Source organism: Streptomyces taklimakanensis (genome assembly GCF_009709575.1).
In the GTDB taxonomy this organism is placed as follows: domain Bacteria; phylum Actinomycetota; class Actinomycetes; order Streptomycetales; family Streptomycetaceae; genus Streptomyces; species Streptomyces taklimakanensis.
Genome location: NZ_WIXO01000001.1, coordinates 57,672 through 519,044, shown reverse-complemented (window position 1 = coordinate 519,044; position 461,373 = coordinate 57,672). Strand labels below are relative to the sequence as shown.

Annotated in this window: 372 protein-coding genes and 19 pseudogenes (2 of these 391 running past the window's edge); 200 read left to right on the top strand and 191 right to left on the bottom strand. The window is 73.0% G+C overall.

Translation table 11 applies throughout. The features are described 5' to 3' along the window. A protein-coding gene (locus F0L17_RS02215) for a substrate-binding domain-containing protein (protein WP_155069604.1) crosses the window boundary here: on the top strand, positions 1 to 2,169 show its 3' portion. The gene continues 1,482 nt to the left of window position 1, outside the view; only the last 2,169 of its 3,651 coding nucleotides appear in the window; its start codon lies beyond the left edge, outside the window; it ends in the stop codon at positions 2,167 to 2,169. 210 nt (positions 2,170 to 2,379) lie between these two features. Next, entirely contained in the window at positions 2,380 to 3,267 is an 888-nt protein-coding gene (locus F0L17_RS02210) for a Vgb family protein (RefSeq protein WP_476691285.1), read from the top strand. Between the two features lie 226 nt (positions 3,268 to 3,493). On the opposite strand, the gene F0L17_RS02205 is transcribed toward F0L17_RS02210, so the two are convergent. The 3 genes from F0L17_RS02205 to F0L17_RS02195 all read right to left on the bottom strand — a co-directional run bounded on the left by F0L17_RS02205 (position 3,494) and on the right by F0L17_RS02195 (position 7,602). Further along, a complete protein-coding gene (locus tag F0L17_RS02205) occupies positions 3,494 to 4,879 on the bottom strand; it encodes an alpha-lytic protease prodomain-containing protein (protein ID WP_155069602.1) in 1,386 nt (461 codons plus the stop codon). A gap of 149 nt (positions 4,880 to 5,028) precedes the next feature. After that, positions 5,029 to 6,378 carry a DNA translocase FtsK gene (locus F0L17_RS28240; protein WP_162465678.1) on the bottom strand — a complete coding sequence of 450 codons (1,350 nt, stop codon included), beginning with the start codon at positions 6,376 to 6,378 and terminating at the stop codon, positions 5,029 to 5,031. Between the two features lie 234 nt (positions 6,379 to 6,612). Further along, positions 6,613 to 7,602, bottom strand: a complete 990-nt coding sequence (locus tag F0L17_RS02195) for a LysR family transcriptional regulator (RefSeq protein WP_155069597.1) — start codon at positions 7,600 to 7,602, stop codon at positions 6,613 to 6,615. Between the two features lie 380 nt (positions 7,603 to 7,982). Here F0L17_RS02195 and F0L17_RS02190 point away from each other — a divergent pair, with 380 nt between their 5' ends. Further along, positions 7,983 to 8,357 carry a cupin domain-containing protein gene (locus tag F0L17_RS02190; RefSeq protein WP_202917831.1) on the top strand — a complete coding sequence of 125 codons (375 nt, stop codon included), beginning with the start codon at positions 7,983 to 7,985 and terminating at the stop codon, positions 8,355 to 8,357. Positions 8,358 to 8,416: 59 nt separating this feature from the next. Here F0L17_RS02190 and F0L17_RS02185 read toward each other — a convergent pair whose 3' ends face one another. After that, positions 8,417 to 8,878 (bottom strand): cyclic nucleotide-binding domain-containing protein, encoded by a 462-nt coding sequence (locus F0L17_RS02185; RefSeq protein ID WP_155069595.1) that lies wholly within the window; start codon positions 8,876 to 8,878, stop codon positions 8,417 to 8,419. A gap of 245 nt (positions 8,879 to 9,123) precedes the next feature. On the opposite strand from F0L17_RS02185, the gene F0L17_RS02180 reads away from it, so the two are divergent. Beyond that, complete coding sequence (locus F0L17_RS02180; protein WP_155069593.1) at positions 9,124 to 10,047, top strand: universal stress protein; 924 nt, start codon at positions 9,124 to 9,126, stop codon at positions 10,045 to 10,047. A 210-nt stretch (positions 10,048 to 10,257) separates the two neighbouring features. Beyond that, positions 10,258 to 11,358 carry a polysaccharide deacetylase family protein gene (locus F0L17_RS02175; RefSeq protein ID WP_238419232.1) on the top strand — a complete coding sequence of 367 codons (1,101 nt, stop codon included), beginning with the start codon at positions 10,258 to 10,260 and terminating at the stop codon, positions 11,356 to 11,358. Between the two features lie 35 nt (positions 11,359 to 11,393). Here the strand turns inward: F0L17_RS02175 and F0L17_RS02170 are convergent, their stop codons facing one another. From F0L17_RS02170 to F0L17_RS02160, 3 genes are all read right to left on the bottom strand, one after another. After that, the gene (locus tag F0L17_RS02170; RefSeq protein WP_420802368.1) at positions 11,394 to 13,163 is read right to left on the bottom strand and encodes an ATP-binding SpoIIE family protein phosphatase; all 1,770 of its coding nucleotides are present in this window, start codon (positions 13,161 to 13,163) and stop codon (positions 11,394 to 11,396) included. A 222-nt stretch (positions 13,164 to 13,385) separates the two neighbouring features. Continuing rightward, positions 13,386 to 14,840: a sugar porter family MFS transporter gene (locus tag F0L17_RS02165; RefSeq protein WP_155069591.1), complete on the bottom strand. Its 1,455-nt coding sequence runs from the start codon at positions 14,838 to 14,840 to the stop codon at positions 13,386 to 13,388. Continuing rightward, the gene (locus F0L17_RS02160) at positions 14,833 to 15,684 is read right to left on the bottom strand and encodes a phytanoyl-CoA dioxygenase family protein (RefSeq protein WP_155069589.1); all 852 of its coding nucleotides are present in this window, start codon (positions 15,682 to 15,684) and stop codon (positions 14,833 to 14,835) included. The genes F0L17_RS02165 and F0L17_RS02160 overlap by 8 nt, the downstream gene beginning before the upstream one ends. A 137-nt stretch (positions 15,685 to 15,821) precedes the next feature. On the opposite strand from F0L17_RS02160, the gene F0L17_RS02155 reads away from it, so the two are divergent. The 4 genes from F0L17_RS02155 (at position 15,822) to F0L17_RS02140 (ending at position 19,613) form a co-directional block, all read left to right on the top strand. After that, on the top strand, positions 15,822 to 16,898 hold the full coding sequence (locus F0L17_RS02155) for a substrate-binding domain-containing protein (protein WP_162465677.1): 1,077 nt from the start codon (positions 15,822 to 15,824) through the stop codon (positions 16,896 to 16,898). Between the two features lie 102 nt (positions 16,899 to 17,000). After that, positions 17,001 to 18,077: a GDSL-type esterase/lipase family protein gene (locus F0L17_RS02150; protein WP_155069585.1), complete on the top strand. Its 1,077-nt coding sequence runs from the start codon at positions 17,001 to 17,003 to the stop codon at positions 18,075 to 18,077. 218 nt (positions 18,078 to 18,295) lie between these two features. Next, positions 18,296 to 18,532: a DUF397 domain-containing protein gene (locus tag F0L17_RS02145; RefSeq protein ID WP_155069583.1), complete on the top strand. Its 237-nt coding sequence runs from the start codon at positions 18,296 to 18,298 to the stop codon at positions 18,530 to 18,532. Between the two features lie 175 nt (positions 18,533 to 18,707). Continuing rightward, the gene (locus tag F0L17_RS02140; protein WP_155069581.1) at positions 18,708 to 19,613 is read left to right on the top strand and encodes a helix-turn-helix domain-containing protein; all 906 of its coding nucleotides are present in this window, start codon (positions 18,708 to 18,710) and stop codon (positions 19,611 to 19,613) included. Positions 19,614 to 19,705: 92 nt separating this feature from the next. Here the strand turns inward: F0L17_RS02140 and F0L17_RS02135 are convergent, their stop codons facing one another. After that, on the bottom strand, positions 19,706 to 20,521 hold the full coding sequence (locus F0L17_RS02135; RefSeq protein ID WP_155069579.1) for an SAM-dependent methyltransferase: 816 nt from the start codon (positions 20,519 to 20,521) through the stop codon (positions 19,706 to 19,708). Between the two features lie 216 nt (positions 20,522 to 20,737). After that, positions 20,738 to 21,754 (bottom strand): LacI family DNA-binding transcriptional regulator, encoded by a 1,017-nt coding sequence (locus F0L17_RS02130; RefSeq protein ID WP_155069576.1) that lies wholly within the window; start codon positions 21,752 to 21,754, stop codon positions 20,738 to 20,740. 292 nt (positions 21,755 to 22,046) lie between these two features. Here F0L17_RS02130 and F0L17_RS02125 point away from each other — a divergent pair, with 292 nt between their 5' ends. The 4 genes from F0L17_RS02125 to F0L17_RS02110 all read left to right on the top strand — a co-directional run bounded on the left by F0L17_RS02125 (position 22,047) and on the right by F0L17_RS02110 (position 27,043). After that, the gene (locus F0L17_RS02125) at positions 22,047 to 23,351 is read left to right on the top strand and encodes an ABC transporter substrate-binding protein (RefSeq protein ID WP_155069574.1); all 1,305 of its coding nucleotides are present in this window, start codon (positions 22,047 to 22,049) and stop codon (positions 23,349 to 23,351) included. Positions 23,352 to 23,527: 176 nt separating this feature from the next. Beyond that, on the top strand, positions 23,528 to 24,565 hold the full coding sequence (locus tag F0L17_RS02120) for a carbohydrate ABC transporter permease (protein WP_338017920.1): 1,038 nt from the start codon (positions 23,528 to 23,530) through the stop codon (positions 24,563 to 24,565). 17 nt (positions 24,566 to 24,582) lie between these two features. Continuing rightward, positions 24,583 to 25,509 carry a carbohydrate ABC transporter permease gene (locus F0L17_RS02115; protein ID WP_155069572.1) on the top strand — a complete coding sequence of 309 codons (927 nt, stop codon included), beginning with the start codon at positions 24,583 to 24,585 and terminating at the stop codon, positions 25,507 to 25,509. A 76-nt stretch (positions 25,510 to 25,585) separates the two neighbouring features. Beyond that, positions 25,586 to 27,043, top strand: a complete 1,458-nt coding sequence (locus F0L17_RS02110) for a GH1 family beta-glucosidase (RefSeq protein WP_162465676.1) — start codon at positions 25,586 to 25,588, stop codon at positions 27,041 to 27,043. 62 nt (positions 27,044 to 27,105) lie between these two features. Here the strand turns inward: F0L17_RS02110 and F0L17_RS02105 are convergent, their stop codons facing one another. From F0L17_RS02105 to F0L17_RS02090, 4 genes are all read right to left on the bottom strand, one after another. Further along, positions 27,106 to 27,558 carry a DnaJ family domain-containing protein gene (locus F0L17_RS02105; RefSeq protein WP_162465675.1) on the bottom strand — a complete coding sequence of 151 codons (453 nt, stop codon included), beginning with the start codon at positions 27,556 to 27,558 and terminating at the stop codon, positions 27,106 to 27,108. A 102-nt stretch (positions 27,559 to 27,660) separates the two neighbouring features. Then, complete coding sequence (locus tag F0L17_RS02100; RefSeq protein ID WP_155069570.1) at positions 27,661 to 29,196, bottom strand: ATP-dependent DNA ligase; 1,536 nt, start codon at positions 29,194 to 29,196, stop codon at positions 27,661 to 27,663. A 240-nt stretch (positions 29,197 to 29,436) separates the two neighbouring features. Then, positions 29,437 to 29,889, bottom strand: a complete 453-nt coding sequence (locus F0L17_RS02095) for an ACT domain-containing protein (protein ID WP_162465674.1) — start codon at positions 29,887 to 29,889, stop codon at positions 29,437 to 29,439. Positions 29,890 to 29,966: 77 nt separating this feature from the next. Beyond that, entirely contained in the window at positions 29,967 to 31,325 is a 1,359-nt protein-coding gene (locus tag F0L17_RS02090) for an alkaline phosphatase PhoX (RefSeq protein ID WP_155069567.1), read from the bottom strand. Between the two features lie 290 nt (positions 31,326 to 31,615). Here F0L17_RS02090 and F0L17_RS02085 point away from each other — a divergent pair, with 290 nt between their 5' ends. Next, positions 31,616 to 31,918 (top strand): hypothetical protein, encoded by a 303-nt coding sequence (locus F0L17_RS02085; protein ID WP_202917830.1) that lies wholly within the window; start codon positions 31,616 to 31,618, stop codon positions 31,916 to 31,918. 63 nt (positions 31,919 to 31,981) lie between these two features. On the opposite strand, the gene F0L17_RS02080 is transcribed toward F0L17_RS02085, so the two are convergent. From F0L17_RS02080 to F0L17_RS02065, 5 genes are all read right to left on the bottom strand, one after another. Continuing rightward, entirely contained in the window at positions 31,982 to 32,869 is an 888-nt protein-coding gene (locus F0L17_RS02080; RefSeq protein ID WP_338017919.1) for a 5-oxoprolinase subunit C family protein, read from the bottom strand. Further along, a complete protein-coding gene (pxpB, locus tag F0L17_RS27350) occupies positions 32,866 to 33,465 on the bottom strand; it encodes a 5-oxoprolinase subunit PxpB (protein WP_238419220.1) in 600 nt (199 codons plus the stop codon). Before pxpB ends, F0L17_RS02080 begins: the two co-directional genes overlap by 4 nt. An 11-nt stretch (positions 33,466 to 33,476) precedes the next feature. Then, positions 33,477 to 34,226 (bottom strand): 5-oxoprolinase subunit PxpA, encoded by a 750-nt coding sequence (locus tag F0L17_RS02075; RefSeq protein ID WP_162466720.1) that lies wholly within the window; start codon positions 34,224 to 34,226, stop codon positions 33,477 to 33,479. Positions 34,227 to 34,394: 168 nt separating this feature from the next. Further along, positions 34,395 to 34,910, bottom strand: a complete 516-nt coding sequence (locus F0L17_RS02070; protein WP_162465672.1) for a YfcE family phosphodiesterase — start codon at positions 34,908 to 34,910, stop codon at positions 34,395 to 34,397. 33 nt (positions 34,911 to 34,943) lie between these two features. Further along, entirely contained in the window at positions 34,944 to 35,933 is a 990-nt protein-coding gene (locus tag F0L17_RS02065; protein ID WP_162465671.1) for a fibronectin type III domain-containing protein, read from the bottom strand. A gap of 224 nt (positions 35,934 to 36,157) precedes the next feature. Between F0L17_RS02065 and F0L17_RS02060 the strand changes: the two genes are divergently transcribed. Then, complete coding sequence (locus F0L17_RS02060) at positions 36,158 to 37,156, top strand: Gfo/Idh/MocA family protein (protein WP_155069560.1); 999 nt, start codon at positions 36,158 to 36,160, stop codon at positions 37,154 to 37,156. Between the two features lie 289 nt (positions 37,157 to 37,445). Continuing rightward, on the top strand, positions 37,446 to 40,619 hold the full coding sequence (locus F0L17_RS02055; RefSeq protein WP_155069558.1) for a glycoside hydrolase family 3 N-terminal domain-containing protein: 3,174 nt from the start codon (positions 37,446 to 37,448) through the stop codon (positions 40,617 to 40,619). Positions 40,620 to 40,780: 161 nt separating this feature from the next. On the opposite strand, the gene F0L17_RS02050 is transcribed toward F0L17_RS02055, so the two are convergent. Further along, the gene (locus F0L17_RS02050) at positions 40,781 to 41,650 is read right to left on the bottom strand and encodes a hypothetical protein (RefSeq protein WP_155069556.1); all 870 of its coding nucleotides are present in this window, start codon (positions 41,648 to 41,650) and stop codon (positions 40,781 to 40,783) included. A gap of 247 nt (positions 41,651 to 41,897) precedes the next feature. Between F0L17_RS02050 and F0L17_RS02045 the strand changes: the two genes are divergently transcribed. Together F0L17_RS02045 and F0L17_RS02040 are read left to right on the top strand one after the other, a co-directional pair. Further along, entirely contained in the window at positions 41,898 to 43,073 is a 1,176-nt protein-coding gene (locus F0L17_RS02045) for a lactonase family protein (RefSeq protein WP_155069553.1), read from the top strand. 139 nt (positions 43,074 to 43,212) lie between these two features. Next, on the top strand, positions 43,213 to 44,580 hold the full coding sequence (locus F0L17_RS02040; protein ID WP_162465670.1) for a rhodanese-like domain-containing protein: 1,368 nt from the start codon (positions 43,213 to 43,215) through the stop codon (positions 44,578 to 44,580). 49 nt (positions 44,581 to 44,629) lie between these two features. On the opposite strand, the gene F0L17_RS02035 is transcribed toward F0L17_RS02040, so the two are convergent. Next, entirely contained in the window at positions 44,630 to 44,929 is a 300-nt protein-coding gene (locus tag F0L17_RS02035) for a metal-sensing transcriptional repressor (protein WP_162465669.1), read from the bottom strand. Between the two features lie 186 nt (positions 44,930 to 45,115). On the opposite strand from F0L17_RS02035, the gene F0L17_RS02030 reads away from it, so the two are divergent. The 3 genes from F0L17_RS02030 to F0L17_RS02020 all read left to right on the top strand — a co-directional run bounded on the left by F0L17_RS02030 (position 45,116) and on the right by F0L17_RS02020 (position 47,592). Next, positions 45,116 to 46,162: an NAD(P)-dependent alcohol dehydrogenase gene (locus F0L17_RS02030; RefSeq protein ID WP_155073028.1), complete on the top strand. Its 1,047-nt coding sequence runs from the start codon at positions 45,116 to 45,118 to the stop codon at positions 46,160 to 46,162. Between the two features lie 48 nt (positions 46,163 to 46,210). Beyond that, entirely contained in the window at positions 46,211 to 46,867 is a 657-nt protein-coding gene (locus tag F0L17_RS02025) for a helix-turn-helix domain-containing protein (RefSeq protein WP_338017918.1), read from the top strand. 155 nt (positions 46,868 to 47,022) lie between these two features. Continuing rightward, positions 47,023 to 47,592, top strand: a complete 570-nt coding sequence (locus F0L17_RS02020) for a tyrosine-type recombinase/integrase (protein ID WP_155069551.1) — start codon at positions 47,023 to 47,025, stop codon at positions 47,590 to 47,592. Between the two features lie 7 nt (positions 47,593 to 47,599). Here F0L17_RS02020 and F0L17_RS02015 read toward each other — a convergent pair whose 3' ends face one another. Next, on the bottom strand, positions 47,600 to 48,808 hold the full coding sequence (locus tag F0L17_RS02015) for a cytochrome P450 family protein (RefSeq protein WP_338017917.1): 1,209 nt from the start codon (positions 48,806 to 48,808) through the stop codon (positions 47,600 to 47,602). A gap of 136 nt (positions 48,809 to 48,944) precedes the next feature. Here F0L17_RS02015 and F0L17_RS02010 point away from each other — a divergent pair, with 136 nt between their 5' ends. From F0L17_RS02010 to F0L17_RS02000, 3 genes are all read left to right on the top strand, one after another. After that, positions 48,945 to 49,664 (top strand): TetR/AcrR family transcriptional regulator, encoded by a 720-nt coding sequence (locus tag F0L17_RS02010; protein WP_202917829.1) that lies wholly within the window; start codon positions 48,945 to 48,947, stop codon positions 49,662 to 49,664. A gap of 601 nt (positions 49,665 to 50,265) precedes the next feature. Next, complete coding sequence (locus tag F0L17_RS02005; RefSeq protein WP_155069547.1) at positions 50,266 to 50,721, top strand: tellurite resistance TerB family protein; 456 nt, start codon at positions 50,266 to 50,268, stop codon at positions 50,719 to 50,721. Between the two features lie 236 nt (positions 50,722 to 50,957). After that, positions 50,958 to 51,938 carry a TIGR03557 family F420-dependent LLM class oxidoreductase gene (locus F0L17_RS02000; protein WP_155069545.1) on the top strand — a complete coding sequence of 327 codons (981 nt, stop codon included), beginning with the start codon at positions 50,958 to 50,960 and terminating at the stop codon, positions 51,936 to 51,938. Between the two features lie 84 nt (positions 51,939 to 52,022). Here the strand turns inward: F0L17_RS02000 and F0L17_RS01995 are convergent, their stop codons facing one another. The 5 genes and pseudogenes from F0L17_RS01995 to F0L17_RS01975 form a co-directional block, all read right to left on the bottom strand. After that, positions 52,023 to 53,513, bottom strand: coding sequence for an MFS transporter (locus F0L17_RS01995; RefSeq protein WP_155069542.1), 1,491 nt, complete (start codon positions 53,511 to 53,513; stop codon positions 52,023 to 52,025). A gap of 200 nt (positions 53,514 to 53,713) precedes the next feature. Next, positions 53,714 to 53,893 carry a hypothetical protein gene (locus F0L17_RS01990; protein ID WP_155069540.1) on the bottom strand — a complete coding sequence of 60 codons (180 nt, stop codon included), beginning with the start codon at positions 53,891 to 53,893 and terminating at the stop codon, positions 53,714 to 53,716. Between the two features lie 118 nt (positions 53,894 to 54,011). Next, positions 54,012 to 54,815 (bottom strand): SDR family oxidoreductase, encoded by an 804-nt coding sequence (locus F0L17_RS01985; RefSeq protein WP_162465668.1) that lies wholly within the window; start codon positions 54,813 to 54,815, stop codon positions 54,012 to 54,014. 326 nt (positions 54,816 to 55,141) lie between these two features. Then, positions 55,142 to 55,551: pseudogene (locus tag F0L17_RS28235) on the bottom strand (helix-turn-helix domain-containing protein); the annotation flags it as partial. 30 nt (positions 55,552 to 55,581) lie between these two features. Beyond that, on the bottom strand, positions 55,582 to 55,953 hold the full coding sequence (locus F0L17_RS01975; protein WP_155069537.1) for a VOC family protein: 372 nt from the start codon (positions 55,951 to 55,953) through the stop codon (positions 55,582 to 55,584). A 182-nt stretch (positions 55,954 to 56,135) separates the two neighbouring features. Between F0L17_RS01975 and F0L17_RS01970 the strand changes: the two genes are divergently transcribed. Further along, positions 56,136 to 56,945, top strand: a complete 810-nt coding sequence (locus F0L17_RS01970; protein WP_162465667.1) for an SDR family oxidoreductase — start codon at positions 56,136 to 56,138, stop codon at positions 56,943 to 56,945. 45 nt (positions 56,946 to 56,990) lie between these two features. Here F0L17_RS01970 and F0L17_RS28230 read toward each other — a convergent pair whose 3' ends face one another. Then, on the bottom strand, positions 56,991 to 58,295 hold the full coding sequence (locus F0L17_RS28230) for a GDSL-type esterase/lipase family protein (RefSeq protein WP_202917828.1): 1,305 nt from the start codon (positions 58,293 to 58,295) through the stop codon (positions 56,991 to 56,993). 534 nt (positions 58,296 to 58,829) lie between these two features. Between F0L17_RS28230 and F0L17_RS01960 the strand changes: the two genes are divergently transcribed. Next, positions 58,830 to 60,128 carry an alpha/beta fold hydrolase gene (locus F0L17_RS01960; RefSeq protein WP_338017916.1) on the top strand — a complete coding sequence of 433 codons (1,299 nt, stop codon included), beginning with the start codon at positions 58,830 to 58,832 and terminating at the stop codon, positions 60,126 to 60,128. A gap of 312 nt (positions 60,129 to 60,440) precedes the next feature. Continuing rightward, on the top strand, positions 60,441 to 62,285 hold the full coding sequence (locus F0L17_RS01955; protein WP_155069533.1) for a calcineurin-like phosphoesterase C-terminal domain-containing protein: 1,845 nt from the start codon (positions 60,441 to 60,443) through the stop codon (positions 62,283 to 62,285). Positions 62,286 to 62,391: 106 nt separating this feature from the next. On the opposite strand, the gene F0L17_RS01950 is transcribed toward F0L17_RS01955, so the two are convergent. From F0L17_RS01950 to F0L17_RS01930, 5 genes are all read right to left on the bottom strand, one after another. Next, entirely contained in the window at positions 62,392 to 64,449 is a 2,058-nt protein-coding gene (locus F0L17_RS01950; RefSeq protein WP_155069531.1) for an RICIN domain-containing protein, read from the bottom strand. Positions 64,450 to 64,580: 131 nt separating this feature from the next. Further along, positions 64,581 to 66,683, bottom strand: a complete 2,103-nt coding sequence (locus F0L17_RS01945; protein ID WP_155069529.1) for a beta-galactosidase — start codon at positions 66,681 to 66,683, stop codon at positions 64,581 to 64,583. A 79-nt stretch (positions 66,684 to 66,762) separates the two neighbouring features. Beyond that, on the bottom strand, positions 66,763 to 68,100 hold the full coding sequence (locus F0L17_RS01940) for an ABC transporter substrate-binding protein (RefSeq protein ID WP_155069526.1): 1,338 nt from the start codon (positions 68,098 to 68,100) through the stop codon (positions 66,763 to 66,765). A 122-nt stretch (positions 68,101 to 68,222) separates the two neighbouring features. Beyond that, on the bottom strand, positions 68,223 to 69,173 hold the full coding sequence (locus F0L17_RS01935; protein WP_155069523.1) for a carbohydrate ABC transporter permease: 951 nt from the start codon (positions 69,171 to 69,173) through the stop codon (positions 68,223 to 68,225). Positions 69,174 to 69,179: 6 nt separating this feature from the next. Beyond that, positions 69,180 to 70,097 (bottom strand): carbohydrate ABC transporter permease, encoded by a 918-nt coding sequence (locus tag F0L17_RS01930; RefSeq protein WP_155069521.1) that lies wholly within the window; start codon positions 70,095 to 70,097, stop codon positions 69,180 to 69,182. A 214-nt stretch (positions 70,098 to 70,311) separates the two neighbouring features. On the opposite strand from F0L17_RS01930, the gene F0L17_RS01925 reads away from it, so the two are divergent. Further along, the gene (locus tag F0L17_RS01925; protein WP_420802367.1) at positions 70,312 to 71,397 is read left to right on the top strand and encodes a LacI family DNA-binding transcriptional regulator; all 1,086 of its coding nucleotides are present in this window, start codon (positions 70,312 to 70,314) and stop codon (positions 71,395 to 71,397) included. A gap of 17 nt (positions 71,398 to 71,414) precedes the next feature. Here the strand turns inward: F0L17_RS01925 and F0L17_RS01920 are convergent, their stop codons facing one another. Continuing rightward, positions 71,415 to 71,684, bottom strand: a complete 270-nt coding sequence (locus tag F0L17_RS01920; RefSeq protein WP_155069519.1) for a Thoeris anti-defense Tad2 family protein — start codon at positions 71,682 to 71,684, stop codon at positions 71,415 to 71,417. A gap of 274 nt (positions 71,685 to 71,958) precedes the next feature. Between F0L17_RS01920 and F0L17_RS01915 the strand changes: the two genes are divergently transcribed. Next, positions 71,959 to 72,465 (top strand): GNAT family N-acetyltransferase, encoded by a 507-nt coding sequence (locus F0L17_RS01915; RefSeq protein WP_155069517.1) that lies wholly within the window; start codon positions 71,959 to 71,961, stop codon positions 72,463 to 72,465. 81 nt (positions 72,466 to 72,546) lie between these two features. Here the strand turns inward: F0L17_RS01915 and F0L17_RS01910 are convergent, their stop codons facing one another. Both F0L17_RS01910 and F0L17_RS01905 read right to left on the bottom strand, forming a co-directional pair. Then, positions 72,547 to 74,211, bottom strand: coding sequence for a DUF4139 domain-containing protein (locus F0L17_RS01910; RefSeq protein ID WP_155069515.1), 1,665 nt, complete (start codon positions 74,209 to 74,211; stop codon positions 72,547 to 72,549). Further along, positions 74,208 to 76,451: a DUF4139 domain-containing protein gene (locus F0L17_RS01905; protein WP_155069513.1), complete on the bottom strand. Its 2,244-nt coding sequence runs from the start codon at positions 76,449 to 76,451 to the stop codon at positions 74,208 to 74,210. The genes F0L17_RS01910 and F0L17_RS01905 overlap by 4 nt, the downstream gene beginning before the upstream one ends. 447 nt (positions 76,452 to 76,898) lie before the next feature. Here F0L17_RS01905 and F0L17_RS01900 point away from each other — a divergent pair, with 447 nt between their 5' ends. The 4 genes from F0L17_RS01900 (at position 76,899) to F0L17_RS01885 (ending at position 81,736) form a co-directional block, all read left to right on the top strand. Then, positions 76,899 to 78,050, top strand: a complete 1,152-nt coding sequence (locus F0L17_RS01900; protein ID WP_155069511.1) for a Gfo/Idh/MocA family protein — start codon at positions 76,899 to 76,901, stop codon at positions 78,048 to 78,050. Further along, positions 78,047 to 78,982 (top strand): DUF6807 domain-containing protein, encoded by a 936-nt coding sequence (locus F0L17_RS01895; RefSeq protein ID WP_155069510.1) that lies wholly within the window; start codon positions 78,047 to 78,049, stop codon positions 78,980 to 78,982. Before F0L17_RS01900 ends, F0L17_RS01895 begins: the two co-directional genes overlap by 4 nt. Continuing rightward, complete coding sequence (locus F0L17_RS01890; RefSeq protein WP_338017915.1) at positions 78,958 to 79,740, top strand: cupin domain-containing protein; 783 nt, start codon at positions 78,958 to 78,960, stop codon at positions 79,738 to 79,740. Before F0L17_RS01895 ends, F0L17_RS01890 begins: the two co-directional genes overlap by 25 nt. A 229-nt stretch (positions 79,741 to 79,969) precedes the next feature. Further along, entirely contained in the window at positions 79,970 to 81,736 is a 1,767-nt protein-coding gene (locus tag F0L17_RS01885) for an ABC transporter ATP-binding protein (RefSeq protein WP_155073022.1), read from the top strand. A 70-nt stretch (positions 81,737 to 81,806) separates the two neighbouring features. On the opposite strand, the gene F0L17_RS01880 is transcribed toward F0L17_RS01885, so the two are convergent. The 3 genes from F0L17_RS01880 to F0L17_RS01870 all read right to left on the bottom strand — a co-directional run bounded on the left by F0L17_RS01880 (position 81,807) and on the right by F0L17_RS01870 (position 83,577). After that, positions 81,807 to 82,559, bottom strand: coding sequence for a peptidoglycan-binding domain-containing protein (locus F0L17_RS01880; protein ID WP_155069507.1), 753 nt, complete (start codon positions 82,557 to 82,559; stop codon positions 81,807 to 81,809). A gap of 193 nt (positions 82,560 to 82,752) precedes the next feature. Beyond that, entirely contained in the window at positions 82,753 to 83,256 is a 504-nt protein-coding gene (locus F0L17_RS01875; protein ID WP_155069505.1) for a YchJ family protein, read from the bottom strand. A 78-nt stretch (positions 83,257 to 83,334) separates the two neighbouring features. After that, positions 83,335 to 83,577: an acyl carrier protein gene (locus tag F0L17_RS01870; protein ID WP_155069503.1), complete on the bottom strand. Its 243-nt coding sequence runs from the start codon at positions 83,575 to 83,577 to the stop codon at positions 83,335 to 83,337. A gap of 332 nt (positions 83,578 to 83,909) precedes the next feature. On the opposite strand from F0L17_RS01870, the pseudogene F0L17_RS28495 reads away from it, so the two are divergent. Then, a pseudogene (locus tag F0L17_RS28495) lies at positions 83,910 to 84,197 on the top strand (CapA family protein); the annotation flags it as partial. 203 nt (positions 84,198 to 84,400) lie between these two features. Here the strand turns inward: F0L17_RS28495 and F0L17_RS01860 are convergent. Next, positions 84,401 to 85,048 (bottom strand): LysE family translocator, encoded by a 648-nt coding sequence (locus F0L17_RS01860; protein ID WP_155069500.1) that lies wholly within the window; start codon positions 85,046 to 85,048, stop codon positions 84,401 to 84,403. A 144-nt stretch (positions 85,049 to 85,192) separates the two neighbouring features. Between F0L17_RS01860 and F0L17_RS01855 the strand changes: the two genes are divergently transcribed. The 3 genes and pseudogenes from F0L17_RS01855 to F0L17_RS01845 form a co-directional block, all read left to right on the top strand. Then, positions 85,193 to 86,530, top strand: a complete 1,338-nt coding sequence (locus tag F0L17_RS01855; RefSeq protein ID WP_162465665.1) for an aminotransferase class I/II-fold pyridoxal phosphate-dependent enzyme — start codon at positions 85,193 to 85,195, stop codon at positions 86,528 to 86,530. A gap of 115 nt (positions 86,531 to 86,645) precedes the next feature. Further along, a complete protein-coding gene (locus F0L17_RS01850; RefSeq protein WP_162465664.1) occupies positions 86,646 to 87,386 on the top strand; it encodes a methyltransferase domain-containing protein in 741 nt (246 codons plus the stop codon). A 268-nt stretch (positions 87,387 to 87,654) separates the two neighbouring features. Continuing rightward, positions 87,655 to 88,701: pseudogene (locus F0L17_RS01845) on the top strand (LLM class flavin-dependent oxidoreductase); the annotation flags it as partial. Positions 88,702 to 88,794: 93 nt separating this feature from the next. On the opposite strand, the gene F0L17_RS01840 reads toward F0L17_RS01845, so the two are convergent. Beyond that, positions 88,795 to 90,228, bottom strand: coding sequence for an RICIN domain-containing protein (locus F0L17_RS01840; protein ID WP_155069496.1), 1,434 nt, complete (start codon positions 90,226 to 90,228; stop codon positions 88,795 to 88,797). Between the two features lie 404 nt (positions 90,229 to 90,632). On the opposite strand from F0L17_RS01840, the gene F0L17_RS01835 reads away from it, so the two are divergent. Further along, positions 90,633 to 91,460, top strand: coding sequence for an endonuclease I family protein (locus F0L17_RS01835; protein ID WP_155069493.1), 828 nt, complete (start codon positions 90,633 to 90,635; stop codon positions 91,458 to 91,460). Positions 91,461 to 91,613: 153 nt separating this feature from the next. On the opposite strand, the gene F0L17_RS01830 is transcribed toward F0L17_RS01835, so the two are convergent. Then, positions 91,614 to 91,934, bottom strand: coding sequence for a hypothetical protein (locus F0L17_RS01830; protein WP_238419213.1), 321 nt, complete (start codon positions 91,932 to 91,934; stop codon positions 91,614 to 91,616). 359 nt (positions 91,935 to 92,293) lie between these two features. On the opposite strand from F0L17_RS01830, the gene F0L17_RS01825 reads away from it, so the two are divergent. Beyond that, complete coding sequence (locus tag F0L17_RS01825; RefSeq protein ID WP_155069491.1) at positions 92,294 to 92,677, top strand: STAS domain-containing protein; 384 nt, start codon at positions 92,294 to 92,296, stop codon at positions 92,675 to 92,677. A 42-nt stretch (positions 92,678 to 92,719) separates the two neighbouring features. Here the strand turns inward: F0L17_RS01825 and F0L17_RS01820 are convergent, their stop codons facing one another. The 7 genes from F0L17_RS01820 to F0L17_RS01790 form a co-directional block, all read right to left on the bottom strand. Continuing rightward, positions 92,720 to 94,384, bottom strand: coding sequence for an FAD-dependent oxidoreductase (locus F0L17_RS01820; RefSeq protein WP_155069488.1), 1,665 nt, complete (start codon positions 94,382 to 94,384; stop codon positions 92,720 to 92,722). Further along, on the bottom strand, positions 94,381 to 95,685 hold the full coding sequence (locus tag F0L17_RS01815) for a lycopene cyclase family protein (protein ID WP_162465663.1): 1,305 nt from the start codon (positions 95,683 to 95,685) through the stop codon (positions 94,381 to 94,383). The genes F0L17_RS01820 and F0L17_RS01815 overlap by 4 nt, the downstream gene beginning before the upstream one ends. A 220-nt stretch (positions 95,686 to 95,905) precedes the next feature. Further along, complete coding sequence (locus F0L17_RS01810) at positions 95,906 to 96,919, bottom strand: DUF5914 domain-containing protein (RefSeq protein ID WP_162465662.1); 1,014 nt, start codon at positions 96,917 to 96,919, stop codon at positions 95,906 to 95,908. Beyond that, a complete protein-coding gene (locus tag F0L17_RS01805) occupies positions 96,916 to 97,941 on the bottom strand; it encodes a squalene/phytoene synthase family protein (RefSeq protein ID WP_162465661.1) in 1,026 nt (341 codons plus the stop codon). Before F0L17_RS01805 ends, F0L17_RS01810 begins: the two co-directional genes overlap by 4 nt. Next, positions 97,938 to 99,506 (bottom strand): phytoene desaturase family protein, encoded by a 1,569-nt coding sequence (gene crtI / locus F0L17_RS01800; RefSeq protein WP_155069486.1) that lies wholly within the window; start codon positions 99,504 to 99,506, stop codon positions 97,938 to 97,940. The genes F0L17_RS01805 and crtI overlap by 4 nt, the downstream gene beginning before the upstream one ends. Positions 99,507 to 99,525: 19 nt before the next feature. After that, positions 99,526 to 100,878, bottom strand: a complete 1,353-nt coding sequence (locus F0L17_RS01795) for a polyprenyl synthetase family protein (RefSeq protein ID WP_238419211.1) — start codon at positions 100,876 to 100,878, stop codon at positions 99,526 to 99,528. Between the two features lie 384 nt (positions 100,879 to 101,262). Beyond that, positions 101,263 to 102,081: a YndJ family transporter gene (locus tag F0L17_RS01790; RefSeq protein WP_162465660.1), complete on the bottom strand. Its 819-nt coding sequence runs from the start codon at positions 102,079 to 102,081 to the stop codon at positions 101,263 to 101,265. Positions 102,082 to 102,225: 144 nt separating this feature from the next. Between F0L17_RS01790 and F0L17_RS01785 the strand changes: the two genes are divergently transcribed. Continuing rightward, complete coding sequence (locus tag F0L17_RS01785) at positions 102,226 to 102,699, top strand: hypothetical protein (RefSeq protein WP_238419210.1); 474 nt, start codon at positions 102,226 to 102,228, stop codon at positions 102,697 to 102,699. Positions 102,700 to 102,976: 277 nt separating this feature from the next. Then, positions 102,977 to 103,405 carry an OsmC family protein gene (locus F0L17_RS01780; protein WP_155069484.1) on the top strand — a complete coding sequence of 143 codons (429 nt, stop codon included), beginning with the start codon at positions 102,977 to 102,979 and terminating at the stop codon, positions 103,403 to 103,405. Positions 103,406 to 103,477: 72 nt separating this feature from the next. On the opposite strand, the gene F0L17_RS01775 is transcribed toward F0L17_RS01780, so the two are convergent. Together F0L17_RS01775 and F0L17_RS01770 are read right to left on the bottom strand one after the other, a co-directional pair. Further along, positions 103,478 to 104,125 carry a class I SAM-dependent methyltransferase gene (locus F0L17_RS01775; RefSeq protein ID WP_155069482.1) on the bottom strand — a complete coding sequence of 216 codons (648 nt, stop codon included), beginning with the start codon at positions 104,123 to 104,125 and terminating at the stop codon, positions 103,478 to 103,480. Then, a complete protein-coding gene (locus F0L17_RS01770) occupies positions 104,122 to 105,138 on the bottom strand; it encodes an NAD(P)/FAD-dependent oxidoreductase (RefSeq protein ID WP_155069480.1) in 1,017 nt (338 codons plus the stop codon). Before F0L17_RS01770 ends, F0L17_RS01775 begins: the two co-directional genes overlap by 4 nt. Positions 105,139 to 105,238: 100 nt before the next feature. On the opposite strand from F0L17_RS01770, the gene F0L17_RS01765 reads away from it, so the two are divergent. Continuing rightward, positions 105,239 to 105,829, top strand: a complete 591-nt coding sequence (locus F0L17_RS01765; protein WP_155069478.1) for a helix-turn-helix domain-containing protein — start codon at positions 105,239 to 105,241, stop codon at positions 105,827 to 105,829. A 70-nt stretch (positions 105,830 to 105,899) separates the two neighbouring features. On the opposite strand, the gene F0L17_RS01760 is transcribed toward F0L17_RS01765, so the two are convergent. The 3 genes from F0L17_RS01760 to F0L17_RS01750 all read right to left on the bottom strand — a co-directional run bounded on the left by F0L17_RS01760 (position 105,900) and on the right by F0L17_RS01750 (position 110,609). Further along, positions 105,900 to 108,107, bottom strand: coding sequence for a SpoIIE family protein phosphatase (locus F0L17_RS01760; protein ID WP_162465659.1), 2,208 nt, complete (start codon positions 108,105 to 108,107; stop codon positions 105,900 to 105,902). A 349-nt stretch (positions 108,108 to 108,456) separates the two neighbouring features. Continuing rightward, positions 108,457 to 109,278, bottom strand: coding sequence for an SAM-dependent methyltransferase (locus F0L17_RS01755; protein WP_155069476.1), 822 nt, complete (start codon positions 109,276 to 109,278; stop codon positions 108,457 to 108,459). Positions 109,279 to 109,520: 242 nt separating this feature from the next. Further along, positions 109,521 to 110,609 (bottom strand): glycoside hydrolase family 5 protein, encoded by a 1,089-nt coding sequence (locus F0L17_RS01750; RefSeq protein WP_155069473.1) that lies wholly within the window; start codon positions 110,607 to 110,609, stop codon positions 109,521 to 109,523. 314 nt (positions 110,610 to 110,923) lie between these two features. Here F0L17_RS01750 and F0L17_RS01745 point away from each other — a divergent pair, with 314 nt between their 5' ends. Further along, positions 110,924 to 111,397, top strand: a complete 474-nt coding sequence (locus F0L17_RS01745) for a DUF6098 family protein (RefSeq protein WP_155069470.1) — start codon at positions 110,924 to 110,926, stop codon at positions 111,395 to 111,397. Between the two features lie 168 nt (positions 111,398 to 111,565). Then, positions 111,566 to 112,030, top strand: coding sequence for an ATP-binding protein (locus F0L17_RS01740; RefSeq protein WP_238419208.1), 465 nt, complete (start codon positions 111,566 to 111,568; stop codon positions 112,028 to 112,030). A gap of 57 nt (positions 112,031 to 112,087) precedes the next feature. Here F0L17_RS01740 and F0L17_RS01735 read toward each other — a convergent pair whose 3' ends face one another. Beyond that, positions 112,088 to 112,927, bottom strand: coding sequence for an NAD-dependent epimerase/dehydratase family protein (locus F0L17_RS01735; RefSeq protein WP_155069467.1), 840 nt, complete (start codon positions 112,925 to 112,927; stop codon positions 112,088 to 112,090). A gap of 300 nt (positions 112,928 to 113,227) precedes the next feature. Between F0L17_RS01735 and F0L17_RS01730 the strand changes: the two genes are divergently transcribed. Both F0L17_RS01730 and F0L17_RS01725 read left to right on the top strand, forming a co-directional pair. After that, positions 113,228 to 114,175 (top strand): 5-dehydro-4-deoxyglucarate dehydratase, encoded by a 948-nt coding sequence (locus tag F0L17_RS01730; protein ID WP_162465658.1) that lies wholly within the window; start codon positions 113,228 to 113,230, stop codon positions 114,173 to 114,175. Positions 114,176 to 114,412: 237 nt separating this feature from the next. Next, positions 114,413 to 115,975 carry a sodium:solute symporter family protein gene (locus F0L17_RS01725; RefSeq protein WP_155069463.1) on the top strand — a complete coding sequence of 521 codons (1,563 nt, stop codon included), beginning with the start codon at positions 114,413 to 114,415 and terminating at the stop codon, positions 115,973 to 115,975. A 75-nt stretch (positions 115,976 to 116,050) separates the two neighbouring features. Here the strand turns inward: F0L17_RS01725 and F0L17_RS01720 are convergent, their stop codons facing one another. The 11 genes from F0L17_RS01720 to F0L17_RS01670 form a co-directional block, all read right to left on the bottom strand. Further along, positions 116,051 to 116,551: a hemerythrin domain-containing protein gene (locus F0L17_RS01720; RefSeq protein ID WP_155069461.1), complete on the bottom strand. Its 501-nt coding sequence runs from the start codon at positions 116,549 to 116,551 to the stop codon at positions 116,051 to 116,053. A gap of 151 nt (positions 116,552 to 116,702) precedes the next feature. Then, positions 116,703 to 117,302 (bottom strand): hypothetical protein, encoded by a 600-nt coding sequence (locus tag F0L17_RS01715; RefSeq protein ID WP_202917827.1) that lies wholly within the window; start codon positions 117,300 to 117,302, stop codon positions 116,703 to 116,705. A 130-nt stretch (positions 117,303 to 117,432) separates the two neighbouring features. Continuing rightward, entirely contained in the window at positions 117,433 to 118,056 is a 624-nt protein-coding gene (locus F0L17_RS01710; protein WP_162465657.1) for a GNAT family N-acetyltransferase, read from the bottom strand. Next, positions 118,053 to 120,332, bottom strand: coding sequence for a penicillin acylase family protein (locus F0L17_RS01705; RefSeq protein ID WP_162466715.1), 2,280 nt, complete (start codon positions 120,330 to 120,332; stop codon positions 118,053 to 118,055). The genes F0L17_RS01710 and F0L17_RS01705 overlap by 4 nt, the downstream gene beginning before the upstream one ends. A 39-nt stretch (positions 120,333 to 120,371) precedes the next feature. Beyond that, positions 120,372 to 121,922: a DHA2 family efflux MFS transporter permease subunit gene (locus tag F0L17_RS01700; protein ID WP_162465656.1), complete on the bottom strand. Its 1,551-nt coding sequence runs from the start codon at positions 121,920 to 121,922 to the stop codon at positions 120,372 to 120,374. A 6-nt stretch (positions 121,923 to 121,928) separates the two neighbouring features. Further along, positions 121,929 to 123,761, bottom strand: coding sequence for an IucA/IucC family protein (locus F0L17_RS01695; RefSeq protein ID WP_162465655.1), 1,833 nt, complete (start codon positions 123,759 to 123,761; stop codon positions 121,929 to 121,931). Further along, positions 123,758 to 124,330, bottom strand: a complete 573-nt coding sequence (locus F0L17_RS01690; RefSeq protein WP_162465654.1) for a GNAT family N-acetyltransferase — start codon at positions 124,328 to 124,330, stop codon at positions 123,758 to 123,760. Before F0L17_RS01690 ends, F0L17_RS01695 begins: the two co-directional genes overlap by 4 nt. Beyond that, positions 124,327 to 125,628, bottom strand: coding sequence for a SidA/IucD/PvdA family monooxygenase (locus tag F0L17_RS01685; RefSeq protein ID WP_162465653.1), 1,302 nt, complete (start codon positions 125,626 to 125,628; stop codon positions 124,327 to 124,329). Before F0L17_RS01685 ends, F0L17_RS01690 begins: the two co-directional genes overlap by 4 nt. Positions 125,629 to 125,649: 21 nt before the next feature. Beyond that, positions 125,650 to 127,149 carry a pyridoxal phosphate-dependent decarboxylase family protein gene (locus F0L17_RS01680; RefSeq protein ID WP_155073005.1) on the bottom strand — a complete coding sequence of 500 codons (1,500 nt, stop codon included), beginning with the start codon at positions 127,147 to 127,149 and terminating at the stop codon, positions 125,650 to 125,652. 200 nt (positions 127,150 to 127,349) lie between these two features. Beyond that, positions 127,350 to 128,240 (bottom strand): siderophore-interacting protein, encoded by an 891-nt coding sequence (locus F0L17_RS01675; protein WP_155069458.1) that lies wholly within the window; start codon positions 128,238 to 128,240, stop codon positions 127,350 to 127,352. A 118-nt stretch (positions 128,241 to 128,358) separates the two neighbouring features. Beyond that, the gene (locus F0L17_RS01670; RefSeq protein ID WP_155069456.1) at positions 128,359 to 129,396 is read right to left on the bottom strand and encodes an ABC transporter substrate-binding protein; all 1,038 of its coding nucleotides are present in this window, start codon (positions 129,394 to 129,396) and stop codon (positions 128,359 to 128,361) included. 128 nt (positions 129,397 to 129,524) lie between these two features. Between F0L17_RS01670 and F0L17_RS01665 the strand changes: the two genes are divergently transcribed. The 7 genes from F0L17_RS01665 to F0L17_RS01635 all read left to right on the top strand — a co-directional run bounded on the left by F0L17_RS01665 (position 129,525) and on the right by F0L17_RS01635 (position 136,660). Next, positions 129,525 to 130,595 (top strand): iron chelate uptake ABC transporter family permease subunit, encoded by a 1,071-nt coding sequence (locus F0L17_RS01665; protein ID WP_162465651.1) that lies wholly within the window; start codon positions 129,525 to 129,527, stop codon positions 130,593 to 130,595. After that, the gene (locus F0L17_RS01660; protein WP_155069454.1) at positions 130,592 to 131,620 is read left to right on the top strand and encodes a FecCD family ABC transporter permease; all 1,029 of its coding nucleotides are present in this window, start codon (positions 130,592 to 130,594) and stop codon (positions 131,618 to 131,620) included. Before F0L17_RS01665 ends, F0L17_RS01660 begins: the two co-directional genes overlap by 4 nt. Positions 131,621 to 131,697: 77 nt before the next feature. Beyond that, positions 131,698 to 132,579: an ABC transporter ATP-binding protein gene (locus F0L17_RS01655; RefSeq protein ID WP_155069452.1), complete on the top strand. Its 882-nt coding sequence runs from the start codon at positions 131,698 to 131,700 to the stop codon at positions 132,577 to 132,579. A 114-nt stretch (positions 132,580 to 132,693) separates the two neighbouring features. Further along, entirely contained in the window at positions 132,694 to 133,908 is a 1,215-nt protein-coding gene (locus tag F0L17_RS01650; RefSeq protein ID WP_155069450.1) for a cysteine desulfurase-like protein, read from the top strand. Between the two features lie 322 nt (positions 133,909 to 134,230). Further along, entirely contained in the window at positions 134,231 to 134,851 is a 621-nt protein-coding gene (gene wrbA, locus F0L17_RS01645) for an NAD(P)H:quinone oxidoreductase (protein ID WP_162465650.1), read from the top strand. Between the two features lie 163 nt (positions 134,852 to 135,014). Then, positions 135,015 to 135,614 (top strand): DUF2165 domain-containing protein, encoded by a 600-nt coding sequence (locus tag F0L17_RS01640; RefSeq protein WP_155069447.1) that lies wholly within the window; start codon positions 135,015 to 135,017, stop codon positions 135,612 to 135,614. 224 nt (positions 135,615 to 135,838) lie between these two features. Continuing rightward, the gene (locus tag F0L17_RS01635; protein ID WP_155069445.1) at positions 135,839 to 136,660 is read left to right on the top strand and encodes an SAM-dependent methyltransferase; all 822 of its coding nucleotides are present in this window, start codon (positions 135,839 to 135,841) and stop codon (positions 136,658 to 136,660) included. Positions 136,661 to 136,721: 61 nt separating this feature from the next. Here F0L17_RS01635 and F0L17_RS01630 read toward each other — a convergent pair whose 3' ends face one another. Then, on the bottom strand, positions 136,722 to 139,568 hold the full coding sequence (locus F0L17_RS01630) for a SpoIIE family protein phosphatase (protein WP_155073002.1): 2,847 nt from the start codon (positions 139,566 to 139,568) through the stop codon (positions 136,722 to 136,724). A 316-nt stretch (positions 139,569 to 139,884) separates the two neighbouring features. Here F0L17_RS01630 and F0L17_RS01625 point away from each other — a divergent pair, with 316 nt between their 5' ends. The 16 genes from F0L17_RS01625 to F0L17_RS01550 all read left to right on the top strand — a co-directional run bounded on the left by F0L17_RS01625 (position 139,885) and on the right by F0L17_RS01550 (position 159,903). Then, the gene (locus F0L17_RS01625) at positions 139,885 to 141,072 is read left to right on the top strand and encodes an ROK family transcriptional regulator (protein ID WP_155073001.1); all 1,188 of its coding nucleotides are present in this window, start codon (positions 139,885 to 139,887) and stop codon (positions 141,070 to 141,072) included. A 248-nt stretch (positions 141,073 to 141,320) separates the two neighbouring features. Then, positions 141,321 to 142,877 (top strand): sugar ABC transporter ATP-binding protein, encoded by a 1,557-nt coding sequence (locus tag F0L17_RS01620; RefSeq protein WP_155069443.1) that lies wholly within the window; start codon positions 141,321 to 141,323, stop codon positions 142,875 to 142,877. After that, on the top strand, positions 142,871 to 143,923 hold the full coding sequence (locus F0L17_RS01615) for an ABC transporter permease (protein ID WP_420802366.1): 1,053 nt from the start codon (positions 142,871 to 142,873) through the stop codon (positions 143,921 to 143,923). The genes F0L17_RS01620 and F0L17_RS01615 overlap by 7 nt, the downstream gene beginning before the upstream one ends. 79 nt (positions 143,924 to 144,002) lie before the next feature. Beyond that, positions 144,003 to 145,052, top strand: a complete 1,050-nt coding sequence (locus F0L17_RS01610; RefSeq protein WP_155069441.1) for a substrate-binding domain-containing protein — start codon at positions 144,003 to 144,005, stop codon at positions 145,050 to 145,052. Positions 145,053 to 145,132: 80 nt separating this feature from the next. After that, positions 145,133 to 146,356, top strand: coding sequence for a Gfo/Idh/MocA family protein (locus F0L17_RS01605; RefSeq protein ID WP_155069439.1), 1,224 nt, complete (start codon positions 145,133 to 145,135; stop codon positions 146,354 to 146,356). 24 nt (positions 146,357 to 146,380) lie between these two features. Further along, positions 146,381 to 147,388 carry a TIM barrel protein gene (locus F0L17_RS01600; protein WP_162465648.1) on the top strand — a complete coding sequence of 336 codons (1,008 nt, stop codon included), beginning with the start codon at positions 146,381 to 146,383 and terminating at the stop codon, positions 147,386 to 147,388. A 238-nt stretch (positions 147,389 to 147,626) separates the two neighbouring features. Next, positions 147,627 to 150,089, top strand: a complete 2,463-nt coding sequence (locus tag F0L17_RS01595) for a PQQ-dependent sugar dehydrogenase (protein WP_338017914.1) — start codon at positions 147,627 to 147,629, stop codon at positions 150,087 to 150,089. A 143-nt stretch (positions 150,090 to 150,232) separates the two neighbouring features. After that, entirely contained in the window at positions 150,233 to 151,576 is a 1,344-nt protein-coding gene (locus tag F0L17_RS01590; RefSeq protein ID WP_155069435.1) for a ThuA domain-containing protein, read from the top strand. A gap of 172 nt (positions 151,577 to 151,748) precedes the next feature. Next, on the top strand, positions 151,749 to 152,942 hold the full coding sequence (locus tag F0L17_RS01585; RefSeq protein ID WP_155069433.1) for an inositol-3-phosphate synthase: 1,194 nt from the start codon (positions 151,749 to 151,751) through the stop codon (positions 152,940 to 152,942). Next, complete coding sequence (locus F0L17_RS01580) at positions 152,939 to 153,844, top strand: SCO3242 family prenyltransferase (protein WP_338017913.1); 906 nt, start codon at positions 152,939 to 152,941, stop codon at positions 153,842 to 153,844. Before F0L17_RS01585 ends, F0L17_RS01580 begins: the two co-directional genes overlap by 4 nt. Beyond that, on the top strand, positions 153,841 to 154,710 hold the full coding sequence (locus F0L17_RS01575) for a sugar phosphate isomerase/epimerase family protein (protein WP_155069431.1): 870 nt from the start codon (positions 153,841 to 153,843) through the stop codon (positions 154,708 to 154,710). Before F0L17_RS01580 ends, F0L17_RS01575 begins: the two co-directional genes overlap by 4 nt. Continuing rightward, on the top strand, positions 154,704 to 155,384 hold the full coding sequence (locus tag F0L17_RS01570; RefSeq protein WP_338017912.1) for an EboA domain-containing protein: 681 nt from the start codon (positions 154,704 to 154,706) through the stop codon (positions 155,382 to 155,384). Before F0L17_RS01575 ends, F0L17_RS01570 begins: the two co-directional genes overlap by 7 nt. Beyond that, on the top strand, positions 155,384 to 156,232 hold the full coding sequence (locus F0L17_RS01565) for a TatD family hydrolase (RefSeq protein ID WP_155069429.1): 849 nt from the start codon (positions 155,384 to 155,386) through the stop codon (positions 156,230 to 156,232). Before F0L17_RS01570 ends, F0L17_RS01565 begins: the two co-directional genes overlap by 1 nt. 3 nt (positions 156,233 to 156,235) lie before the next feature. Then, a complete protein-coding gene (gene eboE, locus F0L17_RS01560; RefSeq protein ID WP_155069426.1) occupies positions 156,236 to 157,420 on the top strand; it encodes a metabolite traffic protein EboE in 1,185 nt (394 codons plus the stop codon). Beyond that, complete coding sequence (locus tag F0L17_RS01555) at positions 157,417 to 158,829, top strand: alkaline phosphatase family protein (protein ID WP_162465646.1); 1,413 nt, start codon at positions 157,417 to 157,419, stop codon at positions 158,827 to 158,829. The genes eboE and F0L17_RS01555 overlap by 4 nt, the downstream gene beginning before the upstream one ends. A 54-nt stretch (positions 158,830 to 158,883) precedes the next feature. Continuing rightward, positions 158,884 to 159,903: a sugar phosphate isomerase/epimerase family protein gene (locus F0L17_RS01550; RefSeq protein ID WP_155069424.1), complete on the top strand. Its 1,020-nt coding sequence runs from the start codon at positions 158,884 to 158,886 to the stop codon at positions 159,901 to 159,903. Positions 159,904 to 159,945: 42 nt separating this feature from the next. Here the strand turns inward: F0L17_RS01550 and F0L17_RS01545 are convergent, their stop codons facing one another. Next, positions 159,946 to 160,581 (bottom strand): DUF4291 domain-containing protein, encoded by a 636-nt coding sequence (locus tag F0L17_RS01545; protein WP_155069422.1) that lies wholly within the window; start codon positions 160,579 to 160,581, stop codon positions 159,946 to 159,948. Positions 160,582 to 160,790: 209 nt separating this feature from the next. Between F0L17_RS01545 and F0L17_RS01540 the strand changes: the two genes are divergently transcribed. Continuing rightward, positions 160,791 to 161,051, top strand: coding sequence for a DUF3072 domain-containing protein (locus F0L17_RS01540; protein ID WP_155069420.1), 261 nt, complete (start codon positions 160,791 to 160,793; stop codon positions 161,049 to 161,051). Positions 161,052 to 161,078: 27 nt separating this feature from the next. Here the strand turns inward: F0L17_RS01540 and F0L17_RS01535 are convergent, their stop codons facing one another. Further along, positions 161,079 to 162,092 (bottom strand): multicopper oxidase domain-containing protein, encoded by a 1,014-nt coding sequence (locus F0L17_RS01535; RefSeq protein WP_155069418.1) that lies wholly within the window; start codon positions 162,090 to 162,092, stop codon positions 161,079 to 161,081. 205 nt (positions 162,093 to 162,297) lie between these two features. Between F0L17_RS01535 and F0L17_RS01530 the strand changes: the two genes are divergently transcribed. The 4 genes from F0L17_RS01530 (at position 162,298) to F0L17_RS01515 (ending at position 169,248) form a co-directional block, all read left to right on the top strand. Further along, a complete protein-coding gene (locus tag F0L17_RS01530) occupies positions 162,298 to 164,841 on the top strand; it encodes a ThuA domain-containing protein (protein ID WP_155069416.1) in 2,544 nt (847 codons plus the stop codon). After that, positions 164,838 to 167,030 carry an OmpL47-type beta-barrel domain-containing protein gene (locus F0L17_RS01525; protein WP_338017911.1) on the top strand — a complete coding sequence of 731 codons (2,193 nt, stop codon included), beginning with the start codon at positions 164,838 to 164,840 and terminating at the stop codon, positions 167,028 to 167,030. The genes F0L17_RS01530 and F0L17_RS01525 overlap by 4 nt, the downstream gene beginning before the upstream one ends. 170 nt (positions 167,031 to 167,200) lie before the next feature. After that, positions 167,201 to 168,550 (top strand): MFS transporter, encoded by a 1,350-nt coding sequence (locus F0L17_RS01520; RefSeq protein ID WP_420802459.1) that lies wholly within the window; start codon positions 167,201 to 167,203, stop codon positions 168,548 to 168,550. A 278-nt stretch (positions 168,551 to 168,828) separates the two neighbouring features. Beyond that, positions 168,829 to 169,248: a hypothetical protein gene (locus F0L17_RS01515; protein WP_155069412.1), complete on the top strand. Its 420-nt coding sequence runs from the start codon at positions 168,829 to 168,831 to the stop codon at positions 169,246 to 169,248. Positions 169,249 to 169,596: 348 nt separating this feature from the next. On the opposite strand, the gene F0L17_RS01510 is transcribed toward F0L17_RS01515, so the two are convergent. The 3 genes from F0L17_RS01510 to F0L17_RS01500 form a co-directional block, all read right to left on the bottom strand. After that, on the bottom strand, positions 169,597 to 170,070 hold the full coding sequence (locus F0L17_RS01510; protein ID WP_155069410.1) for a hypothetical protein: 474 nt from the start codon (positions 170,068 to 170,070) through the stop codon (positions 169,597 to 169,599). A gap of 234 nt (positions 170,071 to 170,304) precedes the next feature. Further along, complete coding sequence (locus F0L17_RS01505; RefSeq protein ID WP_162465645.1) at positions 170,305 to 170,976, bottom strand: Tn3 family transposase; 672 nt, start codon at positions 170,974 to 170,976, stop codon at positions 170,305 to 170,307. A 353-nt stretch (positions 170,977 to 171,329) separates the two neighbouring features. After that, positions 171,330 to 172,049, bottom strand: coding sequence for a S1 family peptidase (locus F0L17_RS01500; RefSeq protein WP_162465644.1), 720 nt, complete (start codon positions 172,047 to 172,049; stop codon positions 171,330 to 171,332). Between the two features lie 220 nt (positions 172,050 to 172,269). Between F0L17_RS01500 and F0L17_RS01495 the strand changes: the two genes are divergently transcribed. From F0L17_RS01495 to F0L17_RS01485, 3 genes are all read left to right on the top strand, one after another. Then, a complete protein-coding gene (locus tag F0L17_RS01495) occupies positions 172,270 to 173,166 on the top strand; it encodes an MEDS domain-containing protein (protein WP_155069406.1) in 897 nt (298 codons plus the stop codon). A gap of 284 nt (positions 173,167 to 173,450) precedes the next feature. Next, positions 173,451 to 174,857 (top strand): family 2B encapsulin nanocompartment shell protein, encoded by a 1,407-nt coding sequence (locus F0L17_RS01490; RefSeq protein WP_155069404.1) that lies wholly within the window; start codon positions 173,451 to 173,453, stop codon positions 174,855 to 174,857. A 67-nt stretch (positions 174,858 to 174,924) separates the two neighbouring features. Continuing rightward, complete coding sequence (locus tag F0L17_RS01485) at positions 174,925 to 177,177, top strand: family 2 encapsulin nanocompartment cargo protein terpene cyclase (protein WP_155069401.1); 2,253 nt, start codon at positions 174,925 to 174,927, stop codon at positions 177,175 to 177,177. A gap of 51 nt (positions 177,178 to 177,228) precedes the next feature. On the opposite strand, the gene F0L17_RS01480 is transcribed toward F0L17_RS01485, so the two are convergent. Then, a complete protein-coding gene (locus F0L17_RS01480) occupies positions 177,229 to 177,753 on the bottom strand; it encodes a gluconokinase (RefSeq protein WP_155069399.1) in 525 nt (174 codons plus the stop codon). Positions 177,754 to 177,881: 128 nt separating this feature from the next. Here F0L17_RS01480 and F0L17_RS01475 point away from each other — a divergent pair, with 128 nt between their 5' ends. Both F0L17_RS01475 and F0L17_RS01470 read left to right on the top strand, forming a co-directional pair. Then, on the top strand, positions 177,882 to 178,583 hold the full coding sequence (locus tag F0L17_RS01475) for a FadR/GntR family transcriptional regulator (RefSeq protein WP_155069397.1): 702 nt from the start codon (positions 177,882 to 177,884) through the stop codon (positions 178,581 to 178,583). Positions 178,584 to 179,216: 633 nt separating this feature from the next. Then, positions 179,217 to 179,942 (top strand): dienelactone hydrolase family protein, encoded by a 726-nt coding sequence (locus F0L17_RS01470; protein ID WP_155069396.1) that lies wholly within the window; start codon positions 179,217 to 179,219, stop codon positions 179,940 to 179,942. On the opposite strand, the pseudogene F0L17_RS27330 reads toward F0L17_RS01470, so the two are convergent. From F0L17_RS27330 to F0L17_RS28490, 3 genes and pseudogenes are all read right to left on the bottom strand, one after another. Continuing rightward, a pseudogene (locus tag F0L17_RS27330) lies at positions 179,932 to 180,438 on the bottom strand (Tn3 family transposase); the annotation flags it as partial. The gene F0L17_RS01470 and the pseudogene F0L17_RS27330 sit on opposite strands and share 11 nt — an antisense overlap. A 41-nt stretch (positions 180,439 to 180,479) precedes the next feature. Then, positions 180,480 to 180,626, bottom strand: a complete 147-nt coding sequence (locus tag F0L17_RS27325) for a hypothetical protein (protein WP_155069395.1) — start codon at positions 180,624 to 180,626, stop codon at positions 180,480 to 180,482. Between the two features lie 58 nt (positions 180,627 to 180,684). Beyond that, a pseudogene (locus tag F0L17_RS28490) lies at positions 180,685 to 180,984 on the bottom strand (DUF4158 domain-containing protein); the annotation flags it as partial. 318 nt (positions 180,985 to 181,302) lie between these two features. Between F0L17_RS28490 and F0L17_RS01450 the strand changes: the two are divergent. The 10 genes and pseudogenes from F0L17_RS01450 to F0L17_RS01405 form a co-directional block, all read left to right on the top strand. After that, the gene (locus F0L17_RS01450) at positions 181,303 to 182,064 is read left to right on the top strand and encodes a DeoR/GlpR family DNA-binding transcription regulator (protein WP_155072993.1); all 762 of its coding nucleotides are present in this window, start codon (positions 181,303 to 181,305) and stop codon (positions 182,062 to 182,064) included. Beyond that, positions 182,061 to 183,008 carry a 1-phosphofructokinase gene (gene pfkB, locus F0L17_RS01445; RefSeq protein WP_155069394.1) on the top strand — a complete coding sequence of 316 codons (948 nt, stop codon included), beginning with the start codon at positions 182,061 to 182,063 and terminating at the stop codon, positions 183,006 to 183,008. Before F0L17_RS01450 ends, pfkB begins: the two co-directional genes overlap by 4 nt. A gap of 103 nt (positions 183,009 to 183,111) precedes the next feature. After that, the gene (locus tag F0L17_RS01440; RefSeq protein ID WP_155069393.1) at positions 183,112 to 185,169 is read left to right on the top strand and encodes a PTS fructose transporter subunit IIABC; all 2,058 of its coding nucleotides are present in this window, start codon (positions 183,112 to 183,114) and stop codon (positions 185,167 to 185,169) included. 102 nt (positions 185,170 to 185,271) lie between these two features. Then, on the top strand, positions 185,272 to 185,550 hold the full coding sequence (locus F0L17_RS01435) for an HPr family phosphocarrier protein (protein WP_155069392.1): 279 nt from the start codon (positions 185,272 to 185,274) through the stop codon (positions 185,548 to 185,550). Positions 185,551 to 185,633: 83 nt separating this feature from the next. Further along, positions 185,634 to 187,280, top strand: a complete 1,647-nt coding sequence (gene ptsP / locus F0L17_RS01430) for a phosphoenolpyruvate--protein phosphotransferase (RefSeq protein WP_155072992.1) — start codon at positions 185,634 to 185,636, stop codon at positions 187,278 to 187,280. A gap of 375 nt (positions 187,281 to 187,655) precedes the next feature. Beyond that, complete coding sequence (locus F0L17_RS01425) at positions 187,656 to 188,561, top strand: PfkB family carbohydrate kinase (protein ID WP_162465643.1); 906 nt, start codon at positions 187,656 to 187,658, stop codon at positions 188,559 to 188,561. 166 nt (positions 188,562 to 188,727) lie between these two features. Then, positions 188,728 to 190,446: a glycoside hydrolase family 13 protein gene (locus tag F0L17_RS01420; RefSeq protein ID WP_155069390.1), complete on the top strand. Its 1,719-nt coding sequence runs from the start codon at positions 188,728 to 188,730 to the stop codon at positions 190,444 to 190,446. Between the two features lie 188 nt (positions 190,447 to 190,634). Next, complete coding sequence (locus tag F0L17_RS01415; RefSeq protein WP_155069389.1) at positions 190,635 to 191,054, top strand: PPOX class F420-dependent oxidoreductase; 420 nt, start codon at positions 190,635 to 190,637, stop codon at positions 191,052 to 191,054. A gap of 168 nt (positions 191,055 to 191,222) precedes the next feature. Next, positions 191,223 to 191,528 carry a con-10 family general stress protein gene (locus tag F0L17_RS28485; RefSeq protein WP_155069388.1) on the top strand — a complete coding sequence of 102 codons (306 nt, stop codon included), beginning with the start codon at positions 191,223 to 191,225 and terminating at the stop codon, positions 191,526 to 191,528. A 182-nt stretch (positions 191,529 to 191,710) separates the two neighbouring features. Further along, positions 191,711 to 192,631 (top strand): annotated as a pseudogene (locus F0L17_RS01405) (NAD(P)-dependent oxidoreductase); the annotation flags it as partial. On the opposite strand, the gene F0L17_RS01400 reads toward F0L17_RS01405, so the two are convergent. Beyond that, a complete protein-coding gene (locus F0L17_RS01400) occupies positions 192,600 to 193,538 on the bottom strand; it encodes an AraC family ligand binding domain-containing protein (protein ID WP_202917825.1) in 939 nt (312 codons plus the stop codon). The pseudogene F0L17_RS01405 and the gene F0L17_RS01400 overlap by 32 nt on opposite strands. 200 nt (positions 193,539 to 193,738) lie before the next feature. On the opposite strand from F0L17_RS01400, the gene F0L17_RS01395 reads away from it, so the two are divergent. Beyond that, on the top strand, positions 193,739 to 194,047 hold the full coding sequence (locus F0L17_RS01395; protein ID WP_155069385.1) for a hypothetical protein: 309 nt from the start codon (positions 193,739 to 193,741) through the stop codon (positions 194,045 to 194,047). 84 nt (positions 194,048 to 194,131) lie between these two features. Here the strand turns inward: F0L17_RS01395 and F0L17_RS01390 are convergent, their stop codons facing one another. Together F0L17_RS01390 and F0L17_RS01385 are read right to left on the bottom strand one after the other, a co-directional pair. Then, positions 194,132 to 194,347, bottom strand: coding sequence for a ferredoxin (locus F0L17_RS01390; protein WP_155072991.1), 216 nt, complete (start codon positions 194,345 to 194,347; stop codon positions 194,132 to 194,134). Between the two features lie 2 nt (positions 194,348 to 194,349). Continuing rightward, the gene (locus tag F0L17_RS01385) at positions 194,350 to 195,540 is read right to left on the bottom strand and encodes a cytochrome P450 (RefSeq protein ID WP_155069384.1); all 1,191 of its coding nucleotides are present in this window, start codon (positions 195,538 to 195,540) and stop codon (positions 194,350 to 194,352) included. 471 nt (positions 195,541 to 196,011) lie between these two features. On the opposite strand from F0L17_RS01385, the gene F0L17_RS01380 reads away from it, so the two are divergent. Further along, positions 196,012 to 196,335, top strand: coding sequence for a hypothetical protein (locus tag F0L17_RS01380; protein WP_155069383.1), 324 nt, complete (start codon positions 196,012 to 196,014; stop codon positions 196,333 to 196,335). 281 nt (positions 196,336 to 196,616) lie between these two features. On the opposite strand, the gene F0L17_RS01375 is transcribed toward F0L17_RS01380, so the two are convergent. From F0L17_RS01375 to F0L17_RS01365, 3 genes are all read right to left on the bottom strand, one after another. After that, a complete protein-coding gene (locus tag F0L17_RS01375) occupies positions 196,617 to 197,414 on the bottom strand; it encodes a class F sortase (protein WP_338017909.1) in 798 nt (265 codons plus the stop codon). Next, positions 197,353 to 197,841: a calcium-binding protein gene (locus F0L17_RS01370; protein ID WP_155069382.1), complete on the bottom strand. Its 489-nt coding sequence runs from the start codon at positions 197,839 to 197,841 to the stop codon at positions 197,353 to 197,355. Before F0L17_RS01370 ends, F0L17_RS01375 begins: the two co-directional genes overlap by 62 nt. A gap of 196 nt (positions 197,842 to 198,037) precedes the next feature. After that, on the bottom strand, positions 198,038 to 198,868 hold the full coding sequence (locus tag F0L17_RS01365) for an NAD(P)-binding domain-containing protein (protein WP_162465642.1): 831 nt from the start codon (positions 198,866 to 198,868) through the stop codon (positions 198,038 to 198,040). Positions 198,869 to 199,761: 893 nt separating this feature from the next. On the opposite strand from F0L17_RS01365, the gene F0L17_RS01360 reads away from it, so the two are divergent. Both F0L17_RS01360 and F0L17_RS01355 read left to right on the top strand, forming a co-directional pair. Next, the gene (locus tag F0L17_RS01360; protein WP_155069380.1) at positions 199,762 to 200,850 is read left to right on the top strand and encodes an S-(hydroxymethyl)mycothiol dehydrogenase; all 1,089 of its coding nucleotides are present in this window, start codon (positions 199,762 to 199,764) and stop codon (positions 200,848 to 200,850) included. After that, the gene (locus F0L17_RS01355; protein WP_155069379.1) at positions 200,847 to 201,479 is read left to right on the top strand and encodes an MBL fold metallo-hydrolase; all 633 of its coding nucleotides are present in this window, start codon (positions 200,847 to 200,849) and stop codon (positions 201,477 to 201,479) included. Before F0L17_RS01360 ends, F0L17_RS01355 begins: the two co-directional genes overlap by 4 nt. Positions 201,480 to 201,579: 100 nt before the next feature. Here the strand turns inward: F0L17_RS01355 and F0L17_RS01350 are convergent, their stop codons facing one another. After that, complete coding sequence (locus tag F0L17_RS01350) at positions 201,580 to 202,122, bottom strand: TetR/AcrR family transcriptional regulator (RefSeq protein ID WP_155072989.1); 543 nt, start codon at positions 202,120 to 202,122, stop codon at positions 201,580 to 201,582. 248 nt (positions 202,123 to 202,370) lie between these two features. On the opposite strand from F0L17_RS01350, the gene F0L17_RS01345 reads away from it, so the two are divergent. The 5 genes from F0L17_RS01345 to F0L17_RS01325 all read left to right on the top strand — a co-directional run bounded on the left by F0L17_RS01345 (position 202,371) and on the right by F0L17_RS01325 (position 211,142). Beyond that, positions 202,371 to 204,980 carry a beta-glucosidase family protein gene (locus F0L17_RS01345; protein WP_155069378.1) on the top strand — a complete coding sequence of 870 codons (2,610 nt, stop codon included), beginning with the start codon at positions 202,371 to 202,373 and terminating at the stop codon, positions 204,978 to 204,980. Between the two features lie 123 nt (positions 204,981 to 205,103). After that, the gene (locus tag F0L17_RS01340) at positions 205,104 to 207,029 is read left to right on the top strand and encodes an RICIN domain-containing protein (RefSeq protein ID WP_155069377.1); all 1,926 of its coding nucleotides are present in this window, start codon (positions 205,104 to 205,106) and stop codon (positions 207,027 to 207,029) included. Positions 207,030 to 207,272: 243 nt separating this feature from the next. After that, entirely contained in the window at positions 207,273 to 209,900 is a 2,628-nt protein-coding gene (locus F0L17_RS01335) for a SpoIIE family protein phosphatase (RefSeq protein ID WP_155069376.1), read from the top strand. Next, positions 209,897 to 210,364 carry an STAS domain-containing protein gene (locus F0L17_RS01330; protein ID WP_155069375.1) on the top strand — a complete coding sequence of 156 codons (468 nt, stop codon included), beginning with the start codon at positions 209,897 to 209,899 and terminating at the stop codon, positions 210,362 to 210,364. The genes F0L17_RS01335 and F0L17_RS01330 overlap by 4 nt, the downstream gene beginning before the upstream one ends. A 136-nt stretch (positions 210,365 to 210,500) precedes the next feature. Then, on the top strand, positions 210,501 to 211,142 hold the full coding sequence (locus F0L17_RS01325; RefSeq protein WP_155069374.1) for a hypothetical protein: 642 nt from the start codon (positions 210,501 to 210,503) through the stop codon (positions 211,140 to 211,142). Between the two features lie 36 nt (positions 211,143 to 211,178). Here the strand turns inward: F0L17_RS01325 and F0L17_RS01320 are convergent, their stop codons facing one another. Both F0L17_RS01320 and F0L17_RS01315 read right to left on the bottom strand, forming a co-directional pair. Continuing rightward, positions 211,179 to 211,799: an L-threonylcarbamoyladenylate synthase gene (locus F0L17_RS01320; protein ID WP_155069373.1), complete on the bottom strand. Its 621-nt coding sequence runs from the start codon at positions 211,797 to 211,799 to the stop codon at positions 211,179 to 211,181. A gap of 108 nt (positions 211,800 to 211,907) precedes the next feature. Beyond that, the gene (locus F0L17_RS01315) at positions 211,908 to 212,735 is read right to left on the bottom strand and encodes a nucleopolyhedrovirus P10 family protein (protein WP_162465641.1); all 828 of its coding nucleotides are present in this window, start codon (positions 212,733 to 212,735) and stop codon (positions 211,908 to 211,910) included. Between the two features lie 211 nt (positions 212,736 to 212,946). Between F0L17_RS01315 and F0L17_RS01310 the strand changes: the two genes are divergently transcribed. The 5 genes from F0L17_RS01310 to amaP are packed head-to-tail and all read left to right on the top strand — an operon-like array spanning position 212,947 to position 215,377. After that, positions 212,947 to 213,453 (top strand): Asp23/Gls24 family envelope stress response protein, encoded by a 507-nt coding sequence (locus F0L17_RS01310; protein ID WP_155069372.1) that lies wholly within the window; start codon positions 212,947 to 212,949, stop codon positions 213,451 to 213,453. Between the two features lie 54 nt (positions 213,454 to 213,507). Then, positions 213,508 to 213,693, top strand: coding sequence for a hypothetical protein (locus tag F0L17_RS01305; protein WP_155069371.1), 186 nt, complete (start codon positions 213,508 to 213,510; stop codon positions 213,691 to 213,693). Between the two features lie 3 nt (positions 213,694 to 213,696). After that, positions 213,697 to 214,104: an Asp23/Gls24 family envelope stress response protein gene (locus F0L17_RS01300; RefSeq protein ID WP_338017908.1), complete on the top strand. Its 408-nt coding sequence runs from the start codon at positions 213,697 to 213,699 to the stop codon at positions 214,102 to 214,104. Further along, on the top strand, positions 214,101 to 214,757 hold the full coding sequence (locus tag F0L17_RS28225; RefSeq protein WP_162465640.1) for a DUF6286 domain-containing protein: 657 nt from the start codon (positions 214,101 to 214,103) through the stop codon (positions 214,755 to 214,757). The genes F0L17_RS01300 and F0L17_RS28225 overlap by 4 nt, the downstream gene beginning before the upstream one ends. A gap of 20 nt (positions 214,758 to 214,777) precedes the next feature. Next, the gene (amaP, locus tag F0L17_RS01290) at positions 214,778 to 215,377 is read left to right on the top strand and encodes an alkaline shock response membrane anchor protein AmaP (protein ID WP_155069370.1); all 600 of its coding nucleotides are present in this window, start codon (positions 214,778 to 214,780) and stop codon (positions 215,375 to 215,377) included. 1,044 nt (positions 215,378 to 216,421) lie between these two features. On the opposite strand, the gene F0L17_RS01285 is transcribed toward amaP, so the two are convergent. Both F0L17_RS01285 and F0L17_RS01280 read right to left on the bottom strand, forming a co-directional pair. After that, positions 216,422 to 218,509: a SpoIIE family protein phosphatase gene (locus F0L17_RS01285; protein ID WP_155069369.1), complete on the bottom strand. Its 2,088-nt coding sequence runs from the start codon at positions 218,507 to 218,509 to the stop codon at positions 216,422 to 216,424. 206 nt (positions 218,510 to 218,715) lie between these two features. Further along, entirely contained in the window at positions 218,716 to 218,898 is a 183-nt protein-coding gene (locus F0L17_RS01280) for a DUF5302 domain-containing protein (protein WP_155069368.1), read from the bottom strand. A 537-nt stretch (positions 218,899 to 219,435) separates the two neighbouring features. On the opposite strand from F0L17_RS01280, the gene F0L17_RS01275 reads away from it, so the two are divergent. From F0L17_RS01275 to F0L17_RS01245, 7 genes are all read left to right on the top strand, one after another. After that, entirely contained in the window at positions 219,436 to 220,656 is a 1,221-nt protein-coding gene (locus tag F0L17_RS01275; RefSeq protein ID WP_338017907.1) for a PP2C family protein-serine/threonine phosphatase, read from the top strand. 64 nt (positions 220,657 to 220,720) lie between these two features. Further along, entirely contained in the window at positions 220,721 to 221,110 is a 390-nt protein-coding gene (locus F0L17_RS01270) for an STAS domain-containing protein (RefSeq protein ID WP_155069367.1), read from the top strand. A gap of 167 nt (positions 221,111 to 221,277) precedes the next feature. Beyond that, on the top strand, positions 221,278 to 221,772 hold the full coding sequence (locus F0L17_RS01265; RefSeq protein ID WP_155069366.1) for a DUF2617 family protein: 495 nt from the start codon (positions 221,278 to 221,280) through the stop codon (positions 221,770 to 221,772). After that, complete coding sequence (locus F0L17_RS01260; protein ID WP_155069365.1) at positions 221,769 to 222,170, top strand: DUF4247 domain-containing protein; 402 nt, start codon at positions 221,769 to 221,771, stop codon at positions 222,168 to 222,170. The genes F0L17_RS01265 and F0L17_RS01260 overlap by 4 nt, the downstream gene beginning before the upstream one ends. 50 nt (positions 222,171 to 222,220) lie before the next feature. Next, positions 222,221 to 222,658 carry a DUF350 domain-containing protein gene (locus F0L17_RS01255; RefSeq protein ID WP_162465639.1) on the top strand — a complete coding sequence of 146 codons (438 nt, stop codon included), beginning with the start codon at positions 222,221 to 222,223 and terminating at the stop codon, positions 222,656 to 222,658. A 19-nt stretch (positions 222,659 to 222,677) separates the two neighbouring features. Next, on the top strand, positions 222,678 to 224,288 hold the full coding sequence (locus F0L17_RS01250; RefSeq protein WP_155069364.1) for a polyamine aminopropyltransferase: 1,611 nt from the start codon (positions 222,678 to 222,680) through the stop codon (positions 224,286 to 224,288). Positions 224,289 to 224,310: 22 nt separating this feature from the next. Then, complete coding sequence (locus F0L17_RS01245; protein WP_155069363.1) at positions 224,311 to 224,709, top strand: hypothetical protein; 399 nt, start codon at positions 224,311 to 224,313, stop codon at positions 224,707 to 224,709. Between the two features lie 145 nt (positions 224,710 to 224,854). On the opposite strand, the gene F0L17_RS27295 is transcribed toward F0L17_RS01245, so the two are convergent. Next, positions 224,855 to 225,310, bottom strand: a complete 456-nt coding sequence (locus tag F0L17_RS27295) for a ricin-type beta-trefoil lectin domain protein (protein ID WP_155069362.1) — start codon at positions 225,308 to 225,310, stop codon at positions 224,855 to 224,857. Positions 225,311 to 225,652: 342 nt separating this feature from the next. On the opposite strand from F0L17_RS27295, the gene F0L17_RS01235 reads away from it, so the two are divergent. Further along, positions 225,653 to 226,138: a VOC family protein gene (locus F0L17_RS01235; protein WP_155069361.1), complete on the top strand. Its 486-nt coding sequence runs from the start codon at positions 225,653 to 225,655 to the stop codon at positions 226,136 to 226,138. A gap of 261 nt (positions 226,139 to 226,399) precedes the next feature. Here F0L17_RS01235 and F0L17_RS01230 read toward each other — a convergent pair whose 3' ends face one another. Continuing rightward, positions 226,400 to 227,344, bottom strand: coding sequence for a DMT family transporter (locus F0L17_RS01230; protein WP_155069360.1), 945 nt, complete (start codon positions 227,342 to 227,344; stop codon positions 226,400 to 226,402). On the opposite strand from F0L17_RS01230, the gene F0L17_RS01225 reads away from it, so the two are divergent. Next, positions 227,343 to 228,758: an aminotransferase-like domain-containing protein gene (locus F0L17_RS01225; protein WP_155069359.1), complete on the top strand. Its 1,416-nt coding sequence runs from the start codon at positions 227,343 to 227,345 to the stop codon at positions 228,756 to 228,758. The genes F0L17_RS01230 and F0L17_RS01225 overlap by 2 nt on opposite strands. A gap of 19 nt (positions 228,759 to 228,777) precedes the next feature. Here F0L17_RS01225 and F0L17_RS01220 read toward each other — a convergent pair whose 3' ends face one another. The 3 genes from F0L17_RS01220 to F0L17_RS01210 form a co-directional block, all read right to left on the bottom strand. Continuing rightward, positions 228,778 to 230,169, bottom strand: a complete 1,392-nt coding sequence (locus F0L17_RS01220; RefSeq protein ID WP_155069358.1) for an Nramp family divalent metal transporter — start codon at positions 230,167 to 230,169, stop codon at positions 228,778 to 228,780. Continuing rightward, positions 230,162 to 230,452, bottom strand: a complete 291-nt coding sequence (locus F0L17_RS01215) for a hypothetical protein (RefSeq protein ID WP_155069357.1) — start codon at positions 230,450 to 230,452, stop codon at positions 230,162 to 230,164. The genes F0L17_RS01220 and F0L17_RS01215 overlap by 8 nt, the downstream gene beginning before the upstream one ends. 68 nt (positions 230,453 to 230,520) lie before the next feature. Beyond that, on the bottom strand, positions 230,521 to 231,429 hold the full coding sequence (locus F0L17_RS01210; RefSeq protein WP_155069356.1) for a manganese catalase: 909 nt from the start codon (positions 231,427 to 231,429) through the stop codon (positions 230,521 to 230,523). Positions 231,430 to 231,656: 227 nt separating this feature from the next. On the opposite strand from F0L17_RS01210, the gene F0L17_RS01205 reads away from it, so the two are divergent. Continuing rightward, the gene (locus F0L17_RS01205; RefSeq protein ID WP_155069355.1) at positions 231,657 to 232,427 is read left to right on the top strand and encodes an AfsR/SARP family transcriptional regulator; all 771 of its coding nucleotides are present in this window, start codon (positions 231,657 to 231,659) and stop codon (positions 232,425 to 232,427) included. A 130-nt stretch (positions 232,428 to 232,557) separates the two neighbouring features. Here the strand turns inward: F0L17_RS01205 and F0L17_RS01200 are convergent, their stop codons facing one another. Next, entirely contained in the window at positions 232,558 to 233,811 is a 1,254-nt protein-coding gene (locus tag F0L17_RS01200; RefSeq protein WP_155069354.1) for a histidine decarboxylase, read from the bottom strand. A 419-nt stretch (positions 233,812 to 234,230) separates the two neighbouring features. On the opposite strand from F0L17_RS01200, the gene F0L17_RS01195 reads away from it, so the two are divergent. Beyond that, entirely contained in the window at positions 234,231 to 235,406 is a 1,176-nt protein-coding gene (locus tag F0L17_RS01195; protein ID WP_338017906.1) for a sialidase family protein, read from the top strand. 167 nt (positions 235,407 to 235,573) lie between these two features. Here F0L17_RS01195 and F0L17_RS01190 read toward each other — a convergent pair whose 3' ends face one another. The 3 genes from F0L17_RS01190 to F0L17_RS01180 form a co-directional block, all read right to left on the bottom strand. Continuing rightward, on the bottom strand, positions 235,574 to 237,121 hold the full coding sequence (locus F0L17_RS01190; protein ID WP_155069353.1) for a pectate lyase family protein: 1,548 nt from the start codon (positions 237,119 to 237,121) through the stop codon (positions 235,574 to 235,576). Between the two features lie 697 nt (positions 237,122 to 237,818). Then, on the bottom strand, positions 237,819 to 238,856 hold the full coding sequence (locus tag F0L17_RS01185) for a polyprenyl synthetase family protein (protein ID WP_155069352.1): 1,038 nt from the start codon (positions 238,854 to 238,856) through the stop codon (positions 237,819 to 237,821). 720 nt (positions 238,857 to 239,576) lie between these two features. Beyond that, on the bottom strand, positions 239,577 to 239,999 hold the full coding sequence (locus tag F0L17_RS01180; protein WP_155069351.1) for a hypothetical protein: 423 nt from the start codon (positions 239,997 to 239,999) through the stop codon (positions 239,577 to 239,579). Between the two features lie 316 nt (positions 240,000 to 240,315). Between F0L17_RS01180 and F0L17_RS01175 the strand changes: the two genes are divergently transcribed. Then, positions 240,316 to 240,711, top strand: a complete 396-nt coding sequence (locus F0L17_RS01175) for a RidA family protein (RefSeq protein ID WP_155072984.1) — start codon at positions 240,316 to 240,318, stop codon at positions 240,709 to 240,711. A gap of 210 nt (positions 240,712 to 240,921) precedes the next feature. Here F0L17_RS01175 and F0L17_RS01170 read toward each other — a convergent pair whose 3' ends face one another. After that, positions 240,922 to 241,563 carry a histidine phosphatase family protein gene (locus F0L17_RS01170; protein WP_162465638.1) on the bottom strand — a complete coding sequence of 214 codons (642 nt, stop codon included), beginning with the start codon at positions 241,561 to 241,563 and terminating at the stop codon, positions 240,922 to 240,924. Between the two features lie 181 nt (positions 241,564 to 241,744). Further along, positions 241,745 to 242,512, bottom strand: coding sequence for a type I methionyl aminopeptidase (gene map / locus F0L17_RS01165; RefSeq protein ID WP_155069350.1), 768 nt, complete (start codon positions 242,510 to 242,512; stop codon positions 241,745 to 241,747). A 61-nt stretch (positions 242,513 to 242,573) separates the two neighbouring features. Between map and F0L17_RS01160 the strand changes: the two genes are divergently transcribed. The 3 genes from F0L17_RS01160 (at position 242,574) to F0L17_RS01150 (ending at position 245,286) form a co-directional block, all read left to right on the top strand. Continuing rightward, positions 242,574 to 242,849: a helix-turn-helix domain-containing protein gene (locus F0L17_RS01160; RefSeq protein WP_155069349.1), complete on the top strand. Its 276-nt coding sequence runs from the start codon at positions 242,574 to 242,576 to the stop codon at positions 242,847 to 242,849. A 156-nt stretch (positions 242,850 to 243,005) separates the two neighbouring features. Then, a complete protein-coding gene (locus F0L17_RS01155) occupies positions 243,006 to 243,950 on the top strand; it encodes an RNA polymerase sigma-70 factor (protein ID WP_155069348.1) in 945 nt (314 codons plus the stop codon). A gap of 136 nt (positions 243,951 to 244,086) precedes the next feature. After that, entirely contained in the window at positions 244,087 to 245,286 is a 1,200-nt protein-coding gene (locus tag F0L17_RS01150; RefSeq protein ID WP_155069347.1) for an NAD(P)/FAD-dependent oxidoreductase, read from the top strand. 70 nt (positions 245,287 to 245,356) lie between these two features. On the opposite strand, the gene F0L17_RS27290 is transcribed toward F0L17_RS01150, so the two are convergent. The 18 genes from F0L17_RS27290 to F0L17_RS01060 all read right to left on the bottom strand — a co-directional run bounded on the left by F0L17_RS27290 (position 245,357) and on the right by F0L17_RS01060 (position 267,565). Next, positions 245,357 to 246,070, bottom strand: a complete 714-nt coding sequence (locus F0L17_RS27290) for a zinc ribbon domain-containing protein (protein ID WP_338017905.1) — start codon at positions 246,068 to 246,070, stop codon at positions 245,357 to 245,359. A 544-nt stretch (positions 246,071 to 246,614) separates the two neighbouring features. Next, positions 246,615 to 247,178 (bottom strand): phage tail protein, encoded by a 564-nt coding sequence (locus tag F0L17_RS01140; RefSeq protein ID WP_155069345.1) that lies wholly within the window; start codon positions 247,176 to 247,178, stop codon positions 246,615 to 246,617. Further along, positions 247,175 to 249,133 carry a putative baseplate assembly protein gene (locus tag F0L17_RS01135; protein WP_155069344.1) on the bottom strand — a complete coding sequence of 653 codons (1,959 nt, stop codon included), beginning with the start codon at positions 249,131 to 249,133 and terminating at the stop codon, positions 247,175 to 247,177. The genes F0L17_RS01140 and F0L17_RS01135 overlap by 4 nt, the downstream gene beginning before the upstream one ends. Beyond that, a complete protein-coding gene (locus F0L17_RS01130) occupies positions 249,133 to 249,555 on the bottom strand; it encodes a GPW/gp25 family protein (protein WP_155069343.1) in 423 nt (140 codons plus the stop codon). Before F0L17_RS01130 ends, F0L17_RS01135 begins: the two co-directional genes overlap by 1 nt. Next, positions 249,555 to 249,872 carry a PAAR domain-containing protein gene (locus F0L17_RS01125; RefSeq protein ID WP_155069342.1) on the bottom strand — a complete coding sequence of 106 codons (318 nt, stop codon included), beginning with the start codon at positions 249,870 to 249,872 and terminating at the stop codon, positions 249,555 to 249,557. Before F0L17_RS01125 ends, F0L17_RS01130 begins: the two co-directional genes overlap by 1 nt. Before the next feature lie 10 nt (positions 249,873 to 249,882). Continuing rightward, positions 249,883 to 251,706, bottom strand: a complete 1,824-nt coding sequence (locus F0L17_RS01120) for a VgrG-related protein (protein ID WP_162465637.1) — start codon at positions 251,704 to 251,706, stop codon at positions 249,883 to 249,885. Then, positions 251,703 to 252,425: a CIS tube protein gene (locus tag F0L17_RS01115; protein ID WP_155069341.1), complete on the bottom strand. Its 723-nt coding sequence runs from the start codon at positions 252,423 to 252,425 to the stop codon at positions 251,703 to 251,705. Before F0L17_RS01115 ends, F0L17_RS01120 begins: the two co-directional genes overlap by 4 nt. A 57-nt stretch (positions 252,426 to 252,482) precedes the next feature. Continuing rightward, a complete protein-coding gene (locus F0L17_RS01110; protein ID WP_155069340.1) occupies positions 252,483 to 252,908 on the bottom strand; it encodes a phage tail protein in 426 nt (141 codons plus the stop codon). Positions 252,909 to 252,932: 24 nt separating this feature from the next. Further along, positions 252,933 to 253,307 carry a hypothetical protein gene (locus tag F0L17_RS01105; RefSeq protein WP_155069339.1) on the bottom strand — a complete coding sequence of 125 codons (375 nt, stop codon included), beginning with the start codon at positions 253,305 to 253,307 and terminating at the stop codon, positions 252,933 to 252,935. 2,557 nt (positions 253,308 to 255,864) lie between these two features. Continuing rightward, the gene (locus F0L17_RS26915) at positions 255,865 to 256,023 is read right to left on the bottom strand and encodes a DUF6760 family protein (RefSeq protein WP_164497197.1); all 159 of its coding nucleotides are present in this window, start codon (positions 256,021 to 256,023) and stop codon (positions 255,865 to 255,867) included. Then, positions 256,020 to 256,517, bottom strand: a complete 498-nt coding sequence (locus F0L17_RS01095) for a zinc-ribbon domain-containing protein (RefSeq protein WP_155069337.1) — start codon at positions 256,515 to 256,517, stop codon at positions 256,020 to 256,022. The genes F0L17_RS26915 and F0L17_RS01095 overlap by 4 nt, the downstream gene beginning before the upstream one ends. Next, complete coding sequence (locus F0L17_RS01090; protein WP_155069336.1) at positions 256,514 to 256,951, bottom strand: phage tail protein; 438 nt, start codon at positions 256,949 to 256,951, stop codon at positions 256,514 to 256,516. The genes F0L17_RS01095 and F0L17_RS01090 overlap by 4 nt, the downstream gene beginning before the upstream one ends. A 35-nt stretch (positions 256,952 to 256,986) precedes the next feature. Further along, the gene (locus F0L17_RS01085; protein ID WP_155069335.1) at positions 256,987 to 258,549 is read right to left on the bottom strand and encodes a phage tail sheath family protein; all 1,563 of its coding nucleotides are present in this window, start codon (positions 258,547 to 258,549) and stop codon (positions 256,987 to 256,989) included. 238 nt (positions 258,550 to 258,787) lie between these two features. After that, entirely contained in the window at positions 258,788 to 260,281 is a 1,494-nt protein-coding gene (locus F0L17_RS27285) for an eCIS core domain-containing protein (RefSeq protein WP_238419207.1), read from the bottom strand. Positions 260,282 to 260,621: 340 nt separating this feature from the next. Continuing rightward, the gene (locus F0L17_RS01075) at positions 260,622 to 262,793 is read right to left on the bottom strand and encodes an AAA family ATPase (protein WP_420802365.1); all 2,172 of its coding nucleotides are present in this window, start codon (positions 262,791 to 262,793) and stop codon (positions 260,622 to 260,624) included. Beyond that, positions 262,790 to 263,497, bottom strand: a complete 708-nt coding sequence (locus F0L17_RS01070; protein WP_162465636.1) for a Pvc16 family protein — start codon at positions 263,495 to 263,497, stop codon at positions 262,790 to 262,792. The genes F0L17_RS01075 and F0L17_RS01070 overlap by 4 nt, the downstream gene beginning before the upstream one ends. Continuing rightward, positions 263,494 to 266,694: a DUF11 domain-containing protein gene (locus F0L17_RS01065; RefSeq protein ID WP_155069334.1), complete on the bottom strand. Its 3,201-nt coding sequence runs from the start codon at positions 266,692 to 266,694 to the stop codon at positions 263,494 to 263,496. The genes F0L17_RS01070 and F0L17_RS01065 overlap by 4 nt, the downstream gene beginning before the upstream one ends. Before the next feature lie 145 nt (positions 266,695 to 266,839). Then, positions 266,840 to 267,565, bottom strand: coding sequence for a helix-turn-helix transcriptional regulator (locus tag F0L17_RS01060; RefSeq protein WP_155069333.1), 726 nt, complete (start codon positions 267,563 to 267,565; stop codon positions 266,840 to 266,842). Positions 267,566 to 267,772: 207 nt separating this feature from the next. Here F0L17_RS01060 and F0L17_RS01055 point away from each other — a divergent pair, with 207 nt between their 5' ends. From F0L17_RS01055 to F0L17_RS01035, 5 genes are all read left to right on the top strand, one after another. After that, on the top strand, positions 267,773 to 269,128 hold the full coding sequence (locus tag F0L17_RS01055; RefSeq protein ID WP_338017903.1) for a COG1470 family protein: 1,356 nt from the start codon (positions 267,773 to 267,775) through the stop codon (positions 269,126 to 269,128). 251 nt (positions 269,129 to 269,379) lie between these two features. Beyond that, positions 269,380 to 270,408, top strand: coding sequence for a DUF2332 domain-containing protein (locus tag F0L17_RS01050; protein ID WP_155069332.1), 1,029 nt, complete (start codon positions 269,380 to 269,382; stop codon positions 270,406 to 270,408). Between the two features lie 274 nt (positions 270,409 to 270,682). Beyond that, positions 270,683 to 272,176, top strand: coding sequence for a hypothetical protein (locus F0L17_RS01045; protein WP_155069331.1), 1,494 nt, complete (start codon positions 270,683 to 270,685; stop codon positions 272,174 to 272,176). Between the two features lie 103 nt (positions 272,177 to 272,279). Then, the gene (locus F0L17_RS01040; protein ID WP_155069330.1) at positions 272,280 to 273,563 is read left to right on the top strand and encodes an AAA family ATPase; all 1,284 of its coding nucleotides are present in this window, start codon (positions 272,280 to 272,282) and stop codon (positions 273,561 to 273,563) included. A 131-nt stretch (positions 273,564 to 273,694) separates the two neighbouring features. Next, positions 273,695 to 274,900: a DUF2201 family putative metallopeptidase gene (locus tag F0L17_RS01035; RefSeq protein WP_155069329.1), complete on the top strand. Its 1,206-nt coding sequence runs from the start codon at positions 273,695 to 273,697 to the stop codon at positions 274,898 to 274,900. Positions 274,901 to 275,317: 417 nt separating this feature from the next. Here F0L17_RS01035 and F0L17_RS01030 read toward each other — a convergent pair whose 3' ends face one another. Beyond that, positions 275,318 to 275,701: a peptidase inhibitor family I36 protein gene (locus tag F0L17_RS01030; protein WP_338018228.1), complete on the bottom strand. Its 384-nt coding sequence runs from the start codon at positions 275,699 to 275,701 to the stop codon at positions 275,318 to 275,320. Positions 275,702 to 276,520: 819 nt separating this feature from the next. Next, positions 276,521 to 277,105: a helix-turn-helix domain-containing protein gene (locus F0L17_RS01025; protein ID WP_155069328.1), complete on the bottom strand. Its 585-nt coding sequence runs from the start codon at positions 277,103 to 277,105 to the stop codon at positions 276,521 to 276,523. Between the two features lie 121 nt (positions 277,106 to 277,226). On the opposite strand from F0L17_RS01025, the gene F0L17_RS01020 reads away from it, so the two are divergent. From F0L17_RS01020 to F0L17_RS01010, 3 genes are all read left to right on the top strand, one after another. After that, positions 277,227 to 278,063, top strand: a complete 837-nt coding sequence (locus F0L17_RS01020; RefSeq protein WP_162465634.1) for an EamA family transporter — start codon at positions 277,227 to 277,229, stop codon at positions 278,061 to 278,063. Positions 278,064 to 278,336: 273 nt separating this feature from the next. Then, positions 278,337 to 279,044 (top strand): B3/B4 domain-containing protein, encoded by a 708-nt coding sequence (locus tag F0L17_RS01015; protein ID WP_155069327.1) that lies wholly within the window; start codon positions 278,337 to 278,339, stop codon positions 279,042 to 279,044. A gap of 461 nt (positions 279,045 to 279,505) precedes the next feature. Next, positions 279,506 to 280,924 carry an MFS transporter gene (locus F0L17_RS01010; RefSeq protein ID WP_155069326.1) on the top strand — a complete coding sequence of 473 codons (1,419 nt, stop codon included), beginning with the start codon at positions 279,506 to 279,508 and terminating at the stop codon, positions 280,922 to 280,924. 137 nt (positions 280,925 to 281,061) lie between these two features. Here F0L17_RS01010 and F0L17_RS01005 read toward each other — a convergent pair whose 3' ends face one another. Together F0L17_RS01005 and F0L17_RS01000 are read right to left on the bottom strand one after the other, a co-directional pair. Continuing rightward, positions 281,062 to 282,927 carry an AMP-binding protein gene (locus F0L17_RS01005; protein WP_238419202.1) on the bottom strand — a complete coding sequence of 622 codons (1,866 nt, stop codon included), beginning with the start codon at positions 282,925 to 282,927 and terminating at the stop codon, positions 281,062 to 281,064. 120 nt (positions 282,928 to 283,047) lie between these two features. Then, positions 283,048 to 283,581, bottom strand: coding sequence for a hypothetical protein (locus F0L17_RS01000; RefSeq protein ID WP_155069325.1), 534 nt, complete (start codon positions 283,579 to 283,581; stop codon positions 283,048 to 283,050). A 377-nt stretch (positions 283,582 to 283,958) separates the two neighbouring features. Here F0L17_RS01000 and F0L17_RS00995 point away from each other — a divergent pair, with 377 nt between their 5' ends. The 11 genes from F0L17_RS00995 to F0L17_RS00945 all read left to right on the top strand — a co-directional run bounded on the left by F0L17_RS00995 (position 283,959) and on the right by F0L17_RS00945 (position 296,681). Next, the gene (locus F0L17_RS00995) at positions 283,959 to 284,717 is read left to right on the top strand and encodes an alpha/beta fold hydrolase (RefSeq protein ID WP_338017902.1); all 759 of its coding nucleotides are present in this window, start codon (positions 283,959 to 283,961) and stop codon (positions 284,715 to 284,717) included. A gap of 1 nt (position 284,718) precedes the next feature. Next, positions 284,719 to 285,978 carry a hypothetical protein gene (locus F0L17_RS00990; RefSeq protein WP_155069323.1) on the top strand — a complete coding sequence of 420 codons (1,260 nt, stop codon included), beginning with the start codon at positions 284,719 to 284,721 and terminating at the stop codon, positions 285,976 to 285,978. A 112-nt stretch (positions 285,979 to 286,090) separates the two neighbouring features. Continuing rightward, positions 286,091 to 286,960: a class I SAM-dependent RNA methyltransferase gene (locus F0L17_RS00985; protein WP_155069322.1), complete on the top strand. Its 870-nt coding sequence runs from the start codon at positions 286,091 to 286,093 to the stop codon at positions 286,958 to 286,960. A gap of 129 nt (positions 286,961 to 287,089) precedes the next feature. Next, positions 287,090 to 287,398, top strand: coding sequence for a hypothetical protein (locus F0L17_RS00980; RefSeq protein WP_155069321.1), 309 nt, complete (start codon positions 287,090 to 287,092; stop codon positions 287,396 to 287,398). A gap of 666 nt (positions 287,399 to 288,064) precedes the next feature. Next, positions 288,065 to 288,934: a GyrI-like domain-containing protein gene (locus F0L17_RS00975; RefSeq protein ID WP_162465633.1), complete on the top strand. Its 870-nt coding sequence runs from the start codon at positions 288,065 to 288,067 to the stop codon at positions 288,932 to 288,934. A gap of 356 nt (positions 288,935 to 289,290) precedes the next feature. Further along, positions 289,291 to 290,385 carry a substrate-binding domain-containing protein gene (locus F0L17_RS00970; protein WP_155069319.1) on the top strand — a complete coding sequence of 365 codons (1,095 nt, stop codon included), beginning with the start codon at positions 289,291 to 289,293 and terminating at the stop codon, positions 290,383 to 290,385. Between the two features lie 117 nt (positions 290,386 to 290,502). Continuing rightward, positions 290,503 to 291,834, top strand: a complete 1,332-nt coding sequence (locus F0L17_RS00965; RefSeq protein ID WP_155069318.1) for an ABC transporter substrate-binding protein — start codon at positions 290,503 to 290,505, stop codon at positions 291,832 to 291,834. A gap of 25 nt (positions 291,835 to 291,859) precedes the next feature. Continuing rightward, entirely contained in the window at positions 291,860 to 292,849 is a 990-nt protein-coding gene (locus F0L17_RS00960) for a carbohydrate ABC transporter permease (protein ID WP_155069317.1), read from the top strand. After that, complete coding sequence (locus F0L17_RS00955; RefSeq protein ID WP_155069316.1) at positions 292,846 to 293,709, top strand: carbohydrate ABC transporter permease; 864 nt, start codon at positions 292,846 to 292,848, stop codon at positions 293,707 to 293,709. The genes F0L17_RS00960 and F0L17_RS00955 overlap by 4 nt, the downstream gene beginning before the upstream one ends. 51 nt (positions 293,710 to 293,760) lie before the next feature. Beyond that, on the top strand, positions 293,761 to 294,792 hold the full coding sequence (locus tag F0L17_RS00950; RefSeq protein WP_155069315.1) for a hydroxyacid dehydrogenase: 1,032 nt from the start codon (positions 293,761 to 293,763) through the stop codon (positions 294,790 to 294,792). Next, on the top strand, positions 294,789 to 296,681 hold the full coding sequence (locus F0L17_RS00945) for a DUF2264 domain-containing protein (protein WP_155069314.1): 1,893 nt from the start codon (positions 294,789 to 294,791) through the stop codon (positions 296,679 to 296,681). The genes F0L17_RS00950 and F0L17_RS00945 overlap by 4 nt, the downstream gene beginning before the upstream one ends. A 177-nt stretch (positions 296,682 to 296,858) precedes the next feature. Here the strand turns inward: F0L17_RS00945 and F0L17_RS00940 are convergent, their stop codons facing one another. The 3 genes from F0L17_RS00940 to F0L17_RS00930 all read right to left on the bottom strand — a co-directional run bounded on the left by F0L17_RS00940 (position 296,859) and on the right by F0L17_RS00930 (position 300,968). Further along, complete coding sequence (locus F0L17_RS00940) at positions 296,859 to 298,298, bottom strand: MFS transporter (protein ID WP_155069313.1); 1,440 nt, start codon at positions 298,296 to 298,298, stop codon at positions 296,859 to 296,861. A gap of 601 nt (positions 298,299 to 298,899) precedes the next feature. Further along, positions 298,900 to 300,372: a SulP family inorganic anion transporter gene (locus F0L17_RS00935; protein ID WP_202917823.1), complete on the bottom strand. Its 1,473-nt coding sequence runs from the start codon at positions 300,370 to 300,372 to the stop codon at positions 298,900 to 298,902. Positions 300,373 to 300,389: 17 nt separating this feature from the next. Beyond that, the gene (locus F0L17_RS00930; protein ID WP_155069311.1) at positions 300,390 to 300,968 is read right to left on the bottom strand and encodes a carbonic anhydrase; all 579 of its coding nucleotides are present in this window, start codon (positions 300,966 to 300,968) and stop codon (positions 300,390 to 300,392) included. A 902-nt stretch (positions 300,969 to 301,870) separates the two neighbouring features. On the opposite strand from F0L17_RS00930, the gene F0L17_RS00925 reads away from it, so the two are divergent. The 5 genes from F0L17_RS00925 (at position 301,871) to F0L17_RS00905 (ending at position 310,647) form a co-directional block, all read left to right on the top strand. Continuing rightward, the gene (locus F0L17_RS00925) at positions 301,871 to 302,899 is read left to right on the top strand and encodes a phosphotransferase family protein (RefSeq protein WP_155069310.1); all 1,029 of its coding nucleotides are present in this window, start codon (positions 301,871 to 301,873) and stop codon (positions 302,897 to 302,899) included. A 203-nt stretch (positions 302,900 to 303,102) separates the two neighbouring features. After that, positions 303,103 to 304,371: an MFS transporter gene (locus F0L17_RS00920; RefSeq protein WP_155069309.1), complete on the top strand. Its 1,269-nt coding sequence runs from the start codon at positions 303,103 to 303,105 to the stop codon at positions 304,369 to 304,371. A gap of 461 nt (positions 304,372 to 304,832) precedes the next feature. Continuing rightward, positions 304,833 to 305,261, top strand: coding sequence for a peptidoglycan-binding domain-containing protein (locus tag F0L17_RS00915; protein ID WP_162465632.1), 429 nt, complete (start codon positions 304,833 to 304,835; stop codon positions 305,259 to 305,261). Positions 305,262 to 305,550: 289 nt separating this feature from the next. Beyond that, the gene (locus tag F0L17_RS00910) at positions 305,551 to 309,585 is read left to right on the top strand and encodes an SGNH/GDSL hydrolase family protein (RefSeq protein WP_238419198.1); all 4,035 of its coding nucleotides are present in this window, start codon (positions 305,551 to 305,553) and stop codon (positions 309,583 to 309,585) included. Positions 309,586 to 309,849: 264 nt separating this feature from the next. Next, positions 309,850 to 310,647, top strand: a complete 798-nt coding sequence (locus F0L17_RS00905) for a VOC family protein (protein ID WP_162465631.1) — start codon at positions 309,850 to 309,852, stop codon at positions 310,645 to 310,647. Between the two features lie 384 nt (positions 310,648 to 311,031). On the opposite strand, the gene F0L17_RS00900 is transcribed toward F0L17_RS00905, so the two are convergent. Continuing rightward, positions 311,032 to 312,297 (bottom strand): helix-turn-helix domain-containing protein, encoded by a 1,266-nt coding sequence (locus F0L17_RS00900; protein WP_155072977.1) that lies wholly within the window; start codon positions 312,295 to 312,297, stop codon positions 311,032 to 311,034. 578 nt (positions 312,298 to 312,875) lie between these two features. Here F0L17_RS00900 and F0L17_RS00895 point away from each other — a divergent pair. Further along, on the top strand, positions 312,876 to 313,577 hold the full coding sequence (locus F0L17_RS00895; RefSeq protein WP_162465630.1) for a PAS domain-containing protein: 702 nt from the start codon (positions 312,876 to 312,878) through the stop codon (positions 313,575 to 313,577). Between the two features lie 69 nt (positions 313,578 to 313,646). Here F0L17_RS00895 and F0L17_RS00890 read toward each other — a convergent pair whose 3' ends face one another. Together F0L17_RS00890 and F0L17_RS00885 are read right to left on the bottom strand one after the other, a co-directional pair. Beyond that, on the bottom strand, positions 313,647 to 314,165 hold the full coding sequence (locus F0L17_RS00890) for an RNA polymerase sigma factor (protein WP_155069305.1): 519 nt from the start codon (positions 314,163 to 314,165) through the stop codon (positions 313,647 to 313,649). Positions 314,166 to 314,227: 62 nt separating this feature from the next. Further along, a complete protein-coding gene (locus F0L17_RS00885) occupies positions 314,228 to 315,592 on the bottom strand; it encodes a phthiocerol/phthiodiolone dimycocerosyl transferase family protein (RefSeq protein WP_155069304.1) in 1,365 nt (454 codons plus the stop codon). 431 nt (positions 315,593 to 316,023) lie between these two features. On the opposite strand from F0L17_RS00885, the gene F0L17_RS00880 reads away from it, so the two are divergent. Genes F0L17_RS00880 through ccrA form a run of 3 tightly spaced genes read left to right on the top strand, consistent with a single transcriptional unit; the run spans position 316,024 to position 329,904 of the window. Further along, positions 316,024 to 324,777: a non-ribosomal peptide synthetase gene (locus tag F0L17_RS00880; RefSeq protein WP_155069303.1), complete on the top strand. Its 8,754-nt coding sequence runs from the start codon at positions 316,024 to 316,026 to the stop codon at positions 324,775 to 324,777. Continuing rightward, a complete protein-coding gene (locus F0L17_RS00875; RefSeq protein ID WP_155069302.1) occupies positions 324,770 to 328,672 on the top strand; it encodes a type I polyketide synthase in 3,903 nt (1,300 codons plus the stop codon). Before F0L17_RS00880 ends, F0L17_RS00875 begins: the two co-directional genes overlap by 8 nt. 47 nt (positions 328,673 to 328,719) lie before the next feature. Further along, a complete protein-coding gene (ccrA, locus tag F0L17_RS00870) occupies positions 328,720 to 329,904 on the top strand; it encodes a crotonyl-CoA carboxylase/reductase (RefSeq protein ID WP_155072975.1) in 1,185 nt (394 codons plus the stop codon). A 78-nt stretch (positions 329,905 to 329,982) separates the two neighbouring features. On the opposite strand, the gene F0L17_RS00865 is transcribed toward ccrA, so the two are convergent. The 3 genes from F0L17_RS00865 to F0L17_RS00855 all read right to left on the bottom strand — a co-directional run bounded on the left by F0L17_RS00865 (position 329,983) and on the right by F0L17_RS00855 (position 332,465). Next, positions 329,983 to 330,648, bottom strand: a complete 666-nt coding sequence (locus F0L17_RS00865) for a 4'-phosphopantetheinyl transferase superfamily protein (RefSeq protein WP_338017901.1) — start codon at positions 330,646 to 330,648, stop codon at positions 329,983 to 329,985. 87 nt (positions 330,649 to 330,735) lie between these two features. Beyond that, positions 330,736 to 332,214, bottom strand: coding sequence for a class I adenylate-forming enzyme family protein (locus tag F0L17_RS00860; protein WP_155069301.1), 1,479 nt, complete (start codon positions 332,212 to 332,214; stop codon positions 330,736 to 330,738). After that, positions 332,214 to 332,465, bottom strand: a complete 252-nt coding sequence (locus tag F0L17_RS00855; protein WP_155069300.1) for an acyl carrier protein — start codon at positions 332,463 to 332,465, stop codon at positions 332,214 to 332,216. The genes F0L17_RS00860 and F0L17_RS00855 overlap by 1 nt, the downstream gene beginning before the upstream one ends. A gap of 337 nt (positions 332,466 to 332,802) precedes the next feature. Here F0L17_RS00855 and paaA point away from each other — a divergent pair, with 337 nt between their 5' ends. From paaA to F0L17_RS00815, 8 genes are all read left to right on the top strand, one after another. Then, the gene (gene paaA, locus F0L17_RS00850) at positions 332,803 to 333,900 is read left to right on the top strand and encodes a 1,2-phenylacetyl-CoA epoxidase subunit PaaA (RefSeq protein WP_155069299.1); all 1,098 of its coding nucleotides are present in this window, start codon (positions 332,803 to 332,805) and stop codon (positions 333,898 to 333,900) included. Further along, positions 333,897 to 334,208: a 1,2-phenylacetyl-CoA epoxidase subunit PaaB gene (paaB, locus tag F0L17_RS00845; protein ID WP_155069298.1), complete on the top strand. Its 312-nt coding sequence runs from the start codon at positions 333,897 to 333,899 to the stop codon at positions 334,206 to 334,208. Before paaA ends, paaB begins: the two co-directional genes overlap by 4 nt. Then, on the top strand, positions 334,192 to 334,989 hold the full coding sequence (gene paaC / locus F0L17_RS00840; RefSeq protein ID WP_162465629.1) for a 1,2-phenylacetyl-CoA epoxidase subunit PaaC: 798 nt from the start codon (positions 334,192 to 334,194) through the stop codon (positions 334,987 to 334,989). Before paaB ends, paaC begins: the two co-directional genes overlap by 17 nt. Beyond that, positions 334,986 to 335,522, top strand: a complete 537-nt coding sequence (paaD, locus tag F0L17_RS00835; protein ID WP_420802364.1) for a 1,2-phenylacetyl-CoA epoxidase subunit PaaD — start codon at positions 334,986 to 334,988, stop codon at positions 335,520 to 335,522. The genes paaC and paaD overlap by 4 nt, the downstream gene beginning before the upstream one ends. Before the next feature lie 8 nt (positions 335,523 to 335,530). Then, positions 335,531 to 336,679, top strand: a complete 1,149-nt coding sequence (locus tag F0L17_RS00830; RefSeq protein ID WP_338017900.1) for a 2Fe-2S iron-sulfur cluster-binding protein — start codon at positions 335,531 to 335,533, stop codon at positions 336,677 to 336,679. A 59-nt stretch (positions 336,680 to 336,738) separates the two neighbouring features. Continuing rightward, complete coding sequence (locus F0L17_RS00825; protein WP_155069296.1) at positions 336,739 to 337,515, top strand: SDR family oxidoreductase; 777 nt, start codon at positions 336,739 to 336,741, stop codon at positions 337,513 to 337,515. A gap of 101 nt (positions 337,516 to 337,616) precedes the next feature. Then, positions 337,617 to 338,471, top strand: a complete 855-nt coding sequence (locus tag F0L17_RS00820; RefSeq protein ID WP_155069295.1) for a tryptophan 2,3-dioxygenase — start codon at positions 337,617 to 337,619, stop codon at positions 338,469 to 338,471. Next, positions 338,461 to 339,309, top strand: a complete 849-nt coding sequence (locus F0L17_RS00815) for an alpha/beta fold hydrolase (RefSeq protein WP_162465628.1) — start codon at positions 338,461 to 338,463, stop codon at positions 339,307 to 339,309. The genes F0L17_RS00820 and F0L17_RS00815 overlap by 11 nt, the downstream gene beginning before the upstream one ends. A 382-nt stretch (positions 339,310 to 339,691) precedes the next feature. Here the strand turns inward: F0L17_RS00815 and F0L17_RS26765 are convergent, their stop codons facing one another. Together F0L17_RS26765 and F0L17_RS00805 are read right to left on the bottom strand one after the other, a co-directional pair. Beyond that, positions 339,692 to 340,522, bottom strand: a complete 831-nt coding sequence (locus tag F0L17_RS26765) for a hypothetical protein (protein ID WP_162465594.1) — start codon at positions 340,520 to 340,522, stop codon at positions 339,692 to 339,694. A gap of 257 nt (positions 340,523 to 340,779) precedes the next feature. After that, positions 340,780 to 341,739 carry a LysR family transcriptional regulator gene (locus tag F0L17_RS00805; RefSeq protein ID WP_155069292.1) on the bottom strand — a complete coding sequence of 320 codons (960 nt, stop codon included), beginning with the start codon at positions 341,737 to 341,739 and terminating at the stop codon, positions 340,780 to 340,782. 390 nt (positions 341,740 to 342,129) lie between these two features. Here F0L17_RS00805 and F0L17_RS00800 point away from each other — a divergent pair, with 390 nt between their 5' ends. The 9 genes from F0L17_RS00800 to F0L17_RS00760 all read left to right on the top strand — a co-directional run bounded on the left by F0L17_RS00800 (position 342,130) and on the right by F0L17_RS00760 (position 353,207). Beyond that, positions 342,130 to 342,624 (top strand): hypothetical protein, encoded by a 495-nt coding sequence (locus tag F0L17_RS00800; RefSeq protein ID WP_155069291.1) that lies wholly within the window; start codon positions 342,130 to 342,132, stop codon positions 342,622 to 342,624. A 390-nt stretch (positions 342,625 to 343,014) separates the two neighbouring features. Beyond that, the gene (locus F0L17_RS00795) at positions 343,015 to 343,575 is read left to right on the top strand and encodes an RNA polymerase sigma factor (RefSeq protein WP_162465627.1); all 561 of its coding nucleotides are present in this window, start codon (positions 343,015 to 343,017) and stop codon (positions 343,573 to 343,575) included. Further along, the gene (locus F0L17_RS00790; protein WP_155069290.1) at positions 343,572 to 344,390 is read left to right on the top strand and encodes a zf-HC2 domain-containing protein; all 819 of its coding nucleotides are present in this window, start codon (positions 343,572 to 343,574) and stop codon (positions 344,388 to 344,390) included. Before F0L17_RS00795 ends, F0L17_RS00790 begins: the two co-directional genes overlap by 4 nt. Next, positions 344,387 to 345,220 carry an ABC transporter ATP-binding protein gene (locus F0L17_RS00785; protein ID WP_155069289.1) on the top strand — a complete coding sequence of 278 codons (834 nt, stop codon included), beginning with the start codon at positions 344,387 to 344,389 and terminating at the stop codon, positions 345,218 to 345,220. Before F0L17_RS00790 ends, F0L17_RS00785 begins: the two co-directional genes overlap by 4 nt. Next, a complete protein-coding gene (locus F0L17_RS00780) occupies positions 345,217 to 346,614 on the top strand; it encodes a hypothetical protein (RefSeq protein ID WP_162465626.1) in 1,398 nt (465 codons plus the stop codon). The genes F0L17_RS00785 and F0L17_RS00780 overlap by 4 nt, the downstream gene beginning before the upstream one ends. Next, positions 346,611 to 347,186: a hypothetical protein gene (locus tag F0L17_RS00775; RefSeq protein ID WP_162465625.1), complete on the top strand. Its 576-nt coding sequence runs from the start codon at positions 346,611 to 346,613 to the stop codon at positions 347,184 to 347,186. Before F0L17_RS00780 ends, F0L17_RS00775 begins: the two co-directional genes overlap by 4 nt. A gap of 533 nt (positions 347,187 to 347,719) precedes the next feature. After that, a complete protein-coding gene (locus tag F0L17_RS00770; protein ID WP_420802363.1) occupies positions 347,720 to 350,521 on the top strand; it encodes a lectin in 2,802 nt (933 codons plus the stop codon). Positions 350,522 to 350,542: 21 nt separating this feature from the next. Beyond that, positions 350,543 to 352,306, top strand: coding sequence for a lectin (locus F0L17_RS00765; protein WP_155069286.1), 1,764 nt, complete (start codon positions 350,543 to 350,545; stop codon positions 352,304 to 352,306). A 136-nt stretch (positions 352,307 to 352,442) separates the two neighbouring features. Further along, positions 352,443 to 353,207, top strand: a complete 765-nt coding sequence (locus tag F0L17_RS00760) for a class I SAM-dependent methyltransferase (protein ID WP_155069285.1) — start codon at positions 352,443 to 352,445, stop codon at positions 353,205 to 353,207. A gap of 391 nt (positions 353,208 to 353,598) precedes the next feature. Here the strand turns inward: F0L17_RS00760 and F0L17_RS00755 are convergent, their stop codons facing one another. The 5 genes from F0L17_RS00755 to aztB form a co-directional block, all read right to left on the bottom strand. Next, positions 353,599 to 356,634: a 3-keto-alpha-glucoside-1,2-lyase-like domain-containing protein gene (locus F0L17_RS00755; protein WP_162465623.1), complete on the bottom strand. Its 3,036-nt coding sequence runs from the start codon at positions 356,632 to 356,634 to the stop codon at positions 353,599 to 353,601. A gap of 388 nt (positions 356,635 to 357,022) precedes the next feature. Next, a complete protein-coding gene (gene aztD, locus F0L17_RS00750) occupies positions 357,023 to 358,222 on the bottom strand; it encodes a zinc metallochaperone AztD (protein ID WP_155069283.1) in 1,200 nt (399 codons plus the stop codon). Then, positions 358,219 to 359,232: a zinc ABC transporter substrate-binding protein AztC gene (gene aztC, locus F0L17_RS00745; RefSeq protein WP_420802362.1), complete on the bottom strand. Its 1,014-nt coding sequence runs from the start codon at positions 359,230 to 359,232 to the stop codon at positions 358,219 to 358,221. The genes aztD and aztC overlap by 4 nt, the downstream gene beginning before the upstream one ends. Continuing rightward, positions 359,229 to 360,446 carry a hypothetical protein gene (locus F0L17_RS00740; protein ID WP_155069282.1) on the bottom strand — a complete coding sequence of 406 codons (1,218 nt, stop codon included), beginning with the start codon at positions 360,444 to 360,446 and terminating at the stop codon, positions 359,229 to 359,231. The genes aztC and F0L17_RS00740 overlap by 4 nt, the downstream gene beginning before the upstream one ends. 38 nt (positions 360,447 to 360,484) lie before the next feature. Next, the gene (gene aztB, locus F0L17_RS00735; RefSeq protein ID WP_155069281.1) at positions 360,485 to 361,336 is read right to left on the bottom strand and encodes a zinc ABC transporter permease AztB; all 852 of its coding nucleotides are present in this window, start codon (positions 361,334 to 361,336) and stop codon (positions 360,485 to 360,487) included. 16 nt (positions 361,337 to 361,352) lie between these two features. On the opposite strand from aztB, the gene aztA reads away from it, so the two are divergent. Continuing rightward, entirely contained in the window at positions 361,353 to 362,141 is a 789-nt protein-coding gene (gene aztA, locus F0L17_RS00730) for a zinc ABC transporter ATP-binding protein AztA (protein WP_238419193.1), read from the top strand. A 191-nt stretch (positions 362,142 to 362,332) separates the two neighbouring features. Then, entirely contained in the window at positions 362,333 to 364,435 is a 2,103-nt protein-coding gene (locus tag F0L17_RS27280; protein ID WP_155069279.1) for a SpoIIE family protein phosphatase, read from the top strand. Positions 364,436 to 364,652: 217 nt separating this feature from the next. Here the strand turns inward: F0L17_RS27280 and F0L17_RS00720 are convergent, their stop codons facing one another. Next, positions 364,653 to 365,075: a winged helix-turn-helix transcriptional regulator gene (locus tag F0L17_RS00720; RefSeq protein WP_155069278.1), complete on the bottom strand. Its 423-nt coding sequence runs from the start codon at positions 365,073 to 365,075 to the stop codon at positions 364,653 to 364,655. Positions 365,076 to 365,160: 85 nt separating this feature from the next. Here F0L17_RS00720 and F0L17_RS00715 point away from each other — a divergent pair, with 85 nt between their 5' ends. The 3 genes from F0L17_RS00715 to F0L17_RS00705 all read left to right on the top strand — a co-directional run bounded on the left by F0L17_RS00715 (position 365,161) and on the right by F0L17_RS00705 (position 367,161). Beyond that, positions 365,161 to 365,976 (top strand): NAD(P)H-binding protein, encoded by an 816-nt coding sequence (locus F0L17_RS00715; RefSeq protein ID WP_155069277.1) that lies wholly within the window; start codon positions 365,161 to 365,163, stop codon positions 365,974 to 365,976. 411 nt (positions 365,977 to 366,387) lie between these two features. Next, on the top strand, positions 366,388 to 366,690 hold the full coding sequence (locus F0L17_RS00710; protein WP_155069276.1) for a hypothetical protein: 303 nt from the start codon (positions 366,388 to 366,390) through the stop codon (positions 366,688 to 366,690). A 120-nt stretch (positions 366,691 to 366,810) separates the two neighbouring features. Further along, on the top strand, positions 366,811 to 367,161 hold the full coding sequence (locus F0L17_RS00705; RefSeq protein ID WP_338017898.1) for a hypothetical protein: 351 nt from the start codon (positions 366,811 to 366,813) through the stop codon (positions 367,159 to 367,161). Positions 367,162 to 367,176: 15 nt separating this feature from the next. Here the strand turns inward: F0L17_RS00705 and F0L17_RS26910 are convergent, their stop codons facing one another. After that, the gene (locus tag F0L17_RS26910) at positions 367,177 to 367,512 is read right to left on the bottom strand and encodes a hypothetical protein (RefSeq protein ID WP_238419192.1); all 336 of its coding nucleotides are present in this window, start codon (positions 367,510 to 367,512) and stop codon (positions 367,177 to 367,179) included. 210 nt (positions 367,513 to 367,722) lie between these two features. Here F0L17_RS26910 and F0L17_RS27275 point away from each other — a divergent pair. Continuing rightward, positions 367,723 to 368,133, top strand: a pseudogene (locus F0L17_RS27275) (integrase core domain-containing protein); the annotation flags it as partial. A 650-nt stretch (positions 368,134 to 368,783) separates the two neighbouring features. On the opposite strand, the pseudogene F0L17_RS00690 reads toward F0L17_RS27275, so the two are convergent. Together F0L17_RS00690 and F0L17_RS00685 are read right to left on the bottom strand one after the other, a co-directional pair. After that, a pseudogene (locus tag F0L17_RS00690) lies at positions 368,784 to 368,870 on the bottom strand (alpha/beta hydrolase); the annotation flags it as partial. 318 nt (positions 368,871 to 369,188) lie between these two features. Further along, positions 369,189 to 370,166 (bottom strand): helix-turn-helix domain-containing protein, encoded by a 978-nt coding sequence (locus F0L17_RS00685; protein WP_338017897.1) that lies wholly within the window; start codon positions 370,164 to 370,166, stop codon positions 369,189 to 369,191. Positions 370,167 to 370,275: 109 nt separating this feature from the next. Between F0L17_RS00685 and F0L17_RS00680 the strand changes: the two genes are divergently transcribed. Further along, on the top strand, positions 370,276 to 371,310 hold the full coding sequence (locus F0L17_RS00680; RefSeq protein ID WP_155069273.1) for a saccharopine dehydrogenase family protein: 1,035 nt from the start codon (positions 370,276 to 370,278) through the stop codon (positions 371,308 to 371,310). 137 nt (positions 371,311 to 371,447) lie between these two features. On the opposite strand, the gene F0L17_RS00675 is transcribed toward F0L17_RS00680, so the two are convergent. Continuing rightward, positions 371,448 to 371,870 carry a DUF5959 family protein gene (locus F0L17_RS00675; protein WP_162465621.1) on the bottom strand — a complete coding sequence of 141 codons (423 nt, stop codon included), beginning with the start codon at positions 371,868 to 371,870 and terminating at the stop codon, positions 371,448 to 371,450. A gap of 323 nt (positions 371,871 to 372,193) precedes the next feature. Between F0L17_RS00675 and F0L17_RS00670 the strand changes: the two genes are divergently transcribed. Further along, positions 372,194 to 372,613: a hypothetical protein gene (locus F0L17_RS00670; protein ID WP_155072968.1), complete on the top strand. Its 420-nt coding sequence runs from the start codon at positions 372,194 to 372,196 to the stop codon at positions 372,611 to 372,613. A gap of 467 nt (positions 372,614 to 373,080) precedes the next feature. Then, positions 373,081 to 373,698 (top strand): dihydrofolate reductase family protein, encoded by a 618-nt coding sequence (locus F0L17_RS00665; protein WP_155069272.1) that lies wholly within the window; start codon positions 373,081 to 373,083, stop codon positions 373,696 to 373,698. Between the two features lie 431 nt (positions 373,699 to 374,129). Here the strand turns inward: F0L17_RS00665 and F0L17_RS00655 are convergent, their stop codons facing one another. The 4 genes from F0L17_RS00655 to F0L17_RS00640 are packed head-to-tail and all read right to left on the bottom strand — an operon-like array spanning position 374,130 to position 379,577. Continuing rightward, positions 374,130 to 375,368 carry an MFS transporter gene (locus F0L17_RS00655; protein ID WP_155069271.1) on the bottom strand — a complete coding sequence of 413 codons (1,239 nt, stop codon included), beginning with the start codon at positions 375,366 to 375,368 and terminating at the stop codon, positions 374,130 to 374,132. Continuing rightward, a complete protein-coding gene (locus F0L17_RS00650) occupies positions 375,365 to 376,606 on the bottom strand; it encodes an acyl-CoA dehydrogenase family protein (RefSeq protein ID WP_162465620.1) in 1,242 nt (413 codons plus the stop codon). Before F0L17_RS00650 ends, F0L17_RS00655 begins: the two co-directional genes overlap by 4 nt. Beyond that, entirely contained in the window at positions 376,603 to 379,191 is a 2,589-nt protein-coding gene (locus F0L17_RS00645) for an AMP-binding protein (RefSeq protein WP_155069269.1), read from the bottom strand. The genes F0L17_RS00650 and F0L17_RS00645 overlap by 4 nt, the downstream gene beginning before the upstream one ends. Continuing rightward, positions 379,191 to 379,577 (bottom strand): ectoine synthase, encoded by a 387-nt coding sequence (locus tag F0L17_RS00640; protein ID WP_155069268.1) that lies wholly within the window; start codon positions 379,575 to 379,577, stop codon positions 379,191 to 379,193. Before F0L17_RS00640 ends, F0L17_RS00645 begins: the two co-directional genes overlap by 1 nt. Before the next feature lie 262 nt (positions 379,578 to 379,839). On the opposite strand from F0L17_RS00640, the gene F0L17_RS00635 reads away from it, so the two are divergent. The 4 genes from F0L17_RS00635 to F0L17_RS00620 all read left to right on the top strand — a co-directional run bounded on the left by F0L17_RS00635 (position 379,840) and on the right by F0L17_RS00620 (position 384,640). Further along, the gene (locus F0L17_RS00635; protein WP_155069267.1) at positions 379,840 to 381,054 is read left to right on the top strand and encodes a glycosyltransferase; all 1,215 of its coding nucleotides are present in this window, start codon (positions 379,840 to 379,842) and stop codon (positions 381,052 to 381,054) included. Positions 381,055 to 381,702: 648 nt separating this feature from the next. Beyond that, the gene (locus F0L17_RS00630) at positions 381,703 to 383,403 is read left to right on the top strand and encodes a carbon starvation CstA family protein (RefSeq protein WP_155069266.1); all 1,701 of its coding nucleotides are present in this window, start codon (positions 381,703 to 381,705) and stop codon (positions 383,401 to 383,403) included. Next, entirely contained in the window at positions 383,400 to 383,657 is a 258-nt protein-coding gene (locus tag F0L17_RS00625; protein WP_162465619.1) for a cory-CC-star protein, read from the top strand. Before F0L17_RS00630 ends, F0L17_RS00625 begins: the two co-directional genes overlap by 4 nt. After that, a complete protein-coding gene (locus F0L17_RS00620; RefSeq protein WP_162465618.1) occupies positions 383,648 to 384,640 on the top strand; it encodes a TRC40/GET3/ArsA family transport-energizing ATPase in 993 nt (330 codons plus the stop codon). The genes F0L17_RS00625 and F0L17_RS00620 overlap by 10 nt, the downstream gene beginning before the upstream one ends. 151 nt (positions 384,641 to 384,791) lie before the next feature. Here F0L17_RS00620 and F0L17_RS00615 read toward each other — a convergent pair whose 3' ends face one another. The 6 genes from F0L17_RS00615 to F0L17_RS00590 form a co-directional block, all read right to left on the bottom strand. After that, on the bottom strand, positions 384,792 to 385,439 hold the full coding sequence (locus F0L17_RS00615; RefSeq protein ID WP_155069264.1) for a dihydrofolate reductase family protein: 648 nt from the start codon (positions 385,437 to 385,439) through the stop codon (positions 384,792 to 384,794). Positions 385,440 to 386,093: 654 nt separating this feature from the next. Next, the gene (gene yicI / locus F0L17_RS00610) at positions 386,094 to 388,409 is read right to left on the bottom strand and encodes an alpha-xylosidase (RefSeq protein WP_162465617.1); all 2,316 of its coding nucleotides are present in this window, start codon (positions 388,407 to 388,409) and stop codon (positions 386,094 to 386,096) included. Between the two features lie 142 nt (positions 388,410 to 388,551). Continuing rightward, entirely contained in the window at positions 388,552 to 389,382 is an 831-nt protein-coding gene (locus F0L17_RS00605; protein ID WP_155069263.1) for a carbohydrate ABC transporter permease, read from the bottom strand. Positions 389,383 to 389,387: 5 nt separating this feature from the next. After that, a complete protein-coding gene (locus F0L17_RS00600) occupies positions 389,388 to 390,362 on the bottom strand; it encodes a carbohydrate ABC transporter permease (RefSeq protein WP_155069262.1) in 975 nt (324 codons plus the stop codon). 10 nt (positions 390,363 to 390,372) lie between these two features. Continuing rightward, a complete protein-coding gene (locus F0L17_RS00595; RefSeq protein ID WP_155069261.1) occupies positions 390,373 to 391,599 on the bottom strand; it encodes a sugar ABC transporter substrate-binding protein in 1,227 nt (408 codons plus the stop codon). A gap of 71 nt (positions 391,600 to 391,670) precedes the next feature. Continuing rightward, positions 391,671 to 392,702: a LacI family DNA-binding transcriptional regulator gene (locus tag F0L17_RS00590; protein WP_155069260.1), complete on the bottom strand. Its 1,032-nt coding sequence runs from the start codon at positions 392,700 to 392,702 to the stop codon at positions 391,671 to 391,673. 459 nt (positions 392,703 to 393,161) lie between these two features. Between F0L17_RS00590 and F0L17_RS00585 the strand changes: the two genes are divergently transcribed. Next, on the top strand, positions 393,162 to 394,466 hold the full coding sequence (locus F0L17_RS00585) for an MFS transporter (protein ID WP_338017896.1): 1,305 nt from the start codon (positions 393,162 to 393,164) through the stop codon (positions 394,464 to 394,466). 229 nt (positions 394,467 to 394,695) lie between these two features. Here the strand turns inward: F0L17_RS00585 and F0L17_RS00580 are convergent, their stop codons facing one another. Beyond that, entirely contained in the window at positions 394,696 to 395,592 is an 897-nt protein-coding gene (locus F0L17_RS00580; protein ID WP_155069259.1) for a class I SAM-dependent methyltransferase, read from the bottom strand. A 146-nt stretch (positions 395,593 to 395,738) separates the two neighbouring features. Further along, entirely contained in the window at positions 395,739 to 396,347 is a 609-nt protein-coding gene (locus F0L17_RS00575) for a helix-turn-helix domain-containing protein (RefSeq protein WP_155069258.1), read from the bottom strand. Between the two features lie 82 nt (positions 396,348 to 396,429). Between F0L17_RS00575 and F0L17_RS00570 the strand changes: the two are divergent. Next, a pseudogene (locus F0L17_RS00570) lies at positions 396,430 to 396,782 on the top strand (FAD-binding protein); the annotation flags it as partial. Between the two features lie 149 nt (positions 396,783 to 396,931). Here the strand turns inward: F0L17_RS00570 and F0L17_RS00565 are convergent. Further along, a complete protein-coding gene (locus tag F0L17_RS00565; RefSeq protein WP_155069257.1) occupies positions 396,932 to 398,131 on the bottom strand; it encodes an amidohydrolase family protein in 1,200 nt (399 codons plus the stop codon). 173 nt (positions 398,132 to 398,304) lie between these two features. On the opposite strand from F0L17_RS00565, the pseudogene F0L17_RS28215 reads away from it, so the two are divergent. Beyond that, positions 398,305 to 398,472, top strand: a pseudogene (locus F0L17_RS28215) (IS256 family transposase); the annotation flags it as partial. 197 nt (positions 398,473 to 398,669) lie between these two features. Here the strand turns inward: F0L17_RS28215 and F0L17_RS00555 are convergent. After that, positions 398,670 to 398,951, bottom strand: a complete 282-nt coding sequence (locus F0L17_RS00555) for a hypothetical protein (protein ID WP_155069255.1) — start codon at positions 398,949 to 398,951, stop codon at positions 398,670 to 398,672. A gap of 97 nt (positions 398,952 to 399,048) precedes the next feature. Here F0L17_RS00555 and F0L17_RS00550 point away from each other — a divergent pair, with 97 nt between their 5' ends. From F0L17_RS00550 to F0L17_RS00540, 3 genes are all read left to right on the top strand, one after another. Further along, complete coding sequence (locus F0L17_RS00550; protein WP_155069254.1) at positions 399,049 to 399,915, top strand: GNAT family N-acetyltransferase; 867 nt, start codon at positions 399,049 to 399,051, stop codon at positions 399,913 to 399,915. 108 nt (positions 399,916 to 400,023) lie between these two features. Then, positions 400,024 to 400,479, top strand: a complete 456-nt coding sequence (locus F0L17_RS00545; protein WP_202917822.1) for a hypothetical protein — start codon at positions 400,024 to 400,026, stop codon at positions 400,477 to 400,479. A 24-nt stretch (positions 400,480 to 400,503) separates the two neighbouring features. Further along, on the top strand, positions 400,504 to 400,770 hold the full coding sequence (locus tag F0L17_RS00540; protein ID WP_155069253.1) for a transposase family protein: 267 nt from the start codon (positions 400,504 to 400,506) through the stop codon (positions 400,768 to 400,770). A 110-nt stretch (positions 400,771 to 400,880) separates the two neighbouring features. Here F0L17_RS00540 and F0L17_RS00535 read toward each other — a convergent pair whose 3' ends face one another. Beyond that, positions 400,881 to 401,477: a hypothetical protein gene (locus tag F0L17_RS00535; protein ID WP_155069252.1), complete on the bottom strand. Its 597-nt coding sequence runs from the start codon at positions 401,475 to 401,477 to the stop codon at positions 400,881 to 400,883. Between the two features lie 234 nt (positions 401,478 to 401,711). On the opposite strand from F0L17_RS00535, the gene F0L17_RS00530 reads away from it, so the two are divergent. Further along, the gene (locus F0L17_RS00530) at positions 401,712 to 402,674 is read left to right on the top strand and encodes an ornithine cyclodeaminase family protein (protein WP_155069251.1); all 963 of its coding nucleotides are present in this window, start codon (positions 401,712 to 401,714) and stop codon (positions 402,672 to 402,674) included. 405 nt (positions 402,675 to 403,079) lie between these two features. On the opposite strand, the gene F0L17_RS00525 is transcribed toward F0L17_RS00530, so the two are convergent. The 11 genes from F0L17_RS00525 to F0L17_RS00475 form a co-directional block, all read right to left on the bottom strand. Beyond that, a complete protein-coding gene (locus tag F0L17_RS00525) occupies positions 403,080 to 404,324 on the bottom strand; it encodes an AAA family ATPase (protein ID WP_155069250.1) in 1,245 nt (414 codons plus the stop codon). Positions 404,325 to 404,710: 386 nt separating this feature from the next. Beyond that, entirely contained in the window at positions 404,711 to 405,547 is an 837-nt protein-coding gene (locus tag F0L17_RS00520) for a PIG-L family deacetylase (protein ID WP_162465616.1), read from the bottom strand. Beyond that, the gene (locus F0L17_RS00515) at positions 405,544 to 406,824 is read right to left on the bottom strand and encodes a glycosyltransferase family 4 protein (protein ID WP_155069248.1); all 1,281 of its coding nucleotides are present in this window, start codon (positions 406,822 to 406,824) and stop codon (positions 405,544 to 405,546) included. The genes F0L17_RS00520 and F0L17_RS00515 overlap by 4 nt, the downstream gene beginning before the upstream one ends. After that, positions 406,821 to 407,747, bottom strand: coding sequence for a sugar phosphate isomerase/epimerase family protein (locus F0L17_RS00510; RefSeq protein WP_155069247.1), 927 nt, complete (start codon positions 407,745 to 407,747; stop codon positions 406,821 to 406,823). The genes F0L17_RS00515 and F0L17_RS00510 overlap by 4 nt, the downstream gene beginning before the upstream one ends. Then, positions 407,744 to 409,219: a YcaO-like family protein gene (locus F0L17_RS00505; protein WP_202917821.1), complete on the bottom strand. Its 1,476-nt coding sequence runs from the start codon at positions 409,217 to 409,219 to the stop codon at positions 407,744 to 407,746. The genes F0L17_RS00510 and F0L17_RS00505 overlap by 4 nt, the downstream gene beginning before the upstream one ends. Continuing rightward, positions 409,216 to 410,043 (bottom strand): MBL fold metallo-hydrolase, encoded by an 828-nt coding sequence (locus tag F0L17_RS00500; protein ID WP_155069246.1) that lies wholly within the window; start codon positions 410,041 to 410,043, stop codon positions 409,216 to 409,218. The genes F0L17_RS00505 and F0L17_RS00500 overlap by 4 nt, the downstream gene beginning before the upstream one ends. Then, entirely contained in the window at positions 410,040 to 411,194 is a 1,155-nt protein-coding gene (locus F0L17_RS00495; protein ID WP_162465615.1) for a Gfo/Idh/MocA family protein, read from the bottom strand. The genes F0L17_RS00500 and F0L17_RS00495 overlap by 4 nt, the downstream gene beginning before the upstream one ends. Next, on the bottom strand, positions 411,191 to 412,381 hold the full coding sequence (locus F0L17_RS28210) for a methyltransferase domain-containing protein (protein ID WP_202917820.1): 1,191 nt from the start codon (positions 412,379 to 412,381) through the stop codon (positions 411,191 to 411,193). The genes F0L17_RS00495 and F0L17_RS28210 overlap by 4 nt, the downstream gene beginning before the upstream one ends. Then, positions 412,378 to 413,331 (bottom strand): HD domain-containing protein, encoded by a 954-nt coding sequence (locus tag F0L17_RS00485; RefSeq protein ID WP_202917819.1) that lies wholly within the window; start codon positions 413,329 to 413,331, stop codon positions 412,378 to 412,380. The genes F0L17_RS28210 and F0L17_RS00485 overlap by 4 nt, the downstream gene beginning before the upstream one ends. Continuing rightward, positions 413,328 to 414,572 carry an inositol-3-phosphate synthase gene (locus tag F0L17_RS00480; protein ID WP_155069245.1) on the bottom strand — a complete coding sequence of 415 codons (1,245 nt, stop codon included), beginning with the start codon at positions 414,570 to 414,572 and terminating at the stop codon, positions 413,328 to 413,330. The genes F0L17_RS00485 and F0L17_RS00480 overlap by 4 nt, the downstream gene beginning before the upstream one ends. Before the next feature lie 395 nt (positions 414,573 to 414,967). Further along, positions 414,968 to 415,267: a hypothetical protein gene (locus F0L17_RS00475; RefSeq protein WP_155069244.1), complete on the bottom strand. Its 300-nt coding sequence runs from the start codon at positions 415,265 to 415,267 to the stop codon at positions 414,968 to 414,970. Between the two features lie 313 nt (positions 415,268 to 415,580). Between F0L17_RS00475 and F0L17_RS00470 the strand changes: the two genes are divergently transcribed. Then, a complete protein-coding gene (locus tag F0L17_RS00470) occupies positions 415,581 to 416,261 on the top strand; it encodes a haloacid dehalogenase type II (protein WP_155069243.1) in 681 nt (226 codons plus the stop codon). A 260-nt stretch (positions 416,262 to 416,521) separates the two neighbouring features. On the opposite strand, the gene F0L17_RS00465 is transcribed toward F0L17_RS00470, so the two are convergent. From F0L17_RS00465 to F0L17_RS00440, 6 genes and pseudogenes are all read right to left on the bottom strand, one after another. Then, the gene (locus F0L17_RS00465) at positions 416,522 to 417,895 is read right to left on the bottom strand and encodes an erythromycin esterase family protein (RefSeq protein WP_155072959.1); all 1,374 of its coding nucleotides are present in this window, start codon (positions 417,893 to 417,895) and stop codon (positions 416,522 to 416,524) included. 360 nt (positions 417,896 to 418,255) lie between these two features. Beyond that, positions 418,256 to 418,638, bottom strand: a pseudogene (locus F0L17_RS00460) (phosphoketolase family protein); the annotation flags it as partial. 522 nt (positions 418,639 to 419,160) lie between these two features. Further along, a complete protein-coding gene (locus F0L17_RS00455) occupies positions 419,161 to 421,377 on the bottom strand; it encodes a CHAT domain-containing protein (protein WP_155069242.1) in 2,217 nt (738 codons plus the stop codon). 46 nt (positions 421,378 to 421,423) lie between these two features. Next, the gene (locus F0L17_RS00450; protein ID WP_155069241.1) at positions 421,424 to 422,956 is read right to left on the bottom strand and encodes a CATRA conflict system CASPASE/TPR repeat-associated protein; all 1,533 of its coding nucleotides are present in this window, start codon (positions 422,954 to 422,956) and stop codon (positions 421,424 to 421,426) included. After that, the gene (locus tag F0L17_RS00445; RefSeq protein WP_155069240.1) at positions 422,943 to 423,269 is read right to left on the bottom strand and encodes a CATRA system-associated protein; all 327 of its coding nucleotides are present in this window, start codon (positions 423,267 to 423,269) and stop codon (positions 422,943 to 422,945) included. Before F0L17_RS00445 ends, F0L17_RS00450 begins: the two co-directional genes overlap by 14 nt. A gap of 474 nt (positions 423,270 to 423,743) precedes the next feature. Beyond that, positions 423,744 to 424,094: a nuclear transport factor 2 family protein gene (locus tag F0L17_RS00440; RefSeq protein WP_155069239.1), complete on the bottom strand. Its 351-nt coding sequence runs from the start codon at positions 424,092 to 424,094 to the stop codon at positions 423,744 to 423,746. Between the two features lie 121 nt (positions 424,095 to 424,215). Between F0L17_RS00440 and F0L17_RS00435 the strand changes: the two genes are divergently transcribed. Next, on the top strand, positions 424,216 to 425,019 hold the full coding sequence (locus F0L17_RS00435) for a helix-turn-helix domain-containing protein (RefSeq protein WP_155069238.1): 804 nt from the start codon (positions 424,216 to 424,218) through the stop codon (positions 425,017 to 425,019). A gap of 700 nt (positions 425,020 to 425,719) precedes the next feature. Here the strand turns inward: F0L17_RS00435 and F0L17_RS00430 are convergent. Then, on the bottom strand, positions 425,720 to 426,190 hold the full coding sequence (locus F0L17_RS00430) for a DIP1984 family protein (protein WP_162465614.1): 471 nt from the start codon (positions 426,188 to 426,190) through the stop codon (positions 425,720 to 425,722). 747 nt (positions 426,191 to 426,937) lie between these two features. On the opposite strand from F0L17_RS00430, the gene F0L17_RS00425 reads away from it, so the two are divergent. Continuing rightward, positions 426,938 to 427,219, top strand: coding sequence for a MiAMP1 family antimicrobial peptide (locus tag F0L17_RS00425; protein WP_162465613.1), 282 nt, complete (start codon positions 426,938 to 426,940; stop codon positions 427,217 to 427,219). 956 nt (positions 427,220 to 428,175) lie between these two features. On the opposite strand, the gene F0L17_RS00420 is transcribed toward F0L17_RS00425, so the two are convergent. After that, positions 428,176 to 428,790 (bottom strand): TetR/AcrR family transcriptional regulator, encoded by a 615-nt coding sequence (locus tag F0L17_RS00420; RefSeq protein ID WP_155069235.1) that lies wholly within the window; start codon positions 428,788 to 428,790, stop codon positions 428,176 to 428,178. A gap of 154 nt (positions 428,791 to 428,944) precedes the next feature. On the opposite strand from F0L17_RS00420, the gene F0L17_RS00415 reads away from it, so the two are divergent. Together F0L17_RS00415 and F0L17_RS00410 are read left to right on the top strand one after the other, a co-directional pair. Next, positions 428,945 to 429,706 carry an SDR family NAD(P)-dependent oxidoreductase gene (locus tag F0L17_RS00415; protein ID WP_155069234.1) on the top strand — a complete coding sequence of 254 codons (762 nt, stop codon included), beginning with the start codon at positions 428,945 to 428,947 and terminating at the stop codon, positions 429,704 to 429,706. A gap of 399 nt (positions 429,707 to 430,105) precedes the next feature. Continuing rightward, positions 430,106 to 430,279, top strand: coding sequence for a hypothetical protein (locus tag F0L17_RS00410; RefSeq protein ID WP_155069233.1), 174 nt, complete (start codon positions 430,106 to 430,108; stop codon positions 430,277 to 430,279). 117 nt (positions 430,280 to 430,396) lie between these two features. Here F0L17_RS00410 and F0L17_RS00405 read toward each other — a convergent pair whose 3' ends face one another. Then, on the bottom strand, positions 430,397 to 432,202 hold the full coding sequence (locus F0L17_RS00405; RefSeq protein ID WP_155069232.1) for a flavin-containing monooxygenase: 1,806 nt from the start codon (positions 432,200 to 432,202) through the stop codon (positions 430,397 to 430,399). Between the two features lie 172 nt (positions 432,203 to 432,374). Here F0L17_RS00405 and F0L17_RS00400 point away from each other — a divergent pair, with 172 nt between their 5' ends. Continuing rightward, positions 432,375 to 433,397 (top strand): SMP-30/gluconolactonase/LRE family protein, encoded by a 1,023-nt coding sequence (locus F0L17_RS00400; protein WP_155069231.1) that lies wholly within the window; start codon positions 432,375 to 432,377, stop codon positions 433,395 to 433,397. Positions 433,398 to 433,413: 16 nt separating this feature from the next. On the opposite strand, the gene F0L17_RS00395 is transcribed toward F0L17_RS00400, so the two are convergent. The 8 genes and pseudogenes from F0L17_RS00395 to F0L17_RS00365 all read right to left on the bottom strand — a co-directional run bounded on the left by F0L17_RS00395 (position 433,414) and on the right by F0L17_RS00365 (position 440,768). Then, on the bottom strand, positions 433,414 to 433,986 hold the full coding sequence (locus tag F0L17_RS00395; RefSeq protein WP_155069230.1) for a TetR/AcrR family transcriptional regulator: 573 nt from the start codon (positions 433,984 to 433,986) through the stop codon (positions 433,414 to 433,416). Positions 433,987 to 434,223: 237 nt separating this feature from the next. Continuing rightward, positions 434,224 to 434,820 (bottom strand): annotated as a pseudogene (locus F0L17_RS00390) (IS256 family transposase); the annotation flags it as partial. A gap of 10 nt (positions 434,821 to 434,830) precedes the next feature. After that, a protein-coding gene (locus F0L17_RS00385) for an IS5 family transposase (RefSeq protein ID WP_420802361.1) occupies positions 434,831 to 435,759 on the bottom strand; the annotation gives its coding sequence in 2 pieces (ribosomal slippage) (positions 434,831 to 435,379 and positions 435,382 to 435,759; 927 coding nt in all). A gap of 56 nt (positions 435,760 to 435,815) precedes the next feature. Further along, complete coding sequence (locus tag F0L17_RS00380; protein WP_155069229.1) at positions 435,816 to 436,289, bottom strand: YxiG-like protein; 474 nt, start codon at positions 436,287 to 436,289, stop codon at positions 435,816 to 435,818. A gap of 270 nt (positions 436,290 to 436,559) precedes the next feature. Beyond that, positions 436,560 to 438,818 (bottom strand): GDSL-type esterase/lipase family protein, encoded by a 2,259-nt coding sequence (locus tag F0L17_RS00375; RefSeq protein WP_155069228.1) that lies wholly within the window; start codon positions 438,816 to 438,818, stop codon positions 436,560 to 436,562. Between the two features lie 143 nt (positions 438,819 to 438,961). Next, positions 438,962 to 439,252: pseudogene (locus F0L17_RS28480) on the bottom strand (hypothetical protein); the annotation flags it as partial. 94 nt (positions 439,253 to 439,346) lie between these two features. Then, positions 439,347 to 440,087 (bottom strand): SDR family oxidoreductase, encoded by a 741-nt coding sequence (locus tag F0L17_RS00370; RefSeq protein WP_155069227.1) that lies wholly within the window; start codon positions 440,085 to 440,087, stop codon positions 439,347 to 439,349. A 390-nt stretch (positions 440,088 to 440,477) separates the two neighbouring features. Then, on the bottom strand, positions 440,478 to 440,768 hold the full coding sequence (locus F0L17_RS00365; RefSeq protein ID WP_155069226.1) for an Atu4866 domain-containing protein: 291 nt from the start codon (positions 440,766 to 440,768) through the stop codon (positions 440,478 to 440,480). A gap of 719 nt (positions 440,769 to 441,487) precedes the next feature. On the opposite strand from F0L17_RS00365, the gene F0L17_RS00360 reads away from it, so the two are divergent. After that, on the top strand, positions 441,488 to 442,243 hold the full coding sequence (locus tag F0L17_RS00360) for an Atu4866 domain-containing protein (RefSeq protein WP_155069225.1): 756 nt from the start codon (positions 441,488 to 441,490) through the stop codon (positions 442,241 to 442,243). A 755-nt stretch (positions 442,244 to 442,998) separates the two neighbouring features. On the opposite strand, the gene F0L17_RS00355 is transcribed toward F0L17_RS00360, so the two are convergent. Then, the gene (locus tag F0L17_RS00355; RefSeq protein WP_155069224.1) at positions 442,999 to 443,709 is read right to left on the bottom strand and encodes an SDR family NAD(P)-dependent oxidoreductase; all 711 of its coding nucleotides are present in this window, start codon (positions 443,707 to 443,709) and stop codon (positions 442,999 to 443,001) included. Positions 443,710 to 443,812: 103 nt separating this feature from the next. On the opposite strand from F0L17_RS00355, the gene F0L17_RS00350 reads away from it, so the two are divergent. Both F0L17_RS00350 and F0L17_RS28475 read left to right on the top strand, forming a co-directional pair. Continuing rightward, positions 443,813 to 444,655 (top strand): helix-turn-helix domain-containing protein, encoded by an 843-nt coding sequence (locus tag F0L17_RS00350; RefSeq protein WP_338017895.1) that lies wholly within the window; start codon positions 443,813 to 443,815, stop codon positions 444,653 to 444,655. Between the two features lie 660 nt (positions 444,656 to 445,315). Beyond that, positions 445,316 to 445,513: pseudogene (locus tag F0L17_RS28475) on the top strand (RRQRL motif-containing zinc-binding protein); the annotation flags it as partial. A 167-nt stretch (positions 445,514 to 445,680) separates the two neighbouring features. Here F0L17_RS28475 and F0L17_RS00345 read toward each other — a convergent pair. The 4 genes and pseudogenes from F0L17_RS00345 to F0L17_RS00330 form a co-directional block, all read right to left on the bottom strand. Beyond that, the gene (locus F0L17_RS00345) at positions 445,681 to 445,950 is read right to left on the bottom strand and encodes a hypothetical protein (RefSeq protein ID WP_155069223.1); all 270 of its coding nucleotides are present in this window, start codon (positions 445,948 to 445,950) and stop codon (positions 445,681 to 445,683) included. Between the two features lie 131 nt (positions 445,951 to 446,081). After that, positions 446,082 to 446,624 carry a transposase family protein gene (locus tag F0L17_RS00340; protein ID WP_162465611.1) on the bottom strand — a complete coding sequence of 181 codons (543 nt, stop codon included), beginning with the start codon at positions 446,622 to 446,624 and terminating at the stop codon, positions 446,082 to 446,084. A 92-nt stretch (positions 446,625 to 446,716) separates the two neighbouring features. Continuing rightward, positions 446,717 to 446,974: pseudogene (locus F0L17_RS27970) on the bottom strand (RHS repeat-associated core domain-containing protein); the annotation flags it as partial. A 675-nt stretch (positions 446,975 to 447,649) separates the two neighbouring features. Further along, a pseudogene (locus F0L17_RS00330) lies at positions 447,650 to 448,751 on the bottom strand (IS701 family transposase); the annotation flags it as partial. Between the two features lie 49 nt (positions 448,752 to 448,800). Between F0L17_RS00330 and F0L17_RS00325 the strand changes: the two are divergent. Then, a protein-coding gene (locus F0L17_RS00325; protein WP_155069220.1) for an IS5 family transposase occupies positions 448,801 to 449,681 on the top strand; the annotation gives its coding sequence in 2 pieces (ribosomal slippage) (positions 448,801 to 449,161 and positions 449,161 to 449,681; 882 coding nt in all). Positions 449,682 to 449,771: 90 nt separating this feature from the next. On the opposite strand, the gene F0L17_RS00320 is transcribed toward F0L17_RS00325, so the two are convergent. Then, positions 449,772 to 451,904 carry a choice-of-anchor L domain-containing protein gene (locus F0L17_RS00320; protein WP_155069219.1) on the bottom strand — a complete coding sequence of 711 codons (2,133 nt, stop codon included), beginning with the start codon at positions 451,902 to 451,904 and terminating at the stop codon, positions 449,772 to 449,774. A 390-nt stretch (positions 451,905 to 452,294) separates the two neighbouring features. Here F0L17_RS00320 and F0L17_RS28470 point away from each other — a divergent pair. The 4 genes and pseudogenes from F0L17_RS28470 (at position 452,295) to F0L17_RS00300 (ending at position 458,546) form a co-directional block, all read left to right on the top strand. Continuing rightward, a pseudogene (locus tag F0L17_RS28470) lies at positions 452,295 to 452,957 on the top strand (hypothetical protein). A 78-nt stretch (positions 452,958 to 453,035) separates the two neighbouring features. After that, a pseudogene (locus tag F0L17_RS28200) lies at positions 453,036 to 453,362 on the top strand (transposase); the annotation flags it as partial. Positions 453,363 to 453,716: 354 nt separating this feature from the next. Next, a complete protein-coding gene (locus F0L17_RS00305) occupies positions 453,717 to 454,043 on the top strand; it encodes a CU044_2847 family protein (RefSeq protein ID WP_162465610.1) in 327 nt (108 codons plus the stop codon). A 3-nt stretch (positions 454,044 to 454,046) separates the two neighbouring features. After that, positions 454,047 to 458,546 (top strand): nSTAND1 domain-containing NTPase, encoded by a 4,500-nt coding sequence (locus F0L17_RS00300; RefSeq protein WP_155069218.1) that lies wholly within the window; start codon positions 454,047 to 454,049, stop codon positions 458,544 to 458,546. 102 nt (positions 458,547 to 458,648) lie between these two features. On the opposite strand, the gene F0L17_RS00295 is transcribed toward F0L17_RS00300, so the two are convergent. After that, positions 458,649 to 458,855, bottom strand: coding sequence for a DUF6299 family protein (locus F0L17_RS00295; protein ID WP_155069217.1), 207 nt, complete (start codon positions 458,853 to 458,855; stop codon positions 458,649 to 458,651). Positions 458,856 to 459,238: 383 nt separating this feature from the next. Between F0L17_RS00295 and F0L17_RS28465 the strand changes: the two genes are divergently transcribed. The 3 genes and pseudogenes from F0L17_RS28465 to F0L17_RS28455 form a co-directional block, all read left to right on the top strand. Continuing rightward, positions 459,239 to 459,520 (top strand): helix-turn-helix domain-containing protein, encoded by a 282-nt coding sequence (locus F0L17_RS28465; RefSeq protein WP_420802360.1) that lies wholly within the window; start codon positions 459,239 to 459,241, stop codon positions 459,518 to 459,520. Further along, a complete protein-coding gene (locus F0L17_RS28460) occupies positions 459,456 to 459,824 on the top strand; it encodes a transposase (protein ID WP_420802484.1) in 369 nt (122 codons plus the stop codon). Before F0L17_RS28465 ends, F0L17_RS28460 begins: the two co-directional genes overlap by 65 nt. Further along, a pseudogene (locus F0L17_RS28455) lies at positions 459,800 to 459,931 on the top strand (transposase); the annotation flags it as partial. The gene F0L17_RS28460 and the pseudogene F0L17_RS28455, both read left to right, overlap by 25 nt. Positions 459,932 to 460,479: 548 nt before the next feature. Here the strand turns inward: F0L17_RS28455 and F0L17_RS00275 are convergent. Next, positions 460,480 to 461,373, bottom strand: partial view of a LacI family DNA-binding transcriptional regulator gene (locus tag F0L17_RS00275; protein ID WP_155069215.1) — the 3' portion only. It continues 120 nt past the right edge of the window; the window shows 894 of its 1,014 coding nt (coding positions 121-1,014); its start codon lies beyond the right edge, outside the window; it ends in the stop codon at positions 460,480 to 460,482.

Below are 461,373 nucleotides of genomic sequence, written 5' to 3'. Positions count from 1 at the left end.
CTCCACGAGCCCGGCGGGCGGGTCACGGGAGGCGAGGGGCGTGCCCTGGTGCGCGTGGTGCCCGTGCCCGGCGAGGGCACCGCCCCCGCACCCGGAAGCCTCGGCGGAGGCGCCGGCACCGACGGCGGAGACATCGACCGCGACGGTGGCCTCGACGCCCCCTACCCCGCCGAACTCCTCCTCCCCGACCGTCTGCTGCCACGGGACCGCCGCTTCACCCTGGTCGTCGAGCCCCTCCACATCGGCGACGAGCAACTCGGTTTCGCGGTCTTCGACGACGGCCCCCACGGCGACCCGGGCGACGGTCCCGGCATCCGACCCGGTGGGGGAGGAGACGGAGGCGCCGCCCGCCGGGGCGCCCTCCACCGGGCGCTGGGCGACCAGATCAGCGCGGCGCTCAAAGGCATCCGACTCTTCGACGAGGTGCGCCGCGCCCGTGACGTCGCCGAACAGGCCAGCAGGCTCAAGACCCGGCTGCTGGACAACGCCACCGACGAGCTGCGCACCCCCGTCGAGGAGATCCTGCGGCACACCCGACCCGTCACCTCCGCGACCGCGCCCGAGGAGGCCGCCGCCGCGCTCCGCCGCGCCCACGAGGACGCCGGACGCCTGCTGCGCCTGATCGACGACCTGCTGGACCTGTCCCGCTCCGAGATCGACGCCCTCGACCTGTCCCGACGGCTGGCCGACCCCCGCCCGGTCCTCGTCGACGCGTTCCACAGCGTCGCCTGGCGCCGCCCCGCCGAAGCCCACTGGCAACTGGCCCTGCCCCGCAGAATGCCCGTCGTAAGGGTCGACACCGCCCGGCTCCGCCAGATCGTCCTCAACCTGCTGACGGCCGCCGCCGCGCGCCCGACGGACGGTGGCGGACGGCTGCGGCTCACCGCCGAGGTCCTGCCCGCCCTGCTGCGCGTCCGCGTCTCCGCCACGGGCCTGCGCCTGCCGCCCGGCGAGGCCGAGCACCTCTTCCAGCCCTTCGCCTCCGGCGAGCCCGGATCGCGCCTCGGTCTGGCCATCGCCCGGCGGCTGGCCGTCCTGCACGGCGGATCGGTCACCTTCGACCGAGGCCCCGCCGGCGGCGGCTTCCGGCTGGACCTGCCGCTGCCCACCCCCGTGGAACCCTCCGGGCCCGCCCTCGGCGCCCCGCCCGGCTCCGGCCGCACCGTCCTGGTCGCCGCGGCCGCCGCGCCACCTCCGGAAGTCGCCGCCCTGGCCCGACGGCTGGAGCTGCGGCTGCGCCACCTCGGCCCGGACGACGACGTGGCCGCGCTGGTGGCCGAGGGCAGGCCCGCCGCCGTCGCCTGGGACGCCGAGGGCGCCCGACCACAGGAATGGGCGTCCGTGCAGAAGCTGCACGACCACCCGGCGCTCCGCCACACCCCCTTCCTCCTCTACGGCCCCGTCACCGGACCCGACCTGGACCGGGCGCTGCGCGCCCTGCGGCCACCCGGGCTGACCGCCCCGGCGGTGGTCGTGGACGGCTCGGAGGAGCGCCGGGAGGTGTGGCGGCGCCTGGTGGCCTCGGCGCTGCCCGGCCGCACGGTGCGCACCGCCGCCGACGGCACCTCGGCCCTGACCCTGCTCGCGGAGGAAACCCCCGGTCTGCTGGTCGTGTCCCGACGGCTGCCCGACATGGACGGCATCGACGTCGCCGAGGCGATGCGCGACGGAGCGGGACGTTCCGGCATCCCGGTCCTGGTGGTCGGCGACGGCGGGTTCACCGCCGCCGACGTACGCCGCGCCGAACCGCACCCGGGAATGGTGTTCGTGGGCCACGGCATCCTCACCGAGGAGGAGACGACCGCCCTGCTCTCCGCCCTGGCCCGGCGGTCCGAACCGGGCTGCTCCCGCACCGGGGAACCGGTCCGTCGGGCCCTGGCCTACCTCGAACAGCACTACCGCCACCGCATCTCCCGCTGGCAGGTGGCGCAGGCCGCCGGAGTCAGCGAGGACCACCTCAGCAGGCTCTTCCACCGGGAGTTGGGGCTGCCCCTGTGGGAGTACCTCACCCGGCTGCGCGTCCACCGGGCCAAGGAACGGCTGCGGCACAGCGGCGACAGCGTCCAGGCGGTGGCCCGCGCCGTCGGCTTCCACGACCGGGCGTACTTCAGCCGGGTCTTCCGCAAGGTCACCGGCGTCGCGCCGCACGCCTACCGGGAGGCGTCGTAGCGTCCGCCACCGGCCTCGACCCGGCCGCCGGCAATGCGTTCGACAACCGTGCGCGCCGTTCATACGATCGCCGCACGGCACCGCGTGCCGGTCGCCGACCGAGCGAGACGCGGAGGCGCCCGTGGGTTCGACGCCGCGCCGGCGCGCGTCCGGCGGGCCACCGGCCGAAAGCCGTCGTCACAGAGGAAGGAACGGACCCTGTCCCGTCACATCCCCCTGATCGGCCGCACGTCCGTCTCCGACGCGGAGGCGGGCCCGTACGCCATCACCACGGGCCCCGACGGCGCGCTGTGGTTCACCCTGGTCCACGCCGGCGAGATCGCCCGCCTCGCGCCCGACGGCCGGCTCGACCGCCACCGGCTCGATTCTGCGTCCTGCGGGCCGTCGATCATCACACCGGGCCCCGACGGAGCGCTGTGGTTCACCCGGAGCCAGGACCACCGCATCGGCCGCGTCACCGTGGCCGGGGAGGTGTCGTCCTTCCCGGTGCCGACGCCCGGGTGCGGCCCGTTCGGCATCACCGCGGGCCCCGACGGCGCCCTGTGGTTCACCCAGATGCACACCGATCGGATCGGCCGCGTCGACACCGACGGCCGGATGACCGAGTTCCCCCTGCCCGTCAGCGGCTCGTTCCCGTCCGCCATCACCACGGGCCCCGACGGCGCGCTCTGGTTCACGCTCAACCGGGCGAACGCGATCGGCCGGATCGACACCGACGGGGAGGTCACGATCCATCCCCTCCCCACCGAGCGGGCCGCGCCGGTCGGCATCACGCACGGCCCCGACGGCGCGCTGTGGTTCGTGGAGATCGGTGCCGGCCGGATCGGCCGCGTCGACACCGACGGCCGGGTGACCGAGTTCCCCCTGCCCGACCCTTCCTGCCGGCCGCACGCCATCACCGCCGACCCGACCACCGGACTGTGCTGGTTCACCGAGTGGGGAGCGGGCCGGGTCGGGTCCATCACCTCCGACGGACACGTCGAGGAGTACGACCTGCCCGTGCCGTCGTCGGAACCACACGGCCTCACCGTGGGCCCCGACGGTGCCCTCCACATCGCACTGGAGATCGGGGAGATCATCCGGCTGGAACCGCGCTGAGCGCCCGCCCGCCACCGAAGCGGAGGACGCTCCGGTGGCGGACGGGCGGACGGGCGGACGGACGATCGACCGGGCGCGCACCGGGAGGAGAGGGACGGCCGGAGAGCGCTCCCCCCAGGAGACGCCCTCCGGCCGTCCGCCGCCCGCGCACCTGGGCGGCGTGGGGGGTGGACGGTTCAGGACCGGCCCGGCGGAGGAACCGGCTCCCCCGCCGGGCCGGACGGGCTCACATCCGCTGCCAGAGCGCCGGGGTGTTCGGCGGCTCCCAGCCCGGCTGCGCCTGGTGACCCTGGAGGCAGCGGTAGCCGACGCCCCCGTAGGTCACCTGGTCGCCGATGCCGTAGACCTTGCCGGCCTGCCAGGTGCCGCCCGGCTCCTCGCCCGGCGGGTCGGTGGGGGGCGGGTCGGTGGGCGGGGTGCCGCCGGTGGTCTTGAGCGTCAGTCCGTACACCGAGAGGATCTCGTTGATCGGCTGGTGGTACGTCGTCCCGCCGGTTCGGCAGTTGCCCGAGCCGCCGGAGGTGACGCCCTGCGCCTGGCTGCCCGAGATGTACGCGCCCCCGGAGTCGCCGGGTTCGGCGCACACCGTCGTGCGCGTCACGCCGGTGATGGTGCCCTCCGGGTAGGTGACGCTGGTGTTGTGCTGCTGGATGGTGCCGCAGTGCCAGCCCGTGGTCGAGCCGGAGCGGCAGATCGAGGCGCCCACCGCGGCCTGCGTGGACCCGGCGACCTGGACGGTGCCGCTGGAGGTCTTCACGTACGGGGTGGCCGTCCAACTGCTGTTCGCCGCGACCCAGGCGTAGTCGTTGCCGGGGAAGGACGACCCCTGGAAGGTGCCCAGCGCCACCCGGTTGTGGCCGGAGACGCCGGTGCCGACGCGACCGCAGTGGCCCGCGGTGGCGAAGCCCTGCTGGGAGCCCTTGGTCACGGGGAAGCCGACGGAGCAGCGACCCCCACTGCCCATGTAGTACGCGTCACCGCCCCGCAGGTCGTACAGCGGGCGGGGGCGCTCGGACGACTCCACCACGCGCACCAGCGCGTGATCGACACCGGCGGCTTCGACGAAGTCGCGCGCCGCCGCGGGTTCGGAGGCGTGGACGACCACGGAGTTGGTCCGCACGTCGACGTACCACACCGGCGCCGCGCCGGTGGCGCTCTTCCGCGCGGCCCTGTCCAACGCGGCCTTGGCCGCGTCGAGTTCGGCCAGACTGTGGTCGACGACCTCGGCCCGAGCGCCCCCGGCGGCGATCCGGGACACGTCGGCGGGGTCGGTGGTGGCCACCGTGAGCGTCTCGGCCTCCGTGCCCTTCACCCAGGCGCCGGCGAAGTCGCCGCCGAGCGTCAGCCGCAGCGCCCCGGCGACCGTCCCGGCCGTGCCCTCGTTCACCAGTCGGTCCCGCGCCTGGTCGGCGCTGAGGTCGAGGTCGCGCTGCATGGCCTTGAGCAGACCGGGCGGGACGGAGGACAGGGCGGACGGCGTCGACGGGGCGCCGGTCGTCTGCGTGGCGGACGCGGCGGGATCGGCCGCCACGGCGCCCGGCAGTCCGGTCAGGGCGAGCGCGCCGGTCGCCACGACGGCGGCGCACGCGCCTATGACGCGTCTGTGGAGCATGTGGATCTCCTCGGTTTCGTCGGGGTGACCGAAACCGTAGACGCGGACACGACAGGGGGAGGAGCTGTCAGTTCTCCTCCCCCCACCGCGTTATGGAAGCCGGCTCGCCCCTTCCGGACCGCGGGGGGCGCCGTGCCGCCGCAGGCGGATCAACGCCCGTCGGACGGGGCGAGGTGGTCGAGGGACGTCACCAGGGCCTTGCGTCGTCCGTTCTTGGCCGGGGCCGAGACCAGACCGAGCTGTTCGAGCGCGTCGAGAGCGCGTCGAGCGGCCGGGCGGGAGAGGGAGAAGTGCTGCTGCACGTAGACGATGCTGGCGTTCTGATCGGCGATGACCGCCCGCGCGATCTCGCGCAGGGCCCCGACCCCCATGCCGGCGGCCTCCGCCTGCCGAGCGAACGGATCGTCGGTGGGGGCGGCGGAGACGGTGGCGGCAAGGGGCGCCGCGGGTGCCTCGGTGGTGGGTTCGGGTTCTTCGGTGGGGGTTTCCGGTTCCGGGGTCGTGGTGTCGGTGGTGGATGCCTCGGTGGTGGGGGTGGGGTCTTCGGTGGTGGGTTCGGGTTCTTCGGTGGGGGTTTTCGTTTCCGGGGTCGTGGTGTCGGTGGTGGATGCCTCGGTGGTGGGGGTGGGGTCTTCGGTGGTGGGTTCGGGTTCTTCGGTGGGGGTTTTCGTTTCCGGTTCCGGAGTCGTGGTGTCGGTGGTGGGTGCCTCGGTGGTCGGGGTGGGCTCCTCGGCGACTGCTTCGGGTTCCGTGTCGGGTTCCGTGCCGGGCGCCTCGTCGGTCTTCTCGACTGCCGGAGCGGGCTGTTCGGCGAGCACGTCGACTTCCTCGACCGACGAGCCCCCGTCCGTCGTGGTCGGCGCGGGGTCCGGCGTCCGGAGCGTCTCGTCGTCGGTCTCCTCCCGGTCCGTCCGGACGGTCTCCGAGACGGGAGTGCTGGGGGAGGGAACGAACAGGCCACTCACCGACGGCCGTTCCCGGATCGGTTCCTCCACCGGGGCGGACAGCGGGGTGTCGTCCGCCGCCTCGCCCTCGTGCTGCTCCGTCGCCGCCTCCTCCTTCCGCGGTTCGGTCCGCCGCTCCTGCTCGGCGCGGGCGGCGTCCGACGGCTCCGCGTCGGCTTCCTTCCGCCCGTCGCCCCGGCCGTGAGCGGCGTCGGGGCGGTCCGCCGAAGCGCGGCGGCGCACCAGGACACCGATCCCCGCGGCGCCGAGGAGGACGACGCCGCCCACCAGGAGCGGCGGGGAATCGAGGACGACCCCGAGCAGGAGGGCGAGCAGGCCGATCGGTGTCAGAACCGCGGACAGGACCGTGACCGCCTTCGTCCGGGCGTCCTTCGAGGAGTGTGGCGCCGCCTCCCCGGCGGTGCTCCTCCCGCCGGACCCACCGGCGGTCCGTGGGGCGTCTTCCCGCAGGGGCCGCCACTCCACGGCGGTTCGGCCCACTCCTCGGCAGCTTCGGCCGTCGTTCTCGTGGTGGTCGATGATCTCGTTGGTCACCGGCGCCCTGTGCTCGCAGACCGGGCATGTATCGCGACGCATTTCCGCCCTCTCGTGGCACTTCCCAGGTGGACGGACTGTAGCGGACGGCGGGAGGCGCCGTCGGAGGCGGCACCGGTGGTCCGTTTCCTTCCGGGGGTCTACCCCCTGACCAGCGGAACGGTCCCCTGTCTCTCCGCTCCGCTCTCCGGCGGGACTTGTGCCCCTCCGGGCGTGGGACGGGAGTTCCGCGGATCAGACGGAGTCGTGGCATCCGATCGCGGTCGGGGGCACCGCGCCGAAACCGGGGTGTTCCGCCAACCACCGGGTGTAACTCGTGCTGCGCGCGGCGGCTTCGGTGTGTGCCGCGCGGGCGTGTCCGACCACGGACGTGGCCACTCCCGCGGCGGGCGCCCCCGGGTGCCAACCGATCAGGTGCCGCCAGCGCAGGGGCGCGCCGGCCAGCGGGCGGGTCACCAGGCCGGGCGTCGGCGGGAACGTCGCACGGCACAACCCGACCGCACGTCCCACCTGCACCAGGTGGACGCACGAGGCGGTGTCGGTCTCGTAGACGCGGACGGGGGTGAACCCGGAGCGGGCGCAGGCGGCGGCGAAGCAGTCCGCGAAACAGCCGTCTCCCGGCACGTCCGTCCAGGACTCCTCCGCCAACTGCCCCAGCTCCACCTGGTTCCGGTCGGCCAGCGGGTGGTCCCGGCCCAGCATCACGAACACCGGGTCGACCGCGATCTCCCGCCACACCAGTCGGTCCGCCGCGGGCGGCGGACTCTCCCCGCAGGCGCCGACCAGCGCGAAGTCCACCCGGCCCTCGACCACCAACGCGGCGATCTCCCGCTCCGACCAGGAGGTGCGCGTGGTCACCGCGACCCCCGGGTGGGACGCCGCCAGCCGGTCCACCAGGCCACCCAACAACGGCCCGTGTGTACCACCGAGTCGGAAGCGCGGCATGCCGTCCCATGCCCGGGCGAACCGCACGGCCTCCTCCTGGAGTTCACGGGCCGCGGGCAGCAGCACGCCGGCCCGGTCCAGCACCAGTTCGCCGAGCGCGGTCGGCCGCACCCCGTGCCGTCCCCGGGTGAACAGCGGTCCCCCCAGGGTTCGTTCGATCCGCTTCAGTTGGGTGCTGAGCGCCGGCTGGGCCAACCCCAGCGCCATGGCGGCCCGGGTGAGACTGCCCGCGTCCGCGATCGCCCGGATCGTCTTCAGGTGCCGCAGTTCCAGGTCCATGGCGGACAGCTTGGGCCGCCTCCGTCCGTCGGGCAATACATCGGCGGAGCATTGGTACGGACCATTGCTCCGGCGGTGGCGGTGGGTCGGGGCTCCGGCACCATGTCGGGCGGCATGTCGTCTCCGTCGCCTTTCCCCCGGTCCTGCGGCGCGACGTCCCCCTCCGCGTTCGCCGCCCCGCACGGCCCTGCCGTCGCCCCGGGCGGTCGGGGGGACGGGCGCCCCCGGTGTGTCGATCCTGTCCTCGCCCGGCCCTTCACCCGGTCGGTGCACATGCCGGCCGCGCCGCCGGGGTACCCCACCCGTCTCCATGTCGTCTACCGCGACCGGGACGAACGGCTGGGCGCGCGGGCGCCCCGGCACGGATGGGAGCGTGTCCGATGATCACTCCACAAGGCGGTCCCGAGCCGGACCGCGAGAAGCACCCGGCCGGCGAGGTCGTGGGCCTGCCGGCCCAGGGGGAGTGGCTGCTGGCCGAGGCCGAGGTGGCCGAAGCGGGGAGGGCGAGCCAGACCGTCGTGGAGGTGCCGGGCCTCAGCGTGACCCTGATGGCCCTGAAGGAGGGGCGTGGCCTGGCCGAACACCGGGCCCCCGGCGCCGCGACCCTCCTCTGCCTGACCGGACGCGTGTCGCTGAGCACCGTCGATCGGTCCTGGAGGCTGGAGCCTCGGGAACTGATCGCCATCCCGGGGGAGCGGCACCGTCTGACGGCGGAGGCCGACTCCCTGGTCCTGCTCACCGTCCGGCTGGACTGACGGCCGGGTCCGGGCGGGGTCCGCCGTGCCGAGGGCACGTCACCTCCCACGGCGGCCCGTCACGGCAGCGGCCCGCTGCCGTAGGGCGCGTACAGGTCCAGCAGCCGGGTGCGGGCGTTCTGCAGCCGGTGTGCCACGATCTCGGCCACCCGCACGGCGATCGCACGTCCCAGCACCGCGTCGGCCTCACACAGCTCCCTCACCTTGGCGGCGTCGAACTCCAGCGCGCGCACCGGACTGAGCGCCTCGGCACCCAGGTGCCAGGTGTAGGGCGGGAACAGCCAGGACCACCCCAGCAGGTCCCCGTGGGAGAGGGTCTCCACCACGACGGGGCGGCGGCCGGGAATCCGCATGTCGAGGGTGACCGACCCGGTGCGGATCACCCAGAACCGGTCGGTGCGACGGCCCTCCTCGGAGATGCGCTCGCCGGCCGGGAAGGACGCCTCGCGGGCGAACTCCAACAGCCGCTCGCGCCCACCGGGCGGCAGGGCACTGAACAGGTTCGTGGGGGCGGCGATCATGGCGGTCCTCCCTCGGAACGGGGCTGTGCGCGGGGCGTCCGCGTCCGGCCGGTGCCGTGGCGTCCGCCACCACTCCTCTCCTCCGTTGTACTCCTGCGCCGCGGAACGGGCGGGGGTTCCACCGCCGCCGTCGCCGCGCCGGCCGATCCCGGGCCGGGACCACTGCCCGTACCGATCACGGGTATCCGGAGCAGTCGGGAGACGTGAGGCGGCGGCGTGCCGCCCGAGCAGCACGGAGGTGCGCGATGGTCCGTACGGTCACCGTGGGCGTGGACGGATCGGCCGAGAGTCTGGCCGCGGCCGACTGGGCGGCCCGTGAGGCGCTGAGCCGGAAGGCTCCGCTGCGTCTGGTGCACGTGCGGGAGCCCGACCCGTTCGGCCCGCCGGACTCCGTCGCCGACGAGGAGACCCGGCGGCACTGGGCCCAGCGGATCCCGCGCGGTGTGGCCGACGGACTGACCGGCCGGTATCCGGAGCTGGAGATCACCACCGACCAGCTCACCGGCCGTCCGGCCGAGGTGCTGGTCTCCGCCGCCGAGCAGGCCGGGGTGCTGGTCGTCGGCTCCCGGGGGCTGGGCCCCATCGCCGGCTTCCTGGTCGGCTCCGTCGGCCTGGCCACCGTGGCCCGCGTCGCCTGCCCGGTGGTGCTGGTGCGGGCCGGGGCCGCCGGAGGGGACGAGGGGAAGGACACCGGCGCGGACGGCGACGGCGGCGGCGACGGCGGCGGCGGGGAGGCGACGCGGCGCGAGGTCGTCCTGGGGCTGGAGCTGTACCGCGAGTGCGACGAGGTGATCGAGTTCGCCTTCGACGCCGCGGCCCGCCGTGGAGCCCCGCTGAAGGTCGTCCACGGCTGGAACCCGCCACTGGTCTACGGCATCGACCCCGTGGCCGTCGATCCCCGCATGGCCGGCGAGCTGGCCGAGGAGAGCGCCCGGGTGCTGGGCGACACGCTGCGCGGATGGCGGGAGAAGTACCCGAACGTGGAGGTGAGGGCGCGGGCCGTGGCCGGCCGGCCGTCCCGCCTGCTGACGGAGGCCTCCGAGGGCGCCGCCCTGCTGGTCGTCGGCCGCCGTGGCCGCCGCTCCCCGCTGGGTTTCCACATCGGCCCGGTGGCCCACGCGGTCATGCACCACGCCGCGTCGCCGGTCGCCGTCGTCCCCTTCGACTGACTCCGACCCGACCCGACCCGACCCGCCCCGCCCCGTCCGGCCCGACCGCCGGGGCGTTTCGGGGCGTGCCCGCGGGCGGCCCCCGGGGAGCGGACGCGTCGCGCTCCGCCGTTCGGCCCAACGCGACGCGAGAAGGACGTGCCCGTACCGGAGCCTGAGGGTGACGGCCCGGCCACCGCCGGTGTCCGCCCCCGACCCCCGGAGAGCACCATGCGTCGACGTCCCCGAGGCGACCGCGCGGCCCTGATGGTGGCCGCGATACTCATCGCCGGCTGCTCCGCGGCCGGCTCCCAACATCCCCGGCCGGCCGACGCCGCCGCGCCGGGGGACCGGAAGGAACTGACGGTCCCGGCGGGGCCGGACGCGTCCGAGGAACGCGACGCCCCCCGGCGGCGGGACGAGGAAGGACGCGGCCCCGCCGGCCCCGCCCCGGCGGCGGTGGGGGCCAACGAACTGGGGGTGGTGCCGGTGTTGATGTACCACCGGATCGTGGCGGGGGCCACGAGCGTCGACGACCGCACTCCGCGGGACTTCCGCGCGGAGCTGGAACGGCTGGCGCGGGAGGGGTACGTGCCGATCACCGCTCGGGAGTTCACCGACGGCAGGATCGACATACCCGCCGGAACACACCCGGTGGTGCTCACCTTCGACGACTCGGCCCCCAGCCAGTTCCGACTGGACGCGGACGGCCGGCCCGATCCCGACACCGCCGTCGGCATCCTCCTCGACGTGGCCCGGCGCCACCCCGGATTCCGTCCCGTGGCGACCTTCTTCGTCAACGAGGACCCCTTCGACGACCCCGGCGGACGCCGGACCCTCCGCTGGCTCCACGACCACGGGTTCGAGATCGGCAACCACACCCTGCGGCACACCCTCCTGAGCGAAGCCCACGAGGAGATGGTCCGGTGGGACATCGCCGCCTGCCGATGGGCGGTCCACAAGGTCCTGCCCGACGTGCCCGTGGTGTCGATGGCCCTGCCCTACGGCGCCATGCCCCGCCCCGGCCGGCTCGCCGCCGCCGGGGAGTACGCCGGGGTGGGCTACCGGCACCAGGGCGTCTACCTGGCGGGCGCCGGCCCCGCCCCCTCGCCCCACTCCACCGACTTCGAGCCCGGGGCGATCCCCCGCATCCGATCCCAGGCCCCGGCCGGACCGGGCGCCCCCTACGGTTCGACGGCCTGGCTGGACAGACTCCGCGACGGAGGGGCCGAGCGCTACACCTCCGACGGGGACCCGGAGCGGATCAGCTTCCCCCGCTCCCTGGAGCACCTCCTCGACCCCGCCCGCCGGGACGCCGCGCACCCCTACTGACCGAGGTGGCCCGACGCCGCCGGCGGCGCACGGCCTCAGGAGAGCGCCCGGGGAATGTCCTGCTCGGCCCAGACCACCTTGCCGTCGGGCGTCCGGCACGACCCCCACCGGCGGCTGAGCATGTTGACCAACTGCAGCCCCCGGCCGCCCTCGTCACTGAGCCGCGCGTGCTGGATCTGCGGCAGGTCGGGGCCGGTGTCGGACACCTCCAGTGTGAGCCGGTCGCCCCGCATCAGCCGCAGCTGTCCGGGGCCGCCGCCGTACCGCAGCGCGTTGCCGACCAGTTCGCTGACGATCAGCTCGGCGACGTCGGCCAGTTCCGCCAGGTCCCAGCGGCCGAGCCGTTCGGTGACCAGGGAGCGCGCGGCGGCCGCGGCGGTCCCGTCCGGCGGCAGGGACCACACGCACAGGTCGGTGCCCTCCGGCAGCTCCTCACCGGCGGCCACCAGCAGGACGGACTCGTCGATGCGGTCCGCGTCCCCCAACGGGATCCCCGCCGGCTCGTGGGAGGCCGACAGGCGCTCCACCATCGCCGGGGCGGCCTCGGCCAGCCGCCGCACCTGCGCCTCGATGTCACCGCCGCGCGTCTTGACCAGGCCGTCGGTGTACAGCACGAGTCGCTGCCCGGCCGCCACCGGCACGGTGACGGGGTCGTAGGGGATCACCCCGGCGCCCAGGGGCGCCCCGGCGGGCACCTCGACGCGGGAGACCTCGCCGGCGGTGTCCACCAGCAGGGGCGGCATGTGTCCGGCACCGGCCAGGGTGCAGCTCGCGGTGGCCGGGTCGTAGACGGCGCACAGACAGGTGGCGACCGGGTCGTCCTCCAGGTCGCGGGCGGCCAGGTCCAGCCGGGCCAGTACACGGTCGGGAGCGGTGTCCAGGGCCAGCAGCGTCCGGCTGACCGTGCGCAGCCGCCCCATGGTCGCGGCGGCGGCCACCCCGTGGCCCATGACGTCCCCCACCACGAGGGCCGTCCGGCCGCCGGGAAGGGCCACCACGTCGAACCAGTCGCCCCCCACCCCGCTCGGGTCGGGGCTGGGCGTGTAGTGGGTGAAGACGTCCAGTCCGGGCGTGTCGGGCGTGGCCCGGGGCAGCAGGCTGCGCTGGAGGGACAGGACGTGTTCGCGCTCGCGCCCGTAGAGGCGGGCGTTGTCGATGAAGACGGCCGCCTTGGAGGCGAGTTCCGTGGCCAACTCGACGTCGGAGCGGGTGAACGGGGGGCTCCCGGGGCCGCGGACGAAGTCGGCGACCCCGAGCAGGACGCCGCGGGCGACCAGCGGCACGGCCATGTAGCTGTGCACCCCCGCCCGGCGCATCGCCTCCGCCGCGCCGGCGGTCGGGGCCACCCGCGCGTAGTCGTCGCGCCTCATCCGGCCGAGGAGCACCGGTTCCCGGGCCCGCAGGCAGTGGACGGTGATCAGGGTCCGGGGATGGACGGAGAGTTCGCCGGGCTCGTCCGGCTCCAGGTTCTCCAGCTCGGGCACGGAGGAGACCGCGACGGCGCGGGTGACGGGCGCCCCGGTGCCCGCCCACCGGGCGCCTCCCTCGCCGCGCAGCACGGACTCCAGCAGGTCGACGGCCGCGCCGTCCGCCAGTCGGGGGACGGTGAAGTCGGCCAGCTCCTGCGCGGTCCTCTCCAGATCGAGCGTGGTGCCGATCACGGTGCTCGCCCGGTTGAGCCACGCCAGGCGGTCCCGGGAGAAGCGCGAGCGGCGCAGGAGCGCGGCCGCACGGCGCAGTCTCCCGGGGGGCCGGGGGTTCCACCGGTGCCTCTGCCGACCGTCGCCGCTGTCGTTCGTTGCCACGACTCTCCCCGTTCGTGCCCGACCACTGGTGACTCGTAGAGTCTTCCAGGCTTCGGACGGTGGCCTACCGGACGGGGGGACCGGTTGGGCCGAACGGAGCCGCCCGGGGCCCCGGTCCGCGCCGCTGGTCCGGCTCCGCCGGACGGGGGCGGAACGCGGGCCGCCGCCGGACGCGGCGGCCCGGCGGCGGTTCGGCGGCGGATTCGGGAGGGGACGGGGCGGTCAGCGCGTGGCGGCCGTCCGGGCTCCGGGGCCCGCGAGCGACCGCTCGATCTCCTCCAGGCTCCGGCCCCGGGTCTCGGGCACCTTGCGCACCACGAAGACGATGCAGGCCACGTTCATCAGCGCGTAGAGGAAGAACGTGCCGCTGCGTCCGATGCTGTTGATGGCGGTCAGCGCGGTGACCGCGATCAACAGGTCGAAGCCCCACACCGAGAGCGTCGCCAGGCTCGTCGCCGGGCCCCGCACGGCCAGGGGGAGGACCTCCGGACCGATGAGCCAGACCACCGCCTGCATCCCGATGCCGTTGAAGAGGATGTAGGCGAACAGGGAGAGGATCACGGTCCAGCGCTGGAGGGCCGAGCCGTCACCGCCGAGGAAGGCGGCGGCGAGGACGGCCATCGCCAACCCGGAGCCGGGCAGGAACCACAGCATCGTGCGGCGCCGGCCCGCCTTGTCGACCAGGATCGCCCCCGCGACACCGGCGACGACCAGCATCACCCCGATGCCGATGCCGGTCAGCAGCGCCACCGAGTCGCCGAAGCCCGCGTCCGCCAGGACGGTCGGGGCGTAGTAGACGATCGCGTTGATGCCCGTCAGTTGGGAGAACGCCGCGATGCCGATCGCGACGACCAGCGCCGGGCGCACCCACGGCCGGCGCAGTTCCCGCCAGCCGCCGCGGCCCTCGCCGCGGCTGACCGCCGCGATGTCCTCGATTTCGGCGTCGACGTCCTCGCCGGGCCTCCGCAGCCGCTCCAGGACGGAGCGCGCCCTCTCCCGGTGCCCGTGCTCGACCAGCCAGCGGGGGCTCTCGGGCAGCATCGCCATGCCGAAGACCAGGACGACGGCCGGGATGACGGCCAGCCCGAACATCGTCCGCCAGCCGCCGCTGCCCGCCAGGGCCCACCCGCACAGGTACGAGACGAGCTGACCGATCGCGACCATGAGCTGGAACAGGACCATCAACCGCCCCCGGATCTCCGGGGGCGCCATCTCGGCGATGTAGACGGGCACCATGTTCGACGCACCGCCCACGGCCAGCCCCAGCACGAAGCGTGCGAGGATCAGGGTGAGCGTGTCGGGCGCCGCGGCGGCGGCCACGGCACCGACCCCGAAGACCACGGCGACGGCCATCACCACCTTGCGGCGGCCGTACCGCTGCGACAGCCTCCCCGCGAGCAGGGCGCCGACCATGGCGCCCACGAGGATGACGCTGACCACGATCTCCTGCTCCCGGGAGGAGAGCTGGAAGTCCTCCCGCAGGTACAGCAGGGCGCCGGAGATGATGCCGGTGTCGTACCCGAACAACAGCCCGCCGAGCGCGGAGACGGTCGCGACGGCGTAGACCAGCAGGGGGCGTCGTCCCCCGCCGGCCGGCGGGCCCGCGCCTCCTCCGGGGTCGCCCGCGGTCGCGGCTCCCGCGCCCCGGGCCCGCGCGTCGGTCGTCGCCTCAGGCATCGCCCATGACCAGACCCTCGATGGTGTGCTTCTGCGTGATGGGGGTCAACTCCTCCACCACGGGGCAGGCCAGGTGGTCCCGCACGCGCTGGGGCAGCGACTCCCAGTAGGCCCGGGTGACGGCCATGTCGTGCCGTTCGTCGTTGTTCGCCTCCGGGCCGTCGACGCCGAGCACCAGGACCGGCCGGGACTTGGCCGACAGGTTCGCCGTTCCCCGGTGGATCGTCAGGGCCGAGCGGGCCGAGATGTCGCCGCGCCGGGGGTACTTGCGCACCGCCAGCTCCTCGTAGCGCGGGTAGGCCGACTTCGGCGGGAACATGCCGTGCTCGAAGGAGGGGTCGTCGTCCCACTGCGTGCCGGGGGCGATCTCGAACGGGCCCATGTCCTCCTCGGTGTCGACCGTGGTGACGTTGAAGGCGAGGGAGGTCAGACGCCGTTCGGAGCGGGTCTCCTCGGGCATCGGGAAGTCCCGGTGCCAGGGCTGGTTGACGGCGCCCTCCAGCGGCACGTCGAAGCCGAGTTCGACGATCCGGTAGTCGGGGCCCAGGACCGCCGCGCACACCGAGCGCACCCAGGGGTGGTCGACCAGGCCGACGAAGTCGCGGATCTGCTCGGGGTGGATCTCCACGTAGTAGCGGTGGGGACCGCGGCCGACCGCGCCCCCGGGGCGGCTGAGGGCCTCCTCGAAGGCGGCGGCGACGTCCTCGCCGAGCCGGTCGGCCCATTCGGGCGCGAAGGCGCCCCTGCGTGCGGTGATGCCGTCCCGGTAGAGGGCCTCGACGTCCGCGGACACGTCCGTGTCAAGGTCGCCGACCGGCTGTGTGTGGTCTGTCCCTGCCGTCATCTCTGCCTCCTCGCGGTGTCGGGATGCACGACATGTTCCGATGTTGCATGCAACGTTGCAAAGAGCGGTGGGGGGTGATCCATGCCACATTCGGGCCGTCTCTCCGCGGGGCTTCGCGGGCATGGGACCATGACCGCGTGAGAACCAGCCTCAAGGATGTCGCCGCCCGCGCGGGAGTGTCCGTGCGCACCGTGTCGAACGTCGTCAACGGCTCGGCCTCCGTGTCCGAGAGGACCCGCGAGCGCGTCCAGCGGGCCCTGGACGAGTTGGGCTACCGCCCCAACCTGGCGGCCCGCAGCCTGCGGGCCGGACGCACGGGCCTGGTCGGGCTGGTGATCCCCGAGCTCCACTCGCCCTACTTCGGGGAGTTGGCGGGGCTGGTGGTGGAGGCCGCGCAGCGCCGTTCGTGGACGGTCATCATCGACCAGACGCACGGGCGCGCCGACGAGGAGCGCCGCCTGCTGGAGGGCACCCACGCCCCGATCGTCGACGGCCTGATCATCAGCCCCTGGGCCCTGGGCGCCGAGGAGTTGGCCGAGCGGGCGGGCGCCACTCCGATGGTGTTGCTCGGGGAGCGGGACCCGGGACGGTTGGCGGACCACGTGGCCGTCGACAACGTCCTGGCGGCCGACGAGGCGACCCGTCACCTGCTGGACGCGGGGCGGCGTCGGATCGCGGCGGTCGGGCCGCAGCCGGGGCTGCGCAACGGAACCGCCGAACAGCGCCTGGCCGGCTACCGCCGCGCGTTGCGGAGGGCCGGTGTGACCCCCGATCCCGCCCTGGAGGTCCCCGTGCCCACGCTGCACCGCGCCGCCGGCGCCCGGGCGATGGCGCGGTTGCTCGACGGCGGCGGGCCGGTGCCCGACGCGGTCTTCGCCTTCAGCGACGAACTCGCCCTCGGGGTCCTGCTCGTGGCGCGGGAGCGGGGCATAGGGGTTCCCGAGGACCTCGCCGTGGTCGGCTTCGACGACATCGAGGACGGCCGCTACGCCAACCCGTCGCTGACCACCGTCAGTCCGGACAAGGCGCAGATCGCCGAACGCGCTCTGCAGTGCCTGGCCGACCGCGTCTACAGTCCCGGTGCCGCGGTGCCGCCGCAGCGCATCACCGTTCCGCACCGTCTGGTGGCCCGGGAGAGCACCGGCCACGCGCGGTCCCCCGAGGGGACGGGCTCCGCGGACCGGGTGGGCGGGGCGCGCTCCGGAGGCGTGTGACCGGTGTGGGGCCACCGGTCCCGGCTCCTTGACGGACCGTCGACGCGCCGGCTTGATGTTCCGTGATGGGAGCGCTCCCACCCGATCGGAAGGAAGTATCGGATGCCCCAGCACGACAAACGCGCCCTACGGGCGGTGCTGACCGCCCTGCTGTTGTTCCTCGGTCTGGTCGGCGCGGGCCCGGCCGTCGCGACCGCCGCCCCGGCGGCCCCGGCCGCCGATCCGGTGCGGATCATGCCGCTGGGCGACTCCATCACCGGCTCGCCGGGATGCTGGCGGGCGTTGCTGTGGAACCGGCTCCAGGACGCCGGATACAGGAACATCGACTTCGTCGGAACGCTCGGCCCCCAGGGGTGCGGACAGTCGCACGACGGCGACAACGAGGGCCACGGCGGTGCGCTGGTGACCAACGTGGCCCGCCAGAACCAGTTGCCCGCCTGGCTCTCCGCCACCCGGCCGGACATCGTTGTCATGCACTTCGGCACCAACGACGTCTGGAGCAACCGCTCCCCGGACGACATCCTCGCCGCCTACGGCACCCTGGTGGACCAGATGCGGGCGAGCAACCCGAACACCAAGGTGCTCGTCGCGCAGATCATCCCGATGAACCCCGACACCTGCGGCGAGTGCGCCCGGCGCGTCGTGGCCCTCAACGAGCGGATCCCGGACTGGGCCCGGTCGAAGAGCACCCCTGCCTCGCCGGTGATCGCGGTCGACCAGTGGACCGGTTTCAGCACCGCGAGCGACACCTACGACGGGGTCCATCCCGACGCCTCCGGCGACGAGAAGATCGCCGCCCGCTGGCACCCCGCCCTGGCCGACCTGTTGGACCGGGAGGAGCCCGACGAGCCGGGGGAGCCGGAGGAGGGCGAGGTCGCCTGCGAGGCCTCGTTCCGGGCGACCTCCGCCTGGCAGGGCGGCTACCAGGGCGAGGTGACGGTCGAGAACACCGGAGGCGCGCCGCTGGCGGGCTGGACGGTCCGGATCTCCCCGGACGGCGGCGGACGGATCGTCCAGGTCTGGAACGGCACCCTCGAGGCGGGCGCGGACGGCACCGCCACGGTGCGCAACGCCGCCTGGAACGGAACCGTCCCGGTCGGCGGGAGCGCCTCCTTCGGGTTCGTCGCCTCCGGTGGGACCGCGTCGGCGACCGTCGACTGCGCCGCCGCCACGGGCTGACCGTCCGTTCCGCGTTCCACCGCGGCGCCTGGTGGGATTCGGCCACTGAAACCGGCCCGTTGGGGCTACCATCCTCGACTGGCGCCTCCCGTTGCAAGCGCATCTGCACTTACAAATGTAATTGCAGCGGTGTCGGTGTCGATTCCCGAAGTGATGGAACGTCATGGACCGCGTCCCGCCCGAGAGGTGGGACGGGACGCGTCCGGTGAGGGGCGACAATGCGACAGATCGTCAACGGTGTGCGGGCCACGGAGATCGAGGGCGCGGTGTGGCGGAAGAGTCGCCGCAGCAACCCCAACGGCAACTGCGTCGAGCTGGCGCCGCTGCCGGACGGCGGGGTGGCCGTGCGCAACTCCCGCCACCCGGAGGGGCCCGCCCTCGTCTACACCCGCGACGAGATGGTCGCCTTCCTGGAGGGCGCCAAGGACGGCGACTTCGACGACATGGTCGGCTGACGGCCCGAAGGGCCGCCGGGCCGCGCGGACGACCGCGCGGCCCGGCGGGGCGTCGGGGCCGTCGACGGGGAGGCGCGCGGGGGCGCATCCGGGTGGGGGCGCGGAGCGGTCGCTGTACGACGCGGTGCCCGCGGTGGCACACTGGGTGCCTGTCCCTTCACCCAGGAGAACAAGCATGGCCGCCGAATCGAGCCGCCCCTTGTCGATAAGACGCTATATCGAGCATCCCAAGGGGAGTCCGACGGTCCTGCGCCTGGTGATCGGTTCCCAACTGCGGAGACTGCGCAAGGAACGCGGCATCGACCTGGAGGAGGCGGCCAAGGCGATCCGCGGCTCCAGCGCGAAGATCAGCCGCCTCGAACGGGGACAGGGCGCCTGCAAGGAACGTGACGTGGCGGACCTGCTCACGCTCTACGGAGTGCTGGACGAGGAGGAGCGGGCGGACTTCCTCGCCCTGACCCGTCAGACCGCCACCCGCGGATGGTGGCACCGGTACAGCGACGTCCTTCCGGGATGGTTCGACCGGCACATCGGCCTGGAGGAGGCCGCCGCCGTCATCCGCGTCTACGAGGTGCAGTTCGTCCCCGGCCTGCTCCAGACGGAGGACTACGCCCGTGCCGTGATCCTCCTGGGCCATCCCCGCGCCTCGGTCCACGAGAACGACCGCCGCGTGCGACTGCGCATGGACCGGCAGGAACTGCTCACCCGACCGGACGCGCCCCGGCTGTGGGCCGTGCTGGACGAGGCGGCGCTGCGCCGTCCGCTGGGCGACACCGAGGTGATGCGCGGTCAGCTCCGCCACCTGATCGACATGGCGCGGCGCCCCAACGTCACGCTCCAGGTGGCGCCGTTCAGCGTCGGCGGACTGGCCGCGGCGGGCGGCCCGGTGACGATACTGCGCTTCCCGGAACCGGACCTGCCCGACGTGGTCTACCTGGAACAGCTGACCAGCGCCCTCTACCTGGACAAAGAGGAAGACGTCGACCACTACCTGTCCATCATGGACCGGCTGTGCGCGGTCGCCGAGACCCCCGTGAGCAGCGTGGCCTTCCTGGAGAGGCTCCTGGACGAACTCGGCTGACGCCGGTTCCGCACGGCACCGCCGTGCGGAACCGGCACCCGCGCCCGGTGGGGCGCGGGTGCCGCGCGGGCGTCCGGCCGGGAGCGCGGCGCTCAGGGCCTCCGGGCGACGCCCCCGTACTCCTTCCACTCCCAGGAGCGCTGCCGGGGGCCGACATCGGAGTCGGGCCGCCAGGTGGAGACCTCCACCAGCCCCGGCTCCAGGATCTCCAGTCCCTCGAAGTAGGCGTCGACCTCACGGGGCTCCCTGACCCTGCCCCAGTTGCCTCCCGTGTTGATGTCCATGAACTCGGTCACGGCGCGCCGCGTCTCGGCGTCCTCGCTGACCAGTTGGCAGATCACCAGGAAGCTGCCGGGCGCCAGCCGGTCGGCGACCCGGCGTATCAGCCCGGCCGGGTCCTTGGAGTCGGGGATGCAGTGCAGAACCGAGTTGAACAGGGCGACGACGGGGCTGTCGAAGTCGATCAGCCGGACGGTGTCGGGGTGGCCGAAGATGCCCTCGGTGTCGCACATGTCCGCCTGGATGACGGTGGTGTTCTCGTTCTCCTCCAGCAGGGCGCGGCCGTGGGCCAGGACGATGGGGTCGTTGTCCACGTAGACCACGCGGCTGGTCTTGTCCACCTGCTGTGCGATCTGGTGGACGTTGTCCTGGGTGGGCAGTCCGGAGCCGTGGTCGATGAACTGCCGCATGCCGTAGTCACGGGCGAGGACGCGCACCACGCGTTGGAGGAAACGGCGGTTGTTCAGGGCCAGTTCCTGGGTGCTGGGCACCACTTTCAGGAGTTCTTCGGCCGCCTCGCGGTCGACGGCGTAGTTGTTCTTGCCTCCCAGGTAGTAGTCGTACATCCGCGCCGCTGTGGGGACGTTGACGTCGACGACGTCGGACAGCGGATTCCTGGCCTGATTCATTCGGGCCTTCACAACCTTCCGGCATGGCTTGCGTGTTGGGGGAACGAAGCGGCAAACGCCGAGTGAGCCCATGCTGCCGGCCCCTCGGGTTCTCCGCCGCCCGAACGAGCGCTTCCGGGCCGCTCCGCGCAGGGCGACGGCACGCCCCGGTGGTCCGTCGCGAGCCACCGGAGGCGCGGGGCGCCCTCGGAAGGTGTCTTCCGCCGGCTCGGCCTCTCAGGTGGAGTCGCGGACCACCAGCGAGGTCGGCAGGACGACGTGGTGTCGCGCGCTTCCGGGCTTCTCGATCTCCTCCAACAGGAGTTCGGTGATCATCCGACCGATCTCCTCGACGGGTTGCCGCACGCTCGTCAGGGGCGGATCGGTGTGCCGGGCGACGATCGAGTCGTCGAAGCCGACCACCGCCACGTCGTCCGGGACCCGCCGCCCGTGCCGGCGCAGCTCGGCCAGCGCGCCCGCCGCCATCACGTCCGACGCGGCGAAGACCGCGTCCAGGTCGGGGCGCCGCTCCAGCAGGGCGCGCATCGCCGAGCGCCCGCCCTCCTCGGTGAAGTCGGCGGGCGCCACCAGGTCCTCGTCCACCGTCCGTCCGGCCGCGCGCAACGCCTCCCGCCAGCCGCGCAGTCGGCTGCCGCCGACGTCCATGTCCAGGGGGCCGGTGATGGTCGCGATCCCCCTCCGGTCGCGCTCCAGCAGGTGGCGCACGGCGGCGGAGGCACCGCCGACGTTGTCGGAGTGCACGTGGTTGAGCGGCTCGTCGGCCGAGCGACGCCCGGCCAGCACGGTCGGCAGGTCCAACTCCTCCAGCAGCCCGGGCAGGGGGTCGTCGCGGTGCACCGAGACCAGCAGGACGCCGTCCACCCGGCGGGCGGTGAGGAAGCGGGTGAGCTGGTCCATCTCCCGTTGGTCGCGCACCAGGGTGAGCAGCAATTGGATCTGGGTGCCCGCGAGTCCGGTGCTCACCCCGCGGATCACGGCGGAGAAGTACGGTTCCGAGCCCAGTCGGCTCTCCGACTCCGGTATCACCAGGGCGATGGAGTCGGTCCTGCTGGTGACCAGGCTGCGCGCCACCGAGTTGGGGACGTAGCCGAGCTCGGTGATCGCGGCCTGCACCGCCGCCCTCGCCTCGTCGCTCACCAGGGGGGAGCCGTTGAGGACCCGGGAGACGGTGGTGCGTCCCACGCCGGCCCGGGCCGCCACGGTCTTGATCGTCGGCCGCCGAGTGGCCCCCAAGGGTGTCCCGCCTTCCTCTGCTCCCTCACGCCGCGTACGGCGCTCACCAGCGCATTGTGCCAGACGAGCACGTACCGCCCCGTCGGCGGCCGAGGCGTCCGGACGGGTTCGGGGAGTGGAATCCGTCCTCCTCCTTGACATCGGGCGCCTTGGACGGGGAGTCTGCCACAACCCGGTGGGAACGTTCCCACCTCGGAATGGGAACGTTCCCACCCTGTTCGGGTCCCGGAACGATCCGATCCCCCACTTTTCGGTACCGCGGTGGTGGACCACCGCCCGCAGGGAGGTCTCCATGGGCAGAGCCCGCAAGCTGTTCGGTAGGAAGGCGGTGGCCGCCGCCTCGGCCGCCGCGCTCGCACTCGTCGCGGGTTGCTCGGGAGGCGACGGCGGAAGCAACGGGAAGTCGAAGGACGGCAAGACCGTCGTCACCATGGGCCTGTTCGGCGTGATGGGGATCAAGGAGACCGGCCTCATCGAGCGGTACATGGAGGAGAACCCGGACGTCCGCGTCGAGGTCGAGGTCGCCGGCGACGAGCAGACGTACTACACGGCCCTGCAGACCCGGCTGGCGGCCGGCAGCGGCCTCAAGGACATCCAGGGCATCGAGGTCGCCCGCGCCAAGGAGCTCGTCGACACCCGGGCGGACCGGTTCGCGGACCTCTCCGACGCGGGCGACACCGGCCACTTCCTGCCGTGGAAGCTGAGCCAGGTCACCACCGGCGACGGCAAGATCATCGGGCTCGGCACCGACATCGGCCCGATGGCGGTCTGCTACCGCAAGGACATGTTCGAGAAGGCGGGCCTGCCCACGGACCGCGAGGAGGTCGCCAAGCTCTGGGAGGGCGACTGGTCCCAGTACGTCGAGGTGGGCAAGGAGTTCAAGTCCGGCTTCGGGGACGACGGCGTCGCCTACATGGACGCCGCCAGCGGCCTGTTCAACGCCATGATCTACGGCCACTCCCAGCAGTTCTACGACAAGGACGGGGAGCTGATCCACCAGGACAACCCGGTCGTCAAGGACGCCTGGAACCTGGCCGTGGAGGCCGCCCAGGACGGGCTGACCGCCAAGCTCCGCCAGTTCCAGCCCGGCTGGGACCCCGGACTGGCCAACAGCAGTTTCGCCACCGCCGTCTGCCCGGCCTGGATGCTCGCCCACATCAGCGAGAAGGCCGGCCCGGCCAACAAGGGCAAGTGGGACGTCGCCAAGGCCCCCAAGGGCGCCAACTGGGGCGGCTCCTTCCTCGGGGTCATGGAGAACAGCCCCGTCAAGGAGGAGGCCAAGAAGCTGGTCGCCTGGCTGACCGCCCCCGAACAGCAGGAACACATCTTCAAGGAGATCGGCAACTTCCCCTCCTCCGAGGAGGCGTTGGAGTCCGACACGGTGACCGGGGCGACGTCCGAGTACTTCGGTGACGCCCCGATCGGGGAGATCTTCGGGGCCGCCGCCAAGGAGATCCCCGACGAGCAGGTGCTCGGCCCCAAGGACGGCACCATCAAGGACACCTTCTCCCAGGGGCTCCAGTTGGTGGAGCAGGGCAAGAGCCCCGAGGAGGCGTGGAACACCACGGACGAGCGCATCAGGAAGGCCGTCGACTGACCCCGGTCGGCCCGCCCGACACCGTCCGGTCCTCTCCCGAACCCGCCCTGCCCCCGAGGTCCCCGGCGGCCGTCGCCTCCCCGTGAGGCCGCCGGGGACCTCCCCGCGCGCACCCCGGAACCCGACGGACCGGAAACCCGAAGCCCCAGGAAGAACCCCAGGAAGGACAGCCCTCCGTGGCCACCTCCACTCCGGCATCCGGCACCGGTGGGCCGCACAGCGGCGCACCGGCCGGCGTCTCCGAAGAAGACTCCGCCGGCCCGCCCCCGTCGGATCGGCGGGGACCGTCCCGCTCCCGACCGGCGTGGAGCACCCTGCTCCACCGCTTCGACATCAAGACCGCGCCCTACGCGTTCGTCGCCCCGTTCTTCGTCGTCTTCGCCGCCTTCAGCTTCTACCCGCTGCTGTACACCTCCTGGATCTCCCTCCACGACGTGGAGCTGGCGACCATGGACGTCATGGAGTGGAAGGGCTTCGGCAACTACACGGAGCTCTGGCAGGACGAACAGTTCTGGAACGCCCTGCTGAACACCTTCACCATCGGGGTGATCTCCACCGTCCCGCAGTTGCTGATGGCCCTCGGTCTGGCGCACCTGCTCAACTACAAGCTGCGCGGCTCGGCGTTCTTCCGCGTCGCCGCCCTGACGCCCTACGCGACCTCCGTCGGTGCCGCCGCCCTGGTCTTCACCATGCTCTTCGAGCGCGACTTCGGCATGATCAACTGGGCGCTCGGCCACATCGGGATCGACAACGTCGACTGGGAGGGCGAGAAGTGGCCCGCCCAACTGGCGATCTCCTCCATCGTGATCTGGCGGTGGACCGGCTACAACGCCCTGCTGTACCTGGCCGCCATGCAGGCCATCCCCAGGGAACGCTACGAGGCCGCCGCCATCGACGGCGCCTCGCGCTGGCAGCAGTTCACCAAGGTCACCATCCCCGGAATCCGCTCCACGATCGTCTTCACCATCGTGCTGTCCACCATCGGGGCCACCCAACTCTTCGGCGAACCGCTGATCTTCGGCCAGGGCCCCAACGGCATCAGCGGCGGAGTGGACAACCAGTACCAGACCCTCGGCCTGCTCCTGTACGAGCAGGGCTGGAGGAACTACGAGATGGGCCGGGCCGCCACGGTCGCCTGGGCGATGTTCCTGCTGCTCGTCCTGATCTTCGTCCTGCAGCGCCTCGTCAGGCGCCTGTCGACCCGCACGTCCTGACCGGGAGCGGCCAACCCATGACCACCGACACCGTTCCGCCCTCGGCGGACGCCCTCGAACCGGCGACCGGGGCCACCCCGCCCCGCGACCGCGGGCTCCGCCTCACCCTGCGTCCGAGCGCGGGCCGCCAACACCACGCGGGGCCGGTCGCCTACGCGCTGCTCATCGGGGCCTCGCTGCTCTCCCTCTTCCCGCTGTACTGGACGATGGTGGCGGCCTCGACCGACAACACCCGCGTCTCCCAGACGCCGCCGCCGTTCCTGCCGGGCCCGAACCTCTTCGAGAACCTGGGGAGCGCCTGGCAGGACGCGGCGATGGGCAAGGCGCTGACCAACAGCTTCATCGTCGCCGGGACGATCGCCCTGGCCACCGTGCTCTTCGCCACCCTGGCGGGCTTCGCCTTCGCCAAGCTGCGCTTCCGCGGCCGCAACATCCTGCTGATGCTGGTCATCGGCACGATGATGATCCCGCCGCAGCTCAGCGTCGTGCCGCTGTTCATGATGATGACCGAGCTGGGCTGGGGCCAGAAGCTGCCCGCGGTCATCTTCCCCACCCTGGTGAGCGCCGTCGGCGTGTTCTTCATGCGGCAGTACCTGCTGGAGGCCCTGCCGGACGAGCTCATCGAGGCGGGCCGCGTGGACGGCGCGCACAGTCTGCGGATCTTCTGGAGCATCGTCCTGCCGGTCGCGCGGCCGGCGATGGCGGTGCTGTTCATGATCACGTTCGTGCACGCCTGGAACGACTTCTTCTGGCCGTACATCGTCCTCGACATGACCAACCCCACGATCCCGGTCGCCCTCACCCAGCTCAGCGCGGGCTACATCCGCGACCAGTCGATCATCATGGCCGGCGCGCTGCTGGGCACCCTCCCGCTGCTGGTGATGTTCGTCGTCTTCGGCAAGCAGATCGTCGGCGGCATCATGCAGGGCGCGGTCAAGGGCTGACCGACGGCCCACGCGGCACCGGGCCCACCCCGCCCGACCCACCTCCACACCACCACACCCGACCGGAAGGACCTCCGTGGCCACCGCATCCCGTACCGCCGAACCCGCCCCGGCGACCTCGACCGCCCGGGCTTTCCCGCCCGGCTTCCTGTGGGGCACGGCGACCGCCGCCTACCAGATCGAGGGAGCCGCCACCGAGGACGGCCGCACCCCCTCCATCTGGGACACCTACTCCCACACCCCCGGAAGGACCCGCAACGGGGACACCGGCGACATCGCCTGCGACCACTACCACCGCTGGCGCGAAGACGTGGCGATCATGTCCGACCTGGGCGTGGGCGCCTACCGCTTCTCCGTCTCCTGGCCGCGTGTGCAGCCCACCGGCAGCGGGCCGGCCTCGCGCAAGGGCCTGGACTTCTACAGCCGGCTGGTCGACGAACTGCTCGACAAGGGCATCAAGCCCGTCCTCACCCTCTACCACTGGGACCTCCCCCAGGAGCTGGAGGACGCCGGGGGCTGGCCCGAGCGCGCCACCGCGCAGCGGTTCGCCGAGTACGCGGGCATCGTCGCCGACGCCCTCGGCGACCGCGTGCCGACGTGGACGACGCTCAACGAGCCGTGGTGCTCGGCCTTCCTCGGCTACGGATCCGGCGTCCACGCCCCCGGCCGCACCGACCAGGTCGACGCCCTGCGCGCCGCCCACCACCTCAACCTCGCCCACGGCCTGGGCGTCCAGGCGCTGCGCGCCGCACTGCCCTCCGAGGCACAGGTGTCGGTCACCCTCAACCTCCACCACGTGCGGTCCCTGACCGACGGCGAGGCGGACCGGGACGCGGCCCGCCGCATCGACGGCGTCGCCAACCGGGTCTTCACCGGCCCCATGCTGCGCGGCGAGTACCCCGAGGACGTCCTGCGGGACACCGCCCACCTGACGGACTGGTCGTTCGTGCGCGACGGCGACACGGCGGAGATCCACCAGCCGCTGGACTTCCTCGGCGTCAACTACTACAGCCCCACGCTCGTCTCCTCCGCCGCCTCCGGCCCCGCCTCCCACAACGCCGACGGACACGGCGTCAGCGAGCACAGCCCCTGGCCGGGCGGCGACGACGTCGCCTTCCACCGCTCGCCGGGCACCACCACGGCGATGGGCTGGACGGTGGACCCCGACGGAATGTACGAGTTGCTGACCCGGGTCGGGGACGACTTCCCCGGACTGCCGGTGATCATCACCGAGAACGGCGCGGCCTTCGACGACTACGTCGACCCCGAGGGCCGCGTCACGGACCCCGACCGGATCTCCTACCTGCACGGCCACCTGGCGGCGGTGCACCGTGCCATCGCCGACGGGGTGGACGTGCGCGGCTACTTCCTGTGGTCCCTGCTGGACAACTTCGAGTGGGGATACGGTTACAGCAAGCGGTTCGGCGCCGTCTACGTCGACTACGCCACCGGCCGGCGCATCCCCAAGGAGAGCTCCCGCTGGTACGCCCGCGTCGTCCGCGACGGGGTCCTGCCGCCCACCCCGGAGGCCTGACGGAGTCCGGTGTGGACGCCGGGCCCGGCCGACCGTTCGCGGCCGGCCGGGCCCGTACGCCGTCAGGAGGAGCGCCGCCCGTCGCGCCCGCGACGTTCGCGCCCGTCGCGCCCGTCGCGCCCGCGACGTTCGCGCCACTCGCGCACGACGTCCTCGACGTCGAAGGGCCTCAGGTTCAGCGGCGGGCCGGGCGGCGGCATCCGCAGCGCCGCGCGGATCCTCTCGTTGACCCCCGCCACGATCCGCCGGGCCTCGGCCTCCGAGGGCGCCGCGAGCGCGGCGGCCGACGCGTCCTCGGCCTCCTTGCGCAGGGCGAGGGCGGGCGGCAGGTACGCCGCCCCCTCGTGGCTCATCTTCTTCCGGATCCACCACAGGTCGTCGTACGGCGCGTCCAGATCGGGCAGGGGCCTGCCCATGCCCGGCAGGTCGTCGAACTCGCCGCGCTCGGCGGCCTCGCGGATCTGCCGGTCGGCCCAGGTCTCGAAGTCGACGCCGGGCGGCTTGCGCTCGGTCACGGTGGCTCCTCCCGTCCCGCGGCTGTGTCCGTGCACCCGTGCCGACCAGCCTACGGGCGACGGCGGGCCGAGGAGCGGCCGAGGAGCGGCCGGGGAAGGAGGTCAGCGAACGAAGGAGAGCACCGTCTCCACGGTGTCCGCCTCGGCGGCCGTCTTGTCCCCGCGGTACCGCAGCACCCGAGCGAACCGCAGCGTCACCCCCTCCGGGTAGCGGGGCGAACGCTGCACCCCGTCGAAGGCGACCTCCACCACCAGCTCCGGCCGCACCGTCACCGTGACCCCGTCGTCGCCGTCGGCCAGCTCCGACAGCCGCTCGGTCTGCCAGGCCAACAGGGCGTCCGTCAGCCCCTTGAAGGTCTTGCCGAGCATCGCGAAGGAGCCGTCCGCCCGCCGCGCGCCCAGATGGAGGTTCGACAGCCTCCCCGCGCGCCGCCCGTGTCCCCACTCGGCGGCCAGCACCACCAGGTCGAGGGTGTGCACCGGTTTCACCTTCACCCAGGACGCGCCGCGCCGCCCCGCGCGGTAGGAGGAGTCCAGCGCCTTGAGCACCACGCCCTCGTGCCCGCGGGACAACACCTCGTCGGCGAACTCCCGCGCCCGTGCCCTGGCCCCCTCGTCCCCCGGGTCGGCCACGACCGTCCGACGCACGCGCATCGGCTCGGGCACCACCCGGGCCAGCTCCGCGTACCGCTCGGCGACGGACGACGTCAGCAGGTCGCGGCCGTCGACGGAGAGCAGGTCGAAGAAGACCGGCGAGAGCGGCAGCTCCCGGCGGGCCCGGTCCACGTCCACCCGCGAACCCACCCGGCCCGCGACCTCCTGGAAGGGGCGCGGCCGCCCGTCCGCCCCCGGCGCGACGACCTCGCCGTCGAGCACCGCCCGCGTGGTGCCGAGAGCGTGGGCGGCCTCCACCACCTCGGGGACCCGGTCGGTGATCTCCTCCAGCGTGCGGGTGAAGACCCGCACCCGTGAGCCGTCGACGTGCACCTGCACCCGGATGCCGTCGAGCTTCTCCTCCACCGCGCAGGGCCCGAGCCCGTCCACCGCCTCGTCCACGTCCCTCGCGGTGCGGGCCAGCATCGGCAGGACCGGACGCCCCACGTCCAGCCGGAACTCCTCCAGCGCGCCGGGGCCGCGCGCCAACAGCGCCTCGGCGACCGCGCCGAGCGAGCCGCCCACCATCACCGCCCGCCGCACCTCGGCGGGAGCCGCGCCCACCGCGGCCGCCAGGCCCTCGACGGCGAACGCGTCCAGCGCGCCCTGACGCAGCTCGCCGGCGATCAGCCGCACCAGGAAGTCCTGCTCGTCGGCGGTGGCGGCGCCCAGCAGGGCGTGCAGCCGCCGCACCCGCTCGGCCTGCGCGCCCCGGCCCGCCACGGCCGCGATCCCGTCCAACGCCAGGTGCACGTCCCGCACCGACAGCGAGGGCTCCGCGGCGGGGGCGACCGGCCGGGACAGGGCCTTCCAGCCGATGCCGGTCCTGCGCTGCGGAAGCCTGCCCGCCAGATGGGCGACGACGATCGGGGCGTCGTCGGGGTCGGCCGCGCGGAACAGCTCGGCCAGCAGGGCGACCTTCTCGGTGCGCGAGGAGGTGGCGGCGATCCGGCGGGAGGCGCGGGCGACGTCGGCCAGCAGCATGGATCCATCCTCCTTCGGGGGCGGCCCGCGCGCGACGCGGCGGCGCGGGGAGCCGGGGAGGGGACGCGTCGGGAGCCAGGAGTCCCCGGCCCCGGACGGTCTACCCCGTGTCGCCCGACGCATCCGGGCGTCATCGACCGGACGGGTACCGTCTGCCGGTCCGCCCGGCCCCGCCGGGCACCGGGACGACCGGCCCGTCCCATCGGCCGTCCACACCTGCCGGCCGACGGGACGGGCCGGTTACGGCTCGTTCGCCCCGGAGGAGCGGTCCGATCGGGAGGAGTCGGCGGCGCGGGCCGAGCGGTCCGCGAGGGCCTCCAGGAGACGTACGGCCTCCTCGGCCCGCTCGTGGGGGACGAAGAGGTGGTCGTGGTGGTATCCGGCCACCACGTTGCAGCTCAGCCCCGCCGACGCGAGTTCGGCGGCCACGGCGGCGGTCAGGCCCACGGCGTCCAGCGCGGAGTGGACCCGCAGGGTGATCCGGCCCGCCGCGTAGTCGTGGTCGAGTCCGGCCCGGTCGGCCTCCTCCTCGGGCACCACCAGGGTGAGGCCCTCCGCCTCGGCGACGGTGACCACGGGGGAGAGTCCGGGCGGGACGCGGTCGCCGGAGACGGTGACGAAGGCGTACCGGACCGGATCGAGTTCCGGACGCAGGTCCGCCAACAGCCTTCGAAGATCGGTTTCTCCCGCCACACCGGCATCCTAGGCGCGGCCCGCCGCACCGGCAGCGCCGGGCACGGTACGGCGGGCCGGGGCGGCACCGGACCGGATCAGAGGGCTCCGCGGCGCCAGGGGCCGGTGATGGCGAAGGTGATGCCGGGCGTCTGGACGTTCACGAACAGCCAGTTGCCGTTCTTCGGCTCGAAGACGGATCCGGCCCACTCCGAGCCGGTGTGGTCGGCGGCCGGCACGTCCTTGCCCGCGGTGCCCCCGCGCAGGTCCACGTTGTTGGAGGCGAACCGGAAGATCTCGCCTTCCGGGGTCAGCCCGTGGACGTACTCGGTGCCGCCGCCGTCCTCGCACAGCACCAGACCGCCGCGCGGGCTGACGCACATGTTGTCCGGCGCGTTGAGGACCTCGGAGCCGGGGGAGGCGAAGAGCACCCGGAACTCGTCGGTGGCCGGGTCGAGTTCGAAGACCTGCCCCTGGCGGGCGGGACCGCCGTCGGTGGTGATCACGTAGATCCGGTCGTTGCCGTACCAGGCGCCCTCCAGGCGGCTGAAGACGGCGGCGCCGTTGGCCTGGGCCTGTCGGCGCACCGTGTCGCCGTCCGGGTCGACGTCCCCGACCGGCACCCAGGAGACGGTGCCGTAGGACACCGCGCCGTCACGACGGGTGTCGTAGGAGGCCTCCCCGATGCGCAGCGCCTCCAGCCGCCCGCCCTTGGACAGCCGGCCCGGCACCGCCGGGGTGAAGCGGTACAGGCAGGCGTCTCCCCGGTCCTCGGTCTCGTAGACGCGCCCGGTCGCGGGATCGACGGCGACGGCCTCGTGGTTGAACCGGCCCATGGCGGTCAGGGGAGTGGGATCGCCCTTGCCCTGCGAAGCCACCTCGAAGACGTAGCCGTGGCGCTTGCCGGCGGTCGTCCCGAAGGTCTCCTCGCAGGTGAGCCAGGTGCCCCACGGGGTGGGGCCGCCCGCGCAGTTGCGGATGGTGCCGCCGAGGCTGCCGTAGGACTCCAGCCACTGCCCGGCGTCCGGGTCGAAGACCAGGGTGGTGGTGCCGCCACCGGCCGCGGGGTTGTAGGCGGGGGAGGTGAAGGCGGGGCCGGCGCCGCGCTCGTGGTTGCGCACCAGGTGGACCCGGTCGCCGTGGCGGAAGGCGGCCATGCCGTCGTGCGAGCCGGGGGTGCGGACCCCGTCGTCCATCGGGTCGTTGGTCCAGCCGTAGGAGATGTACTCGAAGCCGCGCGGCAGACAGAGCAGTTCCAGACCGGTGGTCTGGTCCTTCACCGGGCGCAGCGGACCGTAGCCGGGGTCGAAGTCGAACTTGGCGGGCTCGGCGGCCGCCGTCCGCGCGGTGAGCGCCTGGAAGGGAAGACCGGCGGCCGCGGCCACCGCGGCTCCGCGCAGGAGAGTGCGCCGTTCAAAACCGGAATCGCTTATTCCGTCAATGGGTGTGCTGGTCATGGGATCCCTTTCGGGCCGGTGGGCGACGCGGGGGGTGGGGACGGGCCGCGATCACCCTAGGGAGCGAACCGCCGGCCGCCTCCCAACGGAAGGAGACCGTTGGGGAAACCTTCCGTGCCGCGCCGCCGGGGCCGGGCGGTCCCGGCGGCCCTCGACCGCCGGGGCGGACACCGACCCGCGCGCCGTCCGGGAGCGCTGCCGCCCCACGGCTCCGCGGCGCCGTTTTCGGACGCGGTCACCGGGTACCTGCGCCGTGCATCCGAACGCGACACACAATGAGGACCACGGCCATGGGCGAGGCGAACAGGAACCGGGAACAGGGCGAGGGCGAGCGCGGCCGGGAGGCGGAGCGCCGCACCGATCCGGCCGACCGCGGCCCCGGGGCCCACTCCGGCGGCGAGGCGCGGCGGGGGCAGCGGGTCGTCCCCGGCACGGCGTCCGCGGCCGAGGGGTTCTCCGAGGGCGGCACCGTCGAGGGGCAGCAACTGAAGGGCGTCGAGGTGGAGGGCACCACCACCGCCGACACGGAGGAGGGGGACCGCGAGGTGGGCCCCGGCGAGGAGTCCCACGGCAGGAACACCCAGGGGCGGTGAGCCCGCCCCCGGGTGCCCCGGAGGTGGGGCGGAACCCGCGTCCGAGCTCCCGCTGCGGCGCGGTCAGCGCCGCAGCGGAACGAAGCGCACCGCGAGCCCCGGCACCGCCTGCGCCGCGGCCGCCAGCGCCTCCTCGGGCACCACACCGACGACCGGATAGCCGCCCGTCGTCGGGTGGTCGGCGAGGAAGACCACCGGACGGCCGTCCGGTGGCACCTGCACCGCCCCCGTGACCACGCCCTCACTGGGCAGCTCGCCACCCCGGGCCCGCTCCAGGGACGGCCCCTCGGTGCGCAGGCCGACGCGGTTGCTCGCGGCCGACACCCGCCAGGCGCCCGCGCCCAGCAGACGCAGGGCGGCGGGGGTGAACCAGTCGTCGCGCGGCCCGAGCACCAGGGGCAGGACCAGCTCCGTCACCGGCGGACCCGGTACCGGGACGATGTCGGGGTGCGGGGCCCACCCGCGTTCCCCGCCGATCGGCAGCCGGACCCCCTCCGACAGCGGCTCGGGCCCGAGGCCGGAGAGCAGGTCGGTGGAGCGGCTGCCGAGCACCGGCTCGACCGCGACACCCCCTGCCACGGCCAGGTAGCCGCGTACTCCGGCCCGCGCGGCGTCCAGCTCCACGACGGACCCGTCCGACACCCGCACGGTCGTGCCCCACGGGGCCGGGCGGCCGTCGATCCGCACCGGGCAGGGGGCGCCCGTCACCGCCACGGACACCGGCCGCCCCGCGCGCACCCGCACCGCGCACCCGGTGAGGGTCGTCTCCAGGGTGGCCGCCCCGGCCGGATTGCCCACCAGGCGGTTGGCGAGCCGGTGGGCGGGGAGGTCCACCGCCCCCGCGCGCGGCACCCCCAGATGGGCCAGGCCCGTCCGGCCCAGGTCCTGCACGGTGGTCAGGGCCCCGGCCCGCACCACCTCCAACACACCTCCCGCCGCGGGCCCCGTCACGCGACCGCCTCGAAGCGCACCCGGGTGCCGGGGGAGAGCAGCGCGGCGGGTTCGCGCGTCACGTCCCACAGCACGGCGTCGGTTTGGCCGATCAGCTGCCACCCGCCGGGGGAGGTGCGCGGGTAGACGCCGGTGTACGGCCCGGCCAGCCCCACCGAACCCGGTGGCACCGCCGTGCGCGGCGTCGCCCGGCGAGGCACCCGCAGGGCCTCGGGCAGACCGGTGAGGTAGCCGAAGCCGGGCGCGAACCCGCAGAAGGCGACCCGGAACTCCGTCCCGGTGTGGAGCGCGACGACGTCCTCCTCGGTCGTCCCCCACAGCGAGGCGACATCGGTCAGGTCCGGGCCGTCGTAGCGCACCGGCAGCACCACCGACGCGGCGTGGGACGAGGCCTTCTCCGGCACCTCCAGCCCCCGCAACCGCTCCGCGAGCGCCACCGGATCGTCCACCCCGTCCACCAGGACGGTGACCGCGGCCGGGACGATCTCGTCCACCGCGGGCAGCTCGCCGGCCTCCCGCAACCGCAGCAGTTCGGCGTGGAGGGCCTGGGCCCGCTCGGTGCTCTCCACCTCCACCAACAGGGCCCGTCTGCCCATGGGCAGCATCCTCACGCGAACGCCCCGATCCGCACCCCGGCCCCCTGGAGCGCCTCCCGCACCCGTCGGGCCAGCGCGACGGCGCCCGGGGTGTCGCCGTGCACGCACAGCGACCTGGCGCCGGCGGCGACCGACCCGGTGTCCGTCCGCACCCGCCCGCGCAGCGCGATGTCCAGGGCCTGGGCCACCACGGCGTCGGGATCGGTCAGCACCGCGCCGGGCTCCCGCCGCGGCACCAACGTGCCCTCGGGGGTGTAGCCGCGATCGGCGAACGCCTCGGTGACCACGGGCAGTCCGGCCTCGCCGGCGGACGCCAGCAGCAGCGAACCGGGCAACCCCAACACCGGCAGCCCACCGCCGGCCGACAGCACTCCCGCGACGACGGCCCGCGCCTGGGCCGCGTCGCGCACCGTGCGGTTGTAGAGCGCGCCGTGTGGTTTGACGTACGCGACCCGCGCCCCGGCCGCCTCGGCGAAGACCCGCAGGGCACCGATCTGGTAGGCGACCTCGTCGGCCAGTTCCTCCTCGGGGACGTCCATCGCCCGCCGGCCGAAGCCCGCCAGATCGCGGTAGGCGACCTGGGCGCCGATCGCCACGCCCCGCTCGGCCGCCTCCGCGCACACCCGCCGCATGGTGGTCGGATCGCCGGCGTGGAAGCCGCACGCGACGTTGGCGCTGCTGACGACGGAGAGCAACCCCTCGTCGTCGGTGAGCCGCCACCGCCCGAAGCCCTCGCCGAGATCGGCGTTGAGGTCGATCACCGTGTCCGTGTGTTCCACGGCTCCCTCTTCCTCGTCGGTCATGGGAGGAGCGTAAACCGGCCGGGCGCCGGGCGGTGCGTCCCGGGGGCCGGGTCGGCGACCGGGAGCGGTGCGGTGCGGTGCGCGGCGGTCGGCTCGTACCCGGGCGGCCGACCGGTGCCCCCGGTCTCAGCGGCGGGGCGGCAGCCGGTGCAGTTCCACGTCGCGGAGTTCGCCCGCCACCACGGAGGCGGTCATGTAGGTGCAGTGGGGCTGGGCGCGGCGGTCGGTGGGGGAGCCGGGGTTGAGCAGCCGCAACGTCCCGCCGTCGGGCCTGGCGGCCGTGGTGTCCCAGGGGATGTGGCTGTGTCCGAAGACCAGGACGTCCAGGTCGGGGAAGCGTTCGGCGCACCGCTTCTCCCGTCCCCGCCTGGGCCCCGTCTCGTGGACGACGCCCAGGCGCAGCCCTCCCGGCTCCGCGCGGGCCACCTCGGGCAGTCGGGCCCGCAGTTCGGGGCCGTCGTTGTTGCCGTACACGCCGATCAGGCACCGCGACCGCTCCCGGAGCAGGTCGAGGGTGGCGGTGTCCACCCAGTCCCCGGCGTGGACCACCACGTCGGCCTCCGCGACACGGGCCAGCAGCTCGTCGGGCAGGTGTCGGGCGCGTTTGGGCAGGTGGGTGTCGGAGGTCAGCAACAGGCGCACGCCTCCACCGTAGCCCGGCGGGGCCACCGGCCCTCACCCCCCGCCGGCGGCCCCGTCGGTGGTGACGGTCCGTCGCTCGGAGAAGGCGCCCCAGGTGCCGTCGGGGAGCCGGGCGCGCAGGCGCACGGTGTGGGTGACGTCCCGCTCCCGGCCGAGGTAGAGGTCGTACTCGATCCTGCCCCCGGACGTCCCGGTGCTCCAGTTGAGGGTGGTGGCGAGCTTCCCGTCGAGGTGGATCTCGTACTGGGTGATCCTCCCGCCCGTCGCCGGCGGCACCCAGGACAGGTCCAGGTGCGTGCCGTCCCCGGTGGTGCGGACGGTGGCCCGGAAGTCGCCGGGTGCCGTGCCGGGGCCACCGCCCGGCGCCGGGTCGGTGGTGAGCTCCACGGTCCGGCTCGCGGGGGAGGCGTTGCCCGCCGCGTCGCGCGCGACGACGGTGAAGGAGTAGCGCACACCGGGACGCAGCCCCGTCACCAGCGTCTCGGTCGCGTCGCCGGGCACGCTGTGGATCGCGGTGCCGCCCTGGTGGACCTCGTAGGAGGACACGCCGTGGTCGTCCTTTGCGGCCTTCCAGCGCAGGGAGGCGGCGCGAGCGCCCTCGGCCCGGCCCCGCGCCTCCTCGGGTCGGGTGGGCGGGGTGTCGTCGTCGGGGGCGGCGGCCGGGGTGGTGACGGACACCTCGGCGGCGGCCGGCGAGAGGTTGCCCGCCGCGTCGCGGGCCCGGACGCTGAAGGTGTACGTGGTGGACGGCGTCAGTCCGTCGACGTCCACCATGTGCCGGTCCCCGGGAACGTCGACCGCCTTCTCGCCGGAGCGCAGGACCTCGTACCCGGCCACTCCCGTGTCGTCGGTGGAACCGTTCCACATCACGTGCACGGAGGTGGCGCTGCCGGCCTGGGCGGTCACACCGGCCGGCGTGGTGGGCGGCACGTCGTCGCCGTCACCGCCGGGCAGACAGCCCGTCAACGGCAGGCAGAGGGCGAGCAGCGCGGTCGCCACGGCGGGCGTGGACGTCCGTCCCACGGGGAGCCCCTCACACGATCGGCAATTGGTCCAGACATATATGACACAGCGGGGGTGCGGCGGCAAGGCTCCTGTCGGAACCGGTCTCCGGCGGGGTGGAGCGGGGCGGGGCGGAGCGGGACCGGGGGAGGGCCGGACACCATGTGGACGGCGCTCGGCACGGTGGTGCGCCCACCGTAGGGTGAGCGGGGTACGTCGACGACACCCGAGAGCCGGGGGAGCGCATGACACGCAGGGAAGACACCATCAGATGGGGCATCCTGGCCACGGGCGGGATAGCCGGGGCCTTCGCGCGGGACCTCGCACAGGTGCCCGGCGGTGAGATCGCGGCGGTGGGCTCCCGCTCGGACGCGTCCGCTCGCCGCTTCGCCGACGAGCACGGCATCCCCCGGGCGTACGGGAGCTGGGCCGAGCTGGCCGCCGACCCGGACGTCGACGTCGTCTACGTCGCCACGCCCCACTCGGCCCACCTGGAGGCCGCCCGCCTGTGCCTGGAGGCGGGCAAGGCGGTGCTGTGCGAGAAGCCGCTCACGCTCAACCTGGCACAGGCGCGGGAACTGGTCGAACTGGCCCGCCGCAAGGGCGTCTTCCTGATGGAGGCCATGTGGACCTACTGCAACCCGGTGATCCGGCGCATGCTCGACATCGTTGCCGGCGGGGAGATCGGTGAGGTCCGCTCCGTCCACGCCGACTTCGGCATCGTCGCGCCGGTGGACGCCTCGCACCGGCTGCGCGACCCCCGGCTGGGCGGCGGCGCCCTGCTGGACCTGGGGATCTACCCGGTGTCGTTCGCCCATCTCGTCCTCGGCGCGCCCGCCTCGGTCGCGGCGTGGGCCCATCTGACGCCCGAGGGGGTGGACGAGACCACCGGTGTGCTGCTCGGCTACGACAGCGGCGCCGTCGCCACCCTGTCGTGCTCCATCGCCTCCGCCGGTCCCACCGTGGCGGCCGTCAGCGGCACCCGGGGGCGCATCGAACTGCCGCACGGCTTCTTCGCGCCCCGCTCCTTCGTCCTGCACCGCGAGGGGCACGAGGCGCGGGAGGTCCGGGTGCCGGAGGTGCCCGGTGGGACCGGCTACGGGCCCGAGGCCGCCGAGGTGATGCGCTGCCTGCGGGAGAAGGAGACCGAGTCCCCGCTGGTTCCACTGGACGGGACGCTCGCCGTGATGGCGACCCTGGACGCCGCCCGGGAACGCGTCGGCGTCCGTTACCCGCAGGAGTGACCACCGGCGTCCGCCGCGTGGCGGGGCGCCCGACCGGGCCCGCCCCGCCGCGCGGCGGACGCCCCGCCCGTCCCTTCGGGGGCCCTCACCTGCGGTAGTGTCGAGAGCGCTCTCATTTTCGGTGTCCAGGTGGCGGCGCCGAGCCGGATTCCTCCAAGAAATGCACTGATCAAGGGGCTTGACGCCGAATCGGGCCGCATACAGGATCAGCGCCGTGCGCATGACAGGGACATAGCACCTCCGTGCGTTCACCTACTGAACAAGCGATCCGTGTCCGACGGGAGCCGCCATGGGACAGCTGTTGCACGGAAGACCCGACCACAGACGGCGACGGACGAGAACGGCGCTGGGGACGCTCGGCGCCCTCCTCGCCCTCCTCGCCTCGGGGTTGACGCCCACCGCGGCGGCCGCCGAACCCACCCGCACCGTCGACGACTTCGACGGGACCTTCCCCGGGCCGATCGGCACCTACGGCAGCAACGCCGAGGACACTCCGGCGATCAGCCAGGTGCCCGCCGAGGCCCGGCCCGGAGCGAACGCCTTCAACCGCGCGATGCGCGTGGAGTACGGCATCTCCGCCTGGGGCGGCTTCGACCACTCCCTGACCGCCACCGAGGACTGGAGCGGCTTCGAGGGCCTGTCCTTCTGGGTCAAGGGCACCGGGAGCGGACAACGCGTCCAGTTCGAGGTCAAGGACGGCGGCCCGAACGCCGGACAGGCCGAGCTGTGGGCCGGGTACTTCACCGACGACACCGACGACTGGAAGCAGGTGAAGACCCCCTTCGAGGACTTCGTCCGCCGCCCCGACTACCAGCCGGCCGGCGCCCCCTCCGACGGGACGCTGGAACTGACCGACATGTGGGGCTACGCCGTCAACCTGCCCGCCGCGTCCGGCACCCTGGAGTTCGACCAGGTCGAACTCTACGGCGTGGGCGGGGTACGGGCCCGCGTCGCCACCGACAGCCCCGTCTACACCGTGGACCACGGCGACACCGCCACCGTGAAGGTCTCGGTGGGCACCACCGGGAACGTGCCGCTGGCCGAACCCGTCACCGTCCGTTACGGCACCGGCGAGGGCACCGCGCGGCCCGGCGAGGACTACACCCCCGTCGAGGGCACCCTCACCTTCCCCGCCGGCACCCCCTCGGGCGCGGTGAAGACCTTCACCGTCACCACCAAGCGGAACGCCGAGGCGGCGACCGCCAAGACCATCCCCATCACCCTGACCGTCGACGGCGGCCGCGCCCCGACCGACCCGCCCACCGTCGTCGTCGACGCGCACGGCCTGCCCTACCTCGACCCCCGGCTCCCGGTGGAGAAGCGGGTGAGGGACCTGCTGTCCCGGATGACGGTGGACGAGAAGATCGGTCAGATGACCCAGGCCGAGCGCGGCGCGCTGGAGACCCAGGACGACATCGCCGGCTACGAACTGGGCTCCCTGCTCTCCGGCGGCGGTTCCAACCCGACGCCCAACACCCCCGAGGCCTGGGCCGACATGGTCGACGGCTTCCAACTGCGGGCCCAACAGACCCGGTTGCAGATCCCGCTGATCTACGGTGTCGACGCCGTCCACGGCCACAACAACGTGGTCGGCGCGACGATCTTCCCGCACAACACCGGCCTCGGCGCCGCCCGCGACCCGGAACTGGTGGAGGACACGGCGCACGTCACCGCCGAGGAGGTCCGCGCCACCGGCATCCCGTGGAACTTCAGCCCCTGTCTGTGCGTCAGCCGTGACGAACGCTGGGGCCGGGCGTACGAGGCCTACAGCGAGGACCCGGCGCTGGTCACCCGGCTCGCCACGGCCGTCGAGGGCCACCAGGGCCGCGCCGACGGCAGTGATCTGAAGGACGCCGACCGGGTGCTGGCCACCGCCAAGCACTACGTCGGCGACGGCGGAACCGAGTTCGGCTCCTCCACCACCGGCACCTACACCATCGACCAGGGCGTCACCCGGACGACGCGGCAGGAACTGGAGGCCGTCCACATCGCCCCGTTCGTCGAGGCGGTGGACGAGGGCGTCGGTACCGTGATGCCGTCCTTCTCCAGCGTCGACTTCCTCGGCGACGGCGAGGGGCCGGTCAAGATGCACGCCCACGCCGACCTGATCACCGACGTCCTCAAGGGCGAACTCGGCTTCGACGGCTTCGTGATCAGCGACTGGCAGGCCATCGACCAGATCCCCGGCGACTACGCCTCCGACGTGCGGACCTCGATCAACGCCGGCCTGGACATGATCATGGTCCCGTACGACTACAAGGCCTTCACCTCCACCCTGAGGGAGCAGGTCGACTCCGGCGCGGTCCCGATGTCCCGGATCGACGACGCGGTCGCCCGCATCCTGACCAAGAAGTTCCAGCTGGGCCTGTTCGAGAAGCCCTACGCCGACCGCACCCACCTGGACGAGGTCGGCTCCGCGGAGCACCGCGGGCTCGCCCGCGAGGCCGCCGCCGACTCCCAGGTGCTGCTGAAGAACGACGGGGACCTGCTGCCGCTGAAGGGCGACGAGAAGCTCTACGTCGCCGGCTCCAACGCCGACGACCTGGGCAACCAGAGCGGCGGTTGGACCATCACCTGGCAGGGCACCTCCGGTGACATCACCGAGGGCACCACGATCCTGGAGGGCCTTGGCGAGGTCGCGCCCGAGGCCGAGGTCACCTTCAGCGAGGACGCCTCCGCGCCCACCGGCGGACACGAGGTCGGTGTCGTCGTGGTCGGCGAGACCCCGTACGCCGAAGGCGTCGGCGACGTCGGCAACGGCCACGACCTGAGGCTGTCCGACGCCGACCGGAAGGCGATCGACACCGTCTGCGGCGCCATGGACTGCGCGGTGCTGATCGTCTCCGGCCGTCCGCAGATCGTCACCGACCAGCTGGGCGACATCGACGCCCTGGTGGCCTCCTGGCTCCCGGGCAGCGAGGGCGCGGGTGTCGCCGACACCCTCTTCGGCGAGCGTCCCTTCACCGGACGGCTCCCGGTGAGCTGGCCGAGGTCGGCCGAGCAGGTGCCGGTCAACGTCGGCGACCGGGAGTACGCCCCGCTCTACCCGTACGGCTGGGGCCTGCGCACCGACAGCGCCCGCGACCGGCTGGCGGAGGTCCGCGACGACCTGCTGGACCGTCGCCGCGACGGCGCCGCCCGCGCGGCCGCCGCCCACCTGCGCCACGCACTCAAGGGCTCCCACTGGCGCGCCGACGGCACGGTGCGCGACGCGCACGCGGTGCTGAGGTCGCTGGGCAAGGCCGCCGGGAAGCTGGAGAGGGTGAAGGGCGACCCCTACCTCCTGGCCGACGAGGTGGTCTCCGTCGCCCGCGACATCGCCCAGGCGGCCCTGCTGCGGGCGGGTGACGACGCGTCGGGGAAGGCCGTGGCCCGCACCGCCGACGCCGACCACGCCCTGGCGTCCGGCGAGTACGCCAAGGCGGTGCGCCATCTGACGGAGGCCCACCGCCTGGCCCGCTGACCCGCCGTCCGCACCGCACCACCGGTCCGCCGGGACCGTCCTCGCCGAGGACGGTCCCGGCGTCGTTTTCGGTGTTTCCCGGCGTCATTCCCGACATCACAGCCGGCGTCGCTCCGGCTCGTCCGGCGCTCCGCCGTCCGGGCGGCCCGGCGGGGCGGTCCTCAGCGGTCGCAGCCGACGCGCTCGGTGGACAGTGCCAGGTCGTCCAGGAGCAGGTCGTAGGAGTCGGGGGTGGGGTCCCCCTGGTAGAGCTGCCGGCCGATGCGGACGGTGTCGACGTCGGGGAGGACGAAGTCGACGGGGTTGCCACCGTGGCGGGTGGTGGTGACGGTCAGGTCGGGCTTGGGCTCGCCGTCGATCCGGACCGAGACGCGGTTGTCGCTCGCGTCCAGCTCCCACTCCAGGCACGTCCACCTGCCGGCCTCGGCCGGGGCGGACTCGCGCCAGTCGGTCCAGTCGCCCGTGGGGCCGCCGTCGGAGCCGACGCCCCACAACGGGACGCCGCCGCCCACGGTCGGTACGTACTGGCCGCCGATCGGCCGCACCACGCTGCCGTCGCCACGCCCGACGGCCTCCACCAGGGTGAAGTGGGCCCAGTCCGGGACGGTGGGGAAGGCGTCGACGCGGACCCGCATCCGACCGAAGAAGCCGTTGCCGGGGGCGTCGAAGTCGTCCACCTCCACGAAGGCGTGTCCGTTGCCCTCGGTGCGCAACCGCAGCACCCGGTTGTGGCGGTGCTTGCCGCCGCGCCCGCGGTCGACCTCGACGGCCAGTGTCCCGTGTCGGGTGTCCACGCCCCAGTTCGGGCTGGTGCCCGCGCCGCGCGGCAGGTCCTCGAAGTCCTCGCAGAACAGCAGGGCGGCGCCGGCCGCGCAGCCGCGCGGGTGCCCGTCGCGGCCCCCGGGCCCGCCGTGGCGGTCGGAGGAGGGCGCGGTGCCGCCGGTGGCGGTCACCACGGTGACGACGGCCAGGGCGAGGGCGCCGAGCGGGCGGGAGGACGGCCGCCGGGCGGCGCGGGGAAGCAGGCGCATGGAGGTCTCCGTCGGAAGTCGCCGAGGCGCGCCCCGGGGATGGGAGCGCTCCCATACGGTGTCGGGCACCCTACGCCACCCGGACCCGTACCGCCACACCTCCCCGACGGCCCCCGAGACCCCAAGCGGCGACGGTCGCCGGGGCGTCCCGGAGGGCCCGGTGGGGCGGGCCCCTTCCCCGGGGCGACGCGGACGGTGATGCTGTACGGACAACCGTGTGGAACCGCTCCCACCCCCGGAGGACACGATGACGGACCACCAGCGGCGCCCGACCCGCCGTACGGCTCTCACCCTGCTCGGCGCCGCGGCCGGAGGTCTCGCGTCGGCGCCCACGGCCACCGCGCGTCCCACCCCGGGCGGCCGTCGACCAAGGGTCCACCTGGGCGCCTACACCGGCGACGACACCGCCCACGGCATCGGCACGGCGAGCGCGGACCCGGTCACCGGCGCCCTCCGGGTGGAGGAGGTGACCCCCGCGGCGGACCCCTCCTTCCTGGCCCTGTCGGCGACCGGCCGCGTCCTGTACGCCGTCAACGAGACGACCGACGGACGGGTCGTCGCCCACGCGCTCGCCCCGGACGGCACCCTCCGCCGTCTCCTGGGGAAGGCGCCCAGCGGCGGCGCGCACCCCTGCCACCTCGCCCTCCACCCCGGCGGGCGCCATCTGTTCACCGCCAACTACACCTCCGGCACCGTGGCCGTCGTGGCGCTGCGGCCCGACGGGGCCCCGAAAGGGGTCACCCAGGTGGTGCGGTACACCGGCTCCGGCCCCGACCCCGACCGGCAGGAGGGCCCCCACGCCCACATGGTGCTGCCCGATCCCACCGGGAGGCGGCTGCTCACCGCCGACCTGGGCACCGACTCCGTCCACGTCCACCGCTTCGACCCCCGACGCGGACGGCTGGACGAGGGCACCCGGGTGCCCATGCCGTCCGGATCCGGCCCCCGGCACCTGGCCCTGCACCCCTCCGGGCGCACCGCCTACGTCCTGGGCGAGCTGGACTCCACCCTCACCTCGTGTGCCTACGACCCGGACCGCGGCACCCTCACCCCCGTCGCCACCGTCCCCGTCCTGCCGGAGGGCGCCTCGGCGGAGGGCACCACCGCCGCCGAGGTGCTGGTCTCGGCGGACGGCAGGTTCGTGTACGCCTCCAACCGAGGACACGATCTGATCGCCGTCCTCGCCGTCGACCCCCTGGACACGGCCCGGCTGCGCCCCGTCTCCCACCACCCCTGCGGAGGCAGGTCCCCGCGTCACATCGCCCTCGATCCGACCCAGCGCCTGCTGTACGCGGCCAACCAGGACTCCGGCACGGTCACCGTCCTGCGCCGGGACCCGCGGAGCGGTGTTCTGTCCCCGGGAGCCGAGCCGCTGCCGTACGCGGGAGTGGTGTGCGTGCTGCCCGCTCCCGCCCGGCCCTGACGGGCGGGGACGGACCCGGGCGGCGCCGTCTTTCCGACGCCGCCCGGCGTGCCCGTTTCCCGTTCCCTCGGCGGGTACCCGCCGAGGGAACGGGAAACGGGCGGCGCTGTCCGGGCCCCGCCCGGAAGGGAGCGGCACCGTGTTCTTCGTCGACACCGTGGAGACCCCGGGGTTGGGCAACCGCGGCTACCTGGCCGGAGGGCGCTCCACCGCGGTGGCCGTGGACCCGCCGCGGGACATCGACCGGCTGCTCGCCCCGGCCGCCCGGCGCGGGGTGCGGATCGCCCTGGTGGTCGAGACCCACGTGCACAACGACTACGTGACCGGTGGCCCCGAACTGGCCCGTCTGACCGGCGCGGAGTACCTGGTGCCCGCCGACGCCCGGGTCCGCGTCCCCCGTGTCCCGGTGGCCGACGGCGACCGGACGGAGATCGACGACGGGCTGGTGCTGCGCGCGGTGGCCACCCCCGGCCACACCCCCCACCACACCTCCTACGTGCTGGAGGAGGGCGGCCGCGCCGCGGCGGTCCTCACCGGCGGCTCGCTGCTGATCGGTGCCGTCGGACGACCGGACCTGGTCGAGCCGCGGTTGACGCGCGAACTGGCCCGTGCCCAGCACGCGTCCGCCCACCGGCTGGCGCGGGAGCTGGCCGACGAGGTGCCCGTGCTGCCCACCCACGGATTCGGCAGTTTCTGCTCCTCCGTCCCCTCCGAGGGCGACGCCACCACCATCGGCAGGGAGCGCGGCGCCAACGACGCGCTGGTCAAGGACGTGGACACCTTCGTCGCCGACCTGCTCGCCGGGCTGGAGGACGTCCCCGCCCACTACGCCCACATGGGACCGGTCAACGCCGCCGGCCCCGCGCCGATCGACCTCACCCCGCCCCGGCGCGCGGACGCGGCGGAGGTGGCCGCCCGGCTCGCGGCGGGGGAGTGGGTGGTGGACCTGCGCGACCGGACGGCGTTCGCCGAGGGGCACGTGGCCGGGACGTTCAACTTCGAGGCCGACGGCAAACTCGCCACCTACCTGGCCTGGCTGATCCCGTGGGGCAAACCGGTCACGCTGCTGGCCGCCGAGCCCCGGCAGTTGGCCGACGCCCAACGGGAGTTGGCCCGGGTCGGCATCGACCGTCCCGCCGCGGCCGCCACCGGTGGCCCCGCCGACTGGGTCGGCGACGGCGAGGCGCCGCGCTCCTTCCCCCGGGGGACCTTCGCCGATCTGGTCGGGGCGCGCGAGCGCGGCGAGGAGGTGGTGGTGCTCGACGTGCGCCGCGACTCCGAGCGCGCCGGGGGACACGTCGCGGACTCGGCGCACATCCCGATCCACCGCCTCCACGGCCGCCTCGACGAGGTGCCCGACGGGGAGGTGTGGGTGCACTGCGCCAGTGGAACGCGCGCGGCCATCGCCGCCTCGATGCTGGACGCGGCCGGCCGGGAGGTGGTCGCCGTCGACGACTTCTTCCGGAACGCGGAGCGGGCCGGGCCGACCGTGGTGCGACGGTCCTGACCGGGGCCCGGCCGGCGGTGTCCCGGGCGGGTCGGTCCCGGGCCCGCGCTCAGGCCAGGGAGAGGAAGAGCTTCTCCAACCGGGCGCGCATCCGCTCGCGGTCGACCGTCCCGCCGTCCGAGGAGTCGCCGTCCCCCTCCTCCTCGGTCAGACAGCGTTGGAGGCCGGTGGCGATGACCGCGAAACCGGCCCGGTCCAGCGCCCGGGAGGCCGCGGCCAGTTGCGTGACCACCTCCTCGCAGTCCCGGCCCTCCTCGATCATCCTGATCACTCCGGCGATCTGGCCCTGCGCCCGGCGCAGCCGGTTGACCACGGTCCTGAGTTCGTCGGCCGCCAGCGCCAGTTCCACGGCAACTCCTCTCCCTGCCCCGTCGGGTACCTTAACCGTCCTTCCGCGCGGCCCGCGCCCTGCCCCGGCGCCTTTGCCCGGTCGTCCCGCGCCCCGCCGTCCGGTGGTGTCGCACCCGCCGTGGGGGGTACCGCGGAAGCGGACGATTCCCGGAGACGAACGGAACGGGAGAAGCGCATGTCCGAGATGACCGCGGTACGGATGACCGCCTGGCAGCGGCCTCCCGAGGTGACGCGGCTGCCGGTGCCGGAACCGGGCCCGGGTGAGGTGCTGATCGAGGTCGCCGGAGCGGGCGTGTGCCACTCCGACCTCCACGTCATGGAGTGGCCCGCCGGAGCGGTGCCCTACGACCTCCCCTTCACCCTGGGCCACGAGACCTCCGGACGGGTGCGCGCCTTCGGACCCGGCGCCCGGAGCCCGGGACTGGACGAGGGCGACGCGGTGCTGGTCTACGGACCCTGGGGCTGCGGGATCTGCCCCGCCTGCGCCCGCGGCGCGGAGAACTACTGCCGGCGCGCCGGCGAGATCCGGGCGGCCGGGGGCGGACTGGGCGCGGACGGGGGCATGGCCCACCACATGATCGTCCCCTCGCCCCGGCTGCTGGTCCCGATCGGCGACCTCGACCAGCTCGTCGCCGCCCCGCTCACGGACGCCGCGCTGACCCCCTACCACGCCGTCAAGCGCTCCCTGCACCGACTCGTCCCCGGTACCGCGGCGGTCGTCATCGGGATCGGCGGCCTGGGCCACATGGCCGTCCAACTGCTCAAGGCGCTCTCCCCCGCCGAGGTCGTCGCCGTCGACGTGGCCGAGGACAAACTGGACCTGGCCGCCGAAGCCGGCGCGGACCACCGGGTGCCCGCGGGCGAGGGCGCAGCCGAACGGATCCGTTCGATCACCGACGGACTGGGCGCCACCTTGGTGCTGGACTGCGTCGGCGCGGACGCCACCATGGCCACCGCCGCCGCGGCCGCCGCCGTGGAGTCCGACGTCACCGTGGTCGGCCTGGCGGGCGGCACCCTCCCCGTGCGGTTCGGCGCCGTTCCCTTCGAGGCCTCGGTGGCGATCCCGTACTGGGGCACCCGGGGCGAACTCGCCGAGGTCGTCGCCCTCGCCCGGGCCGGACGGATCCGCCCGCACGTGGAGACCCACCCCCTGGAGCAGGCCCTGGAGGTGTACCAGCGCCTGCGCGACGGCCGGGTCGAGGGGCGGGCGGTGCTGGTCCCCGGCGGCTGACCCGCCCCCAGCGGCCCGGACCCACGACAACGGAAGGAGACGACCCCCGTGCCCGAGAGAGAGAACCACGAGTCGGCGGACCCCGGCGACATCGGTCGGCGCGTGGCCCTGCGGCGCGAACAGTTGGGCCTCACCCGCGAGGAGGCCGCCGCGCGCGCCGGCATGGCCCCCGGCTACCTGGAGTACCTGGAGAATCACCCCGCCTCCCCCAGCGGCCCCGGGCTCCTCGGTCTCGCCGCGGCCCTGGAGACCTCCGTCGACTGGTTGCGCGGCGGCGTCCTCCCGTCGGGGTGGGGGCAGGAGGCGCTCCGGCCGCGCTTCACCGACCTCGACGAGGACGAGTGCCGGGCGCTGCTCGCCACCCACGGCGTGGGGCGCGTCGCGGTCACCACCTCCGCGGGACCCTCCATCGTCCCGGTGAGCTACCTGGTCACGGGCGACGACATCGCCTACCGCACCGCGCCCGGCGCGACCTCGGCGGAAGCCGTGGGGCACGAGGTGGCCTTCGAGGTGGACAACGTGGACGAGAGCTTCCGGTGGGGGTGGAGCGTGCAGGTCGTCGGCCCGGCCCGGCCCGGCGGGGAAGCGGAGAGCGCCCGCCTGACCGCCGAGGCGCCCGGCAGGCCCTGGGTGGACGGCGAACGCGACATGTGGGTGCTCGTCCGCGCCGACCGCGTCACGGGCCACCGCGTCCACACCGACTGAGTCCGTACCGAACCCGCGCCGAGGCCCACGGCGACCGGCCCCCGTCCCGCCGAGCGACTCGGCGGGACGGGGGCCGGCGAGTGGACAGGGCGACTCGACTGGAAATAATGTGCCAAGCGACCACACAGGGCGAGAGGGAACGGGCGGAGGAGGGAATGGCGGCGGAGACCGGAACGACCGGCCCCGACAACGGGAGGCGGTACCCCAGACCGACCGTGTCGCCGGAGGAGGCCGAGTGGGTGTGGCGGACGCTGGCCTCCCGGGCGATGGAGGAGGGCGCCAAGCCGGAGACGGTGCGGCTGGCGGTGGTGGTGGGGCTGGCCCGCGCCACCGGCGCGCGCTACGGGGACCTGCTGCGCTGCACGGTGCGGTCGATGGACCTGGGGGCCCGCTGGGTGGACGTCGAGCACGGCAAGCACCGCACGCCCCGCCGCCACGGACTCGACGCGGGCACGGTGTTGGTGCTGCGCCGCTGGCTGGACGTCCGCGCCGACCTCTGCGCGGAGTTGGAGGGGTCGCCGCCCGAGGCGTTGCTGCTGACGGTGCACCACACGCACGACAACGGGGTCACCGTCGCGGCCGGACTGCCCATCACCCGGCAGGGACTGGTGCTCTCCTGGCGTCGGTTCGTGTACCGCACCAACGCCGCGTACGCCGGCAGGCGGCCTCCCCTGCCCACGCGCTTCGAGCAACTGCGCAGGGCCTGGACCACCGCCGGGTCCTGAGAGGCGCTCAGGGACCGGGAGTCGGGCGTGCGGTGTACCGCACGGGAAGACGGCGGAGCCCGCGCAGCATCCCGGTGTGCCACACGAGCTCACCCGGTTCGACGTCGAGCTCGAGGTCGGGGCAGCGCCGCAGCAGGACCTCCAGGGCGACGGCGGTCTCCATGCGGGCGAGCGGCGCGCCCGGACAGTGGTGGACGCCGTGGCCGAAGGCCGAGTGTCCGCGGGCGTCACGGCGGATGTCGAAGCGGTCGGGGTCGGGGAAGCGGAGGGGGTCGCGGGAGGCGGAGGCCAGGACGGCGAGCACGGTCTCCCCGGCGGGGACGGTGGTGCCCCCGATCTCCACCGGCTCGGCCGTGAAGCGGTGGGCCGAGGTGACGACGGGGCCGTCGTGGCGGAGCGCCTCCTCGACGGCCCCGGCGAGGAGGGAGGGGTCGGCGCGGAGGGCGGCCATCTGTGAGGGGTGGAGCAGCAGGGCGCAGATCGCACCGGCGATGAGGTTGACGGTCGTCTCGTGTCCGGCCACCAGCAGCAGGAAGACCATGCCGAGCAGTTCCTCGGGGGTGAGTCCGTCCTCCTCCCGGTCCGCGGCGAGGATCAGGGCGTCGACGAGGTCGTCGCCCGGTGCGCGGCGCTTGTGCTCGACGAGCGCGGCGAGGTGGTCGGCCATGGTGCGCGAGGCGGCGTCGGCGGCTCGCGGGTCGTCGGGGCGGACCACGGCGTCCGACCAGCGGTGGAAGGAGTCCCGGTCGGCTTCGGGAACGCCCAGGAGTTCGCAGATGACGGTGACGGGCAGCGGCGTGGCGTAGGAGGCGACCAGGTCGGTGCGGCCCGACGGCGGGATGGCGTCCAGCAGTTCGTCGGCGATCCGCCGGACGCGGGGCCGCAGGGCCGCCACCCGCCGGCCGGTGAACTCGCGCGCGACCAGGCGACGCAGCCGGGTGTGGTGGGGCGGGTCGGTCTGGAGCATGTTCCGTCCGACGGCGTGGCCGCCGTCGTCCTCCCGGTGGGAGGAGTGGCGTATGTCGTTGCTCAGCCGGGGGTCGGTCAGGGCCGCCCTGACGGCGTCGTGGCCGACGACGACCCAGGCGCTCCGCGCGTCGGTGGTGGGCAGGTGGTGGACCGGCCCCCGTTCGCGCAGCGCCGCGTGGACGGCGTGGGGGTCGGTGGCGTAGTCCGCGCCGGGCGGGGCCGATCGGTCGAAGGCGGGTGTGGTCACGGGGCTCCTCGGGATGCTTGGGACGGGCGTGCCGGGCAGGTGCGCGCCACAAACGGGGAATACTCCCCGTTCTGGTTCGGAGCGACCGTAGCACTCATCCGGGGAGCGTTCCACGGTTCCTGCTAGGGTGCCCCGCATGGAGAGCGGCAGGGGCGTCGGGAACGGTGGGGGCGGCGGGAGCGCGGCGGCCGGGGCCGCGCCGCTGCGGCGGGACGCGCGGCGCAACCGGGAGGCGTTGATCGCGGCCGCCCGCGCGGTCTACGCCGAGCAGGGCGTCGACGCGCCCCTGGACGACATCGCCCGCCGAGCCGGCGTCGGCAACGCCACCCTCTACCGGCACTTCCCGACGCGCGGCGCCCTCGTCGAGGCGGTCTTCCACGACACGCTGACCGGGACGCTGCGGGCGAGCGAGGAGGCGCGGCGCAGCGAGGACCCGTGGGAGGGCCTGACGTCCTACCTGGAGTCGGTCTTCGAGGGGCTGGCCGCCGACCGGGGCGCCAACGACCTGATGACCACGGGAGTGGAGGGAACGCCGTCCCTGGAGGCGCTGCGGGCCCACAACCACGAGACCGTCGGCATCCTCCTCCGTCGCGCCCAGGAACACGGGACGGTGCGACCGGACGTCACCGCCGAGGACCTGCTGTTCGCCCTGGCCGCACTGGGCAGGGTGGTACCGGCGTCCGCCGCCGTCGTGCCCGGCTCCTGGCGCCGGTACCTGGCCCTGCTGTTGGACGGTCTGCGGGCCGAGGCCGCCCGCCCGCTGCCCGTGCCGCCGGTGGACTTCGGTCAACTGGAGGAAATCCTCCGGGAGTTGGGGCCGGCGATGCCGGGGCGGCGGGGAGCGGCGGGTCGGTAGCGCGGCGGGGGAGCGCTGCAGGAGGCGCGGCGAGAGGAGGCCGGGCGAGGGGTTGACGGCTAAACCGGTTCATTGCTGCAATGCCCACACGGTCGCCCGTCCCGGTGGTGGGGGCGGGCGGCCCTCGTGTGCCACCGGTCCGGAGCGGCGCGCCACCTCGGAAGGGGGCGGCCGGACCGGGAGGAAGCGATCCCCCTCCGCGGTCTCCCCGCCGTTCCTCCGTCCCGACGGTGGGCCGGGGCGGGACGGTCGGGTGTTCCGGCGGAGACTCCGGGCGACGCGAAGGCCGCGCCGACGACGAGGGGGAGGGGGACATCGCTGGCGCGGCCGTGTCCAGCGGGTGCCCGCTCGTCCACGACTCACACCCGTCGGACGGGGGAAAGTCGAACGAGTCCCCCTCCACCCGCTCGGGCGGCCGAGTCGGCAAAGGGCGGGGGCACTTCCGCGGAGCGGGACGTCACCACGGACGGTGATCGACTTCTATCCTTCTGACGGGGCGGAAGAAGGCGCGGAACGGCCGCGCTCGGCTGTTGTCGCCCCGTCAGAGGACGGTCCGGACGGCAGCGCGCGGTTCGGACCCGGCGACGTACGGAGTGTGCTCATGGCCCTGTGGGACCGCCTCAAGGAATCCGCACAGACGATGCAGGCGCAGTTGGAGGAGCGGAGGAACGAACTCAGAAGCGGTGCCTTCCGCGACGCGAGCATGGCGATGTGCGCTCTCGTCGCGGCGGCGGACGGACAGGTCGATCCGGCCGAACGGCGCCGCGTCGCCTATCTCATCGAACACAACGAGGTGCTGGCCAACTTTCCCGCCGACGAGCTGCTGGAGCGCTTCGAAGGCTGGCTGGACCGGCTCGTGGCCGACTTCGACCTCGCCAGGGCCGAGGCCCTGCGGGAGATATCCAAGGCACGGAGGAAACCCGTCGAGGCCCGCGCCGTCATCCGGATCGGCATCGTCATCGGTGGCGCGGACGGCCACTTCGACCTCATGGAGCGGTCCGTCGTCGGCGAGGCCTGCCAGGCGCTCGACCTGCCGCCCCACGAGTTCGACCTGTGAGCGCGCTCCGTTCCGGGTGACTCCACGGCCGTGCGGGGCGGCGGTTCCGGTCCGCCACCCGTACGGCCGCCCGCGGGGCGGCGGAGCGGCGCGGCGTCCACCGCCCTCCGACCGGGTGTCCCCGCGCCCGCGGCCCGCGAACCTCCCGAGCACCCCGTTTCACCTTGTTCGCGCCGGGCACTCCACGGCGAGCGGCGGAAACCCGCCGGAACAGTGGAACGGGCAGCGAGGAACAGATGCAGATCGGCTACAAACTGGCGGCGGAGGCGTTCGGCCCCGCCGAACTCGTCCGGCAGGCGGTGCTCGCGGAGCGGGCCGGTTTCGACTTCGTGGAGATCAGCGACCACTACCACCCGTGGCTGGACAACCAGGGCCACTCGCCGTTCGCCTGGACGGTCCTGGGCACCATCGCCGCGAAGACCGAACGCATCGGTCTGGCGACCGGTGTGACCTGCCCCACCGTGCGCTACCACCCGGCGATCATCGCCCAGGCCGCGGCGACGCTCGCCCTGGTCTCCGAAGGGCGGTTCGTGTTGGGCGTCGGCTCCGGTGAGCGCCTCAACGAGCACGTCGTCGGCCGTGGTTTCCCCGACGTGAGCCTGCGCCACGAGATGTTCCGCGAGGCGCTGGAGATCATCCGGCTGCTGTGGCGCGGCGGCTACCGTTCCTACGAGGGCAAGCACCTGCGGTTGGAGGACGCCAGGGTCTTCGACCTCCCCGACGAGCCGCCGCCGATCGCGGTGGCCGCCAGCGGCCCGCCCTCGGCGCGGATCGCCGCCGAACTGGGCGACGGACTGTTCGCCACCGAGCCGAAGCCGGAGATCGTGCGGCACTACCGGGAGGCCGGCGGCAGCGGTCCCGGCTACGCCGAGGTGCCCACGGCCTGGGCACCCGACGAGCGCACCGCGGCACGGGCCGCCCTGGAGACCACGCGGTGGGCGGTGACCGGCTGGAAGGTCATGAGCGAACTGCCCAACCCCGTCAACTTCGCGGCGGCCACCACCACCGTCCGGGAGGAGGACATGCTGGAGAACTTCGCCTGCGGCTCCGATCCGGAGCGGTACGTGGAGATGGCTCGGCAGTACGCCGACGCGGGTTTCGACCGGCTGGTGCTGATGAACGCCGGGCCGGACCCCGACGGGTTCCTGGACTTCTACTCCGGAGAACTGGACGGTCGGCTCCGGGCCCTGGAACCGGCGGGCGGAGGCGGCTCCTGAGCGGACGACCACACGGCGGGACGGAAGGCGCGGGACCGGGAACCTCCCGATCCCGCGCCTTCGCCCCGGCTTCCGCGCCGGCGGTCAGCGCTCGCCCGGAGCCTGCGACAACTGCGCCGACAGCGGCACCGCGATGTCCTCCAGCGACCGCCGCTCGGCCCGCACGGCGAGGAAGAACGCCACCAGACCGGCCAGGGTCATCAGGGACGCGCCGATCCGGAAGGCCAGCACGGTGTCGGCGACCACACCGGACTCGGTGAGCTTGGCGAAGATCAGCGGACCGCTGATGCCGCCCGCGGCCGTGCCGATGGCGTAGAAGAAGGCGATCGCCATCGCCCGGGTCTCCATCGGGAAGACCTCGCTGACCGTCAGATACGCCGAGCTGGCCCCGGCCGAGGCGAAGAACAGCACCACGCACCAGCACGCCGTGAGCGTGGTGGCCGTCAGATGGCCGTTGCCGAACAGCCACGCGGTGCCGAACAACAGCAGCCCGGAGAGGATGTAGGTGCCGGAGATCATGGGACGGCGGCCCACGGTGTCGAAGAACCGCCCCAACAGCAGCGGGCCGAAGAAGTTGCCGACGGCGATGACGGCGAAGTAGTAGCCGGTCGAGCCGGTCGGCACGGCGAAGAACGTGGTCAGGATGGCGCCGAAGCCGAAGGTGATGGCGTTGTAGAGGAACGCCTGGCCGATGAAGAGCGACAGCCCCAGGACGGCGCGCTTGCGGTAGTGGGAGAAGACCGTGCGGGCGATCAGCCCGAAGCCGATGCTCCTGCGGGTGTGGATGGTGATCTCGCCGGCGGGTGGGGGGAGCTCCCCGACGCCCTTCTCCTCGCGGATCTCCTCCTCGACCCGGTCCACCAGCGCCTCGGCCTTCTCGCCCTGTCCGTGGATGAACTGCCAGCGCGGGCTCTCGGGCACGTGGCGGCGCACCAGCAGGATGGCCAGGCCGAAGACGACACCGAGGGCGAAGGTCAGCCGCCAGCCGACGTCGATGGCGAAGATGTCGGTGTCCAGCATGACGATGGACAGCAGCGAACCGCCCACCGCGCCCAGCCAGAAGCTGCCGTTGATGATCAGGTCGATGCGGCCGCGGTACTTGGACGGGATCAGCTCGTCGATCGCGGAGTTGATGGCGGCGTACTCACCGCCGATGCCGAAGCCGGTCAGGAAACGGCAGGCGAAGAACCACCAACTGGAGAAGGACAGCGCGGTCAGGGCGGTGGCGCCCAGGTAGACGGCCAACGTGATGATGAAGAGCTTCTTGCGGCCGTAGCGGTCGGTCAACCATCCGAAGAACAGGGCGCCCGAGCAGGCGCCCGCCACGTAGAGCGCGGCGGCGATGCCCGTGACCTGCGCGGAGGTGATGGGCAGACCACTGCCTTCCTCCGCCAGCCGTCCGGCGATGTTGCCGACGACCGTGACCTCCAGGCCGTCGAGAATCCACACCGTGCCCAGACCGATCACGATCATCCAGTGCCAGCGCGACCACGGCAGCCGGTCGAGTCGGGCCGGTACGGACGTCGTGACCGCGCCCGTTTTGGCGGCCGTGTCCATGGGGTTGTCGCTCGTCATCACCACTCCCTCCGGCGTGGGGCCGAGGGGGTGCGCCTCGGCGCGCTTCTCACGATTTCCCTGCCGCGGGTGATCCACACGTGGCCGTGGGGCGGGGCGGAGCCCGGGGAGGTCGAGAGAGGCCGAGGGAGACCGGAGGAGGCCGGAGAAGGGGCCCGGTGGCGACGGTGTCGCTCCGCCGCCACCGAAGGCCGCCGCGGTCAGCGTGGTTGGAGACCGCTCCGTTCGGTGAGGGAGCGGCCGAGTGCGTCGCGCATGCGCGCATGGCGCGTGGAGGTGTCCCACAGGTCGCCGCGGCGAGGACGTTGGGCGTACACGGCCCAGGTGACGGCGCCTATGCCGGTGATGAACGGGATGAGCAGCCACACCATCGCGGCCACCGACGTCTCTCCTTTCCGGAGCCTTCGGATCCACCGAGAGTGTTCGATTCCGATGCCTCTTATATATCCAGCGGCAGGGAAGTTGACAAGCCAAGACTCAATTGGTGAGGGAGTGGGCTCACAGAGCGTGTCCCCCGGCCACCTGGAGGACCTGCCCGGTGATCCAGCGGGCCTGCCGGGAGGCGAGGAACACCACCGCGTCGGCGATGTCCTCCGGTTCTCCGACGCGCCCCATGGGGACGACCGCCCGCACCTCCTCGATCCGGTCCGCTTCGATCCACCCCGTCTGCACCGGCCCCGGAGCCACCGCGTTGACCCTGATCCCCGAGGCGGCCAGATCCAGCGCCGCGGCCCGAGTGAACGCCTCCAACGCAGCCTTGGAGGTGCCGTACCCGATCTGCGAGGGGAAGGCCCGCGCCGCGTCGGTGGAGACGTTCACCACGCACGGGGGCGTGCCGTCCCCGTCCCCCGCCGCGTCCCGTCCGCGCGCACGGCGCGCCAACTCGGCGGTGAGCAGGGCCGGTGCGACGGAGTTCACCCGGTAGTGGCGCTCCAGCCCCTCGGCGGTGAGGGCGTCGAGGGTGTCCGGGCTCTCGCAGTGCGCGGCGTTGTTCACCAGGACGTCGACCGGTCCCAGCCGTTCCACCACTTCGTCGAAGAGTCGTGCCGCCGCGTCGGGCGAGGCCAGGTCGGCGGAGACCGCCACCGCCCCGCCCAACTCCGAGACCAGCGCGTCGACCGCCGCCGCGTCCGGGGCGGCGTGCTCCCAGCGCACCCCGACCGGGGCGGGGGCCCGGTTCGCCACGTGGTGCACCGCCACCCGTGCCCCCTGCGCGGCGAACGCGCGGGCGATGGCCGCTCCGATGCCCGCCCCGGCGCCGGTGACGAGCACGATCCGTCCGTTCAGTCCGGTGTCGATCACGGTGGAAGCGTCCCCGCCCCGAGGCGGATCGGCAACCGGATTGTCGGACCGGACGTCCCGGCCGTCCGCGGCCCGGCGGTCGTCCGACCCGGTTGTCGAGGAGCGCGTCCAGCCACGACCGCTCGCGCTCCTCGACGTACTCCGCGTCGCGCCGCCACACTTCGCCGTGGCCCTCGCGCCACAGCCGTGCCCACGGCAGGACACCGCGTGCGGCCCGCTCCCGCGGGAAGTCGCGCGTCGCGCGGGTGCGACACGGGCGAGCCGGCGGTCGGGCTCCGGCAGGGGAACCGGTCGGGCCACACGGTGGCACCCGGTGCGAAGATCGACACCATGCGCAGGCCCTCGTGGCCGATGTCGTCGACCACCCTCTCGGCGACCAAGAAGTCCGCCAGTTTGGTCAGGCTCCAGGCCGAGAACGGCAGTCCGTGCTCGGCCGGCCTGGACTTCGCGATCTTCTTGATCTCGCGGCGCTCGGGCAGTGCGAAGGTCTTCGGCCGTCCGCCCTTGTACTTTCGGGTAGAGGGAGTCGAAGCCGTCGGCGTTGAAGTTGTGGATCACATCCCGGACCCGGTCAGCGCTGGTGAACGTGACCTGAGCGATCTTCGCCACCGCCATGCCCTGCACGGACAGCAGCACCATCCGGGCTCGGCGCCAGGTCACCACCGACCCGATGCCGCGGCGGACGATCCGCAGCAGCAGCCGCCCTTCGTCGCCGTCGATCTCTCCGCACCCGCACGCGTTCCGCCGTCCGAGCCCCCCGTGTCCGTCAGCTGTGACTGGTGTCGATGACGCAGAAGCGGTTGCCCTCGGGGTCGGCGAGTACGACGAAGTCGGCGTCGTCCGGATAGAAGTCCCAGTCGACGCGTTCAGCGCCCAGGGAAATCAGTCGCGCCACTTCGGCTTGCTGATCGGCGGCGTCGCCGGCATAGAGGTCGAGGTGGATCCTCGGGTGTTCCTGCACGGGCGTGGTACTGAGGTCGAGGGCCAGTGCGGCACCGGAGCCGTCGGCCGGCACCAGTACCGCCCAGTCGTCCTTCACCTCACCATCGCGCGGGACATAGCCCAGTGCCCGACTCCAGAACTCCGCGGCCCGCCGCACATCAGCGGCTCCCATCACGATCGTTCCGATGCTCAGCATCCGCCGATTCTGGCAGACACAGAGGGACCCACGGCGTGAACCACGTCCCCAACTACGAGGCGAACGTTGCCTGATGCGGCACCAGTCGCCCGTCATGCCGCGCGTTCTCGCCGAACGGGTCCGGTCCACGCACCCGGATTAGGGTGAGGGCGTCCGTGCCGCCCACCGTGAGGAGTCCCGCCGTGCCGCAGTCCGAGCAGGCCCGCACACCGTCCGCCGACCTTCCGAAGTTCCCCGCCACCGGACGGCGCGTGCTGGTCACCGGCGCCTCCCGGGGGCTGGGCCGGGCGCTGGCCGAGGCGTTCGCCGCCAACGGCGACCGGGTGGCCGTCCACCACAACAGCCGCCGACAGGACGCCGAGGCCACGCTGGCGGGGTTGTCCGGCGACGGCCACGTGCTGCTCGGCGCGGACCTGGCCGACCCCCGTCGGACCGCCGAACTGGCGGATGCCGCCGCCGAGGCGTTGGGCGGCCTGGACGTCCTGGTGAACAACGCCGCGGTCAACACCCCGCACCCGCCCGTCGACACCTCCCACGCCGACTGGTGTGCCGCCTGGCGGCGGCACGTGGACGTCAACCTCCTGGGCACCGCGAACCTCACCCACGCCGTCGCCCGCCACATGATCGACCAGGGCACCGGGGGACGCGTCGTCAACATCGGTTCTCGGGGCGCGTTCCGTGGCGAACCCGACCACCCCGCCTACGGTGCCACCAAGGCGGCGGTGCACGCGCTCGGCCAGTCCCTCGCGGTGGCCCTCGCCCCGCACGGCATCGCCGTCACCTCCGTGGCGCCGGGGTTCATCGGGACCGAGCGCGTCGCCCACCGCCTGACCGGACCCGAGGGCGAGGCGATCCGCGCCCAGAGCCCCTACGGGCGGGTCGCCACACCGCGGGAGGTCGCGGCGGCGGTGCTGTGGTTGGCGTCCCCGCAGGCGGAGTGGAGCTCGGGCACGGTGCTGGACCTCAACGGCGCCTCCCACCTGCGCACCTGACACGGCGGAACGCCGGCCCGCCGGTCACGCCCGGACCGCGGGGGATCAGGCGGCGGGACGGTCGCCCCGGCGGTCGTCCCGGAGGCCCGTGCCGCCGAGCCCGAACAGGGCCAGGTCGACGGCCTCGGCCATCGCCGCGTGCCCGGCCGCGTTGGGGTGGTAGCAGTCGGAGCGGTAGGCGGCGCGGATCCGGGTCGGATCGGCCGGGTCCCGGACGGCGGCGTCGAAGTCGACGACGCCGTCGAACAGCCCGCCGGTGCGGACGAAGTCGTTCACCGCCAGCCGGTTGGCCTCCTTGGCGCCGCCGGCCGCGTTGCACATGGGCATCAGGGTGGCGCCGACGACCCGCACCCCGCGGGCGTGGGCCCGCCGGACGATCTCCCGCATGGCGTCGATCACCCGCGAGGCCGGCGCGGGCGGTGCGAACTCGCCGCCGCCGAGGTCGTTGGTGCCCTCCAGCAGGACCAGGTGGCGCACCCCGGCCAGGTCGAGGGCGTCGCGGTCCAGCCGGTCGGGTGCCGGAGGGCCGCAGCAGTGACCGGTGGGGTCGTAGGGGTTGGTCTGGCGGCTGACGGTGTTGCCGGAGATCCCGGCGTTGGCGACGGCCAGTTGCCGGCCCGGCGGCAGGGCGTTGATCCGTCGCGCCAGCAGGTCGGTCCACCGGTCGCCGCCTCCCGTCGCCGCGTGGCCGGTGGTGTTGGAGTCGCCCAGCGCCACGATGGTGCCCGCGGCGGCCGTCCGGCCGTCGACGACCTCCACCCACCACAACTGCCCCGGATGGTAGCCCGGCTCGGCCGACAGACCCCGGTCCTCCTCCGGGAAGGCGGCGTCGCCGGTGTCACGGGTGTGGTCGCCGTCCAGCGAGAGGAAACTGGCGGGCGGATTCGGTGTGGGCGGCGGGAAGGAGTGGTCGTTGACCGGCGCGTTCGGCGCGTACAGGCTGATCGCGAGGTTCCGTTGGGCCGCCACGCGCAGCGGCACCGGATCGCTGTAGGCGTGGCCGCCCGGGGGCACGGTGACCTGCCGGCGGCCCTCGAAGGTGAGGGTGCGCAGGGAGCCGGGGACGAGATCGGCCTCGCCGACCCGCAGTTGCAGTCCGATCGTCGCCGAGCGGAACGTCGCGGGGCGATCGCCGTAGGGGTTGCCGACGCGCACCCGCAACGAGGAGGCCGCCACCGAGGACCGGGCGATGTTGCGGACCGTCAGGTCGGGCGAGGTCCCGCGCACGCCCTGGAGGCTCGCGCTCCAGACGGCGCTGCGGCCGGGCGGCGTCGTGGCGTCGGCGGCACCCTCCGGTGCGGCGACGGCGGGGGCCGCCACGGCGGAGACGAGCAGGACGACGAGCGACACCAACCACACGCTCGGGTGGGTACGGGCTCTGCCACCTCGTGGTGAGGACCTCACGACGTTCCTCTCGATCGGCTGGTGCGGGACGGAAACCGGACGTCGCGGACGTCGATGTGCGCAGGAGCCAGGGGATCGCCGGTGCGGCGCGTGCCGCCGGGCGCGAGCGGTGTTCCGCACGCTAGGAGCGCTCCCGTGCGCCGTCAACACCGCCTCGCCCGGGTGCCGGTGCGGTTCGCGGTTCGGGGACGAGCCGACATCGACGTGTCCGTGCGGGCAGGCGTGCGCCGGGTGGGCGGCGTGCCGTACGCCCCGGGCGACCGCGGGGCGATCACGACGCGGCCGGGAGCCGTCGCCCCCGCGCCCGGCGGGACCGCCGCGCCGAGTCACCCGTTCGGTCGGACCCGAACGGGGGGGGGCGGAGCCGAGGAGCCACGGGGAAGCCGCGTACGGTGCGGTGCGGGGCCCTCCGGCCCCTCCTTCCGCTCTCCCGCCCACCCGATCCGCACCCGCACCCGCACCGCACGAGGAGCCCCCGCCGTGAACGTCGCCTACCGCCACAGCGGGTTCGCCGTCACCGAGCACACCCTCGACGTCCCCCTGGACCACACCCGACCGGACGGCGAGGCGATCACCCTGTTCGCCCGCGAGGTGACCGCCGCGGGACGCGAGGACGAGGACCTGCCCCGGCTGCTGTGGCTCCAGGGCGGCCCCGGGCACCGCGCCGAGCGGCCCGACGCCCCCGGCGCCTGGCTCCGCCGGGCCCTGCGCGACCACCGCGTCGTCCTGATGGACCAGCGCGGCACCGGCCGCAGCACCCCCGCCGACCGGCACACCCTCGCCGTCCACCCCGACGCCGCCGCCACCGCCGAGTACCTGACGCACTTCCGCGCCGACTCCATCGTCCGCGACGCCGAACTGCTCCGCCGCCACCTGGCCGCCGACGGGGAGGAGGACCGCCCCTGGACGGTGCTCGGCCAGAGCTTCGGCGGCTTCTGCGTCCTGACCTACCTCTCCCTGGCGCCCGAGGGACTGGAGAAGGCGATGGTCACCGGCGGCCTGCCCTCCCTGACCGCGCACGCCGACGACGTCTACCGCGCCGCCCACGCCCGTGTCCTGGACCACAACGCCCGCTACGTCGGGCGCTACCCCGACGACCGGCGCCGGATGGACGAGATCGCCGCCCACCTGGCCGAGCGGGACGTGCGCATGCCCACCGGTGAGCGCCTCACCGTGCGCCGCTTCCAGACCCTGGGCATCACCCTCGGCGCCGCCTCGACGTTCGACCGGCTCCACTACCTGCTGGAGACCGCGTTCGTCCCGGGGGCGCGCGGACCGGAGCTCTCCGACACCTTCCTGCGCGGCGTGGAGTCCGCCGTCTCCTTCGCCGAGCACCCCCTGTACGCCGTCCTCCACGAGGCCATCTACGCCCAGGGCGGCCGTCCCACCGCCTGGTCCGCCCACCGGGTGCGCGAGGAGTTCCCCGCCTTCGACGCCTCCCGGGGCGGGCCGCTCCACCTCACCGGCGAAACGGTCCACCCCTGGCACTTCGAGGAGGACCCGTCGTTGGTGCCGCTGCGGGAGGCCGCCCACCTGCTCGCCGAGCGCACCGACTGGCCGCCGCTGTACGACCTCGACCGGCTCGCCGACAACCGGGTGCCGGTGGTGGCCGCCGTGTACCACGACGACATGTACGTCGACCGGGAACACTCCCTGCGCACCGCCGCGCACGTCCGCGGGCTGCGCCCCTGGATCACCAACGCGCACGCCCACGACGGGGTGCGGGTGGACCCCGGCGTGTACGACCGACTGTCGGCCATGACCCGCGGCGAGGTGTGACCCGGACCCGCGCGCGGACGCCCGTTCCGAGCCCGGCCGTCGGGCGTCCCCCGCCGCGCCCGGCGTCCTTTCTGCCCCTCCTGCGGACATTCGGCCCCGATGGAGTCCCACGGTCCTCTGGCGCTTCGCCTGCTCCTCGCCCACAGTTCAGTTCCGGCGGTCAGTGTCACGGTCGCCGACCGTTCGCGGTCCGGCCCCCCTGCGGGGGGACGACGGCACGTCAGCGAAAGACCAATGGAGGTGTCAGGAGCAGTGCCCCTCTCTCGCCCCTCGTCCAGGTCGGTACGCGCCGGGCTCGCGGTGCTCGGTGCGATGGCGATCGCGAGTTCCACGCTCACCGCCCTGACCACGCAGACCGCGGTCGCCGCGCCCGCCGCACAGGCCGACCGGCACGACCGGCACGACTGGAACACCGACGCCTACCGTGGCGAGGTCGAGGTCGTCCCGGCGGACGCCGACGACAACCGGCGGATGCTCACCGGCCGGGTGTTCCTCGACCACGACCGCGACAGCCGCAGCGACCGGCGCGAGCGCGGCCTGGCCGGCGTGACGGTCTCCAACGGCCGCGACGTGGTGACCACCGACCGTCACGGCCGCTACCGGCTGCCCGCCTACGACAACATGACGGTCTTCGTCACCCAGCCCTCCGGCTACCAGGTGCCCGTCGACGAGCACAACGTCGCCCAGTTCCACTACAACCACCTGCCCGCCGGTTCGCCCGAGCTGCGCTACGGCGGCATCGAGCCCACCGGACCGCTGCCGAAGGCCGTCAACTTCCCGCTGGTGAGGAGCAAGGCCACCGCCTCCCGCGAGCAGCACTGCGTCATCGCCGGAGACCTGCAGACCTACGACAAGGAGGAGGTCGGCTACGCCCGTGCCGGCGCCATCGCCGACCTGTCGCGGCGCCACGACCACACCGGCTGCGGCGCGCTGTTCATCGGCGACGTGGTGGGCGACGACCTCTCCCTGTACCCGGACGTCAAGGAGCTGACCGCCGAACTCAACGGCCCGGTGCGCTTCCTGCCCGGCAACCACGACCTGGACTTCGACGCGAAGAGCGCCGAGCACTCCTTCGACACCTTCCGGGCGCAGCTGGCCCCGGCGTACTACTCCTACGACGTCGGCCAAACCCACGTCATCGCCCTCAACACCGTGAGCTACCCGTGCACCCCGGACGTCGACAACGCCGACGGCCGTCACACCAACTGCAACGACCCGGAGAACAACCCCTCCTACAACGGTCGCCTCGACGAGAGGCAACTGGACTGGCTGGAGCGGGACCTGGCGAAGGTCCCCTCGAACAAGCTGATCGTCGTGGCCGGGCACATCCCGCTGCTGACCTTCGCCGACGAGGGGAGCATCCGCCACCAGGTCGACCAGGTCCGCGAGATCTACGACCTGCTGGAGGGGCGCAGGGCCGTCTCGGTGGCCGGACACACCCACTCGATCGAGAACATGAAGACCGGCGACCTGTTCAAGGGCTGGCGCGACCTCTTCGGCGTCGAGGGACTGCCCTTCCCCCACATCACCGCCGGCGCCATCTCCGGCGACTGGTACTCCGGGAAGCTGACGGACGAGGGCTACCCGGTCGCCGTCGGCCGTGACGGCGCCCGCCCGGGCGTCCTGACCCTGGACATCGAGGGCAACTCCTTCAAGGAGCGCTTCACCGTCACCGGCGAGAAGGACGACGTCCAGATGCAGCTCGGCGTCAACTCGCCCACCTACCGGCAGTGGTACGCCGACCGTCAGGCCTGGAACAAGGACAGGCGGGGCGAGGCTCCCGAACTGGGCGACCCCCACGTGGTCAGCCGGGACGACCTGGCCGGCACCACCTGGCTGACCACGAACTTCTGGATGGGTTCCACCGGATCGAAGGTGAAGGTCCGCATCGACGGCGGTCGGGCGCGCGAGGCCGTGCGCACCCAGCGGGCCCGCGGTGAGGACCAGCTGATCGGCCCGGAGTGGTCCGACCCGCACGCGGTCGCCCAGCAGTTGGTCAACGGCGGCAGCGTGGCCGACCGCACCATGCACCTGTGGCGGTTCGAACTCCCCTCCGACCTGGCGGCGGGAACCCACCGCGCCAAGGTGACCGCGACCGACTCCCACGGCCGCACCTTCACCGAGACGCTGCGGTTCACGGTGGTCGAGAAGCGCTGACCGACGGCGCCCCGGCCCCGCGACGACGGGAAAGCGTTCGGCCCCCGGAGCCCGGCAGGGTCCGGGGGCCGAACGCGGGCGCGGCGGCGCCGGGGCGGGGCGGCGGTCAGCCGCGCGGACGTGCCGTGTCCGCCACGGTCCAGCGCTGGTTGGGCCCGGAGTTCGGCCGCCAGACCGAGACCGCCGCGCCGTCGTGCGTGGCCTGCCCGGCCACCTCCAGCAGCCTGCCGTCGGCGGCGTTGACCAGCGTCCAGGAGCCGTCACCCGTGGTGGACGCGATCCACTGGGCGGCGGGGTCACGGCGCCGCTCGTCCTCCAGCACCACCGAGCCGCCGCGAACGGCCAGGCGCCGACCGTCCACCGCGCTGGTGAGCGTGTGGCGCCGGCGGTTGTCGCCGGCCTTCGGGCTCTCGGGAACCGGCTCCAGCCGCCACAGCTGGTCGGCGCGGCCCGGTTCCGCGGCGCGGATCACCACGCCGGTCCCGTCGTCGGAGACGGTGAGGGCCTTTCCGCTCTGCACGCCGCCCAGCCGGTAGGTGTGCCCCTTGCGGATCGACGCGGCGTCCTTCGCCACCCCCGAGACGCCCTCGACCAGGAAACTGGTCACCGACTCGGCCGGCACGGTGTACGCGGCCCGGCGGTCGGTGACACGGACCGGGGCGTGCCGCACCAGCGCGCCGTCGGCGCTGGTCACCACCGGGGTCACCGTGGCGTCCTTCGCGACGCGACCGAACTTCGACAGGTCGAGGGCGACCGTCCGCGGCTCGGCGGAGTCGTTGACGTGGACGACCGTCGCGCCCCCGTCCGTGACCGCCGCGACGCTGGAGGTGTCGTCGACCTTCACCAACCGGTCGCCTGGGCGGATGTGGTGGGTGAAGTTCCTGGCGGTGTCGAACTTGGTGTTGGTGCGGATCGGGCAGGTCTCCAGGGTGTCCTCGGCGGTGCAGTCGAAGGGGATCTGGATGCTGCCCCAGTTGCCGCCCTCGGGGGACTCGCCGCCCGGCTTCATGTTGTCGTAGTCCTCGACGGGCTGCCAGAAGACCCAGGCGCTGGGCTCCAGTTCGCGCAGGTCGTCGACGATGTGCCGGGCGAGGCCCAGGCCGGGCGCCATGGACTCGAAGTCCTGGCCGCCGCCCCAGCCGCCCTCCACCTCGCTCATCCACAGCGGCTTGTCGGCCGCCTTGGCCAGATCGCGGACGGTGGTGCGACCGCCGGTGCCGTAGGTGTGGACGTTCAGCTGGGCGACCTTCTCGCGCACGTCGCTCGGGTAGGACTCCCAGTTGCGCGCGAACGTGGTGGGGTTGGTCTCGTCCATCGCGGAGATCACGGCGTCGGTGTCGGCGCCGTCCAACTCCTCCGCCAGCGCGCGGATGACGCGCTGCTGGAGCTCGGGGCCCATGTGCGCACCCTCCTGACGTCCGCCGACGGGTTCGCCGTCGGGGCCCAGGCGCGTGCTCCAGTAGGGGGTGTTGGGCTCGTTGAACGGGTCGAGGGTGTCGACCTCGATGCCGTGTGCCTCCTCCAGCCGCTCCACCGCGCCCACGAGGTAGGCGGCGAAGTCGTCCACGGAGTCGCTCCTGAGCTGGTCCGCGTTCGGGTCGAAGCCTCCGGAGACGTACCCGCTGACGGTCATGAACCACGGCGGGGAGTTGCCGAACGCCTCCCAGTGGTCGACCTCGTCCTTGACGCGCTCCACCCACCAGCGCTGGGTGCGGTCCGCGTCGGGGTTCCAGTCGGCCGGGTCGTCGGCGCTCCACCAGTCGACGTCCTCGCGGGTGGTGCCCTCCGGAGCCCGCCACCAGCCCTCCACGGCGCCCCCGGCGCGCAGGTAGTCCGCCACGTCGGGGGCGTTGCCCCCGCCGATGTTGTAGCGGGCGATGTTCAGGGCCAGCCCGTCGTCGCCGAAGACCAGTTCGGCGAGTTCCTCGCGGATCTCGTCGGGGTAGTCGCCGGTGGCGTTGGCGAACCACACCAGGCTGGTGCCCCAGCCCTCGAAGGCCCGGTGGGCGTAGGACGGGTCGGGGGTGACCGTGACGGCTCGCGCCGCGGCCGCCGGACGTGCCTCGGCCCGGGGCGCGGGGCCGGCCGCCAGGACCGCGCCCGCGGTGAGGGCGCCGGCGCCCAGGAAGGCCGTCAGGCGCCGGATCGTGCCGGGTGGTTTCATCCTTCGGTCCTCTCGTGTCGGTCGTGCGGATGTACCGGGGCGTCCGGCGTTTTGGCGCGTCCCACGCGCCGCCGGGGTCCGCCGCGCGGGGCCCACGGCCCGCGCGGCGGACCACCGCCCGCCTCGCTCCGTCAGGGGGCGCCGGGGGTTCGGCGCAGGACGGCCACGCCGCGCGGGGCGAGGACGAGCAGGCCGTCCCCACCATCGCCACCGTCCCCACCGTCCCCACCGTCCTCGCGGTCCCAGCCGTCGGCCGTGCGGGCCGCCAGCACCTCGCCGGTGACGCCGGGCAGCTCCACCGGCTCGTCGGTGCGGTTGACCAGGAACCAGTACGCTTCGCCGTCCCGCTCGCGCACCGTCAGCTCCACCCGGCCGCGAGCCGGCTCCGGCAGCTCACCGGTCACTCCCGCGGCGTCGAGCAGCCGCGCCAGGACGCCGGTCAGACCGTCCGCGCCGAGCCGGGTCGACACGTACGCGGCCGAGCCGTCGCCCACCCGGCGGCGGGTGATCGCGGGCCGGCCGGCCTGTTCGCCGGTCCGGTAGGAGGCGAGCACCTCCACGTCGGGGCCGGTGGCGGCGATGCGGTCCGTCCACAGCGTTCCGGTGGTGCCGTCGTCCAGCTCGACGGACTCGCCGTCCGGCAGCGGGTCGAACTCCTCGACGCGGATGCCGAGCAGGTCGCGCAGCGGTCCCGGGTAGCCGCCGAGCCAGGCGTGGTCGTTCTCGTCGACGATCCCGGAGAAGTAGGTGGTCACCAGGTGTCCGCCGCCGGTGACGTAGCCGGTCAGCTCCTTGGCCAGCCGGCCGGGCACCATGTGCAGCACGGGCGCCACCACCAGGTCGTAGCGGTCCAACTCGGTGCCCAGGGGGACGACGTCGACCCGCACTCCCAGGGCGAGGAACGCCGAGTACCAGTCGAGCGCCTCCTGGCGGTAACGCAGCAGGTGGGTGGGGTGGGAGTCCTGCTCGACGGCCCACCACGACTGCCAGTCGAAGACGATCGCCGCCCGTGCGGGGGAGCGGTCCGACCCCACCACCGGGGCGAGGTCGCGCAGTGTGCGCCCCAGGTCGGTGACCGCGCGGAACAGGGCGCTGTCGGCTCCGGCGTGCGGCACCATCGCCGAGTGGTACTTCTCGGCCCCCGCCGCCGACTGGCGCCACTGGAAGAAGCAGACCGCGTCGGCGCCGTGCGCGACGTGCAGCAGCGAGTCGCGGGCCAGTTCGCCGTCGCGCTTGGCCCGGTTGATCGGCTGCCAGTTGACGGCGCTGGTGGAGTGCTCCATGAGGAACCACGGACGTCCGCCCGCGATGTTGCCGGTCAGGTTGGCCGAGAACGACAGCTCGTCCAGCGCCTGCGGCCCGGGGCGCACGTAGTGGTCGTTGGAGACGAAATCCACCTCCGCCGCCCAGTCGGCGTAGTGCATGGCCCGGGACTCGCCGGTGATCATGAAGTTGGTCGTGACGGGCACCTCGGGGGTGACGCGGCGCAGCACCTCGCGCTCGGCGCGCAGGTGTTCCTTGAGCGCGTCGGAGGAGAAGCGCTTGAAGTCCAGTTGCTGGGTGGGGTTGGGGTGGGAGGCGGCCAGCCGGGGCGGCAGGACCTGTTCCCAGTCGGTGTACCGCTGCGACCAGAACGCCGTTCCCCAGGCGTGGTTGAGGGCGTCCAGGGTGCCGTAGCGCGAGCGCAGCCAGGCGCGGAAGGCACGGGCGGCGTCGTCGGAGTAGTCGTAGACGTTGTGGCAGCCCAGCTCGTTGTTCACGTGCCAGGCCACCAGCGCGGGGTGGTCGCGGTAGCGCTCGGCCAGCGCGGTCACCAGGCGCAGCGCGTACTCGCGGAAGACCGGCGAGGTGGGCCGCCAGTGCTGGCGGGCGCCGGGCCACACCGTCTCGCCGGCCTGCGTGACCGGCAGCACCTCGGGATGGGCGGTGGTGAGCCACGGGGGAGGGGAGGCGGTCGCGGTGGCCAGGTCCACGGCGATGCCGCCCGCGTGGAGGAGGTCCATCACCTCGTCCAACCAGCCGAAGTCCCAGGTGTCCTCGGCCGGTTGGATGCGTGCCCAGGAGAAGATCGCCAGCGAGACGACGTTGACGCCCGCCTCGCGCATCAGCCGGACGTCCTCGTCCCACACCTCGCGCGGCCACTGGTCGGGGTTGTAGTCGGCGCCGTAGGCGAACCCCGGCGCGGTGCCGTCGTCCGGGCGGCGCAGCATCGGGGGCAGGGGGGTGTGGGTCATCGTGTTCCTTCCGGGAAAGGGATCGTGCCGGACGGTGACGGGGCGGTCGGGCCGGGGCGTGGAGGAAGGCCGGCGGAGGTCACTCGTTGACGGTGAAGCCCTGCTCCCTGCCGTACTCGACACAGGAGCGCTGCCACGCCTTCAGCCCTTCGGCCAGCGGTTCGTCGGAGACGTAGGCCTTGCCGACGGTGTCGTTGAAGACGGAGTTCGCGTAGACCTGGTAGGGCAGGTAGCTCCAGCCGTCGGAGACGTTCGCGGAGGACTCGGCGAAGATCTCGTTGGCCTTCTGGCCGCCGAAGTAGTCGAACTCGGTGCCGAGGAACTCCTCGGACTCCAACTCCTCGGTGGTCGCGGGGAAGGCCCCGGCGTCGACGCGGGCCCGCACGCCGTCGCCCGTGGTGGCGTACCGGGCGAAGGCGTAGGCCAGTTCCCTGTTCTCGCCCGCCGTGGGGAGAGCCAGCCCGCTGCCGCCGTTCTCCGCGCTGTCGGAGGCGCCCTCCTTCCACTGCGGCAGCGGTGCCACGCGCCAGGAGCCGGAGCCCTTCGGCACGCCGGACTCGAAGTTGGCGGGCATCCAGGCACCGGCGGCCAGGGTGGCGATGGTGCCGTCGGACAGGCCCTGGTACCACTCGTCGCTCCAGGAGGTGACGGGGGCCAGGAGGTCCTCGTCGAGCAGCTTCTGCCAGGTCCCGGTGTACGCCGTGGTCCCCTCGTCGGTGAAGTCGATCGTCACGTCGGTGCCGTCGGTCCGGTAGGGGCGGCCGCCGGCCTGCCAGATGAGACTGGTGGCCAGGCCCGGGTCTCCGGTGTCGTTGGCGATGTACACGTCCGGGTCGGCCTCGTGCAGGGCGCGTGCCGCGTCCACGTACTCGTCCCAGGTGGTGGGCACCTCGACGCCGTGCTCGTCGAAGACGTCCTTGTTGTAGAACAACGCCATGGGACCGGAGTCCATGGGCAACGCGTGGACGCCGCCGGAGGCCCGCACGGCGTTCCACGGGCCGGGCGAGAAGGTGCCGTCGAACTCGTCCGCGCCGAAGGCGGCGAGGTCGTGGACGGACTCGGTCAGCGCGAACTGGCCCAGGGCGAAGTACTCGATCTGCGCGACGTCGGGCACGCCGGAACCGGCCGACATCGCGTTCTGCAGCGCGGTGTAGTGGTCGTTGCCGGTGCCGGCGTTGACCAGTTCGACGTCGACCTTCGGGTACTTCTCCTCGAAGTCGGCGGCGACCTGTTCCAGCGTGGGCTCCCACGCCCACACGGTGATCGAGCCGCCCTTCTCCAGGGCCGCGCGGACGTCGGAGGCGGAGACCTCGCCGCCGGAGTCGTCGCCGCCGGAGCCTCCGCACGCCGTCGTGCCGAGGACGGCGGCGCACAGCAGTCCCACACCGCGCATCAGGCGGCGCGTCGTGTTGGTCATGGGGTCCTCACTTCGTTGTCGGACGCGGAGGGAAGGGACGGATGGGGGGCGGGGGAGGGAAGACAGGGGTGCCGGGAGTGGGGGAGGGGGCACGAGGGCGCGGGCCGGGCGGCCGAAGTGGCCTACTCCTTGACGCTTCCGGCGGCCAGCCCCGACTGCCAGTAGCGCTGGAGCAGCAGGAACGCGGCGATCAGCGGGACGATGGTGAGGAGCGATCCGGTGATCACCAGGTCGAAGATCGCCTCACCGCCGGCCGTCGATGCCTGGGAGTTCCAGGCGTCCAGCCCCAGCGTCAGCGGGTACCAGTCGGGATCCTTGATCATGATCAGCGGCAGGAAGTAGTTGTTCCAGGTCGCGACCATGGTGAACAGCGAGACCGTGACGATGCCCGGCCCCAGCAGCGGCAGGGCGACCCGGAAGAAGGTGCGCGCCTCGCCCGCCCCGTCGATGCGGGCGGCCTCCAGCAGTTCGGTGGGGACCGCCTCGCTGGTGAAGACCCACATCAGGTACAGGCCGAAGGGCGAGATCAGCGAGGGGACGATCACCGCCCAGGGGGTGTTGGTCAGGCCCAGCCCGCTGAACATCAGGAAGGTCGGGACGGCCAGGGCGGTCCCCGGCACCGCGACGGCTCCGATCACCACGGCGAGGACCGCGCGCCGGCCGGGGAAGTCGAACTTCGCCAGACCGTAGCCGCCCAGCACGGCGAGGAACGTGGCGCCGCCCGCGCCCAGGACGACGTACAGGAGCGTGTTGAACAGCCAGCGGACGAAGACGCCGCCGTCGTAGGTCAGCGTCCGGGTGATGTTCTCCCACAGCGCGAAGTCCCCGTCGAACCAGAGCCCGAAGGAGCCGAACAGGCCCTCCTGGGTCTTGGTGGCGCTGACGATCAGCCACACCAGCGGAACCAGGCTGTAGAGGAGCACCAGGCCGGTGAGGAGCGTGAGCGTCACGCTGCGGCGCGGGCGGTCCGCCGAGTGGCGCCGGCGGCGCGGTGCGCGCAGCCGCGCGGCGGAGCGGGCGCGGCCGTCGGGAGTGGACCGCGTGGTGGACAGGGTGGGGGCCGGGGCGCTCATCGCGTCTCACGCCTCCTTCCGCATGCCGCGCAGTTGCACGGCGTAGGCGACGGCCATGGTGATCAGGCCCATGACGACCGCGACGGTCGCCGCGTAGTTGTGCTGCTGCCCGGAGAAGGACAGCGAGTAGGTGTAGAGGTTGGGGGTGTAGTCGGTGGTGACGGCGTTGGGCGCCAGGTTCCGCAGGATGCTCGGCTCGTTGAAGAGCTGGAAGCTGCCGATGATGGAGAAGACGGTCGCGATCACCAGCGCACCGCGGAGGGCGGGGAGCTTGATGGCGGTGATGACGCGGAGTTGGCCGGCGCCGTCGATCTCCGCGGCCTCGTACAGGGAGCGGGGCACGACCCGCAGCGCGGAGTAGAGGATCAACATGTTGTAACCCGTGAACTCCCAGGTCACGATGTTGCCGATGGCCGCCAGGACGAGGTCGGGAGAGAGGGGGTCGGGCAGGGAGACGCCCAGGGCGTCGTTGATGTCGCCCAGCAGTCCGAAGCGCGTGCCGTACATGAAGCCCCACATCAGGGTGGCGACCACGGCGGGGACGGCGTAGGGCAGGAAGACCGCCATTCGGAAGAAGTCCCTGCCGTACAGCCGGCCGCTGTCGATCGCCAGCGCCACCAGCAGCGCGATGCCCAGCATGATCGGCACCTGGACGCCCAGGAAGAGCGCCACTCGGCCGACTCCTTCCCAGAATCTGGGATCCGTCAGGGCCCGCTGGTAGTTCTCCAGGCCCACGAAGACGGTGCCGCCGATCATCCGGTCCCGGAACAGGCTCAGGTAGAGGGAGTAGGCGATCGGAGCCAGGAACACCAGGCCGAAGACGGTCATGAAGGGGCCGACGAAGCCCCAACCGGTCCAGGTACGGGCGCCGCGCCTGCGCCGCGATGTCGCGGGGCCCGCCGTCGCGGGCAGTGGCGTCGTCATGGTCGTCTCTCGCCCCTCGTCTCGCTGGGTGCCCCGGCCGCGTTCGGTCGACGGGCTCGTTCGACGGGATGTTTGCGCAAACATCACCGCCCTGACGGATCGATCGAAGAGGATGTTTACGCAAACATCGGTTGGCGTGATATCTACACTGCACCGGTACGAGGGTCAAGGGGTGCGGCGAGGGCCCGCTCCGGAACGAGGGGACGCAGCGTCGATGGAGGGCAGCGCGGACACCACGCGGGAGAACGGCGGACCGGCGATCCCGGACGGAACCGTTCCGCCGCGCCGCAGACGGGGCGCGTCCATGGCGGACGTGGCCCGGCTGGCCGGGGTGTCCGCGCAGACCGTCTCCCGGGTCTCCAACGGCTACCCGGGCGTCACCGAGGAGACGCGGCAGCAGGTGCTCGCCGCGATGCGGAAGCTCGGCTACCGGCCCAACAGCGCCGCACGGGCCCTCAAACGGGGCGAGTTCCGCACCATCGGCGTCATCCTCTTCAACCTCTCCACCACCGGCAACGTCCGCACGCTGGAGGCCATCGCCGGTTCGGCCGCGCAGGAGGGCTACGCCGTCACGCTCCTGCCGGTGGCCGTACCCACCAGGGACGAGGTGCGCGGCGCCTTCACCCGGCTGGGAGAACTCGCGGTGGACGCCGTCATCGTGATCATGGAGGTCCACCTGCTGGACGCCGCCACGGTCTCCCTCCCGCCCAACGTGCAGGTGGTGGTGGCCGACTCCGACGCCGGCGACCGCTACAGCGTCGTCGACACCGACCAGGCGGGTGGCACGCGCACGGCCGTACGGCACCTGCTGGACCTCGGGCACCGCACCGTGTGGCACCTGGCCGGTCCCGAGGAGTCGTTCGCGGCACAGCGGCGCGCCGCCGCCTGGCGCGCCACCCTGGAGGAGGTCGGACGCGAGGTCCCCGAACCGGTGCGGGGTGACTGGTCGGCGGAGTCCGGATACCGCGCCGGACTGCGACTCGCGGACGAGCCCGGCTGTACCGCCGTCTTCGCCGCCAACGACCAGATGGCGCTCGGCCTGCTGCGTGCCCTGCACGAGAAGGGCAGGCCCGTTCCGGAGCAGGTCAGCGTGATCGGTTTCGACGACATTCCCGAGGCGGGCTCGTTCGTGCCGCCGCTGACCACCGTCCACCAGGACTTCGCCGAGGTCGGCCGGCGTTGCGTCCGCGGCGTTCTGCGACAGATCCGCGGTGAGACGGCCGAGCGGGGCACCACACTGGTCCCCACGCGTCTGGTCGTCCGGGATTCCACGGCCCCACCGCCGGCGCCGGAGCGGTGACCGGCGCCGGCGGGGAGTCAGTCGCCGTCCCCGGCGGGCCCGGTGTCGGCGTCGACGTCGTACCAGTCGTCCGCCAGCAGCCCGGCGTGCGACGGCTGCACCCCGGCCTGCACCGTGCCGTCCGCGGTGACGAACCGCAGATGGGCGGCGAGCCTCCGGCTGCGCCCGTCCGGCGAGACACAGGCCGACTCCGGCTCCAGATAGACGTACTTGCCGGGTTGGATCCAGCTCCGGCGGGCCATGCGACGACCGTCCCTCAGTAACTCCAACGCTGCGGAGAAGTCCATGTCGTCGAGCGTAGCCGTCCCGTGGAGAGGGGCTTGAAGCGAAGCCGACGCATGTGCTAGGGGAAGTGCTGCCGGCTGTCCGGGCCGTGTGCGCGAGGAACGAGCGCGACCCGGTGTGAGTGATCGACGTCATGCCCGCCGTGGGCCGCCGAGCCCGCCGACGCACGTGAACGCCCCCGACCCCTCCCGAACGGCCCGCCGCTCGCGGTGGCCGTCGCGGTCACGGAATCCTTTGTTCGCCGGCATCGTCCGGCCGGCCATGGACAATGCGGTCATGCGTATCCGTGCCGTGCACCCGGACGAGCTGCCCCTCCTCCAGGACATCGAGAGGGCCGCCGGGCAGTGTTTCCGAGACATCGACATGCCGGAGATCGCCGACGACGAGCCGCTCCCGCTCGACGAGCTCGCCCGCTACCACCACGCCGGGCTGGCCTGGGTCGCGGCCGATGACGCCGACGCCCCGGTCGCCTATCTGATCGCCGACCGCGTCGACGGCAACCTGCACGTCGAGCAGGTGTCGGTGCACCCGGGCAGTGCGCGCCGCGGCATCGGCCGGTCCCTGCTGGACCACCTGGCCGGCCACGCCCTGAGCGTTCGGGCGCCCGCCCTGACCCTCACCACGTTCACCGAGGTCCCGTGGAACGCCCCCTACTACACGCGCTGTGGCTTCCGGCCCCTGGACGACGGCGAACTCACCCCCGGCCTGCGGAGGATCCGCGAACGCGAAGCGGCACACGGCCTGGACCGGTGGCCTCGGATCTGCATGCGGCGGACCCTGTGACACCGCGGCGCCGGGGCCGTGGTGGGCCACGGGGTGCCCACCGCCGACCGCGCCACGGGGAACGCTGGGGGAGCCGGGACGCTACAGGCCGACGACCCCGGACGCCGCCACCACCTCGTAGGCCAGCGTGATCTCGCGCCGTTCGCCGGGCGCCAGACGGAGCGTGTACCGCACCATGCCCTCGGTGTCGACATCCTCGTCGGGCTCCGGACGACACGCCCCTCCACACAACCGCACCTCGACGGTGGAGATCTCGGAGACCGGGACGCGTTCGTGGACCACCACCTCGGTCGCCTCCCCGTCCGGCGACCAGTCGAGCCGGGAGACGAACAGCCGAACCGTCCGCCTGATCACCGTGCGGCGACCGATGCCGGCCGGCCCCGCGGTGCCGCGCTCCTCCTCGACGTGGCGGGCCACCCGGTAGGTGTCCTCGCTGCCGAAGGCCGGCCGGAACTCCTCGCCGAGGCCGACGAACGGCAGCTCGCCGCGTCCGACGAACCCGCTGCCGCGCACCAGGTCCACCGGTCCGGCCAGCAGGACGTGCCCGGCCTCGTTGGTCAGCCGAGCCACCCGCGTCACCAGGGGCGACACCTCGGGAGCGCAGATCGACTCGGTGCGGCACGGCGTGGTGAAGGAGGACAGGGGCACCCGGTGAGGACGCCCGTCGGAGACCACGGTGACGGGCCGCTGAGCGGCCATCACCCGCACCTCGCCGCCGTCGGCCGGACCGGGCAGCTCCGCCGGACCGACGTCGGGCCCCTCCGGCTCCGAGCCGGCCGGCCGTCGACCATCGACCGTGCGGACCTCCTCCTCGCGCAGATCGACCTCGACCGTGCGCCGCTCCTCGGCCGTGCGGTCGCGCAGGACGAGCACGTCCTCGGTCAGGGCCGGGGGGTTCGCGGCGAGCGTCGGCCGGGCGGTGGACAGCGCCAGCCGTACCCCGCTCCAGTCCTCCCCGGTGCGCTGCCACACCACCGCGTCGGACTCCAACCGCACCGACCGCTCGTCCCCGGCCAGTGTCGCCCGGTAGGCCGGCCGCCACAGGGCGCAGGGCACCAGGTGGACCACGCGCAGCACGGCGGGTCCGGCGTGGTCGGCCTCGACGACCACCTCCACGGCGGCCGTCAGCCGCTCCGGTTCCTCCTCGGTGCGACGCAGGGCCTCACGGGCCTCTTCCAGCTCCTCCTCCAGACGGCGCACGCGGCGCAGCAGCAGGCGCAGCTCCCCGTCGCGCCCCATGATCTCCGCGTCGATCCTCCGCAGCCGGTCCGCCCAGCGCCCGGGGTCGGCGTCACCCGCCCCGGCGCTCTCGACGACGTCGCGGTACACCTCGGCCCGGGCCTGGCCGACGATCGCGAGCCGGTTCTCCGACCTCTGTCGCAGCAGGTCCGTGTCCCGCGCCTCCGCCTCCAGGGCGTGCACCCTGTGGCGGAGGGCGGAGGCCTCCTCGTCGGGCCCGTCCGGTCGCGGGGGTGTGTACGTGCGCACCACGCGGGCGTCGACGACCCGCGCGCCGGCGGCCCCGGGGCCGGTACCGGTGAACTCCGCGTGCAGGGAACGATCCACGGCCAACGGTGTCACCGGCCCGACGAGCAGTCGCCGGACCCCCGCGGCCAGCTCCACCGACGCTTTCCGCTCGACCCGGGCACGATCCTCCATACACGTCACGGCGGTGACGGGCAGGGGAACGGGCTCCCGGGCCGCGCCCGATCCGGCGGAGGCGGTCGACGATGTGGTCTCGGTCATGGTGCCTCCCGCTCCCGGTGGTTCCCGCCGATCAATGCCTTGCCGCCCGGTATCCGGATCTCGTACCCACCCCTGAGGACGGTGGTGCGCCCCGGATCCAGCTCCACCCGCCAGACCCTGGCCCCACGCACCAGGCCGCCGCCGTCCCCGCCACCGTCAACGCTGCCGTCCCCGCCGTCCCCACCACCGTCTCCGACGTCGCCGTCGAACGGGCCGTTCGGCACGGCCCAGGGCGGCGTGGCCCGGTGCTCCTCGATCCGCACCTCCTTCTCGGTGCTCACCGGCACACGCTCGCGCACCTCGACCGTCACCCGGTGCGGGAAGTGATTGACGAGCTCCACCTCGACGGTGTGGTCGAGCACCGTCGTCCCGCCGCGCAACCCGGCCGTGGACTCGCGCACGCGTGCGCGCCGTGCGACCCGCACGCTCTCCGCCGCGCCGATCCCGACCCGGCGGCGCTCCCCGGGGGCGAGAGCGGGCAGTGGCGCGGTGAGGAGGAACTCGCCGCCCACGGTGATGTCGGCGGGGCCGGCCGGCAACGCGTGGTGGGAGGTGTTCGTCAGCAGCACCGTGCCGTACACGGTCCGGTCCACCGAGGGGACGCACACGTACTCCGGCACCGTCTCCACCGGCACATCGCACACGGGGACGGTGTGCCAGGCTCCGTCCGCCACCACGTCGACCGGTGCGGCCGTGTCGTAGCGGCGGTGGAAGGAGCCCGCCGAGTGCCGTACGTCCGCCATGGGGAGCACCGTGGGGGCGGGAGGGGCCCACCGCGCGACGGCCTCGGCCCGCCGCCGTTCGGCGGTGTCCGCGTCCGTCACCTCCGGCGCGGGCCGCAGTCTCCCGCGCCGTCCGGGCTCGTCCGGCCCGGCCAGTTCCAGCCGGGAGTAGTCGAGCATGCCGGTACTCGGGACCGGCGGGGGCGGGGAAGTGGCCTCGGGGAGAACGGAGCCGCCCGACGCGGCGGTCGCCCTCGGGGCGCCGTACCCGGCGAACCCGCGCTCCGCCCCGGGCCCCACCCGCCCGGCCCCCGGGGTGACCGCGGCAGGGGAAGGGGCCGTGGAGGCGTCCGGTGCGTGTGGGAGCGTCCCGGCCAGGGGCATCGCGACGGGCGGCACGCCACCTCCCGTCCGGGGCGGTGTGGCGGCGGGCGTCGGGGAGGCGGGCGCAGCCGCGGCGCTCACCGCGGCCTCCACGGGAGGTGCCGGGGCGTGGGGGCGCGGCGCCACGGCGGCGTCGTAACCGGAGAACAGCTCCTCCAGGCCCGGCGGCGGCTCGCGCCAACCGCGCGCCTCGGGCTCCTCCCGACGGCGTCCGATCCGTAGCGACCGCAACCGGGGAGCACCACCGGTGAACCGCGACAGATCGGCGGTGGACAGGGCCAGCCGTACGCCCCTCCAGTCCTCGCCGGTGCGCTGTGCCACGTGGGCCCGCAGCACCAGCGTCCCGTCGCGGGCGGTATCCGCACCGCCCAACCTCAGGTGGTGGACCGGCGACCACGTCGCCCCCGGGACGTGGTACTCGATCTCGAACTCGGCTTCCACGCCGCTCACACCACCGTCCGGGCCGTTCCCGTCGCCGCCCCCGTCCAGCGTGAGCACGGTGGTGACCGACTCCCGAGTCCGCCCGGTGGACAGCGCGCTCGACGCGTCCCGCGACCGGACCGCGAGCACGTCGGCCTCGTGTTCGGCGTCGCGCACCTCCTCCTCCACGGACCGCAGCCGCTCGTGGAGGAGGGCCAACCTGTCGTCCACGAAATCCGCCAGGGCCAGCAGGGACTCCACCGGCGCCCGACGGGGCGGGTCACCGCGGCGAGGTCGCGGCGGGACGGCACGCAGCCCCGCAACCTCGGCGATCTCCGCCCGAATCCCGTCCCGCCTCACCCGCAGGTCCTCCCTGCGATTCTCCGCCTCCTCCAACTCCAGGCGCAGCCGTGGCAGTTCGCCGTCGGGGCGGGGCACGGCCGCTCTCTCCAGCCGTGTGTCCGTCACCCGCAGCCCCGGTGGCCCGGAGACGACCCGGCCGCGCAGCGAGTTCCCGTACGCGGTGACCGGCACCCCCTCGACGAGGATCCGCACGGCCGTGCCCGCCGCGGAGGGCGGTGAAAGCGGTGGAAGGACGCAGCGGGCCCGCCGCACGCACACCGCCCCGACCGGGTGCACCACCACGGACTCCAGCCGGGACTCCACGCGCGGTACGGCTCCCTCGCCGCCCGTCGCGGCCGACTCTGCCGCCATGTCTCCCCCTCACCCGCTCGTCCGCCAGGTGACCGCACCATATCCACCGGACCGGGGAGCCGGACCGGCCTGTGGAAAACTCCGCCCCGACGCCGGGGAGCCCCGAACACACCGACGCCTCGGCTCTCCGAACGCGCGCCTCGTCCGGGCGGAGGATCCGGACGTCGGCCCATCGGGAGCCGTGCCCCACCCGCCCGCAGTCACTCGGAACCACGAGGCGTGGCGCACCCCCGGTCCCCGGGCTTCCGAGACGGGTCCGGGCCGCGGGGCGGGGCCGCCGGGTCGTGCGCCCCAAGGAGGGGCGACAGCCGGTGCTCCTCCTCTCACCCCGAAGGGATCCGCCGCCCTCCCCGCACCCGGCCTCTTTTCAAGGCACCCTCCCGGCTTCTAGGGTCCTCTCCGGAAAGCGCTTTCCATCACTGTCGACACAGAAGGAGCCGGCTCTCCATGCCAGCACCACCCACCGCCCCGCGTCTCCGCGCCGCCGTCGTCGGCACGGGGGCCATCGCCATCGGCGGGCACCTGCCCGCTCTCGCGGCCCACGCCGACGAGGTCGAGTTGGTCGCCGCCGTCGACGTGGACGCCGAACGGCTCGACGCTTTCCGGGCCGAGGCGGGCGAGGGCGTGGCCGGGTACGCCGAACTGGACGAGATGTTGGAACGGGAACGTCCCGACCTGGTCCTCATCGGCACTCCACCCGCCTTCCACCGGGAACAGGTCGTGACCGCGCTGCGCGCCGGCGCCTGGGTGCTGTGCGAGAAGCCGCTGTGCCTGTCGCTGGCGGAGTACGACGCCATCGCCGCCGCGGAGGGCACGGACGGCGGCCCGTACGCGGCCGTCGTCTTCCAGCACCGCCACGGCTCCGGCGCCGTCCACGCCCGCGAGCTGCTGACCTCCGGAGCGCTGGGCAGACCGCTCGTCGCGCACTGCCAGACCACCTGGTACCGCGACACCGCTTACTACTCCGTCCCCTGGCGCGGCCGGTGGGCCACCGAGGGCGGCGGCCCCACCATGGGCCACGGCATCCACCAGACGGACCTGCTGCTGCACCTGCTCGGCGACTGGACCGAGGTGCGCGCCATGGCCGGACGCCTGGTGCACGACGTGGAGAGCGAGGACGTCTCCACCGCGCTCGTCCGCTTCGAGGGCGGCGCCCTGGCCACCGTCGTCAACAGCGTCCTGTCCCCTCAGGAGACCAGCAGGATAAGGATCGACTGCACCGACGCCACCGTCGAACTGACGCATCTGTACGGACACACCAACGACGACTGGGTCTACACCCCCGCGCCCCACGTCGCGGACACCGCCGACGCCGCCGAACGCGTCCGCGCCTGGCGCACCCCCGCCGCCGACCTGCCCAGCTCGCACACCGCCCAACTCGCGGGTCTGCTCGCCGCCCTGCGCGAGGGGGTGCGTCCGCCCGGCAGCGGCCACGACGCCCGCCGGACCCTGGAGTTCACCGCCGCCCTGTACAAGGCCGCCTTCACCGGGCTGCCCGTGCGCGCCGGCGAGATCGGACCCGGCGACCCGTACTACGACGCCATGCACGGCGACCATCCCGACTGGGCACCGCACACCTCCGTGGAGGAGAGCCGATGAGCGCGCCGATCACCGTCACCCACGCCCACGGCGAGCGGATCTCGGTCGCCTGCGGCGGGACCGAGCTGATGTCGTACGTCTACCGACCCGACCCGGACCCCTTCGAGTCCCGCAAGCCCTACGCCCACCCGCTGCGCACCCTGGCCGGCCACACCGTCACCGGTTACCGTCCCAGCGACCACCGCTGGCACAAGGGGCTGCAGATGACGGCCAGCCACCTGTCCGGACAGAACTTCTGGGGCGGCAACTCCTACGTCCACGGCCGCGGTTACCTGCCGCTCCACGACCGCGTCGGCCGGATGCGGCACGACGCCTTCGACACCGTCGAGGCCTTTGGGGACCGGGCCTCCTTCACCGAGCGCCTGACCTGGATCGAGAACGGCGGCCGGGAGTGGGCGCGCGAGACGCGGACCGTCGAGGCGCACTCGGCCGAACCGGAGGAGGGCGCCTGGGCGTTGGACTGGTCGATCCGTCTGCTCAACACCCACACCGAGACGCTGCGCTTCGGCTCCCCGACCACGGCCGGGCGCGAGATGGCCGGCTACACCGGACTCCACTGGCGCGGTCCGCGCGACCTGACCGGCGGTGACGTGTTCGGACCGGACGGCCGCGGTGGACGGGGGGAGGCCGGAGCCGCGGAGATGATGGGCACCCGGGCACCGTGGCTGGCGTTCACCGCTCCGCGTGACGGTGTGGACGCGCACAGCACCCTGGTCTTCGCCCACGCGCCGGAGAACGACGACGCGATCCACCCCTCCCACTGGTTCGTGCGCTCCGAGCCCACCCCGGTCGTCGCCGTCTCCTGGGCGTTCTTCGAGGAGTTCGAGCTACCCCCCGGGGAGGAGTTCTCCTACCGCTACCGCGTGGTCGTCGCGGACGGCGCCTGGGACCGCGACCGCGTGGAGGAGTGGCTGGGGGCGCACGGGTGGTGAACGCGGCGCGGGACGAGCCGTCCCCCGCCCCGCTACCGGGCGCGGTCGGTCTCTCCCACCTCGAAGCCTACGACTGGGAGGCCGCCGACGGAGTGTGCGGCGGCAGTCCGCACGTCCACCTGGTCTGCACGGAGGCGTACGTCGTCACCGGCGGCCGCGGTGCCGTGCAGACGTTGACGATCGACGGGTACCGGGAGACGGATCTCGTGGCCGGGGCGGTGGTCTGGTTCACGCCCGGCACCGTGCACCGCATGGTCCAGCGGGACGGACTGAAGGTCACGGTGCTCATGCAGAACAGCGGCCTGCCCGAGGCCGGCGACGCCGTCTTCACCTTCCCGCCGTCCGTCCTGGCCGACCCCGAGCGGTACGCGGCGGCGGCCTCCCTGCCCGCGAAGGAGGGGCTCGTGGCGGAGGAGGCCGCCAGGCGCCGCCGGGACATGGCCGTCGAGGGCTACCTCCCGTTGCGGGACGCCCTGCGGGCCGGCGACGCCGGGCCCCTGGTGGAGTTCCACCGGGCGGCGGCCCGGCTCGTCGCGCCCCGGGTGCCCGACTGGGCGCGCCTGTGGCGTGCCGGTGCTCTCGCCGCTGCCGAACGCACCGGCGCCCAACTGGCCGCCCTCGGCGCGGGCGACGTCGCCCACCTGGCCGAGGCGAGGGTGGAGGCCGCGATGCCGACCCGGCGCGGCGGTTACGGGATGTGCGGGCGCCGCGCGGAGTACGAGATCCCCGGCGCCACCCTGCCCTACCACGGCGAGTGAATGGCCCGGTGGGGTCTGCCGGACGGGCCGGCAGACCCCACCGGGCCGGTCGCCGGGGTCGCGAGCCTCCGGGCCTCCGGGCTTCCGAGCCCCCCGGGGCGCCGACCGCTCGGCCGGGACGGGGTTCGGAACGGTGCCGGGGCGGGGGGATACTCAACCGATGCAGCGCGACGAGGCGCTCCCCCACGCACACCTCACCAGCTCGCCGTTCCCGCACAGGAGTCCCGACATGGCCGTGCCGCAGGGCCCCCTCGACCACCGTTACCGGGGCGAGCACCCGGTCCGCACCCTCACCTACCTCTTCCGGCAGGAACGCGGCCGGATGGTGCTCGGCACCCTCGCGTTCCTCGTCAAGCACAGCCCCACCTGGCTGATGCCGCTGATCACCGCCAACGTCATCGACATCGTCGTCCACCGCGGACCGATCCTGGACCTGTGGCTCAACGCCGGCCTGCTGCTGCTCACCCTCGTCCTCAACTACCCCTTCCAACTGCTCTACATCCGCTGCTGGTACGGCAGCGCCCGCCGTACGGGCAACCGGATGCGTTTCGCGCTGTGCGAGCGCATGCAGCAGCTCTCCATCGGTTACCACTCACGCGTCAGCGCGGGCGTGCTCCAGACCAAGGTGGTCCGGGACGTGGAGAACGTCGAGACGTCCGTCCAGCAGGCCGGCGACCAGGGACTGTCGGCGCTGGCGACGCTCGTCGGCGCGCTGGCGGTGATCACGCTGCGCACCCCCGCCTTCCTGCCGGTCTTCCTGCTGGTCGTCCCGGCCGCCTCCGCGCTGGTGGTGTGGCTGCGCGGACGACTGCGCTCCTACAACGAAACGTTCCGCCAGGAAGTGGAGCACCTCTCCTCACGGGTCAGCGAGATGACCACCCTGATCCCCGTCACCCGCGCCCACGGACTGGAGGGCACCGCGCTGCGCCGGGTGGACGGCACGCTGCGGCAGGTGTTGGACGCCGGACTGCGGTTGGACCGACTCAACGGCCGGTTCGGCGCCCTGGGCTGGATCCTGCTCAACGCCCTGGGCGTGGGCTGTCTGGTCGGCGCCGCGCTGGCCGCCTACCACGGCCGACTGGCCGTCACCCCCGGCGACGTGGTGATGCTCAGCGCGTACTTCTCCTCCCTGACCGCCGCCGTCACCACCCTGCTGGGCCTCACCCCCGTGATCACCAAGGGGCTGGAGTCGGTCCGTTCGGCGGGCGAGGTGCTGGAGGCCCCCGACCTGGAACAGAACGCGGGCAAGACCGAGGTGACCGCCGTCCGCGGGCGCTTCGACTTCCAGGGCGTCGACTTCGCCTACGACGGCGCCGACCGCCACTCCGTCCGGGACTTCACCCTCTCGGTGCGTCCCGGCGAGACGATAGCGCTGGTCGGTGCGTCGGGCGCGGGCAAGTCGACCGTGCTCAACCTGGTGACCGGCTTCCTGCGGCCCACCTCCGGGCGCGTCCTGTTGGACGGCATCGACATGGAGGAGCTGGACCTGCGCAGCTACCGCCGTTTCCTGTCCGTCGTGCCGCAGGAGTCCGTCCTCTTCGAGGGCAGCGTCCGGGACAACGTCGCCTACGGCCTGACCGGTGTCGGTGACGAGGAGGTCCGCGCCGCGCTGCGGGCCGCCAACGCCCTGGAGTTCGTCGACGGACTGCCCGCCGGCCCGGACACCGTCGTCGGCGAGCGCGGGGCCCGGCTGTCCGGTGGACAGAAGCAGCGCCTGGCCATCGCCCGCGCCCTGATCCGCGACCCCAGGGTGCTGGTGCTGGACGAGGCCACCTCCGCGCTGGACTCCCGCTCCGAGGCGCTGGTCCAACAGGCGCTGTCGCGGCTGGTGCGCGGCCGGACCGTCTTCGTGGTGGCCCACCGGCTGTCCACCGTCCGGGGCGCGGACCGCATCGTGGTGATGGAGGAGGGCAGGATCGCGGAGATCGGCACCCACGAGGAACTGTTGCGGGCCGGCGGCCGCTACGCGGAGCTCCAGGCCGTCCAGTCCGTCTGACCCGGGCCCCCGGGCCCCCGGGCGTCGGTGCCGGGCCCGAGCGCCGTGCGAGGTGTCCGCGCACCGCGGATCAGGTGCGCTCCTCCAGGTCGCGCCGGGTGTCGTCGCCGTACACCCCCTCCTCGTCGCCGCGCACTCCGTACCACTCCTGGTAGCGGGCGACGGCCTCGGCGACGGCGGCGTCGTACCGACCGTCGACGCCACCGTCGGGGTAGACGTGGGGGATCTCCGACAGCCGTTCCTGGAGCTCCCGCACCGCGGGCCCGGTGTCGCCCTGTCGCAACACGTCGGGGTCGGCGGCCCGTGACGGTCGGGACGCGGGCGACGGGACGGACACCGGCGGCGCGGGGGCGGGGGTCCTCGGGGAGGCCCCGGACGCCGGTGCCCCGGACGGCGGTGCGGTGCGCGGCTTCGGCGGCGGCGTGGACGGGACCCGTGCCGTCGGGGAGGGCACCGGGGCGACCGACGCTCCCCCCTCCGGCGCGGAGGTCGTCGTGGGAGGGGCCTGGGCCAGGCCGGCGGGTCGGCCGCCGGAGGCGGGCGTCAGGACGCCGGAGGCCAACAGCAGGCCGGCCAGGGCGGAGCCGATGGTTCCCGTGGTCAGGATCAGGGAGACGGCACGTGGCCCGCGCTGCCCGCTCAGGAACCCTCCCCCCGCTTCGGGGAGCGCGACGGAACCGGCGGCGGGGTCGGTTCCGTGTCCGGCTCCGTGCCCCTCCCCGCCCGGAGGGCTCACCCGCGCGTCGTCCCACGGGCCCAGGGACCGCGCGGGCCCGGCGGCCGGGCGGTGGAACGGCGGTTCCCGGTCGGAACGGATCGCCATCTCCCCCTCCTGTTCCTCCTCGCCCTCCCCCGTGCGGAGGGACACGGAAGGCCGCCGGGGCGCGAGCCGCGCCGGGTTCCGGGGCCGGGACGGCACCCGCCGCGGATCGCGTCACACGGTGTGCGGCCGCTCACGGATGGTCCTCCGCCGACCATACTCGTTTCCGGTCGTGCGGGAGCCGGTCGCGCGACTTCTACCGCCGCGCGGGCCGCTCCCGCCGTCCCGCGTCGGAGGCGTCCCCGCCGGTGTCGGACGCGCCGAGCGCGTCGAGGTAGACCCACGCGCCCTCGTGGCGCGCGAAGCGGCTGTGTTCCTCCAGGACCTCCGGGGCCCCGGGGCGTCCTCGTTCGGTGTAGTGGGCGCGGAAGGCGACGGTCCCCTCGGTGTGGAAGGGGCTTCCGCCGGTGGTGGAGAGGATCTCCAACCGTCGCCACCGTACGTGCGGATCGAGGTCCAGACGGGTGGGCCGGGTGTCGGGGTGCCAGGTGCGCAGCAGGTATCCCCGGTCGCGCACGGCGAAGGCGCTGTAGCGGGAGCGCATCAGCGCCTCGGCGGTGGGGGCGGGGGAGGGGCCCCGGTGGTACCGGGCGCAGCACTCGCCGTAGGGGGCGGACAGGCCGCAGGGGCAGGGGGCGGCCGGATCGGTGGCGGTGGGGGCCGGTGCGGCCGGTCGCGGGCGTGATCGACGTCGGGACATGTCCCCATGGTGACGGCCGCGCGGGGATCCGCGCGGCCGGGGGTGGGAGCCGTTTCCCGTGGGGCGTTCCCGCGGGCCCTACTGAACGGCCGGGCCCGCGTCCTCGGTGCCGGAAAGCTGCGCCAGGTACGTGTGGCACTGGGCGGCGCGGCGGGAGTCCTCCTCCATCACCTTGCGGAAGAAGTCGGCGATCTCCTGCTTGCCGGCGTTCTCGGCGTCGCGGACGTACTGCCCGTAGTCGTGTCCGGCCTTCAGCGCGTGGTACTGCACCGAGATCAGGTCGTAGACGACGTCGCTGAATCCGGTCTCTCCGGTTGCCATCGGTTCACCATCCTCCGGGTCGTGACGTTCGGACCTTCGGGTTTCCCGGGAAACGCGGAGAAAACGGCACGTGCGGAACATGTCCGCCGGGACCGGACGGCGGGGGCGGGTGAAGGGGGGAGCGGGCCCGCCGGACCGCGTGGAGGCGCCCGGCGTACGGGGGGGGGCCACGCCGGGCGCGCGGACCGTCGGAGGCCACCCGTGTCTCACGGGTTCCGATCGCGCGGTGCGCGGTCTCGCTCCGCTCCTCCGCGCCCGGTGGCCGCCTCCGCGGTCCGCCACCATGACACCACGGGCGGCACCGGAGCCGCAGGGCGGACGGGCCGGTGCCGATGGGCCGACCGGCCCACACCCGGCGCGGTCCGATGGTGTCGGTGCCCCGCGACCGGGCGGCTCCGGCCCGGGACACGCCGAACGGGGAGTTTCCCACCCTTGGGGGTGTGAGCGGGGACCCGGTCAGGCGCGAGAACGGACTCGCGCCGGGCGAGGGCGTCCACCACCGGGTGAACCCCGGCAACCTTCCCGCCCTGACGGCCGTCCGCCCCGACGTCTGCGGTCTGGCGAACAACCACGTGACGGACTTCGGTGGCCGGGGGTCGGAGGAGACCCTCGACGCGTGGGCGGGTGCGGGCCGGGACCTCGTCCGGGCCCGGAGTGGAGGTCGCGGTCGGGCCGACGCGGGACGCGGCCGCCGCCCCTGCGAGGGTGGTTCGGGGCCGGATCGGCGGTCGGCGCCACGCGGTGGGACGCCACGCGCTGGTACGTCACGCGGTGGGTGTCCGCGGCGACGACCGGTCGCTCGGGCGCCGGCGGTGAGGCGGGGTCAGACCGTCCGCGTCGGGCGGCTGTTGTCGACCGCCAGGGAGACGGCCAGCGCGCCGAGGACGGACCCCATGACGTACCGCTGCACGCGGAGCCAGGAGGGGTGCCGGGCCAGGAAGGCGGCGATGGTCCCGGCGGCCAGGACGATCGCCAGGTTCACGACCACGCTCACGACGATCTGCACCGCGCCGAGGGCGATCCCCCGGACGAGGACGTGGCCGCCCCGCGGGTCGACGAACTGCGGTATGAGCGAGAGGTACATGATGGCGATCTTGGGGTTGAGCAGATTGGTCACCAGTCCCATGGCGAAGAGCCGGCGCGGCGGATCGTGCGGGACCTCGCGCGTGGCGAAGAGGGAGGTCCCGCCGGGGCGGAGCGCCTGCCAGGCGAGCCAGGCCAGGTATCCGGCGCCGGCGAACTTGACCGCGGCGTACAGTCCGGGCACGGCCAGGAAGACCACCGACAGGCCGAGGTTCGCGGCCGACAGGTAGACCAGGAAGCCGAGGGCGACCCCGCCGAGGGAGACGATTCCGGCACGGCGTCCCTGGGTGATGCTCCGGGACACCAGGTAGATCATGTTCGGCCCGGGGGTGAGGACCATTCCCAGGGAGATCGCGGCGACGCCGAGCACCTCACCCGCTCCGAGCATGACAGTGCCCTCCGTCTTCCCTTCCGGGGTCGTGGCCACCGAGCGTATGCACTCTCCTGGCGAAGTGCAATAAAGGATATTGCTCTCGGATCAATGGTGTGGTTGGTTGGGTGCCGGCAATGTCGGCGGAACCAGGAGCGGTGTGTGGAGGACTACCGGCGGATCGCCGACGGGGTGGCGGCGGACATCGCCTCGGGGCGGCGCAGACCGGGCGACCGCCTCCCGACGCAACGGGAGTTCGCCCGGCTCCACGGCATCGCCAACTCGACGGCGGCGCGCGTCTACCGCGAGTTGGCCCGCCGCGGCCTGACGACCGGCGAGGTCGGCCGGGGCACCTTCGTCCGGGCCGCCCCGCGGCCGTCGAGGACGGCGACGGCCGAACCGGCCGATGACGGGGTCGATCTGGAACTCAACCACCCGGTGGTGCCCGAGCAGTCCGCGCTTCTCGCCGCCGGGATCGTTCCGTTGCTGCGCCCCGGTGTCCTGGAGTCCGCCTCGCGCCCCGTCGGCGTCGCCGGCACGCCCGCGGCCCGGAACACCGCCGCCGCCCTCCTGACCCGCGGCGGTTGGCGCCCGGAGGCGGATCGGGTGCTGTTCGCCGGCAACGGTCGCCAGGCCATCGCGGCGGCGATCGCCGCGCTGGTCCCGGCCGGTGGACGGCTGGGCGTCGAGGAGTTGACCTACCCGGTGCTGCGGTCCGTCGCGACGCGACTCGGGGTGGAGATCGTCCCGCTCGCGGTGGACGAGGCCGGAGTGGTGCCCGAGGCCGTCGCCGCCGCCCACCGCACCGCGCCGCTGCGAGCCGTCTACGTGCAGCCGGTCGTGCACAACCCGTTGGGCCTGGTGATGCCCGAGCGGCGCCGGGAGGAACTGGCCGACGTGCTCGGCCGGCTGGGGGTGGACGTGGTCGAGGACGCCGTCTGGGGTTTCCTCCGCGACGACCTGCCGCCGCTGGCCGCCCTGCTCCCCGAGCGGACGGTCCTGGTGGACAGCCTCTCCAAGCGGCTGGCCCCCGGCCTGACGGTGGGGTACGCCGTCGCCCCCCGCGCACTGGTGCCCGCCGTCGCCGAGGCACTGCGCTCCGGGGGGTGGGGGCCCGCGCGGTTCGCCCTGGAGGCGGCGACCCGCTGGTCGGCCGACGACGCCGTGGGGCGGGTCGTCCACGCCAAGCGGCGGGACGCCGCCGGCCGCCGGGAGATCGCCGCCCGACGGTTGCACGGCTTCACCGTGCGCGGTGATCCGCTGTCGTACTTCTGTTGGTGGGAGCTGCCGTCGCCGTGGCGCGCCGACGCGTTCGTCGCCGCGGCGGCTCGCCACGACATCGCGGTCACCCCGGCGGCGGCCTTCGCCGCCGACACCGGACGCGCCCCGCGCGCGGTGCGCCTGGCGCTGGCGTCGCCGCCCGTGGACGTCCTGGACCGGGCGTTGACCACCCTCGCCGCGCTCGCCCGCTCCACACCGCGGGACGCGCCCGCCGGATGACCTGTCGGACGACCCGTCGGGGGGATGTACCGGCCTGTCCCGCCCGGCGCGGTCGGAGCCGGCGGAGAACAAACACGTCGACAGCGCCCCTCGGCACTGGGCAAAGTGGCCTCCTGTGACGAGCAGTGAACTGTGGACCCGCGCGGCCGCCGACCGCTATGACGCCGAAGAGACCGAGATGTTCTCGGCTGCCGTTCTCGGACCGACTCTCGACTTCCTCGCCGAGCTCGCCGGAGACGGCCGGGCGCTGGAGTTCGCCATCGGAACCGGACGCGTGGGCGTCCCGCTCCGGGAACGCGGCGTGCCGGTGGTGGGCATCGAACTGTCCGAGCACATGGCGGCGGTTCTGCGGCGCAAGGTCGACGAGAGCACGCTTCCGGTGGTCATCGGGGACATGGCCACCACCGTGGTTCCCGGCGAGTTCAGCCTGGTCTATCTCGTCTACAACACCATCACGAACCTGCTCACACAGGACGAGCAGGTCGAGTGCTTCCGCAACGCCGCACGTCATCTGGAGCCCGGTGGCCGATTCGTCGTCGAGCTGGCCGTGCCGCCGCTGCGGTTCCTGCCGCCCGGCCAGGTCGCGGTGCCGTTCGACGTCTCCGAGCGGCATCTCGGCTTCGACACCTTCGACCTGGTGGAGCAGATCCTCGTCTCGCACCACTTCACCCGCGACGGTGACGACGGCCGCTACCGTCGCGGCAACTCCCGTCACCGGTACGCCTGGCCGGCGGAGCTCGACCTGATGGCCCGGATCGCCGGGCTCGAACCGGAACGTCGCGTCGCGGACTGGGACGGGGCGCCGTTCACCCAGGACTCCACGGAGCACATCTCCGTGTGGCGCAAGCCCACCTGAGATCGGCCACCGGGCTGTCGATGCAAGCCGTACTCGTCCCGAAGCTCCTGTCGGGAGTTCGGGCGCCGCCGGCAGGGCGACGCGCGCCCGAGGGCGAGGAGGGCCTCGTGGATGCCGTCGCGCCTCCCCAACGGACATCCGCACCCGGCGGCCGGCAGGCGTGCGGTGCGACCGGGAGGCCCCGGGCAGACGGTGGGGAGGGAGCCAGTCTCGACGGTGCGGTGGTCCGTCCACCGGCCCTTGGGGAGCCCCGAAGAGAGGTCGTCCGGTGAAGTTCAGTTACGCGCTGCTGCCCGACCACCCGCTCCAGGAGTCACTGGCCTCGATCCGGCTCGCCGACGAGTTGGGTTTCCACGCCTGCTACGCGGCCGACGAGACCTGGCACAAGGACATGTGGCTGCTCTTCGCGGCGGCGGCCGGGCAGACCGACCGCATCCGGCTGGGCCCCAGTCTGTCCTCCGTCGTCCTGCGCGAGCCCACGCTGATCGCCCAGTCCCTGGCCACCCTCGACGAGCCCTCCGGAGGGCGCGCCGAAGGCGTGTTGTCCTGCGGCAACTTCGGACTGCTCGCGCAGTACGGCGTCGACTGGAAGCGCGTCCGCCCGCTGTCCCGCACCAAGGAGGCGCTGCACGTGGTGCGCACCCTGTTGGACGAGGGCGCCATCACCCACAGCGGGGAGTTCTTCACCTACGACGGACTGTTCACCTTCGCCCGGCCCGTGCAGGACCACCTCCCCGTCAAACTCGGCGCGATGCGCGGTCCGAGATCCTTCGAGGCGGCCGGGGAACTGTCCGACGGCTGTCACCACGCGCTGAGCTGCACCCGCGAGGCCTACGACTACGCCGTCCGGCACATCAGGGCGGGAGCCGAGCGCGCGGGGAAGGACTGGCGGAGCCTGGACATCGGGGCGTGGGCCGTCCTCGCCACCGGACCGGACGGTGCCGCGGCGAAGGAGGCCGCCCGTTCCATGGTCGGCATCTACGCCTCGTCGATGCCCGAGGAGCAACTGCGGCGCAACGGGGTCGCCCCGGCGGAGCCGAGGCCGGTGATCGAGGCGGTCGCCGCGGGCGACCTGGCCCGCGGCATCGAGCTGACCACCCCCGACGTCACCGAACGGCTGTCGATCTCGGGCATGCCCGAGGAGTGTCTGGAGAGGATCCGCCGGGACATCGAACCCAGCGGGGTCGGCCACGTCGTCTGCGCCGTCACCGACGGCGGACTGGTCAGGGCCTTCACCGGCAGGGAGCTGGACGGCGTCGCCGACGTGGACGAGCAGCTCCGACTGATCCACGACCGGATCATGCCCGCCTGGAGCCGACCGGCCCGCCGGGCCGGTCGGAAGGAACGGCCGGAGGGGGTCCGGCGGGCCGGCGGTCCACCGGACACCCCCGGCGCGGCGGTGGAACGGTCAGGAGGCCCGCCGCCACTGCTGGTTGGCGCCGCCCGTACAGGACCACTGGGCGACACGACCCATGTTCGCCGTCGATTCGTCGAGCACGTCCAGGCACCTGCCGCTGTGCGCCGCGCGGAGCCGGACGTGGCCGTCGCCCGCGTCCTCCACGCGCCACCGCTGGTGCGCGCCGTCGTCGCACCACTGCTGTTCCAGCACCGCGCCGTCGAAGGTCGACGCGCCGCGCACGCCCAGGCACATCGAGCTGTGCCGGGCCGCCAGACGCACCGTCCCGTCGCCGGCGTCCCGGAACCAGAACCGCTGGTTGCCGCCGCCGTTGCAGTCGTACTGGACGACCTCGACGCCCTCGGCCAGGGATCGGTCCCGCACGTCCAGGCACCTGCCGCTGTGCCGGGCGGTCAGCGTCTCGTACGGACCGCCGGAGCCGGTGACCGTGCCCGCCTCGGCGTCGATGGCGAGCTGCGGATACCAGTCCATGGTCATGCTGGTGGGGGAGGGGAAGGACAGCGGCAGCCAGACGTAGCGCGAGTCGTTGACGGTGCCGCCGAAGGAGTTGCCCCACCGGTCGCCCAGGTACAGGTAGGAGGTCGTGCGGCTGCCCCGCACCGGCAGGACGAAGGCGGTCTGCGAGCCGTAGGCGGTGGAGTCGCCGACGTTCCGCATCTCGCTCCACGGGCCCGCGAGCGAGGTGGCGGTGGCGTACTTCTGCTGGTTGGGGGACCAGCCGGTGGCGCCGGAGGTCAGCATGAAGTACACGCCGTCCCGCTCGAACAGGGCCGGGGCCTCGCGGTGGCCGCCCGGCCAGGGGTTGGCCACCAGCGAGGCGACCCGCGTGTAGTCGTCGGTGAGCCGGTAGATGTGCAGGTCGTAGTTGTCCCGGGCGGCGGAGGCCAGGTAGCCGGTGCCGTCGGTGTCGGCGAAGACGGTGATGTCGCGGGACATGTGGCCCAGCGGCCGGAAGGAGCCGTGCCAGGTGTAGTCGCCGTCGACGGTGGACGAGGTGGCCACGGCGGCGCGGGCCTCGCCGTAGTCGCGGCCGTTCTCCTTGTGTATCCACATCACGAACCGCCCGGTGCGTCGGTTGTACATCACCTTGGGGCGCTCGATGTTGGCGACGGCCAGTTCGGGGTCGCTCCGCTGGGTCAGCACGTGGCGGCGGAACTCCCAGTCGCGCAGGTTCGTGGAGCGGTAGGCGGAGACGGCCCGGAAGGTGTTGTCGGCGTTGCGGTGCTCGCCGAACCAGTAGTAGTACGAGCCCACCTTGAGGACGCCGCCGCCGTGCGCGTGCAGCGGATCGCCGGAGGTGTCGGTGAACCGGACGCCGTTGTCGACGGTCACGGGCGCGGCCTGCCCGGTGCCGGCGGTGGTGAGGGTGCCGGCCAGGGCCAGGCAGAGGGCGAGCAGGAGGGACCGGAGACGTAATCGGCTCATGTGGGGGACGCTCCTCGGTCGACGGTCGGTTGCCACGGGCCGGCCGGCGTCACGGTGGCGCCGGCCGGGGTGCGGTGGGGCGCGGGCGGACGGCGGCGGGGTCGCGCCGGCCTCCGTCGGGCAGTGTCGCAGCCGGGGCGGGTCCGACGCACCGGTGCGTCGGACCCGGAACGGGGCCGTCGCCCCCACGGGGGGTACCGGCGGCCGTGGGAGGTCGGACGGGCGGCGAGCGCGCGGAACCGTCCGTCGCGTCCCGGTCGGGTCGCGACGCGCGGCGTTCCCGCAACGGTCACACGATCTTCCCGTGCCGTGCTGTTGGCAGGGACATGCCGCTATGGAAGGCTCCGCATATCGAACATCCGTGAGCAGTCCCGAACAGGGGCTCGTCGAAAGGGCACCCCCACATGTCCCGTTCCCGCGCTTCCCGACGCTCCGTGGCCGGAGGCATAGGACTGGCCGCGGCGGCACTGCTGGCCGTGGCCGCCCCCGTCCCCGTGTCGGCCGCTCCGGCCCCCGCCGACGCTCCCACCGCTCCCGTCTCCGCCGCGTCGGAGGACTACTACGCCCCCGCGCAGGGGAAGACCGGTGAGGCGTTGAAGGCGGCCCTGCACGACATCATCGACAACCAGACCAAGCTCTCCTACCGCCAGGTGTGGGACGCCCTCGGCGACACCGACGAGGACCCCGCCAACCCGGACAACGTGATCCTGCTGTACACCGGGCGATCGCAGGCGAAGTCCGAGCACGGCGGGAACCTGGGCGACTGGAACCGCGAACACGTCTGGGCCAAGTCGCACGGGGACTTCGGCACCGTCACCGGACCCGGCACCGACCTGCACCACCTGCGCCCCACGGACGTCCGGATCAACAGCATTCGCGGCAACAAGGACTTCGACAACGGCGGCGACCCGGTCTCCGGCGCCCCCGGCAACCACACCGACGGCGACAGCTTCGAGCCCCGTGACGCGGTCAAGGGAGACGTCGCCCGCATGATCCTCTACATGGCCGTGCGCTACGAGGGCGACGACGGATTCGCCGACCTGGAGCCCAACGACCGGGTGGGCAACGGCTCCGCCCCGTACCACGGTCGTCTCGACGTTCTGAAGCAGTGGCACCGGCAGGACCCGCCGGACTCCTTCGAGCGGAACCGCAACGAGGTCATCCACCGCCACTACCAGCACAACCGGAACCCGTTCATCGACCACCCGGAGTGGGTCGAGGCCATCTGGTGACGGCATGTGACGCCGATGCCGGGCACGGGGCCGCCCCGACCGGGGGAACCCCCTCGACCCGGTGAGGCGGCCCGGCCCCGCCGATCCCTTCCGGGACCGGCGGGGCCGAGGGGCCCGTGGGAGCCGACCGGGGCCGTGCGGGCCGGGCCCGGGTCAGGCCGCGTGGCCCGTCGACGGACCGCAGGGGGAGGAGGTCGTGCCGGGATCCTCCGCACGGACGGCGGCCGCGTCCCGATCGGCGGCGGCCGCCTGGTCCAGGAGCCGCCTCGCCAGCTCGCGCGCCTCCCGGGGAGTCAGCGCCGTCCAGGTGCCCGGCACCCCGTCGTCCTCCGGGCCCAGGTCCAGGGTGACGCGACTGATCGGCCGGCCCGCCGTGGGCAGCCGCAGACACTTCACGGTGATCCGCCGAGCGCAGGAGGTCAGCATCGACGCCTGGTCGGCCGGGTGGCCGTGCGTCCGTCCTGTCTCCGCCATCGTTCCCACGCCTTTCCTCTCGCACCGCCGGACGTTCATCGTTGACAGCGCCGCCCGGCGCCACCTTTGTTCCCCACGGCCGGGGGGAACCGCCGCACGGGACCGGGCCGAGCGCGGCGACCCGCCTCCTCCCGCCGGACGCGGCCCGCGGAGGGCGCCCGGCGGGACGTGGCGCTCCGCCGGCCCGGGGCGTCACCCGGGCGTGGGTATCCTGGCCGGTCGGAGGGCTCCCGTACGGTCTCCCCGCACCCGGCACCGGGCGTTCCCGGGCCGCCCTTGGGGACCTCGACGAGGACCGAACGACCGCGGCAGCCCGGACGACGACCCGGCCCCGAAGACCCCAGCCCCGGAAAGCCCGCATGACCCCCGCCCAGCGCCCGTCCTTCAGCCTCACCGTCGAGACCGCTCCCCGAGCGGTCCGCCTCCTCGTCGCCGGCGACCTGGACTACGACACCTCCGAAGCCCTGGTGGAGGCCGCGCGGCGGTACCTGGCCCCGGGAGCGGGGGCGGAAGCGCCCGACGACCTCCACCTCGACCTGGCCGGAGCGAGATCCTGCGACTCCACCGGACTGTCCGCCCTGCTGCGGGTCCACCGTCTCGCGGGCGACCACGGCGCCCGGTTCCACCTCGACCGTCGGCCGCCGTTCCTGGAACGGCTGCTCGACATCACCGGCACCCTCACCCACCTCACCTCTCCCGTCGAAGGGGACGGTGGGGCCGAGGACCGGTCGGGCGACGGCTGACCGAGTCCGACCGCGCCCACGGCCCCGGTCACCGCTCACCGCTCACCGAACTCCCGCGACGCCCCGGAAGGCCCGGGTGTCCGCCGGGGAGGGAGGGCGTCCCCAGGCCGCGGCCAGCAGGCGCAGCGGGGCCGAACGCCCCCTGAGCGGCACCGTCAACAGGGGGTGCCCGCGCACCCCCCACGTGGCCAACAGGGCGTTGGCCGCCTGGAAGCCGGTGGTGGCCGCCCGTTCCATCAGCGCGACCGGCAGCGGGGTGCGCACCAGGTCGCCGGCGAGCACGAGGCGGGGGTGACCGGTGCGCACCCCGGGGCGGTCCCGCCAGGTGCCGGTGGCGAACAGCGGGCAGTCCCGCCGCCACTCGTGCCGTTCGTCGACGACACAGGCGTCGGCCGTCTCCGGATAGACGCGGGCGAGCTCGGCCACCAGACGTCGCCGCACGGCGTCGCGGTCGGCCCCGGGAGCGACGGCGTAGGCGTGCAGTTCGACCACGCTGCCGCCCGTCCGCGCGGCCCAGCGGGCGGCCTCGCCCTCCCAGCGTTCCAGGACGCTGACGTTGTCCAGCGGCCCGTAGCCGCCGGTGCCCAGGAAACCGGGACGGTCGGGGGCCACGGGGCGGTCCAGCCAGTAGCGGGAGACCAGGAACGGCGGGGCCTCCCGCAGCCGGGCCACCGCCGCCCGCCAACCGGGGCCGCCCAGGCCCGGGGAGCCCTCGACCAGGTCCCGCAGCCCCGCACCGTCCAGGGCGAGCACGACCGCGTCGTAGCGCTCGGCCCGCTCGCCGCCCGCCCCCGACCCGCTGCCGCCGTCACCGGAGACGACGGTGAAGCCGTCCCGCTCCGGACGCACCGCCCGCACGGCGGTGCCGGTGCGGACGGCGACGCCCAGCCGCTCCAGCCGCCGGGCCAACGGATCCCACAGGGCGGTGGGGAACGGCTCGTTCGGCACGTCGAAGAGCAGTCCCTCGGCCGAGCCCAGGAAGTAGATGTGGAACATCAGCGCCAGCTCGGCGGCCGACAGCTCGCGCGGATCGGCGAAGAAACTGCGGGAGAACACCTCGAAGGCCAGGTGCCGGGCCGCTTCCGGGAAGCCCACGGAGTCCAGGAAGTCGGCGGCACCGACGCCGTCGAGCCGTTCGTGGACGTCCGGGACCCGCACGTCCACCAGGGGCAGCGCCGCGCGGGGGGCCATCCCCGCCAGCCCCGAGGGGGTGAACGTCGGGCTGAGCGCCGTGAAGCCCAGGACGCTCCACGGCGGGGTCCGCGGAACGCGGGCGAAACCGTCCCGTGCGCCGTCGCCGTGCCAGAGCGGATAGTCGGGCAGCGGTGTGAGCATCGACAGGTCCGGATCGACACGGCGCAGCAGGTTCCGCAGGTTGTAGTACTGCCGGAAGAAGGCGTGGAAACCACGGCTCATGGTGACGGTCGTGCCGTCGGCGAGCCGCGTGGGCCAACCGGCGACGCGTCCGCCCAGGACGTCGTGGCGTTCCATCAGGTCCACCGCCACACCGCGTTCGGCCAGCGCGGTGGCGGCGGTGAGACCGGCGATGCCGCCGCCCACCACGGCGGCACGCACCCGGCCGGAGACCGCCGGCGCGCCGGCGGGGGCGGGCCGGTGGACGGCACGGCGGTCGCGGGCGAGCCGGGGACGGCCGTCGAACCCCGCGGGGCGCGGGAAGCGGAACGGAAGCGGGTACGGGAACCTCAACGGGGGGCCTTTCCACGGGTGGGGTCGAGGGGACCGGCGGGACGGGCGGCGCCGGGAGGCCGGAGAGGGGCCACGGGCCCGCGCGGGCCGCCGCCGGCGGACGGCCGACGGCGCACCAGGGGGAGTTCGACCAGGGAACGGGCCATCGGCCACACGGGGGAGCGCAGCCCGATCGCCACCTCCTCGCGCGGGGAGGAGCCTCCGTCGAGGAAACGCAGCACGCTGGGGAGGGGGTTGCGGCGGAAGAGGTCGGCGAAGAACGCCGCCCCGTCGATCCGGCCGGTGGCCAGGGCGCGCAGCAGGGCGGCGTCCATGGCCAGGTGACGGCGGGCGTGGGGCCGGGGCGGCGACGGGACGCGGCCGTCGGCCAACGCGGCGGCGATCCGGGCGCTCTGGCGTCGGACCGTGGCGAAGGTGTAGCCGGTGGCGGGACGGGTCGCGCCACCGGCCGTGCCGATGCGGAACACCGACCTCCCGACCCGGCGTGGGAAGCGTCCGTCGGTCATGGGGATGACGCCCTGCTCGACACCGGTGACGGTGAGGGCGCCCAACGGCCGCACCCGCCGCGTGTAGTGCCGCAGAGCCGCCTCGTAGCCCTCGTCGTCCAGGACGGAGGGCGCGAACTCGGTGTACTCCACCAGGGCCTCGCGTGACGAGAACGGCAGCACGTAGGCGAAGGAGAGGCCGCGCCGGGGCTGGGGGGTGCGCAGATCCATCAGTTCGGCCGTCCCCGGGTCGAACCGGTCCTCCTCGGTGCGCACGAACCAGCCCCGGAAGTGTTGGAGCAAGGTGGTGCGGGCGGGTGGCAGCCTCCTCGGCGGGCGGGAGTCGAAGACCCAGCGACCGGTCACGGCGAAGGGCCGTCCGTCGGCGCCGACACCGGTCACCCGCGCGCCGTGCGGACCGTCGTCGATCCCGGTCACGGTGCCCCGGACCCGGGTCACCCGCGGATCCGCGGACAGTCGGACGTCGGCCGCGCGGAGGAAGTCGGGGGAACGAACCATCCGGTAACGCCGGGGGGAGGCACCGCCTGCGGTGCCCCCGTCGGGGGCGCGCACCACCAGCCGTCCCCAGGAGGCGGTGACCAGCCCGGCGAGCCCGTCGGAGTCGGCGGGCTCGCCGCCGTCCGGAGCCTCGTCCTCCCAGAAGCACCAGGTGCGGTCGGGGCTGCGCCCGGGGCCCGGGGGCGGCTCCACCACCACGATGCCGTACTCCCGGGGCAGCCCGGCGGTCGACAGGTGCTCGACCAACGACAGGCCCGCCGCGCCCGCGCCGACCACGACGACGTCCGCGTCCGTCACCACCGTCCCCTTTCCCGGGCGTTCCCTCCGCCCCGTCCGTTCCGTCCCTCCCCCGGCCGCTCCCGCACGGGCGCGCTCCCGCCACCACCCGCCGGGTACCCGTCCCGCCCCGGCCACGCCCCCGCGGCCGCGCGCCGGCGCGTCCACCGCCGCGCTGCCGGTCACCGCGCCCCGGGCGGAGCGTGCGCGGCCCCTTCGACGCGGTGTTCGCCGCCCACCGTCACGTCGCCCCGGGGAAGCGCCCCCGCTCCCGCAGCAGGCGGCGGCGCTCGGCGTAGGCCAGGTCGTCGCGCCACAGCCGGGCCGCGGCCCGCCGCACCAGGGGGCGCAGCAGCGGCGCGGCGGCTCGGGCGACGGCGAAGCCGGGACGCCCGGAGGTGGCCAGCACGGCCTCGATCACGGCGGTGCGCGGGTTGGGGTCGCCGGGCGCGGTGAGCGGCGTGGCGTGGGTCTCCACCACGGACGACTCGCCCTCGCCGGCGACGATGCGCATCACCACCGTGCGCGGCTCCGGAGCGGTGAACTCCGCCCGTACCGGCACCCCGGCCCACGATCCGACGCGGTAGGCCACGTCCACCAGGAAGCGGTCCCCGTTGACGGCCGGGTCGGGCTCCTCGACGACCGTCAGACGGGTGAAGGCGTAGGGGTGGAACCAGGCACCGTGCCAGGGGTCCAACCGGTTGGCCACCACGTCCTCCGGCTCGCAGTCGCCCACCACGGTCGTCACCGCGTCCACCGAGGCGGCCACGTCCGGGCGCTCCGGCAGACAGGGGCGTTCCGTGGGCTCCTCGCCGCCGGCGGAGTCCAGGCGCACCCAGACCAGCACTCCGTCGTCGTGCACGGGAAAGGTCTCCCAGCCGGGCATGCCGTCCCCGGTCAGGGCCAGGCCGTGCCAGTGGCAGATCAACCGTCCGGCCTCCACCACGCTCTCGCACAGCGGCGCTCCCAGGTGCGGGCAGGCGCCCGGCCCGGCCACCACCCGGCCCGAACCCGTCCGCCACGCGACGACCTCCACCCCGGCGACCGTCCGCCCGAACGGACGGTCCGGACGGATCTCCCGACCGGCGGCCACCACGTACCAGTTGCCCGAGGGCCGGGCCGTGGCCCGCTTCAACGCGTCGGCGACGAGACGGGGCCGGGCCGCGCGCCAGGTGGGCTCCCGACGGCTCCGGCCGGGGTCGGGGATCAACCGCAGCGGACTGCGCCAACGGCGCCGGGCGGTCGGACGCTTCACGACGGGACTCCTCCTCCGCGGGGACGGGCGCCCCGGACACGCCGGGGCCCTCCGCCGCCGGTGGGCGCGCCGGGCAGGTCACCGGTGAGGGAACCACGGGCACGGGAGACGGCGAGGCCGGCCAACCCGCCGAGCGCCACGGCCGCCCTCCGGCGCCGGGACACCACGGCGCGCCGGCGCAGCACCGCGTAGTCGGCGTCCTCGATCCGGTCCAGGATCTCCCCGTAGAGGACGAACGCGGTGCGCACACAGGGCCGGGAGACGGGATGCAGCATGCCGATGCCGGGCTCCGCCTCCCGGTAGACGCCGCGGGTGGTCTCGCACAGCTCCCGCAGCGCGGCCCGCACCCGGGGGTCGGTGCGTCCGGTGCGGCGACACCACAGCAGCAGTTCCCGGTCGACGCCGTGCGCGGCGAGCCGGTCCAGCGGCAGGTAGATCCGACCCCGGTCCAGGTCCTCGCCCACGTCCCGCAGGAAGTTGGTGAGCTGGAAGGCGACGCCCAGGGCCGCGGCGTGCGGGGCGGCCTCCTCGCGCGGCACCACCGTGTCCAGCACGGGCAGTACCTGGAGGCCGATCACGGCCGCCGAGCCGTGCACGTAGTCCATCAGGTCCTCGTGGGTGGCGTACTCGGTGACGCGCAGATCCATCTCCATCGAACGCATGAAGTCGGCGAAGTGCCGGGGGTCGATGGCGTGGCGCGCCGCGGTGTCGACCAGGGCGGCGATCACGGGGTGGTCGCTGCGGCCGGTGCGCAGCGCCTCGGAGAGCGTCCCGCCCAACTCCGCCAGGGCCGCCGCGCGCCGCTCCGCGGCGAGACCGGCGTCGAGGTCGTCGACGATGTCGTCGGCCCAGCGCGCGAAGCCGTACAGGGCGTGCACGGACGGGCGCTGGCGCGGGGTCAGCAGCCGGGTGGCGAGGAAGTACGTCCTGCCGTGACGGGCGTTGAGCTGCCGGCACCGGCTGTAGGCGGCGCGCAGCGCCGGGTCGTGGACGCCCGCCGCGTCCAGCTCGCGGGCGGTCACGCCGTGGCCCCCTCGGCGGTGTCCCGCGCGACCGTCGCCCGGGACGCGGTCGCCGTGCCGCTCGTCCCCGCGGGCGCGCGGCCGGGAGGGCCGGTGACGCGGGCGGCGGCGAGCTTGCCGGAGACCACCACCGTCGGCACCCCGACGCCGGGGGTGGTGCCGCAGCCGGCCAGGACGACGTTGTCCCAGCCGCGCGGCAGGTTCCGGGGACGGAACGGGCCGGTCTGGGCGAAGGTGTGCGCGGCGGAGAACGGGGTGCCCGCCGCGTGTCCCCGGCGGGCCCAGTCGGCCGGTGTGACCAACCGCTCGGCCTCGATCGAGTCGCCGAACCCCGTCAGTCCCCGACGCTCCAGTTCGGCGACCAGTCCGTCGCGGTGGCTCGGACCGATCCGGTCCCAGTCGCGGGGGCCGGTGACCAGGTTCGGGCAGGGCGCGAGCACGTAGTGCAGGTGCCTGCCCGGCGGCGCGAGCGAGGGGTCGGTCGCGGTGGGTCTGGTGACGAGCAGCGACGGGTCGTCCATCGGCTCGCCGGTCCGGGTGAGCCGGCGGAACGTGTCCTCCCAGGAGGCTCCGAACGACAGGGTGTGGTGGGCGAGCTCGTCCGGCCAGGTGCGGTCGCCACCGGCGTGCAGCACCACGGCGGAGGGCGCGTACCGCAGCGGCACCGGACGGCGTGGGGCACCGCCCAGCAGCCGGTGGACGACGGGCAGGTCACAGGTGAGCACCACCGCGTCGCACGGGACGCGCCGCCCGTCCGACGTGCGGACGGCCGCCGCGCGCCCACCCGGGGAGCGCTCCAGCTCCGTCACCTCGGCTCCGTACACGAAGCGCGCCCCGGCGGCCTCGGCCGCGTCCGCCATGGCGCGGGGCACGGCGTGCATGCCGCCGCGCGGGAACCAGACGCCGGCGACGGTGTCCATGTAGGCGATGACGGCGTACGCGGCCAGGGCCCTGGTGGGCGGCACCCCGGCGTACAGGGCCTGGAAGGAGAAGACGCGGCGCAGCCGCTCGTCCTCGACGAAGCGCGCGACGCGCCCGTGCCAGGTGCCGAACCCGCCCAGCGCGGCGAGCCGGGCCAGGTCGGCGCCGAGCAGCCCGAGCGGGGAGTCGAAGTTGGCGTCGATGAACGAGCGCATCTGCACCCGGTACAGGCGTTCCAGCCAGTGGCGCAGCCGCCGGTACCCGGCGGCGTCCGCGGGGCCGACGACCCGGTTGATCTCGGCTTCCATGGCCTCCGGATCGGTGAACACGTCGAGGGAGCTGCCGTCGGCGAAGCGGGCCCGGTAGGCCGGGACGAGACCGATCAGCTCGACCCGGTCGGAGAGCTTGGCGCCCACCGCGGACATGGCCTCGTCGATCAGGTCGGGCATGGTCAGCACGGTGGGGCCGGTGTCGACCCGGTACCCCGACAGCTCCGTGCGGCCGGCCCGGCCACCCGGTTCGGTCTCCCGTTCCACCACGGTGACCGAGCGCCCGGCACCCAGCAGGTGCAGCGCGGCGGACAGCCCCGCCAGGCCCGCTCCGACCACGACGACGTGGTCGCTCGGTTCGCGCAGCCGTTTCATCCGGGATCCCTTCGGTCGCTCAACGGACGGGTGCGGTGACGGGAGCGGCAAGGGCGTCGGGCGTGTCCCCCAGGACGGCGCGGACCAGGGACGCCAGTCGCCGGACGGGGGCGTCCTCTGACCCCGCCGGGAGGTTCGGACCCGCCGGCTGTCCCAACTCCTCCAGGGCGGCCAGCGCATCCTGCGCCAGCTCGGCGATGTGTCGCTCCACGGCGGCGCGGGCGCCCAGCTCGGTCAGGACGGCGCGTACCCGCTCCACCTCCCCGTGGCCCAGCACCGGATCGCCGAGCGCGCGGTCGAGCAACTCCCGGGCCGCCCGCCGCTCACGTCCCCGGCCCCGTGCCAGGCGCAGGCCGACGGCCATCAGGTACGTGGACTTGCCCCGGCGGACGTCCTCGCCCGCCGGCTTGCCGGTGCGGGCCGGATCCCCGAAGACGTCCAGCAGGTCGTCGCGCAGCTGGAACGCCGTCCCGGCGCTCCGTCCCGCCCGCCGCAGTGCGGCGGTGACCCGCGGGCCGGCGTCCGCCAGCGCCGCGCCCAGGTGCAGTGGGCGTTCCACGGTGTACAACCCGCTCTTGAGGTGCGCGACACGCAGGGAGGACGAGGGGGAGGGAGCGCCGGACGCCTGGCCGTGCAGGTCCAGGTACTGGCCCGCCACCATCTCGGTGCGCATCGCCCGCCACACCGGGCGGGTCCGGCGGCGGGCCTCCGGGGACGGGGACGCCTCGTCCCACAGGTCCTCGGCCCACACCAGCGCCAGATCACCCGTCAGAAGGGCGGCGGAGGCACCGAAGACGGCGGGGTCGCCCCTCAGCCCCCCGGCCCGGTGGAGGTCGGCGAGGGCCACGTGGGCGGCCGGCGCACCGCGTCGCGACGGGGAGTCGTCCATGAGGTCGTCGTGCACGAGGGCACACGCCTGGACCAACTCCAGTGCCGCGGCCGCGTGCAGCACGGCCTCCGCCTCGCCGTCCCCGGGCCGCCCGCCGGCCGTCCGCCAGCCCCACCACAGGAAGGCCGGGCGCAGCCGTTTGCCGCCGCGCCGCACCAGATCGATCAGACAGTCCGCGATGTCGGCGGCGAAGCGGTCGCTGGTCCGCGCCGCGTCCTCGCGCCGCCGCGTCAGGTAGTCGTCGAGCACGGCCTCCACGGCGGACGCGACGTCACGGTCGGGATCGGCGACGGGGTCGGGGGGAGAGGCGCCGCGGGGGCCTTCCGCGGGGTGGGGCGGTCGGGGAGCACCGTCCCCGGCCCGCGTCCGGGGGGCCGGTGCCGGATGTGCGGGTGCGGGCGTGGCGGGGACGACTGCCGGTTCGGCGGCCTGTTGCCGCATCGCGGCTCCTTCCCGGCGCAGGGTGGGCACCCTGGCGCGCATGCGGATACAACTACACACCCGACATTTACGGCAATACTCTCAGTTCGGACTCCGAGAGTGGGTGAAGCCGCGGCGCCGTGCCGCGTCGCACACGGCCGGCGGACGGGCACGGTCGGCGGGACGGGCCCGCCGCCCCGTGCCGAACGGCGGAGAGGCGTGGCACGGCCACCTGCGGGTGCCCGAGGCGCGCGGGGCGAAACGGAGGCGGGGCACGGCGTACGACGGGGAGCCCGCGCCTCGTCGTACGCCGCGCCGGTCACGGGCGCCGTGGCACCGCGCGCCGGGAGGACCGACTCGGCACGGACCGAGCTGCGTTCGTCCGCCGGAGCGGACCGGGCGGGGCCGCCGAGGAGGGCTCCGCCGCCGGGGTGGCCCCGCCGGGCCTCAGAGCGCGGTGCGCGCCAGACGCCGCCAGGCGAGCAGCGAACACAGGGCGAAGCCGAGGGCGTTGCCGAGACCGTGGGTGGCGGCCATCCAGGTCAGGGAGGGGTGCGGGAGGCCGGTGGCCTCACCCACCGCCCAGCTCAGGGCCAGCAGCATGGTCGCCACCAGTACCGCCGCCGACACCGTCAACAGCCTTCGGGTCGTGCGGTCCGTACCGCGGACGCGGGGGTCCCGCCAGGTGACGTACCCCACGAGCCACATGCCGACGGTCAGCACGGCGGTTCCGGCGAGTTCGACCCAGTCGTCGACGAAGTATCCGGCCAGGACGAGCAGTGTTCCGGCCGGTACGCTCCACGCCGCCAGCCGGCTCGCCCGCCCCGCCGCGGCCCGGCAGACGAGCCCGGCGACCAGCGCCGCGGCGAACCCGGCGAAGTGGAAGTGCGGCACGGTCAGGGCCAGGATCCCCAGACCGAAGCCGAACAGTTCGTACCCGTGGCGCTCGGCCACCAGAGCCACCCCGGCGACGGACGGCGTCACCAGCGCGGTCAACACGGCGACCTCCGCCGGGGCGAACGACCGCGTACGGGCCACCCGCAGCGGTGCCCGGAGCGCGAGCGCGACCGTGGCCAGGGCGTAGAGGGCCGCCAGGACGGTGGCGGGCACACCGCGGGGCAACCACAGGGACACGGCCCCCGGCACGGCGCCCAGCAGCCACCACAGGCGCGCCCGGACCGGCACGGAGTCGTCGATCAGGGTCAGCCCGACGGGGACGACGACCAACATGCCCAACATGACGACGAGGTTCACCAGTACGGTCACGACGGAAGCTCCCCCCTGAGATCCTGCGGCCCGTCACCGACCCTACGCCCGGAGCCGTGCACGCCGCCGGGCGGCCCTCGCTCCGGGAGTCCGGTGACGGGGCGCCGCCGGCCCGCCGGTCGTGCGGCAGTACCCTTCGACTCCATGCAGCGTCAACAACCGTCCTTCTCCGCCCCCGTCCCCCCGAGCGAGCCGGCTCCCCCGCCCTACGCCCCGGTGTCCGGTCGGCGCACGAGAACGGCCGTCCTGGCCGTGGTCGTCGGGCTGTTGGTCGGTGGGGGCGGCGTCGGCACCGCCTGGGCCCTCACCGACGAGGTCGGCGGCGCGGAGCGGACGGGCGCGGCCGACCCGTCGGCCGACGCGCGGGCGGCCTGTGGTGCCCTCGACCGCTTCGAGGAGTCCGACTACGGGACCGAGGGACCGGCCGGTGAGAAGGCGATGAACCGTTGGGGCGGGGCCGTGTCCCTCGCGGCGGCGGCCGCCGCGGGCGACGAGGAGTACGAGCCGCTCGCCACGGCGCTCCGACGGGCGCAGGCCCGGCACCTCAGGGTCTTCGACTTCGACGCGGACGTGATGAAGGACCTGGACGAGGCGCGGCGGATCTGCTCGGAACTCTGACCGGTGGGCGCCCGCGCGCTTTGTCCCCCGGTTCCCGCCCCGTGCCCAGGGAGCCGCCGCGGGGGCGCGGGAGACGCCCGGCCGGGTGCCCACGGGAACGGGCGGCAGCGGCGCGGTGAACCGCCGGCCACACGGCTCCCCTCGCGGGCGTTCCGGCCCCCGCGTCCCCGTCGCACGGCGGCGGGTCCGCCGGAACCCCGTCGTCGCACTGCCTAGACTGATCACCGCAGTCATCCACGTCCGGTTCGTACACACCGACCCATCGGGAGTGATCGCCATGGCAACCACCCGTACCGCCAGGACCAACTGGGAGGGCAACCTCATGGAGGGCAAGGGCACCGTCGCCCTGGAGTCCTCCGGGATCGGCACCTACGACGTGAGCTGGCCGGCCCGCGCCGAGCAGCCCGGTGGCAAGACCAGCCCCGAGGAGCTGATCGCGGCGGCCCACTCCTCCTGCTTCTCCATGGCCTTCTCGGGCGCCCTGGCGCGCAAGGGCCACACGGCCGAGAGGATCGACACCCAGGCGGACGTCACCTTCCAGCCGGGCGAGGGGATCACCGCCATCAAGCTGACCGTCCGCGCCACCGTTCCCGGGCTGTCCGAGGAGGACTTCCAGGCGACCGCCCAGGACGCCAAGGCCAACTGCCCGGTCAGCCAGGCCCTGGCGGGGGTCGAGAACATCACCCTGGACGCGCGGCTGGTCTGACGCCCCGGGCGCGACGCCCCCGTCCGGCGGGCCCGCGCGCCGCCGGTACGGCACCGCCTCCGGACGGGGGACTCAGCCGGCCGGGCGCCGGAGCTCGACGATGCCGTCCGTGAGTTCGGCCGGCTGCCCGTCGGGCCCGGTCACGGTGCGTCGGTGCTCGCCGCACACCAGCAGCTCCCACTCGCGGCCCGGCCGCCCGAGCGTCTCCAGGACCTCCTCGGGCGAGGGCAGGCGCACGTCGTGGTCGTGGTCGGTCTCCCAGGGAGGAGGGCCGAAGTGGCCGACGACCAGCAACACCCCGCCCGGTGAGACGGCCGCCGCCGCGTCGCGCAGGATCCGCTCCCTGGGCAGCTCGACGTCGCCGGGGGAGTGCAGGAAATGGGTGGAGACCAGATCGAAGGAACCGGTGGGGAAGGACTCGGCCAGATCGTGTCGCCGCCAGTCGATCCGGTCGGCGACGCCCGCCCGGCGCGCGTGCTCGGCCCCGCGTTCCAGGGCGGTCCCGGAGACGTCGACGGCGGTGACCCGCCAGCCCCGTCGTGCCAGCCAGATCGCGTCGGCCCCTTCGCCGCACCCCAGGTCCAGCGCGGTTCCCGGGGGCAGTCCGTCGGTCTCGCGCACCAGGGCGACATTGGGCCTGCCGCTCCAGACGTGGTCGCGCGCGCCGTAGAAGTCCTCCCAGTACTCCCCGGCCGGGGTGCCGTTCGTGTTCCCGCTCATCGCAGTGCCTCCTTCGCACGGGCGGCGACGGCCCGGTCGGTCTCCTCGGTGATCAGATCGGCGTTGATCGCCGCCGCGGCCCGCGCGCCCGCCGCCGCGGCGCCGACGACCTGTTCGGTCAGGACGGTGACGTTGCCCGCCACCCACACCCCCGGCACGGAGGTCGCGCCGGTGGCATCGGCGGGGACGTGGCGGCCGATGCCGTGGCCGCCGGACTCCTGCTCGACGGTCTCCACGCCGAGCCCGGCCAGGAGGCCGCCGCGGGCGGTCAGCCGTGGGGCGACCACCAGCACCCGTCGGGGAACGGTCCGGCCGCCGGCCAGTCGCACCCCGGTGAGGCGGTCACCGGTCACCTCCAGCGCGGCCACTTCCCCGTCGACGACCGCGATCCCGCGCGCGGCGAGCCGCTCGTGCTCCGCCCGGTCGAATTCGGGCCCGGTGTGCCGGAACAGGACCACGTCGTCGGTCCACTGACGCCAGAGCAGGGCCTGGTGCACGGCGAGCGGTCCGGTGGCCAGGACGCCGACGGGCCGGTCGCGCACCTCCCAGCCGTGGCAGTACGGGCAGTGCAGCACGTCGTGTCCCCACCGTCGGGCGAGACCGGGTACGTCGGGCAACTCGTCCACCAGTCCGGTGGTGATCAGCAAACGGCCCGCCAGGAGGGCGGTTCCGTCGTCGAGGACGAGTCGGAACCACCCGTCCCCGGCCCGTTCGGCGGCCACGACGGTGCCGGGGACGACCTCGCCGCCGTACTCGGCCACCTCCGCGCGGCCCCGGGCCAGGAGTTCGGAGGGAGGGACACCCTCGTGTCCCAGATAGCCGTGGACACCGTCCGCGGGGGCGTTGCGCGGCTGCCCGGAGTCGACGACCAGTACCGAACGCCGTGCCCGTGCCAGGACCAGCGCACCGCTCAGTCCGGCGGCGCCGCCGCCGACGACCACCACGTCGTGGCGGCGTCCGCCGTACGCGGAGGGGGGATCGGAGGAAACGAGGTGACGGTTGTGGTGTGTCATGTCGCGCATCCCTTCGTTCACGGCACAGGGTCGCCCCGCATCCGAGCTTCCGGCAAAATTCCTTGCCGGAACGGCAAAAGAGGGTGAGGGAACGGTGGACATGGCGGGAGACGAGGTCACGAGCGTGCTGACCGAGGTGGGGCCGAGACTGCGCGCACTGCGCCGGGCGCGGGGCACCACGCTGACCCGACTGAGCGAGACCACGGGGATCTCGGTCAGCACCCTCTCGCGCCTGGAGTCCGGACGGCGCAGACCCACCCTGGAACTGTTGCTCCCCCTGGCCAGGGCCTACGACGTCCCTCTGGACGAGCTGGTCGGAGCGCCTCCGACGGGCGACCCCAGGATCCGCCCCCGCCCCTTCACCCGATACGGACAGACCTTCGTGCCGCTCACCCGCAACCTGGGCGGTCTGCACGCCTACAAACAGGTCATGCCCGCCGGGTACGGGGGAGAGGACCGCCCGGAGCAGCAGACCCACGAGGGGTACGAGTGGCTCTACGTCCTGTCGGGCCGGTTGCGCCTGGCCCTGGGCGAACACGACCTCGTCCTCCGGGCCGGGGAGGCCGCGGAGTTCGACACCCGCACCCCTCACGGGTTCGGCAACGCCGGTACGGAGCCCGTGGAGTTCATCAGCATCTTCGGGCCGCAGGGCGAACGGATGCACGTGCGTGCCCGGCCCGCGACCGGGTGAACCGCCGCGTCCCGCACCCTCCCGCACCCTCCCGCACCGTCCCGGACGCCGGGGTGGGGCGGGCCGCGGTTCACGTCCGGACGCCGGAGGACCGGGAGCGTCCGGTGCCGTGCCGGGGGCTGACGAGGAGCAGGGCCGTGTCGTCGCCGCGCGGGGTGGGCTGCCCGACCCGGCGGAGAAGGGTGTCGGCCAGGGCGCGCATGCTCTCGTGTCCGGCCCGTTCGAGGTGCCCGGCGAGCTCGTCGATCGAGTCTCCCAGGTCGACGCCGGGCACCTCCACCAGCCCGTCGGTGTACAGGGCGAGGACCGCGCCCGGTGGCAGGGGGATCTCGGTCGTCGGGTAGTCGGCGGTGGGATCGATGCCCAGCAACAGACCGTGCGGCAGGTCGAGGACCTCCGCACGTCCGTCGGGGTGGCGCAGCACCGGAGGCGGGTGCCCGGCGCCGGCCAGGAGGGCGGTGTGGTGCGCCAGGTCGATGTGGACGTACAGGCAGCTGGTGAACAGGCCCGGGTCCAGATCGGTGAGCAGCCGGTTGGTGCGGGCGAGGACCTCGCCGGGCGACGCCCCGGCGGTTGCGTGGACGGCGGTGCGGACCTGTCCCATGAGCGCGGCGGCGGTGACGTTGTGTCCCTGGACGTCGCCGATGGCCGCGCCGACCGCGGCGGGGCCGAGACGGATCAGGTCGTAGAAGTCGCCGCCCACCCCCATGCCGTGTCCGGCGGGCAGGTAACGGGAGGCGACGTCCAGGCCGGGGATCCGGGGCAGGGTGTGGGGCAGCAGCCCGGCCTGGAGACGACGTGAGAGCTGGTCCTTGACGTCGTAGAGGCGGGCGCGGTCCAGGGCCTGGGCGATCAGTCCGGCGATCGAGGTGAGGACGGCGCGCTCGTCCGGGGGGAAGGTGTGGGGACGGGCGTGGGAGAGCACCAGCGAGCCGACGGGACGCCCGGAGACGATCAGGGGCAGGAAGGCCCAGGCCCCCTTGCCGGTCAGGGTGGTCAGCCCGGGGTAGAGCCGCTCCAGTTCCTCGGGGCTCCCGAAGAAGGCGGGCACCCCGGTGTTCAGGGTCCGCGCGGCCGGGCTCTCCCCGGTCGTCAGCCGCAACCCGTCGAAGCGCTCCGCGACCTCGGCGCTGTAGCCGCGGTGACCGACGATCCGGAGCCTGCCGTGCTCGGCGACGAACAGCATGATGCCCTCGGCCCCGAAGGCGGGCAGCAGCTGGTCGGCCACCCGCTCGACCACGTCCCGCGCGCCGATCGCCTCGGTGAGCGTGGCGGCCAGGTGCATCAGGTGGTACAGCGCGGTCGTCTCGCTCGCCGCGGTGGGCACCGACGGGCGCGTCCGTTCCGCGGCCTCCCCGGGGTCGTCGACGTCCGGTGAGCCGGGTGGGGGCAGGGGGTCCCCGATGTGTTCCAGGGCCGGGAAGACCCGGACGCTGATGCCGGTGGCGTCCGGGAACAACTGGAAGGAGAGCCAGCGGTCCGGGGGGCGCAGGGCCGTGAAGGAGGTGGGCTGGCGGCCGACCAGCGCGGCTCGGTAGCGGTCCTCGAAGGCGGGGCCGTCCAGCCAGGGCAGGACGCGCCAGGGCAGGGTGCCCAGGAGTTCGCCGATGTCGGCCCCGAGCAGTTCGGCGGCGGCGGAGTCGACGAAGGCGATCCGGCCGTCCATGCGCAGCGAGCAGCATCCTCCGGGGAGCCGCTCGGCGAAGTCGGCCGCGGCCAGCGCCTCGCTCCGTCCGGGGACGTGGGTGCGCGGGCGCGTCAGCACGTGGGGTCGGGGGCCGGGCAGCACCGGGTGCCCGCTGTCGGCCGCGTGCCCCAGCAGCAGGCCCAGGCGACGGCAGGCGGCCGAGATCAGACCCCGTTCGTGGGGGCTGGGCCGGGGCGCGTGGGACCCCGGCCACATCAGGGCCAGGCCGCCCCACGTCGCGGTGTCGGTGGCGATCGGGGCGGCGGCCATCACGAAGGAGTACGGCAGCACGAGCGCGGGCCGCGGATAGCGGCGCGCCATCTCCTCCCGGCCTCCGAGCCACACCAGGCGCCGCTCGCGCACGGCGTCCGCGACCGGGATCGGGGACTCCAGCGGCACTCGGGTCCACGGGGCGGCGATCTCCGGGGGAGCCCCGTACAGGGCGGCGAGCCGCAGCGTTCCCTCACCCGGTGGCAGCAGGTAGAGCAGGTACCCGGAGGCGCCGGTGTCGCGCGCCAACTCGGTGAGCACAGGCTCCAGCAGCCGCAGGCCGAAGTCCGCGGCGGATCCGGGGGCGGCGGGCCCTCGCACCCCCTCAATCCTCCCCGCCCGCTCGGGGGGCGCGGCTCCGCCCGGGGTGCGGGCGGAGCGGGCGGCACGGCCGTGCCGCCCGCACCGCCGTCGTCGCTGTCACCGCCGTGCCGGAGGCGTCGGTGTCGCCGGGGCGTGATGGCCTCGGAGAGCGGCGGAAGACACCCAAAGAGTACATAAGGAAATGATAGGAAAATATTGGAAAGCGGCACTCCGGGGGCGACGCCGAGGCACCGCGACGTGCGGCGACGCGCCATGGAGCGCGGCGGCCGGGGAGCGGAAGCGAGACCGTGGCCGGTCCGCCCCGGCGGGTGGCCGGGGTGGACCGGAGCGCGGGCGCCGGCCTGGTTCAGGGCTTGCGGGCCACGCCGCAGTAGAAGGCCACCTCGTCGGGGAGCTCGCCCGTGGGAGAGGGCTCGGGGCGCCACCGCGAGCACGACACCACGCCGGGCTCCAGCAGCTCCAGGCCGTCGAAGAACCGCTCGACCTCCTGGGGGGTGCGCTGGTGCAGCTTCGGCGTGCCGACGCTGTTCCAGAACTCCACCGCCGCGTCCACGTCGCTCAGACCGGGCGCGGTGATGGTGTGCGACAGCACCAGGTGACTGCCGGAGGGAACCGCGTCCATGAGTCGCCTCACGATCGCGTGGGCCCGCTCGGTGTCCTCCACGAACATCACGATGCCCAGCAGCATGACCGCGATCGGCTGGGAGAAGTCCAGCGTCCGGGCCGCGCCCTCCAGGATGGTGTCGGGGTCGTGCAGATCGGCGTCGAGGTAGTCGGTGGCGCCCTCCGGAGTGGAGGTGAGCAGGGCGCGGGCGTGGGCCAGCACGATGGGGTCGTTGTCGGTGTAGACGATGCGCGACCGCGGGGCGATGCGCTGGGCGACCTCGTGGGTGTTGTCGGTCGTCGGCAGACCGGTGCCGATGTCCAGGAACTGCCGTATCCCGACCTCGCCCGCCAGGTGGCCGACGGCACGGCCCAGGAACGCCCGGTCGGCGCGCGCGTAGTCGAGGATGCCGGGGTGGATGCTGCGCACCTGGTCGCCGGCGGCCTGGTCGACCTCGTAGTAGTTCTTGCCGCCCAGCCAGTAGTCCCACATCCGGGCCGAGTGGGGGACGGTCGTGTCGATCCGGGGCGAGACCCGGTCGGGTGTGGACGTTGCGTCTGCCATGGGGACGGCCTCCCTGCGCTCCGATGGTTGCTGCGCTCAACCTACGCGGCGTCAACTCGCTTTCTCCACAGGGGTGATCGAAACGACGGGAGGGAGGGCGTCGGGACCGCCGCCCACCGTCCGGGTGCCGGTTTCGGCCGGTGACCGAGGCGGCCCGCACGGACCGGCCTTCGCCGGTCGTCCCGCGCGGGACGACCGGCGAAGGCCGGGGGCTTCCGGGCGGCTCGTGCCGGGGCCGGAGGTCAGAAGTCGTCGGGTGTGCGCATGCGCGCGCGGATCCACACTCCGGCCTCCTTGAGCACCGAGGTGCCGGCCCAGACGGAGTTCGCGGCGCAGGTGCCCTCCCGGAAGACGGCTCCGGAGCGGTGGTCGTCGGAGAAGTTCCAGTTGACCCAGCCGATCTTCTTCTCCGCCATCAGGTCCAGGTACCGCTGCGCCATGGCGAAGTCGTTGGGCCCCTCGCCCGCGTAGTCCTGCGTGCCGAACTCGGTGACGAACATCGGCAGGCGGTCGGCGGCCCGGGAGAGGGTCTCCAGGTACCAGTCGCGGTGCGAAGCCGCGTAGAAGTGGAACGTGTACATAATGTTGGAGGCACGTACCGGGGCGTTGACCACCTCCCACTCGTCGGCCCCCTCGGAGACGCCGAGCGAGGACCAGGCGCGGGTGCCGACCAGGACGACGCCGTCGGGGTCCTGGGCGCGGATGACGGGGATGATCCGCTCGGCGTAGTCCCTGATGCGGGTCCAGCTCACTCCGCTGGGTTCGTTGGCTATCTCGTACAGGACGTTGGGCTTGTCCCGGTGACGCTCCGCGATCTCGGTGAAGAAGGTCCGGGCACGGTCGAGGTTGTGGTGCGGGTCGCCGGGACTGAGCATGTGCCAGTCGACGATCACGTACATGCCGCGAGCGGTGGCCTGCTCGACGATCCGGTGGACGAGATCGGTGAAGTACCGGGGGTTCGTCTCGTAGCCGCCCTCCTGGACGTAGGTGGACACCCGGAGCACGTCCGCGCGCCAGTCGCCGGCGAGGGCGTCCAACGAGCCGTCGGTGACGCAGTGCGCGTACCACTGGGTGCCGTGGGTGCTCATGCCGCGCAGCTGGACGGCCTTGCCGTGGCTGTTGCAGAGCTTGGTGCCACACACCGAGAGTCGCCCGTTGGCGTCCACCGGCGAGCCGGGTGGGGCGACGGCCGGACCGGTACCGGGGGCGGACGCGGCCGAGGCGGCCGTTGTGGGGGAGAGGGCGAGGAGACCGCCGAAGAGGGCGGTGGAGACGAGGGTCGCCGCGGTGGCGAACAGGGACTTCGCGCGAGCGCGTGGAGAAGCGGACATCGCTGACTGCTCCTTGGCCGAGCGTTGTGGGGAGGTGCGTCGGTCGCTCGGTAGACAATCGTCAGTAATGTTTCCTGTCAATGGTGTCGACGAAAACGGGGGAGGCCCCACCGGGAACCGGCCCGTCCCGCCCCGTGCCGCGCCCCCTTCCGGACCGGTCCGTGCGCCATCCGGCGCACGGACCGGTTTTCCGCACCCATCGGTGGGCACGCGAGCACGTGCCGGCCCGGCGGTGCCGCCTCTCGGAGAGAGAGCCTGGTCATCGGGGGTGCCACAGAAGGCCGGCAGGCACGATCCGAGGAGCGAACCCCGGTATGACCGTTCCGTCCGAGCTTCCCACCGTCACCTCGCTCGACGAGTTGGCCCGTCTGGTGGAGAGCGGCAGGAACCTCTACGTGCGGTGGTCCCGCGGTCCACGGGCCGACCTGGGAGGCATGGCGAGCACCGACGACCTGACCGGCGTTTCCCTGCCCGGCCTGTCCGCCAACGCCTTGGACGTCGAGGCGTGGTGGTCCCGTCGGCCCGTGCGGTTGTGGGTGGCCCGCCGCCTGTACGACTACAGCCATCTGCGCAGCTCGAAGGGGCCGGGGGTGAGGCCTTGGGTGCTGCGCGGCAGTGAGGTCGGCCGCGGCCCCGACAACGAACCGTTGGTCCGGGAGGTGGTGCCGATCGCCTGGGTCGACGCCCGGGTGATCACCGACGCCGAGCAGGAGGTGGCCCGCCAGCGGGGGGCGTGGGGGCCCATGGACCGGGGGCTGAGCGGCGGAGCGGCGGGCGACGCGTCCTGAGACCGGATGTCCGCGACTCGGGGCGTGGCGTCCGTGGGGGCGCCGACCGTCCGGGCCGCGTCCGGGCCGTCCGGGTCGGGCGGTGACGGCGAAACCCGTGGGGATACCGGCGTGCGGGCGGGGTATACGCGCCGTGGCTCACACGGGAACGGACGACAGGGGGCGGACATGGTGACACTGGTCGAGGGGGAGCGGGCGCCGGACGGCGTCGCCGCGGAACCGGTGGCCACGCCGCCTGCCCTGCGGGCCTGCGCCGCCTACGGCGGCGAGCCGGAGTCCATCGCGGCGGCCCGCTGGTTCACGGCCGACTTCCTGGCCCGGGGCCAGGCCGACCACGGCGTCCCCGTCTCCTCCCACACGGTGGGAGTGGCCCGACTGGTGGTGAGCGAGCTGGTCACCAATGCCTGCAAGTACGCCCCCGGGCCGTGCAGCGTGGACCTGGAGCTGGCCGGGGCCGAACTGCGGATCACGGTGTGGGACACCAGCCCGGTGCTGCCGATCGCCCGAGCGGCCGAGCCGGGCCGGGTCGGTCAACACGGCCTGGAACTCGTCCTGGCCCAGTGCGAGGGCTTCGACGTGCGGCGGGAGCCGATCGGCAAGCGGATCAGGGTGCGGATCGCGGTCGAACCGTGACGTCCCCCGTTCGGCTTCGACGGACCGTCGAAGCCGAACGGGGGACGGCCGGGGCCGTCAGTGCGGCCAGATGGGCGGGTTGGTCGTGAAGTGGCCGCCCAGTCGGACGTGTTCGGGGTTGTCGGGGTCGAGTTCGCCCTGCTCGGCGATGAGCTTCGCCGCGTACGGCTCGGAGTCGTCCTGCGGTTCGTATCCCAGCGCGCGCGCCGAGGAGAGGTCCCACCACAGCCGGGTGTTGGCCGAGGAGCCGTAGACGACGGTGTGGCCGACGTCGGGTGCGGTCAGCGCGGCGTGGAAGAGGCGGGCACCGTCGGCGGGACTCATCCAGACGGAGAGCATCCGCACCGTCTTCGGCTCGGGGAAGCAGGAGCCGATGCGCACGGACACGGTCTCGATGCCGTGCCGGTCCCAGTAGAGCTGGGCCAGGTCCTCGCCGAAGCACTTGGACAGGCCGTAGAAGGTGTCGGGGCGGCGCGGGGTGTCGACGGGGATCAGCGGATCGCCCTCGCCCGGGCGGGGGGTGTAGCCGACGGCGTGGTTGGAGGAGGCGAAGACGACGCGGCGCACACCCTCTTCGCGGACGGCCTCGTAGAGGTTGTAGGTGCCCTCGATGTTGGCCCGCAGGATCTTGTCGAAGGAGGACTCCAGGGAGATCCCGGCGAGGTGGAGGACGGCGTCCACGCCCCGCACGGCCTCGCGCAGCGCCTCCCGGTCGGCGAGGTCGGCGGTGATCGTCTCCTCGTCGGGGGCGGGGTGTCCGCTCCGGCCGGGAAGCGGCTCGACGGGGACGACGTCGAGGAGCCGCAGGGCGTATCCGTGAGAGGGCAGCAGCTCCCGCATCAGGGTGCCGAGGCCGCCGGCTGCGCCGGTGAGCAGGACGGTGCGGGGAGCGGGCATGGGCGATCTCCTCGGTGCGGGGATCGGGGCGCGGAGGCGCGGCGCGTGGATGGCTGAGTTCGCATCCTTGGACGGAGTCCAAGGCTATGGGCACGCTAAGGAGTCATCGGTGCGTCGTCAAGTGTAGACGCCTACCTGTTCCGGGCCGCTTTCTCTCTGATGGGGCGTCAGGGCCGAGTGAACGTGAGGAGGGGGCGGCTTGACCGCCGCAGGGCGCTGTCCTACCGTATCTGTTCAGAAATATAAACATCGATCACAGTTGCGGACATGATCCGCCCTGCCGCAAGCCCAGGGAGTACCGTGACCACAGCCTCTCTCGCCGCCCGGCTCGACGGTCTGCTCTTCTTCCCCGTCACCGCGTACGGGCCGGACGGGGATCTCGACATCGACGTGTTCCGCGAGCACGTGCGCGCCGGCGTGGACGCCGGCGCCGGCGCCGTCTTCGCCTGTTGTGGCACCGGCGAGTTCCACGCCCTGACGCCCGAGGAGTTCCGCCGGTGCGTGTCCGCCGCGGTGGAGGAGGTCGCGGGAGAGGTGCCGGTGGTCGCCGGGGTCGGATACGGCACGGCCCTCGCCGTCCGGTACGCCCGTGCCGCGCGGGAGTCGGGCGCCGACGGGCTGCTCGCCATGCCCCCCTACCTGGTGGTGCCCGACCAGCGGGGACTGCTGGACCACTACACCGCCCTCGCCGACGCGGCGGGGCTGGACGTCGTCGTCTACCAGCGCGACAACGCGGTCCTCGCTCCCGGAACCGTCGCCGAACTCGCCCGCCACCCCCGGATCGTCGGCCTGAAGGACGGGGTGGGGGACCTCGACCTGATGCAGCGGATCATCAGCGCCGTGCGCGCCGCGGACCCCGACGGGGAGTTCCTGTACTTCAACGGACTGCCCACCGCCGAACTCACCACTCCCGCCTACCGCGGCATCGGGGTCACCCTCTACTCCTCCGCCGCCTTCTGCTTCGCGCCGGAGATCGCCCTCGCCTTTCACCGGGCGCTCTCCGAGGGGGACGAGGCGACGGTGCGTCGCCTGCTGGACGGCTTCTACCGGCCCCTGGTGGAGTTGCGGGACAAGGGGCGCGGCTATGCCGTCTCGCTCGTCAAGGCCGGGGTGCGACTGCGGGGCCTGGACGTGGGTGGGGTGCGGTCGCCGCTGAGCGACCCGAAGGAGGAGCACGTGGCGGAGTTGGCCGCCCTCGTCGAACGTGGGCGTGCCCTCCTGGCGGACGCGCCGCGCGGTGCGGTCTGAGGTCGGCGGTCGGCGGTCGCCCGGGGGTGCGCCCTTCGCGGGCGTGCCCCCGGGCGCGGTGCGGCACATGCGCATCCGTTGGCCACGCATGTGAACATCTCTCCACCAGGTGATCCCGTGTCCTTCTTGCGGGAGAGCGCTCCACGCGTATTGACGCCCAGGAGTGGCGCTTCTACTGTAACGGCACCCGTTCATGAGCTCGACAGTAATTCACGTATGTGAACACTAGGAGCCGCCATGGCCACTCTGGACTGGATCGTGCTGGGTGCGTACTTCCTCGTGATGGTGGCCATCGGCCTGTGGTCGAGGAAACGCGTTCACACCATCGCCGACTTCTTCACGGCCGGCGGCCGCATACCGTGGTGGCTCTCCGGGATATCGCACCACATGTCCGGCTACAGCGCGATCATGTTCGTGACCTTCGCGGCGGTCGCGTACGACCACGGTGTCACCGTCTACTTCTGGTGGCCCCTCACCATCGGACTCGGTGTCGGAATCGGGGCCTTCCTCTTCGCCGCCCGCTGGAACCGGCTGCGCGCCCGGCACGGGGTCAACTCGCCCCTGGCCTACCTCGCCGTCCGCTACGACCTGCCCACCCAACAGGTCCTCGCCTACAGCGGCGCCGCCCTCAAGGTCGTCGACATCGCCGCCAAGTGGGTGGCCATCGCCCTGCTGCTCCAGGGCTTCGCCGACATCCCACTGGTGTGGGGCATCATCCTGACCGGCGTCTGCACCATGTTCTACATGGCCTTCGGGGGACTGTGGGCCGATGTCCTCACCGACTTCGGCCAGTTCGTCATCCAGGCCGTCGCCGGACTCGCGATGCTCTTCGCGCTCCTCGCCCACCTCGACGGCGTCGCCACCCTCTGGACGATGTGGGGCGACCTGCCCGACGGCCACGGCGACCCGATCAACGGCCCGGTCACCAGCGGGTTGATCATGGCGTTCCTGCTGGTGAAGACCTTCGAGTACAACGGCGGCATGTGGAACCTGGCACAGCGCTACATGGCCGCGCCCTCCGGTTCCCGGGCGAAGAAGTCCGCGTTGCTCTCCAGCTTCCTGTGGATCGTGTGGCCGTTCGTCCTCTTCCTGCCGATGATCGCCGCGCCCCTGGTCGTCCCCGGGATCGAGGACGGTGAGAAGTCCTACATCATGCTGGCCCAGGAACTGTTGCCCGCGGGCATCATCGGACTGCTCCTGGCCGGGTTCTTCTCCCACACCATGGCCATGGTCGCCTCCGACTCCAACGTCATCACCGCCGTCATCACCCGGGACCTCGCCCCCGTACTCGTCCCGCGCACGCGCCGTCTGACACAGGCCGGCCGGCTGCTGTTCGCCCGGGTCACCACCGTCGCCTTCGTCACCGCCAGCATGGCGCTCGCCCTCGTCACCGACCCCGACGGCTTCATCATGACGGTCGTGGTCAGCATCGTCGCCGCCACCATGGGGCCGATCTCCATCCCGCTGATGCTCGGTCTGCTGCCGTGGTTCAGGCGCCACGGCCCGCGGGCGGCCCTGACCTCCTGGGCCGGCGGCCTCGCCGTCTGGGCGTACCTCTACTGGATCGTCGAGGACGCGTCCCAGACCGCCAACGTCGGCCTCCCCGTGCTCACCTCGCTGGTGCTCTACCTGGTCGTCGGACTGGTCCGGCCCGAGGGGAGCGCGACGCGCGACCTTCTGGTCGGCTCCCTCGACAGCGATCCGTCGGAGGCCGAACGAGCCGCCGTGGAGAAGCGGTTGCGGGACGCGCCACCCGCCTCCGACGGCGCGGCCGTGGCGGAGACGCTCACCATCCGCTGACGGCCCTCGCGCCGGGGCGCCCGGACCACACGGGAACGTGGTGGTCCGGGCGCCCCGGCGCGAGGGGGAACGGGCTCAGTCGTCGGCCGACTCCACGATCGCCCGCACGTTCTCCACGCTCCCGCAGTCCGCGGCCAGGTGTTCCGAGCGGGCCTTGTGGAAGTCCTTCCCGAGCTGTGCGCGTCGCTCGTCGCTCACGTTCTCCCGCGCGTCGTTGAGCAGGGTGCGCTCCTCCTCGTCCGCGTGGTGGTTGACCGCCGTCACCAGCTCCTCCAGCTTCTCCCCCCACTCCTCGGACGCGGTGTCCTCCACCCGCAGCAGGGCGAGCAGGGCTTCGTTGGCCTCCTGGTGCTCGTGCACACCGTGCTCGACGTCCTCGTCGTCCACGTTCTTGTAACGCCGCAGGGCGGGGTAGACCTTCTCCTCCTCGGCCCGGGCGTGGGCGATCAACAGCGCGGAGAACTCCGCCAACGCACCGGCCCGGTCGGCCTCGACGTTGCGCAGGGTGCGGAAGAGGTCCTCCATCCTGCGGTGGTCGCGCAGGATCAGTTCGACGACGTCGGTGTCGGACGACATGGTGACGGCTCCTCACATCGTGGGCTTCGGTGTGGTCCGGCCCGGCGGATACCCTCTCCTTCGCAGGTCAGACATTCCACCCGCGCTCCTCGACCGGTCCACCGACCGGCGGCGCGCGGCCGCACGCGCCGGGAGCCGGCGCCGTGGAGCCCTACGACCCGGTGTCCGCTCCCCTCTCCGCTCCCTCGTCCGCCTCCCCCGACTCGCCCTCCGCGCCGTCCGTGGCGGAGGAGTCCTCGAAGTAGGCGTCCAGAACGGCGTCGAGCCGTGCCTCCCACTCCCCGAGGGCGTTCCGGGAGGGCGCCAGGACGTCGGCGTCGTACCAACGGCGGGCGACGGTGTGGACGGTGACGGAGAACCGGCGGCCGAAGCGGGGAAGGTCGATCTGGACCGCGCCGATCTCGTCCCAGTCGAACCGGGCCTCCTCGCCGTCCAGCCGGAGGGTGACGCCGGAGCGGCCGGCGAGGATCGAACCGCGGTGGTCGTGGACCTCGAAGGTCGGCCCCCCGGTGTCGTCGTCCTCCTCGCTCTCCTGGCTCTCTTCGGCCTCCACCGCCGCCGCGTCGGGTTCGGCGTCCACCACCTCGTCGAGGGGCTCGGAGGACCGCCGCGGACTCCCCTCGGCCCCGGCCGCCCCGGCGGTGGCGCCCTCCGCCTCGTCGGGACCGGGCGAGGTGATGCCGGGGATGGAGGCCGGGTCCACCCCGGCGGCGGGCACGGACGGGGTCATCTCACCTATGCGCTGTTCCACGGCGGGAAGTATGGCCGATGGACCCGCGGTGGCGACACCCGGGGCGCGGCCGTTCGGCGGTCCCCACACCCCCGCCGCACCACGTCCGCGTCCCGACCGGTCCCCGCGCCGGGTACCGCCCGCGCCGGGATCAGCGCGCGGTGCGGGAGAGGAAGGCGTCCCGGTCCAGGAAGGCCATCCGGGCCCGCTTGTGCGGCAGTTCGACCTCGGGACCGAGGACGAACCCGATCCGCGCCAGACGGGCGTGGGCCTTGTGGTTGCGGGCGTCGGGTTCGGCGACGATCCGCCGGCGGCCGGGATCCTCGGTCAGCACGTGGGTGAGGAAGACGGTCACCAGCGTGTCGGTGAAGCCCGGTTCCGGCGCGCCGTCGGCGGGGCCGATCAGCAGGTGGAAGCCGAAGTCCCCCGGCCGCATGTCGTAGTGCTCGCCGATCGGGTCGGCCTCGGGCAGGTACGTCTGGAAGAGCGCGACCGGGCGGTCGTCGCGGTGGATCAGGTACGCGTGGTGCGTGGACAGGGAATCCAGGTGGGCGTAGATCTCCCGGACCTGCTCGCGGGTGTGGTCGAGCATCCCCCAGTAGCGGGCCCTGTCCTGGGTCACCCAGGCGTGCAGCAGGTCGGCGTCGCGGTCGGGGTCCACGGGGACGACGCGGACCGTGCCGAAGCCGTCCACGTGGGTCTCGTGCACGGCCTCGCGGCGCCGGGGCGGGGAAGCCCCGGCGGACGCGGACGAGGGGGTGGCGTCGGAGGTCACGTCTCTCCTCGGTCGGGTGGGGTGCCGGGCGGCTCGGCCGGTTCCCGGACGAGCCGGTCCCAGTCGGTGACGACGGGAACGAGGTCGCAGCGTACCCACAGCGGGAGCTGGTCGCGGTGGTGTGGGTGTCCGGGTACGCCCGAGGTGCCCAGCGGCACCACCCAGGCGCTGTTCCCCCGGTCGGCGAGGTCCCACACGTAGCGGGCGGCGGAGGCGCGGGCGCACAGGTCGGTGACGCCGGGAACGCTGGAGGTCGCCCGCACGCAGTCGTGGTCGCCGGACAGGCCCGGCCACGGGTCGGGACCGTCGCAGGGCAGGGCCTGCCAGGGCGCGAGTCGGTGCGTGTCGCCCCAGCGCGCGGGCGGCCCGGCCGCGTCGGCCTCCCGCGCCGCCACCTCCTCCAGGGCCGCCCGTACGGCGGCGACACGGTCCGCGAACGGCAGTCGGTCCGTCGCCAACAGGTGTTCCAGGGCGTAGCCGACGCGCGGCACGAGCGCGAGCCAGGGACGCAGCACCTCGGGCAGGGGCGGGAGGTCCGCGAGCGGACGCAGCAGCGGATGGTCCGCCAGCCGCCGTACGGTCCCGGTGCGGACGGCGGCGAACGACGCGGCGTCGACGCTGTCGGCGTCCATGCGGCGGTCCCAGCGCAGCAGCCGCTCCCGCAGCCGGTGGGCGGCGGGACTCAGCGGCCGGTCGAAGGCCCCGGAACCGTCTCCGGAACCGTTCCCGGGGCCGTCCCCGTCCGGTGCCCTCCGCCGATCCGGCAGGTCCGGCCGATCCAGCAGGGCCAGCAGGGCCAACAGGGGAGCGGCCGAGGCCAGAAGGGTGTCCCGGTGGACGGCGACCATGTCGGCGGCGGACCAGCGGTCCGACTCCTCCAACAGTTCCCGGATGCGCTCGGCCCGGTGCGGGGGCGCGAACTCCACGCCGAGCGGCGCGGCGACTCCCCTGTCGTTGGCCATGACCGCCGTGCCCTCGACGCGCTCGCGCGGCATGGGGGCGAACCACCCCCGCCAGGCGTGTTCGGGATCCCAGGCGGGCACGATCCGCAGTCGGTTGTCCGGGTGGCGCACGGGGACGGCACCGGCCGCCCGGTGCAGCGTCCCGCCGGCGGTGTCGGCGGCCAGGACGACGTTGACGGGCTCCACCCAGCCGTCCAGGGCCCGGTCCACGTCGGCGACGTCACGGGCCCGCAGCAGCGCGGGCAGCACACCGAAGCCGAGGTCCCCGCGGACGCGCGGCGGATGGCGGAGGGCGATCGCCCACCAGGCGTCCGCGTCGCCGCCCCGCTCCGCCGAGACCTCCGACACGTCCGAGACTTCCGACACGTCCGAGCACCACGCCTCCGCCTCGGGGCCGTCGACCACCACCGGACCGCGTTCGGTCTCGATCACCTCGACCGTCACCGGGGCGGCGTCGGCCACCTCGATCGTCTCGGTGCGGCGGGTGGCGGGCCGCCAGCCGTCCGGCCCCAGGGCCTCCAGCTCCGTGCCGTTCGGGCCGGTGCGTCGGAGCCGCTCGCGGTACAGGTCCTGGTAGTCGGCCATGGCGTTGGTGATGGCCCAGGCCACGTGGCCGGTGTGGCCGAAGTGGGCGATGCCGGGGACACCGGGGACGGCGAGCCCGACGACGTCGAACTCCGGGCAGGCCAGCCGGATCTGCTGGTAGACGCCGGGGGCCTCGATGAACCGGTGGGGGTCCCCGGCGATGATCGCGGCGCCGGTGGCGGTGCGTTCCCCGGCCACCAGCCAACCGTTGCTGCCGGAGGTCCCGGGGCCGTCGGTGGCGAACACCCCGATCCACTCGGGGCCGAGGCGGCGGGCCACGGCGTCGCGCCAGAACTTGGTGGGGAAGCCGGCGAACAGGACGTGGGTGGAGAGCCAGACGGCCAGCGGCGTCCAGGGCCGCCAGGTGCCGGGGGAGAGGCCGACCGCCTCGAACTCCGGCGCCCTGCGGGCTCCCTCGGCGAGGGCCTCGTTGACCCCGTCGACGTAGGCCCCCACCCAGGCGGCGGTGTCCGGGTCCACCCGTTCCAGGGTCTCCGCGCACCGTCGGGCGGTGTCCTCCAGACACGCCTGTCGCGCGAACCGGTCCCACGGGACGGCCTCGGCGCCGAGGAAGGCGGCCGTGGTCCCCCGGGCGCGGTGCCGCTCGACCTCGATCTGCCAGGCGCGGTCCAACGCCGCGTTGCGTCCCTGGGCCCGGGCCAGCTCCCTCGCGTCGCCCGCGCGCAGGTGCGGGACGCCCCGGTCGTCCCGGTGGACCTCCACGGCCACGTCGGTCCCCCTCACCGTGTCCCCTCCATACCGCCTCCGTCACTCCCCTCGCCGCCGCGGCCGCACGGCCCGGCCCAACAGCAGCCCGGCCACGCAGCCGCCCAGCAGGACCGCGCCCGCGCCGACCAACTGGCCGACGCGCAACCCCGAGGCGAACGCCTCGGCCACCATCGCGCGCTCGGCCGCACCGGCGGCCGCCTCCAGCGCGGCGGGCAGCGACTCGGCGGTGCCCACCGAGTCCGGCAGCAGGGCGGCGAACCGGGAGACGAGGACGGCACCGAGCACGGCGACGCCCAGCCCGGTGCCCAGTTCCGACAGGGTGCCGTTGACCCCCGCGCCAGCGCCCGCCTTCTCCTTGGGGATCGCGCCCATAACGGCCTCGGCGATCGCCGGGTTGGCCACGCCGCACCCCGCCCCCATCAGCACCAGCCCGGCCAGCACTCCGCCGTAGCCGCCGTCGCCGACGAGGGCGACGAGAGCCAGCCCGGCCGCCATCGTCACCATGCCGGAGGCGATCGAGAGCGGCAGGCCCAGGCGGGCGATGAGCCGGGCCGAGGCGCCGGTGAAGTTCACCAGCACCACGGTCAGGGCGAAGGGCGCGAGGTTGAGCCCCGCCTGGAGCGGGGAGTCGTCGCGGACGAACTGGAACTGCTGGGTGAGCAGGTACAGGGCGCCGCCGCTGCCGAAGGTGATCAGCACGACGCCCGTCACGGCCCCGGTGAAGCGGCGGCTGCGGAACAGGTCCATGTCGAGCATCGGGTGCTCCGCGCGGCGCTCCCAGCCGACGAAGGCGGCCAGCACGACGGCGCCGAGGGCGGCCGGGGCGAGGACGCCCGGTGACGTCCAGCCCTCCTCCGGGCCGGTGATGACGGCGTAGACGACCGAGGTCATGCCGATGACGGAGAGCACGACCCCGGGCAGGTCCGGCCGGCCGGCGTGCGGCTCGCGGCTCTCGGGAACGAGGACGGTGACGGCGACGAGGCCGAGCAGCACCACCGGAATGTTGATCAGGAAGATCGCGCCCCACCAGTAGTGGCCGAGCACCACACCGCCGACGACCGGCCCGGCCGCGTAGGCGAGGGCGTTGACGGCCCCCCACACGCCGATGGCCTTCGGGCGTTCCTCGGCCTCGAAGACCTGCATCACCACGGCGAGCGTGGTGGTCAGCAGCAGGGCCGCGCCCACGCCCATGCCGGCGCGGGCCGCGATGAGCCCATCGGCGGAGGTGGCGAGTCCGGCGGCCAGCGAGCCGGCCCCGAACAGGACCAGTCCGGCCAGCAGCATCCGCTTGCGGCCGTAGCGGTCGGCGGCGCTGCCCGCGGTCAGCAGCAGGCCCGCCTGCACCAGCGCGTAGGCGTTGATCATCCACTGCACGTCGGCGGTGGACGCGCCCAGCTCGGAGGTGAGGGACGGGATCGCCACGTTGAGCACGGTGTTGTCGAGCACCACCACCAGCTCGGCCAGGCAGACGACGGCCAGGATCGCCCAGCGGGCCGGGTGCCCGCCGGGCTGTCCGTCCCTGCCGCCGGCCTCGGGGACCGGACCGGGGGGCGGGGCCGCCGCTTGGGCGGTCGGGTCGGTCGTCGGCACGGTGGATCAGGCCCCCGTGGGCGCGTAGGGGGCGATGGGGTTCCGCAGGGTGCCGACGAGCTGGAGCGCCCCGGAGGGGTCGGCCAGGTCCACCATCTGCCGGTTGTCGCGCAGTTGGAGCCGGTTGAGGCAGGACAGGGCGAACTCCTCGGCGAAGATGTCGTACCGCTCGAAGCGCTCGGCCAGCTCCGGCACGGACTCCTGGTAGCGCACCACGGCGTCGGCGACGGTGCGCCAGAAGGCGTCCTCGGTCAGCACGCCCCGGTCGGCGAGGATCGCCCCCAGGTGGCGCAGGAAGCAGTCGAAGACGTCGGTGAGGATCGACAGCAACCGCATGTCCTCGGGGACCTCGGCGCGGATGCGCTCCACCTCCGGCGGCACCTGCGCCTCCGGGTCCATCACCACGATCTCCTCGGCGATGTCCTTGAACACCACCCGTGCCACGGCGTCGTCCTCGAGGACGAGGATGACGTTCTCGCCGTGCGGCATGTACACCAGGTCGTGGGCGTAGAAGCTGTGCAGCAGCGGGGTGAGGTAGGCGTCCAGGTAGCGGCCCAACCACTCCTCGGCATTCAGTCCGGAGCGGGCGATCAACGCGGCGGCCAGCGAGTTCCCGTCGCGGTCGACGTGGAGCAGGGACGCCATGGTGGCCAGGCGCTGCCCCGGCCGGAGCTGTGGGACGGGGCTCTCCCGCCACAGTGCGGCGAGCATCTTGCGGTAGGGCGAGTAGCGGTCGGTGGCCGCCTCGTAGCCGGGGTGCCGGTAACCGACGGCGGCGCGTTCGCGGATGACGCTCAGTCCGGTGGCGCGCAGCACGGGGTCGCCCGCGATCAGGTCGGCCAGCCAGTCGTTGATGGCGGGGGTGGCCTCCATGTAGGCGGCGGACAGCCCCCGCATGAAGCCCATGTTGAGCACGGACAGGGCCGTCTTGACGTAGTGCTTGGTCGGGTCGTCGGTGTTGAAGAAGGTCCGGATGGACTGCTGGGCCAGGTACTCGTCCTCGCCCTCGCCCAGCGGGACGATGCGTCGCTGGGCGACCTCGGCGGAGAACGTCACGGCGAGCTTGTTCCACCACTGCCAGGGGTGGACCGGTATCAGCAGGTAGTCCGCCGGCTCCAGGCCCTGACCGCGCAGGACGGCGGCGAAGCGCTCCACGGTGGCCTCGCCCAGCTCGGCGCGGAGCAGCGTGTCGTAGTCGGTGTCGCCGGAGCAGGTGAAGGTGGTGTGGTCGCGGTGGGCGGCCACCCACAACAGCCGCACCGGGGAGGCGGCCTCGGGGGCGTAGGCCAGGTACTCGTGGGCACCGAAGCCCAGGCGGCCGTTGTTGGCGACGAAACAGGGATGCCCCTCGGTCATGCCGGTCTCGATCGCCTGGAAGTCGGCGGCGGCCAACTCCTCGGCGGTGACGGGTTTCTTCGTCAGCTTGTACGCGGTGCTCGCGAGGGTGGAGCCGATCTCCTCCAGGTAGACGGGGAGGACCTCGTCGCTCAGGCCGAGCGCGCCGCGGAACTCGGTGAAGAAGGCGAAGGCGTCCAACGGCACCTCGGCGCCCCCGCGCAGCCGGGTGATGCTGTCGGCGTCGATCCACCAGTGGTCGAGTGCCATCAGCCGGGCGGTGAAGCGGTACTCGACGCGGCCGTCGTCGCCGGTGACGGCGTAGCGCCCGTCGCCCAGCGCGGTGGGGGTCAGGAGGCGCTCGTGCGAGAACTCCGACAGAGCCTTGCGCAGCAGCAGCCGTACGGCGGTGTCCCAGGTGGCGGGGGTCAGGTGGGCCACGGCACCGTGCGGATCGGAGTGCGGCGGAACGCTGTGGGGGGAGGTCCGGGAAGGGGTGGTCACAGGGCGGCTCCTCGTACGGCTTCCTCGAACTGCCGGCGGGTGCAGATGCTGAGCAGGGCCTCTTTCTCGGGCTTGGCGATCGTCTCGACGACCTCGAACCCGACGGCGGCGTTGAGGGCGTGCACGGCGGTGTTGCGGACGTCGGGCTCGACGACCACGCGCCGGGTGGCCGGGTCGGCGAAGAGCATCGCCATCACCGTGGTGATCACGGCCCGGGTGAAGCCGTGGACGGGCGTGTCGGACGGCGCGGTGAGGAAGTGCATCCCGACGTCGCCCGGCTCGTTGTCGTACAGCCCGGCCAGCTCCACGTGCGCGGGGTCGTAACGTTCGACGAGGAACGCCGGGCGGCCTTGGTGCAGACCGAGGAAGGCGTCGTGGTGGGGGTGCTCGGCGATCCTCTCGTACTCGTGGGCGACCCGCGCCTCGTCGGCGTCCTGCATCATCCAGTACACGGCCTTGGGGTGGGTCACCCAGGAGTGCAGCAGGGGGGCGTCGGCCCGGGGGTCGAGGGTGACCACGGAGAATCCGCCCAGTTCGGGATCCTCGCGGTGGAAGAGGACGTCGCTCACGCGATGCCTCCCTCGGGGGCGCCGAAGTCCTGGAAGGCGATGGACTTCTCGACCGGGTAGACCTCACGGCCGAGGATGTCGCGGATGACGCACGCGTTGCGGTAGGGGCCCATGCCCAGGTCCGGCGAGGTGACGCTGTGGGTGTGGACGGCGCCGTTCTGGAGGAAGACGCCGTGGCCGGTGACGTCGATGGCGTAGTCGCGGGTGACGTCGAAGCGGCCCGAGCCGTCGAAGCGGAGCCGGTCGCGGATGCCGTCGAGGAAGGCGGGGACACGGTGGCGGTAGCCGGTGGCCAGGATCAGGCCCTCGGTGGTGAGGGTGAACTCCTTGTCCTGCTCGACCTGGTGCAGGCCCAGGGTGTAGGTGCCGCTCGCCTCGTCGTGGGAGGCGGAGGTGAGGGCGGTGTTGGTCAACAGCCGGGTGGGGACGGGACCGGTGACGCTCTTGGCGTACAGCAGGTCGAAGATGTCGTTGATCAGCTCGGAGTCGATGCCCTTGAACAGGCCCTTCTGCTCACCCTCCAGCCGGTGTCGGGTGGCCTCCGGCAGGGCGTGGAAGTAGTCGATGTAGTCCGGGGAGGTCATCTCCAGGGTCAGCTTGGTGTACTCCAGCGGGAAGAACCGCGGGGAGCGGGTGACCCAGTTCAGCCGGTATCCGCGGGTGTCGATCTCCGACAGCAGGTCGTGGTAGATCTCGGCGGCGCTCTGGCCGCTGCCGACGACGGTGACGCTCCGCTTGGCCTTCAGGGCCTCCCGGTGCTCCAGGTAGCGGGAGTTGTGGATCGCGTCGCCCCCCAGGCCCTCGCACGCCTCGGGCACGTAGGGCGGGGTGCCGGTGCCGATCACCAGCCGGGGGGCGCGGTGTTCGGTGCGCTCGCCGGTCGCGGTGTCGCGGGTGGTGACGGTGTAGAGGCCGTCGGTCTCGTCGTAGGAGGTGGCCACGGCCTCCCGACCGAAGCGGACCGACGAGAGGCGGGCGGCGGCCCAACGGCAGTAGGCGTTGTACTCGCTCCGCAGCGGATAGAAGTTCTCGCGGATGTAGAACGGGTACAGCCGTCCGGACTCCTTGAGGTAGTTGAGGAAGGAGTACGGGGAGGTCGGGTCGGCCAGGGTCACCAGGTCCGCCATGAACGGCGTCTGCAGGGTGACGCCCTCCAACAGCATGCCGGGGTGCCAGTCGAACTCGGAGCGGCTCTCCAGGAAGAGCCCGTCGAGGTCGTCGATCGGCTCGGTGAGGCAGGCCAGGCCCAGGTTGAAGGGGCCGAGCCCGATGGCTATGAAATCGTGCTGGGTGGACACGTCGTCTCCGGGTGAGGGGAGTCAGGCGGCGGGTGTGCCGGTCAGGCGGGCGTTCCGGGTGAGGTGGTCCTCGGCGTGCGCGGCGAGCAGGTCCAGGACGGCGCGGATGTCGTCCAGCGTGGTCTCCGGGTTGAGCAGCGTGAACTTCAGGTGGTGGCGACCGTCGACGACCGTGGCGGCGACCACGGCCTCGCCGGAGGCGGCGATCGCCTCGCGGGCGTGGAGGTTGGCCAGGTCCACGGCCGTCTCGTCGGCCGCGGGGCCGCCGTTCCCGGCGCGGGCGGGGACGTAGCGGAAGACCAGGGTGGAGAGGGTGGGCTCGGTGACGACCGTGAAGCGGGGGTCGGCGTCCAGCAGTCGCCAGGCGTCGGCGGCCAGGTCCACGACCCGGTCGAAGAGTTCGCCCACGGCGTCGGCGCCCATGACGCGCAGGGTCAGCCACAGTTTGAGGGCGTCGAAGCGGCGGGTGGTCTGGATCGACTTGTCGACCTGGTTGGGGATGCGCTCCTCGACGTTGCGGGCCGGGTTGAGGTAGTCGGCGTGGTACGTCGCGTGTCGCAGGGTGGTGCCGTCGCGGACGACGACGGCACTGGAACTGACCGGCTGGAAGAAGGACTTGTGGTAGTCGACGGTGACCGAGTCGGCCCGTTCGATGCCGTCCAGCAGGTGCCGCCGGGTGGGGGAGGCCAGCAGTCCGCAGCCGTACGCGGCGTCGACGTGGAACCACACCCCGGCCTCCTCGCACAGCGCGGCGATCTCCGGCAGGGGGTCGATGGAACCGAAGTCGGTGGTGCCGGCGGTGGCGGAGACGGCCATCACCGTCAGGCCCTCCTCCCGGCAGCGGCGCACCTCGTGGGCGAGGGCGTCGACGCGCATCCGACGGGAGGCGTCGCAGGGGACGGGGACGACGGCGTCCGGCTCCAGGCCGAGGAGCTTGGCGCCCTTGAGGACGGAGAAGTGTGCGGCCTCGGAGGTCAGGACGCGCAGTTTCGGCAGCATCGCGGAGACCGGCGGCGGGGCGGCGGAGTTCTTCCGCAGCAGTCGGAAGGCCTCCTCGCGGGCCAACAGCAGCGCCTGGACGTTGGACTGGGTGCCGCCGCTGGTGAAGACGCCGTCGGCGGCCCGGCCCAGACCGATGCGCGCGGCGGTCCAGTCGACGAGCCGACGCTCCATCAGCGTGCCGCCCGCGCTCTGGTCCCAGGTGTCCAGGGAGGAGTTGACGGCGGAGAGGACGGCCTCGCCGAGAAGGGCGGGGAGTACCACCGGGCAGTTGAGGTGGGCCAGGTAGCGGGGGTGGTGGAAGTAGACCGCGTCGCGGAGGTAGACCCGCTCCAACTCCTCCAGGGCGGCGCTCGCGTCGCCCAGGGGGCGGTCGAGGTCGATGGCGTCCACCACGGGGGCCAACTCCCCGGGAGTGGTCCCGGTGAACGGGCGGGTGGTTCCGGCGACGGTGCGGGCGACCCGGGCCACACCGTCGGACACCAGGCGCCGGTACTCCTCGGCGGTGGCGTTGTTCAGCAGGTGGGAACGGGGATCGTCGGCGGGGCGGCCGGCCGCGTCGGCACGAGCGAGGGGGGAGGGGGATCCCTGGGGGCGCACGCGAAGGTCCTCCGGATCGGGGGGCTTTTAGTTAGGTGAGCCTATCCTAAGTTACTTTTGATCATGTCGGAGCCCCGCGTACCTCTCACGGTGCGCGGGGCTCCACGCGGAATCGTTCCGCCTCAGGCGGCGCCGGCGAGCGCCTCGGCGCGCAGGGCCTCCTCGGAGACCCCCAGCCGCCAGTAGCCGGAGAAGGACACCCGGCCGCGGGCGACACCGCGTTCGTGCACCAGGTGACGGCGGAGCGCCCGCACCGCGCCGGACTCGCCGGCCACCCACGCGTACGGGGCGCCCTCGGGCAACGCGGCCGCGCGTACGGCGTCGACCACCGTCCCGTGTCGGTGCCGGTCCTCCCTGGGCAGCCAGGTGACCTCGGCGTCGGCCGCGGTGGGCAGTTCGCGGACGTCCTCCGCCCGGGGCACCTCGATCCACGCGCGCACCCGGACCCCGGCGGGCAGCCACGCCAGGATGCCCGCCACGGCCGGCAGCGCCGTCTCGTCCGCCGCCAACAGCACCCAGTCGGCGTCCCACGGCGGGCGGAAGCCGACGCTCTTGTTCTCCGCGGTCCGCGGCCCCAACAGACGCACCCGGTCCCCCGGCCGCGCGCGGCGCGCCCACCGGGTGGCGGGCCCGGTGTCGCCGTGCAGGACGAAGTCGATGTCCACCTCGCCCTCCCGGGGCCGCTGTCCGGCCACGGTGTAGGAGCGCATGACCGCGCGCACCGCCGGGTCCGTCGCCCGCCAGGCGGCGAACCAGGCGTCGCCCAACTCCACCGGGACGACCGGCTCGGCCTGGCCGGGGTGCGGCAGGAAGAGCGAGAGGCTCTGGTCCCGGCCGCCACCGGCGAACTCCCTCAGCTCCTCCCCGCCGAAGGTGATCCGGACCAGGGAGGCCCCGAGCCTGCGGCGCCGCACGACCGCGGCGGTGAAGAAGCGGAACGGCGACTCGGTCCGGGCGGCGGTGCGGCGGGGCGCCGGCCGGGGGGCGGTCGGGACGGCGGTGCGCGGTGTCATCTGCGGGACTCCTTCTCGGAGGTGGCTGTCCTGCGCGGTCGGGAACGCGGTCGGGAACGCGGTCGGGAACGGGCGTGCGGAGGCGGGCGCGAGCGCCCGTCGGTGCCCGCACCCGGCGTCAGCCGAGCTTCTCGGCCTTCTCGATGGCGTCGGCCAGGTTCTCCAGCAGCGGGGCGGCGCCCTGGTAGGAGAAGCGCGGAACCGGGTCCCACTCGGCGACCTGACCGGCCTTGACGGCCGGGAGCGCCTTCCAGGTCGGCTTGGACTCCAGATCCTCGGCCTGCAGCGCGGTGTCGCGGTTGTCGAGGATGATCAGATCCGCCTCGTACTGCCCGGCGTTCTCCCAGCTGAGGCTCTCGAAGTAACCGCCGGAGGCCTCGACGTCCTCGGGAACGACGAAGTTCACGCCGAGCTCGGCGAAGTACTTCAGGTCGGCCGCGGGCGCGGGGGTGGAGACGTAGAAGTAGTCGGCGCTGCCGGAGGCGGCCAGCACCCGCAGTCCGCCGCTCGCCTTGGCGGCCTTGCGGAGCTTCTCGGCCGCTGCCTCGAACCGGGCCTTGCCGTCGGTGACCTGCTGGGACTTCAGGTCGGCGCCGAGGGACTCGGCCAGCTCCGCGTAGCGCTGGATCGGCTTGAGGAGGGAGACGTCGGCCACCTGGACGGCGACGCTGGGGGCGAGCTTGAGGATCTTGTCCTTGCTCTCGTCCGGCACGTACCACAGCGAGCCCTCGTCGTACTGGTGGGTGACCAGCAGCTCGGGGTTGAGGGCCGCGTACTTCTCGATGTCGAACTCGCCCCAGACGTTCCCGATGACCTCGATCTTCTTCACATCCAGGTCGCCGGCCTGCGGATGGGCCGAGCCGTCCTCCAGGGTCGTCTCGCCGAAGACGCCGACGATCCTGTCCTTCAGTCCGAAGTCGGCCAGGGCGGCGGCGGTGCCGGTGAAGGCCACGATGCGCTCGGGCGTTCCGTCGGTGGTGACCTTCTCCCCCCGGTCGTCGGTGAACGACCAGGGGCCGCTGCCCTTGTCGGCGGTTTTCGAAGTCCCCGAACCGCCGCCGTCCCCGCACGCCGAGAGCAGGGCGCCCAGCCCGAGGGCGCCGCCTGCCGCGAGGAGCCCCCGACGGGAGAGGTTGACGGTTCTTGCGTGGGACATGGCTGTGCCTCTCTAGCAAACGCACATGGATGACGACGGGGCCGGACGACCGGTCGCGGCTGTTAGGTTAACCTAACCAAAGTCCGAGCCCAAGGGGGCGTCCAGCCCGGCACCACCGGAGTCCGCACGTGTCAGTGATCAAGCCACCGCCCGCCCAGCGGAGCGCGGCACCGGAGCCGCCGCCTCCCGCCGAGAGCCGCTCCTCCGGAGCCCGTGACGCCCTGCGTTCCGCCGGACTGGTCGGCGCCCTGGGCGTCCTGCTGCTGCTGTTGGTGCTGAGCCTGGGCTTCGGCGCCCGGTCGCTGTCGATGGACCAGATCTGGGACGGCCTCCTCGACAGCGGCTCGCCCACCTGGGCCGTGGTCCACGAGATGCGGCTGCCGCGCACCCTGCTCGGGCTGCTGATCGGCGTCGCGCTCGGTCTGGCCGGAGCGGTGATGCAGGCCCTGACCCGCAACCCGCTGGCCGACCCCGGACTGCTGGGCATCAACGCCGGGGCATCGGCCGCCGTCGTCACCGCCATCACCTTCCTCGGCGTGACGGGCTTCACCGGCTACGTGGGCTTCGCCATGGTGGGTGCCGCGGCCGTCTCCGCCCTCGTCTACACGATCGGCGGCGGACGCGGCGCCACTCCGGCGCGGCTGGCCCTGGCCGGTGCCGCGCTCAACGCGGCCCTGTTCTCCTACGTCAACGCGGCGATGATCATGGACAGTGCCTCGCTGGAGCGCATGCGCTTCTGGACGGTCGGCTCGTTGGCCACGGCCCGGATGGACACCGTCGTCCAGGTGCTGCCGTGGATATCCGCCGGTGTGCTGGCGGCCTTCGCGCTGGCCCGCCCGCTCAACGCCCTCGCGCTCGGCGAGGACCAGGCCCGCGCGCTGGGCTCCCGGCCCGAACGGGTGCGGATCGCCTGCATCGTCGCCATCACCCTGCTGTGCGGCGCCGCCACCGCGGCCGCCGGTCCCATCGTCTTCGTCGGGCTGATGGTGCCCCACCTCGTCCGCGCCATCACCGGTCCCGACCTGCGCTGGATGTTCCCCTACTGCGCGGTGCTCGCCCCCGTGCTGCTGCTCGGCTCCGACGTGCTCGGCCGGCTCCTCGGCCGTCCCGGCGAACTCCAGGTCGGCGTCGTCACCGCCGTCCTGGGCGGCCCCCTCTTCCTCTACATCCTGCGGCGGCGGAAGGTGGCGGCGGCATGAGAACCCTCCGCGTCGGACAGACCCTCAGCCTCCGCTACCGCCCCCGGGCCCTGACGGCCGTGCTCGGCTGCCTCCTCGTGGCCCTGGCCGTCGGCGTCGTCACCATCGGCGGCGGCGACTACCCCATGAGCCCCGGCGAGGTGCTGACCACCCTCGGCGGCGGCGGCACCCCCGCCCAGAACTTCGTCGTCAACGAGCTGCGACTGCCCCGGGTACTGGCGGCCCTCCTCGTCGGCGCCTCCCTCGGCCTGGCCGGAGCGGTCTTCCAGTCCGTGGTGCGCAACCCGCTCGGCAGTCCCGACATGCTCGGCCTCACCCAGGGAGCCTCCACCGGCGCGCTCCTGGTCGTCCTCGCCGGTGGCAGCAGCGCGGCGCTGGCCGGCGGCGCCGTCGCCGGCGGCCTCCTCACCGGGACGCTGATCTACGCGCTCGCCTGGCGCCGGGGGGTCCACGGCTACCGACTGGTCCTCACCGGCATCGGCGTCATGGCGATGCTCACCGGCGTCAACAGCTATCTGCTCACCCGCGGCAAGCTGATGGAGGCATCCCGCGCGATCCTGTGGATGACGGGCAGTCTGGACGGCCGCGGTTGGCCCGAACTCACCCCCCTGCTCATCGCGCTGCTGGTGCTGGGGCCGGTCGTCGTCGTCGGTTTCGGGCGCAGCCTGCTGATGACGGAGATGGGCGACGACGCCGCCCACTCCCTGGGGGTCCGCGTCGAGCGGTCCCGCGCCGTGCTGCTGGGCTCCGCCGTCGTCCTGACCTCCTTCGCCGCCGCCTGCGCCGGGCCGGTCTCCTTCGTGGCGCTCACCGCGCCCCAGCTCGCCAAGCGCCTCACCCGCGCCCCCGGCCCCAACCTCGTGCCCGCCGCCTGCATGGGGGCGGCCCTGCTGGTGGCGGCCGACTGGGTCGCCCAGAACCTCTTCGCCGGACGACAGCTCGCGGTGGGCGTGATCACCGGAATGCTCGGCGGCGGCTACCTGATCTGGTTGCTGGCCACCCAACGGAAGGCGGGACGCATATGAGGGCGCGCACCGGGACTCCCACGCGTCCCCCCACGGCGGACACCGACGGCGAACACTTCCAGGACGGAGCAGAACCGATGACGCAGGGCCACCACGCCGCTTCCGCGACGGCGGAAGCCACCGTCTCCGCGGCGGTCGGGGAGACCAGGCTGGGCGGCGAGAGCCTCACCCTCGCCTACGACCGGCGGACGATCTCGCGGGAGCTCACGGTCGCGATACCCGACCACTCCTTCACCGTCATCATCGGACCCAACGCGTGCGGCAAGTCCACCTTGCTGCGTGCCCTGTCCCGGATGCTCAAGCCGGCCGCCGGTTCGGTGCTCCTGGACGGCAGGGACATCTCCTCGCTCAACGCCAAGCAGGTCGCCCGGACCCTCGGCCTGCTGCCGCAGTCCTCCGTCGCCCCGGAGGGCATCTCCGTCTCCGAGCTGGTCTCCCGCGGGCGCTACCCGCACCAGGGACTGCTGCGCCAGTGGTCGCGGGAGGACGAGCGCGTCGTCGCCGACTCCATGGCCTCCACCGGGGTCGCCGAACTCGCCGACCGCGCCGTGGACGAACTCTCCGGCGGACAGCGGCAGCGGGTGTGGATCGCCATGGCCCTGGCCCAGCAGACGCCCCTGCTGCTGTTGGACGAGCCGACCACCTACCTCGACCTCGCCCACCAGATCGACGTCCTCGACCTGTGCACCCGTCTCCACGAGGAGGAGGGCCGCACCCTGGTCGCCGTCCTCCACGACCTCAACCACGCCGCCCGCTACGCCACCCATCTGATCGCCATGCGCGACGGACGGGTCGTCGCCGCGGGACCCCCCTCGCGGATCGTCACGGCCGACCTGGTGGAGGAGGTCTTCGGCCTGCCCTGCCGGGTCATCGACGATCCGGAGACCGGAACCCCGCTGGTGGTGCCCGTCGCGCGGCGCCGCGTGCGGGAGCCGGTGGCGACGCGGAGCGGCTCCTGAGATCCGCGCGCCCGTCCCCGCGCCGGGCGGGCGTCCCCGGGGGCCGCGGCGGGCGAGGCGCTTCCGGGAACGGGGGATCTTGACGCGGACCCCGAGCCGTGAAGGATGGGGGCCATGCGTCTCGACACCGATCGGATCCGCGGTTGCTTCCCCGCCCTCGCCCGGGGGGTGGCCCACTTCGACGGGCCGGGCGGGTCGCAGGTGCCCCGACAGGTGGCACGGGCCGTCGCCGACACCCTGTGCGGCGGCATCGCCAACCGCGGTACCGTCACCGCGGCCGAGCTGCGGGCCGACACCGTGGTGCGAGAGGCCAGGTCGGCCATGGCCGACCTGCTGGGCTGCCGCCCCGAGGGCGTGGTGTTCGCGCGGTCGATGACGCAGGCGACGATGGACCTGGCGCGCGCCCTGGCCGGACGGTGGGGCGAGGGCGACGAGATCGTGGTGACGCGCCTCGACCACGACGCGAACATCAGACCCTGGATCATCGCCGCCGAGGCGGCCGGCGCGACCGTGCGGTGGGCCGACTTCGATCCCGTGACGGGCGACCTCACGGTGGACGACGTGGTCGCCGTGCTGACACCGCGCACCCGGTTGGTGGCGGTGACCGCGGCGTCCAACCTGCTCGGCACCAGGCCCGACGTCCCCGCGATCGCCGAGGCGGCCCATGCGGTGGGCGCGCTGGTGTACGTGGACGGCGTGCACCTTACCCCGCACGCCGCCGTCGCGATGACGGACTGGGGCGCGGACTTCTACGCCTGTTCGCCGTACAAGTTCTTCGGGCCGCACCACGGTGTGGTCGCCGCCGCCCCGGAACTGCTGGAGACGATCCGCCCCGACAAGCTGCTGCCCTCCACCGACGCCGTGCCCGAGCGCTTCGAACTCGGCACGCTGCCCTACGAGACGCTGGCCGGGACGACGGCCGCCGTCGACTTCATCGCCGATCTCGGCGGGCCGCCGGCCGGCGAGCGGCGGGTCAGGCTGCTGGAGTCGATGCGGCGGGTGGAGGCCCACGAGGAGGAGTTGTTCGGCCGGCTGCTGGACGGGCTGACGGCCCTCGACGGCGTCGTCCCGTACGGCTCGCCGGAGCGGCGCACCCCCACCGTCCTGTTCTCCGTGGCGGGGTGTACGCCCCGCGAGGTGTACGAGCACCTGGCCCGACTCGGCGTGAACGCGCCCGCGGGCAACTTCTACGCGATCGAGGCGGTCCGCCACATCGGCCTGGGGGAGGAGGGCGCCGTCCGAGCGGGCCTGGCCCCCTACAACACCGTCGAGGACGTCGACCGACTGCTCGCCGGTGTCGCGGAACTGGCGTCCCGGGGTCCCGCCTGACGGCGGATCACCGCAGCGCGCGCCTCGTGCGACGAGGCCGGGACGCCCGGCCTCGTCCGTCTTTGGGCCCCGGCTCGACTTCCGTGCCCCGGGAGGGCGCCCTTCGTCGGGGGTCAGGTCGTGCCGCCTGCACGACCCGCACGACCTGCACGACCTGCGCGCGGTCCGGGACGTCCGTGCCATCCGGTGGGACTCGGACGGCGAATATGGTTTAAGGTTCAACTTACAGCTCGTCCCGTGGCGACGGACCGTCGGGGCGGGCTCGGCGCGAGCCCTTCGCGCCGGCCGCACGAACGACACCAATGGAACGGAGACCACAACCGTGAGCCCCCAGATCAAGCTCGCCGTCGTCTACTACTCCTCCACCGGCACCATCGCCGAGGTGGCCAAGGAGATCGGTCAGGCCGCGGAGAAGGCCGGCGCCGAGGTGCGCCTGCTCAAGGTCGCCGAACTCGCCCCGCAGGCCGCGATCGACTCCAACCCGGCCTGGGCCGCGAACGCCGCCGCCACCGCCGACATCCCCCACGCCACCGCCGACGACATGGAGTGGGCCGACGCGGTGATCTTCGGTTCCCCCACCCGTTACGGCAACATCGCCGCGCAGTTGAAGCAGTTCATCGACACCCTCGGCGGCCTGTGGGCCCAGGGCAAGCTCGCCGACAAGGTCTACAGCGGCTTCACCTCCTCCTCCACCGCCCACGGCGGCCAGGAGTCCACCCTGCTGGCCCTGTACAACACCATCCACCACTTCGGCGGCATCCTCGTCGCCCCCGGTTACACCGACCCGGCCAAGTTCGTCGACGGCAACCCCTACGGCACCTCCCATGTCGACGCCCAGGGCAACAACCCCGTCGACGACGCCACCCGCACCGCCGCCCGCGTCCAGGCCGAGCGCGTCGTGAGGATAGCCTCCGCCCTCAAGGCCGGCCTCGCCACCGCCTGATCCCACCCCGGCGGACGGGTCCCGACCCGGGCGCGCCGGCCGCACGACGGCAGTGCGGTCGGCGCGCCCACCGGTGTCGGAGACCGGTGCGAATGCCGAGCGCTTTCCCGAACCACCCTGCGAAGATGGGGAGAAGGTCTCGGGACGAGCAGGGGGAGGACACATGGCAGGCGGGGAAGGAAGCGCCGGCAACGGATCGGGACGGCCGCTGTCGTCGGGCGCCCTGCCCGTCGCGGCGACCGCGCTGACGGGAACGGTCGCGGTCTACATGGCCCTGGTCGCCTTCGGCAACATCACCGACTTCGACACCAACCGGGAGTTCGTCCGGCACGTCCTGGCGATGGACACCACCTTCCGGGACCCGGATCTGATGTGGCGGGCGATCGAGTCGCCCGCCCTGCAGGACGCCGCCTACGTCGCCATCATCGCCTGGGAGACCCTCACCGCCCTCGTCCTCCTCCTCGCCACCTGGCTCTGGGTGGCGAGCCTGCGCGACGGCGGCCACGAACGGGCCCGCCGGGCCGCCACCCTGGGACTGACGATGGTCCTGCTCCTGTTCGGGCTGGGCTTCTTCGCCATCGGCGGGGAGTGGTTCGCCATGTGGCAGTCCTCGGACTGGAACGGGCTGGACGCGGCGGCGCGCAACGTCGTGCTCGCCGGCCTCGCGCTGGTGGTGGTCAACCTCCCAAGCCGGCGCGGGGACGGCCGTCGCCCCGCCGGACCGGCGTCGACGGGGACGGCGGACGGGGAACGAGTCCCCTGAGGAGCCGGCACGGTGCCCTGGCCCGCCGTGCGCCGAGACCCCCGCGACGGAGCGGTGGGCGACCGGACGGGGAACCGGGGAACCGGGTCGCGCTGCCGCGGCGAAATCCGTTCGGTGGACGTCACGGTCAGGTTGATCTTTCCCGGTGGCAACCGGAAGCATGGGAGCGGACGTGTCGGCACGGCGTCGGGGCGGAAGCGCGCTGACGAGGGGTGGGAGAGGCCATGGACGGCAGGAACGGCGGGCCGGGCGGTGCGGCGCTGGTGAACGAGGACGTCGCCCACAACGCCCGGGTGTGGAACTACTGGCTGGGCGGCAAGGACTACTACGCGGTGGACCGCCAGGTCGGTGACCACGTCGTCGGCGTGTACCCGGCCATTCGCGAGGTGGCCCGCGCCGACCGCGCCTTCCTGGGGCGCGCGGTGCGGTACCTGGTGCGGGAGGCGGGCATCCGGCAGTTCCTGGACATCGGCACGGGCCTGCCCACGGCGGAGAACACCCACGAGGTCGCCCAACGCATCGCCCCGGAGTCCCGGGTCGTCTACGTCGACAACGACCCCGTGGTGCTGGCGCACGCGCGTGCCCTGCTCGTCGGCTCCCCCGAGGGCGCCACCGACTACGTCGACGCGGACGCGCACGACCCGGAGGCGATCCTCCGCGCCGCGGAGGGGACGCTGGACTTCACCCGTCCCGTGGCGATCATGCTGCTGGGCATCCTGAACTTCGTCTCCGAGACCGACCGGGCGCGGGCGATCGTGCGGCGGCTGCTGGAGGCCGTGCCCTCCGGCAGCCACCTGGCCGTCACCCACCCCACGCTGGAGCTCGGCGGCGAGGCGAACGCCGAGGCGATGCGGTTCTGGAACGAGCACGCCACACCCCCGATCACCGCCCGGAGCAGGGCGGAGTTCGCGAGTTTCTTCGCGGGCACGGAACTGCTGGAGCCCGGCATCGTCTCCTGCGCGCACTGGCGGCACGCGACGGAGGGGAACGGCGCGGGCGAACCCCCGGAGGTCGCCCAGTTCGGCGCGGTCGGACGGAAACCCTGAGGCCGAGGGGGCCGGCCCCGACCGGGGCCGGGTCCCGCCGGCGGGGCGCCTCCCCGCGCCGTCAGAGGTCGTCGAGATCGCCGAAGGCGGCCAACAGCGTCCGCTCGTCCGCGTCCGGCCCCGGTTCCCGCACCGTCGGCGACCGCGTCTGCTCGGCCCAGACGGTCTTGCCCTCGGGCGTGTAGCGGGCCCCCCAGTTCCTGGTGAACCGCGCGACCAGGAACAGGCCGCGGCCGCCCTCCTCGGTCGTCGCCGCGCGCCGGATGCGCGGGGAGGTGCTGCTGCGGTCGGACACCTCGCAGATCAGGCTCTCCTCGTCGCGCAGCAGCCGCAGGCACACCGGCCCCGCACCGCCGTACCGCACCGCGTTGGTCACCAGCTCGCTGACCACCAGGCCGGTTCCGTACTCCAGCTCCGTCAGCCCCCACGCGTCGAGGCACCGCCTCGCCGCGGCCCTGGCCCGCGCCACCACGGACGGGTCGGCGGGCAGCTCCCAGGAGGCCACCCGGTCCGGGGGCAGAGCGTGCACACGGGCCAGCAGCAGGGCGACGTCGTCGTGGGAGTCACCGGAGAGCAGGGTGTCCGTGATGCGATCGCACTCCGTCTCCAGGGACGACGAGGCGTCCCTGAGCACCTCCAACAACCGTCCGGTGCGGGAGTCGGGGTCACCGTAGGCACGGCCCTCCTTGAGCAGGCCGTCGGTGTACAGCGCCAGTAGGGTCTCGGCGGGCAGGTCGACGGCGGCGGACTCGTACGGCTGGAACCTGCCGAACCCCAGCGGCGGCCCGGTGGGCAGATCGAGCAGGTACGGTTCCTCGCCCGGCGGGGCGGCGGCGGGCGGCGGGTGTCCGGCCACGGCGGCGGTGCAGCGGCAGGAGACCGGGTCGTACACCGCGTACAGGCAGGTGGCGGCCGTGGCCGGGTCGTCGGGCGTGCGGCCGACCAGGTCGTCCAGGTGGGCGAGCACCTCCTCGGGAGGCAGGTCCAGGTCGGCCAGGGTGCGCACCGCCGTGCGCAGCCGTCCCATGGTGGCCGCCGCCTGCAGTCCGTGCCCCGCCACGTCGCCGACGACCAGCGCCACCCGCGTCCCGGAGAGCGGGATCGCGTCGAACCAGTCGCCGCCCACCCCGGTGTCGGGATCCGCGGGCAGGTAGCGGAAAGCGAGGTCGGCGGCGGTCGATCGGGGGGTTTCGCGCGGCAGCAGGCTCCGCTGCAGGGTGAGGGAGGCGTCGCGCTCCCGGGCGAAGCGGCGGGCGTTGTCCACGCTCATCGCGGTGCGGGCGGCCAGTTCGCCGGCCAGGGTCAGATCGTCCTCCTCGTAGGGGTGGTCCCTGCCGCGGCGGTAGAAACCGACCAGTCCCAGGACGGTGTCCCCGACGCGCAGCGGGGCGCCCAGGTAGGAGTGGGTTCCCTGGCCGAGCAGGTCGACGGGGTGCTCGCTCCCCGTGGTGGGGTCGGCCAGGGCGGCGGTCGGTACCGAGTCCGCCACGGGGCGGCCGGCGGCGAGGCAGCGGGCCTGGGGCGTGCCGGCCGGGTAGTCCACGGTGCCGGCCGGGTCCTCGTCCCGGTCACCGGGTTCGCCGCGGGGGCGGACGGCCACCCGGCGCAGCGTCGTGCCGGTGCCGGGCGGGCCCGACCGCGGTTCACGGCCGGTCAGGACGTCCTCGGTCAGGTCCACCACGGCGACGTCGGCGAACTCCGGCACCGCGATCTCCGCCAGCTCCGCGGCGGTGCGCCGCATGTCCAAGGTGGTGCCGACGCGGGTGCCGGCCTCGTTGAGCAGCGACAGCCGCCTGCGCGCCGCGACGGCGAGGCGGCCGACTCCCGGTTCGCCCACCAGCAGCAGCCACGCGTCGGAGCGACCTCCCGGCTCGCTGTCCGGCTCGCTGTCCGACTCGCTGCTCGGCTCGCTGTCCGGTCGGGTGTCCGCGGGGGACCGTTCGGTCGGTGGAGTGCTCCGCGCTCCGGACTCCTCGCGCCCCGTGGCGGAGGGCGGACGCAGCAGGGGCACCCGGCGCCGGTCCGGGGCGATCGCCGTGGTCGCGGAGGTCGTGTCCGTACCGCCGGGGGCGTCCCCACCGGCGCCGCCGTGGAAGCCGACCTCCACGGCCGCCCCCTCCGCGTCGCCGTGGTGCAGTTGCCTGCGGCGCAGGACGGCCACCCGGCCGCCGGCCAGCGGCACCTCGGCGAACGGCCGGCCGCCGGAGGAGATCAGTTCGGTGGCGGCCTCCAACAGCGCCAGGTGTTCCCCGGGAGCCAGTTCGGGCGCGGTACCACGAGGGCCGGTCGGCCCCTCGGAACGGAGGTCGAGTTCCGCGTGGCCGCCCTGCCGCCGGGCGCGGAGGAAGGACTCCACCAGGGCGCGTTCCCTGGCCGAACTCAGCTCCAGCAGACGTTCGCCGATCCGGTCGGTGGCCTCCTGGAGCGCCGTCGCCATGCCGGGTTCGGCCAGTTCCATGGGCACGGAGAGGTTGACCGCGCCCTGCACGGTCCCGCCCACCGGGTCGCGGACGGGGGCGGCCATGCAGGTCAGGGTCTTGAGGTCGTGCAGGAAGTGCTCGTGGCCGACGACCACGAACGGTGATCTGGTGCTCAGCACCATGCTGACGCTGCTGGTCCCCATGAAGCGCTCGTCGACGTTGGCGCCGGGCACCAGGAAGGCGGAGTCCATCAGCTCCAGGCCCCGACGCTCCCCGCGCCGGTCCACGATGGTGGCCCGGGCGTCGGCCAGGGCCACGGTGACGGGCATGCCGGAGAACCGTTCGTACAGCCTCCGCAGCACCGGGGCGGCGGCCCTGACCAACCGGGACTCGGGGTCGAGGTCGCTCTCGACCGGCAGTTCCGCGCCCTCGGAGGCGATGCCGAGCCGCTGGGAGCGTTGCCAGGAGGCGAGGATCTCCGCGCGCATGTCGGCCTCGGGCGGCCGCTGACGGCGGTCGCTCTCCGTAGGTGTCGGACGAGGGCCCACACAGTCAGCATATCTACACAAAAGGGATATTTCTCTCTGTGGGTGGTCGACGCGGGGGAGGGGTGCGGAACGCCGCCCCCCTCTTTGTCCTGCGCGCGGAAAAAGTCGAGAGGGAACGCCGCACAACTTCTTCCCCACTCCGACAGGCGCTGCTATGTTCCCCCGTGAAAGCCCGGCGGAACCGAAGACGTTCCCCGGCGGACCGGCACGGCGTTTCCCCCGGCGCGGACAGCGAGAGGAGGGCGGCTTGAGACGGATGACGGCACGGCCCGCGAACCCGCACCAGGCCCGACTGCTCCGCCTGCTGCGCGACGGAGGCCCCAACTCCCGTGCCCAGCTGGGCGACCAGGTCGAGCTCTCCCGTTCCAAGCTGGCCGTGGAGATCGACCGCCTGCTGGAGACCGGTCTGGTGGTGGCCGACGGACTCGCCGCCTCGCGCGGTGGGCGCCGTTCCCACAACATCCGGCTCGCGCCGGGGCTGCGTTTCCTGGGCATCGACATCGGTGCCACCTCGGTCGACGTGGCCGTCACCAACGCCGAACTGGAGATCCTCGGCCACCTCAACCAGCCCATGGACGTCCGGGAGGGGCCGGTCGCCGTCTTCGAGCAGGCCCTGACCATGGCGGCCAAGCTCCGCGCCACCGGAGCGGCCGAGGGGTTCGACGGCGCGGGCGTCGGAGTGCCCGGTCCGGTCCGGTTCCCCGAGGGCGTCCCGGTCGCACCGCCGATCATGCCCGGCTGGGACGGCTTCCCGGTCCGGGAGGTGCTCAGCCAGGAGTTGGGCTGCCCCGTCATGGTCGACAACGACGTGAACCTCATGGCGCTGGGGGAGCGGCACGCGGGCGTGGCCCGATCGGTGCAGGACCTCCTCTGCGTCAAGATCGGCACCGGCATCGGCTGTGGCATCGTCGCGGGGGGCGAGGTCTACCGCGGCGCCACGGGCAGCGCCGGCGACATCGGACACATCCAGGTGGAACACGGTTCGCAGGGCCGCCAGTGCGCCTGCGGCAACCGAGGCTGCCTGGAGGCGTACTTCGGCGGCGCGGCGCTGGCGCGCGACGCCGAGGAGGCCGCACGGGAGGGCCGGTCACCCGAACTGGCCTCCCGGCTGGAGACGGCGGGACGGTTGACGGCCGCCGACGTGGCGGCCGCCGCGGCGGCGGGGGACACCGCGTCCCTCGGTCTCATCCGCGACGGCGGCGACCGCATCGGTCAGGTCGTCGCCGGTCTCGTCAGCTTCTTCAACCCCGGCCTGGTGGTGATCGGCGGTGGTGTGACCGGTCTCGGCCACACCCTGCTGGCCGGCATCCGCACCCAGGTCTACCGCCAGTCCCTGCCCCTGGCCACCGGAAACCTCCCCATCGTCCTCGGTGAGCTGGGACCCGTCGCCGGAGTCATCGGCGCGGCCCGGCTCATCAGCGACCACCTGTTCTCCCCGGCCTGACGGCCGGTCACGGCACCGCCCCTCCGACATCCGCCTCCCGTCCCCGCGACGCACCGCGACCGCACCACGGCACCACGGCACCGCCGCACCACCCCACCACGGCACCACCGTGCGCACCCCCGCGTCCGCACCGTGCGCCCCGCACCACACCGCGTCCGGCGGTGCCGCACCACACCCGGCCCCGCCCCGAGACCTGCCCTGAACCGGCCCTGTCCACCTCACCGGCCGAACCAGCCGAGGAGTCCGCCATGGCACCAGAGCACGATCCGCCGGATCCCGCCTCCGGCTCGCCCTCCCCTTCGACGCCCCTGCTGGCGACGGCCGGCATCACCAAGTCCTTCCCCGGCGTCCGCGCCCTCGACGGGGTCGACCTCGACGTCCTCCCCGGAGAGGTGCACTGCCTGCTGGGCCAGAACGGGGCCGGCAAGTCCACCCTGATCAAGGTGCTCGCCGGAGTCCACCAACCCGACGGCGGGGAGATCACCTGGCGCGGCGAGGCGGTCCGCCCGAAATCGCCCGTCGCCGCCGTGCGGCTGGGCATCGCCACCATCCACCAGGAACTGGACCTGGTGGAGCACCTGTCGGTGGCCGAGAACGTCTTCCTCGGCCATGAGAGGGCCACCGCCGGGTTCGTCCGGTCCCGTGAGGCCCGCGCCCGCACCGCGTCCCTCCTGGCCCGGCTCGGTCACGGCGAGATCGCCCCGGACACCCCCGTCGGCGCGCTGCCCGCGGCCGGCCGGCAGATCGTCTCCATGGCCCGCGCCCTCTCCCACCGGGCACGCCTGATCGTGATGGACGAACCGTCCGCCGCGCTCGGCCCCGACGAGGTGGACAACCTCTTCCGCGTCGTGGCCTCCCTCACCGCCGACGGGGTCGCCGTCCTCTACATCTCCCACCGGATGGAGGAGATCCGCCGCATCGGCGACCGCGTCACCGTGCTCAAGGACGGCCGCACCGCCGCCCGCGGCCTGCCCGCCCGCACCACACCCACCCGCGACCTCGTCTCCCTGATGACCGGACGCGACGTGGAGTACGTCTTCCCCGAACGTCCTCCCGGTCCGCCTCGAACCGAACCGGTGCTGCGGGTCGAGGGCCTGGCGCGCGCGGGGGAGTTCGCGCCGCTGGACCTCCAGGTGCGTCCCGGGGAGATCGTGGGTCTGGCCGGGCTGGTCGGCTCCGGGCGTTCGGAGATCCTGGAGACGATCTACGGAGCCCGCCGCCCCGACGCCGGCCGGGTCCTGGTCGACGGGCGCCCCCTGCGCCCCGGCAGCGTCACCGCCGCCGTCCGCGCCGGGCTCGGGCTCGCGCCCGAGGAGCGCAAGACCCAGGGGCTGTTGATGCTGGAGTCCGTCACCCGCAACGTGACCCTGGCGTGCCTGTCCCGCTACGCCCGCGGCGGATGGCTGGACCGCGCCCGCGAACGCACCGCCGCCCACACGGCCGTCCGTGAGCTGTCCCTGCGCCCCGACGATCCGGACCGCCCGGTGCGCACCCTCTCCGGCGGCAACCAACAGAAGGCCGTCCTGGCGCGCTGGCTGCTGCGCGACTGCCGGGTCCTGCTGTTGGACGAGCCCACCCGCGGCGTCGACGTCGGAGCCCGTGCCGAACTGTACGCGCTGATCCGCCGGTTGGCCGGGGCGGGACGGGCCGTGCTGCTGGTCTCCAGTGAAGTGCCCGAGGTGCTCGGCCTGGCCGACCGGGTGCTGGTGCTGCGCGAGGGACACGTCGTCCACACCGCCCCCGCCCGGGAGCTCGACGAGCACCGGGTCCTCGACCTCGTCATGGAAGGGAGCACGCAGTGCTGAGCGCCGCGCCCGCCGGGAAGCCGCCGAAGGACCCCGCAGGGAACCCCGACGGGGACGAGGCCGTCCCCGCGCCCCCGTCCCGCGGGAGTCGGATCGGGTCCGTGCCGATCGACCTGCACCACCTGTCCCTGTTCGGTGTCCTGGCGGTGTTGGTGGCCGTCGGCGCCGTCACCGTGCCCGAGCAGTTCCTGAGCACCGGGAACCTCCAGCTCGTCCTCACCCAGGCGTCCGTCATCGGCGTCGTCACCGTCGGCGTCACCTTCGTGATCATCGGAGGCGGCATCGACCTGTCCGTCGGCGCGATCGTCGCCCTGGCCTCGGTGTGGGCGACCACGGTGGCCACCCAGGAGTTCGGGCTGGGCGGGATGCTGCTGTGCGCGCTGCTGGTCGGACTCGGTTGCGGGCTGGTCAACGGCGTGCTCGTCGCCTACGGACCGATGGTCCCCTTCATCGCCACCCTGGCCATGCTCGCCTCGGCCCGCGGCCTGGCCCTGCAGATCAGCGACGGCAAGACCCAGGTCGTCGAGGTCGACGCGGTGCTGGAGCTCGGGCTGCGCGACGCCTACGTGTTGGGCGTGCCGCCCCTGGTGCTGATCTTCGCCGCCGTCACGCTGGCCGGATGGCTGCTGCTGGGGCGCACCACCTTCGGCCGCCGTACCGTCGCCGTCGGCGGGAACGCCGAGGCCGCCCGGCTGGCGGGCATCGACGTCAGGCGGCACCGGCTGCTGCTGTACCTGCTGTCCGGGCTGTGCTGCGGCATCGCCGCCTTCATGCTGATCGTCCTCACCGGCTCCGGCCAGAACACCAACGGCAACCTCTACGAGCTCGACGCCATCGCCGCGGCGATCATCGGCGGCACCCTCCTCAGCGGGGGTCGCGGCACCATCACCGGCTCCGTCCTGGGCGTCCTGATCTTCACCACCATCACCAACCTGTTCGCCCTCAACAACCTCCAGAGCGACGTCCAGCAGATCGCCAAGGGAGCGATCATCGTCGCCGCCGTCCTGGTCCAGCACCGCACCGCGCGCGGTGGCACCTCCACCTGACCGCCACCCGACCGTCTCCGTCCGCCTCCCCGGACGCCCCTTTCGCCCACAGCCCCACACGTTGAACGAAGGGTCTGTCATGTCCACATTCTCCCTACCCAGTCGCAGAGGGCTGCTGTTCGGCACCGCCGCGGTCTCCGCCGGCGCCCTCCTGACCGGCTGCACCAGCAACGAGAACAACGACGCGGAGGACACCGACGCCCGCCGGGCCGACGCCGCCGACGACGCGCCGGGGAAGCCGGTGACCATCGGCTTCGCCGGTCCGCAGGCCGACCACGGCTGGCTCAACGCCATCAACGAGATGGCCACCGAGCGCGCCGGGACGTACTCCGACGTCACCCTGGAGGCCACCGAGGGGTCCAACGACACCGCCCAGCAGATCGGTCAGATCGAAACCCTCATCAACAAGAAGGTCGACGTCCTGGTCGTCCTCCCGGCCGACGGCAAGGCCCTCACCCAGGTCGGGTTGAAGGCCATGGACGCGGGCATCCCCGTGGTCAACCTCGACCGGATCTTCGCCTCCCCGCAGGCGTACCGCTGCTGGATCGGCGGCGACAACTACGGCATGGGACTCAACGCCGGGCGCTACATCGGCGAGAGGCTCAAGGACAAGGAGAACGCCAAGGTCGTCGAGTTGGCCGGGCTGGACAACCTGGAGCTGACCCGGCAGCGCACCCAGGGCTTCGACGACGCGCTGAAGAACTACCCCAACATCGAGAAGGTCGCCCGCCAGGCCGCCGAGTTCACCGTCGAGTCCGGCCAGGCCAAGATGGCCCAGTTGCTGCGCGCCGTCCCCGAGTTCGACGCGCTGTGGAACCACGACGACGACCAGGGCGTGGGCGCCGAACGCGCCATCCAGCAGGCCGGGCGCGACGAGTTCTTCATGGTCGGCGGGGCGGGTTCGAAGCACGCCATGGACGCGATCAAGGCGGACGACACCGTGCTGAAGGCCACCGTGCTCTACCCGCCCACCATGGCCGCGTCCGCCATCGACCTGGCCCGCGCGCTCGGGCAGGGCAAGGGGATCGGCGGGCTCGCCGAGTTCGAGATCCCGGCCTCCCTCACCCTCTACTCCGCCGTCGTCACCAAGGACAACGTCGAGCAGTACCTGCCGACCGGCTTCCGGTGATCCGTACCCGGACGGCCCCCGTCGGAGCGGGGGCCGTCCGGGTACGGATCCGACGACGCGGACGACGATTTGGAGACCCCATGGACGTTTCCGACAACGAGAGCAAGCGGCCCACCCTCGGTGTGGGCATGGTGGGCTACGCCTTCATGGGCGCCGTCCACTCCCAGGCCTGGCGCACCGTCGCCCACGTCTACGACCTACCGCTGAGCCCCGTGATGTCCGCCGTGTGCGGTCGGGACGCGGACGCGGTGCGTGCCGCGGCGGACCGGTTGGGATGGGCCGCGGCCGAAACCGACTGGCGGGAGCTGATCGCCCGCGACGACGTCCAGCTCGTCGACGTCTGCACCCCCGGCAACAGCCACGCCGAGATCGCCATCGCCGCTCTGGAGGCGGGCAAGCACGTCCTGTGCGAGAAACCGCTGGCCAACAGCGTGGCGGAGGCGGAGGCCATGGCCGATGCCGCCCGAGCCGCCCGGCGGCGCGGACAGCTGGCCGTGGTGGGGTTCAACTACCGGCGCCTGCCGGCCCTGGCCCTGGCCCGCCGGATGGTGGAGACGGGACGGATCGGGGAGCTGCGGCACGTGCGGGTCACCTACCTCCAGGACTGGCTCACCGACCCACAGGCCCCGCTGACCTGGCGGTTGCGCCGGGAACAGGCCGGCTCCGGAGCGCTGGGGGACATCGGCTCCCACGCCATCGACATCGCCCAGTACCTGGCGGGCGAGCCGTTGACCGGGGTCTCCGCGCTGACCGAGACCTTCGTGCGGGAACGACCGCTGCCCGAGGGGCCCGTCACGGGGCTGTCGGGCACCGGGGGCGACCGGCGGGGCGAGGTCACCGTGGACGACGCCGCCCTGATCACCGGGCGACTCGCCTCCGGGGCGCTGGCCTCCTTCGAGGCCACCCGGTTCGCCACCGGACGCAAGAACGCGCTGCGCGTCGAGCTCAACGGGGAGCGCGGATCGCTCGTCTTCGACCTGGAGCGCCTCAACGAGCTGTACCTCTACGACGGCACCGAGCCGGCGTCCACCGCCGGGTTCCGCCGCATCCTGGCCACCGAGCCCGACCACCCCTACCTGGAAGGCTGGTGGCCGCCCGGCCACGGCCTCGGCTACGAACACAGCTTCGTCCACCAGGCGCGGGACCTGCTGTGCGCCGTCGCCGCCGGGGAGCAGCCCGAGCCGTCCTTCGACGACGGCCTCCGGGTGCAGCGGGTGCTGGCCGCGGTCGAGGAGAGCGCCGCGAACAACTCCGCCTACACCCCCGTGCCGCCGGTGACACCGGCGGCCCCCGTTCCCGCCTGACGCGTTCTTCGAGGAGGAGGCACCGTGCCCCGACCCTTCACCCTGTTCACCGGGCAGTGGGCGGACCTGCCGCTGGAGGAGGTCTGCCGCCTGGCCCGGGACTTCGGCTACGACGGACTGGAACTGGCCTGCTGGGGCGACCACTTCGAGGTGGACCGGGCCCTGAACGAGTCCGGCTACCTCGCCGGACGCCGCGCCCTGTTGGAGAAGTACGGCCTGAGGTGCTGGGCGATCTCCAACCACCTGGTCGGGCAGGCCGTGTGCGACGCGATCGTCGACGAGCGGCACCGGGCCATCCTGCCCGCCCGGATCTGGGGCGACGGCGAGCCCGAGGGAGTGCGGCGGCGGGCCGCCGCCGAGATGGCCGACACCGCCCGCGCCGCCGCGGCCTTCGGCGTGCGCACCGTCGTCGGTTTCACCGGTTCGGCCATCTGGCACCTGGTCGCGATGTTCCCGCCGGCGTCGGAGGCGATGATCGAACGGGGCTACACCGACTTCGCCGACCGCTGGAACCCGATCCTGGACGTCTTCGACACCGAGGGCGTCCGCTTCGCCCACGAGGTCCACCCCGGCGAGATCGCCTACGACTACTGGACCACCCACCGGGCGCTCCGGGCCGTCGACCACCGTCCCGCCTTCGGGCTGAACTTCGACCCCAGTCACTTCGTGTGGCAGGACCTGGACCCCGTCGGTTTCCTGTACGACTTCCGCGATCGCGTCTACCACGTGGACTGCAAGGAGGCGAGGAAGCGGCTGGACGGCCGCAACGGCCGGCTGGGCTCCCACCTGCCCTGGGGCGACCCCCGGCGCGGCTGGGACTTCGTCTCGGCCGGACACGGCGACGTGGCCTGGGAGGACGTCTTCCGGATGCTGCGCTCGATCGACTACGAGGGACCGATCTCGGTGGAGTGGGAGGACGCCGGGATGGACCGGCTCCAGGGCGCGCCCGAGGCCCTGGCCCGGTTGCGGGCGTACGACTTCGAGCCTCCGTCGGCCTCCTTCGACGCCGCCTTCGGAGGCGCCGAGGACTGACGTCCGGCCCGGTGACCGGCCCGGCGGCGCGGTGTGCCGCCGGGCGGCTCCGCCCTGCCCGTCTCCGCTTTGTCCAGGTGGAGAGGAAAGGCGGACGGCCATATGTCAAAGGGGTTTCCGAATCGGACAAAGCTCGTTACGGTCCTTTGAGATGTACCGGTCACCCCGCCCCTCCCGGACCGGCCCCGGCGCGACGGCGCGCGCCTGTCACACCCCGTCATCCCACCGGAGGACACCCGTGCACAGGAAACGGCCCAGACCCCGCACAGCCCTCGCGGCCCTCACCGGCGCGCTCCTCGTCGGCGCGACCCTCACCCTCACCACCCCGCAGGCCGGTGCCCGGACCGACCACACCGACCGACCCGCCACCACGGCAGAGCAGTTCCAACAGGTCACCCTCGCCCGGGGCGCCGCCGAGACGGGCGAACCCATGTCGCTGGCCGTCCTCCCCGACCGCTCCGTGCTCCACACCTCCCGCGACGGTACGCTCCGGATCACCGACGCCGCCGGCAACACCCGCGTCTCCGGAAGGATCCCCGTCTACACCCACGACGAGGAGGGACTCCAGGGCGTCGGCGTCGACCCGGACTTCACCGAGAACCGGGCGATCTACCTCTACTACGCGCCGCCGCTGGACACCCCGCCCGGCGACGCCCCCGACGAGGGCACGGCCGAGGACTTCGCCCCCTTCGACGGGGTCAACCGCCTCTCCCGATTCGTGTTGAGGACCGACGGCACCCTCGACCTCGGCAGCGAGAGAAAGGTCCTCGACGTCCCCGCCACCCGCGGCATCTGCTGTCACGTCGGCGGCGACATCGACTTCGACGCCGAGGGCAACCTGTACCTGTCCACCGGCGACGACTCCAACCCGTTCGCCTCCGACGGCTACACCCCCATCGACGAGCGGGCGAACCGCAACCCCGCCTACGACGCCCAGCGGACCTCCGGCAACACCGACGACCTGCGGGGCAAGATCCTGCGCATCAAGGTCGCGGACGACGGCTCGTACACGATCCCCGAGGGCAACCTCTTCGCGCCCGGCACGGAGCGGACCCGCCCCGAGATCTACGCCATGGGCTTCCGCAACCCCTTCCGGATGAGCGTCGACCGGGCCACCGGCATCGTCTACGTCGGCGACTACGGCCCCGACGCCGGCGCCGCCGACCCCGCCCGCGGCCCCGCCGGACAGGTCGAGTTCGCCCGGGTCACCGCACCCGGCAACTTCGGCTGGCCGTACTGCACCGGCGACAACGACGCGTACGTCGACCACGACTTCGCCACCGGCACCTCCGGCGAGCCCTTCGACTGCGCCGCGCCGAGGAACACCTCGCCGAACAACACCGGTCTCACCGACCTGCCGCCCGCCCAGCCCGCCTGGATCCCCTACGACGGAGACTCCCTGCCCGAGTTCGGCAGCGGTTCCGAGTCCCCGATGGCCGGCCCGGTCTACCGCTACGACCCCGACCTGGACTCCCCGGTGAAGTTCCCCGAGGCATACGACGGGGACTTCTTCGCGGGCGAGTTCGGACGGCGCTGGATCAAGCGGATCGAACACGACGCCGACGGCACCGTCCGGGCCATCGACGACCTCCCCTGGACCGGCACCCAGATCATGGACATGGCCTTCGGCCCGGACGGCGCGCTGTACGTCCTCGACTACGGCCTGTCCTGGTTCGGCGGCGACGAGAACTCCGCTCTCTACCGCATCGAGAACGCCACCGACGGACACTCGCCGGTCGCCCGGGCGGAGGTCGACCGCACCTCCGGCCGGGCCCCGCTGAAGGTCTCCTTCTCCTCGGCCGGCAGCTCGGACGCCGACGGCGACGCGCTGACCCACTCCTGGGACTTCGGCGACGGCGGTACGTCCACCGAGGCCAACCCCACCCACACCTACCGGAGGAACGGCACCTACACCGCCACCGTGACCGTCGAGGACCCCTCCGGGCGCACCGGATCGGCCTCCGTCCACCTCACCGTCGGCAACACCGCCCCCGAGGTCACCCTCGAACTGCCCGGCGACGGAGAACTGTTCACCTTCGGCGACGAGGTGCCCTTCAAGGTGAAGGTGAGGGACCCCGAGGACGGGAGGATCGACTGCTCCCGGGTCAAGGTCACCCACATCCTCGGCCACGACAACCACGGACACCCCATCACCTCGGCCACCGGCTGCTCCGGCACCATCAAGACCAGCGCCGACAGCGAACACGACCCGAACGCCAACATCTTCGGGGTCTTCGACGCCGAGTACACCGACCTGGGCGGAGGCGGTCAGCCGGCGCTGACCACGCACGACCAGAACGTCGCCCAGCCCAGGCACCGACAGGCCGAGCACCACGGCGCGTCCCAGGGCGTCAGCGTCGTGGAGCACGCCCCGGCGCACGGCGGCCGGGCGGTCGGGAACATCCACGACGGCGACTGGATCGCCTTCACCCCCTACCGTCTCGAGAACGCCACGTCCCTCACCGCGCGGGTGGCCTCCGCCGGGTCCGGCGGCACCCTGGAGGTCCGCACCGGATCGCCCACCGGCAGGCTGATCGGCTCCGTCGAGGTCGAACCGACCGGCGGCTGGGAGACCTACACCGACGTCACCACGCCCCTGAAGCGGACACCGCCTGGGACCACCACGCTCTACCTGGTCTTCACGGGCAGTGGCGGCGGAGCGCTCTACGACGTCGACGACTTCGTCCTCACCACCCGCTGACCGGACTCCGCCTTTCGTGCCCCGGACACCGGTGTCCGGGGCACGAAAGGCGGAACCCACCCGGGCAGGCACCCCGGACCGATTCCCGCGCCGGGGCGAGCGACCGACGGGCCCGCCCGCCCCGCCCGAGGAAGGACATCCGCATGCGCATCCCCACACGCCTCGCCACCGCGGCGGGCGCCGCGACGCTGCTGTCGGCCGTCGCCGCCCTGCCCGGCAGCGCCGCCCAGCCGGACCCGCACGGCCCCCGCGCGGGGGAGGGCCACGTCCTGGTCTTCTCCAAGACCGCCGGCTTCCGCCACGACTCCATCCCCGACGGCATCGCCGCCATCGAGGAGCTGGGAGAGGAGCACGGATTCACCGTCGACGCCACCGAGGACTCCGGCGCCTTCACCCGGGGGAACCTCGCCCGCTACGACGCCGTCGTCTTCCTCTCCACCACCGGTGACGTCCTGAACACCGTCCAGCAGAAGGCCTTCGAGCACTACATCCGGGAGGGCGGCGGTTACGTGGGCGTCCACGCGGCCGCCGACACCGAGTACGACTGGCCCTTCTACGGCGGGCTCGTCGGCGCCTACTTCCACTCCCACCCGCACATCCAACGGGCCACCGTCGACGTCGAGGACCGGGCGCACCCCGCGACCGCCCACCTGGACGCCGCCTGGGAGCGCACCGACGAGTGGTACAACTACCGCACCAACCCCCGCGAGGCGGTCCACGTCCTCGCCACACTCGACGAGTCCTCCTACACCGGCGGCACCATGGGGGAGGACCACCCCATCGCCTGGTGCCGGACCCACCGGGGCGGCCGCGCCTTCCACACCGGTGGCGGGCACACCCGGGAGTCCTACGCGGAACCCGCCTTCCGCGCCCACCTGCTGGGCGGCATCCGCTACGCCACCGGCGCGGCCCACGCCGACTGCCGCCCGGAGAACGGCTACACCCCGCTCTTCGACGGCACCGGGACCGAGGGGTGGAAACAGGCCGGGCCGGGCTCCTTCACCCTGGAGGACGGCACCCTGACCTCCACCGGGGGGATGGGCATGCTCTGGTACGAAGCCAGGGAGTTCCGCTCCTACTCCCTCAAGCTCGACTGGAGGACGTCCGGGGACGACAACTCCGGTGTCTTCGTGGGCTTCCCGGCCTCCGACGACCCCTGGTCGGCGGTGCACAACGGCTACGAGATCCAGATCGACGCCACCGACGTCCCGGAGCGGACCACCGGATCGGTGTACGGCTTCCGCTCCGCCGACCTCGAAGCCCGTGACCGGGCCCTCAACCCGCCGGGGGAGTGGAACACCTACGAGATCCGCGTCACCGGCGAGCGGCTGACGGTCCGACTCAACGGCGTGAAGATCAACGACTTCACCAACACCGATCCCGCGCGCAGCCTGCGCCAAGGACACATCGGCCTCCAGAACCACGGGGACGGCGACGAGGTGTCCTTCCGGAACGTCCGCGTGAGGGAACTGCCGGCCGGGAGCTGACCCGCCGTCCCCACAGGTCCGGTCGCCGTCGGCCCGCGGGGGGCCGCGGCGGCTCCGGCGGCGGGCGGGGGACCGCCGACCCACCGCCCGCCGCCGACCCCCACGCCCCACCCCGCCGTTCCCCGAGCCCCGCCCGAGCAGTGCCGCGCCACTCACCCCACGGGAGGCAGCCATGACCACCGACCGCCCCGACCAGCCCTCCTTCGCCGCCACCGACTCCGGTACCCACGGCGAGACCGGGCCGCACGGACCCCCCAGACCCCGCACCGGGGTCTGGCTGCTCGGCGCGCGCGGATCCGTCGGCACCACCGTGACGGCCGGCTGGGCGGCGGTCACCGCGGGGCTGCACCCGCCCACCGGCATGGTCACCGAGACCGCGCCCTTCGCCGGTTGCGGACTGCCGCCCCTGGCGGACCTGGTCATCGGCGGCCACGACACCTCCGGCTGCCCCCTGCCCAAACGCGCCGAGGCCCTGGTGACGGGCGGCGTCCTGCCCCACGGACTCCCGGCCGCCGTCCACGCCGAACTGGCCGCCGTCGACGCCGCCATCCGCCCCGGCGGACCCCGGCCCGGTGAGGACCGCACCGACGAGGAGATGATCGACTCCTTCGCCGCCGACCTCGCCGCCTTCACGACCGACCACGGGCTCGACCGCACCGTCGTCGTCAACGTCGCCACCACCGAGCCGGTCCCCGCGCCCGGCGACGACCGCCTGCCGCCCAGTTCCCTCTACGCGGCCGCCGCCCTCCGCGCCGGCTGCCCCTACGTCAACTTCACCCCCTCCGCCGGACTGCGCCATCCCGCGCTGGCGGACGCGGTCGCCCACCGCGGGCTGCCCCACGCGGGCCGCGACGGCAAGACCGGGCAGACCCTGCTGCGGTCGGTGCTCGCGCCGATGTTCCTCCACCGGGCCCTCACGGTGCGCGCCTGGTCCGGAACCAACCTCCTCGGCGGCGGGGACGGCGCCGCCCTCGCCGACCCCGCCGCCGCGGCGGCCAAGAACGCGGGCAAGGCCCGGGTGCTGGCCGACACCCTCGGCTCGGTCCCCGAGGGGAGGGTCCACATCGACGACGTGCCGTCCCTCGGCGACTGGAAGACCGCCTGGGACCACATCGCCTTCGAGGGGTTCCTCGGCTCCCGGATGGTCCTGCAGACCATCTGGCAGGGGTGCGACTCCGCACTGGCCGCGCCCCTCGTCCTCGACCTCGCCCGGCTGGTCGCGGCCGCCCACGCCACCGGAATCTCCGGCCCCCTCCCCGAACTGGGTTTCTTCTTCAAGGACCCGGATCCGGGCGCCCCGTCCGACCTGGCCGAGCAGTGGCGCGCCCTGCTCGCCTTCGCCGACCGCCTCCGGGGGGAGTCGTGAACGCGCGCGGGAGCGGACGGCGACGGGCCTGGGCCGAGCTGCTGCGGGTCTCCGCCCTGTGCACCGTCCCCGGCGACGTCCTCGCCGGCGCGGCCGCCGCCGGACGGGCCCCCGGCCGCCGTGGCGCGCTCGCCGCCGGCGCCTCCGTCTGCCTCTACGAGGCGGGCATGGCGCTCAACGACTGGGCCGACCGCGACGTCGACGCCGCCGAGCGTCCCCACCGGCCGCTGCCGTCCGGCCGCGTGACCCCCGGCGCGGCCCTGGCCGCCGCGACCGGGCTCACCGTCGCCGGGCTGGGCCTGGCCGCGGCGGCCGGCCGGCCCGCCCTGGTCACGGCCGGCGCCCTGGCCGGCACGGTGTGGGCCTACGACCTGCGGCTGAAGAACACCCCGGCCGGCCCCCTGGCCATGGCCGGCGCCCGTGCCCTGGATCTCCTCCTCGGCGCGACGGCCACGGCGCCGGCCGTGCGGGACGCGCGCCACGCCGTGCGGCGCGCCCTGCCGTCGGCCGCGCTGCTCGGCGCCCACACCCTCGCCGTCACCGCCGTCTCCCGACACGAGGAGCGGGGCGGCACGGCCCTGCCCCCGTTGGCCGCGCTGGCCACCACGGCCGCGGTCTCCCGCGCCCTGGCCGGCCGTCCCGCCCGGCCCGAAGGGCTCCGCTCGTCCGCCACCGCCGGGCTCTGCATCGCGTACGGCGCCACCGCCGCCCGACCGTACGTCCACGCCGCCCTCAACCCGTCGCCGCACCTCACCCGGCGGGCCGTCGGCGGCGGGATCCGCGCCATGATCCCGCTCCAGGCCGCGCTCGCCGCGCGCGCCGGCGCGCCGACGCTCGGACTGCCGCTGCTCGCGCTGCTGCCGATCGCCCGCCGCCTGTCCCGAAAGGTCAGTCCCACATGACCCGCCTGCGCTTGGCCTACGGCACCAACGGACTCGCCGACCTGCGCCTCGACGACGCCCTCGACCTGCTCGCCGACCTCGGCTACGACGGCGTCGGCCTGACCCTCGACCACATGCACCTGGATCCGCTCGCCCCGGCCCCCGAACTGGCCTCCCGCACCCGGCACGTCGCCCGTCGACTGGACCGCCTGGGGCTGGCCGTCGCCGTCGAGACCGGGGCGCGCTACGTGCTCGACCCACGCCGCAAACACCACCCCACCCTCCTCGATCCGGACCCCGACGCCCGCACCGCGCGCGTGGAACTGCTGCTGACGGCCGTACGGATCGCCGGAGACCTCGGTGCGACGGCCGTGCACTGCTTCAGCGGGCGCACCCCGCCCGACACCGATCCGGAGACGGCCTGGAAACGGTTGGCGGAGACCGTCGCCCCCGTCCTGGCGGCGGCCCGCGCCGCGGGCGTCCCGCTCGCGGTCGAACCCGAACCGGGCCACCTCCTCGCCGACCTGGCCGGCTTCCACCGCCTGCGCACGGACCTCGGCGACCCCGACGGGCTGGGCCTGACCCTGGACATCGGCCACTGCCAGTGCCTGGAGCCGGACCCGCCCGCCGACTGCGTCCGTGCCGCCGCGCCCTGGCTGCGCCACGTCCAGATCGAGGACATGCGCCGCGGAGTCCACGAACACCTGCCCTTCGGCGCGGGGGAGATCGACTTCCCCCCGGTGCTGGCCGCGCTCCACGAGGCCGGGTACGGCGGCCTGGTCGGCGTCGAACTGCCCCGCGACTCCCACGCCGGCCCCGAGCTGGCCGCCGCGTCCATCGCCTTCCTCCGCGATGCGGACCGGACCGCCGGAGGCGCACCGTGCTGACCGACGGCACCGTCGCCGGCCTCCGGAGGGAGATCGCGGCACGGCTGGATCGGGCGGGCCGGGAATGGCTGGACCGGGCCCTGGCCGAGGCCGTGCGAGCGGCCGAGGACGGAGCGGGGGAGGCCCCGCGCACCGGGCCCCCCGCCTGGGAGCTCCGCTTCGCGTCCGCCGGCCGCCACTGCCGCCCCACCGCCGCCACCGCGCCGGTCGGCGCCGCCGCCACCGACACGGCCGACGCCGCGCGCGTGCTGCTGCTCCGGACGGCACGGGCCGACGCCGCCACCCTGGCGCGACTGTACGGGCACGGAACCGCCGCCGAACGGCGCGCCGTCCTGCTCGCCCTGCCCCACCTCGACGTCGGCCAAGGTGCCGTACCGATCGTCGAGGACGCCCTGCGCACCAACGACACCACCCTGGTGGCCGCGGCCGTCGGCCCGTACGCCGCGGAACACATCGACGCCCACGCCTGGCGCCACGCCGTCCTGAAATGCCTGTTCACCGGCGTGCCGGTGTCCGCCGTGGCCGGCCTGGAGGAGCGCGCCCGCGGCGACGCCGAACTGGCACGGATGCTCCGCGACCACGCGGCCGAGCGCGCCGCCGCCGGCCGTGCCGTCCCCGACGACCTCCACCGCGTGCTGGACCTGGCCGCCACCCCCCACCCCGAGGAGGGCTGATGCGCATCTTCGACCCGCACATCCACATGACCTCCCGCACCACCGACGACTACGAGGCCATGTACGCCGCCGGGGTCCGGGCCGTCGTCGAACCGTCCTTCTGGCTCGGCCAACCCCGTACCTCGCCCGAGAGCTTCCTCGACTACTTCGACTCCCTCCTGGGCTGGGAGCCCTTCCGCGCCGCCCAGTACGGCATCGCCCACCACTGCACCATCGCCCTGAACCCCAAGGAGGCCAACGACCCGCGCTGCGTCCCCGTCCTGGAGGCGCTGCCCCGCTACCTCGTCAAGGACGGTGTCGTCGCCGTCGGCGAGATCGGCTACGACTCGATGACGCCGGCCGAGGACACCGCCCTGGCCGCCCAGCTCCAACTCGCCGCCGACCACGACCTGCCCGCGCTCGTCCACACCCCCCACCGCGACAAGCTCGCCGGGCTGCTCCGCACCCTCGACGTCGTGCGGGAGTCCGCGCTCCCCGTCGAGCACGTCCTGCTCGACCACCTCAACGAGACGACGGTGAGGGAGGCCAAGGACGCCGGTTGCTGGCTCGGCTTCTCCGTCTACCCCGACACCAAGATGGACGAGGACCGCATGGTCGCGATCCTCAAGGCGTACGGCCCGGAGAAGGTGCTGGTCAACTCGGCCGCCGACTGGGGCAGGAGCGACCCGTTGAAGACCCGCGGGGTCGGCGACGCCATGCTCGCCGCCGGCTTCGACGAGGACGACGTCGATCGGGTGCTGTGGCGCAACCCGGTCGCCTTCTTCGGTATCGGCGGCCGTCTCGATCTCGACGTGGCGGACCCCGGAGCGACCCACGAGGGCAACTCCATCCTGCGCGGGGGGGAGTGAGCGATGCGCTTCCGCCACCCCGACGGCTCCACCGTCCACCTCGCCTACTGCACCAACGTCCATCCCGCCGAGAACCTCGACGGCGTCCTCGCCCAGCTCCGGGACCACTGCGAGCCGGTTCGCCGCCGACTGGGCCGCGACCGGCTCGGCATCGGACTGTGGCTCGCCCGCGACGCGGCCCGCGCGCTGATCGCCGACCCCGCCGCCGTCCGTGCCCTGCGCGCCGAACTCGACCGCTGCGGCCTGGAGGTCGTCACCCTCAACGGGTTCCCCTACCGGGGGTTCGGCGACCAGGTCGTCAAACACCGCGTCTACCGGCCCGACTGGACCGAACCGGCCCGCCTGGAACACACCACCGACCTCGTCCGGCTGCTCGCGGCGCTGCTGCCCGACGACGTCACCGAGGGCAGTGTCTCCACCCTGCCGCTCGCCTGGCGCACCGGCTTCGACGCCCACCGCGCCGAGACCGCGCACGGCGCGCTCACCACCCTCGCCGGCCGGCTCGGCGCCCTGCGGGAGCTGACCGGCCGATCCGTCCGCATCGGGTTGGAGCCGGAGCCCGGCTGCGCCGTCGAGACCACCGCCGACGCCGTCCGCGCCCTCACGGCCCGCGGAGCCCCGCCGCGCGAGTGGGTCGGCGTCTGCCTGGACACCTGCCACCTGGCCACCGTGTTCGAAGAACCCGACCAGGCCCTGGACGGGCTGGCCTCGGCCGGGGTCCCCATCGTCAAGGCCCAGCTCTCGACCGCCCTCCACGCCGACGACCCGCACGAACCGGCCGTACGGGAAGCGCTCGCCGCCTTCGCCGAACCGAGGTTCCTGCACCAGACCCGCACCCGCGCCCCCGACGGCACCGTCCTGGGCACCGACGACCTCGACCGGGCCCTCGCCGCCGACGGCCCCCTGCCCGCCACCGGCCCCTGGCGCGCCCACTTCCACATGCCCCTGCACGCCGCCCCCGAGTCCCCGCTCACCTCCACCCTGCCCGTGCTGCGCGCCACCCTGGCCCGGCTCGTCGGCGGTCCCGCGCCCCTCACCCACCACCTGGAGGTGGAGACCTACACCTGGCAGGCCCTCCCGCCCGCACTGCGCCCCCGCACCCGGGCGCAGCTCGCCGACGGCATCGCCGCCGAACTCGGCCTCGCCCGCGACCTGCTGACCGATCTCGGCCTCAAGGAGCTGCCGTGAGCCCGGACCCGCGACCGGCCCCGGCCACGGGCCGCCGACCCGCCCCGCTCCTCGTCCTCGACGTCGTGGGCCTCACCCCCCGACTGCTGGAGCACATGCCCCGCCTGCGCGCCCTGGCCGAGACCGGCTCCCGCGCGTCCCTGGGCACCGTGCTGCCCGCCGTCACCTGCTCCGCCCAGGCCACCTTCCTCACCGGCACCACCCCCGCCGAGCACGGCATCGTCGGCAACGGCTGGTACTTCCGCGACCTCGGCGAGGTGCTGCTGTGGCGGCAGCACAACCGCCTCGTCGGCGGCGACAGGCTGTGGGACGCCGCCCGCCGCGTCCACCCCGGCTACACGGTGGCCAACATCTGTTGGTGGTACGCCATGGGCGCCGACACCGACTACACCGTCACCCCGCGCCCCGTCTACCGCGCCGACGGGCGCAAGGAACCCGACTGCTACACCCGGCCCCCCGCCCTGCACGACGAGCTCACCGACGAGCTGGGCACCTTCCCGCTGTTCCACTACTGGGGCCCGGGCGCCGACCTGACCTCCTCGCGGTGGATCGTCGACGCCACCCGACACGTCCTGCGCACCCGCGCCCTTGACCTCGTCCTGACCTACGTCCCCCACCTGGACTACGACCTCCAGCGCCACGGCCCCGACGACCCGCGCTCCCTCGCCGCCGCCGCCGACCTGGACCGGATCCTGGCGCCGCTGCTGGACGACGCCCGTGCCGAGGGACGCACGGTCGTCGTCCTCTCCGAGTACGGCATCACCGCCGTCGACCGACCCGTGGACGTCAACCGGGCCCTGCGCCGGGCCGGACTGCTGGAGGTCCACACCCAGGACGGCATGGAGTACCTGGACCCGACGGCTTCCCGGGCCTTCGCCGTCGCCGACCACCAGATCGCCCACGTCTACGTCCGCCGCCCCGAGGACCTCGACGCCACCCGCGCCGCCCTCGACGGCCTGCCCGGCGTCGAACGCCTCCTCGACGACGAGGGCAAGAAGGCCCACGGCCTGGACCATCCCCGCTCCGGGGAGTTGGTGGCGATCGCCGAACCCGGTGCCTGGTTCACCTACTACTACTGGCTCGACGACGCCCGCGCCCCCGACTTCGCCCGCACCGTCGAGATCCACCGCAAGCCCGGCTACGACCCGGCCGAGCTCTTCATGGACCCCCTCGACCCGTACGTCCGTCTCCGGGCGGCCTCCGCGCTCGCCCGCAAGAAACTCGGCCTGCGCTACCGGATGGCGGTCGTCCCCCTGGACCCGTCGTCCGTGCGCGGCAGCCACGGCCGTCCGCCCGCCGGCGAGGACGACGGACCGGTGCTGCTGTGCTCCCGGCCCGGCGTCGCCGCCGGCACCCTCGCCGCGACCGACGTCAAACCCCTTCTGCTCGATCTCGCCGGGCTCTCCTGACGCCCCCCACCGAACCCGCCGAAACCGCCGCCGGACCACCCAAGGAGTCACGACATGACCTCGAACGACGATCTCGCCCACGCCCTGCGACGCCGGGGATTCCTCGGTGTCGCGGCCGGAGGTGCCGCCGCCCTGCTCGGAGCGGTCGGTGGCGGCACCGCGACGGCCGCCCCCGCCGAGTCCCACCGCCCCGCCCGCCGGCTGGTCCCCCGGGGCCGGCTGGGCATCCAGCTCTACAGCCTCCGCGACCAGGTCTCCACCGTCGGCTTCGCCCGCGTCTTCGAGGAACTGCGACGCCACGGCTACGAGGAGGTGGAGTTCGCCGGTTACACCCAGGGCTCGGCGGGACCCATCTCCCTGCGGCGGCTGCGTCGCCTGGTCCGCGACAACGGGCTGCGGGCCGTCGGCAGCCACGTCGGCTACCACTCCTCCGACCCGAACGCCTACACCTTCGCCACCAATCTGGAGAAGGTCCTCGACGACGCCCAGGAGCTGGGGCTGCGGCACATCGGCACCGCCAGCGGGCCGTTCCGCTACGGCTCCACGGTGGACGCCTGGAAGCGGGCCGCCGAGGACTTCAACACCTACGGCGCCGCCGCCCGCGCCCGCGGCATGACGTTCTACCAGCACAACCACGCCGAGGAGTTCTCCTTCGCCTCCGACCGGCCCGACGTGCGCCTGTACGACGTGCTGTTGGCCGAGACCGACCCCGACCTGGTCCACCTGGAGATGGACATCTACTGGGCGTACTGCGGGCAGTTCCGCTTCGGCGTCCGCCCCGACGGCGTGCCCGCGCCCTTCGACCCGATCGACTACGTCCTGGCCGCCCCGCACCGCTACCCGCTCTTCCACGTGAAGGACGGCGAGGAGGACCCGTCGGCCCGCGACGGCTACCGCATGACGGACGTCGGTGACGGCGACATCGACTACGAGCGGTTCATCGGCGGTGTGGAGCGGCTCTCCCGCCGCCGCGGCCACCACTGGATCGCCGAGCACGACAACCCCGGCGACTCCCTCCGCTTCGCCCGCCGTTCCGCCGCCCACCTGCGATCGCTGCGTGAGGACGGCTGCTGAACGCGGCTTACGCGATGAGTCGTCGCGATCGGCGGGCCTGGCTCACCGGTGCAGGTGGGCCAGGAACCCGTCGTTCACGGGGTAGGGGCTCTCCCGGGGCAGGAGTTTCCGGGCGCCGTCCAGGTCTCCGTTCCGTACCTGGGCGTGGACGGTGTGGGCGAGCGGTGTGATGTCGGCGATGGAGACGATCCACTCGTCGGCGTAGAGACGTGCGGCCTCGCCGGCGAGGCCGAGCTGGAGCGACCGGTGGGGAAGGGGCCGGAGGCGCAGGTCGCGTTCGGGGTCCCACTGCACCCGGGCGGGAGCCTGCCGCAGCCGGCGTTTCCACGTGGCACGGTCGGCGTGGAGCCCCCGTTCGTAGTGGGAAAGGCAGGCGTGTTCCAGTGCCCACTCGAAGCCTTCCCGGGTGATCTCGACGGCGAGGACGGTTTCCTGGCCGCTCTTGGTGCCCCATCCGCAGCGGTACATCATCCACAGGAACGACGGCTTGATCCATGTCATCCGGTTCCGCCGCCACGTCGCCGGGAAACGGCCCTCCCGGGCTGCGGGCAGACCGATGTCCGGCGGATACGCCTGGTAGACGGTGATCGTGGAGTCCGTGTGCAGGGCTCGAATCCGGTGCTCGGGTTCTGTCACGCGGACCAGGATGGGCACACCGCCTCGCGGGTGCCACCGCATTACCGCGGCGGGAGGTCGCCGAGTCCGCGGCAGCGGACGAGGCCGCGAGCGATGCCGGCGGAAGGTCGGGAGGCGGACGGCTCCGTGCTCGTGGCGCCGGCGCGGACGGCGGCGTCCGGCGGGCCGGGCGGGTGATTTCCCCTGTCCGGACACGGTGGGCGCGCGTCCGGGAGGTGACACCGACGGCGACGTGGGGTACCCGCTCCGGCATGACGGAACAGAACCCGGACAAGGACGTCGAGGACTGGGTCACCGGAGAGGAACCGGCGACCGGTCCGCAGCTGAGCTATCTGGAGACCCTCGCCCGGGAGGCGGGCGAGGAGGTCCCCGAGAACCTGACGAAGGCGCAGGCGTCGCGGATGATCGACCGTCTCCGGGGACGGTCGCCCAGGACGGCCGGGCAGGAGGGCGACGGAGACACCCGGGGTGCGGGAGACGACGGGGGGACGGAGGAGGGCCGCGCCTCCTGACCCCGGGGCGCCTGTCCGCCGGGCCGGTCAGGGGTGCTCGTGTCCGGGGGGACGGTGCGGTTCGTGCCCGGGGACGGTGCCGTCGGGCTTGGCGACGAGGAACAGACCGGCCATGCCCATGTCGGAGTGGCTCTGGACGTGACAGTGGTACATCCAGGCCCCGGCGCCCACGTTCTCCCCGGCGATCACCTGGAAGCCGAACGAGTCCGCCGGGCCGGTGATCTTGTTGTCGACGACGCGGCTGGGGTCGTCGGGCCCTTCCAGCAGGCCCGTGCGGTTGTCCGCCCAGCGGTGACCGTGGATGTGGAACGTGTGGTAGTACTCGCCGTGCGTGATCATGACGACCTCGACCCGGTCGCCCACGGTCGCCTCGAAGTCCGGGGTGTCGCCGGCCGTCCTGTTGTTGATCGTCATGTCGTTGAAGACGATGGTGAACTGCCTGTCCGGCAGCACGTCGCCCTTCCGGCGGACCACCACCGGCCCGTACAGGCCCCGACGGATGCCGCCGGTGCCGTGGTCGGTGCCGACGACGTGGTCGTGGTAGTGCCAGTAGCCGGCGCTGCCCGGCCGCCAGGTGCCGTCCTTGCGTTTTCCGGGTTCGTGGGTGCGCCAGGTGTAGGTGCGCCTGCCGCCCGGCGGCACGGTGCTGCGGTTCATCCGGGTGCCGTCGTTGGCGGTGTCGTAGTCGACGCCGTGCACGTGGAGGCTGACCTCCACGTCCGTGGTGTTCTCGAACTCGATGTGCAGGGTGTCGCCCTCGACCAGTTCGATCATCGGGCCGGGAATGGTCGCCGCGCCCTTCTCCAGGCCGTAGCCCATCTGCCCGTCGGGCAGGTTCTCCGCGTACATCCGCAGGTGTCGCACCTCGCCCCCGGCCCGCGCCCGGCGGACCGTCCCCCTCGCGGCCGGTGCTGCCGCCTCCGCCGCGGGGGCGGGGGCGGCCGAGGCCAGGACGGTCGGGACCGCGGCGGCGGCCGCGCCGCCGGCCAGGAGACTCCTGCTGAAGATGCGTCGGGGGATGTTGCCGGCTGCCTCGGTCATCGCTCTCCCAACTGCGCCGATGGGCGGGGGCTGACGGACGTGTGGACGGCGGGACAGACGTCACGGTAGAACGGTGATCTTCGTTCGTCCACATCCAAGACAAAGTTCGTCCATTGGTGGCCGTAGCTATTGGCGAACCGTCAAAAGGGGTCTAGCTTCACGGACGTTGCTCCGACCGGAGACGACCGGAGAAGGTGGGTGGACCATGCGGCACACACCGCGGCGACTCCCCTCGACACGGCGAGGGACCAGCACACTGCACCTCGGAAGGCGACTCGGAAGACGGTCCGCGAGACGGCGCGGCGCCGTCGCCGTCCTGGCGGCCGGTGCCGTCACCGCGACCCTCCTGGGCGGCACACCGGCCGCCGCCCGCCTCGGACCGGACGCCGTGGCGGCCGAGCTCCGACTTCCCTCACCGCCGGGCGGGAAGAACGTCCGGGTCCTGGTCTTCCACGCCTCCGCCGGTGAGGAACCACCGACGGTGAACGCGGGGATCGAGGCCGTCGAACGCATCGGCCGGACCGGCCCGGCCGCCGAACGCTTCCGGGTCGACGCCACCGACGACGCCTCGGTCTTCACCTCCAGGAAGCTCGGCAGGTACAACGCCGTCGTCTTCCTCACCGGCGGCGGCGACGTGCTCGACCCGGAGCAGGAGGCCGGCCTGGAGAGCTACCTGGAGGCCGGCGGCGGCTTCCTCGGCATCCACGACGCCGCCCGCGCCGAGCCCTACTCGTCGTGGTTCACCGGTCTGATCGGGGCCCGCCCGGCGAGCGACGAACCGGGAAAGGTGCAGCGCGCGGTCGTCGAGGTCGGCGACCGCCTCCACCCGGCCACCAGGAACCTGCCGTTGGAGTGGAAGCGCTCCGACGAGTGGATCGGCTGGGAGACCAACCCCTCCGGCGAGGTCCACACCGTCGCACGGGTGCGGGAGACCTCCTACGAGCCGGGGGAGAACGCGGGCGGCTGGGACCACCCGGTCTCCTGGTGCCGCGACTACGACGGCGGTCGCTCCTTCTACACCGCCATGGGCGGCACGGCCTCCGCCTTCCGGGAGACCGACTTCCGCGCCCACCTGCGCGGCGCCCTGCTGTGGACCACCCGCCTGGCCCGCGCCGACTGCAAGGCGACCATCACCGCCAACTACCAGGCCGAACGGCTCACCCGCCCCAACCGACCGGGGCGGACCGACCAGATCGGCGAGCCCCACGGCCTCGTCACCGCCCCCGACGGCCGGGTCTTCTCCATAGGCCGCGGTGGCGGCGCCCCCGGCGACCCGGTGGTCACCGACTGGGACGACCCCGAGATCGGCAAGGGCGAGGGCACCGTCCACGTCTGGGACCCCGAGACGGAGGAGGCGACCCTCGTCGGCACGCTGGAGGTCTTCGGCAACAAGGGCGGCGGCGGGGAGCTGACCAAGAACGAGGAGGGCCTGGTCGGCATCGAACTCGACCCCGACTTCCTCGACAACGGCTGGATCTACCTCCACTGGACCCCGCACTCGGAGATCGACCGCGAGGAGCACACGGCCCTGCGCCGGGTCTCCCGCTTCACCCTCGACCCCGAGACGGGCCGGCTCGACCTCTCCTCCGAGAAGGTCCTGCTGGAGTGGCCCGTCCAGATCCACAGTTGCTGCCACGCGGGCGGCGGCATGGCCTGGGACTCCCGGGGCAACCTCTACATCGCCACCGGCGACAACAACTCCTCCGGCTTCAGCGACGGCTACTCCGGCAACAACCCGGAGCCGAACTTCGAGGGCCACGCCTTCGCCGACGCCCGCCGCACCTCCGGCAACACCAACAACCTCAACGGCAAGATCCTGCGCATCCACCCGGAGGACGACGGGACGTACACCATCCCGGAGGGCAACCTCTTCACGGGCGAGGAGCAGGCCGAGGGCGGCGGCAAGACCCGCGGCGAGATCTACGTGATGGGCGTCCGCAACCCGGCCCGCATCTTCGTCGACCCCGAGACCGACATCCTCCACGCCGGCTGGGTCGGCCCGGACGCCTCCACCCCCAGCCCCGTGTGGGGACCGGCGAAGTACGACACCTTCGCCGCGATCACCGAGGCCGGCAACCACGGCTGGCCGTTCTGCATGGGCAACAAGCAGCCCTACCGGGACCGCAACCTGCCCGACCCGAGCAAGCCGCTGGGCTGGTACGACTGCGACCACCCGAAGAACGAGTCCCCCCACAACGACGGCCTGGTGAACCTCCCGCCCGTCACCTCCAACACCATCTGGTACTCCCCGCAGGGCGGCGCGCCCGACTTCCCCCGGAACGCCGACGGCGTCCCCAGCTACGAGTTGGCGGACCAGGAACTGCTGCTGCCCTGGCTCAAGGGCGGCGCCCAGGCCGCGATGACCGGCCCCGTATACCGCCACGACGAGGCCGTCGACAGCGACCACAAGTGGCCGGAGTACTGGGACGGCAAGTGGTTCGTCGGCGACTTCTACGACGGCGAACAGCCCCGGCACGCGATCCTCACCGACCCGAAGACGGTCGGCGAGGGCGGCCTGCCCGTCCACGCCGAGAGCCTGGACGGAATCGTCCCCGCCGGTCAGGGAGGCATCCGCAACCTCATGGACTGGCGCTTCGGACCCGACGGAGCCCTGTACCTCCTCGACTACGGGCGCGGCTTCTTCACCTACGACGACGCGTCGGCGCTGTGGCGCGTCACCTACCACGGCGGCGAGGCCACCCCGCTGCCGAAGGACCTGATCGGCACGGAGAAGGGGGCGAAGCGGTGAACCGGAGGATCTGGCTCGCCCTGGTGACCGCGGTGCTGACGCTCGTGGGCCTGGCCTCCCCGGCGGCCCACGGCCGGCAGGGCCCGGCGGTCCGCCCGGCCGCGGAGCAGGTGCTCACCTGGACCGCCGGCGACGACATCACCGACTACACCTCGGCCCCCACGACCGCGGTCGCGGGGAAGACCACCATCGTCTTCGAGAACAGCGAGGCCACCGGCAACACCACGGCCATGCCCCACACCCTGACCTTCGACGTCTCCGATCCGGAGTACAACGACGACGTCCCGCTGAACATCCTGGCCAGTCCCCTGGACGCGAACGGCGGTCGGCACACCGCCGAGGTCACCCTCACCCCCGGCCGGTACCGCTACCACTGCACCATCCCCGGCCACGGCGAGATGGAGGGCGTCCTCACCGTCACCGACGGCGGAACCGGCGAGGACACCACCCCGCCGGAGACCACCGCGGAGGTGCAGGGGGAGAAGAACGCCGACGGCGCCTACGTCGGACAGGCCACCGTCACCGTCACCGCGACCGACACCGGCTCGGGCGTGGACAGGATCGAGTACGCGCTGGGAGACGGCGCGTACCGGCCCTACACCGGCCCGGTCACCGTCGACCGGGTCGGCGACCACACCCTGCGCCATCGGGCCGTGGACCGGGCGGGCAACGCCTCGGAGCCGAAGTCGGTCGCCTTCACCGTGGCCGCGCCCCCCACGGACGACACCACCCCGCCGGAGACCTCCGCCACCGTCTCGGGGGAGCGGAACGCCGACGGCGCCTACGTCGGCATGGCCACCGTCACCGTCACCGCCTCCGACACCGGCTCGGGCGTCAACGCGATCGAGTACGCGCTCGGGGACGGCGCGTACCGGCCCTACACCGGCCCGGTGATGGTGCACGAGGCGGGCGACCACACGGTGCGCTACCGGGCCGTGGACCGGGCGGGCAACGCCTCGGAGCCGAAGACGGTCGCCTTCACCGTGGTCGCCCCGCCCACCGAGGACACCACCCCGCCGGAGGTCTCCGCGACGGTGGAGGGCGAGAAGGACTCCGACGGCGCCTACGTCGGCCGGGCGAAGGTGACGGTGACCGCCACCGACGACGGCTCCGGCGTCGAGAAGGTCGAGTACTCCCTCGACGGCGGCCCCTACCTCGCCTACAGCGGTCCGGTGACCGTCGACCGCGTCGGACGCCACACCGTCGACTACCGGGCCGGCGACAAGGCCGGCAACACCTCCGAGGCGAAGCGGGCGGCCTTCACCGTGGTCGAGGGCGGCGGCGTGCCCGCCCCGCCCTGCCCGGAGTGGGACGAGCGCCCGACCGTCTCCGTCGGAACCGTCGACACCGGCGTGCCCAACCGTGTCACGGCCAACCGGTGCACCATCAACGAACTGATCGAGGACGAGAAGGACTGGTCCTCCCACGCCCTCTTCCGCAAGCACGTGCGGGAGGTGACGGACGAACTGCTGGACCAGGGCGTGATCGACAGGCGGGAGCACCGGGCCGTCAACAAGGCGGCCAGGCAGTCGGAGATCGGCAAGCCGGGGCGGAACGAGGGCTACCGCAATCTCTTCAACGGGACGCGGAAGTCGTTCGAGCGGTGGCAGCACGTCGGTGGGGGCGCCTTCACCCTGGGCGACGACGGCACCATGACCAGCAGCACCACCGTGCCGGGCATGGGCATGCTGTGGTTCCCCGAACGCCGCTACGACGACTTCTCCCTGAAGCTCCAGTTCCGTGACGACGCGCCGGGGAACGGCCGGGCCAACAGCGGCGTCTTCGTCCGCTTCCCCCAGGTCCACGACCATCCCGAGGAGCCCCGTCCGGAGTGGGTGGCCATCAAGTACGGCCACGAGGTGCAGATCCTCGACCGCCCCGACGGCGACATGTACAAGACGGGGTCGATCTACGGCTTCGACCGGGTCGGTCTGGGCGGCGCGGGCGTCACCGACAAGGGCACCTGGAACGAGTACGAGATCCGCGTGGTCGGCCAGCACTACTCGATCCACCGCAACGGCGAACTGATCAACGAGTTCGACAACGTCGCGGGCCGGGAGTTCTCGCCGCCCCGGGACGGCGATCCGGGCACCGACGGCCGCCGCTACGCCTCGGGCCACATCGGTCTGCAGACCCACGGCACGACCGACGTGATCTCCTTCCGCAACATCCGGATCAAGGAGCTGTAGGAGCCGGCGCCGCGAACGCGGCATCGGCATCGACATCGACATCGTCGGGGGTGTCTCCCGCCGCGCGGCGGGAGACACCCCCGGCCGTTTCCTCTCCCGGCACCCGCGCGGGCGCGGCGTCGGCGAGAATGAGCCGGACCACATGGACGCACAGCGAGACCAGGACGGCCGTGGACACCGGGAAGAGCACCGCAGCGGACAGCCCCGACAACAGCGGAGCGCCTCCTTCCGCCCTTCCCGGTGAGGATTCCGGGCCCCGACCGGAGCGCTCCGGCCGGCGGCGCTGGGCGATGGACACCCGGCCGCTGCGCCGCCCGGCCTTCCGCCGGCTGTGGACCTCCAGCACCGCCACGGCCGTGGGCAGTCAGCTCACCGCCGTCGCCGTGCCCAAGCAGGTCTACGACATCACCGGGTCCTCGGCCTGGGTCGGCTACGCCGGCCTGGCCGGCCTGGTGCCGTTGGTGGTCTTCGCGCTGTGGGGCGGCGCGGTCGCCGACAGTCTGGACCGGCGCAAGGTGCTGCTGACCACCAACACCGGCATCGCGATCACCTCGCTGCTGCTCTGGGCGCAGGCCGCCGCCGGCTCGGAGTCGGTGGCGACCCTGATGGTGCTGCTCGCTCTCCAACAGGCGTTCTTCGGCGTCAACGCGCCCGCCCGCAGCGCTTCGGTGGCCCGTCTGGTCCCCGCCGGGGAGTTGGTGGCGGCCAACGCGCTCACCTCCACGGTGATGCAGACGGGCCTGGTCCTCGGACCGCTGCTCGCCGGCGCGCTGATCCCCGTCATCGGCCTGGGCACGCTCTACCTGATCGACGCGCTCGCCCTGTGCGCCGCGGTGGCGGCCGTGCGGAGGCTGCCGCCCCTGCCACCGCTCACGGCCGGTGCGGATGGAACCACCGGCGCCCCGCGGCCGGCCGGGGCGCGGCAGATCGTCGCCGGGGTCCGGTACATCGTGGCGCACCGCGTGCTGCTGCTGTCCTTCCTCGCCGACATCGTCGCGATGGTGTTCGGCATGCCGCGAGCGCTCTTCCCACAGTTGGCCGCCACCACCTACGCCCCCTGGGGCGAGGGGATGGCGCTCGGCCTGCTCTACGCGGCCATACCGGTCGGCGCGGTGGTCGCCGGACTGATGTCGGGCAGTTACTCGCACGCCCGTCGGCACGGGTGGATGGTGATCGGCTCGGTGGTGGCCTGGGGCACGGCGATCACGGCGTTCGGGCTCAGCGCCGGGCTGTGGTGGGCCGTGCTCTTCCTCGCCGCGGCCGGCTTCGCCGACATGGTGTCCATGGTCTTCCGCGGGGCCATCCTCCAGTCGGCGGCCACCGACGAGATGCGCGGCCGAATGCAGGGCGTCTTCACCGTCGTGGTGGCCGGCGGGCCCCGGCTGGCGGACCTGCTGCACGGCACGGCGGGTTCGGTCCTCGGCCCCCGCGCGGCCGTGGTGGGCGGAGGGCTGCTGGTGGTCGTCGCCATGTCGGCGCTGGCCCTCGCCGCCCCGGCGCTGCGGCGCCACCGGATCTGACTCGGGGGCGGGCGGTCGGCCCGTTCGCCGACACGGAACCGACAAGGACGCCGGTGCCGGCACTGTCCGTCGGTGTGCCGACGACGGTATCCGCCCCGAATTATCCGCGCGGTGGCCCGCGGGTCTTCCGACCGCGCCGTAGAATGTGCAAAGTGTCTCTTCCGTGACAGATCCTGATCGATCGGCACCGGCGGTTCCCTGTCGGAGAGGAGCCTTCGCTCACCTACACGCCGACAACCGGCACATCCCGGCGGCCACCATGAATCACCGAGGTTGACATGACTGACGGAGAAACATTTTTCAGTGCCATCGGCGAGATTCTTGGACGTCGACACCGGATTTCCGGCCTGGATCCCAAGTCCGGCGCATTCGAACTGCGTGACGAGGATCGAACGGTTCGTGTCACATTGGATCCGGACCTTCTCGCGGAGTGCTGCAACCGGCTGGACGAGCACGACGTCCCCGGCCTTTCCCGCTCGCCGCGGGACGCGCAGGATCGGGTCCGGGCGAAGCGCGTCGCCCTGTGGGTCGAGGAAATCTTCGAATCGGACATCTCGTGGTCGCTTCTCGAGATCCGGCTCGACCGGTCGGCTGATGGCCGGATTTCTCTTGTCGATCGACGCGGCCCCGCGCGCAGACCGTTCCCTACGGCAGGCCCGGAGGACGGCCATTGGTCGGCCGAGCGCCCTGGCACCTGATCGGTACCTGTCCGGCTTGGGGGAGCCGGTGGCACCCACGCCCCACCGTCGCCACCGTCCGCTCGCCCCCGGACACCACGGCCAGGCGCGACATGGACGCCTTCACCGTGCTCAAGCGGTTGTTCACCACCAGCCCGTGGTCCTGCCGGTGCGGGACGACTCGCCGTCGCGGTCGGGTGGCTTCCCGGAGACCCGACCGCTCTGGCTCGTGCGACGCCCTCGGGAGTCGGTCTCGCCGGTCAGTCGACGACCGCCGTCGTCTCCGACGGCCGTCCAGAAGGTGTGGCAATGAGGAAACGAACACCGTCGCCCGCCTCGCACGTGGGCAGCGCCGCCGCCGACAGTGAGTTACCGCTTACAGATCGCGCTGCTGGGATAGGTGGTGATGACGCGACCATCGTAGGCGCTGTAGATCATCTTGAAGCGCTGCTGCCACACCAGGCGGCCGTTGCGGTCGTGAAGGTACAGCATCCGGTCCCGGCAGCCGTCAGTCCCCTCGACGATGACGTGGTCGGGGTCTGTGGCGTTGTAGTGAATGGCCCAATGCACCAGATCGCTCCAGTTGAGCCCGCCCGCCCTGGCCAGGCCTTGGAACTGGTCGTAGTGCCTGTTCTTGATGTGGCGGTAACCCCAACTGGCGTTGCCACACTTCAACGGGAAGCTACCGAACTGGTAGACCAGTTTCTGTTCACTGGTTGACGTTCCGCACGCACCCCAGTTGGGCCTGGGGCCCAGCTTTGCCGCATGCGCGGGTGTCGCTATTGTCATCCCAAGGCCGAGGGAGAGAACGAGAGCAAGCAGTCCACTGCGTAACTTCTTCAATTCGACATCCTTTGGGGGATGGAGTCGATCGGGTCCCTACGACAAGATCGACTGAGATCAGAAGTGGGTGCCGGGTTGGATGTGCCCTTGGAATGGCTCACTCGGGGGCGTGTCCTGGCTCACCGGTCGCGGGCGATTGTCGCCTTCGCGTATTTCGCGCAACATTTGCCAGAATGCGAACAAAGCGCCCCCCGTGCCCAATGTACGCCGCCCCAGTTGTCCGCATCGACGGTATCACCGAGGCAAATGTCCGGGCAAGGACCGGTACTGCAACCGCATCCGGAGGGTGTGGCCTCGGCGTTTGTCGTGGGAGCGGCGGGCTCGGACCTGGCTGCGCCCGTGGAAGCGCGACCAGTGCAGCCCCCTGCTCGGTGGTCCTTGGCCGGCGGATGCTTCTTGTGGACCGGGTGCCGGGCGGAGCAGCCCGGTGCGGAACAGGCCGGCGGCGGCGTCCTCGATGTCGGCGCGGGCTGTGGAGGGAAAGATGTACCGCCGGTGGGTGTTCGCGACCACCGCCCGCTCCAAATCCCCGCCGATCGAGACCGATTGGAAGATCTCCAGGCACTCGGTTCCGAACAGCACGCCGGACACCTCGGAGCGCCGGTCCTCGGTGGTGAGCTTCCCGGCCCACTTCGGCTCGGCCGGGACCTGCCGGAGCAGCAGCGTGTCGACGGGTACGAGACCGGACCGGAGCAGGTGCGGCGCGAGCAACGACGTCGCGACGTGTTCCTTGTCCGGGCCGGTCGGGGTGCCGTTCGGGCGGTACGGGCGGATGCTGCCGATGTTCTTGAGCCGCGGCGGCAGGCGGAAGTCGAGCAGCCCGGTGAAGGAGACCTCGACCACCGAGGCGCCGTGGGGGTCGACGTGGCCGGACTCGACCTCGGCGTCCGTGCGGTGCCCCGGCACGCCACCACGTCCTCCGCCGACCACTCGTTCGACCTGACGGACCGGCCGGACACGGAGCGACGGGAGAGCGGAAGGGGGCGGCGGCCACTTCGCAGCGTGGGTCGGAGACAGGAGACCGGGGCCGCCCCGCGGTGCCGCTTCCGCGACGACGACGGCCAGGCGGTAAGGCGCTCGGTGCCACGACACAAGGCCCGGTGCCCATCGTGTTCGACCGTGCCCGCGGTGACGAACGTGCCGTGGGGCGGGGCACTTCCGCTGTCAGGTCGCGGAGTGCCCCGCCCCACGGGGCTCCCGTCGCCCCCTTTCCGGCACACGGGACGGACGGGGGGCGACGGAGAGGACGGCGGGAGCGATCAGACGCCCGCGACCGACTGGATCCAGGAGCGGTACGCGGTCACGTTCGTGTACGCCGTGGTGGTCTGACGGTCGCTGGTGGAGGCGACGCCGACCTGGACGCCGTTCGCCATCATCGGACCGCCGGAGTCGCCGCCCGCGGTGATGCCGTCACCGCGCCGGGCACAGATCGCCGAACCGTAGTAGGCGTCACGGCACCCACCGGTCACCGTCACGTTGGCGACCTTCAGGTACCGGGACTGGCAGTTGGCCTCCGAGCCGCACCGCGACGTGGCGCCCCAGCCGTAGACCTGCACGTTCTGACCCACCGACACCGAACCCGGCTGCCCGAGACGGGCGTAGGTCGCCGAGACGGAGCGGTCGAGGCGGACCAGCGACAGGTCCGAGGAGGAGTGGTTGTGGATCTGGACGCCGTTGGCGACGGTGCCGCCGCTGTGCTGGTCGAGGCTGCCGATGCGGAACGACAGCCCGCCGCCGCTGACACAGTGCTTGGCGGTGAGGATCCAGGTCGGCGCGATGATCGTGGCGCTGCACGTCTCACGACCGCCCGAGAACAGCCGGGCCGCCCAGGGGGCGTTCTGCGCGTACCCGCCGCCGATGATCGGCTGGGGGCCGCCGCTGCCGGGCGGCTGCTCCTTGGCCATGGCCGCGGTGGGGGCGAGGGCGAGTACGGAGAGCAGGGCGGCGATGAGGGTGGGGATCAGCCTGGTTATTCGCAAGGCTCCTCGTTTCCGAAGACACGCGATGGCTCGCGTGTGTCCTGTGGGGAGCCACCAGGATTCCCGGAAGACCGCCGGGTCGGGTAATACCAATTGGTCATAACACCGGGTTATGGCCGGTCGGGTCCGCCCCCGAGGGACGGGAACCGCGGACTGTACGGTGGGGAACTCGGGGAGACTTCCCCGGGCTCGGGAACCAAGCGGCTCGGAGCGGAGCGCGATGGCGTCAGTCGGTTTCACGACGGACCGGCCCACCGGCGGGGACGGCCACCTGTGCTGCGCCTACGCGGGTGAGGACGAGTGGGCCCGGAGCACGGTCGGGTTCGTCCAGGACGCCCTGGCCGCCGGACGGCAGGTGCTGTACCTGCCGGACACCGCCGCCCCGGAGGCGGTTCTGGAGCGGCTCTGCCGGGCCGGCGTCGACGCACGGGCCGCGGCGGATGCCGGTCGGCTGGTCGTACGGCGGGCGGACCGGTCCCACCCGCGTGACCTCCCGTTCGACCCCGACCGGATGGTGGAGCTCTGGGAGCGGGCGTGCGCCGCCGCCCTGGCCGCCGGCCACGCCGGGTTGTCCGCGGTCGACGAGATGTCCTGGTGTGCTCGGGGCACACCGGGCGCCGAGCGTGTCCTCGAGTACGAACTGCGCCTGGACTTCGAGGTGTTCGCGCGGTTGCCCCTGACCGTGCTGTGCCTGTACGACCGTGCGGTCGTCCCCGAGGACACCACGGCCCTGTTGATCGGTGCCCACGTTCGGCGTCCGGCCCCCGACGGACGGGCCCTCGACGCCGTGCCCGCGGCGGACGCCGAGCCACCGCTGGCCGTCACGCCCCTGGGCGACCGGGTGGGCCTGTGTCTGCGCGGCGGCGCGGACGCCGACACACGTGCCGTGCTGGAGGGGGCGCTCGCCGCGCTCGTCCGGTTGCCGGGCCCGGTGCTGCACCTGGACCTGTCGGGGGCGGACTTCCTGGACACCGCCGCCGTGGCGGCACTGGCCGCCACGGCACGGTCCGCACGTGGACGCGGCCGGAGGCTGGTCGTCCACCACTCCCCGCACTCCCTGCGGCGGGTGGCGGAGATGTTCCCCGCCGAGTGTGACGCCCTGGAGCTGGCCCCGTGAGGCCCTTGGGACGGGTCCGGCCGCGAGAAGGCCGCCGTTCCATCTGAAGAACCGTTTCCACAGGTCAGGTGCGATGGGAGCGGAGCGGACTCGCCCTGATCCGGAGATCGTTAAACGTCGGCGGTTCAAGAGCATCCGATCTGATGAGAAGAACCCGGAGCCCGCGCTCTCCGTTCCCGAGGCGACCTAGCGTGCTGCCCGATCGCCAAAGCCCCGCGCCCGGTGTCGGACGCGGTCGACCGCGGCACGGCGGTCCACCTCACCACACAAGGGAGACACGGCCGATGTCGGTAGACGCAGGGAGCGGGACGCAGCAGGGGCAGCAGCTCAGCCTCGGCACCGCCGCCGCACGGAACCTCGCCACCACCACCAAGTCCGTTCCGCAGATGCAGGGCATCACCTCCCGGTGGTTGCTCAGGGTCCTGCCCTGGGTGCAGACCGAGGGCGGTGTCTACCGGGTCAACCGGCGCCTGACCTACACCGTCGGGGACGGGCGCATCGAGTTCGTCAAGACCGGTTCGCGGGTCCAGGTGATCCCGCGCGAACTCGGCGAACTCGCCGTGCTGCGCGGTTTCGAGGACATGGAGGTGCTGACGGCCCTGGCCGGCCGCTTCGCCCAGCGCGACTTCGAGGCCGGAGAGGTGCTCGCCGAGGAGGGCACGCCGGCCGACCACATCCACCTGCTCGCGCACGGCAAGGTGCAGAAGACCGGCAGCGGGGCGTACGGGGAACCCACCCGGCTCGGCACCCTCGGCGACGGCGACCACTTCGGCGAACAGAGCCTGCTCGACGCCGACGCCACCTGGGAGTGCACGCTCAAGGCGATCACCGCCGGCACGCTGCTGACCCTGCCGCGCAGGGAGTTCGCCTCGCTGATGGCGAGCACGCCCGCCCTGCGGGAGCACGTGGAGGCGTTCGCCGCCCTGCCCGGCAAGCGGCAGAACGACCGAGGCGAGGCGGACATCGCCGTCGCCTCCGGCCACAGCGGGGAACCCGACCTGCCCGGCACGTTCGTGGACTACGAACTCGACCCGCGCGAGTACGAACTCAGCGTCGCCCAGACCGTGCTACGGGTGCACAGCAGGGTCGCGGACCTCTACAACAAGCCGATGAACCAGACCGAGCAGCAGCTGCGGCTGACCATCGAGGCCCTGCGCGAGCGGCAGGAGCACGAGCTGATCAACAACCGCGACTTCGGGCTGCTCCACAACGCCGACTACGACCAGCGGATCCAGGCCCACTCCGGCCCGCCCACCCCGGACGACCTCGACGAACTGCTCAGCCGCCGCCGGGGGTCGAGGTTCTTCTTCGCCCACCCGCGCACCATCGCCGCCATCGGCCGCGAGATGAACGCCCGCGGCATCTACCCCGACCACGTGGACCTGTTCGGCAACCACGTCCCCGCCTGGCGGGGCGTGCCCATCCTGCCCTGCAACAAGATCCCCGTCACCAAGGAGCGCACCAGCTCCGTCATCGTCGTGCGGACCGGGGAGGAGGACCAGGGCGTGATCGGCCTCCACCACACCGGGCTGCCCGACGAGTACGAACCCGGCCTGTCCGTCCGGTTCATGGGCATCGACGACAAGGCGATCATCTCCTATCTCGTGACCACCTACTACTCGGCCGCCGTCCTGGTGCCCGACGCGCTCGGCGTCCTGGAGAACGTCGAGATCTCCCGCGGACGGGACTGAGGACGCGGGGGCCCGCCCCCCACGAGGGCACCACACGGGGAAACCACAGGAGAAAGGGGAGACGCGGATGGCGCGGCCCTTCGCACTGCCGGAGTTCTACGAGCCCTACCCGGCGCGGCTGAACCCCCATCTGGAAGTGGCGCGGGAACACTCCAAGGAGTGGGCCCGGCGAATGGGGATGATCGAAGGGTCGGGCGTCTGGGACGAGGACGACTACGACTCCCACGACTACGCCCTGCTGTGCGCCTACACCCACCCGGACGCACCGGCCGGGGAACTCGCCACGGTGACCGACTGGTACGTCTGGGTGTTCTTCTTCGACGACGACTTCCTGGAGAGCTTCAAGCGCACCCGGGACTCGGCCGGGGCCAGGGCCTACCTCGACCGACTGCGCGTCTTCATGCCGGTGGAGCCGGGAGCGACGGTCTCCGCCGAACCGGAGAACGCGGTGGAGCGGGGCCTGGCCGACCTGTGGGCCCGCACCGTCCCGGCCATGTCGCACGGCTGGCGCCGGCGGTTCGCCGAGACCACGCGGAACCTGCTGGAAGAGAGCATGTGGGAGCTGGCCAACATCAGCGCGGGCCGGGTCGCCAACCCCCTGGAGTACATCGAGATGCGCCGCAAGGTCGGCGGTGCGCCCTGGTCCGCCGGCCTGGTGGAGTACTCCGTGGGGGCCGAGGTGCCCGAAGCCGTCGCGGGGAGCCGGCCGATGAGGGTGCTGCGGGACGCCTTCGCCGACGCCGTGCACCTGCGCAACGACCTCTTCTCCTACCAACGCGAGGTCGAGGACGAGGGCGAACTCTCCAACGGCGTCCTGGTCTTCGAGAGGTTCCTGGGCCGCGGCACCCAACAGGCGGCCGACGCCGTCAACGACCTGATCACCTCCCGGCTGCACCAGTTCGAGCACACCGCCCTCACCGAACTGCCGCCGCTGTTCGCCGAGCACGGTCTGGACCCGAGGTCCTGCGCGGACGTGTTGGCGTACGTCAAGGGGCTCCAGGACTGGCAGTCCGGCGGCCACGAGTGGCACATGCGCTCCAGCCGCTACATGAACGACGGCGGCACGGGCCGTCCGGCGGGCACCGGCCTGCCCGGCGGGCCCACCGGCCTCGGCACCTCCGCGGCCCGCATCGCCGCCTCGCTGGCGGCCACGGCGCCGGCCCGGATCGGGCGCCACACGCACCCGCCGTACCAGGAGGTGGGACCGGTACGGATCCCGGAGCTGCGCATGCCGTACACCACCCGACTCAGCCCTCACCTGGACGCCGCCCGCGAGCGCGTCGTGGGGTGGGCGCGCCGCACGGGGGTGATCGACGCGCCGCCCGGCACCTCCGACTGCGGCATCTGGGACGAGCACAAACTACGGGCCTTCGACCTCGCCCTCTGCTCGGCCGCCATCCACCCGGACGCCACCTTGGAGGAACTCGACCTGACCACGGGCTGGCTCACCTGGGGCACCTACGGGGACGACTACTACCCCACCGTCTTCGGGCGCACCTTCGACGCGGTCGGAGCCAAGGCGCTCACCGAGCGGCTGAAGGACTTCATGCCGGTGGGGTCCGACACCACCCCCGTCCCGACGAACGCGCTGGAGCGGGGCCTGGCGGACCTGTGGGCCCGCTCGGCGAGCCCGATGACGCCGGACGCGCGCCGCGCCTTCCGCCGCACCATCGAGGAGATGACCGGAAGCTGGCTGTGGGAACTCGCCAACCAGTGGCAGAACCGTGTTCCCGACCCGGTGGACTACGTCGAGATGCGCCGCAAGACCTTCGGCGCGGAGTTCATCATGTCCCTCTCCCGGCTCTCCCACGGCGGGGCGGTGCCGCCCGAGGTGTTCCGGACCAGGCCGGTCCAGGCGATGCAGAACGCGGCGAGCGACTACGCGGCCCTGCTCAACGACCTGATCTCCTACCGCAAGGAGATCGAGTTCGAAGGCGAGATCCACAACTGCGTGCTCGTCGTGCAGGACTTCTTCGGCTGCGGTGTCGCGGAGGCCCTGGAGATCGTCGGTGACCTGGTGAACTCCCGTATGCGCGAGTTCGAGCGCGTGGTCGCCGTCGAACTGCCGCAGATGTGCGAGGAGTCGGGCCTCGACGCCGGGGCCCGTGCCGCGCTCACCGACCACGTGGAGGAACTCAAACGCTGGCTGGCCGGGGTCCTCATCTGGCACCGCGGCTGCCGCCGCTACGACGAGGCCGAGCTGCGCCGTCCCGTGACCGTGCCGCCGCGCACCTCCCACGGGCCCACCGGTCTGGGTACCGCCACCGCCCGGGTGGCCGAGCTGCTGGGCCGGGGCCCGTGGAGCGGCGCCCGCGCGTGACGGAAGGGAGCGGGGCGCGCCGGAGGAGCGGACGGGCACCGCCCGGGGCGTCTACGGAACCGGCTGCCGTCGGCCGTGGTCGCGAAGGGCCGCGGCGGCCCGTTCGGTGATCTCCTCCGGGCTGCCGGAGACGTCGACGGGGAGACCGTTCTCGTCCGCTTCCAGCGGCTGGAGCGTCGCGAACTGCGAGTCCAACAGGGCCGTGGGCATGAAGTGGCCCTGGCGGCGTGCCATGCGCTCCTCGATGAGCCGTCGATCGCCGGTGAGGTGGACGAAGAGCAGTTCCGGTGCGGCGGCCCGCAGCAGATCCCGGTACTCCCGCTTCAACGCCGAGCAACTCACCACCCCGCCGCCGCCCTCCCTGTTCCGCGCCCAGGCGCCGATGGCCTCCAGCCAGGGCCGGCGGTCCTCGTCGGTCAGGGGGACGCCGGCCGACATCTTGGCGATGTTGGCGGCGGGGTGGAAGTCGTCGGCCTCCGCGTACGGAACGCCGAGCCGGTCCGCGAGCAGGGGACCGATCGTGGTCTTGCCAGTGCCCGCCACGCCCATGACCACGACGACGTGGGGGGTGCTCATCGGTGCCTCGCTGTCTCCGTCGACATCTGCATGACACGACACTGAAGCTCAAAGGTCAGATGAAATCAAGAGAGGCCAGGAAAGTAGTCTGACTTTTGAGTCGAGGGGTGGCTGCGTAGGCTGGTGCCATGACCGCAGCGGCCCGGGGGCAGCACGCCCGTGTACTGGACATCCTCGGGCTCGCCATCACCGCCGGTGAGCATCCGCCCGGAAGTGTGCTGCGCACCGACGAGCTGGCCGAGAGCCTCGGGGTGTCGCGCCCGGTGATGCGCGAGGCGGTCCGGGTGCTGGAGTCGATGCGCCTGGTGGAGTCCCGCCGTCGAGTGGGTGTGACCGTGCGCCCCGCGGCGGAGTGGAACGTCTACGACCCCCAGGTCATCAGGTGGCGCCTGGCCGGCTCCGACCGCCCCCGCCAGTTGCGTTCCCTCACCGTGCTGCGTTCGGCGGTCGAGCCCGTCGCCGCGGGGCTGGCCGCGCGCAACGCCACCCCGGAGCAGTGCGCGGAGCTCACCGAGCGTGCCCTCGGCATGGTCGCCACCTCCCGGGGCGGGCGGCTGGAGGAGTACCTCGTCCACGACGTCGCCTTCCACCGGATCGTGCTGAACGCCTCGGCGAACGAGATGTTCGCGCAGCTGGGCGACCTCGTCGCCGAGGTGCTGGCCGGACGCACCCACCACCGGGTGATGTTCGACGACCCCGCTCCGGCGGCCGTCACCCTCCATGTGCGGGTCGCCGAGGCGGTTCGGGAAGGCGACGCCGTCCGCGCCGAGCGGCTGACCCGTGAGATCACGGTGGGCGCCCTCCGGGAGCTGGACATCCTGACGCCCTGACGCCCTGAAGCACGCCCCCGCCGGGACGCCCTGGTCGCGCCGTACGGGCACCCCCTGGTCGAAGGCGGCCTGCTCGGCGGGCTCCAGCTCGGTTGCGCGGAGGAAGTCGGCGATCTTGCCGGGCACGTCGAGGATGTGCTGATTGCCGCGCAGAAGGCGGAGCATCTCGGAGACGCGCACGGTGTCGCCCGGCCACGCGTAGGTGAGCAGCTCGCCGAACTTCGGGTGCTGGAGGGGTGGAGGCGGTTGGAGGTGCCCGCCTCTTCCTCGAACACCAGGGGATCTTCGATCTCGGCCTCGACGAGGACGAGATCCTGCCGGGCGGTCGACTGCTGGTCGGTCGACACCCGCTTGCAGACGAGATTGGCCACGCTGTTCCCCCGCTTCTGCCGACGCATCGGACCTTGGGTGCCATCCGGCCCTGTCGTCGGTCGTCATCGGATCTCATTGGATCCAAGTCGCCGTCAGGCCCCGGAAACACCGGGTCCATTGGACGCCGGTCGGAACTGTCGTCATTCGATCGTTTGACGGCAGGCGGCCGACGCGGCCGGGTGATGTAGTCGGGACGGACTGCTGTCTGCCGTCGGTGAACACCACCCCGAGCGGGCGCGACGGTCATTACCGTCCAGCCGCATGACGACGGTCACGACCCGTACGGTCGAATACCCGGCCGACAACCTGACAATGATCGGACACCTCGCGCTCCCGGCCGATGCCGAGCGCCGGCCCGCAGTCCTGATCGGACCCGAGGGGATGGGGCTCAGCGATGTCGAGCGCCGGCGGGCCGAGGCTCTGGCCGAGCTGGGGTACGTGGCGCTGGCCTTCGACCTCCACGGCGGACGCTATTTGGAAGACCCAGAGGAAATGTTGGCCCGTTGCATGCCGCTGCTCGCCGATCCCGACCGCATGCGAGGAATCGGCCACGCCGCGCTCAACGTGTTGCGTGCCGAATCACGGGCCGACCCCGACCGGATCGCCGCCGTCGGCTACGGCACCGGGGGCGCAGTCGCACTGGAACTCGGTCGTGATGGCGTCGACCTGCGCGCGATCGGGACAGTCAACGCAACCACCACGGGCCGACCGGGCGAGGCGGCACGCATTCGCTGCCCGGTATGGGCCGGGGTCGGGTCGGAAGACCCGATCATGCCGCCCGCGCAACGGGAGGCGTTCACCACAGAGATGCAGGCCGCGGGCGTCGACTGGCGCCTCGTGGTCTACGGAGGAGCCCTTCACGCCTTTCACCACCCACCGGTCGACCACACCGTGCCTCCCGGCGTCGGCTACCACCCACGGCACGCACAGCGAGCCTGGCGTGACATCGTCGCCCTGCTCGCCGAGTGCCTGCCCGTCACGGACTGATCCGATCGGCCCCCGATACCCACTCCTGCCCGCCGTCGTCTCCGTCCAGTTCTGGGGCGTCCGGGTCACGCAGCGGGCTCAGGGCGCCGGCGGCGTCGATGTACTTCGTGGTCCACGGCACGATGGTGTTGAGGACCGGGCCGAGCGTACCGAGCTGGTCCTCCATTCCGTCCCGGTGTGCCTGGTGGATGGTGCCGCGCTTGCCGTGGCGCCCGTCCCGGGCCGGCTTGTGACGGGGCCCTTGCACGGTGAGCTGCCGGTTCGTCTGCCGCCGGCAGGTGTCGTCGACCGGGCCGACCACGCGCAGCAGGTGTTCGGTCTTGGCGATCCGCCCGTACTCGGCGAACGCCGCACCCAGCGGGGTAGGGCGCCCCTCGCGTCCGAACACGCGCAGCAGGCCGTAGGCGGGAACCTGGTCGGTGACCAGGGAACCGGCGACCTTCAGCATGTCCGGCCACTGTGTGATCACCTTGTTCGGGTCCACGCCGTCGCGGGCCGGCTCGGGCACCAGCGAGACCACCGTGACAGCGGTGGTCATCACGGCGGCGTGCGGGGGACTTCCCCCAGCGCCGCCCACAGTGCGGCCACGTCCAGGTCCGCGCCGTGCTCCTCGACCAACCCCAGCTCCGAGAACCGCGAGCCCTCCGGCGTCTTCAGCGTCGCCACCAGGTCCCCGAGAAGCACCGGGTCCGTTGGTACTCGTAGGCGTCCCGGATCCCCCACGCGTGCTCGTACGCCGTCTTCGGCCCTCGGCGTACCGCTTGACCACCGACGCATCTTCGATGTCGAGCCGCGCGACCAGGTGATCGACCACCGGCCACGGCGCATCGAGCGGGTCGTCCGGGAGGAACCGGCCGATGTAGCGCACGGTGCACATCCGGAGCGCGAAGCCGAGCTGGTGGTGTGAGGAGCGGCGCAGCGCGATCAGGTCGCGGTCGACGTCGTCCAGGAAGAAGAATCGCTCCAGCATGAGGCGGGCCGGCTCCTCGGCGAACTTCCTGTACGCCTCGGTCTGTTCATCAGTCGGAGACTCAACCGGCACGAAGCGGACCGTAGCCGGCCCGGGAACCGCCCGGCGATCTTCCTGCGAACCCGAGCGGAGCCTCCGACCGGTGTGCTAGCCGACCATGATCCTTCTCACCGTCAACCGCTGTACCGGTGTTCCCCGAGGCCGGACTTCCGGTGCGGCTCCGGTGGGTCCGCTCCCGCTCGGCGGTGACGGCGGTGACGGCGGTGACGGCGGTGACGGTGGTGTCCGTTCCTGCCCGAATGAATGCCCGTCCCTGTTTACTTCCTGGTCACTCGCCCCTAACATGGCGGCACGCCAACAAGACCGGGCATGAAACGGACACGAAACCACATGTATGCAGCGGAGCGTCAGCAGGAGATCCTGCGCATGGCCCGCGAGAGCGGACGGGTCGACGTGCCGACCCTGGCCGAGGAGTTCCGGGTGACCGCCGAGACCGTGCGGCGCGATCTGAAGGTCCTCGACCGCGCCGGACTGGTCCGCCGTGTCCACGGGGGCGCCATCCCCGTCGGCCGCCTCGACTTCGAGCCCGACGTCGTCGAGCGCGACGCCGTCGCCACCGACGAGAAGGAACGCGTCGCACGCGCCGCGCTGGCCGAACTCCCCCTCGACGGAAGCGTGATCCTCGACGCGGGCACCACCATCGCCCGCTTCGCCGCCGGCATCCCCGTGGACTCCGTCCTCACCGTCGTCACCCACGCGCTGCCCGTCGCCGCCCGGCTCGCCGACCATCCCGGCATCGCGCTCCACCTCGTCGGCGGCCGCGTCCGGCACCGCACCCGGGCCGCCGTGGACTCCTGGGCCCTGCGCGCCTACGGCGAGATCAACGCCGACGTGCTCTTCCTCGCCACCAACGGCTTCTCACCCGACGGCGGCCTGACCACTCCCGACCTGGCGGAGGCCGCCGTCAAACGCGCCGCCGTCGCGGCCGCCCGGCGGGTCGTCCTGCTCGCCGACTCCGGCAAGTTCGGGCAGGAGCACTTCGCCCGCTTCGCCGACCTCTCCGACGTCGACCTGCTCGTCACCGACACCGGACTGGACGCCGATGACGCCCGCGCCATCGAGCGCCGGGGCACGCGGGTGGTGCGCGCATGATCCTCACCGTCACCCCCAACCCGAGCCTGGACCGCGCCTACGAACTGCCGGTCCTCCGGCGCGGCACGGTCCTGCGGGCCGGAGCCGACCGGGTCGATCCCGGCGGCAAGGGCGTCAACGTCTCCCGTGCCGTCGCGGCGGCCGGCCGTCGAACGGTCGCGATCGTCCCGCTCGGCGGACCGGAGGGCGAGGTGCTCGCCCGACTGCTCGGCGAACGCGGCATCGAGGCGGTGGGCGTCCCGATCGCCGGTTCCACCCGGGTCAACATCACCCTGGTCGAACCCGACGGAACGCTCACCAAGGTCAACGCCCCCGGCCCCGAACTCACCCCCGCCGAGGCCGAGGCGCTGCTGGAGGCCGTGCGGACGCGTTCGTCCGGTGTCGACTGGATCGCCTGCTGCGGCAGCCTCCCGCGCGGGCTGCGGCCCCGGTGGTACGCCGAACTGGTCCGCCGCGCCCACCGGGCCGGAGCACGGATCGCCCTGGACACCTCCGGAGCCGCCCTGGCCGCGGCGCTGGAGGAGCGGCCGGACGTGGTCAAGCCGAACGCGGCGGAACTCGCCGAGGTCGTCGGGCGTCCCCTGACCACGGTCGGCGACGCCGTCAAGGCCGCCGAGGAACTGCGCGAACGCGGTGCCCGGGCGGTCCTGGCCAGCCTCGGGGCCGACGGCCAACTCCTGGTCGACGACGACGGCGCGCACTTCGGTCGCGCCCCGGTCGCCGCGGTGCGCAGCGACGTCGGCGCGGGCGACGCCTCACTGGCGGGCTTCCTGGCCGCCGGGGGCGCCGGGCCCGGAGCGCTCGCGGCGGCCGTCGCCCACGGCGCCGCCGCCGTGCAACTGCCCGGCAGCGCCATGCCGACCCCGGCCGACCTGGACCCGGCGGCGGTCACCACCACCGCGGACGTCCCCCTCGACCGCGCCCTGACGGAACCGGCGCCGTGAGCCCCCGCCACCGCCCGTTTCCGCCGATCCGGCGGGCCCACCGGGGCCCCCACCTCCCGAACCCCTCCGCCCACCGGGCGGTACGCGAGCAAGGAGCCGCGTGATGAGTGAGTTGATCACCGCGGAACTGGTCGACCTCGACCTGTCCGCCGACACCAGGGAAGCGGCCGTGCGGTCGCTCGCCGAGCGGATGGCCGGGGTCGGACGCGTCACCGACCTCGACGGCCTCCTCGCCGACGTGGCCGCGCGCGAGGCGCAGATGCCGACCGGTCTGGAGGGCGGCATCGCCATCCCGCACTGCCGCAGCGAACACGTCACGGAGCCGACCCTGGCCTTCGGACGCAGCGGCACCGGCATCGATTTCGGCGCCCCGGACGGCCGCCCGGCCGACCTGGTCTTCCTGATCGCCGCACCGGCCGGAGCGCACTCCGACCACCTGACGATCCTCTCCGCCCTGGCCCGCCGACTGGCCGACGAGGACTTCACGGCCACGCTGCGCGCCGCCGGCGACGCGGCGGCCGCGGCCGCCCTGGTGCGCGGCGACGAGCCACCCGCCGGACCTCCCGGTGAAGGGGGCACCGCGGAGGCGCCCGCCGACGCCGGGACGGCGCCGGGGGAGGAGCGGGAGCGGCCCGGGGAGGAGCCGGCGGACGAACCCCCCGCCGCACCCTTCCGGATCGTCGCCGTCACCTCCTGCCCGACCGGCATCGCCCACACCTACATGGCGGCCGAGGCCCTGGAACGGGCCGGACGGGAGGCCGGTGTCGAGGTGGTCGTCGAGACCCAGGGGTCGGCCGGGTTCACCCGGCTGGCCCCGGAGACGATCGCCGCGGCCGACGGTGTGATCCTCGCGCACGACGTGGAGGTGCGGGAACGGGCCCGCTTCGCGGGCAAGCCCACCGTCGACGTCGGGGTGAAGACCGCCGTCAACCGGCCCGCCGAACTGATCGAACAGGTACGGGCCAAGGCGGCCCGCGGCGAGACCGCACCCGCCGCCGGCGCGGACGGCGCCGGCGACGCCGACGACCGAGCCGGTGACCACACCCCCGGGTCCGGCGAGGGCTTCGGTTCCCGGCTGCGCCGCTACCTGATGAGCGGCGTGAGCTACATGGTCCCGTTCGTCGCCGCGGGCGGTCTGCTCATCGCCCTCTCCTTCGCGCTCGGCGGCTACGAGATCGCGAACGCGGAGTCCGTGGCCGAGCACTTCGTGTGGACCGAGACCGAGAGCTGGGCCGCCCTGCTCAACCAGGTCGGCGGCGCCGCCTTCGGCTTCCTCGTGCCCGTCCTCGCCGGGTACATCGCCTACGGCATGGCCGACCGCCCCGGACTGGTACCCGGATTCGTCGGCGGCGCCGTCGCCGTCACCGTCGAGGCGGGCTTCCTCGGCGGCCTCGTCGCCGGTCTGATCGCGGGCGGCGTGGTGATGGCGATCCAGCGGGTCGAGATCCCGGCGACCCTGCGCGGCATCATGCCCGTCCTGGTGATCCCGCTCCTGGGCTCGGCGGCCGTCGGCTTCCTGATGTTCGTGGTGGTCGGCGAGCCGATCGCCGCCCTCCAGAAGGCGCTCACCGACTGGTTGAGCGGTCTGTCCGGCTCCAACGCGGCCGTCCTGGGCGCCGTGCTCGGCCTGATGATGTGCTTCGACCTGGGCGGCCCCCTCAACAAGGTGGCCTACGCCTTCGCCGTCGGCGGCCTGACCACGCCCAACGACGGCAGCCTGAAGGTGATGGCCGCCGTGATGGCCGCCGGCATGGTGCCGCCGCTGGCGATGGCGCTGGCCACGACGGTGCGCGGCAGGTTGTTCACCCGGACCGAGCGGGAGAACGGCAAGGCGGCCTGGGTGCTGGGCGCCTCGTTCATCACCGAGGGCGCCATCCCCTTCGCCGCCGCCGACCCGCTGCGGGTCATCCCGTCCGTGATGGCCGGCGGCGCGGTCACCGGAGCCCTGTCCATGGCCTTCGGCGCCACTCTGCGCGCTCCGCACGGCGGCGTCTTCGTGGTGCCGCTGATCGGCGGTCCGCTGCTCCACCTGGTGGCGATCGCCGCCGGCACGGTGATCGCCACCACCCTGGTCGTCCTCCTCAAGAGCGGCCGCGAGGCGTCGGACGGCGGGCGGACCGCGACCACCGGGACCGAGTCGAAGGCACCGGTGGCCGCCTGACCCCGCCCCGGACCGTACGGACCCCGGCCGGACGCGCCGGCGCCCACCGCCGTGCCCCGCGCGTCCGGCCGTTCTCCCCACCACCCAACGGAAGTGATCCCCATGCCCCAGCGCACCGTCGTCATAGGCTCCCGCAGCGGACTGCACGCCCGCCCGGCCTCGCTGTTCGTCCAGGCCGCCGCCCGCCGGCCGGTCGAGGTGACCATCGCCCGCGAGGGGCAGGCGCCGGTCGACGCCCGTAGCCTGCTCTCCGTGCTCGCCCTGGGCGCCGGACACGGCGACTCCGTGGTGCTGACCGCCGAGGGCGAGGGCGCCGAGGAGGCCGTCGAGGAACTGGCCGGGCTCCTGGCGAGCGACCTGGACGCCGAGGAGTCGCGGTGACGGAGCCGATCGAGCCGATCGCCGAGCCGATCGTCGGGCCGACCGCCGGGGCGGCTCCCGCCGCGGACGCGGCGGCACCGGTACTGATCGGCATCGGGGTCGGGGGCGGCAGCGCGGTCGGCCCCGTCGCCCGCATGGCGGCACCGCCCGCCCTCCCCGCCCCGCACACCGTCGCCCCCGACCGGATCCCGGACGAGCGCGCGGCGGTACGCCGCGCGCTGCGCGAGACCGCCACCGACCTGAGGCGGCGCGCCGAGGCCACCGACGGAACGGCGAGCGAGGTGCTCTCCGCACAGGCACTGATGGCCGACGACCCCGCACTGGGCGACCGGGCCGAGGCGCTGGTGGCGGAGGGCACCGACGGGGCGCACGCCCTCGCCGTCGCCTTCGGGGAGTTCCGCACCGCACTGGAGGCGGCCGGCGGTTACTTCGCGGAGCGGGTCGCCGACCTGGACGACCTGCGGGACCGCTCGGTCGCCCGACTGCTGGGCCTGCCCATGCCCGGTCTCCCCGACCCCGGACACCCCCACGTCCTGGTCGCCGAGGACCTCGCGCCCGCCGACACCGCCCTGCTCGACCCGCGGCGGGTGGTGGCCCTGGTCACCGAGCGCGGTGGACCCACCAGCCACACCGCCATCCTGGCCAGGACGCTCGGGCTGCCCGCCGTGGTCGGCTGCGCCGGCGCGGCCGACCTGGCCGACGGCCGCGAGGTGCTCGTCGACGGAGCCGCCGGCACCGTCCGGACCGACCCGAGTCCCGAGGCCGTAGCCGAGGCGGCCGAAGGGGACAGGCGCCGTCGCGAGCGGGTGGCACGGGCCCACGGGCCCGGCCGCACCGCCGACGGCCGGCCGGTGAAGCTGCTGGTCAACCTGGGCGGGCTCGGTGAACTCCCGGACGCGGCGGCGGCCGACAGCGAGGGCGTGGGTCTGTTCCGCACCGAGTTCCTCTTCCTCGACCGCGCCGAGGCACCGGGCCTGGAGGAACAGACCGCCGCCTACCGCGAGGTCTTCACCGCCTTCGCCGGGCGCCGCGTCGTCGTGCGGACCCTGGACGCGGGGGCCGACAAGCCGCTGCCGTTCGTCACCGCCGCCGACGAGCAGAACCCGGCCCTGGGGGTGCGTGGACTGCGGGCCACCGTGCGCGATCCGCGGTTGCTGGAGACCCAACTGGCCGCCGTCGCCCGGGCCGCCGACGGCAGCGGGGCCGAGGTGTGGGTGATGGCGCCCATGGTGTCGCTGCCGCGCGAGGCCGCGGACTTCGCCGCACGGGTGCGTGCCCACGGCCTTCCGGTGGCGGGTTCCATGGTGGAGGTGCCCGCGGCGGCCCTGCGCTCCGGAGAGCTGGCGCGGGCGTGCGACTTCCTCAGCATCGGCACCAACGACCTCGCCCAGTACACCTTCGCGGCCGACCGGACCCTCGGCTCCCTCGCCGAACTGCTGGACCCCTGGCAACCGGCCCTGCTGGACCTGGTGGGCACGACGGCGCGCGAGGGCGCCCGGCACGGCCGTCCGGTCGGGGTGTGCGGCGAGGCCGCGGCCGACCCGACGCTCGCCCTCGTCCTGACGGGATTGGGCGTGACGAGCCTGTCGGCGGCCCCCGGCCGGCTGGGGGAGGTGCGGGCGTCATTGGCCGCCCACACGCTCGACGACTGCAGGCGCCTCGCGGACCTCGCGCTCACCGCCTCCGACGCCGCCTCGGCGCGCGCGGCGGTGTCGGAGGCACTCGGCTGACGCCTCGTCGGGGGCGAGGACGTCGACGCGTCCCCGTCCTGGCGATCTCGTCCTGAGGACGACGGGCCCGGCCCGCTCCCCGCGCGTGGAACGTCGCCGTACTCACCGCCCGGCCACCCCGCGGAACGTGGCGGGACCCGGAGCACGGGGGGCTGCTCCGGGTCCCGGTGTCGCGCATCCGTGGGGGGGACGGATCGTTGTGCACGCGATACCTTGACAACGCCCGGGCGGCAGAAAGGTTACGCCCGTCGTTCCGGGCATCCTCTTCGGGACGGAGCGGACACTCGGCGACCGGGCCGCGGCACGGCCGCCCCACCCCGTCTCCCGCAGCCCGTCCCCGGCCCGTCCCACTTCCACCGGAAGGAACGCCCGACCGTGATCGTCGTCGCCGGCGAAGCCCTGATCGACCTGGTGCCGCGGAACCGCGGTGACGCCCTGGCGCCGCTGCTGCCCGCGCGCGGCGGAGGTCCGTACAACACGGCCGTCGCGCTCGGACGCCTCGGCGCCGACGTCGCCTTCTGCTCCCGGATCTCGACCGACGCCTTCGGCGAGTCGTTGGTGGAGCGGCTGCGGCGGGAAGGGGTGGACACCGGACCGGTCCAACGCGGCCCGGAGCCCACCACCCTGGCCGTCGCGTCGGTCGGCGCGGACGGCTCGGCGGAGTACCGCTTCTACGTCGAGGGCACCGCCGACCGACTCTTCCGGACGCCCGCCGACCTGCCCGCCGAGACCCGGGCGCTGTCCTTCGGCACGTGTTCCCTGGTGCTGGAGCCGGGCGCGAGCGCGTACGAGGAGCTGATGCGGCGGGAGGCGGAACGGGGGAGGTTCGTCGCCCTCGACCCCAACATCCGGGCCGGACTGATCCCGGACGCGACCGCCTACCGCCGGCGGTTCGAGGGCTGGTTGCGGCACGTGACGCTGCTGAAGCTGAGCGAGGAGGACGCCGACTGGCTCGGGGGCGACCCGCGGGAGTGGGCGGGCGCGGGCCCCGCCGCGGTGGTGGTGACCCGGGGCGCGAACGGGATGACGGTCCTCACCCGAGGCGGGGACGAGTTCTCCGTGCCGGGGGAGAGGACCGAGGTCGTGGACACGATCGGGGCCGGTGACACGGTGAACGCGGCGTTGCTGCACGCGTTGTCCGAACGCGATCTGCTGTCGGCCGAGGCGCCGGCTCGGTTGGGGCGGCGGGAGTGGACCGGGATCCTGGGGTACGCCGCCCGGGCCGCGGCGGTCACCTGCTCGCGCGCCGGAGCCGAACCGCCGTACGCCGGGGAGGTGTAGAGGGCCGCCGGGCGACACACCGGACGCGGGGCCGTGCCGTCCGTCCGACGGCCACGGGCCGGCGCTCGACGTGTCCTCGTCCCTCGGTCGCCGTCGGCCCCGCTCCGCCCGGGCACGCCTCCGCCCGGTGTCGAGCGATCCTCGAAGTCGTGCGAGGCTCCGTCACATGACCGCTTCCGAACCGTGGTGGAAGTCCGCCGTCGTCTACCAGATCTACCCGCGCAGCTTCGCCGACTCCGACGCGGACGGCATCGGTGACCTGCAAGGCATCATCGAACGCCTCGACCACCTCTCCCGGCTCGGCGTCGACGTCCTGTGGCTCTCGCCCGTCTACCCCTCCCCCCACGACGACAACGGCTACGACATCAGCGACTACTGCGGCATCGACCCCCTCTACGGCACCCTGGAGGACTTCGACCGCCTGCTGGCCGCCGTCCACGAGCGCGGCATGAAGCTGGTGATGGACCTGGTGGTCAACCACACCTCCGACGAGCACCCCTGGTTCACCGCCTCCCGCGACGGCGGCGCGGACGGCCCGATGCGCGACTGGTACGTCTGGCGCCCCGCCCGCGCCGGCATGGAACCGGGAACCCCCGGCGCCGAGCCCAACAACTGGGGATCGTTCTTCTCGGGCCCGGCCTGGGAGTGGGACGAGGGCAGCGGCGAGTACTACCTGCACCTGTTCTCCCGCAAACAGCCCGACCTCAACTGGGAGAACCCCAAGGTCCGGCAGGCGGTGTACGCGATGATGCGCTGGTGGCTGGACCGGGGCGTGGACGGCTTCCGCATGGACGTCGTCAACCTGATCTCCAAGGACCCGGCCCTGCCCGACGGCCACGTCCCCGAAGGAAGTCGCTACGGCGACGGCTCTCCGTACTACGTCTGCGGCCCCCGCGTCCACGAGTTCCTGGCCGAGATGCACCGCGAGGTCTTCGCCGGCCACCCCCGCCGGCTGCTCACCGTCGGGGAGATGCCCGGAGTCACCGTGGACGAGGCGAGGCTGTTCACCGACCCCGCCCGCGCGGAGGTGGACATGGTCTTCACCTTCGAACACGTCGGCCTCGACCACGGTCCCGGCGGGAAGTTCGACCCCCGTCCGCTGCGGCTGACCGATCTCAAGGCGTCCCTGGGGCGCTGGCAGACCGGGCTGGCGGAGGTCGGCTGGAACAGTCTGTACTGGAGCAACCACGACCAGCCGCGGGCCGTCTCCCGCTTCGGCGACGACGGCCCCGCCCACCGGGACCGCTCGGCCAAGGCCCTGGCCACCGTCCTCCACCTGCACCGCGGCACGCCCTACGTCTACCAGGGCGAGGAGTTGGGCATGACCAACGCCCCGTTCGCCTCCGTCGACGACTTCCGCGACATCGAATCCCTCAACCACCACGCCCACGCGGTCGCCGACGGCGCCGATCCCGAGCGCGTCCTGGCGGGCCTGCGGGCGATGGGACGGGACAACGCCCGCACCCCCGTGCAGTGGGACGCCTCGCCCCACGCGGGATTCACCACCGGCACCCCCTGGATCCCGGTCAATCCCAACCACCTCGAAATCAACGCCGAGGACCAGCTCGCCGACCCGGATTCGGTCTTCCACCACTACCGCCGCCTCATCGACCTACGGCACACCGAACCGGCCGTCACCCACGGCGACTTCCACATGCTCCACCCGGACCACGAGCAGCTCTACGCCTTCACCCGCCACGACACGGCATCAGGAACCGAACTGCTCGTCCTGGCCAACATCAGCGGAGCCGACCTCACCGTCGACCTCCCCGACGGCTGGGAGGGGACCGAGGTCCCGATCGCCAACGTGCCGGTCACCGGACCCCTGGCACGCCGGTACACCCTCTCCCCCTGGGAGGCCCGTGTGCACCGACGGCGGGTGTGAGGGCGCGGGACGGGGAGGACCGCGGTTCGCCAGCGGGGCGGGCGGGCACGCGTCCCTCCGGCCGTTCCGTCACCCACACGCCGGCGTCCGGCGGCGCTGCGTTCCCGCCGTCGGCGGGGGCGGTGTGTGAAGCTGGGCGGCGTCGCGCCGACCGGGCGACGAGTACACATGCGCCGAGGAGGGCCACGATGTCGAAACCACCCCTTCCCGAAGCGGCGGTCGCCATGGTGAAGAAGGCCAACCCGGCCGTCATCACGACGGTGCGATCCGACGGCCAACCGGTGTCCACCGCCACCTGGTACCTGTGGGACGACGGCCGGGTGCTGGTCAACATGGACGAGGGACGCAAACGTCTGGAGCACATGCGCAACGATCCACGGGTGACCCTCACCGTGCTCGACGAGGACGACTGGTACACGCACGTGAGTCTCGTCGGCCGCGTCGTCGAGTTCCGTGACGACGAGGGGATGGCCGACATCGACCGGCTCTCCCGCCACTACCTCGGCAAGGACTACGCGCGGCGGGACCGCCGCCGGGTCAGCGCCTGGATCGAGGTCGAGCGCTGGCACGGCTGGGGTTCCATGAAGGACAGCGACCAACCCGGCTGAGGCGCACCGGGGCACGCCGGTCGTGGGCGACACCGGCCGACGGGCCGTCAGGGGACGCCCTGCGACGCGGTTGACGTCAATTGTTCCGGAAAAGGATGAATAGCCCCTTGTGTGTCGGGCACTCGCCTCTCCGTAAGACACCGCACGACGTGAGTGAAAGGAGCAGTCATGACTGCGTCCAACAACTCCGGCAACCCGGGCAACTTCGCCAACGACCCCGAGCGCGCGGCGGAGGCCGGCAGCAAGGGCGGTCACGAGAGTGGCGGCAACTTCGCCAACGACCGTGAGCGCGCCGCCGAGGCGGGTCGCAAGGGCGGTCACGAGAGCGGCGGCAACTTCGCCAACGACCCCGAGCGCGCGGCGGAGGCCGGCAGCAAGGGCGGTCACGAGAGCGGCGGCAACTTCGCCAACGACCCCGAGCGTGCCGCCGAGGCGGGTCGCAAGGGCGGTCACGAGAGCGGCGGCAACCGGTAAGGGGCCATCCGCGACACGAGCCCGGTCCCCCGACGGAAGTCGGGGGACCGGGCTCGTGTTCGCCGTGCGGCGTGTGCCGGCAGCGGTGGCGCGGCACAGACGTTCAAGACCTCCGCGCCCCCAGCGGCTAGAAACGGGCCGGGAGGCGGCCGGGGCGCCGCCCGGTACGGCAGACACGGCATCACACGGCACGGCACGGCACGGCACGTGCGGCTCGGAGGTGGGACGAGATGAAGGCGGGCTTCGTCGGACTCGGGGTCATGGGGCGCCCCATGGCGCTCAACCTGGTCCGTTCCGGTGTGCCCACCGTGGTGTGGAACCGCACCCGGGAACGGTGCGAGCCGCTGGTGGCCGCCGGGGCCGAGGAGGCCGCCGAACCCGCGGCCGTGTTCGAGGAGGCCGACGTGGTGATGCTGATGCTCGCCGACGAGGTCGCCGTCGACGCGGTCCTGGCGCGCGGCACGGCCGAGTTCGCACGTCGTGTCACCGGCCGCGTCCTCGTCCACATGGGCACCGTCGCCGCCGCCTACTCGAAGGCGCTCCACGACGACGTCGTCGCGGCCGGGGGCTCCTACGTCGAGGCGCCGGTCTCCGGATCGCGCGGGCCGGCCGAGGCGGGAGAGCTCGTGGCCATGCTCGCCGGCCGGGACGCCGACATCGAACGGGTGCGTCCGCTCCTGGCACCGATGTGTCGGGGGACCTTCGACTGTGGGGCGGTACCCGGGGCGCTGCTGATGAAGTTCGCGGTCAACCTGTACCTCATCACGATGGTCACGGGCCTGGCGGAGGCGTTCGCCTTCGCCGAGCGGCACGGCCTCGACCTCGGGCTGCTGGCCGACGTGCTGGACGCGGGACCGATGGCCTCCTCCGTCTCGCGCGTGAAGGCCCGCAAACTGGTGGAGGAGGACTTCACCGTCCAGGCGGCGGCCACCGACGTGCTGAAGAACAACCGCCTGATCGCGGAAGCGGCCCGGGAGGCGGGCGCGGCCTCGCCGCTGTTGGACGCCTGTCTCACCCTGTACGGCGAGACCGTCGAGTCGGGGCACGGCGGAGCGGACATGGCCGCGGTCGTCAGGGCGATCCGGGCCCGCGGCGCCCGCTGATCCCCGCTCGGACGGCCGTCGCCCAGGCGGCGGGGGTGAGCCCGTACGCGCGCTTGAACATCCGCGTCAGGTGGCTCTGGTCGGCGAAGCCGGCCACCGCGGCCGCCTCGGCCGGGGACCGACCCTCCCGCATCGCCCGTCGGGCGAGGTCGAGCTGCCGCATCGTGCGGAACCGCGTCGGGCTGGTTCCGAACGCGGCACGGAACTGCCGGGCCACCGACCAGCGGTCGAGCCCGGACACGTGCTCCAGCAGTTCGGCCGGGTGCCGGACCGTGGGGTCGTCGGACAGTAGTTCCCGCACGCGCCACACGGCGTCGAGGTCCAGCCGTGTCCGTGGGCGGGAGGGAGCGGAGGAGTGCCTCCGCAGCACCTCGGCGATCGCCGAGGTGATCTCGGCGGCCTCGACCTCGCAGAGCGGGGCGTCGATGTCCTGGAGGTACTCGGCGAGGGCGGGGTCCATCTCCCGGGCGCGGACCACCGGATCGGCCACGAAGGGCAGCGACCGCCCGCCGAGCGCCTCCTGCACCAGTGCCGGGTCGAGGTAGAAGATGCGGTAGCCGAAACCGTCCTCGGTGCCCGGCACGCCGTCGTGGAGCTCGTCCGGGTGCAGGACGTGCCACTCGCCCGGCAGACAGTGGCGCTTCTCCCCCCGGTAGCGGAAGGTCTGCACCCCGGCGAGCGTCACGCCGATCGCGTAGGTGTCGTGCCGGTGCGGTGAGAACGCCTCGCCCACCAGCGCTGCCTCGAGACGCTCGATGCCCGTCGCTCCGCCGCCGAACCGCAGGCGGCAACCGGCCGCCCCGCCCCCGGCCGTGGTCCCGGCCGCCTCCTCCGCGTCCGCCGACAGGTGGCGGCGCACCTCGTCGAGTCGGGTCGGGTCCGGCCCGCCCGTCGTCGCCCGCAGCACGTGCGTCAGCCTACCCGGGGCCCGTCGGGGCGGATCCGCTCGCCGCGGGGCTTCGGGCCGGGCCCGTCTCCGGCCGGGCGGCTCGGCAGGGGCTCCGAGGGGGCCGTTCGGGGTGTCGGCGACACGGCCGGTCGGGCCGGTCGTCGTGCGTGTGGGGGAGTCGGGCATGGCCCCCCGCTCCGGCGGTCACACATCCATGCATGAACGATGCGTCACGCACGCCCCCCACCGCCGAGGACGAACGGGTCGCCGCACGGTTGGTGCCGGTCTGGTTGGAGGAGACCGCGCGGTACGACGAGCGCGCCGCCACCCGGGCCCGGCAGGACTGGCAGCGCGGCAGGCTGTCGCCCGAGGCCGCGCGGGAGCTGGCCGACTGGGTCACCGCCCGCGTCACCGACACCGGGTTCAACCGGGACGAGGGACCCTCCCCCGACGGTCCCACCCACATCAGCGTCGCCGACAAGGCCGCGCTCCACCGGTGGCTCGAGGCCCAGGGGCACACCGTGTGAGGCGTCCGGGCGGTCCGCCCTCGGCCCCCCGCACCGTTCGGGGGCCGGAGGGCGGCGGACGTCCCCCGGGCGGGACCGTCACCGTCACGGGCGGGGTCCGACCACCCCCTCGGGACCGGACACCCGGATGGCCAGCACCGGACACGAGTCCGCGGCGTCGAGCACCCGCTCCTCGGGGCCGGTCTCGGGACGGACCACCTCCGCGGCCGCCCCTTCGAGGACGAACAGGTCGGGGGCGAGGGCGGCGCACATGCCCGAGCCGATGCACACCCGTCGGTCCACTTCGACGCGCCAGTCCATCGTCACCACCCGATCGGCATGGTCCGCGGTCCGCGGACCAACATGCGGGACTTCCACTCCACATCCCCCGCCAGGCGCAGCCCCGGCAGGCGGAACAGCAGTACGCGCAGCGCCTCCTGGAGCTCCGCCCGGGCCAGTTGGGCGCCCAGGCAGTGGTGCACGCCGTGCCCGAAGCCGATGTGTTGCCGAGGACGGTCGAAACGCAGTTCGTCGGGTGCCTCGAAGTGCGAACCGTCCCGGTTGGCCGCGCCGATCGCGACCAGGACCGGCTCCCCCGCGCGCACCAGCACCTCCCCGACCCGTACGTCCTCGGTGGCGTAGCGGGCGAAGGACCCGGCCGAGCCCAACGGCACGTACCGCATGAGCTCCTCCACGGCCGCGGGGATCAGCTCCTCGCGCTCCCGCAGTTCGGCCAGTTCTCGCGGGTGCTCCAGCAGCACGAGGACGAAGTTCGGAATCTGGGTGGCGGTGGTCTCGTGCCCGGCGACCAGGACGGCCGCGCACAGGTCGATCAGCTCCGTCTCGTTGAGGCGGTCCCGCTCGTCACGGGCCGCGATCAGGGCGCTCATCAGGTCGTCCGCGGGGTGGGCGCGGTGCTGCGCGACCAGGTCGGCCAGATAGGCGCGCAGCTCCTCGAAGCTCCTTTGGAACTCCCGCTCGGTCAGTCCGCTGGTGGACAGCAGGTCGTCGCTCCAGCGGCGGAAGCGGGGGCGGTCCTCCACGGGGACCCCCAGCAGCTCGCAGATCACCCCGACCGGCAGCGGCAGCGCGAAGTCCTCCACCAGGTCGGCCGGCGGACCGGCGGCGACCATGCCGTCCACCAGGTCCTCGGCCAGCGCGCGGATGCGCGGACGCAGGTCCTCCACCCGGCGCGCGGTGAACGCCTTGGCCACCAGCGTGCGCAGCCGCGTGTGCTCGGGCGGGTCCGTCTGGAGGATGCCGCCGCCGATGCGGGACTTCCGCAGCCGTGGAGCGTCCCGCTCACGGGCCGTCCCGGTGGAGAAGCGACGGTCCCCCAGCACCAGCCGCGCGTCCTCGTAACGCGTGGCCAGCCAGGCGGGTTCGCCGAACGGCAACCGGACGCGGACCATGCCCGGACGGTGCTGGGCCGAGCGGTAGGCGTCGTCCAACGCCAGTCCCTCGGAGCGGTTGAACGGATAGGGGTGGACGGAAGGGGACGCGGCAGAGGTCATCGGATTCCTCCCTGGACGCGGGCCGGTGCCCGCCGGTCCGACCGTAGGAGTGCGTCCGACGTGTCCTCAAGGGTGCCTTTTGCGCCGCTCCCCGGTGGGACCGGCCCGCGCCGGCCGGGGAACGGGCGTTCCGCGACGCCGCGCGCCCACCGTGCCCCCGCGGCGCCGGGTCCTCGCGTCACCCCGAACGCCCGGGGGCCGGGACGCGACCGAGCCCCGGCACCCCGCCCTCGGGCCGGGCGGTCGGGCGGACGCGTCCGCGGGGGGACGGACGGCGGGGGAGCCGCCCGCGCCGTGCCGTGCGCGGGCGGAGACGAGGAGGGCGACGAGGGTGCCGACCGCGGCGTACAGGACCAGGACCCACAGCGCTCCGGTGATGGCATTGCCCGAGAAGTACACGGTGTTGCGGACGGCCGTGGTGGCCGCGCCGGTGGGAATGAGATCGCCGACGGCGCGCCAGAAGGGGGGAGGATGTCCTCGGTGGTGATCTCCCGCCCCCGGGACGCCTCGACGTCCTCGGCGAGCCGACCGGCGGTGGAGGAGACGGCCGGGCCGCCGGCCGAGGCGACCAGCAGGGTGTCGGTGGTGCCCCGGGGGTTCACCACGACCGCCGCGTCCACGGTCCGTTCCATGATCATGGCGCGGGCCTCGGCCTCGCTCCCGGCGGTCCGGGCCTTCACCGGGTCGCCCTCCGGGGAGTCCAGCTCGTCGACCACCCGCTCCGCGGTACCGCCCGGCGCGACCACGGCCACCGGGATCTCGTGCGGAGCGGGGGAGTGGAAGGCGCCGATGTAGGACAGGACGAAGGCCGGTTGGAGCAACAGCGCGCCACCGATCAGCAGCAGTCCCCGGAGACTGAGGGCGTCGCGCAGTTCGCCGAGGAAGCCCGGGCGCTTCGACGGGGAACGGGGGCGGCGGGGGCGCCGCCCGTGTCCGGGGTGGTCATGGGCCGGGTGCTCCTTCGTCTCGTCGTCCGTACCGGCCGCCGTTCCCGTCGGAACGGCCGCCTTCGTCGTGCCGCGGCCGACCGTGCGGCGGCGCGGCGTCGGTGGTCAGGGCCCCTCCGGCCCCGGAGGTCAGCGGCCCCGGGCCGCCGTCGCCTCCTCCGCGAGGACGACCAGGTTCTCGGTGTAGCGGCCCGCCGCGCGGTCGTACGAGCCGCCGCAGGTGATCAGCCGGAGGGCCGCCCGGCCCCCGGTGTCTCCGTAGACCCGTTCGGTGGGGAAGTCGTCCCGGGGGTGGGCGGTCAGGCGGCGCACGGTGAACGAGACCGTCGACCCGTCGGCACGGTCGACGTCCACCCGGTCGCCGGGGCGGAGGTCGGCGAGGCGGTGGAAGACGGCCGGGCCGGTGCCGGAGTCGTAGTGGCCGACCAGGACCGCGGGGCCGGGCTCGCCGGGCTCGGGGCCGTCCCGCCACCAACCGGTGGCCCAGGGGCTCCCCGGCGGCGCCAGCTCCCGCTCCCCGTCGAGGCCCAGGGGTTCGACGGGGGCGGCCACGCCGATGGCCGGGATGCGGACGCGCACCGGATCGGCCGCCTCGGTCGGCCGTCCGGAAGGGGCGACCGGGCCCGTGCCGCCGGTCGTCCGACGAGTCGGCGCGGACGTGGACCGGTCCCGGCCCGTCTCCGCCCACCACGACGGACCGACATCGGTCCGGGACGTCGCGGCGTCCCCGCCGCCGGGGGCGGTCAGGGCCAGTGAACAGGCGGTGACGACGCCGGCGGCCCGCAGGGCCGCACGGACGTCGCCGCCGTGCCGGGAGGTCCACCGGTGCCGTGGGCGCCGGTGCCGGCCCCTGGCGCGGGGAACGTCAGCTCCCCTTCCCCTCGGGGCCGGACGCCCCGCGCCGGCGGCGGACGAGGACCGCGCCACCGGCGGCCAGTCCGAGGCCGGCCGCCAGGGCGAGGGCGGGCGCCGTGTCGCCCGGATCGCCGGCGGTCCCGCCGCCACCCGCGTCGACGGCCCCCGACGGGGCCGACGCGCCGTCGGTGCCGTCGGTGCCGTCGGGACCGGGCGTGCTCTCCGGCCGGTGGGTGCCGGAGGTGTCGCCGGGACCGGGCGTGCCGTCGGGGCCGGACGTCCCCCCGCCGGCCGACGGCAGGTTCTCGCAGGCTTGTCGGTCGCCGTCGGCGTCCAGGCGGGACGGGTCGCCGGACTGCTGCTCGAAGAAGCGCTGGGCCTCCTCCCTGAGGTCGAAGTCGGCGCACCCCCGGTCGGTCTGGGCCAGGGCGGCTCCGGCCGGTGGCAGCGCGGTCAGCGCCGCCAGGGCGCACGCGGCCGCGGCTGTACGAAGACGCATGGGGACCTCCCGCGTCGGTGTCGTGTCGTCGGTACGGAGGTGCCGTCACCTGACTGCCACGGTTGACTCCCGCCGCGGGGGCGGCCACCGGGGTGCCGCCGTTCGGGTGACGGTGGTCCGGCTCCGAGACCCTCCGGGAGCGCCCCGCCGCCCGGCATACCGACCGGCCCCGGCCGGCGTGCCGGGCGGGCGGTTCTCAGGCGCGGAAGTCCCCGGGCCTTTCGGGAGAGGCCGCCGCGAGGGCCTCGGCGACCTCTTCGGCGCCGGCCCGCAGCCCGTACACCGGTGTGCCGGGCTGCTGACGCCAGGAGTCGTCGATGCCGCCGGCGTCGACGGTGTCGAAACCGAGTTCGTCGATCAGGTCCCGCACGCGTCGCTTGGCGGCCTCGTCGTCCCCGGCCACCGGCAGCGCCATGCGCTCCGGGTCCCCCTTGGGACGCGGACCGTCGAGGATGTCCTGCGCGTAGGTTCCGTTGAACGCCTTGACGACCGGGTGGCCGATCTGCCGCTCGGTCCAGCGGCTCTCGGTCGTCCCCTCGTCCTCGATGGCGTCGATCCGGCCGTCGCGCTGCTTTGGGTAGTAGTTGCCGGTGTCGATGACGACCACGCCGGGGGCGGCTCCGTCGAGCAGCCCGGACGGCAGATCCGGCACGGCCTTCAGCGGGACGGAGACCACCACGACCTCCGCTCCGCGTGCGGCCTCGGCCGCTGCGACCGGGGTGGCCCCGGTCTCCTCGGCGAGCGCCGTGAGGGTGTGGGGTCCGCGGGAGTTGGCCACCGACACGTCGTGACCGAGCGCGGTCAGCCGCCGGGTCAGGTTGCCGCCGATGTTGCCCGCGCCGATGATGCCGATCCTCATCGTGTGTCCTTCCGGGTCCGTCGAGCGGGACGACCACCGCCCCGCGCCGGTTCGGCGCGGTCGGGAACCCCACGCCGTCCGGCCCTCGCACCAACCCCGGCGCCGGCGGCCTTGTTCCTCCGGGTTCCTGCGGGTTCCTCCGGTGCGCCCGTCCGGAGCGGCGGACACCCGGCCGGGGGCCGGGACGACTCGTCACCCGTTCGGCCGGCCGCCACGACCACCCCCGGACAGGCGAGGGACGCCGCGAGGGGCAGGCGTCCCGCGGGCGCTCGGTTCGGGCTGGGGGCGGCAGGTTCCGGCACGCGCGATCCCTGGGAACGTGAGGTGAGGTGCTGTGGCTCGAAAAGCGCAGGGCGGGCCAAGTCCCATACTCCACAAGGGAGTTGCCGGCCAGTGTGGTCGACGCCGCCATACTGGGGGCTGTCCGGCGAAGGCCTTTCGAAGGAAGAGGGTGATCACTCGGAAGCGCTGGGTTGCGGTGTACGGGAAAGGTGTGCGGGGACCGCCGCGACGGTGGTGGACGCTTTGCCGGCCGGACGCCGCGGAGATCGTGGCCGGCCTCGGCGTCGGCCGGTCGCACCGGTGACCACCTGCGGTTTCTCGCCGCCGCACGTCATCGCGTCCCCCCCCCACACGCGCGCCGACCGCCCGCCCGGGGAGTGCCCCCGGCCGCGCGGCCCTGGTGGTGGTTCCGTGGAGAGTCGGTGCCGATGTTCGGGGCGTGTTCGCCTCGGTCGACGGCGCGGGCGCACAACAGGGGCGGACACCTCGTGGATGCCCGCCCCCAGGAGTCCCGCGCCCTCCGGCGGAGGCACCGCCCGTACCGACCGGTCGCGGGGCAACGTCTCCGACTCGTCCGACGGTCCGGGAAGCCGCGAAAAGGCGTTTCCCCGGGGCGCGCACCCCCGGCGGTTCTGCCGTCGATCCGGCGCCGCACCGACGATCTCCCACGTCCGGGGAAACCGATCCCGTTGCGGGTACGTCTGGGAGGACGGTGCGGGACGGCGGGAACCCGCCTTTCCGCCCGTGGAGCGAACAGCGGACGAGAGGACGTACGGAAGATGTCGCACCGGGTGAGGGCGGTCGTCGCCCGCGGGGAGAACGAGCCGGTCACGGTGGAGACGGTGGTGGTGCCGGACCCGGGCCCGGGGGAGGCGGTGGTGCGGGTGCAGGCGTGCGGGGTGTGCCACACCGACTACCACTACCGGCAGGGCGGGGTCTCGGACGACTTCCCGTTCCTGCTGGGCCACGAGGCCGCCGGCGTGGTGGAGGAGGTCGGCGAGGGCGTGACGGAGGTGGCGCCCGGCGACTTCGTGATCCTCAACTGGCGCGCGGTGTGCGGTACGTGCCGTGCCTGCCGGCGCGGAAAGCCGTGGTACTGCTTCGACACCCACAACGCGAGCCGGAAGATGACGTTGGAGGACGGGACCGAACTGTCCGCCGCCCTGGGCATCGGGGCGTTCGCGGAGAAGACCCTCGTCCATGCCGGGCAGTGCACCAAGGTGGACCCCGCCGCCTCCCCGGCGGTGGCCGGGCTGTTGGGCTGCGGAGTGATGGCCGGGCTCGGCGCGGCCCTGAACACCGGGAACGTCCGGCGCGGTGACACGGTGGCCGTCATCGGCTGCGGCGGCGTGGGCGGCGCGTCGGTGATGGGCGCCAACCTGGCCGGGGCCTCCCGGGTCATCGCCGTCGACATCGACGACCGCAAGCTGGAGGTCGCGCGGAAGCTGGGCGCCACCCACACCGTCAACTCCCGCGAGCGGGAACCGGTGGAGGCGGTGCGGGAGCTGACCGGCGGGTTCGGCGCGGACGTCGTCATCGACGCGGTGGGCGTGCCGGAGACCTACCGGCAGGCGTTCTACGCCCGGGACCTGGCGGGCACCGTGGTCCTGGTGGGCGTACCCACCCCCGAGATGAAGCTGGAACTGCCCCTGCTGGACGTCTTCGGCCGCGGCGGCGCGCTGAAGTCGAGCTGGTACGGCGACTGCCTGCCGAGCCGCGACTTCCCGATGCTGATCGACCTGTACCTGCAGGGCCGTCTCGACCTGGACGCCTTCGTCACCGAGACCATCGCACTGGACGGTGTGGAGGAGGCGTTCGAGAAGATGCACGCCGGGGACGTCCTGCGTTCGGTGGTGGTGTTCCGATGACCACCGCCCGCATCGACCACCTGACCACCTCCGGCACCTTCTCCCTGGACGGCGGCACCTGGGAGGTGGACAACAACGTCTGGATCGTCGGCGACGAGAACGAGGCGGTCGTCCTGGACGCGGCCCACGACGCCGATGCCATCGCCGAGGCGCTCGGCGGCCGCCGGCTGAACGCGATCGTGTGCACCCACGCCCACGACGACCACGTCGGCGCCGCCCCCGCCCTGGCGGAGGCCACCGGGGCACCGGTCCTGCTCCACCCGGCCGACCGGCCGCTGTGGGAGCTGACCCACCCCGACCGCGCCCCCGACGGCGAGCTGTCCGACGGACAGGTGATCACCGTGGCCGGCGTGGAACTGACCGTGCTGCACACCCCCGGCCACGCCCCCGGCGCGGTCTGCCTCCACGCCCCCGCCCTGGGCACCGTCTTCACCGGTGACACCCTCTTCGCCGGCGGGCCCGGCGCCACGGGGCGTTCCTTCTCCGACTTCCCGACCATCGTCGAGTCCATCCGGAGCAGGCTGCTCACCCTCCCGCCCGAGACCGTGGTGCGCACCGGCCACGGTGAGAGCACCACCATCGGGGCCGAGGCACCCCACCTGGAGGAGTGGATCGCCCGCGGCCACTGACGGCGGTTCGGTGGGACGGGCGGCGGGAACCGACCGTCCGTCCCACCGGGCGCGGCCGTCGCCGCCCGCGCGCGTCCCCGTCGACCGCGCACCCGGCCCCTCAGGGGCGCTCGCGCGCCAGGTCGGCCAACAGCGCCGAGACGACCCGGTCGGTCGAGGCGGCCATGTCCACGGACCCCGGCGAGAGCAGCCACTGGACCTGCAGGCCGTCCATGACGGCGATGATCGCGTTGGCCGATTCCTCGACGTCCAGGTCGTCCCGTGCCTCGCCGAGGTCGAGCGCCTCCCGCAGCGCTTCCGCGACCATGGCGCGCAGGCCCTCGTAGCGGTCGCGGAAGTACTCCTGGGCGGGATGGTCGTCGGTGACGCTCTCCGCCGACAGCACGGCGTACAGGCGCACGATGCCCTCGCGTTCGGCGTTGCGGCGCGCGGTGTCGACCAGGTGGCGCAGGAAGGCCAGGCCGCGCGGGCGCTCGGGGCCCTGCCGTGCGATGTCGGTTCGGTCGCGCAGTTCCAGGACGCTGGTGAGCAGCAGCGCCTTGGAGCGGAAGTAGTGCAGTACGCCGGCCTGGGTCATGCCGGCGCGGTCGGCGATCTCGGCGAGCGAGGCGTTGTGGTAGCCGCGGGCCGCGAAGGTGTCCATCGCGGTCTCCAGGACCTCCTCCCGCCGCCGTCGGGCCTCAGGGCTCCTGGGGACGCGGGGTCGGCCCGCTCCGCCCGCCTTCTTCGCGCTCACCCGGTGCAGTGTACGGGCCGGGGAAACGGTGGCCGTCGGCTGTCCGGCGCCGGTGGGGAAAGAGGCGCCCGACCACTTACTGAGTGCTTAGTAAGTGTGCTTTCATGCTTCCGTTCCGCCTGCCTCGCGCCACATCCGTGGCCGGAAGGACGCGCATGTCTCCGCTGTCGCCACCCGACGTTCCGGTACAGGACCCCCCGACCGCCCCCCGGGGCGAGGGGACACCACCGGACGACGTCGAACTCCGCCACCGGATCCGGAGGCTGGACCTGGAGTCCAAGGTCCGGCTGCTGACCGGGGCGACCCTGTGGACCCTGCCCGACGAACCCCGCCTCGGACTGCACCCGATCGTGATGTCCGACGGCCCCCAGGGCGTGCGCGGCACCGGCGAGGACCCCGCCGCCACCGGCCTCCTCGCCCCGGCCCCCAGCGCCGTGGCCGCGACCTGGGACCCCGACCGGGCCGAACGGCTGGGGAGGCTCTTCGCCGCCGAGGCCCGCCGCAAGGGGGTCCACGTGGTGCTGGCCCCACTGGCGAACCTCCAGCGCACCCCGGTGGCCGGCCGGCACTTCGAGTACTTCTCGGAGGACCCCCTGCTCACCGGGACCCTGGCCGCCGCCGTCGTCCGCGGCCTCCAGGGCGCCGGCGTGGCCGCCTGCCTCAAGCACTACGTGGCCAACGACTCCGAGACCGACCGCACCCGCTACCGCGCCAGGATCGACGAGCGCCCCCTGCGCGAGGTCTACCTGGCCCCGTTCGAACAGGTCGTCCACGAGGCCGGACCCTGGAGCGTCATGACGGCCTACTCGGGCGTGGACGACGGGACGGAGTCGGCGCCGATGGGCGAGCACCGGCGGCTGGTGCGCGGGGTCCTGAAGGAGGAGTGGGGATTCGACGGCCCCGTGGTCAGCGACTGGGCCGCGACCCGCTCCACCACCGCCTCCGCCCTCGGCGGTCTCGACCTGGTCATGCCGGGCCCCGACGGTCCGTGGGGGGCGGCGCTCGTGGCGGCGGTACGGACGGGCGAGGTCCCCGAGGAACTCGTGGACGACAAGGTGCTGCGGCTGCTGCGGCTGGCACGGAACACCGGGCGGCTCGGCGATCCGTGGGAGGTCGGCGCTCCCCCACCGCCGCCCCCGGCCCACGGGCGCGGCCCCGAACCGTCCGGGACGCCGAGCGAGGAGGAGTTCGCCCTGCTGCGGGAGACCGCCGCACACGGCACCGTCCTGCTGCGCGACGCCCCCGGACTGCTGCCGCTGGACCCGGCCGGCCTCGCCGAGGTCGCGCTGATCGGACCGAACGCGGTCGCCCCCCACCTCCAGGGCGGCGGAAGCGCCTTCGTCCCGGCCGCGCGCACGGTCGCCTTCGCCGACGGACTGCGTGCCGCCCTGCCCGGGCACGTACGGCTCACCGTGCACCGTGGCGGTGACTCCCACCGCCACGCGCCCTTCGCCCCGGCCGCCCTGCTCACCGATCCCGACGGCGGCGGGCCGGGCGTCCGAGCGGACCACCTGGACGCCTCCGGACGGCGACTCGGCGGCGAGGTGCGCACCACCGGGGACTGGGGCGGCTACGGGGACTTCCCGCCCGGCACCCACCGGGTGGTGCTGCGCACCGTGGTCACCCTGACCGAACCCGGCACGCACCGCCTGGAGTTCGGGTGCGTGGGCCGGTTCCGGGTGGAGGTGGACGGCGAGGCGGTGTTCCACGGGGACGACGACCGCGGTGTCGGCCTGGTCCTGGACTCCAGCCACCACCACCCCCGCACGCACGACGTCGACCTCCCGGTCGACGGGCCCGGACCGCGCCGCGTCGAGGTGACCGTCGACCTCACCGTCGTGGACGCCGACGGATACGGCCGCTTCGTCACCGCCCACCTGCGCCACCGGCCGCCCGGACACGGCCCCGAGGAGGAGATCGCCGAGGCGGTCGCCGCGGCCCGACGGGCCGACGTCGCCGTCGTCGTGGTGGGCACCAACGAGGAGGTCGAGTCCGAGGGCTGGGACCGCGCCGGCCTCCGACTCCCGGGCCGGCAGGACGAACTGGTGCGCCGAGTGGCAGCCGTCAACCCCCGGACCGTCGCGGTGGTCAACGCGGGCGCGCCCGTCCTGCTGCCCTGGGCCCGCGAGGTGCCCGCGCTGCTGTGGGCCTGGCTGCCCGGACAGGAGGCGGGACACGCGCTGGCCGACGTGCTGCTGGGCCGTACCGAACCCGCCGGCCGCCTCCCGTGGACCCTGCCCGCCCGCGCCGAGGACGTACCGGTGCCGAACGCCCTGCCGGTCGACGGGATCGTGACCTACCACGAGGGCGTCCACATCGGACACCGCGCCTGGGACCGGGCCGGAAGGACACCCGCCTTCCCCTTCGGACACGGCCTGGGCTGGACCACCTGGGCCTACGAGTCCGTCACCGCCGTCCCCGCGTCCCCGGACGGGTCGGGAGGCGTCCGGGTGACCGTGGAGCTGTCCAACACCGGCCCCCGCGAGGGGAGGGAGGTCGTCCAGGTCTATCTGGAGGCGCCTTCGGACGACCCGTCGCGCCCCGCGCGCACGCTCGCCGGTTTCGCCGCCGTCCGGGTCGCGGCCGGCGCCCGCGCCCGCGCCGTCGTGGACGTGCCCGAACGCGCCCTCCGCGTCCGGGACTCCGACGGCGACCGCTGGTGGACACCGCCCGGCCGGTACCGGCTGCGCGTCGGACGGTCCAGCCGCGACCTGCGGCTCTCCGTCGACGTCGACCTCGGGGGCGCCCACCGACCGACCGACTGACACGGCCGTCGGGGGCCCGCGCCCCACACCCCCACACCCCCACGCCCCCACGCCCCACCGCGCCGCGGAAAGAGGCGGAGCACCGCGAGAAGAAGAGAAGCCGACGGAGAAGGAGACGCACGGATGCCCCCCACCATCCCACCCGACACCGCCGGACCGAGCCGGAGAAGCTCCGTCCGCCGAAGCGTCGCGGCCGCGTTCGGAGCCCTGCTGCTCGCCGGCACCGGCCTGGCGGCCACCACCGCCGACACCGCGCGGGCGGCCGACCCCGTCGCACGCGTGTGGGTCACCACCCCCGACGGAGGCAGCAGACTCGCCGACCACGGCACGGTGCCCTTCACCGCGCGGCCGGAGGCCGTCGACATCCGCGTCGACGCCGACGGCACCGCACAGCGGTTCACCGGCGCCGGCGCCTCCGTGACGGAGGCCTCCGCGCACCTGATCCGCCGGCTGCCCCGGGGCGAGCGGGACGCCCTGATGGAGTCGCTGTTCTCCGAGGAGAACGGCATCGGCCTCAACTACCTGCGCCAACCGCTCGGCAGCACCGACTTCGACGCCGACGCCGACCACTCCACCTACGAGGACACACGCGGGGACTTCGGCATCGACCGCGACATGCCGGAGATCATGCCGGTCCTGAGGCAGGCCGTCTCCGTCAACCCGGACATCCGCTTCATGGGCAGCCCCTGGTCGCCGCCCGCGTGGATGAAGGAGCCGGCCTCCCTCGACGGCGGCAGCCTGAAGGCCGAGCACCGTCAGGACTACGCCGACTACCTGGTCAAGGCGATCAGGGCCTACGAGGCCCAGGGCATCACCCTCACCGACCTGACGGTGCAGAACGAGCCCCTGTTCGCCACCGACTACCCGTCCATGAGCATGACCGCGGCCGAGCAGGCCGCGTTCCTCCGGGTGCTCGACCGCACCCTGACCGCCGCGGGCCTGCCCACCAACGTGCTCGCCCACGACCACAACTGGGACCGCCCCGACTACCCGTTGGAGGTCCTCGACGCCACCCGCGACATCGACCGGGTCATCGGCGCCGCCTTCCACTGCTACGGCGGCAGCCCCGAGGCCCAGTCACGGATCCGCCAGGCCGGTGAACGGGTGTTCTTCACCGAGTGCTCCGGCACCGACTCCGACCCCGTCGGCCGCACCTTCGCCGACACCCTCCGGTGGCACGCGGAGAACCTCGTCGTCCGCAACATGCGCAACGGCGGGGAGACCGTCGTCACCTGGAACCTCGCCCTCGACGAGAACGGCGGCCCGCACCAGGGACACTGCGGCACCCGGTGCAACGGAGTGGTGGAGATCGCCGGCGACCGCGTGACCCGGGGCGCCGAGTACTACGTCCTCGGCCACCTCACGAAGTTCGTCGAGCCCGGAGCCGTCCGCGTCGACTCCACCGGGCAGGGACCGGGCGGTGTGCAGAACGTCGTCTTCCGCAACCCCGACGGCTCACGGGCCGCCTACGTGGTGAACACCGCGAGTTCCGCCCGGACCTTCTCGATCACCGACGCCGGACGCTCCCTCTCCCACAGCCTGCCGGCCGGCGCCGTGGCCACCTTCACCTGGGCGGACCCGGCCACCGGCACCGGCATCGACACCTCCACGTGGTACCGGGTGGTGAACACCGGCAGCGGCAAGTGCCTGGACACCACCGACGGCGGCACCTCGGACGGCACCGTACTCCAGCAGTGGGCGTGCCACGCGGGCAACGACAACCAACTGTGGCGGTTTCGGCCCACCGACGGCGGCCACCACCGCGTCGTCGGCCGCGGCGGAACCGCCCTGGTCTGGGACGTCGACGGCGGGACCGGCGCGACGGCCGACGGCGCCCGGGTCCACCTGTGGACCTGGGGCGGTGGCGCCAACCAGCAGTGGCGACCGGTCGACCGCGGCGACGGCACCCACGCCTTCGTCGCCCGCCACAGCGGCAAGTGCCTGGACGTGACGGACGCGTCCACCGCGGACGGCGCCGGTCTCCAGCAGTGGGCCTGCCACGGGGGTCCGGCGCAGACCTTCCGTCTCGTCCCCGTCTCCGCCCCCTGATCCCGACCCGGGCACCGCGCGTCCCGCCTGGTGAGACGCCGCGGCCGGCCGCGGGCGCGGGCCCGGGAGCCCCGGGCGGGGGCCGGTCGTGGCGGGCCGCCGAAGAAGGGGGCGGAAAGATCGCACGTCGGAGGTGTGAAGAGGCGAGGAGCCGGGCACAAGGCCACGGCCGTGGACGTTCCATGGAGAGTGGACCCGGGCGTCCAGGGTTCTCGTCGCGATCGCCTGTCAGGAAGTGGCACAGTGGGGGATGTCGGGTTCGACCTGTCGGCCTTCAGCCTCAGCGAGATGGTGCGCTGTGGTGCGGAACTTCGGAAAGCCCCTCGGGGCGCCAGGTCGTGGGAGGAGGCGGCGCAGGCCGTCGTCGACTTCCTGTACGACAGCATGACCGACGGGCAGGGCCGTCGGGCCTGCTCCCTGGTGAGGCTGTTCGTGACACGGCGCTGGAACGCCCTCTCGCCCGAGGACCGCGCGGTGGCCCCCGCCCCGCCGGCCGCCACCCCTCCTCCGTCGGGCGCGCGCTGTCTCACCCTGGCCGCGGCCTGCGGTTCGTACCCCCGGTGGAGGGACCCGACCACCGGTTCCGAACGGTTCGTCCTGCCAGTGCCGTCCCGAGAGGCCGCTCGACGGGTTCCGCTGCTCTCCCGGCTCGTCGATCTCATCGGCACCGGTGCCGACGCCGCTCCCGCCCCCGACGCCACCCCCGACGCCACCCCCGACACCGCCTCCGACGGCGTGTTGCCGCCCTCCTCCCGCTTCGAGGTCCTCCACGTCGCCGACGGCGCCCACACGCGCGAACTGTGGGGCGAGGAGTTCGTCGAGGAGTACGGCGTCCGGTCCGTCCTGGCGTTCGGCGGACCGCTGCCGGACGGCGAGCTCTTCGCCGTCGTCCTCTTCTCCCGCGTCCCGCTTCCCGCGCGGACCGCCGAACTGTTCCGCACGGTCGCCGTCAGTACCCGGACGGCCCTCCTGCCCTTCGGCGGCGCGCCGTCGGCCGGGGCCGCGGAGCAGACGGTGCACGAGCGCGCGGTCGCCGCGGAGGCCATGCTCAAAGCACTGGAGGAGTCCGTCCAGCAGCAGGCGACCCACCTGGAGTCCCTGGTGGCGGAGCTCAGCTCCGCCACCAGGGAGCTGCGCCGGTCGCAGCGGGAGCTGCAGCGGCGCGAGGAGCAGTTGCGGGGCGAGGCGGCGATCGTCGAATCCCTGCAGGAGGTCGGGAACGCCCTGGCGGCGGAGTTGGACCTCGACGCCCTGGTGCAGCACGCCTCCGATGCCGCCACCCGACTGACCGGGGCCGCCTTCGGGGCCTTCTTCTACAACGTGCTGGGCGAGACGGGCGAGTCCTACCTGCTGTACGTGATCTCCGGCGTGGACCGGTCCGCCTTCGACCGGTTCCCCATGCCGCGCAACACGCGGGTCTTCGAGACGACCTTCCGCGGCCTGGGCGTCCTGCGCTCCGACGACATCACCGCGGACCCCCGCTACGGCCACAACGAGCCGCACCGGGGAATGCCGGAGGGACACCTGCCCGTCCGCAGCTACCTGGCCGTTCCGGTGGTCTCCCGAGGCGAGGTCCTGGGTGGCTTCTTCTTCGGCCACCCCGAGCCGGGCGTGTTCACCGAGCGGCACGAACGACTGGCCACCGGCGTGGCCGCGCAGACCGCCGTGGCGCTGCAGAACGCTCGGATGTACCGGCAGGAGCGCAACACCGCGATGGAACTCCAGCGCCACCTGCTGCCCGCCCTGCCCCGGGTCGACGGCATCGTGAGCACCTCGCGCTACCGGCCCGCCGGCCATGGAACGGACGCCGGCGGCGACTGGATCGACCTCATCCCCCTGCCCGACGGAAGAGCCGTCCTGGCCGTCGGGGACGTCATGGGCAAAGGGGTGCGGGCCGCGGCCGTCATGGGACAGATCCGCACCGCCTGCCGCGCCTACGCCCTGCTCGGGCTCTCCCCCGGTGAGGTGCTGGAGCGGCTCAGCGTCCTGGTGGACGACATCGCTCCCGGACGCATCGCCACCTGCGCCTACGGGGTGCTGGACGCGGATCGCGACCGACTGCGCCTGGCCGTCGCCGGCCATCTGCCACCGGCCCTGCGCGACCCGGACGGCCGGGTCAGCTTCCTGGACGACGGGATCGGCCCGCCCCTGGGGGTCGGCAGGCAGGAGTACCCGGAGTGGGAGACCCCCTTCCCACCCGGTGCCCGTCTGCTGCTGTACACCGACGGCCTCATCGAACGCCGGGGGCGCCCGATCGACACGGGCATGCGGCACCTGCGGGAACTCCTGGCCGAGTCGGCCGGGGAGATCGAGGCCGACTGCGACTCCTGGCTGGACATCCTGACGGCCGGCGGCCGGCACGACGACGACATCGCCATGCTCTACGTCCAGCGCCCCACCGGCACCGGGCGGGACGAGGACACGGTGGTCCGCGACTACCCTCCGGTCTCCGACGCGGTTCCGGACGCGCGCCGGCTCGTGGCCGACACCATGCACGCGTGGGACCTCGGCCACCTGGCGACCGACATGATGCTCATAGCGGACGAGATGGTGGCCAATGCCGTTCGCCACGCCAGGACGCCGCTGCGCATGGAAGTGCGGCGGACCGAGGACAGGATCATGCTCGAGGTCACGGACAGCAGTCCCGAGGAGCCCCGGCTGATGAGGTCCGCGCCCCAGGACTTCGGACATCGGGGGATCTTCCTGATCGACGCCATCGCGACGCGCTGGGGGACCCGCCGTGTCGAAGGGGGCAAGGTGGTGTGGGCGGAGGTCACGGCAGGACCGACGCCACCGGGCCGACCCGCCCGGGAGAGAGCAGAAGATCCGACGGCAGCGCCCCCGGAACGGAGAACGGACAGCCGCGCATGAACCGACCGCCGACCTCCCAGCCGTACGAGTCCGCAGGCACTCCCGCTCCGAACGGCCTCGGTATGCCTCCCAGCGGCCCCACCCTGACCATCGGGTCCCGCACCGGTGACGGGCACATCGTCGTCACCGTCGAGGGGCCCGTCGACTACCACACCTCGCCGCAGTTGCTGGGGCACCTGATGTCGGAGGAGGTGGAGGGCTTCCCCCTGGTGATCCTCGACCTGTCCCATGTGGCCTTCTGCGACTCCAGTGCCCTGGGAGCCTTCGTGGAGGTCTTCCGGCACCGCGAGGAGGACGGCCGGCGCCTGGCTCTCGTGGGACTCCAACCGGAGGTCAGACGCGTCATGGAACTCACCCGCCTGGTGGATCTCCTGCCGCTCCACGCCACGGCGGCCGACGCGCTGACGGAGGAACAGCGGGGGAACGTCGCCCCGGGAGCCCCCGGCGGGCCGGGCGGAGCCTGAGCCGAACACCGCCGAGCGCACGGGCGCCCGCTCCCCGCCCCGGGCGGGGAGCCGCCGGGGAGTCTGTACAGGGCCGCCCGGGGCGGTTAGCGTCGGCTTCGCCGTGTCCACGGGGTCGTCTGTGGGAGTGTTGTCGATGCGTCGAACCGTGCTCGTGGCGGCTGTGGTCTCCTTGTGCGTCCTGCCGCTGGCCGGGTGCAGTACGAGTGGTGAGACCGCTCCGCCGACCCCCTCCGGCTCCCTCGCCTCCGGTGGAGCCGAACCGTCCGGGCCGACGCCGGTGGCGGTGGGAGAGGTCTTCGCCTGGCCCGACGGCCTGGAGGCGACGGCGACCGTGCTGGGACGGCTGCGCCCGGCGGACCGGACGGACCTCGAAGCCGGTGTGGTGGACGAGGCACGGCTGACCCGGGCGCGTGAGGGACTGCCGGGCGGGCGCAGCGAGCCGATGGGGTTACGGGTGGAGCTGACCAACACCGGTGACGCCCCCGTCGACCTGGACGAGGTGGAGCTGCAGTGGGTCGGCGTCAAGGTGGGCGGCATGGCCAGGAAAGTCGACGACGACGGTGCCCTCACCGGTGAACTCGCGCCGGGGCGGAGCGTGACGGAGGAGAGCGCCTGGGCCGTGCCGGACATGGTGGCCGTCGGGTACCAGGTCCTCGTCTGGCCCCAGGGCCCCCGGAAGGGGGCGGCCGGGCAGTTCTCCGGCACGGTGCCGGGCGCCTCCATCCGTCCGCCGCAGGACGGGCACCACGACGGCTCCGGCCACGCCGGCCACTGACCCGGCGGCGCACCGGGCGCCGCCGGGCCGGCGCGGCTACTCGAACCGCGCGGTGTCCCCCGCTCCGCGGCGTACGATCTCCGCTTCGCCACCGGAGAAGTCGACGACCGTGGTCGGCTCGGTGCCGCAGTCGCCCGAGTCCACCACGGCGTCCACCACGTGGTCCAGCCGCTCCTTGATCTCCCATCCCTGGGTCATCGGCTCGTCCTCGCCGGGCAGGAGCAGGGTGCTGGAGAGCAGCGGCTCGCCGAGCTCGTCGAGCAGGGCCCGGGTGACGACGTGGTCGGGGATCCGGACTCCGACCGTCTTCTTCTTCGGGTGCATCAGTCGGCGCGGCACCTCCTTCGTCGCGGGGAGGATGAAGGTGTAGCTCCCGGGCGTCGCCGCCTTGATCGCACGGAACACATCGTTGTCGAGGCGTACGAACCGGCTCAGTTGCGCGAAGGTCCGGCACACGAGGGTGAAGTGGTGGCGGTCGTCCAGGTGCCGGATCGACCGGATCCGGTCGATGCCGTCACGGTTGCCCAGCCGACACCCCAACGCGAAGCAGGAGTCCGTCGGGTACGCGACGAGCGCACCGGATCGGATGTCCTCCACCACGTTGCCGATGGCGCGCCGTTGGGGGTTCTCGGGGTGCACGTCGAAGTACTTCGCCATCCAACGACCCTACGCCCGTACTGTCCGCGACCCCACCACGGCACCCCGCCCGGGGCTTCCGGGCGGGGTGCCTCCCCTCGGGCACCCGCCGACCACCGCGTTCTGTGGTCAGGTGGCCGGGGCCTGCCGAGCCGCCGTGTCCGTCCTCCCCGTCACCTCCACCACCTCCGTCACCAGTACCGTGACGGACACCGGGCCGAGCGTTCCGTCGGCGACGACCGGTTCCACCGCCGCGCGGACCCGGCGCACCACGTCGAGCGCGCGGTGGTCCGCGGAGACCGCGAGCCGGATGTGTACGTGGTGCCCGGAAGGAACACCGCCCGCCTTGCCGCGCGCGGAGCCGACGCGCACCGGCCGGGATCCGTCCCCCGACAGGGAGGTGAGGCGGACCACCCCCGGAACGGCCGACGCGGCGTTGCGCACCGCCGCCTCCAAGGCTCCGCCGGTGCCACCGGTGTCGTCGGTGCCGCCGTCGGCCGGGGGCTCGCCGTCGCGGGACTCCTCCTTCGGAGGCTCCTCCCGGGCCGGCTCGTTCACCGCCCCCTCCGACAACCCGCTGATCCGCAGGTCGATCGCCGCCACCACCAGCCCCAGAAGACCGTCCGCCGCCTCGGCCAGGGCCGTGCGCACGCGCTCGGCGGTCGCCGGCAGCGGTTCGTCGGCCGTGGCGTCGAACTCCGCGTCGATCCGGAGCGGCCCGGGGGGCAGCGCACCGGGAGGTGGCGGCACGACCGGTTCCCCGACGGCTTCGAAATCGGCCACGGTGACGCGCACCGTGCCCGGCCGCACTCCCGGCAGCCTCCTCATGGCTTGCCGCAACACGCCGGCCGCGGCCCGTTCCGCCAGCCAGGCACCGTCGGTCGCCTCCCCCAGAGGGAGCAGGCGGCCGACGGCGAGCTGCCGGCGTACGGACTGGAGCAATCGGTCCGTGGCCACGGTTTTCCGCTCTCCTCTCCCGGAGGCCGCGGTGTGCCCGGGGCCCACCGGTGGTCTTGCGGAGCCTTCTCGCCCGGTTTCCCGAAGGCGACTCCTCCGAAGCTGTGCATCCCTTTCCGCGAGACAGGCATATCAGGAAAAAAGCGACACAAGGCGTTAATCTTGTCGAAGATTCCTGATCAATCCTTCCTGTGGGTGAGGGGTGAAGACGATGACAGAGACCTCGCAGCAGAACCGCTCCGGCTCTCCCGGCGCCGGTGGAGAGGCCGCCGGAAGGAGCGGAAGCAGGCAACTGGGCGAAGGGCGGGGCGCGAGCGATCCGCGTGTTCGCGGAAGGACCACCATCGCCGACGGTGTGGTGGAGAAGATCGCCGGGATGGCGGCCCGTGAGGTCGACGGCGTCCACGCGATGGGCGGCGGGGTGTCCCGTACCTTCGGCGCGGTGCGTGACCGTGTCCCCGGCGGAGGAAAGCCCGTCACACGAGGGGTGCGGGTCGAGGTCGGTGAGACCCAGACGGCGGTGGACCTGGACCTCGTCGTCGAGTACGGGGTGCCGATCGCCGACGTGGCGAGCGACGTGCGGGAGAACGTGATCGGCTCGATCGAGCGGATGACCGGCCTGGAGGTCGTCGAGGTCAACATCGCGGTCGACGACGTCCACCTTCCCGACGAGGAGAGCGAGGAGGAGCAGTCGCCCGAGAGGCCCCGGCTGCAGTAACACGGCACGGCGCGGGCCGCGTGCCCGGCACGACACGGAGCGAAAGAACGCACCATGAACATGGGCACAGTCGGCTTGATCTCGGGCATGGCACTGGGGTTCGCCGGGTATTTCGGAGGTTTCGGCGCCTTCCTGCTGGTGGCGGCGCTGGGAGCGGTCGGTTTCGTCGTCGGACGCCTCTTCGACGGAGACCTGGACGTGGGAGAACTCCTCCGCCCCGGCGACCGCGGACGGCGGTGACCGGTGGCACAGGAGTTCCGTACCGCCGAGGCGTCCTGGGTGCCGCCGGGTGAGCGAGGCGCGACGAGAATCGCCGACCGGGTCTTCTCCAAGATCGCCTCCCGGGCCGCCCGGGAGGCGCTGGACACCGCGCCGGACACCCCCCGGCAGTCCTCCGGCCGGGGAGCGGACCCGAAGGTGGCGATCACCGTGCGCCGCCCTCCGGACCGGGACGGGACCAACGGCGAGGCCCGAGTGAGGGTGATCGTCGACCTTCCCTACCCCTGCGACATCGGCGCGCGGTGCGGCGCGGTGCGCGCCCGGGTCTCCTCGCGGCTGTGGGAGCTGGCCGGTCTGAGGGCCCGACAGGTGACCGTCGAGGTGAGGCGGTTGCACGTGGGGACGTCCGACGGCAGGAGGGTGACGCGGTGAGCCAGGAGCCCCACCGGCCGCCGGCCCCGAGGGAGGCGGCCGGGGCGGAGAACGGTGGCGAGGAACGGTCCGCCCCACATCGGCCGGACGGCACCGGAAGAAGCGGAGCCACCCGGCGCTTCTGGTCCGCCCGACGGGTTCCCGCCGCGGTGGCGGCCCTGGTCCTGACGGTCGTCGCGATCGCGTCGCTGTACGAAGCGGTCGCCGCGAGCGTCGGCCGGCCCCCCGCGCGGTGGCGACGCGAACTCGCCGACGAACTGGCCACCCGCCCGGTGGACGATGTGTGGGTGATCGTCGGAGCGGTGCTCGCGTCCCTGCTGGGCCTGTGGCTGGTCCTCCTGGCGCTGACTCCCGGGCTCCGCAGGCTGCTGCCGATGCGCAGCGACGCCCCCGGCGGTGTCCGGCTGCACGCGGGAATGACCCGGTCCGCCGCCAAGCTGATGGTGCGTGACCGACTGCTGGAGGTCCCCGGGGTGGAGTCGGTCCGGGTGCGCGTCGGACGGCGCGCGGTGAAGGCGAAGGCCCGAGCGCACTTCAGACCACTGGACGAGGTGCGTGCGGACCTGAGCCGCGCGCTGGAGGACCAGGCGCGGCAGCTCGGGCTGGCCCGAGGCATGAGACTGTCGGCCCGCGTGCGGCGTCCGAAGAAGTGACGGAAGGGTGGGATGGGCGGATGCTCGCAGTGGTGAACCGAGTCCTGTTGGCCCTGCTGGGCCTGCTGGTGCTGGCGGCGGGATTGGCGGTACTGGCCGGCGGCCTCGACCTGTGGCGGCGCTGGGACCTCGGCCCGCCGTCCGCGTGGCCCTGGAGTACACCGCGAGAGGTGCTGCTCGACCGCGGCTCTCCGGCCTGGTGGGGAGAGGCCGGCTGGTGGCGGTGGCTGGTGGCGATCGGCGTACCGGCCGTCCTCCTGCTGCTCGCGCTGTGGTGGCTGCAGGCCCAACTCCGCCGGCACCGACTGGACCGGGTGAGGGTCGACACCGGCGACGGCCACGACGCCCTCGTCGAGGCGCCCGCCCTGGAGGACGCCGTGGTCGCCGAGGCCCGGAGCCTGCCGGGCGTGGAGCGCGGCAAGGTGACGCTGGACCGTCGCCGCAACAGGCCGTGGGCCCGGGTGGCGTTGGAGCTGGCTCCTCACGCGGCTCCCGCCCGGGTCCTGGCGGACCTACGGGACGGGCCCCTGGAACACGCCCGGGTCTCGGCGGGCCTCGACGCGCTTCCCGCGGAGGTTCGACTGCGCTCGGCCCGGCATCGCACCGAACGAGTGGACTGACCCCACTCCTCCGCCCGCCCCTTCTGCGCTCGGGCGACAGGCTGCGGAAGTAGCGCTGGTTGGGGTCTCCTCGCGCACCTTGGCGACCTCGTGCCGCAGGTCCGTGCCGTAGCCGTGTTCTCTCGACCATGTCACGTCGTCGAGGACGTAGGGGAAGTCCCTCGCCGCGGGCAGCGGATCCTCGGCCGCGACGTCGTATGCAGTCACGGAGCAGTGGCTGCTCGGCCGTGTGCGGCAGTGTCCGCCCCGCGTCGGTCACCGCGCGAGGAGCGGGGGAGGAGCGTTCTCCTCCGCTCCCGTCGACGGTTCGGATGCCGCGTACAGGGCCGTCGATGCCGCCAGAGCCGGGACGGTGACGGCCGCCGCGGCCGGGAAACCCCGCTTCCGTCGTACGGCGGACGGTGCCCGTGGCACGACGGCTCCCTTTCCCCGGCCTTCCCCCGGCCTACCCCCGGTCGATGCCGGGCCGCACGGTGCCGTGAACGATGGACCGTGTCACCCGGCCGAACACAAGCGGTACGGAACGAGGTGACCGTTCGGTCCACGAGGACGTTTCCGCCCACGGGGCCCGGGCGGCCAGGGCTTCACCCGGTTCACCCGGTGGTGGACCGCGCGGGGGATTCCGCCGATATCGACGACGGAAGCACGGTCGTCCACGCTGCCGGAACCGCCCGGTGACCAAGGTGAGAGAATCCCACTGACGTTCCCCCGGAAATGGCGGCCGGTACGGCGGAACACGGCCACGCACCTCGTGGCCCGCGCCCGCCGCACCTGTGGGCGGAACACGTTTCACCAAAGGCGGGGCGCGAGGATTGCCGACAAGGCGATTATCGGCCGCCACCCCCGTGGAGCGAGCGATTCACTCTGCCGGGTGACGTCGGCGGATCGTATTCTTGTGTGTTGTTCCTTGTGGTCGATGGTGTTTGTCGGCCGGCGCACGAGGCCTTTCGAGTGACCGGCCCGCCGTGTCGAGGGGACGACTTTCGACCGGCACGGATTTCGGTGGGGTCCTCCCGTCCGTCGACCACGGAGGAAGCTCAGGGGTCACGGGACGTGCGGTCGCAGGGCGATCAGGGCGATGTCGTCGTCCCCGGTGGCGGTGGTGGTGGCCACCAGCTCGTCGCACAGCGTCTCGAGGGGCTCGCGGGCGAGCGCGGCGGCGTGACGCCGTAGGCGCGCCAGTCCGCGGTCGAGGGGCTCGCCGCGACGTTCGACCAGGCCGTCGGTGTAGAGCAGCAGGGTGCCGCCGGGCGGCAGGTCCTCGGTGGTGCTGTCGCGGAGGTCGTCCGGGGGCAGGACGCCGAGCAGGGGGTGGAGGGCCCCCTCCAGGAAGCGGGTGTCGCCGCTCTCCGTGACCAGGAGGGGCGGGGGGTGCCCCGCGACGGTGTACGTCACTCGCCACGGTCCCCGCAGGTTCTCGGCGTCGCCCGTGCCCTCGATCCGGGCCATCACGCAGGTGGTCGTGCCCACGGCCGGTTCGAGGCTCTGCGTCACGGTGTCCAGGCGCCGCACGATCTCGCCCGGGGGCAGGTCGCCGTGGTCGACGGCGAGCGCGCGGAGCATGTTGCGCATCCTGCCCATGGCGACGGCCGCCCGCAGGTCGTGTCCGACCACGTCGCCGATGACGAGCAGGACGGCGCCGCCGGGCAGCCGGAAGGAGTCGTACCAGTCGCCGCCCACCTCGTCGGCCGACGAGCTGGGCAGGTAGCGGGCCACGATGCGCAGGTGCGGCAGGGCGGGGGGCTCGGTGAGCAGACTGCGCTGCATGGCCAGCGCGATCCGTTGGCTGCGCTGCAGCCGCAGCGCGTGGCTGAGCGCGTCGTGGGCCTCCTCGATCACCTCCCGCAGCAGGGTCCGGTCCGCCGGACCGATCGGTTCGTGGTGTCCGCAGACGAAGGCGGCCACCACGGCGGCCACGGCGCCGTCGACCAGGACGGGCAGGAACACCCCGCCGTGCGCCCCGGTTCGCTCCAGCCACGGCAGGACGCCCGGTGGGGCGATGTCCGCCGGCACGTCGCCCGGCGGAAAGGAGGAGTGGATCGGTCGCCGTTCACGGGCGGCGCGGGCAAGGGCGTGGTCGGGATCGACGTGCTCCTTGCGGCGCGGTGGCAGACCGGGCGGAAGCCCCTCGCGGGCGGTGGCCGCGACCCGCTCCACCACCAAAGGGGCGTCTTCGGCAAGTGACTCGGGGGAGTCGGGCAGCAGGTAGATGCCGCACTCGTCGACCAGGTCCGGGACGACCACGCGACTGAGGGCGGCGAAGGCGTCCGGCGCGTCCCTCGACTCCGTCACCGCGGCGGCGGCACGGGAGAGGAGTTCGCCGCGCCGTTTCCGCTGCCACTCCTCCTCGATGTCGATGCAGGCGCCCATCCACTCCAGCACGGTTCCGCCGTCGTGCACCGGGGCGGCACGCAGGAGGCAGTGCCGGTAGGCCCCGTCGGGGTCTCGCAGCCGGTAGACGTGCTCGAAGCGGACGGGCACCTCCTCGACGGCTCGGGACCACGCCTCGGCCAGGGACTCGCGGTCGTCGGGGTGGGCGGTGTCGAGCCATCCGGTGCCGCGGAGCTCCCTCCAGGGCAGCCCCGTCGCCCGCTCCCACTCCTCGCTTCCCTCGACGAAGCTTCCGTCGGGATCGGCCACCCACACCTTCTGGGTGGCCGTGGCGACCAGGCTCTGGTAGCGCCGCAGGGTCCGACGCCGTTCCTCGGCCAGGGTCCGTGCCTGTTGCGCGGCGGTGACCTCTCCGGTGACCTCCGCGGCGACGACCAGGACCCCCGGGTCCTCCCCGACCGAGGCGATCCTCGACATGCTGAACGAGAAGTACCGCTGTTCGACTCTGCCGTGCGCGTAGCGGACGGTGACGGGCGCGGCGGCCACCCGGACCGGCCCCCCGCCGCGGAACACCGGGTCGAGCAGGTCCAGGTACCCCTGTTCCTCCAGATCGGTGAAGGCCCGGCGGACGGGCACGCCCAGCGGTCGGTCCCCGAAGATGTCCCGGTAGACGGCGTTCATGTAGGTCAGGACGTGCTGCTCGCCCCGGCAGACCAGGACACCCACCGGTGCGGGGTCGAACACCTCCAGGGGCAGCCCGCTGGGCTCCCTGATCTCCGCGCCTCTCCGCACAACAGACATAACGCCCATTGTGGTGCTCGGTCGGTCCGGGGACCACGTCGAGGCGCGCGCATCGGCGGCCGTGCCCGGTGGTGCCCCCGGTGGTGTCCGGTGGTGCCCCCCCGGCCGGGGCCGCGGCCCCGGCCGGGGGGCAGAGCCCGCTCATCCGGTGGAGGAAGCGACCCTCGCGCACTGCGGCGTGGCCGGGGCGCGGCGCCCTGCCGGTGTCAGCCGGCCTTGCGGCGGAAATTCCGCTTCCGGTCGGCCGAGCGGCGCGTTCCGTTGATTTTCGAGCGGTTCTCCTCGTGCGCCCGGCGTTCCTGGCCGGTCTGTTTCTTGCGCTCCAGCGCTTCCCTGAACTTCCGTTTGACGTCGTCCTCGGTTTCGGGGCCGACCTGATCGTTCTGCATACGAACCTCCCACGTCCCACGGTGAAACGACTGCGCCGGTCAGCCTGGCACAGGGCCATGCCGTTTCGCGATCGCGTTTCCGCGCACGGCCGCCGGCGGAACGGACCGAAGACCGATCGGTGTGCCCGATCGTCTTGTGGAAAAGTCGGCTGCCGTTTCCCGGGAGGGCCGCACCCCACCCGATCGGCGGATGTCGGCGGCGCGTCGACCGGCGCGTGCGCGGAGAACGCGGCCGGGACGGACGGTGTGGGGCACACTGGCGACAGGGGCGCCCTCGACGCGTCGGAGCACCCCGCGCGATCCCCTCCGAGGCCACAGGGCGTGACCGTCGAGGACGAGCGGTGCCGTGCCGGGCCCGCTGTCGACGGCGTCCGACGGCCTCACGGCCCGTCGTGTTCCGCCCCCGGGCCCCTTGGGAGCGGACCGGCTCTCCCGTGGCGTGTCGTCCGGATGGCCGGCGGAGTACGCGGGCAGAAGACCGGTCACCGTCGTCGGGTGAGCCGCCTCGGCGGTGGTCCGGGAGAGGAGGACGACACCGTGACCGATGCCGCGCGGATGGGCAGGATGCTCGCCGGTCTGATGCAGGACAGCCACATCGCGACACTGGAGCAGCTGCCGGAGATGGTGGCCGGGCACGCCGCCGCGGCGGGCCTGCACGATGCGGTCGTGTTCGTGGTGGACCTGCAGGAGACGGTGCTGCGGCAGGTCACCGGCCGGGGGCTGGACGCGCACGAGGGAGGGCTGGAACTGGTGGTCGACGGCACGCTGCCGGGCCGCGCCTACCAGCGGGTGGACCTCGTTCCCGAACCGGGCGGGACCGGCGGGACCGGCCTGCGGCGATGGTGGGCGCCGATCACCGACGGGGTGGAACGTCTGGGCGTGCTGCGCACGGACGTCGCCGACGACGGCGAGGGGGTCCGCGAGGTGCTGCGGGCGCTGGCCTCGATGGTGGCCCTCCTGCTGCTGAGCAAGCGGTCCTTCAGCGACTCCTACGCCCGCCTGGTGCGCACCGCGCCGATGAACGTGGCCGCCGAGATGCAGCAGAACCTCACCCCGCCGCCGGCCTTCGCCGGCCACGACGCCACCGTCGGCGCGGTCTCGGAACCGGCCTACGAGATCGGCGGTGACGCCTTCGACTACGCCGTGGCCGGCACCACCCTCCATCTGGGGGTCTTCGACGCCATGGGGCACGATGCCACCGCCGGACTCACCGCCAACGTGGCGGTCGCCGCCTGTCGCAACGCCCGCCGCCGGGGCGCCTCCCTGGCCGAGACCAGCCGGTCGACGGAGGAGACGCTGATCGAGCAGTTCGGCACCAGCCGTTACGCCACCGGGATCCTGGCCGACCTGGACCTGGCCACCGGGCACCTGAGCTGGGTCAACCGCGGCCACCACCTGCCGCTGCTCGTCCGTGCGGGCCGGTGGGTCCACCCGCTGTGGTGCCCTCCGGCCGGTCCGATGGGCGCCGATCTGGGGCTGCCGATCACCACCTGCCGCGAACAGCTCCAACCCGGCGACCGGATCGTGCTCTACACCGACGGCATCACCGAGGCCCGCGACACCAACGGCGACGAGTTCGGGCTGGATCGGTTCACCGAGTTCGTGCTGCGCCACCACTCCGGCCACCTCACCTTGCACGAGACCCTGCGCCGCCTGGTCCACGCCGTCCTGGAGCACCACGCCGGGAAGCTGGACGACGACGCCACCGTCCTGATGGTCGAATGGCGCGGCGGCCACCAAGCGGACCTGACCCCCTGACCTCGGCAGCCCCGCCGACCACGGGTCGGGGAGCATCGGGCCGGCCCGGCCGGAAGGAGAGACGATGTGCAGCGACCGGAGCGACCGGCACGAACCGTCCCAGACGATGGAAGTACGGGCCCGGTCCCTGGCAGTCGGCCGCGTCCTGCTGACCGTGACCGGCGAATTCGATCACCACAGCGCCCACCGTCTCACCGACACCCTCCGGCCCGCCCTGGAGACGGGCGTCACCACGGTGCTGCTGGACCTGTCCGGGGTGTCCTTCCTGGACTCCACCGGAGTCACCCGCCTCCTTCGGGCCCACCGGGACGTCCGGGCGGTCGGCGGGCGGTTGGCCCTGATCGCCCCCAGCCGGCCGGTCCGGCGCATGCTGTCCATCACCGGCGTCGACCAGGTCCTGCCCGACTACCCCACCCCCGGCGACGTTCCCACCGATCCGCGCGCGGGACGGTGACGCTCCCCCCCCCCGACGGAAGTGCCGACGGGGCCCCTCGAAGTGGCGCGTTTTGCACTTGTGCCATACTCGGCGGCGCTCTGTGCGCTTACGTGAGTCGGGGGACCTCCGTTGAAAACCGAGCTTGCCGTGCGAACGCCGGTCGGTCGCCGCCCGGGTGACACACGATGAGCGGCATAGCGCTCTCGGCGCCGTACCTGGACACCGACGCCGACCAGCTCTCGTTCGCCCTGGGGCATCCGGCCCGTGAGGCACTCGCGGTACGCGACCTGACGGTCGGCGGGTTCCATGTGCAGCTTCGACTCCTGGGCGCGTCCCACCAGGTGTTCGTGGGCCCGGTCGGGGAGACCGTCGCGTGCCTGCCCGGCGTCGAAGGCGGCTTGCCGACCGCGGCGGAGCGGTGCTTCGATGACTGGACGTACCGTTTCAGCGCACGCGTCCGGCGTTGCGCGCCGGAGGACTTCGGCGCGAGGGTGGCACGGATCCGCAGTGTGTCGGAGGATCACCCCCGGGCCCTGTACGGCGTCTTCCCCGGATCCCCGGAAGCGGTCACCGCGTTGACCGTCGAGCGGGAGGGCACGGGGCTGGGGTGGCGCACCTGGCACACCTACCCGCAGAGCCGCCGGATCGTGGCGACGCACACCTGGCTGGAGGCCCGATGAAGACGGTTCGGCGCGTCAGCGCGATGTTCCTCGCCGCGATGACGCTGGCGGGGTGTTCCACCGACCCGGAGGACGGCAACGACGTGCCGTCCGGCTGGATCCGCCGGCAGTACGCCGCCGGCGGCACGGGCTATGTCGACCGCAGCGACCCGCCGCCACGCGTCGCGGGCGAGATCGACGACCACACCTCCGCCCGGGACCGCCACACCGCCGACGACATGGTCTTCCTGCGCTACCGGAACGACATCGTCGCCATCTCTCCGCGCCTGGGCGGCAGTCTCATCCAGATCGAGGACTACCGCACCGGCCACCGCCGTTGGAAGTCCCGCATCGGATCCGTGTGGCCGGATCCCGACAGCGCCGCCTTCCGCGGCGGAGGCCCCGGTTCCGGCAAGTAGCCCCGTTCCACCGTCCGAACCCCTCGACGACGTCCCCGAAAGGCACACCCGTGGCAGAGATCTTCGAGTCCGCAGGCATCGCCCTGCTCTACGGACTGGTCGGCTTCGTCGTGATGGCGGTCGGCTTCATCGCGCTCGACCTCGTCACGCCCGGAAAGCTCTTCCACGTGGTGTGGACGGAGCGCAACCGCGGCGCCGCGGTCCTCCTCGCCGGGCAGACGATCGCCGTCGGCCTGGTCATCGAGCAGTCCATCCGGGCCAGCGAGTCCGAACTGGGCCTGGATCACGGTCTGTTCAGCACCCTGCTGTACGGCCTCGCCGGTGTCGCCGTGATGACCGTGATCTCCTACGTGGTGGGGCTGTTGACCCCCGGCCGGCTGGGCGCCGCCGTGCTGGAGGACAACGGTGACCGTCCCCATCCCGCCGCCTGGGTCCAGGCGGCCATGTACCTCGGTACGGCCTTCATGGTCGGCGCCGCCGTCTCCTGAACCGCCGACCGCGTCATTCATGAGCAGCTCCGCCCTGGACCACACCGCTCCGGCCGTCACCGACGCCGCACGGCCGCCGCGGGCAACCCGTACGCGGTGGAGGCGCTTTCTGCTGCTGCTCGCGGTGTTCGTCTGCGCGGCCTGCGGCCTGGTCTACGAACTGGCCCTGACGGCGCTGGGCAGTTACCTCATCGGCAACTCCGTGATGCAGACCTCCGTGGTCATCTCCGTCATGGTCTTCGCCATGGGCGTCGGCTCGCTGGCCGCCAAGCCGTTGCAGCGCCGCGCGGTCGGTGCCTTCGCGCTCGTGGAGATCCTGCTCGCGCTCGTCGGCGGGCTGTCGGTGCTCGTCCTGTACGTGGCGTTCGCCTGGCTCCGGTTGTACATGCCGGCCATGGTGGTGGTCTCGTTCGTCGTCGGCCTGCTCATCGGAGCCGAGATCCCGCTGCTGATGACGTTGCTCCAACGGGTCAGGCGGCAGGAGGCCGGCAGCGCGGTGGCCGACATGTTCGCCGTGGACTACGTCGGGGCGCTGGTCGGCGGACTGTGCTTCCCCCTGCTGCTCCTGCCCGCCTTCGGCCAGTTGAAGGGCGCGCTGGTGGTCGGGGCGGTCAACGCCGTGGCCGGGGTCGTCGTCGTCCTGTGGATCTTCCGCCGGCAGACGCGCCGTGTCGTGCGCGCCGCGCTGTTGGCCGGGGCCGCCGGCGTCCTCGCCCTCCTGGGCACGGTGTACGTCCTGGCGGACGACATCGAGGTCACCGCGCGCCAGCAGCTCTACCGCGATCCGATCGTCCACGCCGAGACCACGCCGTACCAGGAGATCGTCGTCACCCGGTCCACCGCCTTCACCGGGGAGCCGGACATCCGTCTCTTCCTCAACGGCGATCTGCAGTTCTCCTCCGTGGACGAGTACCGCTACCACGAGGCGCTGGTCCACCCGGCCCTGTCGGGGAAGCGGTCGTCCGTCCTGATCCTGGGGGGCGGCGACGCGCTCGCCCTGCGGGAGGTGTTGCGGTACGACGACGTCGACGAGGTCACGCTGGTCGATCTCGATCCGGCGATGACACGGCTCGCCCGCAGCTTCGCCCCCCTGCTCGAACTCAACGACGACGCGCTCGGCGACCCGCGGGTCACCGTCGTCCACGCCGACGCGTTCACCTGGCTGCGGGACGCCGCCCGGCGCTACGACGCGGTCCTCATCGACTTCCCGGATCCGGACACCGCCGCGCTGGCCAAGCTGTACAGCGTCGAGTTCTACCACCTGCTGGGCCACGTCCTGAAGCCCGAGAGCCGGGTCGTGGTGCAGGGCGGCTCGCCGTTCTTCGCCCCCAAGTCGTACTGGTCCATCGCCACCACGATCGACGAGGCCGGGTACGCGACCACCGAGTACCAGGTGGACGTCCCGAGCTTCGGCAACTGGGGCTTCGTCCTGGCCGCTCCCGGTGCCGACCGTCCGCCGCCACCCCTTCGCCTGGCCGACGACGTCCCGCGCCTGCGCTTCCTGGACGACGCCGTCCTCGCGGCCGCCACCGTCTTTCCCGTGGACCGCCGCCCCCAGGAGGTACGGGCCAGCACGTTGATGGATCCCGCGGTGCTGGAGTACACCCGCCACGAGTGGCGGAACTACTGAGGGCTCTCACCTGGAGGTGATCATGAGACACGCACGCGTCACCAAGGCCGCCGTGGTCACCGCCGTCGCCACCGCGGTCTGCCACCTCACCATGAGCGCCGGGTTCGCCTGGGCCCGCGACCGGCCGTCCGAGCATCCGGACGACTGGTCCGGCCTGTACGAGTTCGGTGCCACCGTCCTCGCCTCCTGGATCCTCATGCCCCTGGTGCTGTGGGCCGGGATGCGCGTCCTCGGTGAACGGCGCACCCATCTCCAGGTCTACGTCGGCGCTCTGCTGTGGGGCGCGGTCTCCTGGTACCACGTCGATGACATCGACCGCGCGGGAGGGGTCATGCCCCCCTTGGTCGCGGCCGTGTTCGTCGTGGTGGGCGCACTCCTCGGCGCCTTCGATCCCGGCCCCGAGTGTGACGAGGCGGTGTGAGCGAGCGGACGGGTGCCGTACCCGTCGGTGATCCGACGCCTGACGCGGCCGACCCGCCGGGCCCTTCGAGCGGGCCGGGCGGGCGGCGGGCGTCCGGGCCCGCACACCCGGTCACGGTGATCGGGCCTGCGGGCCCGCGGGGCTGCTACGAGCCGCCGAAGAATTCCCAGTCCGAGCGGTTGGCCGTGCTGCTACTGTTGGTTACCACCCAGTAGTAACCCGGGCGCTGAGCCAGGTACATGCCGGTGGCCACGTTCTTCACCTTCCTGCCCTCGTACAGCCATTTCTGGTGGTTTCCGCCGTTGCATTCCAGCCAGTAGACGTCTCCGGCGGAATTGCTGTCGAGGCACTGGTTCGAGTGGGCCCTGCGGATGGTTCTGTCGTCCCGCCGGTCCCACAGTTGCGCCGGGTCGCCGACATTGCAGCCCAGGGCCATCACGTTCCCGTCGCTCCGGGCGGTGACGCACCCGCCGCTCGACAGGTTCTTGATCCAGGTGTTCTCGGCGGCGAACGCGTTCGGCGCGGAGAGTCCGACCATGACGGCCGAGGTGGCGAGCGTCGCCGATGCGGCCTGTAGTGCACGTTCGAGTGTCCGGTTCACGCATGCTCCGATGGGTCGGTAGCCGAGTGGTGCGATGGGCCGTTCGGCAGGTGAGACGAAGGAGGTGGTGCACGGGTTTACGGCAGGGCGTGTGACACGGACCACGGACGTGGGTGACGGTGAGTCGACTCCGGAACGCGTCGGGGTCGGACTCGCGACTTCGATCCGGGCGTCACCGGGCGGGGCCGGCACTCCTGAAGTCGCCCGTCCGCAAAGGCCCGTCGGTTCCGGAGGAACGCCGGAAGGTGCCTCGAACGCGATTGACCTCAAGCGCGCTTGAAGCTCTAGCTTCCCCGTGAAGCCGCGGGAACCGGCCCGCGGCGCCTTTCGAGGAGGTTCGCCATGACCGAGCACGCGACCGACATCGAGATACCCGACCGTTACCGCTATGCCGTGATCCCGCACATCATGGTCGACGATGCCGCCGCGGCGATCGCTTTCTACCAACGGGCGTTCGGCGCCCGCGAGGACTTCAGGGTCGACGCTCCGGGCGGCGGGATCCTGCACGCCGAGATCACCGTCGGACGGTCGACGCTGATGTTGGGCGACGTCAGCGTGGACGAGGCGGAGGCCGCCTCCTTCGTCGCGCCGACCTCGCTCGGTGGAGGCACGCCCGTCACACTGCATGTCTTCGTGTCGGACGTCGACAGCCTGGCGGAGCGCGCCCGGGACGCCGGCGCCGAGATCCTCCAACCGCCGAAGGACATGTTCCACGGTGACCGTACCGTCATCCTCAAGGATCCCTTCGGGCACATGTGGGTGTTCCTGACGCATGTGGAGGACGTCTCGGAGGAGGAGTTGCGGCGCCGCCTGGCCACCGCGGGGTGACCGGAGCGGACAACGGGACGTCGCGTCACCCGGGAGGGGGCCGGGGCGGGACGACCGGTGGTGACGGGCGCCGTGCCTCGGCTCGACGGAGTGCGGCGCTCGCCGGCGCGGACGGGAGCGCCGTCGCTCCGAGTCGGCGTCCGGCTCCCGCCGGGGGTGATCGGGGCGGATCCCGGCGCGGGCCGGTACCGCGGCCGGGATCCTGCCGCGCGGGCCGTGCGGCGGCGGTGAGCACCGTGGTGAACGGGGGGCCGCTGTGCGTCACTTCGCGCCCGCGCCCGTACCGCGCCCCGACCGGATGCGCACGGCGAGGCCGGCGCAGGCGACCACGGCGACACCGCCCAGGAGGGTGGGCCAGGTGAGTCGCTCGCGCAGGAACAGCGCGGCCCAGCAGATGCTCATCACGGGTTGGACGAGCTGAACCTGACCGACCTGCGCCATCGGTCCGATCGCGAGCCCGCGGTACCAGGCGAAGAAGCCGAGGAACATGCTCACCACTCCGAGGTAGGCGAACGCCGCCCACTCGACCGGGGCGCCGGTCGGGGGGCGCTGCGACATCGAGACGCCGGTGAGGACGGTCGTCAGCGGCGCGGAGAGCACGAGCGCCCAGGACACGGTCTGCCAGGCGCCGAGTTCACGGGCGAGGAGCCCGCCTTCGGCGTAGCCGATCGCGGCCGCGACGACGGCACCGAACAGAAGCAGATCGGACCAGTGGAGGCCGCCGAGCCCGTCCCCTTGCGCCGAGGCGAACACGACCGCGGTGAGCGCGCCGACGGCGGCCATGGCCCAGAACGGGACCGGGGGGCGCTCGTGTCCCCGGAGCGCGGCCGTCACCGCGGTCGCGGCCGGCAGGATCGCGATCACGACGGCGCCGTGGCCGGCCGAGGCGTTGGTCAGCGCGAAGGAGGTCAGCACGGGAAAGCCGACGACCACGCCGGCGGCGACGACCGCCAGGCGGACCCACTGGGTGCCGCAGGGTGGTGGCTGCCTCGTGACCGCCAGTGCGGCGGCCGCGAGCAACGCGGCGATCACCGCCCGACCGGAGCCGACGAACAGCGGCGGTATCCCGCCGCCTCCGACGGCGACACGGGTGAACGGGACGGTGAAGGAGAACGCCGCGACCCCGAGCAGGCCCCACCGGAGGCCGGTGCGGGATGAGGATAGCGCCGACGGTCCGGCGGGGATAGCGCTACTGTTGTGTGTCATGGCCAACGATAGCAGTTCGCGGATCGTCGCCGATCTCCGCGAGTGGATCGCGACGGCCGCGCCGGGTGCGAAGCTGCCGTCCACCCGGACACTGGTCGCGCGGTACGGGGCGAGTCCGGTCACGGTGCAGAAGGCGCTGCGGGCCCTGGCGGCACAGGGGGTGGTGGAGAGCCGTCCCGGTGTGGGGAGCTTCGTCCGTGCCGTCCGTGTGGCCCGACCGAACGACTACGGATGGCAGACCGCGGCACTCGGGTCGCCGCAGAACCGCGTACCGCGGCTCTCCGCGGCGCTGCGGACCACTCCGAACGACGTGATCGCGCTGCACTCGGGCTACCCGGACCGGGACCTGCTGCCCGAGCGCCTGGTGCGGGCCGCGCTCACCCGCTCGGCCCGCGGCGACGCCGCGGTCCGCCGGCCGCCGGCCGCGGGACTGCCGGAGCTTCAGTCGTGGTTCGCGGCCGAACTCGGCGCCATGACGCCGGTCGGGCTCACCCCTCCGACACCGAGCGACGTCGTCGTCTTCCCCGGCAGCCAGAGCGGGCTCAACACCGCCTTCCGGGCCCTCGTCGGCGCGGGCCGCCCGCTGCTGATGGAGTCACCGACCTACTGGGGCGCGATCCTGGCCGCCGCGCAGGCGGGGGCGCGGGTCGTGCCCGTCCCCAGCGGAGCGCACGGCCCCGACCCCGACGAGCTGGCACGGGCGTTCGAGCGGACCGGAGCCCGCGTGTTCTACGCCCAGCCGAACTTCGCCAACCCCAGCGGCGCCCGATGGACCCCCGACCTGGCCGGCCGGGTCCTCGACGTCGTCCGCGAGCACGGCGCGTTCCTGGTCGAGGACGACTGGGCACACGACTTCGGCATCGCCGCGGACCCGGTCCCGATCGCCGCTCGGGACGACCACGGGCACGTCGTCTACCTGCGGTCCCTGACCAAGAGCGTCTCCCTGGCCGTCCGCGTCGCCGGAGTCGTCGCCCGCGGTCCGGCCCGGACGCGCATCCTCGCCGACGCCCAGGCCGAGTCCCTGTACGTCAGCGGCGTCCTCCAGGCCGCCGCGCTCGACGTCGTCACCCAGCCCGCCTGGCGCACCCACCTGCGGAACCTCCGCCACCAACTCGCCGCCCGCCGGGATCTCCTCGTCGACGCGCTCCGGGAACACGCGCCCACCGCCCGCCTCGAATCCGTGCCGCAGGGAGGGCTGCACATCTGGGTCCGGCTGCCGGACACCACCGATCCGGCGCGCCTCGTCCGGGACTGTGAGGCGGCCGGAGTCGTCATCGCTCCCGGCGACGAGTGGTTCCCCGCCGAACCGACCGGGGTCTACCTCCGGCTCAACTACTCCGGGCCGAATCCCGGCGCCTTCCCCGACGGCGCACGCGTCATCGGGCAGGCACTCGCGCGGCAGCGGGCGCGGTAGCGGTCGGTGCCCGTCGGACTCAGCCGAGGAGTACGTCCTGGACCAGGAAGAGGTTGAGGCCGGTGATCGCCAAGGCCACGGCCGTGCCCAGGACGGTCGTGGCGGAGCGGTTCACCAGGTCGCCCATGACGTCCCGTCGGGCGGTGAAGACGATCAGGGGGACCAGCGCGAAGGGGATGCCGAAGGACAGCACCACCTGGCTGAGCACCAGGGCCCGGGTGGGATCGACGCCCAGGGCGAGCACGGTCAGCGGCGGGCCCATCGTGATCAGGCGGCGCAGCGTCAGCGGGACGCGGCGCCGCAGGAAGCCCCGCATGACGACCTGTCCCGCATAGGTGCCCACGCCCGACGAGGCCAGTCCCGACGCCAGCAGGGCCAGGGCGAACGCCAACGCCGCGCCGGGGCCGATCACGGTGCCCAGGCCGTGGTGGAACTGCTCCAGGGTCTCGTAGGCGGCGGACCCCGCGGGGCCTCCCCCGTGGAAGGCCGCGGCGGCGACGGTGAGCATGGTCGCGTTGACCAGGCCGGCGGTGCCCAGGGCGACGAGGATCGCCGTGCGGTTGGCCCGCAGCACCAGCCGCTTGCGCTCCGGGGACGTACGGCCGTGTCGGCGGCTCAGAGAGGAGTGCAGGTAGATCACGTGCGGCATCACCGTGGCCCCGACCATGCCGGTGGTCAGCAGGACGCTCTGGGTGTCGGCGAACCTCGGCCGCAGGCCGGTCAGCGTTCCGCTCCAGGAGCCGGTCCGCAGACTCTGGTAGAGGAACCCGGCGAGGATGACCAGCAGGAAACCGGTGATCACCATCTCGAAGCGCCGCCTGCCCTCGGGAGCGAGCACCACCAGCAGCAGGGACGCGGCGCCGACGATGAACGCCGCCGGCACCAGGGGAATGCCGAACAGCAGGTACAGGGCCACCGCCCCGCCGACGAACTCGGCCAGGTCGGTGGCCATGGCCACCAGCTCGGCCTGGATCCACAACACCCGGCACACCGGCCGGGGGGTGTGCTCGCGGCACAACTCCGGCAGGTCGCGACCGGTGGCGACACCGACCTTGCACGCCAGGTACTGGACGAAGATCGCCACCACGTTCGCCAGCGCGATCACCCACAGCAGCAAGGGGCCGTACCGGGCGCCCGCGGTCATGTTGGTGGCGAAGTTCCCCGGGTCGACGTAGGCCACCGACACCACGAACGCCGGGCCGAGCATCGCCACGACGGTCCACCGGCCGGGGTGCCGCCGCGCTCCCCGCTCGTCCGCCCCGGTGCCCGGGGCCGCGGCGGCGGGGTCCGACGCGCCGGCCGCCGGTCCCGGCGCCGGGAGGCCGGACGGAGGCGTGGGCAGGGGCGTGGGCAGGGACGTGGGCAGGGACGTGGAGGGGGACGCTTCCTGGTGCTGCCGCGGGTCAAGCATCGGTCGGACCCCCGTCCCCGGTGGCGCGGGCCCGGACGGCGGCCGGTGGGGCGCATCCTTCCGGCCGTTCCGGCCACCGTGCCGCGCGGCGGTAGGGCGCCAGCCTGAGGGCGATGGTGGCGAGCAGGGCCAGTCCCAGCAGGCGTTCGGTCGTTCCGCCGAGGCCGAGGCCGACGGCCGCCGCGGCGACGTACAGGGTCAGGAGCGTCACGGTGACGGGACGCGGACGCCGCCGGGGGGCCGTCGCCGGAACCGTCCTGTGCGCGGGGGCTCGGGCGCTCATGGTCCTCCCGCCTCCTCTCGGGTGGGCGGGCGAGCCCCGTCCCGCGGTGGGAGGGGCCCGCGCCGGTCTCACTCGTCGGACGAGAACGTGTCCCTGAGCTTGCCCCTGAGACCCGTCTCGGTGCCCAGGGCCGGGCCCCGGGGCTGCCCCATGCCGCCGTCGTAGGTGGAGAAGAGAGCGGGGTCGGGGGGCGGGGGCGACGCCTCGTCGCCCAGGGGCCGGGCGTCGGCGAGCACGCTGAACTCGTGCTCGCCGTCCGGGGTCGGCCCGGAGGCCCACAGGCCCGCGGCGGCGGCCTCGCCGTCGGACAGGTGCCACAGTGTCGCGGCGTGCTCACGGTGCTCCTCGTCCGCGAGACCGCCGGGAACGACGACGTCCTCCAGAGCGTCCTCGCGGAGCTGCTCGATGGCCGCGAGCCACAGGTTCTGGTGGTAGGTGTCCCGGGCGAGGTTGAACTTCAGCATGTCCCTCACGCCGGGGTCGTCGGTCATGTTGTACAGGCGCGCGGTCTGGAGCCGGCTCTGCGCCTCGGCCGCGACGTTGGCGTAGAAGTCGGCCAGCAGGTTTCCGCTGGCCACCGCGTAGCGACCGTTCCAGGGGTAGCCGTTGCTGTCCGCCGGGAGCGCCGCACCGCCGGCGATGATCGCCTGCTGCGGGTCCATGCCGCCCATCACGGCACCGACGGCGGGGTCGGAGGTGGCGACCTTGGTGGTCGCGGTGGCGGGAGCGCCCTCCAGGAGACGGGCGACCATGGTGGCGAGCATCTCCACGTGGCCGATCTCCTCCGTGGCGATGTCCATGATCAGGTCCTTGTACTTGCCCTTGACGCGGCAGTTCCAGCCCTGGAACAGGTACTGCGCCATCACGGTCATCTCGCCGTAGGCGCCGCCGACGAGTTCCTGGAGCTTGTGGGCGTAGACCGGGTCGGGCTTCTCCGGCTTCGCCTCGAACTGCAGTTGCCGGGTGTGTCGGAACATCTGTGCTCTCGCTTTCCGGACGAGACGGTTCTCGGTCGTGGCGGAGCGCGGACGTGCGCTGTCGAGCCCGAGCGTGCCCCGCCCTTCGGACGCTAGGCGGCGCCCGTCACCGCCCCGTCTCCGCCGGGGGCACCGAAGGGGTGTGACGCGCCCGAGAGCGGGAACCCCGTCCGTCTCACGGGCCCGCGGAACCCGGGCGGCATCGGTTCCTTCCGAAGAGAGGTCCCATGACATCCTCCTTCGTCCTCACATCGCGGCAGCTCCGCCCCGAGACGGTGGAGTGGGAGGCGCACCTGGCCCTGCTGGGCCGCTTCCGTCTGGAGGTCCGGTCCCGGAGAATGGCCCTCAGCCCCGCCGTGCAGCGGCTGCTGGCACTGCTGGCGCTGCACCACGAGGGCGTGACCAGGTCGTCCGCCGCCTCGACGCTCTGGCCCGACCTGCCCGTCCAGCGCGCGGGAGCGAGCCTGCGCTCGACCCTGTGGCGACTGTCCCGGAGCAGCGGACCCCACCGGTTGGTCGACATCGGCGGAAGCTGCCTCGCACTCGCCCCGACCGTCGGGGTCGACCTGCACACGGCCGAGCGGCACGCCGCGTCCCTCGTGTCGTCACGCGACATCGAACCGGTGCCGCGGCAGGTCCTCGTCGGACTCGGCGAGGACCTGCTGCCCGACTGGACGGAAGGCTGGCTGCTGGTCGCCCGGGAGCACTTCCGCCAGACCCGGCTGCACGCGCTGGAGGCCGTGTCCCACCGGTTGCGCGACGGCGGCCGGCTCGCCGCCGCCATGGAGTCCGCCATGATGGCGGTGGAGGCCGAGCCGCTGCGCGAGAGCGCGCACCGCAGTGTCGTGGACATCCACCTGGCGGAGGGCAACGTCGCCGAGGCCCTGCGGCACTACGAGATCTTCCGGCGGATGATCCGCAGCGAGCTGGGACTGGGGCCGTCCGCCGGCTTCCGCCGCCTCATGGCGCCCTATCTGAGCCGCCCCCTGGACGCCTGACCGCCCGTCCGCGACGGAGGTGACGCCCCGGTGACGCCCGGCGGTGGTGACGGCGGTGGTGACGGCGGTGGTGGCGGGAGCCCCGCGCACGCCCTCGCCCATGCCGCGGTCGTTCCGGCCGGCCCCTCCGTCACGGCGCCAGATCGCCGAGGAAGCGGTCGACGATCTCGTGGGTGACGTGCGGCATGGCGACGAGGTGTGCGAAGGGCCCCTCGGTGGCCAGATGCCATCGGCGGCAGACGGAGGGCGCGGGGCGGTCGAAGACCACGGTGAGCGAGGCCGGGTTGCGCAGGCAGCGCCTCCCGAGGGCACGGACGCCGTGTTCGGCGTACGCGGCGACGGACAGACAGCGGGCGACGCGGGAGGCCAGTCCGACACGTCCCAACCGTCTGAGGGCGTACCACAGGAACACCGCCGCGAGCGCGTTGCGCGAACAGGCGAGGGTGGCGTCGCGGGCGTCGAGGTATTCGCCCGTCGCGTCGGGAGAGGGCACCAGGTGTCCCCGGGCCAGGACGACTCCGCAGGGCATGGGCACGCCGATCAGCTTGTGCCCGCTGATGGCGAGGGTGTCGGCGCCCCCGTCGAAGCCCCACGCGGGCGGGTTGGGGGCGAAGGCGGCCACCAGGGCGCCCAACGCACCGTCGACGTGCAGGTGGCACTCGCCCGCCGGCTCGGTCGCCGCACGGACGGCGGGCAGGTCGTCGATGGCTCCGAGCATGGTGGTGCCGACGGTGGCGACCACGACGGCTCCCCGCCCGGCGCGCCGCTCGCAGGCGCCCCGCAGTGCCCGGACGTCCATGCTCCCGTCCCGCCGGGTGGGAACGGCCACGGCCTCCATGCGCAGCAACGCGGCGGCCCTGGCGACCGTGTGGTGTGCCGCCGCGCTGTGATAGAGGGGTGCCCGAGGAAGGCGCTGTCGACCGGCGTGCAGGCCGAAGAGGTTGCCCTCCGTGCCGCCACTGGTGACGTAGCCGTAGGTGCGGGCCGGATCGCCCCCCGCCAGACGGGAGAGGAAGCCCACCACGTGACGCTCGAACGGCTGTCGGTCGGGACGGAACGGGTCTCCCGGCCCGGGGTCTCCCACGGTGTTCCACAGCACGTCCAGCAGACCGCCGAAGGCGCGGTAGTCCAGGTCGAGGTTGACCGGGTACCCGATCGACGTCTCCCGCCGCCGCCGCAGCGCCTCCCCGAACCCGTGCACGAGTTCCCCGTCCTCGGCGGCCGTGGTGCGGGGGACGTCGGCGATGCCGAGACCGTCCGCGGGGCCGGAGGGTGCCGCTTCGGCCGCCCCCCACCGGGCGGCGCCGGTGAACGGTGCCGGAAGGAACGCCGCGGGGCCGAGGGAGACCGGGTGCCCCGCGGGCGGGGCGTTGGTCACGGGCATGGTTCCTCCGTGTGGCGACGGGGCCGTTCCCCTGTCGGTCCCAGCAGGACAGCAGGGGGATGCGGAGGCCGCAACGGCCGTGCTCGCGGCACCACCCGTACGGCGGGACGCGGTCGCCCCGTACGGCGGGGCGACCGCGCCCCGGAGCGAGGCGAGCGAGGCGGCGGACCCCGGTCACCGTGTGTCCGGCGACAGGGACCGCGCGGCAGGAGGCCCGGTGGGGGCGGGGAACTCCATGCGCACCTGTTCGACCATGGCGCCCGGCAGCGGTCCGCCCGACCCGGCCACGGCCGGTCCGGGGCGACCTCCCCGGCCGGTGGGCCACTTGGCGGCGTGGGCTGGTCCATGCCGCGCAACCGCGTCCCGGCGTACGGCGCGCCGCCGTCCGCGGCGCGGTGGCCGTCGGCCAAGGTGGGGCCGTGTTCACCTCTCCTCGTCGTACGGTGGGAATCGTCCTGTTGGCGCTGCTGAGCGGCCTCGCCGCGGAGATGCCGGCGCGGTCGGCCGCCGCGGCCGATGCCTGCACCGAGTCGGTGCCGTTCGCCTCCGGCATGGAGGGGTACCGCGGCTTCCGCGTTCCGGCCGTGATCGAGGCACGAGGCGGTGGCGAGGTCGGCGGGCCCGACGCGCTGGTCGCTTTCGCGGAGGGACGCGTCCGTTCCCTCGCCGACGACGGCGACATCGACGTGGTGGCGCGCCGGTCGCTCGACGGAGGCTGCACCTGGGGCCCCCTGCGCGTGGTCGCCGACGCCGGGCGGGACACCATCGGCAACCCCTCGCCCGTCCTCGATCCGGCGACCGGTCGGATCGTGTTGCTCAGTTGTCGGAACGCCCACGGGGTGATGGGCGACCGCCGGGTGTTCGTCCAGCACAGCGACGACGGCGGCATCACCTTCTCACCGCCTCGGGAGATCACCGAACAGGTCAAGCCGGAACACTGGAACTGGTACGGGACCGGACCCGGCCACGCGCTGGCCCTACGGCACGGCCCGCGCCCCGGACGCCTGCTGGTGCCGGCCAACCACAGCTACCGCACGGCGGCCGGCACCCACCGCTCCGGCGCCCACGCGTTGTACAGCGACGACGGGGGAGAGACCTGGCACACCGGCTATGTGGCCCAGCCGCTGGACGAGGACCTGCGGTTGGAGGAGAACGCCCTCGCCGAGCTGCCGAGCGGGGTGATCTACAGCAACGTCCGCAACCAGAGCGGGACCTCGACCGCGAGCCGCGCCGATGCCCGTCTGGAGCCGGGCGGCACGGCCCTGTCGAGTCCCTACCGCCCCCAGCCCCACCTGACCGGGCCCGTGGTGCACGGCGGCGTGCTGTGGGTCGAACCCCGGCCGCCCCTCCCGCCGCTGCTGGTCTTCTCCGGACCGGCCGATCCGGAGGCCCGCAGGGCGATGACGCTGCGCCTCAGCTTCGACCAGGGGAGCACCTGGCAGGAGGGGCCACGTCTGACGGCGGGGCCTGCCGCGTACTCCGACCTGGTCCAACTGGACCGGGACACCGTGGGCGTGCTGTACGAGAAGGGCGCCGAGTCCCCTTACGAGACCCTCACCTTCACCAGGGTGCCCACCGCCGCTCTCATCCGGTAGGAGCATCCCCGGAGGCGACCGGCCCGGCCGGGCCGGTCGCGGCGGGGGGGGGCCGTCGGTGCGACGGCCCCCGCCCCGGGGACGGCTGCGGCGGGCGACGGTCCCGGTGCCGTTGCCGGACGGGCCCGGAAGGAGGCGGACCCGGGCGGGCGGCGGGACCGCCTCCGCTACCCGGCGTAGGTCTCGAACTCGGCGACCTTCGGGGTGCCGGTCGAGCCGGTGATCTCGAAGGTGATCTTGCGCAGTGAGGTCCGGGGGAAGGTGATGACACCCGCCCCGTCGCCGGAGGTCAGGACGGCGCCGGTGTCGTGGTTGACGACCCGCCAGGACCCGATGGTGCCTTCGGAGCCTGCCGCCTCCCGGATGTTGATCGTGGACACCGTGGTGGCGGAGCCCCACTTGATCGAGATGGAACCGGTCGAGCCGGTCGGTGACCAGTAGGTGCTCATCTCACCGTCCCGTACGTTGCCGTAGCTCGTCCCGTCGGCCTTGCCGGAGCCGTCGGAGCCGGCCCCGATGCTGAGGTTGGTCCCGCCGGGCTGGGTCGGCGTCGGCGTGGGGGTGGTGGGGTCCGGCGCGGGAGTGGTCGGTGTCGGTGCCGGTGTCTGCGGCGAGCAGTCGCCGTTCGACACGCGCAGACCCGTGCCGGCCCCCGCCGTCCGGCTCACGACGCTCGGCACGCAGGCGGCGTCGTCGAGGGCGTAGGAGTAGGGAATGTCGACGGTGGTGTTGGACCGCGGATCGGGGCCGGCGGGGTTGCTGTCGCTACCGGAGCCGGACCAGGTCACGTTGTCGTAGATGTTGCCGCTGACCTGCCAGTAGCCGGCCTCGTCGGTGTAGAAGGTGCCCAGGACGTTCTTGGAGTCCTCGAAGTAGTTGTTGTCCACCTTGGCGCGGGCGCCGGCCCGGGAGTTGATGCCGGACTCGTTGATGCCCACGTAGTGGTTGTTGTACATGTGGCCTATGCCGCCGCGCAGCAGGGGGGTGCGGGAGTCGATGTTCTCGTACAGGTTGTGGTGGTACGTGACGAAGCCGTTGGAGCGGTCGCTCTCGCTGGATCCGACGAGTCCACCGCGGCCGGAGTTGCGCAGGATGCTGTAGGACAGGGTCACGTACTGGGTGTTGTTCTTCATGTCGAAGAGGCCGTCGAACCCCTCCGATTCCCCGCCCGACGCCTCCAGGGTGACGTGATCGACCCAGACGTTGCGGACGTTGCTCTCCATGCCGATGGCGTCGCCGCCGTTGGAGGTGGGCGAGCCCGACTTCTTGACGTTCCGGACGGTCACGTTCTGGATGATGATGTTGCTGGCGTCGCGGATGTGGATGCCCAGCTGGTCGAAGACGGCACCGCTGCCGACACCCACGATGGTGACGTTGCTGATCTGCTTGAGCTCGATCCTGTCGGCCGCGGTGTCGCAACTGTCGCCCGAGACCTTGCTGGTGTTGCCGTGGTTGATGGTCCCCTCGACCTCGATGGTGATCGGGGTGCTGCTGTCGGCCCGGCCGCACAGGGCCGCGTGGATCGCGGTCCCCGTGGTGGCCCGTACCGTTCGTCCGCCTTCGCCGCCGGTGGTCCCGCCGTTCTGGGACGCGTAGCCGGTGGCGCTGCCGGTCGCGGCCGATGCCTCGGGCGTCGACAGGACCGCGCCGGTCGCGGCCGCGAGGGCCATCGTGGCCAGCCCCGCGTAGAGTCGCAGTGCGACTGATCGTCTCATTCTCGCCTCTCGTTTCGTCGTCCAACGTCGGGTGGTGCCGGTTTATGTCATGATCATGACATTCGCGTGCCGAGGGTGCCGTCCTGTCGTCGAACGGGTCACCGACCGGCCCGGGAGCGGGTGTTCTCCCGGTGGGACCGGGGTGGCGACTTTCCCGTCGCGGCCCGGAGCCCGGGGGCCTCGGAGTCGGCCGCGAGGTCACCGCGGTCGTGTTCCCGCCTGCTCGGCCGGTCGTGCCGTCAGGCGGTGTCGGTGTGACGCCAACGCCGGTGCGGGGCGACCTCCGGAGCCGGCGGCGTGGCCGGCCGCCTGTCAGGGGAAGTCGTCGCCGCGGGAACCGCGATGGACGGCGCGGTGCGTTTTCGTCGTGGCGTACGCCCTTTCGTTCCGTGGTCCGTCGGCATCCCGGGTGAAACCCTCGCGCCGTATCGGTGGCGGCTCACGTGCGAGGTCATGGCAGGTGTCGCGATGGTCGCTTTCACCGGAACGATCGTCACAGACCGGGAAAGCGCTTTCTTTCGGTGAGGATAGGGTGGCGTCTGATGGACTGGCAAGGTTCTGTACGGTTGCGGAATACGCTATTCCGTCTTGTGTGGCGGCCAACGCCCGGGAACGTCACCGGAGTTCGAGGTCGAGACGCCGTGGCCCCCGGCCCGCCGGCCGGGCCGGTCTCCCGTCCGTCCCACCGTCAAAGGACTCACACCGACGATCGACCCGCGTGGCGCCGCCGGTCGCCGTCGGCGGCTTCCGCCGGGAGGGGCACGGGGGACAGGAGCATCCGACCGGCCATGTCCACGAGCCGACGCAGTATCGGCGGACAGGCGCCGTGGCCGCCCAGGTCGTCCAGGACGCGATGCGCCTCGTCCCGGAACGCTCCGAGGTCGTCGCCGAATAGGCTGAGGACGTCGGGTGCCAGGAGGGCGCGGACGAGGTCCGCCCTGGCCCGCTCGGAGCCCGGCGCCGCGGCGTGCAGCTTCAGGACGCGTTCCCGCTCCGTCGGTGGAGCCTCCTCCAGGGCGCAGGCGAGCAGGTAGGTGACGGTGCCGTTGCGCAGGTCCTCGTTCCGGCCGGAGAGGATGTCCTCCTGGTCGTTGAACAGTTGCCACAGCAGACCGAAGACACGGCCGAACTCTCGCCACCGCTCCGTTCTGCCCGCCTCGGCGCCGGCCAGGATCGCGGCCATTGCCGTGATCATGCTGAAGGGTGCGCTGGACTTTCCCTCGTAGGCGGTGACGACCAGGCCGCGGGTGGCGCTCTCCGCGGTCCCGTTCACGTCTCTCAACTGCCCTTCGGCGGCGAGGATCCCGCAGTTCACGATCTCGTCCACCAGCGCGCCGCGGACCGGCTCCGGTATCCGTGGCGATCGGACGATCCGCAAGGGGAGCAGGTGTCCGCCGACGACGGAGGCGAGCGTCGCCTCTCCTGCGCCGATCCGTCCCGCGGCGGCCGTGCCGTTCCCGTCGGCCAGGTCGTCGAAGTAGCACGCCGATGTCCACCACAGGGTGTGCACGGCGGCGAGTGGGAGGGCCGGTTCGGGATCGCCCGTCTCGGCACCGTGGACCAGCAGGGGCAGTACGTCCAGGGGGTAGCTGAACGTCTGGTGCCGAAGGAGGGCGGCGATCGACTTCCTGATGTTGTCCGCCGACGGCCCGAGCCCTTCGAGGGCGGTGTCGATCTCCGCGGCTGCCCGCGAGGCGTAGCGCCGGTGCAGTTCCAGGTAGGACGTGAAGGTCATTCGTTGGCCTTTGCTTCGGGGAGGGGAGGGGCGGCCGCCTCCGTGGAGGAGGCCGTCGTCGGTTCGCGGTCCGGCCGGGCCGCCGGGTGGGTCGGTCCGCTGGACCGGTCCACCGGCCCGGCGGGCGAGGGGCTGCCGGCGTGGTTCCCGGCCCCTCGTCCGTCAGGGACGGGCCGTCCGGTCGCGGCCGTCGGAGCCCGCGCGGAGTGCGGCGAGGGGGGCGCCGGGCCACGGCGGGGTGGGCGTTCCGCGTTCCGACGAGGTCAGGTGGCCGACGGCGTGGGCGGAGGCCGGCCGGTCACGGAGGGCCGAGGGGACACGGTTTCGGCCCCTTCCGGCCGAGGTGGGCCTCGACGGGCACGACGACCGTCTTCTCCCCGCTCGGGCCGGGGTCCGCCGACGCGGGGGCGCCCACCGCTCTCCGGCGGCGCGTCCGGGCGCGTCGGGAGGTCGAGCGGAGGACCGCCGGCGGTGTCGGTCACCGATGCCCTCCAGCCGGGTGTCCGTCGTGTGAGTACCGGCCGAGGCCACGGCTCGCTCCTCGGCCGAGGCCACCGTCGGGAACGGTCGTCGGCCGAAGAGAAAGAATCGTTGCTCTCGGCCCGTTGCGCAACGTGCCCGGCGGCCGAGCGCGAGCGGCGAGGGGCGGACAGCGGGTGATCGCGCCGGTCACCCGCCGCGGCGACGCCCTCGGCGGGGCGCCGCGGCCCGCCCGGGAGGCTAGGGACGATCCTCCCCGGCGATCCACGCGCGGAGGCGTTCGCCGAGCACGACGTCGTGCGGCAACCGCCCCAGCTCCCGCGCGTCCACGTCCACCCCCTGCCGGCCGAGAGTCTCCGCCAGCCGGGCCCAGTGGCCGGCCGCCACCTCCTCGTGCGTGCGGCCGTCGGTCGGCTCGTCCGGCCCGACCACCATCCGGGCCGTCGTCTCGATCTCCTCGATCGATGTGTACGAGCGTATGTCGGCCGGCCGATCCTCTCCACCGCCGTGCAGCGCGGAGGACCAGCCTCGGTCGTCGAGCAACGTCAGGCTGCGGCCGTCCGCGAGTTCGGCCTCCAACCGTGCCGACACCGACATCTGCCGAGGGTCCGTGACGACGTCGCTCAGCTCGACGTGTGTGACGAAGCGGGCCATGAAGGCCATGCCGGTCCCTCCTCGAAAACGCCGGTCCTCGGCCCGGTCGCCCACCCCGGGCCCCGCCGTCCGACACCGTTCGACACCGTCAGGGTACGGACCGCGGTCGTTCGGCGGACTCGAACCACCGGCCACTCCTCGCCGGCGCTCTCGGCGGTGGGCACCCGGTACCACGCGGCGGGCTCCCGCCGGGGCGATCACCCACCGTCCAACGGCGACGCATGGGTGGCCCATGGACCGGCAGGTGGAGCCGGCGGCGCCGGCGGGGGCCGCGGTCCCGGCCGGGGGCTGTTCCGGGGGTACGTCGTTCTGGGATCATGAGGCGATGGAACCTATTCGGCAAACGGTCGGTTCTGGGTCGCCACTCGAACCGCAGATAGGGTTTTCGCGGGCGGTCCGCAAAGGGGCTTACGTCGTGGTCTCCGGTACCGCCCCCATCGGGGACGACGGCACGACCGTGGGGCGGGGCGACGTCCGTGCCCAGACGGTCAGGTGCCTGGACATCGCGGAGACCGCGCTGAACGCAGCGGGGGCGTCGTTGGAGGACGTCGTGCGGACTCGCGTCATGCTCACCGACGTGACCCGGTGGAAGGAGGCCGCGCAAGCCCACGGAGAGCGGTTCGCGTCGGTCCGTCCCGCGTGCACCTTCGTCGAGGTCTCACGCTTCATCGACCCCGACTGGCTCGTCGAGGTGGAGGTCGACGCCGTCCTCGACCACTGAGGCCGAACCTCCGGTGCCGTCCGGTGCCGTCCGGTGACGGTCCGTCACCGGGCGGCACCGGGGAGGGCCGTGACGGAGCCTGCGGTCCGCCCGCTCTTCGGTCGTCGCGGATCGCGACCTCACCCGGAAGTCGAGCCGGAGTCCGGGGAACGCCCGGGGAACGCCGCCGACCAGCAGGGCGGCGGGCCGTCGACGCGGGCCGAGCGGAGGTCAGTCGGCTTCGACGGCGTCGAGATGGCGGGTGTCGCCGAGGTCGGCGACCTGACGGTTGTGGAAGAAGTCGTCCTCGCGCAGCGTGGTGATGCTGCCGGACGGTGCCCGGAAACCGACGTGACCGAGCGACTCGATCGGCATCCCGATCCAGGCCGCCACGACGAACGTCAGAGAGCCGCCGTGCGTCACGATGATCTGGTGTTCGCACGGGCGCCGCAGGATCTCGTCCATGGCCGCGTAGACGCGCCGCACCCACGCCGCCTTGGTCTCGGCGCCCTCCACGCCCTCGTCGTGCTCCAGCCGCTCTCCGGTGGCCGGTGGGGGGACGAATCGCCGGTCCAGCCATTCCTGCGGCCTTCCCTCCGCCACCCCGTAGGACTTCTCCCGCAGCCTGCGGTCCGGGATCGGCCTCACGCCGAACAGTTCGGCGATCTCCTCGGCCGTCTGCCGGGTGCGCCGCAGGTCCGAGGAGAACAGCTCCACTTCGGCGCCATCCGGTATCCGGGTCCGTAGCGCCCGGGCGATGGAGGCCGCCGCGCGCACACCGGCGGGCGTCAGCCGCGAATCGTGCCATCCGCCGACGACTCCCTCGACGTGGTGGGTCGCCTCCGGATGGGTCACGACGTGGAGAGTGCGCACGCGCGGGTGTCCTTCCTGTGAGGGGCGCTCTGCGTGTCCAGGGTCCGCGACCGTGGGCCGGAACGGCTCGAATGGTCACGACCGGACGCTCGCCACTGTCCTTCACGGAAACCCCGTCGGGCAAGGGGCACCCCCGCCGGACGGCGGGGGCGCCCCTTGCCGGGAACGGGTGGATCCGAGGTCAGGGCAGGGTGAGGATGCGGGGGCCGTCCTCGGTGATGGCGACGGTGTGTTCGAAGTGGGCGGCTCGGCTGCCGTCGATCGTGCGCAGGGTCCATCCGTCGGGGTCGGTGCGGTAGTCGTCGCGTCCTCCGGCCATGAGCATGGGTTCGATGGCGAGGGTGAGGCCGGGGCGCAGGGGGAAGCCGCGGCCGGGGCGCCCGTGGTTGGGGACGTGGGGGTCCTCGTGCATCCGGCGGCCGATGCCGTGGCCGCCGAAGTCGGCCGGCATGCCGCAGCCGGCCTTGCGGGCGACCGTGCCGACGGCATGGGAGATGTCGCCGATGCGACGGCCGACGGTGGCGGCGGCGATGCCGGCGTCCAGGGCCCGCTGGGTGGCGGCGACGAGTTCGAGGTCGGCGGGGCGGGGGGTGCCGACGGTGAAGCTGATCGCGGCGTCGCCGGTCCAGCCGTCGAGTTCGGCTCCGCAGTCGACGCCGACCAGGTCGCCGTCGCGCAGGCGACAGTCGTCGGGGATGCCGTGCGAGATGGCGTCGTTCACGGAGACGCAGATCACGGCGGGGAAGGGGGTCGGGGCGAAGGAGGGCCGGTAGCCCAGGAACGGGGAGCGTGCCCCGGCCTCGGTGAGGACGGTGCGGGCGACTTCGTCGAGCTCGCGCAGGCGGACGCCCACAGCCGCCGCCGCGCGGACGGCCGCGAGTGCGTGGGCCACGACGCGGCCGGCTTCCCGCATCGCCTCCAGTGCCGTGTCGGTCTTGATCTCCACCATGTGCCGTGACTCCCGCCGTGCGATGCTGCCCAATACTTATACCGGTATTAGTATCACGGGCATGGTGAGAGTTCCCTTGAGTCCGCAGGAGCGGCGACGTGGAGAGCGCTTCGGGGCCCTGCTCCGCCAGGCCCGCGGTGACCGCAGCATGGTCGACGTGGCAGCGGCGGCCGGGGTGTCCGCCGAAACCCTCCGCAAGATCGAGACCGGCCGAGCCCCGACCCCGGCCTTCTTCACCGTGGCGGCCCTGGCCCACGTCCTGCACCTGTCGCTCGACGACCTGGCCGCCGCCTGTGCGGAAGGCACCGAAAACGGTGAGCGGGCCATGTCGGCGTGACCGCCGGGCGCGTGCCGACCGGCCGAGGACCGGATGGCCTCGACGCGGCACGGCTCGGACACGTGCGTCGGTCCCCGAAGGGGTTCGAGCGCCGGCCGCTTCGGCGGCCCCGGTGCCTCGTCGTCGACCGTGCACGGGCCCGTTAGGATCCGGGGCATGCCGCTGACCCCGAAGGACGTGGACCGGTTCGAGGCCGCCAGGCCCCGTCTGGAGGCCATCGCCTACCGCCTCCTCGGCTCCGCGAGCGAGGCCGAGGACGCCGTGCAGGAGACCTTCCTGCGCTGGCAGGCCGCCGACGTCGAGCGCATCGAGGTCCCCGCGGCCTGGCTGACGAAGGTGCTCACCAACCTGTGCCTCAATCAGCTCGCCTCGGCCCGCGCGCGGCGCGAGACCTACGTGGGCCAGTGGCTCCCCGAACCGCTGCTCGACGGGGACCCGATGCTCGGCCCGGCCGACACCGCCGAACAGCGCGAGTCGGTCTCGTACGCCGTCCTCACCCTCATGGAGCGGCTGTCCCCCAACGAGCGGGCGGTGTACGTGCTGCGGGAGGCCTTCGACTACCCGCACCGGGAGATCGCCGAGATCCTCGACCTCACCGAGGCCGCCAGCCAGCAGCTCCTCCACCGCGCCAGGAAGCACATCACGGACGGCAAGGCCCGCACCGAGACCGACGAGGCCGCCGCCCGGCGGATCGTCGACGAGTTCCTGGCGGCCGCCACCAGTGGGAAGATCGAGCCGCTCGTGCGGCTGCTCACCGCCGACGCCGTCTCGATCGGCGACGGCGGCGGGAAGATCCCGGCCCGTCCCAAGCCGGTCGAGGGTGCCCTCGCGGTCGCCAAGTTCATGCGGGGCCTGCTCAAGCCCGCACGGTCCAAGCGCGCCCTGGTCGGCGGTTCACCCGAGATCCACGTCGCGACCGCCAACGGCGGCCCCGCCGTCGTGGCGGTCGTCGACGGCCGGGTCGTCGGTGTCATGTGCCTGGAGATCACCCCCGAGGGCATCGCCGCGCTCCGCAACCAGGCCAACCCCGACAAGCTCGAACGCGCGACCGAGGCGTGGGCGTCCGCCGATCACGGGGAACCCCTGTTCCGCGTCTTCTGACCTCGGTGTGAGGCGCTTCCGAGCCCACTGTGAGCCGCCTCACAGAGCGTTCCTGTCAGGAAACGGCGCGCTGCCCGGTTCAAGGGGCGAAACCGCTCGGGACGAGCGACGGGCCCCCGCAGACAGGAGCAGGAAAATGCAGCACCGCATCACCGTTCTCGGCGCCGGCTACACCGGAGCCACCGTGGCCGGCCGCCTCGCCAGGCGGCTGCACCGCGACGACGTCGCCATCACCCTCGTCAACGCCGAGCCCGACTTCGTCGAGCGCGTCCGGACGCACCAACTCGCGGTCGGTCAGGACCTGAGGTCCCGGTCCCTCGGCGAGATGTTCGCGGGCACCGGCGTCGAACCGAGGACCGCCGAGGTCACCGGTGTCGATGTCGACCGCGGGACCGTCGCCGTCGTCGACGCGGACGGCGACGCCGAGGAGGTGGGGTACGACACCCTCGTGTACGCCCTCGGCAGCGGTTGGAACGACCAGGGCGTGCCCGGCGTCGCCGAGCACGCCTACGAGATCGCGAGCCGGTCCGGGGCGCTCCGCCTGCGCGAGCGGCTGGCCGGTCTGGACGCCGGGCAGCCCGTGGTCGTCGTCGGCGGTGGTCTCACCGGGCTGGAGGCCGCGACCGAGATCGCCGAGGCCCGCCCGGACCTCGCGGTCGCCCTCGCCGCTCGCGACGCCCTCGGCGACCGGCTCTCGGACAAGGGCCGTGGGCACCTGCGGAAGGTCTTCGGCAAGCTCGGTGTGACCGTGTACGAGCACACCACCGTCACCGGCGTCGAGGCCGACCGCGTCACCACCGCCGACGGCAGGGTCGTCCCGGCCGCGGTCACCGTGTGGACCACCGGCTTCGCGGTCCACCCGATCGCGCGGGCCACCACCCTGGAAGTCACCGACACGGGCCGGATCGTGGTCGACGTGACCATGCGCTCGGTCTCGCACCCGGACGTGTACGCCGTCGGCGACGCGGCCCTGGCGATGGGTCCGGGCGACAAGCCGCTGCGGATGTCGTGCGCCTCGGGCCTTCCCACCGCGTGGCAGGCCGCCGACGCCATCGCGGCGCGCCTGACCGGCGGAAAGCTCCCGAACGTGCCGATCCGCTATTTCAACCAGTGCGTCTCGCTGGGCCGCAAGGAAGGCCTGATCCAGTACGTCACCGCCGACGACCGAGCCGTCGGCGCGGCCCTGACCGGGCGGCTCGCCGCCGTCTACAAGGAGCTCGTCTGCAAGGGCGCCGCCTGGGGCGTCGCCCACCCGACCCTCGGCCTGCCGACGCGCCGCCGCCGCGTCGCACGACAGGCGGCCCGGTCGGGCTCGGCCGTCGGGGCGTCGGCCTGACACGCACGGCGAAGCCGGCGTCCGTGACGCGGGGTGCGCCCGCTCTCGGCCTTGCCGACCGGGTGCCGGATCAGCCTCTCCGGAAGAACTCCACCTCGCCCAGGGCCAGATGACGGCCCGTGGTCAGGCCGACGGCCGAGCGCAGGACCAGGCGCACCGTCTTCACGTCGCTGATCCCGGTGGGGATCGTCTGTGGGCCCGGTTTGTCGCTGAGGACGAGTTCCTCGTGGTGTTCCGTGCCGTCCTGTGTCGTCACCTCCATCTCCAGGCGGAGCGCGCGTGCCTGGCGGGCGTAGTCCTCCGGAGACGTGGACGCGCCGTTGGTGACGATCAGGTCGACCAACCGGAACGGTTCGCGGAAGGTGTAGGTGATGGAGGCGCCCGGCGCGGGCGCGCCCCAGTAGCGGTTGCTCAACCCGTCCGTGGTGTTCGTCGCCGGGTGCCCGGATACCTCGGCGCTCGCCTCGGTGGCCGCCGGGGTCACGGGCTTGGCCCCGCTCAGTTTGTCCCGGGTGTCCTCGAGCAGGGCGCGTCCGGCCGGCAGCAGCAGGAAACCGCCCGCGCACAGAGCCACCACCACGGTCAGGATCACCAGCAGCCGCACCGCCCGGCCCGAGTGCGCCCGCACCCGGCGGCGGGGCGGCCACAGGGTCCGCCACCACGGCAGCGCGGCGGGCGCGGCGGTGGGGACCAGCACGGTCGCGCAGCGCCGGCAGAACCGGCGGTCCGGCGGGTTGGGCGTGCCGCAGGTGGGGCAGGGCGCCCCCGCCGCCACGTCCGGCACCGCCGCGGACCGTACGACGGGGCGCGGGGCCACCGGCTTCGCGGGGCGTACGGGCAGTACGGGGTCCGGCGCCGGTGCCTCGCCGGCGGGGACGGCCGGGGGCCGGGGGCCGGACTCGTTCCGGGGAGCCGGAGGACGCGGGGCGGTGGAGGGTGACGCCGCGGTTCGGGCCCGCGGTGGCCGCGCCCCCGCCCCGGGCCCGGCGGGCCCGGACCCGGAAGGTCCCGACGCCGCGGTGGGAGGAGCTTCGTCGCCGGCGGCGCTCCCCCCGGCGTCGGCGGTCGGCCGGCGCGCGGGGACGGGAGGCCCGGTGCGGGCGTCGTCGGGGCCTGCCTGCGGGGGAGGGGGCGCGGTCTCCTCCCGGCCGGGCCCGTCCGCCGGGGGCGGCGCGGGCGCCGGGGCGGGGTCCGGCGGGGCCGGGGGCTTCGAAGACGTGCTCGGGACCGGCGGGGTGTGCGACCAGCCCAGGTACGTGCCGCAGTTGCCGCAGAAGTCGTCCCCCGGGTCGTTGGACGCCCCGCACGTGGGGCACGCGCGCATGACGTCATCTCCCTTCGTCGGCGGGCGGGCCGGGCAGGAACTCCACCCGACAGACGGTGTGCACCGGGCACATGGCCCGGACGATCTCGCGGACCCGGTCCGGGTCCACCCGCGTCCCGCGGCCCGGCCACACCCGGACCAGGACCTCGGCGGGGGGTTCCGGCGGGAGGTCGGCACCGGCGGTGCTCGACCACGCCGCGCCGCCGTCCCCGGTCACCTCGGCGTGCACGCCGAGCGCCAACCGCAGGCCCTCGACCAGACCGCGCCGGGTACCGCGCCACCGGTGCAACTCCACCGCGCGGACGATCGCCTCGCGGCGCGACTCCACGGGCCACTGCGGGTCGTCGACGGCCCCCACCCACGACGCCAGCCAGGCCAGGAAGTCGACCGGGGCCACCCGGGGATCGAGGTAGGCGGGCAGGTTGTCGAGAGTCGCGAAGACCGGTGCGAGAACGGTGTCGAGCCCGGCGGTGAACCGCTGCGCCAGGTCGTCGTCGGCGTACAGGCCGGGCAACTGCTCGCCGATCGGGTGCCTGCTCGGCAGATCGGGTACGGCGGCGCGGCTCATCCCCGTCCTCCCGGCTCGGCGGCCGTGACGACCACCTGGTGTTGGTAGGAGAAGACCAGCGCGCCCACGGCCACGTCGACGCGGTCGGCCGGCGCGCCGCGCCGCCCGGTGATCGGGTCGGCGGGGAACAGCCGGACGTCCTCCACCAGCGCGTCGCCGCCGGCGCGCTGCAGCACGCCGAACACCTCCCCGTACTGCACCGGCCGTCCGAACGGCCACCCGGTGCCGTCCGGACCGCCGTGCAGCGGATCGAGGTACCGGTACAGCGCGGTGAGCGCCGCGTCGCGCACCCGGTCGGTGTCGCCCGGTGCCGCCGTGAGCCGGGCCACCACGGTGACGCCCTGGTAGACCGGTGGCTCCACCACGAGGCGGGTGCCGATCAGGCGCCGCTCGTCGAGGCTCGCGGTGATCGCCCGGAGCACCTGGTCGGAGGGGATCAGCTGTTCGAAGCGGAGCCGGTCGCCCTCGTCGGCGACCGCGTCCGGCACCACCAGGACCCGTACCGCGCCCGCGCCGTCCGCGGCGGGCAGGCAGCGGACCCGGCGCACCGAGGGGGCGGCCTGGCGACCGATGATCTCGTAGTCCTCGGCGGTCACCGCGCGCTCCTGCATCCGCAGCGCGTCCGGCGCCCGCAACTTGGCGTTGGCGACGGTCTCGCCGGCGACGCCGCCGCGCGCCGCCTCCCGGTTGACGACCCGCGCGACGTACGGAACGGAGCTGCGCAGCACGGAGATCGCCCCGCGGGCGACGTTGCCCGCCGGGCCGCCGCCGGTGCGGTAGCGGGCCACCCGCACCCGGGCCCCCTTGGGCGGCACGGCACCGCACTGCCGCAGCGTGCCGTCCGGTTCGCGCAGCGTGGGAGGGAAGCCGAACTCGCCGGTGGTGGCGTCCACGCGGACGTGCCGGTCGGCGGGCCCGGAGCGGCCGAAGTGCTCCACCACCTCCCAGCGCTGCCATCCCTCGGCCGAGGACACCTCCACCACGGGGGGCTCGCCGTCGAGGAGGACCGGCGGGCGGCCGATCCGGAACGTCTGCCCCGCGACCCCCTCCGAGGTGCCGAGCGGCACGTCGGTCACGGTCTCGGCGTGCTCGACGGACATGGTGCCGCCCACGGTGAACACCGTCGCCTCGCGGACCGTCGGGGACTCCGAGTAGAACGGCTGGCCCGGCTCCGCGTCGGTGACGCGGCAGCGCAGCCAGCCGGCCCGCGTCCCGCCGACCACGGACGCCGTGTGACCGGCCGGTACGTGCACGACGACCTCGCCGGGCCGGTTGAGTCCACCGGTGGTGTCCGTGCCGACCTCGCACACCTGCCAACCGCCGCCGTCCCAGGCCTCCCACACGAGCGGGGGCTGGCGCGGGTCCACGCCGACGCCCTCCACGCGGCTGTCCAGGCGCACCGCGACGACGCAGCGGGGCACCGCCGTCGGCAGGCCGAACAGCAGCGCGTCGCCCGGCTCCGGTGTCGCCTGGAAGCAGGGCACGTCGCGGCCCTCGGCGAGCGTCCCGGTCCGGTCGGTCTGCTCACCGCTGCGGAACGCGGTCACCAGACGCGTCAACTCGCTGGGCACGATGTGCAGCACGTCCGTGGTCGTGAAGACCACGGCGTCGTCGGTCTCGCCGCGTGCGGTGGCCACTTCGGTGCCCGCGGGCAGCTCGACCGTGTCGGGCTGCGGCGCCGACAACCAGAAGTCCACCTCGGCCACGGCCGCGGCCGGCGGGAACAGGCGGATGCCCAGCAGGTCGAGGAACGCGACGTAGTTCTTGTCCGGGACCCGGTTCAGCCGGTACAGCAGCTGGTCCACGAGGTAGGCGAACGTCTCGATCAGGGTGACGCCCGGGTCGGAGACGTTGTGGTCGGTCCACTCCGGGGCGCGCTGCTGCACGTACCGCTTCGCCTCGTCGACGAGTTGCTGGAACCGCCGGTCGTCCAGGTTGGGGGAGGGCAGGGACATCAGTCGGCGCCCCGTCCCTCGGCCCCCTCGTCGGAGGGGATCGTGTAGAAGGGGAAGACCAGGTTGCGCCGGTCGTTGGTGGAACGCACGGTGTAGTGCACGTCGATGTAGAGGGTGCCGTCCTCGACGGCGTCGAAGGCGATCACCACCTCGTCCACCGCGATGCGCGGCTCCCACCGCTCCAGGGCCTCGCGCACCTGCTGCGCGACGCGTCCGGCGGTGGCGCCGTCGCCGGGGGCGAAGACGTGGTCGTGGATGCCGCAGCCGAACTCGGGACGCATGGGGCGCTCGCCGGGCGCGGTGCCGAGCACCAGGCGGATCGCCTCCTCGATCTCCCGCTCCTTCTCGACCATGCCGATCCCGCCGGTCGGCCCGACCCGCAGCGGGAACGCCCAGCCCCGGCCGATGAACCGCTCGCTCATCACACGCCCCCGATCAGGACGTTCGGGGCACCGGTCAGGATGGTCCCGGAGCACGCCGTGCGGTCGCCCGCCCGCGCGGCCGGCACCCCGCCGATGAGGACCGTGCCCGTGGCGAGCGCGGCCGGGTCGGGCAGCACCACATTGGCCGGCCCCAGGGCCGCGTGCGGTGGCATCGGGCAGGTGTGCAGGCTGCCGACGACGGCGGCGGGACGGCCGCCGATCAGCACCCGGGCCACCGCCGCGGCGGCGCCGGGCGGCGGGGTGGTGATCAGACCGCCGTGGCTGGTGGGATCACCGGTACGGGCTGCGGCTGGCATGTGGTGCTCCTTAGTTGATCCGGATGAGCCGGGCCTTGAGGACGCCCAGCAGGCCGCCGTCGACGGTGACGTCCGACCGGCCGGTGAGCCGCACCGACCGGCCGCCGACCGTCACCCCGTCCGTGCCGTCGATGTCCACCTGTCGGCCCCGCACGGTCACGTTGCCCGCCCGCGCGTCCAGCGTGATGCCGTCCTTGTCGAGCAGGACGGAGGTGAGGGGGCGACCCCGACCGGCGTACACCGTCAGCTCGATCCGGTCCCGCCGGTCGTCCAGGCGCACTTCGAGGCGTTCGTCACCGGTCCTCAGCCGCAGTCCGGACGGGCCCGGCGCCTTCGCGTCCAACAGCTCCACCCGGTGCCCCGAACGCGACACCACGGAACGGCGGTTGACCTGCCCGCTGGTGGTGTCGACCAGCGGGACGTCGTGGGGCGACGGCCGGTCCACGCCGTTGTAGAGCCCGCCGATGACGTACGGGCTGTCCAGCAGGCCCTGTTCGAACCCGACCAGGACCTCGTCGTTGACCTCCGGACTCACCACGCCCCCGCCCCCCTTGCCGCCCCACTGCACGGTGCGCACCCAGTCGGTGACGTAGCTGTCGTCCAGCCAGGGGAACTTCAGCCGCACCGCGCCGCGCTCGGCGCCGCCCGGCTCGCGTACGTCCGTCACCACGCCGATCGCCAGGCCCGGCATGCGCGGGCCGCGGTCCGGCGCGTTGGCGCCGGTCACCAGGCCCGTCAGGGAGCGGTCCGGGCTGGCGCTGACCCACACCGTCGTCCGGTACCCGCCGTGCGGCTCCAGGACGTGCTGCACCGCCGTGGCCGTGTAGCGGCCCGAGAACGCCTGACCGACGTTGCCGAGCGCCACGGGTCTGCCCGCCCGCAGCAGGGGATCGCCCTCGGCCACCGCCTCCAACTCGGCGAAGCCCGCGCCGACCCGGGCGGCCGTCGCGTCCGCGACGGCCGCCGTCTCGGCCTGGGTGCGGTACGGGGTGTCCGTGACGGTCAGTTTCGCCGACGCGCCGAACCGGGCGCTCAACGCCGGGCTCAGGCCCGGCTCCACCGTCTGGCTGGTCACCGACGGATGCCGGGCCACCAGCGGCCTCTTCGTGGTGACGTCCCAGCCGCGCACCTCCACCGACGCCGCCCCGTCCGCGGCCGAGAGCGAGGCCCGCAGTGCCAGCAGGTTCCGCCCGTACTCCAGCACCATCGGACTGCGGGTGGCCGGGGTCGACGGCGCGGGCGCGCCGGAGGCCTCCCGCGGCCGGGTGAACTGGAGCAGCCCCTTGTCGTCGACGCGTACCTGCGCGCCGCTCTCGCCCGCGAGGTACTGCAGGAAGTCCCAGTCGGAGACGTTCGCCTGCGAGAGCTGGCGGTAGGTGATCGGCGCGGCCTCCACGGTGCCGCAGGCCAGCCCGGCCCCCGCGGCCACCTTGCGGACGATCGCGGCCGCGGTCATGTTCCGGTACGCCACCACCTTGCGGCCCCGCTGGAGGCGGTGCGCCCTGGAGTAGGCGCGCACCACCGTGAACGAGCCGGTGCGGTCCCGGTCCACCTCCAGGGCCGTCACCTCGCCGTTGAACAGCCGTTCGCGGGCCCGCCCGTTCACGGTCACCACCGACACCCGCAGCGGGGTGCCGATGGTGACGCCGGTCGCCTTCAGGAACTCGTGGTCGGGATCGCGGAAGGTGAGCTGTGCCGCGTCGGGCAGGCCCACGTTCTCGTCCACCACGCAGCTCACCAGTTGGGTGGCCCAGACCCGCGGAAGTTCGGCGGGAGTCTCCACGACGGGGTCCGCCGCGAACGACCGGCCGCCCCGCGTCTCGGCTTTGCTCACCGCTCCTCCTCACCGGCCGAGTCCCGCAGCCCCGGCACCACCAGTTCGGTACCGGGCACGAGGGCCATCGGGTCGTCGATTCCGTTCGCCTCCGCGATCACCCGCCAGGCCGTCGCGTCGCCGTACTCCCGCCAGGCCAGCAGGGCCAGGCTGTCGCCCGCCACCACGGTGTGCGTGCTGCGGGCGGTGCGCGCGCCGGACGTCGGGTTCTGGCCCGCCGGGTCGACGCTCGCCTCCTCGATCGACAGCGCGCAGGTGGCCCGCAGCGGCCTGCCGTCCACGTCGAACAGGGTGTAGGTCACCGACAGGCTCGACAGCACCCCGTCGAACGAGGTGGTCCGCGCGGTGCCCCACTCGAACCGCACCCACGGGCTGGCCGGCTTCTTGCGCCCCAGGCTGACGGGGGTCGGCACGCACGCCTTCATCAGCTTCTCCACCGCCTGTTCCACGGAGTCGTCGTGGGTGGCGGTGGCGTCCAGGAAGACTTCGAGGCTCAGCTCGCGCGGGCCGCTGCCGACGAACTCGGGCAGCGCCGACTGCCCCGCCATCCGGGACGGGGTGCGCCGCCACTCGGTGGTCTTGCGCAGCTCCAGGGAGGAGGGGTTGAACTGGAGGTCGAGCCGTGCGATCACCCCGCCGGGCCTCGCGCCGACCGAGGCCGGGGGCTCCTTCAGGGTCAGCTGGGCCCTGGCCCGACTGGCGCGGACCGCTGGGGGCATGCCGGGAACCACCTTTCCGAGAGAGGACGCGTCCGGGGAATTGTTCGTGGGCGTGTGTCAGGAAGGCCGCAGCCCCTCGTGGGCGATCTCCAGGGTCTCCACCGCGGCCTGGGAGTCGGCGGGGTCGAAGGACGGTCCCTGCCAGCGCACCGGGACGATCCCGAACACCTGCCAGCTGATGATCCGGGTCAGGTCCGGCTTCAGCGCCACGATCTCGCCGTCCTTGGGCTCCACCCGCCGCAGCGTCTCGTCGAGCCAGCGGCCGATCTTCGCCGTATCGGCGGTGACCGGACGGGTGAGCGTGATGTTCGTCCAGGTCACGCGTCCGGGCAGGTTCCAGGTGAAGCCGTTGTTGCCGCCTTCGGCGTAGCTCTCCACCTCGACCTCGGCGCCCATGCCGGAGCAGGTGTGGAAGGCGCCCAGGTCGTTGCCGCCGATCGCGAGCCGGAAGAACACGCTCGTCGCGAAGATGCTGTCCGTCATCCGTCCGTTCTCCGTTCCGTGCCCTCAGCGGCGTCCGTCGTGGGGGCGGCCCGTGCGTTCCCGGCCGCGCCGCAGCTCGGTGCGGAGCAGCCGGGCCATCGGGTCGAGCAGGCGGCGCGCCAGGTCGTCCAGGTCGAGGCCGGGGTCCTGTGGCGTCTCGGCGTACCGGGCGGCGCCCCTGCCGGGGGCGGGCGACGCCGGGCCGGACGACGCCGGGCCGGACGACGCGGAGACCGACCGCGTCCGGTCGCGCACCGGCACCTCCTTGGCCGGCGCGCCCGTGGACACGGCGGCGCCGCCGGTGCCGGCGCTGTCGCGCTGGATCGGGGGTGCCGCCCGGCCGGCCCCGCCGTTCGCCGCCGGTCCGGGGCCCGGCGCGCCGGACCTCGGCCGGACCACGGGAACGTTCCCCACCGGTGCCGGCGCGGCCGGCGGACGGCTTGTGAGCGCCGGCGCCTGCGGGACGGTCGTGGGCAGGGGACGCGCCGGTACGGCGGCGGCCGGGGTGGCCGCCCCGGCCGCCACCGGGCGGGGTGGCTCGGGCCGGACGACCGGGACGTGCCGCCCCGGGGCCGGGGAGCCCGTCTCCCGTACGCCCGGGACCTCCGGTCCGGGGCGGGGGCGCGCGGACGTCCTCGCGGACGGCACGGGGCCGCCCGCGGGGCCGCCCGCGGGGGCGTCCGGTGCGCCGAGCCGGCGCACCGCCACCACGGGACGGTCGTCAAAGCGGGCGGCGGCGTGCGGTGCCACCCCTTCCGGGGCCCGGGTGCTCGGGGTGAGCGGGCGCGCGGCGAGCAGTGAGAGGGTGCGCGGCGCCGTCGGGGCGGAGTGTGCTCTGGGGCGGGGCACGGTGAGCGGGCGCGGGCGCGGGCGTGGGTCGGCTGGGCCGGGGGAGGGGGCGTCTTCGGTGCCTCCGGCCGTGGCCCGTGCGACGACGACCGGGCCCGGCGCGGCGGCGCCCGGGAGCCGGTGACCCCCGGAGTCCGGCCCGCCGGACTCCGTCCCGGGGCGTCGTGGGCTCCCCGCCGGGCCTTCCGGGGCTTTCCTGCCGTCCGTGCTCTCCGGGCCTTTCCCGCCGTCCGTGTCCGCGGCGCCTTCCGGTGCCGGGCGGTGGGGCACGGTGGCCGGGGACGGCGTCACCAGCGGCGTGGCGGGTCCGTTTCCGTGGCCCGCGGGACCGGGTGGTGCGGTGCCCCCGGTGGGGGAGTGGCCCGCGGGGCGGAGCCGACCGTCACCCACCCCCAGCAGCGACGCGTCCGCTCCGCCCCCTCCCGGCGCGAGGGGGGCGGTACGCGGAGCGACCCCGCCGGACGTCCGGCCGCGATCCGTCGTGGGCGGCGGCGCCGGAGCGCGCCGGAGGCTCGGGCCGGGCACCGTACGGGGGACGCGGGCGTCGGACGCGGTGGAACCGGGCAGGTCGGCGCTCGGCGGCAGCGCGGACAGCGGCGCGCCCAGACCACCGCGAGCGCGTGCCCCGGCGGGGCCGGGGATCCGGCGCGGTGCGTCGGCCGACGCGGCGGGGCCGGCCGGGGCGCCGTGGGCCGCTCGTCCCGCGTCGCCGTCGTACGGGCCGGGGGCGCCGGTCGTGCCCTCCGCGTGGCGTTGGACGACCGGTAGAGCAGGACCGGACGCGGATCCGTCGCCGGGCGCGGAACGCGGGGCGGGAGCGGCCTTTGGCGACGGCACGGCGGTGGAGGGGAGTTCGCTCGATGGGGCACCGAGGGGCGCGCGGCCATCCGCGCGTGGGGCGGCGCGCTGTGCGGAGGTGGTGGAGCGTGCCCCCGCCCCACCCGGTGCGGTCGTGCCGGAGGTGGGGTCGGGCGCGTCGGGGGAGGTGTCGTTGTCGGACGCCGGGACGGTGGCGGGCCGCAGGGCGAAGACGCGGCGCGCCGGTCCGGCCGGGTGCCGGGCGATGGTCAGCGAAGGCCCCGCCGGGCGGAGCCGGACGGTCGGACGGGGCACCTCGGAGCCGGAGGCGCGGGAGGCCCCTGGCCGCCCGCCGTCCCGAGCGGACCGCGGCTCCGCCGCCGTCGGGGCGTGCGTCCCGGCCGGCTCGGAGGGCGTGGGGCCTTCGGGGCCGGTCGGCGGCCGGGACGCACGCCCGGAGGCCGGTCCGGGTGTGCCGGAGGGCGTCTTCGAGGCGGACGGACCGGAGGCGGGCCGGGGCACCGCCCGGTCGGCGGCTGCGGTTGCGCTCGGGAGCACGGACACCCGTCGCACCAGTGGAATCTCCGAAGCGGCCGGTCGGGGACCGGCACCGGCGGGGAGCACGACCGGGCCGGTACCCGGCTCCGCGGTCCGTTGGACGGGGGAGGAGGAAGAAGAGAGGGAAGGGGAGGGGGAAGGGGAAGGAGAAGGGGAGAGGGAAGGGGAGGGGGAGAGCACGGCGGGGAGACCCGTGGACGGGAGATCACGGGTCCGGGGGACACCGCCCGAACGGTCTTCCGCCGCGGCACCGTTGTCGCCGGGACGCGGCACCGCCGGCTTCCGGCCGGAGCCCGCGTCCGCGGTCGGAGCGGCCGACGGCCGGGCCGGGCCGCCCGGGACGCCGGCGCCCGGTGTGCCGTCCCGCGGGTCGTCCACCCCCTGCGGGCGCAGCGCTCGCAGCAGCAGTGGCCCCCCGCCGGTGTGGGCGGGGCGCGGCGCGGCCGGGTGGGTGACGCCGCGCACCAGGCCGGTCGGGGCGGTGGGCAGCAGGGCGTGGCCGAGGCCGGTGTCGAACGACGGGTTCTGCCAGGCGGTGAGCCCCGCGCGGAAGGCGAGGCCGTCGCTGACGCCGAGCGGGGCGCGGGCCACGGTGAGCTCCGGCGGCGCGGTGCGGCGCCAGCCGCCGTCCCAGTCGCCGGGTACGGAGGCCCCCGGGGCGTCGGGCGCGCTCCGGTCCGGGCCGCCCCTGCCGGACGGACCGCCCGTTCCGGTGGCCCGGCGGCGCAGCCTGTCCCACCATGCCATGCGTTCAACCGCTTTCGTTGATACGGGTGTTGATGCGGGCGATCTCGGCCACCCACTGCTGTCGCTCACCGTGGGTCAGGTCGAGGATCTCCTCGCGTTGCCAGTGGAAGTGGTAGGCGATGTACGCGATCTCCTCCCGGAGCCGGGGGAGGGCGTACGTCACGATTCCCCCAGGCGCCCACCCGAGAGGTCGACCTCGAAGCCGCCCTCGCAGTGGGGGCAGGTCACCGCCGCGCGGGTGTGGCCCTCGCTGTTGACGCGGCGGTAGAAGTCCTGGAGGAAGGCGACGTCGGTGGCGTACATCCGTTCCACGATCCCGGCGTGCACATCGGTGATCGCGCCGATCCGGGTGATCACCTGGCTCAGCAGCACCACGCTCAGGTACGCCGGGTTCTCCTTGACCCGCAGGTCGATCTGGGGCCGCAACTCGTCGCGGGCGGTGGCCAGGCGCATCGCGCCGTGGCGGTGCACCGTGCCCGCCTCGTCCACGTATCCGCGCGGCAGCTCGAACTCGAACTCGGTGCGCAGACCGTGGTCCTCCCGTGCCGGTGGCGGGGCGGCGGCCGGGGGTGCCGCCGTCCGCCCGTCCGCCGGGGCGGGCGCCGTGGCCTGGAGGATCTCCTCCAGGTTGCCCGCCGTCACCGTACGACGCCTCATTCGACGACGATCTCCTCGAACACGATGGTGACGGTCTCGGTGGCCGCGGACGACTCGCCCGCCTTCAGGGACGGGCCCTCCCACTTGGAGGCCCAGCCCTGCATCAGCTGGATACGGCGGACCGTGGTGCCCTCACTGTCCATGATCTCGATGGTGAGGTTCTGGCGCGCGGTGTTGACGGCCCCGTTGTTCAGGGTCTCCTTGATCCAGTTGGTGAACTCGCTGCTCTGGTCGAGCCCCCGGGTGATCGTGATCTCGCCCGCCTTCCGGGCGCCGGGCTGCTTGCGGATGATCTGCTTGCCGTTGTTGACCTGGTGGACCTCGACCACGTCCTCCTCGACGGTCAGCCCGCTGATCTCCTGGACCGACTCGACCAGGTAGCCACCGAGCTGCACGCCGAAGACATGGGTGGAAAGAGCATCGCCCGTTGCCATGACTTTCTGTCACCTTCCCCTTGCGGACCCGCGGGTCACTCGTCGATCAGGCTGGTGCTGTCGGAGAACTGGGCCAGCCGGAACACCACGAACTCCGCGGGCTTGACCGGCGAGACACCGATCTCGCAGATGACCCGGCCCTGGTCGATGGACTCCTGCGGGTTGTTGTCGCGGTCGCACTTCACGTAGAACGCCTCCTGGGCGGTGCGGCCGAACAGCGCGCCCCGGCGCCACTCCTCGGTGAGGAACGCGGTGACGTTGCGCCGGATGCTCGACCAGAGCCGGTCGTCGTTCGGCTCGAAGACCACCCACTGGGTGCCCAGCAGGATCGACTCCTCCAGGTAGTTGAACAGGCGGCGCACGTTCAGATAGCGCCAGGCCGGGTCGGAGGAGAGGGTGCGGGCGCCCCACACCCGGATGCCCCGGCCGGGGAAGGCCCGTACGCAGTTCACGCCGATCGGGTTCAGCAGGTCCTGCTCGCCCTTGCTGAGCCGGGACTCCAGGTCCACCGCGCCGCGGATCACTTCGTTGGCGGGCGCCTTGTGCACGCCGCGCTCGGCGTCGCTGCGCGCCCACACACCGGCGATGTGGCCGCTGGGCGGGACGGTGGTGTTGCGTCCGGCGGCCGGGTCGAAGACGCGGATCCACGGGTAGTAGAGGCCGGCGTACCGGGAGTCGTAGCCGGCCTCGTCGTTGCGCCAGGTGCGCACCTGCTGGGCGGAGAGCCCGGGCGGGGTGTCCAGGACGGCCACCCGGTCGCCCATCTGCTCGCAGTGCGAGATCACGGCGAGCTGCACGGTGCGCACGCCCTCGGCGTCGATGTCGCCGCGCTGGTGGGCGCTCATCAGGTCCGGCACCGCGACCATGGTGATCTCGTCGATGGTCTCCAGACCGCCGAACCCGGTGCGGGCCGCGGCGTCGCCGACGTACTCGGCCGGGTCGAGGCGGGACACCTCGCCGGCGCCGGGCGCGGCGGGCACGGCCGGCGCGTCGGGCAGCGCCACGATCTGGTTGGCGGGCCTGCCCGGGGTGGCGCCCTGCTGCTCGGCGACCTCGATCAGCTCGGAGGAGCGGGTCTGGTTGACCAGGTATGCCCTGACGTTCCTGCGGGTCGAGACCTCGTACGTCTCCGCCACCTGCTCGCCCCGCCGGACCAGGACCTTGAAGCGGTCCTGCGGCGGACTCTCGCCGTCCGCGTCGGCGATCTCCACCGTCACCCCGGAGACACCCGGCCGGGCCGCGACCAGGAAACCGCCCAGCTCCACCGGCTCCCCCGCTCCGGCCGCCCGCCGCCGGGCGTCGTCGGCCGCCGCCGGGGCGGAGGCGTCCTCGGCGGCGCCGCCGATCCGCACCACGTACGCGGCGCCGCCGCCGTTGGCGAAGTACCCGTAGACCGCGTGGGCCAGGTAGGTGCCCTCGGTGAAGCCGCCGAAGTGCTGGGTGTACTGGTCCCAGCCGGTGACCAGCGTCGGCGCGTGGAACGGGCCCTTCTCGGCGAACCCGACGAACGCGGCGACGGCGGTACCGACCCCTTCGATCGGCCGGGCACCGGACTGCACCTCCTCCACGTACACGCCCGGGGTGAGGTACGTCGGCATGCTCGCTCCTTCGGGTCCTTGCGGGTCGGTCGGCTGTGTCCAGAGCGAGTCTGCGCGGCGGTCCGCCACGGCGGCAGGGACCGGCGGACCTGCCCGGGGGCAGGACCGCTGCCTTCCCGGCCACCCGCCCCGACGGTCCGGGCGGCACTCGCCCTTGCCCCCGCGGTGCCCGTGCGGGCATGGACGTCCCGGCCGCCGCCCGGCGGGAGACGGGGACGAGGGCCGGCCGGACGTGCCGTCAGACCCCTTGGCGCTGTTTCCACTCCGGGTACACCGAGGTCAGGAACGCCTCGCCACGGGAGACGCTCGCCGTGGAGTCGTTGCAGGAGAACGATTCGGGCCAGCTCCGGTTGAACGTGAGCAGCATGACCGTGGCGTTGCTCTCCGCGGTGGCCTGGTCCACGCCCAGTTTCTCGGTCATCCAGGAGAAGACCGCGGTGCGGCGCTGGGTCGCCCGGACGATCGGATCGCCGCCGCCTTTCACCTGGCCCGCGGCGTTCACGATGCCCTGACGCTGCATGTCCGCCATGAAGGAGGCGCCCATCTGCCCCCAGTTCTCCTCCCACATGGCGCGGTTCGCCGCGGCCTGCTGCTTCAACTGGTCGGCTTGTTGCTGGGTGAGCCGTGCGGTGTTGTCGTGGGCCAGTTTCATGCCGGCGATGACGACGGGATCGAGCGAGGGGTAGACGGACTCGCCGAACTGCGGGAACAACGCGTCCCAGCTGGTCTTGTCCAGGACGTGACCGGTGCTGGCGGTGGCGGTGATGTCCACGGCCCCGATGGGTTGCCCCTGCGAGTACAAGACGTAGTCCGGCCGGGTGGAGCCGTAGGTCACCTGTGTGGCGAAGCGCGCGTTCCCAGGCAGGGCAGGTGCTCCTTCGCCTTCCAGGCGGGCCTGGGCGATGGATTCGATCGCGTAGCCGAATTCCTTGGAGATGCCGCCGCTCCTGCCTTCGGCGTGGAACTTCTGCCAGACCTCGACCCAACGCTTCGTGTAGCCGTCGTAGTCCTTCAACGGGCCCAGCTGCGGGGCGGTGGTGACGTAGTCGTAGGCCCACTGGACCGCCCTGTCGACAGCGGTGAAGAAGGCCTCGAACAACTGTGTTTCGGCCGTGCCGGGGGTGCCCTTCTTGATTTCGACGATATGGCGCTGCAGCGCAGCGGCACCGTCGGCGTGATCCTTTCCCACCGGGTGTTCCGAGGTGTGTCCGGCGGACGGTGCCGGGCCCGCGAGCGCGCGGGTGGCGTTCGTCTCGGCTTCGCGTTCGAAGCGGTCCCCGGGGTCGGAGATCCGGAGCCCGGTCCCGTTGTCGGTGCCCGCGACCGGCCCTCGGCGCTGCTGGATCACATGGGTCAGCTCGTGGGCCAGGGTGTGCCGGTCGCCGCCGCCGTCACCGAGCACGATGTGACTGCCCGAGGTGTACGCGCGGGCGCCCACCTCCGCGGCGGACGCGCGGGCGGCGCTGTCCGTGTGCACGCGCACATCGCTGAAGTCGGCGCCGAGCCGGCTCTCCATCTCCTGCCGCACCGGCCCGTCCAACGGGCTGCCGGGCCTGCGGAGAACATCGTGGACCGAGGAGCGCTGGACGGACGCCCCGCTCTCCTGCTCCTGCCCCCGACCGGCACTCCCGGAGCTCCGGGCCCGCTGGAGCATCCGCGCGGCAACCGCGTTGCCGACGGTGCGCTGCAAAGACGCGAGGACGACGGCCTCCGCGCCGCCGTCGCGCGTCATCGGCGCCGCCGGTACGCCCGTCCGAGCGGGCGGCTTGGGCTTCCGGGTTTCGGTGTCCGAGGTCGAGGCACGGGCTCGCAAGGTCGCTCCTTCCGGCGGCTCGACAGTGCTCGCGGTGCGCGGGCAGGGGGCAGCGCCGCCCGCCCAGCGTGTCGTCCCGGCCGGACACGACGAGAGGGCCGGAAGGGAAGACCCGAGGGCATTCCTCGTGCCCTCGCCGTACCAGGCATACTGATCACGAGCGGGGCGGGCCGGCACGTCCGGAGACGGGGACCCGGTTCGGGACCGGCCTGTCCGGCGTGCGGTCGCGCACGCGGGCCGCAGCCTGCCGGCCCACCCCTCACGCCTCGGCCGCGACCGCCAGCCACGGCCCGAACTCGCCCTCCAGGACCAGCCGGCCCAGCTTGCGGTACTCCTGCGCCACCGCCGTCACCACCTGCCGCATGGTCAGCGGCCCGTCGGCCTCCGCCGCCAGGTAGGCCGCGGTGACCGCGCAGGCGCGGATGGAGCCGCCGGCGAGTTCGAAGCGGTCCGCGCAGAAGGCGAGGTCCACGTCACCGTCCCGGGGCAGCCGCTCGCCCAGGCACCGCTCCCACAGGGCCAGGCGCCGGCCGGCGTCGGGCACGGGGAAGTCCGCCACCACGTCCAGGCGGCGGGTGAACGCCTCGTCCAGGTTGGCCCGCAGGTTGGTGGTCAGCACCGCGATCCCGTCGAACGACTCCATGCGCTGCAGCAGGTACGCCGACTCGATGTTGGCGTGCCGGTCGTGGGCGTCCTTCACCTCCGAGCGCTTGCCGAAGATCGCGTCGGCCTCGTCGAAGAGCAGCACCGCGTTGACCGCCGACGCCTCGGTGAAGATCCGCTCCAGGTTCTTCTCGGTCTCCCCGACGTACTTGTCGACGACCGTGGACAGGTCCACCACGTACAGGTCCATGCCCAGGTCCGCCGCGACGACCTCGGCGGACATGGTCTTGCCGGTGCCCGACTCGCCCGCGAACAGCGCGATCACGCCGCGACCCCGCCCGCCGCCGGGCCGCATCCCCCACTGTCCGAGCACCTGCTCGCGGTGGCGGGCGCGCAGCGCGAGTTCGCGCAGCCGCCGGTGGGTGGTCGGCGGGAGCACCAGGTCGTCCCAGCCGACGCCGGGCTCGATCCGGCGGGCGAGGCGGTCGAGCCCGGCGCCGTTCTGGGCCCGTACGGCGGCCCGCAGGTCGTCGGGGCCCACCGGGCGGCCCTCCAGGGCGGCGGTGCGGGTCGCCACGTCGGCGGCGCGGCGCAACCGGCCCGAATCCAGACGGTGCGCGGCCACCGACCGGGCGAGCGCCTCGGTGTCGCCGGGCGCGGAGCCGTCGCCGGCGGCCCGCTCCAGGGCGTGCCGCCAGCGCGCGGCCTGCCGCCCGGGGGGAGGCGCCGACACGGTCAGGACGACGGGGCTGTCGGCCGCCCACGCCGGATCCCAGCCGGCGGTGCCGTGCGTCAACAGGGGGATCCCCCGCAGCGCCCCGCACAGCGCCGCCAACGTCCGGGCTCGTTCGGCGGGTCGGGCGGGCAGCGCCTCCAAGGGACCGAGGACGACCCCGGCACCGGTCAGGCGGGCTTCGAGGGCGGCCACCCGCGCCAGCTCCGGTACGTCGTCGGAGCGCCGGGCGAGCGCCGCCGCGTCCAGGACGAGCGGGGGCAGCCCGGCCGCGCGCAGGGCGGCGGTGGCCAGCCCCGCGGCGTCGCCGCCCCGGCCGCGCAGATGGACGAGGCCGGCCCCGGCCCCGGTCCCGGCCCCGGCCGCGGCCGCCGCCCGGCGGACCTCCGCCGCCTCGGCGGTCGGGTCCTCGTGGGCCTCGCCGAGCACCTCGGCGAGCCGGGCGTCGGGTCGCGCGTCGCCCAGCAGATGCCCGGTGACCCGGTCCGGGACCACCAGGACGCGGGAGAGCGGCGGCCGGTCCGGCTCGGTGACCTCCACCAGACCGCCCGCGGTCAGCGGCGCTCCGGGGGCGAGCCGGAACCGGGCGGGGGACGCCCCGGCGAGTCCGCACAGCTCCAGGGCGAGCCCGACCGTGGGCCGGCGGCGCGTCAGATCGTCGTTGAGGTAGCCGTAGAGCCGCTCGAACCGCGGGTCCAGGTCCGGTGCCACCGCGACCAGGAGCAGGTCCAGGTCCAGCGGGGACAGTCCGAACCGTGCGGCGAGGCCGCCGAGGACGGAACCGGCCGGCGGGTGCCGGGGCTCGTGGGCGGGCAGGCCGAGGCCGCCCGGCTCGTCCAGGATGCGGGCGACCGCCTCGGGGGTGAGGTACTGGCCCCGGTACGGGTCGTCGGGATCGGGGTCGGCGGCGCGGCGGACCGCCACCGCGTGCCGCACCCGCTCCTCGACCAGACGGAGCCGCGTCCACAGGTGCTCCGCGCCGGCGGAGACGGCTGCGGCGCCCGCCTGCGCGGCGGCTTCGACGTCGGTCCGGGCGTCGGTCCGCGCGGCGGTCCGGGCGGTGGGTTCGGCAGTGGGTTCGACGGTGTGCGTCACGGCTGGCGGTCTCCCCGGCGGCGGCGCCGGGCGGGGGCGGGCGGCCGCCCACGCGGAGCGGCGAAGCCGTCCGGGCCCGGGTCGATCGTCTCCGGGTAGCGCAGCCGGCGCCCCGCCACCGCCTCGCCGCCCTCGCGCCGGGTGGCGGAGCGGACGACGAGCCCCTCGGTGACCGGCGGCGCGACGGCCGTGCTCACCCCGGCCAGCGGCGCCCGCACCCGCACCCCGAGCGACGCCTTCAGCTCCCCGCCGAGCGCCGACCACACATCGGAGGCGGCCGGTCCGTCGTCCCCCGCCCCCACGGTCTCCAGGTCCACGGTCAGGCCGAGTTCGGCGAGCGTGCCGGTGAGCAGCCGCGCGGGCAGGACGTCGCCGGCCACCAGGCAGGCGAGCACCTGCGAGAGCAGCCGGTGCTCGTCCTGCGGGCGGTTCGCCCAGGCCGTGACCAGGTACGTCAGTTCGAACCAGCGGGGCGGGGTACGCCGTGCCACGAGCCGCCCGTCCGCGTCGTACACCTCCCCGGCGCCGCTGCCGCGCCGGGTGGCGTCCTCGCGGATGTCGTACAGGAAGACGCAGACCGTCGGGGCGCTGCGGCGCGCCGCCCAGTCCCGGGTGGGGGCGTCGAAGACCACCTCGACGCCCGACGCCTCCAGGCCGGACTCGCCGAGCAGGCGGCGCAGTCCCTCGTCCACCTCGTGGATCACCGGCGGGTCACCCCGTCGGGCGGCTGCACGGTGCCGCTGACCACCAGGAAGTCGGTCGTCACCGCCGAGAACCCGGGACCGGCGGCGGTGATGGTGCGCGGTCCGGTCTGGTCCTTGGGGAGGATGAGGAGTTGACCGATGAACGTGCCGTCCGGCTCCGGCACGGTCGGTGCCGCCGCGGCGGTGATCCCCGGCTTCCAGGTGAACCGCACCGGCACTCCCGGCGGGAAGTCCCGGCCGCGCACCGAGGTGACGAAGCCGGGCTTGCCGATCGGCGGCACCGCGACGATGCGCGGCTGGAGAACGCGCAGCCGCTGCCGGGCGGTGTTGTCGCGTCGGTCGGCGTCCGTCCCGGTGGTGGTGAGGTCGCCGGTGACACGGCCGGTCAGTGCCCTGTCGGGGCTGAGGACCACCCGGACGACGGTGCTCTCGCCCGGGTCCAGGTCCGGCAGCGCGCACACCCAGGAGCGGTCGCAGCCCGGCGGCGGCCCGTTGTTCGGGATCCCGGCGGGCAGGCCGATGCGCAGCCGCAGCCCGGTCGCCAGCGCCTCGCGGCCGTTGCGCACGGTGTACGTCACCACGACGCGCCCGCCGACGTAGCCGGGGTCGGGCTGGGCCGTGACGCGCACTCCGGGGCCGGCCTCGGGCTCGTCCGGCGCCGGGGGCACGGTGGGCGGCGGAGCTGTGGACGGAGGGGTGGCCGGCGGGGGCGGGGCCGTCGGCGGCGGGGTGGACGGTGCCGGGGTCGTCGGGGACGGGGTCGTCGGGGGCGGCGGGGCCTCGCGCACCGGCACCAGGGTCCGGCCGGCGTTGTCGCCGGGCCTGGGATCCAGGACGGCCCCGGTGACCGACCAGTCGACCGGTGCCACACCGGGGACGACCCCGGTGAGGGTGACGTCCACCGGGACGGTGGTGCCGGGCGGCACCACGCCGACGTCGCACTGGAGGGACGCGGCGTCGCAGGTGCCCCCGGGCCACGCCATCCGGGTGATCCGCACGCCGGGCGGCGGAGCGACGGTCAGCCGGGTGCCGGGGGAGGCGGCCGGGCCGTTGTTCACGACCTCGACGCGGACCGTGGTGGAGCGGCCGACGGTGACCTCCCCGGCGGTGCCGGGCGCGCGGACCGCGAGATCCACGGACCGCTGGACGCTGGGCTCCTTCTGCCGGCCCGGCAGACCGGCGGTGATCGGGGTGAGGGCGCCGGACGCGGTGTCCAGCAGGCTCAGCTTCTCGGGACTGTGGGCCGGAAGGCCGGCGCGGGAGCTGAACACCAAACCGGTGCCGTCGGCCGTCCAGGCGGCGTCACGCGGCTGGAACGGGCCGGTGGCCGAGGTGTCCGGCAGCTCCCGCCGGCAGGCGCCGGGGAGGTCGCGGGCGGCGTCGGGCAACAGCACCCGGCAGTCCTCGCCCGTCGGGGACGTCAGCAGGAGGCCCTTGCGCTCGTCGGCCCGGCCGCCGCCGTTCTGGCGGTTGAAGACGATGCCGCGCCCGTCCGGCGAGAACGCCGGGCTGTCGTCGATGACCTCGCACTCGCCCGGGCAGACCGCTGCGCTCAGATCGCGCTGCCGGCCCAGGTCGTCCACGGGCACGGTCCAGACGTGCTTGTTGCCGCCGTTCCCGTTGATCACGTGGTTGCGGGTGAAGGCCAGGGTGGTGCCGTCGGGGGACCAGACGGGCTGAGCGTCGCCGCCGGTGCCCTGCCCGTCCGGCGGGACGATCTCGCCGCGGATCTCGCCGGTCCCGACGTCCGCGATCAGGACGCGGCCGGGACGCCCGACACCGCCCGGCGAGGTCCGGGTGAAGGCGAGGTACTCGCCGTCCGGGGAGAACGTCGGATCGGTGTCCCAGTCCGCCGGGCCGCGTCCCGCGAGCGGCATGGGTGCCGCGTTGGAGCCGTCGGCGTCCACCGTCCAGATCCGTTGGATCCGGCGGCCGTCGGGGCCGTCCTCGAAGCGGGTCACCACGATCCGGCGGCCGTCGGGCGTGTAGTTCTGCCGCACGGTCCACGGGTCGTACCCGGGCGCGGGCCGGAACAGCGGGTCCTCGGTGGACCCGGGCCCGGGGTCGTCGGCCCTCGGGTCCTCCCTCAGGATCGTCAGCCCCAGGTCGCGGGGGTCGGCCCCGTCCGTCCGGACGTCCTGCAGCGTCACCGTGTTCGGGCCGGCCGCCGAGACGCGCTCCACCACCGCGCCACCGCCGTCGAGCGGGCCGAGCCAGGTGGGCGAGAGGACCTCCCGGTCCTCGCTGAGCACCAGCGAGGGGACCTCGGCGGAGTGCACGGGCGCCCGGAACACGTGGTCCCAGTCGCCCTCGCACTCGCAGGTGATCTCGGGGCTCAGGAACAGCACCTCGTCCCCGTCGGGCAGCCACGCTGCCCCGTGGGCCCGCCACCGCTCCCGCGCACCCCCGAGCAGCGGCCCGTCGGTGCGCCCGTCCGTCACCCGCAGCTGGGGGTCGTCCTGTCCGGCGGCGGTGGCGGTGTACGCGATCAGGTCCCGGTGCGCGGGGTCGTCGACCGGGTTCCACACCGGCTCGGTGGCCGCGCCGTTCGCGGGGTCGGTGATCCGGGAGGCGGCGCCGCCGGTCAGGGGCCGGACGTAGATCTGCGGTCCGGCCGACGGGACGCCGTCGCCGGAGTACGCCAGGCGCCGCCCGTCCGGGGAGACCGTCGGATGCTCCTCGTCCGAGGGCGTGTCGGTGAGTCGCGTCAGGCCGGTGCCGTCGGTGCGCACCAGCCACAGGTCGCGCTGGGTTTGGCCGCCCGGGCCGCCGGGCTCGGCGGAGTCGAACACCACGGCCTGCCCGTCCGGCGTCAGCCGGGGGTGCGCCGCGTCCCGGCCGTCGGTGAGGCGGCGGACCGAACCGTCGGCGGACCGCAGGTAGACCTGCGGGTCCTTCTCGTCACGGCGGCTCGCGAACACCAGCGTGTCGCCGAGGGCGGACGGCTGGACGTCGAAGTGGGCGGGGCCCGCGCCGAACAGCGGCGTGCTGGAGGTGTCGGTGGCGACCCGGCCGAGACTGCGGTGCCGGGTACCGGCGTACGCGATCCGGGTCTCCGCGGCGTCGGCCGCCCGCGGCCGGGGCTCGGCGCCGCTCTGCTCGGAGGCCGCCGTCACCGTGAGCAACGGGACCACCAGCAGCAACGACGTGCCGAGCCTGACCAGGCGGTTCCGCCCGCCGGGGCCGGCGGTTCCCATCACAGCCCCCCTCGCAGGTTGGTGCGGCATCCGGATGTGCCTCCGCCACTCTCCGACGTCCGCGTGCGGCGCGGCAGGGCGGCGGGGGCGTATCCGGGGGAAGCGCGTGGTGCGCTTTCGGGCAGCGCCGGGGGCCCGGCCGTCGTCAGATCAGCCCGTTGCGGAGCGCGTAACCGACCGCGTGGGCCCGATTGCGCAGTTGCAGCCGCGTGGTGATCTCGTTCAGCACGTTCTTGACGGTCCGTTCGGAGTACGCGGTCTTGCGGGCGATCTCCGCTGTGTTCAGGCCCTCCGACACCAGGCGCAGCATGTCCGCCTCGCGCGTGGTCAGCGTGGACAGGGACAGGCCCCGCGGGTCGAGCGCCGAGCGCTGGAGGCCGCTCACGTGCGTGAGCAGCTCGCCGAGCAGATCGCCGGGCAGCACGCCCTCACCGTTGGCTATCGCCAGGACCAGGTGGAGAAGCCGGTCCTGGTCGGCCTCGGTACGCCGCAGCACCGCCGCGACGCCGCACTCGATGACGCGTTGCAGCGCGCCGGGCCCGAGCGTGCCGACCACCAGGCCCGTGCGACCGGCGGTGTTGTGTCGCAGCCGGTGCAGCAGGGCGGCCACACCGTCGTCGACGCCGTCCACGACCACCAGCGATGCCTGCGCCTGCTCCGCGTCGGTGTCGTCGAGCAGATCGACCTCGGGGCGCGGGCGCAACTGCTGGACGATGCCGACGCGCAGGACCGGATCGGCGGCGTAGACGGCCACGGTCACCCGGCCCGGGTGGTCGGAGCGGGAGGCCCGGCGCGTGGACCGGGGCTGGGCGGGCACACGTGGCGGCGTGGTGGCGGACGTGACCGAACTGCCTTTGTCTGAGCAGAGCATGGCGGGTTACCTATCTCGTAAGTCCTGGGTCCATGGGGCGAAGCGGGGGTGGCACGACCGCCCGTATGTTGCCCGCGAAGGTGACGGGATGCCGTCGACGCGCTCCATCACAACGGAGTCGGATGTCGCGCTCCGGGCACTACGACTGCCCGGGTGTTGCCCTCGCGCTCCTCGTCGAGCCTCCGGGCACGGTCCTACCGTGGTGGCGTGACGCCTTCCCAAGCCTCTTCCGGCCCCGGTGCGCCCGACGTCGACATCCCGGCGGTGACAGTGGCACCGGGCGACACGGCCACGACCGGTGTGACGGTCCGCAACGACAGCGACATCGTCGAGGCGTACAACCTGGAGGTCGTCGGGGACTGCGCTCCCTGGACCACCGTGGACCCCCCGCGGGTCTCCCTCTATCCCGGCACCTCGGAGACGGTGACGATCCGCCTGGAGCCGCCGCGCTCTCCGGAGGTCCGGGCCGGCGAGGTGCCCCTCGGAGTGCGGGTCCTGCCGACCGAGCACCCCGAGTCGGTGCGGGTCCTCGAAACCACCGTGCACATCGAGGAGTTCCGGGAACTGCGCGCGGAGCTGGTTCCGAGGCGCCGACGCGGTTGGCTGCGGGGCCGCTACCGGCTGACGGTGCGCAACCAGGGCAACTCCCCCGTGCGGGTGGGCTTCACCCCCGGCCAGGCGGGCGAGGAGTTGGGGTTCGCCTTCAGCCCGGCGGAGCCGAAACCGGAGCCCGGCGAGTCGACGGAGGTCGGGCTGCGGGTCCGTACGGGCAAGCCGGTGTGGTTCGGCGCCCCGGTGGTGTGGCCGTTCACCGTGGACACCGCCGAAACCGGTGACCAGGAGACGGTGGGCCGGGACGCGACCGCCGTCCGGGCACCGTTGGACGCGGAGTTCGTCCAGATCCCGATCTTCCCCAGGTGGCTGCTCGTGGTGCTCGCCGCGCTGCTGGCGCTGTTGCTCGCGTGGTTCGCGCTGGTCCGCCCGGCGGTGCGCAGCGCCGCCGAGGAGGCGGTCAACGAGGCGGTCCAGCCGCGTCCCACGCCCGCCGGTCAGCCGGGCGGACAGGCCCCGGACACCGGACCCGGCGGCGGCCTGGACGCCCGCCCCGGCGGCCGGGAGCCGGGTGCGACGCCCGGATCGGGCGGTGACGGGTCGGCGGCCGACGCCGGAACCTCGGGCGGTGCCGGTGTCTCGGGCGGTGCCGGCCGGCAGAGCTCGGCGACCATCGATCTGCAGACGCCCGGAGGGGCGACCAGGACCGGCACCTACCGGGTGCCCGACAACAGCGTCTTCGGGATCACGGATATCGTCGTCGCCAACTTCCAGGGGGACGAAGGGGTGTTGACGATCACCTTCGGCGACCGAAAGATCACCACGATCGCGCTGGAGACCTTCCGGAACCAGGACTATCACTGGGTGACCCCCATCGAGATTCCCGAGAACGACACCGTGACCGTGGAGGTGACCTGTGAGAAGCCGGGCACGCCGGCCACCGGTCGCCGGGCGCGGGGGTGCCATGAAGTTCTGAACGTGAGCGGTGTACTCAGCCGTACCGCGCGATGAGGGCGGAGACGTTTCACGACCTTATCGACCGGTGTGGGCCCGTCTGAAGATCTGGATCTTGTTCCGTCCGGAAAACGACGGCCCAGGACCGAAAACCGGCTCTGCCCGGCCCGCCGTGACCGCCCGGACAGTGCCCGGTCGTGCTGTCCCGACAGGTCGGCGACGCGCCCGTGTGACCTTCCGGACACCCATGCGCCGCGGCTTCTTCCCCGCACCGGACAGGAGCATGATCCTCGGGTGGGAGGGCAGTGATGAGCAGGCATGTGAGCACCGATCCGGACCCGGACGTCGAGTCGCGGACGATCGCGGACGAATACCGACTCTTCGCCGAGCGCCAGGCGAGGGGGCGTTCACCCCGCTACGAGACGTTGAGCCTGGGGGTGGCCGAGGACGAGAGGCTCCTGGCGCTACTGCGCGAGCTTCCGCCGATCAAGCGTCAGCCCAACCTCCTGCTGGCCGCCGCACGGCATCTGGGCGCGCCCGTCGACTCGTCCGACGGATTCCGCGCGTGGGTGATCGCCCACTGGGACCGGGTGAGTTCCCTCGTGTTGTCGCGGCTGACGCAGACGAACGAGAGCGCGCGGTGCGCCACCTTGCTGCCGCTGCTCGCGGCGCTGCCGCAGCCGCTGGCGCTCATCGAGGTCGGAGCCTCGGCCGGGCTCTGCCTCCACCCGGACCGGTACCGCTACCGCTATGACGAGGGTGAACCGTTCGGACCGACGGACAGCCCGATCACCCTGCCCTGCCGTACCACTGGCCCGGTGCCGATACCGCGTCGGTTGCCCGAGGTCGTCCGGCGGGCCGGAGTCGACCTCAATCCGCTCGACCCCTCGGATCCCGAGGACGCCGGCTGGCTGGAGAGCCTGGTCTGGCCGGAGCAGACCGAGCGCCTGGAGCGACTGCGCGGCGCCCTCGAAGTGGCCCGCGCCGAGCCGGCGCACCTGGTCCGCGGAGACCTGAACGAGACAGTGGGCCGACTGGTGGCCCAAGCTCCCGAGGGGGCCACGCCCGTGGTCTTCCACAGCGCGGTTCTGGCCTACCTCTCACCTGAGGCACGCGCGCGGTTCACGCGGACGATGCGGGGCCTTCCGTGCCGCTGGATCTCCAACGAGGCGCCCGACGTGCTCCCCGCGGTGCGGGACCTCCTGCCTGAGCCACCCCCGACCGGCCGCACCACGTTCGTCCTCGGCCTCGATGAGCGTCCGGTCGCGTTCACCGGACCACATGGCGAACATCTCGACTGGTTCGCCGGTGCCCGCCTTCCGGTTCCGGGCGAATGACGTTTTCGCACCGGTGGGTCGTCGAAGGCCGGCCCAACGTCACCGTTCCCGCCGGCCCCGACGGAGCCGAAGCGGCGCCCGAGTCCGCACGGGCCCGTGCCAGGCGGCGACGACGGTACTCGTCGCGCGGTTTCGGGCGTCGCGGTGTGTCGGAGGGAGGTCGACGGACGGCCCGAACGGACTGACGAATCGCCAACGGTGTGGTTACGATACCGGTGATGAACAACTTCTCCTCGTACGGATTGGGGGAATCGTTTGCGCAAGGTGAGTGCTGATGGCATCTCACTTCGCGAACGAGATTCCGCCCCGCCTGTTGATGTGGCAGCGCGTGCGCGAGTACGCCGTGCCACCGTCCATGATCGAGACCGCGACCGCACGGCGTGCGGTCGGTGACTGGGCGGGGGCCTGCGCCGCCGCCCGGATCGACGTCGATCTCGATTTGCGCGCCGTGCGCGACCGCCACGGCACCGAGTTCGTCACCCACCTCCGTGCGGACCTGCGCCGGTTGGCGCCTGATCTGCTTCGGTGGCACATGCCTCGGATCGCCCCCGACGGGCGGCTCCGGCCTGGCCTCACCGTCTCCCTGGCCCGTTACCGGGGTTCCGGCGCCGCGCCGCTACAGCTGGTGGCGCGGACACCGCCGGCCTGGGCGGACGCCGGGCAGCGGATCTCCCTGGCCCTGTGGGAGAGGGCCGGGGGCGGTCCCCCCGGGCAGCACCCGCACCCGCATGCCGATCGGCGTTTCCGACTCGACCTGCACCGGCACCTCTGGGATGCCGGGCGGAGCGGCGAACTGGCGGTGCGGTGCGGTGCAGACGGGGCACCGTCCACGGCGCCGGCCGACCGGCCCCACGCACCTGGCCGGCCAGACCTGCCGGACCGACCCGATCAACCCACCGTTCACGACTCCCCGTGGGCGACGGCGAGTTGGGCCGCCGAGGCGGAGCTGCTGTTGCGAGCGGAAGAGCGTCCTCGCGGGGCCTTCACCGTGCGGCTCGGTGCACGGAGCCGTGCCGTGTTCGAACTCGTCGCCCCCGATGACAGCCATGCCCCGACGTTCCGGCCGCTGCGGGAGGCACTGCCGCCGCAGGAGGTTGCGGCGCTTCCGGTGTTGCCAGAGGCGGCGGCCCGGATCCTTCCGGATCTGGAACTGCTGCGGGCCGGATTGGTCGCGACCGAGCGGCTGCATCCGCTCGTCGCCGCGGCACTGACGGCTCCCGACTCGGCACCGGTGGCCGGCCCCGGTCACGAGCCCGGCGATCCGCATCGGGTGGAGTGTCGGGGCGAGGTCCACCGGATCGCGCTGCGAGGCGGGGTGCTGACGGCGGTCGATCACGATCCGGACCAACTGCGGCGGGAAGGGCTCCTGGTGGCGCTCGGCGGACCGGCGCTGCCCTGTCTACGGGCGATCGACGCCGCGCACCGCACCCCGGAGGCACTGCCTGCGGTCCGGGAGCGGCTCCGCCACGGCGATGTCGCCGGGGCGCTGGCCGTGGTCGAGAGGCTGCTCGGCCCCGGTGCGGTCCTGCGCGACGGGCCGCTCCGGGAAGAGCTGGAGTCGGCCGCGGCCCGCCGTGTCGATCACGGGCTCTTCCGCTCGGGGCTGGCCGCCGTGCGCCCCGGTGCCGGCGCGGTGGGGGGCGGAAACGCCTCGGGTGGGGGGCACGCGAAGGCGGGCCACCGCCCCCGCAACGACCGCCTCACGCCTCCCGCGACGCGCCGCAAGCGAAGCAGCCGGGCCCGGCCCCGCACCGGCCTGACTCGCTGACCGGCCGTCCTCCTCCGAGTCTCCCGCCCCGTTCCGCGCCGCATGCCCCACGACACCCGGGACGAGCCGTCCCGTTCCCTTGATCCCACCCCAGGTGATGCCCATGTTCTCCAGTGCCCCTCAGTCCACCTCGACCCCGGCCGCCGGCACGCCCGGAACCGGTACCCGACTCGCCCTCGCCGACGACCTCCTGGCCCTCCTGCGGACGACCACCACCGAACCACGCCCCGACGAAAAGCTCGAAGCGCTCACCCTGGCCGTCGCGGCCGACCTGCCCGTGTTGCTCTGGGGCGAACCGGGCATAGGCAAGACCGCGGCCCTGACGCAGCTCGCCACCTCCCTCGACCTGCCGCTGACGACCGTGATCGCCAGTGTCCACGAGCCGTCCGACTTCTCCGGGCTACCCGTCGTAGGCGACGACCCGGCGGTGCGGGGGGTGCCGATGGCGCCGCCGCAGTGGGCGGTGGAACTCGTGCGGGCCGGGCGGGGACTGCTCTTTCTGGACGAGCTTTCCACCGCTACCCCCGCGGTCCAAGCCGCACTGCTCCGGGTCGTCCTGGAACGAAGGGTCGGTGCGCTGCAATTGCCGTCGAGAGTTCGGATCGTAGCCGCGGCCAATCCCCGCGCGTCGGCGGCGGACGGGTGGGAGCTGAGCCCGCCTTTGGCCAACCGGTTCGTGCATCTGCACTGGGCGCACGACCGGGAGGTGGTGGTGCGCGGACTGGGCGGGGTCTGGCCCCGGGCGGAGCTGCCCCGGCTGGTGTCGGAACGGTTGCCGGAGGCGGTGGCTTTCGCCCGGCGCGCGGTGTGCGGCTTCCTGGAAGCCCGACCGACACTGATCCACCGGCTGCCGGGCACCGAGACGCGGCGCGGCGGTGCCTGGCCCTCGCCCCGGAGCTGGGAGGCCGCGTTGACCCTGCTGGCTTTCGGTAGGGCGGCCTCCGTCTCCCGGGAGGTGTTGGCGCTGCTGGTACGGGGCGCGGTGGGGGACGGGCCGGGGCTCGAACTCCTCGCCCACCTGGAACGGATGGATCTGCCGGATCCGGAGTCGCTGCTGGCCGAGCCGGTCTCCGCCGAGCTGCCGAAGCGGGGCGATCTGCGTCAGGCGGCGCTGGAGGCGGTGGTGGCCGCCGTAGGGGCGCGGCCGGAACGGGAGCGATGGGAGGCGGGCTGGGCGGTACTGGTCCGAGCGCTGGAAACCGGCGCCCCGGACCTGCTGGTCGCCCCGGCGACGGCGCTGGCCGCGTTGCGGCGCGACGACTGGGAGGTGCCGGAGGCGGTGGAGCGGCTGGCCGGGGTGGTCGGTCTCGCCCGGCGGGCGGATCGGTCGGTGGAGCGGGCAACGGCGGCGGCCGAAGCCGGGCGTGCGACGGGGACGTGCCGATGACAGGGACCGCGAAGCGCCCGCTGCCGCGCCCGGTGTCCTGGCCCGCGTTGTCGCGTCCGGTGCGGGTCACCGTGCCCGGGCCGCCGGCCGGTTCCGGCGGACAGGCCGACCGGTCCGGGCCCCCAATGGATATGGAGAAACTGCTGACCGCCCGGCTGCACGCGGTGAAGGTCCGTCCCTACCTGGCCGATGCGCTCTTCGCGCTGCACGTGGTGGAGGACCGGTCGGTGCCGACGATGGCGGTGGACGCGCACTGGCGCTGCTACGTCTCTCCCGGCTTCGTGGACCGCACCCCGGTGGAGGAGTTGGCGGGCGTCTGGGTGCACGAAGTCTCCCACCTGCTCCGGGACCACCATGGGCGGAGCGAGAGGTATGCGCGGGAACACCGGGAGCACGGGCCGGGCGAGCGGCTGCGGCGGAACATTGCCGCCGACTTCGAAATCAACGACGACATCTACGGCGATGGCCTGTCCTTGCCCGCCGGGGCGGCGCTGCCGTCGCTGTTGCGGCTGCCTGACGGACTGCTGATGGAGGAGTACCTGCGGACGGCGTCGATGTCAGGGGTCGCCGCGGACCTGGCCTGGTTGGACTGCGGCAGTGGTGCCGACGGGCAGGACCGGCCGTGGGAACTGGGACCCGGCGGGGCATACGGGCTGAGCAGACAACAGCGGGACGCGGTCCGCCTCCGAGTCGCGGAGGGGATCAGAGGCCGACCGGGCGACGCGCCGGAGGGGTGGCGCCGATGGGCGGACGAGGCGTTCCATCCGTCGCAGCCGTGGCGGCAGTTGTTGGGAGCGGCGGTCCGCTCGGCGGCGAGTGCGTCAGGGGCGGGCGAGGACCACAGCTATCGGCGCCCATCCCGGCGCTCGGCCGGCGTACCCGGGGTGCTGCTGCCGAGTCTGCGCCGTACGCCGCCTCGGGTCTGCGTCGTGATCGACACCTCTGGGTCGGTAAGTGACGCCGAGCTGGGCAGCGCGTTGCTGGAGGTGGCGGCGATCTCGCGGGCGGTGGGCGGACGGCGAGACTTGGTCTCGGTGATCTCCTGCGACGCGGCGGCCGGGGTCGCCGTCCCGCTCTGCCGGGCCGAGAGCATCGAACTGGTCGGTGGTGGGGGGACGGATCTGCGCTCCGGCTTCGCTCGGGCACTCCGCTCCCGGCCCCGCCCGGACGTGATTGTCGCTTTGACGGATGGCCAGACGCCGTGGCCCTCCGTACAGCCGCCCTGCCGCACCGTCGTCGGTCTCCTGCCCCGAGCCGCTCGTGCCGTGGACGAGGAGAACTCCGACTACACCCCGGACACCCCACCGCCCTGGGCGCGTGTCGTCACCATCGGATGAGGAGGCGCGGCGGCACGGCACGGCCATCCGTCGCGAGCGGCCCGCGGGACCACCTACCCGGTCGAGTCTCACGTCGCGGACATTCTCATTCGGATCGCGAGGCGATCCGGCCCGAGGCAGGGGTGGTCGACAACATGTCGCTCCCCGAACACGGGCGTACCTCGGTCGGGTGCGGTGCGGTCAAGCGCGGAACGGAAAGTCCCCACGCCTCGCACCGTGATCATCACGGCATGAGGCGTGGGCCGAAAATCCGACTTGAAACATGACCTCTGAACAACTTGAGCCGTGCGGTGGAAAGTGGCGGACGCCCGTGACGGGCCGAGGTTCCGGCTTCTCCTGTCGTTCGGTGGGAGCCTCGGCCCGGGCGGCTTCCTATCCGAGTCGCCCGCCGGGGATCGGACTGATCGGGGCGAGGCGTCAGCCACAGCTCGTGCTGATCCACCGGTGTGAGCGTAGAGCGCGCGGTTGAGTGAAGTTGCCGCCCCGACCTTGCGGCGTGCAGCCGACACGACTGACGTAGTTGGCGCCAGCGTAGTATGCGACGCCGGTCCAGCGCGTGCTTGTCCCAGCGTTGTACACGGAACGGGCCGGGGTGCCGTTCGCTGCCCAGGAACACCTGATGCTACCGCTGTACCAGTCGGGATCGCCGTCGAGCCAGGTGCACTTCGAGCCGGTGTAGTCAAGGCCGGTCCAGAAGCACACATAGCCGGTGCTGCACGAGGCGGCAGCCGCTGCGGTCTGGGCGTCGGTGGGCTGTCGGACTTGGTCCGCTGTGGCTCCGGCCTGGCTGGGGAACGCCACGATGGCGGCGCAGGCGGAGGCAAGAGCAAGCGCGGTTCTGATTTTTCGAAGCCGTGTCACGACCGTGTACTCCTCATGGGTGAGTGTTTCGGGCTGTGCGGACTTTCGAGTCGAGGGTGGTGCCCTGCCCTCAGGGTGTGGGATCGAGTATGGCCGAAGGATTCGCTTTTCTCGGCGAGTTGGTGGACTTCGGTCTTCGTGCAGGACTTTCGTGTGGAGCTACGGCCTCTTTGCGGGTGGATAATGGCCAATGTCATACCAAAGCACCTGTTGGGCATGGTGGTCTGCTCTGCGATCCCCTGACGAGCGGGTGGCGTGATCGCCCTTCCCCTACTGTCGCCAAAGCGTGTTCCAGGAGGTTGTGGGCAGGCAGCCGGAACTCCTTTCCGGCCTTTTGCCGGTCGCGCGGCGAGGGCCAGGTCGGGCAGGTGGGCGACGACTCGGACCAGGCGGTGGAGGCCGCCGCCGTGTTGCCGACAGCCGCGGGGGAGCCTGCGGTTCTTCATCCGGGCGGTGATGTGTCCGACGCGGGTGCGGACCGGTAGCGTGCTGACGGCCCGACACGAGGTGGGGTCACGCTCACCGCGCTCCGGTCGGCCCCGCCTTCCGGTCGGCGCCGGTCGCGTCCGCTCGTCGTCCGTCGGAGCGCCCCGCTCCGTGAACGGGACGGTGATCCTTTGTCCGCCGGCCCCGCGGTCCGCCGGGCGGACCGTGGGCGGTCGGCGACGTGGCGGTTCGACGGCGACGGGGACGATGGGGGCGAGGAGGTGGCCCGGTCCGTCCGGGGCCCGGTCACGGTGGTGTTGCCGTCCGCGCGGGTCAGGTGCTGGGAGTGGGGCCCGGCGGGATGTGGACGGTCATGATCACGTGACAGGTTGCGGTGCCGGCCCCGCGGTAGGCGTGGGGGACGTCGCCGTCGAAGGTGGCGGTCTGGCCGGCTTCGACGGGGTGCTCGATCCCGTCGACGACGAGGATCATCCGTCCGGCGGTGACGCTGAGGGTTTCGACGACTCCGGCCTGGTGGGGGTGGCTGGGGTACTCCTCGCCGGGTTCGAGTTTCCAACGCCAGACCTCGACCGGAGCCGGGCCCGAGGTCGTCAGCAGAAGCCGTGCCTCACTGCCCCGGCTCCCGGTCCACAGCGGCATCACGGCGTCGGTGGTCACGACGCGGACGCGGCCCTCGGTCGGGCCTTCCAACAGGGCGGAGACGGAGACGCCGAGGGTGTCGGCCAGCCGGATCAGGGTGGCGAAGTTGGGGTTGCCCTGGGCCTTCTCCAGCCCGACCAGGGCACCCTTGCTGACCTTGGCGCGTCGGCCGAGTTCGTCCAGGGAGAGGCCGGCGCGGTTGCGGGCCGCCCTGACGTTGTGCGCGAGCGTCCGCAGGGCTTCCTCTGCCTCGGCCATCTGATCGTCCTCCTTGCGAGTGGACCATTTTGATGTACTGCTCGGTCGTTCGGTTGACAGGCTTCGGTCGGTCTGATGTACGGTTCAGTCGTTCCAGTGAATAGTAAGGGATGTACGTACCGTGATCGCTCTGCTGCTGGCCCTGGGCAGCTCCCTCGCCTACGGATGTGCCGACTTCCTCGGCGGCCTCGGCGCCCGCAGGGCCCACGTGTTGCGCACGGTGATGGTCGCGGCCCCGGCCTCGCTCGCGGTCGAGCTGCTGCTGTGGCCTTTCCTCGGAGCCTCCTTCGACACCGGCGCTCTCGTCTGGGGCGCCGCGTCGGGTGGCGCGTCGGCCGCGGCGTTCGCCCTGCTCTACCGGACTCTGGCGATCGGCCCGATGAACGTGCTCTCGCCCGTCACCGCGCTGGTCTCCGCCATGCTTCCCGTTGCCGTGGGCCTGCTCCAAGGGGAGCACCTCGGAGCCGCCGGACTGATCGGGCTGCCGCTCGCCCTGGTCGCGGTCGTACTGGTCAGCGCCGGCCACGGCGACGGACCGGCACGACCCTCCCGCGGCGCGCTGCTGTCGGCCTTCGGCGCGGGCGCCGCCATCGCCCTCCAACTGGTCTTCCTCCACCAGGCACCCTCCGACAGCGGCGTGGCCCCGCTGATCATCGGCCGGGCCGTCTCCTCGGCCGTCACCCTGACCGCGGCCGGACTGATGTACCGCAAGCTGGGCTCCGAGAGGCCCGCGTACGCGATGTCGGCCGCCGCGGGCGTGTTGGACTCGGTGGCGAACCTGCTGTTCCTGCTCGCCGCCCGCAGCGGGGACCTCGCCGTCGTCGCCGTGATCACCGCCCTCTACCCGGCCGGCACCGTCCTGCTCGCCCGCGGCGTGCTCGCCGAGCGCATCCACCGCGGCCAGTTCGTCGGCCTGGGCACCGCCGCCGTCGCCGTCGGCCTCCTCGCCCTCACCTGACTCCTCCTCCGCCGCACCGCCGCAAGGAGACCCGCGTGATCATCCAGCCCTGGGACGCCGACCCGGACGAAGCCGAACGGCGGACCCGGATCGCCGAGGGGCACGACTTCGGCCTCCTGATCCACCCCGCCCGCCCCAACCCCGGCCGGAAGGCGGTCGAGCACGACCCGAACGTCCTGTTCACCGTCTTCGACGACCACGCCTCCGTCCCCGTCCCCGGCCCCCGACCCACCCCGCCCCGCCCCGCCCCGACACACGAACGGAACACCGCTCATGACCGCCCTCCGCCTCGCTCCCGCCGTCGCGGACGCCTTCCCCGACACCCTCATCGCCGTGGTCACCGCCACCGGCCTGCGCGGCCACGAACCCTGGCCCGACACGACCGCCGCCCTCGGGGAACTGGAGCAGCGACTCGCCGACGGTGCCTGGCGGCCGGCCGACGAGAGCGACCCGCGCGTCGAGGCGTGGCACACCGCCTACCGCTCCTTCGGCACCAACCCCCGCCGCGTCCGCCCCAGTGTCGACGCGCTCGGCCGCCGCCTCGCGAAGAAGGGGAGCCTGCCGCGCATCAACCCGGCCGTCGACTCCTACAACGTTGTCTCCGTCCGCCACGGCCTGCCCGCCGGCGCCTTCGACCTCGACCACGTCACCGGAGGGATCGACATCCGCCACGCGGACGGCACCGAGACCTTCACCCCGCTCGGCGAACCCGACACCATCGAACACCCCAAGCCCGGCGAGATCGTCTACGCGGACGCCCTCGGCGTCCTGACCCGCCACTGGAACCACCGCGACGCCCACCGCACCCGCGTCACCGAGGACTCCACGCGTGTCGCCTTCGTCCTCGAAACCCTCCACGCCACCCGCGACGGCCACCTCCTCGAGGCCGCCGCGAACGAACTGCGGGACCTGCTCGCCCGGCACGCCGAGCAGACCACCGTGCGCCACCTCGGCCCCGCACAGCCCCGAGTCGACGTCTGACGACACGCTCGTCGACGGTGGACACCCACCGCTCGACAGAACGGCCGACCACCGCGGAACGTCGCAGCCGGCGCGGGGTCCGCCGGATCCCCCGCCGGGGTCGGCCCACCGGTGTTCCGGGAGGCGCTCGACAGCACAGGGCTGTCGTGGAGCACACCGCTCCGTCACGGGGCGCCCCCGCGAGTACCCGGCCTTTGAGACAGGGGGTGGTTGGCAGGCCATCGGCGCGCCGCCTATCGTGAAAGCGCTCCCGCCCCCGGTGTTCGGGCGGCGGTTTTGAGCGGTCAGGCGATGTGGGCCCGTAGCGGCCCCCGCTCTCCCGACGCCCCGCCCGGCGTCCGTCCCGGCAGCCCCGCCACTGCTGCGGCTTCCCGCGTGCTCCGCTGCCCTCCCCCCTCACGATCCCGCCCCCACCCGCGTTGCGGCGCGGGACCGTCGTCACACGGCCAGGAGACGCCCACATGACCGCACGACCGCACCTGCGCACCCGGGTGCTGCTCGCCATGTCGATGGGGGTGTTCTGCGTTCAACTGGACGCCTTCGCCCTCATTTTCGCGCTTCCCCGCATCGGTGCCGACCTCGGCGCACAAGGGGACGGAGTGCAATGGGTGGTGAGCGCCTACCTGCTGTCCACCGGCGCCCTCATGCTCGGCGCCGGCCGCCTCGGCGACCTCCTCGGTCGCCACAGGCTCCTCGTCCTGGGGCTGTCCCTCTTCGGCGCCGCCTCCCTGGTGTGCGCGCTCGCCACGAGCCTGCCCATGCTGGTCGCCGCACGCGTCGCCCAAGGCGTCGGAGCCGCCGTGATCATGCCGGTGGGGCTGTCCCTGCTCACCAACGTCCACCCCGGACACCTGCGCGGTCGGGCCACCGGCCTCGCCCTCGGTGTCGGTGGCATCGCCACCGTCTGCGGCCCCTTCGTCGGCGGTGCCCTCACCGAAACCATCTCCTGGCGGGCCGTCTTCTGGCTCAACGTCCCCCTCTGCGCGCTCGGCGCCCTGTGGGCCTCACACACCACCGAGGGCCGCGACACCACCGCGGCCCGCCACATCGACCGGCGCGGCCTGCTCACCGCCACCGGCGCACTCGCCGCACTCGCGGTCCTCCTCGACCACGTCCGGCACGGCGCGGCCTGGACCGAGTCGGCCCTCGGCGCGCTGCTGTGCGCGACGCTGCTCGGTGCGTTCATCCGCATCGAGCGCCGCGCGCCGCACCCCCTGGTCGGGCTCGCTCTGTTCCGCAACGGGCCCTACGTCGCCCTGACCCTCACCGGCGCCGTGGCCAACACCGCGACCGTGGTGTTCCTGTTCGTCGTCCCGCTCTCCCTGCAAGGCCGGTGGGGCTTCTCCGCCGTGGCCGCCGGCACGGCCTTCCTCCTACCCGCCCTCGCCATGGCCGTCGCCGGACCCCTTGCCGGACGCGTCCCCACCAGCGGAGCCGTCCCCACGATGGCCGCCTGCCTCGGCGGTGGCGCCCTCGGCCTGCTCGGAACCGCTCTCGCCTCCGACATCACCGCCCACCTGATCGCCGCCACCTTCTGCGGTGCCGTCCTCGGGCTCGCCAACGCCCTCACCCTCATCGCCACCCAAGGCGTCATCCGCCCGGAACGCGCCGGTGAAGCCTCCGGCGTCACCAAAACCGTCATCACCGTCGCAGCCGGTCTCGGCGTCGCCCTCGCCGGCTCCGTCACCGGACACGGCCACCGTGCCGTGGGTGCCGAAGCCGCCGCCGACACCGCGCTGCCGGCCGCGGCCGCCGGGTGCGCGACCGCGTGCGCGGCCCTGCTGCTGTGGAGGCGGGCGGTACGGGTCCGGGCGCGGCGGGCCGAGGGGCGAGACGTCGGAGAGGACCCGTACCGGCGGGCAGGGGACTCGTCGACGTGAGGGAGACCGGCCCGGCACCGCCGCCACCGGGGCAGGCGGGGCGGACGTGCCTTCGTCCGCCCGAAGGGCCGGCGGATCCTTTGTCACGCCCGCTGCCGTCCTCAACCGTCCGATGCCATCCGAAGTGGTGCCGGGCCTCAACCGGGGCAACGGCCGTCGTGCTCGGCCGCCACCCGGGTCGCGACGTCCTCGCGCAGCCGCGCCTTGTCGATCTTGCCGGTTCCGGTCAGGGGCAGCGCCGACACCCTGACGACGCGTTCGGGCAGTTTGAAGGGGGCCAGTCCACCGTCTTCGAGGAAACGCCGGATCTCCCGCAGCGTCGGAGAGCCGTCCCCACCGTCCCCGCCGTCGACGACGTACAGGCAGACCGTTTCGCCCAGGACGGGGTGGGGCATCGGGACGGCGGCGGCGGCGCGCACGCCGGGATGCTTCTGGACCAGTGCTTCCAGTTCGCCCGCCGGGATCTTCTCGCCCCCGCGGTTGATCACGTCCTTGACGCGTCCGATGACCACGAAGTTGCCCGAGGGGTGGCGGCGGACCAGGTCACCGGTGCGGTAGAAGCCGTCGGAGGTGAACGAGGCGGTGTCCGTGTCGCCGTGGTAGGCCGTGATGACGCCGGGCCCCCGGGCCAGGAGCTCGCCCGTCTCTCCGTCGGCGACGGGGCGGTCCCGGCCGTCCACCACACGGGTTTCGTCACCCGGCGAGACGGGCCGCCCCTGGGTGGTGAACACCACGTCGAGGGGGTCGTCGAGCCGGGAGAAGTTCAGCAGTCCCTCGCTCGCTCCGTACACCTGCTGGATCCGGCAGTCGAAGGCGTCGCCGAGCCGCCTGGCCGTCTCCTCGTCCAGGCGGGCTCCACCGACCTGCAACACCTCCAGACTCGACAGGTCGAGCCCGTGCGAGGCGGCACGTGCGGTGAGCCACTGGCGGGCGACCGCGGGGGTGAGCGCGCAGTGCGTGACGCGCTCCCGCTCGATCAACGCCATCGCGCCGGCGGGGTCGCCGGATTCGCCGAGCACGACCTTCCCCCCGTGGGCGAGTGCGCCGAGGATTCCGGGATGGCCGAAGCCGAAGCTGTGCGCCACAGGCATGGCCGCGAGGTAGACCGAGTCCGGGGTCAGCGCCGACACCGCCGCCGAGGTGCGGACGACATGGCCGAACGCCTCGTGTGTACGGGGGATGGGTTTGGGCGCGCCGGTGGTGCCGCTCGACAGCAGGAACAGGGCGACGTCCGAGGGACGTCGGTGGTCGTCCGCCGCGGGGAGCGTCCCTTCGGACGAGGTGAACTCGTCGAGGTCCAGATGGCCGCGGGCCGGGTCGACCCCGCCGGAGACCAGCAGGTTCCGCACGAACGGATGGCGTTCGCGGAGCCTCTCGGCGAACCGGAGGTGGTCGAAGCGGCGTTGCCGGGCGGGCACGGCCATCGCTGCCGGCCGTAGTGAGGACAGCACGGGGGCGAGTTCGTGGTCGCGCAGCGCCGGCGGAGCGAGGACCGGGCGTGCGCCGATTCGCATCAGGGCGAGCACGAGGACGACGAACTGGGGCTGGTTGGGGAGCTGTACGAGCACGTTCTCGCCGGGGCGCGTTCCGCGGTGCGCCAACCGGGCGGCACAGCCCGACACCGCGGCGTCCAGTTCGGCCCTGGTGAGGACCCGACCGTCGCCGACGAGCGCCTCACGGTGGACCCGGCGCACGCGGGCGTCCAGGACCAGTTCGTCCAGCAGGTCCGGGCGCCACCAGCCGCGGCTCCGGTAGAGCGTCGACGTCCGTGGGCTCGGCCGTCCGTTCCCGTCCAAGGCGTCGGCGAGTTGTCGCAGGGTGTGGTCGTGCTCGCCCCAGAGGTCGACGCGGGTGCCGAGTCGTTCGGAGAACTCGATCTCCAACTGTGTGATGTCGACGGAGTCGAGTCCGAGGTGGGCGCGCAGGAGCGCGTCCTCGCGCAGGAGTTCCTGTTCGATTCCCAGCTCGGAGAGGATCCTCCGCACGTCGTCGATGTTCGGCAACCGGCTCTCCTCGTTGGGTCGAGGGGACGTTCTGGTGGCGGGAAGGCTCGGGCGGCGGGCCGCTCGCGTCCCGGACCCGTGCGGCGGACGCCGCGGCCGGTGACCGCCGCACGGGCGGCTTCAGACGATGGTGAGCGTCGTCACCCCGGTCGCGCCCGTGACACCGGTGGTCAGACACAGCAGAAGCCCCGGCTGCGGAAGCGTGATGACCTGGGTCGCCGTGCGGCCCTGGAAACGGCCCTGGACGACGGTCCCGGTGAGCGTGGTGACGACCTGCCCGGCGACCGCGGTGCTGCTGCCGCCGGCTTCGACGACGCTGGTGTCGCCGGTGCTCCACGTGAAGGTCCGAAGGCCCTGGAATCCGTCGAGGAGGTCGTTGCAGCCCGCGTGGAGGGTGAACCGTTCCCCGTACGCCCCGCTCGTCACCTCCCCCGCGCCGTCGACACACGAGTCGAGACGCCCGTCGGTGGTGATGTCGATGTCCTGCGGCTGGAAGGTGATCCCCGGACTGTAGGCGACGGACTCGGTTCCCTGGCACTGCAGCAGCGCCAGTGGTTCCGCGTGGGCGGGTCCGGCGACCGGTGTACCGGCGCAGAGCACGGTGACGGCGGTTGCCAGGACTGCCGAGCGTGCCCGTGATCTCATGGCGGACATGAGGCGGTCTCCTTCGCGGTGAGCGGCGTGATGGGGATGATGCCCGACACGCCCGTTCGCGAGACGAGCGCGCAGGAGCGGCGGTGGAAGCACGCGAAGCCCTGTGCACCGCCCTCGTGAAGACCGCGCCGGGTGACACCCCCGCTTCCTCGGTCCGCCTCTTGCCGTCCGGGACACGGGTGTGAGTCAGTGGACCGTGCGCGTGGCAGGCGGGACACGGGCTTCCGCGCGCTCCTCCCCACGCGGGCGATCCCCCGGGCCCCCGAGGCGCCGCGCCGGCTTCGAATCCTGGAGTTGTGATGGGTCCACACGAGAGCGGCACACTCGCGGTACCGGGTGCGAGGCTCCACTTCGAGGTGCGCGGGGAAGGACCGCCCGTGCTGCTCATCGCGGGCGGCAACTCCGACGCTGCCGTCTTCAAACGCCTGGCCGCCGCCCTGGCCGCGGACCACCGCGTCATCACGTACGACCCGCGCGGCAATTCGCGCAGCCCTCTCGACGGCCCGCCGAGGGACCAGCGGATCGAGGAGCACGCCGACGACGCGTACCGTCTGCTCGGTCACCTCACCGGGCCCGACGAGTCCGCGCACGTCTTCGGAAGTTGCTCGGGTGGGCTCGTCGCACTCGAACTCGCGGTTCGCGACCGGGACCGGGTCCGCCTGACGGTCGCCCACGAACCGCCCGCGATGGGACTGCTGCCGGACTCCGAGGACCACCTGGCGTTCTTCGACGACGTCCACGAGACGTTCCGCCGCGAGGGAGTGGCGGCGGCCCTGCGCGAGCTCCGGCACGTGTTCGGAGACGAACCCGCGCCGACGCTGCCCGAGGAACACGACAACACCGCGTTCTTCCTGGCCCACACCGTCAGGCCGGCCACGCGTTTCGTACCCGACCTCACCGCGCTCGCGGCGGTGGCGGACCGGGTCGTCGTGGCAGGCGGTCGCGACTCGCGCACCCACACCGTCCACCGGCCCGCGGTCGCCCTCGCGGAGCGACTCGGTCGTGAACGGGTGCTGTTCCCCGGCGGCCACGTCGGCTACGCGAGGTACCCGGTCGAGTTCGCCAAGCAGCTCGTCAAGGTGTTCACGGCCCCGTCCGGCACGGTGCCTTCGGACCGCCCCGGCGCGGAAGACTGACATGCGCATCGTGATGGGGGCCCAGAACTGCGGTTTCGGCCCGGTCGCCGAACTCGTCGCGGTCTCCCGGCTGCTCTCCGGCCACGAGCGGGTGTTCGTCGGCAGCGGCGTGGCGGCGACGTTCGCGCGGCGCAACCCGGACGCCTTCGACACCATCCGGGAGATCGACGGGATGCGCCAGGGAGCCGGGGCGGAGTCGGTCGACGACCTGGTGAAGACCGGCGCCCGGGTGGTCTCGGTCATGGACGCCGACCTCGCCCTGCGGTCCGTCGTGGCGCGGCGGCCGGTGGTCATGGTGGACAGCCTGTTCGGCTTCTGGCGACTCACACGGCCGTTGGCCCGGATCCGCGACCTGTGCGCGAGCATGCCGCGCTCCTCCTATGCCGCGGCAGACCGGCACCTGGCCGCCCTCTCGCCGCATGAGCGCATCGTCGCGGCCCACCTGCTCGCCACGCACAGCGTGGTGCAGAACTTCCCGGGCGTCCCCGAGCGCGCGGCCGAGTTCGCCGCTCTCGGCGGCGGGCCCGCGATCCACCGGACCGGCCCGATCATCGACCTCGAAGGACTGGAGAACACCCCGCGCGACGCCGAACCGGAGCACGACCTGCTGATCAACGTCGGCGGATTCAGGAACTTCCTCCTGGACTTCGACGTCAACAACGACTACCTGCGCCTGCTCCACCGCTGGATCCCCGACCTGTTGCGCGACTGGCCCCGGTTCCCGCGCGTCCTGGTCTGCGGCGGCCCCTTCGGCGGGCGCCGCGAGCGGACGGTCTCGGTCGCCGGCCGGCGGGCCGACTTCCGTCTCCTGCGACAGCGCGACCTGCTGCGAGCGGTGGCGAGCACGCCCGATTACCTGATCGCCCCGGGACTCACCGCGCTCCACGAGGCGATGGCTCTCGGACAGCTACCGTTGGGGATCCACGAACAGCACTACGCGCACGTCCACACCCTGCGCCGACTCGACGGCACGCTCTTCGGCCGGAACGCCGGCCGGTTCGCGGACGTCCTGCCGCACCACCGGGTGCCCGAGGACGACTTCGCCGGAACCGCGGTCCTCGTGGAGATCGCCGGCCGCGTACGGGAGGACGACGAGCTCTACGCCGTGTTCCGGAGAACGTTCAACGAACGGATCGAAAGCCACGTCTCGCTCACCCCGGCACGGAGGCGGCACGGCGTCGAGGAACTGCGGGGACTGCTCGACGGCGAGCCGATCCACGCGGTGCTGGCCAGGATCGTCCCCCCTCGGTGCGGCGAATGACACCCCAACGGGCCCGGTCCCGTCGAGAAGGAGCGGACCGGCCGACCACTGCGACCCGTACCGCGCCTGTCGCGCGACAGGCGACGGGACCTTCCCGACACCCGGAGACGGATTGAACACCTCCCAACCCGACCGCGCGGCCTACTTCGCCCTCAGGAACCGGCTGCTCGGCCCGCTGCGCGACCGGTTCCTGACCTCGGACCAACTCCGCGAAGCGGGCCGGCTCATGTGCGGCCGCCCCGAAGGGTTGTCCCTCTACGGCATCCCCGCGCCCGAGATGGAAGCCCGAGGGCTCCGCATCCTGGGCCGCACCGCTGTCGAGTGCACCAAGGACCCCCATCCCGTGGCCGTCGCCGACGCCGTCGCCGAAATCGAGGCCGCCGCCCCCGGGACCGACGGCGAAGCGATGGTCGTCGACCTGTTCTGCGGTTCCGGGAACTTCGGCCACCATCTCGGCCGACGCCTGGGCCGTCCCGCGTACGCCTCCGAACTCGACCCGATCGTCCACGAGGCCGGCCGGCACAACCTGGACCGTGTCGGCTCCGCTGTCGATCTCCGTCTGGCGGACTACCGTGATCTGCTCGACGCGCTTCCCGCCCGCAGCGAGCGCGACGTCTACGTCGTGGAGCCCTCCTGGGGACCGGCCTTCACCCCGGACGGTCTCGACCTGACCCGTACCTCGCCCCCGGTTCCCGAGATCCTCGGGAACATCCAGCGGTCCCGCGGCCGCGTGCCGTGCCTGGTGGTGATCGAGACCAGCGCCCGCGTCGTCCACGGTTCCCTCGCATCCTCGTTCGAGGACGCGGTCCACCTGCGCACCCTCGCCCCCGAGCCGTTTCCACCCCATCGCGCCGGCTCGCGCTTCCACCTCTATCGCCTCGGCGAGTGCCGGGACCGGGCAGCACGGGCCGTCACGGGCCGTGGGGAACGACGGCCCGCCACCCCTCGGCGCAGTGTGGCCTCCGTGGCCCGACCGCGGTGACCGGGGCGCCTGGCCCGCCGGGCGGACCGGGTGGCTGCCGGGGCGGGGCGGGAGCCGGGGTTGACCTCAAGCCCGGTTGACTTCCTAGGCTCGGATGCGTCGATGCCGACGTACCGGAGAGGAACGGCCATGAGGACACTGGTGCTGGGAAGGACACCCGCCAGGGTGACGGAGGTGCTGGCCACGCTGCGGGCGGACGGCTTTGACGCCGAGGGCGTGAGCACCGACGAGGAGGCCCGGAAGCTGTTGGCGACCGAGGAGTTCGGGGTGCTGATCATCGGTGGGGGCGTGGGGCCGGACTCCCGCGCGGCGATCAAGGACTTCGCGGCCGGGCACCGGGTGAGGCGGGTGATCGACGGTGCGTTGACGGAGCCGTTCGACGCCTACGTGCGGCGGGAGTTCGAGCCGCTGATCCGGGAGGCCGCCTCCCAGGGGTGACGGCCGAGGGCTTTGGGTGGAGCACGGACGGAACCGGAGTCGGAGCGCCGCGAGGGGGAACGGTGCCGTGGAGGGCGTGGGGCCTTCCGTCACACCTCGTGATCCGGCGCCTTCGCAGGTCGCGGCGGTTCCTGCGACTGCCGTCCAGGTCCTCCAACAGCCCGACCGCCGCTCGCAACGCCACGACCCCGCCGCGCGCGTCGAGGAGCCGGAACGCGGCGACCCGGAGGTGTCGTGGCCGCTCGGGCCCGGTACGCTCCAACAGCCGGTCGGCGGGCAGCGGGGCGGTGTGCTCCCACTCCGGCAGGGGCCGCGACCGGTGGTACCGGGCCACCTCCCGCACGCCCGCGTCCAACGCGAGCCAGTCACCGGGGTCGGTGACAACCGGCACGTCCCGCAGCGGCGCACCTCCCGCCAGGCGCACCGCCACCGCCGTCCCGTCCCCGAGGTCCGCACGCATACCCGCCCCGTTCACTCGGCCGTATCGGGGAATCGTGGGGCGCGGGGACGGCCGCACGCGCGTCTTCTCGGCCGCCCTCGCCACGGACGAGGGCCGCACCCTTTCCGCCGGCTTCACGGGCCGTGCGGGCGATGATCGGATCGGACCGCAACGATCGGGTACGGCCGGGGGTGCTTCCGGCAGAGTCGACGTCGAAAGGAGGCCCCGTGATCTCGGCACTCAACCGGCTTGTCGATCTCGTCGAGGAGCACCTCGTCGAGGAGCTCGACGTCGACGGACTGGCCGGGGAACTCGGCACGACCGAGTACCACCTGCGCCGGATGTTCTCGTCGCTGGCCGACATGCCGCTGTCGGAGTACGTACGCCGGCGCCGCATGACCGTCGCCGCCGCCGACGTCGTCCGGGGCGAGGAGGAGTTGTTGAGCATCGCCGTCCGGCACGGATACGGCTCGACCGAAGCCTTCGGACGTGCTTTCCGGGCGGTCCACGGCGCCGGCCCCGGTGACGTGCGTCGGGACGGGGGCCCGCTGCGCACACAACCGCGGCTCAGGTTCCGCCTGACCGTCGAAGGGAGCACTCCCATGGACACCCGCCTCGTCGACCGCCCCGCGTTCCGGTTGGTCGGACACGCGGCCCGGGTTCCGCTCGTCCACCAGGGCGTCAACCCGCACATCCAGCGGCATGTCGCCGCGCTGTCGCAGCAGGAGCACCTCCGGTTGAAGGCCCTCGGCGACACCGAACCGGGGGGCCTGCTGCAGGTCTGCGACGACCTCGATCCCGACGGCACGGAGGGCAGCGAGCTGACCTATCTGCACGGGGTCGCCGTCTCCCGGGACACGTCGGCCCCCGACGACCTCGACACCATCGAGGCACCGGCCGGCAGGTGGGCGGTCTTCCGCACCGCCGGGCCGCATCCACAGGCCATGCAGGCGGCCTGGGCCGCGACCGCGACCGAGTGGTTCCCCTCCAACCCCTGGCGCCTGCGGCCGGGGCCCTCGATCGTCGCGGTCCTCGAACGCTCGGACGACTTCACCACCGCGACCTGCGAACTGTGGTTCCCGGTCGAACCGGCGTGACGGATCGCGGTCACGGAACCGACCCCGGACCGTCGGGCGGCCCGTCCGGCCGACGGTCCTCGGGCCCGTGGCGCCGCCGGGAACGAACTGCCGTGGCGGCCGGTCCTCGGCAGGCGCCGGTGACGAACCACGTGGCCGCGGGAGGGCCCTCCTCCCGTCACTCGCCCGTGGTGGGACTCCCACCTGCGAACTCGGTTCTCCGTAAAGGTGCTCGGGAACCACGCTGACCGGCGGAAGGTTCGCACCACCTGCCCCGAAGTGCTTGCCGTCCTGCCCGCCACCGTGCCCTCCGATGTGGCGATCGTATGATGATGCGGAAAGCGTTCAAACGAACATCGGCCGTCCGGGAGGGCCTGATGCGGGAGCCGGTCGATCTCAGGCGTCAGCGGATTCTGGCCGCGGTCCGGGCGCGCGGCACCGCACGGGTGCGCGACCTCGCCGACGAGCTGCAGGTCTCCGTGGTGACGGTGCGCCGGGACGTGGAGGAGTTGACCCGGGAGGGCAAGCTGCGCCGGGGACACGGCATCGTGCGCTCCACGGTGCCGGTCCCCGAGGTGCCCGCGGGCGACGTGGCGGACGGGGACCGGGTGGCCGTGGTGGTGCCGGAGCGCCACACGTACCTGACCGAGACCCTGCACGGCGCCCGCACGGTGCTGGAGGAGGCCGGTCTGCGCTTCGCGCTGCACATCGCCCCGCAAGTGGCCGGTGCCGAGCGCCCGCTGGTGGAGCGGGCCCTCGCGGACGGCGCGCGGGGTCTGCTGCTGGCGCCCCGGTGGCGCGGCCGCGCGGACGAGGAGGGCGACTACGGGTGGCTCGCCGGGCTGGACGTGCCGACGGTGCTGATGGAACGGCGCCCGCGGCCGGGCAGCGCGCTGCACGCCCTGGACTCGGTGTGCTCGGACCACTGGTACGGCGCCCATCTCGCCGTGGAGCACCTGGTGGGGCTCGGCCACCGGCGCATCGTGTTCGCCACGCGGGACGACAGCCCGACCGCGCGCACGCTGCGGGCCGCCTTCGCACAGATCGCCGCCGCGCATCCGCTGGTGGAGGAGTGGGCGTGGATGCTGAGTTCGCCGGAGGCGGGCGACGAGGGGCCGTACGCGGCGGACGAGACGGCCGAACCGTCGGCGCTGCTGCGCAAGGTGGGGGCGACCGCGATGGTGCTGCACGGCGATGTGGACGCGCTGATGATCGTGCAGCGGCTGGCGGAGGAAGCGGTCGGGGTGCCGCAGGACTGCTCGGTGGTGGCGTACGACGATGTGGTGGCCGGCCTCGGCACGCCGCCGCTGACCGCCGTCTCACCGCCCAAGGGAGAGGTGGGGCGGGTGGCCGCCGACCTGCTGCTGCGTCGGCTGACGGATTCCCGCGGGACGGCCGTGCGGCGGGTGGAACTGCTGCCGCGGCTGTCGGTGCGCGGCTCGACCCGTGCGGTGGACCGGCCAACCGGATGAGCGTTTGAACGTTTTATTTTCTTCTGATCGGTCTATTGACCGCTTCGGCCCGGGTGGCGAGGATTCCGGTGTCCCCACCGAGCGTGTCCCGGACACGCGGAAGCCACGGGAGGCGCCATGCCCGGTCGGCACAGTCGTCGGTCCGCGCTCGCCGCGCTGGCCACCGTCCCCCTGACAGGAGCCGTGAGCGCCTGCAGTGGGGGAGACGGAGCCCGGCGGCGCGGCACGGGCAGGACCACGCGCATCACCTTCTGGTCCGCCCTGCGCGGCAGCCGGGAAGTGGTCGACGCGTTCAACGGCACGCACGACCGCATCCAGGTCGACTTCCAGCAGATCCCCTCCGGAGGGCAGGGCGGCTACGCCAAGCTCAGCAACGCGGCCCGGGCCGGCAACGCCCCGGACGTGGCCACGATCGAGTACCCGCAGGTGCCGGGGTACGCCATCGACGGCGTGGCCCGGGACGTCACCGACCTCGTCGGTGACGGTCTGCGCCGCAGACTGCTGCCGCAGGCGCTCGGACTGACCACCTTCGAGGGACGGGTGTTCAGCGTGCCGCTGGACGTCGAACCCATGGTGATGCACTACCGCGTCGACCTGTTCGACCACTACGGACTGACGGTCCCGCGGACCTGGGAGGAGTTCGCCGAACTGGCCCGCAGCGTGCACCGCAAGGCGCCCGACCGGCGGCTGGCGCTGTTCCCGACGGACGGCATGACGCAGTTCGCCGCGTACGCCTGGCAGGCGGGCGCCCACTGGTTCGACACCTCCCGCGGTGCCTGGAACGTCTCCCTCGCCGACGCGCCCACCCGGCGCGTCGCGCGGTACTGGCAGGAACTGATCGACCGCGACGACGTGTTCGTGAACGCCGTCGAGAGCAGGCAGGCCGACGCCCAGATCGGCGACGGCCTGGTGCTGACCCGTCTCAGCGGCGCCTGGGACGCGGGCGCGCAGATGAACGCGAGACCCGGACAGAGGGGTCGGTGGCGGATCGCCCCACTGCCGCAGTGGGACACCGGCAGCCCGGCCGTCGGGACGCACGGCGGCTCCACCTTCGCCGTCACCAAGGACAGCCGGCACCCCGAGGCCGCCATGGAGTTCATCGAGTGGCAGGTCTCCCACCCCGACGCCCTGCGCGCCCGGCTCTCCAGCGGCACCAGCAGCCAGTACCCGGCCGCTCCGGACCTGGTCGCCGTGGGGCGCGAGGCGTTCGACCGCTCCTACTACGGCGGCCAGGACGTCTACCGGCTCTTCGAGCAGGAGGCGGAGAGGATCCGCGAAGGCTGGGTGTGGGGCCCGCGGATGAGCGCCACACAGAAGATCATGCAGGACTCCTTCGCCCGCGTCGGCGCCGGTCAGGGCAGCCTCGTCGACTCCATGCGCACGGCACAGGAGGGCACCATGCCCGACCTCAGGGCCCTGGGCCTGTCCACCACCCAGCACAGCACCTGAGCCGCCGAAAGGCAGGTGAAACCCCATGACCACGACCATCCGGCCCCGGGGGCCGGCCGGCACGCCGAACGCGGTCGCCCCCACCCCGGCGCCCTCCTCCGTGCGCGCCCGCAGGGCGGCCCGGCGCCGTCGGGCGACCGCCTGCGGTGTGCTGATGGCGCCGTTCTTCGCCCTGCTGGTCACCGTCTTCCTGATCCCCGTCGGCACGGCCGTCCGGCTGAGCTTCTACAGCGACGACCAGCCCGGCCTCGGCTTCGGCCCCGAGCGCACGGTCTTCGTCGGACTGCGCGGCTACGCCGCCGTCCTCACCGACCCCACGTTCCTCGGCGGACTCGGCACCGTCGCCCTGTACTGCCTCTTCTACATACCGCTCATGGTCGTCGGCGCGCTCGCCCTCGCCCTGCTGCTGGACTCCGGCGTGGTCAGGCTGCGCTCCTGGGCCCAGCTCGGCCTGTTCCTGCCGCACGCCGTCCCCGGCATCATCGCCGCCCTGATCTGGCTGTACCTGTACACGCCCGGCATCAGCCCGGTCATCGACCTGTTCGCCCGCGCCGACATCACCCTCGACTTCCTGGGCGTGCACACCGTCCTGCCCTCCATCGTGAACATCGCGCTGTGGAGCAACCTCGGCTACAACACGATGATCTTCTACGCCGCCCTGCAGGCCGTGCCCCGCGAGGTGATCGAGGCGTCCGTCGTGGACGGCGCGGGCCCGGTGCGCACGGCGCTCCAGGTCAAGACCCCGCTGGTGCGCGCCTCGATCGTCATGGTCGCGATGTTCACCCTGATCTGGGCGCTCCAGCTGTTCACCGAGCCGATGCTGCTCAGCCAGTCCTCACCCATGATCAGCTCCCGGTTCTCACCCAGCATGTACATCTACGACGCGGCGTTCACCCGCAACAACTACAGCCTGGCGGCGGCCGCCTCGGTCGTCCTGCTGGTCTTCACCATCGCCCTGTCCTACGGCGTCACCCGCTTCACCAGCCGCGCCGACGCCGCCGAGGAGGCCCGATGAGCGCCACCGGCAGCGCCCTGCCGTGCCCCCGCCTGCTCGGCCGCACGACGGTCAACGCCGTCGTCGCCCTGTCCGTCCTGTACACGTTGCTGCCCGTGCTGTGGCTGGTGCTCGCCGCCGCCAAGAGCCGCGACGCGCTGTTCGGCAGCGACCTGCTGTCGCCGAGCGACTTCTCGTTCCCGTCCAACCTCGGCGACCTGTTCGCCATGGACGGCGGTCAGTACGGGCGCTGGTACGCCAACAGCCTGCTGTACGCCGTGGTGGGTGCCGCCGTCGGCGCGCTGATCAGCGTGGCCTGCGGCTACGCCTTCGACAAGTACGCCTTCCGGCACAAGGAGAAGCTGTTCGGCCTGGTACTGGCGGCGGTCATGGTCCCGCAGACCGTGCTCGCGCTGCCGCTGTACCTGATGGCCTCGGGCGCCGGTCTGGTCAACACCTTCTGGGCGGTGTTCATCCCGGTCCTGTTCAACCCGTTCGGGGTCTACCTCGGCCGGATCTTCAGCCGGGGCTACGTCCCCGACGAGGTGCTGGAGGCGGCGCGCGTGGACGGCGCCGGCGAGCTGACCGCCTACGTCCGGGTGGCGTTGCGCATGCTCGGGCCCGGTCTGGTCACCGTCTTCCTGTTCCAGCTCACCGCGATCTGGAACAACTTCTTCCTGCCCATGGTGATGCTGTCCGACCAGGATCTGTACCCGGTCAGCCTCGGTCTGTACGCGTGGAACAGCTCGGCGTCGGTCTCGCCGGAGTACTACCCCGTGGTGATCATGGGCTCGCTGCTCGCCGTCCTGCCGCTGATCCTCGCCTTCGTCCTGCTCCAGCGCTTCTGGCGCAGCGGCCTGACGGCGGGATCCGTCAAGTAGTCCCGGGCCCCGACCCGGTGGCCCGACCGAGTGAGGAGTCCCTCCTTCCCCATGAGTGAGGCAACACCCGGCCCCGGCTTCCGTCCGCGTGCCGCCCTGGCCATGTCCCCGGACGCCGCCGCGGCCGTCCTCGACCCCGAGACGCTCCGCGCGTTCGGCACGGTCTGCGAACTCGCCCCGCCCCCGGTGCTGGACGACCTGACCACCGAGCGGGCCCGCTCCGTGCTCGCCGACGTCGATCTGCTGATCACCGGCTGGGGCTGTCCGCCCCTGGACGCCTCCGTGCTGCACGCGGCCCCGAGACTGCGGGCCGTGGTGCACACCGCGGGCAGCGTCCGCGGCCATGTCACCGACGCCTGCTGGGAGCGCGGCATCGAGGTGTCCTCCGCCGCCGCGGCCAACGCCGTGCCGGTGGCCGAGTACACGCTCGGCATGATCCTGCTCACCGGCAAGCGGGTGCTGGAGCGGGCCCGCGAGTACCGCGCCTCCCGGGACCGCGGGGACTGGCTGCGCACCCCGCGCGGTGTCGGCAACTACCACCGCACCGTCGGCATCCTGTCCGCCTCCCTGATCGGCCGCCGGGTGATCGAACTGCTGCGCCCGCACGACGTCGAGGTCCTGCTGCACGACCCGTACGTCGACGACGCCGCCGCGGCCGGTCTCGGCGTCCGGCGCGTGGAGCTGCCGGAGCTGTTCGCGCGCTGCGACACCGTCAGCGTGCACACCCCGCTGCTGCCGACCACGCGCGGCCTGGTCGACCGTTCCCTGATCGACGCGATGCCGCACGGCGCCGTACTGATCAACACCTCGCGCGGCGCGGTCGTCGACCAGGAGGCGCTCACCGACGCCGTCCTGGCGGGCCGCATCCGAGCGGTGCTCGACGTCACCGATCCCGAGGTGCTGCCGCCGCACCACCCGCTGTGGGACTGCGAGAACGCGCTGATCACCCCGCACCTCGCCGGGTCCCAGGGCAACGAGTGGCGCCGGCTGGCCGACCTCGCCCTGGCCGAGACCACCCGCTGGGCATCCGGCTCCGGCTTCCTCTACCCCGTACGACGCGAAAGGCTGGCCTTCATCGCATGAGCATCCCGTTCGACCTGCCCGCCGAGGACCGGGTGTCGAGCCCGTACACCGGTTACACCCGAGCCCACTGGGAAGCGGTGGCGGACGGGCTGCTGACAGCGGCCTGGCGCTGGAGCACCCCGGGCGACGCCCTGCTCGACCTGCCGGGCCGACCCTCCCGTTCCGGGGTGCGCTCCGACGGCCTGGAGGGCTACGCCCGCACCTTCCTCGCGGCCGCGTTCCGGGTGGCGGGTGCCGGCGGCGACGATCCGCACGGCCGGCTGGAACGCTACGCGCGGGGCCTGGCCGCGGGCACCCGCACGCCCGGCCGCGACGACACCGAATCCTGGCCGCTGATCCTCGACCACGACGTGCAGGGCCAGCCGATGGTGGAGTCGGCCTCGGTCGCGCTCGGCCTGCGGCTGACCGCGCCCTGGCTGTGGGAGAACCTCGACGAGGACGTGCGGGACCGGGCCGAGCAGTGGCTGCGCGGGGCGCTGCGGCACACCCCCGCGCCGAACAACTGGTACCTGTTCCCGTACACGGTGGCCGGTTTCCTGGAGTCCGTGGGCCGCGGCGACGCCGAGACCGCCGCGGCACGGGAACGGGCGCTGGAGTTGATGGAGGGCTGGTACCTGGGCGAGGGCTGGTACTCCGACGGGGACGGTCGCGCCTTCGACCACTACAACGGCTGGGCCCTGCACCTGTACCCGGTGCTCGACGCCCACCTGGCCGGGGACGACGAGCTCGGCGCCCGGTACGGTGCCCGGCTCCGCGCCCACCTGGAGGGGTTCGCGTCGACGTTCGGCGCGGACGGGGCGCCGCTGCACTTCGGCCGGTCGCTGACCTACCGCTTCGCGGCCTCGGCGGCCGTCGGGCTGGGCGCGCTGACCGGGCACACGCCGCTGACGCCGGGCGCCTCCCGTCGCCTGGCCAGCGGCGGTCTGCGCCACTTCCTCGACCGCGGGGCACTGACCGGGGACGGACTGCTGAGCCCGGGCTGGTACGGCCCGCACGAGGCGACGCTGCAGTCGTACTCCGGTCCCGCCTCCCCGTACTGGGCGTCGAAGGCGTTCGTGTCGCTGCTGGCACCGGCGGACCATCCGCTGTGGACGGAGGTGGAGCGGGCCGCGCCGGTGGAGGAGGCCGACCGGGTCCTCGCCCTGCCGGTGCCCGGGCTGCTGGTGCAGTCGACGCGCGGCGACGGGATCGTACGGCTGCACAACCACGGCAGCGACCACGTGCGGCCGCACGAGGGAGAGGCGGCGGCCGAGGAGGATCCGCACTACGGGCGCCAGGCCTACTCGACCCGCACCGGCCCGACGGCCCCCGGCAACGTCGCCGACAACCACCTGTCGGTCGAGGTGGACGGCCGCCGCAGCGTGCGGCGTCGCATCCATCCCCTGGGAGCGGGCGGCGGTGCCGGTTGGGGATGGGCGGCCTCCTGGCATCGGCCGGTGTTCGCGGGCGGGCCGCCGATGGTGCCGGGGCTGCGGGTGGAGAGCGTGACGGTGGCGCGGGGGCCGTACGAACTGCGGGTGCACCGGGTGACCGGCGCACCGGCCGGGGCCCGCGTCACGCACACCGGCTGGGCCACCGGGCCGGAGGAGGACCTGGTCTCGGCGCTGCACCCCCTGCACGGCTGGGACCCCGCACCGGAGACGGTGCGCGCCCCGCAGGGCACCGCCTGGACACGCTGGGCCCGGGTGCCGCGCCTCACCGGCGCGGCGGACGGCGCCTCACCGTACGCCTGCCTGGCCGTTCTCACCGCCGGGCCGAACCCCGTCCCCCTGGCGGAGGCCGTCACCGAGACGACCGCCGACGCCGGCGGCGTCGAGGTCGTCTGGGCGGGCGGCGCGCGTACCCGGGTCGCCTTCGACCCGGTGCGGGTGACCCACGTGGAGGACTGACCCCGCGGCGCGGCGGAGCGCGGAGGAGGCCCTCTCGGCGGCGTGCCGCCGCGCCGGGCCGGGGGCGGGGACCCCGTTGGGCGGTGGGCGGTACGTTGCCCGCCCGGCCCGGGACGCGACGGTGCCCGCGGCCCGTTCCGGCCGCGGGCACCGGATGGTCACCGGGTCCGGTCCGGGTCAGGCGGACGGGGCCTCGGTACGGGCGTGGGGCTCCGGGACCTCGCCCTCGTCCAGGGCGAGGTCCTTCGTCTCCTTGCCGAGGAGGAGAGCGGTCAGGGTGAGGACGGCCATCACGGAGAGGTAGACGCCGACCAGCCACGGGGAGCCGTCACCGGCCTCCCAGAGGGCGACCGCGACGAAGGGGGCGACGGCCGCGCCGAGGATGGAGCTGACGTTGTAGGAGATGCCGGAGCCGGTGTAGCGGACACTGGTCGGGAAGAGCTCCGGGAGCAGAGCGCCCATCGGGCCGAACGTCATGCCCATCAGGGTGAAGCCCAGGACCAGCCACAGGACCACGCCGAGCGTGCCCAGGCCGATCAGCGGTACCCAGACCAGGCCGAAGACGACGATGCCGGCGGTGACCCAGGCGAGGGTCTTGCGGCGGCCGTACCTGTCCGCGAGCGGGCCGGAGACCAGGGTGAACGCGGCGAAGAACAGCACGCCGAAGATCATCATCAGGACGAAGGTGGTGTAGCCGTAGCCGAGGCCCGGGACGTCCGCGTCCTCGGCGGTGCGGCCGTAGCTCAGCGAGAACGTCGTCATCAGGTAGAAGAGGACGTACGTCGCCAGCATCGCGAAGGTGCCGAGGAGCAGTTGCCTCCAGTGGTGGCGGAAGACGGTGGCCAGCGGCAGCTTGCGAACCTTGCCGGTCTCCTGCGTCTTCGCGAAGACCTGCGACTCGACCAGGCGCATCCGCACCCACAGACCGATCGCGACCATGACGGCCGAGAACAGGAACGGGATCCGCCACCCCCAACTCAGGAAGGCGTCGGAGGGCTGCGAGGGGTCGGCGCCCGCCTCGGAGGGCAGCAGCGCGCCGATGATCAGGAAGAGGCCGTTGCCGATGATGAACCCGAACGGAGCTCCGAGCTGCGGGAACGTGCCCCACAGCGCGCGCTTCCCGGCGGGTGCGTTCTCGGTGGCGACCAGGGCCGCGCCGCTCCACTCGCCGCCGAGCGCGAAGCCCTGGGCGAGTCGCATCAGCACCAGCAGTGCCGTGGCGATCCAGCCGGCCTGCGCGTAGGTGGGCAGGACGCCGATCAGGAAGGTGGCGATGCCCATGGTGAGCAGCGAGGCCACCAGGGTGCCCTTGCGGCCGAGGCGATCACCGAGGTGGCCGAAGACGATCGCACCGATCGGGCGGGCGATCATCGCCGCGCCGAAGACCGCGAAGGAGGAGAGCAGGGCCGTGGTCGCATCGCTGCTCGGGAAGAAGAGCGTCGGGAAGACCAGGACCGCGGCGGTTGCGTAGATGTAGAAGTCGTAGAACTCGATCGTCGTGCCGATGAGGCTGGCGACCAGGACGCGGGACCGTGAGTTGACGGGCGCGGCCTCGGCGGGGGACTGGGACGGGGACTGAAGCCGTGCCCGGGCGGGGCCGGCGGCGGGAGCGGTCATTTCCGGGACTTTCCCACGAGGTGGAGTTCGGCCGCCGACGTGAAGGGCCGACGGTCCCGCACGGCGGCACAGGCCCCCTCGTGGCAAGACCGCGCGACCGGTGCGGGCGCCGCAACGATCTCATGCATCTCACGAACCGGTTGGAGTCTGTCCAGAACGTGGGATTACGGATGATCGTCGGAGGAAGCGTCGGCACCGGATCGGCACGGCGCGTCGGCGTCACGCCCAAGGATCCCGGCCGGCGTCACGGGGAAGAGGCCGCCCACCGCCTGCGCCGAGCCACCGCGTCCCGCGTTGTCACTGCGACCCGGTCGGGCACCACGGAGTCCCGGCGGCCCGTGACGCCGATGCGCTCCACACCATCCGGTACTTCCTCGCCGTCGCTTTTGGTGCCCGTGCCCGCCTCGGCCGGTTGTGGCCTGCCCACGGCATGGCCGTTGGCCACCTCGCGAACCAACCGCCCCGCGCGGCCCGCTGCCGGGGCACCCCCGTGTGGGCGGGAGCGCCCCGGCAGCACTGTGACGCCGCCGCGTCGCACGCCACCGGTCCGGGACCTCCACCGTGCCCCGGGCCGGCGGGCCGCGCGGCCGTGTTCCGGCGGTCAGGCCACCAGGACCCGCACCGGGTCGGTGCCGGCCGTGGTGTGTCGTTCGGCCCAGTTCTCCAGTGCCGTACGGCAGGCGTGGTCCACGTGGCTCAGCCCGGACAGGTCCAGTTCGATCGGCCGGTCCTGGGGGAGCGCCTCCAGGCTGTCGAGGATCTTCGGCAGCCGCAGGAAGGTGGCGTTGCCCGACAGGTGCGCCTGGATGGGGCCGGTGCCATCGTCGACGATCTCGAGCCTGACGTGTGAGGCCTCCCAAGCGGTCTTGGCGACCGACAGGGCCAGACCGATCAGCACGCCCTCGAACATGTTCACCGCGACGATCGACACGGCCGTGGTCACGAGGATCAGCGCCTCGCCCCGGTTCCCCCGCCACAAGGTGGCGACCTGGTGGAAGGGAATCAGTTTCCAGCCGGCGTGCACGAGGATGCCGGCGAGGGCGGGAATCGGGATCAGAGCCAGGGCGGCGGGCAGCAGCGCCGCGAACAGCAGCAGCCACACACCGTGCAGCACCCGCGAGGCCTTGGTCCTCGCACCGGCCTGGACGTTGGCGGAGCTGCGCACGATCACCGCGGTCATCGGCAGCGCGCCGAGTACGCCGCACACCGTGTTGCCCGCGCCCTGGGCGATCAGTTCCTTGTTGTACTGGGTACGCGGGCCGTCGTGCAGCCGGTCCACGGCCGCCGCGCTGAACAGGCTCTCCGCCGAGGCGATCAGGACGAAGGCGACGATGGCGCCGATGAGCGCCGGGTCGCCCAACCCACCGAAGGCCTCCATCCCGGGCGGCTGGATCACACCGAGCAGGCCCCGCACCTCCACCGTGGCGACCGGCAGGGAGAACGCGATCGAGGCGAAGGTGGCCAACAGCACCGCGGCGAGGGCGCCCGGTACGGCCCGCACCTTCTTCGGCATCCGTTTCCACAGCACGACGACGGCGACCGTGCCCGCCCCGATCGCGAGCGAGGGAAGCGCCGTGGCGCTGCCGAGGGTGTCGACGAGCGCCTCCGGCAGGCCCACGATCTTGCCGATGCCGCTCTCCGGCGCCTCGATGCCCAACGCCGCGTACAGCTGGCCGGCGATGATGACGAGACCGATACCGGCGAGCATGCCCTCGACGACGGAGATGGAGATCGCCCGGAACCAGCGACCGAGTCCGAGGGCGCCCATGCCGAGTTGGAACAGTCCGGTCGCCAGCACGATCACGCCGAGCGCGGGCAGTCCGAACTGGCTGACGGCCCCGAAGACCAGCACGGTCAGGCCCGCGGCGGGGCCGGACACCTGGAGGCTGCTGCCCGGCATGAGTCCGGTGACGATGCCGCCGACGATCCCGGTCACCAAGCCGAGCTCCGCCGGAACCCCGGAGGCGACCGCCACGCCGAGGCAGAGCGGGAGCGCGACCAGGAAAACCACCAGGGAGGCGGCGAAATCCTGCTTCAGATAGGGGAAACGGGCTGTGGGGGTTGGCTTGGTCATCTCCATCGCGCCCGCCCTCACAGCGCCGCGAAGGTGTCGGTTCGCGGACGGTGCGCCAGGACCGCTCCGGTGTGCACCTCGTAGTACCAGGCGTGCAGGTCCAGCTCGCCGCTGTCGAGCTTCGCGGCCACACACGGGTAGGAGCGAAGGCGCAGCAGTTGGGTCAGCACGTGGTTCTGCACCCCTTCGGCGACGGCCGGATCCTCTGCCGCTCCCTTCGGGCTGGGGGTGGCGTGGTGGAGCCAGTCACGCACGGCCGGCACGGCGTCCAGGTCGTCGCCGCGGACCAGGGCGCCCACCGCGCCGCAGTGCGAATGACCGCAGACGACGATGTCCTTCACGCCGAGTACCTCCACCGCGTACTCGATGGTGGCCGCCTCACTGGTGGGACGTTCGAAGGTGTGGGGCGGCACGATGTTGCCCGCGGTGCGCAGCTCGAACAGCTCACCGGGGCGGGCGCCGGTGATCAGAGCCGGTACGACCCGGGAGTCGGCGCAGGTGATGAACAGCACCTGGGGGGACTGTCCGTGAGCGTGTGCGGCGAACTCCTCCGGGTGTCGTCCGAACATGCGGGCGTGGTCGACGAAGGGCAGCATGTGGTGATTCCTCCTGGCGCGTCATGGGGGCGCGTCGGGCTTGCACGGCAGAAGAGGGGAAGACCCCGCTTCTGCTGTCAGCAGCGGAAGCCCCGAGGGGCGGCCGGTATGAGGTCGGCCGGTGGGGTGGGGGGACGGAGGTGTGCGGCGCCGGACACGGCCGACTCGTGGACGGCCATCGGGTCCTGGGTGAGGAGCGCACGTCCGGGTGCCGGGGACACGGAGACCGGGATCCGGTGCCGGCCGCGGGGGTGGAGCGGGCCGTCCGGCGCTCCGAGGTCGTCACACGAGCGCGGGACCACGGTCTCATCGCGCAGCCCCCGCCCGTCCGCCGTGGTCCCCGGCTGCGGAGCTTTGGCCTCGGCGTAACGGATGGTGTGCGCGAATGCGAACGGAGAGTCGAGAGAGAACCGAAGGGGGAACAAGGCAGCGGCGAGGAACACAACCGCGCTCCAGGCCGTCGCACCTCGGAACATGCACTCCCTCCGAACAGTCCGTACCTCTTGTCCAGACCAAGCGTTGGTCAACAGATGGTCAAAAACACATTAGCCTTGCAAAGTCGATCGCAGTGCCAACGCAACGTTTTCAGCCTGAAAGAGCCTGAAAAACGAGGGTCCGATGGCGTGAATCCACCCCCCGTGAAGCAGCCGACCGGATGGCGCCGCGGCACTTGGCGGTGGTCGGCTCCGGGTCCGCGGTGGCGGCCTCGGAGCCGTCGACGCGGGTTGGGCCCGGCCCGGCCCGGCCTGGCCTGAGCCGGGGGCGCGGGCAACGATCCGGGCGGCCGGACCGGGCGCAGGGCTCCCGATCGGCGGCGGCCCACCCCACAATCGCCCTGAGGGGACACCCCCACCGGACGGCGCGGCACGAGCCGCGCCGGTGCCTTCGACAGAGGAGCACGCATGAACCCCGAGGACCTCGATCCGGAGACCGCCGCCGTGCTCGCGGCGGTCTCGGTCACGCCCGCGGACGTGGTGGAGTGCGTGCCACTGGCCGGAGGCACGTACAACTCCCTGCTGCGCGTGGTGCTGCGGGACGGCCGGAGATGGGTCGTGAAGCGGCCGCTCTCCGCGGGCGGCGGGTCGACGCTGCGGTACGAGCACGATCTCCTGCGCGGCGAGACCGAGTACTACAGCGCGGTGCGGGACATGCCGGGTGTGCCGGCGCCCCGGTTGGTCCACGTGGAGACCGGCGGCGAGCCGCCCGTCGTGTCGGGGCTCGTCATGACCGAGTGTCCCGGAGTCCCGTGGCACGAGGCCGACGCTTCCCTGACACCCGGCGAACGGAAGCGGCTGCGCGAGGAGCTGGGCGGGGTCGTCGCCCGGCTGCACACCGCGACGGGCCCGGGATTCGGCTATCCCGCCCGGCCGTTCGGCCCACCGGCCGCCGACTGGAGGCGTACCTTCACGACCATGGTCGACGCCGTCCTGGACGACGCGGTGCGCTACGGTGTGCGGCTGCCCCGGCCCGTGGCGTGGGTGCGGGACGCGCTCGCCGCCGCCGGGGACGTGCTGACCGACGTGACCCGTCCCGCCCTGGTCCACTTCGACCTGTGGCAGGGGAACCTGTTGCTCGACGGAGCTCCGGGAGCCAGGACCCTCGGCGGAGTGATCGACGCGGAACGGATGTTCTGGGGCGACCCGGTCGCCGAGTTCGTCTCTCTCGCCCTGTTCGGTGACATCGAGCGGGACGACGCCTTCCTGACCGGATACGCGGCAGCCGGAGGCGGGGTGACGTTCACCGACTCCGTACGCCTGCGCCTGCACCTGTACCGCTGCTACCTGTACCTGATCATGCTGGTCGAGGCGGTGCCCCGGCGTTACTCCCCCGAGCAGCGGGCCTGGACCCGACAGCACGCCGGTGGCCACCTGGCGGTGAGCCTCGACGCGGTGGCGTCCGCCCTGACCGGCCGGTCACGGTCGCGACACTGACCTCGGGCACGGCCCTCGGCGTCCACCTGCCGGGTCCGCCGTTCGCCTCTCGCCCCGGGCGGGGGACGCGGGACAGAAACCGTCGGGGGAGTGAGCGAGCGGCTCCTCCCCGAGCCGGGCTCCATGCGCCCATCGTGCCGACCGGAGGTCCGGGCGGAAGGACTCGTTGGCCGCGACGGCTTCGAACGCGTACACCGGTGGACATGGCATTCCCCACCTTCCGCCGCTCCGACCGGACCATCCCGCCCCCTGCCCCCACCCAGGGGATCGGCGGGCGGGACTTCCGCCTCCTGCTCGTCGCCACGCTGGGCACGTTCTCGAACTACGCGCCACTGCTGTCCGTGGTCCCCGCCTGGTCCGCCCAGGGCGGCACCGCCCTGGGCGGGGTGGGAGCGGCCACCGGGGTCACCATGGCCGCCACCGTGGGTGTCCAACTGTTCATGGCCGGGCTGCTGCGCCGGTTCGGCCTGCGCACGCTCCTGGCCGCGGGCGCCGCCCTGCTGGGGCTGCCCACCTTCGCCTACGCGCTCTCCTCCGACCTCGGGTGGGTCCTCGCCGTCTCCGCCGTACGCGGTGTCGGCTTCGGTATGGTGGCCGTCGCGGGCAGTGCCCTGGTCGCCGAACTCGTCCCGGCCGGGCAGCGCGGCCGGGCCGTCGGCCGGTACGGGGTCGCCGTCGGGCTCCCGCAGGTCGTCTGCCTCCCGCTGGGCGTCTGGAGCGCCGCACACGTGGGTTTCCCGCCCGTCTTCGCCGTGACGGGGCTCCTCAGCCTCCTCGCCGTACCCCTGGCCGTCGCCCTGCGGGTGCCCTCCGCCACCCCGCCCTCGGCCCGTCCGGTGGACGCGGTGGACGCGCCCGCCGGACTCCGCCCCGCCGGACGGCTGCGCCCACTGGCCGCTCCGTGGGCCATGCTGATCACCTCCGCCTGCGCGCTCGGCGGGGTGACGTCGTTCCTGCCGCTCACCGCGAGCGGGGCACCCGTCGCCTCCGCGGCCCTGTTCGCCCTCTCGGCGGCCGTCATCGCCGGACGCTGGGCCGCCGGGGTGTGGAGCGACCGCTTCGGCGCGGGGCGGCTGCTCCTGCCCAGCCTCCTGGCGTGTGTCCTGGGCGTGGCCGGATTCGCTCTCCCCTCCGGCTCCTCCGGGTACGCGGCCGCACTGGTCGTGGTGGCGGCGGCCGTCTACGGCACCGGCTTCGGCGCCCTGCAGAACGACACCCTCGTCGTCATGTTCCATCGGGCGGGCCCGCGGGGAAACGGGATGGCCGGCACGGCCTGGAACATGGCCTACGACGCGGGTACGGGCGTGGGCGCGGTGGCCGTCGGGCTGCTGATCCGGCCTCTTGGGGTGAGCGGCGGCTACCTGACGTGCGCCGCCCTCATCGCCCTCACCCTCCCCCTCGCCCGTCGCCACGCCGATCGCGAACCCCCTTCCGGGCGTCCCACGCCCCGCGCTCCCGCCGGTCGGGCATGACCGTCGTCCACCGGTGCCGGGAACCCCGCTCACCGCCACCTGACCGGACCCGACGGGGCCGTACAAGATGGGGGCGCGCCACTACGCCCCCACCGAGCCGGTCGGCCTGGACGGCGTATTCGATACCGCCGGTAGGACTGCCGTGATCGGTACCGGTCCTATCGGGGACACCGATGAGGTGCGGGCCCAGGCGACGGGTGCGACCACCAGTGTTGGGGCTTTCGGCTCTGTGGAGGGTGCCCCTGTGGGGTTCGTCAAGGGAGTCGGGCTGTTGGCTGCCGAAGAAGCTGACCAAACGTCAATTTCCGCTTGTCCGCCGTTGATTGACCGATGCGTAGGTCAAGTGGTTGTCTTGTGACCGCGAAATCACAGTGCGTGTTTTGCGGTCGGTTCGTTTCTTCCGAAACCGGATGACTCCCTCACGGGGGCCTTCAAGGGGGACAAACATGCCAAGAAGCAGGATGAGACCCGTCAAGTCGGTCGGCCTGGTGGCTGCCATGGTCGTCGGTCTCTTGGGCGGTGTCGCGGCGACGCCGAGCGCCGCTGCCTCGTGGGAGTGTGATCAATCGATCACTGTGCCCAAGGGCGACGCTTACCTGATCCACGTGCCCTTCGAGTTCGAACCCATCTACACCGGTGACTGTTTCGTGCGCCATGGCGCACGCGGCGGTGAGGTGAGCGCCATTCAGCGGTCCCTGAGGTACTGCTACGGCCGGGACATCGTGGTGGATGGGGTGTTCGGCGACAAGACCCTCGCGGCTCTCAAGAACGTCCAGAGCAGGATCGGTGTCGCCTCCGACGGCGTGTACGGCCCCAGGACCCGCGACGCCATGTCGTGGCCGCGCTACCACGAGTCCACCGGGCAGATCTACGGCTGCGTCAGGTGGTAGAGGCGCCGGGCGGCTCGCGACGGGCACGCCCGTGTTCGCCGGGCCCGCCGGTCGCTCGCTCCGCCCCCGGCTCCTGCCGCTGCCGAGCCCTCGGTTGACGCAGACGCCGTGGTCACCCGGAAGAGTCGGGCCAGACGATCACGATCATCCGGCCCGACTCTTCCTGTCGTGACGATCCCCCTGCGAACCCCGTCCTCCGTGAGCCGTGTCCGGGTGCGTCCGCCGGCTTTCGGGGGCGGACGCACGTCCGGCCCGGATGTGCCTCGCCAACCACGTAAGGACAGGGAAGTTGAGACGCAGCAGACTCGGACGCCTGCGCACATCTGCGGCCCTGGCCGCCGCTCTGGCGGTGGCGGCCGGCCTGGCGATGCCGCAGGCATCGGCCGAAACGCCGCCCCCTCATGCGGCCGACGGCTGGTCCGCCGAGACGGAGGCCGCGCTGACGGACGACAGTGTCCCCACCGGTGAGCAGCCGAAGTTCAAGCCCTCGGTGGTGGCCGCCGACCGCCGTGCCGCGGTGCTCGGCGAGGACTTCGCCGACTCCGCCGACCGGGCCTTGACGGTTTCCGGCGACGGAACCGGCTTCCATGTGATGGTCGCCGAGGAGAAGGAAGGCTACAGGTGGCGGACGGCCGCCTCGCTGTCCGAGGCGGGCTTCGAGACGGACACCTGGATCGGCAACGCGTGTCTGACGGAGTCCGGGCGGTACGCGGCCGTGGCCTACGCGCCCCGCACTTTTACCAACGAGCCGTCCCTGATGACCCGCGGCGCCTTCACCGCGATCGTGGACCTGGACACCGGCTCTGTCCGCAAGCTGCCCTTCCAGGCCACCCTGGGCTATTTCTCACCCGGGTGCGGAACCGGTGAGGAAGCGGTCTTCTCGCAGTTCACCGACGAGCTCTCCTCGGACGTCTCCGAGACGCGGCTGATCACGGTCGACAGCGTGAACGGAGCGGCGGAGAAGGCGGAGCTGGCCGGACAGGTCACTTCGGCGGTGCCGGTCGACGGCCGGATCGTCGCCGCTCGGGGGAACCGGATCGTGCGGGTCGAGGGTGAGACCGTGCGGGAGGTCGCACGCACCCACGGCGTGCCGTTCCGGTTGAAGCCGGACTCCGACGGCGGCGTCACCTTCATCGACCGGCTGCCCGGCGGCCGGCGGACGGAGCAGGATGACGACCAGGCCACAGTCTCACGCGTGACCGCCGCCCAGCTCCGCACGCCGAAGGGCACCAACCGGGCGCAGCGGCTGGCGACAGGCGCGCTGACCTCTTTCGACCTTGCCCGCGCGGCCGACGGGTCGGTGTTCGTCACCGGCGAGGCCGACACCGAGAAGGGCAGGAGGCTCCCCGGTTCGGTGCGCAATCCGGGTGGGATCCCCAAGGACGCGCGTGTGTCCAGCCACGGACGTGCCGCTCTGACCACAGCCTGGGCGGACGGCAAGGATTCCCGCATTTCCGCTGAGGACGCCCTCTCCGCGCGTCCGGCGCGGATCACCTTGAAGGCACTGAGTACCGGCAAGAGCGTGGTGCTCGACGCCATGCCGGATGAGCGTGTCGGCAGCGCCAAGGCACAGCAGACCTCCATCGACGCCAGCCCCTCCCTGCCCGGACCGGCGAAGTCCGCGGACATGTCGTCGGCCGCGTCGCCGGTCGAAGAGGACCGCACATGCTCCGTCCCGCGCGGCGATGTGAAGCTCCAGGCGTACCAGCCGACACCGCGGCAGATCGAGTGGGCCGTGGACCAGGCAGTGGTCGGCAATCTCAACGCCCACGTCTCGCGCCCCGCCGGGTGGAAGAACACGGACATGCCGGCGTACCGGCCACAGAACCTGTTCCCCCTGGTGCCACTGTCCGGTAGCGGCGAGAACTGGCACATCCCGGCGCAGGTGATGCTCGGCATCACGGCGCAGGAGTCCAACATGTGGCAGGCGACCCGGTATGCCATCCCCGGTGTCTCGGCGAACCCGCTGATCGGGAACTACTACGGCATCCGGTACTCGTCCTCCGGCGAGCAGTACGACCCGTGGGCGATCGACTGGCCGGAGGCCGACTGCGGCTACGGTGTCACCCAGGTCACCGACGGGATGCGGCTGCCCGGCAAGGGCCAGCCCACGCTGACCGAGACCCAGCAGCGAGCCGTGGCCCTCGACTACACCGCGAACATCGCGGCGGGCGTCAACATCCTGGCCGAGAAGTGGAACCAGACCCGCGCCGACGGGCTGATCATCAACGACGGCGACGCGAGCCACATCGAGAACTGGTTCTACGCGCTCTGGGCCTACAACAGTGGCTACTACCCACAGGCACACGCCTCGGAGTACTCCGGGAAGTGGGGCGTGGGCTGGACCAACAACCCGGCCAACCCCCTGTGGAAAGAGAACCGCACCACCTTCCTGGAGACGATCAACCGCCAGGACGACTACAGCCACGCCGCGCATCCGCAGGACTGGCCGTACCAGGAGAAGGTCATCGGCTGGGCGGCCAGGCCACTCTCGGCGCAGATCGCCCCCGGTGAGTTCCAGCCCGGCTACCGCGCCGCGTGGTGGATCAACGAGGTGTACCGGACCACGTCCAAGCCCCCGATCGACCTGTTCTGCGACAGCAGCAACGACTGTGCCCCCGAAAAGATCTCGGAGGACGCGACCAACAACACCGGCGGCGGTCCCTGCATGCTGCCCGGCGAATCGTCCGATGCCCTGTACTTGAAGTGCTGGTTCCACCAGCCGGCCGTATGGAAGGACTGCGGCGGGAAAGCCGAGTGCGGCTTCGCGCTGCACCGCTTCAACCGAACGTACGCGGAGCAGCCGGACGCCAACAACTATCCGCCGCGCTGCACGCCGGAACTGCCGGCCGGGACCCTGATCGTCGACGACGTCCCGAACGGTGTGACACCCACCGGTTCCTCGAACCGGACCTGCGGCGCGTCCACGTCCTCCGGGAACTTCACCCTGGACTTCGACACACCGTCGGGCCGGATCGACCTGCATCAGATCGGGGCAGGCTACGACAACCACTTCTGGTTCTCGCACACCTACCTGGAGGGCACCCGGACCGCCGAACGGCTCGCGACCACCGGCACCTGGACGCTCGGCGGCGAACGGCGCGGCTGGATGCGCGTGTGGGTGCACCTGCCCGACCACGGTGCTCACACCCGCCAAGCCCGCTACGTAGTGCGGGGCACAGACTCGACCAGCCCGGAGCGGGTCAAGCCACAGCGCGTCATGCGGAACAAGTGGGTGTCCCTGGGGGCGTTCAACTTCACCGGCATACCCTCGGTGTCGCTGTCCAACGTCACCCGGCAGAGCGGCCTCGGGGCGAATCCGGAGCGGGACGGCAACGGCACGGAGGACGTGGCCTGGGACGCCGTCGGCTTCGAGCCGCTCGACGGCGCACCGACCAACCAGATCGTGGCCATGGGCGACTCCTACTCCTCGGGCGAAGCAGCGACCGAAGGCGCGGGCGACGACTACTACCCCGAGACCGACTACGACAGCTCGACCCGGCCGGAGACTCGCAACGCCTGCCACCGGTCGACGAAGGCGTGGTCACGGCAGGCCACGCTGCCCGGCCACTCGCTCTCGATCGGCGAGATGGCCGACAACATGAGTCCTTCCCTGGATTACCAGTTCGTCGCCTGCTCGGGTGCGAGACACTACAACATCATCGGATTCGGGCAGAACGGCGAACCGAGCCAGATCGAGCAGGGCTATCTCGACCAGCACACCACTCTGGTCACTCTCTCGATCGGCGGCAACGACATGCGCTTCGCCGACGTCATCACCCGCTGCGTTGTCGGGGTCAAGTGCTACGACACGCCCCTACAAGCGGTGGACCCCGACACCGGGAAGGCGATCCCGGACACCAGCACGCCGGAACTCGGGGTGTGGGCACCGCAGTGGGCCCGCGACACCGTCCGGCCACGCCTCGTCCGCACCCTTCAGGAGATCCACCGGAGGGCTCCGAACGCCCGGATCGTGCTGATGGGATACCCGCGGCTGCTTGACGGCAACGGCATGTGCGTTCCCGGGCTGGAGGCCGGCGAGACGATCTGGCTCAACAGCGTGGCGGACCTGCTGGCGGACGAGATGAGAGCGGCCGTCAGCCAGGCGAACAGCCTGTACGCGACGAACGCGGTGTTCTCCGACCCGCGGGACGAGTTCGCCGGCAAGGCAGCTTGCGGCGATCCGGAGACCGTCAACGCGCTCGTGGTGACCGGCCACTCCAAGGCCGACAACTTTCCGACCTCCGGGAAGTCCTTCCACCCCAAGATCTCCGGCGCCCGGCTCTACGCCGACAGCCTGGAGGCCACCCTCAACGCCCTGTGACACCCCCGCCGTCCGCCCCTCCTGCCGAGGGGCGGACGGCGGGCATTCGATACCCCAGGCGATGCGCTGACCACCGCTTTCGGCAGTATGCAGCCGCGCCGAGGCTGTCCCGGCGACCTGTCCGACGTCCCTGGGAGCGTGACCTGGGCGTTCGGAGGGGGCGGGGGAGCGCGACTCCGGCCCCCCAAACGATCGGGCCGACGGGCGAGTGTGGGTGTCGGATGTCACGCTGAGGTCGTACAGGACCCGCGGAAGGGAATCGCCGTGATCACTACTGACCTCGTCCCCGGCTCCCCCGGCTGGCTCGACCTGGGCACCCCCGACGTCCGGGCCACCGCTGCTTTCTACGGCGCGGTGCTCGGTTGGGAGTACGAGTCCATGGGGGAGGGGGAGGACATGGAAGGCGGGATTTTCCGGAAGGACGGCAAGACCGTCGCCGGACTCGGCAAGCTCACCGAGGAGGGCGCGCGCTCGGCCTGGATGATCTACTACTGCGTCACCGACGCGGACGCCACGACCCGGGCCGTCGAGCGCGCGGGCGGCACCGTGCGCGTGGCGCCGATGGACCTCGGAGAATGGGGCCGGGCGGCGCAGTACAGCGATCCGTCGGGCGGCCAGTTCGCCGCCTGGCAGCCGGGGGAGGACACGGGCGTCGAGCTGATGGGTCGGCCGGGCTCGCTGTCCTGGACCGAGCTGTACACGAGCGACGCCGCGGCGGCGAAGGAGTTCTACGGGGGCGTCTTCGGCTGGCGGTTCAGCGACATGGAACTGCCGGGTGGCGAAGGCACGTACTCCCTCATCACGCCCGCCGGGTCGCCCGAGGAGCGCATGCAGGGCGGCATCATGGAGCTGCGCTCCGAGGACCTCGCCCTGGCGAACGGGCGACCCTACTGGCACCCGGTCTTCGACGTCCTCGACTGCGACGCCGCGGTCGCCAAGGTCGGCGAGAACGGCGGCGACGTGCAGATGGGACCGGAGGACGCGGAGGGCGTCGGCCGTCTGGCCGTCTGCCTCGACCCGTCGAACGCGGACTTCGTGGTGCTCACCCCGGCCTCGGGGTGAGCCGCGCCCTCACGCTCGGCGAGGCCGGGCGACCCCCGCCCCGGCTCGGTCCCGAGGTCGCCGATCGTCGGGGCAGTCGTACGAGGTGTCGCCCCGCCGCCGGCTCCCTCCGGGGCGAAGGTCCCGTCGGCGGTCCCGGACCCCACGGCTGCGCCGTCGTCACCAGGGTCGTGCCCACCGCCGGCTGTGCACCGCCCGCCGCACCGGACGCCTGTCGCACAACGGCGCCACCGCGACCACAGAGCGGCCGGCGGCCGGCAGTCGACCAACGCCGGGCCCCGGGGCCTCACCCGCCCGGGGCCCGGCACTGCGCGGAGCGTGGCTGCGGCCGGGTGGGCGACCGGCCACGATCGCGCCGGGACGCACGCGTCGGGGCGCGAGCGGTCACGGACGGCCGCGGGCGGATCCCACCGCGTCGCGCGCCGCCGGTGCGCGCACCTGGGCCAGCGCCGTCGCCAGGGACTGCCAGACGTGGGCCGCCAGGTCCAGGTTCCTGGCGTCCGTGGCCTGGTGGCCGAGTTGTTCCAGGGCCGTGATGCCCTCGTCGACGCGCCCGTCCAGGATGCTCAGTCGCCCTTCGAGGACGAGCAGCCGGGTCCGGTCCCGGTAGGGCAGCCGCAGGTCGTCGTCGGACAGCAGGGCGCGGCACAGTGTCCGGGCCTCGTCCAGTTCCCCCCGGTGGAAGGCGAGGTGGGCGCGCAACGCGTGCAACTCCTGCGCCCGTAACGGTGTACCGGTCAGTTCGATGATCGGCCCGGCCTCGTCCAGCCAGCGTTGGGCCGCCTCCAGCCGAGGTGGTGACATCTCGAGCGCGGTGGCGGCCGCGGCGGTGCGCAGGCGGGTCCACAAGGCCGGATCGTCCCGGCCTTCGAGCAGGTTCAACGCCGTCTCCAGGTGGTTCTGGGCGGTGGCGTGGTCCCCTTGGCGGTGACTGACCAGGGAGGCGGTCCACAGGGCCTCGGCCGCCTGAGGGGCCGTGGCCGCGGGAAGCAGGTCCCGCTCCAGTTCGTGGACGTGCCGGCCGGCCGCGTCGAGCCGGCCCAGTTCGGCCTCGACGCCGATCAACACCACGAGCGCGGCCATGATGTCGGCCGTCTGCAGGTCCTCCTCGCGGGCGATCGCCAGCGCGGTCATGGCGGCCGGCTCCGCCGTGCGCAGGTCGCCCAGGGCCCGAAGGCAGCGCGCGTACTGGACGTTCGTCCTCGCCCGCAGTTCCGGTGCCGCCAGGGACTCGCTCAGTTCGATGAGTTCACGGAGCCGGCCGCGCTCCTTCTCGTAGTCGCCGTTGCTGTCGTCGATGCGGCTGAGCAGCCACAGCGCGTGCCAGCGGTCGGCGGGTTCGGCGTGCTCGTCGTCCTGCAGGGCGCGGAGCAGGTCGACGGTGCTGTCCGTGCCGGGCGGCGCCGAGGACGCGGCGGCGAGCGCGTGACGGAGGGAACCGTGGCCCGACGGCTCGCTCAGCGCGGACACGTCGACGTCGAGCCGCTGGGCGAGGTAGGCGACGGCGCGTGGGGTGGGTCGGCGTTCACCGGACTCCAGCCGTGACAGGTACCCCGTCGACATGCCCTCGCCGACGACCGCCGCCTGGCTCAACCCTCGTTCGAGCCTGAGCCTCCTCAGCCGTCGCCCGAAGTGCGGCTGCTCGAGCATTCCCACCCTCTGATCCCCTGAGGCCACCGTGAGTCCGCTTCCTTCCACGTGCGTCGCGGGCAGTGTGCGGAAGTTGTCCATACTTTACGAAGCATCGGCAGTTCGGGCAACACACTTGCAATCAAGAAACATTCATGCCATTTGCCGCTTTTCCCTGCCCGTTGTCTTCGCGGCTTCCCGGAGGTCGGTTGCGGTCTTCCGGAGAAATTCCTGGACAACGAGCGTTGGCATTTTGCCGGCCTGTCAGGCAAACCCTTGCCACGGGCGTTGCCCGGCTTTAGCCTGCGAAGCGTAGACCCGACGTGACCTTGCCCCTCGTCTCCGGAGGTTTCCGTGTCCCCTCGCGCCCGTTCGGGCTCGTTACGGAGGTTGCTCACACGGATGGTCGCGGCAGTCGCTTCCGCGGGCGTCGACGGACGCTTCCACGGTCGCGGCGGTCGCCCCGACGATCCGCGCAGACACAGTGGTGGCCCTTGAGGACCCGGGCGGACGACCTGAGGAACGAAAAGCACCGACAACGTTGTCCGACGGTCGTGACGCGATCCCACCCCCCGCGCACACAGAAAGACGCTACGTCCGTGGTCACCACGAGCAGCACCGCAGCCTCTCGCTCTGCCCTCTCCTCTCCCGACCCCCGAAGGGCAGCCGTCGACTCCGCCGTCCCGGCCGTGCCGCGGGACGCCCGTGACGGCCGCCGGCGTCGCACCTACACGGCCCACGCGTCCACCCGGGACACCACCGTCACCGCCGTGGAGGCGGAATTCGCCGAGGCGTTCGGCCTGAGCCCGGGCAGGATCTGCGGCCGTGACCTCTGCGACCTCCTCCTCGCACGGTCGCCCGCGAACCTGCGGAATCGGTTCGCCGACCTGGCCGAAGGCCGGTCGAACCGATTCACGGAGCGGGTGACCGGCCGGGACGACGCCGGCCGGACCTTCTCCGCGAACCTCACGGCCATAGCGGTCGCCGGCCCGGACGGTCCGGCCGGACTGGTCATCCTGCTCCGCCACACCGGGAACGTCGATCCGGCGGAATGCGATGACCGAAGGACGCTCAGCGAAATCGACGCACGCGTACTCGAAGGAGTGGCGGGCGGCGCGTCCACGGTGCAGTTGGCCGGTCGCCTCTACATGAGCCGTCAGGGGGTCGAATACCGCGTGGGACGGCTGCTGCGCAGATTCGACGCCCCCAACCGTCCCGCGCTCGTGGCGCGCGCCCACGGGTTGGGCCTGTTCGCCGAGGGGCAGTGGCCACCGCGCGTCCTGTCGGATTTCGTGGAGTAGCCGCTCGGTGCGACCCGCCACCCCCGCCGAGGCGGCCGCCGACGCGTACCGTCGACGGCCGCCCGGGCCTCAGGCGGTCGAGGGCAACCAGGCCTCCCGGAATCGGCGGCGGGCCCGGTGCAGACGGGACCGGACCGTCCCGATCGGCAGGGAGAGGACCTGCGCCATCTCCTCCTCGTTGAGCCCGTAGGCGCGCAGGGTGAGCACCTGCCGGTGGGAGGTGGAGAGTCGTTCCAGCACGTCGCTGATGTGCACGGTGTCCAGTGGATCCGCCTCCTGGCCCGAGTCGACCTGCACACAGGTTCCCGCGTCCCCCGCGCGTTTCGCGGTGCGGACGGCCTCGCGGAGCGTCACCGCGCGCACCCAGCCGTAGAACGCGGCCGGCTCGCGCAGGGTGTGCAGACCGCGGTAGACGGCGAGGAGGGCCTCCTGGGTGGCGTCGGCGCCGTCGTCGTGGGTGACGGATCGACAGAGGCGGGCGACGTACGGGGTGATTCCGGTCAGCAGGTGGTTCATCGCCTGCTCGTCGCCCGCCTGGGCCCGGGGCAGCAGCACGAGGGGAGTGGGGATGTGGCTGACGGTGCTCATGTGGGGGAGTGCTCCTTATGGCAGCCGGTGCGGTCGGGCGCGGTGGGCCGGGGTGGCCGTCCTCACCGAGCGTTCGCGGGCGCGGGCAGGGGCTCGGTGACGTCCGTGAAGGCGAGGAGCCCGGTGCGGACGTCGTCGCGGAAGGCCCGCATGAAGGAAGGGCTGAAGCAGGCGGTGAAGTGCGGGAACTCGATGGCGAGCCGCCCCTCGAAGGAGACGACGCACGCCATGACGGGACTGCGGCCCGCCTGCGGGAAGTAGTTCTCACGGGCGGGTACCAGCCGGACGTCGACGGCGTGCAGTCCGGCCGGCAGTCGGGGGCCGGGGACGACGCCCATGTTCGTGGCGATCACGGTGGCCAGTTGCAGGGCCGGGTTCCGAGGGATCTCCGGCGTGATCCGCATCTCGTGGTACCGGTCCTCGCCGGCGACGAAGTCGCGCAACCGGGTGTGGACGGCACGCGCCAGCACGGCCGGGTCGCTGTCCGTGGCGACGTCGACGGTCTGCAGATGGGTGGTGACGGCCGGCACCATGACCGAAGCGGGCAGCGGTGGGGACAGTCGGGACCGCAGGTCCACGGGGGACAGACAGCCGAGCGTGAGGGGACCGTCGCCCTCCATGCGACGCCGTGCCGTCGCGAGCAGCGAGGCGGCGACGAGGGAGTGCACGGACAGGCCCGCCCCCCGCGCGGTTCGCCGCAGCCGGGCGGTGCGCTCCTCGTCGAGGGTCAGTCGACACACCTCGATGTGTCCGTCACCGGCCGGTTCCACCCCCGGCGGGGTGTCGGTGCCGGCCGGACGCGGCACGTCGTAGGGCACGAGCCGGACGGGGCGCCGCCGCGCCTCCTCGATGCGCCGCTCCAGGTAGGCGGCGGTGGCCGCCGGGTCGGTGTCGGGCAGCAGCCGGCTGACGGGGCGCGGCCAGTCGGGAGAGTCCGCGTCGTCTTCGAGGGTGTCGGCGGCCGGGCCGGTCGCGGCCGTCCTCCCCTCGTCCGCGCCGCCCTCGACCAGGGCCCGGTAGTGGTCCCACAGGGCGTTGTGCACGGCGATGCCGCTGTGCCCGTCCGTGATCGTGTGGTCCACGACGAGGACGAACAGGTGGCGGTCGCCCTCCGGCGCGCTCACCAGGACCGCGCGGCTGAGCGGGCCCCCGACCGGCAGGGGAGCGTTCAACTCCGCCGCGTAGGCCTCCTCGCCGCCGGTGCGGGTGACCAGCCGGGGCCGTTCGTCCTCGGTGAGGAGGCGCAGCGCGTAGCCCCGACCGTCCGGCTCGATGCGCGTGCGCAGCGTCGGGTGGGCCCGCGTGACGGCGTCGAACGCCGCGGCCAGCGCCCCGGTGTCGACCTGCCCGCGCAGGGTGCAGGAGAGCACCGCTCTGCTCCGTTGCCCGACGTACAGCGTCTCGACCGGACACAACGCACGGTGCATGTCGCCAGTCCTCTTTCCGTCGCTCTCTTTTCCGTATCGGGGATCGGTGACGTGCCGTCACCGCCGGGCCCTCAATGCCCGCCGCCCGTTCGAGAGTGCAACGTCATGGGCCGGCGAATCCACCTGTCACAGCGGACCGGGCGAAAGTCGCGGGAATTCCCTGAAGTCCGTCGGCGTCGGCGCTATCCCTGCTCTCGCGTTCTCCAGGGAAATACCTGAATTCCCGGCGGTGGCCCGGTTCGGGCTTGATCGGTTTCGCCGCCCCGGCGCACTCTTGGGGCATCTGCAGGACCGGCGGTGGGGCCGTGCCGACCCCACGCTTTCGGCGTGCGACCGCCCTTCCCCGCTCCGTGGGCCGAGGCCGCACCCCCGTCCGCCCGACCGGGCCGTCCCGGCCGGGACGCCACGACTTGCCACGTGAGGGTTGTGCCATGTCACTCCACGAGGAGTCACTCCGCGAGGACGATCACCGGCCACTGTCCGGAGCCCAGGAGGGGCTCTGGTACGCCGGGCGGCTCGCGTCCGACAGCGCCGCGTACAACACCGCAGAGGCGGTGGAGATCCACGGCGCCCTCGACACCGGCCTGTTCGAGACGGCCCTGCGCCGGACCGTGGCCGAGGCCGACACCTTCGCCCTGCGTTTCCTCGACACGGACGACGGCCCCCGCTGCCACCGGGCGCCGGACGCGGACGACTGGACGCTGCGGCGGATCGACGTCGGCGACGCCGACGACCCCGAGGCCGCCGCCCGGGAGTGGATCCGCACGGACCTCGCGACGCCGACGGACCCGGCCGAGGGGCCGCTGTTCTCGCACACCCTGCTCACCCTCGCCCCCGACCGGCACCTCTGGCTGCTGAGGGCCCATCACATCCTGCTCGACGGCTACGGCTACAAGCTCCTCGGCCGCCGCCTCGCCGACACCTACAACGCGCTGGTCGAGGGGCGCGAACCCGCTCCGGCCGGCTTCGCGCCCGTGAGCCGGTTGCAGACCGAGGAGGCGGCCTACCTCGCCTCCGAGCGCTGCGCCCGCGACCGGGCGTACTGGTCGCGGCGGCTGGCCGGACTGCCGGAGCCCGCACGGCTCACGCGCCGCACCGCCGCCCCCGTCGCCCCGTTCCTGCGCCGCACCGTGGAACTGGAGAGCGCCGACGCGCGGGCCCTGTCGGACACGGCCGCCCGGCTCGACGTCACACGCGCCGACCTGCTGGCCGCCGCTGCCGTCGTCTACCTGCACCGCATGACCGGCGCCGACGACCTGGTGCTGGGCATGGCCACGATGAGCCGGTCGGGCAGCGCCGCCCTGCGCACCCCGGGCACCGCCTCCGACGTCCTGCCGCTGCGCGTGGCCGCCGACCCCGGTGCCGCCGTCGCCGACCTGGTCCGGGCGGTCGCCGACGAAGTCCGGCAGCTGCGTCGGCACCAGCGGTACCGGGGCGAGTTCATCCGCCGCGACCTGAACCTGCTGGGCACCGGGCGCCGGCTGTACGGGCCGGTGCTGAACATCGTCCCGTTCACCGAGTCCCTCGAATTCGGCGGCCACCCGGCCACCTGGCACCACCTCTCCGGCGGCGCCGTCGACGACCTCCAGATCACCGTGCGGCCCGGGCCCCGGCCCGACGGGCTGTGGCTGGCCTTCGACGCCAACCCCGCCCTGTACGACGAGGACGAACTCGCCCTGCACCGCGACCGGTTCACGGCCCTCCTGCGCCGACTGGCGCGGGCCGCGCCCACCACCCCCGTGGGGGACCTGGACCTGCTGCTGCCCGGCGAGCACCCGCGTGACGCCCCCGTGCGGGACTTCCCGGTCGCCGCCACCCTCACCGACCTGTTCGAGCGGCAGGTCGAGGCCCGGCCGCGGCGCGTGGCGGTGACGCACGAGGGCGAGCGGCTCACCTACGCGGAACTCGACGCCGAGGCCAACCGCCTGGCCCGGCTCCTGGTCGAGCGGGGCGCCGCCCCGGGCCGGGTGGTGGCGCTGGCCCTGCACCGGGGCATGCGGCTGCTGCCCGCCCTGCTGGCCGTCCTCAAGACCGGCGCCGCCTACCTCCCGCTGGACCCCGGCCATCCGGCGGAACGCCTGCGGCTGGTCATGGACGACGCGTCGCCCGTCCTGCTCGTCACCGAGACCGACCTCGCCCGGCGCCTCACCGGCGGCGTCCCCACCGTCGTCCTGGACGATCCCGCCGTCGAGGCCGACCTCGCCGCCCGCCCGGCGGGCCGGTTGACCGACACCGAGCGTTCGGGCCCGACGAGCCCGTCGGACGTCGCGTACGTCATCCACACCTCCGGTTCCACCGGCCGCCCCAAGGGCGTGCCCGTCCCGCACGCCAACGTCGTCCGCCTCTTCGCCGCCGCGGCCGAGCACTTCGACTTCGGCGAGGACGACACCTGGACGCTGTTCCACTCCTACGCCTTCGACTTCTCGGTGTGGGAGATCTGGGGCGCCCTGCTGCACGGCGGCCGACTCGTCGTCGTCCCGTACGCCGTCAGCCGTTCGCCCCGGGACTTCCTGCGGCTGCTGCACCGCGAGGGCGTCACCGTGCTCAACCAGACGCCGTCCGCCTTCGAGCAGCTCATGGACGCGGACGGCGAGCAGGCACCCGGCAGCGGCCCGGACCCGGCGGGCACACTGCGCTACGTCGTCTTCGGCGGCGAGGCCCTGCGCCCCGAGCGCCTGCGGCCGTGGGCCGACCGGCACGGTCTCGAAAGCCCGGCGCTGGTGAACATGTACGGCATCACCGAGACCACCGTGCACGTCACCCACCACCGCATCACCCGGGCCGACCTGGTGGACCCCCGCCGGACGAGCGTCATCGGCAGGCCGCTGGCGGACCTGCGGGTGCACCTGCTGGACGCCGCGGGCCGACCGGTGCCGCCGGGCGCCGTCGGCGAGATGCACGTGGCCGGCGCGGGCGTGGCCGCCGGGTACCTCGACCGGCCCGGGCCGACCGCCGAGCGGTTCCTCGACGACCCCTTCGGCCCGCCCGGCGGCCGGATGTACCGTTCCGGCGACCTGGCACGGCGCCGCGCCGACGGCACCCTCGAATACCTGGGCCGGGCCGACCAGCAGGTGCAGCTGCGCGGCTTCCGCGTCGAACCCGGCGAGATCGAGGCCGTCCTCGCCACCCACCCGCGGGTCTCCCGGGCCGCCGTCGTGGTGCGCCGTGCCGACAACGGCGCCCGGCAACTCGTCGCCTACACGGTGTCGGCCGGGCAGGAGCCGCCCAGCCCGGCGGAGCTGCGCGCCCACGCCGCCGCGCAGCTGCCCGACCACATGGTCCCCGCGGCCTGCGTCGGGGTCGACGCGCTCCCGCTGACCGCCAACGGCAAGCTCGACACCGACGCCCTGCCCGCGCCCGACTTCACCGCCGCGGCGGCCGGCGCCCGCCCGCGAACCCCCCGACAGGCCCTGCTGTGCGCCCTGTTCGAGGACGTGCTGAGGCTGCCGCGCGACACGGTGGGCGTCGACGCCGACTTCTTCGACCTGGGCGGCGACTCCCTGCTCGCCACCCGCCTGCTGGCCCGCCTGCGGCACGAGACCGGGGCCGAGGTGGCCATCACCGCCCTGTTCGACGGCCCGACGCCGGCGGCGCTCGCGCAGCGGATCACCGACCGGCCGAGCACGGCCCCCGACCGCCCGGCGCTCGGTGACCTCGACCGCCCGGAGCGCGTCCCGCCGTCCTACGCCCAGGAACGCATGTGGTTCCTGAACCGGCTCGACGCCGCCGCGGCCACGTACAACATCCCGCTGGTCGTGCCGGTCGGCCCCACCGTGGACGCCGAGGCGCTGCACGCGGCGCTCGGCGACCTCGCCGACCGGCACGAGAGCCTGCGCACGGTGTTCGCCGAGCGGGACGGCGTACCCCGTCAGCGGATCCTGCCGCCGGGGGAGTCGCGCCCGCGGCTGCGCCGGGTGGACTGCCCGGCCGACGAGGTCGCCGCCCACGTCGCGGCGGCCTCCCGGCACCGCTTCGACCTGGCCGGCGAGGGCCCCCTGGCCGCCTGGCTGCTGGGGACCGGGGCGGAGCGGACGCTGCTGCTGGTGCTGCACCACAGCGCGGCCGACGGCTGGTCGCTGCGCCCCCTCGCGGACGACCTGTCCGCCGCCTACGCGGCGCGCCGCGCGGGCCGGGCCCCGGCCTGGGCCCCGCTGCCGGCGCAGTACGCCGACTACGCCGTCTGGCAACGCGCCCTGCTCGCCCCCGCCCCGGACGGCGGAGGACGGCTGGAGCGGCTGACCGCCCACTGGAGCGAGGCGCTGGCCGGCCTGCCCGAGGAGTGCACGGTGCCCGGCGACCGGCCCCGTCCCGCGGCCCCGCGCGGCGGCGGCGCCCAGGTCACCGAGACCGTGGACGCCGCGCTCCACCGGGGCCTGCTGGACCTGGCCGAACGTGCGGACGCCAGCCTCTTCATGGTGCTGCACGCCGCGCTGAGCGCCCTGCTCACCCGCTGCGGAGCCGGCGAGGACATCGTCGTCGGCACCCCCGTCGCGGGCCGCTTTGAACCCGCCCTGGACGATCTGATCGGACTGTTCGCCAACACCCTCGTGCTGCGCGCCGACACCTCCGGAAATCCCGCCTTCCGGGACCTGCTCGCCAGGCTGCGCCCGCACGACCTGGCGGCACTGGACCACCAGGACCTGCCCTTCGACCGGCTGGTGGACGAGCTGAACCCGCCCCGCCGCCCCGGCCGCCACCCGCTGTTCCAGGTCATGCTGGCGCTGCAGAACAACGAGCCCGCCGTGCTCCGACTGGACGACCGCGAGGTGCCGCTGCGGCCCACCGCCACCGGCACCGCCAAGTTCGACCTCTTCGTCGACGTCCTCGAACGGCGCGGTGCCGACGGCACGCCCGACGGGCTGGACCTGCACGTCGAGTACGCCACGGACCTGTACGACGCCTCCACCGCCGAGGAGTTCGCCCGCGCCCTGCGGGAGTCGCTGCGCGCGGTGTGCGCGGACCCGGACCGCAGGATCGGGGACCTCCCGGCGCCGCCCCCGCGCACCCCGGCCGCGCCCCGCGCGGTCGACGCCGCCGAGCCGGCGGACGCGGCCCTGTCCGTCCCCGGCATCCGCGACGCGGTCGCCCTGCCCGGCCCCGACGGCGAACCGCCGCACCTGTACGTGGTGGCGGGCCGCGCGGACGCCGCCGAGCGCGTCGAGCGGGTCCTCGACGAGGCCGGCCACGGCGCCGTCCGCGTCACGGCGGTCAACGCCCTGCCCCGCACCGCCGACGGCGCGCTCGACACCGACGCGCTGCGCGCCCTGCCGCCGGTGGACCGCACGGCCGCCGAAGCCTGGCGGCGGCGGCTCGCCCGGGTCCCCGGCGTCCGCACGGCCGAGGCCGGGGTGGAGGCCGCCGCGGAGGAACCGGGCCACCGACACGTCGGCCCCCCTCGCCGCACCGCCCCACCGGCCCCGGACGACAGCCCCCGCACGGCGACCGGAGCCGTCCCGGCGCTGAGCGAGGGACCGGAGCCGGCCGAACCGACCGTGCCCGACTGGGCCCGGGCCCTCGTCCGCGCGGCCGAACGCGACCGCGGCGACATCGTGCACGTGCACGCCGACGGCAGCGAGACGCGGCGCAGCTACGCGTCCCTGCTCACGGAGGCCTCCCGGGTCCTCGCGGGGCTACGGCGGGCCGGGCTGCGCCCCGGCGACCGGGTGATCCTCCAGTGCGACGCCACCGAGGACTTCCTCGCCGTGCTGTGGGGCTGCCTGCTGGGCGGTTTCGTCGCCGTCCCGCTGACCGTCCCCGCCTCCTACGCCACCTCCTCGGCGGCGCTGACCAAGCTGGAGGGCATCTGGCGGATGCTCGGCCGGCCCTGGACGGTGTGCTCGGCGGGGCCGGCGGCCGGCCTGCGCGACCTGGCGGCCCGCCGGAACTGGCCGGGGCTGCGGCTGACGACGGCCGACGCGCTGCGGGAGGCGCCCGAGGACCGCGACTGGTACGCCGCCCGGCCCGACGACCTCGCCCTGATGCTGATGACGTCCGGCAGCACCGGTCTGCCCAAGGCCGTGCGCCTGACCCACCGCAACGTGCTGACCCGGTCCGCCGCCACCGCGGCCGTGAACCGGCTCGGGGAGCGGGACGTCTCCCTGAACTGGATCCCGCTCGACCACGTCACCGGCGTGGTGATGTTCCACCTGCGCGACGTGTACCTGGGGTGCCGGCAGATCCACGCCCCGACCTCCTGGATCCTCCAGGACCCGCCGCGCTGGATGGACCTCGCCCACCGGCACCGGGTCACCGTCACCTGGGCGCCCAACTTCGCCTTCGGGCTGCTGGCCGAGCAGGCCGACCGCTTCCGGGACCGGGAGTGGGACCTGACACCGATGCGACTGGTGATGAACGCCGGCGAGGTCGTGGTGGCCGCGGCCGCCCGCCGGTTCCTGCACACGCTGAAGCCGTTCGGACTGCCGCAGGACGTGATGCACCCCGGCTGGGGCATGTCGGAGACCTGCTCGGTGGTCACCGACGCCGTGTTGCCGGCCGAACCGCCGGGCACCGACGAGACGTTCGTCAGTTGCGGCCTGCCCTACCCCGGCTTCGCCATGCGGATCGTCGACGAGCGGCACACCGTGCTCGCCGAGGGCGACGTCGGCCGGCTCCAGGTCCGCGGCACCTCGGTGACCGGGGGCTACCACGACAACCCGGCGGCCGACGCCGAGGCGTTCACCGACGACGGCTGGTTCGACACCGGCGACCTGGCCTTCCTGCGCGACGGCGAGCTGTACATCACCGGCCGCGCCAAGGACGTCATCATCGTCAACGGCGTCAACCACCACAGCCACGAGATCGAGGCCTGCGTCGAGGAACTGCCCTGCGTCGTCCGCAGTTTCACCGCCGCCTGCGCGGTGCGCTCCGATCCGTCGGCGGCCACCGACGAACTCGCCCTGTTCGTCCACCTCGCCCCGGGGCACGACCCCGCCACCGCGCTGCGGGAGATCGCCGGCAAGGTGACCCGGGAGATCGGCGTCAGCCCCGCCTTCCTCGTGCCGATCGCCGCCGACGCCGTCCCGAAGACCGAGATCGGCAAGATCCAGCGGACCAGGCTGCGCAAGAGCTTCGAGGCGGGCGCCTTCGACGACGCGGTCCGCCGGGCCCAGGTGCTGCTGGGGACGGCCGCCACCCTGCCCGACTGGTTCCTGCGGCCGGTGTGGCAGCGGGCCGAGCGCCACCGCCCGCGCGCGGCGGCGGCCGATCGGCACACCCTCGTCCTCGCGGGCGAGGACCCGCGGGCGCGGGACCTCGCCGAGCACCTCGCGCGGGCGCTGCGGGCCGACGGCGGGCTGTGCACCCAGGTCACCGGCGGGGCCTCCCCCACCCGGCAGGACGCCGCCCGGTACCGGATCCGCCTCGCCGAGGAGGCCGACCACAAGGCGCTGCTGCGGGCCCTCGAAGCCGACGGACGGCCGGTCGACGCCATCGTGCACCTCGGCGCGCCGCACACCGCGGCGGCCGCCGATCCGACAGCCGCCGAGACCGACACCGACTCCCTGATCGCGCTGGCCCGGGCCCTCGCCGACCGGCCCGCCGGGCCGGGCGGGCCGCGCCCGGTCGACCTGCTGTACGTGACGGCGGGCGCCCAGGCGGTCACCGCCGAGGACCGGCCCTCCCCGGCGCACGCCATGGCCGGCGCGGTGCTGAAGTCGCTGCGGGAGGAGGTGGGCGGGCTGCGGTGCGTCCACCTGGACCTCGACCCGCGAGGCGAGGAGGACCCCGTGCCCCTGCTGCTCGCCGAAACGGCCGGCACCCCCGCCGACACCGAGGTCGCCCACCGGGACGGCCGACGCCTGGTGCGCCGGCTGGCGCCCCTGCCCGAGCCGGCCCCCCGCACCGAGCCGCCCACCGCCGACGGCTTCCACCTGATCAGCGGGGGACTGGGCGGCGTCGGCACCGAACTCGCCGCCCACCTCCTGCGGACGCCCGGCACCCGGCTCCTCGTCCTCGGCCGGACCCCGCTGCCGACGCAGGACACCCGGCCGGAACACCCGGCCGCCGAAGAGGCCCCGGCCGCCCGCGTCGAGGCCCACCGGCGGCTGCGGGAACTCGGGGAGGTGCGGTACGCGTGCGCCGACGTGACCGACGAGCGGCAGGTGCGGGACGCCGTCCGCGCGGCCGCCGAGCACTGGGGCGTGCCTCTGGTGTCCGTGCTGCACCTGGCCGGGACCCTGGTCGAACGCCCCGTCGACGAACTGGACCCCGCCGCCTGGCGCACGGCCCTGGACGCGAAGGTGCGCGGCGCCTGGACCCTGCACCGGATGAGCGCGGACCACCCGGTGGACTCCTTCGTCACCTTCTCCTCGGTGAACGGCTACTTCGGCGGCGCCATGAACACCGCCTACGCCGCCGCCAACGCCTACCTCGACGCGCTCGCCCTGCACCGCCGCGCCCTCGGACTGCCCGCGCAGAGCCTGGCCTGGAGCATGTGGCGCGAGCGGGGCATGAGCAGCGGCTACCGGCTCGCCCCGCTCACCGAGGCCCGCGGCTACCGCGTCCTGGACACCGCCGCCGCGCTGCGCTCCTTCGACCTGGCCCGCACCCTGGACGAACCCCATCTGCTGATCGGCGCCGACCGCGGCGCCCCCTGGGTCCGCAGCCACGTCCTCGAACCGGCCCGGCAGGTGCGGCGCCTGGCCGGCCGCGTCGCCCTGGAGGAGGGCGCCGACCTCGGCGCGCTGTACCGGGCCGCCGCCGAGGCCGCCGGTGGCGACCACTGGGTGCTGCGCGCGGCCGGCGGCGCCGAGCGGCCGGCCGCGCCCTTCGACGACGCGGGGGAGCGGCTGCGGGCGCTGGAGGGCCGGCTCGCCGCTCTGTGGCGCGAGGTCCTGGGCCGCGACCGGGTCGGCCCGGACGAGAACTTCTTCGACCTGGGCGGCAACTCGCTGCTCCTGGTGTCCGCCCAGAGCGCCGTCAACCGGGCCTTCGGGTGCGACCTGTCGGTCGTCGACCTGTTCGCGCACCCCACCGTGCGCGACCTGGCCCGGCACCTGTCGACCCTGACCGGACCGGAGGCCCCCACGGCCGCGGACGCCCCGCCGGCGGCGGACCCGCAGACACCACCGCGGACCGCCGGGACCGGGCCGAGCGGCCTGGACCGCGCCAAGGAACGAGCCCAGCGGCAGCGCGCGGCCCGCGCCCGCCGCTCCGCACGGCACGGGAAGGACCGAGGCCATGCCTGAGACCACCGAACCGCAGGACGAGCAGGCGCCGGCCGTCGCCGTGATCGGCATGGCGGGCCGCTTCCCCGGCGCGGACGACCTGGACGCGTTCTGGGACAACCTGGCCGCCGGACGCGAGTCGGTGCGGCCCGTCGCGGACGAGGAGTTCCTGGCCGCCGGCGGAGCTGAGCGCGACCTCGACGACCCCACGCTGGTCCGCATGGCGTCGGTCGTCGAGGGGATCGACCGCTTCGACGCCGGGTTCTTCGGCTACAGCCCCGCCGAGGCGGCCGTCGTCGACCCCCAGCAGCGGCTGCTGCTGGAGACGGCGTACCACGCCCTGGAGGACGCCGCGTGCCTCGGTCCCGGCGCCGTGACCGGAGCGTTCGGCGTGTACGCGGGCAGCGGCGACAGCCGCTACTACCCGACCCACGTGCATCCGCGGTACGCCGGGCAGCCCGGATCGGTGGAACTCGTGCACGCGGCCACCGCCAACTCCCTGGGTACGCTCGCCACCCGCGTCTCCTACGAACTGGGGCTGACCGGCCCGAGCCTGTCGCTGCAGACGGCCTGCTCCACCGCGCTCGTCGCCGTGCACACCGCCTGTCAGGACCTGCTCGACCACCGGTGCGACACCGCGCTCGCCGCCGCCGTCTCCGTCAATCCCTCGGCGCTGCTCGGCTACCGCTACGTGCCCGACGGCCCCTTCTCGCCCGACGGACACTGCCGGGCGTTCGCCGAGGACGCGGCCGGCACCTCCTCCGGTGACGGCGTCGGCGCCGTCGTCCTCAAGCGACTGGAGGACGCCCTCGCCGACGGCGACCGCGTCCGCGCCGTCGTCCGGGGCAGCGCCGTCAACAACGACGGACGCCGCAAGGTGGGCTTCAGCGCGCCCAGCGCCGCCGGCCAGACCGAGGTGATCCTCGCGGCGCAGGCCCAGGCGATGATCGACGCCGACACCATCGGCCTGGTCGAGGCGCACGGCACCGCCACGCGCCTGGGGGACCCGATCGAGGTCGCCGCGCTCACCGAGGCCTTCCGGCAGTCCACGCGGCGCCGCGGCTACTGCGCCCTCGGCTCCGTGAAGACCAACATCGGCCACCTCGGAGCGGCCGCCGGCATCGCCGGGCTCGTCAAGGCCGTCCTGGCCCTGGAACACCGGCAGATCCCGCCGAGCCTGCACTTCGAGAGGCCCAACCCGCACATCGACTTCGCCGCCGGCCCGTTCCGGGTGCCCACCACCCTGGAGGACTGGCCGGCGGGCGGGCACCCCCGGCGGGCCGCGGTCAGCGCCTTCGGCATCGGCGGCACCAACGCCCACGTCATCCTGGAGGAGGCGCCGCCCGTCGCGCCCGCCCCGCCCCGCCCGCCCGCGGACGGCCGCCGCCTGGTGCTGCCGCTGTCCGCGCGCACGGCCGGTGCCCTGCGCGGCCAGGCCGAGGCCCTGGCCCGCCACCTCGAAAGGCGGCCGGAGGCGCGCCTGGACGACGTCGCGCACTCCCTGCGCGCCGATCGGCCCGCGCTGCGCCACCGCCTGGCCGTGACCGCCGCCTCCCGCGAGGAGGCCCTGTCCGCGCTGCGCGGCGCCGTGCCCGGCACGCCGCCCCTGCCGGACGAGCCCGTACGGGTGGCGTTCCTGCTGCCGGGCGGCGGCACCCAGTACCCCGGCATGGGCGCGGGGCTCCACCGCGAGCACGAGGTCTACCGCGACACCGTCGACGCGTGCGCGCGCATCCTGCGGCCCGTCCTCGGCGCCGACCTGCGCGACGTCCTGTTCGAGCGGCGGCAGACCGACAGCACGAGCACGTTCCTCGCCCTGGTGGTCACCGAGTACGCCCTCGCCCGCACCCTCATGGCGGCGGGGGTGCGGCCGGACGCGCTCATCGGCCACTCGCTCGGCGAGTACACGGCCGCCTGCCTGGCCGGGGTGATCGACCTCGACGAGATGCTGCCCCTGGTCGCCGAACGCATCCGGCTCATCGGCTCCGCGGGCGGGGCGACCGTCGGGGTGGCGGCGTCCGCCGAGGAGGTGCTGCCGCTGCTCGACGAGGAGTTGTCCCTCGCCGCGGTGAACGGCCCCGCCGCCTGTACCGTCGCCGGGCACGACGACGCCGTCACACGCTTCGAGGCCGAACTCGCCCGGCGGGACGTCCCGTTCCGTCGGCTGCGCATACCGGTCGCCGCCCACTCCCACGTCCTGGACCCGGTGCTGGAGACGTACGAGAAGCACCTGCGCGGCGTCACCCTGCGCCCGCCGCGGATCCCGTTCGTCACCAACGTCACCGGCACCTGGATCACCGACGCGCAGGCGACCTCGGTGCGGCACTGGATCGACCACACCCGCGGCACCGTGCGGTTCGCCGACGGCGTCACCGCCCTGTGGGAGCGCCGTCCCGTCCTGGTGGAGATCGGGCCGGGCGACACCCTGACCAAGCTGGCCGCCGCCCAGCTCGCGGAGCACGCGCCGGTGACGGTGACCACCATGCGGCACGCCAAGGCCGACGCCGACGACGGGTTCGTCCTGGCCGAGGCGCTGGGCCGGCTGTGGAGCGCGGGCGTGGACACCGCGCTCCCCGAGGTGCCGGGCGCGCCGAGGCGCGCGCCGCTGCCCCCTTACGCCTTCGAACGGCACCGCCACTGGATCGACGCCCCCGGCGCCCGCACGGACACCGGGGACGCGCCGGACGCCGGGGACGCGGCGGACGCCGAGCCGGCCCTCGACCCCCGGCCCCGCCTGACGACCGAACACGTGCCCCCACGCACCGAACGCGAACGGGCCGTGACCCGCCTGTGGGAGGAGACCCTCGGCATCGGCGGCATCGGCGTCCACGACAACTTCTTCGACCTGGGCGGCGACTCGATGCGCGCCGTCCTGCTGGTGGGCCGGCTGCGCCGGGCCGGCGTGCTCGACGTGCCCGCCGCGGCCCTGCTGGCCACACCCACCGTGGCCGGACTCCTGGCGGCGGCCGACGGCACCGGGGTGCGGCAGCCCGGCGGCGGGAACGCCCTGGCCCCGCTCCTGCCGCTGCGGCCCCAGGGCGACGCCGCACCCCTGTTCTGCGTCCATCCCGGGGCGGGCGTGTCCTGGCGCTACACGGGACTGCTGCCCCACCTCGGCGGAGACCAGCCGGTCTACGGCATCCAGGCCGCCGGCCTCGACGGCACCCGGCCGCCCGCGCCGGACGCGGCGTCCATGGTCGCCTCCTACCTCGCCCTCGTCCGCGAGGTGCAACCGCACGGCCCCTACCGGCTGCTGGGCTGGTCCTACGGCGGTTTCGTGGCGCACGCGATGGCCTGCGCCCTGCAGGAGCGGGGCGAGCGGGTGGAGCTGCTGGCCATGCTGGACGCTCCCCAGCCGCACGGTGTGGAGTACGACGCCGCGGCGATCGAACGTCAGGTGGCGTCCCTGTTGACGAGGGTGGCCGGCCTGCCCGTCGAGGGGGGAACGGCCGACGTGCCGGACGTGGCGACCGTCCTCGCCCGCATCGACGCCGGCCTGACGGCCGATCCGACGAGTTCGCCGGTCACCCGGGCCGAGGCCGAGGCCATCGCCGCGGTCATGCGCAACAACCTGCGCATCGCCCCTCGGTTCGCGCCCGGCGTCTTCCGCGGGGACGTGCTGTTCTTCAGCGCCGCCCGGGAGGAGACCACCGACTTCCCCGGCGACCCGGCCGTGCTGCCCGACAAGGCCGAGAGCTGGCGGCCCCACGTCGAGGGGACCCTGCACGACCACCGAGTGCCGTGCGGGCACTACGAGATGACCGAACCCGAGCCCATCGCGCTGATCGGCGCCACGGTCGCCGAGGCGCTGCGCGAGGCGCCCGACCGTCCGACCGGCCCGCCCCCGTCCGACCGGCCCGCCCCCGTCCGCCTCCCCGTCCCGAACGGGACCCGACCGCCCAGGAGCCCCATGTGACCGCGACCGCCACCCAGGACCTCTACGAACTCGGTGACGCGCCCGAGATGGGCACCGTGCCGAAGAAGATGTACGCCTCGCTGATCCGCCGCGAACGCTACGGGCGGCCCATCGACGCCTTCCGCACCGAAGTGGTCGACGTGCCTCCCGTCGGGCGCGGACAGGTGCTCGTCAAGGTGATGGCGGCCGGAGTCAACTACAACAACGTCTGGGCGGCCCTGGGACATCCGCTCGACGTGATCGCCGCCCGGCGGAAGGCCGGCGCCACCGAGGACTTCCACATCGGCGGCTCCGACCTGTCCGGCATCGTGTGGGCCGTCGGCGAGGGGGTGCGGGACGTCCGGCCGGGCGACGAGGTCGTCGTGCTGGCCAGCCGGTGGGACGAGACGGCCGAGGACATCCGCCTCGGCGCCGACCCGGCCTTCTCCACCACCCAGCGCGTGTGGGGGTACGAGGAGAACTACGGCTCCTTCGCGCAGTTCGCGGTCGTCGACGACTACATGTGCCACCCCAAGCCCGCCCGCCTGTCCTGGGCGGAGTCCGCCTGCTACATGGCGACGGCGGCCACCGCCTACCGCCAGCTCTTCGGCTGGGAACCGCACACGGTCCGGCCGGGCGACCCGGTGCTGATCTGGGGCGGGGCCGGCGGCCTGGGCAGCATCGCCATCCAGCTCGTGCGGCACGTCGGCGGCATCCCCGTCGCGGTCGTCTCCAGCGAGGAGCGCGGCGAGTTCTGTGTGGGGCTCGGCGCCCGGGGATGGATCGACCGGCGCGAGTTCGACCACTGGGGCAGGATGCCGGACACCTCCGACGAGGCGGCGATGGCCCGTTGGCTGGCCGGTGCGCGCGCCTTCGGGCGGCGCTTCTGGGAGGTGCTCGGCGAGCGCCGCAGCCCGCGCATCGTGCTGGAACACTCCGGCGCCGACACCATCCCCACGTCCGTGTACCTGTGCGCCAACGGGGGCATGGTCGTCATCTGCGGCGGCACCACCGGCTACAACGGAGACGTGGACCTGCGCTTCCTGTGGATGCGGCAGAAGCGGCTGCAGGGGTCGCACGTGGCCGGTGCCCGCGAGGCCCGCGAGGTGACCCGACTGATCGAGCAGGGCTTCGTCGACCCGTGCCTGTCGCGGACGTTCGGCTTCGAGGAGATCGGCCTGGCGCACCAGCTCATCCACGACAACCGCCACCCGGCGGGCAACATGGCGGTCCTGGTCAACGCACGCGCGTGACACGCCGACGGCCCCCGCCCCGTGCGTCGACCACGGGGCGGGAACCGCGGGGTCCGTGGGGGTCGCGGCGGCCGGCGGTCAGCGACCGGCCCAGCCGAGGACCGTACTGAACACGCCCGCGCCGACCGCCACCACCTCGACGCGCACGGCGAGCGCCGGGTCGGTCCGCGCCTCGATCCGAAGTCCCCGGACGAGCGAGTGCGCCCGCAGGTCGCGCAGGCTCCTCAGCAGGCCGTCCGGCAGCGCCCGCGGCCCGGTGTGCAGGGCCTTCCACGCGGCCTCCTTCGCCGAGAACAACGAGGTCACGGAGTACGGCGCCGTACCGGGCGGGAGAGGGCCCAACAACGCCTCCTCGTCGTCGCGCAGCACCAGCCGTGCCGCCTCGGCGGGCAGGGGGCGCAGTTCCAGGTCGCAGCCGAGCGGGAGGCCCCGGCCCGACGAGGCGGCCACGGCCACCGCGACGCCCGCGCTGTGCGCGATCGACGCCACCCGACCCGGCGGGAACCTCGGCAGGCGGCCCGCCCGCGGGATCTGCCCGCACTCCAGCCCCACCGCGCGCAGCGCGCGCCGCGCCGCGAGCCGGCCGGCCAGGAACTCCGACCGGCGCCGCGGCGGCATCGTCGCGGCCGCGGCCTCCTCGTCGGGCCCGGCGGGGACGGCCCGAGGGTCCGAGACGGCGGCGAGGCCCAGCCCGAGCCCGGCCGACGCCCACGCGGGTCGCTGCGGGTGCAGCCGGGCGGCCACCTCGGCGTACGAGCCGGCCGCCGCGCCGGGGGACGCCCCCGCACGACGGCCGGCCGCCGGAGCCGGGTGTCGACGCGGGCCCACCCGTCAGGCCCGCAGCAGCTTCTTGACGATCTTCCCGGCGGGGTTGCGGGGCACCTGCTCGATGAACTCCACCCGCCGCGGACGCTTGTAGGGCGCGAGCCGCTGCCCGACGTGGGCGAGCAGGTCCGCGGCCCGCGTGCCCGGCTCGGCGACGACGTACGCCAGCGGCACCTCGCCGTAGTCGTCGTCGGGCGTGCCGACGACCGCGGCGTCCCGGACCGCCGGGTGGGACACGAGGGCGCGCTCGATCTCCGAGGGGTACACGTTCTGGCCCGCCCGGATGATGACGTCCTTGGTGCGGTCCACGAGGTGGATGCGGCCCGCTCCGTCGACGAAGCCCAGGTCGCCGGTCCTGATCCAGCCGTCGAGGACGATCTCGCGCGTGGCCTCGGGGTCGTTCCAGTAGCCCTGCATCACGCCCGGTCCGCGCACGACGATCTCGCCGATCTCGCCGCGGGGCATCTCCCGCCCGGCCTCGTCGACCGCGCGGGCGGACATGCCGGGAACGACACGTCCGCAGGGGATGCGGGCGGTGACGTCCCCGGGGGCCGGGTGCTCGTCGGGGCCGAGGGTGACGAAGGGCCCGCCGACCTCCGTCATGCCGTAGACCTGCCGGAAGCCGCAGCCGAGGCGCTCCACGGCCTCGGCGTACACGTCCAGGGGCATGGGGGCGGCGCCGTAGAGGACCTCCCGCAGCGAGGACAGGTCGGCGCGCGCGGCGCCCTTGGCCCGGAGCATGAAGCGGAGCATCTGCGGGACCAGCCACATGTGGGTGGCGCGGTGTTCCTCCACCGCGGCCAGCGCCCGCTGCGGGGTGAAGCCGGGCATGAGCACGACGGTGGCGCCGGCGGCCAGGTAGGTCAGGGACACCACCATGCTGCCGTGGTACAGGGGGCAGCAGTTGACCATGACGATGTCGTCGGTGGGCCGCGCCATCACCAGCCAGCCCAGGGCGATGGCACGGAACGAGGCGCTGTCGACCGTGACGCCCTTGGCCCGTCCGGTGGTCGCCGAGGTGTGCAGCACGGCGATCGGGTCGGTGTCGGCCACCTCGGGCAGGGCACGCTCGGCGGCCAGGGAGCCCAGGGCCTCGAACGCCGGCGTGTCCAGCGCCATCCTGATCCGCACCGGCGCCGGCAGCTCGGGGTGCCGGTCCAGCAGCTCCGACTCACCGAGGACGGCCACCGCTCCGACGCGTTCGACGATGCCGGCGACCTCGGGCACGGCCAGGCTGTGGTTCAGCGGGACGAACAGCGCGCCGAGCCGGGCGAGCGCGAAGTAGGTCTCCAGGACCTCGACGCGGTCCTTGGACAGCACCGCGACGCGGTCGCCGCGCTCGATGCCCAGATCGGCCAGTCCCCGCGCCAGTTCGAGCGTACGGTCGTGGAACTGCGACCAGGTGAGCCGGCGCCGCTCGTCGACCAGTGCCAACCGGTCGGGCCGGCACTGTCGGTTGCGTTCCAGCAGCTGTGCCAGCCACATCACGCACCGCCGGCGCCGGCGGCGGAACGCTCGGCCACGAACCGCTCGTAGTCGGCGATCGTGTGCAGCTCCTCCATGGCGTCGGCGGTGATCTCCACGCCGAGCCGCTGCTCGACGAGCAGGACGAGACGCACCAGGTCGCCGGAGTCGATGCCGCTCGCGGCGAGGTCGACGTCGTCACCGACCCGCTCGGCGTCGGCGAACTCCGCGGTACCGGTGAGTTCGACCAGCAACTCCCTGATGGTGCTCATGCCTTCCCCTTTCGCCGCGGCGCGTGGCCGCCGAGCGGATCTCGTGGGTCCCGTGTCACCCGAACAAGAGGCCCGCGCGGCGGACGGCAATCCCCGCGGACCGGGTGACCTTTGTCACGCGCCCGCACTGCCCGGCGCGGGGATAGCGGGGCCCCGTGCGGCGCCTCTTTCCGAGACGGAGAGCGCGCCACCCGCCCGGCGGGACGGGTGCCGCGACGCGTCGGGCGTGCCGAAGCCCGAGGAATGCCGAAGGAGTGATGCCAGTGTCCAGGCCACGCGTCCGGTCCGAGGGCCGGTCCGGATCCCCCGTGGCGGAGACCGGCCGCGGAGGCGGCGCATGAGCGCACGGCCGCCCGCCACCGCACCCACCGCGCCCGCCGCGCAGGACGAGCTGCTCGCGCACTTCGACGGCCTCATCGCCGCGGGGGAGACCATCGAGCCCCGCGACTGGATGCCCGACGGCTACCGTCGGATGGTGCTCCGGCAGATGGCGCAGCACGCCCACTCCGAGATCATCGGCATGCAACCGGAGGGCGCCTGGCTCACCCGGGCCCCCTCCCTGCACCGCAAGTCGGTGCTCATCGCCAAGGTCCAGGACGAGGCCGGGCACGGGATGTACCTCTACTCCGCCGCCGAGACGCTGGGCGTGGACCGCGCCGAACTGCTCGACGCCCTGCACCGGGGCCGGCAGCGGGCCTCGGCGACGTTCGACCGCCCCGCGCCGACGTGGGCGGACACCGGCGCCATCGCCTGGCTGACGGACGGCGCCGCCGTCGTCAACCAGGCTCCCCTGTGCCGCACCTCCTACGGGCCGTACGCCCGGGCGATGCGCCGCGTCTGCCAGGAGGAGGCCTTCCACGTACGGCAGGGGTACGACCTCCTGCGCGCCCTGTGCGAGGGCACGCCGGAGCAGAAGGCGATGGCCCAGGACGCGGTGAACCGCTGGTGGTTGCCGGCCGTGGCGCTGATGTTCGGGCCGCCCGACACCGCGGCGGGCGGCGCCGACGCCCGCACCGCCGCGCTGGGCGCCGCGGTCTCCCGCCGCGCCATGGCCTGGGGCATCAAGCGCCACACCAACGACGAGCTGCGCCAACGCTTCGTCGACGGCTGTGTCCCCCAGGCCGAGCGCCTCGGACTCACCCTCCCGGATCCGGCGATCCGCTGGAACGAGGAACGCGGGCACTACGACTTCACCCCCGTCGACTGGGACGTCTACCGCGCGGCGCTCGGCGACGACGCGCACTGGTCCCGGCACCGCGTCGAACACCGGCGTGCGGCGCACGAGGACGGCGCCTGGGTACGGGAGGCGTCCGCCGCGTACGCCGCGCGCTTCGGGGCGGACGGACCGTCCCCGACCACGGACACGGCGGCGGACACGGCGGCGGACACGACCGCGACGGAGGCCGCGCGGGACGAGGCGGGTGAGCGCGCATGAGCCGGCGGCGGGAGGGCGCCCCGGCGTCCTGGGAGGTCTTCCTCAGACCCCGACGGGGCCTCGCCCACCAGCATGTGGGGTCCGTGCGCGCCGCCGACGCCGACACGGCCCTGCTGCGGGCCCGTGACCTGTACACCCGGCGCGGCGACCCGCTGTCGCTGTGGGTGGTCCGCTCGGACGCCGTGCACGCGGTGTCCCCGGACGAACGCGACCCGTTCTTCGCCGGCGCCCGCCACAAGCCCTACCGGTACCCGGAGCACTTCGCGCCACTGACCGAGAAAGGCCCCGACGGTGACCACCTCGACTGACCCGGCCCCGACCGCCGGGACCGCCCGCGTCGACGCCCGCCTCGCCGTGCACCTGTTGCGCCTGGGCGACGACGCCCTCGTCCTCGGACAGCGGCTGTGCCAGTGGATCACGCGGGCGCCGACCATCGAGGAGGACATGGCCCTGTCCAACATCGCCCTGGACCTGATCGGCCACGCCCGCACGCTGTTCACCCTCAGCGGACGCGTCGACGGCACCGGACGTTCCGAGGACGAGTTCGCCTTCACCCGCTCCGACCGGGAGTTCACCAACGCCCTGCTGACGGAGCTGCCCGGCGGCGACTTCGCGGTGACCGTCGCCCGCCAACTGGCCTACACCCACTACGCGGCCCTGTACTACGAGGCCCTGGCCGGCAGCGCGGACGCCCGGCCGGCCGCGTTCGGGGAGCGGGCCGCCAGGGAGGTGGCCTTCCACCGGATGCACGCCGACAACTGGACGCTGCGGCTGGGGCTCGGCACCCCCGAGAGCTCCCGCCGGATGCAACGGGGCCTGGAGCGGGTGTGGCCCTACACCGCCGAACTGTTCGACGAGGACGAGGTGGTGCGTCACCTCGCGGCGGCGGGCACGGTGCCCTCGCCGGCCCCGCTGCGCCCGGCGTGGGAGCGGCGCGTGAGCGAGGTCGTGACCCGCGCGGGTCTGACCGTGCCGACCCCGAGCCAGCAGCTCCGGGGCGGCCGGGCGGGCCTGCACACCGAGGAGTTCGGACCGCTGATCGCCGAGATGCAGTCGGTGCACCGCCGGTTCCCGGGAGGCCGCTGGTGAACGGCCCGACCCCCTCGGCGCCACGACCCGTCCCACCCCCGCGCCCCGCCCGCGCGGTGGCGGAGGTCCGGGCCCTGGTGGAGGCACTGCCCGATCCGGAGCTGCCGATGATCGGCCTCGGCGACCTCGGCGTGATCCGCTCCGTCGCCCCGGCCGCCGACGGAGTGCTCGAAGTGGAGATCACCCCGACCTACCTGGGCTGCCCGGCGCTGCCCGCCATCGTCTCCGCGATCCGGGACGCCCTCGCCGCCAGCGGCCACCCCGAGGGGCGGGTCCGGCAGGTGCTGTCCCCGCCGTGGACGACGGACCGCGTCACGGCGGCCGGCCGGGAGAAGCTCGCCGCCCACGGCATCGCCCCGCCCGTACCCGCGCCGGCGAACGGTCCGGTCCCCGTCGCACCGATCGCGGTGCCCTGCCCGCACTGCGGCTCCCGGGCCACCCGGCCGCACAGCCCCTTCGGGCCGTCCCGCTGCCAGTCCGTGCTGCGGTGCACGGCATGCCACGAGCTGTTCCCCCACCTGAGCGCGTTGTGAGGCCGACCGTGAACACCGCCGCCACGACCGGCGACACGCCCACGGACCCCCGTCCGGAACACCCCGACCGACCCCGGGCCGCGGGACGGCGCACCGGCCGGTACCGGCTCGCGGTCGTCGAGGTCCGACACCTCACCGGGGACGCGGTCGCGGTCACCCTCGAGGTGCCCGACGCCCTGCGCGACGTCTTCGCCCACCGACCCGGCGAGCACGTCGTCGTCCGGCACCGCCGGGCCGGTGGGGAACTGCGCCGCAGCTACTCGGTGTGCCCCCCGCCGGCCGACCCGGCCGCGCTGCGCCTGGTGATCCGCCGCGGCGCCCCCGACGGCTTCGGGGCCCACGCCGCCGCCAACCTGTCGCCGGGCGACACCCTGGAACTCTCCCCGCCCACGGGCACGTTCGCCCTGTCCGGGCGGCCCGGCGGTCACCACGTCCTGATCGCGGGCGGCTCCGGCGTCACACCGCTGGCCGTCATGGCCGCCGCCGCCCTGCGCGAGGACTCCGCCTGCCGCGTCTCCCTGATCCACTCGGTCCCGACGGCCGCCGACGCGCTGCTCGCCGACGAACTGTCCGAGTTGAAGGACTCGTTCGTCGACCGCTTCACCGCCCTGTACGTCCTCACCCGGGAAGAGCACGGCAGCGGGCTGTCGGACGGGCGGATCGACGACGCGAAGCTGCCGCGCCTGCTCACCGCGGTCGACGCCCACCCCGACCCCGGCACCACGTTCGCCCTGTGCGGCCCGCCCGGCATGGTCGACGCGGTGCGCCGGGCGCTCACGGCGTGGGGCGCCGACCCGGCCCGGATCCGCTCGGAAGCCTTCACCCCCGCGGGCCCCCCACCGCGGAGCGCGCCGCCCCGGCCGACGGCCGCCGCGCACCGGACCCGCGTCACCGCGCTGCTCGGCGGCCACCGCCGCCTGGCGGCCGCCGGACCCGAGGACGCCTCGATCCTGGACGCGCTGCTGCGCACCCACCCCGACGTGCCCCACGCCTGCCGTGAGGGGGTGTGCGGCAGCTGCCGCGCCCGGGTCCTGTCCGGCCGGGTGACGGCAGGTCCCCAGCACGCCCTCCACGCCGAGGAACTGGCCGCGGGCTACACGCTCGTGTGCCGGGCCCGGCCGCTCGACACCGAACTCACCCTCGACTTCGACGCCTGACCCGGCGCACACCCGTCGCGCTCCCGGTCCGGCCCCCACCCCACCCGAAGGAGAAGACGTTGACCACCACCCTGCCGCACGAGGGCAAGACCGTCCTGGTCACCGGAGGCAGCCGCGGCATCGGTCGGGCCGTCGCCCGACGTCTGGGCCGGGAGGGCGCCCTCGTGGCGGTCCACTACGGGCACGACCGGACGGCGGCCGAGCGCACGGTCGAGGAGATCGAGGCCGACGGCGGCCGGGCCTTCCCCGTCCACGCCGAACTCGGCGTACCCGGCGACGCCGACACCCTCTGGGAGGCCTTCGACCGCGCCCTGGCCGAGCAGGACGCGCGGCCCGGCGTGGACATCCTCGTCAACAACGCCGGCATCACCCTCCCGCGCCGGATCGCGGACGTCACCGAGGCGGACTACGACCGGGTGTTCGCCGTCAACACCAAGGCGCCGTTCTTCATCGTCCAGCGCGGGCTGGACCGGCTGCGCGACGGCGGCAGGATCGTGAACGTCTCCTCGGTGGCCACCCGCGTCGCCTTCCCCCCGATCGTCGCCTACACCATGACCAAGGCCGCCCTGGACTACCTCACCCTCTCCCTCGCGCAGGAGCTGGGCCCCCGGGGCATCACCGTGAACAGCGTCGCGCCCGGCTACACCGAGACGGAGATCAACCCCACGCTGAGCGTCCCGGAGATCCGCCGGAAGTACTCGGAGGCCTCCGTGTTCGGCCGGCTCGGCGCCCCCGCGGACATCGCCGACGTCGTCTCCTTCGTGGCGAGCGACGACGCCCGCTGGGTGACCGGCCAGTGGATCGACGCCTCCGGCGGCGTCCACCTCGGCGTGTGAGAGAGCCGCTCACGGCACCGCTTCCCCGCACCGCACGACCGGTGGCCCCCGCCCGGTTCGTCCGGCCGCACTCCCGGCCGACGGCAGCACCAGGAGATGCCATGAACGACGACACGTCAGCCCCCGCCCCGCCCGACGCCGACGACCTCGACCCGCCGACCCGGCCCTTCCCGGGCGCGAGCCCCTACGACACCTACGTGCACGCGTCCGTCCTCAACACGCTGCAGCACCCCCTCACCGAGGCCCCGGACGAGATGGGCTTCCTCGTCACCACCCAGGTGATGGAGCTGTGGTTCACCCTGATCGTCCACGAGTGGCGCACCGCGAGGACGGCCCTCGCCAAGGACGACCTGGACGCCGCCGGGGACGCACTGGTACGCAGCCGCCGCGCCCTGACCGCCCTCAACGCGGCCTGGGCACCGCTCGCCGCCCTGACACCCGCCCGGTTCAACGGTTTCCGGGCCGCGTTCGGCGAGGCGTCCGGCTTCCAGTCGGCCATGTACCGGCACATGGAGTTCCTGCTGGGCGACAAGTCGGCCGGAATGCTCGACCTGCACCGGGGCGACGCCGCCGTCCACGAGGCGCTCGGCGAGACCTACCGCGAACCGTCCCTCTACGACGAGGTGCTGCGCTTCCTGCACCGGCGGGGCCTGCCCGTCCCCGAACACGTCCGGAAGCGGGACGTGACCACACCCCACACCTGCGACCCGGATGTGGTCGAGGCCTGGCGGCAGGTCTACGCCGGTCCACGGCACGACCCGCTGCTCACCCTCGGCGAACTGCTCACCGACATCGCCGAACTCGTCGAGCGCTGGCGCTTCGACCACGTCATGGTCGTACGCCGCGCCATGGGCACCAAGAGCGGCAGCGCCGGATCCACCGGGCTCGCCTGGCTCGAGCGGCGCGCGGCCCGCCCGGTCTTCCCCGAACTGTGGGAGGTGCGCGGTGGCGTCTAGGCCGATGTCCGCCTTCGCGGCCGAGGAGGAGAAACGGGTCCTGAGCCTGAAACCGGTGCTGGCACCGGCGCACGGCTCCTACGGGGGCCACCCCCACCAGGCCTACGACGCCTGGCCCGCCGAAGATCCCGACGCCCCGCTGGTGATCCTGCTGCACGGCGGCTACTGGCGCTACGACCGGATGCACCTGACCCCCTTCGCGGCGTACCTCGCGCAGCAGGGCTTCGACGTCCTGCTCCCGGGCTTCCGCCGATCCGGCGGCGCCGGTGGCTACCCGGAGACGTTCGACGACATCGCGCGGATCGTGGACACCCTGCCGCGGGGACGACCGTACGTCCTGGCGGGGCACTGTTCGGGCGGCCACCTCGCCCTGTGGTGCGCGGCTCGCGGGCTGCTGCCCCCCGGCTCGCGCTGGCACACCCGCGATCTGCCCACCGCCGTGCTGGCGCTCGCCCCGATCACGGACCTCGCCGCCACCCGCCGCGACGACCTCAGCGACGGTGCCGCCCTGCAACTCCTCGGCGGGGAGGAGCTGTTCGAGCAGCGGCTGCCGTCGGTCGACCCCCTCACCCTGGTGCGCGAGGCGGGCACGACCGGCGTCCCCACCGTGCTGCTGTACGGAGCCGTCGACGAGGAGGTCCCGCTCACCCAGTTCGCGGACTACGCGTCCGTTCACCGTGACCTGAGGACCGTCGTGCTGCCCGGCACGGGCCACTACACCCTCATCGAACCGGGCGCGCCCGGCGCCCGGGCGGTCGCCGACACCCTGAGGGAGATGTCGGCCGCCTTCGGCGCGCGATGCCCGGACGGCGACGGTCGAAGGGCCCCCCGGACGTGACGACCGCACCCACCGCACCCACCGCACCCGACGGACGGCCACACGACCGGCCGGCCGCCCCGCCCCGGATGCCGACGCCGTGGTTCCCGGACGGCTCGTGACACATCGACGGCCACGGCGACCGGACGGCGGCACAGGTGCGGGCCGCGAGGGTGTCGGCACACCCGGCCGGTGTCGACCTTCGAGTTGGTTGAGGCTCGACGATGGCGGGGTGCCACACTCCGAACTGATGCCGATCGGTGTCTTCGCCCGACGCACCGGTCTGACCTCGAGCGCCCTGCGCTTCCACGCCGACCTCTCCTCACTTCCGGGCACCAGGAGCCGCCACCCGCTCGACCTTCGGCAGCCGCCGAAGAAGTTCGGTGAGAACCGTGGGAGAACCTCATCGCTGGTCCCGCGCCCTCAGCCCGGCGACGGCCTCGTCGCGCAGGCTTCCGGGACTGGTGGCCACGGCCTGGGGCACTCCCTTGTTCCAGTTCCCGGCCATCTCGTCGAGACCGGTGCGGTACCCGCTGCGTATTCGGGCGCGGGCGAAGAGACAGGTAACGGCCACCAACGGACGTGCCCAGCCACGGCCGTGAAAAGTGGTCAGCACGGTGATCCTCCAGCGACCGTTCCGTGTCCGATCCACCGTGGCCTGGACCAGAACCCGCAGCAGGGGGTGACGGATCCCGACGGTCAGCGGGGCGGGGGAACGGCCGTCGGAGGCCCACCAGCGAGTGAGGTCGAGGCCGGCCTTGAACGCACCACGGCGGTAGCGGGCGAGCGGGCCGTCTCCCCGGAACTCCCCCTCCGCCGTGAGCGAAGCGGGCCGGTACCCGCCGTGCAGGGTGACCTCGCCGTGCGCCTCCGACTGCGGACCACTGGCGGTGAGGCGCAGCCTGGTGCTGCCGGTGCGGCCCCACTCCACGACCTCCACCCCCACCTGCGGGAAGTCCACCCCGGGGGGAGCCTGGCTCTGCTCCCGGTTCCGCGCCCCGGCCTCACCGGCGGCCTCGTCCCCGTCCTCGTTCCACACCACCTCGTACCGGGCACCGGGAGTGAGATGGCGTCCCGCGGTGTGCCGGACGTCGGGGACGGGCTCGCCCTCGAGGTGGAGGATCCCGTTCTCCGGGTGCAGTTCCTCCAGCAGTCGGTGGAGGGAGGCGACCATTTCCTCCACCCATCGGCGGGGCAGCGACTCGAGCGTGACGGTATGGCGCAGGGAGGGCATGGGGCGAGCCTGCCACAGGGCCGACCCGCGGCACCTCGGCGATCGTGCCGTGGGCGATCAGAGCTTGTCCCGTACGTGGGCGTGGTGAGTTGGGGATGCCTGACGGTATGGTCGCCCGGCACGCCACCGAGGCCACCGTCGACACCGCCGAGCAGACGGCGCTGGAGGGCCTCGCCACACCGTTCGTAGCGGCGAGTTCGACGGCTGTGGCCGACTGCCGTGGGCGGTATCGCGGCTGTGCCGGGCGGGGCGGGCGGTTACGGGTGGGCGCCGTTGTGCGGAGTCGACTGTGCGGCTTGTCGTACGGCGGTGACGGCGGGGTTGTCGCGGTGTTCGGCCACCCAGGCCAGGGCCGAGGTGCACGGCGGCAGGCCGTCGACGTCGACGTAGTCGACGCCGGGGCGGCGGAAGAGGTCGCGGGCGGCGGCCGGCAGGAAGGCCATGGCCTCGCCCTGTGCCACGGTGTGCAGCAGGGCTTCCAGGTCCGCGGCGACGGGCCCGTACCGCACCGGGGTGCCGTCGGGGCGCGGGTCCACCGCCCAGAAGTCCCACCACACCCGCGGCACCCGAGGGGGGACGTCGACGACCGGGTATCCGGCGAGTTGGTCGAGGGTGATCCGGGGCCGGGCCGTCAGCGGGTCACCACTGGGCAGGCAGGCCACTCGGGGTTCGGTCGCCAGGTGGTGCACCTCGATGCCATCGGGAACCGGCGGCCGCAGGAAGGCCACGTCGGCCTCCCGCCGGTACAGGGCATCCAGTTGGTCGACGAAGTTCAGGCCGAGGACCTCCACCTCCAGGTGGGGGTGCCGGCGGTGCAGCGCCCGGAGTACGGCGCGGGCGTGCGGCATGGCCGCCTCCGCGCCGATGGTGCCCACCCGTAGCCGGCCGGAGAGGTGACGCCGCTGCGCGGTCGCGGCCCGCCGCAGCCGCACCATCGCCTCGACGGCCGCCCGGACCTCGGGCAGTAGCGCCCGGCCGGCCGCGGTGAGGGCGACCGTCCGGCTGGAGCGCTCGAAAAGCGCCACTCCAAGACGCTTCTCGAGATTACGGATCTGCTGGCTGAGGGCCGATTGCGTAATGAACAACCGTGCCGCGGCATGGCCGAAATGCAACTCCTCACTCAATGCCAGGAACAATCGCAACTGGTGAATGCTGGGTTCCGTCGATGACGTCACGCACGTACCGACGGGCTTTTCTGTCGCCTCACCTGCAACCATGGGGAGCAGTTTATCGAACACGCCGCAGTTCTCATCGATCACCGCATGACACCGGCCGTCCCGCCGTGCGAATCTCTAAAAGCACCGGCCGGCCGAGTCGGCCATCGCAGAATCGGGCTCGTCTCTGCTCCGGGACAGGGCGAAAAAGGGGGGATCAAAGCAGAGGCGTTGAATCGCCTCCCATGAGGTGTTCTGCCTTGTGAGCGGACCCGGGAGTGGTTCGCATGTTTACCCGCGACGCCCCCGGGCTTGTGTGACAGGCGGACGGTGGGTTCCGTACGGCCATTTCCGGCACCCGCCTTGCCCAAGGCTTCGGTCTGAGCCGAAAGGCCTCCCACCCCGCCGGTCCGATGATCGCAGACCGACCACGATCACCACGGAGGATCAAGCATGGCCTTACATCGCAAAGTAGCAGGACTCATCGCGGGGGTGAGCCTGGTCGTCGGCGGCCTCCTGGCCACCACACCGGCCCATGCTGCCCCGTCCGACGACCGGGCAGTGAGCACCACCACGCAGGCCGTCCGCACGTCTGCGGCAGGCGCAGAACACAAGCTCGGGGCGACGGCCACATCACCGTCGATCAGCCCCGCCGCCAAGAGGGTCCGCTACGTCACCAACGGATCCTACAGCTGCCCCTACGGAACCCTGTGCGCTCGCGTGTGGGACCCGACCCGCGGTAAGTACAAGGTGTTCGACCTGTACTACTGCAACACCTATTCCCTGTCCTACTGGGGCTCCAGCGGCGGCTTCTACAACAACCAGACCACCGGCACCGTAGCCAAGTTCTACAACTCGACCGGTGGCGTCTACCACTCCTCCACCGCGTACAGCGTCGCCCCGTCCTGGTTCAACTGGGACCCGGTCTGGAAGATCGAGAACTGCTGATCACCAAGACGCGTCCCGCGAAGGGCCCTCGCCGACCGCCGGCGAGGGCCCTTCGGCGGGTCCGAGATCGCCGATACCGTTCAAGCACCCGCCGACTCGACCAGAAACTCGGGCCTCCGGCCGGCAACGCGGTAACGGACCCTCCCCGTGGGAGACCTCCGCGCCACGCTCCTCGACCGGCCGGCCCGCAGGATCTCGTCGATCACCGGCTTGAAAACGTGAAAAGGGGCCGGACCGGTGGGTCGGGGGCGGGAGCTTCTTCCGCGGTCCCGGCCGGGCCGGGACCGACACCCCACGCATCCGACACCCGAGCCGCTCCCCTGTGTGGCGAGTGTCACAGCCGAGGGAAAACCCGCCGCCCGTGTCCGACGTCTAGCAGGCGTGGGAGCAGTGAGGAAGGCACCGGACGAGCCGGACGAGCCGGACGAGGAGCGTCTCGTCCGGCTGGTGGCCAAGGGCGACCGTGCCGCGTTCGAGGAGCTGTACCGGCGTACGTCGCCGTGGATGGCGGTACGGCTGCGTCGCCGCTGTGCGGACGAACAGATCGTGGCGGAGGTCATGCAGGAGACCTACTTGGCGGTGTGGCGCGCGGCGGGCGCGTTCGCCGGCACCGCGGCCGGAGGAACGGCCGTCGGTTGGCTGTGGACGATCGCTGCGCGCCGCCTCGTCGACGCGTTCCGGCGCAGGGCCCACCACGCGGAGCCGCCGCCGGCCGCCGCCGTGCCCGACGTGGCGCCCGCCGCCGAGGAGGAGGCGCTCGCGGCGAGCGTCGGCGGTGACATCGGGGACGCGCTGCGGCGCCTCGCACCGGAGTTGAGACAGGTACTGCAGGCCATGGTGCTCGACGGGCTGTCGGTCCGGGAGACCGCGGTCCTGCTCGGACTGCCCGAGGGCACGGTCAAGACCCGTGCCCGCCGGGCCCGGATCGCGATGCGGAGGGCGCTGACATGACCGGAGAGCATGCGTCGACGCGGACCATCGAGAGTTACGCGCGCGGCGGCACGGACCTCGTCGCCGACGAGGTGTGGGCCGTGGAGGCCCATCTGGAGGTGTGCCGGGTGTGCCGTGACCGACTGTCGGCCGCTGTCGGTGCCGGGGTGCCCGCCGTGGCGGCGCTGGTCGACACCGTGTGGTCCGGCCTTGAGCCCCGGCTGGCGGTCACCGCCACGATGCCGCGCGGACGACACCGGTCGGCGCGGCTGTCGCGGTGGCTGACGCCCACGATGGTGCCCTGGTCGGCCATGGTCGTGGGCGTGGTACTGCTGGCCCTGCTGCTCGACCTGGCCGGCACCGGATCCGGCGAGGTGTCGCTGGTGCTGCTGTTCGCGCCGGTCCTGCCGGTGCTCGGCGTCGCGGCGTGCTGGTCGCGCGGTCTGGACCCGGCCTACGAACTGACGGCCTCGGTGCCCAGGGCCGGGCTCCACCTGGTGTTGCGGCGCACCGCGTCCGTGCTCGGCGTGGTCGTGCCCGCACTGCTGGTGGGCGGATGGGTGACGGGGGTGATGGTGGCGCAGTGGCTGCTGCCCTGTCTGGCCCTCACCGCGGCGACGCTGGCGCTCGGCGGTGCCGTCGGTGTGACCCGCGCCGCTGTCGTGCTGACCGCCGTGTGGGCCGCCGCGGTCGTGGCGCCGACCCTGGCCACCAGCCGTACGGTCTTCGCCCTGCAGACGGACGCTCTGCCCGTGTGGGGGCTGGTCCTCACCCTCGCCATCGGTGTCGTGACCGCCCGCAGGGGCGCCTACTCCGTGCTGGTGGCCCATCGATGACCACGGGAAGGGAGCACCGCGTGACATCCGCGGTGAACGCGTCCGACATCGCGCCGACGACCTACGCCTGGGAGATCCGGGCCACCGGACTGAAGGTCAGGGTCGGCAGGAAACGGATGGCCGTGGACGGCCTCGACCTGTCACTGGGCACCGGCGTGCACGGACTCCTCGGCCCCAACGGGGCGGGCAAGACCACCCTCATCCGGACGCTGGCCACCGTCCTGCGCCCCACCGAGGGCACCCTGGAGCTGCTCGGCGAGCCCGTGGGCGGCATGGGCGAGCACCGCGCGCTGCGCCGTCGGATCGGCTACCTGCCGCAGGAGTTCGGCTACTACAAGCGCTTCACGGTGCGTGAGTTCGTCGAGTACATGGCGTGGCTGAAGGAGGTGCCGAAGGCGGAGATCCCCGCGGCGGTGCAGCGTGCCGTGGAGCGCGTGGGCCTGGCGGACCGCGCCGACGAGCGGCTGAAGACCCTGTCGGGCGGCATGGTGCGCAGGGTCGGCATCGCCCAGGCCATCGTCAACGACCCGTCGATCCTGCTGTTGGACGAGCCGACGGTCGGTCTGGACCCGGCGCAGCGGCTGCGCTTTCGCGAGCTGCTGCAGGAGCTGGGTACGGACACGTGCGTGGTCGTCTCGACCCATCTGGTGGAGGACGTGGGCGCCGCCTGCACCGACGTGGTGCTCTTCGTCGAGGGCCGGCTGGTCTTCCAGGGCACCCCGGACGAGCTGGCCGCGGCGGGTGGTCCCGAGCACGTGGGCGACAACCCGCTGGAGCGCGGCTACTCGGCGCTGCTGCAGGGGCGCGACCGGGGAAGGGACACCTGGTGAGCGTCCGCGTCCTGCGCATCGAGTCGAGGCGCTCCGTCGCCCCGTGGGCCGGTGCCGTGGTCCTGACGACGGCGCTGGGGTTCCTGTACCTGGTGGACGCCGCGTGGTGGAGGGGGACCACGGCGTGGACGGCCCAGTGGACGTCCATGGCCCTGTGGACCCGCGGTCTGCTGTCCTACCTGTGGCCGCTCGCCGTGGGGCTCGGTGCGCTGCAGGGCCTGCGCGACCACCGCTCGAAGATGTCCGAGCTGCTGAGGAGCACACCGAGGCCCGCGTGGCACCGCGCGGCCGCGCCGGCGGGCACGACGGCGATCACACTGACCTCGGCCTTTGCGCTCCTCGTCCTCGTGGGCGCGGTCCAGGTGCTCGCCAACACCGAGTACACACACCTCGGGTGGCTGCCGATCTCGCTGGTGGGGGCCCTCTCCCTCGTCGCGGGCGCCGTGTTGGGCATGGGGGCCGGGCGGGCCCTGCCGTCCGTGCTCACCCCGCCCGCGCTGGCCATGGGCGCCTTCGTGTTCACGGCGCTCCTGCACATGTCGCCGGGCCGGACGGAGACGGTCACGCGGGAGGGGTACCCGAGCACGGAGCCGAACCGCCTCTCCCTGCTGTCCCCGGCGGTGCAGGAGGTGCGCCACGTGCTCGTCACGCTCTCCACCTCCGTGCACGTCGGGCAGACGATCTGGCTGCTGGGCCTGGCCGCGACCGGCTTCGCGCTGCTGACCGCCGCGACCGCGCGCGCCCGGCTGTCGGCCCTGACGCCCGCTCTGGCGGGCGCCGCGGTAGCCCTGCTCGTCCTCCCCTCCGACCCGCGCCGGATGTACGTCGTCGACGAGGCCGCCGCGGAGCCGGTGTGCGACGGCCCGGTGTGCGTGACCAAAGTGCACGAGCCACGACTCGCCGACCTCGCGGATCCCGCGAGAGAGGCGCTGCGTCTGCTGCACGGGGCCCTGGGCGGCCGGGCTCCGGTCTCGGTCCGGGAGAGCACCGCCGTACTGCCGGACGGCGCCATGCCGCAGTGGTCCCACACGACCGTGCTCGTCGACTTCGACGACGACCTCGTCGGCGCGGCCAAGGGCGAGGAGCTGACCTGGGCCCTGATCGCCCGCGGCATGGTGCCGGGCTGCACACCCGTCGGCTGGAGCAGCTTCGGGGGAGAGGACGTCGCGCGGAGCGTCGCGGCGGGTTGGGTCCTGGGGGACCTCAAGCCGCTGCCCGGCACCGGACCGGCCGACCTGCGCCGGGAGATCGACACCGAGGCCCGCAAGGTCTGGAAGGACCTCAGGGCGCTGCCGCGGGCCGAGCAGCTCTCGCGGATCAACGCGATGCGCGCCGCCGCGCTCTCCTGTGAGGGAGACGTGCTCGACGCGCTGACCGGCGGTGCGTCCCGGTGAGATGGGCGATGCTGTACGCGCGCTCGCGGCGGGTGCCCGCGTCACTCGCCGCGGTGGTGATCAGCGCGGTGGCGGGGTGGATGCTCGCCCGGAACGGGGGCGGGGGCCCCGGTGATCCGCGGCTGCCCGTGCTCGTTCTCACCGCGGGAGTGATGGCGGCCTCGATCGGGCTCAGCGGGCAGGACCTCGCGCTGGACCGGGCGGCCGCGATCCGCTGGAGGCCCCGCAGGGCGGCGCACGTGCTGCTCGCCGGCGCGATCGTCGGCGCGGTGCTGCCGGCGGTGCGGACGGTGGGCGGGGACCTGGCCGCCACCGCGTTCGTCGTCCGGGACAGCGCGGGCCTGATGGGACTGGCCGCCCTGGGCGCGGCGCTCTCGGACGGCCGGTACGCATGGACGCTGCCGTTCGCCTGGCTGTCGTTCTCGTTCCTGGCCCCGCCCCCGACGAGTGCGCCGATGCGGGTGGCGACCTGGATGCTGCTGCCGCCCGGAACGGCGGCGGGCACCTGGACGGCCCTGGTCCTCGCGGTCGCCGGCACCGCGGCCTACGCCTTCGCGGGGCCGAGGCGGTAGCCGGTACGAGCTTCTTCACCGGCCCGGTCATGGGGCGACCGGCTCCCCGGCCGCGCACCGTGGTCCGCGCGGGCGTCGCCGTCGTCCAACGCGCTGCGACCGGTTCGGCCCACCATGAGCGCCGAGCCTGGCCAGGACGGCGCGTGGAGCCCGACCCACTCCGCTGCGGCGAGGCCGTCCGGGGGCGGGAGGCGCCCCGCCCCTCGTGCCCCGCCCCCTCGTGTCCCGTGGCTTCGATGTCGCGGATCCACGGCGGTCGACCGGTGAGCCCCGTCTGCCAGGCAAGCCTCCCCAGCTTTGTCCATGTCGAGGAAAAAGTAACGAGATCTTGAGTAAAAGGGGTTACGGACCCGGAACAGGGCCGCTAACTTTCTTGAAATGAACCGGTCATGTCTGAGTGGCCGGTGACTCGGCTCGACGGCGCGCGCCCGTGCTCCCCTCCCCGGTGGACCGTCCGCGGTCCGCCCTCACCCCCACCCCGGGAGACATCTGTGCCCACAGGACCCTTCAGACGCGGACTCCTCCGATGGTTGGTGCCGACGGTGGCATGCGCCGTCGGCGTCCTCCTGCCCGGCTCACCGACGACGGCCGCCCCCGCGGAACCGGGCGGCGGCCCCGGCAGGGCCGCGGCCCCGGTGTTCCAACAGGTCACGCTCGCCAAGGGCGTGGCCGAAACGGGCGAACCGATGACGTTGGCGGTGCTGCCCGACCGCTCGGTACTGCACACCTCGCGCGACGGCACCCTCCGCCTGACCGACGCGGCCGGCACCACCAGGGTGGCCGGCAGGCTCGAGGTCTACCACCACGACGAAGAGGGACTACAAGGCGTCGCCGTGGACCCCGACTTCTCCTCCAACCGCCACGTCTACCTCTACTACGCGCCCCGGCTCGACACCCCCGACGGTGACGCCCCCTCGAACGGTTCGGCGGCGGACTTCGCCCCCTTCGACGGGGTCAACCGCCTCTCCCGATTCGTGTTGAGGAACGACGGCACGCTCGACCTCGGCAGCGAGAAGGAGATCCTCGACGTCCCCGCGTCCCGCGGCACCTGCTGCCACGTCGGCGGCGACATCGACTTCGACGCCGAGGGCAACCTGTACCTGTCCACCGGCGACGACACCAACCCCTTCGCCTCCGACGGCTACACCCCCATCGACGAGCGGGCGAACCGCAACCCCGCCTACGACGCCCAGCGGACCTCCGGCAACACCGACGACCTGCGCGGCAAGGTGCTGCGCATCAAGGTCGCGGACGACGGCTCGTACTCGATCCCCGAGGGCAACCTCTTCCCACCGGGCACCGCCAGGACCCGGCCGGAGATCTACGCCATGGGGTTCCGCAACCCCTTCCGGATGAGCGTCGACCGGGCCACGGGCATCGTCTACCTGGGCGACTACGGCCCCGACGCCGGCACCGACAGCGCCGCCCGGGGGCCCGCGGGACAGGTCGAGTTCAACCGGATCACCCGGGCGGGCAACTTCGGCTGGCCGTACTGCACCGGCGACAACGACGCGTACGTGGACCACGACTTCGCCACCGGCGCCTCGGGCTCCGCGTTCGACTGCTCGGCGCCGAGGAACACCTCGCCGAACAACACCGGCCTGACCGACCTGCCGCCCGCCCAGCCCGCCTGGATCCCCTACGACGGCGGCTCGGTACCGGAGTTCGGCAACGGCTCGGAGTCCCCCATGGGCGGCCCCGTCTACCGGTACGACGCCTCGTCCGCCTCCGAGGTCGCCTTCCCCCCGGAGTACGACGGCGACTTCTTCGCCGGCGAGTTCGGACGGCGCTGGATCAAGCGCATCGAGAGCGGAAGCGACGGCACCGTACAGGGCATCAACCCCTTCCCCTGGAGCGGAACCCAGGTGATGGACATGGCGTTCGGCCCGGACGGCGCCCTCTACGTGCTCGACTACGGCACCGGGTACTTCAACGGCGACGAGAACTCCGCGCTGTACCGGATCGAACACGTCACCGGGGGCCGGGCGCCCGTGGCGCAGGCGAGGGCGGACGTGACCTCCGGCCAGGCACCGCTGACCGTGTCGTTCTCCTCCGCGGGCAGCTCCGACGCGGACGGCGACGCCCTCGACTACTCCTGGACGTTCGGTGACGGCGGCACCTCGACGGCGGCCGACCCCTCCCACACCTACCACGCCAACGGCCGGTACACGGCGACGCTGACGGTGACCGACTCGACCGGCAGGTCCGGGACGGCGTCGGTGCCGATCACCGTCGGCAACACCGCGCCCACCGTGACGCTGGACCTGCCGGTGGACGGCAGCATCCACGACTTCGGCGCGGCGATCCCGTTCAAGGTGACGGTCGACGATCCCGAGGACGGCACGATCGACTGCTCCAGGGTCAAGGTCAGCTTCATCGTGGGACACGACAACCACGGACACCCGCAGACCTCGACGACCGGCTGCTCCGGCACGCTGCAGACGCTGGCGGACGGCGAGCACGACCCGAACGCCAACATCTTCGGAGTGATCGACGCCGAGTACACCGACGAGGGCGGAGGCGGCCAACCGGCGCTCACCACGCACGACCAGCACATCACCCAGCCGTCCCACCGGCAGGCCGAGCACTACGGGGACGCGTCCGGGGTTCAGGTGGTCGACCACGCCCCCGCACACGGCGGCAGGACGGTCGGCCACATCGACAACGGCGACTGGATCGCGTTCCGGCCGTACGCGCTCGGCAACGTGACCGCGTTCACCGCCCGTGTCTCCTCGGCCGGGACCGGCGGTACGATCGAGGTGCGCGCCGGATCCCCGAGCGGCACGCTGCTCGGCACGGCGACCGTGCCGGTGACCGGCGGCTGGGAGGTCTTCCAGGACGTCACCGCTCCGCTCGACGGCGGACCGAGTGGTTCCACCAGCCTCCACCTCGTCTTCAAGGGCGGCAGTGGCTCCCTGTTCGACGTCGACGAGTTCGCCTTCACCACCTCCGCCCGTTCGGGTGAGGTGCGGGGGGTGAACGGCAAGTGCCTGGACGTCGACGGTGGTGGCACCGCCGACGGCACCCGGGTCCAGTTGTGGAGCTGCAACGGTACCGGGGCCCAGCAGTGGACCCTTCCCGGCGACGGCACCCTCAGGGCCCTGGGCAAGTGTCTGGACGTCTCCGGTGGCGGTACCGCCGACGGCACCCGGGTCCAGTTGTGGAGCTGCAACGGTACCGGGGCCCAGCGTTGGGCGCCCCAGCCCGACGGCACCGTCCGCAACCCCCAGTCCGGCAAGTGCCTCGACGCGTCCGGCTCCACCTGGAACGACGGCACCCCCGTCCACCTGTGGACCTGTCACACCGGCCCCAACCAGACATGGACCCTGCCGTAGCAGGAGGAGAGGACGACGCACATGCGCAACCGACCGAGAACCGCACTGGCCCTGCTCACCGGAGTCCTGCTGCTCACGGCGCCGCAGGCGACGGCACTGGCGGAGCCCGCGGACCGCTCCTCCACGACGCGCCCCACGACCGCGCGCACCCAGGTGGCGGCCGACCCCGCGTACGAGATCCTCGTCTTCTCCAAGACGGCGGGCTACCGCCACTCGTCCATCGACGACGGCGTCGCGGCACTGCGCGACCTCGGCGCGACCCACGGCTTCACCGTGGACGCGACCGAGGACGCGCAGGCCTTCACCACCGACAACCTCGCCCGGTACGAGGCGGTCGTCTTCCTGTCGACCACGGGAGACGTGCTGAACGGTGCCCAGCAGACGGCCTTCGAGCAGTACATCGGAGACGGCGGGGGCTACGTGGGCATCCACGCGGCGGCCGACACGGAGTACGACTGGCCCTTCTACGAGGGACTGGCCGGGGCCCTGTTCCACTCCCACCCGGCCGTCCAGTCCGCCACCGTCAGGGTCGAGGACCGCGCGCACGACGCCACCGCCCATCTGGGCGACACCTGGCAGCGGACCGACGAGTGGTACAACTACCGCACGAACCCCCGCGTCGACGCGCACGTCCTGGCCTCCCTCGACGAGTCCAGCTACTCCGGCGGCTCCATGGCCGGCGACCACCCGATCGCCTGGTGCAAGGACTACCGGGGCGGCCGGGCCTTCTACACCGGCGGTGGTCACACCGACGAGTCCTACGGTGAGCAGGCCTTCCGCCGACACCTCCTCGGCGGCATCCGCTGGGCGGCCGGGACGACGGAGGCCGACTGCCGCCCGGAGACCGGCTACGAGCCCCTGTTCGACGGCTCGGACACGGCGGGGTGGGAGCAGGCCGGCCCCGGCGGGTTCACCCTCGCCGACGGCACGCTCACGTCCCACGGAGGACTCGGCATGCTGTGGTACTCGGCCGAGGAGTTCACGGGCGACTACTCGCTCAAACTCGACTGGAGGGCGGACGGTGACGACAACTCCGGCGTCTTCGTGGGCTTCCCGGCCTCCGACGACCCGTGGTCGGCGGTGAACAACGGCTACGAGATCCAGATCGACGCCACCGACACGCCCGACCGCACCACGGGCGCCGTCTACGGGTTCCAGTCCGCGGACATCGCCGCGCGCGACGCCGCGCTCAACCCGCCCGGCGAGTGGAACACCTACGAGATCCGCGTCACCGGCGAGCGCCTGGAGGTGTTCCTCAACGGTCGCCGGATCAACGACTTCACCAACACCGACCCGGCGCGCAGTCTCGCGCAGGGCCACATCGGCCTCCAGAACCACGGCGACGGTGACACGGTGTCCTTCCGCAACATCCGCGTCAAGGACTCCGAATCCGCTCCCGGACCGCGTTCGGGTGAGGTGCGGGGGGTGAACGGCAAGTGTCTGGACGTCGACGGTGGTGGCACCGCCGACGGCACCCGGGTCCAGATCTGGAGCTGCAACGGTACCGGGGCCCAGCAGTGGACCCTTCCCGGCGACGGCACCCTCAGGGCCCTGGGCAAGTGTCTGGACGTCTCCGGTGGCGGTACCGCCGACGGCACCCGGGTCCAGTTGTGGAGCTGCAACGGTACCGGGGCCCAGCGTTGGGCGCCCCAGCCCGACGGCACCGTCCGCAACCCCCAGTCCGGCAAGTGCCTCGACGCGTCCGGCTCCACCTGGAACGACGGCACCCCCGTCCACCTGTGGACCTGCCACACCGGCCCCAACCAGACATGGACCCTGCCGTGACGCGGCGCGTGGCGACGCGCCGGTGAACATCGAAGGGCGGGGCGAGGGCCGGGGAGGAGTCCCCGGCCCTCGTCGTGCGCGGGCCCACGGCGCAATACCGTGTGCGTTCGGGCGGGCCGGGCGTAATGATGTGGCCATGCCACGCACTTTCGATGAGCTTGTCGCCGAAGCCGAGTCGGCTTCCGTGGCAGGCTGGGACTTCTCCTGGCTGGACGGCCGGGCGACCGAGGAACGCCCGTCGTGGGGCTATCAGCGGGCGATGAGTCGGCGGCCGGCGGTGGTGTCGGCGGCGCTCGACATCCAGACCGGTGGCGGTGAGGTCCTGGCCGGGGCGGAGAAGCTGCCGCCGGCGATGGCCGCGACGGAGTCCTGGCCGCCGAACGCAGCCAAGGCGACCAGGCTGCTGCACCCGCGCGGGGCGGTGGTCGTCGCCGCCCCGGACGAGCCGCCCCTGCCGTTCGCCGACGAGGCATTCGACCTGGTGACCAGCCGGCACCCCGTGACGGTGTGGTGGTCCGAGATCGCGCGAGTGCTGCGACCGGGCGGGACGTACTTCGCCCAGCACGTCGGGCCCGCCAGCGGGTGGGAGCTGGTGGAGCACTTCCTGGGGCCGCAGCCCGAGGCGCGCCGGAAGCGCCACCCTGACGACGAGACCGCGGCGGCGAAGGCCGCCGGCCTGGAGATCGTCGACGTGCGCGCGGAACGGCTGAGGATGGAGTTCTTCGACGTCGGCGCCGTGATCTACTTCCTCCGCAAGGTGATCTGGGCGGTGCCCGGCTTCACCGTCGAGCGGTACCGCAGCCGCCTGCGCGAGCTGCACGGGAAGATCGAGGCCGAGGGCCCCTTCGTCGCCCACTCCTCCAGGACCCTCGTCGAGGCACGCAAGCCTGAGCGCGCGTAGGGGCTCGCGGCGGTAGGGCGGGCATCCCGACCCGGTGCCCGGCGATGTCCGGGGCCGGCTCATCGACCTGCCGGAAGCCGGCATCGACGGTCCAGGCGGTCTGCGGTTCCCCGGGGCCACCGGGCCGGTGATCCGACGTCGGGATCCGCACCGGCTCGTTGAGCCGGACCCGCGGACCGGGCACCGACCCGGTGGAGCGCAACCGTTGCCGGTCGACCCGGTGGAGAAGGCGAGTGCCGGCACCTCGGGCGAGGTCGGCGACCGGGCGGGGAGTCGGGGGAGGAGCGGGTGGACCCCACCGGAGCGGGGGAAGCACCGGACACGCTCCGCGCACGGGACGGCCCGACGGGGCGACCGTCCCGTGCGCGATCGGGCCGTGGCGTGTGGTCGATCAGCTCAGTGGTTCGACCCACACGTTGCGGTAGCGGACCTCGTTGCCGTGGTCCTGGAGCCTGATCGGTCCGGTGGCCGGGCCTTCGGCGATGCCACCGCCGGTCGGCCCGTCGACGGCCACGTCGTCGTGGACCGTCCTGCCGTTCCACACCACCGTGATCCGAGCCTTCTCGGTCATCCCTCCGGCGCTGTCGTAGCGCGCGGCCCGGAAGACGATGTCGTAGGACTGCCAGGTCCCGGGTGGTGACGACGCGTTGGTGTCGGCCGCCTTCTGGCGGTAGATGGCGCCGGCCTCGTTGTCGGCGAGGGTGGGCACCCCGTAGGAGTCGAGGATCTGGATCTCGTAGCGGTTCTGGAGGTAGACACCGCTGTTGCCGCGGTCCTGCCCGGTGACGTCGTCGGGGAGCTCGGGGACTTGGAACTCGACGTGCAGTCTGTGGTCGCCGAAGTTCCGCTTGGTGCGGATGTCCCCGCAGCACACCTCGATGGAGCCCCCTTCGGTCCGGGGCCATTCGACCGCGCGGCCGTCGGTGTGCTGCCACTGCGACAGACTGCCGCCGTCGAACAGGTCGATGCGTTCACCGGGACGGTTGATGTGGATCATGTCGAGGTTGACATGGCCGTCGTCGCCGTCGTCGTACCGGTAGGCGATGGTGTTGACGCCCTTGCGCAACGTCAGCCTCTCGCTCCGCGTCGCCCAGGTGTCCCAGCCGGCGGTCGGCGGCAGCACCGTCCGGCGGACCTTGTCCCCGTTGACGTAGAGGCTGATCCTCTTGTCGCCGTGGAAGGGGTGCGGGCCGTTGGCGTAGCGCAGCCCCACGTCGTACGTGCCCTTCTTGGCGATGTCGACGCGGAAGGTGGTGGTGGCTCCGGGAGTGCCGTAGCGGTCGACGAAGCCGCCGCCGGAGTAGCCCTGGTGGTCCTTGTTGATGCCGGCGCCGCCGCCGAGCTTGGCCTCCTCCGCCTCGTAGGCGGTGACGGGCGCCTCCTTGCCGGGGATCGCGTTGAGGGTGTACCAGGCCTCGGTGCTCCACAGGGACTCGCCGTTGTCCGCGGTGAAGGGACGCGGGGAGCGGATGTGCACCACGCGGTCGGTCCTGAGCCCGGGGATCTCCAACCGGACCTGCTTGCGGTCGTCCGAGACGACGGCGCGGGACACGGTCAGCGGCTCCTCGTCGATCTTCGGGCCGCCGTACTCGGGCGTGGGCGAGTAGCGCCACTGGCGGACCCGGTAGCTCTGGGCGAGCTTGTCGACGGTCTCCTGGGAGAGGGGCTGGGTGTACCGGAGGACGAAGCCGTTGCGCGTGGCGCGCATCGAGTGGATGTCGAAGGCGTTGGTGCCGTTCGGGGTCAGCTTCTGGAGGCCGAAGCGGAGTTTGCCCTCCTGGCCCCAGTTGCCGTCGGCGCCGAGGCCGCCGGCGTAGATCGCGCCGTCGGGACCGATGCTGACGCGGTTGACGCCCGCCTCCAGGCCCTGGGTGTGGCGGAAGACGGCGCCCTGGTACTCGCCGTCGACCTTCTCCAGGCTCGCGCGCTGCAGTCCGCCGTAGGTGACGTCGCCGAAGATCATCTGCCCGGCGAAGGGCCCCTTCGTCAACATGAGCGGTGTGCTGGGCGAGTTGGCGATCTCGTTCTGCGGCAGCCACAGGACCGGCTTGGTCACCGGGCGGTCGTCGAAGGGGCCGGGCCGGAAGGAGGCGTCCTCGCCCGTGCCGTCCCGGTACCGCGTGTAGTGGTTGAAGAAGCGGTCCTGCTTGATGTGCACCAGCTTCGAGGAGGGCAGCCAGCCGCCCTGGTTGTCGGTGACGAAGATGCCCTTGTCCGGGCCCCAGCCGATGCCGTTGGGGGTGCGCAGACCTCCGGCGAGGTAGGAGACCTCGCCGGTCGCCCTGTCGACCTTGATGGTCGTGCCGCGGCCGCCCTCGGCCGGTTGCGGGTCGGTCGTGGCGCCGCCGTAGTCGATGGAGACCGACAGGTTCAGGTAGAAGCTGCCCTTGTCGTAGAGCAGGCCGAAGGCGAACTCGTGGAAGTTGCCGCCGTAGGGCCAGGAGGCGATCTTCCTCTTCTCGTCGACGACGTCGTCGCCGTCGTGGTCGTTCAACTCGGTCAGCTGGTGCTTCTCCGAGACGTACAGCTTGCCGTCGACGTACTTGATGCCCATGGGCTCCCTGAGCCCCGAGGCGATCTTCTTGACCGTGACCTTCTCCGGGCCGGTGTCCCCGGTGACGTTGTCCAGGAGGTGGACCTCTCCGTCGGTGGTCTCGCTCTCTCCCCAGGTGGACACGGCCAGTCTGCCGTCCGGCAGCCAGTCCATGGCGGAGACCTTGGGTTCGAAGCCGGCGGGACGCAGGTCGGTGAGGGTGTAGTTCGGGTGGACGCCGGACAGCGGCAGGCCGTCGCCCGGACCGTCCTGACCGCCGACGCACTCCTTGCGGCCGGGCGCGGTGACGCGTACGACTCCGGCGTCGGTGCTGAGCGCCGAGTTGGGCACGAGGGTGAAGTCCGTGGCGCCGGGCGGCTTCCACTGGAGGGTGAGCTGCTGGCCGCCGCCCGCCTCGAAGTGCTCGATGCGCAGCGGGTGCGGGCCGGAGGTCAGATGGACGCTGCCGTCCTTGGGTTCGGCGCCGTGCAGGCCGTCGTGGTCGATGACCCTCCGGTCACCGATGTGCAGGCGTGAGCCGTCGTCGCTGATCAGACGGAAGGCATACGTACCGTCCTGGGGGATCCGGAGGTTTCCGATGACGTGGGAGACGAAGTTGTCGGCCATGCCGAAGTCCGCGTCCGTCGTCCAGTCGACAGTGGGCATCAGCTTGTCGACGTTGGGCGTCTGACCCCCCTTCAGCTCGCAGATTTCCCTCAAGGGCGCTTGCACATCGAAGACGCGCAGCGTCACTCCGGGTTCCTGCGGCGGGATGTCCGCGGCGCTCCGGGCGGCCGACTGGGCGGCGGCGGGGGTCCAGCTTCCGACGACGACTGCGGCGAGTGCCAGCCCCGCAGCATGTCTGCGAAACCGACGGTGCGGCTGTTGACTCACTCTTCCTCCTGGCGCTCGGGGCACGGACTGCGGACGCCCGGTCAGGGGTGATCCGGCCTTCGACCTCGGACCAACGGCGAAGGCGGGCATCTGCGGCCCAGGGGTTGCGGGTCGCGCTGTACCTGAGGGAGTGGTTGCGACCAAGACGGTAAGGACTTTCGCTCTGGCCGTCCATATTTTGTCCTCAGAAAGTCGAAAGACCTGGCGTCTCGAAGCCAGGCCGTCCCGACGGCAACCGCGGCGAGCGGTGTCGGGGTGTGGTTCCACCGGGTCGGGGTCGGCCGGCCGGCCGAGTCCGGGGCGGGCGCCGGGGGCCGTGGAACGAGTCGGGCGCGAAGGGGCCCGCGCACCGGGCCCGGCACGGCCGCGTGCCGGGCCCGGCGGGGAGTCAGTGCCTCACACCGCTGAGCTCGTTGGGCGCCTTGGGCAGGGTCACCGAGGCGCGTTGCTCACCGGACTCGATGTCGATCGCGTGGAGCCTGCGGGTGGCGGGGTCGGAGACGTAGGCGGTGTGGTCGCGGACGAAGATCGCGGGGCGGGGCCGCTGCCACTCCAGCGGTTCGCGCCACTGGTCCATGACGGGGATGGTCCGGGTGACCTTCCCCTCTTCGGGGTCGATGACGTGGATCTCTCCGTCGGTGCCCAGGACGAGGGCCTCGCCGTGCGGGCCGCGGGCCAGGGAGCGGAAGGTGTAGCTGGTGCCGAGGTCGACCAGGCGGAGCTCGCCGGTGCGGGTGTCGATCAGGGAGACCTGCTCGGGGCGCTCCAGTTCGGCGTCGGCGTCCTTCTTGTAGTCGCCCAGGACGATGGGGGAGTCCTCGGATCCGGCCTGGTTGCCGATGCGGCCGTACTCGGTGGGGCTGTCCACCTTGGTGATGGTGCCGCCCCGGTGGATCAGGACGCCGTCCTCGCAGCCGATGACGACGGCCTCGTCCTTCGCGGTGGCCTCGCCGTGGACGCCGGGGCACTCCTCGTTGCGGGTGATCTCCTCGCGGTTCTCGTCGAGGACGGTGATGCCGGTCCTCTCCTCCTCGGTGCCCAGGGTGGTGACCAGGTGGCCGTTGGCCAGTTCGACGGCGACGCCGTGGTGGGGGGAGGGGGCGGTGTAGGTGGTGGTCTTCGGCTTCCCGCCGGCGAGGTCGTCGGGGTCGAAGGCGGTGACCTCGCCGGTGCCGTCGGTGAACAGCACGGTCCTGCCGGCGTGGTGGACCACATGGCCGGGCTTGGCCCCCTGGAACTCGATGTCCGTGAGCTTGCCGCCGGCCGCGTCCAGGACGCGGAATCCGTCGCTGGTGGAGATCATCACATGGCGGTCGTCGCCGGCCGGGTTGATCCGGTTGAAGCCCGGCAGGGGTATGTCCTCGGCGATTTCGAGGGTTTCGCCGTCCAGGACGTAGAGGCCGCCGTCGTAGGTGGTGACGACGGGGTCCGTGACCGCCGGGGTCGGGGCGCCGGACCTCGCGTCGGACTTCTTCGCGGAGGACCCGGTCTCCTGGGTCTGCTGTCCGCCGCACGCGGTGAGCGCGAGGGAGGCGGCCAGGAGGAGGGCGATGCCCGCGGCCTTCCGGGGGCGTGCCGTGTCTCTCATGTCGTGTTCTTTCTCTCTTGCGGTCCGTCCGTGGACGGGGGCTGTGTGGGTCGGTCTGCGGGTCGGTCGTTGCCCAGGCCGTCGGCTATCGCCGTGGTGTTGGCCCGCATCATGTCCAGGTAGGTGGGGGCTCCCCCGCCCTCCTCGGTGAGGGATTCGGAGAACAGCGGGACGACCTCGACGTCCAGGCCGCTCTCGCGCCGGAGGACGCGGGCCAGCCGGTCGGGCCGGGAGGAGTCGGCGAAGATCGCGCGGACCTTCGCCTCCCGGACCGCGGTGGCCAGGGACTCCAGGTCGGAGGCGCTGGGGGAGGCCAGGGTGGTGCCGCTGGGTATCACGGCGCCGATGACGCGGAAGCCGAACCGCTGGGCCAGGTATCCGAAGACGTGGTGGTTGGTCACCAGGCTGCGCCTGTCCTCGGGGATCGCCTCGAAGCGCTGTCGCATCCAGGAGGCGAGGTCATCGACCTTCGCCCCGTACCGGTCGGCGCTCTTCCGTACCGCGGCGGCGTCGATGCCGTCGACGTTCTCCACGACCTGTTCGGCGATGAGGCCGACCGCGGTGCGGACCCGGTGGGGGTCGGTCCAGAAGTGGGGGTCGGGCCGTCCGGCGCTGTCGTCCGAGGTGTAGGGGAGGGGATCGACGGCCTCTGCGACGGCGAAGGTGGCGGTGCCCGCCTCGCGGGCGGCGTCCACGTGCCGCAGGACGTTCTCCTCCAGTCCGAGCCCGTTGTACACCACCAGGTCGGCCCGTTCGACCAAGGCCGCCTGCGGGGCGGAGACGCCGAAGGAGTGCGGGTCGGCGCCCGCCTCCATCAGCACCGTCACCTCGGCCTCGTCGCCGATGACGTTGCGGGTGATGTCGCCGAGGATGTTGGTGGTGACCACCACGCCGGGGCGGTCGCCGTCGCCACCGGTGGAGCAGCCGCCGAGGAGCGGCAGGACGCAGGCCAGGGCGGTGAGCAGGACCGCCGCGGCACGGCGCCGGGCCGCCGGGACACCGGCCCTCACCGTCCGGTCTCCACCATCAGGGTGGGGGCGAAGTCCACGGCGAGGGTGCGGGCCCGTCGCAGGTCGTCGTTGTAGTCGATCTCGTGGACCTTCCGTGCCGCGACGTCGTTGACGTAGGCGCGGCCGGTGTCGACCTCGACGACCGCCGAGGCGATCTGCTCCGGCGACGCCCCGGCCAGCAGCTCGGTGCTCGCGGTCCGCTTCCCGGTGGCGAGGTCGTACGCGCTCAGGGTGCCGTCCTCGGTGAGGGCGAGCAGCGGCGTGCCCTCGCCCGCGGTGTTGGCGGCGACGACGGGACCGGTCTCCACCTTCTTCCAGGTCCGCTCGGTGATGTCGAGCACCCACACCGCGTCGTCGCCGGCCGTGGCGACGAGGGTGGTGCCGCCGGGCCGGTGGTCGAACGCGACGGCCCGGTCTTCGGCGTCCACGGGGTGCCCGTAGGGGATCTTCTTCCCGGCGAACTCGCCGTCCTCCTCGGTGACGAGCAGGGCGCCGTCGGAGCAGCCGAAGACGACACCGCGGCGGGTCACGGCCGTGCCGCGCACCTGTGGGCACCGCTCGGCGACGGACGCCACCGGCTCTCCCTCGCGGTCGCGCGCCTCGACGGTGTCCTGTGCGGCGCCCGTTCCCGCGACCAGCAGGTGCTCCCGGTAGGGGACGACCGGCCCCTTCCCGGGGCGGCCGGTGACGGGGCGTCCCTCGCCGACGCTGCCGTTCTCCAGCGCGGTGCGGTCGAACAGTCGAGCGCCGCCGTCGAAGGTGATCGCGGTGAGGGCGGTGTCGCTGTGGACGTGCTCCGGCCGCCCCCCGCCGATCTCCCCGACATCGCGGATCTTCGAGCGGTAGTAGTGCGCGTGGTCACCGTGGTCCACCGTCCAGGCCCCGCTGTCGACGACGTGGGCCCCGCCGGCGGTGCCCAGGTAGGCGAACCGGCCGTCGCCGGCGATGTCCCGCACGCCCTCGACCCGTCCCACGCGGGTGACGTCCTCGGTCACGAGGTCCAGGACGCCGATCTCGCCGGTGCGGGTGTCCGCCAGCACCAGGCGCGGTTGCTGTTCGGCGGTCTCCTCGGCTCCTCCGACGTGACCATGGGGTACGGCGGACGCGGACGGTTCGGCCTCGGCGGACTCGGCGCGGTCCGGGCCGTTCTGACAGCCGGCCAGCAGCACGGCCGCGCCGAGGGCGACCGCCGCGCGGGTCTTGACGTGTTTCATGACGGGCGCTTGCACTCCGTTCACGGGGACGAGGGCGTTCAGGAGTTGGTGGGGGAGGGCTGTGCGGGGCCGGGCAGGCGGGCCCGGAGGCCGGCGGCGAGATGGGAGAGCAGGAACTGCGCGACCGCGACCGCGGCGATCGTCGCTCCGGCAGCGGTGCCCAGGTGCCAGGGCAGCAGCAGGCCGAGGAACGTCGCGCTCGTACCCAGGCAGGCGGCGCCGACCATGATCGACGGAATGCGCCGGGCCCAGGGCAGGACCGTCGCCGGGGGAGCGATCAGCAGGCCGAAGACCAGCAGCGTCCCCACCACGTGGAACGAGGCGACGATGGCCAGCGTCAGCAGCCCCAGCAGCGCGGTGTGCGCGAGGCGGGGGCGCAGGCCCAGGGTGTGGGCCTTGCGTTCGTCGAAGGCCAGGGCGACGAACGGCCGGTACCCCACCGCGGAGACGACCAGGGCGATCACCAGGGCCACGGCGAGGTGAACGAGGTCGCTCTCGCGCACCGCGAGCACGTCACCGAAGAGGAACCCGGTCAGGTCGACGGCGAACGACTGGGAGCGCGAAACGATGATCACGCCCAGGGCGAGCATCCCCACGAAGAGCAGGCCGATGCCCGTGTCGTGCGACAGCCGGGGGGCGCGGCCGAGGGCGGTGACCCCCAGCGCCATGGCGGCCGCGCTCACGGCCGCACCGACCAGGAGGTTCCCTCCCAGCAGCGAGGCGACCGCGACTCCCGGCAGCATGCCGTGTGACATCGCGTCGCCCAGGAAGGCCATGCCGCGCAGCACCACCCAGGTGCCGGCCAGGGCACAGACCAGCGACACCAGGACGCCGCCCCACAGGGCGCGCTGCACGAAGGCCACCTCGAAGGGGCCGGTCAACCACTCCATGACACATGAACCTATAATGAAAACCGTTGTCATTACAATTCCATGCGGGAGAGATGCCCAGGTGAAACAGCAGGTGACACTTGACGAGGTGTCGGCCGGTTACGCGGGACGAACGGTCCTGTCCCGGTTCAGCGCGCGGATACCGGGATCGGCCACCACCGCCGTCGTGGGACCGAACGGATCGGGCAAGTCCACGCTCCTCGGCGTGCTGGCGGGCGTGATCCCCGTCCGGGCCGGGACGGTGACCCACCGCACCTCCACCCGCCCCGCCCTCGTGGCACAGCGCAGCACCGTCTCCGACGCGCTGCCGGTCACGGTGCGCGACACCGTCACGATGGGCAGATGGGAACGCCTCGGACTGCTCGGGCGCATGTCCTCGCGCGACCGGTCGGTGGTCGAGGCGTGCATGGACCGCCTCGGCATCGGCGAACTCGCGGAGCGGCGGCTCGGTGAACTCTCCGGAGGACAGCGGCAACGTGCGCTCGTGGCCCAAGGGCTCGCGCAGGAAGCCGACCTCCTGCTGCTCGACGAACCGACCGCCGGCCTCGACCCGGAAGCCCAGCGGTTGATCACCGAGGTCCTCGGCGAGGCGGCGGCGGAGGGCGCCACGGTCGTACACGTCACCCACGACCTGGCGGCCGCCGGACGGGCCGACCACTGTCTGCTGCTCCACGCCGGCCGGCCGGTCGGGGACGGCCCGCCTCACGAGGTGCTGACCGGCGAGGCACTCGAACGTGTCGGGGAGCTCCCCCGGCAGACACGGCCTCCAGCGGTGGGGGAGCAGGTCGACGCTCCGCGTGGCTGAGGGCGCTGCCCCTGGGCAGGCCCCGGCGAGACCCGCCGCGGCACGGGCGCGGTCCGGGAAGCGGACCGGACCACGGACGGAAGCCCACCGCGCAGTGGTGCGAGCACGACGCGGCCGAGTTGCGGCGAGCGTGCCGAAGCTCTCTCCTGGAAGGTGCGGGGCACTGTGACGGCGTCGAGGTGGGAGGCGTTGTGACCGACCATGGCGGTCTCCTCGGGACCGGGTCGGCGAGCTGGGGACAGCCCGCCGAACTGGTGCTGGACGCCGCCGGTGCGGTGATGACGTGCACGCGGCCCGTGCCGGAGTTGCTGGGCGGCTCGGCCGGAGAGCTCCGCGGCAGGGAACTGAAGTCCTTCCTCGAGGATCCGTCGGCGTGGGCGGAGTTGACCGAGGGGACCGAGCACGGGCGCCGCAGCAGCGGACGCGCGGTGCTGCGGCGGGCCGGCGGCGGCCGGGTGGACGTGGACGTGAGCGTGTTCGCGCTCACCGGAGGGGGCGAGGCGCACTTCCTCGTCTGGCTGGTGCCCGCGGTGGGAGCCGAGCTCGAGGACGAGCTGGGGATGCGGGTGGCACTGGCCGGAGGCGGCGTGCTGGCCTCCAGTCCGCGCGCACAGCAGCGGCTGGACCTGCTGCACGCGGCGGCGGTGCGCGTCGGTGGCTCGCTGGACGTGGCGCGCAACGCCGAGGAACTGGTCGACCTGCTGGTGCCGGTGTTCGCCGATCTGGGCGCGGTCGACCTCACCGAGGAGGTGCTGGCGGGGGAGGAGCCCGGGGAACTGACCGCGGACACCTCGCTGCGGCGTGTGGCGGTGGCGGCCGGAGAGGGGCTGTGGCCGGGAGAGGTCTATGCCCTGGGGGAGCGGTTCTCGATCGGGAACGTCGAGCGGGAGCACCTGTGCCGGGGGTCGGTCGGCATCATGCCGGACCTGAGCGGTCTGCGCAGGGCGGCGGCGCGGGATCCGCAGCGGTCCCGGCTGACCCTGCCCGAGGCCGCGACCTCCTTCCTGGCCCTCCCGCTGCGGGCGCGCGGGACCGTACTGGGCGCCGTTCCGCTGTGGCGCACCGGGGACCGCGTTCCGTTCGACCGGGGCGATGCCGCCCTGGCCGAGGAGATCGGCTCCCGGCTGGCCCTGGGCCTGGACAACGCCCGGCGCTACACCCGGGAGCGGCGCACGGCCGAGGCCTTGCAGCGCAGTCTGCTGCCGCCTCCGGTGGTACGTCTGACCGCGGCGGAGACCGCGGGGACGTACGCGCCGGCCGGTACCGCGGCCGGGACCGGCGGCAGCTGGTACGACGTGATCCGGCTCTCCGGTGTCCGGGTGGCCTTCGTGGTGGGCAAGGTGGCCGGGCGCGGGGTGAACGCCGCCGGGGCGATGGGCCGCCTGCGGTCGGCGGTGCAGACCCTGGCCGATCTGGATCCGCCCCCCGATGAACTGCTGAGCCATCTGGACGACCTGGTGACCCGCATCGGCGAGGACGAGGGGCACCGGGCGGCGTCAACCGTCGGCTCCCTGCACGGAGCGACCTGCCTGTACGCCACCTACGACCCGGTCACCGGCCAGTGCCTCATCGCCAGTGCGGGCCATTCCGGCCCCATCGTGGTCAGGGGGCACGACCGTGTCGCGGACGACGTCGAACTCCACCCCGGACCCCCACTGGGGGGCGGGACCGAGCCCTTCGAACCGGTGGAACTGCTCCTGCGGCCGGGCGACGTCCTCGCCTTCCACAGCGGACCGCTCACCGCGATGACGCGGAGCACCGAACGGGACCTGGAACGGACCCGCGAAGGCGCGCGGACCGCGGCAGGCACCGACCGGCCACTGGGCGATGTCGGGCACCGCCTCCTGGCCCGCCTGCGGGAACACGACCGGGAGGAGGACCTCGCCCTGCTCATGGCCCGCGTGGACCGGGTGCCGGCCGACCACACGGCCTTCTGGCAACTGCCCGCCGACCCCAGCCTCGTCGCACACGCCCGATCCCTGGTCTCCGCGCAACTGGCCGACTGGGGTCTGGACGAGCTGGGCTTCGCCACCGAACTCATCATCAGCGAACTGGTCACCAACGCCGTCCGCCACGCCGGCGGTCCCGTCGGACTGCGGTTGATCAAAGACCACCGGCTCGTCTGCGAGGTCTCCGATCCCAGTCAGTCCCAGCCGTACATGCGGCGCGCCCGGCTCTCCGACGAGGGTGGCCGCGGTCTGTTCCTCGTCGCCCAGCTCGCCCACCGCTGGGGCAGCCGCTACACCCCCGGCGGCAAGACCATCTGGACCGAGCAACCCGTCGGGAGTTCCTGACGTCACCGACGGACACACCGCGCGGGGCGGGCCGGTGGCGCCCCGCCCGGCCGCGCAACTCGCCGGCCCGGGGCGCCGTCTGGACGAGCAAGGCGGTGCCGGCGGCGTTGTCGCGAGCGGACGCGACCGGCACCACGAACGGGCGATCACCGACCGAGAGAGAAGGGACTTGACGCCCCCTGGCTGTTGCGGGTCACGACGTCGTCGGCGCCGACGGTCACCGGATCTCGTTGCCGGGATGCTGCGCGTCGTAAGCCTGGCGGGCACGGGCGATGGTGTCCCGGTGCTCGAGTGACCAGTCGGCCAGTGCCTTGACGAGGTGGGTCAGGCTTGCGCCGGTCTCGGTGAGTCGGTAGTCGACCTGGGCGGGCACGGTTGGGTAGACGGTCCGAAGGACCAGCCCGTCGCGTTCCAGCCGGCGGACGGTCAGTGTCAGCATGCGCTGGGAGATTCCATCGATGGCGCGCTGAAGTTGCCGGAAGCGCCGGGCCCCGTTTGCAAGCTCGACGATCACGAGGACCGACCACTTGTCGCCCACGCGGTCGAGCACGTCGCGGATCCCGCAGTCGGGGTGGTCCGGCTGCCCGCACGGTTCCAGCTCCGCGGGTCCAGCGGTTACATCGGTGTGCCTCACTGACATGAGACTGCCTCCTTGTGGGCCGACCGCGGTCGGTTCAGGATCGCCGTAGTCACTGAAGAGAACCACGGTAGGAGACCGAACCCCAATGATCATGGTGACCGGCGCGAACGGACAGCTCGCCTCCCTCACGCTCCAGGAGCTGGCCGACCGGAGGGTGCCCGCCCTGGGGGGCAGCCGAACACCCTCCGACGGGCAGCGTCACCTGGACTTCGACGACCCCACCAGCCTGGACCTCACCGGTGTCTCGACGCTGGTCCTGGTCTCGGCCGGATATGCCGAGGACGACCAGGTCATCGCTCGTCACCGGGCCCTCCTCGACGCTGCGGTCCGCGACGGCGTCGCGCACGTGATCTACACCAGCCTGACCGGCACCGGGGATCACCTCGGGTTCGCGCTCGCCCACCGCGCCACCGAGGATCTGGTCAAGGCCGGCGGCCTCGGGTGGACGATCTTCCGCAACGGGCTCTACGCCGAGCTCTTCGGAGCGTTGTTGACGTGGACGCCCGACGGCCTGGAGTCAGCTTTCGGCGATGGCGCTCTCTCCGCGGTGGCTCGGGCGGACCTGGCCGCAGCCGCAGCCGTCGTTGCCGGCCACCCGACCGCGCACGTCGCCAAGACCTACGACCTGGTCGGCGCCCCGATCACCGCCGGCGACGTCGCCGAACGTCTCGACGTCGCCCACCGGACGATCGGGCTCGGCGAGTACCGCGCCCGCCTCCTCGCGGACGACGCGCTGCTGCCGTTCCAGCCGCCGATGCTCGCCTCGATCGCCACCAGTGTCCGCCATGGGTTCCTCGGCAGCTCCAGCCCCGACCTCGTGGGACTGCTCGACCGGCCGCCCACCGACGCGCTGGCCGTTGCGGCGGACACCGCGGCTGCGATGCGTCCTGGCGCACGCTGACGCGGACGGTTCATCGCAACGCGCCGCTGTCCCTCGAAGGTCGTCGGCGGCCGGTCGAACACTGCCTCGGGCCGTGTATCGAAAGTCGATCGGCGCAGCCTTCCCCCGAACCCACACGCGTGCGAATCGGCCCTCGCCGGCCCTGTCGGAGCAATTGACGAGGGCCGGTGCGATGCCTGTCTCCGTGTCGGGGACCGGCTTCGCCCAGTGGACGGGCTGGGTCTCGGCGAGCGGCTTGGACGGATTCCGGGCCGGGGCGCCGCGCGGCGCCAGGCGAATACGAGCCCGAGCACGGCGAACGCCGGCAGCGGTACGGTCCAGCCCACCGGGCCGCCCGTGGCGACGGCGCCCCACCGTGTCGGTGACGGGGCCCGCGACCAGCCGACCGAAGCCCAGGAGGCAGCGACCCTCTTGCTGAGGTCGTACTACGGCCCTCGGCTCGACGACGGGACGCCGGCCGGGACGATCGCACGGGTCATCGCCTGTGCCCACGAGAGCGAGCCGCTCTCGCTGTACCTCGCTCGGCTGCGCGAGCACGTGGACCGCCAACTGCGCGAGCTTCTCGACGTGTGTGCCCACTCGCAGGCCCCGGTCGAGCGTGTCGCGGCAGTCATGGACGGCATGATTCTCGCCTCCACCGCCGAACGCAGGAGCGGCATCGCGACCATCGCCATCCGCGACGTCGCGAAAACTCTCACACTCGCCACGAGGTGACAGAAAGGCCTGGCGTCCAGGGTGGGTGCCAGGAGTGCCCTGGTGCCGCATCGACCCTCGTGCGCCAGGGCGCACATCGCTCCCCACCCGCCGGCAGGAATCAACTGGCACAGTTGAAGAGTGAATAGAAACTTCTTGACCCGGCATCACGACCATCTGGCCGCCTGGCTGAGGGACGGAAAGGCCGAAAGCCTCGACGCCTTCCTGGGCGCACACCACGAGTCCTTCGCGCTGGTGACGACAGACGGAGCGATTCTCGACCTTGAGACGCTGCGGGAACTCCTGCGTGGCGCAGGCGGTAGCCGGCCTGGCTTGTCGATCCAGATCGAGGACGTCACCAGCATCACCCCCGAAGTGCACCGGTTCCTGGAGCGCCACCTCATGGACGGCTCCGTCGTGGACGAGCGGGTGGTGACTGCCGTAATGAAGGACGGGGCGGTGCTCAGCGTGCAGGAGACCCCTCGCCGGTAGTGGAAGCAGCCGAAGTCACGCTTCAGGCGTTTCGGCAGTGGATCGCTGGGCGATCGGCGGCGGAGCTGGTCGAACCGGCCACCTGTGTCCCCGCATGACGGCGGAGGGGCACAGCCACCCGTTGACGGCAGCGACGGGAACGGTCGTCTCGTAGCGGACGGCGAGCTTGTCGTAGCGTGTGGCGACAGCGCGGTGGCTCTTGAGACGGTTGGTTCCGCACTCGACCGCGTGACGCTCGCGGTAGTCGACGATGGACATGGGTTTCCGGCCCTGTTCGACGGCCGGGTGCAGCTTGGTGGTGAACCCGCCGCGCGAGCGTCCGAGCCCGTGATCACCGGGCTCGGTGAACACGCCGCCCGGCGGTTCCTTCCGCAGGTCGCCCCGCCCTCGTCCCCTTCGGCGACAACGGTTCCGGCACCGCCCCCTGCTCGTCCGTGAGATCTCCCCGGCCCAGGGACAACGATCACCCACAGCTCAGGATCCGCTTTCGACACACGACCCACCCGCCCCATCGCACACGTGGCCGCTGAGACGGGCACCTCTCGCGCGTGCGCGCCGAAGTGGGTCGACCTGCGCTCCGCGGTCGACGGTTACTCCCCACTCATCCACACCGAAGCGTCGCCTGACGAGAGAGCGGCTACTGCGACCGCGTTCATGCACCGCACCCGTGCGTGGTTCGTGACCCACGGCATCACCCGCATCGAGCGGATCGTCACCGACAACGGAGCCTGCCACCGCGCCGAAGCCCTCCCGCGGGTGCTGCTCGGCTCGCGGCACCGGCGGATCACGCCTTACACGCCACGGCACAACGGGAAGGTGGAGCGCTACAACCGGATCATCTCCGAGGAGTTCCTGTACGCCCGCACCTGGACGTCAGAAGACCGACGCCGTGAGGCTCTCGGCGTCCGGAACATCCGCTACGACCGCCACCGGCCCCGCACCCCCATCGGGAACCAGCACCCGGCGGCTCGACCACCGCGCGTTCGCCCTGGCGCTCCGCACCGGTCGTGGACCTTCGCGTCGTCCACGGATCCGCTGTTCATCGACAAAGTCGCCGCGTACCGCCGGAGGATCTCCGGCTCAGGTCACCGATGGCGCCCGCCGGCAGGGGGGCGCGTCCGCGGGATTCCGACGGCCGCCGCGGCCACGGCCAGTACGGCGGTGCAGGCAGCCGATACCGCTGCCGTCTCCCGGACCCGCTGCGGCACGTCGTCCACTGTTCTGAGCCCTCCGTCCTCCATGACGCACACCGTGCGCAGGGTGAGGAAGTGGACGTCGTAGTCCACCGCCCCCTTCAACTGGGACCTGCACGGGTGGTCGGAGGGGAACGGGGCCGAGTCCGCCCCGCCGTCCTGCGCCACGGCCACGGTCGATATCAGGTCCATGGCCCCCCACGAGTACGAGGCCGTGGTCATGGCCGCGCAGGCATAGGTGGCGGCGACGACCGCACGGCGCCATCCGGACCGGCTCCCGTTTCCCGGGAGGACGACCCTGAGGCACTGGAGCAGGCAGAAGACGATCAATGCGAGGGCGGCGAGGAACACCACCGGTACGAGGAGGAGCACGAAGGTCCTTTCCACGGGGGTCGTCCGGTCGTGGCCACCGTCGGGGGGCCGGACCGTGAGCGCGGCGAGTTCACCGAGGAGCCGGGCCGCCGGCGCCGGATCGACCAGCCACTTCAGGTGGCTGCCCTCCGGGTGGCGGACGTCGCTCGTGATGGCAGCCGCCTGCCATGGTGTCAACTCGGGTCCGGGTGCCGGTTCCGTATCGCTTTCCTGTGTCCATGCTCACGCGGGCGGAGAGGGTGAGCAGTGGCAGCAATCGCGGGGCAGAAGCGGCAGCCGGGGAGGTGCCGCAGCGTGCCGGGACGCGAGTCGCCGCCACGCAGGAGCGTGACGGTGTGACGGAGACGGGTGGTGAGGTCGGAGGCGCCGTCGTCGAGCGTCCGGTGCACCGGCCGACTTCGACGCCGCCGCCGACGGCGATCGGCCGCTTCCGACGGTGCCGGTGGCGCTCCTGGCGACGGCTCAGGAGGGGTACTGCTCGCTGTCGTCGTGGTCGGAGCGTGCCCTCGAACGGAATGTGCGGCGGTAGGTGTCCGGAGGCACGCCGACCGTGCGGTTGAAGTGCCGGCGCAACGTTGTGGCGGTGCCCATGCCGGTGGCCGCCGCGATGGTGTCGACACTGTCGTCGGTGGTCTCCAGCAACTCCTGGGCGTGGCGGATCCGCTGCGTCAGCAGCCACTGCAGCGGGGTGGTACCGGTCACCGACCTGAAGTGGCGGCCGAGGGTGCGTGAACTCACCCGTGCCCGACGAGCCAGGTCCTCCACGGTCAACGGCTGGTCCAACCGTTCGAGCACCCAGGGGAACAGCTCGGCGAGCGGGTGGTTGTCCGGGGCGGGTACCGGGGTGGTGACGAACTGGGCCTGGCCGCCGTCCCGGTGCGGCGGCACGACCAGGCGGCGGGCGACAGCGTTGGTGGTCGACGAGCCGTGGTCGAGGCGGACGAGGTGCAGGCACAGGTCCATGGCCGCGGCTTTGCCGGCGGAGGTGAGCACGCTGCCGTTGTCCACGTAGAGGACGTCCGGGTCCACCGTCACCCGGGGGTAGCGGGTGGCCAGAACTCGGGTGTGCGCCCAGTGCGTGGTCGCGCGCAGCCCGTCGAGCAGACCGGCGGCGGCCAACACGAACGCGCCCGTGCAGAGGGAGGCGACGCGCGCGCCCGCCTCGTGGGCCGCGCGCACCGCGTCGACCAGGTCGGCGGGTGGCTCCTCGTCGATGTCGGCCCAGCCCGGGACGATCACGGTGTCGGCGCTCGGGAGCCGGTCGAGGCCGTGGTCGGGCTCCAGCCCGAACCGGCCGGCCCGCACGGTGTCCGGTCCGCAGACGACGAGGTCGTACCAGGGACCTGCCACGCCGGCCGGGGCGGAGCCGAAGACCTCGTACGCGACGGACAGTTCGAAGTGCAGCATTCCGTCGGTGACGGCCAGCGCGACTGTGTTCACGTCCGGAATTGTATGCGTCATGTCGTTCCGGACACTCGTGTGGGGTGCCTGCCCCCGTCAGGATGATCGTGGCGGATCCGAGCGGATCATTCGAGCAAAGGAAACATCCATGACAGCGGAGCCCATGATCACCGTGTACGGCGCGTACGGGCACACCGGGCGTTTCGTGGTGGCACAACTGCGGGACCGCGGGTTCGCCCCGGTTCTCTCCGGCCGCGACGCCGGAAAGCTGGAAACGTTGGCAACGGCGCTCGGACCCGGTTCGGATGTCCGTCCGGCATCGGTGGACGACCCGGCCTCACTCGACCGCGCGCTGGCCGGCGCGGTAGCCGTGATCAACTGTGCCGGGCCCTTCGCCGCGACGGCCGCCCCCGTGATCGAGGCGGCACTGCGCGCCGGAATCCCGTACGTGGACGTGGCGGCCGAGATCGAGGCCAACATCGACACGTTCACACACTTCACGGACCGCGCCCGCGCCGCGGGAACGACCGTCGTCCCGGCGATGGCCTTCTACGGCGGCCTCGGCGACCTGTTGATCACCGCCGCGATGGGCGACTGGACGGAGGCCGACGAGGCACACGTCGCATACGGGCTGAGCGGTTGGCATCCCACCGCCGGGACGCGTACCGCGGGAGCGATCTCCCGGCAGCGGCGGGGCGGTCGGGGAGTCCGTTACACCAACGGGCGTGTCGAGTACCACCAGGACGCCCCGTCGACCCTGGAGTGGCCCTTCCCCGACCCGATGGGCCCCCGGGCCGTCGTCGCGGAGTTCACGATGGCCGACGTCGTCACCATTCCCAGTCACCTGCCCATCCCCGAAGTGCGCACCCACATGACGGTCGAGGCAGCCGGAGACGTGTCGGCCCCCGACACTCCGGCGCCGGCCGCGGCCGACGAGCGCGGGCGGTCCGCACAGACCTTCCTCGTCGACGCCGTCGTACGCTCCGGTGGCCGGGAACGGCGTGCTGTCGCGAAGGGCCGGGACATCTACGCCGTCACCGCGCCGCTCGCGGTGGAAGCGATCGACCGCATCCTCGCCGGGCGGACCGGAACGGTCGGAGTCGTCTCCGCCGGCGAAGCCTTCGACGCCCTCGACTTCCTCCGCGCACTGTCCCCGCACATCGACCTGGAACTGCGCCCGTAGCGGGCAGGCCACGCGCGCGGCGCGCCCACCGGCTTGCCGAGGCAGCACGGGCTCAGCCCGGTGGACGGGCCTGTCCGGGGGCGGTCGCGATGCCGTGACCACTCCGACCATACGCGGATCGTCACCCCCCGGGGGCCTTACGAGGCGGGTGCGACAGCCTTCCGGACGTGGTCCAAGCGCAGCCGGTTCTCCTCCAGCCAGTCCGAGGCGACGTCGATCGGCACACGCACAGCAATCTGCGTGGACGGCGAGTCGTGCACGGTCACCTCCACGGGGTCCTCGGGAAGCACGGCCAGCCAGGCACCGCGGCCGCCGGCCGGCCACTCGACCCCCTCCTCAGCCTGAAGAGTGTCGAGACACCGCTCCCATTCGTCCAGATCCTCAAGCGACACCCACAGATCGACCCGCCCGGTGACGAAGTCGCTCTTCAGAACGATCTCGGCTGCGTAGTACCGCTCGTCGCCCATCGTCGGAGGTTCGCCGCATCTCACTTCGGCGGTGACGCTCTGCACCGTATCCGCGAACCGGAAGAGTTCGAACGTCCGTGTCGTGCCAACCACGGTTACCTCTTGACTGCTCGATGGGCCAGGCCGCCTCCGATCCTCTCCCACGCACCGGCCAGGACGACAGCCGCGGTCCGACACGCGGGGCAGCCCCCGGCGAAGGCGCGTTCGTCCGGGCCACCGCCGTGGAGGGGGCGACACGGGAGCTCCTGCGCATCCCTGTCCGGCGGCATTCCGGCCCTCACCGCCGCGCTACCCCGGGCCGCCCAGGGCGAAGCGAAGACGCTGGAGTACGATCCCCGTTCGATCAACCGTACGGCTCCGAGGGGGGACGGGCCTTGAGCGCCCAACTGAAGGAAACCGCCACGCAGTTAGCGGACATGCTCTGGCGCCGGCACACCGTGTACCGGGGCCGAGCCGGGGAGGTGGTCATCCGGGGCGAACACGTGCAGCGCTGGATCAGCCTGGCCCCCGCGGGCCGCGAGGGAGAGATCCTGCTCCGCGCGGGCCGCATCCTCGACGGCGGCACCACCGCTCCGGCGCGTTCGCAGACCGTCGTACCGCTCCGATCCGGCACCGGCGAACTCGCCACGGCCTGCCGTCGTCTGCTCGCCGAGACCGCCGCCGACGCCGCGCCGCCCGCCCCGGCGGCTTCCGGCCGCACCAAGCGGTCCGAGAAGCCGAGACGTCCCGGGCGCAGAGGGAGACGGACGCGCCTCGCCTCCTGGATGATCCTCGCCTGCGTGGCCGGCGCCATCGTCCTGTACGCCTACGGCACTGCGGCGACAGGCACGCGCTGATGGAGAGGCCGGGCCGGCCGTGCTCGGCCGGCCGTGTGGCGCGGTGACGTACCGGAGGGCGAGGTCCGATGACCGGTTCCCGACCGCTCACTTCGTCATGCGCCACGCGGTGCACGAGTGGATTCCTCCTCCGGAACAAGCGAACGGCTCCGCGAATCGCAGGCCCCGCGAGGTGCACCGAATCCCCACCCCGGCCGGACCCTCGGCACCGTCACCGCCGCCGCGGTCGCCGACCTCACCCCCGGCGGGCCGGTGGCGTCGCCCTGGCCCTCCCCTTCGCCACCGGTCCCGTGATCACGGCCTGGTTCCACACCGGGTGGTCCTGTCGGCCCGGCCGACGAGACCACCCGAAGTGCCCGGACCTCGTGGCTCCAAGTGGCGCGTTGCCGGGCGTCGGCGCGGCCGGGGAGGAGCCGAGCCTCACGCCTGAGCGATGAGTTCGGGCAGTGGATCGGGTCTGCCCCGGCATGACCCGAATCATCGCCGACATCTCGATCTCCCTCGACGGTTTCGTCACCGGGCCCGACCCCGGCTTGGACAACGGCATGGGCACCGGTGGCGAGGCCCTGCACACCTGGGCGTTCTCCGAGGACCCCGACGACCGCCGGATCCTGCGCGAGGCCACCGCCCGCTCGGGCGCCGTCGTCCTCGGCCGCCGTCTCTTCGACGTCGTCGACGGGCCGAACGGCTGGGACGACAGGACCGGCTACGGCGCCGGCGAGGTCGGCGAACCCGCGTTCGTCGTCGTGACGAGCTCACCGCCGAAATCGGTGCGGCTCACCGACCTCGACTGGACGTTCGTCACCAGCGGACTGCCCGACGCCGTCACCACCGCGCGCGAGCGCGCCGAGGCGGCGTCCCGGGACAGCGGCAAGGAACTCGATGTCGTCCTCATGGGCGGCGGTGCCACGATCGGCTCGGCACTCGACGCCGGGCTGGTCGACGCGCTGACGCTGCACCTCGCGCCCGTCGTACTGGGGGCCGGGACGCCGCTGTTCACCGGCGGAGCGCCACGCGGGCTGGTGCAGCGCGGCGTGACCGCGACCTCGACCGCGACGCACCTGACCTACGACGTCCCGCGGTGATCCGATGACCGCCGTCGACGCCCGGGGGATCAACCCGGGCATCGAGTCGTTCGGCGACGACGACGCCCCGCTCGTCCTGCTCGCGGGCGGGACCACGATGCTCCCCTGGCCCGACGCGCTGTGCGAGCGTCCCGCCGCCGGCGGAACCGGAGGCACCCGCCCCCTGCGCGCCACCACCTGGATCGATGCCCGCGCCGTGGCCGAGGTTCGAGCTGTAGGTCCACTCTTCACCGGGGTCGCCCCCGGGCGACGAGGCGTTCCGCGGGTCCGTCGCGGACGCGTTGACGGGCGTCTTCCGGGCCCGGTCCGGAAGACGGTGAGCGTTCTCGTTCTCCGACCCCACGCCGATGTGGCGAGGCGGAGGGCGAGGACGGCCCGGACAGGCTCGGTGACGCGGGTGGTGGAGAACAGCGGAGCCTGCGCGGCGGCCCTCAGGACTCGAGGGCGGCGGTGCCGCGGGCTCGCAGACGCCGCGTGACGGGCGCGACGAGCGCGGAGGCCACGAGGCAGTACCCGCCCAGCACGACGAGCTGGACCGGCTGACCGACACCGGCGTCGAGCAGCAGGCCGCCCGCCCCGGGACCCAGAGCCGAGGCGAAGACCAGGACCGCCACCACCACCGACCTGATGGCGCCGAGGTGCCGAGTGCCGTACACCTCGGGCCACACCGCGCCGAACAGGCTCAGGGAGAGACCGTTGGTGACGCCGTACAGGGCCATGAAGGCGAACGCGCTCCAGGGAGCCGTGACGGTGCCGAGCAGCACCAGGCCGCCGGCGAGCGGGAGCAGGAAGACCGGCAGCAGCACGAGCCCGGTGAGACGGTCCAGCAGGAGGCCGCCGGCCAGGCTGCACAGCACGGTCAGGACCGCGTAGAGCGGGAAGGCCGACGCCAACACCTCGAGCGGCCAGTCGCGCGTCCGGGCCAGATGGACCTGGTGGAAGAAGACGGTGTTGCCGATCAGCGCGGGCGCCGCGGTGGCCAGCAGCAAGGGGTAGAAGCACCGGTCCCGCAGGACCTCGGCACGAGTCCAGCCGACAGCGGCGGGCGCCGCCGGGGCCGGTGACCCGGTCGCGGAGCGCGGGACGCGTTCCGTCCTGAACAGCGCCGCGACGGCCGCGCCCACGGCGACCACCAGGAATCCGGCCGCCCACCACACGGACTGCCACCCGGAGGCGGCGGCCAGGGCGACGGCCAGGGCCGGCAGGGCGGCCTCGCCCGTGTTCAGGCCCAGGGCGGCCAGGGACACCGCCCGTCCCCGGTACCGGGTGAACCAGCGGCCCAGCACGGTGAACGCGGTGTGCGTCATCATGCCCTGCCCGAACAGCCGCAGCAGGACGAGGGCCCCGAACAGTGTGAAGAGGTCCGCCGAGTACGCCATGGTCACGGCTCCCAGCGCCAGCAGAGGCGTGCTCACGAGCACGATCCGACGCGCCGGGTGGCGGTCGACCAGGTGCCCCGTCCTGGTCAGGGCGATGGCACCGAGCAGGGTGGCCGCCATGTACAGGGCGCCGTAGGAGCCATGGGTGAGGTCGTGCCTGCCGCGGACGTCCTCGGCGAAGAGCGAGACGAAGAAGGTCTGGCCGAAGGAGGAGAGCAGGAACAGCAGGAAACCGCCCAGCAGCCATCGGCCCTCACGGCGCGGGAACGCGGTCTTTCGCAGGGGGGTCATGCGGTCCGTTCACACCCGCCCGCAGCGGGCGGCCCCGCGCTGCCGGCGGCCGGTCCGGCACCCCCGGGCTTTCCGGCTCCGCCGGCGGTGAAGGCCGTCGCCGCGTACGCCGCCGTGTTGCGGGCCCAGTTCAGGTCGCGGTGGGCCGCCGCCATCTGCAGGTCGCGCCAGTGCCGGGCGAGCGGATCGTCCGCGAAGTGGGCGGCCGTTCCGGTCAGTTGGACCAGCCGTTGTACGGAGCGGACGCACAGGCGGGCCAGATAGGCGCGGTCCCTGCCGATCGCGGCGACATCCTCGGGGGGAAGGGATCGCCGGGCGGTCCCCGCCGCGTGCAGGCGCGCGCAGACGGCCTCGTACAGATGCCGGGCGCAGGTCAGTTCCGCCGCGCTCTCCGTCAGCCCGTCCCACACCAGCGGCTGCTCCAGCGGACGCGATCCGCCGACGTCCCGCGCGAACCGCTCCAGGCAGGCCGCGAGGGCGCCCTCGGCGCAGCCGAGCACCGGTCCGATCACACAACTGTTGACGTACGGCAGGAACGGCACCTCGTCGAGGTAGTACGACGACGGCCCGCCACCGGACGGCTGCCGCTCGGCGAAGCAGTGCGGCAGGGAGCCGGCCAGCGCCTCGGGCACGAAGACCCGGTCCACACGGATGTCCCGCGACCCGGTGCCGGCCATCCCGCAGACGTCCCACCCCTCCTCGACCCGCACCTGCCCGGCGGAGAGCGGGATCAGCACCCGGTCCGCCGGATCGCCGCCGTGGCCGTTGAGCAGGAACCAGTCGGCGTGGTCGGCGGCGGAGCAGAACCGCCACCGGCCCGCCACCTCGAAGCCGCCGGGGACGCGGGTGAAACGTCCGTCGGCCGCCGCGGACGCCGTCGCGAACACCTGTCGGGGACCCGCCGCGAAGACGGTCTCGGCCGCCGCCCGGGGCAGCCGCCCGGCCAGCGCGGCGTGCCCGCCGACGACCCCGATGACCCACCCGGTGGACGGGCAGGCCCTGGCCGCGCGCCGGGCCGCCTCCACCAGCGTGGGCCAGCTGTGCCCCGGCCCGCCGCAGCCCGGCGGCGCGGCGAGCTGGAGCAGCCCGGCGTCGAGCAGCTCGGCGACGGTCGCGTCCGGCAGCCGGCGCTCCCGCTCCGCCTCGGCGGCCCGGCCGCCCCACCGGCCGGCGAGCGTGTCGACGGTGGCGAGCACTTCCGGGTCGGCGCCCTCGACAGGCGTGTCCGGGCCCCTCACCGCGGCCCCGCCCCGCCGTGCCCGCCGACCCGGCGCACGACCGGGTCCTCGAAGCAGAAGCCGTCCGGGACGAGCGGCTCCCCCGCCAGCTCCAGGAACTCCGCGAGCACCCCGGCGTCGTCACACGCCACGAACTCGTAGAAGTTGGTTCCGTTCCACAGGAGGTGGACGTGGGCGAAGCGGTCGCCGAGCGCCCCCACCAGGTCGTCGAACTCCACCTGACCGTCCACCATCCGCGTCAGCATCTCCTGCCGTTTGCGCTCGATCTCCTCGGGAGGGAAGTAACGGGCCTTGTGCACCCTGTCCTTGACCTGTTCCCGGCGCTCGTACTCCAGCGGGTCGGGGTGGTTCAGCTTCTCCAGGAAGAACGCCAGGCCGCCGGGCCTGAGCACCTCGGTGAGATGTGCGATCTGCGCGGCACGGTCCTTGCCGTAGAACTGGAACGCGGCCGTCTCGTACACCACGTCGAAGCCGTCGCGGAACGGCGCGTACTCCGGGACCGCCCGCAGCCCGGCGCGGTCGAGGTGGAACAGCGAATCGGGGAAGTAGCGGGAGCGGGCCGGGTCCGCCCAGGTGCGGAACCACTGCTCGTTGGCCCGGTTGGGCGAGCTGGTCAGGGTGGTGACACGGCCGTCGGCGAAGGCCGCCAGGGTGCGTCCGTTGCTGCCGTCGAACGCGTCCGCCTCGTAGAAGGTCAGGCCGCGCCCGTCGCGCTGGGCGCGGCGCGCGGCCAGGCGGACCAGCGCGACACCGACCCGGGACAGCTCCTCCAGGACACCGGGCACGCTGGCCAGGAAGTGCCGGAAGAGCGGACCGGAGCGCTCCACCATGGCGTCCTGGTAGTCCAGCAGGAGGCGGTCGGGGACGGCGTCGCGGATCGTGGAGCGCACCGGTACGCGTGGCACCTGGTCCCGCCCGGTCGCGATCGCGTCGAAGCGGTCGGCGAGGCCGGCCATCGAGGACGACGCCACGTACGCGCGGGGACCGTCGTCGGCGGGTTCGGGGGCCGGCTCGGTGAGTGCCTGCCGCAGGGCCCGCCGGTCGGTCTTGCCGGACTCGGTGCGCGGAAGCTCATCGCGGAGGAACACGAACGCGGGCACCATGTGCCAGTCGAGGCTTTCGGCGCAGTGGCGGCGCAGTTCCTCGGCGTCGGGCAGGCGATTGTCACGAGGCACGACACAGGCCGCGGGCACTTCGCCCGCCTCCTCGTCGGGCACCGGCACCACGGCGGCGTCGGCTACCAGCGGATGCTGCCTGAGCCGCGCCTCGACCTCGTGCGGGTTCACCTTGAACATCGATCGGCCGAAGGTGTCGTCCCGGCGGGCGGTCCAGTGCAGGAAGCCGTCCTCGTCCCGGACGAACAGGTCGCCCGTGAACAGCACCCTGTCCTCACCGAACAGGCCGGTGCGCAGGACCCGGCCGGTCAGCTCGGGGTCGCCCCAGTAGCCCTGCATCACCTGGTCGCCCGCGACCACCAGTTCGCCGGACACGCCGGGTTCCTCGACGAGAGCGCCGGTGTCGTCCACGAGGTAGGCGCGCACGCCGGGGACGGGCCTGCCGACGGAGCCGGGACGGCGGTCGATCTCCTCCGGCGGCAGGGCGCACACGCGTTTGCACTCGGTGAGCCCGTACATCGAGTGGATCGGCACGTCGGGGAGCGCCTCACGCAGTGTCCTGATGTGCTCCGCCGGGAGGCGCTGCCCGGTGCTGGCCAGCAGCCGCAGGGACGGGTACGGGCGCCGGCCGAGACCGTCTGCGCGGCACAGGTGGGCGAGCAGGGAGGGGAAGCCGTGGACGGCGGTGACGCCTTCCTCGCCGATCGTGTCCCACACCTCCCGCGCGGACGCGGTGAGCCCGCGCAGCAGCACCACCCGGCCGCCGAAGGCCAGCGGCATCACGACGTTGTAGAAGCCGAAGTCGGAGCCGATGGGCGTGCAGCTCAGCACCACGTCGTCGGCCGTGTGGCCGAGTGAGGAGGTGACCGCCTCGAAGGCCGCTGTCATGGTGCGGTGGCCGATCGTCACGCCCTTCGGTGAGGAGGTGGAGCCCGATGTGTAGAAGACGGCGGCGGGCGGGCCCACGACCGGTATGCCCGGACCCTTCCTGGGGCGCCCGAGCGGGTACGGTCGTGGGGTCGGGGCGCCCGGCGGCTCGCCGGCGCCCAGCGGGAGCACGGCGGCCAGACCGGTGTCGGCGAAGAGGTCGCCCAGGGCCCCGGCCCGGTCGGTGACCAGGGCGGTGGCGTCGCAGGCGCGGATCTGGCGGACCAGCTTGCCCCGCGAGAACGTCGGGTGCGTGGTGACCAGGCAGCCGCCCGCCTTGAGGATCCCGAGGGCTGCCGCGACGGCGTCGAGGGACAGGTCCGCGTACACCACCGCGCGGTCGCCCGCGCCGAGGCCGAGGCCGAGGAACCGGGCCGCGTACGAGTCGGCGAGCTCGTTCAGCGTCCCGTAGGAGACGGTGGCGCCGTCCAGGGTCACGGCGGCGCGTGCGGGGTGCCGCGCCGCGTTCGCCTCGAACAGCCCGGTGAGGTGCGAGCCGTGTCCGGTGGTGCCGGGAGCGCCGCGGCGCGCGGGGCCGCCCATCAGTAGGACGACGCCTTCTCACGGTGGAGCGTGTGGCGTTCCGTGCCCCGCAGCGGTGGATCGAAGATGCCGAGCGGTGTCATGTCACCGTCCGGGTCCGCGCGCAGCCGGTGTCGGTCGTGCTGGTCGAGCGCGTAGAGCACCCCCGGGGTGATCCGGTGGCCGTTGCCCGCCGGGTCCGTGATCTCCCCGGACCCGGACAGGCGGAAGCGGGCCTCCGGGTGCGAACGGTATTCCGGGAACGAGGAGGTGCCCGCCCGGACCACCGGGTGGCACACGGTGAAACCCATACCGTCCACGGCGGTGAGGAGGCGAACGCCGGTGCCGTTGCCCCGGTCGGCCTCGTACCGGGAATCGGTCGGTTCGTCCAGTGAGCGGATCGGCATGAGGCTCCCTCCAGCGCCTTGGCCCACGCGGGCAGCGATCACTGTAGGAAGCGTTTGCTCCAGCCTGGCAGCGGATATCTCGTCAATTCGGTGGCGCGAAGACGCCGTATGCGCGAGGGGCGTCCGGGCGGCTCAAGGCGTCAGCCGGAGGCAGGGGCCGAAGGGGAGGTGCACCCCGCCCGCCCGGGGGAGCGGTCCCTCGCGTGTCCGAGGATGGGCGGGCGACGGCGGCCGGCGGGCATGTGCCGAGGAGAATCGCTCCATGCGAATCCTGATCGTCACCGCCGGTTCACGGGGAGACGTCGCGCCCTACACGGGCCTGGGGCAACGCCTGCTGGAGGCGGGCCACCGGGTCGCCGTGACCGCTCACCCGTCCTTCGAGGCACTCGTCGGCGAGTGCGGTCTCGACTACCGGCCGATGCCGGGGGACCCGCGGGGGCTGATCCGGGACTGGGCCCGGGCAGCGTCACGGGAGGAGGCCCGGGCGCTGACGAGGGCGTACGCGGACGGGCTCGCCGATGGGGTGGCGAAGGCCGTGGCGGGCGGAGCCGACCTGCTGCTCACCGCCTTCGGCCCGGCACCGCTCAGCCGGGCGGCCGGTGAAGCGCTCGGTGTCCCCGTCATCGGCACCTACCTCGTACCGTCCTTCGCCACCGGACGGTTCCCGCTGCCCAACGCCCGGAGCACCGAGGACCTGGGGCCGGAGGGCAACCTCGCCGCGGGCCGGGATGTGCTCAGGCGCGCGGAAGGGGTCTTCGCGAGCGCCGTCCCCCGGCTGCGCGCCCGCCTCGGGCTGCCCGCCGACGTGCCCTCGGCGCCGGTGGACGTCCGACCGGTCTTCCACGGCTTCAGCCCGCTGGTGGTGCCGCGCCCCGAGGACTGGCCGTCCTGGGCCGAAGTGACGGGCTACTGGTGGCCCGCGCGACCGGCCGGCCGGCGCCCCCCGGCCGAACTGGCCGACTTCCTCCAGGCCGGTCCGCCTCCGGTGTTCATCGGGTTCGGCAGCATGGCGCCGGGGCAGGGGGAGCGGCTCGGCGAACTGGTGACCGCGGCGGTGAAGCGGGCGGGCGTGCGCGCGGTGGTGCAGGCGGGGTGGGCCGGTCTGAGCGGCCGCGGCGCCGACATCCTGACCGTCGGCGACGTCCCGCACGACTGGCTGTTCCCCCGCACCGCCGCCGTCGTCCACCACGCCGGGGCGGGCACCACCGCGGCCGGGCTACGGGCCGGCGTTCCCGCCGTGCCCGTGCCCGTCATGGCCGACCAGCCGTTCTGGGCGTCCCGGCTGTACCGGCTGGGAGTCGCACCTCGGCCTGTGCCGTTCCAGAACCTCACCGCCGAAGCCCTCGGCGACGCGATCACGGCCTGCCTGTCCGAGCCGGCCCACCACCGCCGCGCGGTCGAGCTCGCCCACGGGATCGCCGCGGAGGACGGCACCGCTTCGCTGCTCGCCCACCTCGGCTCACGGAGCATCGGGTGAAGCCGCGTCGCCGTGCTGCCGTGCCGGGCGGCCCGAGGCTCTCCGTCACGTCCGGCGCCGCCGAAACGCGTGGGCGATTCGGGCACATCCGTGCCCCTGGTCGCCTCCCGAGGTCGTGAGCGAACGCTGCCCGACGTGGCGAAAACGGTCGCCTTGTACTGAAACGGCCGATGTGTGTCAACCAGGCAAACGGAATGAGGTGGGAGTGCGGTGCCCGCCCAGTGTGCCGGTCGTCACCGGTCTTCGGGGACTCCTCATCGCCTGATCGGTCGCTTAGCATGAGCGGACTATGAAGGGAGCGTTTTCGGTCAACATCGGTAGGTCCGGCACTGAGGTCGGAGTCGGTGGCGGCACCGACCACGGCGTGTACGGCGGAAGCAGTGCCCCCGAGGCGGCCGAGGCCGGACTTCGTCCCGGCGAGCCGCTCACCGAGGGCTGCGGCACAGTCGCCATCCGGGCGCGGCGCACCACGTCCGGATTCGCCGCCGAGCTGTGGGGAGGGGGCGCACGCAGCCGGTTCCCCGTCCCGGCCGCCGACCTGTCCCCGGCCAAGGAAGGCCGCGTCACACCGTCTCCGCTGTCTGCCCGCCGGGCGCACGTCCCGTGCGGACCGGCACCCCATCTTCCAGACCTCAAAGGGCCTCTCGTATGAACGCACTTCCCCTGCTCCTGATCGGCCTCGCGATGTTCGCGGGCGGATATGTCCTGTACTCGAGATTCCTGGGCAACCGGGTCTACAAGCTCGACGCGTCCTTCCGGACACCCGCGCACGAACTGCAGGACGGCGTGGACTATGTCCCGACCAACAAGTTCGTGCTGTGGGGACACCACTTCACCTCGGTCGCGGGCGCAGCGCCCATCGTCGGCCCCGCGGTCGCCGTCATCTGGGGTTGGCTGCCCGCTTTCCTGTGGGTCACCCTCGGCACGATCTTCTTCGCGGGCATGCACGACCTGGGCGCCCTGTGGGCCTCGGCGCGCAACAAGGGCCGCTCGATCGGCACGCTCTCCGGCCGCTACATCGGCGGCCGGGGCGCCAACCTCTTCCTCGTCGTGATCTTCCTGCTGCTCCTGATGGTGGTCGCGGCCTTCGCGGTGGTGATCAAGAACCTGCTGATCTCCACCCCCTCGGCAGTGATCCCCGCCTGGGGCGCGGTCGCGGTGGCGCTGCTGATCGGCCAGGCGGTCTACCGCTACAAGATGAGCCTCGGCCTGGTCACCGTGGTCGGCGTCGCGGCGCTCTACGGCCTGATCCTCCTGGGCGACGCCGTCCCGGTGGAGCTGCCCGACCCGATCCTGGGCATGTCCCCGGCGACCTTCTGGATCGTCGCCCTCTTCGTCTACGCCGGCATAGCCTCCCTGCTGCCCGTGTGGGTGCTGCTCCAGCCCCGTGACTACATCAACGGCGTCCAGCTCTTCGTCGGGCTCGGCATCCTGTTCGTCTCGGTGCTGCTGAGCGCTCCGACGATCGTCGCCCCGGCCTTCAACGACGCCGTGCCCGCGGGCACCCCGGATCTCGTGCCGCTGCTCTTCGTCACCGTCGCGTGCGGCGCGATCTCCGGCTTCCACGGCATGGTCTCCTCCGGCACCAGCTCGAAACAGCTGGACAAGGAGACCGACGCCCGTTTCGTCGGCTACTTCGGCGCGGTCGGCGAGGGCCTGCTCGCGCTCGGCGCGATCATCGCGGCCACCGCGGGCTACCGCACCCTGGCCGACTGGGAGGCCGTCTACAGCGCCTTCGGCGAGGGCGGCGTCGCGGCGTTCGTCGCGGGCGGCGGCGCGATCCTCAACAGCGGCCTGGGCCTGCCCGTATCGCTGAGTTCGACGGTCCTGGCCACCATGGCGATCCTGTTCGCCGCCACCACCATGGACACCGGCGTGCGTCTGCTGCGCTTCGTCGTCCAGGAGGCCGGCGAGGTCGCGAAGGTGAGGATCGGCAATGTCGCCGGCACCCTCATCACGCTCGCCGTCGGCGCGGGACTCACCTTCAGCCAGGGCGCCGGGGGCGAGGGAGGCCTCCGCATCTGGCCGCTGTTCGGAACCAGCAACCAGCTGCTGGCCTCCCTGACGCTGTCCATCGTCGCCGTCATGCTGATCCGCAAGCGGCGCAATCCGGCGCCTGCGCTGATCCCGCTCGCGATCGTGTTCGTCATGGCGTTCTGGGCCGCGGTCGTGCAGCTCGGCGACTTCTACGACGCCCGGGACTGGCTGCTGCTGAGCATCGATCTCGTCATCATCGTCGCCGCCCTGTGGGTCGCCTTCGAGGCGGTCGTCGCGATGCGGCGGGCGTCCCAGGAGCCGCCGGAGGCTCTCGACGCCGATGTGACGGAGAAGGTCGGGCCGGCGAGGTGACGTCCCGCTGGGCCTCGCTCCGGGCCGGGTTGGAGGAGTTCTACGCCGGCCCCTACCGGCGTACCCTCGCCCGCGCCCGGCGCGAGGAGGACGATCTCTTCCGGATGGTGGTCCTCGCGGAGGCACTGGGCGTACCGGACCCGGCGGCGTACTACACCGTCGAACTGATGCCCGCCCTCTACGAGGACTTCCACGCCTGGCACCGTCGCATGGGTATGGACCGCTCGCCACTGGAGCATGTCGGGTGCTGCTAGACCTCATCACCTCGCGCAGGGCCGTCTTCGTCGGCGGCAAGGGCGGGGTCGGCAAGACGTCCGTCGCCGCGGCGCTCGCCCTCGGCCGTGCCCGGTCGGGCGCCCGCGTGCTGCTGGTCTCCACCGACCCCGCCCACAACCTCGGCCACCTCTGGGGCCGCCCCGTGGGCGACGAGCCCGTGCGCCTCGCCGGCCCCGAGGACCTCGTCCCCGGGGCGGGGACGGTCGGTCACGTCGACGGGCTGGAGATCGATCCGGAGCGCACGGTCGAGCGGCACCTGTCCGCGGTCGCCGAGACGATGCGACGGCTGCTCCCCGAGCGGATGCACGCACCGGCCGCCCGGCACCTTCAACTGGCCCGGCAGGCGCCCGGCACCCACGAGTCGGCGGTGTTGGAGCGGGTCGCCGAGGCGGTGGAACTCGGGGAGGAGGCCTACGACCTGGTCGTCTTCGACACCGCGCCGTCCGGCCACACGCTGCGGCTGCTCGCGCTGCCCGAGCAGCTCGCCTCCTGGACCGAGGCCCTGCTCGCCAACCGCGACCGGTCCGAACGGTTCGGCGCCGCGGTGCGCGGTCTCGGCGGCGGCGGGGAGACCGACCGCGACGCCGAGCTGCGCCGTGTCCTGCTGCGCCGACGCAACCGCTTCTCCCGGCTGCGCGAGGTGGTGACGGATCCGGCGCGGACCGGATTCGTGCTCGTACTGACCGCCGAACCGCTCCCGATCGCCGAGACCACGGAGGTGTACGAGAAGCTCACCGGCCTCGGTGTCGACGTGGCCGCACTCGTCGCCAACCGCCGTTCCCCGGCGGACGCCGGTGAGCTGCTCGACCGCCGCCGGCGGCAGGAGGACGAACACCTCGCCCGGCTGCGGCAGCGGGTCCCGGACGTCCCCCTGTTCGACGTGCCGCTGCTGCCGGGGGACCTGGTGGGCACGGAGGCCCTCGCCGTGCTGGCGGACCGGCTCGGGCCCTCCCCTTCCTGAGATCCCGGACTCCCCGTCGGCCGTGGCGCGCGCCGGGTCGGCGCCTGCGTCGCCGGCCGACCGCCCGAGGCGCGACGCGACGGCCCGCCTCAGGGCCCCGGGAGGCGGAACGACCAGCCAACGACCAGCCGGGGCCGGCCCTGAGGTCCGGTCACCTTCGCCAGAACAGGTGGTGCGTCACGCCACTCGGGCTGGGCACGACCTCCAGGTGGAACCGGTCGAGCAGCTCATCGGGTGACTCCCAGAGCCGTAGCCCGGACCCGAGCTTCACCGGCGAGACCGCCACGTGCATGGTGTCGACGAGGTCGGCGTCCAGGAACTCTCGGATGGTGGTAACCCCGCCGCCGAGCCGGACGTCCTTGCCCTGCGCCGCCTCCCGCGCCCGCTCCAGGACCGTGGCCGGGTCGCCGGCGACGAAGTGGAACGTGGTGTCGGAGAGCGTGAACGAAGGGCGCTCGTGGTGAGTCATGACGAACACCGGGGTGCGGAACGGGGGCTCGTCACCCCACCAGCCGCGCCACTCGTGGTCACTCCAGGGCCCGCGCTGGGGCCCGAACTTGTTGCGGCCCATGATCTCGGCGCCGATGTCGCGGGCGTAGTCCCGCGTGAAGTGGTCGTCGAGGCCCCGGCTCCCCCCGGGATCGGTGCGCGCGGGCCAGCTCGCCGTGGCACCGGCCCAGGCGAACAACCTCTCGGGGCGGTCGACGTCGCCGAACGGCCTCTCCACGCTCTGGCCCTCGCCGGCACCGATGCCGTCGCTCGAGACGTTGAAGTTCTGGACTCTCAACAGTTGGGTCATGTGTTTCTCCCGTGTTGTCGGACAACGGTGGTGAGACTCGCCGGGCCGGAAAAACTCATCGCTGCGTCCGTGACCGGTCGGACATGGGGCCCACCTGCTGTCACAGACGACGGGCGCCCCCGGACGGTGAGCTTTTTCCAGCCTGTCAAATTGGGCGGGAAGCCGGGCCGACAGACAGGCGAGGCCCCTGGTGAATGGGTTTTCGACCATGCCGTGACGGAGGCCGAGTCCTGCTCGCCGGCGGCGGGAGAGGCCCCGGCGGCCTGGCCCGTGGTGGCCAGAGCGGATTCCGAGTCGGAGTGGCATCGCTACGACATGGGGCCCGGAGTTCCTGTTCCGTCTGCTGACGGCCCCGGAGCTCGGCCCGCTCGACATCGTCCGCCTCGTGGACAGGCCGAGCGGCAGTCGTGGAGGCGGGCCCTGTCGGCAGCGGCTGCGAGAAGGGCGGGCGGGGGCGCGCTGTCGCGGGCATTGGCCGAGCGGCGTACCGCCGGTCGTTCGGCGACCGGTTCCGGGGCGTGATCCTCCAGCGGTCCGTGGTCACCGGCGCCGACGAGTACGCCGTTCCCGTGGAACAACCACGCGCCGGGCGCCGGCCGTGGCGGAGGGACTTTCGACAGGCACTTCGCCGTGGCGGCCGCCGGGGACACGGAATCAGTCGGGCAGGCGGAGGGAGAGTTCTCGGGTGCCCGCCGGCGCGCCGGCCCGGATGTCCGGCCCCGCCTTCCGGGTGCGGTCGCCTGCCGTCCCCGTCCCGGCCAGCAGGACGTGCCACTGTCCTGGCGCGTCGTCGGTACGGACCGTCACCGTGCCGCCCGAGCACCGGGTGCGGAACGTGGCCGCCGTCGAGCCGTCCGGCGCCGGTACCTCGGTCACCGTCTCGGTGCCGTCGGTGGGGGCGTGCACCCGCAGTGTCACACCGTCGGCCCAGTCGTACACCGGGTGGTCCTCCCGAGCCCCGAAGGGAACGACCGAGCCCGGCCGGGCCAGCAGCGGCAGGCTGTCGAAGCCGAACCGGTCCCGTCGCCAGCCCGGCCCGTCGATCCGCTCACCGGTCAGCACGTGCGTCCACGTACCCGCCGGGACGTAGTAGTCGACGATGCCGTCGGCGGAGAGGACCGGGGCGACCAGCAGGTCGTCGCCGAGCATGTACTGACGGTCCAGGGTGTGGCACGCCGGGTCGTCGGGGAACTCCAGCAGCATCGCGCGCATCACCGGGACACCCTGCTCCCGGGCCTGCCGCGCGGCCCGGAACAGGTAGGGCATCAGCCGGTGCTTGAGCCGGGTGAAGTCGCGCGTGACGGTCACGGCCTCCTCGTCGTAGTGCCACGGCACCCGGTAGGAGCCGCTTCCGTGCAGGCGGCTGTGCGAGGAGAGCAGGCCGAACTGCACCCACCGTTTGAAGAGCGCCGGAGTCGGGACGCCCTCGAAGCCGCCGATGTCGTGACTCCAGAAGCCGAAGCCCGACAGGCCCAGCGACAGGCCACCGCGCAGCGACTCGGCCATCGCCTCGAACGTCGACTCGCAGTCACCGCCCCAGTGGACCGGGAACTGCTGGCCGCCGGTGGTCGCCGAACGGGCGAAGAGCACCGCCTCGCCCTCGCCGCGGGCCTGGTCCAGCACCTCGAAGACCGTCCGGTTGTACAGCTGGGTGTAGTAGTTGTGCATCCGTTCCGGGTCGGAACCGTCGTACCAGAGGACGTCGGTGGGAACGCGCTCGCCGAAGTCGGTCTTGAAGCAGTCCACCCCCTGGTCCACCAGGGCGCGCAGCTTGCCGGCGTACCACCGGCGGGCCGCGGGGCTGGTGAAGTCCACCAGCGCCATCCCGGCCTGCCACATGTCCCACTGCCACACGTCGCCGTCGGGACGGCGCAGCAGATGTCCCTCGCGCGCGGCCTCGGCGAACAACGGGGACTTCTGGCCGATGTAGGGGTTGATCCACACGCACACGCGCAGTCCGCGCTCCTTGAGGCGGCGCAGCATCCCGTCGGGGTCGGGGAAGACCTGCGGATCCCACGCGAAGTCGCACCACTGGTAGGGGCGCATCCAGAAGCAGTCGAAGTGGAAGACGCTGAGGGGAATGTCCCGGTCGGCCATCCCCCGCACGAAGCGGTTCACCGTCTCCTCGTCGTAGTCGGTGGTGAACGAGGTGGACAGCCACAGCCCGAAGGACCAGGCCGGCGGCAGGGCGGGCCGCCCGGTCAGCGCCGTGTACCGGTCGAGGACCTGCCGGGGGTTCTCCCCCTGGACGACGAAGTACTCCAGCGACTGGCCCTCGACGCTGAACTGCACCTGCCCCACCGCCTCGGAGCCGACCTCGTAGGAGACCCTGCCGGGGTGGTTGACGAAGACGCCGTAGCCGCGGTTGGTGAGGTGGAACGGAACGTTCTTGTAGGCCTGTTCGCTGGCGGTGCCTCCGTCCGCCTGCCAGATGTCCACGGACTGGCCGTTCCTGGTGAAGGGGGTGAAGCGCTCGCCGAGCCCGTACACCAGGTCGCCGACGCCCAGCGACAGCTGCGCCAGCATGTGGTGGGTGCCGTCGGGGAGGGTGGCGAAACCGGTGCCCCGGTTCCCGGCCGCGGTCAGCGGCCGGGAACCGGAGAGGAACTCCAGCCGCCAGGGGGCCGCCGTGTCCACCCGCAGCGTGAGCGGCCCGGCGGCCAGTTCCACCACGGAGCCGTCACGGGTGGCGGTGGCCTCGTACCCGTCCTGGTGGTTCAGGGGGAAGCCGGCGGCCGGGCCGGCGGTCCCGGCGTGGTGGGTGGTCCGCACACCGATCACTCCTTCGGCCGGCGACCAGCACTCCACGGTGAGCAGCGGGGAGTTGAGGGTGTGGCCGCGGCGCTCGACGGACCGGACGGCGGCGAACAGGGTGAGCCGTCCGTCCTCCAGGTGGGTGTCCACGGCCTCCTTGGCGTAGGAGGTCCGGACGCCTTCCCGCATCAGCCAGTGGCCATCGGTGAACTTCACAGGGGCTTGCTCCTTCGGTCGATGGGAGACGTGCCGACGGCGCGCGGTGGGCGGTTCCCGGTGTCGGTGGCGGCGGTCCTTCGGGATCCGGCGGAGGTGCCGTGTTCGCCGGCGGCGGGGCCCGGGGCGGTGCGCTCCCCGGTCACTGTTTGACGGACCCGCCGGTGAGGCCGGCGGCGATGTACTTCTGCGCGACGATCAGGAGCACCGCCGCGGGCAGGGCGGACAGCACGGCGGTGGCCATCACCGCTCCCCAGTCGCTGACGTGGGCCCCGATGAACTGGTAGATGCCGAGCGTCACCGGCCGGACGTCGTCGGTGGTGTTCAGCGTCAGGGCGAAGACGAAGTCGGCCCAGGCGAAGAGGAACGCGAACAGGCCCGCGGTGATCAGGGCGTTGCGGCTCATCGGCAGCACGATGCGGACGAAGGCGGTGAGGCGGCCGGCGCCGTCGACCATCGCCGCCTCGACGATCTGGGAGGGGACGGACACCATGAACGCCCGCAGCAGCACGATCGCGAACGGCAGTCCCAGCGAGGCGTCCGCCAGGATCAGTCCCAGGAGGGAGTTGACCAGCCCGAGCTGTGCGTAGGCGCTGTACAGGGCGTTGGCGACGACGATGCCGGGCACCATCTGAGCGATCAGGGCGCCGAACACGACGGTCCGGCCGCCGGGCAGCTCGAACCGCGCCAGTGCGTAGGCCGCGGGGGCGGCCAGGGCCAGGCAGACCACGGCGGCGCCCGAGGCGACGACGAGGCTGGTGAGCAGGGAGCCACCCTGGTTGGTGAGGGCCGTCGCGAAGTTGTCCAGGCCGGGGGAGACGGGCAGGAGACCGGCGGCGGTGACCGCGGAGCGCGGCTGCAGAGCGGTGGAGACCATCCAGTAGACCGGGAAGAGCAGGACGGCCAGGATCAGGAGCGCGGCCACGGTGCGCCCTGCGCCGCCGGCCCGGACGCGGCCCGGTGTGCGGTACATCGAAATCACTTCCCCCTGCCGAGGTCGCCGCGGTCGGTGCGCAGGTACAGCACGGCGAACACGGCGCTGATGAGGATGAGGACGTTGCCGATCACGGCGCCCTGGCCGAAGTCGAGTTCGAGGAAGGACAACTGGTAGGTCATCGTGCCCAGCGTCTGGGTGGAGTCCGCGGGCCCGCCGCCGGTCAGGGCCAGGATCAGGTCCAGGATCTTGATGGTGGACATGAAGCCCAGCACCAGCACCACGGTGATCACCGGACGCAGCACCGGCAGGGTGACGCTGCGGAAGGCGCGCCAGGCGCCCGCGCCGTCCAGTGCCGCGGCCTCGTGCAGTTCGCGGGGGATCTCCTGCAGGCCGCCGTAGAGGACCACCATGTTGAAGGGGACCCCGATCCAGATGTTGACCAGGACGGCCGACAGCAGGGCGAGGTCGGGACTGCTCAGCCAGGGGACACCGCCGTCGGACAGGCCCACGGCGGTGAGGAAGCCGTTGAGGACCCCGTGGTCCTGGTCCAGGATGCGACGCCAGACGACGGCGGAGACCACCATCGGCACCAGCCAGGGCAGCAGCAGCACGGCCCGGACGAAACCGGAGAGGGGGAACCGGCGGGAGAAGAAGACCGCCAGGCCCAGCCCGATGGTGAACTGCCCCGCCAGGGAGCCGGCCGTGAACAGCAGGGTCTGCCACAGCGCGTCGCCGAACAGGTCGTCGGAGAACACCGCGCGCCAGTTCTCCAGTCCGCTGAAGGGGGCCTCACCGGTGAAGTAGGTCCGAGGAGTGAACTCCTGGAAGCTCATCAACACGTTCCGCACCAGCGGATAGCCGAAGAACGCCAGCATGTAGACGACGGCGGGGGCGGCGAACAGCCACCCCGGGAACCGTCGCGAGCGCCCGCCGCTCGCGCCCGTTCGTGCCCCGCCGCCCGGGGTGGGGGCGGGGTCTGCCTCGTTCACCGGCGTGCCGGGGGTGACGGTGCTCATCGGCGGCTCCCTACTCCCCGGTTCCGACCTGCCGCTGCGCCCTCTCCAGTGCCTGTCGCGGACCGGAGCGGCCGGTCAGCACGGACTGGAAGGCGCCCGCGAGGGCGTCCTGCACCGCGGGCCAGCGGGTGCCGACCCCGGCGGTGCGGGACCGGGCGGTGGCGACCAGGTCGGCGAACGCGGCGAGTTCGGGGTGCCGCTCGCGGTAGGTCCGCGCGGCGGCGGTCCGGGTGGGCACGTTGTTCACCCGCTCGGCCCAGGCCAGCTGGTTCTCCTCGGTGTTCAGGCACGCGAGGATCCCGGCAGCGCGTTCCTCCCGCTCGCCGTCGCCCTTGGGCACGGTCATCACGGTGCCCCCGATGGGGGGCACCGGGTCCCGGCCCGCCACGGGCACGGGGATGCTCGACACGGCCCAGTCCACGTCGTCCTGTTCGCTGAGGGACGGAACCTGCCACGGCCCGTTGATCATCATGGCGGCGCGGCCGGCGAGGAACTGGTCGTTGACGTCCTGTTGGTTCCAGTTGACGACCGCCCGGGAAGCCGATCCCTCGTCCACCAGGTCCCGCCACAGCTGCAGGGCGGCGGTGCCGGCCTCGCCGTTCAGCCGGGACTCGTCGCCGCCGGCCGACCAGAAGAACGGCAGGAACTGGTAGACCCCGTCCGCGTCGGGGCCGGCGCTGAAGGCCATGCCGTAGGTGTCGCCCCGGGTCAGTGCCGCCGCGGTGGCGCGCAGTTCCTCCCAGGTGGCGGGAGGCCCCAGACCGGCCTCGGCCAGCAGCTCGGTGTTGTAGAACAGCGCGAGGGAGTTGACCGAGCGGGCGATGCCGTACACCGTCCCCTCGTGGGAGCCCAGGGAGACGGCGGCGCGGGAGAAGCCCCCGGTCGTCACGCCGAGGTCGTCCAAGGGACGCAGCCCTCCGGTCACGGCGAACTGCGGCAGCTCCGAGCCGTCCAGTTCCAGGATGTCGGGGAGGGAGTCGGAGGAGGCCATCCGCAGGGCCTTGGTGGCCACCTGGGGCGCCGGGACGCTGATCTGCTCGACCTTCAGCCCCAGGGGCCGGGCGCACCGGTCGAAGAACTGCTGGTTCGCCTCGTGCTCGGCGGTGTCGGTGGCCGAGTTGAGCACGGTGATGGTGTCCGGATCCGGGCCGGCGGCGCAGCCGGTGAGGACCGACGCGGCCGTGGCCCCCGCCACGACCATGGCGATGAACGGGCCGTTCCCTCGGCGGGGGTGCATGAGTGGCTTCTCCCGTGTGGGTGCGGTTCGGGTGGGGACGGACACGCGCGGCGGGATTGCGTGGCGCCCCCTCAGCCGGGGCGCCGGGTAGGCGGCGGGGGAACCGGGCGGTCGGGCTCCATGCGCGGGGCGATGAGCTGCCGGGCGTGCCCGGGGCCGACGGGGGCACCGGAGGCGGCGCCGACCGACTCCACGGCGAGCCGCACCACCTCCCGGGACATCCGGCAGACCGGCAGTTCGATGCGGGGCAGCGGCTCGGCCACCGGATCGTCCGGCAGGCTGCCCACCAGGACCACGGCCAGGTCCTCGGGGACGCGCAACCCCAGTGCGGCCACCTCCTCCAGCAGCCGCGGAAGCAGCACCAGGTGCTGCACGACCATGGCGGTCGGCGCGGGCCGGGCGGTCAGCGCGGCGCGCAGAAGGCCGCCGAGCCGCTCCTCGGCACCGGTGGAGGGGTGGACCCGGACATCCGCGCCGGTCTCCCGCGCCGCGTCCCGCGCTCCGCGCAGACCGTGCAGCGCGTAGCCGCGGCGCGCGTCGATCTCGTGGTCCGCGGAGGCCAGGAAGACCACGTGCCGGTGCCCGGCCTCCACCGTTCGCCGGACGGCGAACCGGACCGCCGCTTCCCAGTCCAGATCGACCCACGGCAACCCGGGCTCGTCCCCGTGGCCGAGCAACGCGGTGGGGAAGCCCAGCTCCAGGACGGTTTCGATGCGCGGATCCCGCTCCCGGACCGCCATCAGCACGGCGGCGTCGGCCAGTTTGCTGCGCACGATCCGGCGCAGCCCGTCCACACCGTCGGGTTCGGTCATCATCAGCACGTCGTAGCCGTGCGCGCGTGCCGCGTCGCTGATCTCGATGGCGAAACGGCCGTCCACGGCTCGGTACCTGCCCGGTTTGCGGGGGACGGCCAGAACCAGGACGTCGGTGCGGGCGCCGCGCAGGGAGCGGGCGCTGGCCCGGGGGTGATAACCGAGTTCGGCGATCGCCGCGTGTACGGCATCCCGGGTCCTGTCGGAGATCCTCCGGGAGCCGGTCAGGACGTAGGAGACCGTGCTGGGGGCCACGCCCGCTCGTGCGGCGACGTCTTTGATCGTGGCCATCCCGCCCCCTCGCGCGTGCCGCGACGATCAGTCGAATCGATTCGTCGAATCGTTTCGATGAATACTCGTCATGGTAGAGGGCCCACATCGGCGGGGGCAATGGTCGTGCACTGCCCCGGCCGGCTCCCGCGACCGCCGGAGCGAACCCCGGTGGGGGAGGGCCTCCGTTCCACTCGCGTCGTCCAGGGGCTCCTCCGCCGCGTTCGCTCCGCGGCCGAGCCGATCGGGACGCCGCGGGACGACAAGGCGGGGTCCTTTCTCCGCTCTCCGGTGGCGGCAGCGGAAAAGGGCTGCACGGGTCTTGACTGCCCCCGAGGGGGGTGGCGATTGTTTGAGTCGTTTCAATGCATCGGGCAGGCCGGGCGTCCCCCTCCCGCCGCGCAGTGAGCCACGTACGGCTGCGACGAGGAGGTGGTCCCCAACCGCCTGCCGGCACCGCCCACGACCGAAGGGTTCCCCGTGGTATCCGCGCAGGCACCACAGTCGGTCCCCGCGACTCCCGCCGGGGCGGACGGTGGGGTCACCCGGCAGCAGTGGAAGTGGACCGTCCTGGCCGGCATGGCCTCCTACCTGGATGCCGGATCGATCGTCGCGATCAGTTCCGGACTCAGCCTGTTCCAGGCGGAGTGGGGACTTTCGGACGGCATGGTCGGCACGCTGACGGCCATAGGTCCCAACGCCATCGGCGCGGCCATCGGAGCCTTCGTCGGCGGACGGCTCGGCGACAGGCTCGGACGCAAACGCATCTACCAGTACGACCTGCTGGTCTACGCGGCGGCCATCTTGGTGATCGCCTTCGCGACGGGACCCGGGATGCTGTTCGCCGGCACCTTCGTCGTCGGCCTCGCCGTCGGTGCCGACGTACCCACCTCCCTGGCCCTGGTCGGCGAGTTCTCCCCGGCCAAGGCCCGTGGAAGGCTCCTCGGCTTCACCCAGGTGAGCTGGAGTCTCGGTCCGGTGGTCGTGCTGTTGCTGGCCTGGGCGTTGGCCGACCTCGGCATGCTCGGTATCCGGATCGTCTTCCTGTCCCTCTTCGCGGCCTCGGTCGTCACCTACCTGCTGCGCCGCGGCATGGTGGAGTCCGCCACCTGGAAGGCCGCCGCGCGGAGCGACAGGGCCGCCGCGGTCAGGGTCGGTGACCTGTTCCGCGGCCCGCACCTGCAGGCCATGCTGCTGACCGGCGGTATCTACCTGTTCTGGAACCTGGCCGCAGGCACCAACGGCACCTTCACCCCCTACATGATCAACACCTTGGGCGCGGGTGACCAGGCCGCGAGCGTGGCGTTGACCTGTGCGAGCTTCGCGCTGGTCATCCTCGGGTCCGTGGTGTTCTACATGCGGCTCGCCGACCGCAGCCACCGACACCGGAGGGTCATGTGGATCTCCGGTTCGCTGATGCAGATCGCGGCCTACGGCGTGTTCCTGTTCGCGGACTTCACCATCCCGATCATCGTCTTCAACGTGGTCCTCTTCGGCATCGGCCAGGCGCTGGCGGGCGAGGCCGTCTACAAGACCTACAGCCAGGAGTTGTTCCCGACCATGCTGCGCGGCACCGCACAGGGCATCACCTTCGGTACCTCCCGCGTGGTCCTGGGCATCTGGTCGTTCTTCGTGCCGACCCTGGCGGCCACCGGCATCACCACCGTCGCCGCGTTCCTCACGGTCTCGCTCGGCGTCTGCGCGGTGATCGGCCTGTTCCTGCCCGACACCACAGGCAAGACCCTGGAGCAGGTCGAGGCGGAGCGCTCCGCGGGCCGCGCCTGACGGCCCCGACTCCCCGTTTCCGCCCCGACCGTCGGATCCCGGCCGTTGAACGCACGGTGCCGCGGTGGGTCGGACGGCGGGGATGGCTCGTCGGCGCGCTCTCCCGGCCCGGCGCCGATTCGCCGCGCTGTCGGGTCACGGCGACAGCGTGGCGCGGGCGTGGTTGCGTACGAGGCAGGCGATCGGGCGCCGGGGCTGCCCGGCGGGCGACCGTGGGTGGTGCCGGGTGTCAGGCGCGGCGGGCGGCCCAGACGGTGCGCTCGGTGCGTACGGCGAGATCTGCGCGGCGCAGAAGGCCGTTGGGGCTGTCGGTGTCCAGGAGTTCGTCGAGTGCGGCGAGGTCCTCGGGGCTGAGGGCGGGTGCGGCGACGTCGCGGACGCGCCGCAGGCTGCCGTGGGCGTAGCGGCCGATCGCTTCGCTGCGTTCACCCTCGATGGTGACGGTGACGGTGCGCTCGTCCTCGATGGTGAAGCCGGCGGCTGTCAGTTTCGGGCCCCAGTCGGCGCCGCGGTGCGGAACGTGCTCGGCGTGGAAGCCGTCGGTCGCGGCGTGGGCGCGCTCTTCGAGGCCGGGCCGGTTCTCCGGGGCGTGGGCGGGCAGGAAGCGGGGGAAGCCCGCGAGCTCGACGACGGCGAACAGGCCGTCGGGGGCGAGCAGTTCGCGGACGTTCCGCAGGGCGCGGTCGGGGTGGGTCATGTGGTGCATCGAGGCCGAGGCCCACACCAGATCCGGTGTGCCGAGGTCGGGCCAGTCGTGGGCGTCGAGGTCGGCCTGCACGGTCCGTACGCGCCCCTCGACACCGCGGTCGCATGCCTTCTCGCGCAGGAGCCGGAGGTGCCCGGCCGAGGTGTCGACGGCGGTGACGTGCGCGTCGGGGAAGCGTTCGAGGAGCGCGAAGGTGCCCGCACCGGTTCCGCAGCCCAGGTCCACGATCCGGCGCGGATCGCTCGTCAGCGGCAGCCAGGCCGTGATGGACGCTGTGTGCTCGGCGAGCACCTCGGCGTCCAGATCGAGGATCTCCGCCTGACCGCCGTCGCTGTGCTCTTGGTGGCCGCCGTGGGCGTGGTCGGGGCGGTGGCCGCTTTCGTCGTGGTGGTGGGGGGTGTGCTGATGCGTCTGGGGCATGGCCTCACCGTAAGCCCGTCATGCTGCCTCCGCACGATCCCTTGCGTAATACGCAAGAAGGTGGCTTGATGGGCTGCCCGACACGCAATGTCGCCCACCGCGCCGTGGGCCTTCGGTGCGACTGTGGTCCGCTGTTCGCAGGGACCCTACGTGCCTCCGCGGTCGGCTTCGGGACCGTCGGCGCCGGTGTCCTTTTGGTGGCCCCGGCGGGCGTCGCGGTCGAAGATGCCCAGGATCTCGCAGGGTTCGCCCTCGGCGCCGATGGCGTGCGGCAGCATGGTGGGGAACTCCGCGGCCTGGTGGGTCTCGATGCGAAAACGCCGGTGGCCAAGCATGAGGACGGCGGTTCCGGAGAGCACCACCAGCCATTCGCGGCCGGGGTGGGCGCGCATGCGGGCCGGGTTGTCGGGTGGTGGGTCGGTCATCCGCTGACGCATCACGCTCATACCGGGTTCGCTCTTTATGGGCCAGCGCATCAGGCCGTGGGTGCCGTCGATCATCGGGCTGATGACGACGTCGTCGGCGGCGTTCTCCACGAGCTGGTCCAAGGTGGTGTCCAGGGCACGGGCGAGGGTGACCAGCTGGTCCAGGGCGAGGCGACGCCGACCGTTCTCGATGCGACTCAGTGAGGACTGGCTGAGGTTGGCGCGCGTGGCCAGCTCCTCCAGGGACCAGCCCTGTGCGACGCGCAGCGCGCGGATCCGTTTGCGTACGAGGCTGTCCAACTGCCCATCTTCTTGCGTCACAGGCAACATGGTATGCCTCGGATGCAACGTGGGTCCAACGTCGCAGACAGCTGGTCCGACACAGGGGCCAGGTACGACGAAAGGGCGCGACATGCCTGCGCAGACTTCCCGTTACGAGAGCGATGCCCTGCCCACCGAGGCCGTGGCCGTAGTGGTGATCGGCGGCGGCGCCGCGGGCCTGAACGGCGCGTTGATGCCGGCCCGCTCGCGCCGCTCGGTCGTCGTGATCGACAGCGGCACCCCGCGCAACGCCCCGGCCGCCGCCGTGCACGGCTTCATCGTCCTCGACGGTACCCCGCCCTCCGAGATCCTCGAGCGCGGACGCCGGCAGGTACGCGAGTACGGTGGCCGAATCGTCTTCGGGCAAGTGGCCACGGCCGAGCCCGCCGCCCCTCGGCCGACGGCGACCTGCGGTTCACCACCACCTTGGCCGCCGCCCGCACGGCAGACAGCCCGCCTGGACACACAGCGATCTCGCGGTGTGCTCGACGGCCACACAGCACTCTGAGCGCATCCCGACACCCCCGATCACATGCGGGAGCAGCACTCACGGGAGTAGCACTCATGAGCGCCGTCGACAGGATGAAAACGGTTCACTCAAGGAGCAGGCGTGAGGGGCGGGAGTGTCCGTCTGCCATGACCAGGCGTACGGCGCGCAGGGCCTGGAGGTCGTCGAGGGGGTCGCCGTCCACGACCAGGAGGTCGGCGCGGTGGCCGGGGCGGACCAGACCGGTCTCGCGCGCGATGCCCAGGGCCTGGGCGGTCTCGTGCGTGGCCAGATCGATGATCTCGGCCGGGGTGCATCCGATGTGCTGGAAGAACTCCAGGCTGGAGACGAAGTCGTCGAAGACCGCCCGGCTGATGCCCGCGTCGGTGCCCGCGATGAGCCGCACCCCTCGTTCGCGCATGTGGCGCAGCGTGCCGAACATCTCCTCGGCGCGCTGGGGGCCGAAGCGCCGGGCGAAGCCGCGCCAGTCGGGGCTGGCCGCCGGGCACACCGCGATGCCCTTGGTCGCGATGGTGTCGATGAGGTCCTCGCGCACCTCGAATCCGTCCCGGCCCATCCAGGTGCAGTGTTCGAGGGTGTCCACGCCGGCGGCCACCGCGGCGGCGATCCCGGCGGTGCCGTGGGCGTGTGCGGCGACCGGCAGCCCGGCGCCGCGCGCCTCCTCCACCACGATGCGCAGCTCCGTCTCGGTGAACTGTGCCGCCCAGATCGCGGGGCCGCCCCGGGTGATGCCGCCTCCGGTGGCCATCACCTTGATGATGTCGGCCCCGTTCTCGATGTTGCGGCGGACCACTGTGCGGATCGCCTCTGGGCCGTCGGCCTCGCCGCCGAGGAACCAGCAGTGCCCGCCCGGCGCCGTCACCGGGGTGCCGGCGGCGAGGATGCGAGGGCCGGGCAGTCGGCCGCCGGCGATGTCGTCGCGCAGACGGGCGGCGAGGCCGCCTCGGTCCCCCAGGTCGCGCACGGTGGTGACACCGGTGTCCAGCAGCCGGCGCGCCCGGTCGGCCATGCCGCGGCTCAGTTCCGCGTCGCCGGTGCCTTGCAGGGCCGCGACCGGATCGGGGCCGGCGTCGAGCACGAGGTGCACGTGGGCGTCGATCAGCCCCGGCAGGAGCGTGCCGCCCGGATAGTCGAAGCGGCTCGCCCCGTGTGGCGCGCGGGCCTCCACCTCCGCCCGGGGACCGACGTCGGCGATGACACCGTCTTGGACCAGAACGGCCGCGTCGGTGATGTGGTGGCCGCGCGGGCCGATCAGCACGCGCCCTGCCGAGACGATGGTGTCCATCGGTGTTCCTCCTGAGTGCGGCTTCGGCTCATAAGGCGTCAAAGAGCGGGGTGAAGAGCAATGTTCGAGGCCTGTGGATCAACCCCGGGGGGAACGCGGCGTACCTTCCCGAATGATCCTGTGATGGTCACCGGGTAGGCTCGTGTTGGCGCGCGAGTCGGGAAGGCACACCCGTGCTCAGCGTAGTCACCGAGGACGGCTCGACCCAGTCCGGCTCCCTGAGCGACGAGATCGTCCGTGAGGGCGCGCGTCGGGTGCTCGCCGCGGCACTGGAGGCGGAAGTCAACCGGCACATGGCCGAGTTGGCTGCCGAGACCGCTCAGGCCCGCCGGCGCGTGGTCACCGGCGCCCACCCGGTGCCCCCTGTTGTCGATGTCCTCCCGTGAGCGCTCCACCAAGTACGGAGATGTCTGCACCGGTGTGAGGTCGGGACAGTGAGCTTCCGTCAACTTGAAGTCGCAGGTCGAAGGGCTGGTGTGATCGGTCCTCGGGGCGCTCGTGCTGGTCGTGGACGGAAGTCCATGGAAAAGATCATCCGTCAGCGGTTGACTTCGAGATTCGTCAGGGCGAGCAGAGCGCGCAGAAGCTGTGTGGTGCGGGCGGGGTCGGTGCGGAGCTTGGTGAGGATCCGCCGGTTCTTGAGGTGCGCGAAGCCGTGCTCGACCGGTGCACGTCCCACGGCGAGGACGCGGTTGGCTGCCTTCTCGCCTGGGGTGAGCTTGTGGGTGCGGCCGGCGGTGTAGCCGGTGACGATCACGGGGTCGAGGATGTCGTTGTCCGCGCGCCGCGCGGAACGGGGGCACCGAAGCCGCTGGGCCATTGCGGGAGCAGAAGCTCTTGGCCGGGCCGCTGCGGGAGCAGCGGCCGGCCCGGTTAATCGGTTGCGGACCTTCGGGACGGGGTGTCTGATCCCGGCTATGACGATTGTGCTGGGTACGCCGGCTGTCGACGGGGTACGCGAGGCCATGGCCGCGCTGCGGGTGTGGCAGCACGACGAAGCGCCGATGCAGTTGCATCCCGGGGACATCGGCTGGAACTACCGGTTTGGAACGGCCGAGACGGCTGCGGTGATCCGGACCTGGAGTCGGGACGGGCGGATTCTCGCGGTCGGGATGCTGGACTCGCCGACGCTGGTGCGGATGACGGTCGCTCCGGACGCTTTCCAGGATGAGGACTTGGCGCGGCGGCTCGTCGAGGACTTCTCGCTGCCTGAGCGCGGCGTGCTGCCGGAAGGAGCGGTGTCCATCGAGGCGCCGCTGGGCCTGCTGCTCCACGACCTGCTGAGCGAGGAGGGGTGGGGCGTCGACGAGCCGTGGATGCCGCTCTTCCGCGACCTCACCGAGCCGGTGGAGGACCCCGGCGTGCGGATCGAGTCGATCGGCCCGGAGCACGCGCAGGACTTCGCCGACGTCCTGCGGTCGGCGTTCACCACCTCGAGGCCTACGCGCGAGTACTGGCACGCGATGTCGGCGGGGCCGTTCTACGCCGACGCCCGTTGCTTGGGCGCCTATGACGACCAGGGCAGCGTGGCGGCGGTGGTGACGGTGTGGTCGGCCGGCCCGGGGAGGCCGGGGCTGGTCGAGCCGATGGGCGTCCACGAGGACCACCGTGGTCGCGGCTATGGCCGGGCGATCACCGTGGCCGGGGCGGCCGCGCTGCGGGAGATGGGCTCGTCGAGCGTACGTGTGTGCACGCCGAGTTCCAACGTCGGCGGCGTCGCCACGTACAAGGCGGCCGGGTTCGAGGTGCGGCCGGAGGTGCGGGACCGGATCCGGGCGGCCTGATGCCGGGGCTGCTCGGTAAGACGACAGTTTGGGGCGTAGATCGTCCGGTAGGTGCGGGTTTCCGGTTTCTCATCCGCCGTCTCGGGTTGCGCTCGTACGCTCCGGCGCATGGTGGACCCCGAGCTGCTGGAACGGATCACCGCGCGTCGCGCGGAACCGGATGAGCTCGAAGAACAGCTGGCCAAACAGCTGACGGAAGTGCGGGCCGAGCGGGACGAGCTTGCCGTCGCCGAACGTGTCCTTGAACGGATGACCGGGCAGCTTACTGAGGAACACGCCTCCGCTGCGCCGATGCCCGGGCAGGTGGGCGGCCGGAAGGTGATGCTGGTCCCGTACCGCGAACCGGGCGTGGAGGAAGACTCGCTCTCGTGGGACTACCAGCGAGTCATTGCCGCCGTGCGGCAGGCCGCCGGACCGGTCATGGCCCGAGAGATCGGCGAGGTAGTGGGGGTGGACGTCAGCGTGCGTTCCAAGCTGGGACCGCTGCGCAGCAAGCCGGTCGGACTCGTCGATCGCGGCCGGCTGCGGAAACTGCCCGATGGCCGGTTCACCACGCGCTTGTGACCAGGAACGTCCTCACTCGGGGCGCTGGCCGACTTCGGCTTCCGGGGCCTGGACAACGACATCCTCGACCCCGCGATCGTCACCGGCTACGCCGCCGGCCGCACCCACAAGCTCACCCCAGGCGAGAAGGCAGCCAACCGCGTCCTCGCCGTGGGACGCGCACCGGTCGAGCACGGCTTCGCGCACCTCAGGAACTGGCGGATCCTCACCAAGCTCCGCACCGACCCCGCCCGCACCACACAGCTCCTGCGCGCTCTGCTCGCCCTGACGAACCTTGAAGTCAACCGCTGACGGATGATCTTCTCCATGGACTTCCACCCACGACCAGCACGAGCACCCCGAGGACCGATCACACCAGCCCTTCGACCTGCGACTTCAGGTTGGCGGCAGCTCAGTCGGCGTCATCTCGTGAGCATGGCGGTGGCAGGGAGGTGAATCGCCAGCACGGCTGCGGTGCCGGCCACGGTTCGGTCCTCGTGCATGTTGATTTGTTGGCCGACCTCGACATGCGTCCAGTGGGCGGGAGTGAGGGGAACAAGGCGGACAGTGGCGCGGCCGCCGGGCTCCAGAACGGGCGTGTCCTCGACCCAGAGCCCGGCGATGTCAACCGAAGCACCTCCGGTGGGGGAGAGGTTCCCGATGTCCCACATGGGCCGCAAGACACCGTGGCCGGGGATTGGTGTCTTGCGTCGCGCCTCCGTGGCCGGACGGAGCGTCAGGTCCGCTCGGATCATTCCGTTTCGGATCTCGGAGCGTCGCCAGTGGCACCAAGCCGCGCTCCGCTCAAGGCCGAGTCGCTCAGCCGCCTCGGCAAGCTGCTCCCAGAACGTCAACGGCAACGGTTGCCCGTTCCCGAACTCCTCCAGCAGGCTCAGAGCGATCTGCCATTCGTCGTGGGCCAGGTAGTCCCAGACGTCTTGCGCCGAGATGTCGTTTTCGGTGGCGATCTCTTCCGGGACCAGAAGGGAAGCCGATTCGAGCAGCTCGGTGACATCCATGCGGTCATTGTCGACCACAACGTCTCCGCCCACACCCGCTCGCCCCTCGGATGCCCCAGCCGTACACGGAAGGCACCCCACCCACGGCCTTCCGTGACACGCTCCGAGCGGGTCCCACCCTTCGGCGTAGGCCAGGAGTCGGAGTCCATGATTCCGGCCGAGGACGGATGATCGCACCGCGCTGATCCGGCAGAGTGCCTCCTCGCTGTTGATTCTCGCGGGAGAAGGGACGTGATGTCCGTGCTGTTGCTGAATGACGACGCCGTGCGTACCCACCTCGATGCTCCGACTGCCGTCCGCGCCGTGCGGGACGCTCTCGTGGCGGCGCATGGAGGCGTCCTCCACGCGCCGCCCCGGATCCGCGCCGACCTCGGGGACGGTCACCTCGTGTTCACGGCCGGGCATCTGCGTACGGAGAAGCTGTTCGGCTTCCGCGCCTACGACACCCTCGTCGGAGCGGAACAACTGGTGGCCGTGTGGGGCTCTGACGATGGTCGGCTCCGGGCCGTGGTACACGGCGACGAGCTGGGCGCTCGGCGGACCGGCGCCATAGGCGCCGTAGCGGTCGACGCGGCGGCGAGGCCGGGACCGATACGGCTCGGGCTGGTGGGAGCGGGTACGCACGCGTGGACACAGTTGTGGGCCATCCGCGCGGTGCGGCAGGTGAGGGAGGTCACGGTGGTGGCTCGCCGACCGGAGCGCGCGGAAGCGTTCGCCCGGCAGGCTGCCGAGGAGTTGGGGGTGAGGGCGCGGGCGGTGCGCGCGGTGGAGGAGGCAGTGCGTGATCACGATGTCGTGGTCGTCGCCACGAACAGCACGGTGCCCGTCCTGGATGCCGACTGGATCGCGCCGGGTACGCATGTGACCACGCTCGGACCCAAAACGGTCGCGCGCCATGAGGTGCCGGCGGCCCTGGCGGACCGGGCTGACGTGCTCCTCACCGACTCCCTCGCCCAGGCAGTCGGCTACCCCGAGCCGCACGTTCTTCCCGTTGAGCGGATGATCGACCTGGGTGCTGTCTTGGCCGGAGCGTCGACGGGCCGGACCGGCCCGGACGAGATCACCGTTTTCTGCTCCGTCGGTCTCGCCGGCACCGAGGTTGCCGTCGCTGCCGCGCTGTGGGAGGCGGTACACCGCAGCCACGGTGCACCGTCGGCAGGCGTCCAGTTCCCGTCCGGTGGAACACGCGGGACTTGAGCCCTTTCCAACCTGAGCACCGGGCTTGGCAGTCGGACCGACAACGTGGTGAATCCCCTGGTGGATGGTTTCTCGGCGAAGAGACCCGTCTCCGCCAGTGGCTTCACGTGCTTGTTCACCCGTCCGGCACCGACGTGTCCGGCCCTGCCCTTCCCCTCCTCGTCGGCAGCTGCGGCGGCACCGCCGCACGGTCGGCTCCCGTCGGCGGCGGCTGAGCGCCGGCCGCCACCTCACGGACGGGTCGGAGCGGGCGACACCGCTCGCTGGAACAGCTCCCACAACTCGTCCGGCACCAGTCGTTCCACGGTTGTCACGCCTGCGGACCACCGACCGCCCCCAACGAGGCGACCTGTCGGGACAGCACGGAGCAGCGCGTCGCCCGGCTGTGCCGTCGAGAAGCAGCGGTCATGCAGTGGGGTCCGGACCAGGCCAGCCCGTCCGGGCACAGACAGCGTCGACGCTCTCTTCAACGGTGAGCCCGTCGGTGACGACCTTCAGGTCGCCGAGCCCGGCACGCTCCATCGCGTTGGCATCCGCTGTGGCCTCGGACGCGATGCGCAGCAGATGCGCCGTGGGCCGGCCCTTCAGCGGATCGCCCGGCTGCGGCCAGCTACCGCCCTGACCGCGGAGCACGACCCGGCGCGTCAGCTCCTCCTCTCCCGCGTGGAGGCGGCACACCGTGGTGGCCGTGGCGGGCAGCGCCTCGGCGTACCGGTCGATCGCGGACTGGTTCTCAACCGAGCCGACCATGACCAGGCGCCGGGCCCCGGCTTCGCGGTGGTTCCGCCACACGGCTGCCAGGACACGGGCCTTGACGCGGTGACGGCTCGGGTCGTCGGCCGAGGCGGGAGCGCAGAAGCCGAGTTGGTCGAGGTCGATGTAGGCCGAGGGGAACCCGGCGTGCAGGGCTCGCAGGTGGAGAGGGAAGCCGATGGTCGATTTACCGACGCCGGTCGCGCCGCACAGCCACAGGACCCGCTCATCGGCCGCGGTCCTGTGGGTGCCCGGTCGCCGTCCGGTGGAGCGGAGCCCACTTACACCGCGGAGCGTGCTCGTGCCCGGGGAGGAACGTGGTCCGGCCGCCCCTGAGGGCTCGTGCGCCGCGTCGGCTTCGGGGAGGGTCGGCCAAGGGCCGAGGTGCTCGCGCAGAAGCCGTACGACCGCGGTCGCGGTGTGTCCGGTGGTGTCGATGCACCCGTCGGCGAAGCCGCTGGTGTCCAGCGCCTCGGCCTCTTCCAGTACTTCGGCCACCTCCTCGACCCGGCTGCCGCGGTTCAGGAAGCGCCGCCGGAGTTCCTTCCGGTCGGCGCGGAGCCGCCACACCGTCAGCGCTGTCCGCGGCAGCAGCTCGGCGTACACGCCCCTGCTCGGGTCGACGACACCGGAGACGATGACACACCGGGCTCCGGCCGCCCGGAACGCTGTCACCACCGCGCCGAGGTTCTCGGCCTTCAACCGGTGCCGTCCCGGATCCGCGGTGGGTTCGGGACAACAGATGCCAAGCTGGTCGATGTCGACGTACCCGGCTTCGACTCCGTCCCGCACGAGCTGCGAGTACAGCTGCCACGCCACCGTCGTCTTGCCGACCCCCGACGGACCGCACAACCACAGCACAGGGGTCACACCGCCGTCCGACGGGGCTTCCCTCATCGGCCCCTCACCTTGGCCGGACGAGAAGAGGCGGTTGCCGGAGGAGCGAGTCCAAGCGCGGAGGTCCAAACCATGGGGAAAGCGTGGCGGCCGATCCGCTCCGTGTCGACCGGAATACCCACACCGATACCGCTCCGCTTGGTGGCGGTGCGGGCCTTGGCCCGGATCCCGGAGACACGGGACCGGCGAGGCTCTCGCGTGAAGTGCTGACGGGGGAGATCACCGGCACAACGGTCAGGGGCCTCGTCCTCTCGTCCCGCTTGCGCCTCCACCCACCGGCCACCGTCACCCCCCGAGCACAGGACGGGAAAGGTCCCGCCGAACGCAGTCGGAGACAGTGCTTCGACCGGCCACGACAGTGAACTCCGGCCGGAGCGTCAAGGAGGTCACCGTGCGTGCCGGCTCTCCTCGGGGCATTCCGGGAAGAGAGTGTCCAGAAGGCGCCGGGCCCGACTTCCGGCCTTTAGCGCCTCACCGTGACCACACCGGGTGCCGGTGCGGCGGGCCTCGGTTCGGGCCACGGCGGACAGCACCCCGCCGACTCGTTCGATGCCGCCGAACTGGAACCCCAACTGGGAGGTGTAACAGGCGGCTGCGGCGATCTTGCGCGTCAGCACGGCGCCGATGTCCACCGTCACCTCGATCGCGTCCGCGGACCGACCGAGAGGAGGCCCACCCGCGGCGTACGGCGCGCGCACCACGTAGGGCACGTCGCGCCACCAGCAGGTGCGCGAGGGCGGTGCGGTGGCGGCAACCGCCCGGGCCGTGATCACGTGGTCGACGTGGCCGCCGATCCCCTGCGGGGCGAGGACGAGGTCCGCCGGTGCCAGGCGTGGACGGATCAGCGACTCCAGTTCCGCGCCGACCGTGTCGCCGGCGCGAGGGGAGGCAAAGAGTTCCGGCGCGCTGCCGTATCCACGATGCGGTGCCTCGGGCAGCGGCAGGTGCAGCGGGGGCAGCACGCCCAGCATCCGCTGGGCGGCGGTGTCCTCCGCGCGGCGCAGGGCCATGTAGTCGGTTTCCGCGGGCAGCCCCTTGTCGAGCTGGGTGGACAGCGCGAAGGGGCACGGGTCGTCGACCGAGGCCGTGAAACAGGTGACGACCCGCACCGACCAGCCCGCCCTGGCCAGGGCGGCCAGGACGCCCCCGGCGGAGAAGACCGCGTCGTCCAGGTGCGGGCTGACGGCCACGGCCGTGCGGGTGCCCGGTGTCCGCGCGGTCACAGCAGGTGCGGGGCGCGGCGGAACCGACAGGACAGGTCCACGACGGGACCGGTGGTCCCGCCGTCCGGAGCCCTTCCGGGCCGATCCCCGGCGGACCACGTGGCGCGCACCTCCTCGTACGCGGTGCCGATGCGCCCGGCGGCCACCGGCCACGACCACCGGGACCGCACCTGCTCCAGCGCCGTCCGCACGAGGCGGTGCCGCAGCGGCGCGTCGTCGAGCACCCGCCCGACCACCCCGGCCAGCGCGCCGGGGTCGCGCGGCGGCGCCAGTAGGCCGTTGACGCCGTCCCGCACGCAGTCCACCACCCCGACCACACTGGTGGAGACCACCGCAAGCCCGCAGGCCATCGCCTCCAGAATGGTGTTGGAGAACCCCTCGGCCCAGGTGGGGCTGACGAAGACGTCCCCTTGGCGGTAGACGGCGGGGGCACCGTGATAGCCGGTGGGGCCCAGCACCTCCACCGCGTCGGCCAGATCCGCTTGCCGCGCCCGGCGGGTCAGCCGGTCCAGGTCGGGGCCGGTGCCGGAGACCAGCAGCCGCAGTCGCCTGCCCTCGGCCAGGAGCAACCGCACCGCTTCCAGTAGGTCCAACACGCCTTTGCGGACGTCGATCCGACCGTGGTAGAGGAGCGTCGGCGGGTCGCCGATCGTGCCCGGCCGCCGGCTTGGCCGGGGCCGGAACAGCTCGGTGTCGGTGGCTCCGGGGACCACCGTGAAGCGCTCGACCGGTATCCGGTGGCGGGCTGCGACTTCGGCCGCGAAGGAGGCCGAGCCGATCAGCAGGGCGGGGGCGTCCCGCAGGACCCGCCGGACCGCTGCGCGATGCGTGGCGCAGCAGGTGCCGACCCAGTGCCCGTCGCCGCCCTGAATGGAGACCACGGACGGAACACCCAGCCGTTCCGATGCCTCCACCGCGGCCAGCCCCGGCGGGTATCCGTACTGGGCATGGAGCACGTCCAGCGGCTCGCGCGCGTGTAGGTCGGCGATCGTGTCGCACAGTGCGGCGACATCGGCCTCGAAGTCCGCGGGCCGCCCGTCGGCGACGGCCTGCTCGCCCAGGGACTCCAGCGCCACCAGGCGCACGCCCCGGGGGACCCGTTCGGGTGGGGGAGGGCCGCCGCCGTAGACGGCGCGTCCCTGCCGGTCGCCACGGTACTGGGACACCAGGGTGACCTCGTGCCCCGCGGCCGTCAGGGACCGCAGCAGGTTCTCCGCGTAGGCGCTCATGCCCGACACGGTCGGCCAGTAGCGCCGCGACACGAAGCAGATCCTCATCGCACTCCCTCCGGGGAACCGGCGACGCCGTGCGCGGCGGATGCGTCCGGGGCCCCGTCGATCCCGGCCCGCTCCGCGTGCCGCAGTGCTCGCAGCGCCCCGGGCACCAGGACGTCGGCGCGGTGGGCGTCGCGGGACAGCTCAAGGCTCACCAGTCCGCCGTACCGCACGGCGCGCAGCGCGCCGAGCACCGAGGGCAGGTCCATGTCGCCCTCGCCGGGGGCACGGTGCTCGTGCCGGCCGCGGGGCATGTCCTCCACGGCCACCGCCCCCAGGTCCCGGGCGTGACCCAGCACCGCCTGGTGGGGCGCCAGGTCGCCGGCGACCAGGCAGTGGCCGGTGTCCAGCGCCAGTCGCAGGCCGGGAACGTGGGCAGCCAGGCGGGACCAGCCGGCGCAGTCCTCCACGAGCATGCCCGGCTCGGGCTCGAAGGCCGCCACCACGCCGCGCTCGGACGCGTACGCCACGACGGCGCGCACTCCGTCCACCAGGTGCCCCCAGACCGCCCCGCCGGGAGAGGTGTCCGTGCCCGGGGCCGGTGTCCCCGCCCAGAACGAGACCGCCTCGCTGCCCAGATCGGCGGCGATGTCCACGCACAGCCGCAGGAAGGCCAGCCGGCGGGCCCGACCGGCCGGATCGGGGGTGACCAGGGTGGGTTCGTGTTTGCGCCTCGGGTCGAGGAGGAACCGCGCCCCGGTCTCCACGGTACTGTCCAACCCCAGGCGGTCCAGTCGGCGGGCCAGCGCGGCGGTGCGGGCCGCCAGACGCGGCGCGAAGGGATCGTGGTGGGCGACGTCCACGGTGAGGGCGACACCGTCGTACCCGGTGTCCGCCAGCAGGGCCAACGCGTCCGGCAGGCGGTGCGAGGTCATGCCGTTGGTGTTGTAGGCGTAGCGCAGGCCGTCGCCCGCCGAGGCGCTCATCGGAGGGCTCCCGCGGCGGTGCGGGCCACCGCGTGGCGGTCCGGTTCGCGGTAGAGCGGGTACAGCGCCCCCACTGCCTCCCGGGCGGCCTCGACGTCGAACCAGGCGGGTCCGCCCAGCCGTTCGCGGGCCTCGAAAGTGAGGTGGACCGGTCGCGCCCCGGAGTGGGGGAGGGGGCCCACTCCGGCCAAGGGCCGTCCGCGCTCCATCAGCCGCCGCACCCCGCGTTCCCCGATCCGTGCGTAGGACATCGTCTCCACCTCCATGCCGGGGACGAGCGCTTTGACCGCGTACCCGTCCGGGCCGCCCGTCTCGATCACCAGGACGTCGAAGTCGGCGAGCCGCCGCAGCAGGTCCGCCAGGAGGGTGGCGGGGTCCTCCAGGGAACCGGCCGGCACGGTCGGCAGGCCGGAGAAGGACACGGTGGAGCGCTGCGCCAGCACGGCGGGTTCCAACAGCGCCAGCAGACGCGGGCCGTCCAAGCCGGCCCAGGCGGTCATCGCCCGCAGGGCGCGCGGCTCCTGCTCCGCCAGGGGCGAGGACAGTTCGCGGTCGAGGTAGCCCGGCGGGGCGATCCGCGCGACGGTCTCCAGCGGGCTGTGGAAGAAGACCTTCCGCGCCCGGGAGGAGACGTACTCCAACACCGCCTTGCGCAGTGCCGTCTCCCGGTCGGGATGGACGGCCTCCCCGCAGGCGGTCAGGACCAGCGGCGGAGCCGTGGGATCGGCGTCGACGCCGACGACGTGGACGTCGACCATGCCGAGCTGCGTGGAGGCCAACTTGGGCAACACACGCACGCCCAAGTCCCGCAGCCGCCCGAGCACCGAGACGGTGACCGGGTCGGCGACCTCGTCCAACTCGATCACCACTCCCTCGTCCATCGCGCGGTGCGCCGTGGCGTTGCCGTCGCGCTGGAGGACCTCCAGCAGGGCGTGGGACAGGGCCCGCTCCGGGGTGTCCCCGGCGCCCAGTCCGTTGGTGACCGGGGTGGTCAACCAGCCCCCCGGCGGAGGGTCCCCGGGCAGGTCTCCGCCGCACGCCGCGGCGAACTCGGCGGGCACCAACACCTCTTCGCCGGTGCGGTAACGGCGCGCGGGCACCCAGTCCAGGGGGCGCTCGGGGGCGTAGTCCGCGCCGGCCGGCAGGACGAGGCGGACCGGGTCGGCGACCCGGTCCCGGCCGCGCTCGCGCACCAGCTCCGCGTAGGAGGCCCGGCGGCGCTCGGTGCGCGCCAGGTGCCGCGCCGACAGCACCTCCTCGACGAGTTCGCCGTACGCCCCGACACGGGCCTGGTCGGGGCCGGCCCCGTAGCCACAGGCACCCTTGCGCATGCCGTCCGGGCCGAGGTGGTCGGCGGAGACCACCGGGAGGCCGACGCGGTCGGCCGCGCCGATGTCGAAGTCGTCCTGCTCCCCGGGCGCCAGCGCGGCGCGGTAGGCCCGCACCACCGGGTGCGTCTCGGTGGCGCTCACCCTCCGGCTCCCAACGCGAGAGCCTCCGTGGTGGGCTGTCCGGACAGTTGGTGGTCGAACAGGCGCATCACGTCCGCGGTGGTCACCGGGGCGGCGAACTCGAAGGGGGTGGCGACCGCGTCGAACTCCAGCCCTCCGATCACCGAGCGGTAGCGCCGCACCTCGCCGTGCGAGAGCGGTACGCGGGCGTGGTAGGCCTTGTGGCAGGACAGGGCACGTGGCACGGTGCCGTCCAGGTCGACCTTGAGCGCGTCGCCGCAGAAGAGGATCCCCCGGCGGGCGTCGTGCAGGACGCAGTGGCCGTCGAAGTGCCCGCCGGTGTGGTACACCGTCAACCCCGGGGCCGGCTCCAGGGTCTCGTCCACCGGCCAGGTCACCCGGAACGCCTTGGTCCACTCCAGGTCCCGCGTGCCGACGGCGACCACCGGGGGAGCGAAGTGCCGCTGGAGCTGCCACAGGGCGCCGTAACCGTGCACATGGCTGGAGCCCAGCCAGGCGATGCCGCCGAGCCGTTCGATCTCGGCCAGCGCCTCGGGCGGGTAGTACGGTGCCGCCTCCCAGGCGACGTTGCCGTTCCCGGTCTCGATCAGCCAGCCCGTCGACCCCAGGCCGAAGGAGGGGACGGTGCGGAACCCGGTGACGCCCGGGGTCGGCCGGTGCCAGTCGGCGGCGAGGAGGGCGTCGACCGTCTTCTCCTCCACCAGGTCCCAGCCGTCCTCGGGCAGCGCGTTGCGCACGTCGCTGCAGACCGGACAGGCGGGCGGGGTGTCGAACCACCGCTGCCAGTGGCCGCAGTGGACGCAGGCGTACATGCTCAGGGTCATCGTCGGCCTTCCTCGGCGGTGAAGGGGATCCGGGCCGCGGCCGGAAGCGAGGGGGGAGCTTCGGCAGTGGTCCCGTCGGCGCGGGCCAGCGCCTCCAACAGCAGCCTGTGCAGGGCCAGGTCGCGCCGCAGTGGCCACGGCCAGACCCGCTCCCGCGCGGTGCCGGCGCGCGCCGCCGCCACGGCCGCGGAGAACCCGCGGACCTGCCCGACGAAGGGCGAGGCGCCGGCGTCGAACGGAACGGGAACGCGCCGCGCGGTGTCCGCGCCGGTGAGCCACATCGCACCTCCGGCGTCCTGACCGAGGGTGTCGGTTGCGGTCAGCAGCCCGCGGGTGCCGACGATCTCCAGTCGGCGGCGGGGCAGCGCGTCGGGGGTGTTGTAGGCGACGTGGAGACAGGCCAGGACCCCACCGTCGGTCCGGCCGACCAGTACCGCGCCGTCGTCGACCCGGTAGGGATGCACCCGATGCTGCACCAGCGCCGCCAGTCGCGTCACGTCGTCCCCGCCGAGCAGCACCCCCACCAGGTCGAGTCCGTGCGGAGCCAGGTCGATCAGGGCTCCGCCACCGGCCCGCGCCGGGTCGGCGCGCCAGTTGTCGCAGTGGCCGCCGTCCGGCGACCAGGCGGGCGGCAGCCAGCAGCAGTAGGTGATCCGCACCGCGGTGACCGTGCCCAGCCCGCCGGAGGCCACCACGTCCCGCGCGGCCTGGTGGGCCGGGTGGAACCGCTGGTCGTAGGCGGTGGCCGCCGGCACCCCCGCGCGTTCGCAGGCCGCGACCAGACGCTCGGCGTCGGCGAGGTCGGCGGCGAGCGGCTTCTCGCACAGCACCGCCGCTCCCGCCGCCGCGGCAGCCTCGGCCACGGGGCGGTGGGCGTGGTTGGGCGTGGCGACGTACACCGCGTCGGGCCGGTGGTCGGCCAGCAGACCCGCGAGGTGGGGGACGGCGCGGACACCGGGCGCCCGGGCGGCCAGCCGCGCGGCGGCGACCGGGTCGGTGTCGGTCACGGCGACCAGGCGGGGGACCGCGGTGGCCGGCCGCTGCCGGGCGGCCTCCAGCAGTCCGGGCAGGAAGTGGTCGCGGGCGACCCATCCGCACCCGGCGATCGCCCACCGGCAGGTGGCCGCGGCGGCCGACGTGTCGGCGTTCACCACCGCTCCGGCAGGTCCAGGAGCACCCTGCGGCGGGCCAGCCCGGCCACCTCGGGTGTCAGGCGCCCCGCTCGTGCGTCCGCGAGCAGGGCGGGGGAGAGAACGACACGGCTCGGCAGGTAGCCGGCGGCATCCCGCCCGTACTCGTCCCGCCAGCGTGGGCTCGGCCAGTGCAGCAGACCGTCGCGGTAGAGGGGGTTGAGCCGTAGGGGCCGCCCGGGGACGGGCCGGGCCGGGGACGGCAGGCCCTGTCCGGGCGGCGGAGGTGGGGCATCGGCCAGGGCGAGGGCCTCGCAGTGCGCCAGGTCCGCCACCGGACGCGGGCGGGGGGCGGCACCGTCCAGCAGGGCGCGGGTCAGATCGGCGTCGTCGTAGCAGACGGCCCCCGGCAGCAGCGACCGCCAGCCGGCCGGGTCCAGCGGCAGACCGGCGCTCGGTCCGGGGACCAGGGCGTTGTGGCAGTGGCCCAGAACGACGGCGCCGCCGTCGGCGTACCGCAGGGCGCGGTCCACCACCTCCCGTTTGTGGGGCAGGAAGTACAGCGCGTCGTGACAGGTCACGTAGGCCGGCCCGTGCGGGCGCAGCGGCCACGGTGCGGTCAGGTCGGCGCACACCAGCCGTGCCTCGGGCACGACGAACCGCCGGGCCAGCCACAGTTTGGCGAAGACCACGTCGATGCCGGTCAGATCCCGGTGCCCGCGCAGCGCCAGCTCCCGCAGCAGGTGCCCCGTGCCGCAGGCCAGTTCCAACACCGGTCGTCGACCGGGCGGGTGGTGCGCGGTCAGGGCGAGCACGGCCAGCCAGGTCGGGTCGCTCCACCGGTGCAGGAAGTAGTCCCCGACCCTGCCCAGGCCCAACAGCACCACCGCCTCGCGCAAGGTGGTCGCCTTCAGCGCGGCGCGCAGCCTCCCGGGAGGCGGGATCGGACCGTCCCACCAGTCGTCGGTGTCCGCGAGCAGGGCGACCGCGGCACCGTCCGGGTCGCCCTCCTCGATACGGCGCACGGCCCGCTCACGCAGCTCCTCGCGACCGGCGCGCAGCCAGGGGATGCCCGCCACGACGGGCCAGAGCCGTTCGCCGTCGAACAGCAGACCGGGTCCGTGCGGCCGCAGCGGGGCCCCGCCGACCGGGCTGACCAGACCGGTCGCGACCGGTGTCGCCGCGGGGCCCGCCGCCGGGCTCCTCACGCCGCCTCCGTCGCGGCCAGCACGGCCCGGTGGAAGCCGGACACCGCGCAGGGATGCACCAGGTCCAGATCGTCCAAGGCCTGCTCGGCGGTGAAGGCGGCGGCCCGTGCGTGGTGGTGGACCTGCAACACCCGGTCGAGTACATCGGCGGCGTGGAAAGCCCGTGCGGCCGGGTGCACGGCCTCCTCCCGCAGGGCGAGCAGACCGGTCAGACGCGAGGCGAGCGGGCCGGGCAGAGCCGCGAGTCGTCGATCGGTCAGCCGTGCCGTGATGCCCGGCAGGTGCTCGCCCAGCAGCTCCTCCCCGGCGAAGCCCGCGTCGGGCAGCACCGCGTTGTGCAGGTGGTGGGCCAGACCGAGGAGGAAGGCGTCGGTGGGGTCGGCGCCGAACGCCTCGGCCAGCAAGCCGCCGTAGACGGCGACCGCCCAACAGTGGTCACCGTGGCTCTCGGGCGGTTCCACCATCAGCCGCGGGTGGTCGGGCCGCGTGGCGCCCGCCCGCGGCTGGGCGCACAGGTCCACCGCGAACCTCGGCGCCGGGGCGCCGTGGCGCTCCGCCGCGGCCAGCCGCGGCAGAGCTTCCCGCAGCCGGCCGAGGGTCACCGCGTCCAACCTGCCCGCGTGCCGTCCGACCGAGCGGGCCAGCACGGCCGCCGCCTCGGAGGCCGTCAGCCCGCACTGCCGCAGCACCGGGCCGTCCACACCCGCCAGACGTGCTCCGGCCACGGCGGCGGCGCACTCCAGGGTGGCGATCCGGCCGGGGTCGGCACCCCGGACCAGCGCCGCCCACGACCGGAGGAAGGCGCGTTCGGCCATCGAGACGGTGCTGTCGGCCGTCCGGACCCGCTTGAGGTCGCCGACCTCGCGCAGCAGGGGGGCGGCCGCCCGCAGGGCATCGCGCGGCACCCGGGGCGAGGCCTGCCGCGCCGGACGGGGAGCGGCCCGGGTCACGACTGTCCGTCCCGCGGCGCCCGACCGTCCAGCCAGTCCAGCAGGGCGCGCTCCTGTCGGTGCAGCGCGTGCTCCGGGACGCGTCCGTCGACGGTCATGGGGGCCTTGAAGAAGAACCCGAACTGTTCCTGCACCCCGCGCTCCCCCCGGCGCCGCGCCTCCGCCAGCAGCCGTACCAGCTCCAGTACCAGCGGGGCGGCCAGAGCGGAGTCCTGACACAAGAAGTCGATCTTCATCTGCATCCGGCGGCCGAGGAAGCCGACCAGGTCGATGTTGTCCCACGCCTCCTTCCGGTCGCCGCGCGGCCGGTAGTAGTCGATGCGCACCAGGTGGTCCTCGACCGGGTAGCCGAGCACCGCGTCCAGCACCGACTCCTTGGTGGCCGTCTTGCTGGCCAGCGAGCCGGGATCCTCCAGCGCCCGACCGTCGCGGTTGCCCAGCAGGTTGGTGGAGTACCAGCCCTCCACCCGCAGCGCCCGGGACCGCAGCGCCGGGGCGAGGACCGTCTTGACCATGGTCTGCCCGGTCTTGCCGTCCTTGCCGGCGATCGGCACGTCCCGTCGCTCGGCCAACTGCGTCAGGGCCGGTACGTCGGCTCCGACGCTCGGGGTGAAGTTCACGTACGCCATGTCCTCCCGCAGCGCCGCGTAGGCGTAGAGCATGGCGGGGGTGATCGCCTCGCTCCCACCGTCCAACGCGGCCTCGAACGCCTCGGGGGAGGCCAGGGACGGCGACGCCAGGTCCGGTTGCCGCTCGGTCGAGGCGAGGTTGACCACGACCACCTCGTCCAGCTCCTGTTCGGCCCGGAAGTGCCGCAGGTCCTCCCGTATCCGGTCGGTCTGTTCGCGCAGGCCGCCGGACGGCGTGACGTTGGCGCCGCCGACCCCGCGGCAGTAGGCCGGATCGGCCACGGCCGGCCAGGGCCGCACCCGCTGTAGCCGGGGCGCCACGGCCTCGATCTGGGCCGGGTCCAGCACCTGGTGGAAGTGGGCGGCCTTGGCTAGGTCGTCGGCGGACACGTCCCAGCCGCCGAACACCAGCCCCTCGTAGGGCACCAGGTCCGTACGCGCTGCCAGCGGAAGCCCGTCCTGACCGCAGGCGCCGAGCCTGAGCAGTTCCACCCCGGCCACGGCGGTCGTGGCCACCGCGCCGCCCAGCCCCACGACGGCCACACCCAGCCGGTCCACCGGCTCGTCCCCGCTCTTGCGGCGGGAGGGGCGCCTCCCGGTCAGCGTGTTCATCGCTCTCTCCGATCGACTCGCACGGTGGCCGCGGCCGAGGCCCGACGCCGGAGGGAGACCCGGCCGGTGGCCCCCGCGGCTCCGTGAAAGCTGTCACGTACGCGGCGGAACGGACGCGCCGCCCCGACGTCACCAAGGTTCGGCGCGGTCAGGGGCCGGCGCATCCGCGGAAAAAAGGCCGTGCTCCGGAGGTTTCGTCCTTGCCGCGCGACGGTGGCGCGCCGATGCGGCTGCCGTGTGCCCACCGAGCCGCGCGCGTGATCGACCGGCCAGGGCGGCCGAACGGGTGAATTACTCGGATCGGGCCCTCGGTTGCGGCGCGGCAGGCCCTGTGAGGTGTCGCGTGACGGCACCGGAGACGTCGGGGTTCCGAGCCGATGCGTCCCTTTAAACGATCACGGGTCGATCCGCGCCCATTGCGCGTCGGTCGACGGCGCACCCGCACCGACGACCGATCGATCCGAACGAGACCGCCCAGGGGACCGGCCGGCCCGGGTCCTGTACTCGATGCCGTGCTCCTGTGGAACCCCCGCTACCGCGACGTCGCCGTCGCCCGGCTCCGCGCCGAGGACCACGAGACCAACGGCCGGCGCGCCGACTTCCCGGGCCGCCACCGGTACGGCATCCGGGCCGGCGGTCATCGCCTCGCCCCTGGCCGCGGGCACCCGGGCCCACAACCGGTTGCTGCGCGGCATCCGCGCGATCGGCGAGCGCGCCGTGCCCTCGTCGACCCGCTGGACCGTCGTCTTCCGCCGGAGCGCTTGGGGGAACGGCCCGGCGGTTCGCACCGCCTGCGGACCAAAGGCGCCTGACGGAGGCACAGCCACGTCCGCCCTCGATCGTTCGGGTGACCGCGTCCACGTGCCGCCCGGCGAGAGGCGTTCGGCCGTGCCCATATGCCGCGCCACGCGGAGCCACACGGGAGCCGGGAGAAACACGGCACCACTGTGACACTTGTGACCCGCACCCGCGACGACCGGCCACGGCCCGACGAGCAGGCAGGAGCCCATGCGTCCTCTACCGCGTCTCATCGTCTTCGACGTGAACGAGACCCTCAGCGACATGGCACCGCTGCGCGCCCGCTTCGAGGAGGTCGGCGCGCCCGGACACCTGGCACCGCTGTGGTTCGCCGGAGTCCTGCGGGACGGCTTCGCCCTCACCGCGGCCGGTGGCTTCGCCGAGTTCGCCGACCTGGCCGCCGACGGGCTGCGCGCCCTGCTGGCCGATCTGCCCGAGCGGTCGGGCGGGGTCGACGACGCCGTTCGGCACGTCCTGGCCGGGCTCGGCACGCTTCCCGTGCATTCCGACGTGCCCGAGGGAGTGCGCGCCCTGCGGGAGGCCGGATACCGGCTGGCCGCGATGACCAACGGAGCAGCCTCCACGACCGAACGCCTGCTGGGTGGCGCGGGGCTGCTCGAACACTTCGAGGCGCTCCTGGACGTCCGCGGCCCCCGGGCCTGGAAACCGGCCCCCGCCGCCTACCGGTACGCGACCGACCGGCTGGGAGTGGCCGCGGACGAGACGCTGCTGGTCGCGGTGCACCCCTGGGACGTCGACGGCGCACGCCGTGCCGGCCTCGCCGCCGCCTGGCTGCGCCGCGGCGCCGCGGTCTACCCGGCTGCCATGACCGCCCCCACCCTGGCCGCCGACGACCTCGCCTCCCTGGCCCGTGTGCTCACCGATGACTGACCCACCCGGCCGCCACCCCCGCTCCGCGGCCACCCCCGCTCCGCGGCCACGCCCGTCCACGGACCGGTGGAAGGAAGCGGTCCACGGGCCGTCTCCGAGCGCGGGGGCTCGGGTGCCGGTCATCTGTGGCACCAGCGGGCGAGTCCGCGGCCGGAGACCCGCGTTCAACGGCAGGGTGCCGATCACGAGTCCTGCGTGTCCGAGCACGGTGGGCCGCCTGCGGCCATCGCCGCCGGCCGGTCGCCCCGCAGCCGTGGGGTTCACTGGCCGGTGGGGTAGGTCTCCTCCTCGCCCGTGCCGTGCTCGTAGCGGTGGAGGGGGTCCAGTGCCCGGGTGCGGTCCAGGTAGAGGAAGGCGTCGTAGCGGTCGGCGAGCACGGTGGGCACGTAGTTGCCCCAGCGTTCGGCCTGTGGCCGGTAGACGACTCCGATGGCGCGGTGGTCGCGCTCCTCGCGGCGCCAGGCCGACGCGGGCGCGTCGGCGCCGTCCCCGTCCCCCCAGAGGAACAAGGCCGAGCCGCCGGGCAGCGCTCGGTGCAGCAGGTGCTCCACGCTGCCGTCCCGAGCGGGCGGCACCTCCATCGTCTCCGGTGGCAGGCCCCACTGCTGTGCGGCGACCACCGTCCCGTCGTGGGAGCCGAAGCCGACCAGCACCACGCCCTCGGTCGCGTGCCGCTCGCGCAGCAACTGCCCGACGTTGACCATGCCCGCGTCGGCCATGTCGGTGGCGCGGGCGTCCCCGACATGGGTGTTGTGTTCCCAGACCACGGCCTTGGTCCCCGGTCCGTGGTGGGCCGTGAGCCGGTCGAGGGTGTCGGCCATGTGGTGGTCGCGGATGTTCCACGACTCCGGGCCGCCGCGCACCATCGCCCGGTAGTAGCGCTCCGCCCCCGCCAGGACCTCGGCGTTCTGCCGGGCGGTGAACTCCGCCGCCCGGCCGCCGTCGACACCGACCTTCGGCCTCCGGCCGGCCCGCTCCCGCAGTCCGATCAGCAAGGAGGCCACCTCCGCCTGGCACCCGGCGGGCACCAGCCGGGTGGCCAGCGCGTACGACTGCGGATCCCGGGCGTACGGTTCGAAGCAGTGGCAGGCGGCGAGGGCCTGTTCCACCTGGTCGGGGTCGTGCTCGCGCACGTGGTCCAATACGGCGTGCAGCGACTCCCACAGGCTGTAGACGTCGAGTCCGAAGAAGCCGACGCGCTCCCCGGCGGGCAGGGCGAGGTTGTGGTCGCGCAGCCACCGGGCGAACCTCAGAACCTCGGTGTTGGCCCACATCCACCGCGGCCAGCGTCCGAAGCCGTCCAGCACCTCCCCGGGGTCCTCCGGGCTGCCGGGGGCGCCGGTGACGCAGTGGTGCAGTGCCTGGCAGTCGGGCCAGTCGCCCTCCACGGCCACCAGCGAGAAGCCCTTCTCCACGATCAGCCGGCGGGTCAGCTCCGCCCGCCACCGGTAGAACTCCGCGGTGCCGTGGGAGGCCTCGCCGACGGCCACGTAGCGGGCGTCGGCGATCCGATCCAGTAGGGGGTCGAGGGAGTCCGGTCCGGTCAGCGGCAGGGCTTCCTCCCGTATCTCCCGTGTCGCCCGTGCCTCTCCCGCCGCCGCCGTGCCGCTCCGGGAACCGTCGGCGCGTGCCATCGCTCTGCCCTCTCTGGTCGTGCGAAGGGGCGAGGCGGGACCTGCGGGCCGCCCCGCGCGGTGCCCGCTTCGCGGTACCCCGCGGAGCGGGCGGCGTAACTCCCTCCCCGTGTCTCGGCGGGGTGCGGGCGAAGGACGTCCTTCCGCCGCGGAGCGGACGGTGCGGAGGTGCCGGACCGGTTCGCGGTGGCACACGCGGTTGTTTCGCCGGTGCCGCCCCGGGCGCCCGCGACCCGTTCGGACGTACACGAGCGGGCCCATGGACGAGGAGGAGAGTTCATGAGGGCTGTGGTGCGGCACGGCGTGGGCGGTCGGGCCCGTCTCGGCCTTCCCGTCTCCGACGATGCAGGCCACCAGCCGGTCCGGGGCGTCGAAGGCGGCGCCGAACGCGGTCGACAGGGCGTAGCCGAGCTCCCCGCCCTCGTGGATGGTGCCGGGGGCGGCCGGGGAGAGGTGGCCGAGGAAGCCGTCGGATGCGCAGTAGCGGCGCGCCGGTTCCCGTAGGCCGCTCTCGTCGCGCGTCAGCGCCGGGTCGTAGTGCTCGTGCGTGCCCTCCAGCCACGGGTTGGCGTGGTTGGCCGGAGCGCCGTGCCCGGGGCGGTGATCAGCGGTACGTCGGCGTCGCGCTTCCCGACCAGCGTGTTGAGCGCCGCGTACACCAGGGTGATGCCCGGACACGAGCCCCGGTGACCGAGCAGCCGCGGATTGAGGTGCTCGCGGCGCAGCGGCTCCCGTAGCAGCACGTTGTCCCGCAGGGAGACCAGCGCGGCGGCCACGTGGTCGGCGGCCCGCCGATACGCCTCCGTTCAGTCCTGCCCAGGCTCCATGGAACACCTTTCCTCGTTCGACGTCCCGGCCGTCCTTCACGGCTCGGCGCGGCGGCACGCCACGGGGTTTCTCCGGGAGAATCCGGCCGCTTCGCGGGGGCTCCCCGACACCACCATCCGGCCCGATCGCGCGACCGCCCGCGCCGACCCGTTCGACTTCATCAAGACCTTCCACAACAGACGCCGCCCACGCGAACACGTCCACTGGGGCTGCCTCACACCCCCGAGACGCGCCTGCGCCACCGGCAGGATCAGGCCCTCGCGGCGTAACGACGACGTGTCCGAGAGCACGGGGAAACCTCATCCAGCACGCCACCATGATCATGAACGGTCACCCGGCGTCACCGCCGACTGTGGACCGTCCGATGGGCGGACCCCGCCCCGGGCCCCTGCGGCGGGGCGTTTCGCACGGCAGCCGCGGTCGACCACGAGGGGGCCTCAGATGCCGTAGTGCACGAACGACACCCAGGCGCTGGGGTGGTCGGGACGGCGGGCGCGCTCCGCGACAAGTGCGTTGCGAAGGGCAAGGGCACTGCTGGTGTGGGTGAGCTGGGACTGGCCGGGACCGTTGAGCAACTGCTCGTAGACGTCTCGGGCGACGCGTGCGGTGGGCGTGTCGGGAACGGGCCACAGGGTGCCGACAACGGTCTGGAAATCGGAGTACATCAGGGCGGCGGTGAGACTGACCCACTCGTCGAGGACGAGGGTGCCGCCGGCGGCGGTGGCGCACGCGGCGAGAAAGCCGAACTCGGCCCGCGCCGTGGGCAGGTCCGCCAGGTCGGAGACGGTCAGCGGGCGGTCATGGAGCGAGAGGTGGCTCTGGAGCGGGTCGTCCGGATCCTGTACGGCGTGGCAGTCGAAGTGGGCCCACACGTGTTCCCGGAGTGCGGCGCCGACCCGGTCGTGGCAGGCCTCGGGACCGGCGAGGACGGTGAGGCCGTCCGGCGGGAGGAGGCTGCGCAGCCGTGCATGGACGCGGGCGGTGGCCGGAAGGCGTTCGGTGTCCGGGGCGACGAGAAGGAGACGGCGATGGCGGGCGGGGGCTCCGCGCGGGTCGTCGCGGGCCTCCCGGGCGGTGACGAGGCGGTGCATGGTGGGCGTGTAGGAGGAGACGGTCAGATCGAGCACGGAAACGCCGTCCGCTGAGCCCTGAGGTGCCGCTGCGTGCAGCGGCAGGGTGGTGAGGGGACCGGTGGGCACCCACCACATGCGTGAGGTGCCGGACGACAGCTCCAGGGCGTTCAGGACGGGCCCCGCGACGGTGCGCCAGAGCCAGTCCAGCACGTCCCGGACGGCCTCCTCCCGTTCCGTGCCGGTGAGTTCGGTCATCGCGGCCATGTACCGTTCGGCCCGGTCGCGGCAGTCCTCGGCGGTCAGGTCGGGGAGTGGGAGGCGCACGGGCTCGGCGCGGTCTCGGCGGGCGATCAGCGCGTCGCAGTGCCACGGGCTGACGTTGACGTAGACGACGGGACCCTCGTCCGCGGCGGGTTTGAGGTCGGTTTCGTAGTTCGGTTCCGTGAGGACGGGGGCGTCGAGCCGGGTCCTCCGGACCAGTTCCTCCCACTGCTGCTCGAAGTCGCCGAGCGGGGGATCGCCCGCCGTCCCGCCGCGCAGGCCGGCGTTCAGCCGGTGGTAGGCGCGGACGACCGGGTTGCCGTCTCCGGCCAGTCCTTCCATCCGGACGTCTCGCGGGACGACGCGCGAGCGTGCGGAGCCTGCGGGGGTATGGATCCGCGGCTCCAACATGGCGTACACCCGGTCCATCCGCCGGGCCAGTCGGGGCTGTTCTTCCTGCAGTTCCTCGCGGAGGGGCCGAGGGTTCGTGTGCTGCATCCACAAGATGGCGCGTCCGCGTTCCAGGAGCTCCACGGCGCGGGTGGTGTCACCTGCGTCGAGGGCGCATGCCGCTGCCTCCGAGGCCAGCCTGGGGTGGTCGGCGAGTACCCCCAGCATCTCCTCACGGGCGCCCCACAGTGCCCTGGGCAGCAGTTCGACGGCGGTGGCCAGGTCCCGGTACCCGGCTGCCGGTCCTTGTCCGTCGGCTGCCGAGCGCCCGCTCTCATAGGCTGTCCGCAGCCGCACCTGAACGGCGATGCCCGGAGTGCGGCTCACCTCCCGGCGCAGTGACTTGAAGGAGGGCAGGCGGCGTTCGAGCTCGCCGGACAAGGGCTCGGACCGGGCCAGGCGGGCTTGGTAGGCGTCGAAGAGAGTGCTCGTGGCCCGTGCGCGGGTGGGACTGCCGGGCGGCGAGCTCCGATAGGCGCGCAGAAGGTGTTCAAGGGCTTGGTCGAGATCGCCGGGGTCGGGCCCCGCCCCGGCTCCCCTCTGCCCGAGCTTGTACCGGTCGAACAGGGCCACCCCCAGGTTGTTCGAGGAGGCGATCAGAGTGGGATCACCGGGCAGGGAACGGGAGACGGCCCGGCCGAGCAGGGCGATGCACGTGTCGAGGTGGCGGCTTTCACCGGTGTCCTTGAAACGGGCGTGTTCGGCCATGCCCCGCCGGAAGAGCTCCCGGGCGATCAGCGCGGTGGCGGCAGTCCGACGATCGGGGCGCCGGCGCTCGGGCGGCCGCTCCGACTGCCGGAACGGCCGATGCCCGCCGTGTCCGGACCACCTCGACCGGTCGTCGCTGTTCCACGAAACGCTGTAGCTCATCGGTGGCCTTCCCCCGGTTCCGTCTCTTCTGTTGTGGCGCCGGTCCTCATTCCCGCCCGCCCCTGCGTGCTGCCGCGCCGGCGGCGGCGAGCCCGGCGATGGCCCCGGCCGCCGCGCCCGTCCACGTCCAGCCCGCTCCCAAGCCGCCCCCGGCAGCGGACACCGTCACCCAGGCGAGGGACGCGCCCACCGCCGCCGCGCCGAACCGGACCAGTACCGCCGTCCAGCGTCGCTCAGGCGACACCGCGCGCAGCACCACGAGGGAGACGAGCAGGGCGAGAGCGCCCAGGACCGTGACAACGGCGGGCTTGACCGGACCGGGGAGCGGGACGGTGTACTGCAGGGCCTGGATGGCGGTGAGGCTCATCAGAACCGCTCCGACGGCACCCGTGAGGCCGAGGTTGACCGTCTCCTGGCGGCGCTGCCGGGCGCGCTGGAGCAGCTGGTCGGCGAACGCGCCCACCTGTTCGCAGCGGCGCAGGGCGGCCTCCAGGTAGGTGGCCTCGTCGTCCAGGCGCCTGCCGAACCACTCCGCCAGTGCGCGGTCGTCGACGAACGGCCCGCTGGGGGAATCGCCGGGTAAGGGACCGCTGAGGGCGGCGAGGTTGGCGGCGGCGATCTCCACGGTGCGAGCCATCTCGCGGCTGCGGGTCGAGCGGTCGACCAGGCCTCGTTCCCGGGCCTGGAGGCCGACCAGGGCGCGGGTGGCCCAGAGCAGGTCCGCCTCGCGGCCGGGACCGTGTGGAGCAGTGGTCTGTTCCAACAGTTCGGTGACGGCTGTGTCCGCGGCGTCGCGCAGTCGTCCAGCGCTCCCGGCCGCGGACCAGACGCGCAGTTGATAGCGGAGCCTGGCGGCGTGCAGTAGGTATCTTCCCAGGGGCGGCAGCCCGTGCGCCCGGGTCGTCCAGGTCCAGGCCGTCAGTTCCCGGTCATGGTCGTGGGCGGCGACCACCACCAGCCGCCGTTCCGGACGCGCGTCCCGGGCGGCGGACGCCTCCCACACCGCGAAGCCCTGGGAGACGGTGACGCCTCCGTACGGCCATCCGTCGGGCGCGGCGGGATCGGCCGGTGTCCGGGCCCGTACTGCCGCAACCAGCGGACGGTCCGGCTCCGGTGTGGGCCGGACTCCCGGTTCGGCGAGCCGCGCGAGGTACAGCCTCGCCACTCCCAGTACACCCCTGCCTCGTGGTTGTCCTTCCAGGACGTTCCCGGCCGGCAGGACCGTCGACCACTGCGCGTCCAGATCCCTCCAGCCCAGGCCTTCCTCAGGGGGCGGAGCCAGCATGACCGACAGGCACAGCACGTCGTGCTCCCGCCGCAGGGCCGCCTGCCGAACTCCCGTTCCCGGCCGCTTCCTGGCCGCGAGCAGTCCCGCCGTCCTGGTGGCAGTGGCACCGAGGAACGGCTCCCAGCCGCCCTGCGGCTGCATCGCGACTCCGGTCCGCTCCACCGGCTCCGTCATCCCCAGCACGGTGCCGCACTTGTTCCACACCTCTGCCAACAGGGCGAGGGCACTGTCCCGGTGCGCTCCGCCAGTGAGGACGAACAGGTGAACGCCCAGGGCCTCAGCCCGCAGCACCGCTGCTCGCACTGTCGCCGCTGGGAGTGGTCCACCCACCCGCACGGTCCGTCGGATCCGCCGAATTCAGAACGTGGACCAGTTCGTTGATCCGTTCCCGACACTCTTTGGGCAGCGGCAGCAGATCGGCGTCCTCCAAACCGACGATGCGGTACGGTCCCGCCATCTCCACATCCGCGACGGCACGCCGCAGACCGGCGGCGTCTCCGGCCGCAAGCGCACGCCGCATGGCCTCCAAGCCGTGCCCGACCGCGTTCCAGTTCTCCTGCTTCAGCCGCCAGGCCGGGATGTCTCCCAGGACCTCCGCGGCCATGTGTCGTGTCTCCGGCTCCACGCTGTAAGAGCGTAAGGGCGCGCCCGTTCCACCGTCAGCAGGTTCGGGGAATCGGAAAGGGCCTCTGCCGAGGGGGAGTGGTCCGCCCACGGAATCGATGTACATGGTGATGTCCGCCAGGCTCTCGTCCGCCGGCAGGAGCACCTCCGCGGTAACGCGATGAGCGAGGTCGTCGTCGATGCCCCCGGTCGACCAGGACGATCCGGTACCGAAGCGGCTCGTCGCGCTCCATTGCTCCCCCGATCGGACGCCGATCGACCGATCCCGGTTGACCGCACGCCTCTTTGCCGGCCGTTGCCCGTCGCTGCTGTGACCCGGGTGACCTGGCGCGCAACGCGCTTATCGGCCGTTCACCCGAATGGCGGTTGCGCTCGTCCCGCAGCCCCACGAGCCCGGTGCCGAGGCCGACCCCGACGTTCCCCGGGCAGCCGACCGCGTACGCGCGCGGCACCGTCACGCCGGCACCTTGTCCAGGAAACCGCGTACGTCCTGAATCCGGCCCGACTCGTCCAGCACCAGGACGTCGAATCCGATCACCAGCGGCTCGGCTCCCTCCGGGCCCAGTCCCCAGCGGAATCGCACCTGACGGTGGTGGGCGTCGGCCTCACCGACCCGGGTGAACACGGATCCCGGAAACTGCGCCTGGACGCCGTCGACGATCGATGAGATCCCCTCGTGGCCGGAGACCTCGGCCATCGGATCGGTGTAGGTGACGTCGGGCGACCAGTGCGCGGAGAGCAACGTCGCCCGCTCGTCACCGGTCGCGTTCCAGGTGGCCAGGTACTGTCGAACGACATCCTCCATGATCTTTCTCTCCCGTTCGTCTCGATCGGCTGATGTCCGAGATCCTGGCGCGGGGCCGGTCGTCCGCTCCATGACCTCACAGGTCATGGCCGCTCGGGCACGGGTTCGTAGACTCATGGGCATGAGCGTTGCGGTCGAACCCCCGTCGGTCGGTGCGCTGTTGCGGGTCTGGCGGGAACGGCGCCGGTTCAGCCAGCAGGAGCTGTCCAACCGGTCACGGGTCTCCACCCGGCACCTCAGCCGGGTGGAGACCGGCAAGGCACACCCGACACCGGAGATGCTCATGCACCTCTTCGACACCCTGGATGTGCCGCTGCGGGATCGCAACCGCCTGCTGCTGGCCGCCGGCTACGCACCGCGCTATCGAGACCACCGATTGGACGACGCGTCGATCGCGGTGGTGATGGACGGTCTGCGCCGACTCCTCGACGCCCACATGCCGTACCCCGCCCTGTTGTTGGACGACCACTGGGACGTGGTCGACGCCAACGCCGCCGTTGACCGGCTGCTGAACGGTTGCGCGCCGGAGTTGCTGGAGCCGCCGATCAATGTGGTCCGCGTCTGCCTGCACCCGGACGGGCTGGCCCGCCGGATCGGCAATCTCGCGGAGTGGGGCGGCCATCTGCTGCAGCAGGTGAGTCACCGCGCCGAGCGCACCCATGACCGGCGCCACCACGAACTCGCCGCGGAGATCGCCGGATATCTCGGCGAACCCGATGCCGCCACACCCCTCACAGGGCCGGTGATCACCCTCGAAATCGATGTCGACGGCACCCCGTTCCGCTTCTTCAGCACCTCCGCCACCCTCAGCACCGCCACCGATGCCGCCCTGGAAGGGCTGCATCTGGAGACGTTCCTGCCGGCCGACGACGAGACCCGACGCCGGTTCGATCAGCAGTGGACCGTTCCGGAAGGGCCCTGCTGATCACGGCATCGGGGCGCGCTCGGGTCCGCGTCCGCGATCGACGACAGCGGGCCCGCTCCGAGGGCGCCCGCGTGACACCCCGTCGCGTGGCGGGGCAGGCCGCCCTGCCCCGCCTCCACCCTCTCGCGGCAGGCATCGGCCGAGACCACGACGCGGTCGTCGCCGAGAGCACGTCGGCCGGATCGAGATGCTCAAGCGTCAGGTGCTCGGGCGGGTAGGCTGCGGCCGCTTCGCAAGCGGGTCCTCCTCGCCCCCGTGACCGCCGTCACCGAACCGGGCAGTCACAGCGAGCTGTTGGCGGCCGATGGCGACAGGGGACTGCGTCGGCGGACGTGGGTGGCGAGGCGGGACTCCGCGCGTCGTGGCTGCGGTGGTGTCGGCGCCGTTGAGCGCGAAGCGGCGCGGAGCCGCGAACTCGGTCTCGACGGGCCCGCCGGACGGCACCGTCCGGTGCGCTCCGGCCCGCCGTGACGTGGAAACCCCGAGCCCGCCCTCACCGCCCCGGATCTGCACGTGGTGATGTGCTGTGCGAGGTGCACCGTTACCTGTGCGCCATGCTGAGCTGCGCTGTCGATGGGGAGTCGAACCCCCGCGTTGCTCTTCACGCGCCAGGAGTGGACCGGAAGACCGCCGGTCCTCGGTGTGTGCACGCCTCCGAAACGGCTACCTGCTCCACATCGTCCTCGGTTGCCGGGAGTGCTCAGTCCAGCAGATCGACCTCCCAGTTCGCGCGCTGGATCCGCATGTCGATCTCACGGATCTCCCGTGCGAGCAGATCCGCCTGACCACGTAGCTCCGCGACCGGAAGCGCGGGGAGCATCACCAGCTCGGACCGGAGCTGCCGGCCGTATCCCCGTTCGCCCGCCCCCGCTGCCGCATCCGCCGCCGCGGTGATCACCGAGTGGCGCAGTCGCAGGACGTCCCGGCGCGCGAGCGCGTCGGTGAGCGTGCCGTCCGAGCCCACCCTCACCGCGGCGTTGGTCCGGTTGATCCGCCCGATCAGCGTCTCCAGGGTGTCCAGCACCTCACCGGCCTCGGCCAACAACCGGGCCGCGTCCTCGGCGGGTGTCTCCCCTTCCTGGTACCGCGCGCTGCCGGCGATGCGTGCCCGCAACTGCTCCACGCGTCGCGTCGCGTCCGCACGTTCCGCCAGTGCCTCGGCAAGTTTCACCGTCTGTCGCCTCCCGCCCCTGTGAGTTCGGACGACTATACGGCGCATCGATCCGTGGGTGCCGGAGTTTTCGGGTCCGCGGGACGGCGGATCAGGACAACCGGAACGCTTCGATTGCTCCCGTCCGCCCGCTCATTCGACTTCGCCGGTGACAACGACTGGCTGCGTTCACGACCGCGGGCAGCGTTCGCTCACGGTCTCGGGAGGCGGCCAGGGGCGCGGGCGTGTTCGGATTGTCCGTGCTTTTCGGCAGTACCGGATGCGGCAGAGAACCTCGGGCCGCTTGGCACAGCAGCACGGCGACGCGGCTTCCCCGAGGCTCCGTGGGCCGAGGTGGGCGAGCAGTGAAGCGGTGCCGTCCCCTGCGGGGATCCTGCGGGCGAGTTCGGCCGCGCGGCGGCGCAGGACACCTGCCCGGCAGCCGTCGCGGCCGGGGTCCGTGCCGCCCGGGCGGAAGTACATGGGGCCCTGGAGTCGGTCCCGTGAGGAACCCGGCGTCGGGCAGGCCGAGTTCCTCACCCTGGTACATGGAGGCCGGTCCCGGCAGCGCGAGCGCCAGCAGTGCGGCCGCGTGCCGAGGGCCGGAACAGCGGGAGTGCGCGGGCCTGTGCGCGCACCGGACGCGCTTCCGCCCGCCCTTACGAATAGTCACTCTGTGTAGGTTAATGAATCCGGAGAGTGTCCATTCTTCTTGAAGGAGGGTTCATGCGCCACCAGCACACCGTACGTACCACCGTTACCGCGGCCGTGACGGCCGCTGTCCTGGTGATGAGTACGGGAGCGGCCTTCGCGAGCAGCTTCCGGGGCTGGTCCGGTGCGCACTACACCGGCACCAGCTCGGAGGTCACCAGGTGTGGCTGCAGCAACCTCAGCCTCAACCACCGCGGCTCCTACAGGTTCGACCACACGGGCCAGGACGCGAGCATGTTCAACACCCGTAACTGTCAGGGAAGTCCGCACTACACCTTCCGGGGCGACTCGTCGAGCCCCGCGCCCGTCGGCTGGCGAAGCATCTACATTCACTGCTGATCCCGGCACACTCTGACGGGAGCACCACGGGGCCATCCGTCGGCGCGCATCCCATTGCGGTGCACGCCGGGGGTGGCCCCTGCCGGGAGCAGGCCAAGTCGTCCCTCCTGCTGCCGGCCGCGCCTGTGCTCGGCGGCCAGGACGGGGGAGCGGTCACTCCTGACGGGTTCGTGCCCCATCAGGTCGATGGGGTGGCCATGTCCATCCTCGGTGAGATGGTCGTGGGCTGCTTCGCACAGGGCCTCGACGAATCCGGCGACCGCCGTCTCGATCACGGCGAGCGTCGACACGAGACTGTCGTGGGGGAGTGGTACGTGGGTGTGCGTTGATTGACGGTGGAGTCGTCTGTCGGCGGTTTTCGGGGGAGGGGGGACGAGGCGTGTGCGACGGGCTGCCGCGCAGCATTCGCATGGACCTGGTGGTGTCCGCCGCCTCCTGCCCGGCCTGACCGCCGCCACGGCCACGCCGTGCACGGGGTCGGTGACGGGTCGGTGGCGACGATGTCCGGCGCCCCGCCGGTCTCGTGGGTCACCATCGCGACGACGCTTGCGGGCAGGGCCCCGATCACGGCGTCGGACTCCACGGTCGGCACCGCCCGGGTCCCGGTCGCCCACGGCACCCGCCACACCTGGCCGCGCGCCGGCGCCGGTGGCCGTACCGTCACGCGACATCCTCGCCGAAGACGTCGGTGATCTCCTCGCCCCGGACGCGGAGCGGTCACATGATCGGCCGGACGAGCCCCAGTCGCCGCCACCGCAGCCGTCGTGGGCAGCGGCGCGCCGCCACCGCGGCGAAGGCCGCGGCGCAGACGCCGCCAAGCACCGCATCCGCAGCCGGCACGGACGGGCCCGCCCCTGCCTGCCGGTGTTTCGACGCCCCGCGGGTAACCCTGCGGTTCTGCTTCGGCCACGGGGCGGACCGCTGTGCCTTGGCCGACTCCCCTGAGTGAGCGCGGTTCAGATGAGGCCCGTCGCCGCGATGGCCAGGGCGGTGCGCAGGGTGGCCTCCAGGTCGGCCCGGGCGGTCGTCGGGTCGGCCGTGTGCCAGGCGTGGTGTTCCACGGCCGAGCGCAGGGCGGCGTTGAGCAGGGCGGCCCGGACGGTCGGCCGCAGGTCGTCGGCGGGGAGGCCGGCCCGTTCGGCGAGGGCGCGGGCGAAGGCGGGTTCCGCCTCGTCGTGGGTCTGGAGCCAGACCGCGCGCAGGCCGGGCTCGGTCCGGGTCAGCCGCAGCAGGGCGCCGATGTCCGGGCTGGGCAGGACCGCATCGGTGGTCCACAGGTGGTCGAGCGCCTCCTCGAGGGGCCGGTCGGCGGGCCAGCGACGCAGCGCGTCGGCGATCGCGTCGATCCCGGTCGAGAACAGCGGCCGTACGCAGCTCTCTTTGGAGGGGAAGTAGCGCCAGACCGTCCGCGCCGAGACGCCCACGGCCTGCCCGATCTGTTCGCCCGTGGTGGCGGCGACACCCTGCGCGATGAACAGGCCGACCGCGGCATGAGCGATCTCCAGCCGGATGGCGGCCTTGCGTTCCTCGGTCAACGGTGGCCGTCCCGTCCGTCCGCGGGCTGCGGTCATCCGCGCCTCCCCTCCGGTGCCGGTCAGCGGTGTCCCGGGTATTCTCGCTCACCTCTTTGTGTCACTCAGAGACATAAAGTTGTAGAGTGCCGGCGCGGTACGACAGGAGTGAACAGAGCGCGCCGCGTCGGCCCTTGTCTGGACGGAGTACTTCATGACCGACGGTGTGAACGGACGCAGCGTGATCGTCACCGGGGCGGGATCGGGCATCGGCCGTGCGGCCGCGCTCGCCTTCGCAGCGCAGGGCGACCGCGTCGTGGTCGCCGACCTCAACGCCGAGGGGGCCGATGCGGTCGTCACGGAGATCGAGGCGGCGGGCGGCACCGCCGTGGCCGTCACGGGCGACCTGAGCGAGCAGGCCGTCGCGGACCGGGTGACGGCGACGGCCGTGGAGCGGTTCGGTGGCGTGGACGTCCTGGTGAACAACGCCGGGATCATGGACAGCATGTCGGCCCTCGCCGACGTGAGCGACGCCGAGTGGGAGCGGGTCCTCCGCGTCAACCTGACCGCGCCCTTCCTCCTCACCCGCGCCGTGCTGCCGCACATGCTGGCCGCGGGCCGCGGCACCGTTGTCAACACCGCGTCTGAGGCTGCCCTGCGCGGCAGCGCGGCGGGGGCCGCGTACACGGCCTCCAAGCATGGTGTGGTCGGTCTGACGAAGTCCCTCGCGGTGATGTACCGGAAGAACGGCATCCGCGCGAACGCCGTCTGCCCCGGCGGTACCGCGACCGCCATCACCGTGGACGCCGACGCGGCCGCGCACGGTCCGGCGGCGCTCGGCCCGCACTTCGTCAACCTCGGCCGGGTGTCGCGGCCGGAGGAGCAGGCGGCGGCGATCCTGTTCCTCGCCTCGGACGCCGCGAGCAACGTCAACGGCGCGATCCTGCCCGTCGACGACGGTTGGTCCGCCGTCTGACCCCACCCCCCGCCGGCCGGGACCTGACGTTCGGACCGTCCTGGTGTCGGGGGACGCGCGGTCGGAAGGCGCCGCGCCTTACAACCGGGCTGGTCCGGACGACAGGCCTTGGCAATGCGTCGTCACATGGGGTGATCTCGCCTGGTGGTGGGGAGCTTTTCCGGTATGAGGCCGGGGGATCGGCTCCGGGGCGAGTGCTGTCTGCGGGGTGTGATGCCGGACGGCCGTCGGGCAGGGAAACCTGCCGCACGGTTCAGGAACGGGCCGGCGGACGCGGCCGATGGGGCGGTGTGCTGCCGCTGCGGACTCTTCTGGCCGAACGGCCGAAGAAGCCGACGGGCGGACCGGCCACCGGATGACCAACCTGCCCGCCACCGCCCCGGTCGCCGACCCGGTGCGATGGCGAAGGCGCGCCGGCGGATCGATCACGGCTACCGCGAACTCCCGCACGGCCTGGGCCTGGACCACTTCCAGGGCCGCACCCTGGCGCAGCGGTACCACCACGGCACCGCTGCTCGAGCCTTCCCCGCCCTCATGCGGTTCGACCCGAAAGCCCGGATGCCGGGGCCGTGACCCTCCACCAGGTCCTCGACGTCCTGCAGGACCTGCCGAAATGCCGAATCGGCACCTGCACCATCTGCGGCCGCCCGTCCGCCACCGGCAGAGCCGGACCCGGAACCCAACGAAGCGCTACTGGACCGGACGCACCGGCCGGAGGATCTCCTCCAGGGACTCCTCGCGCCACCGCGCGAGGAGCCGGTGGAAGGCGAACGCGCCGTGGGGGTAGGCGATGGGGCTATTCGGTCGGCCGCGTCCTTCGCCGTTGTAGTAGCCGGGGGTGCACTCGGCGTGGAACCACGCGTGGTCGGGAGCGTCCTCGGCCAGGACGGCGAGCCAGGCGTCCTCGGCCTCGCGGGACGGTTCGATCAGGGCGCCCTTCGCCTCGGCGGCCGCGACGAGCTCCGCGGCGTGGACGGCGTGTTCGTCCAGGACGTGGGTGAAGTTGACGCTGGAGGCGCTCTGCACCCCGCCCAGCTGGATGAGGTTGGGGAAGCCGTTGCTGGTGAAGCCGTGCAGGGTGCGCGGCCCTTGCGCGGCCCACGTGTCCTGCAGCCGGGTGCCGCCCCGGCCGTGTACGGGCAGTCGGCCCGAGTGGATGCCGGACACCCCGATGGAGAACCCGGTGGCGAAGATCAGGCAGTCGAGCCGGTACTCGGTGTCGCCGACCACGACGCCGTGCTCGGTCATGCGCTCGATGCCGTGGGTGTCGGCGGTGTCGACGAGGGTGACGTTGTCCCGGTTGAACGCCTGGAGGTACAGGTCGGAGAAGGTGGGACGCTTGCACGCGTAGCGGTACCAGGGCTTGAGTTTTTCCGCGGTGTCCGGGTCGGTGACGAGCGCGTCGACGCGGGCGCGGATCTCGTTCATCTTGACGGCGTCCGCGACCTCGTAGGCCGCCTCGAAGGCCGCGCGGTCGCCCTGCCGCCGGAAACTCGGCAGGAGCTTCTCCAGCAGCCCGGCCGACGAGGTCCACCGGTCCGCCACGAGGTCTTCCTCGACGCTCTCGCCGGAGACGATGCGCAGGAAGTTGTCGCGGCGCTCGCGGGCCCAGCCGTGATGGTCGGCGCCGACGTCGCGGGCGGTGGTACGGCGGTTGGCGCGCACGTCCACGGACGAGGGGGTGCGCTGGAAGACGTAGAGGTGTCCGGCGTCCTCGGCGAGCTTCGGGACGACTTGGACGCCGGTGGCGCCGGTTCCCACGACGCCGACGCGCTTGTCCGCGAGGCCGGTCAGGCCACCGTCTGGGGTGCCGCCGGTGTAGCCGTAGTCCCAGCGTGACGTGTGGAAGGTGTGGCCCTTGAACGTCTCGATGCCGGGGATGCCGGGCAGTTTCGGTTCGGTCAGGGTGCCGGTGGCGGTGATGACGTACGTGGCCCGGAACTCGTCGCCCCGGTCGGTCGTCACGATCCACGCCCCGCTTGTGTCGTCCCAGGTCAGGGAGGTCACGGCGGTGGAGAACAGGGCGTCCGCGTAGAGGTCGAACTTCTCGGCGATCCGCACCGCGTGGCGGCGGATTTCCTCACCGGGCGCGTACTTCCACTCCGGTACATAGCCGGTCTCGTCGAGCATCGGCAGGTACACGTGCGCGTCGATGTCGCAGTGGATGCCCGGATAGCGGTTCCAGTACCAGGTGCCCCCGAAGTCGCCTCCCTTCTCGATGACCCGGATGTGTTCGATGCCCCGCCGGCGCAGGCGAGCCCCTGCGAGGATGCCGCCGAATCCGCCGCCGACGACCGCGACGTCCACCCGGTCCCGCGCCGGTTCGCGCTCGGTGGTCTCTCCCGCGTACGGGTCGGCGGCGTAGTAGCCGAACTCGGCGTCGGTGCCGAGGTACTGCCGTACGCCGTCGGGGCGCACACGTCGCTCCCGTTCGATCCGGTAACGCTCCCGCAGTTCGGCGAGCGCGTCGTCGGAGAGCACCTGTGAACGTTCCATGTGGAGGGACCTCGTTCCTTCCGATTTGCTGCCGGGGCACGCCTCGTCCATGAACTTGGCGCGGAGTCAGAGGACTTGAGCAGCCATGCACTACCGTAACAACAACCGGACACTGTTGTCCGGTTGGCTTGTGATTGCTTCCGCATACTTTCGGACAGGAAGAGTGATTCGCATGCGACGACTCCCGATCCGGCCTCTCGCCGGGCTCACCACGATCGGTGTGCTGGCCCTCGCGGGCTGCGGTACGCAGACGAGCGGGTCCACGTCGGACCCGGGTGGCCCCCGGGCGGACCGGACCATCCGCGCGCAGCAGGTCATGCGGCTGACGCAGGCGCACCAGGAGACCGGGATGACCTTGCTGGAGGGTCCGGTCTTCGACGAGGACGGCAGGCTGCTCGTCGTCGACGTCACCGCGCCGGCCGGCGCGCCGAAGGTGCTGCGCGTCGACGTCCGGAAGAAGACCTCGGAACCGGTGCACACCGACGATCGCGGCGCCTACACCTCGGCCCAGTTCAGCCCGTACGACGGACGGATCTACCTGACCGACTTCGCGCACGGCGACATCGTGAGCCTGGCCCCCGACGGCAGCGATCCGCGGACGTTCTTCTCCGGCGAGGTCGACGGCGCGCGGATGAACCCCGACGACCTCGCCTTCGACCAGGAGGGGAACCTGTACGTCAGCGACTCACGCGGCATGTCCGAAGGGGAGGCGAGAGGGCGCGTGGTGCGGATCGACCGCGACGGGAAGGACGCCACCGTGCTGGTCGACGGCCTCGCCGCTCCGAACGGGATCTCCTTCGACGCGGACTACCGTGGGCTGTGGTTCAGCGAGCTGACGCAGAACCGCGTCTCCTACCTCCTCCTGGACGCAGAGGGCTCGGTGGCCTCACGGCACACCGCCCTGCGGATCGACGGCGGTGTCGCGCAGACCGACTCGATCGCCGTGGATGCGGACGGCAACCTGTACCAGGGGCTGCACGGCCGGCCCGCGATGGCGATCTACAGCAAGAACGGCGAACGACTGGCGACCGTCGAGGTTCCGGCCCGCGCCGCCGAAGGGCTGGAGTCGGCGACCAACGTGGCCATCACTCCTGGCGGGACCCGGGCCTACATGACCGTCAGCGGACCGGACGGGGGCTACCTGTACGCCTTCGACGCGCCGGCCGAGGGGGTGCGGCAGTCCAACGGCGGCTGACGCCCGCCGTCCACTCTCATATCTCGGAGGGCCGTATCGGTCCCACCTCGACACCGAGCAATCGCCAGGCCGCCCGCGCCCGGCGTTCCCGGTGCTCGCGGGTGGGCCCGGTGACGGCACCGGAGACCATGCCGACGGCAATCATCAGGTCGTCGGGCTCCGAAGCGAGCGGATGGTCCTGAGGCAGTAGCGTGCGCAGGGCCCGCTCGACTCGCCGGGACAGCGCCACAGCGTACTCGGGGACAGCGGAGCCTCCGTCCGTCCCATCGGCGTGCAGGACGCTGATGAAGGCCGCCGACTCCGTCAGGTGCCAGGTGACAACACCGAGGAGTCCGGCCAGATCCGTGTCCTGCGCCGCCTTCTCGATCTGCCGGACGTTCTCCTCCAGAACCGCGGCCGCCAGAGCGGCCCGGTCGGGGAAATGCCGGTACAGCACGCCCTGACCGACCCCGGCCCGACGTGCGATGGCGGACAGCGGGGCCTTCAGCCCGTGCTCCGCGTAGATCTCCCGGGCGGCGGCGATGAGGGCTGCCCGGTTGCGGGCAGCAGCCTTGGGGCCGCCACTGGCGGGGCGTCGTGCGTCGGGCATGGGTTGTTGCGTCACCCCGTGAGGGTAACGGGCCCGGCTTTCGCCTGAGGACGAGGAGCAGCGCACGGCGTGAGAGCGCCCGGGCGCCGGCGGACGCTGCCGGAGGAGGTAGGTCGGACCGCCAATGTGCAGGCCGCGGACCCGCCACCGTGCAAGTGGCCGGCGGCGCTCATCAGGCGCTGCGGCCTCGCCATGACCGGGTCTGTCAAACGTTCGGTGTGACTGGGGTGGTTGAGGTTACTGACGGGCCGCCGACAGGCGGCCGTCGAAGGTGATGTCGAAGGCGTTCAGCGCGGTCTTCCAGCGCATGGTCCAGCGGGCCTGGCCCTTGCCCGTGGGGTCCAGCGACATGATCGCCATGTAGACGCACTTGAGTGCGGCGGTCTCGTTGGGAAAGTGTCCGTGGGCCCTGACCGCCCGCCGGTTCCGCGTGTTGACCGACTCGATCGCATGGGTGGTGCAGACGATGCGGCGGATCTCGGCATCGAACCGCAGGAACGGAGTGAACTCTTCCCAGGCGTTCTCCCACAGCCGCACGATCGCCGGATACTTCCGGCCCCATGCCTCGGCGAACTCCGCGAACCGCTCCAGGGCGGCCTCCTCGGTGGGAGCCGTGTGGACCGGCTTCAAAACCTTGGCGATCTTGTCCCAGTCCTGGCGGGCGGCGTAGCGGAAGGAGTTCCGCGGCAGATGGACCACGCAGGTCTGCACGATCGTCTTCGGCCAGACCGCATCCACTGCCTCGGGCAGGCCCTTGAGTCCGTCACAGAGCAGCGTCAGCACGTCGCCCACGCCGCGGTTCTTGAGCTCGGTGAGGATATGCAGCCAGGACTTGTCCGGTCGATCATGTCCGGAGCCAGATGGTGAGAGCTGCTGCGGCCGCGGTTCCGAGGAAGACGTAGCCGCGCTTGTCGTAGCGAGTCGCCACGGCCCGGTGCTGCTTCAGTCGGTTGATGGTCCGTTCCACGGTGTTGCGCTTCTTGTACCGCTCTTCGTCGAAGCCGGGTGGCCGTCCGCCGCGTGAGCCTTTGCGCAGGCGGGCGGCCTGGCTGTCGGTCTTCTCCGGGATGGTGTGCCGGACGCCCCGACGCCGCAGGTACTCACGACAGGGCCGATTGCTATAGGTCTTGTCGGCGACGCTGTCGGGCCTTTTGCGGGGCCTGCCTGGCCCGGCTTTCGGGACTCGGATCTTCTCCGGCACCGGTTTGAACTGGGTGCGGTCAGCCCGCTGACCGGGCGTGACGATCAGGGACAGCGGACGGCATCGGCCGTCCGCGCTCAGGTGGAGCTTGGTGGTGAACCCGCCGCGCGAGCGACCCAGGCCCTCACCTCGTGCACCACCTCCACCAGGCGGGCGCCGAGGCTCTGCCACGGCGTTTCGCCCTGGTGTTCGTTTGGTTCGGCCCCTTTGGGGGCGAGGGCTGGTGGTGGTTCAGTATGGGCGCCGGCCGCGTGCTGGTGGGCGCGAACGATGGTGGAATCGACCGCGACATTCCAGTCGATCTCGTCTGCGGCGTCGGCCGCGGCCTGGATCTGCTGGAGCAGACGCTCCCAGGTTCCGTCAGCCGACCACAGCCGGTGGCGTTCACAGACGGTCTTCCAGGGCCCGAACCGTTCAGGCAGATCACGCCACTGCACGCCGGTCCGCACCCGGTGCAGAATCCCGTCGATCACCTGCCGATGGTCCCGCCGTCTGCCACAACGCCTGTTACTGGCAGGCAGGAACGGCCGCAGCCGTTCCCACTCCGCATCACTCAGATCACCCCGCCCCATGACAGGAACAACGACGCAAACACACACCAGTCACAAGATCACACGATCCCTGATCCCTACTCAGTGACGAACGGCGCATATCCAACCGGGACCTCGCTCACCTGCAGGTCGGAGAAGAGCAAGGTCAGGTTGTGCGCGTTGGTCTCAATGCGCACCTCGTGGAAGTCGATCCCGAGAGCCTTCGACCAGCGTCGGGTCGCCTCCGACTCGGGGAGGAGCTTGGCGCCCGGATAAAGGCAGTGCCACTTCACGCCCCAGACGTATCCGTCAAGGTCGGCAACGGTTTCGTGGTCGATGAGCCGGTCGTCCAAAGAGACCCGCCAGGTCTCCGCCGGCACTGACGTCTCGCACCGCGCCTCAACGCAGTACCTGAACAGATACCGCAGGTGGGACGGCGTGACGCCGGTACGGGAATCAGCCGTCGCGTGGACGATGACCTCGTAGTCGCGCATGTAGGTGGTGTATCCGTGGTGCACGACAGCGTGATCGAAGGTCTCGTCCAGCATCTGTTCAAGTACGGCAGCATCCATGCCGCCCTTCTACCTCACTCGGCGAGACCTTCGACAACGAGATCCGTGGCGTCAGGCGCCGTCGCCCAGAGATCGCCCGGACAAGTCCTAACTGCGGGACCCGGCCGTTGGCGGCCCTCGGGCTCACGTGGTCGTTCTCGGCCGGTCGCGAGGACGACGGAGCCCCGGAGCAAGTTCACCCGGGGAAGGTCCCGGCCGTTCAGCTCCAGGGCCGTCCTCGGGCCGTGGCCCGAGGACGGCCCTGGAGTCGTGGTCATCCCGGCCGGGGCGTCAGGCCGGGTCGCCGCCCCGGTTGAGCCAGGCGTCCACCGCCCCGGTCATGGGGTCGACCTGCAGGTAGTCGTCGCGGCCGTCGCCGTCGAGGTCGGCGAACTCGGGCCCGCTCCCGCCGATGCCCGAGGCGATCTGTCCTCGTTCCTCCCAGCCGGGGATGCCGTTGCGGTCGCCGCCCCGGTTGAGCCAGGCGTCCACCGCTCCCGTCTCGTGGTTCACCACCAGGTAGTCGTCGCGGGGGTCGCAGTCGATGTCGGCGAAACGGATGACGTCGCGCTCGGGGTCGTGGATACCGCCTTGGGCGATCTGTCCTCGTTCCTCCCAGCCGGGGATGCCGTTGCGGTCGCCGCCCCGGTTGAGCCAGGCGTCCACCGCTCCCGTCTCGTGGTTCACCACCAGGTAGTCGTCGCGGCCGTCACCGTCGACGTCGGCGAAACGGACGATATCGTGCCCGGAGCGGTGGATACCGCCTTGGGCGATCTGTCCTCGTTCCTCCCAGCCGGGGATGCCGTTGCGGTCGCCGCCCCGGTTGAGCCAGGCGTCCACCGCTCCCGTTTTGTAGTCCATCACCAGGTAGTCGTCGCGGCCGTCACCGTCGACGTCGGCGAAACGGATCTCATCGCGCTCGGGGTCGTGGATACCGCCTTGGGCGATCTGTCCTCGCTCTTCCCAGCCGGGGATGCCGTTGCGGTCGCCGCCCCGGTTGAGCCAGGCGTCCACCGCTCCCGTCTCGTGGTTCACCACCAGGTAGTCGTCGCGGCCGTCACCGTCGATGTCGGCGAAACGGATCTCATCGCGCGCGGGGGCGTGGATACCGCCCTGGGCGATCTTTTTCCGTTCCTCCCAGCGGTTCGATGTGTCACTGCAGCCGCCGTTCCCACCGCCGGCAGGCTCCTTGACCCAGCCGTCGTGGACCGCTGCCGCGATACCGCGGTGGAACGCGTCGGCCATCTTCGCGTATCCCGTGTCGTTGGGGTGCAGGTAGTCGGCCAGGTCGGCGGTGGTCACGGCCCTCATATCGACCAGGCCCACGCGCTGTCCCGCGCCCTGGCGCTCCGCGACCAGGGCCCGGATCTCCTTGTTGAAACCGGTGATCCGGGCCTGAGTCGTCTCGTTCCTGGAGGGCACCAGGGTGGCGACCAGCACGGTCGTGTCGGGAGCGTCGTCGAGGATCTGGCCGATCAGACCGTCGAGTCGGTCCGGCGCGGCAGCTGGGTCTCCACGGTCCATGTCGTTGGTGCCGGCGTGCAGTGTCACGACGTTCGGCCGCATCAACGGCACCGAGGAGTTCGCGGCCCCGGCGATCTGGCTGATCATCGCGCCGGAGTGCCCCTCGTTGTCACGGTCGGGCAGCTGCCCGGACTGCTGCGAGCCGACGAAGTCCAGGCTTTTGGCCCTGCCGTGGAGCTTCTCCCACAGCGGGGCGCGGTATCCGGACGTCGTCGGACTGCCGATGCCGTAGGTGATGGAGTCGCCCAGCGGCATCACCCGCAGGTTCCGCTCCGCGAGCTGGTGGGACGAGGTCGTGGGCGGGAAGCTGAACCGGACGGCCAGGTGGTCGGAGAGGTGGACGGCCAGCACGTGGCCGGTCAGCTGCACCCCCGAGTCGCGCACCATGAAGTCCAGGTACCGCGTGGGGTTGGTCGCCGGGTGGGTGGGGGCGGCCGGCGGGCACACCACGTACCCCAGGCCGCCGTCCTGCGGCTCGCGGTTGTAGTCGCCCAGCGCGAACCACTGGTAGGTGCGGCCGTCGTTCTGGCCGTGCCGGGCCACAGCGCTGTCGATGGTGCCGAGCAGGGTGGGGACGTCTCCACCTCCGTTGCCGGAGCTGCCGTGGATGCTGAAGTAGTAGCCGGTGCCTATCCGGATACCCAGCGCGGGCCGGTAGGGGCCCTCGACGACATCTACCTGCTCGGCCCGTGTGGCCGAGACCAGCGCCAGGTTGACCCGGTTGCCGTTGGGATCGGTCTGGAGCCAGTAGACGTAGGAACCGGGGCGTGTGCTCGTCCCTCCCCAGGTGTACTCCTCCACCGTCCACTGCCGGCCGTTCGGGGAGGTGATGGTGTGGTCCCGCACATGGTTGGCGCTGTCCGGAACGGTTCCGGCCTCCTGCAGGGCCACCAGGCGGTACGCGGTCATCATCTGCGCCACGCCGGTGTTCCACTTGTTCTCGCTGCTGTGGTTGGAACCCTGCAGGTTCCAGGTGGCGACGTAGTGCGAGTCGGCCGGGGCGGCATGGGCCGTTCTCGTCGTCACCGCGAGGCTGCCGGTCACGACGGCGGCGACTGATAAGACGGCAATGAATACGGCAAAGATGCGTCTTTGCAAAGGGTTTCCTTCTGTTCCGCGGTGTCGTACGGCCGTGATCAAACGGATGGTTGTCCGCGGCCCGGTCTCGATCAGTCGCCGTAGCACCGGCTTCCTGGGCTGATGGTGGGCGTTTGTTCGGGGCTTCGGCGGGCGAGGGCCCTGCGGGGCTTGTTGTTGGGTGGGGGAGCAACGGCTCCGAGCTCACCGGCCTCCCACCGCGGCAGGTCGGTGCCCTTGGGGAAGTTCTGGCGCAGCAGTTTGCCGGTGTTCTTGTTGGCGCCCCGTTGTCAGAGGCTGTGCGGGTCGGCGAAGTGGACTTGCGGCCCGGTGTCGGCGCGGAGTCGGGCATGCTGGGCCAGTTCCTTGCCGCGGTCCCGGGTCGGCAGCGGGTTGGACCCGGTGGCCGCGCCCCCCGGGTGTGGGCGGCGCCGCTCCGCCCCGCCATGAGCGGTGGGGACGAGGCGGGTGAACGGCTCAGGCGTGGCTTGCGGTGGGGCGGACGATGATCTCGCTGACGTCGACTTCGGCGGGCTGGTCGATGGCGAACGCGATGGCCGCACCGATGGACGAGGCCGGGATGGCGACGCTGCGGTAGGTGCGCATCTCCTCGCGGCCCACCGGGTCCGAGATGGACTCCGCCAGTTCGGACTCGGTGACGCCCGGGCAGATGGTGGTGACGCGGATGTCGCCGCCGACCTCCTGCCGCAGGCCCTCCGAGATGGCCCATACGGCGTACTTGGTGGCGCAGTAGACGGCCGCGGTCGGGGAGACCTGGTGGGCGCCGATGGAGGCGACGTTGACGAACTGGCCGTGGTGCTGAGCCTGCATGACCGGCAGTGCGGCCGCGATGCCGTGCAGGACGCCGCGGACGTTCACATCGATCATGCGGTTCCACTCGTCGAGCCGGAGTGCCTCCAGCTTGGACAGCGGCATCACACCGGCATTGTTGACCAGGACATCGACGCGGCCGTGCCTGCTGCGGGCGGCGTCGACGAAGACCCGCATCTGTTCGGCGTCGGTCACGTCCAGAGGGTGGTACTCGGCGCTGCCGCCGGCCGTCTGGATGTTCTCGGTGAGTCCTTTGAGCCGTTCGGTGCGGCGGGCGCCGAGGACGACATGGTGGCCTCGCTCGGCGAGCAGCTTGGCGGTCGCCTCGCCGATGCCGCTACTGGCGCCGGTGATGAGGACGACCTTATGTCCGGTGGAGGGGGTCATGGGCGAAGAACTCCTTCGGAGTGGAGCGACCGACGCGGTGAGCCGTTCCTCGAACCGCGTCCGCCGTACGGGCGGAGCGGCGATGCGTTGGCGCTCGGTGGGCTGTGGGGGACTGTCGAGTCCGGTCGGTGGGATCCCGGTACTCAGGGCCAGGGCGTGCCTGTCGGTACCGTCCGGCTCGAACACGGCGTTCCAGGTGATCAGAGCACCGGTGGAATCCGGGACCTCCTGTACGGCGACGGGGGTTCCGCGGTCACGGACAGGGAGGGCCGCTCACCGGCCCGCTCGTTCGGCAGGTCGCTCGACCGCTGTGCCGCCCCGTCGGGCGGTGGGCGGGTTGCGGGCGTTCGCGAGCCTTGGGGGCTCAGGTCACCCGCGGCTGGGACTCGCTCATGGCCGGGCTCCCTGCCGGGCGCGCGGGTCGCCCTCGCGGTAGAGCACGAGGTGCTCGTGGAAGAGAATGCCGTCGCGGATGTCACCGGTGGCGGTGAAGCCGGTGTCGTCGATGTAGTCGAGGTGGCTGCCGGTGACGGTGTAGCGGCCGGTGTAGGCGCTCCGTCGGTCGCCCCGGGCCTCGTCGTAGCGGCCGTTCGGCAGTAGTTCCTGGCGGATGAAACCATCCGCGGTCACCCACATCCCGACGTACGGATGTGCATCACGGGGCGTGTCGTTGCTGGTCATGGCTCTACTCTCGGCCCCGCGGCGGAAAGCAACCAGGTCGCCGTTCTCCTGGGTGCGGCGCACCCATCATCGCGAGCGGCAGGGCGGTACGGCAGCGGTGCGGCGGACGCACACGGCCGGCGGTCGGCAGCGACGAGGTGGGGCATCCGCCTGGGCCGGAGCCCTCGCGGTGCGTCGCTCCGCGGATCGGGTGCGGAGCTCTCGTCGTCGGTACCCGGCAACGGTGCCGACCCGTGCGGGCCCGGCCGCGGGAGCCCCCGGCGGGATTCCGCGGCATGAGCGCCTGTGGGTGCCGGATGACCGCACCCGCTCCTCAAGACCCCATGCGTGCCGGTGGCGTCACGAGGGAAGCGGGCGGGCGGCGCGAATGGTGCGGGACGGCTGAGCCGGGGTGGCCGGCGCGTCCGGTGGCAGCGGGATGGCAATCGTCGAAGGTCTCGTGCACGGCCCCGGCCGCTTCCCGCGGCACGGCTGCCGTGATCACCGCCCGGTGTGCTGAACAGGCCGTCCGTGACCGCTCCTTACTCACCACGGCAGCGAGCGGCACCCATCGTGGGTGCGGTGAACCTGGGGGCAGGGCGGCCTGGTTCCGATGACCGAACCCGTCGAAGCTGACGGAGCGGAAGCCGCCCGGCGTCATCCACCGCCCGCTCGGCTCCCGGCAGCGCACTTCGCGCATCGCACACACCGATCACTCCGAACCCACCGAGGAACGAGCGATGAGCACTACCGACACGGACATCGCGGGCTGGAACTCCAAGGCCCTCGACGAGATCCTCTCGAACGACTCGGGACGTCCCGTCCTGTTCACCAACGCCCGCATCCTGACGATGGACCCGCTGATCGGGACCATGACCGGTGCCGACATCCTGTTCGTCGGCTCCCTGATCGTCGCGGTCGGCCCGTCCCTGTTCACCGCGGCGGAGGACGACAACGCCATTGTCGTCGACGCCACGGGCACGACCATCGTCCCCGCCGTCGTGGACACCGTCGCGCTGGCCGGCGGCCGCGGTGAACGCTCGGAGTACGTCGCGACGCTGACCCCGGGTAACACCAGCGACTTGGTGGTGGTGCCCGACGAACTCGCCGCCGACGTACCGGGGGCCCTGGCCACGCTCATCTCCCGGCCCGATCAGGTCCGCGCGCTGGTCGCGGCCGGCCGGCCCGTGCTGTGGGCCGGCGCCGACGCCCCCGGCCGGGCCACCGCCCCCGAGACGGGCATCCCCGCCGCACCGGACCTGACCGGCAGCCCGCGGGTCGGCGTCTGGATCGACCAGAACGACTTCCTGCACCAGGAACTCACCGCCGACGGTCGCTACGACGAGACGCGGGGCGGCCGTCCGCACGCCTATCAGGGCCGGTTCTGGATCGACGGCGACCGGATCGACTACCTGGACGACCTCGGTTTCTGGGCCGTGGGGTACTTCCGCGGTGACGAGCTGCATCACGTCGGCTACATCATGCACCTGGGCTGATCCCTCGCGTGGTGCCGTGATTGATCACTGTTCCTCCGGGAAGGCCGCTGTCGGCCGACCCGGGGAGCCTCGGCGCCACCGTCGGCTCCTCCTGCCTGCTGGACGCTGTTTTGGTGAACCGGGGCCTGCGTGACGACGGCCTGCACAACCCCGACGGGGTTGTGCAGGCCGTCGTCGTGTCTGTGGAGTGGGCAGAGATCCCGGAGAAGACCGCGCGGGTGACGCGTGTGGTGTTTCCGAAGGGTGTCTGGAAAGGATGCCGCCGCTACGCACCCCGCGCCGGTGTCGAGCGCATCGTCTCGCACGGAGTCCAGGCACTTGGCCCGCGCAGCCCCACTAAGAGCTCCTAACGCAGTGTGGTGCGGAGGCGGCGCCGGCAGATCAGTGCGCAACCAAGGCGCATGAGGGCTTCGTGGATGTCGTCGCGGATCTCCCAGCGGATCCGCACCCGAGTCTCACCTTTTCGCGACGCTCCGCCCCGCTGGATGAGATCCAGCGGGGCGGAGTCAACCGACAGCGTCCTGCCTGCTGGAGGGGTGGGCGGTTATCCGGATCCGCAGGTCGGGTGGCCTGGGCGGCGGCTTCGGAGTCGGCGATGCCGAGGTTGGCGTAGGCGACCGGGGCGCGGTTTTCGAACGCGGCGATGAACGCCTGGGCGGTCTCGAGGGCTTTCCGGTGCACGCCGTTCATGATCATTTTTTCGTGGTGGTGCGATACGGCCGCGGTACGCGGTCACTGGGCGACAGTCAAGGGGGCTACCAGGGCACGGGGCCGGTGGCGCCGACGAAGGCGGGGCTCGGCGTGCCGGGCTCGGCGGTGGCGGCGGCGACGATCGCCGAGGCGCCTTCCGTGACGCTCTGGGTGCCCTGATGGCCGTTGAGGTCGGTCGCGGTGAATCCGGGGTCGACCGAGACCACGCTGATCTGCGGGAAGGACTGTGCGTAGACGGCGGTGAGCATGTTCAGCGCGGCCTTGGAGGAGTTGTAGGCCAGCAGCGGCGCCCATGCGGGGAGCAGTTCGGTGTGGGCGGCCGGGTCGGCGTTGATCGTCAGGGAACCCAGCGCGCTGGAGACGTTGACGATCGCGGGTCGGGCCGCCTGCTGGAGCAGAGGCAGGAAGGCGCGGGTGGTGCGCACTGCGCCGAAGACGTTGGTGTCGAAGACATGCTGCAGGTCAGTGGCGGTCAGCTCGCCGGCCGGGGCGGCCGGGCCGGCGATGCCGGCGTTGTTGACCAGGACGTCCACCCGGCCCGCCTCGGCGCGCACCCGGTGGGCTGCCTCGGCGACGGACGCCTCGTCGGTGACGTCGATCAGTAGCGGACGGGCTCCCAGGGCCATGGCTGCCAGCTCGCCGCGGTGGGCGTCGCGGGCACCGGCGTAGACGGTGTGACCCGCGGCGATGAGGCGGCGGGCCGTTTCGAATCCGAGGCCCTTGTTGGCCCCGGTGATCACGGTGACTGTTGTCATGCCATTCACTCTGCGCGCCGCGATGAGGGACAGGGAGAGCTCTCCTCAGCGGGGGGTCGGCCAGTACCAGGCTGTTCCTCGACAAGCGGCGGACAATGGAAGGGTGAATGACGATCCTGTGGCTCTCGGCCAGGCCCTGCGCCACTGGCGCGACCGTACGAGCCCTGACGACCTGGGCCTGCCCCGCGGCGGGGTGCGTCGGGCGCCCGGGCTGCGCCGCGAAGAGCTCGCCCAGCTCGCCGGCCTCTCCGTGGACTATGTCGTCCGCCTGGAGCGGGGCCGGGCCACCTCACCCTCCCCGCAGGTCCTGGCCTCCCTCGCCCGCGCCCTGCGCCTGACCGAGACCGAACGCGACCACCTCTACCTGCTGGCCGGTCAGGCTCCGCCCACCAGCGGCCAGGTCTCCCCGCACGTTCCGCCGAGTGTCCAGCGTCTGCTCGACCAGCTCAACGGCAGCCCACTCAGCGTCCATGACGCCACGTGGAACCTCATTTCGTGGAACCCCCTGTGGGCCGCCCTGATGGGGGACCCGTCCCCCTGGCGCGGCAAGGACCGCAACATCGCCTGGCGGCACTTCACCGGTCGGCCCACCCGCGTCACCCACGACCCCGACCAGCAGGACCGCTTCGAGACCGCCCTCGTCTCCGACCTGCGCTCCTCCGCCGCCCGATACCCCCGGGACGCCCAGCTCACCGCGCTGATCAACGACCTGCGCGGTATCAGCGACCGCTTCGACGACCTCTGGGACTCTCACACGGTCGGCTTCCACACCACCGACAGAAAGACCGTCCACCATCCCGGTCTCGGGCCGGTCGCCGTCGACTGCGACACCTTCACCGTTCCCGGCAACGACCTGCGCATCGCCGTCTGCTCCGCACCGGCAGGCACCGCCACAGCCGACCAGTTCGCCCTGCTGAACACCATCGGAACTCAGGTTCTTGGCTGATGCGGTCTGCGGTCTCAGGGCGGTGTGGAGAGAAGTGGGCCGGTCGCCGTCGACTTTGTCCTCCCCGGGCATGTTGCCCAGTCCGATCGTCCGGCCCGTGACCGCTGCTTGTGCCTGAGCGGCGGACTCGCCGGACCACTGGGCGGCGGTTGCTCGTCCGAGACGACCAGGTGGCCTCGCTCCAGGCCGTGCCAGGACGAAGGCCGGAACAAGCACCAGGAAACCGCTCGGCGGTCGGCGGCCGCTCCGCCGGTCGGAGGGCGGAGCAGTTCCAGGCTGCCTGCGGTTCCGCGATGCCGTACAGGTGCAAGCGATCGGACGTCCTCGACGGCCACCGCTCTCTCCAACGCCCGCGGCCTCCGGCCCCGCCCCCATGTCCGGGCCGCCCGCCCGACCTAACCCTGTGCGCGCCCGCCGCCCCCGCACCACTCGCGGACGGCGAGCGCCGCCGTGTCCGCCACCGACTGCCAGGAGGACCCTGCCGTGCTCATCCCCCGACCGCGCCGCCGGGTCAGCCGGCCCTGTCCCGTCCTTCCCGGCCCCTGCTACCCCCACCGCTCCGACCGGCTACCCGGCCCCCCGGAGCGCCTGGTGCCTCCCCGGCACGACCAGGACCAGGACGTGGCCGACGTCGATCCGTATGCCGATCCGGCCGGGGCGATGCCGGTCTACCGGTGGCGCCAAGCCCCCAAGGGACTGGCCACCCGCCGCCAGGTGCGCGCGGTGGGCCTGCGCCCCGGTGGCCAGGAACCCGTCGCCCGGATCGAGTGTCGCCGCGGCCTGCGCCGGGCGTGGCTGTACCGCATCGACCGCGCGGTGCCGAAGCTTCCGATGACACTCGCCAAGGAAGCCGTGTTGGACGCGGCGATGGCCGCCCGCCAGACCTGCCCGCAGTGCGGTCGCCGGTTTTCCACTGTCTGCCGCTGCGTATCCTCGGCCCCAAACGCACCCCGACCGGCAGCCTGGGGGCACCCAGCTTGTATGGACGGTGCAGGTCGTTTTGCAGGAGTTTCGTCTGCCTGGGGTCAGGGGGTGAGGACGGTCAGCCGCAGTAGCGCGGCCAGGCCCAGGAGGGCCGGCAGCGCGAACCACCAGCTGCGCAACCAAATGGCCTTGACGAACACCCAGGTCAGCAGCGCTGTCACGACGGTGATGGCCAAGGCGAGACCTGCCGCGAAACCGGAGTGGGCGGTGGCGTCCTGCTCCCACGGGGCGGCGACTCCGGCCAGGTACGCGAGGAAGAGGAGGTACCCCGCCACCGCGTGCGTCAGCGTGAGGACGACGGCACACACCACGGTGCCGATACGGCCGGGCCGGGGGCCCGGCCGTATCGCGTCCGAGCCGGGGGACGGGCGGTGTCGCTCACTTCAGTGAACCTCTTTCATCCTGCGGTTACGCAGAATGAAAGAGGTTCAGTGAGGTTTTCTCAACGCCTTTCGTGCCATGCATTGTTGAGGACGAGGGCGGCTTGGGCGATGGCTCCGATCCGGCTGGGGCTGATCGTCACGTGCTGCAGGGCGCGCCGGCGCTGCTTGAGTTCGGCGGCGGCGCGTTCCCCCAGGGCACGGATGCCGCGCAGGAGCCGGTTGTGGGCGCGGGTGTCCGCTGCCAGAGGTGAGGCGATGTCGGGATGCGGGCGGACGGGGGTGTGCACGCCGATGCCGGCGCCGGTGTAGCCGACATCGGCCAGGGCCGGCAGCCCGGCGCGGGCCGCGGCGTACAACGCGGGCAGCGCATGGATGCGGGCGGCGTGCAGGTCGTGCACCGAGCCGGGCTCAACGTCGGAGACCCACAACAGCGAGCCGTCGGGAGCCGCTATGAACTGCAGGTTTCCGGCGAAGTGCCGCCCCTTGCCGGAGTACCACAGGTCATTGCCCCGCTCGGTGGTCCCGGCCACCCGATCGCAGGGAATGAGCGTGCCGTCCAGCACCACATGACTCAGATCCCGCTCGCGGCAGCGCTCCAGCACCTGGTTCAGGTCACCGAACTCGTCATTCCACGAGTCCTCTGTGTCGTTCCATGCCCGGTAGGCGTAGCAACCGACACCGACCCCCGGATGCCTTACCTCCCCTTTTCTTCGCAGTGCCCCACACTGCTCCAGGACAGCAGTCCGGTGGGATCAATCCGGTTGGCGGGGCCGCCGGCGGCGTAGAGGTAGGGGTTGGTCTCCTGCCCGCTGGGGTCGGGTTGGGTGAAGCGGCCCAGGTTCGGGTCGTAGTAGCGGGCTCCCATCTTGTACATGCCTGTGGGGTCGAGGTAGGTGCCGGTGAAGCGGTAGGGCTGGGGCACCGTCTCGGTCGGAGTGGTGCGGGGCAGGCCGGTGAGACGTACGCCGTGATGCCCGCCCGACGCAAGCACGAGGTGGTCGTCGCGAGCGTCATCGGCCGGATCACGAACGACCTTGCCCGCCGGGCTGGCTGCCCAGGATTCCCAGGCAGCCAACCCGGCGAACCAAAATCTTTTGAGATCAACGGAATCAGCAGGACTATAGTGCCAAGACTTCCCTATCCGGATGGCCTGGTCTCAAGGATTCCCTTAACCAACGCCATCAGGTTCATGGCAATGAGGGCACCCATGCACCAGAGGATCCCTATAGGCGAATCAATGACGATAGTGATCACTAGCAGGATCAGACAGAGAGGCGGACCTGATGGCGCCCATTTAATACGTCTCATTCCCTTCATTGGGTCCCGCCTCCTCCTGTCACTTGGCATGTCCTGGGCTCAGGTTTGCTAGACACCCAGACCGGATGTCAATCCGCTATCAGCATTCCGACCAGCAAACCAGCTGCAACGAAAACAAACCAAAGAGCTACCTGCGGCTTTTTCATCACGTCTCCCGCGTCAAGATATTCACTAATGGTATGAACTCGGTAACGCCTCTTGAGAGGTCCGGCGTTACCGGCATCGTGAACCTCCGGCCAGCAACACCGAACCTCTGTCGGGAATTAATCCCCAACAAACCCACTAATACTCCAGCTGTAGATCGTGGTCCTCATGGCTGGGATGTGGATTGTCGCTGGTAATGGCTGGTGCGTGATCGCTGCTGATGGCGGCGTCGCCAGTCCGACCAGCCGAGTCGGTGGGCGATGTCGTGGAGGGGCTGGACGACGAGTGTGATGAACAGGCGCTGGATCTCGTTGCAGGACAGCGGGACCAGCCCGTCCGGAGCGGGGTTGCGGGCGTGTTCGTCGGCGCGGACGACGGCGAGGAAAGCATGGGCGAACCCAGCGGGTCCAGGAGGGGGAGCGGCGGACCTGGTGCTCGTCGAGTCCTGCCAGCCCCTTCTCGGTCTGGATGGTCTCTTCCACCCGCCATCTGGAGCCGGCGACCCGCACCAGCTTGGTCAGCGGCACCGGCTGGGGTGAGAAGCAGCGGTAGTAGGCGAGTTCGCCGGTGGTGCGGTTGCGGCGGATCAGCAGCTGACGGCTGCCCGGCGCTGGCTCGGCGAGATCGATGACGGCCCAGTCGTAGGACCGCTCTCCCTTCGCACCGCGTCCGGCCGAGAGCTTCTGCCAGGCCCGCTTCGGCACCTTCTTCACCAGGGCATCGGCGCGGAAGGTGCCCGCACCGGTGGTCACTTCGGCTGAGCAGGCCACCGCGAGGACATAGCCGATGCCGCGTTCCTCCAGAGCCGTGCGCAGTTTCGGGTTGCCGCCGTAGACCTCGTCACCGGTGACCCAGCCGACGCGGTGTCCGGCGTCCAGGAAGCGTTCGATCATCGTGCGGGCCAGTTCCGGCTTGGTCGCGAAGACGGTGCCCTCGCCGAGCCCTGCAGCCCGGCAGCGATCCGGGTCGCACGTCCAGGAGCGCGGTATGTACAGCTCCCGGTCCACTGCCGCGTGTCCCCGGACACCGGTGTAGACGAGGTAGACGGCGACCTGGGAGTTCTCGATCCGCCCGGCTGTTCCGGTGTACTGGCGCTGGACCCCGACCGTGTGGATGCCCTTCTTCAGGTCACCGGTCTCGTCGACGACCAGCACCGCCGCCTCATCTTGGAGGTGCTCGACGACGTATTCCCGCACGTCGTCGCGGACGGCATCGGCATCCCAGACCGTCCGGCACAACAGATGCTGCATGCCGTGCGGGCTAGGTTCTGTCCGGCGGATCATGTGACCTTCTGACCGGTCACTCGTTGGTTCGGTCATGGGTCGGGGGGTTCTGACGAATCGCGAATGGTCGTTACTGGAGCCGCACCTGCCACCTTCGGGTGGTCGGGGCGGCCGGTGGAATGATCACCGCACCGTGGTCAACGGGATCCTGTTCCGGGTCCGGACCGGTGTCCCGTGGCGTGACCTGCCGGAGCGCTACGGCTCGTGGAAGACCGTCTACGAACGGCATCGGCGCTGGTCGGCGGACGGCACCTGGGATCGGATCCTGCGCTCGGTCCAGGCCGACGCCGACCTGGCGGGGCGGGTCGACTGGTCGATGATCGGCGTCGACTCGACATCCTGCCGAGCCCGTCAGCACGCGGCCGGCGCCCGCAAGACCGCACCGCGGGTCCCGAAAAAAGGACGACGCCCCGACACCACCGCCCCGACGAGGGACTGGGGCGGTCTCGGGGCGGCCTGACCTGCAAAATCCACCTGGCTGGCGAGGGTGGCTGCCGCCCCATGGCCCTCCTGCTCACGCCGGGCCAGTGGGGCGACGCCCCGCAACTGACCGAGGTCCTGGACCGGATCCGGATCCCCCGGCCACTGGGCGGACGCCCCCGAACACGGCCGGACCACGTCAGCGGCGACAAGGCCTACAGCTCCCGCCGCAACCGCCGCTACCTGCGAAGACGCCACATCCGGCACACCATCCCGGAACCGAAGGACCAACGGGCCAACCGGCAACGCAGGGGCAGCGCGGGCGGCAGGCCGACCGGCTTCGACCGCGACCGCTACCGGCGCCGCAACAAGGTCGAGCGGACCATCAACCGGCTCAAGAAATCCCGCGCGGTCGCGACCCGTTACGACAAGAGGGCCTACGTCTTCCACGGTACCGTCACCGCCGCAGCGATCCGTCTCTGGCTCCGCCAGTGATCCGCCGGACAGAACCTAGTGGCTCGTGCGACGTGACCGGGGTGTGCCGTCGTCCGTGACGGCACACCCCGGCCCGTTCCGTGCGGTCGGTCAGCTGTGAATCACGATGGAACCGTGACTGATCGCGGTCGTTGCCGCAGTGTCGTCCGCGGCGCCCGGCTGGTTGTCGAACACGACGGTGTCGCTGTCGGCGTCCCAGACTTTGATCCGGTAGGTGTCGTCACCGCCGCTCTTGTCGGCGTCCACCACGGAGACCAGGAACCCGTAGCCATCCTCGCCGTTGACCGTTCCGGTCCCCTTGTAGATCGCCTTGTTCCCGCTCACGACCAGCCAGTCGTACGACATGGAGTGGAAGTTCAGGCTTCCGGTCTTGAACTGGAACTCGGTCTGCCCTTTGGGGGCGGTGGCGCCCTTCTGGTACTTCGAGACGAACCCGAACCGTCCAGGGCCACTCGCCGAGGGATCGGCGGGGTAGGAACCTTCGGGGACGTCGATCCAGCCGCCGCCGGTGACGAAGCCGGCCGATGGGTCGTAGACGACCACGTAGTTCGGCGAGCACTTCTCGTCGGATGCGCCGTCGTCGTCGGTCACCGTGAGACAGATCGTGTAGATGCCGGCCGCCGTGTAGGTGTGGGAAGCGTCGACCTGGCCGGCGGCGGCCGTGGGCTCGCTCATGGAACCGTCCCCCCAGTCGATGGAGGCGGTGTGGGTGTCGTTGGCACCGGGGTCGGTGTAGCCGGCCTCCAGGGACAGGGGAGTGCCGACCGCCACCGGGTCCACCGGAGTGGAGACCTCACCGATCGCCGGTGCCACGTTCGTCACCGTCAGGTCGGCGGTGTTGGACACCGGCGCGTTGACGCCGTCGTCGGTGGTGAGCGTCAGTCGGTACTCGCCGTCGTCGGTGCAGGTGATGGCGGTCTCCAGGGCGGAGTCGTCCTCGAAGGAGCAGACGGCTCCGGTGTCCACTCCGCTGACCGGCTCGTAGGTCCACTTGTGGGTGAGCGGATCGCCGTTGACGTCACTCGCGGTCGCGTCGAGGGCGACCGCGGAGCCCTCGGCTCCGGAGTAGGGTCCACCGGGGTCGTTCACCGGAGGTGTGTTCTTCCAGGTGGCCTTGGCGGATGCGAAGGGTTCGCCGGCATCGCAGGTTCCGTTCCCGTCGACGTCGTAGCAGGCGCTGATCGAGTCGACCCCGACCGTCGTACCGGTGTAAGTGAAGGTCGCCTGGCCCGCGGTGTCGGTGGTATCCGAGCCCTGGACGGCGTGCGCGCCCGAGGCCTGGAAGAGTATCGACGCGCCGGAGACCGCCGGCGGCTCCGCACCGATCTCGGTGAGTGTCGCGGTGACGGTGTGGTCCGTGCCGGTGTCCAGAGTCGTCTCGACCGGGGTGAGGTCGAGTTGGTACGGCTTGGGCTGCGCGCCCGACTTGCACTGGGTCTCCGGGTCGGGCACGAATCCCACGCGCAGGTTGTCGACGAACGTCGCCGAGTCGAGGATGCGATCGCCCTGGTCGAAGATGGACAGGTAGAGCGTGTGGGTGCCCGGAGTGACCTGTTTCGCGGCGGACAACAGCGGGGTGGCCCCGTCGTAGGTGGTGCCTGCCGCGTTCTCCGCACTGAAACCGCCGAGACCGACCGCGTTGACGCTCACCACGTCGTTGTCGGCATCGAAGGCGAAGTTGTTCGGAGCGTTGATTTCACTGCCCGACGTGGTCCAGTCGCTGTTGTCCAGCTCCGCGATGAAGGCGTCGTTGAAGGCGCTGCCCACCCACTCCGGATACTCCTCGCTGTAGAACTGGAAGTCGAAGCTGAGGCAGTTCGCCGTTTCGGGAACCTGCAGGTCGACTGTGAAGACCGACACGTCGAAATCCGTGTTGCCTCGGACGTTTCCGCCCGCCAGATCGGTCGTCTTGCTCCCTTCCGTGTTCGGGTCGTCGGCCGAGGCGGCATCGCCGCTGGTCAGAATGGTGAACGTGGAGCCGTTGGTCGGGAAGTTCGACAATGGCGAGTCTCCGACGCCGTTGGCCACGGCACCGGCCAGGCTCTCGAACCCGGCACCGAGGACGTCCGCTCCCGGCCCGGCCAAGGCCGAGGCCATGGCGTTCGCGTTCGAGTCGTTGCCGATGGCCGCGCCGGCCGGCGCGGCCATCAACAGTGTCGACGTTCCGGTGAGGGCCAGAACGCCGGCACCGGCCACCAGACCGCGTGCCCATCTCCGCTTCACGGCGTGCGGAAGCGATTTTCTCGACATGATCCCCCCAGCTCTCTCCAGGGAGCCGGAATGCGTTACGCGAAGGCGCCCCGCCCCTGTGAGCGAGAAACCGGCCCCCTGGAATTCGCTTGACACCGAGGGAAGCTAGCACGCTCCCGACCGAACGGGCAGATGAGCGACACCGGCAGGTGTCGCATCGGGATAGCGGAAGGTATCTTTTCGCGTTTGTGCGCCGGTTGACATTTCCCTCGTGCTCTCCCTTCACCGCTGTGAGATGAGGAAGAACGCGAACTCCGGTGGCCCTTGTGAAACAGGTCGTCTTCTGTGTCGACGGGTACTCCGCGCACCTTGGGACGGGACTGAGGACGTTCGGCCCTGCCTCACATTCGGTGGTGACGGAGGGTGGCGAGTGTCGTTGACACTCGTGTGAAGGGTGTCAACGATCTTGCCCAGACAGTGTTCTCGGGGCTGTCCCCGCTGGTCATCGAGGCTGTGATCGACGAGAGCGAGCGGATCGTGGTGCGGGCACGGACGCCGTGGTCCGTCCGGTGGGCGGGTGCGGCGTCTGGTGTGCCTCGCACTCGGCTGCCGCCAGACCTTCCGCGAACAGGTGCCCGGAGTCCCTGGAGCGCTGTCAACGGCGTACGGCCCGCGTGACCGGGCACGTCAAGGCCGTGGTCAAGGAGTTGGCGGACCGGCCCGAGCGCATGCTCCGCGTTCCCCGATACCGTGCCGGCCTGGTCGATCCCTACCGCGAGCACCTGCGCACACGCCGGGCCGAGGATCCGGCCGTTCCTGTCGCGCGCCTCTTCGAAGGGATCAAGAACCGACGCACTCACGCGCCGGATCGCCCAGGTTCGCGCAGCCGTCCCGCTTCGTCCGCACGCCTTCACCCGGGGTCGGGGCCGGGGTCGGGGTCGGGGCCGAGACCGCGACGCCGTGATCGCCGCACTCACGCTTCCCTACAGCAACGGCCCCACCGAGGGCGTCAACACCAGGACCAAGCGAATCACGCGCCAGATGCACGGGCGAGCAGGCTTCACCCTCCTCAAGTCCCGTTCCTGATGATGTGGTGTCGCCCGTTCGTGGGTGATGGGACGGTTCCGTCCTCGCTTCATGTCGTGTGCATGGTGAGGTCGCGGCATGGAACGGGTGCCGTACGCAACCGACTTGTCCGACGAGCAGCGGACGTTGATCGAGCCGCTGGTCACCGCATGGAAGCAGGAACGGGTGGCGCGGTCTGCGACCGGAGATCCGGGTTCCTGCGACCTGCGCGAGGTCGTGAACGCGTTGCTCCACCAGAACCGGACGGGCTGTCAGTGGCGGCTCCCGCCACACGACCTCCCGGCCTGGTCGGCGGTGTTCCACTCCTTCACCCTGTGGCGCGAGGACGGCCTTGACCAGCGGGTCCAGGAGATCCTGCGGTGCCAGGTGCGGGAGCGGTGCAGACGATTAGAGGACCCGTCCCTCAGGGACTCCTCACCCAACCCGGACGCGACCGCTACCCAAAACGGACCCAACGCCCTCCAAGGGGGCCTTTCTCTTGGTAAGTCGCGGTGGTTGATGAGGCTGGCGGCGATGGCGGTGAACGACCAACCACTCCTCCCCACCTGTTGCCCCGGCCCGAGCCGTATGCGCGGCGGCACCAGTGACGCCCCGGCCCTGTGCGGCCGGGCCCTGCCCTTCGCAGCCAGAGGCTGGTACGCGCGGGAGTTGGGGCGGCTCCGGTCCTGCCGTTCGGCGGCACGGTGCGTGCCGGTTTTGCTTTACTGGACGGCACGTGACCGGGAGGACACACCAAGTGTCATCTGATGGGGGGGCGCAGTGACGCAGCTGGTCGAGTTCTCTGTCGGTGAGGGCACCGACACGGTGGTCGTCTTCGAGGTCGACGCTGCGGAGGTGCCGGACGACCTGGTGCTCGCCGCCCGTGACGGCAGCACGGTGGCCGGGCGTGCACGGGTGTCCCTGGAGCAGGCCCTCGACCAGGTGAGGCCGGCTCTTGAGCGGGTCGCGGTCGTCGCGCAGTCGCTGTCGCCGACGGAGACCACCATCGAGTTCGGCCTCAAGATGGGTGGTGAGACGGGGGTCGTGGTGGCGAAGGGGACCGCGGAGGCCAGCTTCACGCTGACGTTGACGTGGCGGAAGGAATAGCCGGTGCGCAGGTACGCCGACCGCGCAGGATTCGTGGTGCGGGTGCTGGCCGCCGGGACGCATCGTCCGGTCGGTATGGGATTCGTCGTCGGCGATCGCCACGTCCTCACGTGCGCGCACGTCGTCAACGCGGCACTCGGCCGGGGAGTCCGGCAGCCTGATCACCCGGGCGGCGAGGTGCGGATTCCAGTCGACTTCCCGATCCTGGGTGGTGCCGACGGGGCTCCGACCCGGATGTGCGTGGTGGAGCGCTGGCTGCCGCCGCCGAAGGAGGGCACGGTCGGTGACGACTTTGCCGGACTCGTCGTCGTCGGTGAGGAGCTGCCGACGATGGCCGGTCCGGCCCGGCTGAACGAACAGGCTTCCCCTTCGCCGGACGAGCAGGTCGCGGTCTTCGGCCATCCCTCCCTCGCCGAGCGGCGCAGCGGCACGTGGGCGGTGGCCCGTGTCCGGGGCCGGGTCGGTGCCGGTCTCCTCCAGGTCGACGCCGATCCCGCCGCGGCGATGCGGCTGCAGCCGGGCTTCAGCGGTTCCCCGTTGGTGGTCGCGGGTGCTTCCGGCGATTCCGTGATCGGCATGGTGGTGGCCGCCGGCAGGCACGGCGACCACCGGGACGCGTACGGGTTCCCGACGTCACGGCTCGTGATGTCCTGGCCCGAGGCGCTGGCCGATGTCCCGCCGTCGCCATACCGCGGCTTGTTGCCGTTCACCTCCGCAGACGACGCGGTGTTCGTCGGCCGCGAGACCGACACTTCCCAACTGCGCGAGATGGTCGCCGAGGACGGCTTCGTCCTGGTGATCGGCCCGTCCGGGGTCGGGAAGTCGTCGCTGGTCGAGGCCGGGCTGGTGCCGAGGTGGCGGGACACGGGCGCAGTCGCGGTGACCGTGCGGCCCGGCAGCGGCGCGGGCAGCCCGGCGCGACGGCTCGTTGGCGATGTCGAGGCAGCCCTGCGGGCGGCGGTGGGTGTCGACGTATGGTCCCTGGACATCGAGCCGGGCCCCGGCGCACTCGGCGCCGCGCTGTCGCGCCGTGCCAGGGCGACGGGCTCACGGGTGCTGGTGCACATCGACCAGTTCGAGGAACTGCTGACCGACGCGTCGGCGGACCAGCGGCATGAGCTCCTCGAGTTGCTGGTGCCCACCGCACGCGAGGTCGCCGACTCCTGCCGCATCGTGGCCACGATGCGTTCCGACTTCGTGCCGATGGTGCTGGAGCTACCCGATCAGGGTCCCCGCCTGCGGCACCGCATGTTCGCGTTGTCGCCGATGGGACCCGCTGCGCTCGAGCGTGCCGTGACCGAACCGGCGCTCACGCGTGGTGTGCGCTACGAGGACGGACTCGCGGCACAGATCGCCGCGGACGCCGGCGGCGCGACGGGCAGCCTGCCCCTGATGGCGTTCACCCTCGCGCAACTGTGGGAGGCCCAGCGGGAGCGCCGGCTCACCTTCGCCGACTATCGCAGGTTCGGCGGGCTGGCGGGTGCCATCGACCGGCATGCCGAACGTATCTACGAGCGGCTTCGCCGCGATGGCCTGGCCGAGCAGGTCAAGTCCGTCATGCTCGCGCTGGTGCGCACCCGGGGCGGTGCCGCCGAGGCGGGCGCCAGACCGGCTCCACTGCACCGGTTCCCGGGCATGCGGGGGCTGATCGACGACCTGTGCCGCCACCGTCTGCTGGTGCTCGACTCCGCTCGGGCGGACGGTGAGCCCCTGGTGTGGCTCAGCCATGAGTCGCTCATCCGTTCCTGGTCGCGCTTCTCGCGCTGGGTGGATGACGATGTCGAGTTCCAGCGGTGGCTGGTGACGATGGAGGAGCGGGCGGCCGACAACGAACTGATCGCCGACACCCGGCTCGCGTCGGCCGAACAGTGGCTGGCAGAACGTGCTTCCGACATTCCCCAGGAGGTTGCCGACCTCATCGCGGCCAGCCGGTCGGCATGGCGCGACCGGATTGCCGAACTGGAGGAGGCGAAGGCACGTGCGGTGCTGAAGGCCGCGGAGGCGGACGCCCGCAGGCTCGCCGCCGCGGCCGAGTTGGCGGCCATGACGAAGCCGGGCAGCCCGGTCCCCCTGGTGCTCGCGCAACGGTCGATCCAGGCGTTGTGGACGCTCGAAGGGGACACCGCACTCCGCCGCGTGCTGCGCAGGGCCCCGCATCCGCTCGTCCGGCTTCCGGACGTGCACCCCGAGCCGGACACGCAGTCGGTCACGATCCTCGGCGACCACCTGGTCAGGACGGTCACGTGGTACCAGGGCGGTGACCGCCATCGCGTCCGTACCGAATTGTTCGGGATCGACCGCGAGGCGCACCGGTTCCGCACCGTGCACGAGGCGGACGACCGGGTCCTCCACCCTGCGCCGGGACGCGTCGCCGTGCGGGTCGGTGCGCGGCGGGTGACCGTGGTCGACCTGCACAGCGGTGACACGATCGCGGAGGACCGCGACTGCCGGTCCGTCGTCGCCTCGGCGCTGAGCAGAGACGGCACCCGCCTCGCCATCGTCCGGGGCGTTCGTCCCAGCTACCGGCCGGGGCAGGCGAGGAGCCTCAGCGACGCGACGGTCCGCGTCATCGACCTGGTCACGGGACGTGTCCGTCACACACTGGACGACGGCACCCTGCCGGACACCGGCAGTCTCCTCACAGCGCGGAACTTCACCTTCAGCGATGACTGCACCCTGCTGGCGGCCACGGAGCCGGATGGCGCCCGCTCGAACCGCACGGTCGTGTACGACCTCACCGGCGGACGCGCCCCGGTCGGCATCCCGCACGACGGATACGCTTGGGAAGCGGTCGCCATCAGTCCGGACAATGCGCTGCTGGCGGTGGGCGTCAATCATGTCGACGGTTGCGGTGACGCCCGCTCGGGTGCGGTCGAGGTGTTCGATCTCACGCACCACGGTGAGCAGCCCGGACGGCTCAGGTTCCGGCTCCATCAGTACACCCCCGTGCAGGCGCTGGCGTTCGGCCAGACCGCGGATCGGCTCGCCGTGGCACTCGGCGACACCCAGTACCACCGGACGCCCGGTGCCGGGCTGCTGATCGACGTTGCCACTGGCCGGGAACTGCGCCGTCTGCATCACGACTTCACCGTCGACTCGGTGTGCCTGACCACCGACGGCTCCCGGGTCGCCTTCGCGGGCCGGCACGCGGCCCGCGTGTTCGACGCCGCCACCGGCCGGGAGCTCGCCAGGGTGGACCACGAGGACGAGATCGCCGACATGACGTTCGGCCCCGACGGCCGGCTGCTCACGGCGACGACGACCCCAACGGGGGCCGGCTGCCGCCTCTTCGAGGCCCGTGGCTCGGAGATCGCCCGGCTCGACTTGACCTACAGTGCCCAGGTGTTCTTCACCTCCGACGGGGGCACGGCACTTGTCACGGAGAACGACCTGTCCTCCGGCCGGACGACCGTGGTGGACACGGCCACCGCCGCGCGCCGCGGCGTCGTCGGCCACGGCCGGTTCGCCTCCGTGCGCGGCTCGGCGACGCACGCGCACCTGGTCGCTGTCACCCACAACGGCTCGGCGTCCGGCAGACCCGGCGAGGTGACGATCCATGACCTCAGCGGTGAACGCGAGCCACTGACCATCCCGCACCAGGGATACCGGGACGTCGCGTACGTCCGGTTCACCGACGACGGGCGCCGGGTCGTCACGTCCGCCACCACACCGACCGGTGCGGACGAGATCGGCAGGTACTGCATCCTGGTCACCGACACCCGCAGTGGCACCCTGCGGTCCTCGATCGGTATCACCGGGTACGTGATCGCCTGCAGCGGCGACGGAATGCTCGCCGCCGTCGTGAGCGATGTTGACGTCGGTACGGGGAGCGGGATCTTCCGGAAGACGGGCGACGGAGCCGCCACCGGCACCGTCCGCATCGTGAACACAGCCGACGGGGTCGAACACCACCGCTTCCGCTCCCGGGTCGACACGGCGTTGTTCGCACCGGACCACACATGGGTCGCCGTGGTGCAGGACGGCTCGGTGGCCCTGATGGGGGCACGCGACGGGGACGTACTGTGCCGGATCCCCCTTGCTCTGGACACGCCCCGCAACTACGTCGAGATCGCCACGAGTCCGAACGGACGGCACCTGGCCTTCACCGAGGACAGCGGCGCGCGCGACGGCGTGTTCACCCTGGCCGAGACACGGACCGGTACGCGGATCGCCGTCGCCGCGTGCGAGTCGGCCGGGAGCCCCGCCTTCTGTTCCGACGGCACCAGAGCCACATTCGTCGCCGACGGGAGCGCGCGGGTCGTCGACGTCCGTACGGGTACGACACTGTGCGTGGTGGAACACGACGAACGCGTGTGGCAGAGCGTCCTGTCCGGAGCCGGTGGCGAGAACCTGGTGACCGTGGGCAACCACAGTCTGCGTGTCTCCTGGACCGACACGGCAACGATGGCCGCCATGGCGAAGGCACGGCAGGTGCGTGACCTCACCAGGACGGAAGCCCAGCGGTACCTGAACGGATCGACGAAGAACGCGTCGCATCCGTGAGCGGTCACAGGGCCGCCTCACCGCACCGCCGAGTACCGCGCCCGCGCGGGCGCTGCCCACGTGGGCAGCGCCCGGCCGAGGTGGGCCGGCCACGGACCAGGGTCACCTCCTGCTCTCGTTCGTCTCCTGCCCCCGTTCGGCGTAGAGCGCGGGTAGAGGCAGGCCGCTCGTGGTGCGCAGCTCCATGACGGTGGCCTCGGCGTGGGCGCTGCTGCGGACCTTCACCAACCGGCTCGCCAGGTCCTCGCACCGGCAGGCCTGGTCGACCTGGCCGGGGTGGTGCAGCGTCCCGGCCGGGTTCGCGCTCAACGGCGGTGATGGCCGCCGAGCATGATGTGGGCCGCTGATTGTCCTGGCGGAGTCCAGGCTCACCATCCCGCGCAGCCGGTAACTCCCGCGCACCTTCGGGCGCCGGCGTAGGACTCCGGGAACAACCACCCTCCGGGGCCCGTCTCTCCGGCCACCCTTCGACGCCTTGGTCCTTCGAGGCTCAGTGCTGTTCGGTACTGACCGGGCTCGCGGCGAGGATCCCCGAGACCGGGCAGCCCCAAGCCGCGCCCGGCTGGTCGGGCCCGTAGGGCTTGAGCCCGCATGCCCGGAAGAACGCCAGCCGACCAGCGGCATCGCCGCCGTCCTGTGGGACCGGGACCAAGAAAGCATGTCCGGCTTCGCGGGCCCGGCGGGCGACTTCGGTGAGGAGTGTTCGGCCCACTCCGCTGCGACGGTCGGCATCGGCGACGGCCAGGGTCAAGACGGTGATCGGGTGGCGCTTCCACCCCACCTACACGATTCAGGGTGTGCGCAAGCTCCTGCTTCGCAATGGCTGGTCCTGCCAGGTGCCGGCCCGACGGGTGATCGAGCGGGGCGACGAGGCGGTGGCCGGGTGGGTCAAGGTGGGGGCGCCCCCGCTTGCGGAGGAGTGCGGCCCTGCGCGGAAGGCTCGCGGCGGCCCGTGGAGTCTGGCTGGTCTTTGAGGACGAGGCCGGATTCTCCATGACGCCGCCGCAGGCCAAGACGTGGTCCCGGCGCGGTCGGACCCCGGTGGTGCGGGTGCGGGGCCGTTCCCGCAGGTGGGTGCCCATCGCAGCACTGACCTGCCACAAGCCCGGCCACCGGTCCCGACTGATCTACCGGCCCCGCCGGGACGGCGGCCGGCGCGACGGACGCAAGAGCTTCTCCGGGCGCGACTACCGCGACCTGCTCATCGCCGCGCACCAACCGGGGGTTGCCCCCTCCGGGGACTCGGCGGCCCGATCGTCCTGGTCTGGGACAACCTGAACGTCCACAAGGCCGCCGACCCGCGGCAGTGGGCGGCAACCCGCGAGTGGCCGACCATCTACTACCTGCCGCCCTACGCGCCCGATCTCAACCCCGTCGAAGGGATCTGGTCCCTGCTGCGGCGCGGCCGGCTGTCCAACGTCGCCTTCACCACCCTCGAACACCTCATCCAGCGCATCCGACGAGGTCTGCGGCACATCCGGTACCGCAGCGACCTCATCGACGGCTGCCTCGCCGAGACCGGCCTGCCGATCCGCCGAGGCTCTTCGGCGATGTTGTTCCAAGGTGAGGACGGCCCACGAGTGCCACCGGGGGCCGGCGGCAAGGACGGGCGGAGCACGGTGTGCTCGGGGATGTTCGTCCTCGACGACGGCCGAACCATCGATCGACCCGCACGTGAGCACGGCGTGGAGCGGAGGCGCCCCGGTGACACCGCACACGTCCGCACCACGGTGGTGGGCGGCCACCAGCGGTGGACGCCCGCGGGGTGGCGCTGTCGGCCGCATCGACCGGCACGTTCGGGCCGACGGCCCCTGACAGGGTGGTGGGGGTCGCTCACAGCGCTGCCGGGTACCGCGCCGTGTCCGCTTCCGCCCGGTGGGCCGTCCCGGCTGCCCGTCGGAGCAGAGGTGCCCCCGCCCCGGTGGCGGGCCTGTCAGGCGCTGGAGCGGGTGACCAGGCGGGTGGGCAGGATCAGCGGGGTGGGGTCCTGGCCGTTGACGAGTGCGACGAGCATGCGCGCCACCTCCCGTCCGAAGGCGCTTATGGGTTGGTGGACGGTGGTGAGCGGCGGGTCGGCGAGTTCGGCGACGGCCAGGTCGTCGAAGCCGACCACGGAGACGTCGTCGGGGACTCGTCGGCCGGCCGCGCGCAGTGTGCGCAGCGCCCCCACTCCCATGTTGTCGTTGGCGGCGAACACCCCGTCCAGGTCGGGATGCTCCGCCAGGAGTGCGGCCATGGCGGCGGAACCGCTGGACTCGGTGAAGTCCCCCTCCCGCGGCGGGAACGGGTCGAGGCCGGCCGCCAGCATGGCGTCGCGGTAGCCGCGGTACCGGGCACGCCCGGCCTCGGTGTCCATGCGCCCGCAGATCACGGCCACCCGCGTGCGGCCACGCGAGACCAGGTACTCGGTCGCCTCGCGTGCTCCGCCGACGTTGTCGACGTCCACGTACCACCGGGGGGCCGGACCGACCGGGCGTCCGCCGAACACGACGGGCACCTTCGCCCGCTCGGCCACGGGGACGAGCGGATCGTCCTCGCGCAGCGCCATCAGCATGGCGCCGTCGGCGCCCTTGGCCAGAAGGAGCCGCTCCACCCGCCGGCGGCCTCGGTCGGAGGCCGCCAGGCACAGCATCAGGTGCAGGTCGGCTTCCTCCAGGGCGGCCGACGCCCCCACGATCACCTGGGCGAAGAACGGGTCCGCGAAGATCGACGGGTCTTCTCCCGCGACGACCAGGGCGGCTGCTCCCGTGTGACGGGTGGCCAGGGCGCGGGCGGTCGGATTGGGCACGTAGCCGAGCTGCCGGACGGCTCGTGCGACGGCCTCGCG

Coding starts and splice junctions, on each gene's coding strand:
- F0L17_RS02205 (WP_155069602.1), bottom strand. CDS start 4,879: ATGCTCCACAGACGCGTCATAGGCGCGTGCGCCGCCGTCGTGGCGACC.
- F0L17_RS02195 (WP_155069597.1), bottom strand. CDS start 7,602: ATGGACCTGGAACTGCGGCACCTGAAGACGATCCGGGCGATCGCGGAC.
- F0L17_RS02190 (WP_202917831.1), top strand. CDS start 7,983: ATGATCACTCCACAAGGCGGTCCCGAGCCGGACCGCGAGAAGCACCCG.
- F0L17_RS02185 (WP_155069595.1), bottom strand. CDS start 8,878: ATGATCGCCGCCCCCACGAACCTGTTCAGTGCCCTGCCGCCCGGTGGG.
- F0L17_RS02180 (WP_155069593.1), top strand. CDS start 9,124: ATGGTCCGTACGGTCACCGTGGGCGTGGACGGATCGGCCGAGAGTCTG.
- F0L17_RS02175 (WP_238419232.1), top strand. CDS start 10,258: ATGCGTCGACGTCCCCGAGGCGACCGCGCGGCCCTGATGGTGGCCGCG.
- F0L17_RS02165 (WP_155069591.1), bottom strand. CDS start 14,840: ATGCCTGAGGCGACGACCGACGCGCGGGCCCGGGGCGCGGGAGCCGCG.
- F0L17_RS02160 (WP_155069589.1), bottom strand. CDS start 15,684: ATGACGGCAGGGACAGACCACACACAGCCGGTCGGCGACCTTGACACG.
- F0L17_RS02150 (WP_155069585.1), top strand. CDS start 17,001: ATGCCCCAGCACGACAAACGCGCCCTACGGGCGGTGCTGACCGCCCTG.
- F0L17_RS02145 (WP_155069583.1), top strand. CDS start 18,296: ATGCGACAGATCGTCAACGGTGTGCGGGCCACGGAGATCGAGGGCGCG.
- F0L17_RS02140 (WP_155069581.1), top strand. CDS start 18,708: ATGGCCGCCGAATCGAGCCGCCCCTTGTCGATAAGACGCTATATCGAG.
- F0L17_RS02135 (WP_155069579.1), bottom strand. CDS start 20,521: ATGAATCAGGCCAGGAATCCGCTGTCCGACGTCGTCGACGTCAACGTC.
- F0L17_RS02125 (WP_155069574.1), top strand. CDS start 22,047: ATGGGCAGAGCCCGCAAGCTGTTCGGTAGGAAGGCGGTGGCCGCCGCC.
- F0L17_RS02115 (WP_155069572.1), top strand. CDS start 24,583: ATGACCACCGACACCGTTCCGCCCTCGGCGGACGCCCTCGAACCGGCG.
- F0L17_RS02100 (WP_155069570.1), bottom strand. CDS start 29,196: ATGCTGCTGGCCGACGTCGCCCGCGCCTCCCGCCGGATCGCCGCCACC.
- F0L17_RS02090 (WP_155069567.1), bottom strand. CDS start 31,325: ATGACCAGCACACCCATTGACGGAATAAGCGATTCCGGTTTTGAACGG.
- F0L17_RS02085 (WP_202917830.1), top strand. CDS start 31,616: ATGGGCGAGGCGAACAGGAACCGGGAACAGGGCGAGGGCGAGCGCGGC.
- pxpB (WP_238419220.1), bottom strand. CDS start 33,465: ATGGGCAGACGGGCCCTGTTGGTGGAGGTGGAGAGCACCGAGCGGGCC.
- F0L17_RS02060 (WP_155069560.1), top strand. CDS start 36,158: ATGACACGCAGGGAAGACACCATCAGATGGGGCATCCTGGCCACGGGC.
- F0L17_RS02055 (WP_155069558.1), top strand. CDS start 37,446: ATGGGACAGCTGTTGCACGGAAGACCCGACCACAGACGGCGACGGACG.
- F0L17_RS02050 (WP_155069556.1), bottom strand. CDS start 41,650: ATGCGCCTGCTTCCCCGCGCCGCCCGGCGGCCGTCCTCCCGCCCGCTC.
- F0L17_RS02045 (WP_155069553.1), top strand. CDS start 41,898: ATGACGGACCACCAGCGGCGCCCGACCCGCCGTACGGCTCTCACCCTG.
- F0L17_RS02030 (WP_155073028.1), top strand. CDS start 45,116: ATGACCGCGGTACGGATGACCGCCTGGCAGCGGCCTCCCGAGGTGACG.
- F0L17_RS02020 (WP_155069551.1), top strand. CDS start 47,023: ATGGCGGCGGAGACCGGAACGACCGGCCCCGACAACGGGAGGCGGTAC.
- F0L17_RS02010 (WP_202917829.1), top strand. CDS start 48,945: ATGGAGAGCGGCAGGGGCGTCGGGAACGGTGGGGGCGGCGGGAGCGCG.
- F0L17_RS02005 (WP_155069547.1), top strand. CDS start 50,266: ATGGCCCTGTGGGACCGCCTCAAGGAATCCGCACAGACGATGCAGGCG.
- F0L17_RS02000 (WP_155069545.1), top strand. CDS start 50,958: ATGCAGATCGGCTACAAACTGGCGGCGGAGGCGTTCGGCCCCGCCGAA.
- F0L17_RS01995 (WP_155069542.1), bottom strand. CDS start 53,513: ATGACGAGCGACAACCCCATGGACACGGCCGCCAAAACGGGCGCGGTC.
- F0L17_RS01975 (WP_155069537.1), bottom strand. CDS start 55,953: ATGCTGAGCATCGGAACGATCGTGATGGGAGCCGCTGATGTGCGGCGG.
- F0L17_RS01955 (WP_155069533.1), top strand. CDS start 60,441: ATGGCGATCGCGAGTTCCACGCTCACCGCCCTGACCACGCAGACCGCG.
- F0L17_RS01950 (WP_155069531.1), bottom strand. CDS start 64,449: ATGAAACCACCCGGCACGATCCGGCGCCTGACGGCCTTCCTGGGCGCC.
- F0L17_RS01945 (WP_155069529.1), bottom strand. CDS start 66,683: ATGACCCACACCCCCCTGCCCCCGATGCTGCGCCGCCCGGACGACGGC.
- F0L17_RS01940 (WP_155069526.1), bottom strand. CDS start 68,100: ATGACCAACACGACGCGCCGCCTGATGCGCGGTGTGGGACTGCTGTGC.
- F0L17_RS01935 (WP_155069523.1), bottom strand. CDS start 69,173: ATGAGCGCCCCGGCCCCCACCCTGTCCACCACGCGGTCCACTCCCGAC.
- F0L17_RS01930 (WP_155069521.1), bottom strand. CDS start 70,097: ATGACGACGCCACTGCCCGCGACGGCGGGCCCCGCGACATCGCGGCGC.
- F0L17_RS01925 (WP_420802367.1), top strand. CDS start 70,312: ATGGAGGGCAGCGCGGACACCACGCGGGAGAACGGCGGACCGGCGATC.
- F0L17_RS01920 (WP_155069519.1), bottom strand. CDS start 71,684: ATGGACTTCTCCGCAGCGTTGGAGTTACTGAGGGACGGTCGTCGCATG.
- F0L17_RS01915 (WP_155069517.1), top strand. CDS start 71,959: ATGCGTATCCGTGCCGTGCACCCGGACGAGCTGCCCCTCCTCCAGGAC.
- F0L17_RS01910 (WP_155069515.1), bottom strand. CDS start 74,211: ATGACCGAGACCACATCGTCGACCGCCTCCGCCGGATCGGGCGCGGCC.
- F0L17_RS01905 (WP_155069513.1), bottom strand. CDS start 76,451: ATGGCGGCAGAGTCGGCCGCGACGGGCGGCGAGGGAGCCGTACCGCGC.
- F0L17_RS01900 (WP_155069511.1), top strand. CDS start 76,899: ATGCCAGCACCACCCACCGCCCCGCGTCTCCGCGCCGCCGTCGTCGGC.
- F0L17_RS01895 (WP_155069510.1), top strand. CDS start 78,047: ATGAGCGCGCCGATCACCGTCACCCACGCCCACGGCGAGCGGATCTCG.
- F0L17_RS01885 (WP_155073022.1), top strand. CDS start 79,970: ATGGCCGTGCCGCAGGGCCCCCTCGACCACCGTTACCGGGGCGAGCAC.
- F0L17_RS01880 (WP_155069507.1), bottom strand. CDS start 82,559: ATGGCGATCCGTTCCGACCGGGAACCGCCGTTCCACCGCCCGGCCGCC.
- F0L17_RS01875 (WP_155069505.1), bottom strand. CDS start 83,256: ATGTCCCGACGTCGATCACGCCCGCGACCGGCCGCACCGGCCCCCACC.
- F0L17_RS01870 (WP_155069503.1), bottom strand. CDS start 83,577: ATGGCAACCGGAGAGACCGGATTCAGCGACGTCGTCTACGACCTGATC.
- F0L17_RS01860 (WP_155069500.1), bottom strand. CDS start 85,048: ATGCTCGGAGCGGGTGAGGTGCTCGGCGTCGCCGCGATCTCCCTGGGA.
- F0L17_RS01840 (WP_155069496.1), bottom strand. CDS start 90,228: ATGAGCCGATTACGTCTCCGGTCCCTCCTGCTCGCCCTCTGCCTGGCC.
- F0L17_RS01835 (WP_155069493.1), top strand. CDS start 90,633: ATGTCCCGTTCCCGCGCTTCCCGACGCTCCGTGGCCGGAGGCATAGGA.
- F0L17_RS01830 (WP_238419213.1), bottom strand. CDS start 91,934: ATGGCGGAGACAGGACGGACGCACGGCCACCCGGCCGACCAGGCGTCG.
- F0L17_RS01825 (WP_155069491.1), top strand. CDS start 92,294: ATGACCCCCGCCCAGCGCCCGTCCTTCAGCCTCACCGTCGAGACCGCT.
- crtI (WP_155069486.1), bottom strand. CDS start 99,506: ATGAAACGGCTGCGCGAACCGAGCGACCACGTCGTCGTGGTCGGAGCG.
- F0L17_RS01795 (WP_238419211.1), bottom strand. CDS start 100,878: ATGCGCGCCAGGGTGCCCACCCTGCGCCGGGAAGGAGCCGCGATGCGG.
- F0L17_RS01785 (WP_238419210.1), top strand. CDS start 102,226: ATGCAGCGTCAACAACCGTCCTTCTCCGCCCCCGTCCCCCCGAGCGAG.
- F0L17_RS01780 (WP_155069484.1), top strand. CDS start 102,977: ATGGCAACCACCCGTACCGCCAGGACCAACTGGGAGGGCAACCTCATG.
- F0L17_RS01775 (WP_155069482.1), bottom strand. CDS start 104,125: ATGAGCGGGAACACGAACGGCACCCCGGCCGGGGAGTACTGGGAGGAC.
- F0L17_RS01770 (WP_155069480.1), bottom strand. CDS start 105,138: ATGACACACCACAACCGTCACCTCGTTTCCTCCGATCCCCCCTCCGCG.
- F0L17_RS01765 (WP_155069478.1), top strand. CDS start 105,239: ATGGCGGGAGACGAGGTCACGAGCGTGCTGACCGAGGTGGGGCCGAGA.
- F0L17_RS01755 (WP_155069476.1), bottom strand. CDS start 109,278: ATGGCAGACGCAACGTCCACACCCGACCGGGTCTCGCCCCGGATCGAC.
- F0L17_RS01750 (WP_155069473.1), bottom strand. CDS start 110,609: ATGTCCGCTTCTCCACGCGCTCGCGCGAAGTCCCTGTTCGCCACCGCG.
- F0L17_RS01745 (WP_155069470.1), top strand. CDS start 110,924: ATGACCGTTCCGTCCGAGCTTCCCACCGTCACCTCGCTCGACGAGTTG.
- F0L17_RS01740 (WP_238419208.1), top strand. CDS start 111,566: ATGGTGACACTGGTCGAGGGGGAGCGGGCGCCGGACGGCGTCGCCGCG.
- F0L17_RS01735 (WP_155069467.1), bottom strand. CDS start 112,927: ATGCCCGCTCCCCGCACCGTCCTGCTCACCGGCGCAGCCGGCGGCCTC.
- F0L17_RS01725 (WP_155069463.1), top strand. CDS start 114,413: ATGGCCACTCTGGACTGGATCGTGCTGGGTGCGTACTTCCTCGTGATG.
- F0L17_RS01720 (WP_155069461.1), bottom strand. CDS start 116,551: ATGTCGTCCGACACCGACGTCGTCGAACTGATCCTGCGCGACCACCGC.
- F0L17_RS01675 (WP_155069458.1), bottom strand. CDS start 128,240: ATGACACCGCGCACCGCCGTCCCGACCGCCCCCCGGCCGGCGCCCCGC.
- F0L17_RS01670 (WP_155069456.1), bottom strand. CDS start 129,396: ATGTCCCACGCAAGAACCGTCAACCTCTCCCGTCGGGGGCTCCTCGCG.
- F0L17_RS01660 (WP_155069454.1), top strand. CDS start 130,592: ATGAGAACCCTCCGCGTCGGACAGACCCTCAGCCTCCGCTACCGCCCC.
- F0L17_RS01655 (WP_155069452.1), top strand. CDS start 131,698: ATGACGCAGGGCCACCACGCCGCTTCCGCGACGGCGGAAGCCACCGTC.
- F0L17_RS01650 (WP_155069450.1), top strand. CDS start 132,694: ATGCGTCTCGACACCGATCGGATCCGCGGTTGCTTCCCCGCCCTCGCC.
- F0L17_RS01640 (WP_155069447.1), top strand. CDS start 135,015: ATGGCAGGCGGGGAAGGAAGCGCCGGCAACGGATCGGGACGGCCGCTG.
- F0L17_RS01635 (WP_155069445.1), top strand. CDS start 135,839: ATGGACGGCAGGAACGGCGGGCCGGGCGGTGCGGCGCTGGTGAACGAG.
- F0L17_RS01630 (WP_155073002.1), bottom strand. CDS start 139,568: ATGCGCGCGGAGATCCTCGCCTCCTGGCAACGCTCCCAGCGGCTCGGC.
- F0L17_RS01625 (WP_155073001.1), top strand. CDS start 139,885: ATGACGGCACGGCCCGCGAACCCGCACCAGGCCCGACTGCTCCGCCTG.
- F0L17_RS01620 (WP_155069443.1), top strand. CDS start 141,321: ATGGCACCAGAGCACGATCCGCCGGATCCCGCCTCCGGCTCGCCCTCC.
- F0L17_RS01610 (WP_155069441.1), top strand. CDS start 144,003: ATGTCCACATTCTCCCTACCCAGTCGCAGAGGGCTGCTGTTCGGCACC.
- F0L17_RS01605 (WP_155069439.1), top strand. CDS start 145,133: ATGGACGTTTCCGACAACGAGAGCAAGCGGCCCACCCTCGGTGTGGGC.
- F0L17_RS01590 (WP_155069435.1), top strand. CDS start 150,233: ATGCGCATCCCCACACGCCTCGCCACCGCGGCGGGCGCCGCGACGCTG.
- F0L17_RS01585 (WP_155069433.1), top strand. CDS start 151,749: ATGACCACCGACCGCCCCGACCAGCCCTCCTTCGCCGCCACCGACTCC.
- F0L17_RS01575 (WP_155069431.1), top strand. CDS start 153,841: ATGACCCGCCTGCGCTTGGCCTACGGCACCAACGGACTCGCCGACCTG.
- F0L17_RS01565 (WP_155069429.1), top strand. CDS start 155,384: ATGCGCATCTTCGACCCGCACATCCACATGACCTCCCGCACCACCGAC.
- eboE (WP_155069426.1), top strand. CDS start 156,236: ATGCGCTTCCGCCACCCCGACGGCTCCACCGTCCACCTCGCCTACTGC.
- F0L17_RS01550 (WP_155069424.1), top strand. CDS start 158,884: ATGACCTCGAACGACGATCTCGCCCACGCCCTGCGACGCCGGGGATTC.
- F0L17_RS01545 (WP_155069422.1), bottom strand. CDS start 160,581: ATGCGGTGGCACCCGCGAGGCGGTGTGCCCATCCTGGTCCGCGTGACA.
- F0L17_RS01540 (WP_155069420.1), top strand. CDS start 160,791: ATGACGGAACAGAACCCGGACAAGGACGTCGAGGACTGGGTCACCGGA.
- F0L17_RS01535 (WP_155069418.1), bottom strand. CDS start 162,092: ATGACCGAGGCAGCCGGCAACATCCCCCGACGCATCTTCAGCAGGAGT.
- F0L17_RS01530 (WP_155069416.1), top strand. CDS start 162,298: ATGCGGCACACACCGCGGCGACTCCCCTCGACACGGCGAGGGACCAGC.
- F0L17_RS01515 (WP_155069412.1), top strand. CDS start 168,829: ATGACTGACGGAGAAACATTTTTCAGTGCCATCGGCGAGATTCTTGGA.
- F0L17_RS01495 (WP_155069406.1), top strand. CDS start 172,270: ATGGCGTCAGTCGGTTTCACGACGGACCGGCCCACCGGCGGGGACGGC.
- F0L17_RS01490 (WP_155069404.1), top strand. CDS start 173,451: ATGTCGGTAGACGCAGGGAGCGGGACGCAGCAGGGGCAGCAGCTCAGC.
- F0L17_RS01485 (WP_155069401.1), top strand. CDS start 174,925: ATGGCGCGGCCCTTCGCACTGCCGGAGTTCTACGAGCCCTACCCGGCG.
- F0L17_RS01480 (WP_155069399.1), bottom strand. CDS start 177,753: ATGAGCACCCCCCACGTCGTCGTGGTCATGGGCGTGGCGGGCACTGGC.
- F0L17_RS01475 (WP_155069397.1), top strand. CDS start 177,882: ATGACCGCAGCGGCCCGGGGGCAGCACGCCCGTGTACTGGACATCCTC.
- F0L17_RS01470 (WP_155069396.1), top strand. CDS start 179,217: ATGACGACGGTCACGACCCGTACGGTCGAATACCCGGCCGACAACCTG.
- F0L17_RS01450 (WP_155072993.1), top strand. CDS start 181,303: ATGTATGCAGCGGAGCGTCAGCAGGAGATCCTGCGCATGGCCCGCGAG.
- pfkB (WP_155069394.1), top strand. CDS start 182,061: ATGATCCTCACCGTCACCCCCAACCCGAGCCTGGACCGCGCCTACGAA.
- F0L17_RS01440 (WP_155069393.1), top strand. CDS start 183,112: ATGAGTGAGTTGATCACCGCGGAACTGGTCGACCTCGACCTGTCCGCC.
- F0L17_RS01435 (WP_155069392.1), top strand. CDS start 185,272: ATGCCCCAGCGCACCGTCGTCATAGGCTCCCGCAGCGGACTGCACGCC.
- F0L17_RS01420 (WP_155069390.1), top strand. CDS start 188,728: ATGACCGCTTCCGAACCGTGGTGGAAGTCCGCCGTCGTCTACCAGATC.
- F0L17_RS01415 (WP_155069389.1), top strand. CDS start 190,635: ATGTCGAAACCACCCCTTCCCGAAGCGGCGGTCGCCATGGTGAAGAAG.
- F0L17_RS28485 (WP_155069388.1), top strand. CDS start 191,223: ATGACTGCGTCCAACAACTCCGGCAACCCGGGCAACTTCGCCAACGAC.
- F0L17_RS01395 (WP_155069385.1), top strand. CDS start 193,739: ATGAACGATGCGTCACGCACGCCCCCCACCGCCGAGGACGAACGGGTC.
- F0L17_RS01390 (WP_155072991.1), bottom strand. CDS start 194,347: ATGGACTGGCGCGTCGAAGTGGACCGACGGGTGTGCATCGGCTCGGGC.
- F0L17_RS01385 (WP_155069384.1), bottom strand. CDS start 195,540: ATGACCTCTGCCGCGTCCCCTTCCGTCCACCCCTATCCGTTCAACCGC.
- F0L17_RS01380 (WP_155069383.1), top strand. CDS start 196,012: ATGTCCTCGGTGGTGATCTCCCGCCCCCGGGACGCCTCGACGTCCTCG.
- F0L17_RS01370 (WP_155069382.1), bottom strand. CDS start 197,841: ATGCGTCTTCGTACAGCCGCGGCCGCGTGCGCCCTGGCGGCGCTGACC.
- F0L17_RS01360 (WP_155069380.1), top strand. CDS start 199,762: ATGTCGCACCGGGTGAGGGCGGTCGTCGCCCGCGGGGAGAACGAGCCG.
- F0L17_RS01355 (WP_155069379.1), top strand. CDS start 200,847: ATGACCACCGCCCGCATCGACCACCTGACCACCTCCGGCACCTTCTCC.
- F0L17_RS01350 (WP_155072989.1), bottom strand. CDS start 202,122: ATGGACACCTTCGCGGCCCGCGGCTACCACAACGCCTCGCTCGCCGAG.
- F0L17_RS01345 (WP_155069378.1), top strand. CDS start 202,371: ATGTCTCCGCTGTCGCCACCCGACGTTCCGGTACAGGACCCCCCGACC.
- F0L17_RS01340 (WP_155069377.1), top strand. CDS start 205,104: ATGCCCCCCACCATCCCACCCGACACCGCCGGACCGAGCCGGAGAAGC.
- F0L17_RS01330 (WP_155069375.1), top strand. CDS start 209,897: ATGAACCGACCGCCGACCTCCCAGCCGTACGAGTCCGCAGGCACTCCC.
- F0L17_RS01325 (WP_155069374.1), top strand. CDS start 210,501: ATGCGTCGAACCGTGCTCGTGGCGGCTGTGGTCTCCTTGTGCGTCCTG.
- F0L17_RS01320 (WP_155069373.1), bottom strand. CDS start 211,799: ATGGCGAAGTACTTCGACGTGCACCCCGAGAACCCCCAACGGCGCGCC.
- F0L17_RS01310 (WP_155069372.1), top strand. CDS start 212,947: ATGACAGAGACCTCGCAGCAGAACCGCTCCGGCTCTCCCGGCGCCGGT.
- F0L17_RS01305 (WP_155069371.1), top strand. CDS start 213,508: ATGAACATGGGCACAGTCGGCTTGATCTCGGGCATGGCACTGGGGTTC.
- amaP (WP_155069370.1), top strand. CDS start 214,778: ATGCTCGCAGTGGTGAACCGAGTCCTGTTGGCCCTGCTGGGCCTGCTG.
- F0L17_RS01285 (WP_155069369.1), bottom strand. CDS start 218,509: ATGTCTGTTGTGCGGAGAGGCGCGGAGATCAGGGAGCCCAGCGGGCTG.
- F0L17_RS01280 (WP_155069368.1), bottom strand. CDS start 218,898: ATGCAGAACGATCAGGTCGGCCCCGAAACCGAGGACGACGTCAAACGG.
- F0L17_RS01270 (WP_155069367.1), top strand. CDS start 220,721: ATGTGCAGCGACCGGAGCGACCGGCACGAACCGTCCCAGACGATGGAA.
- F0L17_RS01265 (WP_155069366.1), top strand. CDS start 221,278: ATGAGCGGCATAGCGCTCTCGGCGCCGTACCTGGACACCGACGCCGAC.
- F0L17_RS01260 (WP_155069365.1), top strand. CDS start 221,769: ATGAAGACGGTTCGGCGCGTCAGCGCGATGTTCCTCGCCGCGATGACG.
- F0L17_RS01250 (WP_155069364.1), top strand. CDS start 222,678: ATGAGCAGCTCCGCCCTGGACCACACCGCTCCGGCCGTCACCGACGCC.
- F0L17_RS01245 (WP_155069363.1), top strand. CDS start 224,311: ATGAGACACGCACGCGTCACCAAGGCCGCCGTGGTCACCGCCGTCGCC.
- F0L17_RS01235 (WP_155069361.1), top strand. CDS start 225,653: ATGACCGAGCACGCGACCGACATCGAGATACCCGACCGTTACCGCTAT.
- F0L17_RS01225 (WP_155069359.1), top strand. CDS start 227,343: ATGGCCAACGATAGCAGTTCGCGGATCGTCGCCGATCTCCGCGAGTGG.
- F0L17_RS01230 (WP_155069360.1), bottom strand. CDS start 227,344: ATGACACACAACAGTAGCGCTATCCCCGCCGGACCGTCGGCGCTATCC.
- F0L17_RS01220 (WP_155069358.1), bottom strand. CDS start 230,169: ATGCTTGACCCGCGGCAGCACCAGGAAGCGTCCCCCTCCACGTCCCTG.
- F0L17_RS01215 (WP_155069357.1), bottom strand. CDS start 230,452: ATGAGCGCCCGAGCCCCCGCGCACAGGACGGTTCCGGCGACGGCCCCC.
- F0L17_RS01210 (WP_155069356.1), bottom strand. CDS start 231,429: ATGTTCCGACACACCCGGCAACTGCAGTTCGAGGCGAAGCCGGAGAAG.
- F0L17_RS01205 (WP_155069355.1), top strand. CDS start 231,657: ATGACATCCTCCTTCGTCCTCACATCGCGGCAGCTCCGCCCCGAGACG.
- F0L17_RS01200 (WP_155069354.1), bottom strand. CDS start 233,811: ATGCCCGTGACCAACGCCCCGCCCGCGGGGCACCCGGTCTCCCTCGGC.
- F0L17_RS01190 (WP_155069353.1), bottom strand. CDS start 237,121: ATGAGACGATCAGTCGCACTGCGACTCTACGCGGGGCTGGCCACGATG.
- F0L17_RS01185 (WP_155069352.1), bottom strand. CDS start 238,856: ATGACCTTCACGTCCTACCTGGAACTGCACCGGCGCTACGCCTCGCGG.
- F0L17_RS01180 (WP_155069351.1), bottom strand. CDS start 239,999: ATGGCCTTCATGGCCCGCTTCGTCACACACGTCGAGCTGAGCGACGTC.
- F0L17_RS01175 (WP_155072984.1), top strand. CDS start 240,316: ATGGAACCTATTCGGCAAACGGTCGGTTCTGGGTCGCCACTCGAACCG.
- map (WP_155069350.1), bottom strand. CDS start 242,512: ATGGTGGAGATCAAGACCGACACGGCACTGGAGGCGATGCGGGAAGCC.
- F0L17_RS01160 (WP_155069349.1), top strand. CDS start 242,574: ATGGTGAGAGTTCCCTTGAGTCCGCAGGAGCGGCGACGTGGAGAGCGC.
- F0L17_RS01155 (WP_155069348.1), top strand. CDS start 243,006: ATGCCGCTGACCCCGAAGGACGTGGACCGGTTCGAGGCCGCCAGGCCC.
- F0L17_RS01150 (WP_155069347.1), top strand. CDS start 244,087: ATGCAGCACCGCATCACCGTTCTCGGCGCCGGCTACACCGGAGCCACC.
- F0L17_RS01140 (WP_155069345.1), bottom strand. CDS start 247,178: ATGAGCCGCGCCGCCGTACCCGATCTGCCGAGCAGGCACCCGATCGGC.
- F0L17_RS01135 (WP_155069344.1), bottom strand. CDS start 249,133: ATGTCCCTGCCCTCCCCCAACCTGGACGACCGGCGGTTCCAGCAACTC.
- F0L17_RS01130 (WP_155069343.1), bottom strand. CDS start 249,555: ATGAGCGAGCGGTTCATCGGCCGGGGCTGGGCGTTCCCGCTGCGGGTC.
- F0L17_RS01125 (WP_155069342.1), bottom strand. CDS start 249,872: ATGCCAGCCGCAGCCCGTACCGGTGATCCCACCAGCCACGGCGGTCTG.
- F0L17_RS01115 (WP_155069341.1), bottom strand. CDS start 252,425: ATGCCCCCAGCGGTCCGCGCCAGTCGGGCCAGGGCCCAGCTGACCCTG.
- F0L17_RS01110 (WP_155069340.1), bottom strand. CDS start 252,908: ATGACGGACAGCATCTTCGCGACGAGCGTGTTCTTCCGGCTCGCGATC.
- F0L17_RS01095 (WP_155069337.1), bottom strand. CDS start 256,517: ATGAGGCGTCGTACGGTGACGGCGGGCAACCTGGAGGAGATCCTCCAG.
- F0L17_RS01090 (WP_155069336.1), bottom strand. CDS start 256,951: ATGGCAACGGGCGATGCTCTTTCCACCCATGTCTTCGGCGTGCAGCTC.
- F0L17_RS01085 (WP_155069335.1), bottom strand. CDS start 258,549: ATGCCGACGTACCTCACCCCGGGCGTGTACGTGGAGGAGGTGCAGTCC.
- F0L17_RS27285 (WP_238419207.1), bottom strand. CDS start 260,281: ATGACGCGCGACGGCGGCGCGGAGGCCGTCGTCCTCGCGTCTTTGCAG.
- F0L17_RS01065 (WP_155069334.1), bottom strand. CDS start 266,694: ATGGGAACCGCCGGCCCCGGCGGGCGGAACCGCCTGGTCAGGCTCGGC.
- F0L17_RS01060 (WP_155069333.1), bottom strand. CDS start 267,565: ATGCTCTGCTCAGACAAAGGCAGTTCGGTCACGTCCGCCACCACGCCG.
- F0L17_RS01050 (WP_155069332.1), top strand. CDS start 269,380: ATGAGCAGGCATGTGAGCACCGATCCGGACCCGGACGTCGAGTCGCGG.
- F0L17_RS01045 (WP_155069331.1), top strand. CDS start 270,683: ATGGCATCTCACTTCGCGAACGAGATTCCGCCCCGCCTGTTGATGTGG.
- F0L17_RS01040 (WP_155069330.1), top strand. CDS start 272,280: ATGTTCTCCAGTGCCCCTCAGTCCACCTCGACCCCGGCCGCCGGCACG.
- F0L17_RS01035 (WP_155069329.1), top strand. CDS start 273,695: ATGGAGAAACTGCTGACCGCCCGGCTGCACGCGGTGAAGGTCCGTCCC.
- F0L17_RS01025 (WP_155069328.1), bottom strand. CDS start 277,105: ATGGCCGAGGCAGAGGAAGCCCTGCGGACGCTCGCGCACAACGTCAGG.
- F0L17_RS01015 (WP_155069327.1), top strand. CDS start 278,337: ATGACCGCCCTCCGCCTCGCTCCCGCCGTCGCGGACGCCTTCCCCGAC.
- F0L17_RS01010 (WP_155069326.1), top strand. CDS start 279,506: ATGACCGCACGACCGCACCTGCGCACCCGGGTGCTGCTCGCCATGTCG.
- F0L17_RS01000 (WP_155069325.1), bottom strand. CDS start 283,581: ATGTCCGCCATGAGATCACGGGCACGCTCGGCAGTCCTGGCAACCGCC.
- F0L17_RS00990 (WP_155069323.1), top strand. CDS start 284,719: ATGCGCATCGTGATGGGGGCCCAGAACTGCGGTTTCGGCCCGGTCGCC.
- F0L17_RS00980 (WP_155069321.1), top strand. CDS start 287,090: ATGAGGACACTGGTGCTGGGAAGGACACCCGCCAGGGTGACGGAGGTG.
- F0L17_RS00970 (WP_155069319.1), top strand. CDS start 289,291: ATGCGGGAGCCGGTCGATCTCAGGCGTCAGCGGATTCTGGCCGCGGTC.
- F0L17_RS00965 (WP_155069318.1), top strand. CDS start 290,503: ATGCCCGGTCGGCACAGTCGTCGGTCCGCGCTCGCCGCGCTGGCCACC.
- F0L17_RS00960 (WP_155069317.1), top strand. CDS start 291,860: ATGACCACGACCATCCGGCCCCGGGGGCCGGCCGGCACGCCGAACGCG.
- F0L17_RS00955 (WP_155069316.1), top strand. CDS start 292,846: ATGAGCGCCACCGGCAGCGCCCTGCCGTGCCCCCGCCTGCTCGGCCGC.
- F0L17_RS00950 (WP_155069315.1), top strand. CDS start 293,761: ATGAGTGAGGCAACACCCGGCCCCGGCTTCCGTCCGCGTGCCGCCCTG.
- F0L17_RS00945 (WP_155069314.1), top strand. CDS start 294,789: ATGAGCATCCCGTTCGACCTGCCCGCCGAGGACCGGGTGTCGAGCCCG.
- F0L17_RS00940 (WP_155069313.1), bottom strand. CDS start 298,298: ATGACCGCTCCCGCCGCCGGCCCCGCCCGGGCACGGCTTCAGTCCCCG.
- F0L17_RS00935 (WP_202917823.1), bottom strand. CDS start 300,372: ATGACCAAGCCAACCCCCACAGCCCGTTTCCCCTATCTGAAGCAGGAT.
- F0L17_RS00930 (WP_155069311.1), bottom strand. CDS start 300,968: ATGCTGCCCTTCGTCGACCACGCCCGCATGTTCGGACGACACCCGGAG.
- F0L17_RS00925 (WP_155069310.1), top strand. CDS start 301,871: ATGAACCCCGAGGACCTCGATCCGGAGACCGCCGCCGTGCTCGCGGCG.
- F0L17_RS00920 (WP_155069309.1), top strand. CDS start 303,103: ATGGCATTCCCCACCTTCCGCCGCTCCGACCGGACCATCCCGCCCCCT.
- F0L17_RS00915 (WP_162465632.1), top strand. CDS start 304,833: ATGAGACCCGTCAAGTCGGTCGGCCTGGTGGCTGCCATGGTCGTCGGT.
- F0L17_RS00900 (WP_155072977.1), bottom strand. CDS start 312,297: ATGCTCGAGCAGCCGCACTTCGGGCGACGGCTGAGGAGGCTCAGGCTC.
- F0L17_RS00890 (WP_155069305.1), bottom strand. CDS start 314,165: ATGAGCACCGTCAGCCACATCCCCACTCCCCTCGTGCTGCTGCCCCGG.
- F0L17_RS00885 (WP_155069304.1), bottom strand. CDS start 315,592: ATGCACCGTGCGTTGTGTCCGGTCGAGACGCTGTACGTCGGGCAACGG.
- F0L17_RS00880 (WP_155069303.1), top strand. CDS start 316,024: ATGTCACTCCACGAGGAGTCACTCCGCGAGGACGATCACCGGCCACTG.
- F0L17_RS00875 (WP_155069302.1), top strand. CDS start 324,770: ATGCCTGAGACCACCGAACCGCAGGACGAGCAGGCGCCGGCCGTCGCC.
- ccrA (WP_155072975.1), top strand. CDS start 328,720: ATGGGCACCGTGCCGAAGAAGATGTACGCCTCGCTGATCCGCCGCGAA.
- F0L17_RS00860 (WP_155069301.1), bottom strand. CDS start 332,214: ATGTGGCTGGCACAGCTGCTGGAACGCAACCGACAGTGCCGGCCCGAC.
- F0L17_RS00855 (WP_155069300.1), bottom strand. CDS start 332,465: ATGAGCACCATCAGGGAGTTGCTGGTCGAACTCACCGGTACCGCGGAG.
- paaA (WP_155069299.1), top strand. CDS start 332,803: ATGAGCGCACGGCCGCCCGCCACCGCACCCACCGCGCCCGCCGCGCAG.
- paaB (WP_155069298.1), top strand. CDS start 333,897: ATGAGCCGGCGGCGGGAGGGCGCCCCGGCGTCCTGGGAGGTCTTCCTC.
- F0L17_RS00820 (WP_155069295.1), top strand. CDS start 337,617: ATGAACGACGACACGTCAGCCCCCGCCCCGCCCGACGCCGACGACCTC.
- F0L17_RS26765 (WP_162465594.1), bottom strand. CDS start 340,522: ATGCCCTCCCTGCGCCATACCGTCACGCTCGAGTCGCTGCCCCGCCGA.
- F0L17_RS00805 (WP_155069292.1), bottom strand. CDS start 341,739: ATGGTTGCAGGTGAGGCGACAGAAAAGCCCGTCGGTACGTGCGTGACG.
- F0L17_RS00800 (WP_155069291.1), top strand. CDS start 342,130: ATGGCCTTACATCGCAAAGTAGCAGGACTCATCGCGGGGGTGAGCCTG.
- F0L17_RS00790 (WP_155069290.1), top strand. CDS start 343,572: ATGACCGGAGAGCATGCGTCGACGCGGACCATCGAGAGTTACGCGCGC.
- F0L17_RS00785 (WP_155069289.1), top strand. CDS start 344,387: ATGACCACGGGAAGGGAGCACCGCGTGACATCCGCGGTGAACGCGTCC.
- F0L17_RS00765 (WP_155069286.1), top strand. CDS start 350,543: ATGCGCAACCGACCGAGAACCGCACTGGCCCTGCTCACCGGAGTCCTG.
- F0L17_RS00760 (WP_155069285.1), top strand. CDS start 352,443: ATGCCACGCACTTTCGATGAGCTTGTCGCCGAAGCCGAGTCGGCTTCC.
- aztD (WP_155069283.1), bottom strand. CDS start 358,222: ATGAGAGACACGGCACGCCCCCGGAAGGCCGCGGGCATCGCCCTCCTC.
- F0L17_RS00740 (WP_155069282.1), bottom strand. CDS start 360,446: ATGAAACACGTCAAGACCCGCGCGGCGGTCGCCCTCGGCGCGGCCGTG.
- aztB (WP_155069281.1), bottom strand. CDS start 361,336: ATGGAGTGGTTGACCGGCCCCTTCGAGGTGGCCTTCGTGCAGCGCGCC.
- aztA (WP_238419193.1), top strand. CDS start 361,353: ATGAAAACCGTTGTCATTACAATTCCATGCGGGAGAGATGCCCAGGTG.
- F0L17_RS00720 (WP_155069278.1), bottom strand. CDS start 365,075: ATGTCAGTGAGGCACACCGATGTAACCGCTGGACCCGCGGAGCTGGAA.
- F0L17_RS00715 (WP_155069277.1), top strand. CDS start 365,161: ATGATCATGGTGACCGGCGCGAACGGACAGCTCGCCTCCCTCACGCTC.
- F0L17_RS00680 (WP_155069273.1), top strand. CDS start 370,276: ATGACAGCGGAGCCCATGATCACCGTGTACGGCGCGTACGGGCACACC.
- F0L17_RS00670 (WP_155072968.1), top strand. CDS start 372,194: ATGCTCTGGCGCCGGCACACCGTGTACCGGGGCCGAGCCGGGGAGGTG.
- F0L17_RS00665 (WP_155069272.1), top strand. CDS start 373,081: ATGACCCGAATCATCGCCGACATCTCGATCTCCCTCGACGGTTTCGTC.
- F0L17_RS00655 (WP_155069271.1), bottom strand. CDS start 375,368: ATGACCCCCCTGCGAAAGACCGCGTTCCCGCGCCGTGAGGGCCGATGG.
- F0L17_RS00645 (WP_155069269.1), bottom strand. CDS start 379,191: ATGGGCGGCCCCGCGCGCCGCGGCGCTCCCGGCACCACCGGACACGGC.
- F0L17_RS00640 (WP_155069268.1), bottom strand. CDS start 379,577: ATGCCGATCCGCTCACTGGACGAACCGACCGATTCCCGGTACGAGGCC.
- F0L17_RS00635 (WP_155069267.1), top strand. CDS start 379,840: ATGCGAATCCTGATCGTCACCGCCGGTTCACGGGGAGACGTCGCGCCC.
- F0L17_RS00630 (WP_155069266.1), top strand. CDS start 381,703: ATGAACGCACTTCCCCTGCTCCTGATCGGCCTCGCGATGTTCGCGGGC.
- F0L17_RS00615 (WP_155069264.1), bottom strand. CDS start 385,439: ATGACCCAACTGTTGAGAGTCCAGAACTTCAACGTCTCGAGCGACGGC.
- F0L17_RS00605 (WP_155069263.1), bottom strand. CDS start 389,382: ATGTACCGCACACCGGGCCGCGTCCGGGCCGGCGGCGCAGGGCGCACC.
- F0L17_RS00600 (WP_155069262.1), bottom strand. CDS start 390,362: ATGAGCACCGTCACCCCCGGCACGCCGGTGAACGAGGCAGACCCCGCC.
- F0L17_RS00595 (WP_155069261.1), bottom strand. CDS start 391,599: ATGCACCCCCGCCGAGGGAACGGCCCGTTCATCGCCATGGTCGTGGCG.
- F0L17_RS00590 (WP_155069260.1), bottom strand. CDS start 392,702: ATGGCCACGATCAAAGACGTCGCCGCACGAGCGGGCGTGGCCCCCAGC.
- F0L17_RS00580 (WP_155069259.1), bottom strand. CDS start 395,592: ATGCCCCAGACGCATCAGCACACCCCCCACCACCACGACGAAAGCGGC.
- F0L17_RS00575 (WP_155069258.1), bottom strand. CDS start 396,347: ATGTTGCCTGTGACGCAAGAAGATGGGCAGTTGGACAGCCTCGTACGC.
- F0L17_RS00565 (WP_155069257.1), bottom strand. CDS start 398,131: ATGGACACCATCGTCTCGGCAGGGCGCGTGCTGATCGGCCCGCGCGGC.
- F0L17_RS00555 (WP_155069255.1), bottom strand. CDS start 398,951: ATGGCCCAGCGGCTTCGGTGCCCCCGTTCCGCGCGGCGCGCGGACAAC.
- F0L17_RS00550 (WP_155069254.1), top strand. CDS start 399,049: ATGACGATTGTGCTGGGTACGCCGGCTGTCGACGGGGTACGCGAGGCC.
- F0L17_RS00545 (WP_202917822.1), top strand. CDS start 400,024: ATGGTGGACCCCGAGCTGCTGGAACGGATCACCGCGCGTCGCGCGGAA.
- F0L17_RS00535 (WP_155069252.1), bottom strand. CDS start 401,477: ATGGATGTCACCGAGCTGCTCGAATCGGCTTCCCTTCTGGTCCCGGAA.
- F0L17_RS00530 (WP_155069251.1), top strand. CDS start 401,712: ATGTCCGTGCTGTTGCTGAATGACGACGCCGTGCGTACCCACCTCGAT.
- F0L17_RS00525 (WP_155069250.1), bottom strand. CDS start 404,324: ATGAGGGAAGCCCCGTCGGACGGCGGTGTGACCCCTGTGCTGTGGTTG.
- F0L17_RS00515 (WP_155069248.1), bottom strand. CDS start 406,824: ATGAGGATCTGCTTCGTGTCGCGGCGCTACTGGCCGACCGTGTCGGGC.
- F0L17_RS00510 (WP_155069247.1), bottom strand. CDS start 407,747: ATGAGCGCCTCGGCGGGCGACGGCCTGCGCTACGCCTACAACACCAAC.
- F0L17_RS00500 (WP_155069246.1), bottom strand. CDS start 410,043: ATGACCCTGAGCATGTACGCCTGCGTCCACTGCGGCCACTGGCAGCGG.
- F0L17_RS00480 (WP_155069245.1), bottom strand. CDS start 414,572: ATGAACACGCTGACCGGGAGGCGCCCCTCCCGCCGCAAGAGCGGGGAC.
- F0L17_RS00475 (WP_155069244.1), bottom strand. CDS start 415,267: ATGCCGCGCAGCAACCGGTTGTGGGCCCGGGTGCCCGCGGCCAGGGGC.
- F0L17_RS00470 (WP_155069243.1), top strand. CDS start 415,581: ATGCGTCCTCTACCGCGTCTCATCGTCTTCGACGTGAACGAGACCCTC.
- F0L17_RS00465 (WP_155072959.1), bottom strand. CDS start 417,895: ATGGCACGCGCCGACGGTTCCCGGAGCGGCACGGCGGCGGCGGGAGAG.
- F0L17_RS00455 (WP_155069242.1), bottom strand. CDS start 421,377: ATGAGCTACAGCGTTTCGTGGAACAGCGACGACCGGTCGAGGTGGTCC.
- F0L17_RS00445 (WP_155069240.1), bottom strand. CDS start 423,269: ATGGCCGCGGAGGTCCTGGGAGACATCCCGGCCTGGCGGCTGAAGCAG.
- F0L17_RS00440 (WP_155069239.1), bottom strand. CDS start 424,094: ATGGAGGATGTCGTTCGACAGTACCTGGCCACCTGGAACGCGACCGGT.
- F0L17_RS00435 (WP_155069238.1), top strand. CDS start 424,216: ATGAGCGTTGCGGTCGAACCCCCGTCGGTCGGTGCGCTGTTGCGGGTC.
- F0L17_RS00420 (WP_155069235.1), bottom strand. CDS start 428,790: ATGACCGCAGCCCGCGGACGGACGGGACGGCCACCGTTGACCGAGGAA.
- F0L17_RS00415 (WP_155069234.1), top strand. CDS start 428,945: ATGACCGACGGTGTGAACGGACGCAGCGTGATCGTCACCGGGGCGGGA.
- F0L17_RS00410 (WP_155069233.1), top strand. CDS start 430,106: ATGGCGAAGGCGCGCCGGCGGATCGATCACGGCTACCGCGAACTCCCG.
- F0L17_RS00405 (WP_155069232.1), bottom strand. CDS start 432,202: ATGGAACGTTCACAGGTGCTCTCCGACGACGCGCTCGCCGAACTGCGG.
- F0L17_RS00400 (WP_155069231.1), top strand. CDS start 432,375: ATGCGACGACTCCCGATCCGGCCTCTCGCCGGGCTCACCACGATCGGT.
- F0L17_RS00395 (WP_155069230.1), bottom strand. CDS start 433,986: ATGCCCGACGCACGACGCCCCGCCAGTGGCGGCCCCAAGGCTGCTGCC.
- F0L17_RS00380 (WP_155069229.1), bottom strand. CDS start 436,289: ATGGATGCTGCCGTACTTGAACAGATGCTGGACGAGACCTTCGATCAC.
- F0L17_RS00370 (WP_155069227.1), bottom strand. CDS start 440,087: ATGACCCCCTCCACCGGACATAAGGTCGTCCTCATCACCGGCGCCAGT.
- F0L17_RS00365 (WP_155069226.1), bottom strand. CDS start 440,768: ATGACCAGCAACGACACGCCCCGTGATGCACATCCGTACGTCGGGATG.
- F0L17_RS00360 (WP_155069225.1), top strand. CDS start 441,488: ATGAGCACTACCGACACGGACATCGCGGGCTGGAACTCCAAGGCCCTC.
- F0L17_RS00355 (WP_155069224.1), bottom strand. CDS start 443,709: ATGACAACAGTCACCGTGATCACCGGGGCCAACAAGGGCCTCGGATTC.